436 protein-coding genes, 2 tRNA genes and 4 pseudogenes (2 of these 442 only partly in view) are annotated in these 447690 nt (G+C 72.6%); 257 read left to right on the top strand and 185 right to left on the bottom strand.

The annotated features are described in order from the left end of the window. Both OHS58_RS17345 and OHS58_RS17340 read left to right on the top strand, forming a co-directional pair. Nucleotides 1–487, top strand: the 3' portion of a protein-coding gene (locus tag OHS58_RS17345; RefSeq protein ID WP_328649000.1) for a hypothetical protein. 251 nt of this gene lie to the left of the window's left edge; 487 of the gene's 738 nt are visible here — the last part of the coding sequence; its start codon lies beyond the left edge, outside the window; it ends in the stop codon at nt 485–487. A 300-nt stretch (nt 488–787) separates the two neighbouring features. Continuing rightward, nucleotides 788–1810 carry a S1 family peptidase gene (locus tag OHS58_RS17340; RefSeq protein ID WP_328648999.1) on the top strand — a complete coding sequence of 341 codons (1023 nt, stop codon included), beginning with the start codon at nt 788–790 and terminating at the stop codon, nt 1808–1810. Nucleotides 1811–1871: 61 nt separating this feature from the next. Here OHS58_RS17340 and OHS58_RS17335 read toward each other — a convergent pair whose 3' ends face one another. Beyond that, nucleotides 1872–2243 (bottom strand): ester cyclase, encoded by a 372-nt coding sequence (locus OHS58_RS17335; protein ID WP_326948828.1) that lies wholly within the window; start codon nt 2241–2243, stop codon nt 1872–1874. A gap of 98 nt (nt 2244–2341) precedes the next feature. On the opposite strand from OHS58_RS17335, the gene OHS58_RS17330 reads away from it, so the two are divergent. Next, nucleotides 2342–2932 carry a TetR/AcrR family transcriptional regulator gene (locus tag OHS58_RS17330; RefSeq protein WP_328648998.1) on the top strand — a complete coding sequence of 197 codons (591 nt, stop codon included), beginning with the start codon at nt 2342–2344 and terminating at the stop codon, nt 2930–2932. Here OHS58_RS17330 and OHS58_RS17325 read toward each other — a convergent pair. After that, the gene (locus tag OHS58_RS17325) at nt 2910–3509 is read right to left on the bottom strand and encodes an alpha/beta fold hydrolase (protein WP_328648997.1); all 600 of its coding nucleotides are present in this window, start codon (nt 3507–3509) and stop codon (nt 2910–2912) included. The two genes, OHS58_RS17330 and OHS58_RS17325, sit on opposite strands and share 23 nt — an antisense overlap. Nucleotides 3510–3639: 130 nt before the next feature. On the opposite strand from OHS58_RS17325, the gene OHS58_RS17320 reads away from it, so the two are divergent. The 17 genes from OHS58_RS17320 (at nt 3640) to OHS58_RS17240 (ending at nt 24614) form a co-directional block, all read left to right on the top strand. After that, nucleotides 3640–3777: a hypothetical protein gene (locus tag OHS58_RS17320; RefSeq protein ID WP_247050999.1), complete on the top strand. Its 138-nt coding sequence runs from the start codon at nt 3640–3642 to the stop codon at nt 3775–3777. A gap of 135 nt (nt 3778–3912) precedes the next feature. After that, nucleotides 3913–5166: an MFS transporter gene (locus tag OHS58_RS17315; RefSeq protein ID WP_326953974.1), complete on the top strand. Its 1254-nt coding sequence runs from the start codon at nt 3913–3915 to the stop codon at nt 5164–5166. After that, a complete protein-coding gene (locus OHS58_RS17310; RefSeq protein WP_328648996.1) occupies nt 5163–6884 on the top strand; it encodes a S9 family peptidase in 1722 nt (573 codons plus the stop codon). Before OHS58_RS17315 ends, OHS58_RS17310 begins: the two co-directional genes overlap by 4 nt. After that, a complete protein-coding gene (locus OHS58_RS17305) occupies nt 6881–8452 on the top strand; it encodes an NAD(P)/FAD-dependent oxidoreductase (RefSeq protein ID WP_328648995.1) in 1572 nt (523 codons plus the stop codon). The genes OHS58_RS17310 and OHS58_RS17305 overlap by 4 nt, the downstream gene beginning before the upstream one ends. A 6-nt stretch (nt 8453–8458) precedes the next feature. Further along, nucleotides 8459–9814, top strand: a complete 1356-nt coding sequence (locus tag OHS58_RS17300) for a tetratricopeptide repeat protein (RefSeq protein WP_326953971.1) — start codon at nt 8459–8461, stop codon at nt 9812–9814. After that, on the top strand, nt 9811–11145 hold the full coding sequence (locus OHS58_RS17295) for a tetratricopeptide repeat protein (RefSeq protein ID WP_328648994.1): 1335 nt from the start codon (nt 9811–9813) through the stop codon (nt 11143–11145). Before OHS58_RS17300 ends, OHS58_RS17295 begins: the two co-directional genes overlap by 4 nt. Beyond that, nucleotides 11142–12395 carry an aKG-HExxH-type peptide beta-hydroxylase gene (locus OHS58_RS17290; protein ID WP_326953969.1) on the top strand — a complete coding sequence of 418 codons (1254 nt, stop codon included), beginning with the start codon at nt 11142–11144 and terminating at the stop codon, nt 12393–12395. Before OHS58_RS17295 ends, OHS58_RS17290 begins: the two co-directional genes overlap by 4 nt. 5 nt (nt 12396–12400) lie before the next feature. Continuing rightward, the gene (locus OHS58_RS17285) at nt 12401–13693 is read left to right on the top strand and encodes an aKG-HExxH-type peptide beta-hydroxylase (RefSeq protein ID WP_326948837.1); all 1293 of its coding nucleotides are present in this window, start codon (nt 12401–12403) and stop codon (nt 13691–13693) included. Next, complete coding sequence (locus tag OHS58_RS17280) at nt 13690–14940, top strand: aKG-HExxH-type peptide beta-hydroxylase (RefSeq protein ID WP_328648993.1); 1251 nt, start codon at nt 13690–13692, stop codon at nt 14938–14940. Before OHS58_RS17285 ends, OHS58_RS17280 begins: the two co-directional genes overlap by 4 nt. Next, a complete protein-coding gene (locus OHS58_RS17275; RefSeq protein ID WP_328648992.1) occupies nt 14937–16055 on the top strand; it encodes a HesA/MoeB/ThiF family protein in 1119 nt (372 codons plus the stop codon). Before OHS58_RS17280 ends, OHS58_RS17275 begins: the two co-directional genes overlap by 4 nt. After that, entirely contained in the window at nt 16039–16584 is a 546-nt protein-coding gene (locus OHS58_RS17270; protein ID WP_326948840.1) for a flavin reductase family protein, read from the top strand. Before OHS58_RS17275 ends, OHS58_RS17270 begins: the two co-directional genes overlap by 17 nt. Next, entirely contained in the window at nt 16571–17164 is a 594-nt protein-coding gene (locus OHS58_RS17265; protein ID WP_326948841.1) for a nitroreductase family protein, read from the top strand. Before OHS58_RS17270 ends, OHS58_RS17265 begins: the two co-directional genes overlap by 14 nt. Next, entirely contained in the window at nt 17158–18213 is a 1056-nt protein-coding gene (locus OHS58_RS17260) for a serine hydrolase domain-containing protein (RefSeq protein WP_328648991.1), read from the top strand. The genes OHS58_RS17265 and OHS58_RS17260 overlap by 7 nt, the downstream gene beginning before the upstream one ends. A 34-nt stretch (nt 18214–18247) precedes the next feature. Continuing rightward, nucleotides 18248–18973: a DsbA family protein gene (locus tag OHS58_RS17255; protein ID WP_326953964.1), complete on the top strand. Its 726-nt coding sequence runs from the start codon at nt 18248–18250 to the stop codon at nt 18971–18973. Nucleotides 18974–19155: 182 nt separating this feature from the next. Further along, entirely contained in the window at nt 19156–22074 is a 2919-nt protein-coding gene (locus OHS58_RS17250; RefSeq protein ID WP_328648990.1) for an AfsR/SARP family transcriptional regulator, read from the top strand. Beyond that, a complete protein-coding gene (locus tag OHS58_RS17245; RefSeq protein WP_328648989.1) occupies nt 22071–23336 on the top strand; it encodes a cation:proton antiporter domain-containing protein in 1266 nt (421 codons plus the stop codon). The genes OHS58_RS17250 and OHS58_RS17245 overlap by 4 nt, the downstream gene beginning before the upstream one ends. 90 nt (nt 23337–23426) lie before the next feature. Next, a complete protein-coding gene (locus tag OHS58_RS17240) occupies nt 23427–24614 on the top strand; it encodes an FAD-dependent monooxygenase (protein ID WP_442875565.1) in 1188 nt (395 codons plus the stop codon). Between the two features lie 3 nt (nt 24615–24617). Here OHS58_RS17240 and OHS58_RS17235 read toward each other — a convergent pair whose 3' ends face one another. Beyond that, nucleotides 24618–25547 (bottom strand): TIGR03564 family F420-dependent LLM class oxidoreductase, encoded by a 930-nt coding sequence (locus OHS58_RS17235; RefSeq protein WP_328648987.1) that lies wholly within the window; start codon nt 25545–25547, stop codon nt 24618–24620. Nucleotides 25548–25633: 86 nt separating this feature from the next. Here OHS58_RS17235 and OHS58_RS17230 point away from each other — a divergent pair, with 86 nt between their 5' ends. Both OHS58_RS17230 and OHS58_RS17225 read left to right on the top strand, forming a co-directional pair. Continuing rightward, entirely contained in the window at nt 25634–26176 is a 543-nt protein-coding gene (locus OHS58_RS17230) for a TetR/AcrR family transcriptional regulator (RefSeq protein WP_328648986.1), read from the top strand. 165 nt (nt 26177–26341) lie between these two features. Next, nucleotides 26342–27163, top strand: a complete 822-nt coding sequence (locus OHS58_RS17225; protein WP_328648985.1) for a hypothetical protein — start codon at nt 26342–26344, stop codon at nt 27161–27163. Between the two features lie 53 nt (nt 27164–27216). Here OHS58_RS17225 and OHS58_RS17220 read toward each other — a convergent pair whose 3' ends face one another. Further along, complete coding sequence (locus tag OHS58_RS17220) at nt 27217–28314, bottom strand: S8 family peptidase (RefSeq protein WP_328648984.1); 1098 nt, start codon at nt 28312–28314, stop codon at nt 27217–27219. 235 nt (nt 28315–28549) lie between these two features. Here OHS58_RS17220 and OHS58_RS17215 point away from each other — a divergent pair, with 235 nt between their 5' ends. Genes OHS58_RS17215 through OHS58_RS17205 form a run of 3 tightly spaced genes read left to right on the top strand, consistent with a single transcriptional unit; the run spans nt 28550 to nt 31660 of the window. Further along, nucleotides 28550–29581 carry an isopenicillin N synthase family dioxygenase gene (locus tag OHS58_RS17215; RefSeq protein WP_326948851.1) on the top strand — a complete coding sequence of 344 codons (1032 nt, stop codon included), beginning with the start codon at nt 28550–28552 and terminating at the stop codon, nt 29579–29581. After that, nucleotides 29578–30864: an O-acetylhomoserine aminocarboxypropyltransferase/cysteine synthase family protein gene (locus tag OHS58_RS17210; RefSeq protein ID WP_328648983.1), complete on the top strand. Its 1287-nt coding sequence runs from the start codon at nt 29578–29580 to the stop codon at nt 30862–30864. The genes OHS58_RS17215 and OHS58_RS17210 overlap by 4 nt, the downstream gene beginning before the upstream one ends. Beyond that, a complete protein-coding gene (locus tag OHS58_RS17205; protein WP_328648982.1) occupies nt 30857–31660 on the top strand; it encodes an alpha/beta fold hydrolase in 804 nt (267 codons plus the stop codon). Before OHS58_RS17210 ends, OHS58_RS17205 begins: the two co-directional genes overlap by 8 nt. A 59-nt stretch (nt 31661–31719) precedes the next feature. On the opposite strand, the gene OHS58_RS17200 is transcribed toward OHS58_RS17205, so the two are convergent. Beyond that, a complete protein-coding gene (locus OHS58_RS17200; RefSeq protein ID WP_328648981.1) occupies nt 31720–32685 on the bottom strand; it encodes an Lrp/AsnC family transcriptional regulator in 966 nt (321 codons plus the stop codon). 115 nt (nt 32686–32800) lie between these two features. Between OHS58_RS17200 and OHS58_RS17195 the strand changes: the two genes are divergently transcribed. Together OHS58_RS17195 and OHS58_RS17190 are read left to right on the top strand one after the other, a co-directional pair. Then, nucleotides 32801–34240, top strand: coding sequence for an FAD-dependent monooxygenase (locus tag OHS58_RS17195; RefSeq protein ID WP_328648980.1), 1440 nt, complete (start codon nt 32801–32803; stop codon nt 34238–34240). A gap of 109 nt (nt 34241–34349) precedes the next feature. Further along, on the top strand, nt 34350–35753 hold the full coding sequence (locus OHS58_RS17190) for a hypothetical protein (RefSeq protein WP_328648979.1): 1404 nt from the start codon (nt 34350–34352) through the stop codon (nt 35751–35753). 407 nt (nt 35754–36160) lie between these two features. Here the strand turns inward: OHS58_RS17190 and OHS58_RS17185 are convergent, their stop codons facing one another. From OHS58_RS17185 to OHS58_RS17175, 3 genes are all read right to left on the bottom strand, one after another. Next, nucleotides 36161–36733: a TetR/AcrR family transcriptional regulator gene (locus OHS58_RS17185; protein ID WP_328648978.1), complete on the bottom strand. Its 573-nt coding sequence runs from the start codon at nt 36731–36733 to the stop codon at nt 36161–36163. A 43-nt stretch (nt 36734–36776) separates the two neighbouring features. Next, a complete protein-coding gene (locus OHS58_RS17180) occupies nt 36777–37595 on the bottom strand; it encodes an alpha/beta fold hydrolase (RefSeq protein WP_328648977.1) in 819 nt (272 codons plus the stop codon). An 84-nt stretch (nt 37596–37679) separates the two neighbouring features. After that, nucleotides 37680–38573 carry an isocitrate lyase/PEP mutase family protein gene (locus tag OHS58_RS17175; protein WP_328648976.1) on the bottom strand — a complete coding sequence of 298 codons (894 nt, stop codon included), beginning with the start codon at nt 38571–38573 and terminating at the stop codon, nt 37680–37682. Between the two features lie 124 nt (nt 38574–38697). Between OHS58_RS17175 and OHS58_RS17170 the strand changes: the two genes are divergently transcribed. Together OHS58_RS17170 and OHS58_RS17165 are read left to right on the top strand one after the other, a co-directional pair. After that, nucleotides 38698–39120 carry a tautomerase family protein gene (locus OHS58_RS17170; RefSeq protein WP_328648975.1) on the top strand — a complete coding sequence of 141 codons (423 nt, stop codon included), beginning with the start codon at nt 38698–38700 and terminating at the stop codon, nt 39118–39120. A 33-nt stretch (nt 39121–39153) separates the two neighbouring features. Continuing rightward, nucleotides 39154–40017 (top strand): AraC family transcriptional regulator, encoded by an 864-nt coding sequence (locus OHS58_RS17165; RefSeq protein ID WP_328648974.1) that lies wholly within the window; start codon nt 39154–39156, stop codon nt 40015–40017. Nucleotides 40018–40031: 14 nt separating this feature from the next. Here the strand turns inward: OHS58_RS17165 and OHS58_RS17160 are convergent, their stop codons facing one another. Continuing rightward, nucleotides 40032–41618, bottom strand: coding sequence for an amidase (locus OHS58_RS17160; protein WP_328648973.1), 1587 nt, complete (start codon nt 41616–41618; stop codon nt 40032–40034). A 78-nt stretch (nt 41619–41696) separates the two neighbouring features. Here OHS58_RS17160 and OHS58_RS17155 point away from each other — a divergent pair, with 78 nt between their 5' ends. After that, complete coding sequence (locus tag OHS58_RS17155; RefSeq protein ID WP_328648972.1) at nt 41697–42197, top strand: DUF6630 family protein; 501 nt, start codon at nt 41697–41699, stop codon at nt 42195–42197. 2 nt (nt 42198–42199) lie between these two features. Here the strand turns inward: OHS58_RS17155 and OHS58_RS17150 are convergent, their stop codons facing one another. From OHS58_RS17150 to OHS58_RS17135, 4 genes are all read right to left on the bottom strand, one after another. After that, on the bottom strand, nt 42200–43348 hold the full coding sequence (locus OHS58_RS17150) for a PrsW family intramembrane metalloprotease (protein ID WP_326948864.1): 1149 nt from the start codon (nt 43346–43348) through the stop codon (nt 42200–42202). Beyond that, nucleotides 43345–43980: a hypothetical protein gene (locus OHS58_RS17145; protein WP_328649827.1), complete on the bottom strand. Its 636-nt coding sequence runs from the start codon at nt 43978–43980 to the stop codon at nt 43345–43347. The genes OHS58_RS17150 and OHS58_RS17145 overlap by 4 nt, the downstream gene beginning before the upstream one ends. Nucleotides 43981–44097: 117 nt before the next feature. Continuing rightward, nucleotides 44098–45015, bottom strand: a complete 918-nt coding sequence (locus OHS58_RS17140; protein ID WP_328648971.1) for a trypsin-like serine peptidase — start codon at nt 45013–45015, stop codon at nt 44098–44100. Nucleotides 45016–45076: 61 nt separating this feature from the next. Continuing rightward, nucleotides 45077–45646 (bottom strand): TetR/AcrR family transcriptional regulator, encoded by a 570-nt coding sequence (locus OHS58_RS17135; protein WP_326953942.1) that lies wholly within the window; start codon nt 45644–45646, stop codon nt 45077–45079. A gap of 139 nt (nt 45647–45785) precedes the next feature. On the opposite strand from OHS58_RS17135, the gene OHS58_RS17130 reads away from it, so the two are divergent. The 4 genes from OHS58_RS17130 (at nt 45786) to OHS58_RS17115 (ending at nt 50368) form a co-directional block, all read left to right on the top strand. Next, nucleotides 45786–46346 (top strand): hypothetical protein, encoded by a 561-nt coding sequence (locus tag OHS58_RS17130; protein WP_328648970.1) that lies wholly within the window; start codon nt 45786–45788, stop codon nt 46344–46346. Nucleotides 46347–46374: 28 nt separating this feature from the next. Beyond that, the gene (locus tag OHS58_RS17125) at nt 46375–47331 is read left to right on the top strand and encodes an alpha/beta hydrolase (protein WP_328648969.1); all 957 of its coding nucleotides are present in this window, start codon (nt 46375–46377) and stop codon (nt 47329–47331) included. Then, nucleotides 47328–48230 (top strand): NADP-dependent oxidoreductase, encoded by a 903-nt coding sequence (locus OHS58_RS17120; protein WP_328648968.1) that lies wholly within the window; start codon nt 47328–47330, stop codon nt 48228–48230. Before OHS58_RS17125 ends, OHS58_RS17120 begins: the two co-directional genes overlap by 4 nt. A gap of 110 nt (nt 48231–48340) precedes the next feature. Then, nucleotides 48341–50368, top strand: coding sequence for an MGH1-like glycoside hydrolase domain-containing protein (locus tag OHS58_RS17115; protein WP_328648967.1), 2028 nt, complete (start codon nt 48341–48343; stop codon nt 50366–50368). On the opposite strand, the gene OHS58_RS17110 is transcribed toward OHS58_RS17115, so the two are convergent. Together OHS58_RS17110 and OHS58_RS17105 are read right to left on the bottom strand one after the other, a co-directional pair. Then, nucleotides 50369–50719, bottom strand: a complete 351-nt coding sequence (locus OHS58_RS17110) for a DoxX family protein (RefSeq protein ID WP_328648966.1) — start codon at nt 50717–50719, stop codon at nt 50369–50371. A gap of 255 nt (nt 50720–50974) precedes the next feature. Beyond that, nucleotides 50975–51559, bottom strand: coding sequence for a TetR/AcrR family transcriptional regulator (locus tag OHS58_RS17105; protein WP_328648965.1), 585 nt, complete (start codon nt 51557–51559; stop codon nt 50975–50977). An 88-nt stretch (nt 51560–51647) separates the two neighbouring features. On the opposite strand from OHS58_RS17105, the gene OHS58_RS17100 reads away from it, so the two are divergent. Next, a complete protein-coding gene (locus OHS58_RS17100) occupies nt 51648–53111 on the top strand; it encodes an MDR family MFS transporter (RefSeq protein WP_328648964.1) in 1464 nt (487 codons plus the stop codon). Here the strand turns inward: OHS58_RS17100 and OHS58_RS17095 are convergent. Then, on the bottom strand, nt 53078–53803 hold the full coding sequence (locus OHS58_RS17095) for a hypothetical protein (protein ID WP_328648963.1): 726 nt from the start codon (nt 53801–53803) through the stop codon (nt 53078–53080). The genes OHS58_RS17100 and OHS58_RS17095 overlap by 34 nt on opposite strands. Nucleotides 53804–53904: 101 nt before the next feature. Here OHS58_RS17095 and OHS58_RS17090 point away from each other — a divergent pair, with 101 nt between their 5' ends. Beyond that, entirely contained in the window at nt 53905–54141 is a 237-nt protein-coding gene (locus tag OHS58_RS17090) for a sigma factor-like helix-turn-helix DNA-binding protein (protein WP_328648962.1), read from the top strand. A 2-nt stretch (nt 54142–54143) separates the two neighbouring features. Here OHS58_RS17090 and OHS58_RS17085 read toward each other — a convergent pair whose 3' ends face one another. Both OHS58_RS17085 and OHS58_RS17080 read right to left on the bottom strand, forming a co-directional pair. Next, the gene (locus tag OHS58_RS17085; protein WP_328648961.1) at nt 54144–54752 is read right to left on the bottom strand and encodes a TMEM175 family protein; all 609 of its coding nucleotides are present in this window, start codon (nt 54750–54752) and stop codon (nt 54144–54146) included. A gap of 76 nt (nt 54753–54828) precedes the next feature. Further along, a complete protein-coding gene (locus OHS58_RS17080; RefSeq protein ID WP_328648960.1) occupies nt 54829–55317 on the bottom strand; it encodes a MarR family winged helix-turn-helix transcriptional regulator in 489 nt (162 codons plus the stop codon). Nucleotides 55318–55392: 75 nt separating this feature from the next. Between OHS58_RS17080 and OHS58_RS17075 the strand changes: the two genes are divergently transcribed. Beyond that, the gene (locus OHS58_RS17075) at nt 55393–56175 is read left to right on the top strand and encodes an oxidoreductase (protein ID WP_328648959.1); all 783 of its coding nucleotides are present in this window, start codon (nt 55393–55395) and stop codon (nt 56173–56175) included. Here OHS58_RS17075 and OHS58_RS17070 read toward each other — a convergent pair. Together OHS58_RS17070 and OHS58_RS17065 are read right to left on the bottom strand one after the other, a co-directional pair. After that, entirely contained in the window at nt 56141–56485 is a 345-nt protein-coding gene (locus tag OHS58_RS17070) for a putative quinol monooxygenase (RefSeq protein WP_328648958.1), read from the bottom strand. The genes OHS58_RS17075 and OHS58_RS17070 overlap by 35 nt on opposite strands. A gap of 30 nt (nt 56486–56515) precedes the next feature. Further along, nucleotides 56516–56875 carry a nuclear transport factor 2 family protein gene (locus tag OHS58_RS17065; protein ID WP_328648957.1) on the bottom strand — a complete coding sequence of 120 codons (360 nt, stop codon included), beginning with the start codon at nt 56873–56875 and terminating at the stop codon, nt 56516–56518. A 131-nt stretch (nt 56876–57006) separates the two neighbouring features. Here OHS58_RS17065 and OHS58_RS17060 point away from each other — a divergent pair, with 131 nt between their 5' ends. After that, nucleotides 57007–57828 carry a MerR family transcriptional regulator gene (locus tag OHS58_RS17060; RefSeq protein ID WP_328648956.1) on the top strand — a complete coding sequence of 274 codons (822 nt, stop codon included), beginning with the start codon at nt 57007–57009 and terminating at the stop codon, nt 57826–57828. 103 nt (nt 57829–57931) lie between these two features. On the opposite strand, the gene OHS58_RS17055 is transcribed toward OHS58_RS17060, so the two are convergent. Beyond that, nucleotides 57932–58945 (bottom strand): NADP-dependent oxidoreductase, encoded by a 1014-nt coding sequence (locus tag OHS58_RS17055; protein WP_328648955.1) that lies wholly within the window; start codon nt 58943–58945, stop codon nt 57932–57934. A gap of 110 nt (nt 58946–59055) precedes the next feature. Here OHS58_RS17055 and OHS58_RS17050 point away from each other — a divergent pair, with 110 nt between their 5' ends. Beyond that, nucleotides 59056–59604, top strand: a complete 549-nt coding sequence (locus OHS58_RS17050; protein WP_328648954.1) for a TetR/AcrR family transcriptional regulator — start codon at nt 59056–59058, stop codon at nt 59602–59604. Between the two features lie 4 nt (nt 59605–59608). Here the strand turns inward: OHS58_RS17050 and OHS58_RS17045 are convergent, their stop codons facing one another. The 3 genes from OHS58_RS17045 to OHS58_RS17035 are packed head-to-tail and all read right to left on the bottom strand — an operon-like array spanning nt 59609 to nt 63840. Beyond that, entirely contained in the window at nt 59609–61171 is a 1563-nt protein-coding gene (locus tag OHS58_RS17045) for a hypothetical protein (protein WP_328648953.1), read from the bottom strand. Between the two features lie 2 nt (nt 61172–61173). Further along, entirely contained in the window at nt 61174–63147 is a 1974-nt protein-coding gene (locus tag OHS58_RS17040; protein ID WP_326953927.1) for a hypothetical protein, read from the bottom strand. 60 nt (nt 63148–63207) lie between these two features. Then, nucleotides 63208–63840, bottom strand: coding sequence for a TetR/AcrR family transcriptional regulator (locus OHS58_RS17035; protein WP_326953926.1), 633 nt, complete (start codon nt 63838–63840; stop codon nt 63208–63210). A 108-nt stretch (nt 63841–63948) separates the two neighbouring features. On the opposite strand from OHS58_RS17035, the gene OHS58_RS17030 reads away from it, so the two are divergent. From OHS58_RS17030 to OHS58_RS16975, 10 genes are all read left to right on the top strand, one after another. Next, the gene (locus OHS58_RS17030; protein WP_328648952.1) at nt 63949–65001 is read left to right on the top strand and encodes a medium chain dehydrogenase/reductase family protein; all 1053 of its coding nucleotides are present in this window, start codon (nt 63949–63951) and stop codon (nt 64999–65001) included. Continuing rightward, a complete protein-coding gene (locus OHS58_RS17025) occupies nt 64998–65630 on the top strand; it encodes a TetR/AcrR family transcriptional regulator (RefSeq protein ID WP_326948886.1) in 633 nt (210 codons plus the stop codon). The genes OHS58_RS17030 and OHS58_RS17025 overlap by 4 nt, the downstream gene beginning before the upstream one ends. Beyond that, complete coding sequence (locus OHS58_RS17020; protein WP_328648951.1) at nt 65627–65944, top strand: hypothetical protein; 318 nt, start codon at nt 65627–65629, stop codon at nt 65942–65944. The genes OHS58_RS17025 and OHS58_RS17020 overlap by 4 nt, the downstream gene beginning before the upstream one ends. 8 nt (nt 65945–65952) lie before the next feature. After that, nucleotides 65953–66213 carry a hypothetical protein gene (locus OHS58_RS17015; protein WP_328648950.1) on the top strand — a complete coding sequence of 87 codons (261 nt, stop codon included), beginning with the start codon at nt 65953–65955 and terminating at the stop codon, nt 66211–66213. 98 nt (nt 66214–66311) lie between these two features. After that, entirely contained in the window at nt 66312–66878 is a 567-nt protein-coding gene (locus tag OHS58_RS17010; RefSeq protein WP_328648949.1) for an SRPBCC family protein, read from the top strand. Nucleotides 66879–67144: 266 nt separating this feature from the next. Continuing rightward, on the top strand, nt 67145–67912 hold the full coding sequence (locus OHS58_RS17005; RefSeq protein ID WP_326953921.1) for a sigma-70 family RNA polymerase sigma factor: 768 nt from the start codon (nt 67145–67147) through the stop codon (nt 67910–67912). Between the two features lie 145 nt (nt 67913–68057). Then, on the top strand, nt 68058–70442 hold the full coding sequence (locus OHS58_RS48750) for an ABC transporter permease subunit (protein ID WP_442875542.1): 2385 nt from the start codon (nt 68058–68060) through the stop codon (nt 70440–70442). 27 nt (nt 70443–70469) lie between these two features. Next, nucleotides 70470–71438, top strand: coding sequence for a glycine betaine ABC transporter substrate-binding protein (locus tag OHS58_RS16985; protein WP_326953919.1), 969 nt, complete (start codon nt 70470–70472; stop codon nt 71436–71438). A 168-nt stretch (nt 71439–71606) separates the two neighbouring features. Then, a complete protein-coding gene (locus OHS58_RS16980) occupies nt 71607–73745 on the top strand; it encodes a SpoIIE family protein phosphatase (RefSeq protein WP_328648948.1) in 2139 nt (712 codons plus the stop codon). Between the two features lie 202 nt (nt 73746–73947). Then, nucleotides 73948–74358 carry an STAS domain-containing protein gene (locus OHS58_RS16975; RefSeq protein ID WP_326948892.1) on the top strand — a complete coding sequence of 137 codons (411 nt, stop codon included), beginning with the start codon at nt 73948–73950 and terminating at the stop codon, nt 74356–74358. Between the two features lie 162 nt (nt 74359–74520). Here OHS58_RS16975 and OHS58_RS16970 read toward each other — a convergent pair whose 3' ends face one another. Next, the gene (locus OHS58_RS16970; RefSeq protein ID WP_328648947.1) at nt 74521–75129 is read right to left on the bottom strand and encodes an ArsR/SmtB family transcription factor; all 609 of its coding nucleotides are present in this window, start codon (nt 75127–75129) and stop codon (nt 74521–74523) included. Between the two features lie 79 nt (nt 75130–75208). Next, a complete protein-coding gene (locus OHS58_RS16965) occupies nt 75209–77635 on the bottom strand; it encodes an FUSC family protein (protein WP_328648946.1) in 2427 nt (808 codons plus the stop codon). 113 nt (nt 77636–77748) lie between these two features. Here OHS58_RS16965 and OHS58_RS16960 point away from each other — a divergent pair, with 113 nt between their 5' ends. Continuing rightward, nucleotides 77749–78198, top strand: a complete 450-nt coding sequence (locus tag OHS58_RS16960; protein WP_328648945.1) for a MarR family winged helix-turn-helix transcriptional regulator — start codon at nt 77749–77751, stop codon at nt 78196–78198. 7 nt (nt 78199–78205) lie between these two features. On the opposite strand, the gene OHS58_RS16955 is transcribed toward OHS58_RS16960, so the two are convergent. The 4 genes from OHS58_RS16955 to OHS58_RS16940 form a co-directional block, all read right to left on the bottom strand. After that, nucleotides 78206–78409, bottom strand: a complete 204-nt coding sequence (locus OHS58_RS16955) for a hypothetical protein (protein WP_328648944.1) — start codon at nt 78407–78409, stop codon at nt 78206–78208. 263 nt (nt 78410–78672) lie between these two features. Next, nucleotides 78673–79950: a fatty acid desaturase family protein gene (locus OHS58_RS16950; protein ID WP_328648943.1), complete on the bottom strand. Its 1278-nt coding sequence runs from the start codon at nt 79948–79950 to the stop codon at nt 78673–78675. A 14-nt stretch (nt 79951–79964) separates the two neighbouring features. Beyond that, a complete protein-coding gene (locus OHS58_RS16945; RefSeq protein WP_328648942.1) occupies nt 79965–81062 on the bottom strand; it encodes a ferredoxin reductase in 1098 nt (365 codons plus the stop codon). Between the two features lie 110 nt (nt 81063–81172). Continuing rightward, a complete protein-coding gene (locus OHS58_RS16940; protein ID WP_328648941.1) occupies nt 81173–81595 on the bottom strand; it encodes a pyridoxamine 5'-phosphate oxidase family protein in 423 nt (140 codons plus the stop codon). A gap of 82 nt (nt 81596–81677) precedes the next feature. On the opposite strand from OHS58_RS16940, the gene OHS58_RS16935 reads away from it, so the two are divergent. Next, complete coding sequence (locus tag OHS58_RS16935) at nt 81678–82613, top strand: AraC family transcriptional regulator (protein ID WP_328648940.1); 936 nt, start codon at nt 81678–81680, stop codon at nt 82611–82613. A gap of 12 nt (nt 82614–82625) precedes the next feature. Here the strand turns inward: OHS58_RS16935 and OHS58_RS16930 are convergent, their stop codons facing one another. Next, on the bottom strand, nt 82626–84080 hold the full coding sequence (locus OHS58_RS16930) for a phospholipase D-like domain-containing protein (protein ID WP_328648939.1): 1455 nt from the start codon (nt 84078–84080) through the stop codon (nt 82626–82628). A gap of 167 nt (nt 84081–84247) precedes the next feature. Here OHS58_RS16930 and OHS58_RS16925 point away from each other — a divergent pair, with 167 nt between their 5' ends. The 3 genes from OHS58_RS16925 to OHS58_RS16915 all read left to right on the top strand — a co-directional run bounded on the left by OHS58_RS16925 (nt 84248) and on the right by OHS58_RS16915 (nt 88735). Continuing rightward, complete coding sequence (locus OHS58_RS16925) at nt 84248–86197, top strand: potassium transporter Kup (protein ID WP_328648938.1); 1950 nt, start codon at nt 84248–84250, stop codon at nt 86195–86197. 347 nt (nt 86198–86544) lie between these two features. Further along, nucleotides 86545–87270, top strand: a complete 726-nt coding sequence (locus OHS58_RS16920; protein WP_328648937.1) for a TetR/AcrR family transcriptional regulator — start codon at nt 86545–86547, stop codon at nt 87268–87270. Beyond that, nucleotides 87248–88735, top strand: coding sequence for a glycosyltransferase family 39 protein (locus OHS58_RS16915; RefSeq protein WP_328648936.1), 1488 nt, complete (start codon nt 87248–87250; stop codon nt 88733–88735). The genes OHS58_RS16920 and OHS58_RS16915 overlap by 23 nt, the downstream gene beginning before the upstream one ends. Here the strand turns inward: OHS58_RS16915 and OHS58_RS16910 are convergent. Further along, nucleotides 88723–89148 (bottom strand): hypothetical protein, encoded by a 426-nt coding sequence (locus tag OHS58_RS16910; RefSeq protein ID WP_328648935.1) that lies wholly within the window; start codon nt 89146–89148, stop codon nt 88723–88725. The two genes, OHS58_RS16915 and OHS58_RS16910, sit on opposite strands and share 13 nt — an antisense overlap. Before the next feature lie 122 nt (nt 89149–89270). On the opposite strand from OHS58_RS16910, the gene OHS58_RS16905 reads away from it, so the two are divergent. Continuing rightward, nucleotides 89271–91958, top strand: coding sequence for a LuxR family transcriptional regulator (locus OHS58_RS16905; RefSeq protein WP_328648934.1), 2688 nt, complete (start codon nt 89271–89273; stop codon nt 91956–91958). A 12-nt stretch (nt 91959–91970) separates the two neighbouring features. Here the strand turns inward: OHS58_RS16905 and OHS58_RS16900 are convergent, their stop codons facing one another. Beyond that, nucleotides 91971–93035, bottom strand: a complete 1065-nt coding sequence (locus OHS58_RS16900; RefSeq protein WP_328648933.1) for a serine hydrolase domain-containing protein — start codon at nt 93033–93035, stop codon at nt 91971–91973. A 154-nt stretch (nt 93036–93189) separates the two neighbouring features. Between OHS58_RS16900 and OHS58_RS16895 the strand changes: the two genes are divergently transcribed. The 3 genes from OHS58_RS16895 (at nt 93190) to OHS58_RS16885 (ending at nt 99212) form a co-directional block, all read left to right on the top strand. Further along, nucleotides 93190–94083, top strand: coding sequence for a TIGR03619 family F420-dependent LLM class oxidoreductase (locus tag OHS58_RS16895; RefSeq protein WP_328648932.1), 894 nt, complete (start codon nt 93190–93192; stop codon nt 94081–94083). Nucleotides 94084–94241: 158 nt separating this feature from the next. Beyond that, on the top strand, nt 94242–97442 hold the full coding sequence (locus tag OHS58_RS16890; protein WP_328648931.1) for a family 78 glycoside hydrolase catalytic domain: 3201 nt from the start codon (nt 94242–94244) through the stop codon (nt 97440–97442). Between the two features lie 12 nt (nt 97443–97454). Further along, nucleotides 97455–99212: an SGNH/GDSL hydrolase family protein gene (locus tag OHS58_RS16885; protein WP_328648930.1), complete on the top strand. Its 1758-nt coding sequence runs from the start codon at nt 97455–97457 to the stop codon at nt 99210–99212. A 4-nt stretch (nt 99213–99216) separates the two neighbouring features. On the opposite strand, the gene OHS58_RS16880 is transcribed toward OHS58_RS16885, so the two are convergent. Beyond that, nucleotides 99217–100440: an MFS transporter gene (locus OHS58_RS16880; protein ID WP_328648929.1), complete on the bottom strand. Its 1224-nt coding sequence runs from the start codon at nt 100438–100440 to the stop codon at nt 99217–99219. A gap of 49 nt (nt 100441–100489) precedes the next feature. On the opposite strand from OHS58_RS16880, the gene OHS58_RS16875 reads away from it, so the two are divergent. Continuing rightward, a complete protein-coding gene (locus tag OHS58_RS16875; protein ID WP_247051101.1) occupies nt 100490–100960 on the top strand; it encodes a MarR family winged helix-turn-helix transcriptional regulator in 471 nt (156 codons plus the stop codon). A 233-nt stretch (nt 100961–101193) separates the two neighbouring features. Further along, nucleotides 101194–101610: an STAS domain-containing protein gene (locus OHS58_RS16870; RefSeq protein WP_326953900.1), complete on the top strand. Its 417-nt coding sequence runs from the start codon at nt 101194–101196 to the stop codon at nt 101608–101610. A gap of 3 nt (nt 101611–101613) precedes the next feature. On the opposite strand, the gene OHS58_RS16865 is transcribed toward OHS58_RS16870, so the two are convergent. Continuing rightward, nucleotides 101614–102021, bottom strand: coding sequence for an ATP-binding protein (locus OHS58_RS16865; protein WP_328648928.1), 408 nt, complete (start codon nt 102019–102021; stop codon nt 101614–101616). Nucleotides 102022–102213: 192 nt separating this feature from the next. Here OHS58_RS16865 and OHS58_RS16860 point away from each other — a divergent pair, with 192 nt between their 5' ends. Beyond that, nucleotides 102214–103404 carry a zinc-dependent alcohol dehydrogenase gene (locus tag OHS58_RS16860; RefSeq protein WP_328648927.1) on the top strand — a complete coding sequence of 397 codons (1191 nt, stop codon included), beginning with the start codon at nt 102214–102216 and terminating at the stop codon, nt 103402–103404. 61 nt (nt 103405–103465) lie between these two features. After that, entirely contained in the window at nt 103466–103945 is a 480-nt protein-coding gene (locus OHS58_RS16855; protein ID WP_328648926.1) for a hemerythrin domain-containing protein, read from the top strand. A gap of 49 nt (nt 103946–103994) precedes the next feature. Here OHS58_RS16855 and OHS58_RS16850 read toward each other — a convergent pair whose 3' ends face one another. The 5 genes from OHS58_RS16850 to OHS58_RS16830 all read right to left on the bottom strand — a co-directional run bounded on the left by OHS58_RS16850 (nt 103995) and on the right by OHS58_RS16830 (nt 107049). After that, nucleotides 103995–104981 (bottom strand): esterase/lipase family protein, encoded by a 987-nt coding sequence (locus OHS58_RS16850; RefSeq protein WP_328648925.1) that lies wholly within the window; start codon nt 104979–104981, stop codon nt 103995–103997. A 166-nt stretch (nt 104982–105147) separates the two neighbouring features. Next, the gene (locus tag OHS58_RS16845) at nt 105148–105357 is read right to left on the bottom strand and encodes a DUF2188 domain-containing protein (RefSeq protein ID WP_326948918.1); all 210 of its coding nucleotides are present in this window, start codon (nt 105355–105357) and stop codon (nt 105148–105150) included. An 89-nt stretch (nt 105358–105446) separates the two neighbouring features. Further along, on the bottom strand, nt 105447–105824 hold the full coding sequence (locus tag OHS58_RS16840; RefSeq protein ID WP_326953896.1) for an STAS domain-containing protein: 378 nt from the start codon (nt 105822–105824) through the stop codon (nt 105447–105449). A 68-nt stretch (nt 105825–105892) separates the two neighbouring features. After that, nucleotides 105893–106330, bottom strand: coding sequence for an ATP-binding protein (locus tag OHS58_RS16835; RefSeq protein WP_326948919.1), 438 nt, complete (start codon nt 106328–106330; stop codon nt 105893–105895). A gap of 125 nt (nt 106331–106455) precedes the next feature. Beyond that, complete coding sequence (locus tag OHS58_RS16830; RefSeq protein ID WP_328648924.1) at nt 106456–107049, bottom strand: NADPH-dependent F420 reductase; 594 nt, start codon at nt 107047–107049, stop codon at nt 106456–106458. Nucleotides 107050–107133: 84 nt separating this feature from the next. On the opposite strand from OHS58_RS16830, the gene OHS58_RS16825 reads away from it, so the two are divergent. After that, nucleotides 107134–107607, top strand: a complete 474-nt coding sequence (locus OHS58_RS16825; protein ID WP_328648923.1) for a MarR family winged helix-turn-helix transcriptional regulator — start codon at nt 107134–107136, stop codon at nt 107605–107607. Here OHS58_RS16825 and OHS58_RS16820 read toward each other — a convergent pair. Further along, nucleotides 107604–108608 carry a serine hydrolase domain-containing protein gene (locus OHS58_RS16820; protein WP_328648922.1) on the bottom strand — a complete coding sequence of 335 codons (1005 nt, stop codon included), beginning with the start codon at nt 108606–108608 and terminating at the stop codon, nt 107604–107606. The two genes, OHS58_RS16825 and OHS58_RS16820, sit on opposite strands and share 4 nt — an antisense overlap. Then, nucleotides 108598–109404, bottom strand: coding sequence for an IclR family transcriptional regulator (locus OHS58_RS16815; RefSeq protein WP_328648921.1), 807 nt, complete (start codon nt 109402–109404; stop codon nt 108598–108600). Before OHS58_RS16815 ends, OHS58_RS16820 begins: the two co-directional genes overlap by 11 nt. Nucleotides 109405–109477: 73 nt before the next feature. On the opposite strand from OHS58_RS16815, the gene OHS58_RS16810 reads away from it, so the two are divergent. Genes OHS58_RS16810 through OHS58_RS16790 form a run of 5 tightly spaced genes read left to right on the top strand, consistent with a single transcriptional unit; the run spans nt 109478 to nt 114453 of the window. Continuing rightward, nucleotides 109478–111019: an ABC transporter substrate-binding protein gene (locus OHS58_RS16810; RefSeq protein WP_328648920.1), complete on the top strand. Its 1542-nt coding sequence runs from the start codon at nt 109478–109480 to the stop codon at nt 111017–111019. After that, a complete protein-coding gene (locus OHS58_RS16805; RefSeq protein WP_328648919.1) occupies nt 111016–111987 on the top strand; it encodes an ABC transporter permease in 972 nt (323 codons plus the stop codon). The genes OHS58_RS16810 and OHS58_RS16805 overlap by 4 nt, the downstream gene beginning before the upstream one ends. Beyond that, nucleotides 111984–112862, top strand: a complete 879-nt coding sequence (locus tag OHS58_RS16800) for an ABC transporter permease (protein WP_326953888.1) — start codon at nt 111984–111986, stop codon at nt 112860–112862. The genes OHS58_RS16805 and OHS58_RS16800 overlap by 4 nt, the downstream gene beginning before the upstream one ends. Further along, nucleotides 112859–113653, top strand: a complete 795-nt coding sequence (locus OHS58_RS16795) for an ABC transporter ATP-binding protein (RefSeq protein ID WP_328648918.1) — start codon at nt 112859–112861, stop codon at nt 113651–113653. The genes OHS58_RS16800 and OHS58_RS16795 overlap by 4 nt, the downstream gene beginning before the upstream one ends. Then, entirely contained in the window at nt 113650–114453 is an 804-nt protein-coding gene (locus OHS58_RS16790; protein ID WP_328648917.1) for an ATP-binding cassette domain-containing protein, read from the top strand. Before OHS58_RS16795 ends, OHS58_RS16790 begins: the two co-directional genes overlap by 4 nt. Nucleotides 114454–114458: 5 nt before the next feature. On the opposite strand, the gene OHS58_RS16785 is transcribed toward OHS58_RS16790, so the two are convergent. Continuing rightward, entirely contained in the window at nt 114459–115391 is a 933-nt protein-coding gene (locus OHS58_RS16785) for an ROK family protein (protein WP_328648916.1), read from the bottom strand. A 41-nt stretch (nt 115392–115432) separates the two neighbouring features. Between OHS58_RS16785 and OHS58_RS16780 the strand changes: the two genes are divergently transcribed. Both OHS58_RS16780 and OHS58_RS16775 read left to right on the top strand, forming a co-directional pair. Beyond that, entirely contained in the window at nt 115433–116176 is a 744-nt protein-coding gene (locus OHS58_RS16780) for a creatininase family protein (protein ID WP_326948930.1), read from the top strand. Next, a complete protein-coding gene (locus tag OHS58_RS16775; RefSeq protein ID WP_328648915.1) occupies nt 116173–117300 on the top strand; it encodes a mandelate racemase/muconate lactonizing enzyme family protein in 1128 nt (375 codons plus the stop codon). Before OHS58_RS16780 ends, OHS58_RS16775 begins: the two co-directional genes overlap by 4 nt. A 24-nt stretch (nt 117301–117324) precedes the next feature. Here OHS58_RS16775 and OHS58_RS16770 read toward each other — a convergent pair whose 3' ends face one another. Beyond that, nucleotides 117325–118014 (bottom strand): TetR/AcrR family transcriptional regulator, encoded by a 690-nt coding sequence (locus OHS58_RS16770; protein ID WP_328648914.1) that lies wholly within the window; start codon nt 118012–118014, stop codon nt 117325–117327. Nucleotides 118015–118102: 88 nt separating this feature from the next. Here OHS58_RS16770 and OHS58_RS16765 point away from each other — a divergent pair, with 88 nt between their 5' ends. Continuing rightward, nucleotides 118103–119227: an FAD-dependent oxidoreductase gene (locus OHS58_RS16765; protein WP_328648913.1), complete on the top strand. Its 1125-nt coding sequence runs from the start codon at nt 118103–118105 to the stop codon at nt 119225–119227. Nucleotides 119228–119237: 10 nt separating this feature from the next. Here OHS58_RS16765 and OHS58_RS16760 read toward each other — a convergent pair whose 3' ends face one another. From OHS58_RS16760 to OHS58_RS16750, 3 genes are read right to left on the bottom strand one after another with little or no spacing between them, the layout of a single operon-like run. Further along, nucleotides 119238–120359 (bottom strand): LLM class flavin-dependent oxidoreductase, encoded by a 1122-nt coding sequence (locus OHS58_RS16760; protein WP_328648912.1) that lies wholly within the window; start codon nt 120357–120359, stop codon nt 119238–119240. Then, nucleotides 120352–121413: an LLM class flavin-dependent oxidoreductase gene (locus OHS58_RS16755; RefSeq protein ID WP_328648911.1), complete on the bottom strand. Its 1062-nt coding sequence runs from the start codon at nt 121411–121413 to the stop codon at nt 120352–120354. Before OHS58_RS16755 ends, OHS58_RS16760 begins: the two co-directional genes overlap by 8 nt. Then, nucleotides 121410–122825 carry a PLP-dependent cysteine synthase family protein gene (locus OHS58_RS16750; protein WP_328648910.1) on the bottom strand — a complete coding sequence of 472 codons (1416 nt, stop codon included), beginning with the start codon at nt 122823–122825 and terminating at the stop codon, nt 121410–121412. The genes OHS58_RS16755 and OHS58_RS16750 overlap by 4 nt, the downstream gene beginning before the upstream one ends. Nucleotides 122826–123087: 262 nt before the next feature. On the opposite strand from OHS58_RS16750, the gene OHS58_RS16745 reads away from it, so the two are divergent. From OHS58_RS16745 to OHS58_RS16735, 3 genes are all read left to right on the top strand, one after another. Beyond that, nucleotides 123088–124011: an ABC transporter substrate-binding protein gene (locus OHS58_RS16745; protein ID WP_328648909.1), complete on the top strand. Its 924-nt coding sequence runs from the start codon at nt 123088–123090 to the stop codon at nt 124009–124011. Between the two features lie 27 nt (nt 124012–124038). Continuing rightward, nucleotides 124039–125367 carry an LLM class flavin-dependent oxidoreductase gene (locus OHS58_RS16740; RefSeq protein WP_328648908.1) on the top strand — a complete coding sequence of 443 codons (1329 nt, stop codon included), beginning with the start codon at nt 124039–124041 and terminating at the stop codon, nt 125365–125367. A 467-nt stretch (nt 125368–125834) separates the two neighbouring features. Next, on the top strand, nt 125835–126872 hold the full coding sequence (locus OHS58_RS16735) for an ion channel (RefSeq protein ID WP_328648907.1): 1038 nt from the start codon (nt 125835–125837) through the stop codon (nt 126870–126872). A 266-nt stretch (nt 126873–127138) separates the two neighbouring features. Here OHS58_RS16735 and OHS58_RS16730 read toward each other — a convergent pair whose 3' ends face one another. Together OHS58_RS16730 and OHS58_RS16725 are read right to left on the bottom strand one after the other, a co-directional pair. Beyond that, complete coding sequence (locus tag OHS58_RS16730) at nt 127139–128461, bottom strand: cytochrome P450 (RefSeq protein ID WP_328648906.1); 1323 nt, start codon at nt 128459–128461, stop codon at nt 127139–127141. A 90-nt stretch (nt 128462–128551) separates the two neighbouring features. Further along, nucleotides 128552–129490, bottom strand: coding sequence for a hypothetical protein (locus tag OHS58_RS16725; protein ID WP_326948940.1), 939 nt, complete (start codon nt 129488–129490; stop codon nt 128552–128554). A gap of 357 nt (nt 129491–129847) precedes the next feature. Between OHS58_RS16725 and OHS58_RS16720 the strand changes: the two genes are divergently transcribed. Next, nucleotides 129848–130612 carry an AfsR/SARP family transcriptional regulator gene (locus tag OHS58_RS16720; protein WP_326953875.1) on the top strand — a complete coding sequence of 255 codons (765 nt, stop codon included), beginning with the start codon at nt 129848–129850 and terminating at the stop codon, nt 130610–130612. 35 nt (nt 130613–130647) lie between these two features. Here the strand turns inward: OHS58_RS16720 and OHS58_RS16715 are convergent, their stop codons facing one another. From OHS58_RS16715 to OHS58_RS16690, 6 genes are all read right to left on the bottom strand, one after another. Then, nucleotides 130648–130794, bottom strand: coding sequence for a hypothetical protein (locus OHS58_RS16715; protein ID WP_328648905.1), 147 nt, complete (start codon nt 130792–130794; stop codon nt 130648–130650). 130 nt (nt 130795–130924) lie between these two features. Next, nucleotides 130925–132589 carry a discoidin domain-containing protein gene (locus OHS58_RS16710; RefSeq protein WP_328648904.1) on the bottom strand — a complete coding sequence of 555 codons (1665 nt, stop codon included), beginning with the start codon at nt 132587–132589 and terminating at the stop codon, nt 130925–130927. A 141-nt stretch (nt 132590–132730) separates the two neighbouring features. After that, a complete protein-coding gene (locus OHS58_RS16705) occupies nt 132731–134107 on the bottom strand; it encodes a lamin tail domain-containing protein (protein WP_328648903.1) in 1377 nt (458 codons plus the stop codon). Between the two features lie 159 nt (nt 134108–134266). After that, nucleotides 134267–134806, bottom strand: a complete 540-nt coding sequence (locus OHS58_RS16700) for a CHAP domain-containing protein (RefSeq protein ID WP_328648902.1) — start codon at nt 134804–134806, stop codon at nt 134267–134269. A gap of 175 nt (nt 134807–134981) precedes the next feature. Beyond that, nucleotides 134982–135878 (bottom strand): XRE family transcriptional regulator, encoded by an 897-nt coding sequence (locus OHS58_RS16695; RefSeq protein WP_328648901.1) that lies wholly within the window; start codon nt 135876–135878, stop codon nt 134982–134984. Between the two features lie 10 nt (nt 135879–135888). Beyond that, nucleotides 135889–136824: an XRE family transcriptional regulator gene (locus OHS58_RS16690; RefSeq protein WP_328648900.1), complete on the bottom strand. Its 936-nt coding sequence runs from the start codon at nt 136822–136824 to the stop codon at nt 135889–135891. Nucleotides 136825–137163: 339 nt separating this feature from the next. Here OHS58_RS16690 and OHS58_RS16685 point away from each other — a divergent pair, with 339 nt between their 5' ends. After that, nucleotides 137164–140442: a trypsin-like serine protease gene (locus tag OHS58_RS16685; protein ID WP_328648899.1), complete on the top strand. Its 3279-nt coding sequence runs from the start codon at nt 137164–137166 to the stop codon at nt 140440–140442. Between the two features lie 36 nt (nt 140443–140478). Here the strand turns inward: OHS58_RS16685 and OHS58_RS16680 are convergent, their stop codons facing one another. From OHS58_RS16680 to OHS58_RS16665, 4 genes are all read right to left on the bottom strand, one after another. Continuing rightward, a complete protein-coding gene (locus OHS58_RS16680) occupies nt 140479–141087 on the bottom strand; it encodes a GNAT family N-acetyltransferase (RefSeq protein ID WP_328648898.1) in 609 nt (202 codons plus the stop codon). 23 nt (nt 141088–141110) lie between these two features. After that, nucleotides 141111–141878 carry an SDR family oxidoreductase gene (locus tag OHS58_RS16675; RefSeq protein WP_328648897.1) on the bottom strand — a complete coding sequence of 256 codons (768 nt, stop codon included), beginning with the start codon at nt 141876–141878 and terminating at the stop codon, nt 141111–141113. An 11-nt stretch (nt 141879–141889) separates the two neighbouring features. Then, nucleotides 141890–142798 carry an NmrA family NAD(P)-binding protein gene (locus OHS58_RS16670; RefSeq protein WP_328648896.1) on the bottom strand — a complete coding sequence of 303 codons (909 nt, stop codon included), beginning with the start codon at nt 142796–142798 and terminating at the stop codon, nt 141890–141892. Between the two features lie 82 nt (nt 142799–142880). Next, nucleotides 142881–143189 (bottom strand): putative quinol monooxygenase, encoded by a 309-nt coding sequence (locus tag OHS58_RS16665; RefSeq protein WP_326953866.1) that lies wholly within the window; start codon nt 143187–143189, stop codon nt 142881–142883. 92 nt (nt 143190–143281) lie between these two features. Here OHS58_RS16665 and OHS58_RS16660 point away from each other — a divergent pair, with 92 nt between their 5' ends. Then, entirely contained in the window at nt 143282–143830 is a 549-nt protein-coding gene (locus OHS58_RS16660; RefSeq protein ID WP_328648895.1) for a winged helix-turn-helix transcriptional regulator, read from the top strand. An 18-nt stretch (nt 143831–143848) separates the two neighbouring features. On the opposite strand, the gene OHS58_RS16655 is transcribed toward OHS58_RS16660, so the two are convergent. Then, nucleotides 143849–144787 (bottom strand): AraC family transcriptional regulator, encoded by a 939-nt coding sequence (locus tag OHS58_RS16655; RefSeq protein ID WP_328648894.1) that lies wholly within the window; start codon nt 144785–144787, stop codon nt 143849–143851. A gap of 82 nt (nt 144788–144869) precedes the next feature. Here OHS58_RS16655 and OHS58_RS16650 point away from each other — a divergent pair, with 82 nt between their 5' ends. Further along, entirely contained in the window at nt 144870–145688 is an 819-nt protein-coding gene (locus tag OHS58_RS16650) for an NAD(P)H-binding protein (RefSeq protein WP_328648893.1), read from the top strand. Nucleotides 145689–145692: 4 nt separating this feature from the next. Here OHS58_RS16650 and OHS58_RS16645 read toward each other — a convergent pair whose 3' ends face one another. Both OHS58_RS16645 and OHS58_RS16640 read right to left on the bottom strand, forming a co-directional pair. Further along, a complete protein-coding gene (locus OHS58_RS16645) occupies nt 145693–146832 on the bottom strand; it encodes an FAD-dependent oxidoreductase (RefSeq protein WP_328648892.1) in 1140 nt (379 codons plus the stop codon). Continuing rightward, nucleotides 146829–147542 (bottom strand): TetR/AcrR family transcriptional regulator, encoded by a 714-nt coding sequence (locus tag OHS58_RS16640; protein ID WP_328648891.1) that lies wholly within the window; start codon nt 147540–147542, stop codon nt 146829–146831. Before OHS58_RS16640 ends, OHS58_RS16645 begins: the two co-directional genes overlap by 4 nt. A 167-nt stretch (nt 147543–147709) precedes the next feature. Between OHS58_RS16640 and OHS58_RS16635 the strand changes: the two genes are divergently transcribed. Continuing rightward, entirely contained in the window at nt 147710–148555 is an 846-nt protein-coding gene (locus OHS58_RS16635) for a hypothetical protein (RefSeq protein WP_328648890.1), read from the top strand. A gap of 25 nt (nt 148556–148580) precedes the next feature. Here the strand turns inward: OHS58_RS16635 and OHS58_RS16630 are convergent, their stop codons facing one another. Beyond that, complete coding sequence (locus tag OHS58_RS16630) at nt 148581–149378, bottom strand: hypothetical protein (protein ID WP_328648889.1); 798 nt, start codon at nt 149376–149378, stop codon at nt 148581–148583. Nucleotides 149379–149604: 226 nt separating this feature from the next. Further along, nucleotides 149605–151428 (bottom strand): arabinofuranosidase catalytic domain-containing protein, encoded by a 1824-nt coding sequence (locus OHS58_RS16625; RefSeq protein ID WP_328648888.1) that lies wholly within the window; start codon nt 151426–151428, stop codon nt 149605–149607. A gap of 733 nt (nt 151429–152161) precedes the next feature. Between OHS58_RS16625 and OHS58_RS48745 the strand changes: the two genes are divergently transcribed. After that, the gene (locus tag OHS58_RS48745; protein WP_442875541.1) at nt 152162–153526 is read left to right on the top strand and encodes a beta-1,3-glucanase family protein; all 1365 of its coding nucleotides are present in this window, start codon (nt 152162–152164) and stop codon (nt 153524–153526) included. 42 nt (nt 153527–153568) lie between these two features. Here OHS58_RS48745 and OHS58_RS16610 read toward each other — a convergent pair whose 3' ends face one another. The 3 genes from OHS58_RS16610 to OHS58_RS16600 all read right to left on the bottom strand — a co-directional run bounded on the left by OHS58_RS16610 (nt 153569) and on the right by OHS58_RS16600 (nt 155856). Beyond that, the gene (locus tag OHS58_RS16610; RefSeq protein WP_328648887.1) at nt 153569–154663 is read right to left on the bottom strand and encodes a YeiH family protein; all 1095 of its coding nucleotides are present in this window, start codon (nt 154661–154663) and stop codon (nt 153569–153571) included. After that, complete coding sequence (locus tag OHS58_RS16605) at nt 154660–154791, bottom strand: hypothetical protein (protein ID WP_326948963.1); 132 nt, start codon at nt 154789–154791, stop codon at nt 154660–154662. The genes OHS58_RS16610 and OHS58_RS16605 overlap by 4 nt, the downstream gene beginning before the upstream one ends. A 102-nt stretch (nt 154792–154893) precedes the next feature. Beyond that, nucleotides 154894–155856: a LysR family transcriptional regulator gene (locus tag OHS58_RS16600; protein ID WP_328648886.1), complete on the bottom strand. Its 963-nt coding sequence runs from the start codon at nt 155854–155856 to the stop codon at nt 154894–154896. An 85-nt stretch (nt 155857–155941) separates the two neighbouring features. Here OHS58_RS16600 and OHS58_RS16595 point away from each other — a divergent pair, with 85 nt between their 5' ends. Genes OHS58_RS16595 through OHS58_RS16570 form a run of 6 tightly spaced genes read left to right on the top strand, consistent with a single transcriptional unit; the run spans nt 155942 to nt 159493 of the window. Continuing rightward, nucleotides 155942–156550: a hypothetical protein gene (locus OHS58_RS16595; RefSeq protein ID WP_328648885.1), complete on the top strand. Its 609-nt coding sequence runs from the start codon at nt 155942–155944 to the stop codon at nt 156548–156550. Next, complete coding sequence (locus tag OHS58_RS16590; protein WP_328648884.1) at nt 156547–156918, top strand: SgcJ/EcaC family oxidoreductase; 372 nt, start codon at nt 156547–156549, stop codon at nt 156916–156918. Before OHS58_RS16595 ends, OHS58_RS16590 begins: the two co-directional genes overlap by 4 nt. Further along, the gene (locus OHS58_RS16585) at nt 156915–157295 is read left to right on the top strand and encodes a VOC family protein (RefSeq protein WP_328648883.1); all 381 of its coding nucleotides are present in this window, start codon (nt 156915–156917) and stop codon (nt 157293–157295) included. Before OHS58_RS16590 ends, OHS58_RS16585 begins: the two co-directional genes overlap by 4 nt. Nucleotides 157296–157355: 60 nt before the next feature. After that, complete coding sequence (locus tag OHS58_RS16580; RefSeq protein WP_328648882.1) at nt 157356–158303, top strand: NAD(P)-dependent alcohol dehydrogenase; 948 nt, start codon at nt 157356–157358, stop codon at nt 158301–158303. A gap of 36 nt (nt 158304–158339) precedes the next feature. After that, nucleotides 158340–159017 (top strand): haloacid dehalogenase type II, encoded by a 678-nt coding sequence (locus OHS58_RS16575; protein WP_328648881.1) that lies wholly within the window; start codon nt 158340–158342, stop codon nt 159015–159017. A 41-nt stretch (nt 159018–159058) separates the two neighbouring features. Continuing rightward, complete coding sequence (locus OHS58_RS16570) at nt 159059–159493, top strand: VOC family protein (RefSeq protein ID WP_328648880.1); 435 nt, start codon at nt 159059–159061, stop codon at nt 159491–159493. 3 nt (nt 159494–159496) lie between these two features. Here OHS58_RS16570 and OHS58_RS16565 read toward each other — a convergent pair whose 3' ends face one another. After that, nucleotides 159497–160120, bottom strand: a complete 624-nt coding sequence (locus OHS58_RS16565) for a TetR/AcrR family transcriptional regulator (RefSeq protein WP_328649825.1) — start codon at nt 160118–160120, stop codon at nt 159497–159499. 63 nt (nt 160121–160183) lie between these two features. Between OHS58_RS16565 and OHS58_RS16560 the strand changes: the two genes are divergently transcribed. Both OHS58_RS16560 and OHS58_RS16555 read left to right on the top strand, forming a co-directional pair. After that, nucleotides 160184–161008 carry an ABC transporter ATP-binding protein gene (locus tag OHS58_RS16560; protein WP_328648879.1) on the top strand — a complete coding sequence of 275 codons (825 nt, stop codon included), beginning with the start codon at nt 160184–160186 and terminating at the stop codon, nt 161006–161008. Beyond that, nucleotides 161001–161738 carry an ABC transporter permease gene (locus OHS58_RS16555; RefSeq protein WP_328648878.1) on the top strand — a complete coding sequence of 246 codons (738 nt, stop codon included), beginning with the start codon at nt 161001–161003 and terminating at the stop codon, nt 161736–161738. The genes OHS58_RS16560 and OHS58_RS16555 overlap by 8 nt, the downstream gene beginning before the upstream one ends. Nucleotide 161739: 1 nt before the next feature. Here the strand turns inward: OHS58_RS16555 and OHS58_RS16550 are convergent, their stop codons facing one another. Then, nucleotides 161740–162501, bottom strand: coding sequence for a class I SAM-dependent methyltransferase (locus OHS58_RS16550; protein WP_328649824.1), 762 nt, complete (start codon nt 162499–162501; stop codon nt 161740–161742). 113 nt (nt 162502–162614) lie between these two features. Between OHS58_RS16550 and OHS58_RS16545 the strand changes: the two genes are divergently transcribed. Continuing rightward, nucleotides 162615–163217 carry a TetR/AcrR family transcriptional regulator gene (locus OHS58_RS16545; protein WP_328648877.1) on the top strand — a complete coding sequence of 201 codons (603 nt, stop codon included), beginning with the start codon at nt 162615–162617 and terminating at the stop codon, nt 163215–163217. On the opposite strand, the gene OHS58_RS16540 is transcribed toward OHS58_RS16545, so the two are convergent. After that, nucleotides 163195–163548 (bottom strand): putative quinol monooxygenase, encoded by a 354-nt coding sequence (locus tag OHS58_RS16540; protein ID WP_328648876.1) that lies wholly within the window; start codon nt 163546–163548, stop codon nt 163195–163197. The genes OHS58_RS16545 and OHS58_RS16540 overlap by 23 nt on opposite strands. Further along, on the bottom strand, nt 163545–165095 hold the full coding sequence (locus tag OHS58_RS16535; RefSeq protein WP_328648875.1) for an FAD-dependent oxidoreductase: 1551 nt from the start codon (nt 165093–165095) through the stop codon (nt 163545–163547). Before OHS58_RS16535 ends, OHS58_RS16540 begins: the two co-directional genes overlap by 4 nt. 94 nt (nt 165096–165189) lie before the next feature. On the opposite strand from OHS58_RS16535, the gene OHS58_RS16530 reads away from it, so the two are divergent. The 3 genes and pseudogenes from OHS58_RS16530 (at nt 165190) to OHS58_RS16520 (ending at nt 166155) form a co-directional block, all read left to right on the top strand. Beyond that, the gene (locus tag OHS58_RS16530; RefSeq protein ID WP_328648874.1) at nt 165190–165750 is read left to right on the top strand and encodes a TetR/AcrR family transcriptional regulator; all 561 of its coding nucleotides are present in this window, start codon (nt 165190–165192) and stop codon (nt 165748–165750) included. 20 nt (nt 165751–165770) lie between these two features. Beyond that, nucleotides 165771–165860 (top strand): annotated as a pseudogene (locus OHS58_RS16525) (VOC family protein); the annotation flags it as partial. A 133-nt stretch (nt 165861–165993) separates the two neighbouring features. Beyond that, nucleotides 165994–166155, top strand: a complete 162-nt coding sequence (locus OHS58_RS16520; protein WP_328649989.1) for a hypothetical protein — start codon at nt 165994–165996, stop codon at nt 166153–166155. A 4-nt stretch (nt 166156–166159) separates the two neighbouring features. Here OHS58_RS16520 and OHS58_RS16515 read toward each other — a convergent pair whose 3' ends face one another. After that, nucleotides 166160–166576 carry a VOC family protein gene (locus tag OHS58_RS16515; RefSeq protein WP_328648873.1) on the bottom strand — a complete coding sequence of 139 codons (417 nt, stop codon included), beginning with the start codon at nt 166574–166576 and terminating at the stop codon, nt 166160–166162. Between the two features lie 94 nt (nt 166577–166670). Here OHS58_RS16515 and OHS58_RS16510 point away from each other — a divergent pair, with 94 nt between their 5' ends. Beyond that, nucleotides 166671–167270 carry a TetR/AcrR family transcriptional regulator gene (locus OHS58_RS16510; RefSeq protein ID WP_328648872.1) on the top strand — a complete coding sequence of 200 codons (600 nt, stop codon included), beginning with the start codon at nt 166671–166673 and terminating at the stop codon, nt 167268–167270. A 207-nt stretch (nt 167271–167477) separates the two neighbouring features. Further along, entirely contained in the window at nt 167478–167672 is a 195-nt protein-coding gene (locus tag OHS58_RS16505; RefSeq protein WP_328648871.1) for a hypothetical protein, read from the top strand. Here the strand turns inward: OHS58_RS16505 and OHS58_RS16500 are convergent. Then, a complete protein-coding gene (locus tag OHS58_RS16500) occupies nt 167618–168367 on the bottom strand; it encodes a short-chain dehydrogenase/reductase (protein ID WP_328648870.1) in 750 nt (249 codons plus the stop codon). The two genes, OHS58_RS16505 and OHS58_RS16500, sit on opposite strands and share 55 nt — an antisense overlap. 171 nt (nt 168368–168538) lie before the next feature. Here OHS58_RS16500 and OHS58_RS16495 point away from each other — a divergent pair, with 171 nt between their 5' ends. Together OHS58_RS16495 and OHS58_RS16490 are read left to right on the top strand one after the other, a co-directional pair. Continuing rightward, nucleotides 168539–169165, top strand: a complete 627-nt coding sequence (locus tag OHS58_RS16495; RefSeq protein ID WP_328648869.1) for a hypothetical protein — start codon at nt 168539–168541, stop codon at nt 169163–169165. A gap of 109 nt (nt 169166–169274) precedes the next feature. Continuing rightward, nucleotides 169275–171257 carry an amino acid transporter gene (locus tag OHS58_RS16490; RefSeq protein ID WP_328648868.1) on the top strand — a complete coding sequence of 661 codons (1983 nt, stop codon included), beginning with the start codon at nt 169275–169277 and terminating at the stop codon, nt 171255–171257. 31 nt (nt 171258–171288) lie between these two features. Here the strand turns inward: OHS58_RS16490 and OHS58_RS16485 are convergent, their stop codons facing one another. After that, nucleotides 171289–172545, bottom strand: coding sequence for a helix-turn-helix domain-containing protein (locus tag OHS58_RS16485; RefSeq protein WP_328649823.1), 1257 nt, complete (start codon nt 172543–172545; stop codon nt 171289–171291). Between the two features lie 369 nt (nt 172546–172914). Between OHS58_RS16485 and OHS58_RS16480 the strand changes: the two genes are divergently transcribed. The 11 genes from OHS58_RS16480 (at nt 172915) to OHS58_RS16430 (ending at nt 192185) form a co-directional block, all read left to right on the top strand. Beyond that, entirely contained in the window at nt 172915–174918 is a 2004-nt protein-coding gene (locus OHS58_RS16480; RefSeq protein ID WP_328648867.1) for an MMPL family transporter, read from the top strand. A gap of 58 nt (nt 174919–174976) precedes the next feature. Continuing rightward, nucleotides 174977–176557, top strand: coding sequence for a CocE/NonD family hydrolase (locus OHS58_RS16475; protein WP_328648866.1), 1581 nt, complete (start codon nt 174977–174979; stop codon nt 176555–176557). An 8-nt stretch (nt 176558–176565) separates the two neighbouring features. Beyond that, the gene (locus OHS58_RS16470; protein ID WP_328649822.1) at nt 176566–177504 is read left to right on the top strand and encodes a R2-like ligand-binding oxidase; all 939 of its coding nucleotides are present in this window, start codon (nt 176566–176568) and stop codon (nt 177502–177504) included. 148 nt (nt 177505–177652) lie between these two features. Then, complete coding sequence (locus OHS58_RS16465; protein ID WP_328648865.1) at nt 177653–179101, top strand: MFS transporter; 1449 nt, start codon at nt 177653–177655, stop codon at nt 179099–179101. A 98-nt stretch (nt 179102–179199) separates the two neighbouring features. Beyond that, complete coding sequence (locus OHS58_RS16460) at nt 179200–180894, top strand: fatty acyl-AMP ligase (protein ID WP_328648864.1); 1695 nt, start codon at nt 179200–179202, stop codon at nt 180892–180894. Continuing rightward, the gene (locus OHS58_RS16455) at nt 180891–187310 is read left to right on the top strand and encodes an SDR family NAD(P)-dependent oxidoreductase (protein ID WP_328648863.1); all 6420 of its coding nucleotides are present in this window, start codon (nt 180891–180893) and stop codon (nt 187308–187310) included. The genes OHS58_RS16460 and OHS58_RS16455 overlap by 4 nt, the downstream gene beginning before the upstream one ends. Next, entirely contained in the window at nt 187307–188902 is a 1596-nt protein-coding gene (locus tag OHS58_RS16450) for an acyl-CoA carboxylase subunit beta (RefSeq protein WP_442875540.1), read from the top strand. The genes OHS58_RS16455 and OHS58_RS16450 overlap by 4 nt, the downstream gene beginning before the upstream one ends. A gap of 13 nt (nt 188903–188915) precedes the next feature. Then, nucleotides 188916–189920 carry an alpha/beta hydrolase gene (locus tag OHS58_RS16445; RefSeq protein WP_442875539.1) on the top strand — a complete coding sequence of 335 codons (1005 nt, stop codon included), beginning with the start codon at nt 188916–188918 and terminating at the stop codon, nt 189918–189920. Between the two features lie 13 nt (nt 189921–189933). Beyond that, the gene (locus tag OHS58_RS16440) at nt 189934–191166 is read left to right on the top strand and encodes a lipase family protein (RefSeq protein WP_328648861.1); all 1233 of its coding nucleotides are present in this window, start codon (nt 189934–189936) and stop codon (nt 191164–191166) included. A 12-nt stretch (nt 191167–191178) separates the two neighbouring features. After that, complete coding sequence (locus tag OHS58_RS16435; RefSeq protein WP_247051178.1) at nt 191179–191526, top strand: helix-turn-helix domain-containing protein; 348 nt, start codon at nt 191179–191181, stop codon at nt 191524–191526. A gap of 32 nt (nt 191527–191558) precedes the next feature. Continuing rightward, nucleotides 191559–192185 carry a cyclase gene (locus tag OHS58_RS16430; protein WP_328648860.1) on the top strand — a complete coding sequence of 209 codons (627 nt, stop codon included), beginning with the start codon at nt 191559–191561 and terminating at the stop codon, nt 192183–192185. 479 nt (nt 192186–192664) lie between these two features. On the opposite strand, the gene OHS58_RS16425 is transcribed toward OHS58_RS16430, so the two are convergent. Further along, nucleotides 192665–193915, bottom strand: a complete 1251-nt coding sequence (locus OHS58_RS16425; protein WP_328648859.1) for a helix-turn-helix domain-containing protein — start codon at nt 193913–193915, stop codon at nt 192665–192667. A 145-nt stretch (nt 193916–194060) separates the two neighbouring features. On the opposite strand from OHS58_RS16425, the gene OHS58_RS16420 reads away from it, so the two are divergent. Further along, a complete protein-coding gene (locus OHS58_RS16420) occupies nt 194061–194531 on the top strand; it encodes a DUF1905 domain-containing protein (RefSeq protein ID WP_328648858.1) in 471 nt (156 codons plus the stop codon). Between the two features lie 9 nt (nt 194532–194540). Next, nucleotides 194541–195158, top strand: coding sequence for a YdcF family protein (locus OHS58_RS16415; protein WP_328648857.1), 618 nt, complete (start codon nt 194541–194543; stop codon nt 195156–195158). On the opposite strand, the gene OHS58_RS16410 is transcribed toward OHS58_RS16415, so the two are convergent. The 4 genes from OHS58_RS16410 to OHS58_RS16395 form a co-directional block, all read right to left on the bottom strand. Further along, entirely contained in the window at nt 195159–196322 is a 1164-nt protein-coding gene (locus tag OHS58_RS16410; RefSeq protein WP_328648856.1) for a serine hydrolase domain-containing protein, read from the bottom strand. A gap of 73 nt (nt 196323–196395) precedes the next feature. Next, a complete protein-coding gene (locus tag OHS58_RS16405) occupies nt 196396–196752 on the bottom strand; it encodes a putative quinol monooxygenase (RefSeq protein WP_328648855.1) in 357 nt (118 codons plus the stop codon). Then, a complete protein-coding gene (locus OHS58_RS16400; RefSeq protein ID WP_328648854.1) occupies nt 196749–197504 on the bottom strand; it encodes an MBL fold metallo-hydrolase in 756 nt (251 codons plus the stop codon). The genes OHS58_RS16405 and OHS58_RS16400 overlap by 4 nt, the downstream gene beginning before the upstream one ends. 17 nt (nt 197505–197521) lie before the next feature. Then, nucleotides 197522–198307, bottom strand: a complete 786-nt coding sequence (locus OHS58_RS16395; RefSeq protein WP_326953825.1) for an alpha/beta fold hydrolase — start codon at nt 198305–198307, stop codon at nt 197522–197524. 94 nt (nt 198308–198401) lie between these two features. On the opposite strand from OHS58_RS16395, the gene OHS58_RS16390 reads away from it, so the two are divergent. Then, nucleotides 198402–198824, top strand: a complete 423-nt coding sequence (locus OHS58_RS16390; RefSeq protein ID WP_328648853.1) for a MarR family winged helix-turn-helix transcriptional regulator — start codon at nt 198402–198404, stop codon at nt 198822–198824. A gap of 77 nt (nt 198825–198901) precedes the next feature. Beyond that, nucleotides 198902–199417: a 5'/3'-nucleotidase SurE gene (locus OHS58_RS48740; protein WP_442875564.1), complete on the top strand. Its 516-nt coding sequence runs from the start codon at nt 198902–198904 to the stop codon at nt 199415–199417. 18 nt (nt 199418–199435) lie between these two features. Here the strand turns inward: OHS58_RS48740 and OHS58_RS16385 are convergent, their stop codons facing one another. Then, a complete protein-coding gene (locus OHS58_RS16385; RefSeq protein WP_328648852.1) occupies nt 199436–200086 on the bottom strand; it encodes a GOLPH3/VPS74 family protein in 651 nt (216 codons plus the stop codon). A 169-nt stretch (nt 200087–200255) separates the two neighbouring features. On the opposite strand from OHS58_RS16385, the gene OHS58_RS16380 reads away from it, so the two are divergent. After that, nucleotides 200256–203639 carry a TM0106 family RecB-like putative nuclease gene (locus OHS58_RS16380; protein WP_328649820.1) on the top strand — a complete coding sequence of 1128 codons (3384 nt, stop codon included), beginning with the start codon at nt 200256–200258 and terminating at the stop codon, nt 203637–203639. 60 nt (nt 203640–203699) lie between these two features. Here the strand turns inward: OHS58_RS16380 and OHS58_RS16375 are convergent, their stop codons facing one another. Beyond that, the gene (locus OHS58_RS16375) at nt 203700–204341 is read right to left on the bottom strand and encodes a TetR/AcrR family transcriptional regulator (RefSeq protein ID WP_328648851.1); all 642 of its coding nucleotides are present in this window, start codon (nt 204339–204341) and stop codon (nt 203700–203702) included. 52 nt (nt 204342–204393) lie between these two features. On the opposite strand from OHS58_RS16375, the gene OHS58_RS16370 reads away from it, so the two are divergent. The 6 genes from OHS58_RS16370 (at nt 204394) to OHS58_RS16345 (ending at nt 214054) form a co-directional block, all read left to right on the top strand. Continuing rightward, nucleotides 204394–205212, top strand: a complete 819-nt coding sequence (locus tag OHS58_RS16370) for an SDR family NAD(P)-dependent oxidoreductase (protein WP_328648850.1) — start codon at nt 204394–204396, stop codon at nt 205210–205212. 28 nt (nt 205213–205240) lie between these two features. Further along, nucleotides 205241–205855, top strand: coding sequence for a class I SAM-dependent methyltransferase (locus OHS58_RS16365; RefSeq protein ID WP_328648849.1), 615 nt, complete (start codon nt 205241–205243; stop codon nt 205853–205855). Further along, nucleotides 205848–206198 (top strand): TraR/DksA C4-type zinc finger protein, encoded by a 351-nt coding sequence (locus tag OHS58_RS16360; protein WP_328648848.1) that lies wholly within the window; start codon nt 205848–205850, stop codon nt 206196–206198. Before OHS58_RS16365 ends, OHS58_RS16360 begins: the two co-directional genes overlap by 8 nt. 146 nt (nt 206199–206344) lie before the next feature. Beyond that, the gene (locus OHS58_RS16355) at nt 206345–210256 is read left to right on the top strand and encodes a family 78 glycoside hydrolase catalytic domain (protein WP_328648847.1); all 3912 of its coding nucleotides are present in this window, start codon (nt 206345–206347) and stop codon (nt 210254–210256) included. Between the two features lie 104 nt (nt 210257–210360). Further along, nucleotides 210361–213669: a glycoside hydrolase family 3 C-terminal domain-containing protein gene (locus OHS58_RS16350; RefSeq protein ID WP_328648846.1), complete on the top strand. Its 3309-nt coding sequence runs from the start codon at nt 210361–210363 to the stop codon at nt 213667–213669. An 88-nt stretch (nt 213670–213757) separates the two neighbouring features. Then, on the top strand, nt 213758–214054 hold the full coding sequence (locus OHS58_RS16345; protein ID WP_328648845.1) for a hypothetical protein: 297 nt from the start codon (nt 213758–213760) through the stop codon (nt 214052–214054). Here the strand turns inward: OHS58_RS16345 and OHS58_RS48735 are convergent. Next, nucleotides 213961–214371, bottom strand: a pseudogene (locus OHS58_RS48735) (class I SAM-dependent methyltransferase); the annotation flags it as partial. The gene OHS58_RS16345 and the pseudogene OHS58_RS48735 sit on opposite strands and share 94 nt — an antisense overlap. Then, entirely contained in the window at nt 214316–214852 is a 537-nt protein-coding gene (locus OHS58_RS16340) for a GbsR/MarR family transcriptional regulator (RefSeq protein WP_328648844.1), read from the bottom strand. The pseudogene OHS58_RS48735 and the gene OHS58_RS16340, both read right to left, overlap by 56 nt. 149 nt (nt 214853–215001) lie before the next feature. Between OHS58_RS16340 and OHS58_RS16335 the strand changes: the two genes are divergently transcribed. Both OHS58_RS16335 and OHS58_RS16330 read left to right on the top strand, forming a co-directional pair. Continuing rightward, entirely contained in the window at nt 215002–216744 is a 1743-nt protein-coding gene (locus OHS58_RS16335; protein WP_328648843.1) for a sigma-70 family RNA polymerase sigma factor, read from the top strand. A 396-nt stretch (nt 216745–217140) separates the two neighbouring features. After that, nucleotides 217141–220830: a CARDB domain-containing protein gene (locus OHS58_RS16330; protein WP_442875563.1), complete on the top strand. Its 3690-nt coding sequence runs from the start codon at nt 217141–217143 to the stop codon at nt 220828–220830. A 57-nt stretch (nt 220831–220887) separates the two neighbouring features. Here OHS58_RS16330 and OHS58_RS16325 read toward each other — a convergent pair whose 3' ends face one another. Together OHS58_RS16325 and OHS58_RS16320 are read right to left on the bottom strand one after the other, a co-directional pair. Continuing rightward, complete coding sequence (locus OHS58_RS16325; RefSeq protein WP_442875538.1) at nt 220888–221718, bottom strand: adenylate/guanylate cyclase domain-containing protein; 831 nt, start codon at nt 221716–221718, stop codon at nt 220888–220890. A 193-nt stretch (nt 221719–221911) separates the two neighbouring features. Continuing rightward, complete coding sequence (locus tag OHS58_RS16320; protein WP_328648840.1) at nt 221912–222796, bottom strand: SDR family NAD(P)-dependent oxidoreductase; 885 nt, start codon at nt 222794–222796, stop codon at nt 221912–221914. A 97-nt stretch (nt 222797–222893) separates the two neighbouring features. On the opposite strand from OHS58_RS16320, the gene OHS58_RS16315 reads away from it, so the two are divergent. Continuing rightward, on the top strand, nt 222894–223541 hold the full coding sequence (locus OHS58_RS16315) for a TetR family transcriptional regulator (RefSeq protein WP_328648839.1): 648 nt from the start codon (nt 222894–222896) through the stop codon (nt 223539–223541). A gap of 15 nt (nt 223542–223556) precedes the next feature. Here OHS58_RS16315 and OHS58_RS16310 read toward each other — a convergent pair whose 3' ends face one another. The 3 genes from OHS58_RS16310 to OHS58_RS16300 form a co-directional block, all read right to left on the bottom strand. Then, complete coding sequence (locus OHS58_RS16310) at nt 223557–223970, bottom strand: ATP-binding protein (RefSeq protein ID WP_326953808.1); 414 nt, start codon at nt 223968–223970, stop codon at nt 223557–223559. A 621-nt stretch (nt 223971–224591) separates the two neighbouring features. After that, nucleotides 224592–225065 carry an SRPBCC family protein gene (locus OHS58_RS16305; protein WP_326949017.1) on the bottom strand — a complete coding sequence of 158 codons (474 nt, stop codon included), beginning with the start codon at nt 225063–225065 and terminating at the stop codon, nt 224592–224594. Between the two features lie 135 nt (nt 225066–225200). Next, nucleotides 225201–225656, bottom strand: coding sequence for an SRPBCC family protein (locus OHS58_RS16300; protein ID WP_328648838.1), 456 nt, complete (start codon nt 225654–225656; stop codon nt 225201–225203). A gap of 119 nt (nt 225657–225775) precedes the next feature. Between OHS58_RS16300 and OHS58_RS16295 the strand changes: the two genes are divergently transcribed. The 3 genes from OHS58_RS16295 (at nt 225776) to OHS58_RS16285 (ending at nt 229146) form a co-directional block, all read left to right on the top strand. Beyond that, complete coding sequence (locus tag OHS58_RS16295) at nt 225776–226207, top strand: DUF6292 family protein (RefSeq protein WP_326949018.1); 432 nt, start codon at nt 225776–225778, stop codon at nt 226205–226207. A 115-nt stretch (nt 226208–226322) separates the two neighbouring features. Next, nucleotides 226323–228722, top strand: coding sequence for a glycoside hydrolase family 32 protein (locus OHS58_RS16290; protein WP_328648837.1), 2400 nt, complete (start codon nt 226323–226325; stop codon nt 228720–228722). Between the two features lie 268 nt (nt 228723–228990). Next, on the top strand, nt 228991–229146 hold the full coding sequence (locus OHS58_RS16285; protein WP_328648836.1) for a hypothetical protein: 156 nt from the start codon (nt 228991–228993) through the stop codon (nt 229144–229146). 1 nt (nt 229147) lies between these two features. Here the strand turns inward: OHS58_RS16285 and OHS58_RS16280 are convergent, their stop codons facing one another. Next, nucleotides 229148–229825, bottom strand: coding sequence for an SDR family NAD(P)-dependent oxidoreductase (locus OHS58_RS16280; RefSeq protein WP_328648835.1), 678 nt, complete (start codon nt 229823–229825; stop codon nt 229148–229150). A 101-nt stretch (nt 229826–229926) separates the two neighbouring features. Between OHS58_RS16280 and OHS58_RS16275 the strand changes: the two genes are divergently transcribed. The 4 genes from OHS58_RS16275 (at nt 229927) to OHS58_RS16260 (ending at nt 237222) form a co-directional block, all read left to right on the top strand. Continuing rightward, complete coding sequence (locus tag OHS58_RS16275) at nt 229927–230766, top strand: helix-turn-helix transcriptional regulator (RefSeq protein WP_328648834.1); 840 nt, start codon at nt 229927–229929, stop codon at nt 230764–230766. Between the two features lie 109 nt (nt 230767–230875). Continuing rightward, nucleotides 230876–232888 (top strand): phosphocholine-specific phospholipase C, encoded by a 2013-nt coding sequence (locus OHS58_RS16270; protein WP_328648833.1) that lies wholly within the window; start codon nt 230876–230878, stop codon nt 232886–232888. Between the two features lie 116 nt (nt 232889–233004). Continuing rightward, nucleotides 233005–236358, top strand: coding sequence for a glycosylhydrolase-like jelly roll fold domain-containing protein (locus OHS58_RS16265; protein WP_328648832.1), 3354 nt, complete (start codon nt 233005–233007; stop codon nt 236356–236358). Nucleotides 236359–236661: 303 nt separating this feature from the next. Further along, nucleotides 236662–237222 (top strand): hypothetical protein, encoded by a 561-nt coding sequence (locus tag OHS58_RS16260; protein ID WP_247064520.1) that lies wholly within the window; start codon nt 236662–236664, stop codon nt 237220–237222. An 84-nt stretch (nt 237223–237306) separates the two neighbouring features. Here OHS58_RS16260 and OHS58_RS16255 read toward each other — a convergent pair whose 3' ends face one another. Together OHS58_RS16255 and OHS58_RS16250 are read right to left on the bottom strand one after the other, a co-directional pair. Beyond that, on the bottom strand, nt 237307–238902 hold the full coding sequence (locus OHS58_RS16255; protein ID WP_328648831.1) for a multicopper oxidase family protein: 1596 nt from the start codon (nt 238900–238902) through the stop codon (nt 237307–237309). After that, the gene (locus tag OHS58_RS16250) at nt 238899–239312 is read right to left on the bottom strand and encodes a hypothetical protein (protein ID WP_328648830.1); all 414 of its coding nucleotides are present in this window, start codon (nt 239310–239312) and stop codon (nt 238899–238901) included. The genes OHS58_RS16255 and OHS58_RS16250 overlap by 4 nt, the downstream gene beginning before the upstream one ends. Before the next feature lie 107 nt (nt 239313–239419). Here OHS58_RS16250 and OHS58_RS16245 point away from each other — a divergent pair, with 107 nt between their 5' ends. Continuing rightward, entirely contained in the window at nt 239420–240136 is a 717-nt protein-coding gene (locus tag OHS58_RS16245; protein ID WP_326949027.1) for a TetR family transcriptional regulator, read from the top strand. 1 nt (nt 240137) lies between these two features. On the opposite strand, the gene OHS58_RS16240 is transcribed toward OHS58_RS16245, so the two are convergent. Both OHS58_RS16240 and OHS58_RS16235 read right to left on the bottom strand, forming a co-directional pair. Further along, nucleotides 240138–240479: a hypothetical protein gene (locus OHS58_RS16240; protein ID WP_328648829.1), complete on the bottom strand. Its 342-nt coding sequence runs from the start codon at nt 240477–240479 to the stop codon at nt 240138–240140. A 26-nt stretch (nt 240480–240505) separates the two neighbouring features. After that, nucleotides 240506–241099 (bottom strand): SRPBCC family protein, encoded by a 594-nt coding sequence (locus OHS58_RS16235; protein ID WP_328648828.1) that lies wholly within the window; start codon nt 241097–241099, stop codon nt 240506–240508. A gap of 91 nt (nt 241100–241190) precedes the next feature. On the opposite strand from OHS58_RS16235, the gene OHS58_RS16230 reads away from it, so the two are divergent. Next, nucleotides 241191–241838 (top strand): TetR/AcrR family transcriptional regulator, encoded by a 648-nt coding sequence (locus OHS58_RS16230; RefSeq protein ID WP_326953796.1) that lies wholly within the window; start codon nt 241191–241193, stop codon nt 241836–241838. Between the two features lie 689 nt (nt 241839–242527). Here the strand turns inward: OHS58_RS16230 and ligA are convergent. Together ligA and OHS58_RS16220 are read right to left on the bottom strand one after the other, a co-directional pair. Next, nucleotides 242528–244519: an NAD-dependent DNA ligase LigA gene (ligA, locus tag OHS58_RS16225; protein ID WP_328648827.1), complete on the bottom strand. Its 1992-nt coding sequence runs from the start codon at nt 244517–244519 to the stop codon at nt 242528–242530. Nucleotides 244520–244529: 10 nt separating this feature from the next. Beyond that, nucleotides 244530–245420 (bottom strand): LysR family transcriptional regulator, encoded by an 891-nt coding sequence (locus tag OHS58_RS16220; RefSeq protein WP_328648826.1) that lies wholly within the window; start codon nt 245418–245420, stop codon nt 244530–244532. Between the two features lie 29 nt (nt 245421–245449). On the opposite strand from OHS58_RS16220, the gene OHS58_RS16215 reads away from it, so the two are divergent. Continuing rightward, nucleotides 245450–246595: an FAD-dependent oxidoreductase gene (locus tag OHS58_RS16215; protein WP_328649819.1), complete on the top strand. Its 1146-nt coding sequence runs from the start codon at nt 245450–245452 to the stop codon at nt 246593–246595. Between the two features lie 137 nt (nt 246596–246732). Then, nucleotides 246733–247776 (top strand): class I SAM-dependent methyltransferase, encoded by a 1044-nt coding sequence (locus OHS58_RS16210; protein WP_328648825.1) that lies wholly within the window; start codon nt 246733–246735, stop codon nt 247774–247776. A 47-nt stretch (nt 247777–247823) separates the two neighbouring features. On the opposite strand, the gene OHS58_RS16205 is transcribed toward OHS58_RS16210, so the two are convergent. Next, entirely contained in the window at nt 247824–247955 is a 132-nt protein-coding gene (locus OHS58_RS16205; protein ID WP_326949034.1) for a hypothetical protein, read from the bottom strand. A 139-nt stretch (nt 247956–248094) separates the two neighbouring features. On the opposite strand from OHS58_RS16205, the gene OHS58_RS16200 reads away from it, so the two are divergent. Both OHS58_RS16200 and OHS58_RS16195 read left to right on the top strand, forming a co-directional pair. Beyond that, nucleotides 248095–248688, top strand: coding sequence for a hypothetical protein (locus OHS58_RS16200; protein ID WP_326949035.1), 594 nt, complete (start codon nt 248095–248097; stop codon nt 248686–248688). Between the two features lie 13 nt (nt 248689–248701). Next, the gene (locus tag OHS58_RS16195) at nt 248702–249091 is read left to right on the top strand and encodes an ester cyclase (RefSeq protein WP_328648824.1); all 390 of its coding nucleotides are present in this window, start codon (nt 248702–248704) and stop codon (nt 249089–249091) included. Nucleotides 249092–249099: 8 nt separating this feature from the next. Here the strand turns inward: OHS58_RS16195 and OHS58_RS16190 are convergent, their stop codons facing one another. After that, nucleotides 249100–249681: a TetR/AcrR family transcriptional regulator gene (locus OHS58_RS16190; protein WP_328648823.1), complete on the bottom strand. Its 582-nt coding sequence runs from the start codon at nt 249679–249681 to the stop codon at nt 249100–249102. A gap of 68 nt (nt 249682–249749) precedes the next feature. Between OHS58_RS16190 and OHS58_RS16185 the strand changes: the two genes are divergently transcribed. After that, on the top strand, nt 249750–251315 hold the full coding sequence (locus OHS58_RS16185; RefSeq protein ID WP_328648822.1) for an FAD-dependent monooxygenase: 1566 nt from the start codon (nt 249750–249752) through the stop codon (nt 251313–251315). On the opposite strand, the gene OHS58_RS16180 is transcribed toward OHS58_RS16185, so the two are convergent. Then, a complete protein-coding gene (locus tag OHS58_RS16180) occupies nt 251296–253296 on the bottom strand; it encodes a glycoside hydrolase family 31 protein (RefSeq protein ID WP_328648821.1) in 2001 nt (666 codons plus the stop codon). The genes OHS58_RS16185 and OHS58_RS16180 overlap by 20 nt on opposite strands. 163 nt (nt 253297–253459) lie before the next feature. On the opposite strand from OHS58_RS16180, the gene OHS58_RS16175 reads away from it, so the two are divergent. Then, on the top strand, nt 253460–254224 hold the full coding sequence (locus OHS58_RS16175; RefSeq protein ID WP_328648820.1) for a CPBP family glutamic-type intramembrane protease: 765 nt from the start codon (nt 253460–253462) through the stop codon (nt 254222–254224). 13 nt (nt 254225–254237) lie between these two features. Here the strand turns inward: OHS58_RS16175 and OHS58_RS16170 are convergent, their stop codons facing one another. Further along, nucleotides 254238–254651: a MarR family winged helix-turn-helix transcriptional regulator gene (locus tag OHS58_RS16170; protein ID WP_328648819.1), complete on the bottom strand. Its 414-nt coding sequence runs from the start codon at nt 254649–254651 to the stop codon at nt 254238–254240. Nucleotides 254652–254722: 71 nt separating this feature from the next. On the opposite strand from OHS58_RS16170, the gene OHS58_RS16165 reads away from it, so the two are divergent. Beyond that, nucleotides 254723–255625, top strand: a complete 903-nt coding sequence (locus OHS58_RS16165) for an alpha/beta hydrolase (protein ID WP_328648818.1) — start codon at nt 254723–254725, stop codon at nt 255623–255625. Here OHS58_RS16165 and OHS58_RS16160 read toward each other — a convergent pair. After that, complete coding sequence (locus OHS58_RS16160; protein WP_328648817.1) at nt 255605–256123, bottom strand: winged helix-turn-helix transcriptional regulator; 519 nt, start codon at nt 256121–256123, stop codon at nt 255605–255607. The two genes, OHS58_RS16165 and OHS58_RS16160, sit on opposite strands and share 21 nt — an antisense overlap. 93 nt (nt 256124–256216) lie before the next feature. On the opposite strand from OHS58_RS16160, the gene OHS58_RS16155 reads away from it, so the two are divergent. From OHS58_RS16155 to OHS58_RS16120, 8 genes are all read left to right on the top strand, one after another. Beyond that, on the top strand, nt 256217–257599 hold the full coding sequence (locus OHS58_RS16155) for an MFS transporter (protein ID WP_328648816.1): 1383 nt from the start codon (nt 256217–256219) through the stop codon (nt 257597–257599). A 146-nt stretch (nt 257600–257745) separates the two neighbouring features. After that, nucleotides 257746–258219: an Asp23/Gls24 family envelope stress response protein gene (locus OHS58_RS16150; RefSeq protein WP_247051227.1), complete on the top strand. Its 474-nt coding sequence runs from the start codon at nt 257746–257748 to the stop codon at nt 258217–258219. Beyond that, nucleotides 258216–258581 (top strand): hypothetical protein, encoded by a 366-nt coding sequence (locus OHS58_RS16145; protein WP_328648815.1) that lies wholly within the window; start codon nt 258216–258218, stop codon nt 258579–258581. The genes OHS58_RS16150 and OHS58_RS16145 overlap by 4 nt, the downstream gene beginning before the upstream one ends. Then, on the top strand, nt 258578–258754 hold the full coding sequence (locus OHS58_RS16140; RefSeq protein WP_247051229.1) for a hypothetical protein: 177 nt from the start codon (nt 258578–258580) through the stop codon (nt 258752–258754). Before OHS58_RS16145 ends, OHS58_RS16140 begins: the two co-directional genes overlap by 4 nt. Nucleotides 258755–258756: 2 nt before the next feature. Then, the gene (locus tag OHS58_RS16135) at nt 258757–259137 is read left to right on the top strand and encodes an Asp23/Gls24 family envelope stress response protein (protein ID WP_247051230.1); all 381 of its coding nucleotides are present in this window, start codon (nt 258757–258759) and stop codon (nt 259135–259137) included. After that, a complete protein-coding gene (locus tag OHS58_RS16130; RefSeq protein ID WP_326949047.1) occupies nt 259134–259661 on the top strand; it encodes a DUF6286 domain-containing protein in 528 nt (175 codons plus the stop codon). The genes OHS58_RS16135 and OHS58_RS16130 overlap by 4 nt, the downstream gene beginning before the upstream one ends. Next, nucleotides 259658–260230: an alkaline shock response membrane anchor protein AmaP gene (gene amaP, locus OHS58_RS16125; RefSeq protein ID WP_326949048.1), complete on the top strand. Its 573-nt coding sequence runs from the start codon at nt 259658–259660 to the stop codon at nt 260228–260230. The genes OHS58_RS16130 and amaP overlap by 4 nt, the downstream gene beginning before the upstream one ends. An 83-nt stretch (nt 260231–260313) precedes the next feature. Then, on the top strand, nt 260314–260805 hold the full coding sequence (locus tag OHS58_RS16120; RefSeq protein ID WP_326949049.1) for a molybdopterin-binding protein: 492 nt from the start codon (nt 260314–260316) through the stop codon (nt 260803–260805). On the opposite strand, the gene eno is transcribed toward OHS58_RS16120, so the two are convergent. Then, nucleotides 260789–262072, bottom strand: a complete 1284-nt coding sequence (gene eno / locus OHS58_RS16115; protein WP_326949050.1) for a phosphopyruvate hydratase — start codon at nt 262070–262072, stop codon at nt 260789–260791. The genes OHS58_RS16120 and eno overlap by 17 nt on opposite strands. 180 nt (nt 262073–262252) lie before the next feature. Between eno and OHS58_RS16110 the strand changes: the two genes are divergently transcribed. Then, complete coding sequence (locus tag OHS58_RS16110; protein ID WP_328648814.1) at nt 262253–262984, top strand: TetR/AcrR family transcriptional regulator; 732 nt, start codon at nt 262253–262255, stop codon at nt 262982–262984. Nucleotides 262985–262989: 5 nt separating this feature from the next. On the opposite strand, the gene OHS58_RS16105 is transcribed toward OHS58_RS16110, so the two are convergent. Both OHS58_RS16105 and OHS58_RS16100 read right to left on the bottom strand, forming a co-directional pair. Next, nucleotides 262990–264606 (bottom strand): CocE/NonD family hydrolase, encoded by a 1617-nt coding sequence (locus OHS58_RS16105; RefSeq protein WP_328648813.1) that lies wholly within the window; start codon nt 264604–264606, stop codon nt 262990–262992. An 88-nt stretch (nt 264607–264694) separates the two neighbouring features. Continuing rightward, nucleotides 264695–265273, bottom strand: a complete 579-nt coding sequence (locus OHS58_RS16100) for a TetR/AcrR family transcriptional regulator (protein ID WP_328648812.1) — start codon at nt 265271–265273, stop codon at nt 264695–264697. 70 nt (nt 265274–265343) lie between these two features. Here OHS58_RS16100 and OHS58_RS16095 point away from each other — a divergent pair, with 70 nt between their 5' ends. Continuing rightward, the gene (locus tag OHS58_RS16095) at nt 265344–266318 is read left to right on the top strand and encodes a ketopantoate reductase family protein (protein ID WP_328648811.1); all 975 of its coding nucleotides are present in this window, start codon (nt 265344–265346) and stop codon (nt 266316–266318) included. Nucleotides 266319–266451: 133 nt separating this feature from the next. Continuing rightward, nucleotides 266452–267243, top strand: a complete 792-nt coding sequence (locus OHS58_RS16090; RefSeq protein WP_326949055.1) for a S1 family peptidase — start codon at nt 266452–266454, stop codon at nt 267241–267243. 54 nt (nt 267244–267297) lie between these two features. On the opposite strand, the gene OHS58_RS16085 is transcribed toward OHS58_RS16090, so the two are convergent. The 3 genes from OHS58_RS16085 to OHS58_RS16075 all read right to left on the bottom strand — a co-directional run bounded on the left by OHS58_RS16085 (nt 267298) and on the right by OHS58_RS16075 (nt 270207). After that, on the bottom strand, nt 267298–268638 hold the full coding sequence (locus tag OHS58_RS16085; protein ID WP_328648810.1) for an NtaA/DmoA family FMN-dependent monooxygenase: 1341 nt from the start codon (nt 268636–268638) through the stop codon (nt 267298–267300). A gap of 11 nt (nt 268639–268649) precedes the next feature. Next, on the bottom strand, nt 268650–269852 hold the full coding sequence (locus OHS58_RS16080) for an LLM class flavin-dependent oxidoreductase (RefSeq protein ID WP_328648809.1): 1203 nt from the start codon (nt 269850–269852) through the stop codon (nt 268650–268652). A 178-nt stretch (nt 269853–270030) separates the two neighbouring features. Beyond that, complete coding sequence (locus OHS58_RS16075) at nt 270031–270207, bottom strand: CsbD family protein (protein ID WP_326953773.1); 177 nt, start codon at nt 270205–270207, stop codon at nt 270031–270033. 178 nt (nt 270208–270385) lie between these two features. Here OHS58_RS16075 and OHS58_RS16070 point away from each other — a divergent pair, with 178 nt between their 5' ends. The 4 genes from OHS58_RS16070 to OHS58_RS16055 all read left to right on the top strand — a co-directional run bounded on the left by OHS58_RS16070 (nt 270386) and on the right by OHS58_RS16055 (nt 273007). Beyond that, nucleotides 270386–270886 carry a YbaB/EbfC family nucleoid-associated protein gene (locus tag OHS58_RS16070; RefSeq protein ID WP_328648808.1) on the top strand — a complete coding sequence of 167 codons (501 nt, stop codon included), beginning with the start codon at nt 270386–270388 and terminating at the stop codon, nt 270884–270886. A 23-nt stretch (nt 270887–270909) separates the two neighbouring features. Then, nucleotides 270910–271245 (top strand): hypothetical protein, encoded by a 336-nt coding sequence (locus OHS58_RS16065; RefSeq protein ID WP_247051244.1) that lies wholly within the window; start codon nt 270910–270912, stop codon nt 271243–271245. Further along, nucleotides 271242–272366 (top strand): hypothetical protein, encoded by a 1125-nt coding sequence (locus OHS58_RS16060; protein WP_328648807.1) that lies wholly within the window; start codon nt 271242–271244, stop codon nt 272364–272366. The genes OHS58_RS16065 and OHS58_RS16060 overlap by 4 nt, the downstream gene beginning before the upstream one ends. Before the next feature lie 92 nt (nt 272367–272458). Next, nucleotides 272459–273007 (top strand): hypothetical protein, encoded by a 549-nt coding sequence (locus tag OHS58_RS16055; protein WP_328649818.1) that lies wholly within the window; start codon nt 272459–272461, stop codon nt 273005–273007. A gap of 240 nt (nt 273008–273247) precedes the next feature. Here the strand turns inward: OHS58_RS16055 and OHS58_RS16050 are convergent, their stop codons facing one another. Further along, nucleotides 273248–273553 (bottom strand): hypothetical protein, encoded by a 306-nt coding sequence (locus OHS58_RS16050; RefSeq protein ID WP_326949062.1) that lies wholly within the window; start codon nt 273551–273553, stop codon nt 273248–273250. Between the two features lie 288 nt (nt 273554–273841). Here OHS58_RS16050 and OHS58_RS16045 point away from each other — a divergent pair, with 288 nt between their 5' ends. The 4 genes from OHS58_RS16045 to OHS58_RS16030 all read left to right on the top strand — a co-directional run bounded on the left by OHS58_RS16045 (nt 273842) and on the right by OHS58_RS16030 (nt 277297). Continuing rightward, nucleotides 273842–274441 carry a TetR/AcrR family transcriptional regulator gene (locus OHS58_RS16045; protein WP_328648806.1) on the top strand — a complete coding sequence of 200 codons (600 nt, stop codon included), beginning with the start codon at nt 273842–273844 and terminating at the stop codon, nt 274439–274441. Further along, a complete protein-coding gene (locus tag OHS58_RS16040; RefSeq protein WP_328648805.1) occupies nt 274438–276015 on the top strand; it encodes a carboxylesterase/lipase family protein in 1578 nt (525 codons plus the stop codon). The genes OHS58_RS16045 and OHS58_RS16040 overlap by 4 nt, the downstream gene beginning before the upstream one ends. Before the next feature lie 111 nt (nt 276016–276126). Further along, entirely contained in the window at nt 276127–277014 is an 888-nt protein-coding gene (locus tag OHS58_RS16035; RefSeq protein ID WP_328648804.1) for an LLM class flavin-dependent oxidoreductase, read from the top strand. Then, nucleotides 276920–277297 carry a hypothetical protein gene (locus OHS58_RS16030; RefSeq protein ID WP_328648803.1) on the top strand — a complete coding sequence of 126 codons (378 nt, stop codon included), beginning with the start codon at nt 276920–276922 and terminating at the stop codon, nt 277295–277297. The genes OHS58_RS16035 and OHS58_RS16030 overlap by 95 nt, the downstream gene beginning before the upstream one ends. A gap of 13 nt (nt 277298–277310) precedes the next feature. Here the strand turns inward: OHS58_RS16030 and OHS58_RS16025 are convergent, their stop codons facing one another. Together OHS58_RS16025 and OHS58_RS16020 are read right to left on the bottom strand one after the other, a co-directional pair. Next, entirely contained in the window at nt 277311–277754 is a 444-nt protein-coding gene (locus tag OHS58_RS16025) for an SRPBCC family protein (RefSeq protein WP_247051251.1), read from the bottom strand. Nucleotides 277755–277823: 69 nt separating this feature from the next. After that, nucleotides 277824–278597 carry an isocitrate lyase/PEP mutase family protein gene (locus tag OHS58_RS16020; protein WP_326949067.1) on the bottom strand — a complete coding sequence of 258 codons (774 nt, stop codon included), beginning with the start codon at nt 278595–278597 and terminating at the stop codon, nt 277824–277826. A 51-nt stretch (nt 278598–278648) separates the two neighbouring features. Here OHS58_RS16020 and OHS58_RS16015 point away from each other — a divergent pair, with 51 nt between their 5' ends. After that, complete coding sequence (locus OHS58_RS16015; RefSeq protein ID WP_328648802.1) at nt 278649–279728, top strand: Dyp-type peroxidase; 1080 nt, start codon at nt 278649–278651, stop codon at nt 279726–279728. Here OHS58_RS16015 and OHS58_RS16010 read toward each other — a convergent pair. Then, nucleotides 279709–280806 (bottom strand): S1 family peptidase, encoded by a 1098-nt coding sequence (locus OHS58_RS16010; protein ID WP_328648801.1) that lies wholly within the window; start codon nt 280804–280806, stop codon nt 279709–279711. The two genes, OHS58_RS16015 and OHS58_RS16010, sit on opposite strands and share 20 nt — an antisense overlap. A 350-nt stretch (nt 280807–281156) precedes the next feature. On the opposite strand from OHS58_RS16010, the gene OHS58_RS16005 reads away from it, so the two are divergent. Further along, nucleotides 281157–281789: a hypothetical protein gene (locus OHS58_RS16005; protein ID WP_328648800.1), complete on the top strand. Its 633-nt coding sequence runs from the start codon at nt 281157–281159 to the stop codon at nt 281787–281789. Continuing rightward, nucleotides 281786–282790, top strand: coding sequence for a hypothetical protein (locus OHS58_RS16000; protein ID WP_328648799.1), 1005 nt, complete (start codon nt 281786–281788; stop codon nt 282788–282790). Before OHS58_RS16005 ends, OHS58_RS16000 begins: the two co-directional genes overlap by 4 nt. A 1-nt stretch (nt 282791) precedes the next feature. Here OHS58_RS16000 and OHS58_RS15995 read toward each other — a convergent pair whose 3' ends face one another. Continuing rightward, nucleotides 282792–283400, bottom strand: coding sequence for an LUD domain-containing protein (locus tag OHS58_RS15995; RefSeq protein WP_328648798.1), 609 nt, complete (start codon nt 283398–283400; stop codon nt 282792–282794). Between the two features lie 88 nt (nt 283401–283488). On the opposite strand from OHS58_RS15995, the gene sigJ reads away from it, so the two are divergent. Then, nucleotides 283489–284373: an RNA polymerase sigma factor SigJ gene (gene sigJ / locus OHS58_RS15990; protein WP_328648797.1), complete on the top strand. Its 885-nt coding sequence runs from the start codon at nt 283489–283491 to the stop codon at nt 284371–284373. A 3-nt stretch (nt 284374–284376) separates the two neighbouring features. On the opposite strand, the gene OHS58_RS15985 is transcribed toward sigJ, so the two are convergent. Further along, nucleotides 284377–285093, bottom strand: coding sequence for a transporter substrate-binding domain-containing protein (locus tag OHS58_RS15985; protein ID WP_328648796.1), 717 nt, complete (start codon nt 285091–285093; stop codon nt 284377–284379). A gap of 124 nt (nt 285094–285217) precedes the next feature. Between OHS58_RS15985 and OHS58_RS15980 the strand changes: the two genes are divergently transcribed. From OHS58_RS15980 to OHS58_RS15970, 3 genes are all read left to right on the top strand, one after another. Further along, nucleotides 285218–285481: a GlsB/YeaQ/YmgE family stress response membrane protein gene (locus OHS58_RS15980; RefSeq protein ID WP_328648795.1), complete on the top strand. Its 264-nt coding sequence runs from the start codon at nt 285218–285220 to the stop codon at nt 285479–285481. Nucleotides 285482–285649: 168 nt separating this feature from the next. Then, nucleotides 285650–285943 carry a hypothetical protein gene (locus tag OHS58_RS15975; RefSeq protein WP_328648794.1) on the top strand — a complete coding sequence of 98 codons (294 nt, stop codon included), beginning with the start codon at nt 285650–285652 and terminating at the stop codon, nt 285941–285943. 50 nt (nt 285944–285993) lie between these two features. After that, entirely contained in the window at nt 285994–286395 is a 402-nt protein-coding gene (locus OHS58_RS15970; RefSeq protein WP_328648793.1) for a hypothetical protein, read from the top strand. 1 nt (nt 286396) lies between these two features. Here the strand turns inward: OHS58_RS15970 and OHS58_RS15965 are convergent, their stop codons facing one another. Continuing rightward, nucleotides 286397–286525, bottom strand: a complete 129-nt coding sequence (locus OHS58_RS15965; protein ID WP_326949076.1) for a hypothetical protein — start codon at nt 286523–286525, stop codon at nt 286397–286399. Between the two features lie 144 nt (nt 286526–286669). Here OHS58_RS15965 and OHS58_RS15960 point away from each other — a divergent pair, with 144 nt between their 5' ends. Both OHS58_RS15960 and OHS58_RS15955 read left to right on the top strand, forming a co-directional pair. Continuing rightward, nucleotides 286670–287800, top strand: coding sequence for a sensor histidine kinase (locus OHS58_RS15960; protein ID WP_328648792.1), 1131 nt, complete (start codon nt 286670–286672; stop codon nt 287798–287800). Beyond that, the gene (locus OHS58_RS15955; protein ID WP_326949078.1) at nt 287797–288471 is read left to right on the top strand and encodes a response regulator transcription factor; all 675 of its coding nucleotides are present in this window, start codon (nt 287797–287799) and stop codon (nt 288469–288471) included. Before OHS58_RS15960 ends, OHS58_RS15955 begins: the two co-directional genes overlap by 4 nt. Here OHS58_RS15955 and OHS58_RS15950 read toward each other — a convergent pair. The 7 genes from OHS58_RS15950 to OHS58_RS15920 all read right to left on the bottom strand — a co-directional run bounded on the left by OHS58_RS15950 (nt 288455) and on the right by OHS58_RS15920 (nt 294460). After that, on the bottom strand, nt 288455–289276 hold the full coding sequence (locus OHS58_RS15950) for a CPBP family intramembrane glutamic endopeptidase (RefSeq protein WP_328648791.1): 822 nt from the start codon (nt 289274–289276) through the stop codon (nt 288455–288457). The two genes, OHS58_RS15955 and OHS58_RS15950, sit on opposite strands and share 17 nt — an antisense overlap. 111 nt (nt 289277–289387) lie before the next feature. Next, a complete protein-coding gene (locus OHS58_RS15945) occupies nt 289388–290146 on the bottom strand; it encodes an SDR family NAD(P)-dependent oxidoreductase (protein WP_326949080.1) in 759 nt (252 codons plus the stop codon). After that, the gene (locus OHS58_RS15940) at nt 290143–291072 is read right to left on the bottom strand and encodes a 3-keto-5-aminohexanoate cleavage protein (protein ID WP_328648790.1); all 930 of its coding nucleotides are present in this window, start codon (nt 291070–291072) and stop codon (nt 290143–290145) included. Before OHS58_RS15940 ends, OHS58_RS15945 begins: the two co-directional genes overlap by 4 nt. Further along, nucleotides 291072–291917 carry an LLM class flavin-dependent oxidoreductase gene (locus OHS58_RS15935; RefSeq protein ID WP_328648789.1) on the bottom strand — a complete coding sequence of 282 codons (846 nt, stop codon included), beginning with the start codon at nt 291915–291917 and terminating at the stop codon, nt 291072–291074. The genes OHS58_RS15940 and OHS58_RS15935 overlap by 1 nt, the downstream gene beginning before the upstream one ends. After that, nucleotides 291914–292684, bottom strand: a complete 771-nt coding sequence (locus tag OHS58_RS15930; RefSeq protein ID WP_328648788.1) for an HpcH/HpaI aldolase family protein — start codon at nt 292682–292684, stop codon at nt 291914–291916. Before OHS58_RS15930 ends, OHS58_RS15935 begins: the two co-directional genes overlap by 4 nt. Then, nucleotides 292681–293553 (bottom strand): hypothetical protein, encoded by an 873-nt coding sequence (locus OHS58_RS15925; RefSeq protein ID WP_328648787.1) that lies wholly within the window; start codon nt 293551–293553, stop codon nt 292681–292683. The genes OHS58_RS15930 and OHS58_RS15925 overlap by 4 nt, the downstream gene beginning before the upstream one ends. A 16-nt stretch (nt 293554–293569) precedes the next feature. Continuing rightward, on the bottom strand, nt 293570–294460 hold the full coding sequence (locus tag OHS58_RS15920) for a DUF6282 family protein (RefSeq protein WP_326949085.1): 891 nt from the start codon (nt 294458–294460) through the stop codon (nt 293570–293572). Between the two features lie 200 nt (nt 294461–294660). On the opposite strand from OHS58_RS15920, the gene OHS58_RS15915 reads away from it, so the two are divergent. Both OHS58_RS15915 and OHS58_RS15910 read left to right on the top strand, forming a co-directional pair. Then, complete coding sequence (locus OHS58_RS15915) at nt 294661–296028, top strand: MFS transporter (protein ID WP_326949086.1); 1368 nt, start codon at nt 294661–294663, stop codon at nt 296026–296028. A 62-nt stretch (nt 296029–296090) separates the two neighbouring features. After that, nucleotides 296091–297047 (top strand): hypothetical protein, encoded by a 957-nt coding sequence (locus OHS58_RS15910; RefSeq protein WP_328648786.1) that lies wholly within the window; start codon nt 296091–296093, stop codon nt 297045–297047. On the opposite strand, the gene OHS58_RS15905 is transcribed toward OHS58_RS15910, so the two are convergent. After that, nucleotides 297014–297808: an IclR family transcriptional regulator gene (locus tag OHS58_RS15905; RefSeq protein ID WP_328648785.1), complete on the bottom strand. Its 795-nt coding sequence runs from the start codon at nt 297806–297808 to the stop codon at nt 297014–297016. The two genes, OHS58_RS15910 and OHS58_RS15905, sit on opposite strands and share 34 nt — an antisense overlap. 243 nt (nt 297809–298051) lie before the next feature. Here OHS58_RS15905 and OHS58_RS15900 point away from each other — a divergent pair, with 243 nt between their 5' ends. Together OHS58_RS15900 and OHS58_RS15895 are read left to right on the top strand one after the other, a co-directional pair. Further along, a complete protein-coding gene (locus tag OHS58_RS15900; protein WP_247051276.1) occupies nt 298052–298603 on the top strand; it encodes a hemerythrin domain-containing protein in 552 nt (183 codons plus the stop codon). A gap of 2 nt (nt 298604–298605) precedes the next feature. Next, complete coding sequence (locus OHS58_RS15895) at nt 298606–299424, top strand: family 1 encapsulin nanocompartment shell protein (RefSeq protein WP_326953752.1); 819 nt, start codon at nt 298606–298608, stop codon at nt 299422–299424. A gap of 36 nt (nt 299425–299460) precedes the next feature. On the opposite strand, the gene OHS58_RS15890 is transcribed toward OHS58_RS15895, so the two are convergent. Next, the gene (locus tag OHS58_RS15890) at nt 299461–300330 is read right to left on the bottom strand and encodes an RNA polymerase sigma-70 factor (protein ID WP_328648784.1); all 870 of its coding nucleotides are present in this window, start codon (nt 300328–300330) and stop codon (nt 299461–299463) included. A 132-nt stretch (nt 300331–300462) separates the two neighbouring features. Between OHS58_RS15890 and OHS58_RS15885 the strand changes: the two genes are divergently transcribed. Both OHS58_RS15885 and OHS58_RS15880 read left to right on the top strand, forming a co-directional pair. Continuing rightward, nucleotides 300463–301203 carry an SDR family oxidoreductase gene (locus tag OHS58_RS15885; protein ID WP_328648783.1) on the top strand — a complete coding sequence of 247 codons (741 nt, stop codon included), beginning with the start codon at nt 300463–300465 and terminating at the stop codon, nt 301201–301203. Beyond that, a complete protein-coding gene (locus tag OHS58_RS15880) occupies nt 301188–301337 on the top strand; it encodes a hypothetical protein (RefSeq protein ID WP_328648782.1) in 150 nt (49 codons plus the stop codon). The genes OHS58_RS15885 and OHS58_RS15880 overlap by 16 nt, the downstream gene beginning before the upstream one ends. 73 nt (nt 301338–301410) lie before the next feature. Here the strand turns inward: OHS58_RS15880 and OHS58_RS15875 are convergent, their stop codons facing one another. From OHS58_RS15875 to OHS58_RS15865, 3 genes are all read right to left on the bottom strand, one after another. Beyond that, the gene (locus OHS58_RS15875; protein ID WP_247051281.1) at nt 301411–301701 is read right to left on the bottom strand and encodes a DUF1540 domain-containing protein; all 291 of its coding nucleotides are present in this window, start codon (nt 301699–301701) and stop codon (nt 301411–301413) included. Nucleotides 301702–301878: 177 nt separating this feature from the next. Next, nucleotides 301879–302478, bottom strand: coding sequence for a dihydrofolate reductase family protein (locus OHS58_RS15870; RefSeq protein ID WP_328648781.1), 600 nt, complete (start codon nt 302476–302478; stop codon nt 301879–301881). Then, nucleotides 302475–303284, bottom strand: a complete 810-nt coding sequence (locus OHS58_RS15865; protein ID WP_328648780.1) for a metalloregulator ArsR/SmtB family transcription factor — start codon at nt 303282–303284, stop codon at nt 302475–302477. The genes OHS58_RS15870 and OHS58_RS15865 overlap by 4 nt, the downstream gene beginning before the upstream one ends. Before the next feature lie 90 nt (nt 303285–303374). Between OHS58_RS15865 and OHS58_RS15860 the strand changes: the two genes are divergently transcribed. Continuing rightward, entirely contained in the window at nt 303375–304520 is a 1146-nt protein-coding gene (locus OHS58_RS15860; protein WP_328648779.1) for an epoxide hydrolase family protein, read from the top strand. A 7-nt stretch (nt 304521–304527) separates the two neighbouring features. On the opposite strand, the gene OHS58_RS15855 is transcribed toward OHS58_RS15860, so the two are convergent. Next, entirely contained in the window at nt 304528–305133 is a 606-nt protein-coding gene (locus OHS58_RS15855; RefSeq protein ID WP_328648778.1) for a VOC family protein, read from the bottom strand. A 133-nt stretch (nt 305134–305266) separates the two neighbouring features. Between OHS58_RS15855 and OHS58_RS15850 the strand changes: the two genes are divergently transcribed. Together OHS58_RS15850 and OHS58_RS15845 are read left to right on the top strand one after the other, a co-directional pair. Then, the gene (locus OHS58_RS15850) at nt 305267–305767 is read left to right on the top strand and encodes a winged helix-turn-helix transcriptional regulator (protein ID WP_328648777.1); all 501 of its coding nucleotides are present in this window, start codon (nt 305267–305269) and stop codon (nt 305765–305767) included. Nucleotides 305768–305783: 16 nt separating this feature from the next. After that, complete coding sequence (locus tag OHS58_RS15845) at nt 305784–306332, top strand: pyridoxamine 5'-phosphate oxidase family protein (RefSeq protein WP_328648776.1); 549 nt, start codon at nt 305784–305786, stop codon at nt 306330–306332. On the opposite strand, the gene OHS58_RS15840 is transcribed toward OHS58_RS15845, so the two are convergent. Together OHS58_RS15840 and OHS58_RS15835 are read right to left on the bottom strand one after the other, a co-directional pair. Continuing rightward, nucleotides 306333–307061, bottom strand: a complete 729-nt coding sequence (locus OHS58_RS15840) for an SDR family NAD(P)-dependent oxidoreductase (RefSeq protein WP_328648775.1) — start codon at nt 307059–307061, stop codon at nt 306333–306335. It lies immediately after the preceding gene. Then, nucleotides 307058–308518, bottom strand: a complete 1461-nt coding sequence (locus OHS58_RS15835) for an aldehyde dehydrogenase (protein ID WP_328648774.1) — start codon at nt 308516–308518, stop codon at nt 307058–307060. Before OHS58_RS15835 ends, OHS58_RS15840 begins: the two co-directional genes overlap by 4 nt. Nucleotides 308519–308624: 106 nt before the next feature. Here OHS58_RS15835 and OHS58_RS15830 point away from each other — a divergent pair, with 106 nt between their 5' ends. From OHS58_RS15830 to OHS58_RS15775, 12 genes are all read left to right on the top strand, one after another. Beyond that, complete coding sequence (locus OHS58_RS15830; protein WP_328648773.1) at nt 308625–309161, top strand: TetR/AcrR family transcriptional regulator; 537 nt, start codon at nt 308625–308627, stop codon at nt 309159–309161. A gap of 199 nt (nt 309162–309360) precedes the next feature. Beyond that, on the top strand, nt 309361–310185 hold the full coding sequence (locus OHS58_RS15825) for an endo alpha-1,4 polygalactosaminidase (RefSeq protein WP_328648772.1): 825 nt from the start codon (nt 309361–309363) through the stop codon (nt 310183–310185). Then, nucleotides 310185–311453 carry an ABC transporter substrate-binding protein gene (locus tag OHS58_RS15820; protein ID WP_326953742.1) on the top strand — a complete coding sequence of 423 codons (1269 nt, stop codon included), beginning with the start codon at nt 310185–310187 and terminating at the stop codon, nt 311451–311453. The genes OHS58_RS15825 and OHS58_RS15820 overlap by 1 nt, the downstream gene beginning before the upstream one ends. A gap of 9 nt (nt 311454–311462) precedes the next feature. Further along, nucleotides 311463–312389 carry a carbohydrate ABC transporter permease gene (locus OHS58_RS15815; RefSeq protein WP_328648771.1) on the top strand — a complete coding sequence of 309 codons (927 nt, stop codon included), beginning with the start codon at nt 311463–311465 and terminating at the stop codon, nt 312387–312389. Further along, nucleotides 312386–313258: a carbohydrate ABC transporter permease gene (locus tag OHS58_RS15810; RefSeq protein WP_326949103.1), complete on the top strand. Its 873-nt coding sequence runs from the start codon at nt 312386–312388 to the stop codon at nt 313256–313258. Before OHS58_RS15815 ends, OHS58_RS15810 begins: the two co-directional genes overlap by 4 nt. Nucleotides 313259–313265: 7 nt before the next feature. Continuing rightward, nucleotides 313266–314204 (top strand): carbohydrate kinase family protein, encoded by a 939-nt coding sequence (locus OHS58_RS15805; RefSeq protein ID WP_328648770.1) that lies wholly within the window; start codon nt 313266–313268, stop codon nt 314202–314204. Continuing rightward, nucleotides 314201–315511 (top strand): alpha-glucosidase/alpha-galactosidase, encoded by a 1311-nt coding sequence (locus OHS58_RS15800; protein WP_328648769.1) that lies wholly within the window; start codon nt 314201–314203, stop codon nt 315509–315511. The genes OHS58_RS15805 and OHS58_RS15800 overlap by 4 nt, the downstream gene beginning before the upstream one ends. A 12-nt stretch (nt 315512–315523) precedes the next feature. Next, nucleotides 315524–316405: an SIS domain-containing protein gene (locus OHS58_RS15795; RefSeq protein ID WP_328648768.1), complete on the top strand. Its 882-nt coding sequence runs from the start codon at nt 315524–315526 to the stop codon at nt 316403–316405. A gap of 106 nt (nt 316406–316511) precedes the next feature. Continuing rightward, on the top strand, nt 316512–316682 hold the full coding sequence (locus tag OHS58_RS15790; RefSeq protein ID WP_326949107.1) for a ribbon-helix-helix domain-containing protein: 171 nt from the start codon (nt 316512–316514) through the stop codon (nt 316680–316682). Beyond that, nucleotides 316679–317023, top strand: coding sequence for a VOC family protein (locus OHS58_RS15785; protein ID WP_326953736.1), 345 nt, complete (start codon nt 316679–316681; stop codon nt 317021–317023). Before OHS58_RS15790 ends, OHS58_RS15785 begins: the two co-directional genes overlap by 4 nt. Before the next feature lie 317 nt (nt 317024–317340). After that, complete coding sequence (locus OHS58_RS15780) at nt 317341–319104, top strand: acyclic terpene utilization AtuA family protein (RefSeq protein WP_328648767.1); 1764 nt, start codon at nt 317341–317343, stop codon at nt 319102–319104. Continuing rightward, a complete protein-coding gene (locus tag OHS58_RS15775; RefSeq protein WP_328648766.1) occupies nt 319101–320579 on the top strand; it encodes a CoA transferase in 1479 nt (492 codons plus the stop codon). The genes OHS58_RS15780 and OHS58_RS15775 overlap by 4 nt, the downstream gene beginning before the upstream one ends. 46 nt (nt 320580–320625) lie before the next feature. Here OHS58_RS15775 and OHS58_RS15770 read toward each other — a convergent pair whose 3' ends face one another. From OHS58_RS15770 to OHS58_RS15760, 3 genes are all read right to left on the bottom strand, one after another. Continuing rightward, nucleotides 320626–321198, bottom strand: coding sequence for a class F sortase (locus OHS58_RS15770; protein WP_328648765.1), 573 nt, complete (start codon nt 321196–321198; stop codon nt 320626–320628). A gap of 4 nt (nt 321199–321202) precedes the next feature. Next, nucleotides 321203–321994: a choice-of-anchor P family protein gene (locus OHS58_RS15765; RefSeq protein ID WP_328648764.1), complete on the bottom strand. Its 792-nt coding sequence runs from the start codon at nt 321992–321994 to the stop codon at nt 321203–321205. A 393-nt stretch (nt 321995–322387) separates the two neighbouring features. Further along, nucleotides 322388–323275 carry a carbon-nitrogen hydrolase family protein gene (locus OHS58_RS15760; protein ID WP_328648763.1) on the bottom strand — a complete coding sequence of 296 codons (888 nt, stop codon included), beginning with the start codon at nt 323273–323275 and terminating at the stop codon, nt 322388–322390. 290 nt (nt 323276–323565) lie between these two features. On the opposite strand from OHS58_RS15760, the gene OHS58_RS15755 reads away from it, so the two are divergent. Genes OHS58_RS15755 through OHS58_RS15735 form a run of 5 tightly spaced genes read left to right on the top strand, consistent with a single transcriptional unit; the run spans nt 323566 to nt 329412 of the window. After that, a complete protein-coding gene (locus tag OHS58_RS15755) occupies nt 323566–325203 on the top strand; it encodes a fatty acyl-AMP ligase (protein ID WP_328648762.1) in 1638 nt (545 codons plus the stop codon). Beyond that, nucleotides 325196–325459, top strand: coding sequence for an acyl carrier protein (locus OHS58_RS15750; RefSeq protein ID WP_247051305.1), 264 nt, complete (start codon nt 325196–325198; stop codon nt 325457–325459). Before OHS58_RS15755 ends, OHS58_RS15750 begins: the two co-directional genes overlap by 8 nt. A 1-nt stretch (nt 325460) precedes the next feature. Continuing rightward, the gene (locus OHS58_RS15745) at nt 325461–325775 is read left to right on the top strand and encodes a hypothetical protein (RefSeq protein ID WP_247051306.1); all 315 of its coding nucleotides are present in this window, start codon (nt 325461–325463) and stop codon (nt 325773–325775) included. Then, the gene (locus tag OHS58_RS15740; protein ID WP_328648761.1) at nt 325775–328996 is read left to right on the top strand and encodes a WXG100 family type VII secretion target; all 3222 of its coding nucleotides are present in this window, start codon (nt 325775–325777) and stop codon (nt 328994–328996) included. The genes OHS58_RS15745 and OHS58_RS15740 overlap by 1 nt, the downstream gene beginning before the upstream one ends. Before the next feature lie 20 nt (nt 328997–329016). Further along, nucleotides 329017–329412: a hypothetical protein gene (locus OHS58_RS15735; protein ID WP_326949117.1), complete on the top strand. Its 396-nt coding sequence runs from the start codon at nt 329017–329019 to the stop codon at nt 329410–329412. Between the two features lie 172 nt (nt 329413–329584). Here OHS58_RS15735 and OHS58_RS15730 read toward each other — a convergent pair whose 3' ends face one another. From OHS58_RS15730 to OHS58_RS15720, 3 genes are all read right to left on the bottom strand, one after another. Further along, complete coding sequence (locus tag OHS58_RS15730) at nt 329585–331396, bottom strand: glycoside hydrolase family 15 protein (RefSeq protein ID WP_328648760.1); 1812 nt, start codon at nt 331394–331396, stop codon at nt 329585–329587. Next, a complete protein-coding gene (gene zwf, locus OHS58_RS15725; protein ID WP_328648759.1) occupies nt 331393–332802 on the bottom strand; it encodes a glucose-6-phosphate dehydrogenase in 1410 nt (469 codons plus the stop codon). The genes OHS58_RS15730 and zwf overlap by 4 nt, the downstream gene beginning before the upstream one ends. Before the next feature lie 113 nt (nt 332803–332915). Beyond that, nucleotides 332916–333488, bottom strand: a complete 573-nt coding sequence (locus OHS58_RS15720) for a snapalysin family zinc-dependent metalloprotease (RefSeq protein ID WP_326949120.1) — start codon at nt 333486–333488, stop codon at nt 332916–332918. 250 nt (nt 333489–333738) lie between these two features. On the opposite strand from OHS58_RS15720, the gene OHS58_RS15715 reads away from it, so the two are divergent. The 7 genes from OHS58_RS15715 to OHS58_RS15685 all read left to right on the top strand — a co-directional run bounded on the left by OHS58_RS15715 (nt 333739) and on the right by OHS58_RS15685 (nt 340418). Beyond that, nucleotides 333739–334938, top strand: coding sequence for an FAD-dependent oxidoreductase (locus OHS58_RS15715; protein WP_326953725.1), 1200 nt, complete (start codon nt 333739–333741; stop codon nt 334936–334938). Next, a complete protein-coding gene (locus OHS58_RS15710) occupies nt 334935–335963 on the top strand; it encodes a Glu/Leu/Phe/Val dehydrogenase dimerization domain-containing protein (protein ID WP_328648758.1) in 1029 nt (342 codons plus the stop codon). Before OHS58_RS15715 ends, OHS58_RS15710 begins: the two co-directional genes overlap by 4 nt. A gap of 137 nt (nt 335964–336100) precedes the next feature. Continuing rightward, entirely contained in the window at nt 336101–337006 is a 906-nt protein-coding gene (locus tag OHS58_RS15705; RefSeq protein ID WP_328648757.1) for an ATP-binding cassette domain-containing protein, read from the top strand. Nucleotides 337007–337067: 61 nt separating this feature from the next. Beyond that, entirely contained in the window at nt 337068–337751 is a 684-nt protein-coding gene (locus tag OHS58_RS15700; protein ID WP_326953721.1) for a hypothetical protein, read from the top strand. Nucleotides 337752–337776: 25 nt separating this feature from the next. Further along, on the top strand, nt 337777–338898 hold the full coding sequence (locus OHS58_RS15695) for a sensor histidine kinase (protein ID WP_328648756.1): 1122 nt from the start codon (nt 337777–337779) through the stop codon (nt 338896–338898). Next, nucleotides 338895–339539 (top strand): response regulator transcription factor, encoded by a 645-nt coding sequence (locus OHS58_RS15690; RefSeq protein WP_328648755.1) that lies wholly within the window; start codon nt 338895–338897, stop codon nt 339537–339539. The genes OHS58_RS15695 and OHS58_RS15690 overlap by 4 nt, the downstream gene beginning before the upstream one ends. A gap of 39 nt (nt 339540–339578) precedes the next feature. After that, nucleotides 339579–340418 carry an alpha/beta hydrolase gene (locus OHS58_RS15685; RefSeq protein WP_328648754.1) on the top strand — a complete coding sequence of 280 codons (840 nt, stop codon included), beginning with the start codon at nt 339579–339581 and terminating at the stop codon, nt 340416–340418. An 83-nt stretch (nt 340419–340501) separates the two neighbouring features. On the opposite strand, the gene OHS58_RS15680 is transcribed toward OHS58_RS15685, so the two are convergent. The 8 genes from OHS58_RS15680 to OHS58_RS15645 form a co-directional block, all read right to left on the bottom strand. Then, a complete protein-coding gene (locus OHS58_RS15680; RefSeq protein WP_326953715.1) occupies nt 340502–341182 on the bottom strand; it encodes an SGNH/GDSL hydrolase family protein in 681 nt (226 codons plus the stop codon). Nucleotides 341183–341279: 97 nt separating this feature from the next. After that, nucleotides 341280–342305 carry a 3-oxoacyl-[acyl-carrier-protein] synthase III C-terminal domain-containing protein gene (locus tag OHS58_RS15675; RefSeq protein ID WP_247051314.1) on the bottom strand — a complete coding sequence of 342 codons (1026 nt, stop codon included), beginning with the start codon at nt 342303–342305 and terminating at the stop codon, nt 341280–341282. Beyond that, on the bottom strand, nt 342292–342714 hold the full coding sequence (locus OHS58_RS15670; protein ID WP_326949130.1) for a hypothetical protein: 423 nt from the start codon (nt 342712–342714) through the stop codon (nt 342292–342294). Before OHS58_RS15670 ends, OHS58_RS15675 begins: the two co-directional genes overlap by 14 nt. 145 nt (nt 342715–342859) lie before the next feature. Then, complete coding sequence (locus OHS58_RS15665) at nt 342860–343483, bottom strand: hypothetical protein (RefSeq protein WP_328648753.1); 624 nt, start codon at nt 343481–343483, stop codon at nt 342860–342862. 183 nt (nt 343484–343666) lie between these two features. Continuing rightward, nucleotides 343667–344317, bottom strand: a complete 651-nt coding sequence (locus OHS58_RS15660; protein WP_326953713.1) for a response regulator transcription factor — start codon at nt 344315–344317, stop codon at nt 343667–343669. Beyond that, nucleotides 344302–345246: a hypothetical protein gene (locus OHS58_RS15655; RefSeq protein ID WP_328648752.1), complete on the bottom strand. Its 945-nt coding sequence runs from the start codon at nt 345244–345246 to the stop codon at nt 344302–344304. The genes OHS58_RS15660 and OHS58_RS15655 overlap by 16 nt, the downstream gene beginning before the upstream one ends. A 517-nt stretch (nt 345247–345763) precedes the next feature. Beyond that, the gene (locus OHS58_RS15650; protein WP_328648751.1) at nt 345764–346822 is read right to left on the bottom strand and encodes a sensor histidine kinase; all 1059 of its coding nucleotides are present in this window, start codon (nt 346820–346822) and stop codon (nt 345764–345766) included. Beyond that, nucleotides 346819–347553 carry an SDR family NAD(P)-dependent oxidoreductase gene (locus OHS58_RS15645; protein WP_328649817.1) on the bottom strand — a complete coding sequence of 245 codons (735 nt, stop codon included), beginning with the start codon at nt 347551–347553 and terminating at the stop codon, nt 346819–346821. Before OHS58_RS15645 ends, OHS58_RS15650 begins: the two co-directional genes overlap by 4 nt. A 155-nt stretch (nt 347554–347708) precedes the next feature. Here OHS58_RS15645 and OHS58_RS15640 point away from each other — a divergent pair, with 155 nt between their 5' ends. Then, a complete protein-coding gene (locus tag OHS58_RS15640) occupies nt 347709–349808 on the top strand; it encodes an RICIN domain-containing protein (RefSeq protein WP_328649816.1) in 2100 nt (699 codons plus the stop codon). A gap of 54 nt (nt 349809–349862) precedes the next feature. Here the strand turns inward: OHS58_RS15640 and OHS58_RS15635 are convergent, their stop codons facing one another. Beyond that, complete coding sequence (locus tag OHS58_RS15635) at nt 349863–351560, bottom strand: AMP-binding protein (RefSeq protein WP_328648750.1); 1698 nt, start codon at nt 351558–351560, stop codon at nt 349863–349865. A gap of 84 nt (nt 351561–351644) precedes the next feature. After that, nucleotides 351645–352259, bottom strand: a complete 615-nt coding sequence (locus tag OHS58_RS15630; protein ID WP_328648749.1) for a TetR/AcrR family transcriptional regulator — start codon at nt 352257–352259, stop codon at nt 351645–351647. A gap of 69 nt (nt 352260–352328) precedes the next feature. On the opposite strand from OHS58_RS15630, the gene OHS58_RS15625 reads away from it, so the two are divergent. Genes OHS58_RS15625 through OHS58_RS15595 form a run of 7 tightly spaced genes read left to right on the top strand, consistent with a single transcriptional unit; the run spans nt 352329 to nt 361862 of the window. Beyond that, the gene (locus tag OHS58_RS15625; protein ID WP_328648748.1) at nt 352329–353480 is read left to right on the top strand and encodes an acyl-CoA dehydrogenase family protein; all 1152 of its coding nucleotides are present in this window, start codon (nt 352329–352331) and stop codon (nt 353478–353480) included. Between the two features lie 22 nt (nt 353481–353502). Continuing rightward, a complete protein-coding gene (locus tag OHS58_RS15620; protein WP_328648747.1) occupies nt 353503–355068 on the top strand; it encodes an AMP-binding protein in 1566 nt (521 codons plus the stop codon). After that, nucleotides 355065–356663 (top strand): acyl-CoA carboxylase subunit beta, encoded by a 1599-nt coding sequence (locus OHS58_RS15615; protein WP_328648746.1) that lies wholly within the window; start codon nt 355065–355067, stop codon nt 356661–356663. The genes OHS58_RS15620 and OHS58_RS15615 overlap by 4 nt, the downstream gene beginning before the upstream one ends. 4 nt (nt 356664–356667) lie before the next feature. Next, on the top strand, nt 356668–358620 hold the full coding sequence (locus OHS58_RS15610) for an acetyl/propionyl/methylcrotonyl-CoA carboxylase subunit alpha (protein ID WP_328648745.1): 1953 nt from the start codon (nt 356668–356670) through the stop codon (nt 358618–358620). After that, entirely contained in the window at nt 358617–359363 is a 747-nt protein-coding gene (locus tag OHS58_RS15605) for an enoyl-CoA hydratase/isomerase family protein (protein ID WP_328648744.1), read from the top strand. Before OHS58_RS15610 ends, OHS58_RS15605 begins: the two co-directional genes overlap by 4 nt. 1 nt (nt 359364) lies before the next feature. Next, nucleotides 359365–360144 carry a TIGR03084 family metal-binding protein gene (locus OHS58_RS15600; RefSeq protein WP_328648743.1) on the top strand — a complete coding sequence of 260 codons (780 nt, stop codon included), beginning with the start codon at nt 359365–359367 and terminating at the stop codon, nt 360142–360144. Further along, the gene (locus tag OHS58_RS15595; RefSeq protein WP_328648742.1) at nt 360141–361862 is read left to right on the top strand and encodes an acyclic terpene utilization AtuA family protein; all 1722 of its coding nucleotides are present in this window, start codon (nt 360141–360143) and stop codon (nt 361860–361862) included. The genes OHS58_RS15600 and OHS58_RS15595 overlap by 4 nt, the downstream gene beginning before the upstream one ends. A gap of 1 nt (nt 361863) precedes the next feature. Here OHS58_RS15595 and OHS58_RS15590 read toward each other — a convergent pair whose 3' ends face one another. Both OHS58_RS15590 and OHS58_RS15585 read right to left on the bottom strand, forming a co-directional pair. Further along, nucleotides 361864–362241 carry a hypothetical protein gene (locus tag OHS58_RS15590; protein WP_328648741.1) on the bottom strand — a complete coding sequence of 126 codons (378 nt, stop codon included), beginning with the start codon at nt 362239–362241 and terminating at the stop codon, nt 361864–361866. A gap of 77 nt (nt 362242–362318) precedes the next feature. Further along, complete coding sequence (locus OHS58_RS15585; protein WP_328648740.1) at nt 362319–363359, bottom strand: helix-turn-helix domain-containing protein; 1041 nt, start codon at nt 363357–363359, stop codon at nt 362319–362321. Between the two features lie 103 nt (nt 363360–363462). Here OHS58_RS15585 and OHS58_RS15580 point away from each other — a divergent pair, with 103 nt between their 5' ends. Then, nucleotides 363463–364419: an alpha/beta hydrolase gene (locus OHS58_RS15580; protein WP_328648739.1), complete on the top strand. Its 957-nt coding sequence runs from the start codon at nt 363463–363465 to the stop codon at nt 364417–364419. A 27-nt stretch (nt 364420–364446) separates the two neighbouring features. Here the strand turns inward: OHS58_RS15580 and OHS58_RS15575 are convergent, their stop codons facing one another. Further along, complete coding sequence (locus tag OHS58_RS15575; protein ID WP_328648738.1) at nt 364447–365292, bottom strand: alpha/beta hydrolase; 846 nt, start codon at nt 365290–365292, stop codon at nt 364447–364449. 390 nt (nt 365293–365682) lie between these two features. On the opposite strand from OHS58_RS15575, the gene OHS58_RS15570 reads away from it, so the two are divergent. From OHS58_RS15570 to OHS58_RS15520, 11 genes are all read left to right on the top strand, one after another. Beyond that, nucleotides 365683–366690 (top strand): LacI family DNA-binding transcriptional regulator, encoded by a 1008-nt coding sequence (locus tag OHS58_RS15570; RefSeq protein WP_328648737.1) that lies wholly within the window; start codon nt 365683–365685, stop codon nt 366688–366690. 29 nt (nt 366691–366719) lie between these two features. After that, a complete protein-coding gene (locus tag OHS58_RS15565; protein ID WP_328648736.1) occupies nt 366720–367631 on the top strand; it encodes a carbohydrate ABC transporter permease in 912 nt (303 codons plus the stop codon). A gap of 3 nt (nt 367632–367634) precedes the next feature. Further along, the gene (locus OHS58_RS15560; RefSeq protein WP_326949150.1) at nt 367635–368462 is read left to right on the top strand and encodes a carbohydrate ABC transporter permease; all 828 of its coding nucleotides are present in this window, start codon (nt 367635–367637) and stop codon (nt 368460–368462) included. A 34-nt stretch (nt 368463–368496) separates the two neighbouring features. Then, nucleotides 368497–369768: an ABC transporter substrate-binding protein gene (locus OHS58_RS15555; RefSeq protein ID WP_328648735.1), complete on the top strand. Its 1272-nt coding sequence runs from the start codon at nt 368497–368499 to the stop codon at nt 369766–369768. A 13-nt stretch (nt 369769–369781) separates the two neighbouring features. Then, on the top strand, nt 369782–370945 hold the full coding sequence (locus OHS58_RS15550) for an ADP-ribosylglycohydrolase family protein (protein ID WP_328648734.1): 1164 nt from the start codon (nt 369782–369784) through the stop codon (nt 370943–370945). Further along, nucleotides 370942–372237: an ADP-ribosylglycohydrolase family protein gene (locus tag OHS58_RS15545; protein WP_328648733.1), complete on the top strand. Its 1296-nt coding sequence runs from the start codon at nt 370942–370944 to the stop codon at nt 372235–372237. The genes OHS58_RS15550 and OHS58_RS15545 overlap by 4 nt, the downstream gene beginning before the upstream one ends. A 109-nt stretch (nt 372238–372346) precedes the next feature. After that, a complete protein-coding gene (locus OHS58_RS15540; protein WP_328648732.1) occupies nt 372347–373228 on the top strand; it encodes a ribokinase in 882 nt (293 codons plus the stop codon). Then, nucleotides 373225–375099, top strand: coding sequence for a formylglycine-generating enzyme family protein (locus tag OHS58_RS15535; protein WP_328648731.1), 1875 nt, complete (start codon nt 373225–373227; stop codon nt 375097–375099). Before OHS58_RS15540 ends, OHS58_RS15535 begins: the two co-directional genes overlap by 4 nt. Then, nucleotides 375096–376304, top strand: a complete 1209-nt coding sequence (locus tag OHS58_RS15530; protein WP_328648730.1) for a CaiB/BaiF CoA transferase family protein — start codon at nt 375096–375098, stop codon at nt 376302–376304. The genes OHS58_RS15535 and OHS58_RS15530 overlap by 4 nt, the downstream gene beginning before the upstream one ends. Next, a complete protein-coding gene (locus OHS58_RS15525; RefSeq protein ID WP_328648729.1) occupies nt 376301–377116 on the top strand; it encodes an HpcH/HpaI aldolase/citrate lyase family protein in 816 nt (271 codons plus the stop codon). Before OHS58_RS15530 ends, OHS58_RS15525 begins: the two co-directional genes overlap by 4 nt. Nucleotides 377117–377194: 78 nt before the next feature. Then, entirely contained in the window at nt 377195–378409 is a 1215-nt protein-coding gene (locus OHS58_RS15520) for a hypothetical protein (RefSeq protein ID WP_328648728.1), read from the top strand. 1 nt (nt 378410) lies between these two features. On the opposite strand, the gene OHS58_RS15515 is transcribed toward OHS58_RS15520, so the two are convergent. Continuing rightward, nucleotides 378411–379394, bottom strand: a complete 984-nt coding sequence (locus OHS58_RS15515) for an ArsR/SmtB family transcription factor (RefSeq protein WP_328648727.1) — start codon at nt 379392–379394, stop codon at nt 378411–378413. Here OHS58_RS15515 and OHS58_RS15510 point away from each other — a divergent pair. Continuing rightward, nucleotides 379393–379758: pseudogene (locus OHS58_RS15510) on the top strand (MFS transporter); the annotation flags it as partial. The gene OHS58_RS15515 and the pseudogene OHS58_RS15510 sit on opposite strands and share 2 nt — an antisense overlap. Before the next feature lie 107 nt (nt 379759–379865). Then, nucleotides 379866–380651, top strand: a complete 786-nt coding sequence (locus OHS58_RS15505; protein ID WP_328648726.1) for an MFS transporter — start codon at nt 379866–379868, stop codon at nt 380649–380651. On the opposite strand, the gene wsfD is transcribed toward OHS58_RS15505, so the two are convergent. The 5 genes from wsfD to OHS58_RS15480 all read right to left on the bottom strand — a co-directional run bounded on the left by wsfD (nt 380639) and on the right by OHS58_RS15480 (nt 385056). Beyond that, nucleotides 380639–382129 (bottom strand): glycan biosynthesis hexose transferase WsfD, encoded by a 1491-nt coding sequence (gene wsfD, locus OHS58_RS15500; RefSeq protein WP_328648725.1) that lies wholly within the window; start codon nt 382127–382129, stop codon nt 380639–380641. The two genes, OHS58_RS15505 and wsfD, sit on opposite strands and share 13 nt — an antisense overlap. Nucleotides 382130–382296: 167 nt before the next feature. Next, a complete protein-coding gene (locus OHS58_RS15495; RefSeq protein WP_247051344.1) occupies nt 382297–382509 on the bottom strand; it encodes a hypothetical protein in 213 nt (70 codons plus the stop codon). A gap of 38 nt (nt 382510–382547) precedes the next feature. After that, nucleotides 382548–382760, bottom strand: coding sequence for a hypothetical protein (locus OHS58_RS15490; protein WP_326949162.1), 213 nt, complete (start codon nt 382758–382760; stop codon nt 382548–382550). Nucleotides 382761–382770: 10 nt separating this feature from the next. Beyond that, the gene (locus tag OHS58_RS15485; protein WP_247051346.1) at nt 382771–383166 is read right to left on the bottom strand and encodes a DUF6010 family protein; all 396 of its coding nucleotides are present in this window, start codon (nt 383164–383166) and stop codon (nt 382771–382773) included. Nucleotides 383167–383277: 111 nt separating this feature from the next. Continuing rightward, the gene (locus tag OHS58_RS15480; RefSeq protein WP_328648724.1) at nt 383278–385056 is read right to left on the bottom strand and encodes a flavin-containing monooxygenase; all 1779 of its coding nucleotides are present in this window, start codon (nt 385054–385056) and stop codon (nt 383278–383280) included. A 98-nt stretch (nt 385057–385154) separates the two neighbouring features. On the opposite strand from OHS58_RS15480, the gene OHS58_RS15475 reads away from it, so the two are divergent. The 14 genes from OHS58_RS15475 to OHS58_RS15410 all read left to right on the top strand — a co-directional run bounded on the left by OHS58_RS15475 (nt 385155) and on the right by OHS58_RS15410 (nt 403743). Continuing rightward, nucleotides 385155–386138: an SDR family NAD(P)-dependent oxidoreductase gene (locus tag OHS58_RS15475; RefSeq protein ID WP_328648723.1), complete on the top strand. Its 984-nt coding sequence runs from the start codon at nt 385155–385157 to the stop codon at nt 386136–386138. After that, nucleotides 386135–387022 (top strand): alpha/beta hydrolase, encoded by an 888-nt coding sequence (locus OHS58_RS15470; RefSeq protein ID WP_328648722.1) that lies wholly within the window; start codon nt 386135–386137, stop codon nt 387020–387022. Before OHS58_RS15475 ends, OHS58_RS15470 begins: the two co-directional genes overlap by 4 nt. 87 nt (nt 387023–387109) lie before the next feature. Further along, nucleotides 387110–387760, top strand: a complete 651-nt coding sequence (locus OHS58_RS15465; protein ID WP_328648721.1) for a TetR/AcrR family transcriptional regulator — start codon at nt 387110–387112, stop codon at nt 387758–387760. A 121-nt stretch (nt 387761–387881) separates the two neighbouring features. After that, nucleotides 387882–389348 carry an amidohydrolase family protein gene (locus OHS58_RS15460; RefSeq protein WP_328648720.1) on the top strand — a complete coding sequence of 489 codons (1467 nt, stop codon included), beginning with the start codon at nt 387882–387884 and terminating at the stop codon, nt 389346–389348. Further along, on the top strand, nt 389345–390475 hold the full coding sequence (locus OHS58_RS15455) for a M20 family metallopeptidase (protein WP_328648719.1): 1131 nt from the start codon (nt 389345–389347) through the stop codon (nt 390473–390475). The genes OHS58_RS15460 and OHS58_RS15455 overlap by 4 nt, the downstream gene beginning before the upstream one ends. A 31-nt stretch (nt 390476–390506) precedes the next feature. Next, a complete protein-coding gene (locus OHS58_RS15450; protein WP_328648718.1) occupies nt 390507–391388 on the top strand; it encodes a GNAT family N-acetyltransferase in 882 nt (293 codons plus the stop codon). Further along, a complete protein-coding gene (gene menC, locus OHS58_RS15445) occupies nt 391385–392488 on the top strand; it encodes an o-succinylbenzoate synthase (RefSeq protein WP_328648717.1) in 1104 nt (367 codons plus the stop codon). Before OHS58_RS15450 ends, menC begins: the two co-directional genes overlap by 4 nt. A gap of 120 nt (nt 392489–392608) precedes the next feature. After that, nucleotides 392609–393994, top strand: a complete 1386-nt coding sequence (locus OHS58_RS15440) for a serine hydrolase domain-containing protein (protein WP_328648716.1) — start codon at nt 392609–392611, stop codon at nt 393992–393994. Then, nucleotides 393991–394878: a serine hydrolase gene (locus OHS58_RS15435; protein WP_328648715.1), complete on the top strand. Its 888-nt coding sequence runs from the start codon at nt 393991–393993 to the stop codon at nt 394876–394878. Before OHS58_RS15440 ends, OHS58_RS15435 begins: the two co-directional genes overlap by 4 nt. Then, on the top strand, nt 394875–396464 hold the full coding sequence (locus tag OHS58_RS15430; protein ID WP_328648714.1) for an ABC transporter substrate-binding protein: 1590 nt from the start codon (nt 394875–394877) through the stop codon (nt 396462–396464). The genes OHS58_RS15435 and OHS58_RS15430 overlap by 4 nt, the downstream gene beginning before the upstream one ends. Then, the gene (locus OHS58_RS15425) at nt 396461–397441 is read left to right on the top strand and encodes an ABC transporter permease (RefSeq protein ID WP_326949175.1); all 981 of its coding nucleotides are present in this window, start codon (nt 396461–396463) and stop codon (nt 397439–397441) included. Before OHS58_RS15430 ends, OHS58_RS15425 begins: the two co-directional genes overlap by 4 nt. A 10-nt stretch (nt 397442–397451) precedes the next feature. Then, nucleotides 397452–399386 carry a dipeptide/oligopeptide/nickel ABC transporter permease/ATP-binding protein gene (locus OHS58_RS15420; RefSeq protein ID WP_328648713.1) on the top strand — a complete coding sequence of 645 codons (1935 nt, stop codon included), beginning with the start codon at nt 397452–397454 and terminating at the stop codon, nt 399384–399386. Beyond that, on the top strand, nt 399383–400396 hold the full coding sequence (locus tag OHS58_RS15415) for an ABC transporter ATP-binding protein (RefSeq protein WP_328648712.1): 1014 nt from the start codon (nt 399383–399385) through the stop codon (nt 400394–400396). The genes OHS58_RS15420 and OHS58_RS15415 overlap by 4 nt, the downstream gene beginning before the upstream one ends. Then, nucleotides 400393–403743 carry a serine hydrolase gene (locus OHS58_RS15410; protein ID WP_328648711.1) on the top strand — a complete coding sequence of 1117 codons (3351 nt, stop codon included), beginning with the start codon at nt 400393–400395 and terminating at the stop codon, nt 403741–403743. The genes OHS58_RS15415 and OHS58_RS15410 overlap by 4 nt, the downstream gene beginning before the upstream one ends. A 68-nt stretch (nt 403744–403811) precedes the next feature. On the opposite strand, the gene OHS58_RS15405 is transcribed toward OHS58_RS15410, so the two are convergent. Next, complete coding sequence (locus tag OHS58_RS15405; protein WP_328648710.1) at nt 403812–404744, bottom strand: quinone oxidoreductase family protein; 933 nt, start codon at nt 404742–404744, stop codon at nt 403812–403814. Between the two features lie 78 nt (nt 404745–404822). On the opposite strand from OHS58_RS15405, the gene OHS58_RS15400 reads away from it, so the two are divergent. Beyond that, the gene (locus OHS58_RS15400; RefSeq protein WP_328648709.1) at nt 404823–405236 is read left to right on the top strand and encodes a MarR family winged helix-turn-helix transcriptional regulator; all 414 of its coding nucleotides are present in this window, start codon (nt 404823–404825) and stop codon (nt 405234–405236) included. Between the two features lie 27 nt (nt 405237–405263). Here OHS58_RS15400 and OHS58_RS15395 read toward each other — a convergent pair whose 3' ends face one another. Next, nucleotides 405264–406724, bottom strand: coding sequence for a DHA2 family efflux MFS transporter permease subunit (locus tag OHS58_RS15395; RefSeq protein ID WP_328648708.1), 1461 nt, complete (start codon nt 406722–406724; stop codon nt 405264–405266). Nucleotides 406725–406920: 196 nt separating this feature from the next. Here OHS58_RS15395 and OHS58_RS15390 point away from each other — a divergent pair. The 3 genes from OHS58_RS15390 (at nt 406921) to OHS58_RS15380 (ending at nt 407655) form a co-directional block, all read left to right on the top strand. Then, nucleotides 406921–406995 (top strand) — tRNA-Val (locus OHS58_RS15390). Nucleotides 406996–407031: 36 nt separating this feature from the next. Then, a tRNA-Val gene (locus tag OHS58_RS15385) sits at nt 407032–407103 on the top strand. 306 nt (nt 407104–407409) lie between these two features. Then, complete coding sequence (locus tag OHS58_RS15380) at nt 407410–407655, top strand: DUF4287 domain-containing protein (RefSeq protein WP_247051367.1); 246 nt, start codon at nt 407410–407412, stop codon at nt 407653–407655. A 406-nt stretch (nt 407656–408061) separates the two neighbouring features. Here OHS58_RS15380 and OHS58_RS15375 read toward each other — a convergent pair whose 3' ends face one another. Further along, nucleotides 408062–408835 (bottom strand): NAD(P)-dependent oxidoreductase, encoded by a 774-nt coding sequence (locus OHS58_RS15375; protein ID WP_328648707.1) that lies wholly within the window; start codon nt 408833–408835, stop codon nt 408062–408064. A gap of 77 nt (nt 408836–408912) precedes the next feature. On the opposite strand from OHS58_RS15375, the gene OHS58_RS15370 reads away from it, so the two are divergent. Genes OHS58_RS15370 through OHS58_RS15360 form a run of 3 tightly spaced genes read left to right on the top strand, consistent with a single transcriptional unit; the run spans nt 408913 to nt 411399 of the window. Continuing rightward, on the top strand, nt 408913–409587 hold the full coding sequence (locus OHS58_RS15370) for a GntR family transcriptional regulator (protein ID WP_328648706.1): 675 nt from the start codon (nt 408913–408915) through the stop codon (nt 409585–409587). A gap of 55 nt (nt 409588–409642) precedes the next feature. Then, nucleotides 409643–410347: a 4-carboxy-4-hydroxy-2-oxoadipate aldolase/oxaloacetate decarboxylase gene (locus OHS58_RS15365; RefSeq protein ID WP_326953661.1), complete on the top strand. Its 705-nt coding sequence runs from the start codon at nt 409643–409645 to the stop codon at nt 410345–410347. After that, nucleotides 410344–411399, top strand: a complete 1056-nt coding sequence (locus OHS58_RS15360) for a 4-oxalomesaconate tautomerase (protein WP_328648705.1) — start codon at nt 410344–410346, stop codon at nt 411397–411399. The genes OHS58_RS15365 and OHS58_RS15360 overlap by 4 nt, the downstream gene beginning before the upstream one ends. Nucleotides 411400–411419: 20 nt before the next feature. On the opposite strand, the gene OHS58_RS15355 is transcribed toward OHS58_RS15360, so the two are convergent. Further along, nucleotides 411420–411992: a hypothetical protein gene (locus OHS58_RS15355; RefSeq protein WP_328648704.1), complete on the bottom strand. Its 573-nt coding sequence runs from the start codon at nt 411990–411992 to the stop codon at nt 411420–411422. A 63-nt stretch (nt 411993–412055) separates the two neighbouring features. Between OHS58_RS15355 and OHS58_RS15350 the strand changes: the two genes are divergently transcribed. Next, the gene (locus OHS58_RS15350; RefSeq protein WP_328648703.1) at nt 412056–413093 is read left to right on the top strand and encodes a zinc-binding dehydrogenase; all 1038 of its coding nucleotides are present in this window, start codon (nt 412056–412058) and stop codon (nt 413091–413093) included. Between the two features lie 162 nt (nt 413094–413255). Beyond that, nucleotides 413256–413462, top strand: a pseudogene (locus tag OHS58_RS15345) (response regulator transcription factor); the annotation flags it as partial. Between the two features lie 69 nt (nt 413463–413531). Here OHS58_RS15345 and OHS58_RS15340 read toward each other — a convergent pair. Next, nucleotides 413532–415013, bottom strand: coding sequence for an MFS transporter (locus OHS58_RS15340; RefSeq protein ID WP_442875537.1), 1482 nt, complete (start codon nt 415011–415013; stop codon nt 413532–413534). Between the two features lie 159 nt (nt 415014–415172). On the opposite strand from OHS58_RS15340, the gene OHS58_RS15335 reads away from it, so the two are divergent. Next, nucleotides 415173–416381, top strand: coding sequence for a cytochrome P450 (locus OHS58_RS15335; protein WP_328648701.1), 1209 nt, complete (start codon nt 415173–415175; stop codon nt 416379–416381). A gap of 37 nt (nt 416382–416418) precedes the next feature. Here the strand turns inward: OHS58_RS15335 and lexA are convergent, their stop codons facing one another. Then, entirely contained in the window at nt 416419–417075 is a 657-nt protein-coding gene (gene lexA, locus OHS58_RS15330; protein WP_328648700.1) for a transcriptional repressor LexA, read from the bottom strand. A gap of 286 nt (nt 417076–417361) precedes the next feature. Here lexA and OHS58_RS15325 point away from each other — a divergent pair, with 286 nt between their 5' ends. Together OHS58_RS15325 and OHS58_RS15320 are read left to right on the top strand one after the other, a co-directional pair. Further along, nucleotides 417362–417880 (top strand): lytic polysaccharide monooxygenase auxiliary activity family 9 protein, encoded by a 519-nt coding sequence (locus OHS58_RS15325; RefSeq protein WP_328648699.1) that lies wholly within the window; start codon nt 417362–417364, stop codon nt 417878–417880. Between the two features lie 58 nt (nt 417881–417938). Beyond that, a complete protein-coding gene (locus OHS58_RS15320) occupies nt 417939–418595 on the top strand; it encodes a hypothetical protein (protein ID WP_326949194.1) in 657 nt (218 codons plus the stop codon). A 6-nt stretch (nt 418596–418601) separates the two neighbouring features. On the opposite strand, the gene OHS58_RS15315 is transcribed toward OHS58_RS15320, so the two are convergent. Further along, nucleotides 418602–420038: a flavin monoamine oxidase family protein gene (locus OHS58_RS15315; RefSeq protein WP_328648698.1), complete on the bottom strand. Its 1437-nt coding sequence runs from the start codon at nt 420036–420038 to the stop codon at nt 418602–418604. 248 nt (nt 420039–420286) lie between these two features. Between OHS58_RS15315 and OHS58_RS15310 the strand changes: the two genes are divergently transcribed. Then, complete coding sequence (locus OHS58_RS15310; RefSeq protein WP_328648697.1) at nt 420287–420835, top strand: cysteine hydrolase family protein; 549 nt, start codon at nt 420287–420289, stop codon at nt 420833–420835. Here OHS58_RS15310 and OHS58_RS15305 read toward each other — a convergent pair. The 3 genes from OHS58_RS15305 to OHS58_RS15295 all read right to left on the bottom strand — a co-directional run bounded on the left by OHS58_RS15305 (nt 420832) and on the right by OHS58_RS15295 (nt 422063). Then, nucleotides 420832–421176, bottom strand: a complete 345-nt coding sequence (locus OHS58_RS15305; RefSeq protein ID WP_247051381.1) for a hypothetical protein — start codon at nt 421174–421176, stop codon at nt 420832–420834. The two genes, OHS58_RS15310 and OHS58_RS15305, sit on opposite strands and share 4 nt — an antisense overlap. A 102-nt stretch (nt 421177–421278) precedes the next feature. Continuing rightward, nucleotides 421279–421665, bottom strand: coding sequence for a DUF4383 domain-containing protein (locus tag OHS58_RS15300; protein ID WP_328648696.1), 387 nt, complete (start codon nt 421663–421665; stop codon nt 421279–421281). After that, a complete protein-coding gene (locus OHS58_RS15295; protein WP_328648695.1) occupies nt 421662–422063 on the bottom strand; it encodes a hypothetical protein in 402 nt (133 codons plus the stop codon). The genes OHS58_RS15300 and OHS58_RS15295 overlap by 4 nt, the downstream gene beginning before the upstream one ends. A 147-nt stretch (nt 422064–422210) precedes the next feature. Here OHS58_RS15295 and OHS58_RS15290 point away from each other — a divergent pair, with 147 nt between their 5' ends. After that, nucleotides 422211–423167 (top strand): EamA family transporter, encoded by a 957-nt coding sequence (locus OHS58_RS15290; protein WP_328648694.1) that lies wholly within the window; start codon nt 422211–422213, stop codon nt 423165–423167. A gap of 13 nt (nt 423168–423180) precedes the next feature. On the opposite strand, the gene OHS58_RS15285 is transcribed toward OHS58_RS15290, so the two are convergent. Next, nucleotides 423181–424083: an alpha/beta hydrolase gene (locus tag OHS58_RS15285; RefSeq protein WP_328648693.1), complete on the bottom strand. Its 903-nt coding sequence runs from the start codon at nt 424081–424083 to the stop codon at nt 423181–423183. 156 nt (nt 424084–424239) lie between these two features. Here OHS58_RS15285 and OHS58_RS15280 point away from each other — a divergent pair, with 156 nt between their 5' ends. Further along, complete coding sequence (locus OHS58_RS15280; RefSeq protein WP_328648692.1) at nt 424240–425388, top strand: oxygenase MpaB family protein; 1149 nt, start codon at nt 424240–424242, stop codon at nt 425386–425388. An 8-nt stretch (nt 425389–425396) separates the two neighbouring features. Here the strand turns inward: OHS58_RS15280 and OHS58_RS15275 are convergent, their stop codons facing one another. The 3 genes from OHS58_RS15275 to OHS58_RS15265 all read right to left on the bottom strand — a co-directional run bounded on the left by OHS58_RS15275 (nt 425397) and on the right by OHS58_RS15265 (nt 427530). Further along, complete coding sequence (locus OHS58_RS15275; protein ID WP_328648691.1) at nt 425397–426065, bottom strand: HAD family hydrolase; 669 nt, start codon at nt 426063–426065, stop codon at nt 425397–425399. Next, a complete protein-coding gene (ribB, locus tag OHS58_RS15270; RefSeq protein ID WP_328648690.1) occupies nt 426065–426727 on the bottom strand; it encodes a 3,4-dihydroxy-2-butanone-4-phosphate synthase in 663 nt (220 codons plus the stop codon). Before ribB ends, OHS58_RS15275 begins: the two co-directional genes overlap by 1 nt. A 122-nt stretch (nt 426728–426849) precedes the next feature. Beyond that, nucleotides 426850–427530, bottom strand: coding sequence for a TetR/AcrR family transcriptional regulator (locus tag OHS58_RS15265; protein ID WP_326949206.1), 681 nt, complete (start codon nt 427528–427530; stop codon nt 426850–426852). Nucleotides 427531–427599: 69 nt separating this feature from the next. On the opposite strand from OHS58_RS15265, the gene OHS58_RS15260 reads away from it, so the two are divergent. Continuing rightward, the gene (locus OHS58_RS15260) at nt 427600–428709 is read left to right on the top strand and encodes an FAD-dependent oxidoreductase (RefSeq protein WP_328648689.1); all 1110 of its coding nucleotides are present in this window, start codon (nt 427600–427602) and stop codon (nt 428707–428709) included. Between the two features lie 15 nt (nt 428710–428724). Here the strand turns inward: OHS58_RS15260 and OHS58_RS15255 are convergent, their stop codons facing one another. Beyond that, nucleotides 428725–429321: a TetR/AcrR family transcriptional regulator gene (locus tag OHS58_RS15255; protein WP_328648688.1), complete on the bottom strand. Its 597-nt coding sequence runs from the start codon at nt 429319–429321 to the stop codon at nt 428725–428727. A gap of 93 nt (nt 429322–429414) precedes the next feature. On the opposite strand from OHS58_RS15255, the gene OHS58_RS15250 reads away from it, so the two are divergent. Genes OHS58_RS15250 through OHS58_RS15240 form a run of 3 tightly spaced genes read left to right on the top strand, consistent with a single transcriptional unit; the run spans nt 429415 to nt 431673 of the window. Then, nucleotides 429415–430164 carry an SDR family NAD(P)-dependent oxidoreductase gene (locus OHS58_RS15250; RefSeq protein WP_326953640.1) on the top strand — a complete coding sequence of 250 codons (750 nt, stop codon included), beginning with the start codon at nt 429415–429417 and terminating at the stop codon, nt 430162–430164. A gap of 44 nt (nt 430165–430208) precedes the next feature. Beyond that, on the top strand, nt 430209–430658 hold the full coding sequence (locus tag OHS58_RS15245; protein ID WP_328648687.1) for a MerR family transcriptional regulator: 450 nt from the start codon (nt 430209–430211) through the stop codon (nt 430656–430658). A gap of 22 nt (nt 430659–430680) precedes the next feature. Further along, complete coding sequence (locus OHS58_RS15240) at nt 430681–431673, top strand: NAD-dependent epimerase/dehydratase family protein (protein WP_328648686.1); 993 nt, start codon at nt 430681–430683, stop codon at nt 431671–431673. A gap of 17 nt (nt 431674–431690) precedes the next feature. Here OHS58_RS15240 and OHS58_RS15235 read toward each other — a convergent pair whose 3' ends face one another. From OHS58_RS15235 to OHS58_RS15210, 6 genes are all read right to left on the bottom strand, one after another. Beyond that, on the bottom strand, nt 431691–432299 hold the full coding sequence (locus tag OHS58_RS15235) for a DUF3558 domain-containing protein (protein WP_328648685.1): 609 nt from the start codon (nt 432297–432299) through the stop codon (nt 431691–431693). After that, nucleotides 432296–433024 (bottom strand): hypothetical protein, encoded by a 729-nt coding sequence (locus OHS58_RS15230; RefSeq protein WP_328648684.1) that lies wholly within the window; start codon nt 433022–433024, stop codon nt 432296–432298. Before OHS58_RS15230 ends, OHS58_RS15235 begins: the two co-directional genes overlap by 4 nt. Before the next feature lie 2 nt (nt 433025–433026). Continuing rightward, a complete protein-coding gene (locus OHS58_RS15225; RefSeq protein ID WP_328648683.1) occupies nt 433027–433392 on the bottom strand; it encodes a hypothetical protein in 366 nt (121 codons plus the stop codon). Further along, a complete protein-coding gene (locus tag OHS58_RS15220) occupies nt 433389–433694 on the bottom strand; it encodes a hypothetical protein (RefSeq protein WP_328648682.1) in 306 nt (101 codons plus the stop codon). The genes OHS58_RS15225 and OHS58_RS15220 overlap by 4 nt, the downstream gene beginning before the upstream one ends. Beyond that, entirely contained in the window at nt 433691–434095 is a 405-nt protein-coding gene (locus tag OHS58_RS15215; RefSeq protein ID WP_328649815.1) for a YbaB/EbfC family nucleoid-associated protein, read from the bottom strand. The genes OHS58_RS15220 and OHS58_RS15215 overlap by 4 nt, the downstream gene beginning before the upstream one ends. Before the next feature lie 171 nt (nt 434096–434266). Further along, nucleotides 434267–434725 (bottom strand): M15 family metallopeptidase, encoded by a 459-nt coding sequence (locus OHS58_RS15210; protein WP_328648681.1) that lies wholly within the window; start codon nt 434723–434725, stop codon nt 434267–434269. 87 nt (nt 434726–434812) lie between these two features. Between OHS58_RS15210 and OHS58_RS15205 the strand changes: the two genes are divergently transcribed. After that, nucleotides 434813–435487: a response regulator transcription factor gene (locus tag OHS58_RS15205; protein ID WP_247051399.1), complete on the top strand. Its 675-nt coding sequence runs from the start codon at nt 434813–434815 to the stop codon at nt 435485–435487. Next, the gene (locus tag OHS58_RS15200; RefSeq protein WP_328648680.1) at nt 435480–436580 is read left to right on the top strand and encodes a sensor histidine kinase; all 1101 of its coding nucleotides are present in this window, start codon (nt 435480–435482) and stop codon (nt 436578–436580) included. Before OHS58_RS15205 ends, OHS58_RS15200 begins: the two co-directional genes overlap by 8 nt. A 5-nt stretch (nt 436581–436585) precedes the next feature. Here the strand turns inward: OHS58_RS15200 and OHS58_RS15195 are convergent, their stop codons facing one another. The 5 genes from OHS58_RS15195 to OHS58_RS15175 all read right to left on the bottom strand — a co-directional run bounded on the left by OHS58_RS15195 (nt 436586) and on the right by OHS58_RS15175 (nt 441253). Beyond that, nucleotides 436586–437677 (bottom strand): UDP-N-acetylglucosamine--N-acetylmuramyl-(pentapeptide) pyrophosphoryl-undecaprenol N-acetylglucosamine transferase, encoded by a 1092-nt coding sequence (locus tag OHS58_RS15195; RefSeq protein ID WP_328648679.1) that lies wholly within the window; start codon nt 437675–437677, stop codon nt 436586–436588. Further along, on the bottom strand, nt 437658–438266 hold the full coding sequence (gene vanX / locus OHS58_RS15190) for a D-Ala-D-Ala dipeptidase VanX (protein ID WP_328648678.1): 609 nt from the start codon (nt 438264–438266) through the stop codon (nt 437658–437660). The genes OHS58_RS15195 and vanX overlap by 20 nt, the downstream gene beginning before the upstream one ends. Beyond that, on the bottom strand, nt 438263–439294 hold the full coding sequence (gene vanA, locus OHS58_RS15185) for a D-alanine--(R)-lactate ligase (protein ID WP_328648677.1): 1032 nt from the start codon (nt 439292–439294) through the stop codon (nt 438263–438265). The genes vanX and vanA overlap by 4 nt, the downstream gene beginning before the upstream one ends. Then, nucleotides 439291–440262 (bottom strand): D-isomer specific 2-hydroxyacid dehydrogenase family protein, encoded by a 972-nt coding sequence (locus tag OHS58_RS15180; protein WP_442875562.1) that lies wholly within the window; start codon nt 440260–440262, stop codon nt 439291–439293. The genes vanA and OHS58_RS15180 overlap by 4 nt, the downstream gene beginning before the upstream one ends. Before the next feature lie 142 nt (nt 440263–440404). Then, nucleotides 440405–441253, bottom strand: coding sequence for a helix-turn-helix transcriptional regulator (locus tag OHS58_RS15175; RefSeq protein ID WP_326953628.1), 849 nt, complete (start codon nt 441251–441253; stop codon nt 440405–440407). A 133-nt stretch (nt 441254–441386) separates the two neighbouring features. Here OHS58_RS15175 and OHS58_RS15170 point away from each other — a divergent pair, with 133 nt between their 5' ends. After that, nucleotides 441387–442148 carry an SDR family NAD(P)-dependent oxidoreductase gene (locus tag OHS58_RS15170; protein ID WP_328648675.1) on the top strand — a complete coding sequence of 254 codons (762 nt, stop codon included), beginning with the start codon at nt 441387–441389 and terminating at the stop codon, nt 442146–442148. Here OHS58_RS15170 and OHS58_RS15165 read toward each other — a convergent pair. Beyond that, nucleotides 442145–442558: a nuclear transport factor 2 family protein gene (locus OHS58_RS15165; protein WP_328648674.1), complete on the bottom strand. Its 414-nt coding sequence runs from the start codon at nt 442556–442558 to the stop codon at nt 442145–442147. The genes OHS58_RS15170 and OHS58_RS15165 overlap by 4 nt on opposite strands. An 87-nt stretch (nt 442559–442645) precedes the next feature. On the opposite strand from OHS58_RS15165, the gene OHS58_RS15160 reads away from it, so the two are divergent. Further along, nucleotides 442646–443239, top strand: coding sequence for a TetR/AcrR family transcriptional regulator (locus tag OHS58_RS15160; protein WP_328648673.1), 594 nt, complete (start codon nt 442646–442648; stop codon nt 443237–443239). Here OHS58_RS15160 and OHS58_RS15155 read toward each other — a convergent pair. The 5 genes in view from OHS58_RS15155 to OHS58_RS15135 are tightly spaced (each overlapping or abutting the next) and all read right to left on the bottom strand, a layout consistent with a single transcriptional unit that may run on beyond the window. Next, nucleotides 443225–444670: a sensor histidine kinase gene (locus OHS58_RS15155; protein ID WP_328648672.1), complete on the bottom strand. Its 1446-nt coding sequence runs from the start codon at nt 444668–444670 to the stop codon at nt 443225–443227. The genes OHS58_RS15160 and OHS58_RS15155 overlap by 15 nt on opposite strands. After that, a complete protein-coding gene (locus OHS58_RS15150) occupies nt 444667–445350 on the bottom strand; it encodes a response regulator transcription factor (protein WP_328649814.1) in 684 nt (227 codons plus the stop codon). Before OHS58_RS15150 ends, OHS58_RS15155 begins: the two co-directional genes overlap by 4 nt. After that, nucleotides 445347–446441: a streptophobe family protein gene (locus OHS58_RS15145; protein WP_328648671.1), complete on the bottom strand. Its 1095-nt coding sequence runs from the start codon at nt 446439–446441 to the stop codon at nt 445347–445349. The genes OHS58_RS15150 and OHS58_RS15145 overlap by 4 nt, the downstream gene beginning before the upstream one ends. After that, the gene (locus tag OHS58_RS15140) at nt 446441–447235 is read right to left on the bottom strand and encodes an ABC transporter permease (protein ID WP_328648670.1); all 795 of its coding nucleotides are present in this window, start codon (nt 447233–447235) and stop codon (nt 446441–446443) included. Before OHS58_RS15140 ends, OHS58_RS15145 begins: the two co-directional genes overlap by 1 nt. Continuing rightward, nucleotides 447232–447690, bottom strand: partial view of an ABC transporter ATP-binding protein gene (locus OHS58_RS15135; RefSeq protein ID WP_326949231.1) — the 3' portion only. The gene runs 453 nt beyond the window's last position; 459 of the gene's 912 nt are visible here — the last part of the coding sequence; its start codon lies beyond the right edge, outside the window; its stop codon occupies nt 447232–447234. The genes OHS58_RS15140 and OHS58_RS15135 overlap by 4 nt, the downstream gene beginning before the upstream one ends.

The following is a 447690-nucleotide window of genomic DNA, read 5'->3' as shown; positions in this document are numbered from 1 at the left end:
CGGGATCGCACTGGCGTTGTCGGCGGGCGAGGCCTTCTCTTCGCTCGAACTGAGCGCCCTGTTCGTGCTCTCGGTCGCCGAGGTCCACGGCGTTCCGCTGGACGAGATCGAACGCCGGCGGACGCTGGTCATGGGGATCCTGCTCGGCCAGTCGGGTTCCTCGACCATCGTCGGCAAGGCCGCCGAGCGCACCGGCCAGCACTGGGCCCGCCAGCTCGTCAGCAAGGTGCCCTCGACGGCGCTGAAACAGATCAACGGCGTCCTGGGCAAGAACTTCGTCACCAAGTACGGCACCAAGCAGGGCATCATCGTGCTCGGCCGGGTGGCTCCGTTCGGCATCGGCGCGGTGATCGGCGGTGGCGCCAACGCCACTGTCGCAGCCCTGGCCGTCCGGGCCGCCCGACGCGCGTTCGGTCCCGCGCCGGAGTCATGGCCCGGGACAGAGCTGGAACCCGCGCTTCCCGACTCGGGGCTCTCGGACCGCTGAGCGCATTGCCTGCGGCCCGCACTGCGGCAGCGGCAGGAAAGTGCGACCCGGGATGGTGCCACGTCCGGGGTTGCCGGGAAGCGACCATGCGACGGAGTGGTCCGGTGATCTCGCCGGACAACCGCTGGTGGATTACTCGACTAAACTCTCGTTTGTCCGTTTTCCAAGTGGGCTTTCGGTTGAAAACAAACCTTCGTCGGTGGTGTATCACCCGCGGAAGCTGGATCGTCACGCAGTGTTCCACCGTGGCAAGTACCCCTCACGCCAGTCTTCCCCCCAAAGACGACCCGGAGGATTTTGATGACTTCCCGGAAACTCGCCGGCTTCACCGCATTCGCCTCGGCCGCCCTGGCCTGTGCGCTTTGTGTCCCGGCTGCTCACGCCGCGCCGTTGTCGGCCGAGGCTGCTTTCACCCTTGCCCAGGGCAATGCCATGACCCAGGCCGACCAGGTGGTCGGTGCGCTCGGTGCCGCGTCGGGTGGTTACTACCTCGACAACGGCAAGGCGATCGTCAACGTCCTGGACGACGCCGGGGCGCAAAAAGTCGAAGCGGCCGGTCTCACCGCCAAGAAGGTCACCCACACCTTCGCCGCGCTGACCGGGGTCAAGAACGCCCTCGACAACGTGCGCAACGTGCCGCAAACCTCTTGGGGCATCGACACTTCCACCAACCAGGTCGTCGTGACGATCTTCTCGGCCGCTACCAAGGCGACCGCGGACAAGGTCGCCACCGCCGCGAAGCAGTACGGCGACAGCGCCCGCGTCGAGTACAAGACCGGCAAGCTCGAGCTGTACATCGCCGACGGCGACGCCATCCAGAACAGCAGCGCGCGCTGCTCGCTCGGGTTCAACGTCAAGAGCGGCAGCACCCCGTACCTGCTCACCGCCGGGCACTGCACCAACCTCGGCGGCACCTGGTCCGGCGGCGACGTCAGCGGCGCGCGGGTCGTCCGGAGTGACTGCCCCGGCGCGGACTCCGGTCTGCTGACCCGGCCGAACGGCTCCGGTCCCGGCCGCATCAACACCGGCCAGACCATCACCAGCGCGGCCGCGCCGCAGGTCGGCGAGCGCATCTCCAAGCAGGGCTCGACCACCGGTGGCGGCACCGGCCAGGTGACGTCGGTCGACCAGTCGGTCAACTTCGACGTCGGTGTGCTCAACCACGAGTTCGGGACCACCGCCCACACCGACCACGGTGACTCCGGCGGCCCGGCCTACGACGGTTCCAAGGGCCTCGGCACCCTGTCCGGCGGGAACACGACCGTCAGCTACTTCTACCCGCTGACCCGTGAGCTTTCGTCCTACGGCCTCACTCTGGCCTGACCCACGCCGAACTGATCGCGGCGCCGTCTCCGAGGAGGAAGCGGCGCCGCGATCGCTCGGCTCAGAACGGTTCGGCGACCATCCAGTGCTCGACCAGACGGCCGTCGACCACCCGGATCATGTCCATGCCCGCGACCTCGAACCGGTCGCCGGTCGGTGGCCTGCCGAAGAAGTCGCCGGTGTGGGTGCCGCGGACGGTGTAGCGGTGGGCGACCCACTCGCCGTTCTCGACGTCGGCCTCGACGACGACGTCGAAGTCCGGAACCCCGGCCAGCAGGCCCTCCCACTTCCGCCGCCAGTCCGCGTGGGTGACGCGGTGGCCCTGGTCCCGCGATTCGGGCGCGATGTAGCTCAACGCGGTGTCCAGGTCGCCCGCGGCGCGAGCGGCGAGGATCGCCCGGTTCACCTCGGCGGGGCTCGACGGTGGGGTCATCGGCTCGGTCTCCTCACGGGAAGCAGGTAACGGGGACTGTCCCCGGTACGCTGCCGGTACGATACGGGGACTGTCCCCGGATCGGCAAGAGGTGTCCGATGCCCGAGCCCCGCGCCGACGCCCAGCGCAACCGCCGGAACCTGCTGGCGGCCGCCGAAAGCGCCTTCAACACCCGCGGCGCGGGAGCGTCCCTGGACGACATCGCCCGCGTCGCCGGCGTCGGCAACGCGACGCTCTACCGCCACTTCCCGACGCGGCAGCAGCTGATCGACGCCGTCTACGAAGCGCGCATCGGCGCGCTTTGTGTGCTGGCCGAACAGATGCGTGCCGCCGAACCGGCCGGCGCGGCGTTGCCGGTATGGCTGCGCGCGGTGGTCGACCACATCAGCGGCAGCCGGGGCCTGCGGGACGCCTTCGTCGACGCCCACCACCTCGGCGCCGGCAGCGGGGCGCCGCAGCTCGCCGAATGGCATCGCATGACCGACGACGCGGCCGTCCCGTTGCTGCGCGACGCGCAGGCCGCCGGGACCGCGCACCCGGATCTGCGTGCGGCCGAGCTGATGGCGCTGGTCGCGGCGGTCGCGCACGCCGGTGGCGGCGACCCCGGCGACGCCCGCCGCCTCCTCGGGTTCGTCCTCGACGGTGTCGGCCGGCGGCCCGGCGAGGTCAGGCCCCGGCGAACGCCGTGACCGTGCCGAGGAAGGCGTCCTGGTGATCGGCGAACCCGGGCCGCACGGGTTCGGGGAAGCCGGGTAGCTCCCGCGCGTCGGGCAGCAGCCGCAGCAGCGCGTCCACCGTCCGGCGCTGGTGCACCGGGTTGTGCGGCGCCGACGGGAGCACGCCGGTCGGCACGCGCAGGCCCGCCAGCTCGCCGTCGAGGACCCCGCGCAGCGTCTCGCCCCGCAGCAGCTCGGCGGCGATCGCCGGGTCGGTGACGCGCTCGCGGACGCGGTCGTCGATCGAGGTGTCCCCGGCGGTGGCCGGCCAGGCGAGGAGCAGCCGGCTGACCCGCCCCGGGTGCGTGAGGGCCAGCCGGACGGCGGCCGAGCAGCCGTTGGACCCGGCGACCACCACGACCGGTTCGTCAGGAAGCACCGGCGTCAGGTGGTCCGCTTCGGACTGCCAGCTGCGGGCGCCGGCGAGGCGGTCAGGGGCGTGGACGCGCAGTCCTCGCTGCTCCAGACCGCTGACGACGCCGGTGCTTCCCCAGAATCGCCGGGCGTCCATGTCTTCGTGCAGTCCGCCGTGGACCAGCAGGACGTTCACGCGCGCTCCTTCGGGTCGGCCTCCGCCAGTCAACCGGAAAACCCGGCCGTTGGTAGCCGGTTGGTGAATCTTTGGCGGACGGAAAGGGCGGCGCGCGAACCTTCCTCCCGTCAGACGAGAGGAGGTGAAGATGATGTCGGCAACCACCACCGTGCAGGCCAAGGTCGAGGCTCCGAAGGACGCCACGTTCAGCCTCGACGTGAGCGAGCAGGAACTCCTCGACGAGTTCGGTGTGCTCTCCCTGTGTGAGTACTGCTACGGCGCGTGACCCGGTGAGTGACCTCCCGGCTCGCGCCGCGGGGTCCGGCTCCGCACCGGAGTGACGTTTTCCCAGCGGGTGCGCCCGTCGCGATCGCGACGGGCGCACCCAGTCTTCGACGCCCCACCCAGGAAAGGACCACGGATGTCGTCGCCTGCAGTTGACGCGCCGAAGCGCACGGTCGCGGCCGGAGTCACGACCGCACTGTGGCTCGGCCTCGCGGTGTCCCTGCTCGGGGACAGCTTCTACCGGGTCGGCCTGACCTGGAACGCCACCACGGACGGCGGCATCGGCCCGGCCGCCCTGCTCGGCACGGCGATGGCGCTGCCGGTGGCCCTGCTGGGCATGTTCGGCGGCGTCGTGATCGACCGCTTCAACCGCCCGGGCCTGATGATCGTGACCGACGTCGTCCGGTTCGCCGTGGTGGCGGCGTTCGCCGTGCTCTTCCTCGGCAACGGACCCGGCCTGCCGGCGCTGCTGGCCGGCGCCGCGGTGCTGGCGGCGTCCGGTGTCTGCTTCACCCCGGCGCTGCAGTCGTGGCTGCCCGACCTGTTCCCCGACCGGGACCGGATGATCAAGTTCGACGCGCTGTTCCTGACGACCATCAACGTCGTCGGCGTCGTCGGCCCCGCGCTGGCCGGGGCGTTGTACCCGTTCGTCGGCATGAGCGGGTTCCTCTGGTTCGACGCGGGCACGTTCGCGGTGTCCGCGGTCGCGGTCTTCTACGTCCGGAGAGCGCTTCCCGGACCCGGGACGCCGGCCCTCGCGCCGCCGCCGGAACCACCGCGCCCGCGCCGCAACCTCCTCGCCGACGTCCGGGAAGGACTGCGGTACATCTTCGGCAACGAGGTGCTCCGGCGGCAGTTCACCGTCTTCCCCTTCATGGAGGCCGCGGCCTACTCGCTGGTCTTCCTGCTCCCGTCCTACCTGTCCGCGGCGAAGTACACCGCGAGCTGGCTGTTCGGCGCGCTGCTGGCCGCCAACGCGATCGGCCGGGTGCTGGGGGCCTGGGTGTTCGCGCACACCGGGCTGCGGCGCCGGCGGGGGCCGGTGCTCGCGGTCAACCACCTCTCCCAGGGCGTCATGCTCGGGCTCTTCGTCCTCGTCCCCGACCCCGTCGTCGGCACCGCCGCGTTCCTGCTGATGGGCCTGCCGGCCGGCGCCAGCCAGATCGCCCTCTCCTCCTGGGTTCAGACCAATGTGGACAGACAGTTCCGCGGCCGGGCGTTCGGCACCCTGACGTCGTTCGTGCAGTGGCTGATGCCGCTGGGCCCGCTGTTCTTCGGCTGGCTGGGCGCGCTGCTGGACCCCCGCTGGGCCGTGGTGATCATCGCCGCGACCTTCTTCGCCGGGGGCGCCGCCATCGTTTCATCCCGCGCGGTAAGGAGCCTGCAGTGACGACCTCAACCCGCCCCGGCGCGCTGTTCCTGGAGACCGGCTGGGCCGAATCCTTCGCGGTGACCGGCGACGGCCGGGTGGCGGTCGCGTGGAGCACCGCCGACGGCCCGCGCGTCCACACCGTGTCAGGTCCGGATAGCCCGCCCGAACCGGCGAACACCCTGCCGAGCATCGACCAGGCCGGCCTCTCCGGCGGGCCGCGGCGGATCGCCTTCTGGGCGCAGCTGGCCGACGAGGACAACCGGTTCGTCCTGTTCACCGCCGTCCCCGGGGAAACGCCGGTGCGGACGGCGATCGAAGCCCCGCGCCAGCCCTGCGGGGTCGCCTGGGCCGGCCCGGACCACGTCGTCACCACCTGGCAGACCGCCGACGGCCCGGTGCTCGCCCGGGTCGCCGTGACGCCGGGAGCGCGTCCCGAGACCCTGTGGCGCCTGCCGGCCTCGCCGCGGTGGCCGGACCCGGTGCCCGACGTCGCGCCGGACGGCCGGATCGTGCTGACCGTCGCGTCCGAGACCGGCCAGGACATCGTGGTGCTCGACCACGGCGTGGTCACCACCCTGCTCGCCGGCAACCGCAGCGCGGCGCCGGCCCGGGCGCGCTGGAGCCCGGACGGCCGGTCGGTCGTCGTGCTCGTCCGGCGGCGGCGGGCCACCGAAGCCCGGCTGATCGACCTGGTCGCCGGCACCATGGAGGTCCTCGACGGGCCCGCGCCGACCGACGTGCCGGTGTGGAACGGCGACGGGACCAAGCTGGCCTTCGCCGCCCACGACTGGCCCGTCACCCGGCTCCACGTCCACGATCTGCCGTCCCGGACGCTGACCGAGGTGCCGGCCCCGGCGGGCACCTGCGCCGAAGCGCCGCAGTGGCACGGCGACGACTGCTACTTCCGCGTGCTCGGCCCGGACCACCCGCCCGCGGTGCGGCGGTGGCGCCCGGGCGCCACCGATGCGCTACCGGTGACCCCGCCGGCGACGGTGTCCCGGCCGGTCTCGCCGTCCGTGGTCCGCTTGCCCAGCCGGGAAGGCTTCGACCTGCCCGCGCTCGCCTACGAGCCGTGGATCCCGGACCGGGGGACGGTCGTGATGCTGCACGGCGGACCCGCATCCTGCTGGCGCAACGGCTGGAACCCGGTCCTGCTCGACCTGCTCGGCGCCGGTTACCGCGTGGTGCTGCTGGAAACCCGCGGCACGACGTTCACCGGCTGGCCGGTGCCCCCGGTGCCGGTCACCGAGCACGGCGTCCGCGAAGTCGAGGACGTCGCCGACAGCGTCGCGGCCCTGATCCGGCTCGGCCTCGCCCAGCCCGGCCGGATCGTCCTGGCCGGCCACAGCCACGGCGCGTTCATCGCCTACCGCGCGTCGCTGGCGCTGCCGGAGGTCGCCGGTGTGATCACGACGAGCGGCTACCTGCACCCGGCGGTGCTGGCCGGCAGCGGCGACCCGGAGGTGCACCGCTTCGCGGCCGCGGCGTTCGCGGACCGGGCCTGGGCCGGTGACCCGGCCGCCGCGCTGCCCTCCCGCTGCCCGGTCCTGTCGGTGCACGGCGAACGCGACAAGCAGGTGCCCGCCGGGGACGCCGAGGCGATGTTCGCCCGCCTCGACGGCGCCGGGCACGAATGGGTGCTGCTGGCGAACGACGACCACAGCTTCCGCATCCGGCGCAACGCCGCCCGCTATGCCGCCGCCGCGCGGGACTTCCTGGGGCGGGTGCTGGCATGACGACCCTGGACTACGACGTCGTCGTGATCGGCGGCGGACCCGGCGGCTCGACGACGGCGACGTTCCTCGCCCGGGCCGGCGCGCGGGTGCTGGTGCTGGAGGGCACCCGGTTCCCGCGCTGGCACATCGGCGAGTCGCTGCTGGCCGCGTCGATGCCGGTCCTCGAGGAGCTCGGCGTGCTGCCGCAGCTGGAGCGGTTCAACCGCAAGCTCGGCTCGCTCTGGGTCTGGGGCGCCTCGCCGTCGCTGATCAGCCTGGAGATGCCGCGGCCGGGCTTCGCGTTCCAGGTGCAACGCGAGCACTTCGACCAGCTCCTGCTCGACAACGCGCGTGCCGCCGGCGTCGACGTCCGCACCGAGACCTGGGCGCGGCAGCCGAGGTGGGACGACACCGGCCGGATGACCGGGCTGCTCGCCCAGGAAGCCGGCGGCACGACCTTCGAGGTGCGGGCGCGTTACGTCGTCGACGCCAGCGGCCTGTTCCAGTTCCTGCCGAAACGCCTGGGCCTGCCGATGGACCTGTTCGGCCCGCAGCGGGCGGCGGTCACCGTCTACTGGGACGACGCGCTGCGCCCGGACGCGCCGCACACCGCCGACGTCATCAGCGAAGCCTGCGCGGACGGCTGGATCTGGTTCATCCCCTTCGCGGACGGCCAGACCGGCGTCGGCTTCGTCGGCGACGCCGAGGACATCACCGGCGCGCCCGCCGAGGTGTTCACCCAGCAGATCGCCAGTTCCCAGCTCGTCCGGCGCCTGCTGGCGAACGCGACCATGGCGCGGAAACCGCGGCTGCTCCGCTACACCAACCACACCGTGGCGACTCCACTGTGGACCGACGGCTACCTGCTCGTCGGCGACACCGCCGCGTTCGTCGACCCGCTGTTCTCCACCGGCATCAACGCGACGCTCTACTCGGCCTCGCTGGCCGCGGCGGGCATCGCGTCGGTGCTGGCGGGCGACCTGCCCGAGGACGGCGCGGCGAAGTGGTACGACGAGCGCGTCCGCGGGCACTACCGCCGCACCACCGAAATGACCAAGCTGCTCTACGCGGCCCACCCCGGCGACACCCGGTTCTGGCGGGCGCGCTCGCTCGAGCACCTGACCGACGGCCAGGCGGAGGAACTGCTGCGCCACATCGGGGCGGGCAGCGTCGAGCTGTTCGCCAAGGCGGAGGCGGACGGCTCGATCCGGCTCCCGGCGGCGGTGCGCCGGCTGCTGCCCGAGTTCACCTCGGCGCTCCCGCCCACCCGCCTGCCCGAGCACACCGTGCTGTCGTTCGCCGACGAGGTCGAGCTGCGCCAGGACTGGACCCGGGCGGGTGGCCGGCTGGTGCCGGCGACGCGCGTGGCGCACCGACGACGTCGCACGCACGAAATCGACTTCTCCGGCGGCACGCCGGGGCAGCGGCTGCTCGCGGCGGTCGACGGCCGGCGCGATCTCCGCAGCCTGCTCGAAGCGTCCACATCGGACGGTGCTCGCCGGCAGCACCTGGCCCTGCTGGCCGGGGCGCTGGTGAAGGCGGGCATCTTCCGCGCGGCCGGGGCCGGCCTGCTGCCGGCGGAGAGGTGAGTTCCGATGCACCACAAGCACATCGTGCTCGAGCGGGCCCAGCTGGGCGTCGCGGACGTCCCGGCGCGCGAGCTGGGGCTCGACGACGTGGGCGGCCCGCTCAGCGCGTACCTGCTCCGGCCGTACCTGGACCTGAGCGAGTTCGTCGACGGGCCCAGCGAGACGACGTCGGTCGAGGTCGCGTTCCGCCAGCTCGCCGCGCCGGACGCGCCCCGGCTGATGATCCAGACCCACCCCGGGCGCGGCCTGCGGACCGCGCTCGTGCGCGAAAGCGGCCTGCCCGCCTACGGGATCACCCGGGCGCGGGAGCTGCCCGAGCGGCTGCGCACCGACCGGTGGCGGCAGCTCGTCGAGTGGACGCGGGCCCGGCTGCTGCCGCTGGGCCAGCGGCTGCGGCTCGCGACGCTGCTGAACACGCTGGGCCTGTTCGGCGAGACCGTGGAGCTGTTCACCGGCCGGATCGGGGACGTCGACAGCGGCGACGGCGTCGCGACGGCGCTGAGCATGCAGCTCGCCATCGCCCGGCTGCGCATCGATCCCTCGGCCGACACCGAGCGGGTGAACGCGGCGACCCTGCGGCAGGCCGCGGAGAACGACCGGGGCGACCGGTACGTCCGGCTCGGCGCCGCCCTCACCCTGGTGGTCCTGGCCGCCAAGCGACGGGACATCGAGGAAGTGCGGCACTGGCGCGAGGTCGCCGAATCGCAGTACGACCTGCTCGATCCCGGAGCCGGGCTGCCGGACGTGTTGTACGCCAGCACGTTCTGGCGCGCCGTGTGCTACCTGCCGCACCTGCTCGGCGACCGCGTGCGGACCACGGAGGAGCTCGACGCCGCCGAGCACCACGCGCTGGCGTTCCGGCCCCGTGACAGCACCGAGCGGATGGTCTGGGCCGCCAACATGAACCCGCTGCTGGAGACCCGGATGCGGGCCGCGCTCGACACCGGCGACCGCGACGGCGGGTGGGCGCGCCTGTCCCAGCTCGCCGAGCTCGAACCGCTCAGCGCGAAGGTGCGCATCCACGTCGGCAAGTTCCACCTCGACGACGGCGCGCCCGAGAAAGCGCTCCCCGAGCTGCGGCGGGCGATCACGCTGGGCGCGCCGTTCACCGGCCTGTCCTGGTACCTGACGGCCCGCTGCCTGGACCGGCTCGGCGACCACGCGGGCGCGTTGCGGGCCTACGCCGAAGCCGTGCGCGCGGACCCGGCCAGCGTGGACGCCCGGCTGCGCATCCACGAACTGGCCGGGGCGGCGGACGGCGGGCTCGCGGCGTTGCCCGCCTGGGCCGGCGGCTCGCTGGGGGAGATCACCACCCGGCTGAAGGCGCCCGCCCGCACGACGGCGAAGGAGCAGGCACGATGAGACAGCGAGTGCTGACCGCGACGCAGTTCCTCGAGGAGCACGACCTCGTCACCCCGGAGACCGGGACGCTCTCGGGCCACCTGCTCCGCCCGTTCCTCGACCTCGGCGGGCCCGGCGGACCGGTCAACGCGAAGGCCGCGGCCTACGTGGGGGAGAGCGTCGCCGGACCGGAGCCCGAGGCCGACGGCTGGATCGCGCCCCAGGGCAACACGAAACGGTCCCTGCGGACGGCGCTGATCCGCGAGACCGGCCTCGCGAGCTACGACGTCACCTGGCCGGGCGAGCTGCCCGAAACCGCGCGGAGCCCGCACTGGCAGGCGCTGTGCGACGCCGTGGACGCGTGGGACGAGCTGGGCGCGTTCCGGCGCTACCAGGTGATCTGCGCGCTGTACAAGCTGTGCTTGTTCGACGCGGCCGTGGCGCTCGGGGACCGCCTCGGCCCGCCCGGCGAGTTCACCGCGCTGAGCGAGCTGCGGGTCATCGGCGCGCGGTCCAAGCTCGGCGAGTCCGTCCACGACCTGGTACCGCGCACACTGGCCGTGCTGGCGCAGACGCCGGCGTCCCCGCGCGTGCGGCTCGCCGTGGCGGTCAACCTGGCCATCCACTACGGCCGGGCCACCCGCGACCGCGAGGCCACCGTCGAGTGGTCGGACCGGGTGCTCGCCGAAGCGGCCGCGCAGCACGCCGAGGGGAGCCCGCGCGACCTCCTGATGGCGAGCATCACCTTGCGCGCGGCCAGTTTCGGCCCGTTCGTGCGCGGGGACCACGACGCCGTGGCGGCGATGCTCAAGCAGGCCGAAGCCCACGCCGTCGACGTCACCGGAGCACCCGGGGTGCCGCTGGTGCTGGCCGACGAGAACCGCTACGCCGTCCTCGAAACGATCACCAACGCCGCGGTCGCCCGCGGGGACCGCGAGACCGCGCTCGCCGCCGCCACCGCACTGACCGCGCACGACCCGCGGGAACCCCGGGCGTGGCTGCAGCTCGGGGCCGTGCACTGGGACGACGGCCGGACGCCGGACGCGCTGGACGCCTACCGGACCGCGGCCGTGCTGGGCGCGCCCTTCACCGGAACCGCCTGGTACTGCACGGGTCGCTGCCACGAGGCGCTGGGCGACCTCGACCAGGCGGCGCAGGCCTACGCGAACTCCGTCGCCGCGGAGCCGCTGGGCATCACCGCGCTGCACCGGCTGCACGGCGTCGCGGACCGGACCGGCCAGCGGTTCCTCGCCGGCTGGGCCCGCGACCGGCTCCACGTGCTGCACCACCGGCTTGCCGGCCCGGCCGCACCGACATCGTCCACGACCGTCCGACAGGGGGCCCGAGCATGACCACCATCAGTCCCACCGTGCCGTTTTCGCCGGTGCCGAAGGAGAGCGACGCGTCGGTCGCCCGGTTCGCGGAGTTCCGGCTCGCCGGGCTCGGCCGCTTCGCCGGCCTGCTCGGCTCGCGCCTCCCGGCCGCCGAAGCCGCTCTGCTGGAGCGCGGCGCCCGGCTGGCCGCGGAGCTGGACCGTCCGGAGTGGACGGACATCGCGCTCCACCCGTACTACTCGTACTGGTGGAGCCGGTTGTCCCAGGCGGTGGCCGCGGGCCGGGCCGCCGAGGTGACGTCACTCGTCCCCGAGCTGTCCCGCTTCCTGCTCATCCCGTTGCTGCGCCGGGGCGACGTCGACCTGGCCCTGCCGCCGCCGCGTGCCGGCGAGCTGCGGTTCCCCGGCCATCGACGGCACCTGCGCGTCGAGGCGTCCGGCGCGCTGCGGGCCCGGGCCACGAACGGCGAGCTGGTGCTCACCGGGCACGACGCCGTGCCGGTGGCCGAGCTGCTGGACGAATACCGCCCCGGCCCCGGTGTGCTGCGCCCGGCCATCCCCGGCACGGCCGTGGAACTCGACTCGTCCGATCCGTGGGTCGGGGAGTTCTTCGAGGTCGAGAACGTCACCGCGCCCTCGCCGGGACGCAGCCGCGACGACCTCGCACCGGCGGCGGCGGACGTCGCCGCGCAGACCTGGCTGGGCGGTGCCGTGGACCGGCTCGGCCGGGCGTGGCCGGAGATGCGGCGCGAGTTCGAGGACTACGTCCGGCTCGTGGCGCCGTTCTCCAGCCAGGTGCGCGCGGCCTTCACCAACGTCGGCTGGCAGGGCGCGGTGTTCCTGCGCACCACCGTCCACGACGACGTCCAGGACGTGGAACGGCTGGTCCACGAGACCAGCCACCTGCGGCTCAACCTGGTGATGGCGCGCACGAAGCTCTACGACCACGACGCCGCCGACCGGGTGCCGTCGCCGTTCCGCGCCGGGCTGCGCCCGATCATGGGGCTCTACCACGGCGCGTTCGTGGTGACCCGCGCCGCGCGCGCCCTCGACCGGGTGCACCGGCTGGCCGGCGATCTCGGCTACGCCGAGCGGATCCCGGTGCTGGTCACGCAGGTGCGGCTCGCGCTCGGCACGCTGCGCCGGGACGTCCGGCTCACCCCCGACGGCGCCGCGCTGCTCGACGAAGCCGACGCGCACATCACCGACCTCGCCGCGGCCTACGGCGCCGCCGCCCCCGACGAACCCAAGATCTACGAGGAGTTCTGAGCGTCATGACCACCCTGGAAGACACGCCCCTGGCCGACGGCGTCGCGGACCTCGCCGTCAGCACCGTCGAGAACGACCTCAGCCGCCGGTTCGTCCTGTCCCGGTTGGACGGTGCTCTCGACCGCATCGCCACGCGCTTGGCGACGGTCCTCACGCCCGGCGAACTGGCCCCGCTGCGCTTCGCGGCCGACGCGCTGAAGGGGCTGCCCGCCGCCGAGCGGGCCGCCGTCGAGTCCCACCCCTACTACATGTACTGGCTGGTCAAGCAGTACGAGCGGAGCGTGGCCGGCCAGCGGGCCGCGCTCCTGGAAGCCATGCCCGACGTCGGGCGGTTCGTGCTGCTGCCCGCGGCCCGGCACGGACTGGTCCCCGGCGGCGGGGTCGAGCTGCGGGCCCGGGGCGGCCAGCTCCGGTTCCCCGGTCACCTCCGGCACGTGCTGCTGCCCGTCGGCACCCCGGACGGCCCGGTCCACGCCACTGTGGACGGTGACCGGCTGAACGTGCGGGGGCCGGGGTGCGACATCCACGTCCCGGTGGCCGAGCTGCTCGGCGAGGTCGCGCCCGGCGGCGGCTCGCCGGTCGCCGAGCGGCCGCTGATCCCGGGCACCGCGATCGAGGTGGACGGCACCGACCCGTTCGTCGGCGACCTGTACGCGTCGATGAATGCCCGGCCGCCGATGGCCGGCTACCCGCCCCGCGACCTCGCCGCGATGCCGGTGGTGGCACCGGAGACGCTCGATCACCTGGCCGCGGCCTGCGCGCTGATCTCGCGCGCCTGGCCCGCCGCGGGCGCCGAGCTGCTCGGCTACACCCGGCTGCTGGTGCCGTTCGTGAGCCGGTCGTACTCGACGTTCGCCGAGGCGGCGTTCCCCGGCGCGGTGTTCATGGGGGAGTGCCGGCACCCGTTCTCGGACCTGATGTACACCGCCGAGCACCTGCTGCACGAGCACAGCCACGTGCGGCTGTGCATGATCATGGAGCAGGACCCGGTCTTCCACGGCAGTGGCGACACGCTCGTCGAGTCGCCGTGGCGGCGCGACCCGCGGCCGCTCATCGGGATCGTGCAAGGGGTCTTCGTCTTCGCCAGGGTCGCGCGGTTCCTGCGGTACGCCCACCGGCTGACCGGCGAACAGCGGTACGCGCGGCGGCGGATCGAGGTCGTGGCCGACGTCGAAGCCGCGTTGCAGGTGCTCGAGATCAACAACGTCGGGTTCACCCCGCTCGGGCGGACCCTGCTCGACCAGTTCGCCGCGGAAGCGCGGACCCCGGTCGAGGCCGGCCCGGGGGAGGAGCGGTGACGGCCGCCTTCGTCCCGGCGCGGCAGCCCGACGATCCCGCGCTGCTGGCCTGCGGTGACGCGGCTCTCCGGTCGCTGACCGCCGTGCTGAACGCCGGCGGCGCCGAGCCGGACGGGCCGCTGGCGGCCGCGCGGGCCCTGGTCGAGGCGGCCGACCCGGCGGCGTTGCGCGCCGCCGTGCTGCACCCGCTGTTCCGGCACTGGCGGTCCACATTGGACGCCCGGGTGAAGATCGGCGCCGGCGACCGGATCTCGGCGTGGCTGGACAGCCTGCCCCGGCTGCTGCTCGCCCCCGCGCTGCTCGCACGGGACGACTTCGCGCGCGTCCGGGTGCCGCTCGTGCGCGGCGACCAGCTGCGCGTTCCCGGGCTGCCGCGGCACCTCGTGGTGCGGCCGGGCACCGACCCGTCGGTGGTCGTGTCGCGGGAAGGCGGCGAGCTGCGCGTCGAACGCGACGGCGTCACCGAGACGTTCCCGGCCGGGATCCTCGCCGCCGCCGGGCTCGGGGAGTCCCGCAGGCCGGTGCTCGCGGGCACCCCGGTGGAGCTGGACGCGACCGACCCGTGGGTCGAGGAGGTGCTCGCCGGGGTCAACGCCACGCCGTCGCCGCCGCCGTACCCGCCGCGCGACATCCGCCCGGTGCCCGACGCGACCCGCGTCGAGGCGGTGTTCTCCCGCGCCGCCGGGCTGATCGGCCGCGCTTGGCCGGACTGCCTGGCCGAGCTGACCACCCACGTCCGGCTGGTCGTGCCGTTCACCAGCGCCCTGATGGAGGGGTGGACGTCGCTGTCGCACCTCGGCGCGATCTTCCTCCGGGCGGTGTCGGGCGACGACGTCCCCCACCCGGTCCGCTTCACCGCGGAACGGCTCGTGCACGAGGCCGCGCACACCCGGCTGTACGTGCTGTCCGTGCGCACGCGGTTCTTCGCCGAAGGCGGGCAGCACCGGCTGCTGTCGTCGCCGCTGCGCAAGGACGCCCGCCCGGCCGCCGGCGTCTACCACGCGGCGTTCGTCCTGGCCCGGGTCGCGGTCGTGATGGCCCGGGCGGCGGCCGTGACGGGCGACGAGCGGTTCGCCGAACGCGGCCACGAATGCCACGCCGAGTTCCGCGAAGCGCAGGACACCCTCGCGACGTCGGGGGCGCTCAGCGAGGCGGGGACCGAACTGCTGGAAGAGGCCGCCGCGCACGCGGCGAGCCCGGCGAGCGGCCGCGTGAGCGGGGCCCGCGCGGAAGGAGAAGGCACATGACGGCGGTCGGCACGGAAACGATGGTCCGGCTGCGGGCCCGGACGCAGCTGGTGAGCGACGGCGAGCGCGTCATCCTGCGCCTCGGGAAGCGGGTGCACGTGCTGGCCCCGTTCGACGAGGCCGTCGAGGAGCTGCTCGCCCGGCTGGCGGAGGGCGCCGAGCCGGAGGTGCTGTCCGGCCGGCTCGCCGCCCGGTTCGGCCCGGCGGCCGCCGCGGCGGCCGAGGCGGCCGTGAACCGGCTGCGGGAGCTGGGTTTCCTCGAAGAACCGCACACGCCCGACGACATCGACCCCGCCGATCTCTCGCGGCTGTCGCGGCTGGTGGACTTCTTCTCCGAGTTCGAGACGCCGGAGACGAGCCGGTTCGACTACATCCGGCGGCTGATCGGGTCCGACGTCGTCGTGCTCGGCACCGGCGGCCTCGGCAGCTGGATGGTCTACAACCTGCTGTGCATGGGTGTCGGGCGGCTGCGCCTGATCGACGGCGACGTCGTGGAAGCCTCCAACCTCAACCGCTCGATCCTCTACGCCGAAGGCGATGTCGGGCGCCGCAAGGTCGAAGCGGCGCGCGACGCGATCCGGCGGTTCGCGCCGCGCACCGACGTCGAGCTCCACGACCGGTACATCGCCGGCCCGGACGAGCTGGTGCCGCTCATCAAGGGCGCGGACCTGCTGGTGGGGTGCGCCGACACCCCGCCGTGGCTGATCCGGGAGTGGGCCGCGCGCGCCGGGCGGGAGGCCGGGGTGCCCAACATCAACGTCTCGGGCACCCGGGTCGGCCCGCTCTACGTGCCGGGCCGGACCAGCTGCCAGATGTGCGACTGGGCCGCCCTGGTCGACCGCAACCCCAAGATGCCGCGGCTCGTCGAGGCCGGCAGGCGGCTGCCCAAGGGGAACTCCGGCTCGCTCAGCTCCCTGGCGATGCTCGCCGGCGCGCCCGCGGCGCTCGACATCTTCCGCTTCCTGAGCGGGTACGCGCCGCCGGCCACGACGAACGCCGTCGTCGAGATCAGCGTCGACCCCGGCCCGGTGACCGTGCCGCGGCCGCCGCACCCGGAGTGCCCGGTGTGCCACGGCGAAGGCGGACAGGACGGCGCCGGTGCTGCCCGCCCGTGACCGGGTCGGCGCCGTCGCCTTCCGCCGGGCGATGGGCAACTTCGCGACCGGGGTGGCGGTCCTCGGCGTCCACCACGCGGGCGCGTCGCACGGGACCGCCGTCAGCAGCCTGACGTCGGTGTCGCTGCGGCCGCCGATGGTGCTGGTCTGCCTGGCCCGGGAGAGCCGCACCGCGCTGCTCGTGCGGGCCGCCGGGCGGTTCGCCCTCACGGTCCTGGGCGAGCGCGACCACCCGGCCGTCCGGCGGTTCTCCGACGGCGGCCGGCCGGACGGCGCGGCGCAGTTCACCGGCCTCGCGCACCGGACCGGCCCGCACACCGGCGCCCCGCTGCTCACCGGCGGCCTCGCCTGGCTGGAGTGCGAGGTCGCCCGGACCGTCGAGGGCGGCGACCACGACGTGGTCCTCGCCGCCGTCCTCGACGTCACCTCCGCCGCCGACCGCGCGCCCCTCGTGCACTTCCGCGGGGACTACGCCCGGCTCGGCGGCCCGACGCCTCGGGAAAGGGGCTCAGCACATGGAATTCCGTGACGTGATCCGCAAACGGCGGATGGTGCGCTCGTTCACCGACGAGCCGCTCGACGACGAGACCGTGCGGCGGCTGCTCGACGTGGCCAACCGCGGGCCGTCGGCCGGGTTCAGCCAGGGTTACGCGCTGCTCGCGCTGCGGACCGAGGAGGAGCGCGCCGAGTTCTGGCTCGCGCTCGGGCAGGACCCGGCGAAGGGCAACCCGGTCAAGCGCGCGCCGCTGATCGTCGTCCCGCTCGCCTCGAAGCAGGCGTACCTGGACCGCTACACGCAGGCGGACAAGAACTGGACCGACCGCGCGGAGGACCGGTGGGCGGTGCCGTACTGGTACATCGACACCGGGTTCACGGCGCTGCTGACGCTGCTGGCGACCGTCGACGCCGGGCTGGGCGCGAAGTTCTTCGGCATCCTCCCGCCGGTGCTGGACTCGTTCCGCGAACGCTTCGGCATCCCCGCCGAGTACACGCCGGTCGGCGCGATCGCGATCGGGCACCGCGACTACCGCCTCGACCCGGACCCGCCGTGGCGGCCCGCGATCGCCCGCAAGCCCCTGGAAGACGTCGTGCACTGGGGAAAGTGGTGACGCTGCTGACGACCGCGGCGCCGGACGCCGTGCTGCGCGCCGGGCTCGACGCGCTCGTGACGACGGCGGCGACCGCCGCGGTCGCGCGCGTGACCGACGGCGTGACGGGTCACGGCGCGGCCGCCGGGACCGCGGACCTGGCCACCGGCCGGCCCGCGGCGCCGGAGCACCTCTTCCGGGCGGGGAGCCTGACGAAGGCGTTCGTCGCGGTCGCCGTCCTCCGGCTCGTGGACGCGGGCCGCGTCGAGCTCGACGCCCCGGCCGGCTCGTACCTCCCGGAACTGCTGCGCGACCACCCCCGCGTGACGGTCCGGCAGTTGCTGAACCACACCGGCGGCCTGGTCGACACCACCGAGGTCCGGCCGGTCACCCCGGCGGACCTGCTGACCGCCGCGCGGTTCCGGACCACGGCGCCGAGCCGGCTCGCCGAGGCGGCGCTGGCCCGGCCCGCCCATTTCGAGCCGGGGGCGGAATGGCGTTATTCGAACACCGGTTACCTCGTGCTCGCGCTGCTTCTCGAGCGGGTTACCGGTGAGCGGTACGAAACGCTGCTCGGCCGGATCCTCGCGGCCGCCGGACTCGGCGCGAGCGTATTGCCCGGGACGTCGCCCTTCATTCCCGGGCCGCACCTGCGCGGGTACGCCTGGCCCGGCCGGGGTGGCGCGCGGCGGCCGATCGACATCACCGTGCAGAACCCGGCCAAGGCGTGGGGTTCCGGCGATCTGATCACGACCGCCGCCGACTTGTGCCGGTTCTTCACCGCGCTTTTCACCGCCGGTCTGCTCTCCCGCCGCGCACTGCGGGAACTGACCACGACCGTGCCCGCGGACGAGGGACGTGACTGGGGGCTCGCGCTGTTCCGCGGTGTCCTGCCCGACGGCCGGCCGGCGTGGGGCTGCACCGGTGGCTTCGGCGGCTACCTGACCGTCGTGCGGTGCGTCGAAGACCCCTTCCGCTGCGTATCGGTCTCGGTGACGCCGAAGTCGGAGACGGCGCTGCCGGACGTCCGGGCGTTCGCCGACCGAGTGCTCGCCGGGTTCCCCCGGTGAACCGTTGTCCCCCCGCTAGAGAGAGGAAGTGCTGATGGACGCGACCACCTCGGTCCGCTCCCGGCGCCGGAAAGCCAACCTGATCTTTGTCGGCGTGCTCGTGCTGGCCGTGGTGGCCGGCGCGCTCGTGTGGCTCTTCCGGACGCCCCAGGAAGTGCACGCGCAATCCGTTTCCGCGAGTTATCCGGCGGTCCGGCAGGACGCCGTCGTCACCGCGGGAAAGGATTCCGCGCCGGTGACGATCGACGTGTACGAGGATTTCCTCTGCCCGCACTGCGCGGAATTCGAGAAGAAGTATTCCGAGCGGATCCGGACGGAACTCGACGCGGGCCGGCTCAAGGTGCGTTACCACGAACTGCCGATGCTGCAGCGGAAACCGAACAGCGACCGCTATTCGCTGCGCGCGGCCAACGCGGCGTTGTGCGCGGCCGATCAGGGCGGGTTCGTTTCCTACCACGAGACGCTGATGCACAACCAGCCCCCGGAGGCGGCCCCGGTCTTCGACGACCCGAAGCTGATCGCGATCGGGCACGACCTCGGGATCACCGCGCCGGAGTTCGCGGCCTGCGTCACCGGGCAAACCCACTTCGCCGAGGTCGAGGCCGCCTTCGAGCAGGTGAAGGCCGAGCCGGCGTTCCAGGTCGACCGCCCGGACGGCAACGGGCGCGCCTTCCGCGGCACGCCGACCATCGCCGTCGGCACCCGCGTGCTGGACACCGACGACGAGCGGTGGCTGGCGAGCCTGGGGGTCGTGAGCTGAGCCCCGCGGGTCGCTCGAAATCGTCGAACCGGCCCGGCCGGATCGGCGATTTCCGGCAATCGCAGGTCAGGCGTTCGCGGCGCTCGTCGAATCATTTACCAAAGATTGAAAGCTCTTGATCTACTTGTGAGTTCTTGGTAAGCCGGATCCAAGCAGGCTGATCGACTTTGGGGGTTCTTCAGATGCTGAGGTTTTTCGTATTGGGGTCCTTGGCGGTACACCGGGACGGCCGAGCCATCGAACTGGGACCACCCCGCGCGCGCCAGACGCTGGCGACCCTGTTGATGAACCCGGGACGGACGGTGTCGGTCGACCGCCTCGTGGACGTGCTCTGGGCGGAGGAACCGCCGGCCCGCGCCCGGGCCGCCATCCAGGTCTACATCTCCCAGGTGCGGCGCGCGCTCGGCGCGGATCCCCGGGAGTACGTCGTGACCACCGGTTCCGGCTACCGGCTCGACGTCGACCCCGAAGCCGTCGACGTCGGCCGGTTCCGCAGCCTCGTGCGGCTGGCCCGCCGGTCCGACGACCTGCACCGGGTCGCCGGCGACCTGCGCACGGCGCTCGCGCTGTGGCGGGACCAGCCGCTGGTCGGCATGGCCGAGCACGTCCGCGAGGCGCTCTGCGAAGGCCTGGAGAGCGAACGGCTCGACGCGCTCGAACGCCGCGTCGAGTCCGATCTTGCGGTCGGCGGGCACGAAGAACTGCTCGCCGAGCTCTTCACGCTCGTCCGGGAGAACCCGCTGCGCGAACGGCTGCGCAAGGCCCTGATGTGCTGCCTCTACCTGTCGGGCCGCAAGCCCGAGGCCCTGGAGTTCTTCCGGGAGACCCGGCGGCACTTCATCGACGAGCTGGGCGTGGAACCGGGCGCGGAGCTGCGGAACCTGCACGCGGCGATCCTGCGCGACGACCTCGGGGACTTCTACGCGGCCCCGGCCGCCCCGGCGGGCCCGCGGCCCACCCCCGCCCAGCTGCCCGCGCCACCGCCGTCGTTCGCCGGCCGCGCCGCCGAGCTGACGCGGATCCTGCACGCCGGGCACGGCCGGACCGAGGCGCCCCGGATCGTCTCGATCGAGGGCATGCCCGGCAGCGGCAAGTCGGCCGTCGCGCTGTACGCGGCGCACCAGCTGGCCGACGACTACCCCGACGGGCAGCTCTACCTCGACCTGCGCGGGACCGGTGAGACACCGCTGCCACCCGGCGTCGCGCTGGAGCACCTGCTCGGTGCCCTCGACCACCCGGTGCCCGCCGACCCCGCCCGGCGGGCCGCCGCGTTCCAGGAGGTGCTCGCCGACCGCCGGATCCTGCTGCTGCTCGACGACGCCGCGTCCGCCGCCCAGGTGGCCCCGCTGGTGCCGGCCACCGGGCGATGTCTGGTCCTCCTCACGGGCCGGCACCGGCTCACCGGGATCGACCGGCTGGTCCGGCTGCCGCTGCACACCCTCCCCGAGGACGACGCCGTCGCCCTCCTGACCGCCGGCGCCGGGCACCCCGACGCCGGCGGGCGCACGGCCCTGGGCGAGCTGGCCCGCAAGTGCGGCCTGCTCCCGCTGGCCCTGCGCGCGGCCGTCGAGCACCTGGCGTACGGCACCCCGGAGACGGTCACCGCGGAACTGACCGATCCGCTGCGGCAGCTCGGCGGGGTGGCGGCCGCGTTCGGGAGCTCCTTCCGCGCGCTCACCGGCGCCACCCGGGAGCTGTTCCTCCTGCTCGGGCTGCACCCCGGCGCGCCGATCGAAGAGGGCGCGGCGGCGGCGATGGCGGGCGTGACCACTGCGCGGGCGCGTGGGCTGCTGGCGGACCTCGCCGACGCGGGCCTGCTCCGCGCGGAGCTGCCCGGCTTCACGATGCACGAACTGGTCCGGCGCTACGCCGCCGGCCTGGCCGAGCGCCACATCCCGCACCGGACCCGGGCCGCGGTGGTCGACCAGCTCGTCGAGTACTACCTGGACGAGGCGGACACCACGGTCCTCGTCCCGGCCCCGCGGGGCGCGTCCCCCGGCCGCGGCGAGCCGGGCGCCTGCGGCAACCGGCTCCCGGCCCTGCTCGCCCTGGCCGACCTGGACTCCGACGTCGCCCGCCCGGCCCGGTCGATCGCGCTGGCGCGGGCCTGGGCCCGGCACGCGGAGCTCGGCGGCGACCTCGACGCGGCCAAGGCGCTGACGCTGCGGGCCCTGCAGACGTCCCGGCGCACCGGGGACCAGCGCCGGGAAGCCGAGGCCCTGCACGACCTGGGCCGCTTCGAGGCCCGGACCGGCACGCTCGACGACGCCCGCACCCACTTGGTCGACGCGCTGGTCCTGCGCCGGGACCTGGGCGAGGTGCGGGGTGAGGCGCAGACCCTGTCGGTGCTGGCGGAGGTGGCCCGCCTGCTGGGCCCGACGCGGGACGCGGTCGACTTCTGCCGTCGCGCGCTGAACGTCCACCGGCACGCCGGCGACCGCGAGGGCGAGGGGTACGCCCTGCGCGTCCTCGGCGAGATCTCGCTCGACCGGGGCAAACCGGCCGAGGCCGTCGTGCACCTGCGCACCGCGCTCGGGCTGGTGGCGGAGACCGGGAACGAGACGCAGCACGGCCTGATCCTCGGCGCGCTCGGCCGGGCGCACGCCCTGCTGGGGCACCAGCCCGCCGACGTCACGCACCTCAACCGGGCCCTGGGCCTGCTGAGCCGGCCGCACCACCGGGTCGAGCGGGGGATCGTGCTGACCCACCTCGCCGACGTCCACCGCGACGCCGGGCGCATCTCCGACGCGCTCCACTGCCACCAGCGCGCCCTCGCCCTGGCGAAGATCACCGGGGAGCCGCTGCTGGAAGCGGGCGCGCTCAACAGCTTCGGCGAAACCCTCTACGACGCGGGAGACTTCGACGGCGCGCGGCAGGTGCACGAGTCGGCCCTCCAGCTGGGCCGCCGGACCGGCGTGCGGGCCGTCATCGCCCGGGCGCTCAACGGCCTGGCGCGAGCCGCGCTCGCCGTCGGCAGCCCGGAGAAGGCCCACTGGCTCTGGCGCAGCGCGCTGGGGGAGTGCGAGACGCTCGATTCGGCGCTCACCGCGCGGATCCGGGCGTGCCTGGCGGCCGGAGGCGCCCGTGAGGTGACCCGGTGACCGGCGTGCCGCTGGTCTTCGCCGACCTCGTGCTGATCCTCGTGCTGGCCCGGCTCTGCGGCGCGGCCGCGCTCCGGCTGGGACAGCCGCCGGTGATCGGCGAGATCGTCGCCGGTCTTCTGCTCGGGCCGACGCTGTTCCACGGCGCGGTCGCCGAGACACTCGTCCCGGCGGCCGCCCGGCCGACCCTGAGCGCGCTGGCCAACGTCGGGGTCGCGCTGTTCATGTTCGCCGTCGGGTTCGAGCTGGACCACGCGCACCTGCGCCGCGCCACCGGATCCGCGATCGGGCTGTCGGTGGTGAGCACCCTGCTCCCGCTGGGTCTCGGCGCCGGGCTCGGCGTCGTGCTGATCGCCGGGCAGCACCCGCGCAGCCCGCTCGGGTTCGTGCTGTTCCTCGGCGCGGCGATGGCGGTCACCGCGTTCCCGGTACTGGCCCGGATCCTCACCGACCGGCGGTTGCAGCACACCGCGCTCGGCCGGCTCGCACTGGCGACCGCGTCGATGAGCGACGTGCTCGCCTGGACGTTGCTCACGGTCGTGGCCGCCATCGCGCAGCCGGCGGGGGCCGGTCCGTGGCGGCTGCTCCTGGTCGTCCCGTTCGTCGCGGCCCTGGTCGCGCTCCGGCCGGTGCTGCGGTGGGCGCTGTGGCGCGAGCGGGGTGAGCGGGCGCGGCGGGTGCCCGCGGACCGGCTGACGGTGGTGTTCGTCGGCGTGCTGGCCGCCGGCTGGATCACCGAGTTCCTGGGCCTGCACCTCATTTTCGGCGCGTTCCTGTTCGGCGCGCTGCTCCCGCGCGGCGAGTCGGCCGACGCCCGCGCGGAGCTGGCCGGTTACGCCGACAAGATCGGGAAGCTGCTGCTGCCGGTGTACTTCGTCGTCGCGGGACTGCAGGTCGACCTCGCCGGCGTCGGCACCGCCGGGCTCCTGACGTTCGGGCTGATCCTCCTGGTGGCGGTGGCCGGCAAGTTCGGCGGCGGCTTCCTCGGCGGCCGGCTGGTCGGGCTGGACACCCGCGACGCCCTCGGGATGGGCGCGTTGATGAACACCCGCGGCCTCACCGAGCTGGTGGTGCTGAGCGTCGGGCTCCAGCTCGGTGTCCTGAGTGGAGCGCTGTACTCGATGATGGTCGTGATGGCGATCGTCACGACGGCGATGACCGGGCCGCTCCTGTCGCTGTTCGGCATCGGCGAGCCGGGATCGTTGCCGGACACCGGAAATCTCCGGACGGCCGGAACCGGGAGAAGCCGGGCGAATCGGTAGTCGCGTCGTTCGCCGGGGCCGCGGCGCACCGTACACTTCGGACCGAGAGCCGGACGGTGAGCGGGGGACACGGTGAGCGGTATCAGGGTTCTGGTGGCGGGAGCGAGCATCGCGGGGCCGGCGCTGGCCCACTGGCTGCGCCGGCGCGGGGCCGAGGTGACCGTGGTCGAGCGGGCTCCCGAGCTGCGGCCCGGCGGGCAGGCGGTCGACGCGCGCGGGGTGACCAAGGAGGTCATCCGGCGGATGGGGCTGGACGCGGCGGTGCGCGCGGCCCGCACGCAGACCGCCGGCGCGCACACCGTGGACGCCGACGGGACCGTGCTGGAGACCTTCAGCGCGGAGGACGACGGCGGCGACGGGTACATCTCGGAGATCGAGATCCTGCGCGGGGACCTGTCCCAGGTGCTCTACGACGACACCCGCGACGGCGTCGAGTACCTCTTCGGCGACCGGATCGCCGAGCTCCTCCAGGACGACACCGGTGTCGACGTGACCTTCGCGGGCGGCGTCCGGCGGCGCTTCGACCTGGTGATCGGGGCGGACGGGCTGCACTCGGCGCTGCGGGCGATGGTCTTCGGGCGGCGCGAGCGGTTCGTCCGCCACCTCGGGCTCGTGCTCGCCTTCTACAGCGTGCCCAACGAGTTCGGGCTGGATCGCTGGCTGCTCGACCACCAGGACCGCGCGTCCGGGCGCTCCGCCAGCCTGCGGCCCATCGGGGACACCACCCGGGCGATGGCCATGTTCTCCTTCCCCGCGGCCGAGTTCGACGTCGACTACCGCGACATCGCGGCCCAGAAGGACCTGCTGCGCGAGCGGATGGCCGGCCTGGGCTGGCTGACCCCGCAGATCCTCGCGCACCTGGACGACACCCCGGACTTCTACCTCGACCAGGTCGCCCAGGTGGTGCTGGACCGCTGGTCGAGCGGCCGGGTGGGGCTGCTCGGGGACGCCGCGTTCAGCGCGTCGCCGATGTCCGGGCAGGGCACCGGGCTGGCCCTGGTCGGCGCCTACCTGCTGGCCGGGGAGCTGGCCGCCGCCGGCTGGGACCCGGCGGCCGGGTTCGCCGGCTACGAGCGGCGGATGCGGTCGTTCGTCGAGGCCAACCAGGAGATCGGCCGGCTGCACGTGCGCAGTCTCGCGGTCCCCGGGCCGGACGACGAGCCGGGCGAGGAGCCCGACATGGAGGCGCTCACCGAGCTGGTCGAGCGGGCGATCAACGGCGTCGAGCTGCCTGATTACGCGGGCGTGCCGGACTCCGGGGCGCCGGTCACGCCGTAGCCGTCACGAAACGTCGTTCTGCGGCAGGGTTTTCCGCAGGTGCCTCAGGGTTTCGACGGTCCGGGCGCGATCGGCTTCGCCGCCGGCCACGCTGGCCACCAGCTCGGTGACGCCGGCTTCGGCGAAGCGGTGGATCGCGGCCGCGACCGCGTCTTCGTCGCCCGCCACGAGGGTCTCGGACGTGTCGGTCTTGCCCTGTTCGCCCAGGAGACGGCGGTAGCTGGCGAACCGGCTGGCGGCGCCCAGCCGGGCGGCGAGATCCGCGCGGACGCCGTCCGGGTCGGCCGTCACGCTCACCGGGATCGTGGCCACGACGCGCGGCGCGGGCCGCCCGGCCGCCGCGGCGGCTCGCGTGACGGCCGGCACGATGTGGTCGCCGATCACCTCGGGCCCGGCCCAGACCGTGGTCGTGCCGTCCGCGAGCTCCCCGGCGATCCGCAGCATCACCGGCCCGAGGGCCGAGACCAGCACCGACGGCGGCGTGCTGCCCGGGACGTCGACGATCCCCGCGGCGCTGACGGCCTCCCCGCGCCGCTCGACCTCTTCGCCGCGCAGCAGCGGCCGCAGCACCTGCAGGTATTCGCGGACGTGGCGCGCGGGGCGGTCGAACGACAGGCCGTACTGGCCCTCGATGATCTCGCGGTGGCTGGGCCCGATGCCGAGCGTCAGCCGGTTCCCGATGGCGGCCTGCACGCTCAGCGCCTGCCCGGCCAGCGCGAGGGGGTGCACGGCGTAGGTCCGCACGACGGCGGTGCCCAGGCCGATCCGCGGTACCCGCTGCCCGACCAGAGCGGCCACCGTCAGGGCGTCCCACGCCGTCAGCTGGGGGAAGAAGACGCTGTCCAGCCCCGCGGTCTCCGCGGCGCCGACCTGCGCGCCGATGTCGTCCAGGGTCACGTCCGCACTGGGGACGTACAGGCCGATCCGCATCATGCCTCCAAGGTGAACCGGAACTTCATCTTCCGGAACCACCGTACCCTAAGCTGAAGGTGATATTCCGGTTGATGGGAGGGACGCCGATGCGAGCGGACGCGCTGCGCAACCGCGAGCGGATCGCCGCGGCCGCCCTGACCCTGTTCGCCGAGCGCGGCCCGGACGTCTGCATGGACACCATCGCCCAGGCGGCCGGGGTGGGCGTCGGCACCCTGTACCGGCACTTCCCGGACCGGCAGGCGCTGCTGCTGGACATCGCCGCGGGCGCGTTGCGCGACCTGATCGAGTTCGGCGCCGGCGCGCTGGAGCGGGAGGACACCGGGTGGCAGGCGCTGGTGGCGATCGTGCGGTTCTGCGCCGGCCTGCCGCTGGCGCTGGCCAAGTCGCTGGCCGGGTCGCTGCCCGCCGGGACCGGGCTGCCCGAGCTGGAACAGGAGAGCGACGACCTGTTCGCGCGGGTCGTCCAGCGGGCGCAGGGGGAGGGCGCCGTGCGCCGGGACATCCCGCCGCCGGACGTTGTCGCCCTGCTCGCGGTGGTGGTCTGCCGCCCGGGCGCCCGGCCCGACGACCACCTGACGACCGTGATGCTCGACGGCCTGCGCCAGGAGTGCGTCCGCGCCACGTCGTGAGAAATGTTCATGATTCGGACATCGTTGACACTTCACGCACGTGTTCTTACTTTCGGTGCATGGCAACGGGATGGCGTCTCACACGACCGTGTCCGACGGCGTCCGCGAGACGGGTCTGTTGTCGCTGAGCGTGTCTCCGCGACCGATCCGTCCCGAGGAGTCCTCATGCACCGCGCCACCGAACGGCCGGCCGACCTCGACCACCTGCTCGCGCACGGGCCGTTCCCGGCCGCGCTGCGGGCGGCGATCGTCGCGCGCGGGCTGTCCCTGGACCGCATCCGCCACCGGCTCGCCCGGCGCGGCCTCTCGGTCAGCGTGCCCACGCTGAGCCTCTGGCAGTCGGGCCGCCGCCGTCCGGAACGCGCCGAGTCGCTGCGCGTCCTCACCGGGCTGGAGCAGGTGCTCGAGCTGCCCGCCGGCTCCCTCGGGACCCTGCTCGGCCCGCCGCGGCCGCGTGGCCGGGCCCCGGTCCGCGGCCGGGCCGGGCAGCTGGTGACCGTCAGCCAGCACGACCGGGCGGAGATCGACGCGCTCGGCGGGCTCTCGGCCGTCCGGGCCCGCGTCGTCCTGCGCGCCACCGCGGCCGGGCTGGACCGCTGGCCGGTGCGGTGGCACTTCGAGCCGGGCGTGGCGCCGAAGATCGTCGCGGACCGCAACTGCCGCGTCGGCAGCGTCGAGCACGACCTGGACCACGACCGGCTGACCGCCGAGCTCGTGCTGGACTCACCGCCCGCGCCGGGCGAATCCGTCGTCGTCGAATACCGCGCGACGTTCCCGGCCCGGCCCGTCGCGCGGGGGTACGTGCGGATCTTCGACCGGCCGGTACGCGACTACCTGCTCGAAGCCCGCTTCGCCGAGCTGCCCGCGCAGTGCGTCCGCGTCCACGGCGAGGACGCCGACCGTGAGCTGGTGCCGGACTCCGGCGGGACCGTGCACGTCGCCGAGGCCGACGTCGCGGGCCGGATCGGGATCCGCTGGGAGACGTGAAACAGGTGTGGCCCCGGCGAGTGCCGGGGCCACACCCTCCTTGCGCGGCGGCGTCAGGGAGCGACGTAGAGCGTGCGGTTCGGGCTGCCGCTGCCCGGGTTCTTGACCAGGTTCGGGGTCGAGGCGCTGATCAGGGCCTGGGCGACCTGGGCCGCGGTCGCCGTCGTGTGGGTGGCCAGGTAGAGCGCCGCCGCGCCGGCGACGTGCGGCGAGGCGAACGACGTGCCGTTGCCGGTGTAGGTGGCCGTGTCGTTGGTGTTCCACGCCGACGTGATGCCGACGCCCGGGGCGAACAGGTCGACCCCGGCGCCGTAGTTGGAGAAGGACGCGCGGGTGTCGGTCTTGTCCGCGGCGGCCACGGTGATCGCCTCGGCCACCCGGGCCGGCGACGACGTCGAGGCGTTGGCGTTGGAGTTGCCCGCCGCGACCGCCCAGGTGACGCCGGCGGCGATCGAGTTGCGGACGGCGGTGTCGAGCGCGGTCGAGACCCCGCCGCCGAGACTGGCGTTGGCGACGGCCGGCTTCTTCGCGTTGGCGGTGATCCAGTTGACGCCGGCGATCACGCCGGCGGTGGTGCCGCTGCCGTCGGAACCGAGCACCCGCACCGGGTACAGCTGCGCGCCCTTCGCGACGCCGTACTGCGACCCGGCGATCGTCGCGGCGACGTGCGTGCCGTGCCCGTAGCCGTCGTCGGCGTTCGTGTCGTTGTCGACGAAGTCGAAACCCTGGTGCGACGCCGTGGTGGCGTAGGTGTACTTGCTGTCCAGCGGCAGGTTCCGCTGGTCGATCCGGTCCAGGCCCCACGACGGCGGGTTCTGCTGCACGGCCTCGGTGCGCACGGTCTTGTCCTGCTCGACGAACGCGACCGCGGTGTCGGCGGCCAGCCGCTTGGCGTGCTTTTCGTCCAGGTGCACCGAGAACCCGGCGAGGTTCCGCGTGTAGACCCGGTCGACGGTGCCGCTGTAGCGCCGGGCCAGGTCACCGCGGTCGGTCGCGTTGTCCTTGAGCACGACGATGTAGCTGTCCTTGACGGCGTTCGCGTCGGCCGCGCCGAGCACGACGCCTTCCGCGGCCTGGGCGGGGGTGACTCCGGTCAGGACGACGGCCGCCGTGACGGCGACGGCGGCTCCGACGGATCTCGCTGCGCGCATTTCCTGCTCCTCGGGGAAGTGGGTTTCTCCGGCTCCGAAGCTAGGTCGCCCGGTGTTTCTTCGGCAGCCGCGGATTTTTGCGGTTTTACGGTGGGTTTTGCGGTTCCGCAACGGCGCCGGGCAAGCGTTTTCCCGCGACGGAGGCAGGTTTCCGCGGACTGGACGCCCCGCTCGGACCTGTCCGCGATGTGGGACCACCCGGCCCGGGCGCCGGGGCGGGCTTAGGCTGCGAGACGTGACGACGCTCGAGGAATCCGGGGCGGCCACCGCCCTGCCGCTGATCGACATCTCGCGCTTGCGCGGGCCCGCCGCGGACCGCGCGGCGTTCCTGGACGAGCTGCGGCGGGCCGCGCACGACGTCGGCTTCTTCTACGTGGTCGGCCACGGCGTGCCCGAGCGGCTGACCAGCGGGATCTTCGACGCGGCCCAGGAGTTCTTCGCGCTGCCCGTCGAGGAGCGGCTGGCGATCGAGAACATCCACTCCGCGCAGTTCCGCGGTTACACCCGCACCGGCCACGAGTACACCGGCGGGACGCCCGACTGGCGGGAGCAGATCGACATCGGCCCGGAACGCGAGCCGGTGGCGCCCGGCGGCCCCGCGTGGCAGCGGCTCATCGGTCCGAACCAATGGCCGGAAGCGCTTCCCGGGCTCCGCGAGACCACCCTCGAATGGCAGGCCGAAGCCCTGCGCGTCAGCCGCGAGGTGCTGCGCGCGCTCGCCGCGGCGCTGGGCCAGGACGAGGCCTACTTCGACGCGTGGTTCGACGAAGAAGCGTCCACGCACGTGAAGATCCTGCGCTACCCCGGCCGGCCGTCGGCCGAGCGGGACCAGGGCGTCGGCGCGCACAAGGACTACGGCTACCTGGCCCTGCTGCAGCAGGACGGGATCGGCGGCCTGCAGGTCCAGGCGGCCGACGGCAGCTGGATCGACGCCACCCCGGTGCCGGGCAGCTTCGTGTTCAACATCGGCGAGATGCTGGAGATCGCGACCCAGGGGTACCTGAAAGCCACCCGGCACCGCGTCGTCAGCCCGCAGGCCGGGGTCGAGCGGTTCTCGGTGCCGTTCTTCCTCGGGCCCCGGCTCGACGCCGTCGTCGAACCGCTGCGGCTCCCGCCCGAGCTGGCCGCGGACGCGAAGGGCGTCAGCGAGGACGCGGACAACCCGCTGCACGCGGCGTTCGGGGAGAACGCGCTGGTCGGCTGGCTGCGGTCGCACCCGAAGGTGGCGCAGCGGTGGTGGAGCGACGTGCTGGCGGAGCGCGGGTGAGCACCTTCGAGACCCGCCAGATCCACGCCGGCGCCCGCCCGGATCCCGCGACCGGGGCCCGCGCGACGCCGGTGTACCAGACGTCGTCGTTCGCCTTCGCCGACGCGCACCACGCCGCCGAGGCGTTCGCCTTGCGGGACCTGGAAACGCACGCCTACACCCGGTTGTCGAACCCGACGACCATGGTGGTGGAGGAGCGGCTCGCGGACCTCGAAGGCGGCGTCGCCGCGGTCGCGGTGGCCAGCGGCCAGGCCGCGACGACGCTGGCCCTGCTGAACATCGCCCGCGCCGGCGACCACATCGTGGCGGCGGCGAGCCTGTACGGCGGCACGTACAACCTGCTCGCCCACACCTTCGCCGACCTCGGGATCACCGTCGGCTTCGTGCGCGACCCCGACGACCTCGCGGCCTGGCGCGCCGCCATCCGGCCCGAGACGAAAGCGCTCTACGCCGAAACCGTGGGCAACCCGCGGGGGAACGTCCTCGACATCAGCGCCGTCGCCGAGGTCGCCCACACGGCCGGGGTGCCGCTGGTCGTCGACAACACCGTGCCCACGCCCTACCTCGCGCGGCCGCTGGAGCACGGCGCGGACGTCGTCGTCCACTCGACCACGAAGTTCCTGTCCGGGCACGGCACCGCGATCGGCGGCGTCGTCGTCGACGGCGGGACGTTCGACTACACCGCGGACCCGGACCGCTGGCCGCAGCTGACCCGGCCGGACCCGAGCTACCAGGGGCTCGTCTTCGCGCGGGAGTTCGGCGCGCTGGGCTACAGCCTCAGGCTGCGCACCAAGCTCGTCCGCGATCTCGGCCCCGCGGTCTCGCCGTTCAACAGTTTCCTGCTCCTGCAAGGCATCGAGACGCTGTCGCTGCGGATGGAACGGCACGTGTCGAACGCGCGGGCCGTCGCCGCGTGGCTCGCCGACCGGCCCGAGGTCGAGGCGGTGCACTACGCCGGGCTGCCGGGCAACCCGTGGCACGACGCGGCGAAACGCTACCTCCCGCTCGGCGTCGGCGCGGTGGTGGCGTTCGACCTGGCGGACGGCACCGAGGCCGGGATCCGGTTCGTCGACCGGGTGCGGCTGTTCAGCCACCTGGCCAACATCGGCGACGTGCGCAGCCTCGTCATCCACCCCGCGTCGACCACCCACGCCCAGCTCGACGCGGAGCAGCAGCTGGCGAGCGGCGTCACGCCGGGGCTGATCCGGCTTTCGGTCGGCCTGGAAGGAATCGGCGACCTGCTCGCCGACTTGGCACACGGACTGGGGACGCGTGATGGCTGAATTCAGCGGAAGCCGCGGGAAGATCCACTATGGACAGTGGAGCCCGCCCGAACCCGAGGCGCTCGTGGTGTTCTTCCACGGCCTGGGCGAGCACATCGGCAGCTACCGGCCCTTGTTCGACGCGCTCACCGGGGCCGGGTTCGCCGTCTGGGCCCACGACCACGCCGGGCACGGCCACAGTGACGGCGAGCGCGTCCTGATCGAGTCGGTCGACGACCTGCTCGCCGACGCCGCCACACTCGTGGAGCTGGCGCGCGACGCGCATCCCGGGCTGCCGCTGGTGGTCGCCGGGCACTCGCTCGGGGCGACCGTCGCCACGCTGCTCGTCGGCGAGGACCGGCTGCCGGACCGCCCGAAAGCGCTGGTGCTCGCCGGTTCCTCGCTGGTGCCGGACGCCGCCGGCGGGCTCGTGAACCTGCTCGCGAGCGGCGTCGACCCCTGGGAGCTGCGCAAGGACCCCGGCGAGCTGACCCGCCACCCGAGCTACGCGCAGCAGATCCGCGACGACCCGCTGACCTGGCAGGGCGGCCTGCGCCTGGAGACCCTGGGCGCACTCGGCGCGGCCGCACCCCGGGCGACGGCCGTCCTCGCGAAGCTTGACCTGCCGGTCCTGCTGCTGCACGGCGCCGAAGACGACCTCGCCCCCGCGGACGGCGCCCGGAAGGCCGCCGAGCTGCTGCCGGACGCCCGGGTGGTCGTCTTCCCCGAAGACCGCCACAACATCCTGAACGAACTCGACCGCGACGATGTCCACCGCGTCTTCGCCGAGTTCGCCGCCGAACACACCCGCGGCTAGGCGCTGTCCTATGAGCGGTTGAGCTGGACCTCTGGTGGTTGTGCCCGGCCTGACCAGGGTCACGGCTGGTTCGCGGTCTGCTTGACCGTCCGGATCACCGGCGCCGTCTCGATGTGCGTGATCGCGGGCAGCGCCGCCACCCGGGTCGTCAGGTAGCGGTACAGCGCCCGCTGGTCCGGGCACACGACGGTGGCGTAGAGGTTGCTCGGCCCGGTCGTGGCCGCGGCGAACGCGACCTCCGGGTGCCCGGCCAGCTCTTCCCCGGCCCGCGCCAGCTGGGCCGGCACGACCGAGAGCCAGAGCAGGGTCCGCGTGCCGGTGCCGAAGAGCTGTGCGTCGATGTCGATGTCCAGGTACAGGACGCCGTGGTCGCGCAGGTCGCTCATCCGGCGCCGGACCGTCGTCGGCGACCAGCCCGTGCGGGCGGCCAGCCGGGCGATGCCGGTGCGGCCGTCGGTGGCCAGCGCGGCGAGCAGCTTCCGGTCGCCGTCGTCGAGCCGCACCGGGCCCGGCCGGCGGGGCGACGGGGGTGGGCGCAGGCGCTCGACGGCGGCGTCGTCCAGCCAGCCGAGCTTGGCGATCAGGCTGTCCGGGCCGCCGTAGAAGGTGTGCAGCACCGAATGCGCGGTGACGCCCTCGACGCGCGGGGTGCGGGGGAGCTTCGCCAGCAGCAGCGCCTCGCTGTCGGCCGCGGTCTCCGTGCGCACCGTGCAGGTGATCTCGGTGCCGCCGGAGGTCAGGCTCACCCAGGACGTGTCGGGCCGGCGGGCCAGCGCCTCGGCGACCGGGACCGCCGCGGTGGGTGCGCACCGCACCCGCAGGAACCACAGCGCGCCACCCAGCGCGGCCGGGTCGACGTCGCCGACCACTCGCACGGCCCCCATCGCCCGCAACCGGGCGTAGCGGCGGGCGATGGTGCGATCCGACACCCCGAGAACGTCGGCGATCGTGCTGAACGCGGCCCGGCCGTCGACCTGCAGCGCGTGCACGAGCCGGCGGTCCAGCTCGTCGTAGTCGGATTCCACCGCTACAAGCCTACTGGTGCCGGATTCGACCGCGGATCACGTCGTTTCTGGCTCGGCCGCGGCGGTGGGAGCAGCGTGGGCCTCGTCCTGATCGACACGAACCAGGGGAGAATCCATGGACACCGGAGTGCTCGTCGTCGGAGCCGGCCCGACCGGACTGACGCTGACCAACGAGCTGCGGGTGGCGGGGGTGCCCGCGGTGCTCGTCGACAAACTGCCGCGGCGCAGCGAACTCTCGCGCGCCGGCGGCGTGCAGTCGCGCACGCTGACCGCACTCGACCAGCGCGGGCTCCTGGAACCGTTGCTGGCGACCGGGAACTACCCGACCAGCGCCGGGCACTTCGCCGGCATCGGGTTCTCGCCGGCGAACACCGCCCACCGCCTGCCGTGGCGGTCCGTGCCGCAGGTCGAGATCGAGGGGTTCTTCGAGCGGCACCTCGCCGCGCACGGCGTCCACGTCCGGCGTGACCACGAGCTGACCGGCCTCGGCCAGGACACCGACGGTGTCACCGCCACCTTCGCCAATGGCGCGGTCGTCCGCGCCCGCTACCTCGTGGCCGCCGACGGCGCGCACAGCGTGGTGCGATCCCTGCTGGGGGCCGGGTTCCCGGGCCGCCCGGGCACGTCGACGGTGATCGCCGCCGACGTCCGGCTCAGCGGTGCCGGTGAGCCGATGTCGCACACGTGGACCGACGACGGTTACTGGGTGGCGCTGTACCCGCTCGGCACGGACGCGCGGGGCCGGCCGTTGCGCCGGCTCGTCCTGGGCGGCCCGGACGCGCCGGCGCGGGACGTCCCGGTCACCGAGGACGAGATCCGCGGCGGCCTGAAGGAGGTGTTCGGCTCCGCCGTCGAGCTGCTCGAACTGCGTTACGGCCGGCGCATCACCAACGCGGCCCGGCAGGCCGAGCGCTACCGGCACGGGCGGGTCTTCCTGGCCGGCGACGCCGCGCACGTCCACCTGCCGCTCGGCGCGCAGGGCATGAACACCGGCATGCAGGACGCGCTGAACCTCGGCTGGAAGCTCGGCGCCGCCGTCCACGGCTGGGCGCCGGCGGGCCTGCTGGACACCTACCACGCGGAGCGGCACCCGGTCGGCGCGGCGGTGCTGCGCAACGTCCAGGCGCAGAGCCTGCTGATGGACTGGGCGGGCACCCGCGACCCGGACGTCGTCGCCACCAGGGAGCTGTTCGTGGCGCTGGCGGAGCTGCCGGAGGTGCAGCGCCACCTCGGCGACCTGCTGTCCGGGATGGCGATCCGCTACGAGATGCCGGGCATCGAGGCCCACCCGTCGATCGGCCGCCCGGCGCCGGACCTGCGGCTGGGCGAGGTCCGGCTGCACGAGCTGCTGCGCCCGGGCCGCGGCGTCCTGCTCGACCCGGACGACGCCTTCGCCGAGGTGGCCGGCCGCCGGCCGGATCGGGTCGACCGCGCAGGTGTGGGCGCGGCGACCGAGCCGTTGCTCGTCCGTCCGGACGGCTACGTCTGCTGGGCCGGCGACCCGGACGAACTGGAACCGGCGCTTGCCCGGTGGTTCGGCGAACCACGCGGCTGACCGGGCCGGTTCGCGACGAGCAGGACTGGGTATTCGCGGGGTGGACCCCGGCTACGGTCGGTGTCGACGGGGTGACCGGACGAACAGGAGGCCGTGGGTGGGGCGGAAGATGCGCTGGGCAGTGGTCAGTGGGGACGGATTGCCGGTCAGCGGGTTGCTGACGATCTTCCGCAACGTCGTCGACCGGGCGCGTGACGCGGACTTGCTGGAGTTCCCGGTCACCGCGGACCTCGGCTACTCGTGGCGGGCGGACAAGCAGCGGTTCTTCCCGCGCGGCCTGCCGGGCGCCGAATACCCGTCGTGGCTGCAGGTCTCCGACGCAGTGCCGGTATCGGTGGATCCCGCGCGGTGGATGGAAAAGCTCGACACGATCCGCCGCACCGTGGCCGCGGCGGAGGAGCTGGACGAGGCCGAGGCCGCCGGCTTGCGGCGTGAGATCGAGACCTACAGCGAACACTACGAAAAGTACTTCCACGACTGGTTCACCGAGCACGACGTCGACTGGGTGATCGCGATCAACCTCACCCTCTCGGACGCCGTCCCGGTCACCACGGCGCTGCACCGCGCCGCGGCCCGCCGGTGGGCGGGGGACCGGCCGGGCGGGGTGCTGTACTGGGACCACGACCTGTTCGGCAGCTGCGCGATCTTCGAGGACGGCAAACGGTTCTACCCCGCCGCGCCCAACGACTTCACGCCCGTGCCCGGCACCACCGAATCGGACCGGTGGGCGGTGGTGTCGCCGGCGTTGCTGACCGAGGCGCGGAAGTACCCGTCCGAGCTGGAGCCGGAGCTGCTCACCAACGTCCTCCCGCTGGTGCCCGGCGGCCCGCTCGAGTCCCGCCACCGGGAGTTCCTGGCCGAACGCGACATCGAGCCGGACCGCCCGGTCGTGCTGGTGCCCGTGCGGGTCTTCGCCGTGAAGGGCGTGGACATCTCCGTGCGGGTGTTCGCCGGTGCGCGTGAAGAGTGCGCGCGGCTCGGCGTGCCCGACCCGGTCCTGCTGGTGTTCGGCAGCCTCGACGAGGAGCCGGGGTACGCGGACGTCGTGCGCGAGGCCGTGGCGGAGACGGACGCCGCCGACGCCGTCCGCTTCCTCGACGGGGTCCCGATTTCGAGCCACCGCGACAGCGCCGGCGCGTGGCAGCTGGACGAGATCGACCTGGTGCGGGTGGCGCGGGCCTCGCACGGCGCGGTGCTGTTCACGCCGAGCTGCGTCGACGTCGAGACCGTCGGGCTCGGCCCGGCCCTCGCGGCGCTGGCGGGCATCCCGTGCGCCGTAACGCCGTACGACGCGTTCGCCGACCACTTCGGCCCCGGCTTCAACCGTGTCGAGGTGGATCCCGAGGACCCGCGCCCGGCCGGTCACGACCTGGCCTGCCAGCTGTCGGCGTTGCGCGAGGGCGACGACTCCTTGGCAGCGGCGATGCGGGCCAACCTGGCCCGGGTGCAGGAGCGCTTCCCGGACGGCCCCTGGACGACGTTCCTGACCGCGATGGCCGACGGAACGGCCTGACGCAAGGGAAATCGGTGGACGCCGGGGCCGGGTGTGGCGCATCCTCTGGGAGAGCTACTACTTCGGACCGCGGTCGAGCGACTCGGCCACGACGAGCAGGGAGGGCAAGCCGTGAACTCGATGCCGAGCCGAGCCCGCCATCCGCGCTCGCGGCACCGCTGAACCACCGCCGGTGCCCGTGGGGAGACGCGCCGGAGCGCGGGTGATCGTCGCTCGATCGCCGGAGAGGGTTCGACTCCCTCGTCTTCCACCGTGACCGAAGCCGAAGTAGACGAGGCCCCAGGTTGTGGCCCTGGGTTCAGCCGGTGCGAGTCCGGTCGGTCACTCCACCCTCCGCGCGTGGCCCGGTGGCCACCTGGGACTCATGATCCCGGGGCGCCTGGTTCGGCACCAGGACGCGCGACCGCTCAGCGCAGCAGCGTGCCGAACGCGAGGGTGAAGAACGCGGCGAAGGACGAGCCGTCCTTCGCCGCGCGTTCGCCCACGATGGCGCCTTCCCAGGCGTTGACCAGGAAGCGGGCCAGCACGTCCGGATCCTGCTCCGACGCCACGGAACCGTCGGCCTGGGCTTCGCGGATCGTGCTCGCCACGGCCGCCGACCAGCTCGCGAAGCTCGTCACCAGGCCGTCGCGGATGGCGGGGCTGTGATCGGCCGCTTCGTTGCTGAAGTTGCCGAACACGCACCCGCGCTCGTAGCCGTACTTCTCGATGTCGCTCGCCAGGAAGCCGAAGTGATCACGCAGCCTCGTGAGCGGCGCGACGTCCGCCTTGGCCAGGTCCGGCACGCGGCGGGTGGCGCCGTAGCGCTCCATGACGACCAGCGCCAGCGCTTCCTTGCTCTCGAAGTGGTTGTAGAACGACCCCTTGGGCACGCCCGCGCTGTCGGTGATCAGCTTGACGCCGCACGCGTTGTAGCCGAGCCGGTGGAACTGCTTGTACGCGGCGTCCACGATCTGCTCTCGCACGCTGGCCCGGGCCATCGGGGCCTCCTCCGGATCAATATGGGCGGTCGTCTACCTCACCTCAAATGTTAGCCCGCCACCAGCCGGTGATCACCCGGGCGTAGTCGGCCGCGGCCTCTTCCCAGGTGAAGTGGCCCGCGTCGAGGACGTCGAGCTTGCTGTGGGGGAGCCGCTCGTGCAGGTACTCGGCGTTGGCCACCGGCACCACCGGGTCCTTGCCGCCGGCGATGATCTGGACCGGCGTTTCGATGCCCGGCAGCAGCTCACCGAGGATCGGCAGCTCGGTGGGGTACGCCCGGACGTACGGCATCTGGTCGACGAACCGCTGACCCCGGTACGCGGCCAGGTAGTCCTCGCGCACGACCTCCGGCAGCTCGTACCCCTCGATGGTGGCGAGCGCGAACGTCACGATGTCCTTGGGCCCCATGGCCCGGTACGGCGCCAGGTCCGCGGCCCGCACCCACTCGTCCAGCACCCCGCCGAGGTTCAGCGGGACGGACGTCCCGCCGCTGCCGACGGTCACCGTGGCGAACCGGCCCGGGTGCCGCGCCGCCGCGAACAAGGCCGCGCTGGTGCCGACGTCCGGCCCCACGACGTGCGGCTTCGCCAGGCCCAGCTCGTCGGCGATCCGCACGACGAACTCGCCCATCGCCTGCGGGGAGAGCAGCTCTTCCCGCAGCTCGGAGTGCCCGAACCCGGGCAGGTCCACGGCGATCAGCCGGGCGTGTTCCGCCAGCCGTGACCAGCTCGCGTCGAAGGCGTACAGGCTCTCCGGCCACGGGCTCAGCAGCAAGGCCTCGGTCTCGTGCGGCCCGTCGCTTTCGGCGTACCGGACGGACAGCCCGTCGATGGTGCGGAACCGGGGCTTGATCTCGCTCATGTCCTCGTCCTCTCTTCGGTCGTTTCAATATGACCGGTCGTCTTAGAGTCGTCAAGGGGAGTGACGCAGGGCACAGCCGAGGAATCAGCCGTCGCCGTACTTCTCGCCGATCTCTTCGATCTCGGGCAGCCCGACCAGCTCGGCGAAGTCCGTCAGCCCGGGCAGGTCGCGGACGGCGTTGACCGGGGTGCCGTCCCGGGCGATCCGGCCGAGCACCGACCGCATGGCCTCGGTGGCCGCCAGCAGCGTCGAGATCGGACAGATCACCAGCCGGAACCCCAGTTCTCGCAAGCGATCCTGGCCCAGCGGCGGCGTCTTGCCGCCCTCGGCCCAGTTGAACAGCAGCGGCACGTCGCGGAAGGTGTCCGCGACCCGTTCGATCTCGGCTTCGGACTGCAGGGCCTCGACGAAGAGCATGTCGGCGCCGGCGTCCCGGTACCGGCGGGCGCGGTCGATCGCGGCGTCGAGCCCTTCGACGGCGCGGGCGTCGGTGCGCGCGATCAGCACGAAGTCCGGGTTGTACCGCGCGTCGACCGCCGCCCGGACCCGGTCGGCCATCGTCGCGGCGGGCACGACGCGCTTGCCTTCCAGGTGCCCGCAGCGCTTCGGCGCAACCTGGTCCTCCAGGTGGATCGCGGCGACGCCGGCGGCCTCGTACTCGCGGACCGTGCGGATGACGTTGAGGGCGTTGCCGTAGCCGGTGTCGGCGTCGGCGATCACCGGCACCTCGACCACCGAGCGGATCCGGCTCGCCGCCTGGACCATCTCGGTCATCGTCAGCAGCCCGACGTCCGGCCGGCCGAGCAGCGACGCCGTCGTGCCGAACCCGGTCATGTAGACGGCGGGGAACCCGGCCGCCTCGACCAGCCGGGCACTCAGCGCGTCGTACGCGCCGGGCGCGACGACGATCTCCTCGCCGGCCAGCAGGTCCCGCAGCCGCGCCGGCCCGGAAATCCGTGGTCCCAGCAGATCGGCCACTCCGACCACCTCCTCGTTTCCTGACGCTCAGGTGTAGCAGACGGCGGCCTCGTGGAAGTGCGCCGCCGCCGGACCGCTCAAGGATGACTGCACCGCCCTGAACCGGTCGAAACGGAGAACCGCCATGCCCATGATCGACGTGTACGCCCCGGCGGGCGTCATCGGCGACAAGAAGAAGCTCGCCCAGGAACTCGCGCAGACCGTGATGCGGTGGGAGAAGGTCCCGGTGATCCCGTTCTTCACCGAGAACACCGCGGCCTTCGTGCACGAACTGCCCGACGGCGCGCTGTCGGACGCCGGTGGCGGCGGCGACCACGTCCGCGTGCAGGTGACGACCAACGCCGGCGCGCTGGACCGTGAGCAGCAGCTCGGCGTCGTCCAGGACATCACCGCCCAGGTCGCCGCGGCCGCGGGTGACCCGGGGCTGGCCGAGCGGACGTGGGTCGCGCTGACCGAGGCCGTCCCGGGCGGCTGGGGGATCGGCGGGCACGCCTACACGAACGACGAAATCGTCCAGCACGTCCGTTCGCTGCTCGGGAAGTCCTGACCGGACTCCTTCGGAGCGGGTACGAATGTCGGTATGACGGTTCTGGGTGAGGAACGGCCCGCCTGGCGGGAGGTCGGCGGCCGGGTGGTCGAGCGCGCGGCGGGCGGCACCCCGCTCGCCCGGCTCGAAACCCTGGCCCGCACCTCGGCGGACCCGATCGGCTGGCGCTTCCGCCAGCCGGCCGCGGCGCTGTTCTGGTGGGGTTCCGGCGTGCGCGAGCTGCGGCTCGCGGTGGACGGCCGGCCGTTCCACGACGTCGTCACCGCGACCAACAGCCTGTGCTACATCCCGCCGGACACCGAGGTCACCGGCACGTTCGCGATCGACGGGCTCTGCCGCTACACGGTGCTGTTCCTCGACCCGGACCTCGCCGCGAACCACGACCTCCCGGCGCCGCGGCGCGCGCTCGTCGGCTTCGACCGGCCGCCGCTCGTCCGCGCTCTGCGTGAGGTCACGGCGGAGGCGGCGGCCCCGGACGAGACGTTCGACCTGTTCGTCGACGGCGTGGCCCGCCAGAGCCTCGCGCACCTCGTCCGGCTGACGCGCGGCGCGGAACCCGAACCGCCCGCCGCCGGGCTGCCGGCCGGGACGCTGTCACGCCTGGACGGCTTCGTCCGGCGGAACCTGCGCGACCCGGTCACCGTCGACCAGCTCGCCGCGGTGGCCGGCTTCAGCCCGCGGCACTTCCTGCGGTCGTTCCGCCGCAGCACCGGCGTGACGCCGATGCGCTGGGTCCTCGACCTGCGCCTGCGCGAGGCCGAACACCGGCTCGCCGCGACGGCGGACCCGATCGGCGTCATCGCCGCGGACTGCGGGTTCAGCCACCCGCAGCACCTGAGCACCGCGTTCCGCCGGGCGCGCGGCATCAGCCCGTCGCAGTACCGCGCGGCCCGGTAGTCCGTTGTGGACGGTCAGCCGATCGACGGGATGAAGGTGGGGGCCCGGCGAGCCGGGGCCGCCTTCTCGAACGCCGCCGCCAGCGAGAGGATCCGCGCGTCCGCCCAGCGTCCCGCGAAGAACGAGACGCCGATCGGCAGCGGGCCCGCGAACCCGGCCGGCACCGACACGTTCGGGTAGCCCGAGACGGCCGCCGGGGTCGAGGAGCCGAGGACGAACGCGTCACCGGAGCCGTAGGTCGTCTTCCAGGCCGGGCTGTTGGTCGGCGCCACGATGGCGTCCAAGTGTTGCGCCGCCAGGGTTTCGTCGATCGACCGGCGGGCCAGCGACGTCGCCGTCGCGCGCTGGGCGCGGTAGGTGGGATCGGTCGGGGCCGGTGCGGCCGCCGCCTGCTCGAACAGTTCCTGGCCGAACTTCGACAGCTCGACCGGGTCCTTCTTGTCGAACGCGATCAGCTCGTTCAGGTTCGCGGGGTGGCCCGGCCGGTGGGTGAGGTAGGCGTTGACGTCGCGCTTGAACTCGGTGAGCAGGGCCGGGGACTCGGCGGCGCCGATCTCGTCCTGGTAGGGCAGGTCGACCTCGACGACGGTCGCGCCGCGCGAGGTCAGCGTGCGGACGGCGTCCTGGACGACGCGGTCGACGTCGGCGTCCTGGCCGGCCTTGCGCCAGACGCCGATCCGGGCGCCGCGCAGGGCACCGGGGCGCAGCAGGGCCGCGTAGTCCGTCGGCTGGCCCGCCGGGATCGCCGCCGTCGCGGGGTCCGCCTTGTCGCGTCCCTGCAGGACGGACAGCGTGATGGCCGTGTCGACGACGTGGCGCGCCAGCGGCCCGGCGGTGTCCTGCTCCGCGGAGATCGGCACGACACCGGTCCGGCTGACCAGGCCCAGCGTCGGCTTCTCGCCGACGACGTCGTTGGCGCCGGCCGGGCAGACGATCGAGCCGTCGGTCTCGGTGCCGATTGCCACCTGCGCCAGGCTCGCCGCCACCGCGGCGCCGGAGCCCGAGGAAGAGCCGCACGGGTTGCGGTCGAGGACGTACGGGTTGTTCGTCTGGCCGCCGATCCCGGACCAGCCCGACGTCGCGTTCGTGGAGCGGTAGTTGGCCCACTCGGAGAGGTTGGTCTTGCCGAGGATCACCGCGCCGCCGCGCTGCAGCCGGTCCACGAGAGCGGCGTCGGCCGCCGGCCGGCTGCGCGGCAGGGCCCGCGAACCCGCGGTGGCCGGCAGCGTCCGGGTGTCGATGTTGTCCTTGAGCAGCACCGGGATCCCGTCGAGCTGCCCGAGCGTGTGGCCGGTGCGGCGGCGGGCGTCGCTGGCGGCGGCCGCGCGCAACGCCGTCGGGTCGACGGCGACGACGGAGTGGATCTTGCCGTCCAGCGCGTCGATCCGGTGGAGGTAGGCGGCGGTCAGCGCCACGGCGCTCAGGCGGCCGTGGTCCATCCGCTGCTGGAGCTCGGGGATGGTGGCCGCGTCCAGGTCGAAGCCCAGTGACGGGCCGGCCTGGGCGGGAGCGGCGGCGGCCGGCGCGGGCACCGGGGCCGCGACGAGGCCGGCGAGGGCGAGGAGCACGGCGGACGAGCGCAGTCGGATCACGGCGTACATGTGACTCCTGAACCCGGCGGGGGTCAAGCCGCCATTCGTCGGCCCGGGTGCGATCATGGGTGTCCTGGGAGGACGTTCATGACTGCTCGCGACGCGCTGATCGCCGTGGCCGCCCTGGTGGCGCCGGACGTGCCGCAGGTGCGTGCCCGCGCCGCGGCCGCACACGACGATCCCGAGGCCTACCTGCGGGAACACGGCGACAGCCTCGACGACCGCGGCATCGACACCGCGATCCCCGAGCTGCCCTGGATCGCCCTGGTGGACGCACTCGCCGACCACGGGCTGCTGGCCGAAGTGGACTGGAAGGAAGCGCCGGACGAGATCGTCGGCCGGCTGCGCGCCCTACGGTCGGCGCCGGCCGAAGACGGCGCGTGGGCGTCGCTCGCGGAAGCGGATCTCCCGACCTTCGAGTTCCTGGAGCTGGCGGGCGGGCAGCTGGCGGCCGCGGGCACCGCGCTCGCCGTCCTCGACATCGAGTCCGACTGCTACCCACTCGTGCTCCTGCCGCCCGCCAGGGCCGTCGACCTCCCCGGCCTGGCCGCGGCGGCGGGCTTCAAGGCCGCGGTCCTCCCGGCCTAGCGTCACCCGCTGAGCCGCACGACCTCCGCGCGGGCGTGGGCGACCCGGTCCGTCTCCCGGCCGCCGGCGCGGGCGATCTCCCGGGCCAGGTCGCTCGCCGCGGCCATCCGGTGCCTTGCCGTGCGGCGGCTGTGGACGTGCTTGCGGTAGGCCTTGCGCTGCTTCCGGAGGCCGCTGACCGCGTCGAGCAGGGGCGGGTCCAGCACGCCCGCGCCGGCTTCCGGGCCGAGCAGGTCGCGGGTCCAGGCCCGCTCGCGGCGGGCGGCGTGGCGCAGGACGTGGAACAGGAACGTCAGCTCGATCGCCGCGATCACGAACGGCAGCACGGCGACCAGGGGACCGCGGCCGCCGAGGCCGGTCATGTCGTCCCACGCGAAGTGGAACACCATCGCCACCAGCATGGTCAGCACGCCGCGCACGACGTTGCGCTCACCCGGCACCCGGCTCAGCACCCACATCAGCCCGGCGCAGAAGATCGCGCTGAACAGCGCGTGCGACACGATGCCGGACGCGCCCCGGTAGAGGAACACCTGCAGCGACGCGCCGACCTGGTTGCTGCCGAAGCTCTGCGCCGCGCCGTTGTAGACGTAGAGGACGTCCTCGAAGACCTGGAAGCCCAGGCCGATGAAGGCGCCGATGATGAACCCGTCGTAGACGCTGCGGACGAGCCGGGGCGCGAGCCCGATCAGCAGGACGAGCCCGAGGGCCTTGCCGAACTCCTCGTTGATCGGGGCGGTGAGCCCGGCGGCCCAGTCGGCGGCGAAGGCCGTGCCGCCGAGCTTCGTCCACAGCTCCAGCAGGGCGGTGTTGGCCGGGAGCGCGATCCAGAACGTCGCGGCGATCCCGCCCCAGGCGAACGCCGTCGTCAGCAGCCGGCCCGGCTGCGCGGTGTAGCGGTTCTGGTGGCGCAGCAGCACCAGCCAGGGCACGAGGTAGAGCCCGAACAGCAGGATCCCGCCGGTCAGAGCCGGGGTGTAGAAGCCGCCGTCGCCGCCGAAGTAACGCAGCATCCCGAGCGCGCCACCGCCGACGCCGACGAGGTACACCCAGAACGCCAGGTTGTGCGGCTGGAAGAAGCGGAACGGCAGGCCCCAGCCCGACTGCTCGATGGCGGCGAGCTGGGCCGTCTTGGTCTCGGACGTGGTCGTCACCGGTTCGCTCCCGGGGTGATGCTGCGCAGGACGTCGTCGATCTCGCCGCGGAACCGCTCGAACTGGCCCGGCGCGGTGCGCACCCGGAACAGCAGCGCGGGCGCGGCGTCGGCCGGCTCGCCGCGACCGGCCACCTTGAAGGCGACGTCGAGCCCGTCACCGCTGGGCGACGTCGTGCTCTGCGCGACGCCGGTGAGCCCGGCGGTGGTCGTCACCGTGCCCCGCGTGCCGTCGATCGCGGGAGCGTCGTTGCCCTCCGAGCGCCGCACCTGGTCGAGGAAGGCTTCCGCGGTGCCGCTGTAGGCCGCGCCGCGCAGGGCGATCGTCGCGCCGCCGGTGGCCAGGACGACCTGCAGGCTCGTCGGGTTCGTGACGGAGGCGCCGGTCAACGTGCCGCTCTGCAGCTGCCAGCCCACCGGCGGGACGGCGGTCGCGCCGTCGCCGAGGTCGAGCAGGTCACCGGCCCGGATCTCGTTGTGCCAGGGGATCGCGGCGTTGAGCGCGGGCAGCCCGTACCCGAGCAGCAGGGCGACGGCGAGCACGATCAGGGCCGGGGTGAAGGTCCGGCGGTCGAGCCCGAAGAGCCGGTGCTCGACCGGCACCCAGCCCTGCGGTGGTTCCGGCGCGGTCACGGTCAACGAACAACTCCTCGCGGGGTCGGGTAACGGTCATCAGAACACGAACCGGCCCACCGCGGCGATCACCGCGGTGGGCCGGGTGCGTGGTGCACCCGTGCGGGTGAATCCGGGTCAGAGCCGCCCGGCGCGCTCGTACAGCTCCCGCACGGGGCCGGTGAACGCGGCGCTCGTGAGGTCCTGGGTGACGCCGTCCTCGCTCATCGTGCCCCGGCTGGTGACGCCGAAGATCGTGCCCTGGCCGGTGGCGGGGTCGAAGTCCCGCAGCCACGGGCCGCCGCTGGAGCCGCCGGACAGGTCGCAGTCCGTCTTCCAGTCCGACAGGACCGAGTTGACCTCGAGGGTGGCCGGCCGCGCGCAGGACAGCAGCGCTTCGCCGCCCGCGAGCTGCGAGACCGGGTAGCCGAGGATCGTGGTGCCGACCGGGGACGGCGGCTGGTCGAAGGAGACGTCCTGGGTGCCCGCGACGTCGGCGGCGTGCCGGCCGCCGACCGGGTCCAGCGCGAGCACCGCGTCGTCGTCCGTGCCGCTCGTCGGACCCGAGTAGGTGGCCGACCAGGCGAAGGCCCGGACCGGGAACACGCCGTAGGGCGCCGTCCCGTGGTCGTAGCCGGGGACGAACACGACGTTGACGATCTTGATCGGGTTGTCGAAGCGGTCCAGGCCGCCGTTGACGCAGTGCCCGGCGGTGAGGGCGACGTCCTTGCTCGCACTGGGCACCACGGTCGCGGTGCAGGACTCGTCGACCCCGGGCTCGGCGGTGAAGAACAGCCGCCCGACGCCCGCCGGGACGGGCCCGTCCCAGACCCGGCCGATCTTCTCGGCCGGCGGCAGCCAGTCCGCGCCGGCCCACTGCCGCATCCGCTCCGGCGTCCAGTGGGCCAGCGCCGCGGCCCGGTCGGCCGCGCTCACCTGCGTCACCACCTGATCGCCGTCGGCCGCGGTGGCCGGGGCGGCCAGGACCGTTGCCGCGGTGCCGGCCACCGCCAGCAGGGTGCCGGCCCGGGAAAGGGCACGCGAGTTCGTGGTCATGTCCGGTGGACGCCCGCCCGCCGGGGCGGGTTGTTCGCCGAGCGGGTGATCTTGAACCGCCTCACGGCGCGACGGAAGCGTCCCGGTACCTCAGGATTCCTTCGACGCCGAGCAGGAACGTCTCGCAGATCGGTGCGGGGTCGGTGAGGCAGCCCGCGGCCATCGCGCCGTCGCGGAGCATGACGAAGTGCCGGGCCGCGGGTTCCGGCGCGGTCTCGCCGGTCTGCGCGAGCAGCTCGGTGACGGTGTCCAGGAACCACTGCCGGTGGGCGAGGACGGCCTGGTGCACGGGGTGGGCGGGGTCGGGGTACTCCGCCGCGGCGTTGAGGAACGCGCAGCCGCGGAAGCCGGGGGAGCGGATGCCGTCGGCGATCGACCGGGCGACCGCCCGGACGACGTCGGCCGGCGCGCCGCCACCGGCCCGGGCGGCCTCGGCCTGGGCGCGGATCGCCTGGTCGGCGGCGGTCAGGTAGGCGACGAGCAGGTCGTCCTTGCTCGCGAAGTGCCGGTAGAGCGTGGCGCGGGTGACGGACGCCTCGGCGATGATCCGGTCGACGCCGACGGCGTGGAGGCCCTCTGTGTAGAACAGCCGGGTCGCGGTACTGAGCAGCCGCGCGCGTGCTTCGGACACCTGAACTCCTGCCTCCGGTTCGTTGCCTCCACGGTAGCAGATAGAACGGTCGGTCTTGACGACTCGCCGGTTCGCTGCCATAGTCCTCATCAGCAAGACCGATCGTTCTATCTACCTCGCTGTGTCCGAAGGGGAAAACATGACCACCACCGTTCCCGCCGCCGACGTCGCCTCGTCGTTGCGGCGGCTGTACTTCGTCCGGTTCGCCTTCGCTGTCGTCTGGGCGGCGCTGGTGTTCGCGACCGGGTCGAGCCTCGGGGTCGCCGGCGTCGCGCTGCTGGTGCTGTACCCGGTGTTCGACGTGGTCGCCGCGGTCGTCGACGTCCGTTCGTCGAAGGCGGCCCAGTCGGTTTCGGTGCTGTACGTGAACATCGCGATCAGCCTGCTCGCCGCCGTCGGCCTGGCCGTGGTCGGTTCGAGCGGGATCGCCGGCGTCCTGCGGGTGTGGGGGAGCTGGGCCGTCGTGGCCGGCGTCGTCCAGCTAGTCGTCGGACTCCGCCGCCGCGGCCTCGGCGGGCAGTGGCCGATGATCCTCAGTGGTGGCATCTCCGTGCTGGCCGGGGGTTCGTTCATCCTGCAGGCCACAAAGGACGGTGCCTCGCTGACGAACCTGGCCGGCTACGCGACGCTCGGCGGAATCTTCTTCCTCGTCTCCGCCCTGCGCCTGGGTCGTGCTCGGCGAAACGCTGTAGTTGCGTGACTAAATTTAGTCAGTTAACGTAGTGCTCATGCGCCACGACACCTTCCCCGCCCCGTCCACCGTCAGCGAGCAGGCCCAGGAGTGGCTCGCCTTCGACAAGAGCGAGCTGACCTACCCGGCCCTGGACGACACCGGTGGCTGGCTCGCGCTGGCCGAGGAAGCCGACCGGTCCGCGGCCCGGCGGTTCCCGGTCGCCGACCTGCCGGTGACCGTCGAGGACCTGGACGTCGACGGCGTCGCCGTGTACGCCGCGCGGCCCGAGGGTGTCGAGGAGGCCGCGGACGAGCCGGTCTACCTCTGGATGCACCCCGGCGGCCTCGTGGTCGGCGGCGGGGACGCGTGCCGCATGACGACGGCGCGGACCGCGGCGGGCGCGGGGCTGCTCGTGTGGGGCGTGGACTACCGGCTGCCGCCGCTGCACCCCTACCCGGCCGGGCTCGACGACGCGCTCGCCGTGTACCGGCGTCTGCTGCGGGACCGTGATCCGGCGCGGGTGTTCGTCGGCGGCGACTCCGCCGGCGGGAACATCGCCGCGGCCCTTCTGTTGCGTGCCAAGGACGCCGGGCTGCCGATGCCCGCGGCCCTGGTGCTCAACACCCCGCAGGTCGACCTCACCGAGTCGGGCGACACCTTCCGGACCCTGGCCGGCGTGGACAACGTCCTGCGCAGCCTGCGCACGCCGAACGCGCTCTACGCGGCCGGGGCCGACCTGCGGCAGCCGTACCTCTCGCCGGTCCTGGGCGACCTGACCGGCTTCCCGCCCACGTTCCTCCGCAGCGGCACCCGCGACCTGTTCCTCTCCGACACCGTCCGGATGCACCGCAGGCTGCGCGACGCCGGCGTCGCGGCCGACCTGCACGTGTTCGAGGCCATGCCGCACGCCGGGTTCGGCGGCGACAGCCCGGAAGACCGGGAAGCCGTCGCCGAGCAGCGCCGCTTCCTCGCCGGGCACGGCGTGCCCCTTCGCGAGATGGAGGACGCGTGAAAGCCGCGCGGTTCAGCCGGTTCGGGGCCCCGGAGGTGCTCGAAATCGTCGACCTCCCCGACCCGCGGCCGGCGGCCGGGCAGGTCCGGATCACCGTGCGCGCGGCCGGTGTCAACGCGAGCGACTGGAAGAAACGCCAGGGCCTGATGGACCCGGACCTGCCGCAGACGATGGGCTACGAAGCGGCGGGCGTCGTCGAGGAGCTCGGCGACGGCGTCACCGACGTGGCCGTCGGGGACCGGGTGTTCGGGTTGTCCGAGGGCGGTGCGGCACAGGCCGAACGGGCCGTCCTGTCCTGGTACGCGCCGATCCCGGCGTCGCTGGACTTCGCGTCGGCGGCCGCGTTGCCGGTCGCCGGGGAGACGTCGGCGCGGGCCCTCGACCAGCTCGGCGTCGAAGCCGGCGACACGCTGCTGGTCAACGGCGCCTCGGGCAGCGTCGGCACCGCCGCCGTCCAGCTCGCCGTGGCCCGCGGTGTCCGCGTGATCGGCACCGGAAGTGCGGCCACGCACGACTTCCTGCGCTCGCTCGGGGCGGAACCCGTCGCGTACGGCGAAGGCATGCCGGAGCGGGTGCGCGCGCTGGCCGCCGACGGCGTGGACCTCGCGCTCGACGTCGCCGGAAACGGCGTCCTGCCCGAACTGGCCGACCTCGCGGGCGGCCCGGAGCACGTCATCACGGTCGCGGACTTCGCCGGCGCGCAGCGGCACAGGGTGCGGTTCAGCCGGGGCGACGGCGGCCGCGCGTACTACGTGCTGGCGGAGATCGGCCGGCTGGCCGGCGCCGGGCGCTTCGTCGTCCGGGTCGGTGGCACCTTCCCGCTGGCGGGCATCGCCGAGGCGCACCGGGCCGGGGAAGCCGGTCGCGTCCGCGGGAAGCTCGTACTGCTGATGGGTTAGCGCGCCGGACAGAAGCGGACAAGATCTTCGCCGGCCCGCTCCCCGGCCGGGATTCCGTGGTGCAATGGCCTTTCGGTCCGGCAGGCCCGGTGCCGGGGAAGGTGCACGGCATGAGCCACGGACGCAGGACCGCACTCGCACTCCTCGCGCTGGTCACCGCGTGCGGCGTCGTCTCCGGCGTGGCGCCGGCGACCGCGGATCCGGTCGCCGCGCCGACGCTCGAGTTCGCGAACCCGGACAGCCAGGCCCTGTTCGGCACCGCGTACGCGGCCGCGTTGGACAACCTGCTGCGCACCAACACGATCGGCTACGACGCCAAGTACGACAAGAGCGGCTTGCTGGACCCGGCCGTCGGCCTCGTCCGCGCCGGTGGCGGGTACGACCAGCCGTGGACCCGGGACGCGTCGATCAACAGCTGGAACGCGACGAGCCTGCTGGCCCCGGCGCTGGCGGAGAACACGCTCTGGGCGGTGGTCGACAAGGACGCGAGCGGCGCGTTGCGGGTGCAGCAGGACGACCAGCAGTGGGACCAGGTCGTCTGGGTGACCGCCGCGTGGCACCACTACCTGGTCACGGGGGACCGGCAGTTCCTCGGCGACGCCTACCGCACCGCCGGCGACACGCTGACCATCCGGGAACACGCCGGCACGGCCGGGTTCAACGCCACGTACGGGCTGTTCACCGGCCCGTCGTTCTTCAACGACGGCATCGCCGGTTACCCCGCACCGCCCGCCGACGCGACCGAGTCGGTCAGCACAGGCAGCTCGCCGTGGCCGGGCGTCGCGAGCGGGATGTACCTGAGCACCAACGAGGTCTACTACGCCGCTTACGTCAACGCCGCGAACATGGCCGACCAGCTGGGCAATCCGTCGGAGGCCGCCGGCTACCGGACCAAGGCCGCCGCGCTGAAAGCCGCCATCAACAACCACTTCTGGAACGCCGCGACCGGCCTGTACGACTACCAGCTGCTCGCCGACGGCACGAGAGGCCCCTACCAGGAGGGCACCGGGCTGGCGTTCGCGATCCTCTTCGGCGTCGCGGACCCGGCCCAGGCCCGGTCGATCGTCACCCACGCCCGCGAGATGACCTGGGGCCTGCCCGACACCTACCCGCACTGGGACCGCTACTCCGCCGCCCAGCCCGGCAGGCACAACGCGATCGTCTGGCCGCTCGTCCAGGGCCTGTGGGCGAAAGCGCTGGCGGCGCAAGGAAACCAGAGCGGGTTCGCGTCGGAAACGGCGAAACTGGCGAAGCTGGCCGGCGGCAACAGCGGGTTCTGGGAGATCTACAACGGCGACACCGGGGTCGTCGACGGCGGCTGGCAGCGGCTCGGCGACACGGTGAAGTTCCACTGGGGCTCGCAGCCCGACCAGACCTGGTCGGCCACGGCGTTCCTCGACATGGTCCACACAGGACTGTTCGGCCTGACCTTCACCGACCGCGGCCTGGCGTTCACGCCGGATCTGCCCGCGGGCTGGGGCGACGTCACCCTGCGGAACCTGCGTTACCGCAACGCGGACCTGACGATCGCCCTGCACGGGGCGGGCACCCGGATCAGCGCGTTCACCCTCGACGGCCGGCCCGCGGCCGGCAACGCCGTCCCGGCGACCTTGAGCGGCGCGCACCGCGTCGAGATCACCCTCACCGGCGCGACCGCCGGCGACCGGGACGGCGACCACGTGGCGGACGCCGCCGACCGCTGCGCCGACACGGCCGGTACCGTCGCCGGCTGTCCCGGCCCCGGGCACCTCGAAGCCGAAGACGCGCACAACACCGGCGGGGTCAAGACGAACGTCAACCACACCGGCTACTCCGGCCGCGCGTTCCTCGACGGACTGTGGGCCCAGGGCGCCGCGTCGTCGTTCACGCTGCACCGCACGTCGGCCGACGCCACGACGGGCGCGATCACCGTGCGGTACGCGAACGCCAACAGCGACGCGCGCACGATGACGCTGTCGGTGGCCGGGAAAGCCGTGCGGCAGGTGAGCTTCCCGGTGGTCTCCGCCAGCTGGGACGCCTGGGGCACGGTGACGTTCACCGGCGTGCCGCTGGCCGGCCGGGACCCGGTGGTGACGCTGTCGTACGCCCCCGGCGACACCGGCTCGATCAACCTCGACTGGCTGGAGTACCACGGCTGACTACCCGTGGTAGCCCAGGTTCAGCACGAGGTCCGCCACCGCGAGGGCCAGAAACACGACTCCGCCGACAAGCTGACGAGAGCCGACGCGCAGGTGGGCCGTGAGCGCGCCGAGGAAGTACAGCACCAGCCCGGAGGCGGCGAGGACGCCGAGGAGCGGCACGGCAAGCCCGGCCAGCAGCCCGGCCGCCCCCGCGGCCAGGGCCGAGCCCAGCCACGGCAGCCACGACCGCGGGACGCCCTTCATGTCCGCCTGGGCTTTCGGGTAGTCGTGCCCGATCAGGTAGAAAACGGCGGCACTACCGGTGAAAACCGCGGCGACGAGGGTAACGCTGACATAGGCGGCGAACATGGCCTCCCTTTCTGCAGAGCTGTCCGCCGATGGACGACGCGGGCCCGCAGGACGTGACAGCCCGGGACTCGGCCGGTGACGTGATGCTGCCGGCGAGCGGTCTGCCGCGGCCCTCGTGAGTGTCTAGGGCGGTTAGAACCGCCCTGAACACTCACGACCAGCCGCGGCAGACCGCTCACCGGCGCCTCGCCACGAATTCGCCACCAGCGCCCTGCAACTCGCCGCCGAGCGGGGGAAGCCGCCCGGGGGAGTGGGTCAGCCCGCGACGAGCGGCCAGAAGACGTCGTCGACGATCGAGCGGATGCGTTCGGGGGAGACCTGCTTCAGCGTCATCAGGATGTCGTGGCGCATGAGCTGGAACGGCAGGTCCAGGACGTCCTGCGGGATGCGCGCCAGGTCGATCTCGCCGCGGTCGTGGGCGCGGCGGTACACCGGGTCGGAGCGCTTCGGGCCGTCGCCGAGAACCGTCAGCCGGACCTCCTCCGGGGTGAGGCCGGCGCTGTCGTGCAGGCCCGCGAACGTCGCGCCGACGAGCGTCGCCAGCTCGATGCGGCCGGCGTTGATGTTCCGGAGCAGCGCGAGCAGGTCGTCGCGGAGGCTGCCGGTGTCCGGGATCTCGACCGGGTGGGTGTCGCCGTAGTGCCGGATGGCGGCGAGCACGAGGGCGTTCTTGTCCGGCCAGCGGCGGTAGAGCACCGCGATCCCGGTCTTCGCGCGGTCCGCGACGGACTCCATCGTCAGCTTCGCGAACCCGGCGCCGGCCAGCTCCTCCCAGGTCGCGTCGAGGAGCGCGTGCTCCAGCTCGGTTCCCCGGCGGCGGCGTTTGACCTCGGTCGGCATGCGTCCAGGATAAGAGAGACTTGCATTCCTTCGCCAGTCCTCCTACCCTCGCCAATAAGGAAATAATCCCTCTCTTATTGGGGTAGTGATGACAGCGGACACACCGGCGCGCGACGGCGTCGACCCGAAGGTGCTGAAGACGGCGTTGATCCTGGTCGTGGGGGCGCTGGCGGTCGTGTTCGACACGACGATCGTCAGCGTCGCGCTGCACCAGCTGGCGACCAGCCTCGACGTCCCGGTCTCGACGATCCAGTGGGTGACGACCGGCTACATGCTCGCGCTCGGCGCGGCGGTCCCGCTCAGCACCTGGGCGCTCACCCGCTTCGGCGGCAAGCGGGTCTGGATGTTCGCCCTCACCGTCTTCCTCGCCGGCTCGATCGGGTCGAGCCTCGCGTGGGACGCGGGATCGCTCATCGGCTGGCGCGTCCTGCAGGGGCTCGGCGGCGGGCTGATGCTGCCGGTGATGACGACGCTGATCATGCAGGCCGCCGGGGGACACGCGCTCGGCAAGACGATGACCTGGGTCGCACTGCCCGGGCTGCTCGGGCCGATCCTCGGCCCGCTCGTCGGTGGCGCGATCATCACGGACTACAGCTGGCGCTTCATGTTCTGGGTCAACGTGCCGTTCTGCGTCGCCGGCCTGATCCTCGCCGGCCGCTACCTCCCCAAGGACCCGCCGGCCGCCGCGCGGGCCCGGCTCGACGTGTGGGGGCTCGTGCTGCTCGTCCCGGGCATCGTGGCCGTGCTCCTCGGCCTCTCCAACGCCGGTGCGGCCGGCTTCGGCCGGTTCGACGTCCTCGCGCCGCTCGCGATCGGTGTCGTTTTCCTCGTCGCCTTCACGCTCTACGCGCTGCGTCACCGCGACCCGCTCGTGGACATCCGGCTGCTCGCCGCGCGTTCGGTCGGGTCGTCGACGGCCGTGCTGTTCCTGTCGGGCTTCTCGCTGTTCGGCGCGATGCTGCTGCTTCCCCTGTACTACCAGGAAGTCCGCGGCGTGACGGCGCTGACGGCCGGGCTCATGTTGGTCCCACAGGGGATCGGGGCGCTGCTCAGCCGCCAGATCGCCGGCCCGCTCACCGACCGGATCGGGGCGCAGACCATCGCCGTCGCCGGGTTCGTCGTCGTCGCGGCCGCGACCGTGCCGTTCGCGTTCGTCGACGCGACGAGCGACGGCTGGCTGCTCGCGCTGTGGCTGCTGATCCGCGGCATCGGGCTCGGCGCCGTCACGATGCCGGTCATGACGGCTTCCTACGTCGGGCTCGCCCGCGCCGAGATCGGGCACGCGAGCGTCCTGACGCGGATCGCCCAGCAGGTCGGCGGGTCGTTCGGCACGGCGGTGCTCGCCGTCGTCCTGGAGCAGGCCATCGCCGGTGCCGGACCGGGCGCGGCCGTGACGGGCTTCCACGTCGCGTTCTGGTGGGCGACGGGCTTCTCGCTCCTCGCGACCGCGCTGTGCGTGTGGCTGCCGGGGCGCAAGCAGGTCCAGGCCGCCGCGGCCGCGGCGACGTTGGCGGCGGCTCAGCCGGTCAAGTCGGGGAAGTCCTCTGTGTAGCCGAGAAGCAGGTACGGCCGCTCCGGGAGCAGCGCGGCGAGCTGTGCCCAGGCGCCGAGCGCGCCGTAGAGGTGCTTGAGATCGGCGACGACCGCGCGGGCCTCGTCTTCGGACGGCGGGGCCGCGCGGTCGAACCCGAGCAGCGACGCGCCGATCCCCACGTGCCGGTAGCCGTGCGCGGCCAGCCGCCGGACGATCGCGTGGTTCTGGAAGACGGTCCAGTCGGCGGTGAAGTAGCCGTTCGGGATCCCGGCGATCGCGAGGTCGTCGCGGGGGACGGGCACGCGCTGGACGAGCACGACGTCGTCGAGGAAGCCGTCCGGGTCCCGGTTCACCTCGACGAGGGCCGCGACGTCGGCTTCCCCGCCGAGGCGCTCGCCGGGCAGGTCCGCCCACGCGACCCGCGACCCGGGATCGTCCAGGGCGGCGGCGATGTGCGCGGCGCGGGCGTCGGCGTCGTCGCTGTCCGACCAGAGCCGGTCGTCTTGGCTCGCGTGCCCGCTCGTGTACGCGCACTGGTTGACGTCGTCGAGCGTGCAGAGGACCCGCGCCGGCTCGTGCTCGGCCCGCAGTTCGCCGAGGACGCCGAGCAGGTCGGTGAAGCTACCGACGTCGTCGAGCCGCGCGACGGTGTTCATGTCCAGCCGGCCGCGTCCGGCCTCTTCGGACGGTCCGTAACGCGTCACTCGCATGCGCGGCATCCTGCCACCTCGCGGCCGACAACCCGGAGACCTACGTCCGGCGGATCCTGATCAACGAGGTCCGGGGCCGGTGGCGACGCCGGGAGCGCTCGGTGCCGGTCGCGGAGTTCGCCGACGAACCCGCGGTGGCCGACGCCGCCGACGACGTCGTCCGCCGGGACGGCCTCCGGCAGGCACTGCTGACCCTGCCGCTGCGGCAGCGGGCGCCCGTGCTGCTGCGCTACCTGGAGGGCCTGTCCGAGCGGGAACCGGCTCACCGACGACCTGCGGCACCGCCCGGCTTCACCCGCGTCGCCGACGCGAACACCGGACCCGGGCACGGCGGCTGACGTCAGGCCGGTGTGGCCGCCGGGCGACGGCGGGTGAACAGTGGCTGCAGGGCGAGCAGCAGCAGGACGTAGTACCCGAAACCCGGCCGGATGCAGGCGACGACCACCGCGAGGGCGAAGATGCCCGTGCTCACGACGAAGCTGCGGGCCCAGTCGTCCGACACGGGTTCGGCGTCGCCGTGGACCGCGGGGTCGCCGCGGACGATGAACAGCAGCGCGGTGTGGCACACGCTGCCGGCGAGCAGGGTGCCGAGGTAGAACAGCACCGTGAAGCGCTGCGACTGGTAGGCGCCGATGAGCTGGGTCGGGAACGGCAGCACGGCGATCGTGAGCAGCCAGCAGAAGTTGACGAGCACGAGCGGGGTGTTGAACGCGCGCACGTGCTCGAAGATGCGGTGGTGGATGAGCCAGAACCGGCCGATCACGGCGAAGCTGAGCAGGAAGCTGAAGATCTTCGGCCAGTTCCCGGTGACGGCCTCCGACGCGGGCGCGCCGGCCGCGATCAGCTCCGGCACGAGCTCGGTGAGCGGCAGCACCAGCAGCGTCAAGGCGATGGCGACGACGGCGTCGCTGAAGAAGACCAGCCTCTCGGGCGACCTCTGCCGTTCCATGGGGAGCTCCTGTCGGTGATCGGCCACAGCCGGCCCAGGCTACTGGCGCGGTGTGCCCGGGCCGCCGGCGACAGGACTAGCGGGTCTCGCGGTCCAGGGAGGCCGGGGTGCCGCACTGTTCGTGGCCGCCGGTGAGGTCGTCGCGGACCAGGATCAGCAGCCGGGTCAGCTGGGCGCGCTGGGCCGGGGTGAGGGCCTGGAACACGTCGTCCTCGACCGCCTGCTGGGCGGCGGCGGCCTTCTCCAGGCGTTCCCGGCCGAGGGCGGTGAGCAGCACGACGTGCCGGCGGCGGTCGTGGGGGTCGCGGTCGCGGGAGACGAGGCCGGCCGCCTCCAGGGGGTTGAGCTGGGTGACCAGGATGCTGGCGGCGGTGTCGACGGCGGTCGCCAGGTCGGTCTGGCCGAGCGGGCCGCGGTCGTGGAGCAGGCCGAGGATCTGGAACTGGCGCGGGGTCAGGTCGTTCGCGGTGTGCGCGTCCCGCAGCCGGCGCATGGTCTCGTTGCCGAGCAGGGCGAACATCAGGCCGGGGCTGTCGCGGTGGCCGGCGGCCGGGACGGTGGTCACCGGCTCACTGTACCGAACTACATCGTGTAGCGTGCTAAACGATATAGTCGACTCAAGCACTTTCGGAGGACTGCCATGCTCGAAAGCCGCGATGACCTGGGTCTTGCGGGTGCGCGTGCCGTCGTCACGGGTGGCACGCGGGGGATCGGCGCCGCTACCGTGGCCCGCCTCGTCGCGGCCGGCGCGCGGGTGGTCGCCATCGCCCGCACCCCGGCCGACGTGCCGGACGGCGTGCACCTGGTGACCGCCGACCTGACCGTGCCGGCCGAGATCGAGGCCGCCGCCGAAGCGGCGCTCGGCCACCTCGGCGGCCTCGACGTCCTGGTGGCCAACGCCGGCCGCAACCGCCACGTACCCGGCGGCGTGCTCGCGGCGACCGACGACGACTGGCAGGCGAACCTGGACGCGAACCTGCTGTCGGTCGTGCGCCTGGACCGGATCCTGGTGCCGCACCTGACCGCGCAGGGCAGCGGCGCCGTCGTGCACGTCTCGTCCGGCGCCGCCCGCTACCCGCAGCCGTCGGGTATTCTTTACGCAGCAGCGAAAGCCGCGCTCAACGCCTACAGCAAGGGCCTCGCCACCGCCTGCGGCCCGCACGGCGTCCGCGTCACCACGGTGCTGCCCGGCGTCGTCGAGACCAGCGCGCTCGACGCCACTTTGGCGCAGCAGGCGGAAAACTCGGGCCGCACCGTCGACGAGGTCCGCACGCAGTTCCACGCGTCGCTGACCGTGCCGCTGGGCCGGCCGGGCCGGGCGGACGAGGCCGCGGAGCTGATCGCGTTCCTGGCCTCGCCACGCGCGTCCTACGTGACGGGCACGGCCATCACTGTGGACGGCGGCCTGCTCCCGACTCTCTGACCGCGGCGATCCCTTGGCCGGCAAACAGTTCGTCGTAGTAGCTGATCACCAGCGGCCGGGTGAGCATCGCTTCGAAGGTACCGGTGAAGCCGCGCGCGGTCCGCCAGCCGAGGTAGCCGGTGTAGTCCTGCCGCTCGGTCCACTGGGTCAGTCCGGCGACGTGGTCGGGATCGTCCTGGTCCCGGATGATCCGGATCGTTTCGCAGTCCTGGTGTGCCAGGCTTTCGTGCAGGATTTCCAGCAGCAGGGCGGCGACGTCGTCACCCCGCCCGGGCCGGGCGAAGAGTTCGGTGAGGACCGTGGTGCTCATGAGGTCAGCTCCGTTCGCTTGCAACAGTTCTCAGTAGGGCGCCGGGGTGTTGTGCACCACGATGAGCGTGGCGATCTTGCCGTCCTCGACGCTGAAGTAGTTGGTCAGCACGAGGTCCGCCGGCAGGTTCGTCTTGTCGTACTGGCCGTCGTAGCGGGCGCGGACGATGACCTGGCCGTGGTGGTCGAGCACTTCGGTGACCGCCATCGTGACCCGGTCGCCGACCAGCTCGTGCGCGATCCACTCCCGGATGGACGACGTTCCCGCGAACTCGCGGTGCACGTCGTTGACCACTGCGTCGGCGTGGAAGGTCGCGGTGATCGCGTCGACGTCGAAGGCGTTCACCGCCGCGATGTGCGTGGCGATGACGCCGGGAAGTGCGGTGTCCATGACTGTGTCCTTCCGTCGGGAGCCGGCCGCGGTGGCCGGTACCGGTGATGCTGGGCCCGGCGGCCGGGGGAGACACAAGGGGCGACCGGCGGGTGGACCTTCCGGCCGGGGGAAGGTTCAGAATGAGCGCCATGCGAGCAGGTCTGACGGTCGGCGAGTTCTCCCGGGTGACGCACCTCAGCGCGAAGACCCTGCGTCACTACCACGACGTCGGGCTGCTCGAGCCGGCCGACGTCGACCCGGCGACCGGGTACCGGTACTACTCCCTCGACCAGGTGCCCCCGGCGCAGGTGATCCGCCGCCTGCGCGGCCTCGACATGCCGGTCGCCGACGTCAAGGCCGTCCTGGCCGCCGAGGCGGTCGCCGACCGCAACAAGCTGATCAGCGCGCACCTGGACCGCCTGGAGACGAAGCTCGTCGAAGCGCGGGCGGCGGTCGACGACCTGCGCGACCTCCTGCGGCGCGCTCCCGGCGGTCCGGTGATCGAGCACCGGTCCGTGCCGGCCCAGCCGGCCATCGGGATCCGGGCCGTCATCGACCGCGCCGACGTGCTGAGCTGGTGGCAGGGCGCGCTGGGGGAGCTGAACGGCGTCATCGGCGCGCAGCACCTGCGCCGCACCGGGCCCAGCGGCGGCCTGTTCGACAGCGACCTGTACGAACACGAGCGGGGCGAGGCCGTGGTGTTCGTCCCCGTCGAGGCCGGCCTCCGCCCGGTCGGGCGGGTCACGGCGTTCGTGGTCCCGCCGGCCGAACTGGCGATCGCGGTGCACCCGGGGCCGCTGAACGACATCGACCTCACCTACGGCGACCTGGGCACTTACGCCGCCCGGCACGAGATCGGCGTCGAAGGGCCGCTGCGGGAGTACTACCTGCGGGACCCGATCGAGACGTCCGCCGAAGCCGAGTGGCGGACCGAGGTCGGCTGGCCGATCTTCCGCTCCGACGCCACCTGACGCTCAGGACCGCGCCGGAACGCGGCGAGCGCCGAGCCGGCGCCGGACTTTCCGCCCACCTCGGCAACACCGCACCCCGATCCTGCCGGTCCAGCTGGCCGCTTCAGTCGACGGTGAGGACGATCTTGCCCCGGAGGTGCCCGCGCGCGGCCCGCTCGTGCGCCGCGGCCGCCTTCTCCAGCGGGAACGTGCTGTCGATCGCGACGCGGATCGTGCCGGCGTCGAGCAGGCGCGCGAGTTCGGCGAGCTGCGGGCCGTTCGAGCGGACCTGGGTGGCCGTGACCGTGACGCCCAGCTTCTCGTTCTCCTCGTCGTCGAACTCGCCGAAGTACACCGGGTACAGCGCACCGCCGCGCTTGAGCGTGCGCAGGAACCGCCGGCTGTCCGGGCCGCCGACGGTGTCAAGCACCAGGTCGAGGTCACGGGCGACCTCCTCGGGCCGGACCTTCTGGTAGTCGAGGACCTCGTCCGCGCCGAGCTCCCGCAGGAACGCCTCGTGCGTGCCCGAGGCGACGGCGATGACGTGCGCGCCCCGCCACTTCGCCAGCTGCAGGGCGAGGTGCCCGACGCCGCCCGCGGCGCCGTTGACGAGCACCGTGGTGTCCGCGCCGAGGGGCATCGGCTGGTGCCGGGCCGCCTGGAACGGCGACGGGTGGTCGTGGCCGAGCTCGATCAGGAACTGCCACGCGGTCAGCCCCGCCATGGCCAGGCCGGCGGCGGCGACGTGGTCGACGCCGGCCGGCTTGCGGGCGAGGTCGGTGGCCGGCGCGGTCACGTACTCCGCGTACGCGGCGCCCTGCAGGCTGGCCGGGAAGCGGAGGAGGCCGAGGACTTCGTCGCCGGCGGCGAACGCCTCGACGTCGTCGGCGACGGCCTCGACGACACCCGACACGTCCGTCCCCGGGATCAGCGGCAGTGAGAACGGCGGCTTCAGCTCGGGCGGCACATCGGGCATCCCCTCGCGGGCGTACCAGTCGGGGGGATTGACGCCGACCGCGTGGACGCGCACGAGCACCTCACCCGGCCCCGGCTCGGGCACCGGCACGTCGTCGTACCGCAGGACCTCGGGCCCGCCGAACTCGTGCAGCCGGATCGCCTTCATCGTCCGTGGTGACACGGCGTTCTCCTGTCTGCGCACCGGGTACGCTGAACGGATCAACGATCCACTTATGTGGACCACTGATCCGATTATGCGGATCAGTGGTCCGGATGTCAAAGGAGGCGGAGATGCGGGCGGACGCCAAGGCGAACCACGACCACCTGCTCGTCGTCGCGGGCACCGTCATCACCGAGCACGGCGTCGACGCCTCGATGCGCGACATCGCCCGTCGGGCCGGGGTCGGGCTCGCGACCCTGCTGCGGCACTTCCCGACGCGTGAGTCGTTGCTGGAAGCCTTGCTGCGCAACAGTTTCGACGAGCTGACGGCGAAAGCGGCCGAGGTCGAGACCACGAGCCCGCCCGCGGACGCGCTGCTGGCGTGGCTGCGCGAGTTCGTCGCGTGCACGACGAACTACCGCGGGGTGGTGACGTCGATGGTGAACGCCATCGAGGACCCGGAGTCCGCGCTGCACGACTCCTGCGTCACGATGCGCGCGGCCGGCACCCGGCTGCTCACCCGCGCCCAAGCCGCGGGCGTGGCGCGGACCGACATCGACGGCGCGGACCTGTTCGCACTGGCCGCGTCGCTGGCCTGGCTCGGCGACCAGCCCGCGCTCGAACCGCGCGTCGAACGCCTCTTCGGCGTCGTCATGGGCGCCGTCCTGGTGAAGGGCTAGCTCCTCACGAGTACGTCCAGTGACCGAGCCAGGATTCGCGCCACGCCACCGTCAGCTCGCTCACCCCGTCCACACCGGACTGGTCCACGTGGGCCTTCCACGCCTCCTCCAGCGACGCGCACAGCTTGGACGCGGGCAGCTCGGCGCCACCCGAGGCGAACTGGCGCAGGGCCGACTTGGGCACGGCCAGCTTCGCCTTGCCCCGGATCACCGACTGCTCGGTGGCGCGGCAGATGAGGTACTCGACGGTGGTCAGCTCGGCCGCCGACGGCTGGGCGTCCGCCCGCGGCGCGATCTGGGCCAGCGCGCGGTACAGGCAGTCCAGCGGGGCGGCCAGACCCTGGTGCTGGCGGGCGATCTCCCACGACACCCACACGGCCATGCAGTCGGGCATCTGGAACGGGCGGTAGGCGAACGCGGGCCCGGCGAAGGTCTGGTAGTCGCCCGTCGGGTCCGGCGCCGCCGAGCCCGGGCCGTCGGGGTCCGGTGGCAGGCCGAGCCGCTTGAACAGCTCCCGCAGCAGCTTGTACGGCCGGGCCGGGGTCGAGGACTCGCCCAGCAGCTTGCCCAGGATGCGGTTGAGCCGGTCGGCGGCCACGCCGTGGATCGACAGCTGCAGGTGGACGAACGCGACGTCCGACAACGTCGTCCCGGCGCAGCCGACCACCCCCACCTGCGGGTAGCGCTGCAGGAACGCCGTGATCGCGTGCGTGGAGCCGATCCGCGCCGGCCCGACGAACGTCACCGGCAGGCACGTGCCGACCCGCTGGCGGGACCGGAGATCCCCTTTGTACAGCGGGGAGAACTGGCCGTCGGCGTGGTAGACCTCGAACCAGTTGCCCTGCCGGTGCCCCGGGCGCGTGTCGGCGAGCCAGAAGCTGTAGCCGTTCTTCTCGCACAGCTCCCGGAACCGGTCGGCCAGCTCGAACCGCGCGGCCGCGGAGGCGTCCCGCAGCGCGATCGAGAACCGGACCGCCAGCGACGCGCACGGCGGCGCGACCTCCTTGCGGGTGCGCAGGTCGTGGTTGCGGGTCTTGACGATCGTCGGCAGCTGCGCCGGGCACTGCAGCGACAGCAGCGGCGCGTCGATGAGCCCGGCCGCGGCGTCGGAGATCTCGCTCGCCAGGTCGCGGATGGCCAGGCCGTGCCACTCGCACACCTCGTGCGCGCCCGGGTCGATCCCGATCAGGCCCTCGAAGGTCTGCGCGGACTCGTAGATGAACGTCGGGTTGGGCGAGGTCGTCTGGTGGAACACCCAGGCGCCCGGACGCTGCTGCGGGCGTTCGGCCGGCTGCTGGCCGTCGACGCGTTCGACGACTTCGGTGCCGTCCAACGGCTTTCGGGTGCGGGTGCCGATCACGACGCCGGCGCCGTTCGTGGCCGAACACAGCGTCTCCAGGAAGATCGTCGTGTCGGAGGCGTCGGACACGAGCTCGCGCAGGTAACCGTGGCGGGCCGTCGCGTGGTGCACCTCGAAGTCCACTTTGGTCACCGGCTGGCGCGCGATCTCGAAGCCGGCCCGGGCCAGGTCGGCGACGTTCCGCACGGAGATCCGCTGGTTGCGCACCTTCACCACCCCCCGGACGAGTCGAACCGGACGTCGGCGTCCAGCGGCTTGCGGCGGTCCCAGGCTCCGGCGCCCGCCCACCGCGGCGCCCCGATGCGGGACAGCGGGATCGCCGAGACCCGCCACGACACCTGGCTGAACAGCACGAGCGCGGCCAGCACCGGCAGCCCGACGGCGATCGTGAGCGTGACCTGCACGACCTCGCCCCGGCTCTGCGTCGCGACGGCCGCGGCGAACCCGGCGACGGCCGCGATGCTCAGCTGCACGAGCGCCTGCGGCAGCGTGCCGAGGTAGCCGAGCACGGTGCGGCGCGGCGGCAGCGACAGGCGGCTGTAGAGGAAACCCGGCAGCAGCAACAGCATCGTGATCACGGACTGGCCGTCGCCGATGTGGCCGAGCGCCTCGGTGGCGGCCCGCCCGTAGAACCACGGGCTGCCCACCAGCATCCAGCCGAGCACGAACGAGACCGTCGCGACGGCCAGCGCGTAGAACGTCACGTTGAGCGGCCCGGACTTCGTGGAGTCCTTGAGCACCAGCGTCGCGCGCACCCGGACGTGGTCGCCGCGCGCGTCGCGGCCGCCGGAGCGGCGCCAGTACGCCCGCGCCTCGTTGTCGGCGATCCCGTTGACCAGCACCAGGTCCTGCCCGAACTCCCGGTCGGTCAGCTCTTGGGCGGCCTCGCGGAGGTTCGCGGCGGTGAACTCCGGGTGCCGCCGCAGCGAGTTGTCGAGCTCGCCCGAATCCGTCCGCACGGCCTCGCCCGTGGTGGCCGCAGCGGTGAGCCGGTGGCAGGCCGGCAGGCTGCGCGGCGACAGCTCGACGCCGGACTGGCCGGCCTCCCACTTGCGGCGGCGCACCAGGTCCGCGAGCCGGCGCAGCACGGTCTGCGCCTGCAGCTCCAGGATCTTGTGCCGGGCGCCATCGGCTTCCTGCAGCGGGGCGGCGTCCTGCCGTTCGGCCAGTGAGGCCAGGTCTTCGACCAGGCCGTCCACCTGGTGCTGGTCGGCGTCGGTGGACAGGTACATCCGGGAGATCTCGGCCTCCGGCGCGGTGCCCGCCACCAGGTGGTACGACTTCAGCGTCGCCGGGATCATCGTCTCGTAGCTCACGACGTACCCACGGCGGCTCGACGCCAGCCGCCGCCACTGCTCCCTCGCGACGGGCTGGCGCGCGTCGACGTGCAGCGGGGTCTCGTAGCTGAGCCGGTGTTCCTCGACCGTGTCGTCCAGCGCCACCACCAGCATGTAGTCGCGGACGGCGACGTTCAGCAGGTAGGCGTACTCGACGAGCAGGTCGGCGCAGCCGGCGAGGATGTCGAGCGCCAGTTCCCGGCACTGCCGGCCGTACCCGGGCACCGTGCCGCCGGCCGGGGCCAGCGCGAACTCCTCCTCCGGGTGGTTCCGTTCGGTGAGCAGCGTCAGCAGCGCCTGCTGGATGAGCCAGCGCGGTTCGTGCACCTGGAACAGGAAGGTGTTCAGCTCGTGCTTGGCGGTCTGCGCGTTCTCGTCGCCGGCGAGGATCCCGCGCAGCAGCCGGTAGAGCCCGGCGGCGACCAGCCGCGACGCCTCGTGCTGGGTGAGCCGCGGCAGTTTCTGGCCCGAGCTGTCGAAGACGTCGACGGGGGAGACGTCGCGGCGCGGCAGCCGGGCCAGCGGCACCCACAGGGACCGCTGCCGGGCCGGTCGCGAGGTGGCCCGTTCGCCGTGTTCCTGCCCGATCAGGTCCTGCAGCTGTGCGGTGGCCTGGCGCTGGCCCTCGTCGAGGAGCTTGAGGCTGACGTCGACCTCGGTGCTGCGCCGCGCCGTCCCGTGCTCGACGACGGTCAGCCGTTCGGTCAGCCGGCGCACGTGGTTGAGCCGCAGCGAGGTGTCCAGCAGCGCCAGCCCGACCGCCGCGCCCTGGCGGGACAGCCGCGGCGGGGCGCCGGGAATGGGAATGGTTTCGATCGCGTGCCGGAGACTGTCGATGCCGTCCACCCCACTGAGAGTAGGAGGTGGGGCGCGTTGATACGAGAAAACGCCGGTACCCGGCGGAACTCAGTCCGCGGTCAGGTGCGCCAGTGAGGTGACGACGCGGTCGGCGATGTCCGGCGGCCACACGAACGCGGGGGACACACCGCGCTGGTGGGCCAGTCCGTGCACGCCGACCCACAACGCGACGGTGTCGGCCGCGAGGTCGGTGCTGGTGGCGACGCCGGCGCGCACGCAGTCCGCGAGGGCGTCGTGGAGCAGCTCCATGCTCGCCCGGCCCAGGGTGGCCAGGTCGGTCTCGGTCAGGGAGCTGTCGGTCAGGTCGGGCATCCAGAGCCCGCCGAACATCGTGCGGTAGCGCCCGGGGTGCGCCTGCGCGTAGCCGAGGTAGCTGTCGCAGATCGCGACCAGCCGCTGCCGGGGGCCGGTCGCGGCGTCCCGGGCGGTGCGGAGTTCGACGTCCAGCTCGGCAAAGGCGTTGCGGACGACGGCCAGCATGATCGCGGGCTGGTCGGGGAAGTGGCGGTAGATCGACGGCGCGGCGATCCCGACGTGCCGCGCGACCGAACGCAGGGTGATGGCGCTTTCGTCGCCCGTCTCGTCGAGCAGCTCCACCGCCGCCGCCACGATCTCGTCGCGCAGGCGGGCGCCCTCGCCGCGGCGGTTGCGGGTGCGGGTCGCGGTGCCTTCGGTGTCCATGCCGTCAGTTTACGCCATGAAACTTACAAGCGTTAGCTCTTGCGCTCGGTACGCTAACGCTCGTAGGGTTACGGCTGTAAGCACAACCGATCGGACGGAGCAGCCGCCATGGGAACCACCACTGTCACCACCGCCACCGAGGTCGTCCTGCCGGGCAAGGTCGAGGTCGCCGGCCTCCAGATCCGCACCCGCACCCTCCCGGCGCCGGCCGCGGGCCAGGTCGTCCTGAGCATGGACGCGACCGGCGTTTCCTTCGCCGAGCAGCAGATGCGGCTCGGGAAGTACTTCAGTCAGCCACCGTTCCCGTTCGTCCCCGGCTACGACGTCGTCGGCACGGTCACCACGACCGGCCCGGACGTCGACCCGGCCCTGGCCGGCCGCCGGTTCGCCGCGGTCACCAAGGTCGGCAGCTGGGCCAGCGCCCAGGTGCTGGCCGCCGCCGACCTGGTCGCGGTGCCGGACGGCGTCTCCGCGGCCGCAGCCGAGACCGTCGCGGTCAACGGCGTCACGGCCTGGCAGATGCTGCACCGGAACACCACCGTGCGCGCCGGCGGGACGATCGTGGTCCTGGGCGCCAACGGCGGCGTCGGCTCCACGCTCGCGCAGCTGGCCCGCCACGCCGGGATCACCGTGCTCGGCACGGCGTCGCCGCGCCACCACGCGGCGCTGCGCGAGCTGGGCGTGACCCCGGTCGACTACCACGACCCGCAGATGTACCGGAAGCTCCGCGAGCTCGCGCCGGACGGCGTGGACGCGGTGTTCGACCACGTCGGCGGGGCCGGCGTGGCGGACTCGTGGCGGCTGCTGCGCCGCGGCGGCACCTTGGTGTCGTACGGCACCGCGGCGTCCAAGGACACCGAGGGCAACTCGCAGCTGCCGGTGCTGAGGCTGTTCGCCCGGCTGGCGCTGTGGAACCTGCTGCCCAACGGCAAGAGCGCGCGGTTCTACAACTTCTGGGCGGGCAAGCGCCGCCTGAACACCTTCCGGGCCCGGCTGCGCGAGGACCTCACGCAGGTGCTGCGGCTGGTGGAAAGCGGCGTCCTGCGCCCGCAGATCGCCGCGGAGTTCCCGCTGTCGGACGCCGGTGCGGCGCTGGCGCTCGCCGAGTCGCGGACCGTCGCGGGCAAGGTCGTGATCGTGGCGGACCCGGGCCGGCCGTGACCCCGGGCGCCGGTCCGCCCCGCTCGCGGAACCGGCGTGGGGAAGGCGGCCGGCTCCGCGCCGAGATCCTGGCCGCCGCGACCGCCCTGCTCGACGCCGGCGGTGACCCGCGGGCCGTGACCCTGCGCGCCGTCGCCCGCCGCGCCGGGATCACCGCACCCTCGATCTACCGCCACTTCCACGACCGGCCCGCGATCCTGCTGGACGTCGTCCGCCAGGGGTTCGCCGAGCTGTCCGGCCGGGCCCGGACCGCCCTCGCCGACGCGGGCCCCGATCCCCGGCTCCGGCTGCACGCCGTCTGCCACGCCTACCTCGGCTTCGCCCGGGACCATCCCGAGCGGTACGGCGCCATGTTCGGCGGCACCTGGAGCCCGGAGGCCGCGCCCGGCGAGCTGGCCGCCCTCGGCGAAGAAGCACTGCGCGTCCTGACCGGCTGCCTCGCCGACTGCGTCGCCGCCGGGTACTGCACCAGCACCGATCCCGCCGCCGACGCGGTCGCGCTGTGGCTGGGCCTGCACGGGCTCGCCCACCAGCGCGCCGTCACCGACGTCTTCCCGTGGCCCGCTGACATCGTCGAGCGGATCGCGTTTCCCCTGTCCCGCCTCACTTCCGGAGGACTCCCGTCATGACCACCGCCATCGCCGCCGCCCCGGTCGCCCGCGCCGGGGACACCGACAACCGCGCCACCTACCTCAGCTTCGGCCTCGCGTACGTCTTCGGCCACGGCGCCGCCGCGGTGTCCGGGGGCGACGACCCGCTGGTCCGGCTGCCCGGGTGGCTGCCGATGACGCTGCTCGGCCTCGGGCTCGCCGCCGGCACCGTGTTCGCCACCCTCGCCGCGGCCCGGGCCAGCGCGGCGGCGCCGACGTCCTCAGTGGCCGGCTCCTCGGCCTGTCCTGGATCGGCGGCTTCACGGCGCTCTTCCTCGCCATCACCGGCCTGACGTCCACAATGGACTCGCCGGACCTGGCCACCGTGCTGTGGCCCGCCGGCTCCGGCCTCGTCGTCGGCCTGCTCTACCTGGGCGAAGGCGCCGTGCGCCGCAACGTCCTGCACTACGGCCTCGGCAGCTGGCTCGCCCTGGTCTCCACCGCCTCGCTCGCCTTCGGCACGCCCGGGCTGTTCTGGGTCCTCGCCGTGGCCGGAGGCGGCGGTTACGCGGTCGCGACCGTCCTCGAACACCGCCGGCTCGCCGAAGGTGCGAACCGCTGAGCGACGTTCCCGCTGCTCGAATTGTCGTTCGACAGTTTCGACGTTTCCGGTGACCGCCGGGGCGTCACCACTTTCCTCACGATCGAAAAGGACTGATCATGACCAACACCATTCTTCGCGGTATCGGCGTCGTGACCCTCGGCGCGGCGATGACGCTGTCCGTGCAGTCGGTCGCTTCGGCGAGTTCCGGGACCTATCAGGACTGCCGGGGCGTCACCGTCGACAAGACCGCGCCGGTGGTCAGCCGGGCGAGTGCGCTCATCAAGGCGCCGCTGGCGGAGATCTGGCGCCTGCACACGGACATCGACCACTGGCAGAGCTGGATCCCGGAGATCGCCCCCGCGCACAAGGAAACGCCGGGGCCGCTGCGGCCGGGCTCGGTGTTCTCCTGGTCGCCGCAGAACACGCACGCCGAGTCGACGATCAAGACCGTGAAGCCCTTGGGGTGCACCGCATGGGGCGCGCCCGTCAACGGCATCACCGGCGTGCACTTGTGGACGTTCAAGCCGACCGGGGACGGCGTACTCGCGACCACCGAGGAATCCTGGGCGGGCCCGCCGGTCGAAGCCGACGTTCCCGGTAATCAAAGCAGCCTCGACCAAGGCCTCGCCGACTGGGTGCACCGGCTGCGGGATACCGCCCAGGCGCGGTCCGGCTGTCACTGATCTCCGGGAATGCCGGTGGCCTTCCGAAAAGGGAGGCTGCCGGTATTTTTACCGTCATCGCCCGGCCGGCGAATTCGCGTCCGAACCCGCCGCGCCCTGACAAACTCCGGTTTTACGGCGCCTGTTCCGGAAGAAACCGGGACCTGGTGCCGAAACCTTGCGCCCGCTCCCTCGTTGGGTGAGTATCTCGGATCAATCTGCACGTGCAAGAGCGCGAGCAGCGGCACGGGCAAGGGCATGAGCAAGAGCATGGGCGAGGGGGAGCGGTGACCGACGTGGTACCGGCGGAGGCCGGGGCGAGGGATGTCCCGGACGACGCGGTCCTGATCGAAGCGGTGCGTGGCGGGGACGTCGCGGCGTACGGCCGGCTGTACGACCGGCACTACGTCGCCGCCCGCCGGGTGGCGGCCGCGATCGCGGCCGACGCGGCGGAGCGGGACGACCTGATCGCCGAAGGATTCACCCGCGTACTACGGATTCTGCGCTCGGGGGAGGGGCCGAACGAGGATTTCCGGCCCTATCTCCTCACCACGATCCGGAACACGATGATCACCTGGCGCCGGCACGACGCGTCCGTCTCGGTGGTCGCCGAGGTACCGGACGTGCTGCCGAGCGCGGGGAGCGACGAGCAGGTGGGCAGCCGGCTGCACGCCACCGTCGCCGCGGCCGCGTTCGCCGGCCTGCCCGAGCGGTGGCGGACCGTGTTGTGGCGCACGGAGATCGAGGGCGAGTCGCCGGCGCGGATCGCGCGGGACCTGGGGATGTCGCCGAACAGCGTCGCGGCGCTGGCCTACCGCGCCCGGGAAGGGCTGCGTCAGGCCTATCTGGACCAGCACGTCCCGGCGTCGCAGCGGCGGAACTGCCGCGACGTCGGCGGCCAGCTGGGCCGGTGGGTGCGCGACGGGATCGGGCACCACAAGGCGAGCCGGATCCGGACGCACCTCGACGGCTGCGCGGACTGCCAGGAGCTGGTCGCGAGTCTCCGGCGGCTCAACGAAGAGCTGCCCGCCGCGGTCGCGCACGTCGCGGCCTGATCGGGGCGGTGGACAGGAACCCGCCGACGTGCTGGGGTTGGGGTCCAAGCCGGACTGGGGCGGTCGGTGAATTTCCGCCCCTCGACGCCCGAGGAGCGCGGCCCTGAGCCTTTCCGAGTACCTCCGCGAGAACTGGATCGACGTCGTGAACGACGCGATCCTCCACGTGGACCTCACCCTCGCGGCGATGGCACTGGCCGTGCTGATCGGGATGACGCTCGGGCTGCTCACCTACCGGCGGCGGTGGCTCGGCTCGCTCGCGACCACGACGACCGCGGCGTTCCTCACCATCCCGTCGATCGCGTTGCTGGGCATCCTGATCGGCCCGTTCGGGCTCGGGCTGACGAACGTCCTGTGCGCGCTGGTGCTCTACGCGCTCCTGCCGATCACGCGCAACACGATCGTCGGGCTGCGCGGCGTCGACCCTGCCGTGGTGGACGCCGCGCGCGGGATGGGGCTCGGCCGGGCGCGGCTGCTGTGGCGTGTGCGGCTGCCGCTCGCCTGGCCGGTGATCCTCTCCGGCATCCGCGTCTCGACGCAGATCACCATCGGGATCGCGGCCATCGGCGCGTACGTCAAGGGCCCCGGGCTCGGCAACGAGATCTTCGACGGCCTCGGCCGGTTCGGCTCGGTGAACTCGCTGAACCAGGTGCTGACCGGGACGCTCGGGATCGTCGTGCTGGCGCTGCTGTTCGACCTGGCGTTCGTGCTGGTCGGCAAGCTGACGACGTGGCGGCGTCCGCTCGCCAGGGAGGCGGCGGCGTCGGCCGACGCGGCGGGCACGGCCGGCGAGACGATCGAGCTGCGGGACCTGAGCAAGCGGTACCCCGGCCAGGCCGCGCCCGCGGTCGACCGCCTCACGATGCGGATCCCCGCGGGCGAGATCGTCGTGCTGACCGGGCCGTCCGGGTGCGGCAAGACGACGACCATGCGGATGATCAACCGGCTCGTCGAACCCACCTCGGGTGCCGTCACGGTCGGCGGCACCGACGTGGCGGCCCTCGACCTCGACGAGCACCGGCGCCACACCGGGTACGTCATCCAGCAGGTCGGGCTCTTCCCGCACCTGCGCGTGGACGCCAACATCGGCGTGGTGCCGCGGGTGCTCGGCTGGACCTGGCGCCGCGTCGCCGCCCGCGTGGGCGAGCTGCTCGACGTCGTCGGCCTGACCCGCGAGCACGGAACCCGGTACCCGCGCGAGCTTTCCGGCGGCCAGCAGCAGCGCGTCGGCGTCGCGCGGGCGATGGCCGCGGACCCGCCGGTGCTGCTGATGGATGAACCGTTCGGCTCCACCGACCCGATCACCCGCGCCCGGCTGCAGGACGAGTTCCTGCGCCTGCAACGGGACGTGCGCAAGACGATCGTGTTCGTCACGCACGACTTCGACGAGGCGCTCAAGCTCGGCGACCGGATCGCCGTGCTGCGGCCGCGTTCGGTGCTCGCGCAGTACGACACGCCCCAGGCGATCCTCGCCGCGCCGGCCGACGACTACGTCGCGGCCTTCGCCGGCTCGAAGCGGAACCTGAAACGGCTCGCGCTGATCCCGCTGGCCGACCTCGAACTCGGCGCGCCGGCGGATGGCCTGCCCGCGGTCTCGCACCGGGCTACCCTGCGGGACGCGCTGGACACCATGGTGCGCACCGGAAGCACCGCCGTCGCCGTCACCGATGGCGAGCGCGCACTGGGCGTGTGCGACGTGCCGCGCCTGATCGCGGCGCTCCAGCCGGCGGAAGGGACGCCCGCGCCCACGGTCCCGGACGCCGGGGGAGCGCCCGATCCGCGTCCGGACACCGAGGCGCCCGAACGGTCCCGAAGCCGGCTCGGGCTGCTGGTGCGCCCGGTCCTGCTCGCCCTCGGCCTGCTGGCGCTCCTCCTGATCGTGCGCGCGCAGCCGCTCGACTCGATCGAGCAGCGCTACCTCAACGCGGGCGAGATCTTCACCGAACTGGGCGCGCACCTGCGGCTCACGCTGATCTCGACGGTCTGCACCATCGTCATCGCCCTCCCGCTCGGCATCCTGCTCACCCGCGCGGGTGCCCGCTGGGCCCGGCCGGTCGGGCTGGGCCTGGGCAACCTCGGCCAGGCGATCCCGTCGATCGGGCTCGTCGTGCTGCTCGCGCTCTGGACCGGCACCGGAACCGCCACGGCGGTGACGGCGCTGGTCGTCTACGCGACGTTGCCGGTGCTGCGCAACACGATCGTCGGGCTCGACGGCGTCGACCCGACCCTCGTGGACGCCGCGCGGGGCATGGGCATGACGAAGACGGCGATCCTGTGGCGGATCGAGCTGCCGCTGGCCGTCCCGGTGATCCTCGCCGGGATCCGGACGGCGCTGGTGCTCACCGTCGCGAGCGCGACGCTGGCCACCTTCATCGACGGCGGCGGTCTCGGCGGCGGGCTCGTCGCCGGGATCGGGCTGTACCGCCCGATCCTGAGCCTGACCTTCGGCATCGTCGTCGCCGCGCTGGCGCTCTTCGCCGACTGGCTGGGCCTGGTCGCCGAGGAGGTCCTGCACCCGCGCGGCATGTAGCTCCACCACTTCAAGGAGGCTCCACCCATGCTCCAGCGCACGACAGCCGCCGTCCTCGCGTTCGTCGCGGCGGCGGCGCTCACGGCCGGGTGCACGATCGGCAAGGACGAGACCGGCGCCCAGGTGGGCGCGGGATCCATCAAGAAGATCGACGCGCTGAGCGGCGCGCAGATCCGCGTCGGCTCCAAGGAGTTCGACGAGCAGCTGCTGCTCGGCCAGATCGCGATCGTCGCGCTGCAGGCGGCCGGGGCGAGCCCGCAGGACAAGACCAACATCACCGGCTCGAGCAACGTCCGCCAGGCCCTCACCAGCGGTGCGATCGACCTGTACTGGGAGTACACCGGCACCGCCTGGATCAGCTACCTCAAGCAGACCAAGCCGATCGCCGACCCGCAGGCGCAGTACGACGCGGTGAAGCAGGCCGACGCGGCGAACCAGGTCACCTGGTGGGCCCGCTCGCCGGCCAACGACACCTACGCCCTCGCCGGCAACCCGGCGGCCCTCGCCAAGACCGGCGTCAAGACGATCTCGGACTACGCGGCGCTCGCGCAGAAGGACCCGGCCGCGGCCTCGACCTGCATCGGCCCGGAGTTCAAGAGCCGGGACGACGGCTTCCCGGGCGTGGAGAAGACGTACGGGTTCACCTTGCCCGAAGCCCAGGTGCACGTGCTGAACGACGCCGTCGTCTACACCAGCATCGGCAAGGGCGACCCCTGCGGCTTCGGCTCGGTCGCCTCCACCGACGGGCGCGTGGCCGGGCAGAAGCTGACCGTGCTCGACGACGACAAGCACTTCTTCCCGACCTACAACCCCGCGATCTCGATCACCTCGGCCATCGCGCAGAAGTACCCGCAGCTGGAGCAGGTCTTCACGCCGATCGCCGCGAAGCTCGACACCGCGACGCTCACGGACCTGAACAAGCAGGTCAGCGTGGACGGCCGGAAGCCCGCCACGGTGGCCCACGACTGGCTGAAGGCGGCGGGCTTCATCAGCTGAACCGCCCCGCCGGCGGGGCGGTCGGTATGCTTCGAGCGGCGGGTGACGCGCACCGTGGTGGGCGTCACGTGTCGACGAGGCTTGAGAAGACAGGCACACCGTTGACGAGCGGGCCGGACCGCTCAGCGCCTGACCGGACTTCAGGTACAACGGAACGAGAGCGGGCCGATGTCTTCAGCGAGCGCCGAGCGGATGGCCGGCGACCCGGCCCCGGCGGACGCCGACCTGCGGGACCTGTTCGGTCAGTCCACCGCGTTGTTCGCCTCGCTGAGCGGGCCCGCCCACGTGCTGGAGGCCGCGAACCCGGCGTTCGGCAAGGCCGTCGGCAGTGCCGGCCGGCTGGCGGCCGGTCGCCCGCTCGGGGAGCTCGTGCCGGAGCTGACCGGGCAGGGCCTGCTCGACCAGCTCGACCGCGTCTACCGCACCGGGCAGCCGTTCACCGGCCGCGACGCCCGGGTGCTGCTGGGGACCGGGACCGACGTCCGGGAAGCGTTCTTCGACTTCACCTACGAGCCCCGCCGGGACGCCGCCGGCGCGGTGACCGGCGTCCGCGTCATCGGCGTCGAGACCACCCAGATCAAGCACGCGCAGCGGCTCACCGCCGAGCACCGCGCGCTCCTCGAGCAGATCGCCCGGCAGGCCCCGCTGGCCGACGTGCTCGACGGCATGGCCGCCACCATCGAGCACCTCACGCCGGACGTGCTCGTCTCCGTGCTGCTCGCCGACCCGGACGGCCGCCACCTGCGTCACGGCGCGGCGCCCAGCCTGCCCGGCTTCTACAACGAGGCCATCGACGGGATCGCCACCGGCGAAGGCGTCGGCTCCTGCGGCACCGCCGCCCACCGCCGGCAGACGGTGATCGTCACCGACATCGGCGCAGACCCGTTCTGGGCCGACTTCCGGGACCTGGCCGGCCGCGCCGGGCTGGCGGCCTGCTGGTCGACGCCCATCCTCGGCCGCGACGGCCGGCTGCTCGGGACGTTCGCCATGTACCACCGCGCGCCCCGCGCCCCGCAGGCCAACGACCTGGCCCTCGCCCGTCTGTTCGCCGAGACGGCCGCACTGGCCATCGAACGGCACGAGGCCGAGCGGGCCCGGCTGGTCGCCGAGGAGAAGGAACGGGCGATCCGCGACGACCTGGCGTTCCTGCTCCACGCCAGCACGGCCCTCGCCGCGGATCTGGACCACGTCCAGACCCTGCAGCAGCTCGCGGACCTCTACGTCCCCAAGCTCGCTCCGCTGGCGGTCGTCGACATCGTCCAGGACGGCCACCTGCGCCGGGTCGCCCAGGCCGCCGCGGACCCGTCGCCCGCCGAGTCGGACCCGGAGATCGGCGGCACCGTCGCGGACGTGCTGTCCTCGGGCCGGACCGTGCGCGCGGCCGGGCCGGGGCCGGGCTTCACCGAGTCGTTGTGCGTCCCGCTCACCGAGCGCGGGCACACCTTCGGCGCGGTGACCCTGTGCACCACCAGTGACCACCCGTTCGACGAGCACGCCGTCGCACTGGTCGAAGAGCTCGCCCGGCGCGCGGCGTCGGCCGCCCGCAGCGCCCGCCAGTACCACCAGCGGATCCGGCTCGCCCGTGACCTGCAGGCCGGCCTGCTCATGCCCGACCTGCCCGAAGTGCCCGGCGCCGAGCTCGCCACCTTCTACCACCCGGCAGGCGAAGGTCTCGAGATCGGCGGCGACTTCTACGACGTCTTCGAGCTGGACGACCGCACGTGGGCGTTCATGCTCGGCGACGTCTGCGGGCGGGGCGCCAACGCGGCGACCACGACCGCGCTGATCCGGCACACGGCCCGCGCCGTCGCGCCGCTGCTGCGGGACCCGACCGCCGTGGTCACCGCCATCGACACCGCGCTCAGCAACCGGCCGCACGCGCACGGCACCGACTTCGCGACGCTCGTCTACGGCCACCTCGCCCGCGACGCCGACGGGCTCGTCCTCGACCTCATCCGGGCCGGCCACAACCTGCCCCTGCTGCTCGACGCCGACCACCGCATCCAGGAGCTGGACATCCCCGGCCGCCTGCTCGGCATCCACACCACACCGCGGCTCACCGAGCGGCGGATCCGGCTGCGGCCGCGCGAAAGCCTCATCCTGCTCACCGACGGCTTCCTCGAAGCCCGCGACCCCGGCCGGGAAGAGTTCGGCGACCGGCGGCTCGTCGACGCGGTGGCCGCCGCGCCCCGCCACGCGACCGCCCAGCAGCTCCTGCACGCGATCACGTCCGCGGTCCGGGCGTTCACCGGCGAAGCGGAGGCGGCCGACGATCAGGCCGCCCTGATCATCACCGCCCGTGACTGACCGACATGCAGTGCGACGGGTAGTCATCCACTCACCGGGACGGTGCTGCGTCGGACGTGGCACGGCTGTACCGTCATGGGGCAGCGGTTCAGCCCGGGAGCCGTCGCACCCCGAACCCGCGGTCCCCGCTTGGGGCCGGCGTGCGACCGGACTGGTGCCCCTGTGGTTTGGCCTCACGGTCCACCCGAGGAGGCCCTCCGCCGTGTCCGAAACCCGGTCGCCCGACCCGTCCGGATCGACCGCGTGCTTCCGCATCACGACCAGCGCCGGCGCGACCGTCCTGGCGGCGGCCGGTGAACTCGACCTGACGGTCACCGGCCGGCTCGCCGCACTGCTGCACCGCGAGCTCGGCCTGGGCCCGGCGGCGATGGTGGTCGACGCGACGGCGGTGACGTTCTGCTCGGCCCGCACCGTGACCATCCTGGTGACGACCGCCGCCGACGCGAAGGCCGCCGGGATCCCGTTCGCGATCGTGACCCGCAGCAGCGCCGTCCTGCGCCCGCTGACGGCGCTGGGGCTGGAGCGGGAGCTGCCGGTGCACGGCGACCTCAGCCAGGCGCTCGCGTGGCTCGAGCTGCTGCCCCAGCTGGCCGAGCCGGTGACCGAAAGCTAGGGCGCGGCGCTTCCGCCGTCAGCCGCAGGCCCGCTTCGACGAGAAGCCACCCGAGGCGCGCCCGCCGCGTTCCTGCTCTTCGCCGGTACTGCGACCGGCCGGCGGCCTGACGCAGCTCCGCCTCGCGTTCGCGGACCAGGCCCTCGGCCAGCAGAAAGTGCGTCACGATTCATCCCCCTCAGTCGGACCTTCCGGGTCCTCCGGTCGCGCCTGCCGCGGGAACGCCGACCAGTGCGTGATCACGTTGTCGTCGCCCGGCCGCGCGTCCCGGCGGTAGCGGTCGATCACCGCTTCGACCTCGGCGCTCATCGTGGCCGTCTCCTCGGGAGTCAGCGACAGCCTCCCGTCGTCGAAGACGGCCTTGTCGTGCCACCGGTCCATCCACCGCGGAAGCTCGCTGAGGAACTGCGTCTCGGCCTGGTAGCGCTGCTCGAGCGAGGACCGCAGGAACGTGTTCAGCGGGCCGGCCAGGTCGGGATCGTCGATGAAGTCGACGGCCCGCATCCGGGTGGACCGCTGCGCCGAGCGCCACCAGCGTTCGCGCTTGTTCCCGCGTCCGGTGTCCTCCTCGACCAGGCCGGCTTCGGCCAGCAGCCGCAGGTGCCAGCTGGTGGTCCCCGAGCTTTCGCCGACGCGCTTGCCCAGCCCGGTCGCGGTCGCCGGGCCGTCCGCCTGCAGCAGTTCGAGCATCCGCATCCGCAACGGGTGGCCCAGCGCGCGCAGCATCCGCGCGTCGAGCGGTCGTGACGCCTCCCGGCCGTTCTCGGTCATGCCGCTACCGTAGACCACAGAGGATCCTATGCAAAGGGTTCTCTGCGATCTACGGAAGAACCGGCCCGCGACCCGCTCGTCAGTGGAGCCGGACGTCGTGGCGGTGGCACTGGCGGCGGGCCGAGGCGGTCTGGGGCCGGGCCGCCGTCAGCCAGATGTCCTGCACCACGTTGCGGCCGTGGCGGGCCGGTACCGTCGTGGCGGCCGGGCGGTGCCGGGCCGCGGCCGTGATCAGGACGTAGGAGCCCGCTCGCGGGGCCTGCAGCGTGAAGCCCCCGTCGGCCGCCGACGTCGCACGGGCGGTCTGCCTGCCGTGCGCGTCGACCAGGGTCAGGGTCGCCTCCGCCAGCGGCGCCCCGGCCGCGTCGTGGACGCGGCCGGTGATCGCGCCGACGCCCGGGACGGCCGGCTCGGGGAGCAGGCCGGGCTCGTCGCCGGTGGCGATCTCGTGCAGCAGCCGGCGCAGGTGGATCAGCTCGACCAGGACGGGCTCGTCCGCGGGGGAGCAGTGCTGCGCGAGGGCGGCCTCCACGAGACCCAGCAACGCCGTCAGGTCCGCTTCGCCGGGGTCGGCGACGGCCGTCGCGACGTCGGCCAGGGCCCGGGCGGGTACGGCCAGGGAGCGGTCGCCCGCGCGGCCGCGGCGCAGGACGGCGACCAGCCGGTGGGTGTGCTGCACCAGCGTGGCGGCCAGCGTCAGCCGGTGCCGGGTGGTGCGGGACCCGCCACCCCACGGCACGGCGGCCACCAGCGGCGCGGCCACGAGCCGCAGCTGGCGCAGGTCGTTGTCCAGGACGCGGACCCGGGCGTCGAGGTCCGGGACGCCGGCGTGGCCCTCGATCCGGTCCGCCGCGGCGGTCAGCAGCTCTGACAACGTGCGCGTGAGGGCGCGGTGGGTGGTGCGGACGGTGTCGCGGGTGCTCAGCGGCGTCAGCACCAGTCCGACCCCGACGCCGACGGCCGCGCCGATCGCCGTCTCCTCCAGCCGCAGGACGAGCAGGCCCGTCGAGAACTCGTTGAGCACGCTGTAGAGCTGGCTGACCATGATCGTGACGAAGAAGATCATGTAGGCGTAGGACAGCCGTTGCAGGTAGAAACCGCAGAACATGCTGCCGACGATCACCGCGAGCACCGCCGCCGGGTGCCCGGCCGTCAGGTGCGCGAGCCCGATGCCCGCGCCCAGCCCGACCAGGGTGCCCGCCACGCGGTTGACCGACTTGAGGAACACCTCCGACCGGGTCGCCGTGCCGGTGAACGCGACGAACGCGGCGATCACCGCCCAGTAGTAGCGCTGCTCGGACAGCAGCCGCCCGAGCACGATCGCGAGCCCGCCCGCCACGGCCACCTGCACGGCCTGGCGGGTCGTGAAGTCGAGACGGCGCAACGGGTTCCACGCGCCGCCGCGGGGTTCGACGTCGCCGGCCGCGGCGGCGGACCCGGGCAGCGCGCCCAGCGCGATCGACACCGCGGGCTCGAAGTCGCCGGTGCCGGCGAAGCCGTCCTGGCCGGCGCGGCGGACGACGCCGAGGTAGTCGGTGACCGCCACGGCCACCAGCCGGACGGGGGAGCCGCCCGCCTGGGCCAGGAGGGCCTCGGCCGTGCGCCCGGCGGTGGCGTAGTCGTTGCGGGCGAACAGGTCGAGCAGGTGGGCCGCGCGGGTCACCAGGTCCGGCGCGTCGCCGGGGCCGAGCTGCGCGCAGGCGGTGACGAGCAGGTCGATCGCGAGCTGCGCGTCCATCGTCGTGCGCCGGATCGACGCCGCCGGGACGGCGCCGGGCAGCACCGGGACCTCGGCCGACCACGCCTCGATCATCAGCGCGGACTCGGCGAGCCGGGCCTGCGCCGCGTGGATCCGCCGGGTGAGCCGCTCGTCGGGCCCGGCTTCCAGGAGGGTCGCGCAGAGCCGGACGACCGCGCGGGCCCGGGCGCCGAACGCGCGGCGCGTGCGGGCGAGGGTGCGGGCGGGGTTGCCGCGCAGCACGGTCAGCGACAGCAGCAGCACCCAGACGGTCGCGATCACGACGGCGAGGAGCATGGCGGGCAGCCCGCCGAGCGTCGCGTGCAGGAACGCGGCGAAGAAGTAGCCCATCCAGACCATGAAGCCGTAGAAGAAGAACGGCACGCCGAACCGCCGGACGAACACGGCGGTGAACATCACGACGACGAACACGGCGAGCATGAGGTCGGTGTGCGGCGCGACCGCGATGCCGAGCGCCATCCCGAGCCCCATCGCCACCGGGAACAGCGCGGCGGTGCGGACCTTCGGCCACACCCCGGTGCCGCTCAGGGCCATCGAGCCCATCATCGCGGTGATGGCGCCGAGCAGGACCGCGACCAGGGTGGCCTGCGGCGCGGCCCCGGTCAGCGTCGCGAAGACGTACTCGACGGCCAGCCCGGTCGTCATGGCGACGGCCGCCGAGACCGCGCTCCACAACCGGGTCAGCCCCGGGTCCGAGCCCCTCGCCTTGTCCCTGATCCGGTGCATCGCCGTCGACGCGCGTCCCATTCGAGTGATTTCTCCTACCCCCGGTCGCGGATATCGGTATCATGCCGATAATTACCGGTATGATACCGATATGCCTTGCGGCCGGGCAATCGGCCGGAAGGTAGGTTCACGTGATGGACGCGCTCGACCTCATCGAGGCCCACACCGCGGTCATGGTGCGCAACTTCGAGCTGCTCAGCCGCCGCACCGACATCTACGACGAGCTCGACCGCGCGGGCTACCTCCTGCTGCGCACGCTCGAAGTGACCGGCCCGGCCGACATCACCACGCTGGCGACGCGGCTCGGCCTGGACCCGTCCACGGTGGGCCGCCAGGTCGCGGCGATGACGGCGGCCGGCCTGGTCGAACGGACCCCGGCCCCGGAAGACCGCCGCCGTGGCATCGTCGCGGCGACGGCAGAGGGGCGGCTGCGCGCCCGCCGCGTCCACGACCGCCGCCGCGACAACCTGGCTGTGATGTTCGACGGCGCGCCCGAGGACGAGCTGCGGGTGATCGGGGAGTCGTTCGCCCGCTACAACCAGGCCGTCGCCCGCCAATACGACGTGAGCCTGCTGCCGGACTGAGCCCGGGTCAGCGGCGGACCAGCTCCCGCCCGAGGTTGAGCGGGTCGTCCTCGGGGCCGGCCACGGAGTGCTCGACGTGGAAGAGCGGCTGGCCGCTGCCGGCTTCGAACCGGTCGGCGCCGAGGAAGAACGCGCGCCGGTGCTCGTGGTCGAGGCGCACCAGCCGGGCCGCCAGGAACCCGCGCCGGTCGTCGCGGAACGCCGCCACCATGCCGGGCGCGCGTCCAGCATCGCCTGCGTGTGCTCGGGGGCCACCGTGAAGGTGGTCATCTCGATGACCGACATCGTCAGCGCCTCATGCCCTGGTCCGGCCAGATAGGTCGGAACCTTGTATTCCCGCTCGGGGGCTGCTGCGGCGAGCTGCGCCACGGTTCCAGGTGCCGGTCGCCATCGCCGGACGATGGGCCGGCCGCTACCGCAGCGACCAGGAAGCCGCAGCCGCGGTCGACCTCGTCCCGCGCGGTGCGCTCGGGGTTAGGCGGCGCGCTCCACCTCGTCGCCCGGGTAGGGGCCCGGCTTCGGGCGGGGCTTGCCGCCCGGGAAGGCGAGCCGCAGGATTGTGCGGTGGACCGTGCCGAGCTGGCGGGAGAACGGCCCGGTGTTGTACGGCAGGCCGTAGCGCCGGCAGATCTCGCGGACCTGCGGGGCGATCTCGGCGTAGCGGCTGCTCGGCATGTCCGGGAACAGGTGGTGCTCGACCTGGTACCCGAGGTTCCCGCTCATCAGGTGGAACAGCGGGGAGCCGGTGATGTTCGCCGCGCCGACGAGCTGCCGGACGTACCAGCCGCCGCGGGTCTCGTCGCGGACCTCGTCCTGGCCGAACGTGTAGGTCTGGTCCGGGAAGTGGCCGCAGAAGATGATCGAGTGCGCCCACAGGTTGCGGATGATGTTAGCGGTGAAGTTCGCCCAGAACGTCGCGGCGAACGTGCCGCCGCCTTCCGTGCGGATCGCTTCCAGCTGGGCGCGCACCGCGCCCTTCCGGCGCCGGCCACCGGCCCGGTCCGCCAGGACCCGCAGCCGGGAGCGGGGTTCGGGCCGCGCGAGCCGCCCCACCGCCGTCGCGGCGAGGGCGCTCACCAGTGGCCAGCCGACGTAGTCCTTCAGGATCTGGTCGCGGGCCTTGCCGGAGATGCCCCTGATGTCGTGCCACACGTCCTTCATCGGCTTCTCGCCGGAGCGGATGGCTTCGACGTCGAGGTCGTGGACCGCGACACCCCACTCGAAGAAGGCCATCAGCAGCAGGTTGTACAGCGGTTGCGCCAGGTACGCCGGGTGCCACTTCTGGTGCGGGTCGATGCGCATGATCTCGTACCCGAGATCTTTGTCCTTGCCGCGGATGTTGGTGTAGGTGTGGTGGACGAAGTTGTGGGAGTGCTTCCACGCCGCCGCCGTCGAAGCGGTGTCCCAGTCCCAAGTGGACGAATGGATGTAGGGGTCGTTCATCCAGTCCCACTGGCCGTGCAGGACGTTGTGCCCGATCTCCATGTTCTCCAGGATCTTCGCGACGGCCAGGCAACCGGTGCCCGCCAGCCACGCCGGCTTGGACCGGGAGCCGAGCAGCAGCGCCCGGCCGGCCACCGCGATCTGGCGGTGCAGCTTGATGACACCCTTGATGTAGCGGCGGTCGCGCTCGCCCAGATCACCGCGGACCTGGTCGTGGATGGCGTCGAACTCGCGGGCGAGTTCGTCGAGCTGGTGCGCGCTCAAGTGCGCGAACGGGTGGACGTCGGGGGAAGTTACCGGCGTGGACATGGGTTCCTCTCCGTTCAGAGTTCGACCGTGACCGGGCCTTCGGCGCCGTTCACGCAGGTCCGCACGATCTCGTTGTTCAGCTGGCTGACGACGTTGGTGCGCAGGTCGCGGATCCGGCCGTCGCGGATCGGCAGCACGCAGGTGTGGCAGACCCCGACCCGGCACCCGAAGGGCATGTCGACGCCGGCGTTCTCGCCCGCGACGAGGATCGGCGTGCCGGGCGGGCAGTCCGCGTCGACGTTGCGGTGCGCGAACCGCACGGTGCCGCCCGCGCCGTCGGCGGCGTCGCCCCCGACGATCGGCTGGAACCGTTCGTGGTGCAGCCGTTCGACGTCGCCGTGGCTCTTCCAGTGCGCCTGCAGCGCGTCGAGCAGCTCGCCGGGGCCGCAGGCGTAGGTGTCGCGGTCGCGCCAGTCCGGGCACAGGGCGTCCAGGTCGGCGGGGGAGAACCGGCCGTCGCGGCTGGTGATGCGCAGCTCCAGGCGAAAGCCCTCGTGCTGCTTTTCCAGCGCGGCCAGCTCGTCGCCGAAGGTGACGCCGTCGGTCTCGCGCGCCGAGTGCACGTGGACGACGTCGCGCAGGCCGGGACCCGGGCCGAGGTGACGCAGCATGCTCATCACCGGCGTGATGCCGCTGCCCGCCGTGATGAACAGCAGGCCGCGATCGAGCCGGTCCGGCAGGGTGAACGCGCCTTCGACCTCGCCGAGCCGCACGACCTCGCCGGGCCGGGCCCGCTCGACCAGGTACGGCGAGACGACCCCGCCGTCGACCTTCTTGGGGGTGACCGAGATGAGCCCGTCCGCGCGGTCCGGGCTCGAGGTCAGCGAGTACGCGCGCCAGTGGTGGACGCCGTCGATGACCACGCCCAGCCGCACGTACTGCCCGGGCCGGTGCCCGACCCAGTCGAACCCCGGCCGGATCAGCACGGTGGCGGCGTCACCCCGTTCGGGGACGACGCGCTCGACGCGGCCGCGCAGCTCGCGGGTCGACCACAGGGGGTTGATCAGCTCGAGGTAGTCGTCCGCCCGCAACGGGGTGAACAGCCAGCGCACGGCACGCAAGGCCCGGCGCCGCAGCGGCGACGCCGGAGGCCGCATCCCCACTTCGGCCATCAGGCACCGCCCCGCTCGCGGCCGGCGGTCACGACCTCGTGGGACCAGGTGGTGGCGATCATGCTGATTGAGTGTACAGGCGTGCACTCAACTCGCAGCCTGAGTGGCGATCAGTACGTGTAGCGGCGCACGGACTCCGGGTGGATCACCAGGCGAAGCTGATCGACGGCCAGGATTCCGGCGAGGTCGGCGGCCCGGGCCGGGTCGTCGAGGTCCCAGTAGCGGGCGGCCAGACGACGGGCCAGGTCGTGGGCGCCGCCGGGTTCCAGCGTGGTGCGGCCGGCGACCGAAACCCACCGCTCGCGTTCACCCACCGGCGCGGCGACGACGATCGAGGCGCGCGGGTCGCGGCCCAGGCGTCGCACCTTGAGCGCGTCCGGTTCGGTGAACAGCTGGAGCGTGCCGTCAGGCGCGGCCTCGAACCACACCGGCCGGGGCTGCGGCGGAACCGGGCCCGCGGCCACGGTCAGGAAGCCGTGCAGGGGTCGGCGGAGGAACTCGAGGTCTTCGGCGGTCAGGGCGTCGGTGCTCATGGCGCCGATTCAACCCGGCTCGCTCGGACAATCCCATAGGCGAAAGCCCGGATCGCCTGTCCATTCGTCTAACCTCGGCCGGGTGGACGTGTTCGACGACCTGATCCGCGGGGTGCGGGCCCACGGCTCGCTGTTCGGCAGCTCGACGCTGTCGCCGCCCTGGGCGCTGGAGTTCGTGGACGGCGCGCCGCTGACCCTGTGCACCGTCGTCGGCGGGGCGGGCTGGATCGTGCCGGCGCACGGCCCGCCCGAGCCGCTGCGCGCCCGTGAGACGGTCGTCGTGCGCGGGCCCGCGACGTTCACCTTCGTCGACGAGGTCGGCACGCGGGCCGCGCCGGTCGCGTGCGGCGAGTTCTGCGCGACGCCCGAGCAGGGCGGCACTCGCCACCGGCTCGGCTGGGCCGACGACGACGGCGGCGCGACGACGCTCATCGTCGGCGCGTACCCGGTGCGCGGCGAACTCAGCCGCCGGTTGCTGGACGCGCTGCCCGTCGTGCTGCGCGCGGCCGGCGGCGGCACCGGTGACGCCGTGCTGGACCACCTCGCGGCCGAGGTCGCCGTCGACGCGCCGGGTCAGCAGGTGGTCCTCGACCGGCTGCTGGACTGGATGCTGGTCTGCACGCTGCGCGAATGGTTCGACCGCCCCGGGAGCGGGGCGCCGGCCTGGTGGGCCGCCCAGCGCGACCCGGTGGTCGGCGACGCGCTGCGCCTGCTGCACGCCGAACCGGCGGCGCCCTGGACGGTCGCGGCACTGGCGGACCGCACCGGCGTCTCGCGGTCGACGCTGGCGAAGCGCTTCGCCGATTTGGTCGGCGAGCCGCCGCTGACGTACCTGACCCACTGGCGGATGACCCTCGCGGCGGATCTGTTGACCGAGCGCGAAACCGCCACCATCGCGGACGTCGCCCGCGCGGTGGGGTACGCCGATCCGTTCGGGTTCAGCGCGGCGTTCAAGCGGGTCCGCGGCGCAAACCCGAGCGAGTACCGGCGCGCGGCTTCGGCGGTTTCCAACGCTTGAAGCGCACTGACGTCAGCCGTCCACCAGCAGTCCCCGCAGCGGGCCCTGGAGCCGGCCGGCCCGGCGGGAGACGCCGGGGAGCAGCACGAGCCGGTGGGTGCGGGGCTCGCCCCGGCGTTCCCGCTCCGCCTGTTCTTCGGCCAGCGGCCGCCAGAGGTCGTCGACGACGTCCGCCGGGTCTTTGTCCAGCTCCGCCACCGGGCGGCCCAGGTGCTCGGCCCACAGCCGCAGCCGCGTCGCGCGGATCAGGTCCCGGTCGTCGGTCGCGATGTTGACCTCGGTGTCGTTGAACAGCGAGTGCTCGTTGAGGTTCGCGGACCCGACGGTCAGCCACTCGTCGTCCACGATGCCGAGCTTCGCGTGCACGTACACCGGCGCGGCGGTGTCGCCCTCGTGCGCGCTGATCGTCGTGGCCAGCAGCCGGTTGTTGCCGTCGTCGGCGTCGACCAGGCGGCCGAGCTGGCCGCGGGTGGTGTCGGCGCCGTTGCTGGGCTTGCGCGGCAGCAGCAGGACGACGCGGAAGCGGTCCTCGGGCGGGTTGCGCAGCTTGTCGAGCAGCACCTCGGCGATCTCGGGGGACCACAGGAACTGGTTCTCCAGGTAGATCAGCCGCCGCGCCGACCGCAGGGCCCGCAGGTAGCCGTCGAGGACGGTGAACTCGCCCTTCGGCGCGAAGTCGTAGGTGCTGTTCGGCACCGTCCGCAGCAGCTGCACGCGGGTCTCGCCGGCCGGTTCGGGCACCTTCGGCGCCGGCAGCTCTTCGCCCGTCACCTCGGTCCACCGGTGCCGGAGGTGCTCGGCGACGTCGGCGACGATCGGTCCTTCGAGCCGGGACACCAGGTCGTGCCAGCCGATCTGCCGCGGCGGATGGTCGGGGCTGTCGTGCCGGTCGCCTTCGAGCGCGGTGAAGTCGACACCGCCGACGAACGCGACGACGTCGTCGACCACCACCAGCTTTTCGTGGTGGCAGTGCAGGGTCCGCTCCCGCGAGTCCAGCACGCAGCGCACGCCGGTGCCCTCGGTGAGCTTCCGCTGCTCTTCCTTCGCGAGGCCCCGCGTCGGCTTGAAGGCCGGGACGGGCGGCCCGCCCCACAGCAGGATCCGCACGTCGACCCCGCGGCCGGCGGTCTCGGCGAGCAGCTCACGCAGGGTGGGGGCGCCGGGCTCGCGGGTCAGCCGGAAGTCCGCGCTCGCGTGCCAGTTGGCGATGTGGACGTGGGACTTCGCGTGCCGGATGGCGTCCTGGATGGCCGGCAGCGCCTCTTCGCCGTCGATCAGGATCTCGACGCGGTTGCCGTCGCGGACCGCGGCCCGGCCGGCGGCCCGGCCGGCCGGGCCGCCGGGCTCGAGGACGTCACCCCAGCCGAGCCCGCGCAGCCGCCGCCGGTGGTGGGCGCACAGGACGTGCTCGAGCCGGTCGCCCAGCCGCTCGTCCGCCTTGTCCAGGAAGGAGTGGAATGTCGTCACCCCTCCATGGCACTACAGATCGGCCCGGTCCGCCGCGCAGTGACGCTCCGCTACCCGGTCGGCGCGTCGCGGGCCGGGGCGCCGGGGGAGCGGCCCGGGTGTCGGTAGGGTCCGGCACGGTGCACCGGGCGACGAGGGTTCCGGCTGCCTGCTCGGAGGGGAACGTCATGGCTGATCAGAACCCGGCCGCCGATCCGGTGGCCCCGGGACACGCGCCGAGCGGGCGCGAGGCCGTGCGGCTCGCCGTGGTCATCGGGGCCCTGGGCGTGGTGTTCGGCGACATCGGGACCAGCCCGATCTACACCCTGCAGACGGTGTTCAGCCCGAGCGACCCGCACCCCGTCCCGGTGAGCACGGACAACGTCTACGGCGTGGTGTCGCTGATCTTCTGGTCGGTGATGATCATCGTCACGGTCACCTACGTGCTGCTGGCCATGCGCGCCGACAACGACGGCGAGGGCGGCATCATGGCGCTCATCACGCAGCTGCGGCGCTGGAGCGGGCAGCGCGGCGCCCGGACCGCGCTGGTGCTCTCCGGCGTGGGCATCTTCGGCGCTTCGCTGTTCTTCGGCGACAGCATGATCACCCCGGCGATCTCGGTGCTGTCCGCGGTCGAGGGGCTCAAGATCGTCGAGCCCGCGCTGGGCGAGCTGGTCGTACCGATCGCCGCGGTCATCATCGCGCTGCTGTTCCTGGTGCAGCGCAAGGGGACCGCGACCGTCGGCCGGCTGTTCGGGCCGGTGATGATCCTCTGGTTCGCCGCGATCGGAGCGTTCGGCATCAGCGGGATCGCCGGCCACCCGCAGATCCTGAAGGCGCTGTTGCCGACCTACGCCCTGGGTTTCCTGGCCGGGCACTTCGGCATCGCGTTCTTCGCGCTGGCCGCGATCGTGCTGGCGGTCACCGGCGCCGAAGCGATCTACGCCGACATGGGCCACTTCGGCAGGCGGGCGATCACCCGCGGCTGGCTGTTCCTGGTGCTGCCCGCGTGCACGCTCAGCTACTTCGGTCAGGGCGCGTTGATCCTGGCGGACCAGGCCAGTATCAGCAGCCCGTTCTTCCTGCTCGTGCCCGGCTGGGCGCGGCTGCCGATGGTCCTGCTGGCCACCGCCGCGACCGTGATCGCGTCCCAGGCCGTCATCACCGGCGCGTACTCGGTCACGGCGCAGGCCGCCCGGCTCGGCTACCTGCCCCGGCTGCGGATCCGGCACACCTCGGAGTCGAACATCGGCCAGATCTACGTCCCGTGGATCAACTGGCTGCTGCTGGTCTCGGTGCTGACGCTGGTCTTCGCGTTCCGCAGCTCGGCGGCGCTGGCCTACGCGTACGGCATGACGGTGACCGGCACGATCACCATCATGACCCTGCTGTTCTTCTACGTCGCCCGCGTGAAATGGGGCACGCCGAAGTGGCTGATCGGGCTCGGCGCGACCGTGCTGCTGTCGGTGGACCTGCTGTTCGTCGCGGCCAACCTGACCAAGCTGATCCACGGCGCGTGGCTGCCGCTGCTGATCGCCCTCACCGTGTTCACCGTCATGATCACGTGGCAGCGGGGCCGGCAGATCGTCACCGCGGAGCGCGAGCAGCACGAGGGCTCGCTGCGCGAGTTCATCGACGACCTGGAGAACGACAAGCCCGTCACCCAGCGCGTCCCGGGCACGGCCGTCTTCCTCAACCGCGGCAAGGTGACCGCGCCGCTGGCGATGCGGGCCAACGCCGAGCACAACCACGTCCGGCACGAGCACGTCGTGATCGTCTCGATCGAGACGGAGCCGGTGCCCCGGGTGCCGGAGAGCGAGCGCACGGTCGTCGACGACCTCGGCCACGCCCACGACGGCATCACCCACGTCTGCGCCCGGTTCGGCTACATGGAGCGCCCCGACGTCCCCGCCGCGCTGCGGTCCCTCGAGCCGAAGGAGACGGAGGGTCGGCTGCAGGTGGACGACGCGTCGTACTTCCTGTCGAAGATCGAGCTCCAGCTCGGCGAGGCGAAGACGATGGCGGGCTGGCGCAAGCGGCTGTTCATCGCGACGTCGTTCATCACCGCGGACGCGGCCGAGCAGTTCGCGCTGCCCCGCGACCGCACGGTCGTGATGGGCTCGCACATCGAGGTGTAACCCGGGCGACAGCCCACGGGGCGGCCAGTGCGGTCGGTCGCGTGGACGACCTGGAGCGCGCGAGCCTGGGCGCCTTCGACGGCGACGCGAACTCGTCCGCTCCCGCGGTTTCACGCCGGTCCGCTGGTTCCAGCGGAGGGGAGCACCCGCCCGGCACCGCGATCCCGGCCACCGCGATCCCCGGCGGGCTGCGCGTCGAGCCGGGTCCGGGCTCCTCGCCAAGGCCGGCTTCACCTCGAAGATGCGTTACCTGCACTGGGCGCTCGAAGCCTGACCCGCGACGAGCTCGGGGGAGCCGCGTAGCACGGCCTCTTGACTGACTGACTCGTTCAGTCAATACTCACCGCATGCGCGGACGGGTACAGCCGCGGCCGTTGGGCGAGATCGCCGCGGCCGCGGCGCGGGTGTTCACCGGCAAGGGGTACAAGGCGGCCGGGATCTCCGACGTGGCCGCCGTGCTCGGCCTGAGCCACGGCGCCCTCTACACCTATGTGGACAGCAAGGAAGCCTTGCTGTACCTGGCTTTCCTGCACCTCGCCGAACCGGAGGCGCTGGCTGTGCTGACCATTCCGGTCGGCAGCCCGGGGCCGGCGGGGATCGCGGAGATCGACGCGCGGTCGGTCGCGTCCGCCGGCTTTCCGGCGCTGGACGCCGCTCTCGGCCGGCGCACCAAGCCGGTGGCCGAGGAGCTCGGCGGGATCATCGACGAGCTGTACGCCTACATCGAAGGCCACCAGGGCCTGCTCGCGCTGGTCGAGAGCTGCGCGCGGGACATCCCGGAACTCGCCGAGCTGCACTTCGTGCGCGGCCGGCGCGTGGTCCTCGACCAGCTCGGCGACTACCTGCGCCGCCGCATCCGCTCCGGGCACCTGCGTCCGGTCCCGGACGTCCCGACGTCGGCGCGGTTCCTCGTCGAGTCCGTCGCCTGGTTCGCCTGGCACCGGCACGGTGACCAGGACTCGTTGATGCTCAAGGACGACGACTGCCGGCGCACGGTGCGCCACCTGTTGCTGGCCGCGTTCCTGCCGGCCGAGCCATCTCCTGGGGGAAATGACGATGACGCAGACGGTTGAGGATACCTGGGAAACCGGACCGCGCGTGGAGTGGCGGCCGGTCCTGCTGGTCGCCGGGGTGGTCGCGGTGATCCACCTGGCCGTGGCCGCCCGCTACGGCTGGCACCGTGACGAGTTCTACTACGTGCTCACCGGCCGCCACCCGGCCTGGGGGTACGTCGACCAGCCGCCGGTGACGCCGGCGCTGGCGCGACTGGCCGCCGCACTGCCCGGCGGGGTGCTGCCGCTGCGCGTCCTGGCCATCGCGGCCGCGGCCGGCTGTGTGCTGCTGGCCGCGAAACTCGCCGCCGAGCTCGGTGGACGTCGGCGGGCCCAGCTCGTCACGGCCGCCGCGGTGGCAGCCTGCCCGGCGTTCGTGGCCGCGTCGGCGTTGTTCGGCACCACCGTCCTCGACCAGCTGTGCTGGCTGGCCGTCATGGTCGCGACGGCGCGGGCGCTGCGGCTGGGCACGATCCCGGCGTGGCTGCTCGCCGGCCTGCTCGCCGGGCTGGGGCTGGAGAACAAGGACACCATCGCCGCGCTGCTCGTCGGCATCGGGCTCGGCCTGGTCGTCACCCGGCGCGCGGTGCTGCGCACCCCGGGGCCGTGGCTGGCCGCCTTATTGGCGTTGCTGATCGCGTTGCCGAACATCCTGTGGAACGCCTCCTTCGGCTGGCCGTGGCCGGCCGTGCGGATGGCCGGGGTGCTGTCCGGCCGGGAGGGCAACGCGCTCACCCAGGTTCCCTTGCTGCTGCTGGTGTTGACCGGCCCGCCGCTGCTCTGCCTGGGGGTGATCGGCGTACGCCGGTTGTGCACCGGCGCGGGCCGGCCGCACCGGTGGCTGCTGGTCGTGGCGATCACCGCGGTGGTGTTCATCGCCGTCACGTCGGGCAAGTCCTACTACGCGGCCCCGATGCTGCCCGGCCTGTTCGCCGCCGGCGCGGTGGCGGTGGAATCGGCGAACACGCGGGACGGCCGGCGGTCGTGGCCTCTCGCGATCGCCGCCACGGCCGTGTTCGCGATCGTGATCGGCCTGCCCGTGTTCCCGCCGAAGATCACGAACGGCATCGGCTTGAGCAGCACCGTGATGGAGACCTACGGCTGGCCCGAGTACGTGCGTCAGATCGTCGCGGTCGCGGACCGCTACCCGGCCGACACGGTCATCTTCACCAGCAACTACGGCGAAGCCGGCGCGTTGACCACCCTCGGCCCGGCCGAGGGCCTGCGCAACCCGGTCGCCAGCGGCCACAACGCCTACGGGTTCTGGGGGCCGCCCTCGGGCAGCGACGCCACCGTGCTCTGCGTCGGCGAGTTCACCCCCGCCTACCTGCACCGCTTCTGGACGCAGGTGACGGAGATCGCGCCGCTCACCCTGCCCGGCGGCCTGTCGAACGAAGAGGTCGAGAAGGGTGCGGCGAGCTACCTGTGCCGGCAGCCGCGCGGGACCTGGACGCAGCTGTGGCCGGAGCTGGCTCACCTGGGCTGAGCGGACCCGGCACGGCGCCAGCCGAGCCAGCCGCGGCACAGGAAGTACGACGCCACGAGGATCACGACGAGGCCGAAGTCGACGTACCCGGCCTCGCCGGCCTCGGGTACGTCGCCCAGCGCCACGGCGATGACGACGAGCGACGCCTTCTGGGCGAACAGCAGCTCCCAGACCCCGCGCTGCGCCCGCGGTTTCCAGGCGAGCAGCGCGAACAGCCCGGCCACCAGCCAGAAAGCGGTCATCCGCCAGCTCTCGATCCAGACCCGGTCGTCGGCGACCTGGCTCGTGTACACGATCCCGCGGATGGCCGCGCCGACGGTGGCGAGCGAGGCGATGGTGAGCAGGACCCGCCCGAGCACGTCTCGGCGGGTGTTCTCGGGGCGGGTGGTGAGGGTGGTGTCCTGGGTGGTCATGGTGTCCTCCGGTGTGCTGGTCGGGCCTTCACGTTCGCACCGGCGGACGGCCGTTCGCGTCGGCGGTAATCACCTAGGTGACCGGGTAGGCGATCGATCACGGCCCGGCTAGCATTCGCGGGATGCGGACGCCGGCGCACCCCCGTGGACCGCTCTTCGGGCGGCGCGCCGAGATCCGGCGGATCGACGAGCTGACGACGGCGGCGCGCGCGGGCGAGGGTGGCGTGCTCGTGCTCCGCGGTGAGGCGGGGATCGGCAAGAGCGCGCTGCTGGAGCACGCCGCACAGGCGTCAGGGTTCCGGGTCGTGCGGGCCGACGGCGCCGAGTTCGAGTCGGAACTGCCGTTCGCCGCGCTGCACCAGTTGTGCGTGCCGGTGCTGGCGCGGCTCGCCGACCTGCCCCGTCGGCACGGCGACGCCCTGCGCGTCGCGTTCGGGCTGGCCGAGGGCACCCCGGACCTGTTCCGCGTCGGCCTGGCGACCTTGGCGCTGCTGGCGGCCGCGGCGGCGGAACGCCCGCTGCTGTGCGTGGTCGACGACGCGCAGTGGCTGGACGCGGAGTCGGCCAAGGCACTGGCTTTCCTCGCCCGCCGCGTCGGCGCCGAGCGCGTCGCGGTGGTGGTCGCGGTCCGGCCGCCGGGTGCGGGCGCGCTGGCCGGGCTGCCGGGCGTGGACGTCGACGGGCTGAGCGACACCGACGCGCGGGAGCTGCTGGCGGCGCGGAGCCACGTGACGCTCGACGAGCAGGTGCGCGCCCGGCTGCTGGCCGAGGCGCGCGGGAACCCGTTGGCGTTGCTGGAACTCTCGACGGCCGGCGGGTTCGCCGCGCCGGACTCCTCGTCGGTGCCGTCCCGGATCGAACGCGGCTTCCAGGCCCGGCTGGCGGACCTGCCCGCCGCCGCGCGGCTGCTGCTCACCCTCGCGAGCGCCGACCCGACCGGCGACCCGGGCCTGCTGTGGCCGGCCGCGCGGCGGCTGGACATCGACGTCGCCACCGACGGCGCGGCCGCGGCCGCCACCGGGCTGGTCGAGTTCGCCACCCGCGTCCGCTTCTGCCACCCGCTGGCCCGGTCGGCGGTCTACCAGGCCGCGGAGGCGAGTCAGCGCTACGCGGTCCACCGGGTGCTGGCGGAGGTCACCGACCCGGCCGTCGATCCGGACCGGCGGGCCTGGCACCGCGCCCAGGCCTGCGCCGGTCCCGACGACGACGTCGCCGCCGAGCTGGAGCGGTGCGCGTCCCGGGCCCGGTCCCGCGGCGGGGTGGTGGCCGCCGCGGCCTTCCTGGACCGCGCCGCCGCACTGTCGCTGGACGCCGGGAAGCGGGTCGAACGGACGATCGTCGCGGCGCGGGCCGCACTCGACGCGGGCGCGCCCGACGCGGCGGCCGAGCTCCTCACGGTCGTCGAACCCCTGGCCCTGGACGAGATCCGGCACGCGCAGGTCGATCTCCTGCGCGGTCAGGTCGCCTTCCAGCGGCACCACGACGGCGACGGCCCGTTGTTCATGGTGCGGGCCGCGCGACGCCTGGCGGAGCTGGATCCGGACCGGTCGCGCGAGTGCTACCTCGACGCGCTCGAGATGGGCCTGCTCGTCGGCCGTCCGGGTGGCGTGCTGGACACGGTGCTGGCCGCGGTCCGGTCCGCCGGGCCCGCGCCGGCGTCACCGGACGTCCTCGACGTGCTGGTGCTGGTGACCGGAGGAGACCACCGGGCCGCGGTTCCCTTGCTGCGCAAACTGTTCGACGACGGTGACAGTCCCTTGTGGACGCAACGGCCGGCGCTCGCGATCATGCTCGCGTCGGAGATGTGGGATCCCCACGCCCAGGCGGCGATCACCGAGTGGCTGATGAAGACCGGCCGCGAATCGGGTTCGCCGCTCGTCCTGCGGCTCGGCCTCGCCCAGCTGGCCTCGCAGGGCGCGCTGACCGGTGACACCGGGCAGGCGATGGCGGCGATCGCCGAGGAGGAGGCGATCGCCGACGCGATTGACGGGCCGCCGATGCTGTACCCGCGGCTGCACCTGGCGGCGATGCGCGGCCGTCGCGAGGAGGCCCTGGCGCTGTTCGAGTCCGCCACGGCGACCGCGACCGCCGGCGGCGCGGGCCAGCTGGTCGCCAACGTGCACTGGGCGTCGGCCGTGCTGCACAACGGGCTGGCCGACTACCCGGCCGCACTGGCGGCCGCCCGCCAGGCCACCGCGCACGGCGGGCTCTCCCTCGCCGGAGCCGCCCTGCCCGAGCTGGTTGAGGCGGCCGCCCGGACCGGAAATCCCGCCGAAGCCACCGCGGCCCTGGCGTCGCTGACCGAACGCACCGCGGCGAGCGGAACCGCCACGGGCCTCGGCGTCGCGGCGTACGCGCGGGGCGTGGTGACCGGCGTCGAGGACCACTACCGCGACGCCGTCGAGCACCTGGGCGAGAGCCCGCTGCTCGCGTACCGGGCCCGGGCGCACCTCCTGTACGGGGAATGGCTGCGCCGCGAAGGCCGCCGGCGCGACAGCCGCGAGCACCTGCGTATCGCGCACGAACTCCTGACGGGCGCCGGGATGGAAGCGTTCGCCGAGCGCGCGGCGAAGGAACTGCGCGCCACCGGCGAAACGGCGCGGGCCCGGTCCGCGCGCACCGCGGACGAGCTGACCATGCAGGAGACGCACATCGCCCGCATGGCCGCCACCGGCGCGACGTCCAACGAGATCGCCGCGCAGCTGTTCCTCAGCCCCCGCACCGTGGATGCCCACCTGCGCAACATCTTCCGCAAACTCGGCATCACCTCCCGCCGGCAGCTGCGGAACCAGCCGGGCCTCGACGGCTGACGCCCAGGCCGGTCAGCCGAACGTGGCCAGCACGACGCTCAGCCCGCGGTCGTCGCCCAGCGGGCCTTGTTCCAGCATCCGGTTCATCACGTACGCCACGGTCATGCGGCGGTCGAAGTCGTTCATGACGAGCGATCCGCCCCAGCCGCCCCAGGAACAGCTGCGGCCCTGCACGGCGTAACCCATGCCGTACCGGATCCGGGCGCCCAGGACCTGGTCTTCGCCGGCGAACTGCTCCTCCAGGGCCCGCTCGCAGCCGGCCTCCGACAACAGCCCCCGGCCGCCCGAGGTGAGCACCGACTGCACGGCGGCCACCGACCGCGCGTTGCCGAACCCGTTGGCGGACGGGATGTCCGCCCGTCGCCACGCCTCCGTGTTGGCCACCGCCGCGGGGACGTCCGGGTTGCCGGGCCCGCGGTCCGCGAACCCGGGCGCTCGCGTCGTGGCCGGGATGACCGGCGCGACCCGGTGGTCGTGCTCGGGGGCCAGCCCGATGTGGAAGTCGGCGCCCAGCGGCCCGGCAACCTCCTCGGCGAAGAACCGGCCGAGCCGGCGCCCGGTGACCCGGCGGATCACCTCGCCGGCCAGGTACCCCTGCGTGACGGCGTGGTAGGCGCCCACTGTGCCCGGCTTCGAGGCGGGCGCCTGCGCCGCCAGCAGCGCGGTCATCGCGGGCCAGTCGTAGAGCTGCTCGACGGTCAGGGGCTCGTCCCAGGACGGCAGGCCCGCGGTGTGCCCGAGCACGTGCCGCACCCGCACGTCGTCCTTCCCGGCGGCGGCGAACTCGGGCCAGTACGCGGCCACGGGCGCGTCCAGGTCGAGCTCACCGCGATCGGCGAGGATCAGCGCGCACAGCGCGGTCATCGTCTTGGTGGTCGACCAGACCGCGGTGATCGTGTCGCGCTCCCACGGCCGCGTCCGCGCCTCGTCGGCGTACCCGCCCCAGAGGTCGACGACCGGCGCACCGTCCACGTACACCGCGACGGACGCCCCGACGTCGTCCTTGTCCAGCGACGCCGCCAGGGCGTCCCGCACCGCTTCGAACCGTTCGTCACACGTACCCTCGATGTGGGCCATGAGCGGTACCCAACCCTCGTTTCCCCGCCGGCGCCAACGGATTAACGCAGGCCGTGATCAGCCGCGCCGCCGAATTACTTGAACGAACAACCAGATGCGAGTAGTAGTGGCACCAGGACCTCCATGATCCGTTCGTTCTCCAGGGGAGTCATTGATGCGCATTGGTTTCAGCCTTCCGGTGTTCGGCAAGGCGGCGGCCACGCCGGGTGGGGTCGCGCGGTACGCGCGGGCCGCCGAAGAGGCCGGGGCGGCCGGTCTGTGGGTGGGGGACCGGCTGTTGTCGCCGGTCAAGCCCGTGGTGCCCTACCCGGGCTACGAGACCATGCCCGACGAGTTCCGGACCGCCCAGGACCCGTTCGCCGCGCTGGCCATCGCCGCGGCGGTGACCGAGACCGTGATCCTCGGCTCCAGCACCATCAACGCCACGCAGTACCAGCCCGCCAACCTCGCGCGGCTGCTGACCAGCATCGACGTCGCCAGCAACGGCCGGCTGCTGCCCGGGCTGGGCATCGGCTGGTCGCCGGACGAATACGACGCCGTCGGCATCCCGATGTCCGAGCGCGGCAAGCGGCTCGACGACCTGCTCGACCTGCTCGACACCTGGTGGAGCAAGGACATCGTGTCCCACGAGGGTGTCGGCTACAAGATCGCGGAGTCGTACGTCGACCTCAAGCCGGTGCGGAAGCCGCCGGTGCACCTGGCCGGGTTCGGCGAGAAGTCGCTGCGCCGGGTCGCCGAGCGGGCCGACGGCTGGCTGCCGGTCTGGTCGATCCCCGAAGCGTTCCCCGCGGACGTGCTCACCTCGACCCTGGCCAAGCTCCGCGCCGACGCCGAGCGGGCCGGCCGTGACCCGGGGGCGCTGAGCGCGGCGCTGCGGGTGAACGCGGCCCCGGACACGAAGCCGGAGGACATCGCCGAGTCCGTCGTCAAGATCGTCTCGATCCTCGAGCCGGACCACACCTTCATCGACATCAGCTACCTGACCAGCAGTGTGGACGAGCACATCGACCTCACCGGCCGGTTGCTGGAGCTGACCGCCCAGGGCTGAAATCCCCGGTGGCGGCTCGCCCGCGGGTGAGCCGCCACCGGAGCGTTCCCGACGACTTCCGGTTGTCTGCGTCACCGGCGTGGTGATAAGATAACTTGAAACGTTTCAAATCAGCGAAGATTTGACGTCGGCCGGCTGCGGCCGCGAGTGGAGCGTCCATGCCCGGTCACCCCGCACGAGTCGCGCTCGCTTTCCTGTGCGCCTTGCTCTCGACGCTCTTCCTCGGCACCCCCGCGCTCGCGGGGGATCGCGGTGCGGGGATCGAGGTCTACGATCTGCGCGCCGACAACGTTGTCAACCCGCTGGCCACCACCGGCACTCCGACGCTGAGCTGGAAACTGCGCTCCGACCGGTCCGGCGCGCGGCAGACGGCCTACCGGATCCTCGTCGCCAGCTCGCCCGGCCTGCTCGCGGCGCGCCGCACCGACGTCTGGGACAGCGGCAAGGTCGTGAGCGGCGAGTCGGTTTCCGTGCCCTACCGCGGTGCGGCCGCCGCGGCCGGGAAGCGGAGCTACTGGACCGTCGAGGTCTGGGATTCCCGCGGTGGCGTGACAAAACCGGCCGGGCCCGCCTGGTGGGAGACCGGGCCGGCGGACTGGGGGAGCGCGGCCTGGATCAGCCCGGACGCGGGGAGCGCGTACGCGTGGCAAGACTTCACCCTCGACCTCGACTTCACGATCCAGGCGGGCGCCGCGAGCGTCCTCTTCCGCGCCGCCGGCCCCGACGACTTCCTGATGTGGCAGGTCAACGCGGCCACGACGCCGGGCAAAGTGCTGCTGCGGCCGCACGTGAAGAGCCACGGCGCCTTCACCCTCCTCGGCGAGACCGACCTCGCGCCCGTCATCACCCCGGCCACCGTCGGCGCACCGCACCACCTGCGTCTCGAAGCCCGCGGCGACACCGTCGTCACGTCGATCGACGGCACGCGGGTCGACTCCCGCACGGTCGGCGCGGCGACCACCGGCACCCTCGGCTTCCGGACGTCCGTCAGCCAGGGCACGGCCGAGGACGCCCGCTACGACAACGTCGCCGTGCACGCGCCCGACGGCACACCGCTGTTCTCCGACGACTTCTCGGCCGTCCCGGACCCGCGCTTCCCCGGCGTCACCATCGCCGACGGCCAACTGGAACCGCAGGGTGACCCGGTCCTGCTGGCGCAGACGCCGGACGCGCCGTTGCTGCGCCACGAGTTCGTCCTGGACAAGCCGGTCGCCACCGCGCGGGCGTACGTCTACGGCCTCGGCTTCTACGAACTCCACCTCAACGGCGAGAAGACCGGCGACCAGGTCCTCTCGCCCGCCAGTACCCCTTACGACCAACGAAACCTCTACGACTCCTTCGACGTCACCAAGCAGGTCCACGCCGGGCGCAACGCCGTAGGTCTGTGGCTCGGTAACGGGTACGGCTCGCGGTTCAGCCAGTACGGCTTCCGGTGGACGGGCCCGAAACAGGGCATCCTCGCGCTCGCCGTCACCTTCACCGACGGGACGACCCGGACCGTCACCACCGACGACACCTGGCGCTGGTCAGACGGCCCGGTGACGGCCAACGACCTCTACGCGGGGGAGAGCTACGACGCGCGTCTGCAGCAGAACGGCTGGGACCGGCCCGGTTTCGCCGACGCGTCCTGGCACCCGGTGCGCACGGTCGCGGCGCCCAGCGCCACCCTCACCGCCGCCACGGCGCCGCCGATCCGCGTGGTGCAGACCCTGCGCGCGGTGTCGGTGAAGCAGCCCCGCCCGGGCGTCCACGTCTACGACTTCGGGCAGAACTTCGCGGGCTGGGCGCAGCTCCGCGTCGCCGGGCCGGCCGGGACGACCGTGCGGATGCGCACGGCGGAGGAGGTCGGCGCCGACGGGATGCTCGACACCAGCACCAACCGGAACGCCGCGTCGACCGACTCCTACACGCTCGGATCCGCCGCGGGGACCCAGGTCTACGAGCCGCGGTTCACCTACCACGGCTTCCGCTACCTCGAGCTGACCGGCTTCCCGGGCACGCCGGACCTCGGCAGCGTCGCCGGCCGCGTCGCGCACGCCGACGTCGCCGCGACCGGGCGCGTCGAGACGTCCGACCCGCTGCTGAACACGATCTGGGCGAACAACCGGCGCGCCGTCCTGAACAACTCGATGAGCCTGCCCACCGACAACCCGGTCCGCGACGAGCGGACGCCGCCGGGCATGGACGTGCAGGCCTACCACGACGCGGCCGTCCTCGACTTCGGCATGGACGGCTTCTACGGCAAGTACCTGCAGGACCTGCCGCCCGGCACGGCGCTGCCCAGCGACGCGGGCAACGCCCAGCTGCCGGACATGGGCGGCGGATCGGTCGACCTCGCGTGGTCGCTCTACGAGCAGTACGGCGACCTCGGGCGCCTCGCCGCGACCTACCCGAAGATGACGGCGTTCGTGGACACCAACGCGGCCGCCTACCCGGGCCGGATCTGGCCGGACGACCGCGGGTTCGGCGACTGGTGCCCGCCCGACCGCGGCCCGAACGCCAACGGGGGTCAGGGAAACCCCTCGGCGGGCGACTGCTTCAGCGAGCGGTCGATCGTCAACACGGCCCTGTCGTTCCGGCAGGCCGACGACGTCGCGAAAGCCGCGCGGGCACTGGGGAACACGGCCGACGCGGCCCACTTCGCCGGACTGGCGACGTCGATCGCCGACGCGTTCAACGCGCACTTCCTCAACGCCGCAGGCAACACCTACGGCGACGGCCGCCAGACCACCAGCATCCTGCCGCTCGCCTTCGGCATCGTGCCGCCGGACAAGCTCGCCGCCGTCGGCGCGCAGCTCGTCGACACGATCCTGACGAAGAACGGCGGCCACCTCGACACCGGCATCTTCGGCACCCGCTACCTGCCCGAGGCGCTCGCCAAGGTCGGCCGGATCGACGTCGCGCTGACCGTGCTCGACCAGAAGACCTACCCCGGGTTCGGGTACGAGATCGGCCGCGGCGCGACGACGCCGTGGGAGCAGTGGACGTACCAGTCCGGCATGGAAACCCACGACCACGCCATGTTCGCGGGCGTCAACGCCGCGCTGTACACGCAGTTCGCCGGGATCACCCCGGCCGCGCCCGGCTACGCCGCGATCGCTTTCGCACCACAGGTTCCCACCGGTCTCGGACATGTGGCGGCGTCGATCGACACGGTCCGCGGCCCGGTTTCGTCGGCGTGGACGCAGTCCGGGTGCCGGCTGGACCTGACCGTCACGGTGCCCGCCACCACGACCGGCACGGTGACGGTTCCCGGTACGGGCGTGACGGCGCCGCCGGGTGCGTCGCCCTTGCCGGGGGCGAACCGGTTCTCCGTGGGCTCCGGCACCTGGACGTTCACCGCCCGCCACTGCGACTGACTGGGAGTCCTTGTGAAGCGCATCCTCTTGGCCGCCTTGGTGGTCGCCGGTGTCGTCACCCCGGTCGGCACGGCCGCCGCGGCCGTCAGCTACCCGGGTCTCGCCGCCGCCTTCGACAACGTCGGCGTCAGCACCGCCGCCCAGCCGGGCACGGCCGACCTCGACGGGAGCGGGCACAGCCTCATCGCCGAAGACCTGGCCGCCGCGGGCTGGGCTCCCGGCCGCACGGTCACCGTCGACGGCGCGCCGCTGGCGCTGCCCGCCTACAGCCCGGGCGCACCCGACAACGTCGTCGCCGCCGGCCAGCGGATCGAGGGCGCCTTTTCCGGTGCGGCGCTGTCGTTCCTGGTGACGAGCACGGGCACGGCGTCCGCCGGGACCGGGACGATCGAGTACGCGGACGGGCACGTCCAGGACTTCCGGCTCGGCGCGCCCGACTGGTACTTCGGGCCGGGCGACCGGATGACCGTGTCGTTCCCGCGGTGGAACACCCCGAGCGGACCGAACGCCTTCTCCGCCAAGCTGTACACGGTGTCGGTCCCGCTCGACCCGGGTGTGCCGGCCACCGCCGTCACGCTGCCCACGACCAACCCGGGCGCGGCCCTGCACGTGTTCGCCCTCGGCGCGCGGCCCGCAGCCGGGCCGTGGGCGGGAACGTGGGCCGCGGCGACCGACGACGGCCTCGCCGCGGGGCCGTGGACCGAGCGGACGCTGCGCATGGTCGAGCACACCAGCCGCGGCGGCTCCCAGGTGCGGGTCCGGCTCGACAACGCCTACGACCCCGGGCCGCTGGTCGTCGGCCACGCCACCGTCGCGGTGCGGCAGGCGGGCGCGACGCCGGTGAGCACGCCGGTCACCCTGACCTTCGGCGGGCAGCCGGAAGCCGGGTTGCCCGCGGGCGGACAGGCCGTCAGCGACGCGCTGCCGTTCGCAGTGCCCGCCGACGCCGACCTGCTCGTGAGCCTGTACCTGAAGGGGACCGTGACCAATGCGCCCGCGCACAGCGTCGGGCTGCAGGACATGTACACCACGGCGGACGGCACCGGCGACCACACCGCCGACGCCGGCGACTTCCCGTCCGCCGGCACGTTCGGCTTCTGGACGATCCTCAGCGGCATCGACGTCGCGGGCGCGGGCCCGGCCGGTTCCGTGGTGGCCTTCGGCGACTCGATCACCGACGGCTACTCGTCGACCCCGAACACCAACAGCCGCTGGCCGGACTTCCTGGCCCAGCGCCTGCTCGCGCGCGGCCCGGACAGCGCGTCCGGGGTGGTCGACGAGGGCATCGCGGGCAACCGCATCCTGCAGGACGCCTTCAGCGGCTTCCCCGACGGCCGCACGGCCGGCGTGAGTGGCCTCGCCCGGCTGGGCCACGACCTGATCAGCCAGCCCGGGGCGCGCACCGCGATCGTGCTGGAGGGCATCAACGACATCAACAGCGACGCGAGCGCCGACGACGTCATCGCCGGGCTGAAACAGATCGCCACCGAGCTGCACGCAGCCCACATCAGGGTGCTGGCGGCCACGCTCACGCCGATCAAGGGCTGCTCCTGCAGCAACGACGCGCACCTGGCGGCCCGCGACCAGGTGAACACCTTCATCCGCACGAGCACGGGAGTGTTCGACGGCTGGGTCGACTTCGACGCGGCGGTCCGCGACCCGGCGGACCCGGAGGCCATGCTGCCGGTCTACGACTCGGGCGACCACCTGCACCCCGGCGACGCGGGCTACCGCGCCATGGCCGAGGCGATCCCGCTCGACGCGCTGTGAGTGTCTACTTCGGACTGTCTGCCGTGCGGCGGATCCGCCGCACGTCGGGAAGCGCGAGGACCGCGGCGGTCGCGGCCACGATGATGCCGGCCGCGCACCACAGCGTGCGGTCCAGGCCGATCTTGTCCGCCGCCGGACCCGCGGCGGCCGCGCCCAGGGGAGTGAGCCCGAAAGAACCGAGTGCCTCGTAGGCCGCGACGCGCGAGAACTTGTCGTGCGGCACCTCCTGCCGCAGCGTCGTCAGCCAGTTGACGCTGAAGATCTCCACGCCGACCCCGGCCAGCAGGGACGCCGCGCAGATCACCAGGAGCGGCGCCGAAGCCGCGAACGCCGCGAGCGGCAGGGCCGGCAGCGACGCCGCGGCGGTACCGGACACCAGCAGCCGCTTCGGCCGCAACCGCACCATCAGCAAGCCGCCGAGGATCATGCCGGCCGCGTCGCACGACAGGATGAAGCCCCAGTCGGCCGCGCCGTTGAACTTCGCGTGGGCGGCCAAGGCGCCGAGGACGGCGAAGGCGCCGACACCGAGGGCGTTGACGACGGCGAACTGGCCCACCACGCTCCACAACCACCGCCGGCCGGCGAACTCCGTCCAGCCTTCGCGCAGCTCGGTCAGCAGCCCGGTGCGCTTGCGCAGGTGGCCGTCGACCTCCATCAGCACCCCCAGTCCGGACGCGACGAGGAACGTCGCCGCGTCGAGGGCCAGTACCCAGCCCGGGCCGAAGCCCGCGACCAGCACACCGCCGAGCGCGGCCCCGGCGACCTGGGCGCCGTTGAGGCCGGTCCGGAAGAGCGCGAACGCCTTGCTCGCGTCCGCCCGGTCCACGCTGCGCATCAGCAGGCCCTCGGTGGCGGGCATGCGGAAGGCGATGGCGAGGCCGTTGACGGCGGCGAAGGCCACCAGCTGCCAGACCTTCACCGATTCCATGAAGACCACCAGCGCGAACAGCGCCTGCGCGAGCGCGCTGACCAGGTTCGCGGCCACGATGACCAGGTGCCGCGGCAGCCGGTCGGCCACGACGCCGCCGATCGCGAAGAACAGCACCGCCGGCACCGTGCCCGCCGCGGACACCAGGCCCACCGCCGTGCCCGAGCCGCCCGCGTAGAGGATCGCGAACGCCATCGCGACCGGGGCGGCGGCCGTACCCAGCGCCGAGACGACCGCACTCGCGAACTGCAGCCGGTAGTTGCGGCTTCGCCACACGATGTTCTCCCCAAGACGTTTCAACCCGGATAGTCTCAATTGTGTACATGAGGGTTGCGGCTACTCTGGAAGCGTGTCAAGTGAGACAACGCCGCCGTCCGGGGCGCAGCTGGCCGACGCGCTCATGCGCACCACCCACGCGCTGCGGCGGTACGCCGGGCAGCCCTACCAGCAACGCGGCTGGTCCACGTCCCGGGTGCTGCTGATGCTCGCCGTCGACGAAGCGGGCACCCCGCGGATGGGTGAGCTCAAGGACCGGCTCGGCGTCACCGGCCGGTCGATCACGTCCCTGGTGGACGGCCTGGAGGACGAGGGCCTGCTGCGCCGGTGCGACGACCCCGGCGACCGCCGCTCCACCCGGCTCGAGATCACCGCCAAGGGCCGCGAACACCTCGGCGAGATCAAGGCCCTGCACGACGCGCACGCCGAACACACCTTCGCCGTCCTCGGCGCCGCCGAGCGCAGCGCCCTGCTCGACACGCTGGGCCGGCTCCGCGACCACGTCGCGGGGCGGCTGCCGGAACCCGGCGAAGACGCGTCCTGAGCACCGCGTCGCACAACCGTTGCACGCTCGTCAGGTCGCCCGCACCAGGCCGGGGGCCGCACTTCGGGACCCGGATTCTGCATCGGTTGTGAATCGGTTGTACCGTCGGGGGTGCAGCGGTTCACCTGAGCAGCCGCCGCACCCCACATCCGCGATCCCGTCCGGGACCGGCGTGGGACTGGACTGGTGCACGCCGCGGTTTGGCCTCACGGTGAAGAGGGAGGCCACCCGTTATGCCTGCTGTTCCGCTGCCCCGTCAGCGCGGCGTGTTCGCGTCGGCGCGGTTCGACGTTTCGGTCTCGGCCGAGGCCACGGTGCTGGCCGCGGCCGGTGAGCTCGACATCTCCGTCGCCGCTTCGCTCGCCGAGTCGCTCGACCGGGAACTGGCCTTGCGGCCGCCCGTCCTCGTGGTCGACGCCGCGGCCGTCACCTTCTGCGCGGCGCGGGCGCTGACCGTGCTGGTGAAGACCGCCGCCGACGCGCACGCCGCCGGGGTCCCATTCGTGCTCGTCACCCGGCAGCGGTCGGTGCTGCGCCCGCTGACCGCGCTGGGGCTGGAGCGGGTGCTGCCGGTCTACCGCGACCTCGCCGAGGCGTTGTCGTGGCTGGCGCTGCTGCCGCGGCTGACCGAGCCGGCGCCGGACTGCTAGCCGTCAGCCTTCCGTGCAGGGGACCCGGCCCCAGACGGTCTTGCCGCCGTCGTCGTCGCTGACGCCCCAGGCCCGGCAGATCCGGTCGACCAGCAGCAGCCCGCGGCCGCCGTCGTGGGCCGGGTCCCGCATGCGCGGCACGCCGCCGCCGTGGTCGGCGACGGCCACCACGACCTCGCACGGGTCGTCCACCTGGTGGAGCCGGAGCTGGATCGGCCCTTTCGCGTGGTGGTAGGCGTTGTCGAGCAGCTCCCCGACGACCAGCATCGTGTCGACGCGGTGGGCCTCGTCGAGGGTCGAGAGCCGCGCTTCGGTCCACCGCCGGGCCGCGGCGAGGTCGGCGAGATCGTGGCCGGTCAGGTCCAGGACCTGCCACCCGGGCCGATCGGTTTCGCGCCAGGTCACCGGCATGAACAACTCCTCACGACGACGTCCGCCACACCGGGGAGCACAAGTGGCCGGCGTCGTTGTCCGGTAGGTACCCCGAGCCGCCGGGCTTACCCGTGACTCGCGCTCCTTTTCGCGGACGACCCGACCGGCTGAACCGGGTTTGTGCCCGCCCCTCGCGGGAAACCGGGTAGTCCGCACCCGCAGAGGAGTCCCATGAAGGCAGTGACCTGGCACGGCAAGCGTGACGTCCGCGTCGAAGAAGTGCCGGATCCGAAGCTCGAAGAACCCACTGACGCGATCGTGCGGATCACCTCCAGCGGCATCTGCGGCTCCGACCTGCACCTGTACGAGGTGCTCGGGGCGTTCATGACCGAGGGCGACATCCTGGGCCACGAGCCGATGGGCGTGGTCGAGGAGGTCGGGGCCGAGGTGACCGGCCTGAAGCCGGGTGACCGCGTGGTCGTCCCGTTCAACATCTCCTGCGGCCACTGCTGGATGTGCGAGCGCGGGCTGCAGTCGCAGTGCGAGACCACCCAGGTCACCGGCCAGGGCAAGGGCGCCGCGCTGCTGGGCTACACCAAGCTCTACGGGCAGGTGCCCGGCGGGCAGGCCGAGTACCTGCGGGTCCCGCAGGCGCAGTACGGGCCGATCAAGGTCCCGGACGGCCCGCCGGACGAGCGGTTCGTCTACCTGTCCGACGTCGTCCCGACCGCCTGGCAGGCCGTCGAGTACGCGAACGTCCCCCGCGACGGCACGGTCGTGGTCTTCGGCCTCGGCCCGATCGGGCAGATGGCGTGCCGGATCGCCCGTCACCGCGGCGCCGGCCAGGTCATCGGCGTCGACCTGGTGCCGGAGCGGCTCGCCCGCGCCCGCGAACACGGCGCCACCGCGATCGACACCCGCGACCACAAGGTCATCGGCGACGCGATCCGGCAGCTGACCGGCGGCCGCGGCGCCGACTCGGTGATCGACGCCGTCGGCATGGAGGCGCACGGCGCCCCGGTGGGCAAGCTCGCGCACAACCTGGTCGCGATGCTGCCGCAGCCGATCGGCGCGAAGATCACCGAGAAGGCCGGCATCGACCGGCTGAGCGTCGTCTACGCCGCGATCGACAGCGTGCGCCGTGGCGGCACGATCTCGCTGTCCGGGGTGTACGGCGGGATGGTCGACCCGCTGCCGCTGATGGACATGTTCGACAAGCAGCTCCAGCTGCGGATGGGCCAGGCGAACGTCCGCCACTGGATCGACGACATCATGCCGGTGCTGACCGGGGACGGCGACCCGCTCGGCGTCGAAGGGTTCGCCACGCACAAGCTGCCGCTGTCGGAGGCGCCCCGGGCGTACGAGATGTTTCAGAAGAAGCTCGACGGCGCCCAGAAGATCCTGCTGCGGCCGGGGTCCTGACCGGGACGCCGGTTGGGCCGTCCCCCGGCGGGTACCCGCCGGGGGACGAAGGAGGCTGCCCGTGTCGACCGACGCGATCGTGATGCTCAAGGACGATCACAAGACAGTCGAAAGGCTGTTCAAGCAGTTCGAGAAGGCGGGCGAGCGGGCCTACCAGGAGAAGCGGAAGCTCGTCGACGCGATGATCGAGGAGCTGACCACCCACACGTACGTCGAAGAAGAGATCTTCTACCCCGTCGCCCGCGAAGCCGTTCCGGAAACGCGCGACCACGTGCTGGAAAGCGTGGAAGAGCACCACGTGATGGTGTGGCTGATGGCCGAGCTGCGGACGCTCGACCCGAAGGACGAAACCTTCGACGCGAAGGTCACCGTGCTCACCGAAAGCGTGCGCCACCACGTCGAGGAAGAAGAGGAAGAGTGGTTCCCGGAGGTGCGCAAGGCGCTGGGGCGCAAGCGGTTGCAGGAGATCGGGCAGACCATGCTCGACATCCGGTCGAAGGCCCCCAAGGATCCGCTGAAGATCCGCAGCGCGCACGCCTGACGCGCGTCGCGTGAACCGGCCCGGGCGCACTCGCGCCCGGCCGGTCCCGTCACCGCAACCAGCCGAGCAGGGCCTCGTAGACGACGTTCTCGTGCAGCAGCGCGAAGTGGTTCAGGCCGCCGAGCCAGACGACGTCGGCGTCCTCGGTCAGGTCGTCGCTCCCGACCGGGGTCACCAGGAGATCGCCGAAGAGCCGGCCCCACGTGCTGTCCTGGGTGCGCGAGAGCGTCGCGGACACGAACAACCGGCGGATGCCCGCGCCCGAGCCGGGTTCCGGTCGCCAGGTGGCCCCGGCCTCTGCTTGCGCGTGGTGGACGTGGCCGTAGGCGAGGTCCTGGATGCCGTCGCTGCGCAGCGCGAGCACCCGGGCCAGGGGCGCCGCCGCGGCCGAGCGGCCGAGCACGCCGACGAGCCGGGCGACGTGGCGTTCGAGCGGCGCGCCGCGGTGCGGGGTGCCCAGGCACACCAGGCGCGTCACGCGGGGGAGCCACGGCGAACCCTGTTCTTGTGCTTGGTACAGCGCGCTTCGCGCGACCAGTCCGCCCATGGAGTGTCCGATGAGGACGATGTCGGTGACGGGGACCGGCCACGCGGCGACGAGCCGGGACAGCAGCGCGACGAGCTCACGGCCGTTCTCCCAGACGTGGCGGCCCGAGTTGTACCGCAGGTACACCGGGGTGCTGCCGACGTCGGCGGCCAAGCGCGTCCCGAAGTCGGCGCCGGGGGTCGCGCCGCGGAACCAGCCGCGCTCGGTTTCCACCAGGCCGTGCAGGAAGACCACCACGCTGCCGGTCGCGTCCGGAAAGGCCGCGGCGAGCGCCCGGTGCTCGACCTCGACGGCTCTTCGCTCCGCTCGGACGGTCATGGCGTCCCGGCCGGGAGCGGGCAGGCTCGCACCGAACACCCCGTGGGCGACCCCGGTGACGTAGTGCCCCGCCGAGGATTCGAGCACCGAGCCGGCCCAGTACCGCCACGCGAGTCGCGCGGGGACCCGGCCCAGCAGTGCGTGCAGCGCCGAAGCGGTCGTCTTCGTCATGGTGCTTCTTCCGTGCTTCGCCGCCGCAGGACCGGCCGACCTCAGGTGGGGGACTACCCACGTCGACGCCCGGTACGCGGCCGGGCCCGAAGCGCCGGGGTGACGTCCGACGCACTGCCGGGCCCGGGCCATTCTCACTGTCCTGAATGGACGCCGAAATCGCCCGTCAGGAACGCGGCCCGTACGTTTTCCGGCTTTCGACGTTTCCCGCCGCGTCGTGGACGAAGTGCGTGACCCGCTTCCGGCGCGCCATCGTGCGGCCGAACGACACCGCGTCGCTGCGGCGCGCCGAGGTGTTCGAGGCGCGGACGCCGCCCTCGATCCGGTTCTTCCACAGTCCGTCTTCGTAGTACGTGTGCACGTCTCCCCGGGTCACGCCGACGCCTTTCACCGTGGGTGGGCCGTCCTACCCGAGGTGGGTGCCCTTCCCGGTGCGACACAAACGCGGTACCGCCGATCAAGGGCTCAAGTGCCGCCCGGGCCGGGGGCGCCCGAGTCGAGCACGGTCACGACCCGGTCGATCCCGGCGAGGCCGATCACCCGCCGGACCCGGCGCGGTGCGAGGACGACGAACCTCGTTCCGCGGTCGGCGCAGCGCCCCTGCACGGTCACCAGCGTCGAGATGCCGGCGGAGCTGAAGAAGGTCACGGAGTCGAGGTCGAGCGTGAGCCGGCGCGGGCCGCCGGCGAGCTCCGCGGTCAGCGCGTCCTCCAGGACGGGGCTGGTCGAGGCGTCGACCTCGCCGCGCGCCCGCACGCTCACGTCGCCGTCACCGGCGCTCTGCCGGGTCACCGTGAGCAGGTCGTTCGCGGGTCCGGTGCCGTCCGGGCGCGGCGTCTCCATGGCAGCTCCTCCACTCGCGTGGCCGGTTCCATCCCACCAGGTCCGGCGGCGGATACCAAGGGGCCTGCCTAGCTCGGGCCGGCTTCGTCCTTCGGGCAGGCGAGGCCGGGCTCCGCGCAGCCGAGGCGGCCCCACACGACCTTGCCGTCGTCGTGGTAGCTCGCGCCCCAGGCGAGGCAGAGCTGGTCGACGAGCAGCAGCCCGCGGCCGCCGTGGTCGTCGGGGACGCGCAGCCGCGGCGAGCTGCCGCTGGTGTCGGCGACGGCCACGGTGATCTCGCAGGGGTCGGCGAGCCGGTGGAGCCGGACCTGGGTGGGGCCGTCGGCGTGCTGGTAGGCGTTGTCGAGCAGTTCGCCGATCACCATGAGCACGTCGAGGCGGTGCGGTTCGCCCAGCGTGGCGAGCCGGGCTTCGGCCCAGTGCCGCGCGGACGCCGAGTCGGCCCGGTCGCGGCCGGTCACGTCCAGGATCTGCCAGCCGGCCTGGTCGTCTCGAGCCCAGGTCACCGGCAAAACGACTCCTCCCGCGGGCCCGTTCCCAGAGGTGAGGAACCTGCCTGGGCTGTCGTGTTCTCCAGGCAGGCTACCCGCGCTCGGGATCGGCGCCCGCCGCGGCCGTCGGAGCGCCGTGCTCAGCGCAGCGGCAGCTCGACGAAGCTGCGCAGCACGAGGGCGTTCTGCGCCTGGATCAGGCGGCCGCCTTCGTCGATCCGGCCCAGCTGCACCGCGGCGAAGCCGAGGGCGACGGCGAGGTCCGCGATCCGGTCGCCCGCGGCCGGCGCGTCGGTCGCGAGGAAGACCACCCGCTTGCCCGGTCCCGGGGCGGGTTCGGCCGCGAGGGTCCCGGACGGCAGCTGGTTGAAGGCCTTGACAACCTCGGCGCCGGGCAGCTGCTCGGCGACGTAGTGGGTGGACAGCCGGCCTTGCAGGATCTCGTCGGCGTTCGGCGTGTAGAACGCGTTCGTGGTGTCGACGACGGTCTTGCCGGTCCAGTCCGGCCGGGACTTGCCGAAGCGCTCGACCGCCGTGAACGGGATCGCCAGGAAGAGGACGTCGCTCTCCAGCGCCTCTTCCAGCGGCACGGCGTGCACGCCGTCGCCGAACGACGGCAGCGACTCCGGCCCGCGGGTGTTGGCGATGCTCACCTCGACGCCGGCCCGGGCGAACAGCCGGGCCAGGGCCGAGCCGATGTTGCCGCTGCCGATGATCGCGGGGCGCGTGGTCATGGTGTCCTCCCGATGTGGTTAACGTGTGAACCAAACGTAGGCCGCAATTGGTTCACATGTCAACCAAGCGGTAGAGTCCCGGTCATGGCGGACACGCGGTGGCTGGACGAACGGGAAGACCGGGCCTGGCGTGGCCTGATGGCGATGCAGGACGGCCTCTCGGAGTTCATCGAGCGGCAGCTGCGGACCCGCTGCGGGCTGTCCCGGGCCGACTACCAGGTACTGGCCCACCTTTCGGAGGCGCCGGAAGGCCGGTTGCGGTCGTTCGAACTCGGCGAGCTGCTGCGCTGGGAGAAGAGCCGCCTGTCCCAGCACCTGGGCCGGATGCAGCACCGCGGCCTGGTGACGCGCGAGCGGTGCGCCACCGACCAGCGCGGGGCGGTCGTCGTCAGCACCCCGCGAGGCCGGGAACTGATCGAGGCCGCGGCCCCGCAGCACGTCGCCGACGTCCGGGACGCGTTCATCGACCAGCTCACGGCGGCGGAGCTGGAAACGCTCACCACCATCGGCGACAAGGTCCGCGACCGCCTCGCGGCCCTGACCGCCCGTGACGGCTAGCCCAGCCGGGCCGCCGCGTCGTGGAACTCGCGGCGCACCGCCGCGATCGCGTCGCCCGAGCGCGTCGGGTGGACGCGGTTGGTGAGCAGCACGTAGTACCGCCCGCGCGCGGGCTCCACCCACAGGCTCGTGCCGGTGAACCCGGTGTGGCCGTAGGCATCCGGCTCCAGCGCGGTGCCGACCGGCGAACCCGGGACGTCCAGTCCCTGCCACCCCAGGCCGCGGCGCAGGCCTGCCGTCTGAACGGTGATCATCTCGGCGTGCGTGGCCGGTTTCAGCAGCGGTGCGGCGCCGCCGGCGAGCACCCGGCCGAGGCGCTCGACGTCGCCCAGCGGCGCGAACAGCCCGGCGTGGCCGCAGATTCCGCCCAGCACCACGGCGTTCTCGTCGTGCACCTGCCCGCACACGACCCGGCCGCGCCACGGGCAGTTCTCGGTCGCCACGGCGTCGGCCACCGGGCCGAAGCCGGTGTCCGGCATGCCCGCCGGTGTCGTGACGAGGTCCGCGACCAGGCGGTCCAACGGCGTTCCGGCGGCGGCCGACGCGATCAGGCCGAGCAGGATGAACCCCTGCGACGAGTACTCCACGCGCGTGCCGGGGGCGACGGGCAACGGCGTCGTGCGGATGGCTTCCAGCAGTGCCTCGCGGGTGTCGTGCGTACGCCACAACGGCGTGCCGCCGGGCAGGCCCGAGGTGTGCAGGAGCAGCTGCCGCACGGTGATCGACGCCTTGTCGGTGCCGGCGTAGGCCGGGAGGTGGCGGGGGAGCGGGTCGTCGAGGGCGAGCACGCCGCGCTCGGCCAGCGCGGCCACCACGATGCCCACGACGGGCTTGGTCACCGACGCCAGATCCCACCGGCTCGTCTCGCCGGCGGCCGGTCCGTCCTGCCACCGCGTGCCGAGAACGCCCCGGTCGAGGACACCGTCCGCGGTGCCCACCGACCACGCGGCGGCGGAGAACACCCGCGCGTCGCGGGCCCGGGCGAGGAGGTCAGCGAGCATCGGGCACCGCCCGCGGCGCCGTCCCGGCCAGGACGGCGGACAGCCGGTTCGCCGCCTCGGCCACGAGCGGCCCCAGGGCGTCGAAGCTCGACGGCTGCAGGGTGAACGTCAGCCCCGACACGCTCACCGCGCCGACGACGGCACCCTCGGCGTCCAAAACCGGCGCGCCGAGGCAGCGCACGTGCGCCTCGAACTGCTCGTCGTCCACGACGTAACCCGCACTGTCCACAGTGGCCAGTTCGCGGCGGACGGCGCCGGGGTCGGTCAAGGTCTTGGCCGTGCGCGCGGTGAGGGGCGTGGCGAGCGCCGCGGCGACGTCGGCCTCGGGCAGACGCGAGAGGATCGCGCGGCCCACGGCGGTGCAGTACAGCGGCACCTCACCGCCGGGCCGGGTGTTGAGCCGGTAGGCCTGGTCCGGTTCGAGCTTCTCGACGTACACCGCGCGGTCGGCGTGGCGCACCGCGTAGTGCACCGTGTGCCCGCTGCGCCGCTGCAGGTCCGCCAGCACCGGGCGCAGCGGCCGCGTGCTGGTCAGCGCCGCCGCCGACAGGCCCAGCAGCCGCGGCCCGACCGTGTAGCGCCCGCTGCCCGCACCGACCGCGTACCCGGCCTCGGTGAACGTCTGCAGCATCCGGTGCGCGGTCGGTTTCGGCAGGTCACAGGCCTGCGCGAGGTCGGCGAGCCGGTGTGGGCCGCCGGGGGCCGAGAGGGTGGCGAGCACCTCCAGGGCCTTCTCGACCGCACCGCGCGAACTGCCGGGCGAGCTGCCGGGCGAAGTGTTGACAGCGTTGTTCACGCCGCCTACCTTAGCGCAATCGCGTTCCATCTGACGGAACGGCATTTCGCAAGACGGAAGACAGGTGGTGACCGTGGCCCGTTCCCGGCTGTCGCGCCGCGACGCCCTCCGGCTCGGCGGTCTCGCGCTCCCCGCGCTGGCCCTGCCCGGCCTGCTCTCCGCGTGCGGCAGCGCCTCGGGCACCACCGGCACCGTGCTGCGGGTCGCGCAGTCGTCGGACCCCAAGACGCTCGACCCGCAGAAGCAGGGCGACCTGACCTCGATGAACGTGCTGACCAACCTGTTCGACACGCTCACCACCCGCGGCCCGGACAACCAGCTGGCGCCCGGGCTCGCGCTGTCGTGGACCTCGCCCGACGCGCTGACCTGGCGGTTCAAGCTCCGCCCCGGCGTGCGGTTCCACAACGGCGAGCCGTGTGACGCCGACGCCGTCGCGTTCAGCATCAACCGGCTGCTCGACCCGGCCACGAAGTCGCCGATCGTCGAGCTGCGCTACGTGAAGCAGGCCGTCGCGCTCGACGCGTCCACAGTGGACCTCCGCTGCAGTGCTCCCGATCCGATCATCCCGGCCAAAGTCTCCCTGTTCGGCGGCGTCGCCGTGCCGCCCGGCTACCTCAAACAGGTCGGCTCGGCCGGCTTCGCGAAGCACCCGGTCGGCACCGGGCCGTTCACCTTCGAGGAGTTCCAGCGCGACCACCAGCTGCGGCTGCGCGCGAACCCCGCTTACTGGGGCGGCAAACCGGCCTACGACGAGCTGGTGTTCCTCCCGATGCCCGACGCGTCCTCGTCGCTGGCCTCCCTGCAGAGCGACGAGGTCGACATCGTCGCCGGGCTCACCCCGGACGCCGCGCTCCAGCTGCAGGGCTACACCGGCGTCTCGATCCGGCACTACCCGGGCATCCGCACGTCGTACCTCTCGCTCGACACCACTGCCGGCCCGCTGCGCGACGTCCGGGTGCGCCGCGCGCTCAACCACGCCGTCGACGTCCCGCTGCTGATCAAGGCCGTGCTCGACGGCAAGGCCCGCGAGGTGCCGACGATGTTCCCGCGCGAGGCGTTCGGCTTCGACCCGGCGATCACGCCCTTCACCCGCGACGTCGGCCTGGCGAAGCAGCTGCTCGCCGAAGCCGGCTTCGCGGCCGGGTTCGACACCTCGATCACCGCGCAGACCGCCGACTCGAACCTCGCCGAGGCGATCTCCGGGCTCCTCGCCCGCGTCGGCGTCCGAGCCCGCGTCGACCTCGTCGACCCCGGCACGTACAGCAGCCGCCTGACGTCCAGCAACCGCGGCGCGCTCGGCCCGATCTACCTCGCCGCCAGCACCGGCTGGACCCTCGACGCCGAAAGCCTCGTGCAGTCCAACGTCCGCCACGACCGGCGGCAGAGCCGGTGGACCAACCCCGAGGCCGACCGGCTCGTGGACGCCGAGGAGCAGTCGCTCGCGCCCGCCGACCGGCAGCGGGCCTTTACCTCGCTCCAGCAACTTCTCAAGCAGGAGGCGCCGTTCGTGTTCCTCTACCAGACCGACAACGTCTACGCGGTCAACACGCGTCCACAGTGGACACCGGGTGTGGTCGGTGTGCTCGGCATGGCGAAGGCGACGGTGACCCCGTGACCGCGCCGGCCGTCGCCGTGACCCGCCCGGCCGCCCCGGGCCGCGGGGTGCTCCGTGTGGTCGTCACCAAGGTGCTGACCGCGATCGTGGTGCTGTTCTTCGTGGCCACCGCGGCGTTCTTCCTGGTCCGGCTGTCCGGCGACCCGGTGAAGCTGATCCTGCCGCCGGACGCCACCGCGGCGCAGGAGGCCACGCTGCGCGCGAGCCTCGGGCTGGACCGGCCGCTGCTCACCCAGTACCTCGACTACCTCGGCGGCCTGCCGCGGCTGCACCTGGGCACGTCGCTCGTCTACGACCAGCCGGTCGCCGAAGTCCTGTTCTCCCGCGTCCCCGCGACGCTGGAACTGGCCGGCGCCGCGCTGCTCGTGGCGCTCTTGCTGGCCGTCCCGGCGGGCACGTTCGCCGCCTTGCGCCGCGGCCGCGCGGGCGACACCGGCGTGATGACCGGGGTCCTCGTCGGCCAGTCGACGCCCGCGTTCTGGGTCGGGATCCTGCTGGTCCTGATCTTCGCCGTGCAGCTGCAGGTGCTGCCCGCGTCCGGCTACGGCGGCTTCGAGCACCTCGTGCTCCCGGCCATCACGCTGGCGGTGTACTCGGTGGCGGTGATCGCGCGGCTGCTGCGCAGCTCCCTGGTCGACGTGCTCGGCTCGGACTACATCCGCACCGCGCGGGCCAAGGGCCTGAGCCCCGGCGGGATCGTGCTGGGCCACGGCCTGCGCAACGCCGCGCTGCCCGTCGTCACGGTCGTCGGCCTGGAGGTCGGCAGCCTGCTGGGCGGCGCGATCCTCACCGAGCAGGTGTTCTCCTGGCCCGGCCTCGGCCGGCTCACCGTCGAGGCCATCCAGAACCGCGACTTCCCGCTGGTGCAGGCCGCGGTGCTGTTCTTCGCCGCGACGTTCGTCGTGGTGAACCTGCTGGTGGATCTGTCCTACACGATTCTCGACCCGAGGGTGCGGGTGACCGCGTGACCGCCATCGCTGTTCCCCTGGCCCGGCCGGGTGTGGTGCGCGGGGTCCTGCGCAACAAGCTCGGTGTCGTCGCCGTGAGCGTGCTGACGCTGATGGTGCTCGTCGCCCTGCTCGCGCCGCTGATCGCGCCGTACGACCCGGGCGCGCAGGACCTGCTGGTGCGGCTGCACCCACCCGCGTGGGCCGCCGGCGGCGACTCCGCGCACCTGCTCGGCACCGACCAGCTGGGCCGCGACATCCTGTCGCGCCTGTGCTACGGCGCCCGCGTCTCGCTGCTCGTCGGCGCGTGCGCGGCGCTGCTGGCCGGCGTCGTCGGCGCCGCGATCGGCCTGGTCGCCGGATTCCTCGGCGGCTGGTTCGACCGGATCCTGATGCGGATCGCCGACATCCAGCTCGCGTTCCCGTCGATCCTGCTCGCGCTCGCCATCGTCGGGTTTCTCGGCTCCGGCCTCTGGTACGTCGTGCTGGTGCTCGGCTTCACCGGCTGGGTGTCCTACGCCCGGGTGATCCGCTCCGAGGTGCTTTCCTTGCGCACCAGGGAGTTCGTCACCGAGGCGCGGGCGATCGGCGTCACGGACTTCACGATCATGCGCCGCCACCTGCTGCCCAACGTGATGGCGCCGCTGGCGACCATCGGCACCCTGCACGTCGCCGCGGCGATCGTCGCCGAGGCGTCGCTGAGCTACCTCGGCCTCGGCGTGCCCAAGCGGACCGTGACCTGGGGCGGGATGCTCGCCGACGGCCAGCTCTACCTCGGCACGTCGTGGTGGGTGGCCGTGTTCCCCGGCGTCGCGCTGATGCTCACCGCGCTGGCCGTCAACATCACCGGCGACGTCCTGCGCGACGTCGCGGACCCGAAGGCGTACCGCTCATGAGCCTGCTGGAGATCACCGACCTGAGCGTCGAGTTCCGGGTGGACACCGGCACCGTGACCGCCGTCGACGGCGTGAGCCTGTCCGTGGCCGAGGGCGAGACCCTCGCGCTGGTGGGGGAGTCGGGCAGCGGCAAGACCGCGACCGCGCTGTCGGTGCTGCGGCTCAACCCCGAGCCACCGTGCGTGTACGCGGGCGGCGAGATCCTCCTCGACGGCCGTGACGTGCTGCGACTGTCCGAAAAGGACCTCCGGGGCATCCGCGGCAACGACGTCGCCATGGTCTTCCAGGACCCGATGACGAGCCTCAACCCGGTCAAGCGCGTCGGCGCGCAGGTGGCCGAGGTCGTCCGCAAGCACCAGAACGCGTCACGCTCCGACGCGCGGGCCGCTGCCGTGGAGGCGTTGCGAGAGGCGGGGATTCCCGATCCCGGGGTGCGTGCTTCGCAGTACCCGCACCAGCTCTCGGGCGGGCTGCGGCAACGCGTGATGATCGCGATGGCGTTGGTCGGCCGGCCCCGGGTGCTCATCGCCGACGAGCCGACCACGGCCCTCGACGTCACCGTGCAGGCGCAGATCCTGGAGCTGCTGGTCGACCTGCAACGACGGCACGGGATGGCGATCCTGCTCATCACGCACGACCTCGGCGTCGTCGCGGAGGTCGCCGACCGGGTCGTGGTGCTCAAGGCGGGCCAGGTCGTCGAGACCGGGGACGTGGTGCCGCTGTTCGAGGCGCCGCGCGAGGACTACACACGCGAGCTGCTGCGCGCGACACCGAAGCTGGAGCGGGTATGACGAACCTGGTCGAGATCCGCGGGCTGCGCAAGGACTACGGCGCACTGTCCGCGGTGGACGGTGTCGACCTCGACGTCGTCTCGGGGGAGACCCTGGCCGTCGTCGGCGAGTCGGGCAGCGGCAAGACGACGCTGACCCGCCTGCTGCTGTGCCTGATCGAGCCGACGGCGGGCACGGTCCGGTTCGACGGCGCGGACCTGCACGCGCTGAGCGCGTCGAGCCTGCGCAAGGTGCGGCGCGAGATGCAGGTGGTGCTGCAGGACCCGTACTCGAGCATGAACCCGCGGCTGCGCGTGACGGAGATCGTCGCCGAGCCGCTGGTGACGCACAACGCATCACTGCGTGGCCGTCGCGGCCGGGCGAAGGTGCGTGAGCGCGTGGCGGGCCTGCTCGACGCCGTCGGCTTGGCACCGCAGGTGCAGGACCGTTATCCGCACGAGTTCTCCGGCGGCCAGCGGCAGCGGATCTCCATCGCCCGCGCGCTGGCCCTGGAACCCCGGCTGGTGGTGCTCGACGAGCCGACGAGCGCCCTCGACGTCTCGGTGCAGGCCCAGGTGCTGGACCTGCTGGCCGACCTGCAGGACCGGCTGAAGCTGACGTACGTGTTCGTGTCGCACAACCTGGCGGTGGTGCAGCAGATCGCGGACCGCGTCGCGGTGATGCGGGCGGGGAAGATCGTGGAGCTGGCGCCGTCGGCGCGGCTGTTCGCGTCGCCGTCGCACGAGTACACGAAGAGCCTGCTCGACGCGGTCCCGAACCCGGATCCCCGGCTCGCGCGCCGCCGCCAGGTGACGGCGTGAAGGCGTCAGTGGTGGGACAGCACGAGCCCGGCGCCGCCGAGCAGCGCGACGTCGTCGGCCGGGCCCGGGTTCACCACGACCGTCGGGGGCTCGGCGGTCAGCGCCCACGACGAGTCCTCCCGCAGCCGCTGCTCGATCCGCGCCCGGAAGCGCTCGCCGCCCTCGGCGGCTTCGCCGTGCAGCACGAACAGGCCCGGCGCGAAGAGCTGCTGGATGTTCACCAGGCCCAGCGCGATGTTGGCGGCGTACTCGTCGAGCAGCGGGTCACCCGCCAGCTCCCGCACCGTGCGCGCGCCGAGACCACGCCGCTCGGCTTCGGCGCGCAGCCACGGCGTCGTCGCGACGGTCTTCCAGCAGCCACGCGCGCCGCAGGTGCACGGCCGGCCACTCGCGGCGACCGTCATGTGTGCGCCGCTGCGGCCACCCGGCGGGGCGAGCACCTCGCCGTCGTACAGCAGGCCGACGCCCAGCACCTCGCCCGTCGACACGGACGCGAACGTCGTGCGGCCGCGACCCGGGCCGAACCAGCGGTCGCCCAGCACCTGCAGCCGCGCCCGGTGTTCGATGTGGACCGGCGCGTGCACCAGCTCGGCGAGCACGGCCGCGACGGGATAACCGTGCAGCGCGGGCACTTCGCTGACCTCGATGATCACACCCGCGTCGGCGTCGACCAGGCCCGCGGCGGCCACGCCGACGCCCACCGGGGGCGTGGGGAACCGCGCGACTTCGGCCAGTGCGGCGTCGATCTCGGCCCGGTCCGCCGTGCCGCGCGGGTAGGTCGCTTCGGCGCGCCACAGCACGGTGCCGGACAGGTCGAGCAGCGCGGCCCGGACCCGGCCCGGCAGCAGTTCGACGGCGCCCAGCACGGGGCCCGCGCCGGCCTCGGGCGCGGCCGGCGCCGGGACCAGCCGCAGGGCCGGGCGTTCGCCGGTGCTCATGCGATCACGATGCCACGACCCGGCTCCGGAGGGGAGACCACGTGCCGGAACTGACGCGGATGACCTGGCGGGAGGTGCGCGATGCCGGGCGGTCGGCGATCGCGCTGCTGCCCATCGGTTCGCAGGAGCAGCACGCCGCCCACCTGCCGATGGGCACCGACACGATGCTCGCCGAAGCCGTCGTCGACGGCGCGCTGGCGCGGGTGGCCGACCCGGTCGTGGTGCGGCTGCCCGCGCTGCCGTTCGGCCACAGCCCGCACCACCTGTTCGCCGCCGCCGTCTCGCTCCGGGCGTCGACGCTGCAGGCCGTGCTCGCCGACGTCCTGGACTCGCTCGCCGGCAGCGGCTTCCGGCGGATCCTCGTGGTCAACGGGCACGGCGGCAACGACGAGATCATGCGGCTCGCCGTCAAGGAGTACGCGCTGCGGGCCGACGTCGCGCTCGCGGCGTGCTCCTACTTCTCGCTCGGCGACGGCTCCTCGCCGGGCCACGCCGGGGCGTTCGAGACGTCGCTGATGCTCGCCACCCGCGGCGACCTGGTGCGGCCGCCCGAACCACGCGCCGACGTCACGCCGCCACCGCTGTTCGCGTACCCGCCGTACCCGGGCCTGACCGTCGAACGCCACGGCGAATGGGCCCGCGCGGGCGGCAGCACCGACGACGCGACCACCGCGACCGCCGAGGGCGGCGCGGACCTGCTCGAAGACCGGGTGACCGCGCTGGCGGACGCGATCCGCGCGTTCGACGCGGCCACCCGCGAAACCCACGCCGAAGGGGAGGCATGAAGATCACCGACGTCGACGTGCGGGTCGTGAACCTGCCGTTGACCAACCCGTTCACCAGCTCGTTCGAGACGAAGACGGGCGAGACCCGCACCGTCGTGCGGCTGCGCACCGACACCGGCGTCGAGGGCTGGGGCGAGACCATGTGGGGCCGCCCGGTCGCGGAGCTGGTGCGCAAGCTCGGCGCCGAGCTGGTGGGCACGAGCCCGTTCGCGCTGGAGGCGTTCCACCGGCGGCACCACATGGTGCCGTTCTTCCACGGCTACCTCGGGTACGCGGCGCTGGCCGCGCTCGACGTCGCCTGCTGGGACCTGATGGGCAAGGCCACCGGCCAGTCGGTGACCGACCTGCTTGGGGGCCCGGTGCGCGACGAGGTGCCGATCACCGCGCTGATCACCCGCGCCGACGCGCCCGGCGCGACGGGCCGCGAACTGGCCCAGGGGCTGGGGGAGTACGCGGCGAAGGTGGTCGCCGAAGGCGGCTTCACGGCCGTGAAACTCAAGGGCACCAAGGACGTCCGCGGCGACGTCGCGATCATGCGCGAGCTGCGTCAGGCGCTGCCGGACGTCGAGCTGCGGGTGGACCCGAACGCGGCGTGGTCCGTGCCCGACTCGATCCGCGCCGGGCTGGCGCTGGAGGAGCTGGACCTGGAGTACCTGGAGGACCCGTGCGTCGGCATCGAGGGCATGGCCCAGGTGCGGGCGAAGGTGCGAATCCCGTTGTGCACCAACATGTGCGTGGTCCGCTTCGAGGAGTTCGCCCCGGCGGTCCGGCTCGGCGCGGTCGACGTGATCCACGGCGACGTCTACAAGTGGGGCGGCATCGCGGCGACGAAGGCCCTGGCCGCCCACTGCGAGACGTTCGGCCTCGGGATGAACCTCCACAGCGGCGGCGAACTGGGCATCGCGACGGCTGCGCACCTCGCCGTGGTCGCGAGCACCCCGGTCCTGTCACGGGCCATCGACAGCATGTACTACCTGCACGCGGACGACATCGTCGCACCACTGGAACTGACCGACGGCCGCCTGCGCGTCCCGGCCGGCCCCGGCCTCGGCGTGACGGTGGACGAGGACAAGCTGGCCTTCTACGCCGGCCGCAACGAGGAGGAAGGCGACCTCACCGGCTGAGAACCGTATAACGCCCTACACGGCTCACCGGTGGGTGATGCCGGACAGGATCAGATCGACCCCGGCGAGGAATTGCTCGCGGTCGTCGTGCTCGCGCAGCTGCGCCGCGACGGCCCGGGTGAACGGGTACTCGTCGAGGTCGAGTTCTTCCCAGGCGGTCGACACGGCGTCGAGGAACTGGGAGCGGTCGATGCCGGGCTCGAGCGCGCGCCCGCTCGCGGAGTTCGCGGCGTTCTGGCCGGCGGCGCCCAGGATGTAGTGCACCAGCGCCGAGGTCGCCGTGAACCAGCCGGCTTCGGGCACGTCCAGCGCGCGGACCTGCCGGCCGAGGCTTTCGAAGATCCGCGGGGTCACCGAGCCCCAGGGGCTGCGGGCGAACTGCGCCGTGAGCTGCGTGGCGAGCCACGGGTGGTCGTCGATCGCCTCGAACAGGCCGAGCGCGACGGCGCGCACCTCCTCCTGCGGGGTGCCCTGGGCCTTCCCGGGCGCCATGGCCCGCGCGACGACGGCGTCGGTCGCGGCGGCCAGCAGCTCGCCCTTGTTCGCCACGTGCCAGTAGATCGCGCCGGCGCCGGTGGCGAGGCGCTCGGTCAGCACCCGGAACGTCAGCCCGCCTTCGCCGGCCGCGTCGAGCACTTCGACGGCGGTCTCGACGATGCGCTCGCGGGAGAGCGCCTCTGTGCGCCGCGGGGCCCGGCGCGTGCGTGTAGCCATGCCTCCAGTTTGACACATCTGGAATGGTGTTCCAAGATGGAATGACGTTCCAGTGAGGCCCGACGGCCTCGAACCCGGAGGAGACACCATGAACACCCAGGTCACGATCATCGGCGCCGGTCTCGGCGGCCTCACCCTCGCCCGCGTCCTGCACGTCCACGGCATCCCGGCCACGGTCTACGAGGCCGAGGCGTCGCCGGCCGCCCGTACGCAGGGCGGCATGCTCGACATCCACGACTACAACGGCCAGCTCGCCCTCGAGGCCGCCGGCCTCACCGAGGAATTCCGCAACCTGATCCTGGAGGGCCGCGAAGCGACGCGGATCCTCGAGCGGGACGGAACCGTCCTGCTCGACGAACCCGACGACGGCACCGGCGCCCGCCCCGAAGTGCAACGCGGCGAGCTGCGCCAAGTCCTGCTCGACTCCCTCCCCGAGGGCACCGTCCGGTGGGGCCACAAGGTCAGCGGCGTCCGCACCCTCGGTGACGGCCGCCACGAAGTGACCTTCGCCAACGGCGACAGCGTCGCCACGAGCCTGCTGGTCGGCGCGGACGGCGCGTGGTCCCGGGTCCGATCGCTGCTCTCGGACGCCACACCCGAGTACGTCGGCACGTCGTTCGTCGAGACGTACCTCTTCGACAGCGACACGCGGCACCCGGACAGCGCGAAGGCGGTCGGCGGCGGGGCCCTGTTCTCGCTCGAACCGGGCAGGGGGATCCAGGCGCACCGCGAGAGCGGCGGGAACCTCCACACCTACGTGGTGCTGTCGAAGCCGCAGGAGTGGTTCGCCGGCATCGACTTCACCGACGCCGCGGCGTCCACCACCCGGATCGCGGCGGAGTTCGACGGCTGGGCTTCGGAGCTCACCGCGCTGATCACCGACGGCGAGACCCCGCCGGTGCTGCGCCCGATCAACACCCTGCCGACCGGGCACCGGTGGGACCGGGTGCCGGGGGTGACCCTGCTCGGCGACGCCGCCCACCTCTGCGTCCCGAACGGCGAAGGCGCCAACCTGGCCATGTTCGACGCCGCCGAGCTCGGCAAGGCGATCGCCGCGCACCCCGGCGACGTCGAAGCCGCGCTCGCCGTCTACGAGCAGGCGCTGTTCCCGCGCAGCGCCGAAGCCGCCACCGAAGCCGCGCGTGACTTCGACCTCTGCTTCGGCGAGGAGACCCCGCACAGTCTCGTCAAGCTGCTGACCGGGCAGGCTTAGCCCACTGGCCTCACCCCCGGTTCCACTGCTCGGCGAGCAGTTCGTAGGACCGCACCCGGTCGGAGTGCGCGTGGGTGATGGTGGTGATGACGAGCTCGTCGGCGCCCGTCGCCTCCTGGAGCTGCTGCAGCCGGGCCGCGACCGTGGCGGGGGAGCCGACGAACTGGGTGTCGACGCGGTCGGCGACCAGGGCCCGGTCCTCGTCGCTCCAGACGTGGGCGGCGGCTTCTTCCGGCGTGGGAAAGAGAATCGCGCCCTCCGCGCGACGGATGGAGCGGACCCAGAGGGCGTAGCCGCTGGCCAGTTCCCGCGCGGTGGCGTCGTCTTCGGCGACGACGACGTCGGCCGACACCGCGACGTACGGCTTCGGCAGGGTCGCCGAGGGCACGAACGCTTGCCGGTAGGCGTCGACGGCGTCGAGCACGCTGGACGGGCTGACGTGGTAGTTCGCGGCGAACCGCAGGGCGTTGCGACCGGCCACGGACGCGCTCTGCCCGCCGCTGCTGCCGAGGATCCAGATCTCGACCTGCGCACCCTCGCCGGGCACGGCGTGCGCGTCGAGCCCTTCGGCGGAACGGTAGGTGCCGCCGAGGAAGGCGAGGATGTCGTCGACCTGGTCGCCGTAGTCGGGTGATTCGGCGCCGGGCTGTTGCAGCAGCCCGAAGGTCAGGCCGATCCGCGACGAGCGGGCGAGCGTGCTGAAGTCGGGCTTCTCAGGAATGAGCAAGCCGTTGCTCGCCTGCGTGGCCGGCGGTGGCGCGGCTGCGGCAGCGGCGTATTCGCGGACGAGCTGCTTGCCGCTGCGGCCGAGCCCGAGGTCCAGCCGCCCCGGGTGCAGCGCCGCGACGAGACCGAACTCCTCGACGACGGCCAGCGGCGTCCGGTGCGCGAGCTGCACGCCCGCGGACCCGAGCCGGATCCGCTCGGTGGCCCCGGCGACGAGGGCTATCAGCACAGGCGGTGACGCGCCGGCGACGCCGGGGTTGAGGTGGTGCTCGGCGAACCAGTAGCGGTGGTAGCCGAAGCGTTCGGCGTGCTGCGCGAGGTCGACGGTGTTGCGCACGGCCTCGGCGGCGCCGGACCCGGTGCTGATCGGGACGAGGTCCAGCACCGACAACGGGACTTCAGGCATGACGGTCCTTTCCGGCGGGCCACGGCGGGTCGGGGATCTCCCGCCGCAGCGCGGGCGCGATGTCCGACTGGAACAGTTCGAGGGTGGCGCGGTGCTGCCGGGCGGTGAGCCCGTCGCGGTCGGCGTGCAGGTGCATCACCTGGTGCCCGAGTTCCTTGTGGTAGCGCAGGACTTTCTCGGTGATCTGGGCCGGGCTGCCGATCAGCGCCGAGCTGCGCTCGACGAAGTCCTCGAGCGTCGGGAAGACGGGTTCGAGGCCGAGCCGGGTTTGCAGGGCCAGCCGGCTCTCGAAGATCGGCCGGTAGACCTCGAGCGCCTCCTGCGACGTCTCGGCGGCGTAGTACCCGGCGGTCCCGGCGCCGACGACGGCGGCCGCGGGGTCGTGGCCGTGGTGGGCCCACCGTTCGCGGTAGTGGCGGACCAGCTCGGCGTAGGGCTCGACGGGGTTGGTGACGTTCGCGGAGAAGAGCGGGTCACCCCACTTCGCGGCGAGGTCGACGGACTCGCGGCTGGTCGCGCTGCCGTGCCAGACGCGGATCGGCTGCTGCAGCGGCCGCGGCCAGACCTCGGCGTCGGTCAGCGACGGCCGGAACCGCCCGGACCAGGTGACCTTGTCCTGGCGCCAGAGTTTCCGGAACAGCTCGTAGCCTTCGGAGTTGCGGTCCCACTGGTCGTCCGGGGTGACGTGGAACAGCTCGCGCTGGGCGGCGCCGTTGCCCTTGCCGATGATCAGTTCGAGCCGGCCGCCGGAGAGGTTGTCCAGGGTCGAGTAGTCCTCGAACGCGCGGACCGGGTCGAGCAGACTGAGTGTGGTGACGGCGGTGAACAGCCGGATCCGGGACGTCCGGGCGGCGATGTGGCTCAGCACGACCGGCGGCGAGGAGGAGATGAACGGCCGCTCGTGCCGCTCGCCGACGCCGTAGCCGTCGAAGCCGAGTTCTTCGGCCAGCTCGGCGTTCGCGACGACGTCCAGCAGCCGTTGGTCGGTCGGGGTGAGGACGCCGGTGACCGGGTCGGGTACATGGGTGATCAGGGTGATGAGCAGGAACTTCACGTGCCCGCAGTCCTTTCTCCGGCTGGTTCTAGCTGTCCCTTGTGGACGGATCCGGCGACGCGCCCGTCGACGAGGACCCACGCGGTTTCGTGCGCGCCGAGCCGATCCGCGGCGGCCCGGCGGCTTTCGCCGATGCCGACCGCGGGCAGGGGACCGGTGACGTATTCGGCGATCGGGTCGGCCGGGCGGGCCACGCCGGCCGCGGTCAGCAAGCGGAGCTCCGTGACGTCGAGCGCCCCGGTCACCTCGGCCACCGACGGCGGCCCGGTGGCGCCGGGCCGGTCCGGGCCGACCGGCCACAGCGGTCCGGCGCCGGGATGGCGGTCGGCCACGGCGAGCGCGCTGCCGACCGACGCCGTCGCCGCCAGGCCGGGCGCGGCGGCCGGGAACGGGCCGGCGGCCTCGGCCACGGTCTGCTCGCCCGCGTGCTCGGTGAGGAAACCGAGGTGCCGGAGCCAGTCGTCGTCGTAGTACTTGGACAGGTACGAGCGGCCGGAGTCGGGGACCACGACGACGATCAGGTCGGCCGGACCCAGCCCCGCAGCCAGTCGCAGCGCGGCGGCGGCGGCCGTGCCCGCGGAAGCCCCGAGCAGCAGGCCTTCCTCGCGCGCCAGCCGTCGCGTGGTCAGCAGTGACTCGCGGTCGCCGACCGGTTCGACGTGGTCGACGACATCGCGGTGGTAGGAGCGGGGCCAGGTGTCCTCGACGGTGTCCGGGTGCAGGTAGTGCCCGATGCTTTCGACCACGTAAGGGCTGCCGTCACCGCCCGAGTAGACGGAGGTCTCGGGATCGGCGCCGATCACCCGCACCCGGCCGCCGCTGACCCGCTTGAGGTGGGCGCCGGCGCCGCTGCCGGTGCCGATCCCGGCGACGAAGTGGGTGATCCGGCCCCGCGTCTGCCGCCAGATCTCCGGCCCGGTCGTCGTTTCGTGGGCGGCCGGGTTGGCCGGGTTGTCGTACTGGTCGGCGAGCCAGCCGCCGTTCTCTTCGGCGAGCCGGCGCGCGACCTGCGAGACGTGGGCCGGGTCTTCGCGCGGTACGGCACCGGGGGTGACCACGACGTCCGCCCCGTAGGCGCGCAGGATCGCGGTCTTCTCCCGGCTGCTCTTGTCCGGCAGCACGACGGTGAGCCGGTAGCCGCGCTGGGCCGCCACGATCGCCAGCCCGATCCCGGTGTTGCCGGAGGTGCCTTCGACGATCAGCCCGCCGGGAGGCAGCGCACCCGAGCGTTCCGCGTCGAGCACCATCGAGAGCGCGGCGCGGTCTTTGACGCTGCCGCCCGGGTTGAGGAACTCGGCCTTGACGTAGATTCGCGGGCCGGCCGGCGGCGCGATCCGCGCGAGCCGGATCAGCGGGGTGCCGCCGATCGCGTCGAGCACGGAGTCGAACGCCTCGACGTCGTCGGATGCCATGCCCCACCACCTCGCTTCCGGGGTACTGCACAGGTATCCCGTCGCGGGTGGTCCCCGCACGGGTGTTCAGGATGTGGACCTCGCCGGTTGACAAGTTCGCTGGGTTCATCCTAACCTGTAAAAGTGACCAGCGGGGTTAGTTGACCGGATCGGGTTACGGCGGGCACAGCCTGTGTCGCCGTGTTCCCAGCATGTGGTTTCTGTCGTACCCGCTGGTTAGGGTCGTGGATGTCTGGATCATGGGAACGAGGAGTGTGGGCACGTGCGCTGGAGCCGGAACCTTCGAGCGGCCGCAGTGGTGGCGGTGGCCGTCTTCGGCCTGACCGCGTGCGGGGGCGGCGACAGCGCTGACAAGCCCGCCGCGCCGGGCAAGGGCGGGGCGCCGATCGTCGTGGCGTCCTTCAACTTCACCGACAGCCAGATCCTGGCCGAGATCTACGCGCAGGCGCTGGAGGCCAAGGGCTACCCGGTGACCCGGAAGCTGAACCTGGGCTCACGTGAGCTGATCTACCCGTCCCTGAAGTCCGGTGAGCTGCAGTTCATCCCGGAGTACCAGGGTTCCGCGATCACCACCGGCTTCGGTGCGGAGCCGGTCAAGGACGCCAAGGGGGAGCACGACCAGCTGGCGAAGCTGTTCGAGCCCAGCGGCGTCTCGCTGCTGGACTACGCCCCGGCCGAGGACAAGAACACCTACATCGTCAAGGCCGATCTAGCGAAGTCGAAGGGCATCGCGACCATCAGCGACCTGAAGAAGCTCGACAAGGTCATCCTGGCCGGTGGTCCGGAATGTGAGAAGCGGCTGACGTGCTTCAAGGGCTTGACCGACATCTACCACCTGACGAACGCGTCCTTCCAGACCGTGCAGGAGGTCGGGCCGCGCGTGCAGCAGCTCAACTCCGGTGCGGTCACGGTGATCCCGGTGGACTCGGTGAGCCCGTCCGCCGGTGACCCGCAGTACGTCGCGCTCAAGGACGACCTGAGCATGGTGCCGACGGAGAACGTGGTGCCGGCGGTGAACAAGAAGGTGCTCGACGCGCGGGGTGCGGACTTCGCGACCGTCGTCAACGCGGTGAGCGCGAAGCTCAGCACCGACGGCATGCGCGAGCTGAACAAGCGCGTCGACTCCGACGGTGAGCCGGCGGCCGACGTCGCGAAGGACTGGCTGTCGCAGCAGGGTCTCGCCTGACGGCGGCACAACACGAGGAGTCGTTCCGTGAGCGCGGATCAGTTGCACTTCAACGCTTTCATCTGGCCCAACGGGTACCACGAGTCCGCTTGGCGCGTCGTCGAGGACGACGTCCGTGGCGTGCTCGGGCTGCCGTACTACGCGGACATCGCGCGCATCGCCGAACGCGGCCTGATGGACACGATCTTCCTGGCCGACAACATCGCCATCGCCGAGTACCGGGCCACGCACCTGCCGCAGACGCAGTTCGACCCGATCTCGGTGCTCTCGGCGCTGGCCGCGGTCACCAGCCACATCGGCCTGATCGGGACCGGCTCCACGACCTACAACAAGCCGTGGGAGCTGGCCCGCCGGTTTGCGACGCTGGACCACCTCAGCGGCGGCCGCGCGGGCTGGAACATCGTCACCACCATCACCCCGCTGGCCGCGGCGAACTTCGGCGAGCGCGCCCACCCCGACCACGCCGACCGCTACACGCGGGCCCACGAGTTCGTCGACGTCGTGACCCGCGCGTGGGACAGCTGGGAGGACGACGCGGTCGTCGGCGACCGCGAGCGCGGCGTGTGGGCGGATCGCGCCAAGCTCCACGCGCCCCGCTTCCACGGCGACTTCTACGACGTCGAGGGAATCCTGCCGTTCCCGCGCTCGCCGCAGGGGCGCCCGGTCCTGGTCCAAGCGGGACAGTCCCCGGCCGGCATCGCGCTGGCCGCGCGGTACGCCGAGCTGGTGTTCTCCGGACCGCCGTCACTGGAGGCCGCGGCCGCGTTCCGGACCGAGCTCCACGCCCAGGCGGCGGCCGCGGGCCGGGACCCGGCCCAGGTGCTCGTCCTCCCGGCGCTGATGGTGACACTGGGCGGCACCGAGGCCGAGGCCCAGGAGAAGGCCCGCCGGCTGGAAGAGCTGGCGAGCCCGGAGTTCCGCTGGCAGAACATCCTGTACACGGCCGGCCTGGACCCGGACGGCTTCGACCCGGACGCCCCGCTGCCCGCGGAGCTGTGGACCGGAACGGCGAACGTCTCGAGCCGCGCGAACGAACTGTTCGCCCTCCAACGCGCGCAGCCGGAACTACCCCTGCGAGACCTGGCCCTGCAGCTCAAGAGCGGCGCAGGCCAGTCCCACTTCATCGGCACACCCGAACAGCTGGCCACGCACACGATGACCTGGCAGGACGCCGGCGCGGTCGACGGGTTCACCATCATGGGCTCAACGCTGCCGTACGAGCTGACGGCATTCGTCGACCACGTGGTCCCGATCCTGCAACGCAAGGGCCGCTACCGCACGGAATACACCGGCCCCACCCTGCGCGACCACCTGGGCCTGCACCGCCCACCCGCAGGAGGTGCCACGCACCGCTAGCCACACACGGACTGCAGGTCGCCGAATCTGCGGCCGGCGTTGACGAGACTTCGCCGGAAGGTTGCCAGGCCGCGCGCTGACCGAGTCAGCACCTCTTGACCCGCGGCCGGCACTGGCGCGGATCTCCCCCTTGGTGGTGGCTGACGTGGGCAAGGCACGGCGCGCGGTCGACGCGCGCCGTTACCCACACGCGGATGGCGGGTTATCGGGACTCCGCCTTGCCGGCGGTCGGCGTCGGCTAGGTCGGTCGCGGCCGGGGAGAGCCGGCCCGCCACCACCTCGATCCGCACCGGCTGTGACTACCGGGCGTCCGCGTGCCGGTCGCGGTCCGGCCCTGAGGCGCCGCCGTCACGGTCGGGTAAAGGCCGTTGTGCCTGGTCCGCGCGTGTGATCTTGTGATCCGGAACTGTCCTCAAGGGACGCTGAAGGTGGCGTGTCCGGGTGGTGGCGTTCGGTGAGGAGAGGGCGTGCCTTTCATCCTTTCCCGCCTGTTCGCGCGCTGGATCCTGCGTGCCGGGTGGACGCTCCCGGTGGTGGTCGTCGTCTTCGTGTTCGCGACCAGCTGGCCGCTGATGGTGCTGGCCGAGCCGGCCGGCAGCGAGCTCGTTCAGCCGGGCAACTACTGGTGGTACTTCGTCGTGACCGCGGCGACGGTCGGGTACGGCGACTTCTCGCCGGCGACGGCGGCCGGGCACTTCGTCGGGGTGTACGTGATCGTCGGCGGGATCGCCACGCTCACCACGGTCTTCACCCGGCTCGCGGCGCTGCTCGAGCAAGCGAAGGGACGGCGGATGCAGGGGTTGGAACCGGTGGAGCTGAGCGGCCACGTCGTGCTCGTCGGCTACCTCGCCGGCCGCACCGAGCGGCTCGTGGCGCAGCTGCTGGCCGACGGGATCACCGGACTGGTGCTGTGCGCGGGCGACGAGGTGCCGGTGCACCCGATGCCGGCGCAGCCCGTGGAGTTCGTCCGCGGCGACCTCACCGCGCCGGAGGTGCTGTCGCGGGCGGGGGTCGAGCGGGCCGCCACCGTGCTCGTGGACGTGCGGGACGACAACGAGGCGCTGGCGGTGGCGGTCCTCGTCGAGCACGCCTCGACGTCGGCGCACGTGGTGGTCACGATGCGCGACATGGAACGGGCCGAGCTGATGGGCTACGTCGACCCGCGGATCACCTGCGTCCAGTGGCACACCCCGCGAATGGTCGTCGAGGAGGTGGTTTCGCCCGGCATCGCCGAGGTCTACACCGAACTGATGACCGCCGGCGGCGCCGGCACGTACTCGGTCACCGTCCCGGAACGCCTCGGCGCCCTGCAGGTCGAACGCTGCCGCGCCGCACTGGGCCGGACCTTCGGGGCCACGGTACTGGCCGTCCGCGGCGCCAACGGCCTGACGGTGAACCCCGCCTGGGACGGCGACCTGCCGCCCGGCGCGGTGCTGTACTACGTCAGCTCGCGCGCACTCGGCCAGGACGAGATCGAACGAGCCCTGCGCGCCGCACACCACTGAGCCGCCCGCGCCGAGCCCTTCTGCCGGAGGCCGCCCTGCACCCGGCCCGCCGACGCCTTCTGGGTGGCCTCGCCGGGAGGTCTCCGCGCGCTTGGCGGGCGTTCGGGTGGTCTCGCGAGGAAGTCGGTCCGCCAGAGCCGCGAGGGCCCTTGGATGGCTTCGTCGGGAGTGTCCCGCACCTGGGCGGGGCGCCAAGAGGTTGCTCGCGCCGCGCCAACGGGCTGTTGCGTCGTGTCGCCGGGGGACCGCGGCTGAGGCCGTCGCCGCTAGGTGAGCGTGGCCGGCAAGTACTCGTAGCCCCGCAGGATTCGGGTCTCTCGGCGGCGGCTTCCCGGGCTCAGGGCCAAGCCGGGGAAGCGGGCGAAGATCGTTCGCAGGCCGATCTCGCCCTCCATTCGGGCCAGTGCCGCTCCCAGGCAGTGGTGCCGGCCCGCGCCGAAGGCCACGTGGTCGCGGGCTCGGGCCCGGGTCACGTCGAACGTCTCCGGATCCGCGAAGACCTGCGGGTCGTGGTTCGCGCCGGCCAGTACCGTCGTCACCAGCGCTCCTCGTGGCAGGGGGACGCCGGCGATCTCCGTGGCGCGGACCGCCAGCCGGCCGGTCAGCAGGACCGGTGGGTCGTGGCGCAGGACCTCCTCTACCGCGTTGGTCCACAGCTCCGGCCGCTCGCGCAGGGTCGTGAGCTGGTCCGGGTGGGCCGTCAGCAGGGCGATGCCGCTGCCCAGCAGGTTGACCGTCGTCTCGAAGCCGGCCGCTAGGACCAGGCCCGCGGTCGACTTCAGCTCGGCCTCGGTGAGCCCGACGCCGTCGTCGCGGGCCGCGACCAGGCGGCTGAACAGGTCGTCGCCGGGGTGGCGGCGCAGGTGGTCCAGGTGCTCGCCCAGCCAGGTGTCGAACTCCGCCAGCGCCGTCTCGACGTCGCGGAACGTGCGCCAGCCCAGGCCGAGGTCGAGGCTCGGCGCCGCCGCCGCGCCCAGGGACAGCACCTTGCCCACCTCGGTGGCCGGGACGCCGAGGATCTCGCTGATCACCGTCACCGGGAGCAGGCCGCAGTACGACTCGACGAGGTCGACCGGGCCGGTGGGGTCGATGGCGTCGAGCACCTCGTCCGCGATCGCCTGGACCCGGCCGCGCAGCTGCTCGACGGCGCGCGCGGTGAACACGCCGGTGACGAGCTTGCGGTAGCGGGTGTGCTCGGGCGGGTTGACGGCCAGCAGCGACGGCGGCCGCACCGGGTGCAGGTGCTCGCCGGCCGACCACTCCAGCAGCCGTCCCAGCGCGGAGCCGTCGGAGCCGAGCACGCCGGTGCGGAAGTCGTCGCTGGAGAGCACCTCCCGGACGGCGGCGTGCTGCGTGGTGATCCAGCCGAAGCGCGTCCGGGCGACCGGTCCGGCGGCCCGGATCTCGTCGAACAGCCCGCTCAGGTCGCGGCCCGCGGCGGCGTCGTCGACCAGCCGGCCCTGCAGGTCGCCGCGCCGGGCGCCGCGCAGCAGCACGGCCCGCGGCAATGCGTGCCCGAGCCCCCACCGGACCACGGGCTTCGCCCGCAGCAAAGTACCTTCGACGACCGCTTTGCCGAACCGGGCCACGTTCCCCCCACTGCGCCGCACGACTGTGTCTACTCCAGAGTAGCCCGCACCGGCCCCGGAGCCGGGCAGGCTCCGGGGCCGGCCGCCGGGTCAGCCCGCCGTCGTCGCGTTCAGCGTCAGGTAACCCACGCCGAGCTGCGCGAACGACTCGAGCGCGAAGCCGGCGAGCTGGTCGACGGCCGTCTGGTTCTGCAGCAGCAACCGGCTCTGGTTCTTCCGGACCGCGCTGAGGCCCGGCTGCTCCCGGTACTCGATCTTCACGGTGTTGCCGCCCATCGTGGTCACGTCGACCTTGATGTCCCGGTACACCCCGGTCAGCTTCGAGGCGATCTTCGACGCGAGGTCCTGGACGACCACCGCCGCGGCCAGGGCCGCGATGATGGTGAGGACCGCCTTCGGGTCGACGAACAGCGCGCTGGTCTTCGGCGTCGACCAGACACCGCCGCTGTAGAGCCGGGTCGCCGTGTTGTGGTCGGTCAGGTCGATCTCGATGGCGTTGGACCGGGCCGTGCTGAACATCGTGCTGGTGGCGATGTCCTGCTCGAACCACACCTGCACGCTCTCCACCGGCGTCAGGACGTCGTTGCCCGCGACGACCTGGTTCTCGGCGACGTAGATCGGGGTGGTCGTGCCCCGGCCGCTGATGTCGGTCGAGTACGCGCTCAGCCCCGGGTGGATCGGGCCGTAGTCGTTGACCAGCGTGATGCCGGTCGCCGGGCCGCCCGACGAGGCGTCCCCGAGCACCCCGCTCTTGTCCAGCGTCGCCTCGTCACCGAGGCCGATCGCCACCTTGTTCGTCGCGACGTGCACCGTCACGTCGCCCTTGAAGTCGTTGCTGCCGAAGAGCTCGTACAGCGGCTGCCACGCGAACGTGTTTTCGGACAGATAGTCGGCGGCCGACTGCCAGACCACGTTGTAGGAGTTGTTGACCTTCTTCGCGAAGCAGAGCTGGTACTGGCTGTTCTTGAGGGTTTCGAGGTCGGCGGCGGCGATCTGGATGTCGACGCTCTTGAGCTGTCCGTCCGGCATGGTGTGCTCCTCGTTCGTGCTGCGTGGTGTCCGGGCCGATGCGACCCTGGGACCACACCCTCCGGACGCGCCGTCGCGCGCACGTCGTCGCCGCGCACCACGGGTGATCTCCGCGCCGCCTGCGTCACCCGATGGGCTGGACGGGCGGAAACGGGGCTGTTGGGCCATTGGCGGTACCCACGCCGCCCGGTTTCCGCGCGGTCCGGCGACGCGCTGTCGTGCCACGCTCCCGACCGGGTGACCGCCGGGCCGGAAGTCAAGCCCGCGCACGACTGAGGGCCGGTGCCGCCCGCGCTGCCGTACGGAGGCGGCCGGAAGACGGCCCGGAGACACTCGCGGTGCCATGCTCGTGGACCGGTGGACGGCGCCGGGGAAGACGGCGCGGACGAGGGGACGGCGATGGGCGAAGGCGACAGATCGGACGCGGACTTGGTGCTGCTGGGCCGATTCGAGCTGCGGGCCGGCGGCGAACGCGTCGCGCTGCCCCGGGGTTCGCAGCGCCTGCTGGCCTTCCTCGCCATCCGCGACGGCGCCGCGGTCGACCGGCACGCGACGGCCGAGCAGCTGTGGCCCGAGAGCCGCCCCCAGCGCGCGGCGGCCAACCTGCGGCAGGCGTTGTGGCAGGTGCGCCGCGCCACGGACCGGCCGGTCGTGGAGACGCCGGTCGACCGGCTGCACCTGGCGGCGGCGCTGCCGGTCGACTTCTGCCGCACGCTCGAAGCGGCCCACCGCGTCGTCGGCCCGACCGGGCGGCCGGAATCCGGTGCGGGACTGGTCGGTGAGCTGGCCCAGGACTTGCTGCCCGACTGGGCCGAGGACTGGCTGGTGCCCGAACGTCAGCGGTGGGAGCAGGTCCGGCTGCACGCGCTGGAGGCGATCGCCCGGCACCTCATCTCGGCCGGCGCGCACCTGGCCGCGCTGGAGGCCGCGTTCACCGCGATCACCATCGACCCGGTGCGGGAAAGCGCGCACCGCACGGTGATCGCGGCGCACCTGGCCCAGGGCAACGGCGGCTCCGCGTTGCGGCACTACCAGCACTACCGGGCGCTGCTGCACCGCGAGCTGGGTGTCCTCCCGTCACAGCACATGACGCGGCTGGTCGCCTCCCAGCCGACGTTGTGACACCGCGAGCGCGGCCGGTCAGCGCGGCGGCGCCGTCAGCTGTCGGCCTCGAAACGGGCGATCTGTCCGGCGGGCCAGCCGGTGTTGCCGGTGCACGTCAAGCGTAGGTAGCGGCGGCTGGTGCGGGGGATCGTGATGGTGACGTTGTTGCCCCGCGCGGGATCGAGAGCACAGCCGGTCACCGGGGCGAGGCGGTTGTGACCCGGCGCCGCAGCTGTGCTCGCTCGAAGCGATCTGCCTCGGCCGACCGCGGTTGTGAGTCGGTCGGTGGCTGCGGCGGGAGTGGTGGTGCTGTTGCGGATCCGGGCGCCCTCAGCTGTAAGCCTCGAAACGGGCGATCTGTCCCGCGGGCCAGCCGGTGTTGCCGGTGCACGTCAAGCGCAGGAACCGGCGGCTGGTGCGGGGGACCGTGATCGTAACGCTGTTGCCCCGCGCCGGATCGAACACGTAGCCCATCGCGGGGGAGAGGGTGTCGAACGTGGTTCCGTCGGATGATCCGGACAAGGCCAGCGTCTGAGTCCGGGTGCTCCACGCGCTCGACGGTGGGACGGCCACCACGATCCGCGTCACCGCGGTCGATGCGCCCAGATCGACCTGCACCCACTGCGGGAACGCGTTGTTCGTGCTTTCCCAATAACTGTCGGCGTTTCCGTCGACGGCGTTGCCCGCGCCGTAGTTCTGCGTGTGGCTGCTTTCGGTCGTGGTGCGGCCGCGGGCCAGGTCGGTCGAGCCGCCTGTGGTCAGGTTCGGTGATGTCGGCCTCGTCGCCGTCAAGGGGAGCTGGCCCTTGAGCATGCGGCCGCCGTCGTTGGTGAGGCGCAGGTAGTAGTCCGACGAGCACGCCGTTCCGTCTTCGTCGAGGGCCAACAGGCCGGAGCCGGCGGGGGTCATCGATGCGTTCTCGGCGGTCTTCGCGATCTGGTTGCCTTCACCGTATTCGTCGAACATCGAGATGTAGATGCCCTGCACGCCGGCGCGCACCATGTTGTAGAACTGGCGCCACATGAAGTCGCCGTGGGCGCGCTGCCGGCCGGAGACGTCGCCGGGCAGCACGCACGGCTGGTAGTCGATGCCGTGGGCGTTGCAGTCGGCCTGGTCGGGCACCGTGAGGTTCTGGTACATCCAGTCCGAGCCCGCCGCGTCGCCGACCGCGCCGACCATCCACGGCGAGATCATGTTGAAGGAGCGGTAGACGTCGCCGAAGCCGGGCCGTGAGCCGCCGTCGCTGGTGCGCCATTCCCTTGGCACGCCGCCGATGACGTAACAACCCTGGCCCTTGAACCAGTTCACGACGTCGAGGCAGGTGTTCGCGTCCCACGGGTGGTTGCCGTCGTTGTACCCGAAACCCCAGATGCAGACGACCGGCTTGCCGTTCTGGCGGGCGTAGGCGGACGACGCCGTGTGCGCCGACATCTTCGCCGTCCAGTCGGCCTTCATCTCCGGCTGCATGTTCGCCCAGCCGGTGGCGTCGTACATGATGTAGAACTTCCGCCCGTGCGCCTCGGCGGCGCTGCGGACCTTGGCGGCCATCGCGTCGCGCGTCGGGCCCTCGCTGCTGTTGGGGTTGAAGCGCTGCAACGCGGCGGTATCGCAGCCGTTCTGCTGCATCCACAGGAAGTGCGTGTCCACGGTCTGCTGGTCGTAGGACGAGAAGAGCGTCGCGGGCTGGCCGTTGCCGAAGTTGGCGTATGCGGTCTGGTAGGTGCGGGTGTACTCGCGCATGTCGGGCCAGGCCTTGATCACGTTGTTGCCCGTCGACGGCGTCTGCCCCCAGTTCTGGCTCCAGTGCCACCAGCCGTTGATCGGCGCGCCGTCACCGGCGCAGGCGAACCAGCCCTGGTACCCGACGGTGATCTTGCCGACGACGTCCCCCGGCGCGCTGGCGGCGGACGCGCCGGGCGCGCCGGCGAGGGAAAGCGCTCCCCAAGCCGATGCCGCCGCGGCCGAGCCGATGAACGTCCTGCGGGAGATCGCCATTGCAGATCCTCTCGGCACCGTTGCACGAGTACGTGTTCCGGGAGGCGACTGTAGGCTTCCGGCCAAGAACTGGCAATACTCGGACCGATTTCAGAAAATTACGTACTGAAGTCTGCAAGAATTGTCGGAGACGGCGGCCGATCAGCAGCTGACGGTGCCCTTGCGCAGCGCGTGCCCGCCGTCGTCGCTGTCGTCGGACCAGTAGACGGGCTTGGTGCCGCCGGTGCACTCGCTCGCGCCGGCCAGGGCGAAGCCTTCGTTGTTGTAGTCCGGCATGCCGGTGGGCCGGTTGTAGACCGCGGTCGTCGCGAACGCTCCGGAGGAGTTCACGCGGAACGTCCGGTGCTGGCCGTGGCAGGTGTCGTCGCACACCACCCACAGGCGCGCGGCCTGCGGCTCCCACTGCACCTCCATGACGCCGCTCATCCCGCTGGCGAAGGACGCCACGCGGGTGAACGCGCCCGAGTCCTGCAGGACGTACCCGTGGACCATGCCGGTGCCCTCGACGCCGACGAAGAACACGCCGCCGCTGTGCGCGCCGTAGTGGCCGGGGTCGTAGGCCGCGCCGGTCGAGGCGTCGGCGAACCCGGCGCCGGTGAGGGAAGCGTCGGGAACCCAGGTGACGCCCTCGAAGCCGAGGTTGGCGCCCACCGGCGGCAGGTCCGCGGTCAGGTTCCACTCCTTCGTCGCGGTCAGCGTGGAGCCGGTGCCGCTCATGTCGTAGCGCAGCACGGACGTCCGGCTGCTGCCGGAACCGTTGCGCTCACTGGCGACGAACGCCGCGCCACCGGTGACCGTCACGCCCTCGCTGTCCGGATTGCCGGAGCCGCCCGGGAACCGCAGCGTCTTGCCCGACGACCAGCCGTTCGCGGTGTCCGGTTTCCAGCCGCCGGAGCCGTTGGGCAGCAGGCGCCACAGCTTTCCGGAGTTCTGCGCGGCCCACAGCACGCCGCCGTCCTGGAACAGGCCGCTGAGGTCCTCGCCGAAGACGTTCGACGCGTCGGCCGTCGTGATCGAGCTGCCGCCGGGCCACGCCACCGGCGCCGTGCCGGAGCCGCAGCTGTTCGCGGCGCCGAGCGTCAGCGGGGCCGCGGTGAGCGGGCCGGTCCCGTCCGGGCAGCGCGACCACGACGGGTCGGAGTGCTCGCTCCAGCTGACGCTGTCGACCAGCGTGGTGCCGTTTGCCTGGTAAAGCCGCGCTTTGTCCGACGAACCGAGCCCGAAGGAGCTGTGCACGTCGAACGCGCGGAACGCGCCGGGCGCCAGGGACGTCCCGGCGGCGATCTTGTACTTCGAGCTGTCCTGGTCGTCCTTGATGATCCAGCCCGAGACGTCGACGGCGGCCGTGCCCGAGTTGTACAGCTCGACGGAGTCGTTCACGCTGCCGGTGGTCACGACCTCGTTGAGGTGGACGTCCTGGGCCGCGGCGGCGTGCGCCGGGCCGCTCGCGCAGGCCGCGGCCAGCAGCGAACCGGCGACGAGGCAGAAGACGCGCCTGCGGGCACGGGATTCGGTCACGGTGTCCGTCCTCGGGGTCGGGATCCAGAGCCGGTTCAGCGTTCCGGGGCGGGCCGAACGAACGCCCTCCGGAAGGTGGGTTTCCCCTGAACGATGGCCGAACGTCCGTGGGCGCGCCACTCGCGTTCCGGTGATCGGGACGCGAGTGGCGCCCGATGGTCAGCCGTAGAAGTGGATGTAGCGGAAGTCGTTCTTGTTCACCGTGTGCCGCAGGTAGTGGCCGGTGCCGTCCCAGTTGTAGTCCTCGACGGTCACCTGGTTGCCGTTGACGCTGTCGACGATGGCGACGTGGCCGTACTGCCCGGCGTCGGTCTGCGCGGTCGCGCCCGTGGTCGGCGTGTTGTCGACGCGGAAGCCGTGGTTGCGGGCGTTGTCGTCCCAGTACTTGGCGTCGCCGTAGTTGTTCGCGCTCTTGCCGTGCCGGGCAATGTTGTACGCGTTCCACGAGACGCACTCGCGGTTGTACATGTTCCAGTCGTCGACCACCGAGTCCTGCGGGATGTTGCGCCACTTCGCGGGGTAGGTGTCGCCGATCGTGGCGGGCGCGGCTGGCGCGGCGGTGGTCCCGAAGAGCGAGGCCATCGACTGGGTCGTGTGGTGGACCGTGGTGGTCGCCGGCGCCGCGACCGCGGCCGGGGCACCGGCGAGCGCGACGCTCGCGGCGGCGGCGACCGCGAACAGGGTGTGCTTGACGGACATGGCAATTCCCTTCACCGGGGGAGCTGGGGAGACCGCAAAGAAAGGAGCTGGCCAGAACGGTAAAGGCGGCAACGGGAAGCGGACAGGCTAAGTGAACAACTGACGTGTCACCGTCTTGGCGCGGCGCACAACCCCAGGTCAACGGCCCGGTGACGGCGGCTGTAAACAGATTTGGCTACCACTCCCAGTTGACGCCGAGGATGCCCGGGTGCACGTCACGAGTGGCGAAAGTGACCGCGTGGCCGGAATCCACGGTTAATCGACGGCCTTGCGTGCGCGGCCCGCCCAGCTGCCGTTGTTCGAATTCCCGCGCGAGGCGGGGGATGCGGGAAGCGAATTGCACTTGGCAGACGTAGAGCTGCGCGGGCCGGGTGAACCGGTGGTGGTAGTGGTCGGTCTCGTGTCCCCGGCCGAAGCTCAGGGTGTAGGTCACCGCGGCGACGTCGCCGGCGGCCAGGGTCCGGTCGAGCAGGAGCTCACCCGCGGTCAGGCCGGTGGCCCGGTCGGTCAGCACCCGGCCCAGGGTGCAGGACTGCAGGTCCTCGTAGGTGGGATCGTCCTGCTCGGGCCCGTCGGCCTGGAAAAAGGTCATGATCCGGTCGACGCCGTCCAGCGCGGCCTCGGCGACCATGCGCACCCGCAGGTGCCGCTCACGGCTGTGGTCGTCGACGAACAGCGTGTCGTGGAGGGACCAGAACCGCACGTGGCCGTCCGGCGGCGGCTTCAGCTCCGCGGAGAGGGGGTGCAGCGCGGGCCACAGCCGGTGCCGGGCCAGCCGCTCGGGCGGCCCGCCCAGCCAGCGGCCGCGGGGTGCTTTCGGGCCCAGCAACGACTTGAGCGTGCCGGGGCGCACGTTGAGGACGTCTTCCAGGTGCGTGACGGCGTCCAAAGAGGTCTCGCGCTCCGGGCGGGAGCGACCCGTGCGCCAGTACGAGAGCGACGCCCGGGACAGCGTCACGCCGCGGGCGGCCAGGTGGCGCTGCAAGCGCTCCAGCGACAGGCCGGACTCGGCGATCGCGGCGTCCAGCGCGAGCGAGAACGCCGTGTGCGGGGACTCGAACTCCACGGACACGGGCGGTGCCTCAGTTCCAGTCCCACTGCAGGCCGAGCAGCCCCGGGCCGGCGTCGGGGACGGCCAGGTGCGCCGTCCCGGACCCGCCGATCCACAACGGTTTCCCCGGCTGCCGAGGACTGTTGAGGGTCGGCTGCCGGTACGGGACGCAGTGCGGTGGCACCTCGCCGGTGAACTCGACCTGCAGCAGGTACTGCCGCACCGGCCGGGTGAACCGCCGGTGGAACGACGTCAGCACCGAACCGCCGGGATAGCGCCAGGTGTACTCGACGACCGTGCGGTCACCCGCCGAAAGCCGTTGCTCCAGCAGGAGTTCGCACACCGTCGCGGTGCTCGCCTCCTGCGGCCGGGTCCGGCCCTGCCGGCAGTACCGCAGCTCACCCAGGACCGGCCGCGACGACTCCTCGGCCCATTCGTAGACGACGCACCGGTCCGTCCGGTCGGTCGTCGCCTCGAGCACCAGCCGCGTCCGGACCTCGCGCAGGCGGCGGCGCTGGTCCACGAGCACGTGCTCGTGGACGTCCAGGTACCGCACCTGGCCTTCCGGCGGCGCGTCGATGGCGGCGAGCGCCGGCCCGCAGGACGGCCACAGCCGCCGGCGGTCGACCGCGCCCGGTTCGGTTTCGGCGCCGCGGCCCCGGGGGCGCGGCGGGCCGAGCAGCACCACCAGCGACTCGCCGGGGAGCCCGATCAGGTCTTCCAGCGCCCGCACCGCGCGCAGCGACTCCTCGCGTTCCGGCCGGCTGCGGCCCCGCCGCCAGTAGCTCAGCGCGGCGCGGCTGACCCGCACACCGCGGGAGGCCAGCCGTCGTTGCACCTGCTCCAGGCTCAGCCCGCGGACGGCCAGCGCGTGGTCGAGCACCTGTGCGAAGGTGCCGTGCCGCAGCAGCCGGCGCAGCTCGCGGTCCACCGGCACGGCCCGCGTTCCCACCGCATTCCCGGCCATCGGACCTCCACAGCTCGCCACTCCGAGGGGTTCGCGGACCGTAGGCGGGTGATCGCGATCGGTGGTAGGGCCGAAGGGTGGAATCCGGGGCATAAGCGGCAATCCGCCCGGGGCGTGGCCGCACTGAACGCGTCCGGACCTCTGTGGACAACTGGCTACGGCACGGGCCGCCGACCTGCGGCGGAACCCGGCGCGAACCGGTTCACTGTGAACGGAACTGAACGTTCACGCAGGGATTCTCCGGGTGACGGCCCGTGATTAGCGTTCGGCCGGTCTCCGGCGTCGACTGCATCCGGTGTGCCGCAGGAAACGTCGCCACTCCACTCCCGGAGGAAACAGATGTCCCCCTTCCCCAGCGCCAGGAGAGCGGCCGCCGCGGCGACCACCTTCCTCACCGCTGCGGCGCTGCTGGCCGTCGGACCGCCAGTAGCGCACGCCCAGAACACCCGGGTCCCCTTGCCGGACAGCATCGCGGCGCCGGCGGGCGCGCACCGGGACGCCGCCGTCGCGGGAGACCGCGGCGTCGGGATCGCGGTGGCGCTGCGCCCGCACGACGAAGCCGGCCTGAACCGGTTCGTCGCCGCTGCCGGCGACCCGCGCTCACCCGGCTACCGCCACTACCTCACCAGTGCGCAGTACAACGCGCGCTTCGCCCCGACCGCGTCCGACGTCGCGCAGGTGACGGACTTCCTGCGCGCCCAAGGCTTCCGGGTGACGTCGGTGGCGGGCAACCGCCAGGTCGTCGACGCCACCGGCACCGCCGACGCGGTGAAGGCGGCCTTCGGCACCTCGCTCGGCGACTACACCGGCGCGGACGGCGCGCACTTCTACGCCAACGACGCGGCGCCGTCGATCCCGGCCGCGCTCGGCGGGGTCGTGCGCAGCGTGCTCGGCCTGTCCGACCGCCCGGTCGCGCACCGCGCGAGCAGCCCGGCGATCAAGCAGGGGCCGGCCGGTCCCGGCGGTCCCGCGGGCGGCTACACACCCGCGCAGTTCCGCACCGCCTACAGCATGACCAAGCTGTCCGGGTCCTACACCGGCGCGGGCCAGAACGTCGGGCTCATCGAGTTCGACGCGTTCAAGCAGGCCGACATCGACGCCTGGACCAAGAACTTCGGCCAGCCGTCGGTGACCCCGAAGGTCGTGCCGGTCAACGGCGGGGTGTCCCAGCCGGGCAGTGACCAGCTCGAAGTCACCCTCGACGTCGAAGCGGTGGCGGCGACGGCTCCGGGCGCGGCCCAGACCGTCTACGAAGCCCCCAACAGCGACGCCGCGTGGGTCGACGAGATGGCCAAGATCGCCAGCGACAACAGCATCACCATCCTGTCCGGGTCGTGGCTCAACGGCGAGAAGTGCGAGTCGTCGCCGATCAAGGCGTCGCACGACTCCTACACGCAGATGGCCGCCCAAGGCATCACGATGCTGTCGGCGTCCGGCGACTGGGGCGCCACCGGCTGCGGCTACCAGGGCGACAACAGCACCGTGCAGGCCGACTTCCCGGCGAGCGACCCGCTGTTCACCGGCGTCGGCGGCACGCAGCTGCGGACCAGCGACAGCGCGGGGACGTACCAGGCGGAGTCGTGCTGGAACCAGGGCGGCAGCGGCAACACCCGCTCCGGCGGTGGCTACTCGCAGATCTACGCGAAGCCGTCGTGGCAGCCGGGCAGCAGCCAGTTCCGTTCGGTGCCGGACGTCGCGCTCGACGCCGACTACGGGGCCGGCGCGCTGTCGGTGTACATGAACGGCGGCTGGCAGGACGTCGGCGGCACCAGCCTCTCGTCCCCGCTGTGGGCCGGGTACGTCGCCATGGTCAACCAGAAGGCCAAGGGCCAGGGCAAGAGCACGGTCGGCGCGATGAACCCGGCGATCTACGCGGTCGCGGGCTCGGCGCAGTACGCGTCGACCTTCCACGACGTTACCAGCGGCGGCAACGGCACCTACAACGCGGGCACCGGCTACGACCTGTGCACCGGCTGGGGTTCGCCGCAGGGCGACAACCTGGCCGACCCGCTGATCAACGGCACCGCGCCCGCCCCGGCGAACGACTTCTCCGTGGCCGCGTCACCGGCGTCGGTCAGCGTGGACCCGGGCCAGCCGGTCACGACGTCCATCACCACGAGCGTCACGAAGGGGAGTGCCCAGGACATCGCGCTGTCGGCGGACGGGCTGCCCGCCGGCGTGACGGCGTCCTTCGCCCCGGCGACGGTCACCGCGGGCAAGTCCTCGACGCTGACCCTCACCGCGGCGGCCTCGGCGGCGTCGGGCACCACGTCGGTCACCGTGACCGGCAAGGGCCCCGACGTCACCCACACCGCCACGGTTTCCTTGACGGTCAACGGTTCCGGCACGGGCGACTTCTCCCTGGCGCTGTCGCCTTCCTCGGCGACGGTCAAGGCCGGCCAGCCGGCGAAGACGACGGTCAGTGCCACCGCCACCGCGGCCGCGCACCCGAGTGTCGTCGGCGGTGACACGACCACTGTGGACCAGTACCCGTTCATGATCTCCATGCGCCGGGAAGGCAGTGTCTTCCCGGGCAAGCAGTCGTGCAGCATGGCGCTGGTCGGCCCGCACACGGTCGTCGGCGCGGCGCACTGCCTGCTGGAGAACTCCGGCACGAAGTGGTTCGTCTACGGCGCCACCAACCTCAACGACACCGGGTTCCGGGCCGACATCAAGGCGTCCTGGACCGATCCCGACTACACCGGCTGGCAGACCGGGCACGACGTCGCCGTCATCACCCTCGACAAGGACGTCCCGGTCCCGGCCGGCATCCAGTACCCGACCATCGCCACCGACGACTCGGTGAACGCGCCGGGCACGATGGGCCGCGGCATCGGCTGGGGCAAGACCGGGCAGAACACCTACTCGGACGTCCTGCGCACGGCCGAGTTCCCGGTCGCGAAGGACTCGGACTGCGCCCAGCACGTCGACACCACGCAGTACCGGTCCGACGGCTCGATGCTCTGCACCGGCTACGCCGACGGCCACAAGGGCGTCTGCGTGGGCGACAGCGGCAGCCCGTTCCTCGAAGGGAACCGGATCGTCGGGTTCTTCTCGTGGATGTCCAACGCCTGCAACACCTACGGCGTCTACGCCCGGGTCACGACCTACGCGGCCGAGATCAAGGCGCACCTGGACGGGACGACGGCACCGGGCGGGATCGCGCTGAGCGCGTCCGGGCTGCCGACCGGGGCGGCCGCGGCGTTCGACCCGTCCTCGATCGACGCGGGCGGTTCGTCGGCCCTGACGATCACGACGAGCGCGTCCACCCCGGCCGGGACCTACCCGATCACCGTCACCGGGAGGAACGCGCAGAAGACGCACACGGCCACCTTCACCCTGACCGTGCAGACCGGTAGTTCCGGGCCGGTCAAGGTGACCGATCCCGGCTACCAGTTCGTCCACGGCCAGGCGGTGAACCTGCAGCTCAGGGCCACCGGCGGCACGGGCAGTTACACGTGGTCGGCGACCGGCCTGCCGCCCGGGCTCGCGCTCGACGCGCGGACCGGGCTGATCACCGGCACCGTGACCAGGACGGGCAACTACACCTCGCCCGTCACCGCGACCGACAGCGCCGGCGCGGCCGGCAGGGTCTCGGTCAGCTGGCTCGTCTACTGAGGAACCGGGGGCCGTCGCCGATGGCGGCGGCCCCCGTCAGACGGCGCGGGCGAGGTAGGTGACCGACGGGTGCTCGACGCCGAGGTCGTGGAAACCGAGCCGGTCGTAGAACACCCGGGCCTGCCGGTTGGCCGTGGGCATCACCAGGTGCACACCCGGCACCGCGCGCTCGGCCAGCGCCGCCAGGTATGCGGTCATCAGCGCGCGGCCGTGCCCGCCGCGCTGGTGGTCCGGCAGGATGTCGATGTGCAGGTGCGCCGGGTAACCGGCGACTTCCGGGCGCACCATGTCCTCCGGCGCGTGCAGCACGCCGAGCATCTCCTCGGTCGGCGTGGCGGGCGGACCGGACGGCTTCGGGTAGCGGCCGGTGACGCCCGGCAGGTACTCGCGCCGGTGCCGCCCCGCGAAGGCCGGGGTGTCCGCGGTGCCGACGAGGTACCCCACGGCCGTGCCGTCGCCGCGGTCCAGGACGAAGGCCAGGTCGGGCTCCAAGTCCAGGTAGGGCGCCAGGAAGATGGTCGGCAGGAGGTCCTGGTCGGGGTAGACCTCCCGCGCGTCACCGCCGTCGTGCCCGGTCCGGACGCACACGTCGAACAGTGCGGCCCGGTCGTCCGGGTGGTAGGTCCTGATGCGGGGTCCGGCCATGGAACCGATCATGGCACGGACGGCTACCAGTCGATGCCGGCCGCCAGGAAGGGCGCGTCTTCCGGGGCCTGTTTGCGGGCCCGCAGGACGCGCTCGGCGGGGGCGCCGACCGGCACGCGCAGCGGCGGGTCGGGCTTCTCGATCGTGTCGGCCACCGCGATGGCGACGTCCTCGGCGGTGATCGTCTCGCCGCGCAACGTGCCGAGCTGCCGGTACAGCGGAGCGTACGGGTCGTCCTCGTCGACGAACACCTTGGCGCGCTCGGCACCCCCGGTCGTCACGGCGCCGGGCTGCGCGATGCTCACCTTGACGCCGAAGTGGCCCGCCTCGATGGCGAGCGTCTCGGCCAGCGCTTCCAGGGCCCACTTGCTGGCGCCGTACGGGCCGATCAGCGGCAGCACCACCCGGCCCTGGATGCTCGAGACGAAGACGAGGTGCCCGGCGCCGCGGGCCCGCATCGCCGGGAGCACGCCCTGGGCGACCCGCAGCGCGCCGACGGTGTTGAGCTGGAAGAGCCGTTCGAACTCCGCGAGCGGGACGGTCTCCAGCGGCGCGCGCACGGTGGCGCCGGCGTTGCTGACCAGGACGTCGATCTCGCCGGCGTCCCGGAGGGCCTGATCGACGCTGTCCTGGTCGGTGACGTCGAGGCGCAGCCGCTGCGCGACCGGCAGCTCGGCCAGCGTCTCCGGGCGGCGCGCGGTGGCGATCACCCGGTGCTCGCGGCTCGCGAGTTCGAGGGCGATGGCGCGGCCGATGCCTTGGGAGGCGCCGGTGATGAGAACGGACGACATGGTGGTTCTCCTCAGGGAGCGGGGACGAAGTTGGGCCCGCTGGTGTCGAAGGCGGCTTTGTTCTCGAGCACGAACTGCCCGACGGACTGCGGCGCGCGGCCGCCGATCTTCTCGACGTGGTCGTTCGTGCCCGCGAACACGCCGTCGCGGTAGTCGATCGCGACGTTGCTCAGGTGCTGGACGAGGTGCGCGGGAAAGTCGCGGTGCGTCATGGATGCCGCGAACTCCTCGACGCCGATCGGCTCGTAGTGCACCGGAATCCCGAGCGTCGTGCCGATGGCCGCGGCGATCTCGTGGTGGTCCAGCTCGACGGGCCCGTGCAGCGGATAGACGGCGCCGTCGTGCGGCTCGGGATCGGCGAGCACCGCGGCGATCACGCGCCCCTGGTCGGCCGCCGAGATGGGTGCGTGCCGGCCCTCGCCGAACGGGAGCCGGAGGTGGCCCTCGCCGTCGCGCAGCTCCCACCACGTCGAGAGCCACTCGGCGAAGAACGTCGGCCGCAGGTGCGTCGTGAGCAGGCCGGTCCGGTCCAGCAGGCGCTCGGCGAGCCAGTGCTGCCGCGCGGCGTTGCTCTTCGCCTCGCGGCGCGCGGAGATCTGGGACATGCCGACGACGGACCGGACGCCGGTTTCCGTGGCCGCTTGGGCGAAGTTGACCGTCGCGTCGAGCAGGCCGTCGCGGATGGGGTAGACGAAGTAGGCACCGCTGACGCCGTCGAGCGCCGCGGTCACGCTGTCGAGGTCCAGCAGATCGCCGTGGACCACTTCGGCACCGGCCGCGGCGAGCGCGCGGGATCGATCGTCGTCCCGGCGGACCATCGCCCGGACGCGGTGACCGCGTCGCAGCAGGAGATCGGCCGTCACGCTCCCGGTCTTGCCGGTGGCGCCGGTGATCAGGAACAGCCTGTCGTCGTGGGTCATGTCAGGTCCTTTCGTGCGGCGGTGCGCCGGTTCGGTCGACGGCGGTCACCGTCCACTTGCGACAGTCTCAGCAGGCCGGTGCTCACCGGGCGGCGGCGTTCTCGCCGACGAGGGTGCCGCGCATCAGCCACGTCGGGCCTTCGGCGTACGCGCTCGCCTCGGCGAAGAACGCGCCGAAGTACGGACCGGCGGCGTGGGTTTCGAACGCGGCGATGTCGGCGTAAACCTCGTTGAGGTAGAAGACGGCCGGGTTCTCGGCGTCGGCGATGACCTCGAACCGGTGGGAGCCGGGTTCGTGGGCGAGGGAGTCGCGCGCGGTCTTGGCGGCCGCCCGGACGAAGTCGTCGCGGTGCTCCGGCCGGACGGTGAAGGAGACGAGGAACTGGTACACGGGACGACCTCTTTCTGTAGTTCATTCACTGAACTAGCTCACCGTAGCACGAGGGCAGTTCACTGAGCGAACTGCCGGTGTACGCTCGGGGCATGGCTCTTCCCAGCACCTACGCGGACCGCAACTGCTCCCTGGCGCGGGCCCTGGAAGTCGTCGGGGAGCGGTGGACGTTGCTGATCGTCCGCGACGCGTTCTTCGGGGTCCGGCGCTTCGGCGACTTCGCCACCCGGCTCGGGATCCCGCGCGCCGTCCTCACCAGCCGGCTGAAGGCGCTCGTGCAGGAAGGCGTGCTCACCCGCGACGAAGCCGCGGGCGGGGTCGTCGAGTACCGGCTCACCGGCAAGGGTGTCGAGCTGTGGCCGATCGTGCGCGCCCTGATGGGCTGGGGCGACGCGCACTACTCGCCGGCCGGGGCGAAGCGCACGGTCCGGCACGACGCCGACGGCGGCCTGCTCGACCAGGACGGCCGCTGCGCGGACTGCGGCGTGGTCGTCCCGGTGCCGGACATCCGCGTCGAACCCGGCCCCGGTTACCAGCCGTCGGGCGTGGTCCTCGATCCGCTGTCCGCCGCGATCAACACGCCGCACCGGCTGCTCGAACCGGTCACGGCGCGCGTCGGCGACGCCGGGCCGAAGGACTGACTCGCGTGTGCGAACCGGTCACGGCGTTCTGACGGCGCGCCGCCAGGCCGAGGGGCTGACGCCGCGGACGCGTTTGAACGCGACGCTGAAGGCGAAGGCGTCCTCGTACCCGACCTCCCGGGCGACGGCGGCGACCGTGACGTCGCTGTCGCGGATCAGGTCCGCCGCGACGGTCATCCGCCAGCCGGTGAGGTACGTGAGCGGCGGTTCGCCGACCAGTGCGGTGAAGCGCGCGGCGAACGCGGCGCGGGACAAGCCGGTCTCGGCGGCGAGCGCGGCGACCGTCCAGCGGCGGGCCGGGTCCTCGTGCAGCAGCCGCAGCGCGTCGCCGACGGCGGGCTCGGCCAGCGCCCGGTACCAGGCGGGCGGCGCGGCACCCGGCCGGGCGCACCACGCCCGCAACGCCAGCACGAGCACCAGGTCCAGCAGTCGGGCCAGGACGGCGTCCTGGCCCGGCTCGTCGCGGCCGGCCTCGGCGGCGAGCAGCGCCAGCGCGCCGCCGGTGCGCGGTCCGGCGGGCACGATCGCCAGTGGTGGCACCATGTCCAGCAGCCGCCCGCCCGCGTCGCCGCGGAGTTCGTAGCCGCCGCGGAGCATGGTCGTGGCGCCGGGCAGGCCGTCGCCGTACGTGCGGGGCGCCCGGGTCCGCTGGTCCTCGGCCTCGCCGCCGTCGGGGAAGTGCTTCTTCCCTTGCCGGATCACGAATCGGGCCGGCGTCGCCGGGTCGTCGGCGATCGTGTGCGGGCCGGGCCCCTTGACGAGCGCGATGTCGCCGGCGGCCAGCCGCACGGGGGCGGCGTCGTCGAGCCGGATCGACGCGGGGCCGCCGAGAGTGGTCAGGATGGTGAGCGGCGGCGGGTCGGCGTAGGTCACCGCCCACGGCGGCCGCTGGATCAGCTGCCGGACGAGCGCATGGCTCGCGCGGGCCCGGTCCAGCAGATCACTCAGGACGTCCACGCGACTCACGGTAGACGATCACAAAGGTATCCACGACGTTCTCCCATGGATCGTCCACGTCCTGCAGAGTTGGCTTCCGGACATGACGAACACCCTGATCCTCGGCGGCACCGGCAAGACCGGCAGCCGCGTCGCCCGGCACCTGAAGGACGGCGGTCACCCGGCGAGAGTGGCGTCGCGCACCGGCGGATTCGACCTGGGCGACGCGACGACCTGGGCGTCCGCGCTCGACGGCGTCACCGCCGCCTACGTCGTGGAACCCGACCTGCGGGCGAGCGGCGACCGCATCCCCAGGTTCGTGGCCGCGGCGGTTTCCGCGGGCGTGCGACGGCTGGTGCTGCTGTCGGCCGGCGGCGTCGGCGAGGCCGGCGAAGGCCATCCGCTCAAGGCCGCCGAACAGGCCGTGCGCGAGTCCGGTGCCGAGTGGACGATCCTGCGGCCGGACTGGTTCGCGCAGAACTTCGGCGAGGGCCCGTGGCTGCCGGAGATCCTCGCCGGCACCCTGTCCCTGCCCACCGGCGACGGCCGCACGCCGTTCGTCGACGCCGGCGACATCGCCGAAATCGCGGCGTCGGCCCTGACCGGCAGCCGGCACGACGGCCGGACCTACCAGCTGACCGGCCCCCGGGCGCTCGGCTTCGGCGAGGCGGTCGACCTGATCGGCCAGGCCACCGGACGCGTGGTCCGCCACGTCGACGTCGCCCCCGAAGTCCACATCGGACAGTTGGTCGCGAACGGTGTCCCACCCGGTGTCGCCCAGCTGCTCACCGGGATCCTGGTGGCCATCCGCGACGGCGCGGCGCCCGCGCCGACCGGTGACGTCGAACGCGCCCTCGGCCGGCCGGCCCGGTCGTTCGAGGACTACGTCACCGAAACGGCCGCCGCGGGGGTGTGGACCTGACGGCCTACCCCTGGTCCATCCCCGAGAAGAACTCGGCGATCTCCCGGGGCGCCGTCGGCGTGAAGCACCACGCGAGTCCTTGCGCGGACCCGTGCGCGGCTTCTTCGGCGCGCGGGAACATCGCCGTTTCGTACTGCGTCAGGGCGGTTTCGACGTCGTCCGGGTGCTCGATGATCGCGCGGGCGAGGTCGGCGCCGTCGATCAGGGCGAGGTTCGCGCCCTCACCCGCGTACGGGGACATCACGTGCGCGGCGTCGCCGACGAGCGTCACGCCCGGGACGCGGGCCCAGCGGTGCCCGGCCGGGAGGCCGAAGATCCGGCGCGGCGTGATCGTGTCCTCGCAGTGGCGGATGAGGTCGGTCAGCTCCGGGGCCCAGTCGGCGAACTCCTTCAGCAGGGCGTCGCGGGCCGCGGCCGGATCGGTCCAGTCGACGCCGCCGGTGGACAGCCAGTCCTCGGGGACGCGGAAGGAGGCGCCGAGTTCGATGTCGTTTCCGCCGTGGCCCAGGAGACCCTTGTTGTCGGACAGCGCGAAGACCATGCCGGGCCCGATGAGCGCGGCCAGTTCCGGGTGCCGCGCCGGCGCGTCCGGGATGCGGATCTCGACGTGGGAGACCCCGCAGTACTCCGGGGTCGCGGCCGACAACAGCGGCCGCACCTTCGACCAGGTGCCGTCCGCGCCGACCAGGAGACCGGTGGTGGTCGTGGTGCCGTCGGCGAAGGTCAGCTCGTGCCGGCCGTCGCCGAGGGTGCGGGCCGCGGTGACCTTGTGGTCCCACACGATGCTGCCGGGGTCGAGTGAGCCGACGAGCAGGTCGCGCAGCACGGTCCGGTCGATCTCCGGCCGGCCGCCTTCGCCGCCGTCGGGCCCGGCGTCGACGAAGACGTGCGCTTTCTTGTCGAGGACGCGCACGTGTTCGCCCTGCGGGTGCGTGTGACGGCGGAACTCGTCGTACAGACCGGCTTCGCGCAGGGCGAGCTGGCCGGTGTCCTCGTGGATGTCGAGCGAGCCGCCCTGGCGGCGCGCGCCGGCGGTGGCGTCGAGTTCGTGGACGGTGGCGGGAATCCCGTGGTTCTGGAGGATGCGGGCCAGCACGAGGCCGGACAGGCCGGCGCCGACGATCGTGACGGAAGAGCTGGTCATGGGAGGTCCTGTTCCGGTGCGGGAGGGGGGTTCGCGGCGAGGATGCCGTCGAGCAGGACGTCGAAGGCCCAGTCGCTGCGGGAGCCGCCGTCGCCGGAGACGAGCGCGGCGCTGAGCGGCGCGATGTGCGGGTACCGCGCCGCGTCCACGGTGGTGATCTTCGTGGCGAGCGCCGACAGCGCGGCGGCTTTCTCGGTCTTGGCGGCCGGGGCACTGAACTCGACGGCGACCGCGGTGGGGAACAGCAGGAGCAGGTCGACACCCCAGGCCGCGGCCCGGTCGTGTGCGCCGCCTTCCTGGAGCAGCGCGAGGACGGTGTCGACCAGCGCCAGGTAGTTCGGGCCGCTGGGTTGTGTGGACAGCGCCATCCGGGCGATCCCCGGATAGCGCATCAGCAGCTGCCCGTAGCCGGACAGCAGCCCCTTCACCCGGTCGCGCCAGGTGCCGGGCCCGGTGACCGACGGCCGAAGCTCGCCGAGGAGCACGTCGAGGATCTGCGCGTGTAGGTCTTCGGTGTTCCGGACGTAGACGTAGAGCGAGGCGTGCCCCGAGTCGAGCGCGGCGGCGACGCGGCGCATCGTCACCTTCTCCAGGCCTTCGTCGCGCAGGATGCCGAGCGCGGTGTCGATGATCCCCTGCCTGGTCAGGGCGGCTTTCGCCGGCCGCTCACGGCGGCTGCGGGGTTCCGGGGTGTCGTCGGCGGGGGGCATGACGCCACCGTAGCACGACCATGGTCGTAGCGACCATGGTCGTTGAGGTGGGCGGGCCGGACCGCGGGTTCCGCGTTCGTGCTCATTCCCTTGCGCAGCCGTGAAATCCGTCGGTTTCCGGTGTTACGGTCCGCCGCGGCAGTCGAATCCACATCCCGGAGGCGCAAGTGGTGGCGAAGCGTTGGTTCCTGGCCCTGGTGGCGGCCGTGCTCGGTCTCGCCGCCCTGGCCGCGCCCGCGTCGGCGGCGGTGCAGGTGGCCCAGGTGGCTCAGGTGGCGCCCGCCGGGTGCACGACTTCCATCCAGTGGGTGCAGCAGGGCAACAACTACTTCTACGGCCTCGGCAACCTGCAGTGCACTTCCGGGCGCTACCGGGCGAAAGCGGTCTGCATCAACAACCAGACCGGTGCCGGGTACGTGAACTACGGCACCCAGGTCGTCACCGCTCCGGCGACCGCGACCGTGCTGTGCAACACCGGGAACTCGGCGCAGGCCGTCTACGCCGTGACCGATCCGCTCGACGCCGGGGTGCCCGGGTGCGTCTCCTGGGTCGAGTGGGTCAACCAGGGCGGCAACAACCTGTTCTACGGCCGCGGCCAGGCGCAGTGCGACACCGGGCGCTACCGGGTCAAGGCGCTGTGCAAGAACGAGCAGACCGGCGACTACTACATCCTCTACGGCACCCAGGTGGTGACCGCGCCGGCCGCCGTTTCCGTCACCTGCAACACCGGGAACACCGCGCAGATCGTGCAGGCCGTCGCCGATCCGGCCGCCGCCGGCCTGGCCGGGTGCATGACGTGGAGCGCGTGGATCGTCCAGGGCAGCACGCTCTACTACGGCCGGGGCAGCGCCCAGTGCGACAGCGGCCGCTACCAGGCCCGGCTCGCCTGCCACAACCTCCAGACCGGCCAGGACTACGTCGTCTACGCCCCGGTCGTCACGGCGCCGGCGACCTCGACCGGCACGTGCCTGTCCGGCAACTCCGCCACCGCCGTGACGACGGTGGCGGCCTGAGCGGCCGTCTTCAGCGCGCCGCGGGTCAGGTCCCCAGCTTCTTCAGCAGCTCGGACAGGTCCACGACCTGGTCGCCGGGCGGGGCCTCGATGGTCACCGGCTTGCCCCATTCGCGGTACTCGGTCGTGCCCTTGACCGTGGGGCCCGGCTGCTCGAAGCCGGGGGACAGGTCGACCGCGAACCGCACGGGCCGCAGCGCCGCGTCGAGCCACAGTTCGGCGGGGAGCTTGCCGGTGATCGGCGCGGCGGGCTTCCCGTCCAGCGGCACCCGCGTGAACTCCGGGAAGAGGTCCGGCGCCTTGGTGGGGTCGAGCTCGAGCCGGTAGTGGTTGGCCGGGCCGGTCCGGTCGGCCGACACGATCCGGCCGGTCCGTTCGATCTCCGCCAGGGCCCGGCCGAGGTCGGGCAGCTGCACGATCGTCGGCACCGCCACGCCCGCCGCCTGGGCCATCGGGTCGGGGCTGTCCGGGTCGGTGCCGACCCACGGTTTGCCGGGGATCGCCGCGCCCGGCGAGCGGGTGTAGGTCTTCTTGCCGAGTACCCGGACCTCGCTGCCGTCGAGCAGCATCGTGAGGCTGCTCGTGGAGCCGTCGAAGCGGAGCGAACCGGTGACGCTCTTGGTGTCGGGGCCCACGACGGCGTCCGTGGTGAACGCCGCGGACGGCGCCTGGGCGATCCCGGCCCGCGCCGCCGCCACCAGCTGGGCGACGTCGGTGACCGGCGCCGTGAGCGCGGGTGCCGGTGGTGGTGCGCTGCCGGGTCCCGGATCGCAGGCCGTGAGCGCGAAAACGGCCATGGCGATGATCGGACCGGTCTTCCGCACGGTTCCCCCTCGGTGTCGTGTTCCGGGGAAGATAGCGGGACAAGGTCACATTCCGGGCATGCCGGCCGGGTCACGACGGCGAGAGGGGATTCCGGGGGAGACACGGCGCGCGTGGGCGCGGGGCCTCGCGTTTCGCGGCCGGACTCGGCCTTCTGACTTGGTCCTGCTGCAGCCGGGTCGGCTGGAACGCTCTCTGACCCGGCTGCAGCAGGTGTGACTTCCGGCGTCAGATCAGCGAGAACTTCTGGGCCGCCGAGGAGTTGCAGTCCCAGATCTGCAGCCGTGTGCCGTTGCCCGTGGCGCCGCTCGGGGAGTCCAGGCAGCGGCCGGACTGCGGGTTGCGCAGCGAGCCGTCCGCCTGCTGCGTCCAGCCCTGGCCGCCGACGCCGTTGCAGTCCCACAGCTCGACCTGGGCGCCGTTGGCCGTGCCGTTGCCCACGATGTCCAGGCAGCGACCCAACGTCCGCAGCGCGCCGCTCGACAGGTGGAACCAGTGCTGGTCCACGGCGAACGACTGGCAGTCCCACAGCTGCACGCCGGTGCCGTTGACGCCGTGGTCGTCGCCGGCCACGTCGACGCACTTGCCGCCGGGGCCGGTGATCGGGCCGCCGCCGGTGACCGAGAACTTCTGCGCCGCCGCGCCGTTGCAGTCCCAGAGCTGCAGCCGGGTGCCGTTGGCCGTGGCGCCGTTCGGCGCGTCGACGCAGCGGCCGGACTGCGGGTTGCGCAGCGAGCCGTCGGCCTGCTGCACCCACTTCTGGCCGCCGACGCCGTTGCAGTCCCACAGTTCCAGCAACGCGCCGTTCGCCGTCCCGTTGCCGACGACGTCGAGGCATCTGCCCAAAGTGGACAGTGACGAGTCCGCGTTGTGCGCCCAGTGCTGGTCGGACGCGTTCGCCTGGCAGTCCCACAGCTGCGCCGCGGTGCCGTTGGTGCCGGTGTCGTCGCCGGCGACGTCGAGGCACTTGCCGCCGGGGCCGGAAACCGGCGCCGCGTAAGGCGGTGTCCCGGTGGATCCCGAGTAGCCGACGGAGACCACATTGGACTGGACGGCGTCGTCCGCGGCGTCGGTCGGGTAGCCCGCGGTCATCACGCCCTCGAAGAACGAGCCGATGGACGCGTTGCTGTTGTCCCCGCCGGTGCCCAGCACGATCGAGCCCTCCTGGTGCATCGGCGTGTACCCGCCCGACGGCAGCGCGCCGTTGTACCAGGTGGTGAGGCCGCCGCTCTGGGAGTTGCCGCCCTTGAGCGCGAACGTCGTCTGGCCGTTGTTCTTCAGCAGCGCCGTGACGAACGGCGTGGCGTTGCCGCGGTTTGCGGTGTTGGAGCGGTTGCCCTGGAACAGCCCGTTCTCCAGGTCGCCCGCCACCCACGGGCCGATGCCGGTGCACGGCGGGAAGTAGCACGTGGTGCCGAGGTTCACCGCGTCCATGTGGCCGTTGCCGGTGTCGGCAATCTGCGCCTCGACGTTGCCGTAGTCGAAGCAGCAGCCGCCGTTGACGTGCGTCCCGCTGGCGACCATGTACATGCCTTCGGGCTGGCCGTTGACCGCGACGCCGGCGCCGACGTAGTGCCGGTACCCGGTGCCGGGGGAGACGTAGACGCCGTAGACCTTGTGCCCGCCCGCGGTGACCGGCAGCGCGGACGCGATCGCGGCGACGTCCTGCCCGCCCGCGGTGCCCGGGCCTTCGACGGTGAGGTCGTTGTGGCGCGGGGACTGGTCGTAGATCACCGTGATGGTGCACGTCGTGCCGGCGCAGAAGGTGTCCTGCGCGGCGGCGTTGGCGTACCCGCCGGTGGCGAGCAGGCCGATGTTCGTCTCGGCGCGGTCGGAGGCGCGCTGCACGCGGTAGAGGTTGCCGGCGTAGGCCGAATACAGGGCGCGCGTGGTGCTGTGCGCTGCGACGCACTGGGTGCCCGCGGCGCCGTAGATGTCGCAGGGCAGGGATCCGGCGGCCTGCGAGGTGGTGGCCAAGCCGAGCATCGTCCCGAGGACGAGCAGCGTCGTGGTGAGCGTGGCGAGAAGTCTTCGGCCGGAAACGCGGTGCACGGGGACCTCACTCTCAAGCCGCAGGTCAGCGACCCGGGCGGATTTTTACAACGTTGTATTTCCAGGAGAGAAGGGGGCTGCGGGGAAGCCGGTGGGGATGTGGCGAGAGTAGGTCGGCGTTCTCGATCGTGTCAACAGGTCACGAGGTGCCGGTGGCCCGGTCCCCGGCGGTTCGCCGAGCGGTGCACCCGGACGGCCTATCCGGCGGGGATCCTTTTCGTGCCAGGGGATGCGGCTCGCTCAGCGCGATTCGTCCGGTTGGTGGCCCCGGCGGGCGGCGCACTTCGGGAAAGGTCCGGCCGCGGCTCGCCGCTTTCTGTTCTCCCGTGCCGTCTTCGGCCGATCGGGCCTGGTGCCGGCGGTCGCGCTGACGCCCACGGCGCGGGAATCGCGGTCCGGCGTCGCCCTGATGGCGGTGCCGGCCGGGTTCGGCCTGACGCGCGGACCCCGGACGGGGCGGAAGACGCCGCTGGGCATGACTGACTCCAGGTGAGCAGAGGCCCCTGAGCGGGTGGCGGCGACACGCAGGAGGTGAGGTGAATCGGTTCCGAATATCGCCCGCGGGCCCCGATCTGTCAAGGCTTGACAGGTCGGGGGCAGTGGTATGAACCTTTTCACCGAGCGTCCCCGGCCGGTCACGGATGCACCTTCCCGGTGGTCAGGGGGCGAGCCGGACGACGCCGTCCCCTGACCGGCGGCGGGTCCGCCCCACTTTCCCGGCCAGGGAGGAACCATGCCCACGATTGCCCGTCCGCGGCGCCGCCGCGGACCCGGTACCCGGTTGACGACGCTGGCGGCGGCGCTCGCCGTCGCCGCGCTCGGCTTCACCGCACCCGCGGCGCACGCGGCGGATCCGCTGATCTCCCAAGGGAAAGCCGTCACGGCGTCCTCGGTGGAGAACGCCGGCACGCCCGCCACCGCCGCGGTGGACGGCAACACCGGCACCCGCTGGTCGTCGCAGTTCAGCGATCCACAGTGGATCCAGGTCGACCTCGGCGGGGCGGCGACCGTCAGCCAGGTCGTGCTGCGCTGGGAGGCCGCGTACGCCACGGCGTTCCAGATCCAGGTGTCCGCCAACGGGTCCAGCTGGTCCACTGTGTACCAGACGACCACCGGCACCGGCGGTGTGCAGACGCTGAACGTGACCGGCTCCGGCCGGTACGTGCGGCTCTACACCACCGCGCGCGCCACGCCCTACGGCGTCTCGCTGTTCGAGTTCCAGGTCTTCGGCACCGGCGGCGGCACGACCACCCCGCCGCCCGGCTCCGGCGTCCCGCCCGACTCCTTCTGGGGTGACACCGGCAGCATCCCGGCCGCGCGGAACGTGCTCACCGTGAAGGTCCTCAACCGGACCAACGGCAAGTACCCGGACAGCCAGGTGTTCTGGAACTTCGGCGGCCAGACCCACTCGATCGCCGAGCAGCCCTACATCGACATGCCGGCCAACTCGGCCGGGCGGATGTACTTCTACCTCGGCACCCCGAACGGCCAGTACGCCGACTTCATCGAGTTCACCGTCGGCCCGGACGTCTTCAACGGCAACACCACCCGGGTGGACGCGTTCGCGCTGAAGCTGGCCATGCGGCTGCACGCCCACGACGGCTACGACGTGCAGGTCGGCGACGACTACGGCACATTCCAGGAGGACCGCGCGGCCACGTTCGCCCGGTTCCAGGCCGAGGTGCCGACCGAGTTCAAGGGCCTGGCCACGGTGAACGCGCCGTACCGGATCCCGGCGCCGGGCAGCGCCCCCGACTTCCGCGCGGGCGGGCAGTACGCGAACTACTTCACCGCCTACGCCCAGTCGGTCGGGGTCAACGAGCCGACGTCGAACATCACCGGGTGCGCCGGCTCGCTGGCCGGGAACCCGAACATGTGCGCGGCGCTGAACCGGCACACCGCGCAGCTGCCGGCGTCGCAGCAGCAGGACCCGGCGAACTACTACAAGGCCGCGCCGGCGAACTACTACGCGAAGTACTGGCACGACCACGGCATCAACCACCTCGCGTACGGCTTCCCGTACGACGACGTGGCCGGCCAGTCCTCGTTCGTCTCGCACGGCGACCCGCAGTGGCTGGAGGTCGCTGTCGGCTGGTGACCGGTGGGACGGCCCCGGGCGATCCCCGGGGCCGTCACCCGGCTAGAGCGTGAACCACTGGGACGTCAGCAGCACGAGCCCGAGCGAGCACGCGGCCACGACGACCAGGCCCAGCGCCGCGACGACGAGCGGGCGGAAGCCGCTGCGGGCCATCTCCCGGAAGTCGAAGTTCAGGCCCACACCGGCGAAGCACAGCAGGAACGCCCACTTCGACAGGTTGCCGAGGCTGGTGACGTCGGCCTTCGCGAAGACGTGCGCGGTGGCCAGCGCGGACACCACGATGAAGCCGAGCACGAACTTGGGGAACGTGCGCCACACGAACCCGGCGCGGCCCTTCAGTCCACTCGCGACGGCCTTGCCGCCCCGGGTCGACCAGTAGGCCGCGTACCCGAGCACGACCAGGCCGATCAGCGCGTTGCGGGTGCTCTTCACCGCGACGGCGACGTCCTGGGCGTGCGGCGAGTAGGCCGCGCCGGTGGCCGTCGTCTCCGCGGTGTTGTCCACGGCCAGGCCCGCCCACAGCCCGAACTGCGTGTCGGTCAGGTTCAGCGCGTGCCCGATCAGCGGGAAGGTGAACAGCGCGACGGCGCCCAGCGCGAGGATCGCGGCGATGGCGTAACCGGAGTCCTCGTCGTCGGCGTCGATGGAGCCCCGGCCCGCGATGATCGCCGAGACGCCGCAGATGGACGTGCCGATGGCCAGCAGCGACGACAGCTTCCCGCCGAGCTTGAACGCCTTGCCCACCAGGAGGATCACCGTGGTGGCGACGGCCATGTCGACGAGGATCAGGCCGAGGCTCAGGCCGCCGAGCTTGGCCAGGTCGCCCAGCACGAACCGGGCGCCGAGCAGCACGATGCCGATCTTCAGCCAGAACTCGTAGGTCGCGACGCCCGGGCGGAACACGGCCGGGACGCCGATGGTGTTGCGGATGAGCAGCCCGAGGATGATCGCCCACAGCACGTACTCGAGGTCGGGCAGCGCGGTGCCGGTCGCCTTGCCGATGCTGCGCACCCCGTTCTGCGCCAGCGTTCCCACGATGCCGACCGCGACGAGCAGCAGCAGGCCGGGGAGGTAGCGCAGGACGGGGATCGCCGTCAGCCCACCGCTTCGGGTGGTGGTGTCGGTCGGCGTCGTCATTTGACCAGGAAGGTGATCGTCGGCAGCAAGCCGAAGGCGGCCAGCAACACCAGCACGGCGGCGACCGCCACGGCGGCCCAGTCGGCGCTGATGCGCGGCGCCGGTTCGCGGTCTGAATCGGAACTCATGACTGCAGGACTGTAGGCGCCGGTACGCGCACTGGACAGCACGCGGCGCGCGCGTCCAAGGGGTGGGAGATGTCCGGTTCGCCCTTGACGGCGACCGGCGGCTCACGGGAGGGCGAACGCGGAACCGCCGCCGTGCCACCACTTCCGGTAGAACCGTGACGCCTCGACGAGCGTGAGGTAGTCGTGCTCGATCTTGGCGCACACCTCGCCCACGAGCGACGCCAGCCGGGAGTCCTTGCGCCACGCGAGAACCAGGTCGCGCGAGAGCGGCGTGCCGGCCAGCGACAGCGTCGCGAGCCCGTCGCGGGCCGTGCCGATCGGGTAGAGCAGGCAGATGCCCCGGTTCTCGGCGGTGAGGGCGAACGCGACGTGCGCCTCGGTGGTGAGGTGCGCGATGCGCTGCTCGAACCCGGCCGCCGCGCAGACCCGGGCGAAGTACTCGTTCATCCCGCTGTCGTCCGGGTCGGGCATGACCCACTTCTCGTCGGCGAGGTCGGCCAGCTGGATCTCGCCGCGCTCGGCGAGCGGGTGCCGCCGTGAGACGCCGATGAAGAACGGCTCCCGCACCAGCAACCGGTGTTCGACGCCGTCGGGCGGGCTCACCGGGAACCCCGCAAACTGGCGCAGTACCGCGACATCCAGCTCGCCGGAGCGCAGCAACGCCGTGAGCGTCCCGGTTTCGCGGATCGTGCGGCTGGTCACCTCGCGGCGGGGCAGCATCGCGGTCAGGGCGTTGACCAGCAGGCTGAACTGCTGCGCCGGGATCCCGCCCACCTTCACCGGCGCGCCGGACTCGCTCGCGGCGTTGACGCGGGCGGTGCGCTGCAGCGCGTCGAACTGGCGCAGCAGGTTGCGCGCGTCCCGGATCAGTTCCGCGCCGGTGTGCGTCGGCACCACGCCTTCGGGGGAGCGGAGGAACAACGCGCCGCCGACGAACTGCTCGATGCGTTTGAGCTGCGTCGTCACGGCTGGCTGGCTCAGGTGCAGCCGCGCGGCGGCGCGTCGCAGGCTGCCGGCTTCCGCCACCTCGACGACGAGTTCCAGGTGCCGGATCTCCAGACGCATCCCGAAACATTATCGCCTGGTGCAATAGGGCCGATCCCGTGACGATCATGGCCGCCCCCGCCGCGGCCCGGTTACGTTCCTCCGCGTGACAGCACTGGCTTGTGTTCCGCTGAGCGGAAAGACGGCGCTCCCCGCCCTGGTCTCGGACGACGTCGTCCGGCGGTTCCTGGCCGCCGCGGCCGTCGAGTACGCCTGCATCACCCCCGACACGCCGAAACCCTGCTTTGGCGTGCTGCTGGGCACGGTCGCCGAGGACGCGCTGCTGGTGTCGGACATCGCCTTCGCCCGCAACGCCCGCACCACCGATCCCAACGCGCGGGCGGAGTTCGCGACGACGATCGTCCCGCGGTTCGGTTCGGCGTACGAGAACGCCGTGCGCGCGTGGTGGGTCGCGCCCGCCGACCTGCTCCGCATCTCCCGCGACGGCGACGACCGCGGCCTCGACCTCCTCGGTTCGATCCACCTGCACCCGGACTGGCACCGGCTCGGCCCGGAGTGCGAACGCGACCGCCCGCTGAGCGACCGGCCGACCCCGATGGACGAGTACGTCTTCCGCAGCGCGGGCTGGCCGCTGAACGTCGTCTGCTACCTGGAACGGCAGCACGGCGGGTTCTACTACTCGCTGGCCGCGTGGGACGGCGACTGCGCACCCGTCTCGTTGCGCGTGCTCGCGTCGGCGGGGGTGACCGCGTGACGGACGAGGAGATCCGCGCGTTGTGGCACACCATGACGGCCGGGTGGGCGCGCGGTGACGCCGCGCGGTTCGCCTCGGTCTTCGCCGCCGACGTCGACTTCGTGAACGTCCGCGGCGAAGCGCTTTCCGGGCGGGACGCCGTCGAATCGGGCCACGCGCGGCTCTTCGCCACGGCTTATCGCGGGACGACGTTGGCGGCGTCGGTGACGCTGATCCGCCGGCTCGCGCCTGGCCTGTCACTGGTGCACGCGACGTCGGAGATCGCTCCCGCCGGCGTCGTGACGCACGCCCAAGCCGTGGTCCGGCACACCGGCGCCCCCGAAATCGCCGCCTTCCACAACATGATCCCGAAGGGACCCCCTCGATGACCCGCCCCCGGCTGCGGCACCTCGCGTTCGTCGTCCAGGACGCCGAACGGATGGCCGCGTTCTACTGCGAGCAGTTCGGCATGGACCTGTTCCACACCGACCCCGACGGCAGCCGCTTCGTCACCGACGGGTACCTCAACCTGGCGCTCATCCAGCAGCGGCTGGACGGCGACGTCGCGACCGGCTTCAACCACTTCGGCTTCCAGGTCGCCGACGTCCCGCCGGTCGCCGACCGCCTCGCCGCGGCCGGCGTGCCGCGGCCCGTCCTGCGCGGCGGCGACCGCCCGTTCGCCGAGTACCGGGCGATCGATCCCGAGGGGAACTGGTTCGACCTGTCGGAGCACGGGTTCCTGCCGCCTGGCGTCGAAGCGGGGTGATCCCACCGGCGCTCTTCTCACTTCGCGTGCTGCGGCCGGTTCCCGTGTTAGAAGTGGAGAATGCTATCCACTTCGATGCGGCTCGCGACCTACGACCGCTACGGACCGCCTGAGGTCCTGTCCGTGACCACGGCGCCGCTGCCCCGGCCGCGTCCCGGCGAGGTCCTGGTCCGGGTGCGCGCGGTGTCGGTCAACGGAGGCGAATCCACCGTGCGCGCGGGGAAACTGCGGCCGTTCACCGGCACGAAGTTCCCGAAGGGCGTCGGGGTCGACCTGGCCGGCGAGGTCGTCGAGCCGGGGACCAGCCGGTTCGCGGCGGGCGACCGGGTCTGGGGCGTGCTGGGCCGGCGGCTGGGATCGGCCGCGGAGTACGTCGCCCTGCCGGCCGACCGGCTGGACCACGTCCCGGCCGGGCTCGACGCCGTGGAGGCGGTCGCGCTGGCCGTCGGGACCACGGCGATCACGGCGTTGCGCGACCTGGCCGCGCTCGCGCCCGGCGAGCGGCTGCTGGTCCGCGGCGCGACCGGCGGCGTCGGCTACATCGCCGTCCAGCTCGGCAAGGCGATGGGCGCGCGCGTCACCGGCCTGGCGAGCGCGGGCAACCTGGACCTGGCGCGGGAGCTGGGCGCCGACGAAGCGATCGACTACCGCGCGCCCGGAAAGCTGGGCCGCTTCGACGTCGTCCTCGACACGGTCGGCACCGAGCTGCCCGCCTTCCGCCGCTTGCTGACGCCGCGGGGCCGGATGGTCACGATCGCGTTCGAGCCCGGGCGCCCGGTCCGCTCCCTGGGCTACATCGCGGCGAACGCGCTGCGCCGGCGCAGGTGGGTCCGCTTCTTCAGCGGCAACCCGACCACGCCGCTGCTGGCCGAGCTGGGCCGCTGGGTCGCGGCGGGGGCGATCCGCCCCCAGGTCGACCGGGTGTTCCCGTTGGCCGACATCGCTGCCGCCCACGGTGCGCTGGAGCGGGGCGGGGTGCGCGGCAAGATCGTCGTCGACCTGTCCTGAGCTAGGTTGTCCGTTCGGCCCGCCGAAAGGACAACGATGCCGGCTTTCGAGTTCGACGCCGTGGTGTTCGACGTGCTCGGCACGCTCGTCGACGAACCCGCCGGGATCCGCGCCGGCATCCGCGAGTCCGGGCCCGCGCTCGCGGATCCGGTGGTCGACGACCTCGTGCGGCGGTGGCAGGACCACATCGAGGCCGAGCAGCGGCGCATCGCCGACGGCGAGCGGCCGTACGTCGTCAGCGACGTCCTCGACCGCGAAGCCGCCCAGGTCGTCGCCGAGGCCGCGGGGATCGCCGACCCGGCCGCACTCGCCTTGTCGGCCCGGCGGCTCCCCGCGTGGCCGGACACCGTCGACGGTCTCGCGCGGCTCGCCGGCCGGTTCCCGCTGATCGGGCTGTCGAACGCCAGTCGCACGGCGCTGCTGGCGCTCAACGCCCACGCGGGGTTGCGGTGGCACCAGGCGCTTTCCGCCGAGGACGCGCGGGCCTACAAGCCGGACCCGGCGGTGTACCGGCTGGCGGTCGCGGTGTCCGGCAGTCCGCCGGAGCGGCTGCTGATGGTGGCGGCGCACGCGTGGGATCTGCGCGGCGCGCAGCAGGCCGGCCTGCGGACCGCGTACGTCGCCCGGCCCGTCGGTGACCCGCCGGCGTCCTCGGATCGGTTCGACCTCCACGCCGAGGGCCTCGCGGACCTGGCCGGCCAGCTGGGCAGCTAAACCAGCGGGTGTCGACATGCCGATCCGGTTAGGGTGGGCCGATGAGTTCGGTCAGGCAGGTACAGATCACCTTCGACTGCGCGGATCCCGAGCGCGTCGCCCGGTTCTGGTGCGAGGTGCTGGGGTACGTCCTCCCGCCGCCGCCGAAGGGGTTCGACACCTGGGACGACTTCGACCGCACCCTGTCGCCCGAGCGTCAGGGCTCGGCGTTCGCGTGCGTCGATCCCACCGGCGAAGGCCCGCGTTTGTTCTTCCAGCGTGTCCCCGAAGGCAAGGCCGTCAAGAACCGGGTGCACCTCGACGTCCGCGTCGGCACCGGGCTCGTGGGGGACGAGCGGCTCGCCGCCCTCCAGGCCGAGAGTGCGCGGCTGGTCGCGCTCGGCGCGGTCCAGGAGCGGGTGCTGCTGGCCGACGGCTTCAACGAATCGTGCATCAATATGCAGGACGTCGAAGGCAACGAGTTCTGCCTGGACTGAGCGTCAGCGGCCGGCGACCCGCTCGATCACCGTGACGAGGTCGGCGAGGTCGGTGTCGAACTCGGTGTCCCAGTCGACCTGGGGGTCGAGCAGCGGGCCGAGGCGGTGGTGGGCGGGCAGTTCCGCCGGGCCGAGCAACGCGCGGCGTGAGCGCATGTCCCGGTTGCCGTCGGAAAACCGGCCCTGGGTCTCGGAGATGACGAACCCCAGCACGAACGTGGTCAGCAGCCGTTCGAGGCGGGCGACGTGGGCGTCGGGGACGCCCGCGTCCAGCAGCGCCTGGTAGATCCGGTCGACCGCGACGACGGCGTCTTCGGTGACCGACGGCCGGGTGAAGAGCAGGGTCACCACGGCGGGGTGTTCCTTGGCGAGGACACGCACACCGCCCGCGAGCAGGCTGAGCCGCTCGAGCGGCGGCGCGGCCGGGTCGGGCTCCGGGAGCAGGCCGAGCAGCCGGCCGACGATCGCGTCGAGCAGGTCGTCCTTGCTGCGGAAGTAGCCGTAGAGGGCCATCGGCGTCAGCTCGAGCCGCCCGGCGACGGCCCGCATCGACACCGCGCCGAGCCCCTTCTCCCGGGCCAGGGCCATCGCCGCGTCGACGATCTCGTCGCGCCGCTCGGTTTTCATCTTGCGCACCGGGTCAGTCTACGGTGTAGATTGCCGGTCTACACCGTAGACTGGAGGTGGGGGATGCTCGAAGTCACCGATCTGGTGAAGCACTACGGCGCGACCCGCGCGTTGGCCGGGTTCACGCTGCGCGCCGAGCCCGGCGAGGTGGTCGGCCTGGTCGGCCACAACGGCGCCGGCAAGACGACGTTCGCCCGGCTGGTGGCCGGCCTGGCCACGCCGGACGCCGGTGAGGTGCGGATCGTCGGCCGGGCGCCGAAAGCGGCCCGGGCCCTGCTCGGCTTCGCGCCGCAGGAGCCCGCGCTCTACCCCGACGTCACCGTCGCCGAGACGCTCCGGCTCTTCGGCGGGCTGGCCGGGCTGCGCCGCCGCGCGCTGGCCGAGGCGATCGACCGGATCGCCGACGCGTTGCTGCTCACGGCGTTCCTGCACCGGCGGGTCGGCGTGCTGTCGGGTGGTCAGCAACGGCGCACGCAGGCGGCGACAGCGATGTTGCACCGGCCGCGCCTGCTGCTGCTCGACGAACCCACCGCGGGCGTCGACCCGCAGACCCGGGCCGCCCTGCTCGCCGCCGTCCGCGCCGCGGCCGCCGACGGCGCGGCGGTCGTCTACACCACCCACTACCTGCCCGAGCTCACCGAACTGGGCGCGACCCTCGCGGTCGCCAAGGGCGGCCGGGTGATCGCCCGCGGCACCGCCGCGGACCTGCTCGGCGGGCTGCCCGGCGAGATCCTGCTCAGCACCGACGACGGCGAGATCCGCGTCGCCGCCACCGATCCCGGGGCGGCGCTGGCGGGTGTGCTGGCGACGACGTCCGCGCACGTCCGCGACGTCGAGCTGCGCCGGCCGACCCTCGACGACCTCTACCGGGCGGTGGCGCATGAGTAGGTTTTCGGTGCTGGTGCACCACAACGCGGTGCTGCGGCTGCGCGATCCCGGTCACCTGATCAGTTACGCGGTGATGCCGATGGTGCTGATGCTGGTGTTCAAGCCGCTCTTCGCCGCGTCGATCGCCGACGGCGCCACCCAGGCCGTGCTCGGCCTGCTGGTGATGTTCACCGTCCTCGCACTGTCCATTGTGGGCACCGCGCTGCTGTCGGAACGGACGTGGCACACGTGGGACCGGCTGCGCGCCACCCCGGCGACGGCGGTGGAACTGCTGGCGGGCAAGGCGGTGCCCGTGTTCACCGTCCTGGTGGCGCAGCAGGCTCTGCTGCTGGTGTTCGGGCACTACGTCGTGGGCATGCCCGCGCCCGCGTCGCCGGTGCTGCTCGGGTTCGCGGTGCTCGTCTGGAGCCTGACGCTGCTGGCCGTCGGCACCGCGGTGGCGACGCTCGTGCGCAGCCACGGCGAGCTGTCGGCGGTCTGCGACGTCGGCTCGCTGGTCGTCTCCTCGCTCGGCGGCGCGTTGATCCCCGCCACGATGCTGCCGGGCTGGGCACACACGATCGCGCCGATCTCGCCCGGTTACTGGGCGATGACGATGCTGCGCGGCGCCGTCGAAGGGCACTCCGGTGACGTCTTCCGCGCGGCCGCGGTCCTCGGCGGGCTGGCCGTCGTCGCCGGGGCCGTTGCCGTGGTGCGGCTGGAGCGCGGCCTGAGCCGGCTGCGGGGATGACTCAGCCGGCGCGCGGGGCGACGGCCGCCAGCGTCGTGTACGGCAAGGTGAACCGGCCGCCGATCTTGTCGACGGCCGCGCCGACGTCGGCCAGGACGTCGGCGACCTGGCCGGCCGGGAGCCGCGTCAGCACGCCGGTGGTGGGCAGCAGGTCGAGCCACTCGTCGCGCGTGTACGGCTGTTCCCAGTCGAACCGCCACTGTTCCGGCTCGCCGAGGCCCGGCACCTGACGCATGCCGTCGGCGGCCGCGGCGAACATCGTTTGGTAGATGTCCAACGCGGAGCGGTCGTGGCCCGCGACGCTCATGGGGGAGTCGGGGGCGACGCGTTTCAGCGCCGCCGCGTAGACCTCCGCGACGCCGGGCGGCATGTCGTAGACGTGCCCGAAGACGGCCAGCCGGCCGCCCGGTCGGAGCACTTCCACGGCCTTGGCCGCGCCGGCGACGGGGTCCACCCAGTGCCACGCCTGGCCCGCGACGACGGCGTCGAACGTCCGGCCGGCGGGGTCCCAGGCCTCGAAGGTCGCGACCTTGACGTCGACGCCGGTCTCGCGAGCGAACCCGGCCATCCGCGCGTCGGGGTCGACGCCGAGGACGCGGCAGCCGGCCGCCAGGAACTGCCGGGCCTCGATGCCGGTTCCGCAGCCGACGTCCAGGACGTCGCGGCCGGGCCCGGCCGCGAGGATCCGCTCGATCAGCGCGGCGGGATACGGCGGGCGGGCGCGGTCGTAACGTCCGGGATCGACCCCGAACGACTCCGCGATCCGCCGGGCCCGATGGGGCGCGGTTCCGGCAGAATAGGGCTGTTCCGAAGGGGAAGTGGGCATGCGCCCACCATAGTGGGCACTTGCCCACACGGGCAAGGGAGGACGGCCGGGTGCCGACCGGAGTGCACATCCGCGACGCGCGGCGGCAGCTGTTCGACGCCGCCGAACGCGTCCTGCTCCGGGACGGGCCGAGCGCGCTGACCAGCCGATCGGTCACCACGGAGGCCGACTGCGCGAAGGGTGTGCTGCACCGGCACTTCGCCGACTTCGACGAGTTCCTGGCCGAACTCGTCCACGAACGCATCATTCGGGTCGACGACCAGGCCGGGTCGCTGCGCGCCGCGGCCGGCACGGGCACGGTCGCGGGAAACCTCGCCGCCGCGTTGACGGAGCTGCTCGACCCGATCGCGTTGGCGATGGTCAGCCTGGTGTTCTTCCGCGACGAGGTCCGCACCCGCCTGCGCCGCTCCGGCCTGCCCCACGGGGTGCCGGTGCTCGCCGAAGCCCGCGGGATGTTCGCGGCCTACCTCACGGAGGAACGCGCATTGGGCCGCATCGCCGCGGACGCCGACGTCGAGAACGTCGCGCTGTCGCTGATCGGGGCCGGGCACCTGCTGTTCGCCGGCCGCCGCGGTGGGCCGCCGCCGGCCGGGGAGGTCGACCAGCTGGTGGCGACGGTCATCGCGGACGTCATCCAGCGGCGTCTGCTGTAGGCAGCGGGCTCGACATCCGCAGGAACTGCTGCCGCAGCGGCCCGGTGACGTACGGCCCGACCGCCCGGATGAACTCCTGCGTGTACGGCTGGGCCAGGTGCTTGTCCAGGTCGGTCTTCGACCGGAACATCTCGTAGATCACGAAGGTGTCCCGGTCGGCCCGATCCCGGTGGACGTGGAACTCGAGCGCGCCCTCCTCCGCCCGCAACGGCTCGACCAGCCCGAGGATCAGCTCCTCGACCCGGTCCGCGCACCCCGGCTTGGCCGTGGCGAAGCCGAGATGGGTGTAGGGCCCGGTCTCATCGGCGTCCGGCTCGGGCAGCACGGTCATCGGCCTTCTCCGTTCACGGGGAACCACTTGCCCAGCCACGAAGTCACCGGCGCCGGATCGGTACCGGCGGCGGCGAGGTAGCCGTCGGGCCGGATCACCAGGACGCCGGGCGTCGCCGCCAGCTCCGCCGCGACCCGCGCGTCGCCGCCGACCAAGCCGGGCTGCGCGGCCGCGATCCGGCCGTTGTGGAGGGTGAAGACCCGTTGCCATGGAAGGAGAAGCTCGACGGCCGGTCCGGTCGTGAGCACGGTGAGCTTGGTCAGGTCGAGCAAGTCGTAGAGCCGCCGGACGCCGCCCTCGGCCACGACGTCGACGTCGGGCACCCGGTCGCCGGCCCGCAGCGGGCCCAGCCGGCCGGCCCCGGCGGCGATCGGGCTCTTGCGGTAGCTCGCCGTGGTTTCCCCGAGGATCGCGGTCGCCTTGTCCTGCACGAAATCCCGGCTCAGCGCGATCGGGGCCATCGTCGTGACCATCCGGTGCACCAGGGGATTGGTGGAGTTCCACACCTTCGTCGCCGTCTCGGTCGCGCGGACCAGCTTGGCGATCACCGGGACGCGGTCGGTCTGGTAGGTGTCGAGCAGCGCCGGCGCGGCCAAGCCCCGGTGCACCAGCGCCAGCTTCCACGACAGGTTGATCATGTCCTGGATGCCGGTGTTCATCCCCTGCCCGCCCGCGGGGCTGTGCACGTGCGCGGCGTCGCCGCCGAGGAACACCCGGCCGGCGCGCAACGCGGGCACGTGCCGGCTGTTGATCCGGAAGTGGGAGAGCCAGTTCGGGTCGCGCAGCCGCGCCGGCAGCGGCGCGACGTGGTCCCAGATGTCCTGCAACGCGGGCAGTTCCGGCACGTCATCGTCGGTGCCGGGGCCGGGATCGGTGGAGATGAACCGGAACCGGCTCCCGGCCATCGGGAAGACCGCGACGAAACCGTCCCGGGCGAGGAAGATCGAAAGCTGGTCCTCCGGGACGTCGCCGTCGAGGTACAGGTCGGCCAGCAGGTACCGCTGCGCCATCGCGCGGCCCTTGAACGGCAGGTCGAGGGCGTGCCGGACGGCGCTGTGCGCGCCGTCCGCGCCGATCAGGTACGCGGCGTGCACCGTCTCGTGGCCGCCGTCGCCGTCCTTCAGCACCGCGCGGACGCCGTGCGCGTCGTGCTCGAAGGAGAGCAGCTCGACGCCGCGCTCGATCTCCACACCGTGCGCGCGGACCCGCTCGGCCAGCAGCTCTTCGGTCTCGGCCTGGGGGAGCAGCAGGATGTGGTTGTAGCGCCCGGGAATCCGGTCCAGCTCGACGGTCGCCAGCTTCCGGCCGCGCCCGTAGATCGCGGTCCCCGAGGCTCGCTGCCCCCTGCGGAGCATGTCCTCGCCGACGCCGCGGGGCCGCAGCAGTTCGAGGGTCCGGGCCTGGATGGCCAGTGCTTTCGACGTCGCCGACGGCGCGGGCGCCCGGTCGACGATCCGGACGCGCACGCCGAGGCGCGCCAGCTCCATCGCGGCGGTCAGCCCGGTCGGCCCGGCGCCGACGACGAGCACGGGACGTTCCTGGTCCATGTCACCACTGCCTCTCAAGTCACCGAGCGTTGACTTATCGAGGGTAAGCCGGTCCGGGCGAGCAAGTCAACGGTGGGTGACTTATCCTCGTCCCATGGCACCCCCGCGAAGCCGCAACGCCCAGGCCACCCGGGCCGAGATCCTGTCGGCCGCGCGGGAACGGTTCGCGGCGGACGGCTACGAGCGCACGACGCTGCGGATGGTCGCGGCCGACGTCGGCGTCGACCCGGCCATGGTGCTCCGCTACTTCGGCAGCAAGCAGGGCCTGTTCACCGCCGCCGCCGACTTCACGCTCGACCTGCCGGACCTCGCCGGCGTCGCGCCGGCCGACCTGGGCGCCGAGATCCTGCCCCGGTTCCTGGCCGTCTGGGACCACGACAGCACGTTCCTCGCGCTGCTGCGCGCGGCGATGACCAGCCCCGAAGCCGCCGGCAAGCTGCGGGAGCTGTTCAGCGCGCAGGTCGCGCCGGCGTTCGCCAAGGCCGCCCCGGACCACGCGGGCGAGCGGGCCGCGCTGCTGGGCTCGTTCCTGCTGGGGATCGCCACCACGCGCTACGTCCTGGAGACGCCGGGGACGGCCATGTCACCCGCCCGGCTCACCGCCTGGGCCGCCCCGGTGATCAGCCGGATCCTCACCGGCCCGGCCCCGGAGTGACCTGACGAGAGGAACACTTCATGCACGTCAACCGGCTCGATCACTTCGTGCTGACGGTGGCCGACATCGACGCGACGGTGGAGTTCTACGGCGCCCACCTCGGCATGGAGGTCGTCACCTTCGGCGACGGCCGCACTGCGCTCGCGTTCGGCGGCGGCAAGATCAACCTGCACGAGGCGGGCCACGAATTCGAGCCCAAGGCGCTCCGGGGCCGTTCCGGGCAGTGCCGACATCTGCCTCATCGTGGACGACCCGGTGGCCGACGTCGTCGCGCAGCTGACCGCCGCCGGGATCGCGATCGAGGAGGGCCCGGTCGAGCGGACCGGCGCGACCGGCCCGATCACCAGCGTGTACCTGCGGGATCCGGACGGGAACCTCGTCGAGCTGAGCAACTACCGCGACTGACGACTCAGGACGCGGCCGGCTGGATCAGCTCGATCAGGTTGCCTTCCGGGTCCTTGACGTAGCCGAACCGGGCACCGGGCCGGACCGCGTCGGCCGGCGGCCACACCGGTTCCGCGCCCGCGCTCGTCAAACCGGCGAACGCGTCGTCGAGGTCGTCGACTTCGAGGGCCCAATGGCCGTAACCCTGGGCGCGCAGGACGTCCATCGGGTCGGTGAACGTCTCCGCACGCGCGGAGCCCGCGCGCGCGATCAGCTCGATCCGGACGCCGCCCGGGGTCTGCAGGACGGCCGTGCGGACACCGGCTTCGGGTACCTCGAACTCCTCGACGACCTCGGTGAAGCCCAGTGCGCCGGCGTACCAGCGCCGCTGCGCGTCGAGGTCGGCGACAGAGACGCTGACGTGGTGGAAGCGGATGGACATGGCGACTCCCGGAATTCGAGGCTTTCCAGCCAATGTAGGCAGTGTCCACAATGTTGTCAACGACAACATTGTGGGCGTTGACTACACTCCCGGCATGGCCGACACCGCGCCGCCGTACCACCATGGCAACCTGCGTTCCGAGCTGCTGGACCTGGCCGAACGCACCCTCGAGGAGGCCGGCGTGGCCGGGTTGTCGCTGCGCGGCCTCGCGCGCGAGCTCGGCGTCAGCCACAGTGCGCCGCGGCAGCACTTCGCCGACAAGAAGGCCCTGCTGGACGCGCTCGTGCTGCGGGGCCTGGAACGCCTCGGCACCGAGCTGGACGATGGGCTCGGCCGGGCGAGCGGCGGCTTCGAACAGCGCCTGACCACGTTCGCGCGGGTCTACGTCGGGTTCGCCACCCGGTGCCCGGCCCTGCTCGCGCTCGTGTTCGCCCACAAGGACGATCCGGCGCGTCCGGAGCTGCAGGCGGCCAACGACCGGACCTTCGCGGCACCCGTCGCCCTCATCGACGGCGCGCGGGACCGCGGCGAGATCGTCGGCGACGACCCCGACCGGGTCGCCATGGCCGTGCTCGCCACGCTGCAGGGGCTCGCGTCGATCATCACCGGCGGCATGATCGCGGACCGGTCGCCGGACGCCGTCGTGACCGGGACCGTGCACAGCCTCGTGCGGGGGCTGGCGCCGCGGCGGTGAACTGGCGCGCCGGTCATCGCGGGGGCAGGGCCTCAAGCCACCGGCCGGCTTCGCGACGACGCGGTTCAACGGCCTGCACGCCTACTTCCTCGTCGCCCCCGACGGCACGCGGCGGGCGTTCCGCTACTCGTGGAGCCTGGTCTTCACGCTGGGCGCGCCCGAGGATCCGACCGACGACGTGAGCGCGCGCCGGCCGGTCGCGAGACGGTGACCGCCGGGACCCTGCGCCTGCTCGCCCCGCACGAGGACCAGGACGAGGTGGAGCGGACGGTGTTCGACCCCACGGGTGTCGTTCCCGGGATCGAGCTGCCCGACGATCGCGGCCCGCGGTCCGGCCGGAGTGACGGTCAGCCGGCCGCCGCGCGGCCGCCGTCGATGGTGACGATGGTGCCGCTGATGTAGCCGGCGCGGTCGGATGCCAGGAACGTCACCAGGTCCGCGACCTCCCGCGGTTCGGCGACCCGGCCCGAGGGCAGTGCCGCGAAGCTCGCGTCGACGTCCGCGTTGGCCGCGCGCATCGCCGTGATCCGCTCGGTGGCGACCGGGCCCGGGTTCACGCCGACCACGCGGACGCCGTCGCGCGGGCCGACGCCGCCCAGGGCTCGCGTGAAGGCCATCAACGCGGCGTTGCCCGCGCCGCCCGCGATGTAGCCGGCCGTGGGACGCTCCCCGCCGGTGCCGATCACGTTGACGATCACGCCGTGACCGGCTTCGCGCAGCCGCGCGTAGACGAGCCGGGTGAGGTCGACGTAGCCGAAGACCTTGAGGTCCCAGGCGTGCCGCCACTGCTCGGGGCCGACCTGGTCGAGCGAGCCGGCGGGGATGTCGCCCGCGTTGTTCACCAGGATGCCGGCGTCGGTCGTGGCCGCGGCGAGCCGCTCGAGGTCGGCGGCCACGCGCAGGTCCACGACGTGCACCGTGGCCTCGACGCCGTACGCCTCGCGCAGGTCGTGCGCGCGGGCCTCCAGCGCGTCCGCGCTCCGGGCCGCCAGGTGCAGGTGGCAGCCCTCGCCGGCCAGCGCCTCGGCGATCGCCGCCCCGATGCCCTTCGACGCGCCGGTCACCAGCGCGCGCCTGCCGCGAAGATCCAGGTCCATGTGCCGTCCTCAGTCGTGGGGAACCACCCGGTGTCGAACGTACGGGAAGCGCGAGGAGTCTCACGGTTCGTCCGCCGCGGCGAAGGCGCGCGTGAGAGGCTGACCTCGGCCGTAGCCGCCGCAGCGAGGTGGCGCACCGTTGGGGGGCGGTCAGCCGAGACCGAGGACGCCATGACCTACCCGCAGCACCCCGGCCCGCCGCAGGGGCCCTACCCCGGACAGCAGCCGTACCCGGGCCAGCCGTACCCGGCCCCTTCAGGCGGGTTTCCCGCGCAGCAGTACCCCGGTCAGCCGGGCTACCCGCCGCCGTACCCGCAGTCGCCCTACGGGATGCCGCCCCCGAAGCCGAACGGCGCCACGGCGATCATCGCGGGCGTGCTCGCGGTGCTCGGCGGGCTGCTGTACCTCGTCGGCGTGATCGGCAGCGTCATCGGGCTGGCGAGCATCGGGTTCGGGTACTGGTTGATCATCGTCTATCTGCTGCTGGACGTGGTGCTCGCGGGGACGCTGCTCGGCGGCGGCATCCTCCTGTTCGCGCGCAAGCCGATCGGCCGGCTGCTCACCATCATCGGCAGCGGGCTCGCCATCCTGGTGACCGTCGTGTCGTTCGTGCTGGACGCGGTCGGTCTCATGCACTTCGGCGCCGGCATCGGCAGCATGTACCTCGGCGGCCCGATCGCCGGCCTGCTGATGGTCCTGATCCCGGCGGCCGCGACGCTGACCCTCGCGATCGTCAAGCCGACGGCGGTCTGGTGCGGCCGCCCGACGCCGGGCGCCGCGGGGTACCCGCCGCGCTGACCCGGCCGGCCGCGGGTGATCGGTGCGGGAGGGGCCGGGCAGAGCGCCCCTGCGCCGGTCCGGCATTGTTGCGCCCGGGAGTGCACGCCGCCGATCGGGGAGTCGTAGCTTGAGCACCGCACCAGAGTTCGTGGTCCCGGCCGTCGTCGAAAGTCCCGTGACGGCGAAACCGCCGTCCGGGCGGACCGTGCGGTGGCTCCTGGAGCACCGGGTCGCGCCGGCGGGCCCGGAGGCGGCCGAGGACCACGCGACGCCGCAGGCGTGGTGGAAGGTCATGTGCCTCACCGGCGTCGACTACTTCTCCACCCTCTCCTACCTGCCGGGCATCGCCGCGCTCGCCGCCGGCGCGCTGTCGCCGCTCGCGACGTTGCTCATCGTCGCGCTGACGCTGCTGGGGATGCTGCCGATGTACCGGCGCGTCGCCCGCGAAAGCCCGCGCGGGCAGGGGTCGGTGGCGATGCTGGAGGACCTGCTGCCGTTCTGGCGGGGCAAGGTCTTCGTGCTGGTGCTGCTGGGGTTCGTGGCGACGTCGTGGATCATCACGATCACCCTGTCCTCGGCGGACGCGTCGGTCCACCTGCTCGAAAACCCGTACCTGCCCGGGTTCCTGCACGGCCACGCCGTGCTGATCACGGTCGTCCTGCTGCTCATCCTCGGCGGCGTCTTCCTGCTGGGCTTCAGCGAGGCGGTCGGCGTGGCCATCCCGCTCGTGGCCGTCTTCCTGCTGCTCAACGCCGTCGTCGTGGTCGTGGCCGGCGTCGACCTGTTCTCGGACGCGGCCGCGTTGTCGCGGTGGTCGGACGCGCTCACCTCGGGCGGCGGCGGCTTCGGCGGCATCGTGGGGCCGGCCGTCGTCGCGTTCCCGCTGCTCGTGCTCGGGATGTCCGGCTTCGAGACCGGGGTCAGCATGATGCCGCTGGTCGCGGCCGAGGGGAAGACCGACGAGCAGCGGCTCGAGTCGCGCATCCGCAACACCCGCAAGCTGCTCACGGTCGCGGCGCTGATCATGTCGGTCTACCTGATCGCCACGAGCTTCATCACCACCGTCCTGATCCCCGCGGACAAGTTCAAGGACGGCGGGGAAGCCAACGGCCGTGCCATGGCCTACCTCGCGCACCAGGAGCTCGGCGAGGCGTTCGGCACCGTCTACGACGTCAGCAGCGTGCTGATCCTCTGGTTCGCCGGGGCGTCGGCGATGGCCGGCCTGATCAACATCGTGCCGCGGTACCTGCCCTCCTACGGCATGGCGCCGGAGTGGGGCCGCGCGGTCCGGCCCGTGGTGCTCGTCTACACCGTGATCAGCGTCCTGATCACCGTCGCGTTCGGTGCCGACGTCAACGCCCAGGCCGGCGCCTACGCCACCGGGATCCTCGCCATGATGGTCTCCGGCGCGGTCGCGGTGACGATCTCCTCGATCCGCCGCAAGCAGCACGCCGGCACCATCGGCTTCGCGGTGCTGACGCTCGTGTTGCTCTACGCGCTGGTCGAGAACGTCATCGAGAAGCCGGACGGCCTGGCCATCTCGGCGTTGTTCATCCTCGGCATCATCGTGGTGTCCCTGATTTCGCGGGTGTCGCGCACGACCGAGCTGCGGGCCGAGCGCATCGAGTTCGACGAGCCGGCCCGCCGGTTCGTGACCGAGTCGCTGGCCGACGACGGCGCGTTGCACATCATCGCCAACCACCGCCAGGGCGGTGATCTCGCCGAGTACTCCGCGAAGGAAGCCGAGCAGCGGAGCATGAACCCGTTGCCCGGCACGGCGGCCGCGCTCTTCCTCGAGATCGACGTCGTCGACCCGTCGGAGTTCAGCAACGTGCTGCAGGTGCGGGGCGTGGAGGTCGACGGCTACCGGGTCCTGCGCGCGGACAGCCCGGCGGCGCCCAACGCGATCGCCGCGGTGCTGCTGGCGCTGCGGGACGCGACGGGCGTGCGGCCGCAGTGCCACTTCGAGTGGTCGGAGGGAAACCCGCTCGGGCACCTGTTCCGCTACCTGATCCTCGGCCGCGGCGACACCGCCCCGGTCGTCCGGGAGATCCTGCGGACCAGCGAGGCCGATCCCGCCCGCCGGCCCGGTATCCACGTCGGCGGCTGAACTCCGCCACCGTCCACTTGCGACGGACCGGTCACTCGTCGTCGGCGGACGCCTCCGGCGGCCGGGTGCCGAGGAGCTGGTGGGCCCGCAGCGCCATCTGCAGCTCCAGCCGGTGCAGCGGGTCCGCGAGCCGGTCGCCGAACAGGCCCGTCAGCTGGCCGACGCGGTAGCGCACGGTCTGCGGGTGGATGCCGAGCGCCTGGGCGATGTCCGGGGTGTTCCCGTTGTGCTCCAGCCAGCTCAGCAACGTCTCGGCCAGCCGGAGCTGCTGCTTGACCGTGAGGCCCGCGAACGGGGCGAGCACCTTGTCCGACAGCCGGTCGAGCAGGAAGCGGTCCAGCAGCAGCCAAAGCGTCGAGAGGTGGTCCCCGCAGTGGGTCACGGCCCGGTCTTCGACGAGCCCCTCCCGGACGAGTTCGAGGGTCCTGCGGGCCCAGTGCCGCGACGTCGCCGCGTCGGGCGGCCGGACGCGGGGGCCGACCGCCGCCCGCCAGCCGGGCAGCCGGGCTTCGAGGGCGCGCAGGTCGCGGTCCGGGTTCGGGGTCAGCAGGCAGGGTTCGCTGCCTTCGAGGTCGAGCAGCACGTCGTCCGGCACCTGGGGCGTCGGCGGCAGCTGGTGCTCGTCCCGCGGTTCGAGCGCGATGACGGTGATCCACTCCGGGATCTCCCACTTCGCGGCTTTGGCCATCGTCGCCACCGTGGCCGGTGCCGAGGCCGGGGTGGCCAGGAGCAGGTCCAGCAACCGTCTCCGGCGGCGCTCCAGCGTCCCGGTCGCCCGCGCCTGGGCCAGGGTGTACCCCTCGACCGAGTAGGACGAAATCTCGTCCACGTAAGCGAAGATGGCCTCCGCGCCGACGCAGAGGATCGACGCGGGGAGGCGGTGGACCTGGCCGAATTGGGAGATGTAGCGCCAGGCGGCCCGGCCGCCCGCGCGGTAGGCGGCCTGCAGCGAGTTCAGGCTGCCGCCGTCGTGGTGGACGCGCTTGCCGACCTCGGTGAACAGCTTCGCCCAGTCGTCCTGGGCGGCGCCCTGGTCCTCGATGCTGTCGATGCAGCTGACGACGGCCTGCTCGATCGCCTGGACGATCACCTTGCCGAACTCGCCTTCGAGCGGCTTCGCGTACTCGGGCACGGCCCGCTGGATCTCTTCGAGGATCCGCCGCGCGACGGGATCGGCGTGCGGCCGGAACCGCCGCGCGATCTCGGTCGGCAGCGAGCACCAGAGCCGGCGGGCCTGGCCCGCACTCCGAGGTGACGGGACCAGGTGTGTCACGTCGTTCGAGACCACCCGGTCTCCGGTCGTCCGCGTCACTGCCACCCCTTGCCGCACGACGGCTGCGACTTCCCCGGTGAAGTCCGCGATCTGCCGCGTGCACTCACGTCGCGGCTGACGCTCCGACATCAACCGCGCACGCCATGTACTCATACGAGGTCCGATTTGGCAACCGTTGATCTTGCGTGCGGGTGACGTTCTGTCGCATCGCGAACAACCGGCACGGAGAACTTGTCAACGTCCGACAACGCCGCGGGGGCGGCGAACACTCACGCCCGGACGGGGTTTGCCGAGCCGATTTGTGAAGCCGGACGGTATCTTCGCCCGCGCCGCGGTTGTTAGCGTGATCAGCTGTTTCCGCTGCTCACGACCGGGGAGGACAGGATGACGGCGCTCGTGGCGTGGTGCTTCCGGCGGGCGCCGTGGGTGCTCGCCTGCTGGCTGCTCGCCCTCGGCGGGCTCCTGTTCGCCGCGCAGCACACCGGCGTCGCCTACCGCGACACCGTCGCCCTGCCCGCGGCGGACAGCTCCGTGGCGGCGGACCTCCTGCGCGGCGCGGGCGGCGACCGGGAACGCGTGGTCGTGCGACCCGCCGACAGCGCCGGGGTCGACGTGCTCACGGGCCGGCTGCGGAGCCTGCCGCACGTCGTCTCGGTCGATCCCGGGCCGGTGTCGGCCGATCACCGCGTCGCCGTGCTGGACGTCCGGTTCGACGCCGACGCCGAGACGCTGGGGCAGGCGGCGGCCGACGACTTCGCCGACGTCGTGCGCGAGGCGGGTGTGACCGCCGGGGCGTCCGGTCAGCTGGCCTCGATGACCGCCGCCGCGCCCGACCTCGGCAACGCCGGGATCGGGCTGGTCGCGGCCGCACTGGTGCTGCTGCTGGCTTTCGGCTCGCTGACGTGCGTGCTGCTCCCGGTCCTGACGGCGTCGGCGTCGGTCGGCTGCGCGCTCGCGGTCGTCGCGCTGCTGTCGCACGTCATGACCGTGCCGAAGATCAGTACCGAGATCGCCGCGCTGCTCGGGCTCGGCGTCGGCGTGGACTACGCGCTGTTCGTGCTCACCCGCTACCGGCAAGGGATCCAGGACGGCCTGGCCGCCGAACAGGCCCTCGCGGCCGCCGCGGCGACGTCGTGCCGGAGCGTGGTCTTCGCCGGGGTGACGGTGTGCGTGTCCCTGTCCGGCATGCTCACCGTCGGGATGGCGTTCCTCGACGGGATCGCCGTCGCCGCCACGGTTTCCGTGCTCCTGACGATGGTCGCCGCGGTGACGTTGTTCCCCGCGTTGCTGCGCCTGCTCGGCCGCCGGATGCGCGTCCGCCCGGCCGGCGCGGGCGGGCTGTGGCCGCGGGCGGCGCGCTCGGTGACGTCGCGTCCGGCGCCGTACGCGGTGGCGGCGGTGCTGGTCATCGCCGTGCTCTCGCTCCCGATGACGGGCCTGCGGCTCGGCGTCCCGGGCGCCGGGCTGGACCCGCCGGGCAGCGTCACGAAGGTCGCCGCGGAACTCCTGGAGGACGGCTTCGGGCCCGGCGCCAACGGCCCCGTGCTGGTCGTCCGCCACGTCACCACGGACACCGATCGAGCGGCCGTCACGACCTTGCGCGACACCCTGCTGACCCGGGCCGACGTCGGTCCGCCCGACTACCTGCCCGGGCCCGTCGCGGTGTTGACGGTGGTGCCGCGGACCGCGCCCGACGACCCGGCCACCACCGACCTGCTCGCGTGGATCCGCACGGCCGGCGGCCCGGACGTCCACCTCGGCGGCGTCGTGGCCACCCAGGCCGACTTCTCCGCCGCGATCACCGGCCGGCTGCCGCTGTTCCTGCTCAGCGTCGTGGGCATCTCGGTGCTGGTGCTCGCGTGGGTGTTCCGCAGTGTGCTCATCCCGCTGACCGCCGCGGTGATGAACCTGCTCACCGCCGCGGCGACCACCGGCGTGGTCGTGTGGGTGTTCGGCGCGCCCATCGAGCCGTACCTGCCGGTGTTCCTCTTCGCGGGGCTGTTCGGGCTGTCGATGGACTACGAGGTCTTCCTCATCGCGCGGATCCAGGAGGAGTGGCGTCGCGGCGCGGACACGCGGACCGCGATCGTCGAGGGGATCGTCTCGACCGGGCGGACCATCACCGCGGCCGCGGTGATCATGGCGCTGGTGTTCGTCTCGTTCGCCTTCGTGGACGCGCGGGTGGTGCGTGAAGCAGGCGTCGGGCTGACGGCCGCCGTGCTGCTGGACGCCGTGCTGATCCGCTGCCTGCTGGTCCCCGCGGTGATGGTCCGGCTCGGGGCCGCGAACTGGTGGTTCCCGCGCCGGTTGCGTCCGCGTGAGCACCGTTCCGCTGCAATTCCGGTGCCGGATGACAACCGCGAAGTCTTGACACCCACCGACCGTTGATTCCATTCCGGCGCGTTGTTAGTTTCCGGAAACAACCCGGTGAAAGGAGACCGCCGAAATGATTCGCGCCGGTGCGGCCGCCATGGTCATCGCCGTGACCGCCGCCGTTTTTCCGGGCGTCGCGACGACCGAAGGATTCGCCACCAGTTTCGCCGACGTGCCCGCGGCCGGGGGCATCACCCTCGGCGCCATGGTGATGCAGCCGTCGTCGCCCGGGCCGCACCCGCTCGCCGTGCTCATCGGCGCCTGGGGCGGCGGCCGCACGCAGAACGTCATCCCCGCGCGTGACCTGGCCAACCGCGGTTACGTGGTGATCTCCTACGGCGCCCGCGGGTTCGGCGAATCCGGGGGCGCGGTCGAGGTCGCCGGGCCCGACGACATCACCGACGTCTCCACGGTCATCGACTGGACGCTGGCCCACACGGCCGCCGACCCGGCCCGGATCGGCGTCGGCGGGGTGTCCTACGGCGCCGGGATCGGCCTGATCGCGGCCGGGTTCGACGCGCGGATCAAGGCCGTCGCCTCGCTGAGCGGCTGGGCCGACCTGGTCGCTTCGCTGACCCAGAACGACACCCGGCACGGCCTCGCCGGGCTCGTGCTCTACCTGTCGGGCAAGGCCAACGGCACGCTCAGCCCCGAGACCGACACGATGCTGACCAAGTTCCTGGAGCCGGCGATCTCCGACGCCGACTCCCAGGCCGTGATCGACTGGTCCCGGCCGCGCTCGCCGTCGTCCTACGTGGACCGGATCAACGCCAACCATCCGGCCGTGCTGGCCATCCAGACCTGGAGCGAGACGGTCTTCCAGCCCGGCCAGATGGCTGACCTCTACCAGCGGCTCACCGGGCCGAAGCGGGCCGAGTTCGTGCCGGGCGACCACGCCGCGTCCGAGTCCGGCGGCCTGCTCGGCCTGCCCAGCGACACCTGGACGTCGGTCTACCGCTGGTTCGACGCGCACGTCGCCGGCACCGACACGTCGATCGAGACCGAACCGCCGGTCGTCACCCGGGCTCGCCCCGGGACGCAGCGCCCGGAGTACCACGCGGACTGGCCGAGCGTCCTCGCCCCGCCGTCGCGGTCCTACCTCGGCCGCGACACGCTGCAGGCCACGCCCGCGGCCTGGAGCGGCAGCATCGCGGCGAACCGCGACACCGTGGCCAACGGCGGCATCCCGCTGGCCACCTACAGCCTGGAGGCACTGAGCGGGAACCCGCCGACGGCGTTCCTCTGGCAGGTCGACCGGGGCAGCGGCGCGGTCTGGAGCCAGCCGCCGGTCAAGGCCGTCACCCAGCTCCGCGGCTCGCTGCGCGCGCACCTCACGGTCGTGCCGCCGGCCACCGTCGGGACCGTCGTCGCCTACGTCTACGACGTCGACCCGCTCGGCACCGGCAGCCTCGTGAACTACCTGCCCTACAGCTGGAAACACGCGACGCCGGGGCGGCCGCAGCCCGTCGACCTGGCCTTCTCGCCGACGGCCTACACCCTCGCCGCCGGCCACCACCTCGCCTTGGTCGTCGACTCGAAGGACCCGCTGTTCCTCGACTGGAACACCGGCGACGGCCGGCTGGGCTTCGTCTCGACGGCGGCCGACCCGTCGTGGCTGGACGTACCCGTGCGGAAGACTGGAGTGACGCCGTGACCGGAACCATGCCCGGCACCCGCGAGGAGTTCACGGCCCTGCGTGCGGGCGGCCTCAACTGGGACGTCCTGCCGTTGCGGCTGTTCGCCAAGGGCAACGCGAAGTTCTGGAACCCCGCCGACCTGGACTTCACCCAGGACGCCGTCGACTGGGCGGCGCTGTCGGACGAGCAGCGCTTCGCGGCGACCATGCTGTGCGCGCAGTTCGCCGGCGGCGAAGAGGCCGTCACCCACGACATCCAGCCGTTCCTCGCCGCGATGGGTGCCGAGGGCCGGTTCGCCGACGAGATGTACCTGACGCAGTTCTGCTTCGAGGAAGCCAAGCACACGCAGGTTTTCCGGCTCTGGCTCGACGCCGTGGGCGTCACCGGCAACCTGCACGAGCACGTCGAGGACAACCCGGGCTACCGCGCGATCTTCTACGACGCGCTGCCCACCGCGCTCGGCCGGCTGCGCGAGGATCCCAGTCCCGCCAACCAGATTCGCGCGTCCGTCGTCTACAACCACGTCGTCGAAGGCGTGCTCGCGCTGACCGGGTACTTCGTCTGGAACCGGGCCTGCCGCACGCACGGGATCCTGCCCGGCATGCAGGAGCTGATCCGTCGCATCGGCGACGACGAACGCCGGCACATGGCGTGGGGCACGTTCACCTGCCGCCGCCACGTCGCGGCCGACGACCGCAACTGGCAGATCGTGCAGGACGAGATGCAGGCCCTGCTGCCGCACGCCATCGCGCAGATCGAGTGGACCACCGCCCGGCTCGACGGCGACCCGTTCGACCTGCGCATGGACGGCGTCATGGAGTACGCCGCCGACCACGCGATGCGCCGCCTGCGCGCGATCGAAGCCGCGCGCGGGACGCCGGTCGCGTCCATCGACCTCGACTACAGCCCGGAACAGCTCGAGGAGGACTTCCTCGACGAGGACACGGCAAGCGAATCCGCCTAGCACGGCGCCCGGCAACCTCGCCGGGTTCCAGCGGGTGCCCTGCCGCAGCTGGTCGTGAGTGGTAATGCGGGTTCTAACCCTCATTACCACTCACGACGAGCCGCGGTAGACCCGCCGACGTTCCCCGAGAGATCTGGAGGTGGTCGTCGTGGGCGGCCGGAAGGCGCCGACGCTGGTCGTGGTGGCGCTCGGCGCGTTCGTCACCACCCTGGACAACAACATCGTCGCGGCCGGGGTGCCGTCCATCGCGCGCGACCTGGCGCTGGACCTCTCGGCCCTGCAGTGGGTCAGCATCGGGTACATGCTCCCGTTCGCGAGCCTGCTGCTGGTCGCGGGCACGCTCGTCGACCGCTGGGGCCAGCGGCTGACGCTGTCCGCCGGGCTGCTCGCGTTCGGGCTCGGCGCGGCGATCGGCGGCCTGGCCGGGTCCGCGTGGGTGCTCGTCGGCGCGCGGGTGCTGCAGGGCCTGGCGGCCGCGTTCCTGGTGCCCGGCCTGCTGAGCCTGCTCCGGACCAACCTGGACGCGCGCGGGCGGGCCGTCGGCGCCACGATCTGGACGGCCAGCCTGGCGATCGCGCTGGCGCTCGGCCCGACGCTGGGCGGGCTGCTCAGCGAATACCTCGGCTGGGGCTGGATCTTCTTCGTCAACCTGCCGTTCGTCGCGGTGATGCTGGCCCTGCTGCCGGTGACGGCCGGCGCCCGCCGCGGCCCGGGCGGCGGCCGGCCGGCGATCGGATCGATGACGCTGGTGACGGCCGGGCTCGTCCTGCTCACCGTGGCCCTGGTCGAGTTCGGTGACGACACGCGCACCGGCGACGTGCTCCCGTCGGTGCTCGCCGCGGGCGGGCTCGGGTTCCTCGGCTGGTTCGCCGTCCGCGAGCGGCGCGCCCGCGAACGCCTGGTCTCGCCGGACCTGACCGGGCAGCGCGTGTTCGTCGGCGCGCTCGCCGTGCAGCTGCTGTGGGGCCTGGGTGTCTCGGGCGTCTTCTTCTTCACCCCGTTGCTGCACCAGGAATCCCTCGGGCTGAGCCCGGTCCAGGCCGGGCTCCCGCTGATCCTGGTGGCGGTCGCGATCATGGCCGCCACACCCTTGGTGCCGTGGGCCGTGACGCGGTTCGGGCCGCATCGGACGGTCGCTGCCGGGCTCGTCGTCGTCGCCCTCGGGCTGCTCGCCGTCGCGCTGGTCAACCACATCCCCGAAGTGCTGCCCCGCGCGCCAGGGTTGCTGCTGATCGGCGCCGGCTCGGCCCTGACCACGCCGTTGACCTCGCACGCGCTGGAAGTCGTGGCCGAACGGCACGCCGGGACCGCGTCCGGCCTGCTCACGGCGTCCCGGGAGCTGTCCAGCGCCCTCGGGGTCGCGCTCGTCGGCGCGGTGCTGACGGCCGTGCGCGCCGCCCGGCTCGACGCGGGCGTCGCGGCCGGACCGGCGCTGGCCGGCGGCTACACGGCCGGGCTGCTGGTCGCGGCCGGTCTCGAACTCGCCGGGGCGGCCGTGGCCCTGACGGTATTCCGGGCACGGAAAATCCTTCCCGCGGTGACAACCGCGCCCGTGGGTTCTCCGCTTCCCGATGAGTACGGCGTTTCCCGTGATTGACACTCGCAGTTCGGCCGAAATACAGTTTCTTCGAAGGTGAGGATCGGCGCCTTTTCGGCGCATCCCCTTAATTACTCCGACGCTATTGGCGAGGGGCTATGGAAACCATTTCTCAGACGGCCTTCGCGCTGCCCGGCCACGACGCATTCGACGGCGATTCCTTCGCCACCCTGCTCGGCCGGTGGGCCCGGAGCCTGGGCGACGAGATCGCGGTGACCTTCCTGGACCACCGCACGAGCGTCGACGGCCGCGCGGTGAGCCTCACCTGGCGCGAGCTGGACGACCGGGTCAGCGCCGTCGCCGCGCACCTGGGCACCCTCGCCGCGCCGGGGGAACGGGCCGCGGTCCTGGCCGCGCAGTCCGCCGACTACGTCGTCGCCTTCCTCGGCGCCATCCGGGCCGGGCTGGTCGCCGTCCCGCTGTTCGCGCCGAACCTGCCCGGGCACGCGGGCCGCCTCGCCGCGACGCTCACCGACTGCGCGCCGCAGGTCGTGCTCACCACCGCCGACCTGACCGGCGAGGTCACCGGCTTCGTCGGGACCCTCGACGTCGACGCGGCCGTCGTGGCCGTCGACACCCTGCCGCCGGTCACCGGCGAGCACGAGTGGCACCGCCCGGCCCCGGACGAGCTCGCGTACCTGCAGTACACGTCCGGCTCGACGCGCTCGCCGGCCGGGGTCATGCTGACCCACCACAACGTCCTCACCAACGCCCGGCAGTGCTGCACCGCCTACGGCGCCGAGTCCGGCACGACGTCGACGATCAGCTGGCTGCCGCTCTTCCACGACATGGGCCTGATCCTCGGCATCGGCGCGCCGATGTTCGGCGGCCTGACCGCGGTGCTGATGGACCCGCTCGCCTTCCTCGAGCGGCCCGGCCGCTGGCTGCGGGCGCTCTCGGCCAGCCCCGGCGCGATCAGCGCGGCCCCCAACTTCGCTTACGCCTACAGCGCTTCTCGCGTGACCGAAGACGAGAAGAGCTACCTCGAGCTGAGCCGGGTCGTCTCGCTGATCAACGGCAGCGAGCCCGTCCTGCCCGCCACCATCGCGAAGTTCCAGGCCGCGTTCGGCGACTGCGGGCTGCGGCCGGAGGTCCAGCGGGCGTCCTACGGGCTGGCCGAGGCGACGGTGCTCGTCTCGGTGACCGACGCGGGCACGCCGTCGCGGCAGGTCACGTTTGACCGCGACCGCCTGGCCGAAGGGTTCGCGGTGCCGGCCGCCACCGGCACGACGCTCGTCGCCTGTGGCCGGCCGGTGGACCAGCGGATCCGGATTGCCGACACCAACGGTGAACCGGTCGCGGACGGCGAAGTCGGCGAGATCCGGGTGAGCGGGCCGAACGTCGGCCAGGGCTACTGGCGGCGTCCCGGCGCGTCCGCGGAGACGTTCGGAGACGGCTGGCTGGCCACCGGCGACCTGGGCGTGTGGTTCGAAGGTGAGTTGTACATGACCGGCCGCTTGAAGGACCTCGTGATCGTCGACGGCCGCAACCACTACCCGCAGGACATCGAGCAGACGATCGAAGCCCACCCCGCCGTCCGGCTGCATTCCGCCGCGGCCTTCGCCATCCCGCACGAGGGAGGCGAAGTCGCCGTCGTCGTGCTGGAACGGGCCAAGAACACTGACGCCGAGGTCGCCGTCGGCGAACTGCGCGCGGCGGTGTCGGCCGAACACGGCCTGCGGCTGCACGACGTCGTCGTCCTGTCGCCCGGCGAGGTGCCGCGCACCTCCAGCGGCAAGATCAGCCGGGCGCTGTGCCGGACGTCCTACCTGGACGGACGGTGGCCGCGATGACTCCGGACGCCATCCGGGCGTGGCTCGTCGAGCAGGTCGCCGCGATCACCGGGCTCCCGGCCGCCGAGGTCGACGTCGACCGCCCGCTGCAGGAGGCCGGACTGTCCTCACGGGACGCGATGAGCCTGACCGGCGACCTGGGCCGGCTCCTCGGCCGGCCCCTCGACGCCACGCTGGTGTGGCAGCACCCGAGCATCACCGCACTCGTCGCGTCGTTGTCCACAGTGGACGTTGTCCGGGCCGCGCCGGTGCCGATGGCGGCGGGGGAGCCGATCGCGATCGTCGGCGTCGGCTGCCGCCTGCCCGGCGGCGTCGAGTCGCCCGCGCAGTTCTGGCGGTTCCTCGACGCGGGCGCCGACGGGATCGGCGAGGTCCCCGCGGGCCGCTGGGAGTCCTTCGCCCCGGCCGACGCGCTCGCCGGGCTGCCGCGTCGCGGCGGGTTCCTGGGCGACGTCGCCGGGTTCGACGCCGCGTTCTTCGGCATCACGCCCCGGGAAGCCGAGGCGATGGACCCGCAGCAGCGCACGCTCCTGGAGGTCACCTGGGCGGCCCTGGAACACGCGGGCATCCCGCCCGGCTCGCTGCGCGGCACCCGGACCGGCGTGTTCGTCGGGCTGTCGGCCAGCGAGTACGGCTACCTCACGATGACCGACGTCCCCGGCATCGACGCCTGGTCCGGCACCGGCGCCGCGGCGAGCATCGCCGCGAACCGGCTGTCGTACCTGCTCGACCTGCGCGGCCCGAGCCTCACCCTCGACACGGCCTGCTCGTCGTCGCTGGTCGCCGTGCACCAGGCGGTGCAGAGCCTGCGCCGCGGTGAAAGCGAGACGGCGCTGGTCGCGGGCGTGAACCTGCTGCTGTCGCCCGGCATCACCGCGAACTTCCACCGCGCCGGAGTGCTCGCGCCCGACGGGGCCTGCAAGCCGTTCGACGCCGGAGCCGACGGGATCGCCCGCGGCGAAGGGTGCGGCGTCGTCGTGCTCAAGCCGCTGAAGGCCGCCCGCACCGCCGGCGACCGCGTGCTGGCGGTGATCCGCGGCAGCGCCGTCAACTCCGACGGCCGCTCCAACGGCATGATGGCCCCCAACCCGGACGCCCAGGCGGCGCTGCTGCGGGACGCCTACGCCGTCGCCGGTGTCGATCCGTCCTCTGTGGACTACGTCGAGGCGCACGGTACCGGCACGCTGCTCGGCGACCCGATCGAAGCCGGCGCGCTGGGCGCGATCCTCGGCGCCGGGCGCGAACCCGGCCGCCCGCTGCTCGTCGGCTCGGTCAAGAGCAACCTCGGCCACCTCGAAGGCGCGGCCGGCATCGCCGGGCTGATCAAGGTGGTCCTGGCCCTGGTGCACCGCCGGCTGCCGCCGAGCCTGCACTACCGCACGCCGAACCCGCACATCGACTTCGACGACCTCGGCCTGCGGGTGGTCGCGACCGGCACGGACTGGCCGCGCTACCCGGGCACCGCCCGCGCCGGCGTCTCGGCCTTCGGCTTCGGCGGGACCAACGCCCACGTGGTGCTGGAGGAGTGGCCCGCCGCGTCCTTCCCGGTCCGGGCCGGTGCCGACGGCCCGCGGATCTTCGCGCTCTCGGCGCGGTCGGCCGACGTCCTGCACACCCGCGCGACCGAGCTGGCCGACTGGCTGGACTCACCCGCCGGACGCGCCGTCCCGCTGAGCGCCGTCGCCTCGACGCTGGCGACGCGGCGCGAGCACCTGCCCGTCCGCGCGGCCGTCGTCGCCGAGGAGCGCGGCGCTCTCGTAGACGCGTTGCGCAACGTCAGGCCCAGCGAAGCCCGGGGAAGCGCGGACGTCGTGTTCGTCTTCTCCGGCTACGGCTCGCAGTGGCCCGAGATGGGCCGGCAGCTGCTGCGCACCGAACCCGCGTTCCGCGCCGAGATCGACGCCCTGGATCCGGCGTTCCGCGCCGAAGCGGGGTTCTCTCTGCGCGAAGTCATTGCGGGAGAACAGGAACTGCCCGACCTCGGCGCGACGCAGCTGGCGTTGTTCGGCATGCAGACGGCGCTGGCCGGGCTGTGGCGCGCGTACGGGGTCGTCCCCGTCGCCGTGCTGGGGCACTCGATGGGCGAGGTCGCCGCGGCCGTCGTCGCGGGGGCGCTCGACGTCACCGACGGGCTGCGCGTGATGGCGACCCGCGCGCGGCTGCTCGCGGAGGTCGACGCCGGGGGCACCGGCGCGATGGCCGTCGTCGAGCTGTCGCCGGCCGAGCTGGCGGAGTTCCCCGACGTCACCGTCGCGGTCTACGCGTCGCCGACCCAGTGCACGATCAGCGGCGACGCCGACCAGGTCGACGCGCTCGTCGCCCACGTCGAGGGGCTGGGCCGGCTCGCCCGCCGTCTCCCGGTCCGCGGGGCCGGGCACTCGGCCGCCGTCGACGCCGTGCTCGACCGCTTCCGCGCCGAGCTGGCGTCGCTGAAGCCCGGCCAGGCCGAGATTCCTTGCTACAGCAGCGTTCTCGACGATCCACGTGAGACACCGGCGTTCGACGTCGAGTACTGGGCGGCGAACCTGCGCCGTCCGGTGCGGTTCACCCAGGCCCTGGCGGCCGCGACCGCCGACGGCCACAGCGTGTTCGTCGAGATCTCGCCGCACCCGGTCGCGCTCGCCGCGATCGAGCAGACCACCGGCGGCGCCGCGATCGGCCTGCCCACCGGCAGCCGCAAGAGCGACGAGCGCGTCGCGTTCCTGACCAGCCTCGCCCGGCTGCACGTCCTCGGCCGGCCCGGGGTCCTGGACCACGGCCCGCGCACGGCGCCGGTCGAGCTGCCCGGCCCGGTCTGGCGGCACGAGCGGTTCTGGCCGCAGCGCCCGGCGCACCGGCCGGACACCGGGGCGCACCCGCTGCTCGGCGTCCACATCGAACAGCCCGGCGGCGACCTGCACCTGTGGCGCGGCGACATCGGCACGGCGCGGCTGCCGTGGCTCGCCGACCACGCCGCGATGGGCGTCCCGCTGTTCCCGGCGACCGGGTTCCTCGAACTCGCGCTCGGCGCGGGCGACCGGATCGGGGACCTCGAACTGCACCAGGTGCTGCCGCTGGCCGAGCACACCGAGGTGACGACGAGCCTGGCGGGCACGGAGATCAGCGTCCACGCCAAGTCCGCACACGGCTGGGTCCGCCACGCCACCGCGCGAGTGCTGGCCGATGCGCCGCCGCCGACGCCCTTCGGCCCCACGGAAGGCGACGCCGTCGACCTCTACCAGGCGCTGGAGGACCTGGGCCAGCACTACGGCCCGGCGTTCCGCGGCCTGCGCCGGGTCGTGGCCGCACCGGGCCGGGCGTCGGCGTCGATCGCGCTGCCTCCGGAAGCCCGGGACCACCCGGCGTACCGGCTGCACCCGGCGCTCGCCGACGCCTGCCTGCACGCACTGGCCGCCGCGACCGGCGAGGCCCTGGGCAATGCCGCCGGCCTGTACCTGCCCCTGACGATCGGTGAGGTCACACTCGCCGGCGACCCCCGCCACGGCGTCCGGGTCGACGCCGTCCTCGACTCCGTCGACGAGTCGGGTGACGGACTGCTCGGCAGCGTCCAGCTGGTCGACGCCGAAGACGTGGTCCTGGTCCAGTTCCGGGACGTCTACTGCCGGCGGTTCCGGCGTTCGGCGCTGCCGGTGCCGCTGTCGAGCCTGGTGTTCGAGGCCGGGTGGCAGCAGGCCGAGCTGCCGCCGGCGCCCGCGGAGGAGACGCACAGCTGGGTCGTGCTCCTGGACGCGGCGCAGGAGTCCGCGCCGTGGCTCGCGAGCCTCGGCGGCTCCTTGTGCACGGTCCCGCTGGGCGACCACGAAGGCCTCGCGAAGGTGCTGCGTTCCCGCGAGGTGACCGGCGTGCTGGCGATGGTCGGCTGCGCGGCCGAGCTGGGCACCCCGGATCCGGCACGCTCCGGTGACCTGGTGCTGACGCTGTCGGGGGTGGTCGCCGAGCTGGCCGCCGTCCCGGACCCGCCGAGGTTGTGGCTGGTCAGCGCGGGCGCGGCGGCGGTCGAGCCGGGCGAAACCGGCCACCCGGAACTGGCGGCGCTGCGGGGGCTGGTGCGCGTACTGGCGTTCGAGCACCCTGAGCTGCGAGTGAGCCAACTGGACTTCGACGCCGAGCCCGACCCCGCGCGCCTGTGGGTGACGGAGCTGCAGGACGAGATCCGCGCAGACGGCCCGGACGACGAGATCGCCTGGCGCGAAGGCATCCGCCACACCCGCCGCCTGGTGCGCCCGGACCTCGCCCCGCCGCGAGACTCAAGCGGTCGTGATGGCAGCCGCGCGCCCGTCGTTCGTGACGGTGCCTACCTCATCACCGGTGGCTTGGGTGGGCTCGGCCTGGTCGCCGCGAAGTGGCTCGCCGAGCGCGGCGCGACCCGGCTGATCCTCTCCGGCCGTCGCGGCCCCACTTCCGAGACCGACACCTTCCTGCGGGACCTCGGCGTCGACGTCCGGGTCGTCACCGGGGACGTCGCCGAACCCGGCACCGCCGAACGGCTCGTCGCGGCCGCCGGGGACCTGCCCCTGCGCGGCGTCCTGCACGCCGCGGGTGCCCTCGCCGACGGAGCCGCGATCGCCCTCACCCCGGAAGCCGTCGAGACCGTCTGGCGGCCCAAGGCCCTCGGCGCCTGGCGGCTCCACGAAGCGACCGCGGGCCACGACCTCGACTGGTGGCTCGTCTACTCCTCGGCCGCCGCGCTGTTCGGCTCCCCGGGCCAGGCCGCCTACGCCACCGCGAACGCCTGGGCCGACGCGCTCGTCGCCTGGCGGCGCGGCCGTGGACTGCCCGCCGCGACGATCAACTGGGGCGCCTGGGGCGAAGCCGGCGCCGTCACCGGCAGCCGGAACCCGGTGCTCGACCCGCTCGGCACCGCGGAAGCCCTCGACGCGCTCGAAACCGTGCTCGCCGGCGATCGCGAAGCGACCGGCGTCGCTCGCGTCGACAGCGAAACCGTGCTGGCGCTCTTCCCGCGGCTGGCCGAACGGCCGTTCTTCGAGCTGTTCGTCCCGGCGGAGGCACCCGGCGGCACTGAACCGTCCACATGGGACGGCATGGCCGCACTGCGCGCGGAAGAACCGGTGCGGGCAAGGAAAGCGATGGCCGACCACCTCGCGGCGCTCGTCGCCGGGCTGATGGGCTTCGCCGCCGGTGACGTCGACCGGAACGCGCCGCTGACGAGCCTCGGGCTGGACTCGCTGATGGCGATGCGGGCCCGCGGCGCCGTGGAACGCGACTTCGGCCTGCCGCTGCCGGTGCCCCTGCTGCTGCGCGGCGCGAGCCTCGCCGAGATCGCCGGGCACCTCGCCGAGCAGGCCGGGTTCGGCGCGGGCGCGCCGGCCGAGCCGAGCCACGCCGTGCTCGGGCCGCGCGACCCCGCCGAACGCTGGGTCGCCCGGCACTGGCAGGCCGTCCTCGGCGGGCCGGAACCGGGCGTCTACGACGACTTCTTCGCCGTCGGCGGCGACCAGGACGCCGCCCGGCGGCTGCGGGCCGCGTTCACCGAGGACCTCGACGAGGTGCCCGAAGCGGACCTGCTGTTCGCCACGCCCACCATCGCCGCGCTGGCCGACCTGCTGCGCGCCGAGGTCGAGGGCTTCGGCGGCGGCCCGGTGCGGCTGCTGCGCGACGGCGTCGCGGCCGACCCCGTCTTCCTGTTCCACCCGGCCGGCGGCCCGACGAGCGTCTACCAGGAGCTCGTCCGCCTGCTGCCCGAAGGACAACCGGCCTACGGGCTGGAGCGGATCGACGAAGAGGACACCGTCGAGGGCAAGGCGGCGTGTTACGTCGAGCTGATCCGCGAGATCCAGCCGCACGGGCCCTACCGGCTGGGCGGCTGGTCCTTCGGCGGCTGCCTCGCCTACGAGACGGCCAAGCGCCTGACCGACGCGGGGGAGAGCGTCGGCGTCGTCTTCATGATCGACACGATCCTGCCGCTGCCCGCGCCGGACACCCCCGTGCAGGACCTGCTCCTCGAACGCTTCGACCGGTTCGCCGAGCACATCGAACTGACCTACGGCGTGCCCCTGGAGATCCCGCGGGCCGAGCTCCGGCAGCTCGGCGAGCACGACCAGATCCGGCTCGTGATGAGCCGGCTGGCCGCCCAGGTCCCCGGGATGGGCCAGGGCGTCCTGCACCACCAGTACACGTCCTACCTGGACGCCCGGGTCGCCGAAAGGTACGTCCCCGAGCCGTACGCCGGGAAGGTGCTGCTGCTGCGGGCCCAGGACCCGCACCCGCTCACGACCACGCTCGACCCGCGGTACCTGCGCACCGACGACCCCCTCGGCTGGGACGCGCACTGCGCCGACCTGGAGATCGTCCGGGTGCCCGGTGACCACCTTTCGATGATCGACCCGCCGCACGTGGCGGTGATCGCGGCCGCCCTGTCCGCCCGCCTCGCCGGTCAGCACGCAGGAAAGGGATGACGATGACACTCGAAGACCTCTCCTTCACGCCGACGACGTCGTTCCGGATCGCCGACCTGGCCTCCCGCCAGGACGAGGTCGTCCGGATCGCCGAGAAGCGCGCGATCGACCGGCAGCACGCCAAGGGCAAGCTCACCGCCCGCGAGCGGATCGACCTGCTGGTCGACCCGGGCTCGTTCGTCGAGCTCGACCAGTTCGCCCGGCACCGCTGCACCGAGTTCGGGATGGACGCCAACCGCCCCTACGGCGACGGCGTCGTGACCGGTCACGCCACTGTGGACGGTCGCCAGATCTGCCTGTTCTCCCAGGACTTCAGCGTCTTCGGCGGCAGCATGGGGGAGGTCTTCGGCGAGAAGGTCCTCAAGGTGATGGACCTGGCCATGACGCTCGGCTGCCCGGTCGTCGGCATCAACGACTCCGGCGGCGCGCGGATCCAGGAAGGCGTCGTCTCGCTGGCCTACTACGCGGAGCTGGGGCGTCGCAATGCCCACGCGTCCGGCGTGATCCCGCAGATCTCGATGATCATGGGCCCGTGCGCGGGCGGCGCGGTCTACTCGCCCGCGATCACCGACTTCACCGTGATGGTCGACGAGACGTCGCACATGTTCGTCACCGGCCCGGACGTCGTGCACGCCGTGACCGGCGAGCGGGTGACGGCGCAGCAGCTCGGCGGCGCGGGCACCAACAGCGAGGTCGCCGGCAACGCCCACCACCGGGCGCTCGACGAAGAGGACGCGATCGAGTGGGTGCAGACCCTGCTCGGTTACCTGCCCTCGAACAACCTCAACCTCGCCCCGGAGTACGCCGACGACACCGCACCCGAGCTCACGGCGGCGGACCTGGAGCTCGACCGGCTGGTGCCGGACTCGCTCAACCAGGCCTACGACATGACCGAGGTGCTCGCGCGGCTCGTCGACGACGGCGAGTTCACCGAGATCCACAGCGCCTTCGCGCCCAACATGATCTGCGCGTTCGCCCGGATCGAGGGCCGCTCAGTCGGCGTCGTCGCCAACCAGCCGCGCCACCAGGCCGGCGTGATCGACATCGACGCGTCCGAGAAGGCCGCGCGCTTCGTCCGGTTCTGCGACGCGTTCGGCATCCCGATCCTCACCCTCGCCGACGTCCCCGGCTACCTGCCCGGCGTGGACCAGGAACGCGGCGGGATCATCCGCCGCGGCGCCAAGCTGATCTACGCCTACGCCGAGGCGACCGTGCCGAAGGTGACCGTGGTGACGCGCAAGGCCTACGGCGGCGGCTACGCGGTGATGGGCTCCAAGCACCTCGGCGCCGACGTCAACCTGGCCTGGCCGACGGCCGAGATCGCGGTGATGGGCGCGGAAGGCGCGGTGCAGGTGCTGCACCGGCGTGAGCTCGCCGGGCTGCCCGAGGCGGAGCGGGCCACCGCCCGGCGCCGGCTGACCGAGGAGTACCGCGAGCGCCACGCGAGCCCGTACCTGGCCGCCGAGCGCGGCTACGTCGACCAGGTCGTCGCACCGTCGCAGACCCGCCTCCAGGTGGCCCGCGCGCTGCGCACGCTGCGGACCAAGCGGCAGACCCTGCCGGCCAAGAAGCACGGGAACATCCCGCTGTGAGAACGGAGAACAGATGAACCTCGAGCGGGCCGGGCGCCGACGTCGTCGCCGGGTAGGACTGGCAATGCTCTTCACGGCGGTACTCCTCGGCACGGGGGCCAGTCCGGTGGCGGCGGTGACCCCGGTGACCGCCGACGACGGCGCGAAGGTGACCCAGGAGACCTGGCTGGACGCGCGCACCGTCGACCTCAAGATCAGCTCGCCCGCCCTCGGCACCACCGGGATGGTCCGGCTGATCGTGCCGGCCGGCTGGCAGGCGCAGCCGACGCGCACCTGGCCGACGCTCTACCTGCTGCACGGCTGCTGCGAGCCGGTGGACTACAAGTCCTGGGACCAGTTCACCGACGTCAAGGCGTTCACCGCGACCAAGGACGCCATCCTGGTGATGCCGACCGACGGCGCGGCCGGGATGTACAGCAAGTGGTGGAACTTCGGCCTGAAGAACACCCCCGACTGGGACACCTTCCACACCGCCGAGGTCCGCCAGATCGTCGAGCGCGGCTACCACGGCGGCACCCGCCGCGCGGTCGCCGGCGTGTCGATCGGCGGGTACGGCGCGCTCGCGTACGCCTTCCAGCACAAGGGGATGTTCGGCGCGGCCGCCTCCTACAGCGGGGTGCCCAACACGCTCTTCCCGGGCACCGCCGGCGTCATCAAGGGCATCCTGGCGCGCGCGGGGTTCTACAACTTCTTCGACCTCTGGGGCGACGAGGTGGCGACCTGGCCGATCTGGTCGGCGCACAACCCCTACGACCACACCGACGCCCTGCGCGGCACCGCGCTCTACCTCTCCTGCGGCAACGGCCAGACCGGCCCGCTCGACCCGCCGGGGCAGTCCGACCCGCTGGAGCCGTCGGCGCTGCTGACGTCCCAGAGCTTCACGGACAAGCTGAAGTCGCAGGGGATCCCGGCGACCGTCGACTACTACGGCCCCGGCACCCACAGCTGGCCGTACTGGCAGCGCGCCCTGCACAACTCGTGGCCGATCCTCGCGAACGCGCTCGGCCTGCCCGCGTGAAAATCCTTTCCCGATGGAGGTTCCGGTGAAACGCAAAGTCCTGCTCGCACTGCTGAGCTTGTCGACGCTGGCGGCGGGAGTGGCCGTCGTCGGCTCCCCGGCGGCCGCCGCGCCCGTACCCGCGGCCACGGCGGCCGTGGGCCTGCCCGGCCCGTTCGACGACTCCTTCTACAAGGCCCCGGCGCCGCTGCCGGCCGGGCAGCCCGGCGACGTCCTCCGCTGGCGGCCGTCGGTGCCGCTGATGAACGCCGCCAACGCCGACGCCTGGGAGGTCATGTACCTCTCGACCAACGGGCTGGGCAAGCCGGACGCGGTGACCGGCACGATCCTCGTCCCGAAGGGCGTCGACCCGGCGAAGGCGCCGATCATCGGCTACGGCGTCGGCACGCAGGGCCCGGCGTTCAAGTGCACGCCGTCCAAGGCGATCGAGCGCGGCACGCTCTACGACCAGCCGGCCATCAACGACTCGCTCTCCAGCGGGTACGCCGTCGCGGTCACCGACTACGAGGGCTATTCGCCGACGACCGTGCCGACCTACATCACCGGCCAGTCGATGGGCCCGGCCGTGATCGACTCGGTCCGCGCGGCGCAGCGGTTCTCCCCGGCCAAGCTCTCGAAGGCCGCCAAGGTGATCTTCCAGGGCTACTCCCAGGGCGGCGGCGGAGCCATGTGGGCGGGGGAGAAGCAGCCCACCTACGCACCGGAGCTGAACCTGGTCGGCGTCGCGGCGGGCGGGGTCCCGGCCGACCTGACCGCGGTCGCCAAGGGCCTCGACGGCTACATCGGCTTCGGCTTCCTCGCCTTCGCCGCGGTCGGGCTCGACGCCGCGTACCCGGACCTGAAGCTGGACTCCTACCTCAACGACACCGGCCGCCAGCAGCTCGACGACGCCAAGCAGAACGCCTGCGTGGTCGAACTGCTGACCAACTACCCGTTCAAGAAGATCAGCGACTACACGACGTCCAACCCGCTGGACACCCCGCAGTGGAAGGCGCGGCTGGCGCAGAACAAGCTCGGCGCGAACCCGCCGCGCGTGCCGGTGTTCCAGTACCACGCGAGCACCGACGAGATCGTGAACACGCCGCAGGCCGACGCGCTGCACAAGACCTACTGCGCCGCCGGGGTCCGCGAGCAGTGGAACACCTACGTCTCCGACCACCTGTCCGGCATCTTCGCCGGCAACGGGGACGCGCACCAGTGGATCGTCAAGCGGTTCGCCGGTGACCAGGCGCCGTCCAACTGCTGATCGGCGAGGCGCGTGAACGATGAGGAACAGGAATGCCTGGCCGCGCGGCTGCGGGCGTGCCGGGAACGTCTCGGGCTGACCCAGCGGGCGGTCGCCGACCGGCTCGGCGTGCCGCGGTCGGCGGTCTCCGGGATCGAAGCGGGCACGCGCAAGGTCGACAGCCTGGAGCTCAAGGCCCTCGCCGGGCTCTACCAGCGGCCGGTCGGCTTCTTCCTGGAGGAGGCCGCCGGTCACCCGTCCGAGCCGGCGCGGCTGCTGCGGCTCTACCAGTGCCTCGCCGCGGCGGACCGCACCCGGCTCGTCGAGTACGCCGAACTGCTCGAAATCGCGCGTACGGCCCACCGTTTCACCGTTCGTTAGGTTCCGTCACCATCCACAAAGGAGTGGTTCCCATGTCCCACGGCATCCGTCCCCTCGGCGTGCTGGCGGTGGCCGGCGCGGCCGCGGTGGCCCTCGCGGCCCCGGCGTCCGCGGCGGTCGTCCCGGTCAACCTGGACTGCCAGGCCAACGCGCCGATCGTCGGCCCGCAGCAGGCGAACCTGGTCCAGGGCACCGACGTCACGGCCCCGGCCACGGTCGCGCCGGGCGCGGCGTTCGACATCATCGTCGACCCGGCGCCGAACACCGTGCCGGCCACGGTCGCGGGCTTCAAGCTCAAGCAGGTCAAGAACTTCGCGCTGAAGCTGCCGGTCCCGGCGAACTCGACGTACGTGAGTGCGGCCCTCTCGGGCGGCTCCGGCCTGGGCTCGGGCGCCCCGACGATCGCGGTCACCGGCGGCGTGGCCACACTGAGCTTCCCCGGCCCGATCGCCGGCGGCGCGGCATTCGAGCTGCCGACCATCACGTTCCACCTGAAGGCCGGCACGTCGGGCACGATCAAGACCCAGCTGGCGGGCACGAGCTACAGCAACCCGGGCCTCACGTTCACGTCGGTGGTCAACCAGATCTTCGACATCTCCGCCCCGACGGCCTGCTTCCCCAACCCGAGCCCCATCTTCACCACGACGACGATCGCCTGACCCAGGTACGGGGCCGTGGCGGCCGGGTGACCAACCCCGGCCGCCACGGCCCGTTCACCCCTGGGCGACGTCGACCGGCCGGGTGCCGCGCAGGGCGAGCTGTTTGTCCGGCCGCTAGGCGGGGTCATTCAGGCGGTCGCCGAGGCGGGCTCGGTCAGTTGGTTCGCGGCGGTGGGTTTACACCCGGGGCCATTCCGGCGGGCGCCCGGCCGCGCACCGCGGGTGCATATCCCGGCGTTGGGTGAGTTTGTGGACCTGGCCGCCACGGCCCGTTCACCCCTGGGCGACGTCGATCGGCCGGGTGCCGCGCAAGGCGAGTTGCATGTCCAGCCGCTGGGCGGGGTCGTTCAGGCGGTCGCCGAACAGTTCCGTCAGCTGGTTCGCGGCGGCGGGCTCACACCAGGGCCACTCCGGCCGCGCGCCACGGGTGCATGTCCCACCGCCGGGCGGAGTTCGTGGAGCCGGTCATCACGGCCCGTTCACCCCTGGGCGACATCGACGGGCCGGGTGCCGCGCAGGCGGTGGGCGTGGAGCGCGAGCTGCATGTCCAGCCGCTGGGCCGGGTCGTTCAAGCGGTCGCCGAAGAGTTCCGTCAGCTGGTTCAGCCGGTAGCGGACCGTCTGCGGGTGGATCTTCAGCACCTCCGCGATCTCCGGCGTGCTGCCCCGCGACTCCAGCCACGCCATCAGCGTCTCGCCGAGGCGCTCCTGCTGCTTCGCGGTCAGGCCGACCAGCGGGCCGAGGACCTTGCGGCTCAGCTCGGTGAGCAGAAAGTCGTCGTGCATCAGCCAGACCGTGCTCAAGTGGTCCGTGCTGTGCACCACCGGGTGAGGGTCGATCACCCGCTGCCGCATCAGCTGCAGCGTCCGGCACGCCCAGCTCAACGACGTCGCCGCGTCGGCGAGTGGCACCCGCGGCCCGACCGCCAGGAGCCAGCCCTTCAACGCCGGCTGCAGCAGCCGCAGGTCGCGCTCCAGGTTGGCCGACACCAGGCACGGCTGGGTGCTCTCCAGGTCGACCAGGACGTCCGCGTGCAGCGGCAGGCCCTGCAGGTCACCGTGCTGGTCGTCGGGGGATTCCAGCGCCACGGCGTTGACGTGCTCCGGGAGCTTCCACTCGGCCGCCTTCGCCGTGGCGGCGATGCTCTGCGGGGACGACGGCGGCGTGGCCAGGATCAGTTCCAGCAGCCGCCGCCGGCGCCGCTCGAGCGTGCCCGCGGCCTTCGTCTGGGCCACCGTGTACCCCTCGACCGAGTACGACGAGATCTCCTCGATCACGGCGAAGATCGCTTCGGCGCAGACGCACAGCAGCGGCGTGGGCATGCCGGTGCGCTGGCCCCACGCCGCGATGTAGCGCCACGCGGCCTGGCCGCCGACGCGGTAGGAGGCCTGCAGCGAGTCCAGGCTGCCGCCGCCCTTGTGGACGCCGCGGCCCACCTCGCGGAACATCGCCCCCCACTTGTCCTGAGTGGACGGCCGGCCGCCGATGCTGTCGATCGAGCCGATGACGGCTTCCTCGATGGCCTTGATGATGACCGAGCCGAAGCCGCCTTCCAGCGGCTTGGCGTACTCGGGCACCTCGCGCTGGATCGCTTCGAGGATCTTCTTGCCCAGGTTGTCCGTGTGCGGCCGGAACCGCCGCGCGACCTCGCCGGGCAGGGACACCCACAGCGTCCGGGCCTGGCTGCCCGTCTCCGGCGCCGGGCGTCCTCGCTCCGCCGGCTCGTTCATGTCGAAGCTCCTTCGCTCCACTGCCCCGTTTGCCATGCACTCACGCGCCGGGCGCGGACGCAAAACAGCCCGGACCGGCTGAGCCGGGGTGATGAATCCGGGGGACGCGGTTGTGCGCGGCTGCTAAAGACGCGACGATCGGGGCATGGGTGCTCAGCGGTTCCGCGCCGTCATCGCCGCAGGCAGCCGGGGTGCCGGCGTCATTGAGGTGCCGTTCGACCCGGACGAGACGTGGGGCGCGAAGGCCGACCACCCGGTCGGTGGCACGATCGGCGACCGCCGCGTCCGCGGCAGGCTGGCTCCCGGCGACACCGGATGGGCACTGACCGTGACGCCGTTGTGGCTGCGCGACACCGCCGTCGCGATCGGCGACGAGGTGACCGTCGAACTCGCCCCGGAGGGCCCGCAACGCGGTGACCTCGCCGAAGACCTCGCCGCGGCGCTGGCCGCCGACGCGGCGGCGGCCGCGTTCTTCGACACGCTGGCGCAGTTCTACCGCAAGGCGTACCTGCGCTGGATCGACGGGACCAAGGGCAAGCCGGACGTCCGCGCGGCCCGGATCGCCGCGGTGGTCGGCCTGCTCGCCGACGGCGTCAAGGAGCGCCCTCGGCCGTAGAGTCGCCGCATGCGACGAAGGACCGGACTGGCGCTGGCCGCAGCCGCGGTCCTGGCCTGGGGCGAGTGGCTGAATTGGCGCTGGTCCCACGCGCTCGTCGGACGCGGTGCGGGCGCGTCCGAAGCCGTGGTCGTGCTGGGCTACCGGAACCCGCAGCCGACGGCGAACGTCGTCAACCGCTGGCGGGTGCGCGCCGGAATCCGGTCCGCGGCCGCTGACACCCGCGTGATCTTCAGCGGTGGCCCCACCGGCAACGGAGCCGCGGAGGCCCGGTTGATGGCCGACTACGCGAAGGCGGTGCTCGAGTTCGACGGCACCGTGCTCCTCGAAGACCGGAGCGCGACGACCTGGGAGAACATCACGAACGTGCTCCCGCTCCTCGAGGACGTCGACCGCATCAAGCTCGTCTCCCAGCCGGCGCACGCGCTCAAGGCCCGGGCGTACTTGCGGCGGCAGCGCCCGGATCTCGCCGAGCGGCTCGTGCGAGCGGACGACTATCGCCTCGGTGAGTGGCTGCTCGGCAAACCCCTGCTGGCGCTCTACGGGTTGTGGACGCTCCGCAGGCTCACGGCCGGCGAACGGAAGGTCGCGCCCGGGCCGGAAACCCGGCCCGGGCGCCCTGGGTGATCACCGGCAGAACGCGGTGTCCACAGTGGCCACGACGGCCTTCGCCGCCTGGTCCGCGTCGCCGAACGTGCCCGGCAACGCCGTCACCGCGAGCCCGACCGAGCGGCCGTCGTCCGTGGTGCCGCCCCGGGTTTCGTACCCCTCGATGTCACCGCCGTGGCCCCAGTACGCGCCGCCGCAGCTGAGCGGGACGCGGAACAGCCCGAGGCCGTAGCGCCACCCGGGCAGCAGCGGCGCGTCGACCGTCTTGCGCATCTCGGCCAGCTGCGCGGGCGGGAGCAGCCGGCCGTCGAGCAGCGCGCGCGAGACCTGCGCGAGGTCGCTCGGCGTCGAGATCAGCTGGCCGGCCGCGCCGCCCCAGGACGGGTCCATCTCGGTGGCGTCGACGATCGTGGGATCGGTGAACGTGCGGGTCGCGTAGCCCTGCGGGTGGGGTCCGTGGATGGTCTGGTCCCCGGGCTGCGGCCAGTAGGTGTGGCGCAGTCCCGCCTTCTTGATGACGCGCTCGGTGATCTGCTCCTGCACCGGGCGTTCGGTCACGCGCTCGATGAGCAAACCCGCCAGGAGGTAGTTGGTGTTGCTGTACTCCCACTGCGTGCCGGGCGCGAACTTCGCCGGGTGGGCGAGGGCCGCGGCGAGCAGGTCGTGGGGCTGGAAGAACTTGTGCTGGATCTTCCCGAAGTCCTCCAGTCCGATGTACTCGGTGTAGTTCGGCAGCCCGCTGGTGTGCTGCAGCAGCTGCCGGACGGTGATCTTCGTGCCGTCGATGCCGTCACCGCGCACCACGCCGGGCAGGTACCTCTCGATGGGCGCGTCCAGCTCGACCTTGCCCTCGGCCACGAGCTGCAGGACCACGGTCGCGGTGAACGTCTTGGTGTTGCTGCCCGCCCGGACCTCGCCGTCACGCGGCACCGGGACCTGGCTGCCGAGCCGGGCGGAGCCGGAGACCAGCGACGTCGTCCGGCCGTCCTTGGTCACGGAGGCGAGCGCGGCGGGGAACTTCTCCTGGCTCACCAGCGAGTCCAGGCTCTGCTGGACTGCCGAATTCGGGGGCTGGACCGCCGGCTTCGGGGGTGGGCCCGCCGCGGCCGCCGTCGTCAGGGCGGCCCCGAGTGCCCCCGCCACCGTCAGCACCACTACGCCCTTGCGCACCGTCGTCTGCATCAGCTCTCCTTCGCCGAACCGGATTCGATGGCCCAATGCTGGTCGAACCCGGCACGAAGATCAGTAGCGCTGCCTACCGGACCCCGGGTAGTGCAGGCGCTACCTCGACGAGCTGCACGAGCGCCCCGGCGTCGGAAGTGCTGTGCTGGGCCAGTTCGGTGAAGAAGTGCGCGACGTGCCCGGTGGCCAGGTGCACGCGGAACGCTTCGGTGTCGTCGTAGATTTCGTAGAGGTAGAAGACGCCGGGGTTCGCGACGTTCCGGAACGGCCGGAACTCTCGGCAGCCCGGCTCGCCCCGCACCGCGGTGGTGAGCGTCGCGATGGCGGCGGCGAGCTGCTCCTCGTGACCGGGCACCGCCCGGACGACGGCGACCATGGGCCGTTCGCCGGGCGGGAGGTCCGCGCCGACCTCGGGCATGAACTCCCTCACGGGACCAGCACCGGGATGCCGGGCAGGACCAGCCGGACCTCGATCTCCGGCGCGAGCCGCGCGACCGCGTCGGCGTAGTGGCGGGGATCCTGATCGCCCTTGGTGATCATCCGGTCGCCCAGCTGTCCACTGTGGAACGCGTAGTGGTGCGGCACGGCCAACGTCGGCTTCAGCGCGGCCGTCAGCCCGGCGGCCTCTTCGGCGTCCATCACGACCTGCTGGAGGTTCAGCGGCCGGATGCACAGGCCGTTGGTCGGCAGGATGGCCAGGTCGACGTGCCCGAAGCGCTCCGGGATGGTGTCGAGCTCGGGGACGCGCAGCGAGTCGCCGCCGAAGAACACCGTGCGGCCGCCCGCCTGGATCACGAAGGTGACCTCGTGGACGCCGTGCTTGCCCGGTGTCGCGGTCACGGTCAGCTCGCCGACCGTGGTGGCTTCCCACGCCTCGACGACGCGGACGTCGCGGAAACCCTTGTCCCGCGCGATGGTCGCGACCGTGCCCGGCCCGATCAGCGGGGTGTCGAGGTCGAAGCCGCCGGCGACGAGCGCGTCGAGGTCGCAGTGGTCGTAGTGCTCGTGGGTGACGACGACCGCGTCGAGCCGGCCGAGGTCTTCGACGCGGGAGAAGACCGGTTCGCCCTGGTAGTAGGTGGCGGTCTGGGTGAACCACGGGTCCGTGAGGACGCGGAGCCCGCCGATGTCGATCAGCTGGCAGGCGTGCCCGATCCGGGTCACGCTCAACGAGGTGCTCATGCGGTTTCTCCTTGCGGTCAGTTGCCGAGGTCGAGCAGGGCGCCGAGCAGCTCTTCGGGCGTCTCGAGCTGGGGGAGGTGGCCGCTGCGGGGGAGCAGGGTGAACTTCGCCATCGGGATCGCGGCGGCGAAGGCGCGGCCGTAGTCCGGGGTGACGATGCCGTCGCTCTCGCCCCAGATCACGTGGACCGGGATGTCGAGGCCGCCGAGCCGCTTGGCCAGCGTCGGGTCGGCCATCGCCGCGCCGGTGTAACCGAGCAGGGCGACGACGTCCGGGCTCGGGCCGGTGGCCCCGGCCGGCGGCACCGGCGCCCGGCTCGGGTCGTGCCACGACAGGGCCCGCAGCTCTTCCGGGGTCAGGCCCCGGACGTCGGTCACCGGGTGGCCGTCGACCTCGACGCCGACGCCGTCGACGATCACCGCGCCGCTGACGCGCGGGCTCTCGAGCAGGGCGATCTCGGCGGCCAGCCAGCCGCCGAAGGAGTTGCCGAGCACGGTGACGTCGGTGAGGTCGAGCTCCTCGAGCATCGTGACGTAGAGCTTGGCCAGCTCGGCGACGGTGGTCAGGCCGTCGGCCTTCGGGGTGCCGCCGAAGCCGGGGTGGGTGGGCAGCAGCACCCGGGAGTGGGTGCGCTCGGCGAGCAGGTCGGCGAAGCCGGCCATCGTCGCGACGCCGCCACCGCCGTGCAGCAGCAGGAACGGCCGGGTGCGGTCGCGGTCCTGGAGCGTCACCTCGGCGGTGCCGAACGTGTGGGTCCCGGTGCGGACGGGCCGGAGCGAACCGGCCGGGGAGAGCGTGGTCATGGTGCCTTCTTCGGTCTCGGTGGGGCTTACCTAAGGAACCTTAGATCAGCTTCCTTAGATAAGCAAGCTGTCCCCGATGAGTTAGGGTGAAGACATGACGTATCCCCCGGCAGAGGTCGCACTGGCCGTGAAGCGCCTGCAATACCGTCACCACCGCGCGCTGAGCCGGGCACTGGCGCCGCTGGGGCTTTCCCTCGTGCAGTGGGACACCTTGCGCCACCTGCACCGCGAGCCGGACGCGTCGCTGCACGACCTCGCCGTGCTGACCTTCCAGACCGACCAGTCCTTCGGCTCCCTGGCCACGCGGATGGCGGACCGCGGCCTGATCGAGCGCGTCCCCGGACCCGGCCGGGCCGTGCGGCACCGGCTCACCGAGGAAGGCGAGCGCCTGCGCGCGGAAGGCCAGCACCTCGCGGACGGCGTCGTCGGGTCCTCCTTCGGGGACCTGTCGGCCGCCCAGCTCGACCAGCTGGGCGGGCTCCTGGACCGCGCCCTCGGCCCCGACCCGACCGCGTAGGCAGGTATCTCTGGGCGCACAGCTGGGATGTCGCCGTCGCGGCTCCGGCCCAGGAAGCGAGCGGCACCAGCGCGGGACTGACCACCGCCGCGGGAGACACCCGGCGGGTCGCGGTCGAGCGGCGGGAGGTGCCGGGCCTGGCCGGTGTTCCGGTACACGCGGCCGCCGCGCACCAGGGGCTCATCGCCCTGCCGGCGGCGTGGGGCGTTCGGCGAGCCGCCGGAGGTGGTGCTGTCGGGAGTGCACCTCGCGCGAACATCGGCCGCGCGGTCCTGCACTCGGGCACGGTGGGCGCGTCGCTGACCGCGTCCCTGCACGGCGCCCGCGAGCTGGCCGAGTCGCTCGACGTGGCCCTGGACGACGAAACCGACCCGCACTGGGACACCGCGGTCGCCGCCTGCCGGTCCGCCGAGGCGAGCCGGGCTGGCCGAGTCCGGCACCGTACGAGTCCACGTCGAGGACACCGGCGACGGCACGATCGCGCTGTCGGCCGAACTGGCCGAGGATTATCTGACACCGGGCAGCGATGCCGCGCTGCTGGCCGAAGGCCACGCGACGATCACCGCGCTGCGCTCGGTCGCGGAGGACCCTGACCTCGTCTGGTGACGCTCTCAGGCGGCCGCCGCCGAGCGGCGGGCCGCCACCGACCAGATCAAGCCCTTCCGCAGTCCCGGTAGCACCGTGTCGACGTGGTCGGCGATCGCCCGGAACGCCTTCCGGTGCGCGCGCCGCTCCTTGGGCGTGAAGACGGTGTGGACGTCGCCGTTGGCGGCGAACAACGCCAGGCTCGTGTCCTCGATGGCCACCCCGGCCGGGTCGTGCCCGCCCAGCACGGCGTTCCGCACGCGCTCGCGCAGCGTCCGGGCCCGGTCGGGATCGGTCACCGTGACGCGGCGGACCGGGAACAGGCCGAGCGCCCGGCGGCGCTCGACCGCGAGGGCGCCGGCCGCTTCGAGCTGGTCGCGGACGGCGGCTTCGGCCTGGTGCCAGTCGCGGTCCAGGACGCTCGCCCAGCGCCGCGGCCGGTCCTGCGGGACGCCGTCGAGGACCTGGGCGAGAAACGGGTCGTCCGGGGTGCGCGCGGCCTGCGGTGTGCGGCCGGCCTTGCCGTCGAGGTCCTGGAGGAGCCCGCCGAGGGTCAGCTCGGCCACCGCGGCCGCCCGCAGCAGCGGCCCGCGGGCCAGCACGCTGGCCGGGTCGAGCCGGTTCTTGTCTCCGTCCCAGCACAACAGGTACATCCGCTGGGGCAGGGGCTGTTTCATGACGCTCCTCGCGGGTCGGCGCGGACACCTCGGCCGAACAGGAATACCCCGGCGGCCACGTTTCCGACCGCGTCGAGGCCATTCGTCACCGGAATGCGCGGCCCCGGGGTCGGCGTGTCGGGGCCGGTGTGGTCCGACCGGGTGTATCGCCGTGTCAGACTTCGCGGCGATGTACACCCCAGCCGATCTCGCCGACCTGCTCGAATGCGAACACCGCAGCGTCCTGAACCAGGCGCTGGCCGCGGGCCTGCCGGGCGCGCCACGGCCCGGTCCGACACCCGACGAACAGGGCAGCAGTGCGGCGGAGACCATGCTCGCCGGGTTCCGCGCCGAAGGCCGCGCGGTGGTCGAGATCGACGTCCGCGACCTGGCCGCCGCCGCGAAGGCGACGGAAGCGGCGTTGCGGGACGGCGCCCCGGTGATCCACCGGGCCGTCCTGCACGACGGTGAGTTCTCGGGTCGCGCGGACTTCCTGGTCCAGGACGGCGAAGGCCGCTACGAGGTCTACGACGCGAAGCCGGCCCGCCAGGCGAAGCCCGCCGCGGTGGTGCAGCTGACGGCGGTCGCGGACGCGCTGACCCGGGCCGGCCGGCCTGCCGGGCCCCACCTGCACCTGCGCCAGGCCGACGGCGGCACCCGCACCCTGCGCGTCGACGACTTCCGCCCCCTGGTCGGCCGCCTGCGGACCCGGCTGCGCGGCCGCGCGCCGAGCCTGCCCGCGCAGCTGTGGGCCGACGACCGCCCGGCCTGCGCGAGCTGCGGGTTCGCCCAGCACTGCACGTCGGCCCGGGAGGCCGACCGCGACCTCTCGCTCGTCGCCGGGATGCGCGGCGACCAGCGCCGCAAGCTCGTCGCCGCCGGGCTCGGCTCGATCGACGCGCTGGCCGCGGCCGGGCCGGCCGACCGGCCGCGCGACCTGTCCGTCACGGCGTTCGCGGCCCTGCGCGCCCAGGCCGCGCTGCAGGTCCGGCAGGACAAGACCGGCGACGTCTCCTACGAGATCGTCGAGCCCGGGGTGCTGGCCGAGCTGCCGGCCCCCGCGCCGGGCGACGTCTTCCTCGACCTCGCGGGCGATCCGCACGCGCTGTCGGGCGAGGGCCTGGAGTACCTCTTCGGCGCGGTCACCACGGAAGGCGGTCAGGCGTTCACGCCGTTCTGGGCGCACAGCCGCGCCCAGGAGAAGCGGGCGTTCGAGGAGTTCGTCGACTTCGCCGAGGCGCGCGTCGCCGAGCACCCCGGCTCGCACGTCTACCACTACGCGCCCTACGAGGTCACCGCGATCAAGCGGCTCGCGGCGGTGCACGGCACCCGCGAGGAAGCCGTCGACCAGCTGCTGCGCGGCGGCGCGGTCGTGGACCTGCACGCCGTGGTGCGCAAGGCGTTGCGCGTGTCCCAGCGGTCCTACTCGATCCGCTACCTCGAAGCGCTCTACATGCCCGGCGCGCGCGAGGGCACTGGGAAGACCGCGGTGTCGGACGTCGAGGCGTACGAGGAGTACCTGGCGCTGGCCGGGGAACCGGAACGCGCCGGGGAGATCCTGCGCGGCATCGCCGACACCACCGAGTACGACTGCGTCTCGACGCTGCGGTTGTTCGAGTTCCTCCACCAGATCCGCGCCGACGCCGGGATCGACCTCCCGGAGCCGGTCGAGGAGTCCGCCGAGGACGCGCTGATCCGCCAGACCGAGGAGGACGTCGCCGCCGAGCGGCGCGCCGAACGGGCCGCGCAGCTGGCCGCGCTGGTCGACCCGCTGCTCGACGGCCTGCCCGACGACCCGGGCGCTTTCACCCCCGACGAACGCGCCCGCGCGCTGCTGGCGGCGTCGGTCGGCTACCACCGCCGCGAGACCAACCCGGCGTGGTGGGAGTACTTCCGGCAGCTGGCCGCGCCGCTCGGCGACCTCGAGGTCGACACCGCCTGCGCGGTGCCGGTGGCGCTGGACGCGGGGGAGTGGGTCCCGCCGGCCGGGCGCGTCCGCAACGCGAAGCGGACGCTGCTGCTGACGTGCGACCCGGACCGGCCGCACCCGTTCGCGCCGGGCGACGACGTCCGGCTGCGCTACGGCGCCACCGCCCGCGACGCCAAGGTCGTCGCCGCGACGGCCGTGGAACTGACCCTCGAAGAGAGCTGCCCGCCCGACGCCACCACCGGCGACCGGCCGACCGCTGTCCTGCCCGGCAGCCCGGTGCGGCCCTCGCCGAAGGACGAGGCCGTCGCCGATCTCGCCCGCTTGGTGGTCGACGCGCTTCCGGTGCTGCCACGCCATCCCGGCGTCGACCTGCTCCGCCGGACACCGCCGCGGCTGCTCGGCGGCGCCGCGCTGCCGGAGCCGGGCGACGACCTGGTCCGCACGGTGATCGAGGCCGTCGACGAGCTGGACGGCTCGGCGCTCGCCGTGCAGGGGCCGCCGGGTGCGGGCAAGACGTACCTCGCCGGACGGCTGATCGCCCACCTCGTGCGCGCCGGGCGGACCGTCGCGGTGACGTCCAACAGCCACAAGGCCGTGGAAAACGTGCTGAGCGCGGCGATGAAGAGCGCGCCCGAGCTGCCGTGCGCCAAGCGCGCGAAGCGGACGCCGGACCCGGCCGCGCCGTGGGACCAGCCGAAGAGCAACCCGGCGCTGGTGAACTGGCGCCTGGAGCACGACAACGGGCACCTGGTCGGCGGGACGGCGTGGACGTTCGCCAACGCCGCGATCCGCGAGGAACCGTTCGACCTGCTGATCATCGACGAGGCCGGCCAGTTCGCCCTCGCCGACGCGCTCGCCGTGTCGATGTGCGCCAGGAACGTCCTGCTGCTGGGCGATCCGCAGCAGCTGCCGCAGGTCGTGCAGGGCACGCACCCGGCGGGCGCGGAGGCGTCGGCGCTGGGGCACCTGATCGGCGAGGCCGACATCATGCCGCCGGCGCTGGGCTACTTCCTCGACGAGACCCGCCGGATGCACCCGGCCGTGTGCGAGCCGGTGTCGAACCTGTCCTACGCCGGGCGCCTCCACGCCCACCCCTCGGCCGCCGAGCGCGCCATCGAGGGCGTCGACGCGGGCCTGTACCTGGCCGAGGTCGACCACCACGGCAACACGACCCGCTCGGTGGAGGAAGCCGCGGCCGTCACGGCGATCGTCGCCGGCCTGCACGGTCGTTTGTGGACGGACCACGGGACACCCCGGCCGCTGGGTGACGCGGACATCGTCGTCGTCGCGCCGTACAACCTGCAGGCGCGCACGGTGACGCGGGCCTTGGAGGAAGCCGGGTTCCCCGGCGTCCGGGTCGGCACGGTCGACCGGTTCCAGGGCCAGGAAGCGCCGGTGGTGATCACCACGATGACGTCGTCGTCGGCGGTCGACCTGCCGCGCGGGCTGGACTTCCTGCTGTCGCGCAACCGCCTCAACGTCGCCCTGTCGCGGGCCCAGGCGCTGGCGATCCTGGTGTGCTCACCGAGGCTCGTCGAGGCCGACATCCGAACGGTGGACCAAATGCGGCTGGTCGCGGGCATGATCGGCCTGATGACCGGCGCGGGCCCTTGGCCGGTCACGCCACCGTCGGCAAGTCCGTGAATGCCACATCGAGGGACACTTAGTCCCTCGATGTGGCATTCACGGACTTCGGCGGGCTGATCACCGGGTGGCGTTGCGGAGGCCGGCTTCGGCGAAGGCGACCACCTCGTCGACCAGGCCGGACAGCTCGCTCGCCGCGGACTGGGCCTTCGCCTGGCCTTCCCGGGTCACGTAGATCTCGCGCAGGCCGGTAACGACCGTGGCGGCGGCGAGGCGGGGGAGCAGCGCGTCCGGCGGCCGGCCGATGTCCTCGCCGATTCCCGTGGCCACCAGGAGTTCGAGGTCGCGGTAGCCGGCGCGGGCGCGGCCGCGCAGGTCGTCGTCCTCCATCAGCAGTCGGGCTCGCAAAGCTCGGCGGCGCCACACCTGCGCGGGGTCGGCCTCCTGCTCGAGGTCGCTCGCGTCGAGGGCGCGCATGGTCGCGTGCATCCAGTCGCGCAGCGCCTCCAGCGTGCCGGCTGCCCGCTCGCGCAGGTGCCGGCCGAGGGACTCGGGGTCGAACGGGTCGTCGGCGAACAGCAGGTCGTCCTTGGCGGGGAAGTGCAGCGTGACCGTGCGGGTCGCGACGTCGGCGCTCGCGGCGATCTGCGCGATCGTCGTGTCCCGGTAGCCCTGGCTCGCGAAGAGCTCCAAGGCCGCTTCCTGGATGCGGGCGCGGGTCAGGGCCTTCTTGCGCTCACGGCGGCTGTCTCCGGCGATCATGCCCGAACACTACCACCCGGCATATTAATGCAGTCCGTGCTACTGTTACGTCATGACGCAGCAAACTGAGAAGAAAAGCTGGTTGATCACGGGAACGTCGAAGGGCTTCGGCCGCGAATGGGCCGAAGCGGCGCTCGAGCGAGGTGATCGGGTCGCGGCCACCGCGCGCGACGTCGAGAGCCTGCGCCCGCTGGTCGAGCGCTTCGGCGACGCCGTGCTGCCGCTGCAGCTGGACGTCACCGACCGCGCGGCGGCGGTCGCGGCCGTCGAGGCGACGGTGGCGAAGTTCGGGACCCTGGACGTCCTGGTGAACAACGCCGGTTACGGGCACTTCGGCATGGTCGAGGAGCTCACCGAGGCGGAGATCCGCGCGGAGCTCGACACGAACTTCTTCGGCACGCTCTGGCTGACGCAGGCCGCGCTGCCGGTCATGCGCCGGCAGGGGCGCGGCCGGATCATCCAGGTCACCAGCGAGGGCGGCGTCCGCGCGTTCCCCGGCATCGGGGCCTACCACGCGTCGAAGTGGGCGGTGGAAGGGCTTTCGGAGTCCCTGCGGCAGGAGGTGACGGCGTTCGGGATCGACGTCATCTGCCTGGAGCCCGGCCCGTACCGGACGGACTTCGGCGGCGCCAGCGTCCGGACCAGCGCTCCGAACGCGGACTACGACGCCGTCCGCGAGGCGGGCCGGATCGAGTGGGACCTGGGCGATCCCCGGGCGACCCGCGGGCCGCTGCTGCAACTGGCCGACACCGAGAAGCCGCCGAAGCGGGTGTTCTTCGGCAAGTCCCTCGCCGCGGTCGAAGAGGAGTACCGCGAGCGCCTGGAAACCTGGCGCGAGTGGGAACCCCTCGCCCAAGCGGCATTCGGCTGAACCGCCGGGTTCGTGGTTCGCTGGGGGTATGACGAAGGCGGAGCGGTGGCGGCGGTACTGGGACCGCAAGTCCGCGACCTACGACGCGGAGATGGACGTCTGGGACCGCCGCCTCTTCGGCGACTCGCGGGCGTGGGTGTGCGGGCAGGCGTCGGGTGACGTGCTCGAGGTCGCCGTCGGGACCGGCCTCAACCTGCCGAACTACCCCGCCGGCGTCCGGCTGACCGGCCTCGACCTCAGCGCCGGGATGCTGGACCTCGCTCGGGTCCGTGCGGAGAAGCTCGGCCGCGCGATCACGCTGAAGCAGGGCAGCGCGCACGAACTGCCGTTCGCCGACGCGTCCTTCGACACCGTCGTCTGCACCTTCGGCCTCTGCGCGATCCCGGACCACGCGGCCGCGGTGGGGGAGATGGCCCGGGTGCTGCGGCCCGCCGGCCGGCTGATCCTGGTCGACCACGTCGCGAGTTCGGTGTGGCCGGTGCGGGGGATGCAGTGGCTGGTCGAGCTGGCCAGCGTGCCCCTGGCCGGCGAGCACTTCCGGCGCCGGCCGCTGAAGGACGTCGAGGCGCTGGGGCTGGTCGTCGAACGGCGGGAGCGGTTCAAGGCGGGACTCGTCGAGCGGCTGGTCGCCCGCCATGGATGAGCGCGTCGCGACGGAGCTGATCGCGCGGGCCCGTACCGAGACCGAGCGGCTGGCCGCCTCGCTCGCGCGCCAGCGCGACGGCATCGTCGAGGCGTCGGAGTTCACCAGCAACGACGACGAGCACGACCCGGAAGGCGCCACGATCGCGTTCGAACGGGCGCAGGTCCAGGCGATGCTGCGGCAGGCGCAGGACGACCTCGCGGACCTCGGCCGGGCCGCCGAGCGGGTGCGCGCCGGCACGTACGAGACCTGCGAACGCTGCGGCGGCCCGATCGCCGAAGAGCGCCTCGCCGCCCTCCCGGCGACGCGGATCTGCATCGCCTGCGCGAACAAGAAGCGCTGAGCTGATCGAGTGTCTTCTTCGACATCATCCGGACAGGAATGACGCCGTTTCTTGTTTCGCCGCCAGGATGGTTGTAGACAGTCCCTCGGCTGATTGAAACGTTTTTATGGCGTCAGGAGACGTTCATGCGCCGGTCGGGAACCTCGATGAAGAGACGGGCCGTCGTCGTCGCGCTCGCACTCGCCGCGGCGGTCGTGCCCGCCACGACCGCGAGCGCGGAACCGGCGCACGGCGGCCCGCTGCCACCGACCGCGCTGCGGGCCGACGGCCAGGCGGCGAACGTCCTGGCCGGCAGTCCGCGCCCGACGCTGGCGTGGACGGTCAACGACGCCGGTCGCGCGGAAACCCAGACGGCGTACGAGATCCGCGTCGACGGCCCGCGGTCCCACTGGGACTCCGGCCGGGTGGTTTCGGGCAACTCGGTCGATGTCGCCTATACCGGGCCGGCGTTGGACAGCGACCGCACCTACGAATGGTCGGTGCGCACCTGGAACAGCGAAGGCCGGCAGTCGCCGTGGTCGGCGCCCGCCCGCTTCGACACCGGCCTGCTGCAGCCGGCCGACTGGTCCGCCTGGTGGCTGCAGGTCGACGACGGCGCGCTCGTCCGCGGCGGCTTCGACGTCACCAAGCCCGTCGCCCGCGCCCGGCTGTACTTCGGCGCGCAGGGCGTGGCCGAACCACACCTCAACGGCGCCCGCGTCCAGCCCCAGCAGGTGCTCGACTCCGCCGTCACCGACTACGCCGCCCGCGTGCTCTACCGCGACCTCGACGTCACGAAGCTGCTCAAGCCCGGCCACAACGCGCTCGCGTTCATGGCCGGCAAGGGCCAGTACACCGGCCGACCCGCGCTCGTCGCGCAGGTCGACGTCACCTACACCGACGGCTCGACCGCGCGGTTCGGCACCGGCACCGACTGGAAGGCCCACGCCGGCCCGGTGACCGGCGACGACTTCTACTACGGCGAAACCTACGACGCCCGCAAGGAGATCGCGGGCTGGGACACCGCCGCGTTCGACGCCGGCGCTTGGCCCGCGGCGCACGCCGTCGCCCCCGCGTCCCACCGCCAAAGTCTGGCGCAGGGCAAGCCGGTGACGGCCTCGGACACGACGACCTGCTGCGGCTGGTCCCCGGCGGCCGCGACCGACGGCATCGACGGCTCGATCGACGCGTCGGAGGGCTACCACTCCGCCATCGAATCCAGTGCCGACAGCACGAAGTGGGCCCAGGCCGACCTCGGCTCGGCCCAGAAGATCGGCTCGGTGACGCTGTTCCCGGCGCGCCCGACCAACGACACCTCGGGTGACGTCATCGGCGCCGGTTTCCCGGTGCGCTACCGGGTCCAGGTCAGCGACGACCCCGCGTTCGCCACCGCGACGACCGTCGCCGACCGCACCGACGCCGACCAGGCCAACCCCGGCACCGCGGCCGTCACCCTGCCCGCGAACGTCACCGGCCGGTACGTCCGGGTGACCGCGACGAAACTCGCCTGTGTCGGCACGAGCTGCACCTTCCGGCTGGCCGAGATCGGCGTCTACAGCCCGAGTCCCGCCGTCGTCAGCAGCGGCGTCACCCAGCTGCAGGCCGACATCACCCCGCCGACCCGGATCGTCGCGAACCACGACCCGGTCAAGGAAACCCGGCCCGCGCCGGGCGTGCGCGTCTACGACTTCGGCCAGAACCGCACCGGCCAGGCGACGCTGCGGGCCGCGCAGCCCGCCGGGACGACGGCGTCGCTGAAGAAGGGCGAGATCCTCGACGCGACCGGCCGCGTCTCGACCGCGAACATCAGCTTCAACGGCTCCGAGCCGGCGCGCCAGACCGACCACTACACGTTCAGCGGCACCGGCACCGAGACGTACCTGCCGCACTTCAACTACGCGGGTTTCCGCTACGCCGAGCTGACCGGCGTGCCCGACGACGCCGCCGTCACCGTGACCGCGCAGGAGATCCACACCGATGTCGCCGCGACGGGCCGGTTCGACACCTCGGACCCGGGGCTCGACCAGATCCAGGCCGCCGTCACGCAGACCCAGCTGAACAACCTCGAGTCGATCCAGATGGACTGCCCGACCCGGGAACGCCACGGCTGGCTCGGCGACGCCGCCGACTCCGACCAGGAGGCGATGGCCAACTTCGACATGCAGGCGTTCTACACGAAGTGGCTCGGCGACATGGTCACCAGCGCCGGCGCCGACGGCAGCCTGCCGTCGGTCGCGCCGGTCAACGGCCGCACCGACTGGCTCACCGACCCGGCGTGGGGCACCGCGTACCCGCAGATCATCTGGGACTCCTACACCCAGTACGGCAACGCGCAGCTGCTCGCCACGCACTACGACCACGTCAAGGCGTGGGTCGACTACCTCGGCACGATCAGCGACGCCGACCACGTCGTCGTCAACCCGCCGACGTCCTGGGGTGACGACTGGCTCTCGACGGTCAGCACCCCGCACGGCTACTTCCAGACCGGCTTCTCCTACTTCGACGCGCAGCTGCTCGCGAAGATGGCCGCAGCATTGGGAAACCGGGCCGACGCCATTAAGTACAACGCCCTCGCCGGGCAGATCGCCACGGGCTTCCTGAAGCGCTTCTACTCCGCAGACACCGGCGTCTTCGGCACCGGGACGCAGCTGTCCTACGCCCTGCCGCTGGTGTTCGGGCTCGTCCCGGCCGGCCGCGAGCAGTCCACAGTGGACCGCCTGGTCGCCGACGTCGCCGCGCACCAGAACCACGTCACGACCGGCTTCGTCGGCACCACGCTGGTGTTCCAGGCGCTGGGCAAGTACCAGCGCAACGACGTCGCGCTCGCGATCGCGCAGCGCACCGACTACCCGAGCTTCGGCTACATGGTGAACCAGGGCCCCGGGACGATCTGGGAGAAGTGGGACAACTCCTCGGCGCCGGACGGCACGTCGTCGAAGGACCACATCGGGCTCGGCGGCGCGATCGGCCAGTGGTTCCAGCAGCAGCTCGCCGGGATCCAGCCCGGCACCCCCGGCTGGCGCGAGTTCACCCTCGCGCCCGCCGTCGCCGGGAACCTCACCCACGTGACGGCGCAGCAGCAGACCGTCCGGGGGACCGTGGTCAGCGCTTGGCAGCGTGACGGCAGCACCCTCACCTACCACGCCACGATTCCGGTCGGCGCGAAGGCGACGATCCGGCTGCCGCTGCTCGGCGGCAAGCAGTCGTCGGTGCGGGAGAACGGCCGGACGATCTTCGCCGACGGCCGCGCCGCCCAGGCCGACCCCGGCCTGACGGTCGGCCGGGCCGACGACGAGACGCTCACCCTGACCGCCGGTTCGGGCGACTACACGTTCACCGTGACGCCGCCGCGCACGCCGTTCACCCGGCTCGCGCTCACCGCGGGCGCACCCGCCGCGCTCACCGCGGGCGGCAGCGGTGACGTCCCGGTCGTCGTCGAGGGACGGTCCACTGTGGCCGGTCAGGCGACCCTCGGCGCGCAGGTGCCCGCGGGCTGGACCGTGACGGCCACCCCGGCCGGGATCCCGTTGACCCCGGCCACGTCCGAGACGCCGGGTAGTGTGCGGATCACCGTGCCCGCCGGGGTCAAGAGCGGGCTGTACCCGGTGACGCTGACCGTGAAGCCGCCACGCGGCGAGACGGTGAAGACGACCGTGAACGTGCCCGTGTTCGGCAGCTGGGCGAGCGGCACGACGGCGTCGGCGTCGAGTGAGCACGCGCCGAACGTCGTCAACGGCGCCACCCGCACCTACCTGGCGTCGAACGCCATCGACCACGACCTCGCGACCTTCTGGAACGACGACACCGACAGCCGGTACCCGGACACGCTCACCGTCACGGCGCCCGCCGCGACCACGCTGACCGGCGTCGGCTTCGCGTCCAACCCGGACGGTGTGCCGACCGACTTCACCGTGCAGACCTGGGACGGCGCGCAGTGGGCCGACCAGGTCCACGTGACCGGCAACACGGCCGTCTACCGGTGGATTCCGTTCCCGGCGCCGGTGACCACGACCCAGGTGCGGATCGCCGTCGCGGCCGCACAGAACAGTTTCTCGAGGATCGCGGAGGTGACGCCGTGATACGGCGTGGAGCAGCCCTGATCGCGGCCGTGCTGATCACCGGCACGACCTTCCCCGCAGCGGCGGAGGCCGCACTCGCACCACTTGACGCAGCATGCCCGTGGGTGGGGTCCCACGCGCCCGTGGACAAGCGGGTCGCGCAGGTGCTCGGACAGATGACCCTGGACGAGAAGATCACGATGGTGCACGGCACCGCCGCTGGCGGCGGCTACACCGGCCGCGTCGCGGGCGACGACCGGCTGTGCATCCCGTCGCTGAAGATGGAGGACGGCCCGCTGGGGGTGAACCTGGGCAACACCACCCAGCTGCCCGCCGCGTCCGCCGTCGCCGCGTCGTTCGACGCGGGGCTGGCGAAGACCTACGGGTCGGTGATCGGCGCCGAGGACAAGACGAAGGGCGTCGACGTCGACCTCGGCCCGACCATCAACATCGTGCGTGACCCGCGCTGGGGCCGCGCGTTCGAGTCCTACAGCGAAGATCCGTACCTGGCCGGGCAGATGGGCGCGGCCGACATCGACGGCGTCCAGTCCCAGGGCGTGATGGCGCAGGTGAAGCACTGGGCCGTCTACAACCAGGAGGAGAACCGCAACACCACCGCCGACAACGCGGTGATCGACGACCGGACCGTGCACGAGATCTACGCCAGCGCGTTCGGGAACGTCGTCGCCAAGGCCAAGCCGTCGTCGGCGATGTGCTCGTACTCCTCGATCAACGGCACCTACGCCTGCGAGAACCCGTACCTCAACGATATCCTGAAGCAGGACTTCGGCTTCGACGGCTTCATCACGTCCGACTGGGGCGCCACGCACAGCGCGGCCCCCTCGGCGAACGCCGGGATGGACATGGAGATGCCCGGCCAGGACTTCTTCGGCACCACGCTGAAGACGGCCGTCCAAAGTGGACAGGTGCCGCAGTCCCGGCTGGACGACATGGTCACCCGCATCCTGCGCGAGGAGTTCCGCTTCGGGCTGTTCGACCACCCGTCGCCCGACACGCTCGACGCGGCCGCGTCGACCGCCGCGCACCTCGCGGTGGCCAAGAAGGCCGCCGAAGACGGCACGGTCCTGCTCAAGAACGACGGCTTGCTGCCGCTTGACGCGCGCAAGCTGCACTCGGTCGCGGTGATCGGCGACGGCGCGGGCAAGAACACGCTCAGCTCCGGCGGCGGCAGCGCGCACATCGCCGGCACCGGCACGGTCACGCCGTTCGACGGCATCAAGGCCCGCGCCGGCGCCGGCATCGACGTCGAGTACGCGCAGGGCAACCTCGGCGCGGGCAGCGCGCTGCCCCCGATCGAGAGCAGTGCGCTCAAGCCGCCGTCGGGGACCGGCAGCGGGCTTCAGGGGGACTACTACGCGAACACCGACTCGTCCGGGACGCCGGTCGTGACCCGCACCGACCCGCAGGTCGCGTTCACCTTCAGCGGGGCGCCCGCGCCGGGTGTGCCCGCGACGAACTTCTCGGCCAAGTGGACCGGCACCCTCACCGCGCCCGCGACCGGCACCTACACCCTCGGCCTGACCAGCGACGACGGCAGCCGCCTGCTCGTCGGCGGCCAGCAGGTGATCGACAACTGGGGTGACCACGGCGCGCAGACCAAGACCGCGCAGGTCCCGCTCACCGCGGGCCAGCCGGTCCAGGTCGAGGTCGACTACTACCAGGGCGGCGGCGACGCCTCGGTCAGCCTCGGCTGGCTGCCGCCGGGGGAGGACCTCGTCGGTCAGGCGGCCGCGCTCGCCGCGAAGTCCGACGTCGCGGTCGTCTACGCCAACGACTACGAGTCCGAAGGCGGCGACCTCGAAGACATCGACCTGCCCGCCGACCAGAACAAGCTGATCGACGCCGTCGCGGCGGCCAACCCGAACACGGTCGTCGTGCTCAACACCGGCTCCGCGGTGACGATGCCGTGGCTGGCGAAGGTCAAGGGCGTCTTCGAGGCGTGGTACCCGGGCCAGGAGGCGGGCCACGCGATCGCGTCGCTGCTCTTCGGCGACGTCGCGCCGTCCGGCAAGCTGCCGGTGACGTTCCCGACGTCGCTCGGCCAGGTGCCCGCGTCGACGCCGGAGCAGTGGCCGGGTGTCGACGGCAAGGTCCAGTACTCCGAGGGCCTCGACGTCGGCTACCGCTGGTACGACCGGAAGAACCTGACTCCGTTGTACCCCTTCGGCTTCGGGCTCTCGTACACGAACTTCCGCTTCTCGAACCTGAAGGTGGACGGCGACACGCTGCGCGAGAACGGCCGGCTCTCGGTCAGCGCCGACGTCACCAACACGGGCGCGCGGCGCGGTGCCGAGGTCGCCCAGCTGTACCTGAGCGATCCGGCGTCCACCGGGGAGCCGGTCAACCAACTCAAGGGCTTCCAGAAGGTGGATCTCCAGCCGCGCCAGACGCAACGGGTGCGGTTCGAGCTGACCGCGCAGGACGCGTCGTACTGGAGCACCGACGCGCACGCGTGGGAACTCGGCGTCGGCCGGTACACCGTCCGCGTCGGCGACTCGTCCCGGAACCTCCCGCTGTCGGGCGGTTTCCGCGTCGACCACACCACCGGGCCGAGGTTCACGAAGGTGGCCGCGCCCGCGATCGCGGCGCCCGGCAAGACCCTCGCGGTGACGACCACCTTCACCAACGGCGCCACCGAAGCCGTGCACGACGCCGTGACGACTCTGGCCGTCCCGGCGGGCTGGAAGGCGACCCCGCGCACCCCGGCGGTCGTCCGGACGGTCCGGCCGGGGGAGTCGGTGCCGACGACCTGGGCGGTGACGGCCGGCGCTTCGGCGGCGCCCGGCCCGGTCTCGTTGTCCGCCACCACCCGGTACTCCGGTGGCGTCGTCCGGGGAACGGCGTCCACGCAGGTCGCGTACCCGAACCTGGCGGCGGCGTACACGGACGTCGGCGTCACCGACGACGCGGATCCGGCGCCGGGCAACCTCGACGGCGCGGGCTTCAGCTTCTCCGCCCAGGCCCTGGACTCGGTGGGCGTCCACCCCGGCGGCTCGGTGACGAGCGGCGCGGCGACGTTCACCTGGCCGGACGTCCCGGCGGGCCAGCGGGACACGGTCACGACGGCGGGCCAGAGCGTCAGCCTCACCGGCTCGGGGACGGCGCTGAACCTGCTGACCACCGGCACGAACGGCACCCAGAGCGGCCCCGTCACCGTGACCTACACCGACGGCACGACGTCCACCTCGACGCTGACCGTCGCGGACTGGTACGCCAACCAGGCCGTGGCCGGCTGCGTGCTCGTGGTGACGACGCCGTACTGGAACCGCCCTGCGGGAAGTACGTACCCGCACGACCAGAAGGTGAGTCTCTACGCGGCTTCCGTGCCGCTGACGGCGTCGAAGCAGGTCGCGTACGTGACGCTGCCGTCGAACAAGCAGCTGCACGTCTTCGCGACGGCGTTCACCGCGTGAAGCCGTAGCGCAGGAACCGCCGGTCTGGTGCCCGCCGATCAGGTCGACGGCGGAGCGCTCGTCGAGCAGCCGCAGCGGTGGGTGCTCGGTGGCGAAGGCTTCCGGCGCGGGCATCGCCCAGCGGAAGCCGGTGTCCGCGCGGCGCATCGAGGGCTGCAGGCCGGCGATCGTCTTGACCCACGGCGCGACGCCGTCGAAGACGAGACGGCCGGTGGGGAAGTGCCGCAGCGCCCGGTCGACGAGCCGGTCCACGTCGTCCGGGGCGAGGTACATCAGCAGCCCTTCGGCCAGCACCAGCGCGGGCCGGTCGGCCGGGATCTCGTCCCACCACGCGTCTTCGGTGACCGACGAACCCACCGTGCGGACGCCGTCGATCGGTCCGTAGAGGCGTTCCCGCAGTTCGATGACGTCAGGGTAGTCGACGTCGATCCATTGCGCGGTCGCCGGGCGGTCGATGCGCAGCGGGCGGCTGTCCAGGCCGCACGCCAGGTGCAGCACCAGGCCGTCGGGGTGGCCGGCGAGGAAGTCGCGGGTCCAGGCGTCGAACTGGCGGGCGCGGGTGGCGATCAGGGGCGCGTTGCCCTTGAGGTTGCCGAGCCGGCCGAAGTCGTAGTCGATCCGGTCGACGACGTCCTGCGCGAACGGGTCACCGAGGATCGGCGTCGCGCGGCGGTTGTCGAGGGCGCGCAGGTACAGCGCCATCAGCAGGGTTTCCTTCTCCTGGCTCAAGCGGACCTGTTCGGTCATCGGGGTCTCCGTTCTCCGGCGGCCGCAGGAGCGAGCCGACCCAGTGGTAGACGGATTGCGCGGCGCGCAGCCGGGACGCGCGTTCGGCGTCGCGGCCGACGAGGTCGAGGCCCTGGTGGAGGACGTCCTCGAAGGCGCTCATGCCTTCGATGCGCCGGCGGACGGCGGTTTCCCAGCCCTGGTCGTCGAGCCGGTAGTAGGCGGTCCGGTCACCGGCGCGGGTGTAGCGGCGGACGAGCCCGGTGGCGGTCAGGGAGCGGATGTTCGCCGTCATCGACGCGCGGCTCGCCTTGATCCCGGCGGCGATGTCGGCCGCGGACTGTTCGGCGGGCTCGCAGATCATCAGCCAGCCCAGGATGCGCCCGGTGATCGGCGGCAGCCCTTCCTGGCGCGCGAAGAAGGCCGAGACCTGCTCGATCCAGGCTTCCTCGTTCACCCGCGTCTCCCTCCAGTCATTACAGTCATGACTGTAACACGCATCGAATGTGACCCGGCTCACTCGCGGACGAAGTTTCTGTGATCCAGGATGGTCGGGCCCGGTCTCCTGGTCGTACGGGAATTCGTCGGCGGAGTGAGGGTGTGGACGTGATCGGTCAGAAGCGGCTCGAGCAGGTGGACGTGTCGCAGGTGGTCGCCGCGCGGGCCGGGGACAGCACGGCGCTCGACGCGCTGGTCGCGGCGTACCTGCCGCTGGTCTACAGCATCGCCGGCCGCGCACTCTCGTCGGACGCCGACGTCGACGACGTCGTGCAGGAGACGATGCTGCGTGTCCTGCGGGGCATCGAGACCCTGCGCGAGCCGGCCAGGTTCCGGTCATGGCTGGTGGCCGTCACGATCAACCAGATCCGCGAGCACCACCGCCGCCGAAGCGCGGCCCCGGACCCACTGGCCGAGTACGACGAGCGCCCAGATCCCGGCGCCGAGTTCGCCGAGACAGCGTTGGCCCGGCTGCACATAGCGGAGCAACGCCGAGAGGTCGACGAGGCGGCCCGCTGGCTGGACCCGGCGGACCGCGAACTGCTGGCCCTGTGGACCCTCGAGCGCGCCGGGCACCTGACCCGCACGGAGGTGGCGGAGGCCCTGCGCCTGGACGCCCACCTGGTGACGGTCCGGGTGAGCAGGCTGAAGACCCGCTTGGAGACGATCCGCCCGTTGGTGCGCGCCCTGACGGCCGAGCCGCGGTGCGCCCGCCTGGACCAGGCATCATCGGGCTGGTCGGGCCGCCCGGGACCGTTGTGGCGCAAGCGGTTCCTGCGGCACGTGGAGGAGTGCGGGCGTTGCCGCCGCGAGACGGACGATGCGGTCCCGGTGGACCGGATCCTCACGGGCGCGGCCCTGCTGGTGCTCCCGGCCGGGTACTTGCCACAACTACTGGCGAACCTGTGGGACGTGGTGTCGGGACCGGCGGTAGGCGGCCCAATCGCGGCCGGCGGAGGTGCCGCCGGAGGTAGTGCGGCCGGCGGCGGTGCCGGTAGTGGCGCCGCCGCCGGAAGCGGCGTGGCCGCGGGTGCCGGCGCCGGGAGTGCCGCGAGTGCCGCAGCCGGGGTCGGCGCGACGGCGGGTGCCGGTGCTGCCACGGCGGGCAGTGCCGTGGCGGCGGGTGCGCTCGCCCGATTCCTTGCCACGAAACCCTTCCTCGCGGCCGCCGGTGCGGCCATCGTCTGTGCTCTCGGCGTGGCCGGGGCCGTGGTTCTCTCCCCGCACGGCCAGCCGGTCCAGCCGCCGGCCGCGTTGTCCGGGGGCACATCCGAGCCCGCTCCGGCGCCCGTGACCGAACCCGGCACGACCGCCGCCTCGAGCTCCGTGCCGGTGGCGAGCACCTCGGCGCCGGCGTCCACGCAAGCGAGTTCGACGCCGACGGCCGCCGCGCCTCCGCCGCCGAGTTCGGCGAAGCCTCGTGTCCTGACGCCGGAGGAACGGGTCCTCGCGCTGATCAACGACCAGCGCGCCGCCGCGGGGCTGCCCGCGCTGCGGATGGATCCCGCACTGGTCACCGGCGCCGCGGCGCACAACCGGGTGATGGCCGGCGGGTGCGGACTGTCGCACCAGTGCCCCGGCGAGGCCCCGCTCGGCGACCGCGAGCACGCGGCGGGCGCGCAGTGGACCTCGGCCGGTGAGAACATCGGCACCGGCGGCCCCGTCGCCGACGCGACCGACCCGATCGCCCGGATGGCCCTCGGCCTGACCCAGAGCATGATCGACGAGAAGCCGCCCAATGACGGCCACCGCCGCAACATCCTGAGCACTTCCTTCACCCGCATCGGCATCGTCGTCACCCGCGACTCCCACGGCTCGGTCTGGCTGACCCAGGACTTCGCCGGCGGCTGACGCGGGTGCCTTCGAACCGGCGAAGGCACCCAAGCTCCCCGGCGGCCCCAGCGGCCTTCCGGTGAACCCGGCTGGCCGCAATTCCGGTGCCCCGGCGACCCCGTCAACCCGGCCGGGCGAGACCCGGCGAATTCAGCTACCCGCCGAATCCAGTGCTCAGCGATGTGGCGGCTCAGCGAACCTTCGGCGGCCGGCCCTCACCTTCGCGACCTCCGTCCTTTGTAGACCGGCACGTGCGCGCGACCAAACGGCGTCCTCCTGATGGAGCAACGCCTCTTAGTCGTAAATTTACTCATCCATGTCAAGTTCTTGCATGTTGTCTCCCGGTTGTTGCATGCTCGTACGACTCTGGCTCCCCTCCTGCTGTCTCGAAGAAGAGAAGACGCCATGACTCGTATGCGCCTGTCCCGGCTCGTCGCAGGTCTCCTCGCCGCGGGGCTCACCCTCACCGGGCTCGCCTCCGCGGCCGGTGCGCCACCACCGTCACCACCCTCGGAAACCGCCCAAGTCCGGCCGGCCGCGCTTGCGGACGTGCCGCTGACCCGCACCGTGTCGGCCAGCAGTGCGCTGCCCGGCTATCCCGTCGCCAACACCGTCGACGGCAACCAGGACACCTACTGGGAGTCCGCGAACAACGCTTTCCCTCAGTGGCTCCAAGCCGACCTCGGGTCGGCCAAGTCGCTCTCGCGAGTTGTGCTGAAACTGCCCGCGGCCTGGGAGTCCCGCACCCAGACCCTCGCCGTGCGCGGCAGCGCCGACGGCACCTCGTTCACCGACCTCGTCGCGGCCAAGGGGTACGCGTTCACCCCCGGCGGCAACACCGTGACGATCCCGGTGACGGCGTCGGCCCGGTACGTGCGGCTGAACATCACCGCCAACACGCAGTGGCCCGCCGCGCAGCTCTCGGAGTTCGAGCTCTACGGCGCGGACACCGGTGACACGCAGGCGCCGACCGCGCCGGCGAACCTCGCGCTGACCGAGCCCGGCTCCGGCCAGATCGGGCTGAGCTGGTCGGCCTCGACCGACAACGTTGGCCTCACCGGCTACACCGTCTACCGGGACAACGCGCCCGTCACGACGGTCACCGGCACCACGTTCGGCGAGACGCGCCCCGCGGGTACGCGCGTCGAGTACTTCGTGCGGGCCAAGGACGCCGCCGGCAACGAGTCCACCGACAGCAACCACGTGGTGCGCCAAGGCACCCAGGCCGGCCAGAACCTCGCCGTCGGCAAGCCGATCGAGGCGTCGTCGACGGTCAACGACTTCGTCGCCACCAACGCCAACGACGGCAACACCGCCACGTACTGGGAGTCCGCCGCGGGCTACCCGAACACGCTGACGGTGAAGCTCGGCGCCAACGCCGACCTCGACTCGGTCGTCGTGAAGCTCAACCCGGACGCGGCCTGGGGCGCGCGGACGCAGAACTTCGAGGTCCTCGGCCGGGACCAGGGAGCGACCGCGTTCACGTCGCTGAAGGCCCGCGCCGACTACCGCTTCGACCCGGCCGGCAACCAGAACTCGGTGACCATCCCGGTCAGCGGGCGGGCCGCGGACGTCCGGCTGCAGTTCTCCGCCAACTCCGGCGCGCCCGGCGGCCAGGTCGCCGAGTTCCAGGTGCTCGGCACCCCGGCGCCGAACCCGGACCTCGTCGTCACCGGCACGTCCTGGACGCCGGCGAACCCGACCGAGACCAGCCAGGTCGCCGTGTCGGCGACGGTGAAGAACGCGGGGACCGCGAACGCGGCCGCGACCACCGTGAACGTCAGCCTCGGCGGCACGGTAGTGGGCAACGCGGCCGTCGGCGCGCTCGCCGCGGGCGCGTCCACCACGGTGACCGTCAACGCGGGCACCCGGCCGCAGGGCACCTACAGCGTGTCCGCGACCGTCGACCCGGCCAACACCGTGGTCGAGCAGAACGACACCAACAACACCTACACCTCACCGACGCAGCTCGTCATCGCGCAGGCGCCGGGGCCGGACCTCGAGGTCACCGGCATCACGTCGAACCCGCCGAACCCGGCGGTCGGCGCGGCGGTGTCGTTCACCGTCGCGGTGCACAACCGCGGCACGAGCAGCGCGGGCGCGTCGGTGACCCGGGTGACCGTCGGCAGCACCACACTCGACGCCACCACCGCTGCGATCGCGGCCGGTGCCACGGCGAACGTCGCGGTGCCGGGCACGTGGACCGCCACCAACGGCGGCGCCACCCTGACGGCGACGGCCGACGCGACGAACACCGTCGCGGAGACCAGCGAGTCCAACAACGCGCTCTCGCGGGCGATCGTCGTGGGCCGCGGCGCGGCGGTGCCCTACACCGAGTACGAGGCGGAAGCCGCGCAGTACCAAGGCGAATTGCTGACGGCGGACCCGCTGCGCACGTTCGGGCACACGAACTTCGCGACCGAGTCCTCGGGCCGCCGGTCCGTGCGGCTGGCGAGCCAGGGCCAGTACGTCGAGGTCACGTCGACGAACCAGTCGAACTCGATCGTCGTGCGCAACTCGGTGCCCGACGCCGCGGCCGGCGGCGGGCAGGACTACACGCTCAGCCTGTACGTCAACGGCGCGTTCGCCCAGAAGCTGACGCTCTCCTCGACGCACAGCTGGCTCTACGGCACGACCGACGACCCCGAGGGCCTCACCAACCGGCCCGGGGGAGACGCGCGGCGGCTGTTCGACGAGTCCCACGCGCTGCTCGCGCAGTCGTACCCACCGGGCACGAAGTTCAAGCTGCAGCGGGACAGCGGCGACAACGCGGCGTTCTACGTCCTCGACCTGGTCGACCTGGAGCAGGTCGCCCCGGCGACGGCGAAGCCGGCCGAGTGCACCTCGATCACCGAGTACGGCGCGGTGCCGAACGACGGCGTCGACGACTCCACGGCGATCCAGCGCGCGGTGACCGACGACCAGAACGGCGTCATCGCGTGCGTGTGGATCCCCGAAGGGCAGTGGCGGCAGGAGAAGAAGATCCTGACCGACGACCCGAACGTGCCCAACGGCGGTGGCCAGTACAACCAGATCGGCATCTCCAACGTGACGATCAAGGGTGCCGGCATGTGGCGCTCGCAGCTGTACTCGCTGATCCAGCCGCAGGACGCGGGCACCATCAACCACCCGCACGAGGGCAACTTCGGGTTCGACATCGACAAGAACGTGCAGCTCTCCGACATCGCCATCTTCGGGTCCGGCCGGATCCGCGGCGGTGACGGCAACGCCGAGGGCGGCGTCGGCCTCAACGGCCGGTTCGGCACCGGCACGAAGATCGCGAACGTCTGGATCGAGCACGCGAACGTGGGCGTGTGGGTCGGCCGGGACTACGGCAACATCCCGGCGCTGTGGGGGCCGGCCGACGGCCTCGAGTTCAGCGGCATGCGGATCCGCGACACCTACGCCGACGGCATCAACCTCACGAACGGCAGCCGGAACTCGCGGGTGTTCAACTCGTCGTTCCGCACCACCGGTGACGACTCGCTCGCGGTGTGGGCGAGCCAGTACGTGAAGGACCCGTCGGTGGACATCGGGCACGACAACGTGTTCACCAACAACACGATCCAGCTTCCGTGGCGTGCCAACGGGATCGCGATCTACGGCGGGTACGGCAACAAGATCGAGAACAACCTCGTCTACGACACGATGAACTACCCGGGCATCATGCTGGCGACCGACCACGACCCGCTGCCGTTCTCCGGGCAGACGACGATCGCCAACAACGCCCTCTACCGCTGCGGCGGCGTGTTCTGGGGCGAGCAGCAGAAGTTCGGCGCGATCACGTTCTTCGCGCAGAGCAAGGACATCCCGGGGGTGACGTTGCGGGACACCGAGATCCACGACTCGACCTACGACGGCATCCAGTTCAAGACGGGCGGCGGCGTGGTGACCGCGGCCGTCACGAACGTCAAGATCGACAAGTCGAACAACGGCGCGGGCATCCTCGCGATGAGCGGCGCCCGCGGCAGCGCGACGCTGACGAACGTGGCGATCACGAACTCGTCGACGGGCAACGTCGTCGTCGAGCCGGGTTCGCAGTTCGTGATCAACGGCGCGCCGATCCCGGCAGTGGTCGCCTCAGGCCGCCGCGAGACGCGGTAGCCGGGTCTGCCGCAGCTGGTCGTGAGTGTTCAGGGCGGTTAGAACCGCCCTAAACACTCACGACCAGGGCGGGCCTTCGGAGCCGTAGCGGGGGACCACCGCGAACACCTCGAGGTCGGTGGGCGCGCCCTTCGCGCGGAACTTGCGGCGACGGCGGACGGTGAACCGGTCGCGGTCGAGGTTCGCCAGGACGTCGCCGGTGATGAGGACCTCGCCGCCGCCGGCCGCGTCCATGATCCGGGCGGCGATGTTGACGTCGACGCCGAAGTAGTCGCGGCCGACGCGGCGCGGGCGGCCGGTGTGCAGGCCCGCGCGCAGCTGGGGGCGGTAGCCGTCGAGGTCGATCGCACTGACCGCGCCGCACGTCTCGTACGCCGCTTCGACCGCGGCCGCGGGGTCGGCGAAGGCGGCCATCAGCCCGTCGCCGAGGCCCTTCACGACGCGGCCGCGGTGGCGGGCGATCGTCGCCTCGCTCGCGGTCGACACCGCGCGCAGGAGTTCGAGGGCCCGCGCGTCGCCTGCGTCGAGGGCCCAGCTGGAGAAGCCGACCAGGTCGGTGAACACGATCGTCGTCTCGCCGGTGTCGCTTTCGCGGCCCTGGGCGACGGCCTGCCACACCTGCACCGCCGCGAGCCCGAGCTCCCGCATCGCGCTGGGCTGCTCGACTTTCGCCTCGGCCAGCAGCCGCGCCACCCGGTCGGACGGGTGGCCCGCGGTCGTCGACAGCGCGTCGCCGAGGTCGCGGTCGCCGGGCACCAGCCGCCGCACGACGCGGGCGGATCGCACCAGGCCCGGCCGCCGGTCGGCCGCCCGCAGCAGGTCGACGAACCGCGCGACTTTCCGCGTCCGGTCCGGCTGTCCGTCGTGGCTGTCCGTCACCAGCCGCATGCTACCGGGAGGTAGCCTTCCCGGCGGCCGGAACGTGACGGGCTCCGCTCAGGCCCGGACATCGGGAAAGCTCGCGTCGCTGCCACGTCGTGGTCGGCGGCCCGCTGGGCTGCACCCACGACGGCGAGCGCCTGGTGGTCGCCCGCGTCGATGGGTGGCGGTGCGGCGCTGCCCGGAACGCGGCAGGCTCTGCTCAGGCGCGGACGTCGGGAAGGCTCGCGCCCCGCTGCCGTTGCCAGGCGTCGCCGGCTTCGTCGTGGTCGGCGGAGCGGCTGAGCTGTTCCCACTCCGCGTCGATCTCGGTTCGGCGGGTCCACGTCTCGCGGCCGAACTCGTAGGCGTCGCTGCCGGCCAGCAGGCGCAGCGGCGGCTCGGCCAGCCCGGCCACGGTCAGCACCAGCCGGGCGACCTTCGCCGGGTCGCCGTTCGCGACGTTCTCGAAGCCCGCCATGGCTTCGGCGGACGCGCCGACCGTCGCCGCGTACGGCTCGCTGATCGGTGGCGTCGTCATCGACGACCCCGCCCAGTCGGTGCGCATCCCGCCCGGCTCCACGACCGTCACCTTGATGCCGAGCGGCGCCACCTCGGCGGCGAGCGCCTCGCTGAAGCCGCCGACGGCCCACTTCGCCGACTGGTAGGCGGTCATCCCGGGGCTGCCGATGCGCCCGCCGACCGACGAGATCTGGATGATCCGGCCGCCGCCCTGCCGGCGCAGGACCGGCACCGCCGCCTTGGTGACGTGGACCGTGCCGAAGAAGTTGGTCTCCAGCTGCCGCCGGAACACCTCCAGCGACGTGTCCTCGAGGGACACCCGGTCGCCCTGACCGGCGTTGTTGACGACGACGTCGAGCCGGCCGAACGCGGCCACCCCGCCGGCCACCGCGGCCTCGGCCGCGGCCGGGTCGGTGACGTCGAGCGGTTCGAGGTGGACGCGGTCGCCGTAGCGCTCGACGAGGTCGGCGAGCGTGCGCGGGTCGCGGGCGGTGGCGACCACGCGGTGCCCGTCGGCGAGCGCCTGCTCGACGATCCGCCGGCCGAGCCCGCGCGACGAACCGGTCACGAAGAACACTGAACTCATGAACCCTCACTCCGTCAGTTAACGCAACGTCCGTGCGTTAACTCGAACGTAGGCGCGCCGGCGAGTTAAGTCAAGCCGCGTGCGTTAACGTGATGGGGTGACCCGGCCCAAGCAACGCGCCCGATCGCCGCTCGACAAGGAGCTGCGCCGGACCGCGCTGCTCGACGCCGCCCGGGACCTCGCGATCGAGCGCGGAGCGCGCGAAGTGACGCTCGCCGAGGTGACGGCCCGGGTCGGGCTGCACGCCTCGGCCGTCCGCCGCTACTTCGAATCGCGCGAGGAACTGCTGCTGGAGCTGGCCGAGCGGGGCTGGTCCGACTGGCGGGCGCACCTGGTGGCCCGGCTCGCGGACGCGCGCGACCTGACGCCGGACGAGCTCGCCGACGCCGTCGCGGCGTCGCTCGAGGAACTCCCGCTCTTCTGCGACCTGCTGACCCACGTCGTGCTCAGCCTGGAAGGCGCTGTGCGGCTCGAACGCGCGCGCGCCTACAAGCTCTCGGCCACCGAGGACTACGACGTGATGACCCAGGCCGTGGTCGGCACCGGTTCCGGCCTCGACCACGACGCCGCCCGGGCGCTGCTGACCGCCGCGATGAGCATGGGCGCGTACTTGTTCCAGCTGTCCCGCCCGTCCGCGACCCTGCGCGAGCTTTACGCGCAGGAGCCGCGGTGGGCGCACGACGCGCTCAGGTTCCGGGCGCAGCTCACCGGCCTGCTCACCGCGGTCGTGCGCGGGCTCCGCTGATCAGCCGGCCGGCGGTCAGTCGTCGTCGTCCTTGGCGGGGCGGGTGAGGTCGATCTCGGCCCACACGGTCTTGCCCGTGCTGCGCTGCCGCTGGCCCCAGGAGACCGTGATCGCGTCGACGACTTCGAGGCCGTGGCCGCCGCTGTCCGACGGGGTGCGGCGGCACGCGGGGTCCAGGCAGGCGTCGTCGACCTCGAGGCAGATCCAGCCGCGTTTGCGCAGCAACCGGACCTGACGCGGGGGTTCGCCGTGCCGGAGGGCGTTCGAGGTCAGCTCGTCGAGCACCAGGACGACGTCGAGGCGCTGGTGCTCGGGCAGGTCCCGCAGCACGCGGTGGGCCCACGCCCGGACCGCGGGCAGCTCGCCGAAGTCGTCGGCGACCTCCAGCGCGACCACTCGCAGGTCGTCGTGGGTGCGTGTCGGCTGCATCGCGGCCTTGTCCTCCTGTATCACCGTTCCGCGCCTGGTGGGGGCTCGTCCCTCGGCCGGTCCGGCGCCGGGCCGTGGGTGCGCTCGGCGCACCCACGACCCGGTGTGCGGTCCCGGTGCCGCCGCGTCGAGGGGGGAGTGAACGCGACGGAACCCGGGACCTCGGCCCGCTCGCGAGGGGAGAAAGCCGAGCGGGTCGCACTAACGGAATTCCCGCACCGGACGTGGTGCGAAACCTGGCATTCCGGTGAACCGCCGGATCGGCCCGACCGCGGGTCGAAGTCCCCCTGCCCGCCGCGGATCTCTGACCGTTGCGTCTTGTGTCCTGAATGGACGGTGGCCTTCCGGCACGCCGATGCCGGTGCCCGCGAGGCCCGGGACGGTCGGGGGGAAGCCGTCCCGGGCCGCGGACACCGGCACCGGTGGTCGACGACGACCGCGCCTGTGGTCTCCGTCTGCTGAAGAAGACGCGATTCGCTGCATGAACGTTACAGCCGTCGGGCCCGAACGGCCGGCCCCCGGGTACATCTCACGGTGGGGAGCCGGCCGTCCGGTGACGCGATGGGCTCCTCGGCAGGACCCATCGCGGTCGGTTCGCGTCCTGCTACGCGGCTTTCGGACCTACTTCGTGTGCTGACCCGGGCGGTCGACGTCGCCGCGCCAGGCGCCGGTCTCGTGACCGTCGCGGGTTTCGATGAACTTCTTGAAGCGGTCGAGGTCACCCTGGACGCGGTGGTCGAGGATGCCGGTCTTGTCGGCGACGTTCTCGACGAAACCCTCGGGGTCGATGTCCATCTGGACGGTGACCCGGGTGTGGGTGTCGTCGAGGCGGTGCACGGTCACGACGCCGGCGTGGTTCGGGCCGGTGTCGGACTTCCAGGCGACCCGCTCGTCGCGGTTCTGCTCGGTGATCGTGGCGTCGAACTGCTTGGTGACGCCGGCGACGCTGATGGTCCAGTGGGTGTGGGTGTCGTCCACCTGGTCGATGCGGTCGACACCGTCCATGAACCGGGGGAAGTCGGTGAACTGCGTCCACTGGTTGTAGACGGTGCTCACATCGGCTTCGACGTCGACGGACTTGGTGATCGTGCTCATGCCGCGGTCAGCTCCTTCTAGTGATTTCGGGTACCGCACCTGCAGTGCACGGCCACCCCACGGCTACCCGCTCGGCGGGAGCCCAAACCGATCCAGATTCGATGCATCGCACTTGTCCGTCTACTGTGGACTCGGTCACGGCTGGACGCGCGCCAGCCGGCCGACGGCGAGGTCGCCCAGCCGCGCCAGCGACTCGGCGTTGCGCGGCCGCAGCAGCAGTCCCTGGACGGCCTCCGGCAGCACCTTGGCCGGCCCGCGCACGACGTGCTCGGTCATCCGGACGAGCGTCCGCGTGCCGCCGTCGTGCGGGACGAGCGTGAGGCCGACCGCGGCGGCCCCGGTCGGCCACGCTTTCGCCTCCAGCGACAGCGAGACGCCGGTCTCCACCGCGACGACGGTGGTCTCGTCCTGCAGCTGCAGCGGCCAGGAGCCGACGCTGTGGTGGATCCGGCTCCCGACGGCGGGCCAGCCCGCGTCGACGGCCCGGATGTGGGAGCTGCCCACTACCCACCCGCCGTAGGACCAGCCGTCGGCGAGTACGGCGAAAACGGTCTGCGGTGGTGCGTCGACCACCCGGCTGACCTCGGTCATGGGGCTCTCCGTTCGTTCTGCGCGAAGCCGGCCGGGTACCCCGTACCGGGCCGTCCCACGCGGCCACGTCCGGGAAACCCGATCGGCACGATCGGAGACCGGCGGCTACCGTGACGCCCATGGAGTCCTCGGAACCGGACCTGATCCGGGCGCTGGAGCGCGGGCTCGGTGCGTACGTCCAGGCCGTCGCCGCCGCGATCGGAGTCCCCGCGGAGGGCACGACGGTGGAGATCAGCGACACGGCCACGGCCTACCTCGGGCTGTCGCGGCCCTGGCCGGGCCGCCCGCGGCACGACGTGATGCTGGTGTGGAGCGAACGCCGCGGCTGGACGGTCGCGGTGGAGACCGCGCCCATCGAGGACCCGGTCGTGCTCGCGCGCTGGCCGGGTGACGAGCTCGTCCCGCCGCCGGAAGAAGTGGCGCGCTTCGTCGACGACGCCGCCGCGGGCCGCAGTGCCGGCAAGGACCGCGTCACGGCGGTCCCCGTCACCCGCCGGACCCTGGCCGAGCGCCTCGACGAGTACGTCCCGTTGCAGTCCGACCAGGTGTAGCCCCGGGATTTCTGTCCGCTCAAGTCTCGCGAAACCCCCCGATCCGCCGTTGTGGCCGGCGTCACGCCTGTGCCACCGTCGATGCTGACAACGTTGTCTCCGAAGGGTGAGGCTCGTGGTTCGCATCGCCCGCGTGTCGCTCGTCGTCCTGCTCGCCGCCTTGGCGGTCTTCGTGCCCGTGGCTCCCGCGAGCGCGGGCACCGTGGCCGACTACCCGGAGTTCCCCTACCCGGCGACCACCTACCAGGAGCCGTTCCGGGGGCAGTTCCACTTCAGCTCGCAGGCCGGGTGGATGAACGACCCCAACGGGCTGGTCTACGCCAACGGCCTCTACCACTTCTTCTACCAGCACAACCCGCACGGGCTCGAGTGGGACACCATGCACTGGGGCCACGCCACCAGCCCGGACCTGGTGCACTGGACGCAGAAACCGATCGCGCTGGAACCCGGTGTGCACCCCGGCACCCTGTTCTCCGGCGGCGGGGTCGTCGACCGGGACAACACCTCGGGGCTGAAGACCGGCGCGCTCGACCCGATCGTCGTGTTCACCAACACCGACGGCGTCAGCGTCTACTACAGCAACGACAACGGCCGCAGCTTCCAGCCGTACGACCAGGGGCGCAAGCAGATCGAGATCCCGGCGGAGAGCCGGGACCCGAAGGTGGTCTGGGACGCCGCCCGCCACCGGTGGGCCATGGTCGTCTGGTCGAACCGGGGCGGCTACGGCGTCGACCTCTACACCTCGCCCGACCTGCTGCACTGGAGTTTCGCCAGCCGGTACGCGGCGGACTGGCTCTTCGAGTGCCCGGACCTGTTCCCGATGACGCTCGACGGCGTGCAGCAGTGGGTGCTGACGTCGGGGACGAGCGAGTACGTCGTCGGCTCGTTCGACGGCACGACGTTCCGCACCGACCGGCCGCAGCCGAAGAAGATGAACCAGGGCACCACGTTCGCCGGCGGCACGTTCTACGCCGCCGAGACGTTCTCGAACGCCCCGGACGGCCGCGTCGTGCAGATGGCGTGGCAGGGCGGAAACCGCGGCAGCACCTGGACCGGCGACGCCACCTTCCCGGCGGAGCTGAAGCTCGTCGGCTCGCCCGACGGCCCGCAGATCACGCGGACGCCGGTCGCCGAGCTGGACTCGCTGCGCGCCGACACCCGGAGCTGGCAGAACCGGACGGTGAGCCCCGGGAGCAACCTCTTCGGCGGGATCCTCGCCGACACCTACGAGATCACCGCGACCTTCGACGTCGCGACCGCGACCGCCGGGCAGTTCGGGTTCGCGCTGCACAGCCGCTCCGACGGCAGCGCCGACCGGACCGTGGCCTACGACCGCGCGGCGGGCACCCTCTACGGGAAGCCGCTGGCGCCCACCAACGGCGAGGTCACCATTCGGCTGCTGGTGGACCGCGGCCAGCTCGAGGTCTTCGGCGGCGACGGACGGTTCTCCGTCGCCGACAACGTGAACTTCGATTCCGCCGCGGTCAGCCAGGGCATCCGGCTGTTCGCGACCGGGGGACAGGTGCGGCTGAAGAGCGCGAAGTTCACCCGGCTGAGCACGAGCTGGGGCACCGCGCAGTCGACGTTGGAGAGCAACCTGGCGGGCCCGTGGCACGCGGCGGGCGGGTCGTGGACCGACACCAGCGGCGGCAAGCAGGCCCAGGCCGGCGGCGACGCCTTCTACCTCAGCGCGAGCACCGCGGCCGACGCCGTCTACCAGGGCGACGTCCGGCTCGACACCGCGCAGGCGGCCGGGCTGACCTTCCGGGCGACCGACGACGGCGCCGGCTACACCGCGAACATCGACACGAGCGGAGTGGTCAAGCTGTGGCGGCCGGGCCGCGACATCGCGACCTACGCGACGCCCATCGCGGCCGGCAGCACCCACCACCTGGAGGTGCGCACGACGGGCGCCCGCATCCAGGTCCTGCTCGACCACGGCACCACACCGGTCATCGACGCGACCGACGACGTCTACGCGTCGGGCCGCTTCGGCGCGAACGCCTACCACGGCACGGCGACCGTGCAGAACCTGAACACCGGCCCCGGTGGCCTCGACGCGTTCACGTCCGGCGCCTGGACCGCCCGGGGCGGCACCTGGACGACCACCCCGGACGGCCTGCGCGGCCGCTCGCCCGACAACGGCTTCTACCTGAGCGACCGCACCGGAACGGACTTCACCTACGACGGCGACGTCTCGGTCACCAACGGCACCGCGGCCGGCCTGACCTTCCGCGCGGCCGCCGACGGCACCGGCTACACCGCGAACGTCGACAGCAGCGGAGTGGTCAAGCTCTGGCGGCCGGGCCGCGACATCGCGACGTACGCGACGCCGATCACCGAGGGCCGCACGTACCACCTGACGGTGCGGACGACGGGCACCCGCATCCAGGTCTGGCTCGACCACGGCACCACCCCGATCATCGACGCCACGGACACTGCGTACGCCGCCGGGAGGTTCGGCGTGAACGGCTACGCGGGCAACACGCTCGTGCAGCACCTGGCGATCACCTGAGTCACCAGCCGAGTTCGGCGTGGTCTTCTTGGAGGTGCCCGTGGGTCCGTTTTCGCTGACGCCGGCCGCGCTGACAACGGCGCCTGCATCCGCGTTTGGCTCGACCACGGCACCACCCCGATCATCGACGCGACGGACACCGCGTACGCCGCCGGGAGGTTCGGCGTCGACGGGCGATGCGGGGAACACGCTCGCGCAGCACCTCGTGGTTACGTGAGCTGAGCTCGGAATCGCCTTTCCGGAGGGTGCGTGTGGGGTGTCCTCGCCGATGGCGGTCGCGCGAGCGGGCACCCGCATCCAGGTCTGGCTCGACCACGGCACCACCCCGATCATCGACGCGACGGACACCGCGTACGCCGCCGGGAGGTTCGGCGTGAACGGTTACGCGGGCAACACGCTCGTGCAGCACCTGGCGATCACCTGAGTCACCAGCCGAGTTCGGCGTCGTCCTCCTGGAAGGTGCCCGTCGGGCCGTCCTCGCCGATGACGGCCATCCGGACGATCGTCCGGGCGCTGACCTCGACCGGGCGGCCGTGGGGGTTCTCGATGCCGCCGAGCTTGGTCGCCGTGTAGCCCGGCTCGACGGCGTTGAACTTGACCTCCGGCACCGCCCGCGCGTACTGGACCGTGAGCATCGAGACCGCCGCCTTGCTCGCGGCGTAGACGATCGCCGACACCTGCGACGCGGGCCGCGCGGGGTCGTGGTTGGCCGTGAACGAGCCCAGTGCGCTGGAGATGTTGACGACGACCGGGTTGGCCGACTTCCGCAGCAGCGGCAGCGCCGCCTCGGTCACGCGGACGATCCCGACCGCGTTCGTGTCGAACACCGCCAGCGCCTCCGGGCCGTTGAGGGCGAGCAGGGCGATGCCGGCGTTGTTGACGAGCACGTCGAGCCCGCCTTCGAGCTGGTCGAAGGCCGCGGCGACGGACGCGTCGTCGGTGACGTCCAGCCGGACGAACCGGGCGCCGACCTCGTCGGCGGCCGCGCGGCCGTGAGCGGCGTCACGGGCGCCGAGGTAGACGGTGTGCCCGGCGGCGACGAGCTGGCGGGCGGCTTCCTTGCCGAGGCCCCGGTTGGCCCCGGTGATCAATGTCGTGGTCATGAACCGAGCTTGCGAGGCCGACAGCGAGATAGGCAGTCGTGCCGTTTTCGTAGGACTGCCAGGGCCAGGACAAGGCCGCCGCGGTCGCGCACACTGGAGGCGTGGAGACGTGGGAGTTCGGCCGGATGGTGCGCCGCTGTCGCGACCGCGTCGCGCCCGAGACGGCCGGGGTGCCGGTGGGCCGCCGCCGGCGGGCGACCGGCCTGCGCCGCGAAGAGCTCGCCGGCCTCGCGGGGATCTCCGCCGACTACCTGACCCGGCTCGAACAGGGCCGGGCGACGTCGCCGTCGGTGCAGGTCGTGGAGGCGCTGGCGCGCGCCCTGCGGCTGGCCGACGGCGAGCGTGACCTGCTGTTCCGGCTGGCCGGGCACGTCGCGCCCGGGCTCGACGTCGTCCCGTCGCGGATCACCCCGAGCGTCCAGCGCCTGCTCGACCGGCTGGCGCACACGCCGGTCGCCGTCTACGACGCCACCTGGACGCTCGTCGTCGCCAACGCGCCCTACGACGCGCTCATGGGGGAGACGACGGCCTGGCGCGGGATCGAACGCAACGCCGTCTGGCGCCACCTCGCCGGCCCCGGCACCCGCGCCGTCCACACCCCGGAGGAACACGCCGGCTTCGTGGCGCAACTGGTCGCCGACCTGCGGTTGAACGTGGCGCGGTATCCGGCCGACCGGAGCGTCACCCGGCTCGTCGACCAGCTGTCGCGGAGCCCGCGGTTCGTCGAGCTCTGGGACGCCGGTGCCCCGGAGCCGAGCCAGGAGACGTCGAGGCACAAGGTCGTCGACCACCCGCTGGTCGGCCGCATCACCCTCGACTGCGACACGCTCATCGTGGCCGCCGACGACCTGCGCATCATGGTCTACACGGCCGAACCGGGCACCGAGGACGCCGAGCGCCTCGACCTGGCGATCGTGCTCTGCACGCAGACGCTCGTCTGACGAGCCGTTGACCTGGGCTTCACCCGGTGTTCCCCCGCGGCGGTGGTGGTTTCCCGGCGGGGCGGGCGATACTGGCGCGGATCCCGGCCACCACACCTCCGGAGTGCTCATGACGGACGTCAACCGCAGGCGGTTCTTGCAGCTGACCGGCGGCACCGCCGCCCTTTCGGTCCTTTCGGGCAGCATCGCCCGCGCGGCGGAGATCCCCGCCCACCACCGCACGGGCACCCTGCGCGACGTCGAGCACATCGTGGTCCTGATGCAGGAGAACCGGTCGTTCGACCACTACTTCGGCACCATGCGCGGCGTCCGCGGCTTCGGCGACCCGCGGCCGGCGACGCTGCAGTCCGGCAAACCCGTCTGGGCGCAGTCCGACGGCAGTCGCGACATCCTGCCCTTCCACCCCGATGCGGACAACCTGGGCCTGCAGTTCATCCAGGACCTCCCGCACAGCTGGAACGACACGCACACGGCGTGGAACCGGGGCAAGTACGACAAGTGGGTCCCCGCCAAGGGGTCGACCACGATGGCGTACCTGACGCGCGAGGACATCCCGTTCCACTACGCGCTGGCCGACGCGTTCACGATCTGCGACGCCTACCACTGCTCGTTCATGGGCTCGACCGACCCGAACCGCTACTACATGTGGACCGGCTTCACCGGCAACGACGGCACCGGCGGCGGGCCGGTCCTGGGCAACGACGAAAAGGGCTATTCCTGGACGACCTACCCCGAGCGGCTGGAGAAGGCCGGGGTGTCGTGGAAGATCTACCAGGACGTCGGCGACGGCCTCGACGCCGCCGGCGGCTGGGGCTGGATCGACGACGCCTACCGCGGCAACTACGGCGACAACTCGTTGCTGTACTTCAACTCCTTCCGCAACGCCAAGCCCGGCGACCCGCTCTACGACAAGGCCCGCACCGGCACGAACGCGAAGGCCGGCGACGGCTACTTCGACCGGCTGCGCGCCGACGTCAAGGCCGGGACGCTGCCGCAGGTCTCGTGGATCACGGCGCCGGAGGCGTTCTGCGAGCACCCGAACTGGCCGACCAACTACGGTGCCTGGTACCTGGCGCAGGTGCTCGACGCGCTCACCGCGAACCCGGAGGTCTGGAGCAAGACCGCGCTGCTGGTCACCTACGACGAGAACGACGGCTTCTTCGACCACGTGCTCCCGCCGTACGCGACGGCCGGGCAGTCCACTGTGGACACGACCGGCGAGATCTTCGCGGGGTCGGCCTCGAACCCGGCCGGCCCGTACGGCCTCGGCCAGCGCGTGCCGATGATGGTCGTGTCGCCGTGGAGCAAGGGCGGCTGGGTGTGCTCCGAGACGTTCGACCACACGTCGATCATCCGGTTCATCGAACGGCGGTTCGGGGTGCGGGAACCGAACATCACGCCGTGGCGGCGCTCGGTCTGCGGCGACCTGACGTCGGCGTTCGACTTCGCGCGCGCCGACACCCACGTGCCGCGGCTGCCGGACACGGCCGCCTACCGGCCGCCGGACCGCGAGCGGCACCCGGACTACGTGCCCGCGGTGCCCGCGAAGGGCGTGCTGCCCAAGCAGGAACGCGGGTTGCGGCCGGCGCGGGCGCTGCCGTACGACCTGGCGGCCGACGCCCGGGTGCACGGTGACCAGCTGACGCTGATATTCGCCAACCACGGCCGGGCGGGCGCGGCGTTCGTCGTGACGTCGCCGTCGGCCGACCCGCGGACCTACACCGCGGGCGCGGGCCGCTCGCTGTCCGGCGCGCTGCCCGCGACCGGCGGGTACGACTTCACCGCCCACGGCCCGAACAGCTTCCTGCGGCAGTTCCGGGGCACCGCGGCCGGGCCCGAGGTGAGCGCGCGCCAGGACGGCGGCTGCGTCGAGCTGACCCTGACCAACACCGGGTCCGACACCGTCCGGCTGACGATCGCGGACGCCTACGGGCGGCGCTCGACGACCCGGCGGCTGCGGCCGGGCGCGCGGGTCGTCGAACGGGTGGACACCGGGCGGAGCAACGACTGGTACGACGTCTCGGTGACGTCGGACCAGGACCCGAAGTTCCTGCGCCGGCTGGCCGGGCACGTCGAGACCGGCCGCCCCGGCACCAGCGACCCGGCGATCCTGACGCGGTGAGCCGATAGGGCTGTCCCGTCGGACAGGATGCCGGTCATGCCTTGACGGGTATGACCGGCATCACGTAACTTCCGCCGTGTCTTGAATCGTTTCAATCCACGGTCGGGGGATCAACGGTGATCGAAAACGACCCGGTGCACACCACGTCGATCGGCGGGGAGTTCCGGCTGTCCCGGCGGCGCGCGCTCGCGCTCGCCTCGGCCGCGGCCATCGCCGGCACGGCCGGCGGGTGGCCGATCGCCTACGCCGCACCGGAAACCGACGGCGCGGCGGGCCGGTTCGCCGACCCGCGGCCGGACTCGCGGCCCACCGTGCTGTGGTTCTGGAACGGCACCGTCACCACCGCGCTGGTGGCCGACGGGCTGGCGGACCTGCGCGACAAGGGCGTGCACGAGGTCCTGGTCTTCCCGTTCGACACGGCGGCGCTGAAACCGGCGTTCTTCACCGAAGACTGGTTCACGATCATCGAGTTCACCCTGCGCGAGGCGCAGCGGCACGGCATGCACCTGTGGCTGTTCAACGACGACTACTTCCCGAGCGGCCGCGCGGGCGGGCTCGTCGTCGACGGCGGGAAGGTCGGCGACCGCGTCTACCAGCCGCGGCCCGACCTGCGCCTCAAGGGCGTCGGGCGCCAGGTCCTGACCGTCCCCGGCGGGGTGCCGGTGCCGCTGGTGAGCCGGGGACTCTCGGTGTCGGGCGGGCGGTTGCTGGTCGACGCCGCGGCCCGCGACGGCGTCACCCTGCTGCGCGAGGGGGCCGGGTGGCAGGACTACGACGTCGTGGCGAAGGTCCGCGTGGAAAGCGCGACGGCCGGGCTCATGGTGCGCAGCACCGACGCGGACAACGGCGTCCTGGCCGACCTGCGCAGCGACGGCGCCGTCGACGTCTGGCAGCAGACCGGCGGCGCGTTCACCCAGCTCCGGGGCGGCACAGCGGTCCCGGGCTTCGACCCGGCCGCGGACCACGAACTGGCCGTGCGCGTCCGTGGAACGAGTTTGACCGTGACGCTGGACGGCGTCGCGCAGCCCGCGGTGGACGGCCTCAAGTACGCGACCGGCCGGGTGGGCGTGCGCTCGGTGGCGTCCCAGCGGTCGTCGTGGGACAGCCTGACCGTGCGCGACGCGACCGGCGGCGTCCTCTACGCCGAGACGTTTGACAGCGCTGCCGCGCTCGACGGCTTCGACCTGCCCGCGACCGGCGTGCCGCTGGTCGCCGCGGCGGCCCGGCCGGCGTCCTCGACGGATCCCGCCACGCTGGTGGACCTGACCGCGCAGGCCCGCGCGGGCGGCACGTGGACGCCGCCCGCCGGGACCTGGCAGCTGGACCTGTTCACCGTCCGCGACCTGAGCACGCCCACCGGCACCGGCCGCGCCTACCTCGACCTGCTCGACGACGAAGCCGTGCGGCTGTTCCTCGACGCCGTGCCGGGGGAGTACGTGCGCCGGTTCCCGTGGGCGCCGGGCGCGGTCCTGCGCGGTTTCGCCGACGACGAGCCCTACCTCGCTTCGGCCGACGGGCCGTTCAACACGGTGCCGTGGTCGCCCACGCTGGACGCGGAGCTGCACGCGCTCGGGACGTCGCCGGGCGTCGCGCTGACCGCGGTGCACGACGCCGGTCTCGGCGACGCCGGTCTGCGACTGCGCGGCGTGTTCTGGCGCGCGGTGAGCAACCGGTTCGCGGCCGCGTACTACAAGAGCCAAGGCCAGTGGCTCGGCGCGCGCGGGCTGAAGCTGATCTCCAACCCGCTGTGGGACGAGTACGGCCCGGGTGAGCAGCTGCGCAGCTCCGGCAACCTGAACACGAACAACCAGTGGGCGCAGGTGCCGGGCACCGACCTGATCTTCGACCACTACCAGCGGGGTTACCACCGCACGCTGTCGCGCTGGCCGGCCAGCACCGCGCACCAGCTCGGGCTGGAGCGCGTCTACCTGGAGGCGATGGGCGGCACCGGCTGGCCGGTCACGCCGTCGTTCGTCCGCGAGGTGGTCGGCGCATTCGCCGTGCGCGGGGTCAACCACACGCTGCTGCACGCGCGGTTCAGCGACGAGAACCAGATCGTCTACCCGCCGCCGTTCCAGCCGGCCAACCCGTGGTGGGCGGTGTCCGCGCCGCTCAACGACTGGATCGGCCGGCTGATGGAAGCGTGCCGCGCACCGGCCCGTGCCCGCACCGCGCTGATCCAGCCGCAACGCGCCGTCGAGTCCACACAGGACACCCCGGCGATGGCCGACCTCGACACGGCGTTCCTGACCACCGCCCACGCGCTGGAGGACGTCCAGGTCGACTTCGACTTCCTCGACGAAGGCGCGCTCGACGCCGACCCGGCGCTGCGGACGCACGCCCAGCCGGCCGGCGCGAAGCTGGTCGTCGGGCAGCAGGCGTACGGGATCGTCGTGGTGCCCCGGACGCCGATCCTGGCCGTCGGGACCGTGCGGACGCTGATCCGGTTCGTCCGCGGCGGCGGCACGGTGGTTCTCGTCGGCGCACCGCCGAGCCGGGAGGCCGGCGGGAACGACGCGGGCCTGCGGGCCGCGCTGACCGAGTTGTTCGCCGCGCGCACGGCGGTCCGGGCGGCCGACCCGGTGGCGGCCGCAGCCGCGGTGGCCGCCGCGGGTGGCGCGGCGGCGAGGCTGGAGCCGCGCCACGACGACGTCCGGGTGCTGCGTCTGGAAAGTGCCGGTCGGCCGCTGTTCGTCGTGCTCAACGAGCGCGCCGACGCCGTGGAGCTGACCGCGACGTTCCCGGCGACCGGCGTGCCCGAGGTGTGGGACCCCGACACCGGCACGACAGCACCGGTGGGCGTCTGGCGGCGAGCGACGTCCGGGAGCACGGCGACCGTCCTGCGCCTGGAACCGAAAGCCACGCTGCTGGTCGTGTTCCGCGCGGAAGCCGAACCCGCGCACGCGGTGAGCGCGTCGGCGCCGGTGGAGCGGGTGCGCGCCGACGGCCGGGCCGCGACCTTGCGCGTGATCGCCCCGGGATCGGTCGGCGTTACTGTGAATGGGGGTGGCCGGACGTTTTCCGGAACGGCCACGGTTTCCGATCCGCTCACGGCCATTCCGTTCGGCGGGGACTGGGTGTTCCGCTTCGATCGTCCGGACGCTTCGGCGATAACGCGTCCTCTGGGTTCCTGGACCGACGTGGACCCGGCGTATTCGGGATCGGCTTGGTACGAAAAGGACTTCGATGTCACGGCGGCGACGTTGTCCGGTCGCAAGTGGACGCTTGACCTCGGCGAAGTCCACGAGGTGGCCGAAATCGAGGTCAACGGGAAGCCGCTCGGATCCCGGTTGTGGGCGCCGTACCGAGTGGACGTCACGGCGGCACTGCGCGCCGGCCGGAACAAAGTACGCGTGCGGGTCACCAACACCGGGGCGAACGCGCGGAGCGAGGTGCTCGCGTCCGGCCTGATCGGCCCGGTGAGCCTGCGGCCGCACCGCCTCGTCGACGTCGCGTTGTCCCGGCACTGACGGCGGCCTGCGGCATTCGGACGCAGCCGCGGGGGCAATCAGTCCAACACAATTCCGTGACGAGGAATCCGCGATTGTGATACATTGTCCTTTAGGGACGGTGCGCAGGCTTCCCGCCTCTACTTATTCGCCACGAACGGACATCGAGTGGTGTAGACGACCGGCGACCGGATTGGTTACGGTTCGCGGACGTGTCGATCAGTTGAGATTGCTCACTGCGGTTTCCGGCCGCATCCGGTTTTCGATGGGGTCTTTCGGTGCATTCCTAGCAAGTCGAATTCGGACTTCGAAAGGAGCACAACAGTGAGAATCGGAAAGCTCGGCCGCTCCGCGGTCGTCGCCCTGCTGGTCACGGCTCTCGTCGGCTTCTTCGCCGGTGCGGGCACGGCTTCCGCGGCTCCGGCCCCGGCGGCCCAGGCCGCTCCGGCGCTGACCGCGCCGATCACCGGCACGTTCACCGACGCGTCGGGCGGCACCGGCACGGCGGTCGGCAGCTTCACGCCGACCGGCTTCACCACCGATGGCACCAGCACCCTCGCCAACGGCGTCGCCGACCTGACCATGGTCGACTCCGCCGGCCAGCAGGTCGGCACCGTTTCCCAGGCCGTCACCGTTCCGGTCGGCGTCGCCGCGGCGTCCTGCCAGATCCTCGACCTGGTGCTCGGCCCGCTCGACCTCGACCTGCTCGGCCTGGTCGTGCACCTGAACCAGGTGCACCTGAACATCACGGCCGACGCCGGTCCCGGCAACCTGCTGGGCAACCTCCTGTGCGCGATCGCGGGCCTGCTCGACCCGGGCCCCTTGAGCAACCTGCAGGCGCTGGTCAACTTGCTGAACCAGATCCTCGCGATCCTCGGCGGCTGACCATCCACATCGGACACCCCGGCTAGACGGGGGTGACGGAACGGCCCACCCGGAAACCCCGGGTGGGCCGTCGTCGCGTGCGCGTTACTCCGTCGAGAAGTCCGCCATCATCGCCATGTCCTCGTGTTCGAGATTGTGGCAGTGCAGCATGTACCGGCCCGCGTAGTCGGTGAACTTCACCGCCACCTCGACCGCCTCCGAGGGGCGGACGTCGACCGTGTCCTTCCAGCCCGCGTCGTACGGGCCCGGCGCGTGGCCGTTGCGGCTCAGCACCTGGAAGTGGTTCAGGTGCAGGTGCACCGGGTGGTGGACGTCGCTCGTGAAGCGCCAGATCTCCGTCGTGCCCAGCTTGGCGCGGGCCAGGTCGCGGCCCGGCGTGTACGGGGCGCCGTTGATCGTCCAGGAACCTGAAGACTTCTGGAACAGGAAGTCCCGCGTCGTGGTGGCGCTGGTCCGGTTCAGGACGGCGACCTCCGACAGCTTCGCCGGGACGTGGCTGTCGTCGGCCACCCGGCCGTCGGTGCCGACGTCGAAGCACATCACCTCGGCCGTCGCGCCGGAGCCGAGCTTGTTGACGAGCCGGACGCGGGTGCCCGGCGCGTAGCGGGCGAAGTCGATCACGACGTCGAAGCGTTCGGCGGGGGAGACGTCGATGCTGTCGTGCGTCAGCGGGCTCGCCAGCAGGCCGCCGTCGCCGCCGATCTGGACCAGGGCGCCGCCGCCCGGCGGCTGCGGGTCCAGCGCCAGCGAATACCGGCGGGCGTTGGAGCCGTTGAGGATCCGGAAGCGGTACCAGGCGCGGTCGGCGCGCAGCACCGGCCACGGCGCGCCGTTGACGAGGATGACGTCGCCGAGCACGCCGTCCATGTAGGCCGGTGAGACGCCGGGCAGTTGCTGGCCGCCGGCGAGTGCGGGGTAGGTGAAGCTGCCGTCCGCGCCGAACGACCGGTCGCAGATCATCAGCGGGATGTCCCGCTTCCCTTGTGGTAGCGGCAAAGCCGCCTCTTCGTCGTCCGTCACGAGGTGGAACCCGGCCAGTCCCTGCCACACGTTGGCGGCGGTGAAGCCCATCCGGTGGTCGTGGTACCAGAGCGTCGCGGCGCGCTGGTCGAGCGGGTACGTGTGCGTCCGGCTGGTTTGCCCGCCGCCGGTGTCGATCTTCGCCATGCCCGCCATCGCCGACATCGCGGCCATGCCCGGCGTGGCGCTCGTCTGCTCGCCGCCGACGGGGTGCACGAGCTCGGTGGGGTAGCCGTCGCTGTCGGCCGGGGTGTGCCCGCCGTGCAGGTGCACCACGGTCGGGTGCGGCAGCTGGTTGGTGTGCTTCACGACGGCCTTGCGCCCGGCGGGCGTTCGCAAGGTGGGGCCGGGAAAGCTGCCCTGGTAGGTCCACGCCTCGGTGGTCAGCCCGGGCAGGATGCCCAGCGACGCCGGGCGCTGGACGATCTCGTAGAAGTCCGTCGTCGCGTCGCTGCGCACCGGCGCGAGCACCGGCGGGATCGGCAGTTCGGCGCGGAACGCCGTCGGCACCGGGGCCCGGCTCGACAGCAGCAGCCCGGGCTGGCCGTCGGCGAACAGCTCGCGCAGGAACGGCGTCCCGGCGACGGCGAGCGCGCCGGCGCCGGCCAGGGCCACGGTGCCGACGCCGAGGAAGCGGCGACGGCTCATCCCGGGGCTCACGCCGGGACCCCGGCGTAACGCGCCACCGGCTGCTTGGCCCACGAGAGCATGACGATCCGCACGACGAGGTAGAGCAGTACGGCGCCGAGCGGCACGTGGACGGCCAGGTCCCGGGTGAAGCCCAGCACGATCTGCGCGGCGCAGAGCACGAGCGCCAGTGCGGCGAACAGGGCGGGGCGGCCCGGCCCGCGGCCCCCGCGCCACACGACCAGCGCCGCCGCCAGCGTCGGCAGCAGGGCCAGCGCGAAGAGCATGCCCGACATGCGGTGTGCGGACAGCATCGAATAGTGGCCCTGCAGGAAGGCGCCGGCCAGCACCGGCTGCAGGCAGGCGAGCACGGCCGCCACGACGGCGCTCGCCCGGAGCAGCAGGAGCGCGCCGCGGCTGATCGGGTTGTGGACAGGGTCCATCACAAGACTCGTTTCTCCGTGGGGACTTCGGGAGGAAGCAACCAGTCTTCGGTCACTGAAAAATTACTGTAGCAGAAAATATCCGGGCGGTGCACTAAGCTGGTGCCATGAGTCCGCGAACGGTGAACTGGGCGGCCTCGCGCACCCGGCGCAACGGGGAGCCCGAGGTCGAGGGACTGCGCGAGCGCAAGAAGCGGCTGATGCGTCAGCAGCTCTCGGACACGGCGACGGAGATGTTCGTCGAGCGGGGCTTCGACGCCGTGCGCGTGGCGGAGATCGCCGAGGCGTGCGGGGTGTCGGAGAAGACCGTCTTCAACTACTTCCCGACCAAGGAGTCGCTGATCCTCGACCACCCGGACGCGGCGCTGACCGCGTTGCGGTCCGACCTGGCCGAGCCCGGCGTGTCCCCGGTCGAAGCGACGTTGCGGATCCTCGCGGAGGAGCGCGCCGCCGTCCTGTCCTGGCTCGCGGAGCAGGACGACCCGGCCGAGGCGGTCACGAAGTCCCGGCGGTTCGGGCTGTTGATCGCGACCACGCCGGCCCTGCGCGCGCACCGCCTGGAGATGACCGAACAGCTCGTCGTGGTCGCCGCCGAGGCGCTGGCCGAGCGGGCCGGCACCACCCCGGACGACCCGGAACCGCGGGTGCTGGCCACCGCGCTCGTCGCGCTCTGGCAGATCCAGTTCCGGTCGATGGCCAAGCACCTCGACGTCACCCGCACGGCCGAGGAGGTCGAGGACCTGGTCTCGGCCGACGTCGGGCGCGCGGCGGGACTCGTCGAAGCCGGGCTCGCGGCGCTCCCGGAGTTCGCGGGCGAGGCCTGAGCTACTTCGTGGTCGAGCGCCGCCGGGCGACGTGGTGGGCGATCGCGGTCGCGACGCCGACCGCGGTGAACACGCCGGTGGCGACCGGGCTCAGGAACTTCGACAGGCTCGGCGCGTCGCTCGGGCCGAGCAGCCAGAACGCGAGCGAGCCGGCGTAGACCGCGGTGAGGGCGGCGGTCGGCCAGCGGACGGCGCGCAGGCGGGGTTCGCGCAGCGTGCCGATCAGCATGACGATGATCGGGATCCCGGAGAGCAGGGCGAACTGCCCGGCGACGAAGACCGGGACGGTCCAGGCCGCGACGAGGACGGCGAGCGAGGTCTTGCGGGCGGTGGCGGTGGTCATCGGTTTCTCCTGACGGTTGCGGGGTTTCAGCAGGCTTCGGCGGTCGTCTTGAGCGCGGCCAGCCAGGCGTCGAGGCCCGGGGCGAGGTACTGGATGGCCGTGGCCGGGTCGGCTTCGATCTGCTTGCCGGTCCAGCTCTCCTCGGTGCGGACGAGGACGCCGCCGCGCACCGGCGTGAAGTTCCAGACGTGGACGCCGCGGTCGATGCTCAGGCCGTCGCCGATCGCCGGCCCGGTCCAGCGGATGCACCGGCCGGGCGTGACCTGCTGGACGGTCGAGGTGATGACGAGGGTCGTCGCGGGGGTGGTGGGCGTGGCCGGGGCCGGGGTGGTCCACCGGAACCGCGAGCCCGGCCGCAGCGGGCCGGGGTCGAGCCGCTTCACGCTGGTGACGGCGTCCTGCCAGGACGGCCAGCCCTCGACGGCGGTGTGCAGTTTCCAGACGGTGCTCAGGGGCGCCTTGATCAGCGTCTCGGTCCGGTAGTGGAGCTGGGCGGCGGGGTCGATGCCGGTGCCGTGGCAGGTCAGGCTCGTCGCCGCTTCGGCCGGGGTGGCGGCGGTGACGCCGAACATCCCGGCGGCGGCCAGCGGGATCGCGATCAGCGCGGAACGGAAGCTCATCGGGTACTCCTTGTTAGTGGTCGTCGTGTTGGTTAGAAGCTATAACTACGTTGGCGTGAGTGTCAATAGTAAAAGTGATAGCCTCTAACTCATGACGGACCCAGCTGGTCAGAGCCCCCGTGAGCGGTACCGGGCTCAGGTGCGCGCGGAGATCAAGCAGCACGCGTGGGAGCAGATCGCCGCGGCGGGCGTGCCGGCGCTGTCGCTCAACGCGATCGCCAAGCAGGTGGGCATGAGCGGCCCCGCGCTGTACCGCTACTTCGCGAGCCGCGACGAGCTGATCACCGCCCTGATCCGCGACGCATACCGAAGCCTCGCCGACACGGTCCGCGCGGCCCGCTCCGCAGGCGCGGACCTGGCGGCATTGGCCCACGTCGTACGGGACTGGGCGCGGAGCGACCCGCAGCGCTACTTCCTCATCTACGGCACCCCGGTCCCGGGCTACCACGCCCCGGACGACATCACGGCGATCTCGTTCGAGGTCATGACGGTGCTCCTGGACGCGGCCGGCGTGCTCCCACAGGACCGCGCGTCGACCCCGTTCGACAAGCACCTGGAGACCCACCGCGACTGGGCCGCAGACCACCCGGCGGGGGCCGCGACACTGCACCGAGCGCTGGCGTTCTGGACCCGCCTGCACGGCGTGCTGTCCCTGGAACTGGCGGGCCACTTCGCGGGCATGAAGTTCGACCCGGACCTGCTGATAGACGAGGAACTCAAGGCCCTGCTGGAAAAGTGACCGTCAGCTTGCGGGCGGGTTGTCGTGAGTGTTTAGGAGGGTTAGAACCCTCCTAAACACTCACGACAACCAGCGACAGAACTCGACGGCCGGATGGTCGGCCTCGCGGCCTCGCGACCGCCCCCGGCGAACATGCCCGCCGGGGGCGGTCAGCTCGCCGCCGAGAGCGGCCGACTCGCCGACCGACGCGGCCAACCCGCCGCCGGGAGCGGAAGGCGCGCCGCCGCAAGGGGGCTTGGTCGGCTGCCCAGGCCAAAGCCGTGAGGGGCACCCTCATGGCTCTTGTGTCCCTGAGGGTGCCCCTCACGACAACCGGTCCGACGGCCCGCGGCTGGCACGCCGCCGGGAGCGGCCAACGTTGACTGGAGCGGCCAGCGTGCTGACCGGCGCGCCCAACATGCCGTCAGGAGCGGTAAGGCGCACCGCCGGGGGTGGCCAGCGTGCTGCCCGGCGGGCCAACATGCCGTCGGGAGTGGCAAAGCGCGCCATCGCACGGAGCCGGTCGGGTCGCCAGGGCAAAGCCGTGAGGGGCACCCTCATGGCTCTTATGTCCCTGAGGGTGCCCCTCACGGCAGACCGATCGACGGCCCGCGGCCGACAAGCTGCCGGGAGCGGCCAGCGTGCGATTGGAGCGGCCAAATTGCCGCCGGGAGTGGCCACCGCGTGGGCCGGGCGGCCGCGACCCGGGGCTAGACGATGCCGGCGTTGATCAGTAGGGGCCAGATCTCGCTCTGGTCCATTACCTCTACTCCTAGCTTCTCCGCCTTTGTCAGCTTGCTCGCTCCGACGTCGGCGCCCGTGATGAGCAAGTCCGTGGTTGCCGAGACTGAGGATGCCGTGGTGGCGCCCGCTTTTTCGCACAGGCGCTGGAATGTCGGGCGGGGGACCTTCTCGCCCGAACGCGGGTCGTTGATGCCGCCCGTGATCACCACCGTCTTGCCCGCCAACGGGGCGCCCGCCGCTACTACCGGGGGGAGGTCCTCCTCGCGTACGTCCAATGACACTCCCGCCTCGCGCAGCCGCTCGAGTTCCGGGCGCAGCCGGGTGAGGTGCTCGATCAGGGACGTCGCCACCTTCGGGCCGATGTCTTCCACCGCGACCAGGCCATCTAAGCCCGCGTCCGCTACGTCTTCCAGGGAACCGAATCCGGCTCGGCACAGGCGGGCGGCGGTGCCTTCCGACGCCATCGGGATCGCCAGGCCGATCAGCGCTCGCCGTAGGCCGACCTGGCGGCTCGTGTCGATCGACTCGATCATCCTGGTGGCCGAGACCTCGCCGATGCGGTCGTACTCCAGCAGGGTTTCCTTGGTCAGCCCGTAGAAGTCCGACGGCTGCTCCAGGATCCCCGTCTCCGCCAGCCGTTCGATCCAGACGCCGCCGATGGCGTCGATGTCCGCCGCGGCGCGTGATGCCCAGTGGATCAGCCGCCGGACGGTCTGGGCGGGGCAGGAGACGTTGGTGCAGAACAGTTCCCGGCTGTTGCCCTGCTCGGTCAGTGGATGGCCGCACGACGGGCACACCGTCGGAGGCACGATCTCCTGCTCCGCGCCCGTGCGCTTCGACGCGTCGAGCACCCCGGCGACGAACGGGATCACGTCACCGGCGCGGCGCACCAGCACCGTGTCGCCGATCTTGATGCCGCGGGCGCGGATGACCTCCTGGTTGGCCAGGGTCGCACGGGTGACCGTGGTGCCGCCCACGAACACCGGCTCCAGCCAGGCGACCGGGGCGATCTTGCCCGTCTTGCCGACGTCCCAGACCACATCGGACAGCACCGTGGTCTTCTCTTCCGCGGCGAACTTGAACGCCAGCGCGCCACGGGGTGAGCTCGACCGGGTGCCGGCGGCTGCGTAGGCGTCCCGGTCGGCCAGGCGCAGCACGGCGCCGTCGAGGTCGTAGTCCAGGTCGTTGCGCTGCTGCTCGATCGTGGTGATCACGTCTTGCGCCGCCTCGGCCTCCGTGCAGCGCCGCATGTCCGCGGCGGTGAACCCGAGGGACGCCAGTGCGCTGCCGAGGTCGGTTTCCGCGCTGTCGGGGTCGGTGTAGAGGTCGAAGGCGAAGAACCGCAGGTTCCGGCCGGCGACGGTGGCCGGGTCCTTGGCCCGCAGCGTGCCCGCGGCGGCGTTGCGCGGGTTGATCAGCGGCTTGTCCGGGTGCGCGGTGTTGTAGGCGGCGAAGGTGGACCGCAGCATCACGGCCTCGCCGCGCACCTCGACGCGGCCCGGGGCGTCGACGCGGTCCGGGATGCCGTCGGTCAGCGCCCGCACGAGCTTCGTGACGTCGTCGCCGGTCGTGCCGTCGCCGCGGGTGATCGCGCGGGCCAGCCGGCCCTTCTCGTAGACCAGCGCCAGCGACAGGCCGTCCAGCTTCGGCATGACGACCACCGGCTGGCCGGGGAAGCGCTCGAAGAACGCCACGACCTGCTCCGGCCGGGTCGCCTTCTCCAGCGACAGCATCGGGCGCGAGTGCCGGATCGGCGCGTGCAGCACCGCGGGGGCGCCCACCTGGTCCAGCGGGTTCGGGTCCGGCGCGAGGTCCGGGTTCGCCTCGATCAGGCCACGCAGCTCGTCCTCGACGGCGTCGTACTCCGCGTCCGCCACCGTGGGCGAGCCCCGGTAGTAGGCGTCGCGCATGACGACGATCCGATCGGCGAGTTCCTGGATGCGTTCCCGAGCGTTCACGCACCAGACGTTACCGGGGACCACCGACAGAAAGGACGTCCCGGATCGTGTCGCGCAACCACGTGTGGGCACTGTCGCGGTCGTGGCGGGCGTGCCAGGCCAGCACCGCGGGGATCGCCGGCGTCGGCACGGGAAGCGGCCACCCGCGCAGCTCCGGGCCGAGCCGGGCGGCGGCCATCCCGGGGACGACGGTGACGAGCTCGGCGGTGGTGACGGCGGCCAGGGCCATGGCCAAAGTGGGCACGATGAGAGAGACGCGCCGGGCGGTGCCGTGCGCCTCCAGGACGTCGTCGATGCGGTGACGACGGCGGCCGCGGCGGGAGACGACGACGTGGGGCAGCGCCGTGAACCCGGCCGTCGTCGCCGGGTCGACGGCGAGGTCGTGGCGGCCGGCGGTGACCAGGGTGTCGGTCAGGACGGTCGCCGAGCGCACGTCGGCGGGGTGCGTCGTCTCGTCGGTCAGCCGGACGTCGACGGTGCCCCGGCGCAGCCCGTCGGCGTCCGTGTCCGCCTCGCCGAGCACCCGCAGGCAGACGCCCGGGGCCGTCGCCGCGACGCGGGCGATCAGACGGGGGACCAGCGCGCCCGCCACGACGTCGTTGCACTGCAGCGTGAACGTGCGGTCCAGGGTGGCCAGGTCGAGGTCGGTCCCCGCGGTGAAGATCGTCTGGGCGCGTGTGACCAGCTGGTGCACTTCGTCGCGGATCCGCTCGGCGTAGGGCGTCGGCAGCATCACCCGGCCGGCGCGGACGAGGATCTCGTCGCCGGTCGCGCGCCGGATGCGCCCGAGCGTCCGGCTCATGGCCGGCTGGGAGAGGTGGAGCCGGTCCGCGGCGGCGCCGACGCTGCCTTCGTCGAGCAGGGCGTCCAGCGCGACCAGCAGGTTCAGATCAAGATGCACCCAGGTAATGCTACAGATAGCGAACATGCATTTGCCATCATGACGTCGTCGTCCTTGACTGGAGGCAGGAGCGAACGAAGGAGCGGGACATGCACACTGTGATCGCCGGGGGCGGCCTCGTCGGGCTCACCACCGCCGCGGCCCTGCGGCGGATCGGGCACGACGTCACCGTCCTGGAGCAGGCGCCCGGGATCCGGGCCGCCGGGGCCGGGATCGGCTTGTGGGCCAACGCGATCCGGGTGCTCGAAGACGCCGGCGTCGACGTCCGCGCGCTCGGGCAGGAGATCAACGCGTGGTTCTTCGACCCGGCCGGGAAGCCGTTGCGCGCCAAGGGGTACGACGACAGCGATCACCGCTTCCTGCTGGTGCCCCGGCCGGCGTTGAACACACTGCTCGCCGACGTCATCGGTCGCGACCGGATCCGGCTCTCCGCCCGGCTGACCGGGTTCGAGGACCACGCGGACGAGGTCGTCGTCCACCTCGACGGCGGCGAGAGCCTGCACGCCGACCTGCTGATCGGCGCCGACGGCGTGTACTCCCGGGTCCGCTCGGGGCTGCTGCCGGGCACCGACGCCCAGGCGCACGCCGGGCACTACGCGTGGCGCGCGATCGTGCGGGCCGGGGACGAACGCCCCGAAGGCACCGTGCTGACCATCGGGACGGACGGCACGCGAGGCGGCTACACCCGCGTCGCCGACGGGCAGACCATGTGGATGGTCAACCAGTTCGAAGCCGGTTCGCTGTCGGGGAGCAAGCGCGACCGCGCTCTGGCACGCGCCCGCAACCTCGCCGAAGCGGGCTGGCACGACGAGCTGCTGCGGATGATCGCGGCCACCTCCGAGGACGCGATCCTCGAGAACCGGATCATGCTCGTGCCCCCGCTGCCGCGCTGGACCGGCTCGCGCGTGGCGCTCATCGGCGACGCCGCCCACGGCCTCTCGCCGCACATCGCCGCGGGCGGCACCCTCGGCGTCGAGGACGCCGGCGTGTTGCGGACCGCGCTGGCGTCAGCGGACTTGACCGAGGCCCTCGAGCAGTACGAACACGCCCGCATCGCCCGGTTCGAGCGGGTCCGGGAGTTCTCCGCCGCGGTCGAAGCAGCCACCGGTCCCGCCGGGTTCGCGGCGCGGTACGCCGCGTTCAGCCACTGGATGCTGACCACTACACCGGTCTGAAGGAACGGAACGCAGTGGGCACGATCCGAGACGTCCGGTCACCCGAACGGCTTTTCTTGCCAGAATCGGGATATGGAGATCACGACCAGCAACGCGTCATACGTACTGATCGACGATGCTCGCACCCGGGGTGAGGCGTGAACACGACAGCCGCCACGTCCTACCGCGACGCGAAAGCCCACTACACCTCGCCCAAGCGCCGGGATCCGGTGAAGACCATGCTCGAAGAGGTGGTCACGCACCGGGTCCTGCGCGACGCCGTCGACCTGGCCCGGCGCGGGCCGGACGAGCCGCTGCGGGTGGTCGACATCGGTGCCGGCACCGGCGACGGGCTCGCGCTGCTCACCGAGCCGCACGGCGACCTCGCCCCGGTGACCGACGACAGCCGGCTCGCCTACCTCGGCGTCGACCTCGACCCCGGCATGGTCGAGACGGCGCGCTCGCTGCACGCCGGGCGGCCCGCCGAGTTCGAGGTCGCCGACATGCGCGCCGAGCTCCCCGCCGGCGACTTCGACCTCTACTTGTCTTGCGGGGTGCCCTATTCGCACCTGCCGCACGCCGACACGATCGACGTCTTGACCGGGCTCATGCGGCGGATCGTCGAGACCCGCGACAGCGCCGTGATGATCGTCGACGTGCTCGGGCGCTACTCGGTCGAATGGACGCCGCGCTGGCCGGAGACGCGCTGGGCGTACAACATGAGCTTCTTCGAGGGGGCGAACGAGACCGTCCACGACCAGATGAGCTTCTACGACCGGGGGTCCCTCGACGACGCCCTCGTCCAGGCCGCGATCGGCGCGGGCGCCCGGCTGGGCGCGGTGACCTTCACCGACCGGTCCGTGCTCGTCGGCCGGCACACCGCCACCCGCGCGTTCAACCAGGCGATCCCGCCGTACCGCACGCTGCTCAACGAGCTCGCGCGCGGCACCACCGACGTCGCTCCGGCGCAGCTGCGGTTCACGCCGCCCGCGGGGGAGGTGCCGGCGCGGGTCGAGGCGTTCTTCGCGGCCTTCGCCGAGCGCTGGAACGGCGTCCTCGCGGCGGCGGAGCTGCGCTCACCGGAGCAGGCGAAGCGGCTCGCGCAGGCGTTGTTCGCGTGTGAACAGCAGTCCCAGCAGGGCCTGGGAGTCGGCCACTCGCTGATGGCCACGGTGGTCGTCGAGCGTCCGGCCGGCGGCTGAGCCGGGGGCGCGGGCCGGCCACCGGAGTGGACGGCCCGCGCTCGGGCTCACTGGCAGGCTTCGCAGTCCGGGTCGTCGATGCGGCAGGCGGCGCCGTCGGTGAGCGGGAAGTCGAAGTCGTCGAGCACGGGCACGACCGGCGCGGTCGACGCCTCGGGCGGCGTGGTGGTGGCGGACATGGCACTCCCTCGGATCGAAACGCTTTCTCTACTGTTCAGCGCCGAAGATCGACAGGCATTCCGTGACGCGCGCCACACGGTCCCGCTCACCGAAACACGTGTGCGCGGGCGGTCGCCGGTCTTTGCTAGCTTCCCGGGAATGCGCGCACGGGTTCCGTTTGCAGCTTTTGTCCTGGTGCTGGTGATGTCGCTGCTCGGGACGGCGAGCGCGTCAGCCGCCGGCTCGTGCGAGTGCGCGACGCCGTCGATCGACGGCTACCAGCAGTGGCTCGCCAGCGGCGAGGGCACGACGGTGCCGGCGACGGGCAGCCTGCTCGTGCGCGACCACGGCCGGTACGCGGCGAAGGTGAGCTTCCTCAACGCCGAGTGGCACGTGGCCGTCCTCTGGCTCGGCAACCAGTTCGAGGCGCAGGCCGACCTGTCCCGGTCGGCGGGCTTCCGGCTGACCTACAGCGCGACCGACGACCTCTACGTCCAGCTGCGCCCGGCGTCGCACTGGAGCGGCGGCGACAAGTGGCTGACGCTCGTGCCCTCGACGCACGGCAAGGTCGTGACGAGGTTCTTCAGCTTCGCGCCCCGCGCCTGGACGTCGCTGCCCGAGCTGGGCACGCCGACGTACTCGTTCGCCTCGGCGCTGACCGAGGCCCGCGGCCTGGTGTTCGTCGGCAAGACGCCGAACGTGCTGGCCTTCCGCGGCCTGCGCGTCGACGGCTACCGGCCGCCCTGTCTCTGAGTATCGTGGCCGGGTGGGTACGGATTCCGGCAACGTCGCGCGGATGCGCGCGTTCGTCGAGCAGGTGCACGAGGGCAGCCGGGTCGAGCTGATCGACGACTTCGTCCACCCCGATTTCCGGAACCGGTCGGCGAAGAACGGCCTGCCGGACGATCGCCGGAGCGTGGCCGCGGTCACGCGGGCGCTGCACACCGCGTTCGCCGGCCTGAAGGTCGAGATCGTGCACTGCGTGGACACCGATGACGTCGTCGCCACCCACAAGATCTACCGCGGGCGGCACGTCGGCGAGTGGCTGGGCACGCCGCCGTCGGGCCGGGGCGTCGAGTTCCGCGTGATGGACTTCGTGCGGATGCGCGACGGGCAGTTCGTCGAGCACTGGTCGGTCCTCGGCCCGTTGCAGTAGCGCCGGACTCAGCGAGAGGCCGGCCAGCCGTGGTCCAGGATCGCGAACGCGGCTTCGGCCGTCGCGACCGGATCCGCGGCCCGCATCGCCAGCGCTGACGTCTCCAAGGCGAAGTGCGCCAGCGCGGCGCAGCCGGGATCGTCCTCGGGGGCCCCGGTTTCCGTGGCGAGAGCCCGCCTGAGCGCGTCTTCGTGGCGCATCCACATCCGGTGCCAGTACCGGCTCAGTGCGGGCGTCCGGTGCACGAGGTCCAGGAACGCCGACGCGCCTTCGGTCGCGGCGCCCAGCCGGACGCGGGCGAGCGTGTAGTCCCGAAGCGCGTCCAGTACCGAGGTGCCGGGCGCGCGGTCGCGCACGGCGGCGATCAGGCCCTCCTCGACATCGCCGTCCCGGTCGAAGACCAGGGATTCCTTGGTGGGGAAGTGTTTCTGCAGGGTCGTGGTGGACACGTCGGCGGCCTCGGCGATCTCGCGGACGCCGACGTCGTCGAACCCGCGCTCGAGGAACAGTCGCAGGGCCGCGTCGGCCAGCGCCCGGTGGGTGGCCGCCTTCTTGCGCTCGCGCCGGCCCGGCCCGGTCTCCGTGGTCATGGCTTGACGATATCACTAGTTGCACGGTGTACTGAGTTGTACCGTGTCACTTTTAGAGGGAGTCTCCCATGACCGCACGTGTCCCCGTCCTGATCAGCGGCGGCGGGATCGCCGGCCTGACCACCGCCCTGCTGCTGCGTCGCGAAGGGGTGTTCCCGGTGCTCGTGGACCGGCGCGACGGCTCGTCGCCCCAGCCGAAGGCGCGCCGCTTCAACCCCCGCAGCACCGAGATGTTCCGCCTGCTCGGCCTGGCCGACGAGGTCGACGAGGCGAGCGCGCCACTGGCGGCGTTCAGCCAGGTGCTGACCGGCCCGACGCTCGCCGCGGCCCGCCCGCGGGAGCTGACCGACCTGCTGCGCGCCCGGCGGGGGCAGCAGGGGCGGATGCCCGAGCTGAGTCCGGCACCGAACGTCCTGTGTCCCCAGTCCGTGCTGGAACCGCTGCTGCGCCGGGCCGCCCAGGAGCGTGGCGTGTCCGTGCGGCTCGGCACCGAACTCGTGTCGTTCACCCAGGACGACTACGGGGTGACGGCGGTGCTGCGGCCGGCGGACGGCGAGCCGTACGAGCTGGCCGCGGACTACCTGGTCGCCGCCGACGGCGCCCGCAGCCCCGTCCGCGAGGCGCTGGGCATCACCCGCGGCGGCCACGGCCACCTCGCCGACAACCTCGACCTCCACTTCCGCGCCGACCTCACGGACCTGGTGCGGGACAAGCCGTTCAACCTGTGCCAGATCGAGAACCCGGTGGCCTCGGGCGCGTTCCTCTCGGTCAACGGCACCGACCGCTGGCTGTTCTCCACCGCCGACTTCCCCGACGCGGGCACCCTCGGCGACGGCGACTGGCTGGACCTCCTGCGGATCGTGGTGGGCGTGCCGGACCTCGACGTCGAGCTGCTCGGCCGGTCACCGTGGGAGTCCGCGATGCGCGTGGCCGACCGGTTCGCCGACGGCCGGGTGTTCCTGACGGGCGACGCCGCGCACGTGATGCCCCCGATGGCCGCGGCCGGCGCGAACACGGCCGTCGCCGACGCGGCCAACCTCGCCTGGAAGCTCGCCGCTGTGCTGGCCGGGAAGGCGGCCCCGGCGCTGCTCGGCACGTACGACACCGAACGCCGTCCGGCCGGCTACGCGATCGCCGAGGCGTCCAGCACGGTGATCGGGCACGTGGGCGACATGCTGTCCGCCTTCACCAAGGGCGGCGGGCTGCCGGGCGACCCGATGACGACGATGTTCGGCACCCAGTACGCGGACGGCGCGTTCGTCCCGGACGGCCGCGACCCCGCGCCCGCCGACCACTACGCCCCGGCGGGCCGCCCCGGCACCCGCGTCCCGCACGCGTGGCTCGACGCGGAGACGTCCACTGTGGACTACGCCGGGCCGGGTCTGACGCTGCTCACCGGCCCGGACAACGGCCACTGGATCGCCGAGGCCGACCGGCTCGGGCTGCGGTGGGCCTCGGTGCCGCACGACGGCTGGCTGGCTGAGGTCCGCCTGCCCGCCGACGGTGCGTTGCTGCTGCGGCCCGACGTCGTGGTCGCGTGGCATTCGACGTCGGACACGTCGCTGGCCGACGCGCTCACGCGGGTGCTCGGTTCCCGCGTGAGCGCCGGTCAGCTCAGCGGGACAGCGCGGTGATCAGGCCGGCCGAACCCGCGGCGCCGAGGCGCACGAACATCGGGGTGGTGCCGAGCGGCGCCGGGTAGCCGCGCAAGGTGCGCCCGCCCAGCTCGACGCGGTGGGTGTTCGGGTCGAACCACAGGCCGGCCGGCAGGACGACGTCGCGCGACGTGCCCGCGGTGATCATCGGCGCGGCGAGCAGGGCCGGGCCGAGCAGCCACTCGTCGTCGATCGTGTCGAAGCGGTGGTCGACGGGGAAGTCGAAGAAGACCGGCCGCATGATCGGCGTGCCGTCCGCGACCGCCTGCTTCACCTGCGTCTGCAGGTAACCGGCCAGCTTCGCGTGCGTGCGCACCGCGTCGGCGTACAGACGGGCGGTGTCGGCGGGGTAGGTCACCGGCTTGCCGGTGGTGGTGTCGACGGTCGTCACCGGCGACGTCGAGGCGTACATCAGCGGCATCAGCGACGCCGCCTGCGCCCAGCGCACCAGGACTTCCTCCGACGGCGGCGGCATGCTCTCGGAGCCGCCGATCATGTCGGTCTCGACGAACGGGTAGCCGTCGGCGGAGATCGCCGAAGCCCGGCGCAGGGAGGTGCGCAGGCCGTCCCACGTCGTGTCCGCGTCGACCGCGCGGATGACGAAGCCGTAGCGCTGGTTGCCCCAGTGCGTGCGGATGCCGGCGCCCTGCTGGTCGAAATGGTCGGTCATGTCCGCGCCGAGCTTCTGGTAGTCCTGCGGCGTCAGGCCGTTCGACGTCGCGCAGCTGTCGTCGAAGAACCGGGTGTCGAACTTGAAGCCGTCGACGCCGTAGTCCGCCATCAGCGTGCGCAGGTTGCCGGTGTACCAGTCGCGGGCCTGCGGGTTGCCGAGGTCGATGATCCCCGCTGTGCCGTTCCACCACGTCACGGTGCACGGCTCGGCGGGGTTCGCCTTCGCGTGCAGCAGGTAGCCGTGGTCGCGGGCGTACCCGTAGTTCGCCGAGTCGAGGTTGATCCAGAACGTCGTCCACAGCCCGAACTTCTGGCCCATGCCGTGGATGTCGTCGACGAGCTTCTTCGGATCGGGGAACGTCTTCGCGTCGAAGGTCAGGTTGCCGTAGTTCGACTCCCACTTGTCGTCGAGCTGCACGGTGTGGCCGGCGACGTTCGCGGCCTTCAGGTCGCGCGCCCACGCGACGACCTTGTCCTGGTCGATGTTCCGGTAGTACTGCGCCCACGAGTTCCACAGTGGACTGGCGTACTCGGCGTCGGTCGCGTCGCTCTTCTCCGGCTTGCCGACTTCGCCGATGTAGTCGTCGTAGACCGCGCGGCGGCTCGACTCGACGAACACCGTGCTCGCGTACTCCGCCGACCCGGTGACGGTGAGGTCGGCGCGTCCGTTCGCCAGCGCGACCTTCATCGGCTGCGCGGTGCGGACGTACACCCCGATCGACTTCGAGGTGTAGAAGTACGGCTCCTGCATCATGTAGCTGGCGGGGGAGAACTCCGGCTCGTCCACCGCGCCCGCGGAGAGCGGGTACGGCTGGGGCGTGCCCTCGCTCGTCTCCCCGCCGCCGTACCAGTGCCCGGACGCCGCCAGGTCGAAGTGCGTCGCCCGGTCCCCGGCCGGCTCGCCGGCCACCGACCAGCTCAGGTCGAACCGGTCCGCGTGCGGCGTCAGCCGCAGGGTCACGGTCCTGCCCGCGGTGCTGTCGGCTTCGACGACCACGGTCGCGCCCTGCTTCGAGACGGACCGCACGCGCGTCGCCACCGCGGCGCCGAAGGTGAACGCGTCCGGCGCGGTGCGCAGCAGGGTCTCCCCACCTCGCGAAACGCTGACGCCGAGGTGGGCGGGGTCGACGCGCACCTGGTAGCCCGGGGCGTCGCCGCTGCGTGGCACCGAGAAGGTCCCCGCCGTGAGCCGGTCCGCCGCCGCGGGCGCCGCGAGGGCTCCCGTGAGCGCCAGGGCGACGGCGCCGCACAGCAGCCGTCGAGGGGTTCCGCTTAGCCGTCGATGCACTCGAGCCTCCGGAAAGTGCGAGAAACTGCTCGTTACCACGTCCATTCGCGCATGAGTAAGCATGACAGGCTGATGGGGTTGCTTGTCAAGAGTTCGCGAGACCCGCGCCGCTGGGTCATGATCGGGACCCGAGCCCGCGGGGCTCCCGGCGGAGTGGAGTCGTATGTCGTCGCAGCCTGTCAAGGCCGGGAGCCGCGCGCTGCCGGTGTGGGCGTACCTCGCCCTGGTCGTCGGGTACGTGGTGGTGACCGGGCTGATCGGCTGGGCGGCGACCGCCGGGATCGACGTCGCGTACGCCAGCCCGACCTCGCTCGACGAGGTCTGGCGCAGCCTCACGCTCCCGGTCGGCATCGGGCTGGTGCTGGTCGCCGTGGCGATCACGGCGCTGCGGTGGTGGCGGCCGGTGCTGACCGACGACCGGCCGGTGCAGCGCTGGGTGGTCGCCGTCCCGGTGATCATGGTCGTGGCGATCCTGCTCGCGACCGACTACGCCGGGCTCGCCGACCGCGGCCTCGGCTTCACGCTGCTGCTCCTGCTGAGCGCGTTGTTCGTCGGCTACGCCGAAGAGGCGCTCTTCCGCGGGATCGGCGTGACGGTCTTCCGCGCCCACGGCTTCTCCGAGGGCAAGGTCGCGCTGTGGTCGTCGGTCGTCTTCGGCGTCGCGCACGCCGCGAACCTGTTCTCCACCGGCCCGAAAGCGCTCGTCCAGGTGCTGGTGGTCGCCGTGGCGGGTTACTTCTTCTACCTCGTCCGGCGGCGCACCGGCGGGTTGCTGCTGCCCGGCCTGCTCCACGGGCTCTGGGACTTCTCGCTCATCTCGTCCGCGGTCGTCCCCGGCCGCGCGTACGTGGGTCCCGGCGCGAGTGTGCTCGCCCTGGTGGTGCTCACGGTGCTCGTCCTCGTCCGGCGACGCCGGATCGAGCTGTGACCCTCGGCCAGGCTCAGTCGTCGAGGGTGTGGTCGAGCAGGGCGAAGAGCTGGTCGAGCTGCTTGCGGCCGAGCTTGCGCAGCGGGCAGGCGGCGTCCAGCGCCGCGAGCGCGGCCTCCCGCGCCTCGCGGCCCTCGGGGGTGAGGGCGAGGACCCGGAAGCGGCGGTTCGACGGGTCTTCGGTTCTGGTGAGATAACCCAGCTCCACCAGGCGTTCGGTGGTGAACGTGAGGTTGGACTTGGTGCTGTCGATCCGTTCCGAGATCGCCTTCATGGTCGGCGGCGGCTCATCGGGGTCGATGGCCCACAGGACGTAGACCGTCGGCATGGTCAGGCCGAGTGCGTCCAGCGCCGGCTCCGCGCCGCGGGTCGTCGTCGTGACGATCTCGTAGAGCGCCTCGAGCGGTGACCGGTGGGGAAGTCGCATCCGATGATCCTACAACGCTGGCACGGTACAGCGCTTGAACTCGATGGTTGAGCGCTGGTACGGTTCAAGTCATGAACAGTCAAGTGGCGGTCGAGCGCGTCCGGTTCGCGTCATCCGAAGTGGACCTGGCCGGCGACCTCTTCCACCCCGCGTCCGAAGTGGACGGTCCCCGGACGGCCGTGGTCGTGGCCGGCGCGTGGCGCACGGTCAAGGAACAGATGCCTGCGCAGTACGCCCGGGAGCTGGCCGCCCGCGGGTTCTCCGCGCTGGCGTTCGACTTCCGCTCGTGGGGCGCGAGCGGCGGCCGCCCGCGGTCCATGGAGGATCCCCTGGCCAAGGCCGACGACCTGGGCGCGGCCGCCGGGTACCTGGCCGCGCGGTCCGACGTCGACCGCGTCGCCGGCCTGGGCATCTGCGCGAGCGGCGCGTACCTGGCCTCGGCGGCGGCGAAGACGTCGCTCTTCTCGTCACTCGCCCTCGTGGCGCCCGCCCTGCCCGGCCGCGAGACGGTGGTGGCCAACCTCGGTGGCCCGCAGGGGGTCGCCGCTCTCCGCGGCGCGGCCCGGGAAGCGCGGGAGCACTACGAGCGGACGGGGGAGGAGCGGCTGGAACCGGCGGTGCCGCGCACGGACGAAAGCCTCCCCGCCGACTACTTCGCCGACCCCGCGCGCGGCGCGATTCCCGCGTGGGACAACACGTTCAACCCCGCCTCGTGGGACCAGTGGCTCGACTACGACGCACAGGCGTCGGCGTCCCGGCTTACCGTGCCGTTGCTCGTGGTGCACAGCGACGCGGCGGCGAGCCCGGAGAGTGTCCGCGAGTTCGTCGCCTCGGTGCCGGGGCCTGTCGAGCAGCGCTGGCTCGAGGGCGTCACCCAGTACGACTTCTACGACCGGCCGGGTCCGGTGAAGACCGCCGCCGACGCCGTGGCGCGGCACTTCACCGCGGTGCCCTCAGTGCACCGGCAGCAGTAGCGGCCGCGGCTCGGCCAAGGCCGCCGTGATCGGGCTGTCCTGTGACGACGGCGGCGGCAGCCCCGGGCCCGGGGTCATCACCGTCTCGGCGACCGGCACCTGCGCGCCGCACGTGACGCACGCGCCCGCCGGGGTCACCTCGCCGCCGCAGGAGGCGTGCACGAACACCCGCCGGCGGCCTTCGGGGGCGTAGAACTCGTCGCCCCAGGCCGACAGGGAGCGGACGACCGGCCACAGCGCGAGGCCCTTCGCGGTCAGCTCGTACTCGCTTCGCTTGCCCGGCCCCGGGACGCGGGTCATGACCTCTTCGCGGACCAGGAACTCCAGCCGTTCGGTCAGCACCGCGCGGGGGGTGCCCAGGTGCTCCAGGAAGTCGCTGAACCGCCGGACGCCGAACACCGCGTCCCGCACGATCAGCAGCGTCCAGCGCTCGCCGACGATCTCGAGGGCGCGCACGATCGAGCAGGCCTGGCCGGTGTACTCGCGGGGGAGTGCCATGCGCCCCAGTGTGCCACAGAAAGGTTCGGTGAACGAACAAACCGTGCTAGCCTCCGGGCGAAGAGTTCGGTCACCGAATCAACTGGAGTCCGCATGGACCGCCGCCCGGCCGCTGTGCTCGTCGCCTCCGGCGGCGGCACCCTGCTCGCCATGTTCGTGTTCACCGCGCCGCTCTCGATCGTCCCGTCGGTGGCCCGCGGGCTCGGCGCCGGCGCGATCGCGACGTCGTGGATCCTCAGCTCGATGAGCCTCGGCCTGGCGGTCGCCCTCCTGTCGGCCGGCGCGATCGGCGACGACTTCGGCCGGCGGCGCGTGTTCGCGGCCGGCGGGGCGGTGCTGGCCGCCGGGTCGCTGCTGTGCGCGGTCGCGCCCGGGCCGCTGACCTTCATCGTCGGCCGGGTCGTCGAAGGGCTCGGGGCGGCCGCGCTGATCGCCTGCGGTCTCGCCGTGCTCGGCCACGCCTTCCCGGACGCCGTCGGCCGCGCCCGCGCCACCGGGGTGTGGGGCGCGTGCCTCGGCGCCGGTATCGCGATCGGCCCGGTGGCCGGCGCGGTCCTCGACCTCGCCGCCGGCTGGCGCGTGCTCTACCTCGTCACCACCGTGCTGTCCCTCGGCGTCGCCGTGCTCGGCCGGGTCCTGCTCGACGAGTCCGTCTCGGGCCGGGCGCGCAAGGTCGACGTCGCCGGCTCGCTGCTGCTCGGCGGCGGCCTCGCGGCCCTGCTCGCCGCGCTCACCGAAGGCCGCCAGGGCTGGACGAGCCCGCTGGAGGTGACGCTCCTCGTCGCCGCGGTCGTCCTGCTCGCCGTGTTCTTCGCGCACCAGCGCCGGGCCGAGGGCGGGATGCTCGACCTCACGCTGTTCCGCCGCCCGGCGCTGCTTTCGGCGACGACCGGCGCGTTCGTGGCGGGCGGCGGCGTCACGGCGTTGATGGCCTTCCTGTGCACGATGCTGGAGAACGGCCTGGCGTTCACCCCGCTGACGGCGTCGCTCGTGGTGCTGACCTGGTCGGCGACCAGTGTGGTCTCGGCGCTGCTGACCCGGCGCCTGCCCGCGGCGTTCTCCGGCGGGGCGCGGCTGAGCGCCGGCCTGCTGGTGGTGGCCGCCGGCCTGGTGCCGCTCGCGTTCGTCACCCCGGGCTCCGGCGCGGGCCCGCTGCTCGGCGGGCTGCTGCTGGCGGGGCTCGGCACCGGCGTGGTGAACGCGTCGCTGGGCCGGGAAGCGGTGGCGAGCGTGCCGCCGCACCGGGCCGGGATGGGCAGCGGCATCAACAACACCAGCCGGTACGTCGGCGCGGCGCTGGGCGTCACCGTGGTGACGGTGCTGGCGGTTCACCCGTCGGCGACCCCGGCGACGGACCTGGTCGCGGGCTGGAATGTGGCCGTACTGGTGGGAATCGCGCTGTCGGTGGCCGGCGCGGCGGTCATCGCCGCCCTGGGCGCGGCGGCGAAACGCGCCGGGGTTCCGGTCGCCGGGTAGCGCCGGCGGTCATCCGTACACGGGAGATGGGTGTCACACGATCGGGTCGTGACGATCTTCCCACCGCGTTGTCTGTCCTGTGTGGAAGAACAATCAAGGGGCTTCCGCGAGAACACAACGCATTCCCGATGTGCGAAGGAGACGTCATGACGAACGCCACCGCCACCAAGGTGCCCGCCCAGCAGGCACCGTCCGACCAGGCCAAGAAGGGCGGCGACGGCGCGCTGGTGACGACCGAGGGCGCCACGTCGATCGCCGACGTCGTCGTCCAGAAGATCGCCGGCCTGGCCACGCGCGAGATCCCCGGCGTGCACGCCCTCGGCGGCGGCGCCGCGCGGGCCTTCTCCGCGATCCGCGAGCGGATCCCGGGCGCGACCGCCTCGGCCGGGCAGGGTGTGTCGGTCGAGGTCGGCGAGAAGCAGGCGGCCGTCGACCTGCAGATCGTCGTCGAGTACGGCGTGTCCATCGCGGACCTGTCGCGTTCGGTGCGCCGCAACGTGATCACCGCCGTCGAGCAGATGACCGGCCTGGAGGTGGTCGAGGTGAACATCAACGTCGGCGACCTGCACCTGCCGTCCGAGGACGAGGGCGAGACCACCGAAACCGGCCGGGTGCAGTGAATCCCGAACCCGACGCCGCCCGGATCGCGGCCGCCGTGCGGATCGCACCCGGCGTGACCGGGCTGCACGGCGGCCGGTTCGGCGAGATCGCCACGCTCGACCCGCCGCGGCGGATCGCGGGCGTGCGCGTCCGCGACGAAGACGTCACGATCGCGGTCACCACGCGCTATCCGCTGGTGGCCGCGGACGTCGCCGCGGCCGTGCGCACCGCCGCCGCCGTCGCGGGGCGGCCGGTGCACGTCGTGATCGCGGACCTGGCCGAACCGGCCGGCGCCGCACCGGAGGTCACCGGACCGGACATCCCCGCACCGGAGATCCGCGGACAAGTGGTTGCCGCACAAGAGAAGGAGAGGGTCTCGTGAAGTCCACGCAGCTGGGTCTGCTCACCGGCCTCGTCCTGGGGCTGGCCGTCGCGTTCGGCGGCTTCGGCGCGTTCGCCGCCGTCGCCGTGCTGGGGGCGATCGGCTTCCTGGTCGGGCGCTACCTCGACGGCAAGCTCGACCTGTCGCAGCTCTCCGGCCGCGATCGGGGCTGAGCGTGACCACCACCCTGACCGCGCCGGTCGCCGAGCGCGGCGTGCTGACCATCTCGGCGCAGGCGGTCGAACGGCTGGCCGCCTGCGCCGTGCTCGAGGTCGACGACGTCGGCGGCGCGGCCGGCCGGGTCCTCGGCGTCAGCCTGAGCGGCGAGGACCTCGACCACTCCGCGAAGGTGAGCGCCCACGTCGGCGACGGGACCGTGACGCTCGACGTCCGGATCTCGATCGTCTACCCCGCCTCGGTCGCGCGCACCACCGAACGGGCGCGCGAACACCTCGTGGAGCGGGTGGAGGCGCTGACCGGGCTCACGGTCACGCGCGTCGACCTCGTGGTCACCGCCCTGCACACCACCGCGGGCCAAGTACGGAGGGTCGAATGAAACGCCGTCCCCGCCGGAGCGTCCCGGCTGTCCTGACCGCGGTGGTGGTGCTGGCCGCGTGCGTGCTCGTCGCCGTCGTGGCGGTCCAGCTGATCCTCGGCGAACGTCCGTGGGTCAGCCCGGACTCGGTCGCGTCCCGGCTGCACGACCTGCGGTGGACGGACGTGCTGCCGGCCGTGGCCGGGGGCGTCGTCGCGCTGCTCGGCCTGGTCCTGGTGCTCGGCGCGATCCTGCCGGGGACCATGACCGTGCTGCCGCTGGGCGGATCGTTCGACGCGGGCGCCGCTCGCGGCGGCTACCGCTCGACGCTGCGCGCCGCCGCGGCGGGCGTCGACGGCGTGTCCGGTGCCGCGGTCAAGCTCGGCACCCGGCGAGTGAAGGTCCGGGTCGAGACGGCCCGGACCCGCACCGACGGCCTCGCCGACGCCGTCCGCGAGGCGGTCGGTCACCGGCTCGACCAGGTCGGCCCGGCCACCCGGCCGGCCGTCTCGGTGCGGGTCCGCGCTCCCCGGAGGAAGTCATGACGAACCTGAACCGTCCCGCCCGGCTCAACCGCGTCCTGCTCGGCCTGGTCGGGCTGGTGCTGCTGGCCGCGGGCGGGTTCGCGGTCGCGACGCACTTCCGCCGGCTGACCGTCGTCGACCCGGGGTCGCCGCTGGTCCCGGGCACGGCGTCGCCGCCGACGTGGGTGCTCTACGTCGCCGCCGCGGTGGCCGTGGTGCTCGGGCTGCTGGTGCTGCGCTGGCTGCTCGCCCAGCTGGCGCGCCGGCCGCGGACGCAGACGTGGCGCTTCGAACAGGACCCGGACCGCGGCCGGACCGAACTGGCCGCCGACGCCGCGGTGGCGCCGTTCACCGAGGAGCTCCGGACGTACCCCGGCGTGCACCAGGCGCGCGCCACGCTGGCCGGGACCCGCGAGGACCCGACGCTGGCGCTGGTCGTCTCGGTGGAGCAGGACGGCGACCCCACGGAGATCCGCGAACGCCTGGAGACCGAGGGCCTGCCGCGGCTCCGGCAGGCGCTCGACCTCGACGCGGTCCCGGTCGCGATCGAGTTCCGCTTCACCACGTCCGCCGGCCCTCGCATCCGCTGACGCGGCGTCCCGGGTCGTAAAGTTCCGTATCTGCGGCCGTATCGTGGCTGTACGCCGCGACCACGGTGACTTAGCGTGGAGGGATGGAACCGTCAGCAGTCGGGCTCCTGGTCACCGGGACCGGGTGCGCGTCGCGGGTGATCGGGATCGGCGAGCTGCGGGAGCGGTCGCGGATCCGGCTCGACGTCGAGTACGTGACCCGCCGCCGGCACGAGCGGCACGAGGTGCACGGCGTGCACCTGTACGACGTCCTGCGCGAAGGCCCGCTGCCGGTGGACACGCGGCACAAGATGGCCAGCCTGACGGTCGTCGTGCTGGCGGTGGCCGAGGACGGGTTCCAGGTCGCGCTGTCACTGGCGGAGCTGGACCCGGAGTTCGGTGCCTGCGCCGCGTTGCTGGCGACCCGCTACAACGGCGAGCTGCTCGCCCGCCCGACGCTGGTGATGCCGAGCGACCAGCGGGCCAGCCGGTACGTCCGCGGACTGGCCCGGCTGCAGCTGATGTGCGTCGCCGGCGACCCGGTCCGGAACGGCGTGCGCGGTTCCGGACCGGATCGGGTCAGCGGCGGCCGCTGATGGTGGACGCGCCGGCGTAACGCGCTTCGGCGCCGAGCTCCTCCTCGATGCGGATGAGCTGGTTGTACTTGGCCGTGCGGTCGGAACGCGACAGCGAGCCGGTCTTGATCTGGCCGCAGTTGGTGGCCACGGCGAGGTCGGCGATCGTGGTGTCCTCGGTTTCGCCGGACCGGTGCGACATGACGGCCGAGTAGCCCGCCTTGTGCGCGGTCTCGACGGCGTCGAGCGTCTCGGTGAGCGTGCCGATCTGGTTGACCTTGATCAGGATCGAGTTGCCGATGCCGCGCTCGATGCCGTCCTTGAGCAGGTTCACGTTGGTGCAGAACAGGTCGTCGCCGACGAGCTGCACGCGGTCGCCGATCCGGTCCGTCAGCTGCTTCCAGCCCTCGAAGTCGTCCTGCGCCAGGCCGTCCTCGATGGAGATGATCGGGTACTTCGCGGTCAGCTCGGCGAGGTAGGCGACGTGCTCCTCGACGCTGCGCTTGCGGCCCTCGCCGGTGTAGTCGTAGACCTCGCCGGTGTAGAACTCGGACGCGGCCGGGTCGAGCAGCAGCGCGATGTCCTCGCCGGGCTTGTAGCCGGACTGCTCGATCGCGCGCAGGACGAACTCGAGCGCCTCGTCGGCGGAGCTGAGGTTCGGCGCGAAGCCGCCTTCGTCACCGACGTTGGTGCCGTGCCCGGCGTCGTGCAGTGACTTGCGCAGCGTGTGGAAGACCTCGGAGCCCATCCGGACGGCGTCGGCGAAGGTCTCCGCGCCGATCGGGCCGATCATGAACTCCTGGAAGTCGATCGGGTTGTCCGCGTGCGCGCCGCCGTTGATGATGTTCATCATCGGCATCGGCAGCAGGTGCGCGAACACGCCGCCGACGTAGCGGTAGAGCGGCAGCCCGCTGGCGGCCGCGGCGGCCTTGACCACCGCGAGCGAGACGCCGAGCGTGGCGTTCGCGCCGAGGCGGGCCTTGTTCGGGGTGCCGTCGAGGGCGATCAGCGCGTGGTCGACCTCGGTCTGCGCCTCGGCGTCGAGCCCGACGACCGCTTCGGCGATCTCGCCGTTGACCGCGTCGACGGCCTTGCGCACGCCCTTGCCGTGGAACCGCGACTTGTCCCCGTCGCGCAGTTCGACCGCTTCCTTCGTGCCGGTGGAGGCGCCCGACGGCACGGCGGCCCGGCCGAGCGAACCGTCCGCCAGCTCGACGTCGACCTCGACGGTCGGGTTGCCCCGGCTGTCGAGGACCTGGCGGCCGTGGACCCGGACGATGGCTGTCATGTGACTCCTCGATGAGTTCGCGCCGCGCACCGGTTACGGCGCAACGGCTGCAGGCGCGGCGCCACGGTGAGCCGCGAAACATCGGGGAGACTAGCAGAAGTTACTGAATCGATCCTGAACTTTTCGTGAGCACGAGCCGCCGGGACGAGCGGCACCGCGAAGGCCGGTAGCATCCGGGAAATGGCGCCCCCTCGAACACCAGAGGCGACCCGCACCGGGCCGCGCCGGCGGGACGCGCAGGAGAACCTCGCGCGGATCCTGGCCACCGCGGCCGGCCTGTTCGCGGAACGGGGCCTCACCGTCACGCTGGCCGACGTCGCCAAGGCGGCCGGCGTGGGTGTCGGGACGGTCTACCGGACCTTCGCGACGAAGGACGACCTGATCCACGAGGTCTACGAGCCTCGGTTCGCGGCGGCGGAACAGCAAGCGCTCGACGCGAGCACGGACGCGGACCCGTGGCACGGGATCGCCGGGTTCCTCGAAACCTGCGTCACGACGCTGGCACCCGACCGCGGCTTCCGCGAGCTCCTGAACGGGTCCTACAGCGAAACGCTCGGCTGGTCCCGCCCGCGCACGCCGCACCGGCTGGCGAAGCTCGTCGAGGACAGCCACAACCGGACCGGGGCGCACCTCGAACGGCTCGTCCGGCGCGCCCGCGAGGCCGGGCTCGTGCGGGACGACCTCGTCGCGGGTGACCTGCTGCTGCTGTCGATGGCCGTGCAGACGTCGGTCGACTTCGGCGGCCCGCGCCACCCGCGGTTGTACCGGCGGGTGATCGGGCTCGTGCTGGACAGCCTGCAGCCCGCCCGCGAGGCGCCGACGCCGTTGCCGGAGCCGGGGCTGACCAACCGGCAGATCGCGGCACTGGAACGGCAGCGGCGCCAGCGGATCGCGCCACCCGAGGCGACGTAGTTCCCTTACGCGATCGGCACGGTGAGCGTCGACCGGGCACAGTGGACGGTGTAGCGCGTGGCCGTGAACGTCGTCGCCGTCGCGATCGGTTCCCCGGTGCCGGGGTTGCGCGCGTAGCGGGGATGGGCGCCGCCGCTGACCTGCAGCCGCAGCCGGTGCCCGGCGGCGAACCGGTGTGCGCAGGCACCCAGGTCGAGCGACAACGCGCCGGCGCGGCCGGGATCGAGCCGCCGGAAGACCTCGGTGACGTTGCGGGAGCGGCCGCGCGGGTCGACGTCGCAGAGCCGGACGAACACGTCCGCGTGCGGGTTGTCGGTTTTCAGCGCCAGTTCCACCCGCGGCGCCCCGATGACCTCCAGCGCCGAGCCGAGTGGTTCGGAGGTGAACGTCAGCACGTCCGGCCGGGCCTCGAGCGCGCGGTTGTCCCGCGCCCCGGCGCCGGCCGACATGTGCCGGCCGCCCACGGCGGGCGTCGGATCGGCCGGGTCGTACCGGAACCCGGTGGACGCGCCTTCGACGCCGGCGGTGTCGCCGAGCCGCCCGTCGGCCCGCAGGCGGAGCACGCGGTCGGTGGTCGCGGGCGGCCACGACGGCAGCGTCCGCCACTCGCCCGCGCCGGTGACGTGCACGCGGACCGGTTGTGAGCGTGCGGGACCGCCGTCGAGGTGCTGTTCGAGCCAGGCCAGGGTCTCCCGGTCGATCACGCGCGCGGCGGCGGCGAGGGTGTCCAGGTGCTTCCACGGCCCGATCGTGAGCGCGACGTCGACGTCCCTTGTGGACAAAGCCCGGTACTGCTCGAGGGTCTGGTCGAGGAAGACGTCGTGCCAGCCGCCGACGAGCAGGACCGGGGCCTCGACCTCGGTGAGGCTTTCGCTTGCGTCGTAAGCGTTCCAGAAGGGATCGGCCGGATCCGCGTGGGACAGCCACCCGGCGAACCACGGCGCGGCGCCGTCGAGCGCGGTCTCCGCGGCCGCGCCGAGGGGCGTCTCGTGCGTGGCTTTGCGCGCCCGGCGGCCGGACGTCATCGCCTGGCGCAGCCCGCCGTCGCTCTGGGCGAGCACGGTGGCGCTCCAGCCGAGGAAGTCGGCCAGGGCGAACGCGCCGGTGCCGTACATCGCGCGGGCCATGTCGTGCGGGCCGACGACCACCACGGCGGCCTTCAGTTCGGGCGGCGGGTCGCGCAGCAGGGACCACTGGCTCCAGCCGAGGTAGGAACCGCCCAGGGTGGCCAGCCGGCCGTCGAACCACGGCTGTTCGCGCAGCCAGGCGACGGTGTCCTGGCCGTCGGCGGCCTCCTGCGTCATCGGCCGGAGCACGCCCGACGAGCCGCCGGTTCCGCGGACGCTCTGCACGAGGACGTGGAAGCCGCGCGCCGCGAGCATCCGGCCGTGCAGCAGGCTGACCGGCAGCCCGCGGCCGTACGGCGACCGGATCAGCACAGCGCCGCGCGCTCCGGCCCGCGGCTCGTAGTGGTCGGTGACCAGTTCGGCGCCGTCACGGGCAGGCACCCGCAGCCCGCGCGTGATCGTGTACGCCGTGCGCGCCGGCGGCAGCGAGAACGCCCGGGTGTGGACGGCCCCGGCCGCGCGGGCGATGAGGCCGGGGGTCGACGGTGCTGGCATGTGCGGCTCCTCGTGCTCGGCTCCGTCAGCGTACCGGAACAGCTATTCCGGCAAGGTTCGGCTTCCGGGACGAGCAGTCCGGTACGGGCTACTTCGGCCTGGTCAGCCCGTCCAGCACCAGGGTGATGACGCCGTCGGCCTCGGCCCGCCAATCGGGGCGGTCGTGGGCCGCGCCGATGCCGTGCAGCGCCATCATCACGGTGCCGGCGCCCACGTCGTCGCGGACGGAACCGCCTTCCACCGCGGCGGCCACCAGTTCGGTGACGGCCTGCTCCAGCGCCAGGCTGCCGTCGGCGAGCGCACTCGAGCCGGTGGTCATGAGCGTGGCCAGGGTCCGGGCGATGCCCTGGTGGGCGTCCATGTGGTCGACCATGCCGCGCAGGAAGGCCGCCAACGCCTCCTGCGCGGGCAGGGTGGCCCGCAACCGGCGGGCGCGGTCGCACAACGCGGCGACCTCCTCGTGGTAGACCGCCTCGGCCAGCGCCTCCCGGGTGGGGAAGTGGCGGTACAGCGTGCCGGTGCCCACGCCGGCCAAGCGCGCGAAGTCGTCGAAGCGCAGGTCGAAGAAGCCCCCGGCGTCGAAGACCTCCCGGGCCTTGGCCACCAGGGCGTCGCGGTTGCGCCGGGCGTCGGCGCGCAACGGCTTGTCGGAACCTCGCGTTGACAACCGGACCCGGCCTCCCTAGCTTGAGAAGTGGAGATGACCTCCATTTCCATCCTAGCTCATGAGGTGTGCCTTGCGGATCCTGATGTTCGGCCGCGGCGTGATCGCCACGGTGTACGGCTGGGCCCTCGAACGGGCCGGGCACGAGGTCGAGTTCTACGTCCGGCCGGGCCGCGCGGCGGCGTACGGGGGAGCGGTGGACCTCGACCTGCTCGACACGCGGCGGCGGCCGTGGGGGCAGCGGGTCGTCGAGAAGTGGCCGGTGCGCTACCGCGAAGAGCTGGCGCCGGACCACGACTTCGACCTGATCGTGCTGAGCGTGCAGCACCACCGCCTCGCGGAGGCCGCGGCGTTCCTGGCCCCGCGCGTCGGCGCGGCCACCGTGCTGGTCTTCGGCAACCTCTGGGCCGAGCCGACGGCCGCGATCGGGGAGCTCCCCCTCGATCGCGTCGCGTGGGGCTTTCCCCAAGCGGGCGGTGGTTTCGGCGCGGACGGCGTGCTCCGCGGGGCCCTGCTGCCGCAGGCCGTCTTCGGCACCCTCGACCGGCCGCCGACCGACCGGGAGCAGGCCGTGCGCCGGGTGTTTCGCGAGGCCAGGTTCCGGCCGCGGGAGAAGCCCGACTTCCGCGGCTGGCTGTGGGTCCACTTCGCGTTCAACGCGGGCGTGCACACGCAGGGCCTGAAACTGGGTTCGCTGGCCGAGCTGGCCGGGTCGAGGCGCGCCTTTCGCGAAGCGCTGCTGACCGGCCGCGAGCTGCTGCCGCTCCTCGAAGCGCGTGGCGTCGACCTGCGACGCCACCGGGGCGGGGTGGTGGGATTGCGTGCGCCCGCCTGGCTGACGGCCCCCGTGCTCGCCTGGCTGACCGCGCACTTCGCGCCGCTGCGCGTGAACTTCGAGGCGCAGTCCGACCCCGGGACCGAGGAACCGCGCGAGATCTGCCGCGACACCCTGGCGGAAGCGCGACGGCTGGGCGTCGCGGTACCCCGCCTGGAAGCGGCGGAACCGACCTTCGCGCGCGAAGGGGAGGCCCGTCCGTCAGCGGTGTGAGCCAAGAAGTGTCGGACAAAAACCAACCATCTCCGCAAACTTTCAGATTGCTACTTTCGTAGCTAACCGAGACCCGAGCCCGTCTGGTCTGCTCGTGATCACCACCTTCCAGGTCCCCTGAAGGGAGATGTTCATGCAGGTAGACGGACGTTCGGTGGTCCGGCGGGCCGCAGTGGCGCTCATCGCGGCCGGGGCGCTCGCCGTCGTGACCGCACCGGGCGCCGCCGGTGCCGGCCCGCGGATCGTGGGCGGGACGGCGACCACCATCGACGAGTTCCCGGCCACCGTCATCTTCAACGTCAACGGTGCGCAGCACTGCGCGGGCACCCTGGTCGCGCCGGACAAGGTGCTGACCGCCGCGCACTGCACCGACGGCGTCGAGGCGTCGCAGATGGAGATCATCGGTGGCCAGACCAAGTTCAGTGACACCTCCGGCGAGAAGGCCGGCGTGAGCGACGTCTGGCAGAACCCGGGCTTCGACATGACCGGCATGCAGCACGACAACTCCGTGCTGACGCTGGACAAGGAGCTGCCCTACAAGCCGGCGACGCTGGTGCAGTCGGCCGACGACGCCGCGTACCAGGCGGGCGCCGACGTCACCGTGGTCGGCTGGGGCGCGACGTCCGAGGGCGGCGACGTCTCCGACACCCTGCTGAAGGTGTCGGTTCCGGTGGTGGACAACGATTCCTGCGCCACGGCCTACAGCACGGGCGGCAACAGCTACGACAAGGCGTCGATGTTCTGCGCCGGCGTGCCCGAGGGCGGCAAGGACTCCTGCCAGGGCGACTCCGGCGGCCCGGCCTACGTCGAGGGCAAGCTTGCCGGCATCGTGTCGTGGGGCCAGGGCTGCGCGCGCAAGGACTTCCCGGGCGTGTACACCAAGGTGGGCAACGACTACGCGGACATCAGCACGCACATCGGCTGATCCGGCGGGAACGACGACGACGGCCCGGGAGCGAAACCCGGGCCGTCGTCGTGTTCAGGCGTCCAGGCCGAGGTGCTCGCGCAGGGTCGTGCCGGTGTACTCGGTCCGGAACGAACCGCGTTCCTGCAGCAGCGGCACGACCTTGTCCGCGAACTCGTCGAGCCCGCCCGGCGTGACGTGCGGGACGAGGATGAAGCCGTCGCTGGCGTCCGCCTGGACCAGGCCGTCGATCGTGGCGGCGACGGTCGCGGGGGAGCCGATGAACGTCTGCCGGCCGGTGACCTCGATGATCAGCTCGCGGATGGACAGGTTCTTCGCCTCGGCGAGCTGCCGCCACTCCTTCGCGGTGGCCTGCGGGTCGCGGTACATCCGGACGCTGGCCCGGCCGCGCGCGATCGTGTGCTCCCCGAGCACCGGGTCGATGTCGGGCAGCGGGCCGTCCGGGTCGTAGCCGGACAGGTCGGCGTTCCACAGCTGCTCGAGGAACTTGATCGCGGTCTGCCCGCTGACCTGCTGCAGCCGGACGACGTGGGCGCGCTCGTGGGCGTCGGCGTCGGTGTCGCCGAGGACGAACGTCGCCGCGGGCAGGATCACCAGCTGCTCGGACGTCCGGCCGTACTTCGCCAGCCGGTCCTTGACGTCGGTGTAGAACGCCTGCCCGGCCTCGAGGGTGCCGTAGCGGCTGAAGATCGCGTCCGCGGTGGCCGCGGCGAACTCGCGGCCCTCGTCGGAGTCGCCGGCCTGGATGATCACCGGGCGGCCCTGCGGGCTGCGCGGTACCGGGAACCGGCCCTCGATGTCGAAGTGCTTGTCGTGGTGGGCAAAGGCGCCCGCGGCGGGATCCCGGAGGAAGACGCCGCTGCCGGCGTCGGCGGCGATCTCGTCGCCGCGCCAGGAGTCGAACAGCTCCCAGGCGGTGCGCAGGAACGTCTCGGCGCGGTCGTAGCGCTGGTCCTGCGGGAGGTACCCGGCACGCCGGAAGTTCTCGCCGGTGAAGGCGTCCCACGACGTGACGACGTTCCAGGCCGCGCGCCCGGCGGAGAGGTGGTCGAGCGAGGCGAACTGGCGGGCCACCTCGAACGGCTCGTTGAACGTCGAGTTGATGGTGCCGGCCAGGCCGAGCCGCTCGGTGACCGCGGCCAGCGCCGAGAGCACGGTGAAGGTGTCGGGGCGGCCGACGACGTCGAGGTCGTAGATCTCGCCGTTCTGCTCGCGCAGGCGCAGGCCCTCGGCGAGGAAGAAGAAGTCGAACTTGGCGCGTTCGGCCGTCTGCGCGAGCCTGACGAACGAGCTGAACTCGATGTGGCTGCCGGCTTCGGGGTCGCTCCACACGGTCGTGTTGTTCACGCCGGGGAAGTGCGCCGCGAGGTGGATCTGCTTGCGGGGCTGGGACATCGCGGGCCTCCTCAGGCGGCGTAGCGGTTGGCGGGCTTGGCGAGGCCGAGCAGGCCGCGCAGGGTGTCCGCCTCGTACTCGGTGCGGAAGGCGCCGCGGGCACGCAGCTCGGGGACCAGGCCCCGGGTGATCGCGGTCAGGTCGTGCGGCACCGCGCCCGGCCGCAGCCGGAACCCGGAGAGCCCGGCCGCCTGCCAGTCGAGCAGCAGGTCGGCGAGCCCGGCGGGCGTGCCGGTGAAGACGTGGGCGTCCGAGGTGTACTTCGCGCCGGAGAGGTCGTCGAGCCGAGCCTTGCGGTCGGCCGCGGCCTTCTCGGTCTCGTCGAGGAACACGACGACGTCGCCGAACACGTGCAGCGTCTCGGCCGCGCGGCCGGCCCGGTCCTGCTCGTCGCGCACCGCGGTGACGATCTCGCCGGCCTGCGCGCGGTCGAACGGCGTCACGTAGACGACGTCGGCCGAGCGGGCGGCGAGCCGGTAGGGGACCGCGGCGTGCGCCAGCGCGGTGACCGGTGGCTGGCCCTGCGGCGGGCGCGGGGTGATCGACGGGCCCTTGACCTTGAACCAGCGGCCTTCGAAGTCGATGTAGTGCAGCTTCTCCCGGTCGACGAACCGGCCGGTCGCGACGTCGCGGATCTCGGCGTCGTCCTCCCAGCTGTCCCACAGCCGGCGCAGCACCTCGACGTAGTCCGCGGCCTCGTCGAACAGCTCCGACAGCGGGCTCACGACGTCCGGGGTGGTGGAGTCCTCGAGCCGGAACTCGCCGAACTCGCGGCGGCCGAAGTGCCGGTTGTCCGCGGGCCGCCCGGCGACCTGGACGCGGACGCCGGCCCGGCCGCCGCTGACGTAGTCGAGCGTCGCGATCGCCTTCGACAGGTGGAACGGCTCGGTGTGGGTGACGATCGCGGTCGGCACGAGCCCGATGTGCGAGGTCAGCGGCGCGACGCGGGCGGCGATCAGCACCGCGTCGAGGCGGCCCTGGACGAGGTCGGTGCGTTCGCCCGGCCGGTCGAGGTACTGCTCGGTCTGCAGGGCCAGCGAGTCCTCGAGGGTGACGAAGTCCAGCTTGGCCGCTTCGGCCTCGCGGACCACGTCGGCCCAGTACCCCGCGGTGAGCAGCTCACCCGGCCGCGCCTCCGGCTCCCGCCACGCGGCGGGGTGCCACCCGGCACCGTCCAGCGCGACGGCGATCCGTGGTCCGTTCCCTGCTGCCATCCCGGCTTTCCTTCCCTCGTCCCGTCGCCTCAGTGTGCGCCGGTTCCCGGTGGCCGGGCCGGAGTGGCCAGGGGATGGGAAAGCAGGAAGTTTCCCGGCGGCCCGGGAATAACCGGGACGTGAAACGGCCGCCGCACTCCGGAGTGCGGCGGCCGTCCCGGGCCGGGGCCCGGGGAGATCAGTCCTTGTGACCCTTCACAGCGTCCTTGACCTTGTCGGCGGCCTGCTTGAGGGCACCCTTGCCCTGCTCGGCCTTGCCTTCGGCCTGCCACTGCTCGTTCCCGGTGGCGTCGCCGACCTTTTCCTTGGCCTGGCCCTTGAGCTCTTCGGCCTTGTGTTCCGCCTTGTCGTTCATCGTCCGCCTTTCCTGGGGTGCGGTACGGCTACCCGGTGCCGCGGCGGATACACATCGGGCCGGGTGCGGGGGCACGGCCGTCGCCCACCCCGGGGCGAAACTCCGAAAACGGACCGGAACCCCCCGCGGATCTGACATCATGCGGGCGGATGTCACCAGACCGCGCAAGGGAGACACGATGTCCGCGCACATGGACGAGCTGATCGCCCAGTTCCAGAACTTCCAGGCGAAGGTTCGCCAGGCCGAGACCCGGTTCGCCGGGGTCGGCGACATGCAGGAGCGGATCGCCCAGGTGGCGACGACCGTGACCTCGCCGGACGGCAACGTCACGGTCGTGGCCGGGGCCGGCGGGACCGTCACCGACCTGCGGCTCGCCGCGGGGGCCACGCACCTCGAGGCGGGCCGGCTGGCGGCGATCATCATGACGACCCTGCGCCAGGCCGTGGCCGGGGCCGTCCAGCAGCAGGCCGGGATCGTGGACGACGCCTTCGGCGACACGCTCGGCGTCAACACGCAGGAGCAGGTGCGCGAGGCGCAGGCCGAAGCCTTCGGAACCACGGCGGAACCCCCTGCGTCGGAGCCCCAGGGGCCGCAGCAGCCCCAGGCCGCACCGCGACGCCGGCCCGCCCCGCGGGACGACGACTACTTCGAAGAGAACACGATCCTCCGCCGCGACTGACCCCGACCGAGAGAGCTCCCGCGATGCCAGAAGGAATCCAGACCAACATCGGCGCGATCTCCGCGTACGCCCGGCAGCTGCCGTTCTACGAGCAGGAAGCCGACAAGTTCGGCGCCAAGATCGACGCCGCCGACGTCACGGACGAGGCGTGGGGGCTCATCGGCCTGTTCGCGAAGCAGGGCTACACCGACCGGCTCGGCGAACTGCGGTCGCTGCTGACCGACCTGAAGGACGGCGTCGACGGCTTCACCACGAAGCTGACCAAGGCCGCGGAGATGTACCAGGGCATGGAAGACGCCGGCGTGATCACGTTCGGCCGGTACGAGGCGCAGATCGACGCGGTCGGGGAGGGCAAGTGAGCGAGGACAAGAGCATCGCCGACGCGCTGGACGTCCAGCCCTACGACGAGAGCACGGGCGCGAACCTCGACCGCGCGGCGGGTTACGTGCCGGTGGCGGGCACGGCCTACAAGGCGGGCAAGTCCATCGGGGAGCACGCCCAGCAGGCGGCCCAGGCGGGCAACTTCGGCGAGCTGGCCTCCGCGGGCGGCGCGCTGGTCGGCGACGGCGCGAAGTTCGTCGGCGCGGCCGCCGGCGACATGGTCACCTTCGCCATGGACCCGATCGGCTGGCTCGTCAGCCACGGCCTGAACATGCTGCTCGAGCTGGTGCAGCCGCTGCAGGACGCGCTGCACCAGGTCACCGGCGACGGCCCGGCCATCGGGCACGCGTCGGAGAACTTCGTCACGATCGCCCAGGGCTTCGTCGCACTCGCCGAGGACTTCGAGAAGACCGGCGACACCGCGCTGGCCGAGTGGGTGGACGACGCCGGCAACGCGGCGAAGGAAGCGCTCGGCGACTTCTCCTCGGGCATCCGCGGCGTCGGCTCGGCCGCCGGTTCGGTGGCCGAGGTGCTGCAGATGTGGTCGATGGTCATGGTCGTCATCGAAGAGGTGATCAAGGGGATCATCACCGAGCTGGTGTCCTGGCTGATCACGCTCTGGCTGCCCGCGCTGGCGGCGTCGGTGATCAGCTTCGGCAGCTCGGTGGCCGCCGCGATGACCGCGTCGATCGCCAAGGCCGCCAGCGTGCTGAAGAAGGTGACCGGGTACCTGGGCAAGTTCGGCAAGCTGCTCGACACCTTCATCGAGTTCATGGCGAAGTACTCGACGAAGCTCGTCGAGTTCACCACCAAGCTGCGGGTCGGCGTGATGCCCGGCCAGACCAAGTTCGGCTTCGGCGCGGTCGCCCAGGGCTTCCAGCCGAGCAACCGGGTGCTCACGACGATGTTCGGCACCTCGGCGGGCGCCGGCCCGCTGCTAGCCGGCGCGGGCGTCAAGGCGGGCATCGGCGCGGCGAAGGGCGCCTTCGCCGAAGGCAAGGAAGCTGTCACGCCCGAGGGGGACGAACCGTGGTTCGACAAGAGCGAGATCGGCGGGGACCGGAGTCCGGAGGACACCCGGAAGGACCTGGACATCTAGAAACCCGGGCGGCCGAACTCCAGGACCGCGCGGAACGCTGGTCGGCCGACGCCCAGGTCCGTCCGGGCTTCCGGGAACGCGTCGAGGGTTTCCTGCGGGACCAGTGGCACGAGCCGGTGATCGTCCTGCGCCTGGGGGACACGGACCTGGGTTTCGACGTCCCCGGCCGCCGCCACGACGGGACGGTGGCGGGAAAGCGGCTGATCCGCAGGTTCTTCTGGAACATCGCCCGCGGCATCGGCGGCGCGGTCGTGTCCGTCTTTGTCCTGGCCAACGGCGGCGGCGGGGGCCGTCCGTTCCAGCGGGAGATCCGCGTGTCGGGCCCGGCGGACGCACAGGCGCTGGACCTGACCGACCGCCTGGGCTCGGCGAGCGGCCCATGGCTGGCGTTCTCCCCGACGGCGGTAGCCGTGGTGGACACGGGCTCGACGTACGTCGACCCGGCCGACGCGCCGGCGCCGCGGATCGTCTGGGAGGCCCGGAAACCCGAGGCCCCGGCGGTCGGCTTCCGCAAGCAGGAGCTGACTTGGCCGGATGGTTCGGTGTTCCGCTTCCCGCTGCACGGACGTTCGGAGGAGCAGCACCTGCGGAAGTTCCTGGAGTGGCCGGACGTGGTGCACTGGAACGGCCGCCCGGAGTAGGACAGCCGGAGCACGCGCCTCGGCGACCCGGCCAAAGACGGCCGCCGGGGCGGCCAACACGGGCGCCCGGAGTGGCCAATACGGCGGCCGAGGTGGCCAACACCGCGGCCGCAACGGCCAACACGGCGGCCGGAGCGGCCAACACGGCGGCCGGAGCGGCCGGAGTGGCCAACACTGCCCGCAGCGACGAACACCCTGCCCGGAGGGACCGACGAGCGGCCGGCGCGAGTTTCGGGTGGCTTAGCTCTGTGCGGGGGCCGGGTCGGCGAAGTGGAGGCCGTCGCGGCGGTGGCGGGGGCCCAGCTCCTCCGTCAAGATCGTGTCCAGGTCTCGCGCGGCCCTGCGCAGCGGCCGGCGGACCGTCCACAGCACGGTCAGCGTGGCGAACACCAGGATCACCACCGTGACGCCGAGAGCCGTGTCGGCGAGGAGCAGGATCGTCGCCGCCAGGACCAGGATCGGGGACAGCCCGGTGGTCGAGCGGCGGGCGTGGCGCGGGCGGTGCGTCCATGCACGCAAGCCCGCCTGTCGGTGGTGCGTGGTCATCCGTCCTCCACCCCTGCGCCCCGGCGGGTCGCTACGCTGCGTTCCCGCCATTAGCTCCAAAGTGTCGCAGACGAGGGCGTTCGGATGATCAGTCCAGACCGTGGTGTACCCGAAAGACTGTCCCCCATCGCCCGGTAGGCCGTACATGATCGGGCTGAATGCGCAATCAGGTGAGGTGCGTGTCGGAATAGTTCACCGGATCGGGTGATGGTCTACGGATTCCGCGCCACAACGTCGTCACTCTGAACAGGACTGTTTAACCGCGGCCGCCACGGGCTATCACCAAGGGTGGCCCCCGAACGGAGCAATGAGACGGCCGTCCACGCCGCGCGCCGGGCGCAGCTGGTGGACGCGGCCATCGACGTGCTCGCCCGCGACGGGTACGCCGCCGCGTCCACCGTGCGGATCGCGCGGGCGGCCGGGGTCAGCCGCGGCGTGCTCACCTACCACTTCCGGGACCGCGCCGACCTGGTCGCCGAGGTCGTCCGGACGGTGTACGCGCTCGCCGGAGCGGAGCTGGGGCCGCGGGTCGTCCGGGCCGGGTCGCCGCGGGCGAGCCTGCTCGCCTTCATCGGTGGCAGCGTCGAGTTCTACGCCGCTTATCCCCGGCACCTGGCCGCGCTCAGCGCCGTCTTCACCGCGCAGGAGCGGGACGGCACCCGGCACCACCAGACCGAGCTGGACGACGTCGGCGCGCTGCTGCGCGCCGGGGTCGAGGCCGGCGAGTTCCGGGCCTTCGACGTCGCGATCATGGCCGGCACGATCCGCGCCGCGCTCGACGCCGCCCTGGTCCGCGTCACCGCCGACCGCACGCCCGCCACGGCGGCGCGGGTGCGCGACGAACTGGTCCGCACGTTCGACCTGGCGACCCGAAAGGAAACCCCATGACCGTCCGAGCCCGGATCGCCGGCGCGCTGACCGTGGCGCTGGCCCTGACCGCGGCCGCGTGCTCGAGCCCGCCACCCGAAGGGCCGCAGCTGACCGTCGGCACCACCAGCGGTCAGGTGCACGGCCTGGCCACCGCGTCGGCGCGGGAGTTCCTCGGCGTCCGCTACGCGCTCGCGCCGACGGGGGAGCGCCGCTGGACCGCGCCGCAGCCCGCGCCGGCCCCGGCCGGCGTCGTCGACGCGACCCGCCCCGGCGCCCGCTGCTCCCAGGGGACGCAGGCCGCCGGGACGTCCGAGGACTGCCTGTTCCTCAACGTGACGACCCCGCGCGACCAAGCGCCCGGCGAGCGGCTGCCGGTCATGGTGTGGTGGCACGGCGGGGGTTACACCAGTGGCTCCGGCGCCGACTACGACGCCCAGCGACTGGCCTCGCGCGGGCACGTCGTCGTGGTCACGGTCAACTACCGCCTCGGCGTCTTCGGCTACCTCGGGCTGCCCGGCCTGGCCGGCTCGGGGAACTTCGGCTTCGCCGACCAGCTCGCCGCCACCCACTGGGCGAAGGACAACGCCGCGGCCTTCGGCGGCGACCCGGGCAACCTGACCGTCTTCGGCGAGTCCGCGGGCGGGATGTCGGCGTGCGCGCTGCTCACCTCGCCGCAGGCCGCCGGGCTCGTCCAGCGCGTCGCGATCTCGTCCGGCTCCTGCTTCCTGAACTGGCCCGCGGGCGGGTTGTTCCCCGGCGTCCCGGCGCAGACGCCCTACACCTCGCTGGCCACCGACCAGGCCGACGGCGTCGTGACCGCGAACCAGCTGGGCTGCACAGGTTCCGGCGCGCTGCAGTGCCTTCGCCGCCTGCCCGCAGACAAGCTGCTGCCGGTGAGCACGGCGTTCTCCGACCACCTCGCCTACGGCACCGACCTGCTGCCGGAGAACCCGCCGGACGCGGTCCGCGCCGGCCGGATCGCCCGGATCCCGGTCCTCTCGGGCGGCAACCACGACGAAGCCCGCTCGTTCATGGGCGGCGCGGCGATGGCCGACCCGTCCTCGATCACCGAGGCGACCTACCCGCAGCTCGTGCGGGCGGCGTTCGGCGTCCGCGCCGCGGACGTCCTGCGCGAGTACCCGCTGCAGCGGTTCCCGACGCCGGTCGAGGCGTTCTCGACGGTGATCACCGACGCGGCGTGGAGCTGTCCCACTCTGGCCGGCAACCAGGCCTTGGCGCGCACGACCAAGGTGTTCCCGTACGAGTTCGCCGAGTCGCACGCACCGAACGTCAACCAGGTCAACGTGCCCGGCATGGCCCAGGGCGCGGCGCACGCCACCGACACGCCGTACCTGTTCGACCTCGGCGGCAAGAACCTGCTCACCGATCCCGCCCAGGCCCGGCTCGGGGAGCGGATGGTCGGCTACTGGAGCGGCTTCGCCCGCACCGGGACCCCGGCCGCGCCCGGGGCGGCGGACATCGTCCCGGGGACCGCCACCTCGACGAGCGTGCTGAGCCTGACGGCCGCCGGTGGGAACGTCGTCGACAGCGGATCCGACCACCACTGCGGCTTCTGGCCGCGGAACCCGTAGCCCGCCGGAAGTACTGCGCCGAACGTGCGACATGAGTAACGGAGCCGTCGCTCTCGGGGACTGACTTCTCAGTGCCATCGAGGAGCAGACCCGAGCAGCCGGAGGCCGTGGATGCAGATCGACCTGTTCAACGAGATCCAGAACCCCCGGCCGTGGCCCGAAGGCCACGAGCAGCTCCGGTTCGGCCAGGCGATCGAACAGGCCGTTCTCGCGGACGAACTGGGCTACGGGTGCTGGTGGCAGGTCGAGCACCACGGCGCGGGGGAGTTCAGCCTGTCGTCCGCGCCGGAGCTGATGCTGGCGGCGCTTTCCCAGCGCACCAGCCGGATCCGGCTCGGGCACTCCGCGGTGCTCGCGCCGGGCCGGTTCAACCACCCGATCCGCGTCGCCGAGCGCGCCGCGACGCTCGACCACCTCAGCGGCGGCCGGGTCGAGCTCGGCCTGACCCGCTCGACGATCCCGGAGTGGCGCCTGTTCGGCATCGAGCCGGACGACGCTCGCGCCCAGACGCAGGAAGCCTTCGAGATGGTGCCGCGGATGTGGACCTCCGAACGGTTCTCCCACGAGAGCGACGCCTACCGCGTCGACGACGTCGCGATCGGGCCGAAACCCTTGCAGCGGCCCCATCCGCCGCTGTGGCAGGCGGCGGCGAGCGCGTCCTCCTTCGAGGAGGCCGGGCGCCGCGGCGTCGGCGTGCTGGGCACGACGATGTGGGAGTCGCTGGAGCGCGCCGGCCGGCTGATCGGCCTGTACCGGGCGGCGGCCCGCGCAGTGTACCGACCCGGTCGGCGCGTTCGTCAACAACCAGGTCGGCTTCTTCACGTTCGTGCACTGCGCGGACACCGACGAGGAGGCGATGCGCAACGGCGCCGCCGCGGCCGCGGCCTGGTACACCGTGACGGCGTTGACGTTCTTCGAGGCGGCGAACGAGTTCGTCCGCCTCAACGCCCGCCAGCAGGAGCTGGTGGCGGCGCCGGACGGCGGTGGCCTGACGGGTGAGTTCCTGCGCGGCGAGGCGCAGAACGGCCCGACGGACGCGAACCTGCTGATCGCCCGGATCCTGCAAGGGGAATCGGTGCCGGACGACGAGATCTTCGAGGTGCTGAGCGCGCAGGACTCGCTGATCGTCGGCAGCCCGGACACCTGCCGCAAGAAGCTGCAGGCCTACGCCGATCTCGGCATCGACCGGCTGATGTGCCTGCAGCAGATCGGCGGCATCCCGCACGACAAGGTGCTGAAGAGCATCCGCCTGATCGGCGAGCTGATCCCGGACCTGGCCTGACCTCGCCTGAGCTTCAGGCGGCGGCACCGAGGTCGTCGAGCACCGGCGGCAGGCCCTCGGCCAGCATCCGGCGGCGGACCCGCTGCAGCAGGCGGGACATGACGAGCCCGCCGACGCCGCGGAAACCGGTGTGCGAGTAGGTGAAGCGGGTGCCCGCGGCGGTGTCCTCGAGGCGGTAGGTGACGAAGCTCGGCTCGTCGGTTTCCTTGTTGCGCCAGGTGAAGCGCAGCAAGGCCGGCGCGTCGGCGGCGAGGACCTCGCAGCGGACGACGCCGTCCCAGCCGGGCACGGGCTTGCCGACGAACCGGAACCGCGTGCCGACCTCGGGGACGAACCCCTCGGGACGGCCGCCCTGGCCGGTGGACGTCCACCGGGGGACCAGGGCCGGGTCGGTCAGCGCCCGCCACACGCGGTCGCGGGGGTGCGGGTACTCGGTGACGATCTCGAACTCGCTCACGGCGGCGTCCTCTCGTTGTTTACAGTCACCGTATCACTTCAGTGACTGTAAACAACGAGGGATCCGCCGTCAGTTCAGCTTGCGGGTGTCGGCGGGCAGGCCACCGCCGCCGTAGACGTCTTCGGCCAGCTTGGCCAGGGCCGTCAGCGCGACGTTCTGGCTCCACGGCCCGTACGAGACCCGGGAGACGCCGAGCTTCTGCGCGACGGCCAGGGGGATCGAGCCCGGGATGCCGATCAGGTTGACCTTGCGCTCGCCGAGCGCCTCGACCAGGCGGCCGACCTGGGTCTCGTCGAGCTTGCCGGGGGCGAAGAAGTTCGACGCGCCCGCGTCGAGGTAGGCGCGGCCGCGGGTGATCGCCTCGGTCAGCGCCTCCTCCTGGTCGCCGATCTTGAGGAACGCGTCGGTGCGGGCGTTGAGCACGAAGTCGACACCGGCCGACTGCGCCGCGGCGACGGCCGCCTCGACCGCCTTGACGGACTCGGCGAGCGGCTTCATCTGGTCTTCGAGGTTCGCCCCGACGGCGCCGGCCTCGATGGCCCGGGCGATGGTGCCGCCCGGGTCGCCGTAGCCGGCTTCGAGGTCGGCGGAGACGGGCAGGTCGCCCGCCGTGCGCACGATCAGGGCGACTTCGGCGATCATCTCGTCGCGTGGGATCTTTTCGCCGTCCGGGTAGCCGCGGGAGGCGGCGATGCCGTGGCTCGGGGTGGCGAGGGCCTGCGTGCCCGGCGTCTCGGCGACGACCTTCGCCGTGATCGCGTCCCAGACGTTGACGACGAGCAGCAGTTCCGGAGCCGCGTGCAGCTCCTGCAAGCGCTTGGCCTTGTCGGCGGTGGAAGTCATGTCCCCCAATGTAGGAGGAGGGAGCGATGGCGGCGAATGCTATCGTCGCGGATGCTTTCGAAAGAGGCCTCGCCGGGTGACGCCGAGGAGATCGCCGGACCCCTCACCCGCGCCGCCATCTTCCTGCTGCTGCGAATCGACTTCGGCGGCGAGGACGTCGTCAAGGACCTGCTGGCCGACCTGCCCGGGTTGCGGCGGTCCGTCGGGTTCCGGTCGCTGACCGGCGGCCTCTCCTGCCTGGCCGGGATCGGCTCGGCCGCCTGGGACCGGGTCTACGGCAGCCCGCGCCCGGCCGAGCTGCACGAGCTGCCCGTGTTCAAGGGCGAGCGCCACGAAAGCGTGACGAGTGACGCCGACCTCCTGTTCCACTTCCGCGCGGACCGGATGGACCTGTGCTTCGAGCTGGAGACGCTGATCATGGCGCGGCTCGCCGGCGCGGTCACCGTCGTCGACGAGGTGCAGGGTTTCCGCTACTTCGACGCGCGCGACGTGCTCGGCTTCGTCGACGGCACCGAGAACCCGACCGGCCGCGCCGCCCGCGCGGCCGTGTACGTCGACGACGACGGCGGGTTCAACGGCGGCAGCTACGTCGTCGTCCAGAAGTACCTGCACGACATGACGGCGTGGAACGCGCTGTCCACCGAGGAGCAGGAGCGGGTGATCGGTCGGCGCAAACTGTCCGATGTGGAGCTTTCGGACGCGGAGAAGCCGAGCGATTCCCACATCGCGCTCAACGTGATCACCGACGACGACGGCAACGAACTGGACATCCTGCGCGACAACATGCCGTTCGGCCGCCCGGCGTACGGCGAGTTCGGCACCTACTTCATCGGCTACGCGAAGTCGCCCGTGGTGATCGAGCGGATGCTGGAGAACATGTTCGTCGGGTCGCCGCCCGGGAACCACGACCGCATCCTCGACTTCTCGACCCCGCACACCGGCGCGTTGCTGTACGTGCCGACGGCGGACTTCCTGGAGGACCCGCCCGAGCCGGAAACCGAAGCGGAAGAACCGGCAGCGGAACCGGAAACGGAACCCGGAACAGCCCCGGCACCCGACGACTCGCTCGGCATCGGCGGCCTCCGGGAGACCGCCGAGCCGTCAGCGGGTGTCAGTTGGTTTCGAGAGTGAGGCCGTAGCGGTCCAGCACCTCCCGCACGGGCTGGAAGAACGTGTCGCCGCCGGTCTCGCAGTCACCGGACCCGCCGGACGTCATGCCCTGGGCCTGCACCAGCTTGGTGCCGGACCCCGCGGCGGGACGGCTGACGAACGAGCCGCCCGAGTCGCCGGGTTCGGCGCAGGCGTCGGTGTGCGTGAGCCCGTACACGAGGTTGCCGTCGCCGTAGTTCACGGCCTGGTCGAGCGCGATGACGCGGCCGCACTGCCAGTGGGTGGTGATGCCGGACCGGCAGATCCGGCCGCCGACCGGCACGACGTCCGTGCCGTCGATCCGCACGTCGGTGCCGTCCTCGTGGCGGTCCACCCGCGGCGGCGTCGAAACGGCGTCACTGGTCACCTTGACGGTGCCGTAGTCGTTGTCGGGGAACGACGATTTCGCGACCTTGCCGATGGGGCCGCCGACGCCGCTCACCGCGCCGCCGAGTTCCGTGCAGTGCCCGGCGGTGATGACGAAGTGGACGTCGTTGTCGTTGTAGGCGTTGAACCCGATCGAACAGGCGCCGCCGTTGAAGTAGAGGCCCTGCCCGCCGATGGCGTCCCACAGCGGCCGCGGCGCCCGGTCGACGCGCTCCACCCGCACCGGCGCGCCGCCCGCGGTGGCCCACGCGACACCGGCCGGATCGCCGCCCACCACGCTCACGACGACCTCGTTGGCGGGCGCGTCGACGTACCAGCCGGCGACCGAGGCGGGTACGCCGGTGGCTCTGCGATCCAGCGTCGACTGGACGCCCTTCAGCTCGGACGCGCTGTGCCGCACCACTTTCGGCGTCGCCCCGGCGGCGCGGATCTGCGCCGCGCGGGCCGCGTCGGTCGTGCCGACGACCAGGCCGCCGGTGGTGGTGTCCAGCCAGGACAGCCCGAAGGCGCTACCCAGGGAGCCGCCGAGCGTGTGCTGCGCGGCGGCCAGCGCGGCCGGGCCGGCGGCTTCCGTCAACGGCGCGGCGGCCGCCGAGGCCGGGGTGGCGAAAGCGGTGGCCGCGGCCGCGGCGCCGACGAGGGCGGCCACGGTGCGCAGGGGTCGTCGAATCACGAGAACCTCCAGGAGTCGTGAGTGCGAGAACCGCACCCGTCAATCGACGTTACGCAGTACCGGGAAAGCCGGATAGCTGCCATTTGAGTAGGTCTCGCAATTCCCCTTTCCGGCGCAACGGGCCAGGTTGCGGGCTTGTCGATCGTCACTCCTGTGAGTGATCACCGCGGTTGGTGACGCCCCGCCTGGTCGCTTCACGCGCGACAATCCGCGACGATTTTCGCGGCATTCGAGAATTGTTTCCGGTCGACGAGCCGCCGGTTTCTCACCTGATCGTGGCCGAAACCTGGGTTCGGTAGCAGCCGGGCCCGCGCAGGCTGGTGGCGTCTCGAGGACAGGAGGTGGTTGCGGTGAACACGAAGGATCCGGCGCGGGCCCGGCACGAGCGCCACGAACGGTGGCATGGGCACCCGGTGGTGCTCACCGCCCTGGTCGTGGCTTCGGTCGCGACCGTGGCGCTGGGCGTGCTGGCCGGACTCGGGTTCGGCGGGTTCATGGCGCAGTTCCGGACCATGGCGATCGACAGCATCTTCGACGACCGCGGCGACGCGGACCCGCCGTACGTGGTCGTCTGGGGCACGCTGGGCGTCTTCGGCTGCCTCTTCGCGGCCACCCTCGCCGGCGCCGCCGCGCGCCGCTACCGGGGCCGGCCGGCGAGTCCCGCGTTCCCGGCCGTGCTGGCGCTGGCGGGCGGCACCGTCGGTGCCGGGGTGTCGGCCCGCGGGTGGCTCCCGCCGCTCGCCGTCGGCACCGCCGTCGACCCGGTGTTCCACCAGGACGAGCCGTGGGGTTTCTGGGGCTGGCTCTTCTACTACGCCGACTGGTGGGTGCCGGCGCTGCTGCTCGTGGTGACCCTGCTGGTGCTCGGCCGCGCCGTCACCGGCCGCCGCCGGTACACCGGGATGGTCCGGACCGCGCGATCCCGTCCTCGCCGGCTGGCTGCCGGCCCGCTGAGCCCTTCGAGAGTCCGGAGAACATCGTGATCAAGCTCGTCCGCGGGTTCCTGACCGGTGCCGTCATCGGGGTGACGGTGAGCGCCTTCGTCACCGGCATCATCATCGAAAACGTCCCGTTGATCCTCACGGGCATCGGACTTCCCTTCGCCTACGGGCTTCTCCTGTTCGTCGCCGGGATGCCGCGGCGGGCGCGGGAGGCGGCGGTCGTGCCGCGCGTGGCGCTCGCGAAGATCGAGAGCCTCCGCGCCAGTGGCACGGAGACGGGTGACGTGCCGGTCCGGTTCGACCTCACGGTCGCCCCGTACGGCGAGCCGTCGTTCCGCGCCAAAGCCCGCCTCGACGTCAACCTCGTCGACCTGCCCAGCTACCGGCCGGGTGACGTCCTGGTCGTCGCGTACCCGCCGGACCGCCCGTGGAAGGCCCGGATCGTCGAGCCGGACGCGGAATGGGCGCGCCGCGCGGCCGGCGCCACCCTGGCGTCCGCGCCCGAGTCCACTGTGGTCCGGAAGCCGTCGGCCGGTTCCGGGCACGGCTTCCTCGTCCTCCTCGGGATCCTGGTCGGCGTGGCCGTGGTCGTCCTGCAGTTCCGCACCGAGCTGTTCGCCCCGGCGGCGGAAGCCTCCGAAGCCTCCGAAGCCTCGGAGGCCGCCGAACCCACGTCGGTCACGTCGTCCTCGGGTTCGGCCACGGTCACCGTCGACCCGGGACAGTCCCTGGCGGACGTGGGCGAGCTGCGCCGTGCCGTCGACGGCCTGGCGCAGCACGCGGACGTCACGAAGGTGCTCACCGCGGTCGTCCAGGAGCACCGCCTGTCGGTGGTGTTCGCGCCGACCGGCGTCACGGTCCCGTCGTTCGACCTGCGCGCCCTGCCCGTCGACCGCGTCCCGGCCCTGGTGGCGAAGGCCCGGAGCACCCTGGAGGTCGGCACACCGCAGACGTGGCAGGTGACGGTGATCCCGTTCGCGGGCGCGGTGACCCTCCGCATCGTGGTCACCGGCCCGGACGGCAGCGCCTCCCTCGGCGGCTGAGTCAGAAGCCGACGGCCTCGCGCAGCAACAGGATGGTGACGCGCCCGGGACCGTCCGCGTTGAGGACCAGCAGGCGGTTGATCGCGCTCGGCTGACCGTAGACCGCTTGGGCGCGGGCGCTTTCCAGCGGCAGCGCGTGCTCTTCGAGGCGCCGCAACGCCGTGGCCATGTCGGGGACCACCTTCTGCGCCCCGACGACCCAGATCGCCCGGCCCGCGCCGCCGGCGTAGGCGGGCACCTGGCTGCCGCTGCCCGAGGCGACCACCACGGACCCGGTCTCGGTGACCGCCGCGACGCTGCCCACCACGAAGTCGGGGGTGGCGATCAGCCGCCGGATGTCGTCGGCCCGGGTGGCGCGGTCCATCGCCAGGACCCGCGGCTTGACGGCGTCGAACCGGCCGCCGGTGTTGAGGTCCTCCTCGATGCCCGAGAGCCGGGTCGTCTCGCTGGCCGAGGTGAACACGCTCGCGCCGGCCGGGACGAGCTCACGGACGCGGTCGCGCGCGGCGGCGACGTCGTCGAGGATCTCCACGGTGAAGCCGTGTTCCTTCAGCGCGGTGGCCGCTCGCTCCAGGCGCTCCGCGGGCGCGGCGGCGGTGAACGGGGTCATGGTTCCTCCTGCGGGGTCGTGTCACAACGAAGCCGTGGGGTTCGTCAGGACTACGACCAGGCAGCACCGCGGAATGTGAGGCGACCCGATGACCCGGCCCGACCCGATCACGAGCGAACGGCGGCACCTGACCAGCCTCGGCTACCGGCTCCTCGGCTCGCTGGCCGACGCCGAGGACGTCGTCCAGGAGACCTTCGCCCGCTGGTACGCCCTGTCCGCGCGGGAGCGGGACGCGATCGCGTCACCCGGCGCCTGGCTGACGACGGTCGCCGGCCGGATCTGCCTGACCCAGCTCGCTTCCGCGCGCGTGCGGCGCGAGGCGTACGTGGGGGAGTGGATCCCGGAGCCGCTGCCGGGCAGCACGGAGTGGATCGGCGTCGTGGACCCGGCCGACCGGGTCACCCTCGACGAGTCGGTAGACATGGCCTTCCTCGTCGTGCTCGAGGCGACGACCCCGGCCGAGCGCGTCGCGTTCGTCCTGCACGACGTCTACCGCTACCCGTTCGCCGAAGTGGCCGGGATCGTCGGCCGGTCGACGGCGGCGTGCCGGCAGCTGGCCTCGTCGGCGCGCCGGCGGATCCAGGCGTCGCGCCCACCCGTGGCCACCCCGGCCGGCAAGCAGGCGGACCTCGTCCGGAGCTTCAAGGTGGCCTGGGAAGCCCAGGACATCGCGGCGCTGATCGGCCTGCTCGACCCCGGCGTCACGGCGACCGCCGACGGCGGCGGGCTGGCGACCGCCCGCCTCGAACCGATGTACGGCGGCGAAGCGGTCGCGCGTGCCTGCGCCGCGATCCTGGACGTGCTGCCCGGTATTACCTTCCGGGAGACCACCGTCAACGGCCGGCCTGGCATGCTTTCCCGGCAGCACGGCGTCACCGTGACGGTGTTCGCGTTCGACGTCGAGGACGACCGGATCAAGCACATCTGGGCGGTGCGCAACCCCGAGAAGCTGCGCGCCTGGACGGCGGCCTGAGCGTCAGCGGGCCGGGGGAGCGACGGCGGCGTCGGGCTGGCCTGCGCGCCGCAGCGCGTCGGCGATGAACCCGCTCGCCTTCAGCTCCTCGACGACGTCGTGCAGGAACGCGACGGTCCCGGGGCGGCGGTCCTTGCCCGTGCCGACGGCCTGCTCGATCTGCATGAACCGCTCGGGGACGACCCGGACGCCGGGGTGCGCGGCGGCGTAGGCGGTCATCGGCTGCCGGATGCCGGCCGCGGCTTCGAGGCCCTCGGTCTCGAACGTCGTGACGCCTTCGTCGCCGCGCACGACGCTCGCGTGCTCCAGCGTGCGGGAGAGGAACAGGTCGTAGGCGGAGCCCTGCTTCACGCCGATCCGGACGTCCGGCCGGTCGACGTCGGCCGGGGTGGTGAGCGCCGAGTCGCGCGGCACCACGTACACGCCCTCGATGACGACGTACGGCGCGGTGAACGCGACCTCCGTCGCGCGGGCCGGGTCGATCGCCAGGAAGCAGAGGTCGGCGGCGCCGGAGGTCAAGGCGTCGAACGACTTCCGCGCCGCGTCGAAGCAGGCGAACTCCACCGGGACGGCCAGCCGCGCGGCGACCTCGCGCGCGATGTCGACCGTGACGCCGGCCGGCGCGTCCGGGGTGCCCTGGGCGAGCACGGCGTTGCCCAGGTTGATCGAGGCGCGCAGGACGCCGGTCGGGGCGAGGTCTCCGGCGATCGGCGTTCCCATGGCCGGGACCCTAGCGGCGGGCCGGATGAGATCCAGGTCACGTCCACCTCACTCGGCGCGACGCCGCCACGCCCGGCTGCCATCCTGTGCCGTCTAGGTGGAGCGTGGATGAGAGGAGCAGTCCGTGGGCATCATCGGCTGGATCGTGCTGGGGCTCATCGCCGGCGTGATCGCGAAGATCCTGATGCCGGGCAAGGACCCCGGCGGCTGCATCATCACGATCCTGCTCGGCGTCGGCGGCGCGTTCGTCGGCGGCTGGGTGGGCAAGACGCTCTTCCACACCGACCTCGGCACGTTCTTCGACCTGCGCACCTGGGCTCTCGCCGTGCTGGGCGCACTGATCATCCTGGTCGGCTACCGCCTGATCTTCGGCAGCCGCCGCGACTGAGGTGCTTGACGCGCAAAGGTGACTGGCTCGCCTTTGCGCATCCGGGTGCCGACCCGGCACGGCAGCGTCCGCTGCCTCGTCCACCGCCCGGCATCCGGCCCGCAGTCACCTCGCGAAGGCGTTCGCGATCGTGCGGGAAACGTGAACCGGTGTGCGAGAGTGGCCGATGTGGACGAACCGACCGCGCGTGAACCGGCTTCGGTGGCCGAGCTCGCCCAGGTGCGGGCGTGGACGGTCACCGCGTCGAAGGGCTGGTGGCTCACCGCCGAGCGCACCGTCGACGTGCACGGCCGGCGCTGGGTCGTCGGGCTGACCCCGACCGCCGGCGGGGCGACCGCGTTGATGCTCTGGTGCGACGACGTCGTGGTGTCCCACCGGCGCGGCCCCGAACGCGCGCTCTGCGGGCTCGCGGCGCACTGGGTGACGAACCTCCTGGCGGGCCGGCCCTGGGAAGCCGGGTGATCCACTAGAGTGGGTGTCAGCCTGGGGGCCGCTACGCACGAGGAGAAACCGTGGCGACCACCACCACCGAAACACCGCACTGGACGATCGGCACCGCCGGCGACGTCGCCACCTTCACCCGGGTCCGGCCCGCGCCGGGCGGCCCGCGCGTGTGGAGCGGCCGGGGGCTCGCGCTGCCGGAAGCCGATCTGCCCACCTTCGGGAAGGCGCTCGGCGAGGTCATGAAGCTGCCGGTCTACTGGTCGGCGCGGGCCCGGGCCGAGGACCGCTCGGCAGGCGAGCAGGACGTGTGGTCGGCGCCGCGGCACGACCCCGACGACGGTTTTGTCCACATCGCGGGTCCGTGTCACCTGCCGGCAGAGGAGCCCGAAGCGGCTTTCACCCTGAGCTTGGTGCACGTCCGCGGCCTGCGCGTCCGGATCGCGGCGTACCTGCGCGACCGGGAGCTGTGACCTAGAAGGCCTGCTTGGCGAGCAGCCGGAACATCAGCCCGGCGACGAGGAGCAGCAGGCCGAGCAGGAAGAGCACGCCGATGCCGAGGACCAGCCCGCTCGCGCCGAGGGTGATGCCGATGATGACCACGAACCGCTCCTTCTTCGCGGGACGCGTCCCGCGTCCGGCCGGAAGCTGGCTACCCTCCCCGTGACCCGGTAAAACCCGCGTCCCCCACGTGGGTGACGGCGATCGGTGATCCGGCGGGGTCCGGGGCTCGCTAGGCTCCCCGCCATGCCGAAGCTGGGACGTCTCCGGAGCCGGTGGGCGGGGGTCTCGCTCGAGGTCCGGGACCGGGGCCTCGCGGTGGTCGTCACGGCCGCCGCGTTCGTGCCCGGGCTCGCCGTGCTCGGCGCCCAGTTCGGCGATCTGCCGCGGCACGACGGCGGGTTCCTCGCGGTCGTGCTGGTACTCGGGCAGACGCTCCCGCTGGCCGTGCGGACCCGCTGGCCCGCTGCGGCTTTTGCCGTGACCGCGGTCTGTTTCGCCGCGCACGAGGTGCTCGCGTACCCCACCACCGTCGGCAGCCTCGCCCTGTACTTCGCGCTCTACTCCGCCGGAGCGCACGAAGAGCGGTTCCGCCGGGCGCTGGTCTCGGCGGCGTCGGCCGGGTACGTCGTCTTCGCGGTCCTGCTGGCGCTTCGCGGGTCGCCGTCGGGACTGCTCGACTACGTCGTCTACTTCGCGGTGCTGACGCTGTTCTGGCTGCTGGGCGCCCTGGTGCGGCAACGGCGGCGGCAGGAAACCGAACGGCGGCGGCTCACCGCCCGCGCCGCCGCGGCCGAGGAACGCGCCCGGCTGGCCCGCGAACTGCACGACGTCGTCACCCACCACGTGACCGCCATGGTGGTGCAGGCCGACGCCGCCCGGTACCTGCCACCCGAGCGCGTCCCCGAAGTGCTCGCCACCATCACCGGCTCCGGCCGGGACGCCCTCACCGAGCTGCGGTTCCTGCTGGGCGTCCTCGAAGCCACCGGCGCGCGCACGCCGGGCCTGGGCGCGCTGCGCGCCCTCGTCGAGCAGCCGGGACGGGTGGTCGAGCTCGTCGAAGAGGGCGAACGCCCGGCGCTGCCTCCGGAAACGGAGCTCACGGCGTACCGGATCGTGCAGGAGGCGCTGACCAACGCGGCCAAGTACGCCGCCGGCCGGCCCGCGGCGGTGCGCGTCGGCTACCGCGCCGACCTCCTCGAAATCGAGGTGACCACCGAAGGCCCGGCGACGGCGGCCGGCGCCCTCGGGTCCGGCGGCCGCGGGCTGGCCGGGCTGCGGGACCGCGTCGACGCGCTCGGCGGCCGGTTCACCGCGGGCCCGTCGGGCGACGGGTTCGTGGTCAGTGCCCGGATTCCGACGAGGAGCGACGGATGACCGACGGCCCGATCCGGGTCCTGATCTGCGAGGACCAGGAGCTCATCCGCGCGGGGTACGTGACGGTGCTCGGTGCCCAGCCGGACCTCGACGTCGTGGGTCAGGCCGCGAACGGCCACGAGGCGCTCGCCGAGTTCGACCGGCTGCGCCCGGACGTCGTCGTGATGGACATCCAGATGCCGCTGCTGGACGGGATCGAGGTGACCCGCCGCATCGCCGGCCCCGAGGCGGCCGACCCGGCGAAGGTCCTGGTGGTCACGACGTTCAACGTCGACCGGTACGTCTACGACGCCCTGCGCGCCGGGGCGAGCGGGTTCCTGCTCAAGGACGCGCCGCTGGACGAGCTCGTCGAGGGCGTCCGCACGATCGCCCGCGGCGAGTCGCTGCTCGCGCCTTCGGTGACCCGGACGCTGATCGGCCGCTACGCCGACCGCATCCGCCCGGCCGCTCCCACCGGTGGCCCGCTGGAAGGGCTTGCCCGACGGGAGCTGGAGGTGCTGAAGCTGATCGCCAATGGCTTGTCGAACGCCGAGATCGCCGCCGAGCTGGTGCTGAGCGTGGAGACGGTGAAGACGTACGTCTCGCGGATCCTGACCAAGCTGGACCTGCGGGACCGGGTGCAGGCCGTGGTGCTGGCCTACCGGACCGGGCTGGTCAGCGCCGAGGGATGAGCTTCGCGCGGCGGAGCAGCAGCCCCGTCGTCACCAGGCAGCACAGCAGCGCGAACAGGCCGGCCTCCGGGCCGAACGACCCGCCGGTGAGCGCGTCCGGTCCGGAAAGGACGGTGCGCAGCAGGCCGGGTTCGCTGTCGGCGCCGGAGACCGCGGTGCCGAACACGCCGCCCTGCAGCCAGTTCCAGGCGAAGTGCAGGCCGATCGGCAGCCACAGCGACCGCGTGGCGGTGTAGGCGACGGCCAGCATCGTGCCGCCCTCGACGGCGATGGCGAGGGTGCCCCAGAGCGTGGCGTTGCCGTTGATCAGGTGCGTCAGGCCGAACAGCAGCGACGAGACCACGATCGCGATGACGCTGCCCGCGCGCTGCTCCAGGATGCGGTGCAGCACCCCGCGGAACAGCAGTTCCTCGGTCACCGCGACGGAAGCCATCGACCCGGCCACGCCCAGACAGGCCCAGAACGAGCCGCCGCTGATGTCGGCGTGGGTGAACACGATCGAGAGCAGCATGGTCGCGACGAAGGCGGCGCCGCCGATGAGCGCGCCGCGCCCGAGCCCGCTCCAGCGCCCGGCGGTGGCGAGTTCGGTGATCTCGTCCCGGTTCTCGACCCGCCGGGCCACCCATTTGTAGGCGAAGACGGCGCCGGCGGCCGCGCCGGCCCCGACCAGGAGGCGCAGGACCGGCACGCCCGCCACGAGCGCGTCCAGCCCGCGGGCCGCGATCAGCAGCACGGCGGTGGCGAGGAGCAGGACGGGGAACCGGAAGCGCTGCAGCCGGGGCTTCCGCTCGGTGGGGGTGGTCATCGGGGTTCCTCTCGCCGGACGTCTTTGTGGAGTGCGGCGAGATTACGAGCGCGGCGGGTGGTGTCACATCACTCCGTGACGGACATCCGGTGTAGCTCCCGAGAGGGACAATCAGGCGGTGAACCCGCCGTCCACCGGGAGGACGACGCCGCTGAGGTGGCTCGCCCGGTCGCTGAGCAGGAACGCCGCCGTGGCGCCCGCCTCGGCTCCGGTGCCGGCCTTCCGCAACGGCGTCGCCGCGATGCGTGCTTCCACACCGCCGGGGATGGTGCGGCGCAGCTCGTCGAGCATCGGGGACTCCGTCGGGCCGGGGGCGATCACGTTCACGCGGATGCCGAGCGGGCCGAAGTCGTGCGCGGCGGTGCGGGTCAGGCCGATGACCGCGTGCTTGGTGGCCTGGTAGGCGCCCATGCCGGAGCTGCCGCGCAGGCCGCCGATGCTGCTCACGTTGACGATCGCGCCGAACCCCTGCGCCTCCATCACCCGCACCTCCTCGCGCAGGCACAACCACGTGCCCTTGACGTTCACCGCCATGATCCGGTCGAAGTCGGCTTCCGGCACCGCGTCGAGCCGGCCGCCCTGGCCCATCGCGGCGTTGTTGTACGCGCCGTCGAGCCGGCCGAAGCGGGCGACCGTCGCGTCGACGAAGGCCGCGACGCTGTCCGCGTCCGCGACGTCTCCCGTCGTGTACGCGACGTCGTGGCCCGCCGCGTCGAGGGTTTTCGCCAGCGCCGCAAGGGGTTCCTCGGTGCGGGCGACGAGCATCACCGAAGCGCCGTCTTCGGCGAAGACGCGTGCCGCTTCGGCGCCGATGCCGGAGCTGGCGCCGACGACGAGGACGACCTTGTCCGCGAGCAGGGGGGTGCTCATGCGTTCTCCTTGGTAGCACCGCGAAGCGCGAGCATCGCCCGCGCTTCGTCCGGGGTGGCGATCTGCTTGCCCATGTCCTCGACGACGGCGCGGATCTTCCGCACCTGCTGGGCGTTGCTCTCCGCGAGCTTGCCCTTGCCGATCCACAGGCTGTCTTCGAGGCCCACGCGCACGTGCCCGCCGAGCCACGCGCTGTGCGTGCCGAACGCCAGCTGGTCGCGCCCGGCCGCGAACGCCGAGAACTGGTAGTCGTCGCCGAAGAGCTTGTCGGCGATCCGCACCATGTGCTCCAGGTTCGCGTGGTCGGCGCCGATGCCGCCGAGGACGCCGAACACGCCCTGGATCAGCAGCGGCGGCTTCGCCAGGCCCTGCTCGACGAAGTGGGCGAGCGAGTACAGGTGCCCGATGTCGTAACACTCGTACTCGAACCGGGTGCCGGCCGCGCCGAGCGTGCGCAGCGTGTGCTCGATCTTGTCGAAGGTGTTCACGAACGGGTGGGAGTAGGTGGTGAGCACGTAGGGCTTCTCCCAGTCGTGCTTCCACTCGGTGACCTTGTCGGCGATGCCCGAGTAGACGAAGTTCATCGAGCCCATGTTCATCGACGCGAGCTCGGGCCGCACGTGGTGGGCCGCCGCGAGCCGCTGGTCCATGGTCATCGACGACGCGCCGCCGGTGGTGATGTTGATGACGGCGTCGGTCTCGGCGGTGATCGGCTCGAGGATCTCGTCGAAGACCGCCGGTTCGAACGCGGGCCGCCCGTCGGGGTGCCGGGCGTGCAGGTGCACGACGGCCGACCCGGCGGCGATCGCTTCGAGGGCCGCCTTGCTCACCTCGGCGGCCGACAGCGGCAGGTAGGGGCTCTGGGACGGGATGTTCACCGACCCGGTGATCGCGGTCGTGATGATGACTTTCTCCGCTGCCCGCATCAGTTCTCCTGTTCGGCGAGGGCTCGGTAAGCGTCGAGTTTGGCGTCGTCCAGCGGGCCGACCAGGGTGACGGCGACCTGCGTCGCGCCCGCGTCGTACTGCTGCCGCAACGACTCGCGCACCTGGTCCGGGGTACCGCACGCGACTAGCGCGTCGACCAGCCGGTCGGACCCCGACGGCGCGAGGTCCGCGTCGGTGAAGCCGAGCCGGGTCAGCTTGGCGAGCTGGTGCGGCAGCGTCAGGTAGTAGGCGAGGCGCTCGCGGGCGACGTCGCGGGCCGCCGCCCGCGTCCGGCCGATCACGGCCCACTGGACGACCGACAGGAACAGGTCCGGCCCGATCGTCTCGCGTGCCCAGCGGGTGTGCTCGGGCGTGACGAGGAAGGTGAGCAGCCCGTCGGCGCGCTCGGCGGCCAGCCGGGTGATCCCCTCCGAGTACGCGCCGAGCACCCGCGGCACCGCCCGGGGCAGGATCGTCTCGACGCCGTCGAGGTAGTCCCGCAGGAACGGCAGCGGTCCGACCCCGCGTTCGCGGACCGCCCCGCTCACCCCGAGCCCGAGCACGTACCGGCCGGGGAAGCCCGCGGCGAGGTCCCGCGCCGCGGACGCCGCCGACTTCGGCACGCGTTCGAGCGCGCGGGCGACGCCGTTGCCGACGATCAGCCGTTCCGTGGACTGCAGCACGAGGGCCGCGGTCGTGACCGCCTCGCGCCCGGCGACCTCCGGGATCCAGACCATCCGGTGCCCGGCTTCTTCGAGCCCGCGGACGAACTTGATCACACCGTCGTGGTCGAGGTCGTCCAGCTCGGCGATCGACAACGCGGTGCGCGGCAGGGAAAGGGTCATCCGTCGGCTTCCCGGAACGCCTTGACCAAGGTCCGCGCGGCGTCGGCCAGCATCGTCGTGTCGTTGCTGAGCAGGACGAAGTCGCAGCCGTCACGCACCGCTTGCGCCGCGCGCTCGGGCGCGCCGCCGAACGCGAGCCCGCAGCGCTTGCCCGCGGTGTGCGCGGCCTCGATCGCCGACGCGATCAGGTCGAGCACCTCGGGCGACGACGGCGTCGAGCCCATCGACATCGACAGGTCCGCGGCGCCGACGAACACCGCGTCCACGGTGTCCAGCGCCAGGATCTCGGGCGCGGCCTTGATCGCCTCGACGCTCTCGAGCTGCGGGATGCACAGCACCTCGTCGTTGCCGGTGGCGAGGTACTCGGCGTTCGGGCGCAGGCCCCACGCCCCGGCGCGGCTGGTGCCGCCGGCGCCGCGGACGCCGTGCGGCGGGAACCGGCACGCGCGCCCGACCGCGGCCGCCTGCTCGACGGTGTCGACGTGCGGCACGAGGATGCCCATGGCGCCCGCGTCGAGGATCTTCTGGATGGTCGACGCCGTCGTGTCCGGCACCCGCACGACGGGCGTGACACCCAGCGCGGCGGCCGCGTTGATCAGGCGGTACGCGGTCTGCAGGTCGAGCGGCGCGTGCTCCAGGTCGATGACGACGAAGTCGAACCCGGCGTACGCCATGATCTCGACCGGCTCGCCCGACGCGATCTTCAGCCAGGTGCCCAGGGGAGTGGTCTCGCGGGCGAACAGCCCGCCGCCGGTGCGCGCGCTCACGGCATCGGGTAGTCGTCGGCGTTCAGGACCCAGCCCGGTTTCTCCGAGAAGTCCACGCGCGGCGGGCTGAAGATGTCGATGAGCTGGTTGACGCCCGGGTCGCTCGCCTCGGAGGTGTGCACGGTCGGCGGCGGGATGACCGTGACGGACGGGCTGCCGATCCGCACGTGCTCGTCGTCGTGCCACGTCGTCCGGTCGTTGAGCCAGGGCGTGCGGATGTGGTGGACGTACTCTCCTTGCACGGCAAGGGAAAGCTGCTCGAAGTCGTCGTGGTGGTGCGGCGAGAGCTTGCGCGGGTCGCGCGGGCCGTCCTGCTCGGGCAGGAAGTTGACCATGAACGCCCGGGTGCGGAAGATGCGGCCGAATCGCTTCGGGTCGTGCGGCACCTCGGAGAGCGGGTAGAACCGGACGCGGTTGCCGCCGGCGGGTTCCGGCCACCGCTGCAGGAGCGTGACGCGCGGGTGGTTTTCGGCGTACGCACCGGCGTTCGCGGACCGGTCGCGCCAGTCGCGTTCGGTCGCCTCGACCAGGCGGACGAGCGGGCCGTCACCCTCGACGCTGATCCGGGACGCGCCGGGCGGGGCGACGACGAGGCCGGGTTCGGCGATCCGGGTGGCGCCGTCGTCGGTGAAGAGGGTGAACGCGGGGGAGGCGCCGGTGACGATGATCGCCAGCTCGCCGGCGAGGTAGCCGTTGTCGAGGTCGTCACCGGAGTGCGCCTCGGTGTGGATCAGGATGACGTTCTGCGCGCGCACGACCTCGTTGTCGTGCAGGTCGAGGTACTGCGCGGTGGTGATCGCGGCGCCGCTGTCCGGCCGGGACGCGGTGGCCGTCGCGAGCGCGGACCGGGGATCGTCCTTTTCGTACACGGGGGAGTCCTTTCGCTCAGGCGTCGAGGTCGAGCAGGTAGGTGGGGTTGTCGCGGACCATGCGCCGCAGGTCCTTCTCCGGCACGCCGAGGTCGAGCAGCGCCTCGCCGACCCGCATCCACGCGTCGACCGGCTTCGGGTTGGCCTGCTGGCCGAAGTCCGAGGCCAGCACGATGTGCTCGGGACCGAGCTTCTCGATCCAGGTCAGCAGCTGCTTCGGGTCCCACTTCTGGGTGCCCTCGGGGTCGTACATGCCGACCTCGTGCTCGACGAACGCGCCGAGCTCGATCAGCTCGCGGCACAGCTCCGGGTCGGCGCCGATCACGAAGTCCGGGTGGCTGACGACCAGCCGCTTCATGCCGCGTTCCTTCGCCGCGGCGAAGAGCGTCTTGATGTACTCGGGGTACATGTGCCCGCCATTGAGGACGGCCTGCTGGTCCTTGATCTCGTCGAGGATCTCGATCGCCGCGGGCTTCAGCTCGCCGTTCTCGTCGACGATGTCGATGCGCTCCAGCGTCAGCGGCACGGTGGTGGTCGGGAAGGCGCCGTCCTCGGGGTGGCAGTCGATGTGCCGGCCTGAGGAGATTGTCGGGAACCAGACGACCTTGCCGCCCATGCGCAGGCACATGCGCACGGCGTGCACGTTGAGCCCGCCGACGGTGCTGTTCAGCGCGATGCCGCCGTAGACCTTCGCGGCGACGCCTTCGAGGCGCCCCTTCATCGCGAGGACGTCCATCTGGGTGTTGTGGTGGTGGGACTTCGCGACCATGGCGCGCAGCCCGATCCGGGCGCCGTCCTGCGCGGCCTCGACGTGGTCGAACCGGCGGGGGAACGGGCTGGGCCCGGAGTGGACGTGCATGTCGACCAGACCGTCCAGGACGGCGGCGATGGCGGGACGCTGGCTCATGGGCAGCCCTTCGTTCGCATTGTGAATTCAAAGTTCACTATAAGACCGCATGTCAACCCTAAAGCCACTCTTGTGCATCGCAGGACACATGCTTACGGTGTCATTCGTTCACTTCGTGAACACGCAGTTCGGATTGCACAGATCGTCGCGATGCGTGAGCTGCGGGTAGCCAGAGCCCTCAGAACCATCGGAGGACGACGATGTCCACACCGCCCCCCGCCGTGGAGCCGCAGACGCCGGCTCGTCCCCGAGTCCCGCACGGCCCGGACAGCGCCAAGGTGCGCGCCGCCGTCCGCGGCGGGACCCTCGCCTACTTCGTCGACCAGTTCGACATCTACCTGCCGATCGTGGTGCTCGCACCGGCGACGGCGTACTTCCAGGCGGCCAACCTGAGCGCGAGCACGACGGCGCTGCTGGCGTCGCTCGTGTTCGCGTCCACGCTCATCGGCCGCCCGCTCGGCGCGATCATCTTCGGCCACTTCGCCGACACCGTCGGGCGCAAGCGCACGACGCTGGTCGCGGTCGGCGGCTTCGGGGCCATCACGCTGCTGACCGCGTGCCTGCCCGGCCACGAGACGATCGGGGTGTGGTCGGTCGGCCTGCTCATCGGCCTGCGGTTCGTCGACGGGATCTTCCTCGGCGGCGAGTACACGACCGCGGTGCCGCTCGCGATGGAGTGGAGCCCGAAGCACAAGCGCGGCCTCTACGCCTCGATCATCACGTCGACCTCGCCCGCCGCGTACGCCGTGATCGCGGCGATCACGCTGCTGATGCTGCAGTTGCTGCCCTCGGCCGGGCTGCACAGCGCCTACGTCCAGTGGGGCTGGCGGATCCCGTTCTTCGTCGGCGCGGCGCTGGCGGTCGTGCTGTTCCGCTACTACCTCAAGAACGTGCACGAGACGCCGGCGGAGCTGACCGGCGAGAAGCACAAGATGCCGTTCGTCCGGCTGCTGGTGAAGTACCCGCGGGCGCTGGCGCAGGTGTTCGTGCTGATGACCGGCACCTGGCTGGCGACCAACATGGAAGCCGCCGTGACGCCCGCGCAGCTGAAGTCGCACCTCCTGCTCTCCAGCAAGGAGGTCACGATGACGATGCTCGTCATCAACGCCGCCGCCGCGCTCTCCTACCCGCTGTTCGGGCTGCTGTCCCAGCGCATCGGGCGAAGGCGGTTCTACATCGGCTACGGCCTCGCGGTCCTGGTGATCGGCGCCGGCTCCTACACGCTGCTGATGGCGTCGGACGGCGGTTTCGGCGCGGCGCTCGGCTGGGGTGTGCTGATCGGCATCTTCACCGTCGGCACGTTCGGCCCGATCGCGGCGTACCTGACCGAGCGGTTCCCGGCGAGCATCCGCTCCACCGGCTACGGCGTCGGCTACAGCCTCGCGCTCATCGCCCCGGCGTTCTACCAGTTCTACCTGCAGCGGTTCGACGGCGTCATGCCCGCGCACCTGGCGCCCGCGGTGCTCATCGCGCTCGCCGGCGTGCTGATCAGCCTGGGCGGGTTCCTCGGCCCGGAGACCAAGGACGTCGACATGGGCGACGACAGCACGATCCCGGCACTGTCCTGATCGGACAACCGGGTGGGTTCGCCACCGCCAACCCGGTCTGGGTCGGCTCCTCCGAGCTGACCATGACCCGCGAAGGGCTCTTCGCCTGCATCGACGCGGGGGCCGGGGCGGTGGTGGCGAAGTCCGTCAACGAGAGCGCCGCCGCCCGGCGCCAGCTGGACATCGCGGACTACGCGTTCGTCTCGCCCGGCGGCGCGGTCCGGCCGCCGGGCGAAGCGCGTCTCGGCGACGGCCTGCTCAACCGTTCCGGCCTCGCCCAGGTGGACCTGGACGACTGGCTCTCGATCCTGTCCGACGCGGTCGCGTACGGCGCCCCGCGAGGCTGTCCGGTCATCGGCAGCATCACCCTCGGCGAACCCGCCGCGGCCGCGCGCATCGGGCGTTCCCTGGCGTCGGTGGTGCCCGCGGTCGAGCTGAACATCGGCGCCCCGCACGGCCGCGAGGCGTCCGCGGTGCGCCAGCTGACCGAAGCGGACGCGGTGGGCGAAGCCGTCCGGACCGTGCGGGACGCCGTCGACGTGCCGCTGTTCGTCAAGCTGCCCGGTCAGGCGTCCGACGTCGTCGCGCTCGCCCGCGCGGCCCGCTCGGCGGGCGCCGACGCGATCGGCCTGGTCGGCCGCTACCCGGGCTTCCTGCCCGACCTCGACGGCGGCGCGGTCCTCGGCTCCTGGGGCGCGTGGAGCGCGCCCGGGTGCCTGCCGATGAGCCTGTACTGGGTCGGCAAAACGCGCCTGGCCCTGGGCGCGGACGTGCCGCTGATCGGCACCAACGGCGCCCGCACCGCCGACGACGTCCGGCGGTTCCTCGCCTCGGGCGCGTCGGCCGTCGAGGTCGTCACGGCGTTGTGGATCGAGGGTCCCGGGGTGATCGCGAAGCTGGTCGCCGGGCTGGAAGACCTGGACCTGGCGACGTTCGTGGGCAGCGCGCTGGCCGGGGCGCGGGAGTACGCCCAGATCCCGCCGCTGCCGTCGCCGGCCTGGTTGCCCTACACCGCGCGGCTGAGGTCGTCCGGGCGGTAGTGGCCGCCCAGCTCGTGCGTCAGCTCGCGCGCCGCGTCGGCGATGACCCGCAGCTCGGGCGCGTCGTCCGACATCGAGAGCGTGTTGTCCGGGCCGACGATGGCGATGGCGGCGCAGATGCCGTACTCGTCGAACACCGGCGCGGCCACCGCGACGACGCCCGGTGTGCTCATCGCGGAACAGTGGCCCACTTCGCGAACGCGTTCGACGTCTTCGCGCAGCTCGTCGCGCGCCGAACCGGACAGGTTCGCCATCAGGCGTTCCATCGACAGCTGGTCGGCGTGGTAGGCCAGGAACACCTTGCTCTGCGCCGTGTCCAGCGGCAGGTGGCTGCCGACGCGCACCGATACGACGACGATCGTCGAGACGTTCTCCTCGACCCGCGACACCACCGGGCCGGTGAGGCCCCACAGGCTGAGCACGACGCTGGTCTGCGTGGCGCGCGAGAGCGCCTGCATGTGCCGCGGGGCGAGGTTGACGACGCGGCGGTGGCCGATGGCGAACGCGCCCAGCTGCAGCAGCAGGCCACCGGGGACGTACCCGCCCTCGGCGCTGCGTTCGAGCAGGCCGGCCGCGACCAGGGACGTGCAGTAGCGGTACGCGGTGGTGCGGTTCAGGCCGAGCCGTTCGGCGATCTCGCCGGCCGTCACCTCCGGCGTGGCCGGGTCGAACAACGCCAGGATCTGGCTGACGCGGCTCACCGCCTGGATGTCCGCCTGATCGGCGCGCGTGGCCTCCGGCGACCGGGTCGGTTTGGTCACGGGGAGCCTCCGGCGAGCGGTGATCGAGGGCGTGAAAAGGATGTTCACTTCGTGAACACGTCCGTAGGCTACCCGACCCGGGCCCCGTTCACGGGCACCCTCGTAAGGGTGAAAACGCCGCGTCCGGCCGGGCACGGCACCCGGCCGCGCCGGAGACTGGCGGTCCGGTGTTTTCCGGTGCCGGGGACGGGGTAGAGACGGGCATGGCTACTTCCACCACACCGCGGGTCAGGGGCTGACCGCATGGCCGACATCACCAGCCTCATCCTCGACGACCACGACTGGTTCCGGCGGCAGTTCGCCCGCATGGACGACATCTCCGACGCCGGTGAGCTGGCGGCGGTCTGGCAACCGCTGGCCGACCTGCTCGACGTGCACGCGCGGGCGGAGGAGGAGATCTTCTACCCGCACCTGCTCCGCCGCGGCGAAGACGCGAAGGAGGAGACGCTCGACGCGATCGGCGACCACAACGACATCCGCGACGGCGTCCACGAGGCCGCGTTGCACCCCGTCGGCAGCACCGCTTGGCTCGACGCCGTCCGGAAGGCCAGGATGGCGAACAGCGAGCACATGGCCGAGGAGGAGGACGAGGGTTTGGCCGACTTCCGGCGTCACGCCGACCCCGGTCTGCGCGAAGAGCTCGGCCGCAAGTTCGTCGAGTTCAAGCGGCAGCACGAGGGTGCGCGCGATCTCGACGTCAGCGACATCGACCCGGAAGAGTACGTCGAAGCGGAACTCGGTACCGGGCCCGGCGACGGCTCACTCGGTATCGGCAGCCTCAAGGAACGGGATTGAACATGAACCACCTGATGCGCGGTCTGGCCCCGATCTCGGACGCGGGGTGGAAGGAGGTCGACGCCGAGGCGAAGGAACGGCTGCACACCCACCTCGCCGCCCGGCGCCTGGTCGACGTCGCCGGTCCGCACGGCTGGCAGTACTCCGCCACCGACCTGGGCCGGACCACTTCGCTCAAGGGGTCCTCCCTGCCCGACGGTGAGGAAGGCGTCCTCGTGCGGCAGCGCCGGGTGCTGCCGCTGGCCGAGGTCCGCGTCCCGTTCACCGTGTCCCGCACGGAGCTGGACGACGCCGAGCGCGGCGCCGACGACTTGGAGTTCGACGACCTCGACCGCGCGGCGAAGCAGATCGCGATGGTCGAGAACCGCGCGGTGTTCCACGGCTGGGCGGCGGCGGGGATGACCGGCATCGCCGAGACGTGCCCGTACGACCGGCCGGCGCTGGGGGAGAACGCCGAGGCGTACCCCGGCGTGATCGCCCGGGCGGTGGACACGCTGCGCCGCGCGGGCATCGACGGCCCGTACGGCCTCGCGATCGGCCCGGCGGGCTACACCCGGATCGTGGAGAGCACCGAGCACGGCGGCCAGCTGGTCTTCGACCACGTCCGCCGCGTCCTCGGCGGCGGCAAGATCGTCCGCGCCCCCGGCCTGGACGGCGCGATGGTCCTGAGCCTCGCCGGCGGCGACTTCTTCCTGGAGCTGGGCCAGGACCTCGCGGTCGGCTACAGCCACCACGACGCCGAGAGCGTGACGCTGTACCTGGAGGAGAGCTTCAGCTTCCGGGTGTCGGAGCCGGACGCCGCGATCACCCTCACGGCCTGAGCGCGTGAGCCGGTCCGTCCTCAGTGGACGGACCGGCTACACCGCCGCGAGCTTGGCGGGGTTCATCATCCAGAAGACCTGGTCGATGCCCTCGGCCGAGGCCGCGACGGTCAGGACCGCGAACGCGACGCCGTCACGCCGCAGGACAACGGCGTCCAGGCCGTTGACGATCACCGGCGCCACCTCGACACCCACCCAGAAGCGGTCCGCGAACGCGCGGACGTACTTCGCCACCGTCGTCGCGCCGTGGACCGGGACGCGCGACGCGCGGGCGACGCCGCCGCCGTCGGAGCAGCTCACCACGTCCGCCGCGAACAGGTCCTCCAACGCCGCCAGGTCGCCCGCCTGGGCCGCGGCGACGAACGCCGTCAGCAGGCGCCGCTGCTCGGGGGCGCTCGCCGGGGCGCGGCGGCCGGCCGCGAGGTGCTTGCGGGCGCGGCTGACCAGCTGGCGGGCCGTGGGTTCCGTCGTCCGGACGATCTCGGCGATCTGCCGGTACGGGTAGTCGAACGCTTCGCGCAGCACGTACGCCGCGCGCTCGGTCGGCGTCAGGCTTTCCAGCAGCACCAGGACCGCGAGTTCCAGCGCCGCGGCGCGTTCGGCACCGAGCTGCGGGTCGGCCGAGGTGTCCACCGGCTCCGGCAGCCACGGCCCGACGTAGGTCTCGTGCCGCGCGCGGGCGGTCTTGCCCGCGTTGATGGCCAGCCGCGTGGTCGTCGTGGCGAGGTAGGCGGCCGGATTGGTGACGGCCGACCGGTCGCAGGTCTGCCACCGCAGCCAGACCTCCTGCAGCAGGTCTTCGGCGTCGGCCACGCCGCCCAGCATCCGGTAGGCGATGCCGAACAACCGCGGCCGGACCTCGGCGAAGACAGCGGCCGCGTCGTCCAGGTCGGCGGTCACGTCCATGAATCCCCTTCGCCACACCGTTTCGGGCCTGGCCCTGAGCCTAGCGGTGGCCGCGGTGTGAGGCAGGTCGCTGTCACGTTCCGGCGGGCTGTCTTGTCTTCCCTGACGAACACCACCGACGAAAGGAACACCATGAAGATCGTCGTCATCGGCGGTACCGGACTCATCGGCTCGACCGTCGTGGCCCGGCTGGGGGAGCACGGCCACCAGGCGGTGCCCGCCGCGCCCAGCACCGGCGTGGACACGATCACCGGCGAAGGGCTGAAGGAAGTGCTGCAGGGCGCGGACGTCCTGGTCGACGTGTCGAACTCGCCGTCGTTCGCGGACGACGACGTCATGGCGTTCTTCCGCACCGCGACCGGGAACCTCGTCGACGCGGCCGAAGAAGCCGGGGTCGGGCACTACGTCGCGCTCTCCGTGGTCGGCTCGGAGCGGCTGCCCGAGTCCGGCTACCTGCGGGCGAAAGTCGCGCAGGAAGCGCTGATCGAGGACGCCGGCCTGCCTTACACGATCGTGCGCGCGACCCAGTTCTTCGAGTTCGCCGGCGGCATCGCGGACACCGCGACGACGGACGGCGTCGTGCGCCTGCCCAGCGGCGGGGTCCAGCCGATCGCGGCCGCCGAGGTGGCCGCGGCGGTCGGCCGGGCCGCGGCCGGTGCGCCGGTCGGCGGCACGATCGAGATCGGCGGCCCGGAGGTGTTCGGCCTCGACGAGTGGGTCCGCACGGTGCTGGCCGCGCGGTCCGACGCGCGCGAGGTCGTCTCCGACCCGCGGGCACGCTATTTCGGGACGCTGCTGGAGAAGGACAGCCTCCTGCCGGGGCCGGGCGCGCAGGTCGCGGAGACCCGGCTGGCGGAGTGGCTGGCCCGCTGACGCGGGTGATCGGCTCCGGCGGCGCGGGCCGCACCGACGCCGCACTGTCCACTATGGACGCCGAGGACGCGTGGCAGCACGCGGCATGGGCGACCCCGAACGGTGCGCCACCGGCGCACCGCGTCCGCGAGTGACCTCGACCCCGGCCGGGAAGCCGGTCGGGGTGAGGTGTCCCGGGTGGACGCGCGGCGTCCACCCGGGGCCGGCCTACTTCTGGTAGGTCAGGCAGTTCGCCGTGCCGCCGCCGGCGCCGATCCGGACGCTCGAGGCGGTGCACTCCAGCGCCGCGTTGTGCCGGCAGTCCGCGCGGGAGCAGGCGCCGACCTGCGCGGTGACGCGGTCGAGGCCGCCCTTGGTGTTCAGCGGCACGAAGGTGCCGCAGTCGGCCGAGCCGTTGTCGCCGCCGACGGTGATCGCGAAGGCGTGGCAACCGTCGTCGTTGTAGGAACAGCCGCTGACGGTGCACTCGTGGACGGCAGGCATTTCGGTCGTCGTCATACCGGGCTCCCGGGTTTCGTGGTGGTGGTGTGCGTTCGGGCGCGTCCGACGCTGCCACCGGCTCCGGAACCCGGCAATCCGGATGGTGATCTTTCACTCGGCTTCCCGCCCCGGTCGGGTGATCGGGGCGCGACACCCCCGCCGCGTCGACAAAGCGCTTCGGGTGAAGCCGCCGGTTCAGCGCACGCGGTCGTAGATCACGGCGGTTTCGCCCAGCGCCCCGGCTTCGTGGCGGGCGAGCGTCCATTTGCTCGCGGGCAGGCCGTCCTCGAACAGGCGGCCGCCGCCACCGGTGATCTCGGGGCAGATCAGCAGGTAGAGCCGGTCGATCAGGTCCGCCGCGAGGAGCGGCTTGATGACGCTCGCGCTGCTGTTGACGAGGATCTCGCCCACGCCGGTGGTCTTGAGGTCGGTGACGACGTCGGCCGCGGGGGCGTTCACGACGCGGGCGCGCTCCCACGGCGCCTCGGTCAGGGTGGTCGACAGGACGACCTTCTCCGTGTCGACGAGCCACTTCGCGTAGCCGCGGTCACGCGGGTCGGCGTTCTCGTCCCCGGCGACCGACGGCCAGAAGCCGAGGAAGCCTTCGGCGTTGTTGCGGCCGAGCACCGCCGTCGTCGCGTTCTCCCAGATGCGCGTCATGTGGTCCCGGGCGACGTCGGTGGTCACGTACGGGGCGATGGCGCCGAAGTCGGCGGGGCCGGCGGGGCCGTTGTAGTGCCCGTCGAGGGTGAGGGCGATGTTCGCGGTGACCTTGCGGCCGGTGGTGCTGGTCATGAGCGTGGTCCTTCTTGTCGGGTGAGTGTGGCGGTGAGGTGGTCGAGCACCTGGCCCCAGCCGGTTTCGATCCCGGCGACGAACGCGGCGGCCTCGACGGTCGTTTCGGTGATGCGCAGGCCGAGCCGCAGGCGGGTGCCGCCAGGGGCCGCGGTCAGCGTCAGGTCGTAGTGGCCGGTGAAGGAGACCTGCCCGGCCGCGTCGAGCACCGAGAGCTCGAACGCGAGGTGCCCGGGTCCGTCGGCGGCGTGGACCCGCCCTTCGGAGCGGTAGTGCCCTTCGGCGTCGCGGTAGTCGAGCACGACGCGCCCGCCGGGTGCCGGCTCGAGGACGCACTCGGTGATCGTCAGCGACGGCGGCGCCCACCACGACGCGAGCAGGTCCGGGTCGACCCAGTGCTGCCAGACGACGTCCGGGGCCACCGGCAGGACGCGGTCGAAGGAGAAGGTGCGCCCGTCCGCCCACCGCCGCCGGTCTGCGGCGGCGGTCTCCGCCTCGATCGCGGCTTGGTAGCGCGTCAGGACGTCCCGGGTGCCGGCGTGCGCCTCGATGGCGCCGACCAGTTCCCGCAGCCGCGCTTCGAGAGCGGCGAGCGGGCCGGCTTCGAGCGCGTAGACCCGGCGCTGCCCGAGCGGGGCCATGGTGACGAGGCCGGCGCGGGCGAGGGTCTGCAGGTGCTTGGTGGTCTGCGGTTGCCGCAGGCCGGTGCTCTCGGCCAGCTCGCCGACGGACCGCGGCCGCTCCGCGAGGAGCTCCACGATGCGCCACCGCGCTCCGTCTCCCAGTGCTGCCGCGATCTCGTTCATGCCCTGAAGTATTCACCTTAGAGAATATTCTTGTCAAGGAATATCTTCGGGCGCGATCTTGGCCGCCGGATCGGGTCGTAGGGTGCGGGCATGCCGGAGATCACGCCTGAGCCGTTCGCCCCGAAGACCGAGCCCGCGGTGCTCGACGACCTGCGCGCACGGCTGCGCGCGACCCGCTTTCCGGACTCGCCGGAGGACGCCGGGTGGTCGCTCGGGACCGACGTCGGCTACCTCCGCGAGCTGGTCGCCTACTGGGCCGACGGGTTCGACTGGCCCGCGCGGGAAGCCGAGCTGGGGGAGCTGCCCCGGTTCCGGGCCCCGGTCGGCGGCCTCGGCATCCACTTCGTCCACGCGAAGGCGGCCGGGCCCGCGTTCCCGCTCGTGCTCAGCCACGGCTGGCCGGACTCGTTCTGGCGCTACAGCAAGGTGATCCCGCTGCTGACCGACCCGGGCGCGCACGGTGGTGACCCCGCCGACGCGTTCGACGTGGTCGTGCCCGACATGCCGGGCTTCGGCTACTCCGACCGGCCGGCCGGGCCGCCGCTGGACTCCATCGCCGTCGCCGGTCTGTGGGCCGAGCTGATGGAAGGCCTGGGGTACACGCGGTTCGGCGCGGCGGGCGGGGACGTGGGCAGCCACGTCAGCCGGTACCTCGCGCTCGACCACCCGGACCGGGTGGTGGCGGTCCACCGCACGGACGCGGGCCTCCCGATCTTCTCGGGCGACCGGGCGGAGCTGGCGCCGGAGGAGCTCGCGTGGTTCGAGACCGTCGCGGCGTGGGGTGCGACGGAGGGCGCGTACGCCGCGATGCACCGCACGAAGCCGCAAACGGCGGCGGCGGCCCTCAACGACTCGCCGGCCGGGCTGGCCGCGTGGATCGTCGAAAAGCTGCAGAGCTGGAGCGACACCGGCGGTGACATCGAGCGGAGCTACACGAAGGACGAGATCCTGACCAACGTCATGATCTACTGGCTGACCGGCACGATCGGCTCGTCGATGCGGATGTACCACGCGAACTCGGCGATCCCGGCCGAGCAGCTCGCCCGCCGCGTCGAGGTGCCGTCCGGGTTCGCGTTGTTCCGCGGCGACGTCGTGCGGCCACCGCGGGCGTGGCTGGAGCGGACGGCGAACACCGTGCGCGTCACCGAACCCGAACACGGCGGACACTTCGCCGCGTTCGAGGAGCCGGAGGTCTACGCCCGGGAGCTGCGGGAGTTCTTCCGCCCCTACCGCTGACCGCGGCTCACGTACCCGAAAGCCCGTGCCGCACCAGGTATTCGGCGTACCACGCCGGCCAGTCCGCGTCCTGGTGCCCGAGTTCCTTCTCGTGCTCCCCGTGCGCGGCCGCGGCCCGGCGCAGGGCGCCGGCCAGCTCGGCCGCGGACGAGAACGTCACGTCGGTCACCCGGCCGGGCAGCCGCGTGGTGATCTCCTGCAGCACCCAGCCGTTGCCGTCCGGGTCGCTGAACGAGGCGAACGACGCGTAGCTGGTGTGGTCCGGGTCCGGGCCGCTGACCCGCGCTTCGGTGCCGGTGTGGTGGAAGACGCCACCCGCGTCGTGGAAGACCTCGCTGATCGGGACGCCCTGTTCGGCGAGCCGGGCCCGGGTGGCCTCGATGTCGGTGACGACGAGGTGCAGCCCCTGGGCGGAACCCGGTGCGGCGTCGGTGATCCCGCTGCCGAAGATCACGGAGGCGGGTGACCCCGGCGGCGTCAGCTGGATCACCCGGAACCCACCCGCGCCCGGGAAGTCGGCGTCTTCCCGCCAGCCGAGCGCCGTGTAGAAGGCTTTGGCCCGGTCGACGTCGGAGACGGGGAGGACGACGATCTCGAGCTTCATGTCCGGCATCGGAACCCCTTCGGCTCTGCGCGGCCCGTTCGGCGCCGCACCCCTCAAGATGGCCTCATCGCCGCCGATTTGCTACCGCCGGTGTCGTGCGTCATACTGGTGCGGTAATGCAACCAGTACTGAGGTGAGAGCAGTGCGCAAGGACACGAGGTCGGGCTGTCCGATCAACCTGTCGCTGGAGATCTTCGGCGATCGCTGGACCCTGCTCGTGCTGCGTGACGTCGTTTTCGCCGGTGCGCGGCACTTCCGTGAGCTGCTCGGCGGGCCCGAGCGGATCTCGTCGAACGTCCTCGCCGATCGGCTCGCCGTGCTCGTCGAGCACGGGATGCTCACCCGGGCTGGCGACCCCACGCACAAGCAGAAGGTCACCTACAGCCTCACCGAGCAGGCGATCGAACTGGTGCCCGTGCTGGTCCAGCTCAGCACCTGGGGCGTCCGGCACCTCCCGGTGGGCGACGCCTACGCCGCCCGCGCCGAGGTGCTGACCGCCGGCGGCCCGCCGCTGTGGGACGCCTTCATGGACGAACTGCGGGAAACCCACCTCGGGCCGGGCGCCCGGCGTGGCCCAGCGCCGGACGGTCCCACCGTCGCGGCCCGGATGGAGGCCGCCTACACCGCTTCCGCCACCCACTGATGATCGGAGTTCACCGATGAACGACCCGACGATCCGCCTCGACGACCGGTTCAGCGACCCCGGCGCGCGGCCCACCGACTGGGCCACGACGCGGGAAGTGCTCGAAACCGCGGAGATCAGCTGGCTCACCACCGTCCGCGCGGACGGCCGCCCGCACGTCACGCCGCTGGTCGCGGTGTGGCTGGACGGCAGGCTCTGCTTCGGGACCGGGGCCACCGAACAGAAGTGCCTCAACCTGACCGCGAACCCGCACGTCGTGCTGACGACCGGCCGCAACGCCTGGGACGACGGCCTCGACGTCATGGTCGAGGGCGAGGCGCGGCGCGTCACCGACCGGCCGACCCTCGAACGCCTCGCCGCCGCGTACCTGGAGAAGTGGGACGGCAGCTGGAAGTACGAGGTGAGCGACGACGGCCTGCGCCAGGGCGGCAACGACGCCCTGATCTTCGCGGTGGAGCCGGCGAAGGTGCTCACGTTCGGCCGGCAGCGCACGCCCGCTTCGGACACCTCGATGCTCTCGACCGTCGAGTTCACCCACACCAGCGCCGTGCCCGCGCGCGGCTGATCACCACGGCAGCGGCCCGTCCTCGTCGAAGAATCCGCCGGTCGGGCCGTCGTCGCCGATCGTGGCCCAGTGGACGGAAACCCGCGCGCCCTCGTCGGTCGTGCGCACGCCCTGGAAGCCGTTCAGGTCGGTGGCGACGTAGCCCGGCGTGACGGCGTTGACCTTCACGTGCGCCAGTGCCGGGTCGTCGAGGAAAGCGTTGGCGTACTTGACGGTCAGCATGTTCACCGCGGCCTTCGTCGCCGAGTAGGCGAACGACTCGTGCGAGCGGGCGAACATCGACCCCGGTTCGGTGGCCTTCGCGAAGATCGCGGAGTTGCTCGCCACGTTGACGATCCGCGGCGACGGCGACTCCCGCAGCAGCGGCAGCATCGCGTGGATCACCCGGACCAGCCCGAACACGTTGGTCTCGAACTCGGGGCGCAGGTCGTCGGCGGTGACGTCGGTCGCGTGCTTGCGCACGAGCAGCCCCGCGTTGTTCACCAGGACGTCCAGGCGGCCGTACTCGCGCCCGATGAACGCGGCCGCGGCGTCGACCGACGCCTGGTCCGTGACGTCGATCGCCACGGGCCGCACGGCGAGGCCGGTCAGCTCCCGGGCGGCCGCGGCGCCGCGGCCGGCGTCACGGCTGCCGAGGAGCACGGTGAACCCCCGTTCGGCCAGCTGCCGGGCGGTGGCCAGGCCGACGCCCTTGTTCGCGCCCGTGACCAGGGCGACCGGCGCGGTCACGCCGGCACCGTGACGGTCTTGTACTCGATGTACTGCGTGAGCCCGACAACGCCGTACTCGCGGCCGAAGCCGCTGGCCTTGAAGCCGCCGAAGGGGCCGTCGAAGCCGATCGGCGCGCCGTTGACCGTGACGGTGCCGGTCCGCAGGCGGCGGGCGACGGCGAGCGCGTGCTCCCGGTCCGCGGACCAGACTCCGCCGGAGAGCCCGTATTCGGACTCGTTGGCGATGCGGACGGCGTCGTCCACGGTGCCGTCCGAGTCGTCGTAGGCGATCACGACCAGCACCGGTCCGAAGATCTCCTCCTGGGCGATGCGCATCGTGTTCGAGACGTCGGCGAACAGCGTCGGCGTGACGTAGTTGCCGAGTTCCAATCCGGCCGGGACCTGCGCGCCGCCGGTGACGAGCCGGGCGCCTTCCTCGACGCCGAGCGCGATGTAGTCGCGCACCCGCTGCTGCTGGTCGGGCCGGACCATCGGGCCGATGAACGTCTTCTCGTCGGCGGGGTCGCCGACCGGCAGCGACTCGACCATCTCCTTGAGCCCGGCGACGACCTCGTCGTAGCGGCCGCGCGGCGCGAGGATGCGGGTCTGGGCGATGCACGCCTCGCCGTTGTTGAGCAGGGAACCGAACTTCAGGCCCTGGATCGCCGCGCCGAGGTCGGCGTCGGGCAGGATGACGGCCGCGGACTTGCCGCCGAGTTCGAGGCTGACGCGCTTGAGCTGTGCCCCGGCCAGTGAAGCGATCCGGCGGCCCGCGCGGGTCGAGCCGGTGAACGCGACCTTGTCGACGTCCGGGTGCTTCACCAGGTACTCGCTGGTCTCGCGGTCCGCCGGCAGCACGCTGACGACGCCGCGCGGCAGCCCGGCCTCGGCCAGCAGCCCGGCGAGCAGGTTCATGCTGAGCGAGTTCTCCGGGGAAACCTTGAGCACCACGGTGTTCCCGGCCAGCAGCGCCGGGATGACCTTGGCCAGCGCGGCGGAGAACGGCGAGTTCCACGGGATGATCGCGGCGACCACGCCGATCGCCTCCCGGCGCACGACCGATCGGACCGGCACGCCCGGGTCCGACGGCGTCAGGGTCTCTTCCCAGCCGAACCCCTCGGCCGCATCGAGGTAGGCGTTCGCCTGCCGGGTCAGCCCGGTCTGACCAGCTCGGGTGAACCAGAGCGCCGAGCCGTTCTCGGCGGAGATGATCGCGGCGACGTCGTCCGCGCGCGCCTCGCGCAGCGCGTTGAGCCGGCGGAGCACGGCGATCCGGTCGGCGGGCGGGGTGTTCGGCCAGGCGCCGTCGTCGAAGGCGGCGCGGGCCGCGGCGACGGCGCGGTCGACGTCGGCCGGGAGGGCCTGCGCGGCGCGGCCGAGCGGCGCCTGGTCGTGCGGGGACACGAGGTCCAGCAGGTCCGGGCCGCTCGGCTCGGTCCACTCGCCGCCGATGAAGAGCTTGTCGTAGGTGATCACGGTCGCCTCCTATTTGTCACACCACTGTAGCGCTTAATGGGCTTAGGGCATTCCGGTCGTGACAGTAAGCTGCATTACAGTCACAACTACGTGGTAACTTGAGGTCATGAGAGCCGACGCGGTCCGCAACCTCGAGACCGTCCTGACGACGGGCGCGCGCATGCTCGCCGAGGACCCGGCGACCGGCGTCGCCGCGATCGCCGCCGCGGCCGGCGTGGACCGCCGCACCGTCTACCGCCACTTCGCGTCCCGTGACGAGCTGCTGGCCGCGATCTACGACGCCCGGCTGACGGCGGTCGAGGAGGCCGTCGACCACGCGCGGCTGCGCGAGGCGCCGGTCCCGGTGGCCCTGCACCGCTACGCCGAAGGCATCATCGAGGTCAACCGCAAGTGGCCGGTCGAGCTGACCCGGATGCGGGCCGAACCGTCCATTCAGGACCGTCGCGGCCGGGTGATCGCCGAGGTGGACGCGTTCATCGCGCGCGCCACCGTGGAGGGTGTCTTCCGGGCGGACGTCCCGGCGGGTTGGGTGTCCGACGTCGTGATCCAGCTGCTGCACCTGGCCTCGCGGCAGCCGTCGAGCGCCCCCGAGGCGGCGGACCTGCTCGTCGCCACCTTGTTGCGCGGAGTCGGCGCACACTGAGCGGTTACTGCTCGAAACTGTCCATTAACGACGGAGAAACCCCAGTATCGAGCACTTGACATGCCCGGTTCTGCTCGCTTTACTTCTGGTCACGTCGGAACGGACGCCCGACGTCAGAGGTACGCCCAGCCGGTATGTCGGCCTCCGCCGCGAGCCCGGACTGAGTCGCCAGGACGCGCTCGTGGTCCGAGGCGGGGTCGTGCCCACCATCATCCGGAGTTCGATGATGCCCTTCTCCCGCGTTCAGTTCCTCGCCGGTGCCGCGCTCGCGGCCGCCGTCCTCGGCGGTACCGCGTGCACGGCCTCGGCCGCCCCGGCCGCGGTCACCCCGCCACCGGTCAAGGCGGGCTTCGACTACCAGATCGGCGGCGCCTACACGCCGCCGTCCGGCGTCAAGGTCGTCAGCCGCGACCACACGGCCGCACCCGCCGCCGGGCTCTACAACATCTGCTACGTCAACGCTTTCCAGTCCCAGCCCGGCGCCGAGGGGGAGTGGGGCGACCTGCTGCTGCGCGACGCCAACGGCAAGGTCGTCGTCGACGAGGACTGGGACGAGGCGCTGCTCGACCTGCACACCGCGGACAAGCGCACGCGCGTCGCGGCCAAGGTCAACGCCTGGGTCGACGACTGCGCCGCGCGGGGTTACCAGGCGATCGAGCCGGACAACTACGACAGCTTCACGCGCTCCCGGGGCCTGCTCTCCGACAGCGATGCCCAGGCCTACATCCGCCTGCTTTCCGCGCACGCCCACCAAAAGGGCCTCGCGATCGGCCAGAAGAACACCAGCGAGCTGGCCGGCCAGCGGCAGGCCAACGGGCTCGACTTCGCCATCGCCGAAGAGTGCGGCCAGCAGAAGAACTGCGGCGAGTTCACGCCCGCGTTCGGCGACCACGTGATCGTCATCGAGTACACCGACGCCGGCCTCAAGACCGCCTGCAGCCGGTGGAGCTCGCTCAGCATCGTCCGCCGCGACCTCGACGTCGTCCCCAAGGGCGAGTCCGGCTACGTCCGCAAGACCTGCTGATGGACCGGCGGGGTTTCCTGCGCGGTGTCGGCGGTCTCACCCTCGGCACCGCGCTGGCCGGGTGCGGCGCGGCCACCGGGAGCGACGGCGGGCCGGTGACGGTCGAGGTCTGGCACGGCCAGACCGACACCGGCAAGAAGGTCCTCGACGAGCTCGTCGCGGACTTCCACCGGACCCACGCGGGGATCCGCATCGATCTCGGCGGCGGTGTCCTCGCCGACGCGATGCTGCAGAAGATCACCGCGGCGCTGGCGTCGGGGTCCTTCCCCGACATCGCCTACGTCTTCGGCTCGGACCTCGCCAGCGTCGCGCGCAGCCCGAGCGTCGTCGACGTCACCGATCTCGTCGACGCGGGGCCCGGTTTCTGGGCCCCGGCGCGGGAAGCGGTGACGGTCAACGGCCGGGTGCGCGCGGTCCCGGCGCTGCTGGACTCGCTGGCCGTGGTGTGCAACAAGACGTTGTTCGACGGGGCCGGGATCCCGCTGCCCGCCGCGGGCTGGACGTGGGGCGACTTCGTCGAGACGGCGAAGAAGCTCACCGACGCGGCCAACGGCACCTTCGGCACCGCTTGGCCCGCCACCGGCGACGAGGACACCGTGTGGCGGCTGTGGCCGATGGTGTGGGACCTCGGCGGCGACGTGATCGGCGCCGGCGGCCGCGGCATCGGGTTCGCGGACCAGGGGGTGCGGGCTCTGGAAGTCGTCCGCGACCTCGCCGCGGCGAAGGCCGTCTACCTCGACCCGAAGTCCGGCAGCGAGCAGATGTACCAGGCGTTCGAAGCCGGGCACATCGGCATGGTCCCCACCGGGCCGTGGCAGCTGCCCGACATCGCCGACGCCGGGGTCGACTACGCGGTCGTGCCGTTGCCCAGCTTCAGCGGCCGTCCCGGCACCATCTCCGGGCCGGACACCTGGACGCTGTTCGACAACGGTGAGGAGCGCGTCGCGGCGGCGCGCACGTTCCTGTCCTGGCTGGCCGACCCGGCCCAGGACGTCCGCTGGGACGACGGCGCCGGCAGCCTGCCGCTGAGCCGCCGGACGCAGGAACTGCCCGCGTGGCAGGAGAAAACCGCCGAAACGCCGGGGCTGCCGGTGTTCGTCGACGCTCTGGACCACGCGCGGGTCCGGCCGGTGCACCCGGCCTACCCGCAGGTGTCGGCGGCCGTCGGCACCGCGATCGTCGCCGTGCTGCTCGGCCGGGCCACCCCGGCCGACGCGTTGCGCGACTGCGCCGCGGCCGCCGACGCCGCCCTGATCATCCCCCGCTAGGGAGCCGCCATGCCCGGACTGCCGAGGCCCATCACCGTCACCCCCGCCCACAAACATGCAAAACGCCGACGTCGGCGCGAGTCCGCGGCCGCGTGGGCCTACGTCTCACCCGCCGTGCTCATCATCCTCGGCCTCGGCGTGGTGCCCGTGGCCTGGTCGCTGCTGCTCTCGTTCCAGGTCGACGACCTCGTGACGCCCAGCCGGTGGGTCGGCTGGGACAACTACGCGGCGCTCGCCCAGGACCCGAACTTCGCCCAGGCCGTCGGGAACACCGTGCTGTACACGGTGCTCTACGTCCCGCTGAGCATCTTCTTCGGCTTCCTGCTGGCGCAGGCGCTGAACCGGCGCATCCGGCTGATCGGCGTCTACCGGACGCTGGTCTTCGTGCCGTTCGTGCTCTCGGCGACCGCGCAGGGCGTGCTGTTCTCGTTCATCCTCGACCCGCAGTTCGGCGCGGCCAACTCGCTGCTGCACCACCTCGGCGTGTCCCCGCAAGGGTTCCTGACCGATCCCGCGCAGGCGCTGCTGGTGCTCGTGGCCATCACGTTGTGGAGCGGCACCGGGTTCTGCGTCATCGTGTACCTGGCCGCGCTGCAGGACGTCCCGCCGTCGCTGGTGGAGGCCGCGCGGCTGGACGGCGCGGGCACCTGGCGCGTGCTGCGGCACGTCACGCTGCCGGCGATCATGCCGGTGACGGCGTTCCTGGTGGTGTGGCAGCTGATCACGTCGCTGCAGGTGTTCGACCTGGTGTACGTGACGACCAAGGGCGGCCCGCTCGGCTCCACCACGGTGATCGTCTACTTCGTCTGGGAGCAGGCGTTCAAGAACTTCACCGCCGGCTACGGCGCGGCGTCGGCCTACGTGCTCGCGGTCGCCCTGCTGGTCCTCGTGGTCGCCGTCCGCCTGCTCCGCCGGCCCCGGAAGGCACTCCGATGACCGCCCGGATCGACAGCGTGCCCGCGCCGCGGGTGCTGCCCGTGCTGCGCCGCCCGCGGCTGCCGTTCAGCCCCTGGCACCTGCTGCTCGTGCCGCTGGCCGTGGTGTTCGCCGCGCCGCTGGTGTGGCTGCTGCTCAGCTCGGTGATGAGCAACGCCGAGATCAACCGGTTCCCGCCCGCGCTCTGGCCGTCCCACGTGGACTTCTCGGGCTACCGCTACGTCCTCGACAACGCCCTGTTCGTGCGCTGGTTCACGAACTCGCTGATCGTGTCGGCGGTGACCGTGGTGTCGAACCTGCTGTTCGGCGCGCTCGGCGGGTACGCGTTCGCGCGGATGCGGTTCGCCGGGTCCCGGGCGCTGCTCGCGGTGATGATCGCGACGATGGCGATCCCGTTCCAGCTGACCATGATCCCGACGTTCCTGGTGATGAAGAAGCTGGGCCTGATCGACAGCCTGGGCGCGCTCATCGTGCCGTCGCTGGTGACGCCGTTCGCGGTGTTCCTGCTGCGCCAGTTCTTCCTGTCCCTGCCCCGGGAACTGGAAGAAGCGGCCTGGATCGACGGCTGTTCGCGGCTGCGCGTGCTGTTCACGATCGTGCTGCCGCTGTCGCGGCCCGCGTTGAGCACCGTGGCCGTGCTGACCTTCCTGAGCACGTGGAACGACCTGACCTGGCCGCTGATCGCGCTCAACCACGACACCGTCTACACGCTGCAGCTGGGATTGACGACGTTCCAGGGCCAGCACCACACCAACTGGGCCGCGGTGATGGCGGGCAACGTGATCACCGTGCTGCCGGTGCTGCTCGCCTTCCTCGGCGCGCAGAAGACGTTCATCCAGTCCATCACCTCCAGCGGCCTCAAGGGCTAGGGCCGTCATGCACCGTTTCGACCTGCTCGTGGTCGGCGACGCCAACCCCGACGTCATCATCGGTCCACTGCGGACGGACCTGGCTTTCGGCCAGCGGGAGCAGCTCGCCGACTCCGGCGTGCTCACCCTCGGCGGCTCCGGCGCCATCACCGCCGCCGGCGCCGCCCGGCTGGGGCTGAAGGTCGCCTTCGCCGGGCGCGTCGGCGACGACGCCGGCGGCCGGTTCGTCCGCGACGCCCTCGACGAACGCGGCGTCGACACCAGCGCGTTGCACACCGACCCGTCGCTGCCGACGCCGTTGACGACCGTCCTGACCCGCGACGGCGACCGCGCGATCGTCACCGCACCGGGCACCCTGGCCGCGATCGGCGCCGGCGACGTCCCGCCGGAGCTGATCGCGGCGAGCCGGCACGTCCACTCGTCGTCGTACTTCCTGCTCCCGAAGCTCGCGCCCGCGTTGCCGGGTCTGCTGCGCGCGGCCCGCGGGCACGGCGCGACGACGTCCGTCGACACCAACGACGACCCGGCCGGGCGGTGGGACGTCGGGGAACTGTTGTCAGAGACGGACTTCCTGCTGCCCAACGCGGCCGAGGCACGCCGGCTGACGGGCGCGGCCGGCGCGTGGGAGGCCGCCACGCTGCTGGCCGCCCGCGGCCCGGCCGTCGTGGTCAAGGACGGCGCCGACGGCGCTTTCGCCTGCCGCGACGGCGAACTCACCACCACCCCGGGGATCCCGGTGACCGCCGTCGACACCGTCGGCGCCGGGGACAGCTTCAACGCCGGGTTCCTCGCCGGCGTCCTGGCCGGGCTGCCGCTCGGGACGGCGCTGCGCTGCGGCGTCGTCTGCGGCGGCTTCTCGGTCCGCGCCCGCGGCGGCACCGCCGGCCAGGCCACGTGGGACGACGTCCTCGTCCACCTCGAACGCACCGAATCGGATCACGCATGACCACCCCCAAGATCACCTTCGTCGGCGCGGGCAGCGTCGTGTTCACCCAGGGCTTGCTCGCCGACCTGTTCACCTACTCCGAGCTGGACGGCGTGCACGTCGCCCTGCACGACATCGACCCGGAACGGCTGGCGACGGCGCTGGCCGCGGCCCGGCAGATCGCCGCCGCCCGCGGCGTCAAACCCCTGCTCACCGCGCACGCCGACCGCCGGGAAGCCCTGGCGGACGCGGACTTCGTCGTGAACATGGTCCAGATCGGGATGGGGGAGTCGACGCGCACCGACTTCGCCGTCCCGGCCCGCTACGGCCTGCGCCAGACCATCGGCGACACCCTCGGCATCGGCGGGATCTTCCGCGCGCTGCGGACCTTCCCGTTCCTGAAGGGACTCGGCGCGGACATCGCCGACGTCTGCCCGGACGCCTGGCTGCTCAACTACACCAACCCGATGGCGATGAACGTCCAGTACCTGAGCGAAGCCACCGGCCTGACGCGGGTCGTCGGGCTGTGCCACTCGGTGTACTGGACGGTGCACGGGCTCGCCGAGCTGGTCGGGGTGCCGTTCGACGAGGTCACCTACGTCGCGGCCGGCGTCAACCACCAGGCCTGGGTGCTGCGGTTCGAGCACGGCGGCACCGACCTCTACCCACGGCTGACGTCGCTCGCCGAGGGCGACGAGCAGCTGCGGCGGCGCGTCCGGTTCGACATGTTCCGGCGCCTCGGGTACTACCCGACCGAGACCAGCGAGCACTCCGCCGAGTACGTGCCCTGGTACCTGCACCACGACAGCGAGATCGAGCGGCTGCGGCTGCCGGTCGGGGCGTACCTGGAGATCGTCGCGGAGAACGAGGCCGAGTACGAGCGGACGCGCCACGCCGTCGCCGCCGGCGAGCCGCTGCCCGTCGAAGGCACCAACGAGTACGCGCCGCAGGTCATCCACAGCATCGTCACCGGCACGCCGCGCACGGTCTACGGCAACGTCGTCAACCGCGGCTTGATCGAGAACCTGCCGGCCGGGGGCGTGGTCGAGGTGCCGTGCCTGGTCGACGGCACCGGCGTCCGGCCGACGCGGATCGGTGCGCTGCCACCGCAATTGGCGGCGCTCAACCGGACGTACCTGAGCATGAACGACCTGGTCGTGCGCGCGGCGATCGAGGACGACCCGCGTCACATCCGCCACGCCGCGATGACCGACCCCGCCACGGCGGCCGCGCTGCCGGTCGAGCGGATCTGGGAGCTGTGCGACGACCTGGTCCGCGCGCACGGCGACCGTCTCCAGCCCGCACTGCGTACCCTTCTCGGCCACTGATTCAGGAGAACGATGTCCTACACCCTCGACGAGATCACCAGCCAGCCGGAGTGCTGGGCGCGCGTGGTCCGGGAACTGCCGCTGCACGCACCCGCGTTGCCCGCGATGGGGGAGCGCGTCGCCGTCATCGGCTGCGGCACCTCGTGGTTCATGGCGCAGAGTTACGCCCGGCTGCGCGAGGACGCCGGCCACGGCCTGACCGACGTCTTCGCGGCGTCGGAAGCGAAGCTCGACCGGCCGTACGACCGCGTGCTGGCGATGACCCGCTCCGGCACGACGACGGAGATCCTGACCGCGCTGGAACGAACGCGGCCGGGCACCCGCGTCACGACGATCACCGCGGTGGCCGACTCACCGGCGGCGGCGCTGTCCGACGACGTCGTCTGCCTGCCGTACGCCGACGAGCGTTCGGTGGTCCAGACGCGGTTCCCGACGACGCAGCTGCTGCTCCTGCGCGCCCACCTGGGCCTGCCGATCGACCGGGCGCTGGCGGACGTCTCCCGGGCCTTGACCACACCGCTCGCCCCGGAGCTGCTCGCGGCGTCGCAGATTTCGTTCCTGGGCGCGGACTGGCACGTCGGAGTGGCGAACGAGGCGGCGCTGAAGGTCCGTGAAGCGGCGGCTTGGTGGACGGAGTCGTACTCGGCGATGGAGTACCGCCACGGCCCGATCGCCGTGTCCGCGCCAGGCCGGGCGGTCTGGAGCCTGGCGCCCCTGGACGCGGGCCTGGTCAGTCAGATCGAGGCGACGGGCGGGTACCTGCGGCAGGGCGAGCTGGACCCGCTGGCCGAGCTGGTGCTGGTCCAGCGCCTGGCCGTGGCCCTCGCCGAAGCGGCGGGCCGCGACCCGGACCGCCCGGCTCACCTGACCCGCTCGGTCGTCCTGGCGAGCTGACCCGACCTGAAGTGCCGTGAGGGGCACCTTCATGGACCTAACCGCCATAAAGGTGCCCCTCATGGCGTTCTGGTCGTCTAGCTGGCTAGCGTGCTAGCATTCTGTCATGAGCGACAAGGACGTCAAGCAGTTCAACGTGTACCTGCCGACGGACTTGATCCGTGAGGTGAAGCACCACGCCGTGGACACCGAACAGTCGCTGTCGGCTCTCGTCACCGCGGCGCTGCGCCAGTACCTCGCCACCGCCACGGCCGACTCAGAAGGAGAACTGCGATGAAGAGTGACCGCGTCGAAGCCCTGTACCTGGAGACGCACAACTGGGGGAAGGCCACCAAGTTCTTCCAGTCGCTCGGGTTCGAGATCGACTTCGCGACGGACCACAGCTCGGGACTGCTGCGCAACGGCGACGGCGCCTACCTGTTCGTCGCCGAGGTGCCGGCGGACCAGCCGACCGGGATGCAGGTCGTCATCAAGGTCCCCGCCGAGGACACCTTCGAAGCCGGCGCGCCGGTCGAGGTCGTCAGCCCGTTCGCCGACACCCACTTCGGGACGCGCGAGATGAGCGTCCGCGATCCCGACGGGCGCACGTGGATCCTCCAGGCGCCGTCCGGGACGTGACCGGACGGCGCGCCGGCCTGGACGTCGCCGTGCAGGCCACGCAGCCGGACCGGAGCCGCCCCCTCGGCGGCCCGGTCCGGCGTACCCCACAAGGATGCCCCGGTCACCGTGGCGAAACCTTGCAAAGACCTTGAATCCGCAGGTGAGCCGCGGACACCGGGTGATCCCCGAACGAGTGAATCGATCTCCGTGCCCGCACCCGCCCGCCGGGTGCGGGCGCAGGCGCCGAGGTGCGGCCCGGGCGCGAGCCGGGGATGCCGCGCCCGCCGCGGGCGGCTAGCGTCGGAACCGACCAGCCATCGGCGGGAGGAGCGGGGATGCGGGACCGGGCGATCCGGATCGGCACCTTCTCCGGCTACCTCGGCGACCGCTTCACCGCGCTCGCCGAGGCCCTCGACGGCGACCCCGTCGACGTCCTCGCCGGGGACTACCTCGCCGAGATCACCCTGGCCATGCTCGCCGCGCGGCACCGGCGCGATCCCGCGCGCGGCTACGTCGAATACTTCCTCGACCAGCTGCGGCCCCACATCGCGACCATCGCCGAGAGAGGTGTCAAGGTCGTCACCAACGCCGGCGGTTTCCACCCCGCCGGGCTCGCCGACGCCGTCCGCGCGGCCGCTGCCGAAGCCGGGGTCACGCTGTCGGTCGCGCACGTCGAAGGCGACAACCTCCTGGCCGACCTCGACGAGCTGGCCGCCACGCACCCGCTGACCCACCTCGACACCGGACGTCCGCTGTCGAGCTGGGGCACGACGCCGATCGCCGCCAACGCCTACCTCGGCGGCTACGGCATCGCCGCCGCGCTGGCCGGGGGCGCCGACGTCGTCGTGTGCGGGCGGGTCACCGACGCGTCGCTGGCCGCCGGGCCGGCCGCGTGGTGGCACGGCTGGGCCGCCGGCGACTGGGACCGCCTCGCCGGCGCCGTCGTCGCCGGGCACGTCATCGAATGCGGCCCGCAGGCCGTCGGCGGTAACTTCTCCGGCTTCTCCGGCGTCCCGGGCATGGCGAAGCCCGGCTTCCCGATCGCCGAGATCGCCGCGGACGGCACCTGCGTGATCACCAAGCACACCCGCGACGGCGGCACGGTCACGGCCGACACCGTCACCGCCCAGCTCGTCTACGAGATCCAGGGCCCGCGCTACCTCAACCCCGACGTCACCGTCCACCTCGACGACGTCCGCCTCACCCCGGCCGGCCCCGACCGGGTGGCGATCACCGGCGCGACCGGGTCGCCGCCGCCTCCGACGACGAAGGTCGCGCTGTTCGGGCAGATCGGGTACAGCGTCGTCAACACCGTCTACGTCACCGGCCTCGACGTCGACGCGAAGACCGCCCTGCTGCGCGAGCAACTCGGCCGCGTAGACGGCGTCGACCTCGACGTCACGCGGATCGGCGTCCCGGCCGCGGACCCCGGCAGCCAGTGGGACGCCACCGCGGCCGTCCGGATCATGGCGACGTCCCGCGAGAAAGAACCCCTCGAACGCTTCGGGCTCGCGAAGCGGATCGGCAGCCTCTACCTCCAGAGCATCCCCGGCTTCTTCCACGACGGCGGTGCCGAGCTGGCCGTCCGGCCGCGGCCGCGGATCGACTACTGGCCCGCCGTGCTCGACGCCGACGTCGTCCCGCACCGCGTGGTTTTCGCCGGCGGGCAAGCACAAGACGTCCCACCGCCGCCTGAGACGTCCATTGTGGACCAACCGGTGCACCCGGAACCCACCGAAGAGCCGGAGGGGACCCGGTTCGTGCCGCTGGGCACGGTCGCGCACGCCCGCAGCGGCGACAAGGGCGGTAACTGCAACCTCGGCGTCTGGACCGCCGACCCGGAGGCCTGGCCGTGGCTGCGGCGGACGCTGAGCACGGCCAGGCTCCGCACGCTGCTGCCGGAGACCGCCGGACTCGAGATCGTCCGGCACGAGTTCCCGTACCTGCGGGCCGTGCACTTCGTCCTGCGCGGGCTGCTCGGTACCGGTGGCTCGGCGAACCTGCGCGTCGACCAGGTCGGCAAGGCCGTCGGCGAGTACCTGCGCGCCCGGCTGGTGCCCGTCCCCGAAGAACTCCTGCAGCGGAAGGACTCCCGATGACGCTCACCGACCGGGTCGCGCACGCGATCGCCCACCCGGCGACCGGCGACGCCTTCGACCCGCACGCCGAGCTCGCCGACCTGCTGTCCGGCATCGGGATGAGCCCGGCCGACACCGGCGGCACGATCACCTTCGACGGCGCCGACCCGGTCGTCCCGAGCACGCTGCGCCTCGGCGGCGCGTCGGCGATCGCGCTGGCCGCGAAGTCGGCGGCGATCGCGAAACTCTGGCGGCTGCGCGGCGGCGATGGCCAGGACATCGGCGTCGACCTGCGCGTCGCACCGCACCGGCTGTGCCCGTTCTACGACCGGAAGTGGGAGCTGGTCAACGGCTTCCCGCAGAGCTCGGCGGCCAACCCGAGCCAGGCGCTGGGGTTCCGGTTCTACCGCACCGCCGACGACCGCTGGGTGATGCCGCTCAACCCGTACCCGAAGATCAAGATCGCCGCGCAACGCCTGCTCGACGTCCCGGAGGACCCGGACCGGGTGGCCGCCGCCGTCGCGGGCTGGAAGGGCATCGAGCTGGAAGAGGCCGCCGTCGCGGCCGGGACCGTGCTGCCGATGCTGCGCACCACCACCGAGCTGCTCGCCGAGCCGCACTACCGGGAGACCCTGGCCGGGCTGCCGCTGATCGAGATCACCAAGATCGCCGACAGCGACCCGGTGCCGTTGCCCGCCGGCGCCGCCGATCCGCTGTCCGGCGTCGGCGCGCTGGGCATGGGCCACGTGATCGCGGGCGCGGGCGTCGGCCGCGCGCTCGCCCTGCACGGCGCCGACGTCCTCAACCTGTGGCGCCCGGGCGAACTCGAGCACGACGTCACCTACGTGACGGCGAACGTCGGCACCCGGTCGGCCATCGTGAACCCGTACAGCGACGAGGGCGCGCGGAAGATCCGGGAGCTGCTCGGCACCGCGGACGTCTTCTACGCCAACCGAAGGCCCGGTTACCTCGCGAAGATCGGGCTGAGCGCGGAGCAGGCCGCGGAAACCCGGCCGGGGATCGTGTACGCGACCGCGTCGCTCAACGGCGAGCACGGGCCGTGGGCCGGCCGGATCGGGTTCGACCAGACCGCCGGCAGCCTCACCGGCATGATGCACCTGGAAGGCGACGGCGAAACCCCGGCGCTGCCGCCGATCCTCGTCGTCAACGACTACATCGTCTCGTGGCTGATGACCGCGGGGATCGTCGAGGCACTGGCGCGGCGGGCGACCGACGGCGGCAGCTACCGCGTGCACGTCTCGCTCACCCGCGCCGCGCTGTGGATCCTGAGCATGGGTGTGTTCGACAAGGCCTACGCGCTCGACACCGCCGGCCGCGGCGAGGCGCACGCCTACCTCGACCCGGAGACGTTCACCGCGGACACCCCGCTCGGGCACTACCAGGGCGTCACCGACCAGGTCCGGATGTCGGCGACGCCGGGCCGCTACCGCACGGTCCTGGTGCCGCGCGGCTCGTCCCGTCCCGAGTGGTCGTGAGTGTTTAGGGCGGTTCTAACCGCCCTAAACACTCACGACCGGCGGGCTACTTCACCAGTTTCGCGTAGACGATCACGTTGTCGAGGTAGTTGCGGCTCGCCGCGTCGTACTTGCCACCACAGGTGATCAGCCGCAGTTCCGGCTCGTTCGTGTTCCCGTACACGGCTTCCGTCGGGAACTCCTTCTTCGCGATCTGGTCGACCTTCGCCACGGTGAACGTGAGCTTGCCGCCGTCGGCGCGGTCGACGTGCACCTGGTCGCCGACCTTCATCTCGTGCAGCCGCCAGAAGATGCCCTTCTGGTGGTCGCCGTCGATGTGGCCCAGGATGACCGCCGGGCCGACCTCGCCGGGCGTCGGCCCGTACTCGTACCAGCCGGCCTGCAGGGGCTGGTCGACCGGCGGGACCTCGACGGTCTTGTCGGCGTTGAGCCCGAGCGACACCAGCGACGACTGCGCGTCGATGGCGGGGACGTCGATCGCGGTGGGCAGGGACCGCGACAGCCCGGCGGGGGCGACCACGGCGGGCGCGGGCGCCGGGTTGCCGGCCGCGGTCGGCGTCGCGGCACCGCACCCGGCGAGCAGCAACGCGGTGAGGACGAAGAGAAGTGCGCGGCGCATCGGCTCAGCCCTCGGTCGCGAGGCTGCCGTCGCCGGTCTGCGGGGCACCGGCGGGCACGACGGTGACCTGGCCCGGGTTCTGCGGACGCGGCGGGGCCTGCGGCGCGAGTTCCTTCGCCGGGCCGCAGGAAACGGACGCGAGCTTGACGTCACCGCTGCCGATGGCGCCGGTGACGTCGCCGCCGAGCAGCTTGACGTGCAGCGCGGTCACGTCGAGGCCGCCGTCGTAGCGCTGGTCCTGCTCGTTGACGATCACCTCGACCACACCGGGGATGCCGAGACGCGTGTTGGGCGCGGCTTCCGCGGGGATCGTGCCGAGCCGGCCCAGGTTGACCCCGGCCAAGTCGCTGCTGCCGACGACCTTGCCGTCGGCCGACGCGCAGCGGGCGCTGATCACCCGCGCCGACGGCACCCGGCCGGCGACCGCGGCCAGCACGGGCAGCGTCGCCTCGACGATGCTCGCCTTGCTCGCGACCGAAGCCGTGTCGGAGACGACGGAGCTGGAGATGGCCTTCGCCGTGACGAGCCCCTTCAGCGGGGCGTCGGCCACGTTCGCCGAGGTCGGGCCGGTGCTGCTCGACGGGGCCAGTTTGCCGGTCTCGACGGTGATCCCCTTGCCGCCGGCCAGATCCTTCAGCACGCCGGGCAGCAGGGAGACCCCGGCGGACGCACCGAAAGCGGAGCCGGTCACCCCGGCGTCCCCGGCCGGCGCACCGGTGGCGCCGGTGGCTCCGGTGGCCAGGACGACGGCGGTCAGGCCGGCCAGGCTCCCGGCTCGGAGCATGGTTGTGCGCATGAACGAGGTCCTTTCAAAGAAATGGGCCGCGAAAACGTGCGGCGACGGCGGGCCGAGCGTGACTCGGTCCGCGGAGGAAAGCTCGGCCACGCTATCAAAATCGCGCTTGCTGCCAAGGAAGCCGAGATCCCCGGTGGTTACCCGAGTTCGCGAAACGTGATCTTCCGGAAAACAAACAACTCGAAGTGGCCACTTCGGCTCGACGCATTTCCCCGATGATCGACGGCGAGTAGTGCCCGTTGCGGCATTCGAGGGGGTTCACCCCCCGTTATGACACGTCCGAGTGATTACTCGGCTGGGGCGCGGCGAACACGGGGAGTGATGTGACCGCCACGGGATTCGACGGATTCGATTTCCTCGTCCAGCGGGACGGCGGAAGCTGTGCGTGGCCGGTCAGAAGGTGCCGCGGTCGTCGCTTCGCGGGTCGCCGCGGACGACGTGGTCGTCGTAGAGCCCGGCCCGCGCGGTGCGGCGCCAGGGTCGCGCCAGCTGGACCGCCGTGACGACGTCCGGGTCCGACAGCTCGAGGTCCGCGACGGCCAGACCGGGCTCCGGACGCGAAGGCGCCCGCGCGATCCACCGGCCCCCGGGCGCGACGACACCGGCGGGCACGGTGGCCGCGAACTGGGCGGGCACCGAGTAGCCGAGCCAGTAGCTGTACAGCGTCCCGTACGCCTGGGCGACCGTGGCCCGGGCCGCGTCGTCCACCATCACCGACACCAGGACGCAGTCGACGTCGAGGCGCTCGTACTCGGCGAACAGCTCGGGGAAGTCGACCTCGATGCACAGCGCGCAGCCGAACCGGACGCCGTCGACCTCGAAGACCAGCGGCTCGGTGCCGGGCGAGTAGAGGTACCGCAGCTCGGTGTTCGACAGGAACCGCTTGTCGTAGCGGCCGACGAGCTTTCCGGTGTCCGACACGACGTAGAGGCTGTTGTGCGGGCGGCTTCCGCCGCTCAGCGGGTGGATCGAGCCGAACGCGACCCAGATCCCGAGCCTGCCGGCCAGCTCGGCGATCGCCTCGGCCTCCGCGCGCAGCACCGGCCACGCCGCGCGCGTCCAGTCGGCCGGGCCGACCCGCTCCGGGCCGTGCACCGACATCACCCGCTTGTGCGGGTAGGTGATCGCCCCTTCCGGGAACTGCACCAGCCGGGCGCCCGCGTCGCGCGCCTCGACCATCAGCTCGCGCAGCCGGGCCGCCGACGCGCGGAGCGCCGTCACGTCGGCCGGATCTTCGACCACTTCGCTCTGGGCCACCGCCAAGCGGAACGTCCGCGCCACGACCCGAGCTTAGGCGGTGTCCTGCAAGTCAAGCTCGCGGTCTTCGCGCCCAGGCGGCCCCTGACGGCACGGGCGGGATCACCCGAGTACGGCCCAGTACGAGGGTGACCCGCCCGCGCCGTCAGGAACCACCTGGATCACGAAGCCCATCGAGCAGACTTGCAGGACACCGCCTAGGCGCTGCCGGAGCAAGCCGGGCGGCCCGTCGAACGGTCTTGCTCCGGCACCGCCTGGCCCGGCGGTGGCGCACGGTAGGTTGCCCGTATGCGTCCCGTCCGCCCGAGCCGCCGGTGAACGTGCCCGAAGAGGTGCTGCGCACCTCGATCGTCGAGCGCCTCTTCGCGCGTGCGGCCGACGAGCGCCCGCTGTTCACCCACCAGGACCACAGCGCCGGCGCGGAGCACACGCTGACGTGGGCCGAGTTCACCGCGCGGGTGCGCGTGGTGGCCGGCGCGCTGGGCCGCGTCGCCGAGCCGGGGGAGCGCGTCGCGATCCTCGCGGGCCAGGACCTGAACTACCCGCTCGCGTTCTTCGGCGCGCTCGCCGCCGGCCTGGTCGCGGTGCCGCTGATGGCGCCGGCGAGCCGCGGCCAGCGGGACCGGCTCACGGGCGTGCTGGCCGACTGCGGCGCCCGAGTCTGGCTGACGTCGTCGGCCGCGGCGGCCCGGGTGCGCGAAGCCGGCGATTTCGACCACCTCGTCGTGGCCGACGAAGTGTCCGGCCCGGGCGTCGATCCGGTCCCGGTGACGGCGGAAACCCCGGCGTACCTGCAATACACGTCGGGCTCGACGCGGGAGCCGGCCGGCGCGGTGATCCCGCACCGGGCGATCGTCGCCGCCTGCTGGCAGGGCAGCCGCGCCTACGCCGTCGACGAGGGCACGACCTGCGCCGGCTGGATCCCGTTCTTCCACGACATGGGCCTGATCCAGCTGCTGTGCCTGCCCGTCTTCGCCGGAGGGCGTTCGGTGTTCATGGCCCCGGCCGAGTTCGTGCACCGGCCGCAGCGGTGGCTGCGGCAGCTGCACGACTACCCGGCGGTGTTCACCGCCGCCCCGAACTTCGCCTTCGACCTCGCGGCCGACGCGGCGGCCGAGGCCGGCGACGACCTCGACCTGTCCGGCGTGCGGGTCGCGCTCAACGGCAGCGAACCCGTCCGGCCGCGCACAGTTCGGCGTTTCCAGGAGGTGTTCGGCCCGCGCGGGTTCCGCCCCGGGGCGCACTGCCCGTCCTACGGCCTGGCCGAAGCCACCGTCTACGTCACGAGCGCGGGCCCCGAAGGACCGCGCGGCGCGGTGTTCGACCGGGACGCCCTCGCGCAGGGCACCGCCGTCGAAATGGTCGACGGCCAGGAACTCGTGTCGGTCGGGCGTCCGGTCGGGCAGCGCGTGCGGATCGTCCGGGATGGACGGACGGCGCCCGACGGCGACGTCGGCGAGATCTGGATCCACGGCTCGAACGTGGCGACCGGCTACTGGGGTCGCGGTGACGCCGCCGCGTTCGGCGCCACGCTCGACGGCCTGCGCGGCTGGCTGCGCACCGGCGACCTCGGTGTCGTGCACCGCGGCGACCTCTACGTCACCGGCCGGATCAAGGACCTCATCGTCGTCGACGGCCGCAACTTCCACCCGCAGGACATCGAAGCGGCGGCGGGGGAAGCGCACCCGGCCGTCCGCCGGGACCGCGTCGCCGCGTTCGGCGTGGCCGACGACGCCGGCGCGGGTGCGGTGGTGGTGGCCGAGTGGGCGCGTGACATCGAAGGTGTGGATGTCAGAGAAGTGACCAGGGCGGTGCTGCGCGCGGTGTCGCGCGAACACGATCTCACGCTGCGTTCGGTACGTCTGGTCCCTTCCGGCGGACTTCCGCGCACTTCCAGTGGCAAGGTCGCCCGGTCGGCCGCCAAGGCGCGTTATGGTGACTTCCGTGGGTGATCACCGCGCCGAGGTCACGAAGGTCGTCAGCGAGACCTTCATGCTGGACCCCGCCGGCGTCGAACCCGACGCTCCCCTCGAGGAGCTGGGCATCGACTCCAAGGGCCGGATCAAGCTGCTGGCGGCGCTGGAGGTCTACTTCCGGGTGACGATCGACCTGGACCAGCTCGACCGGTTCACCGACGTGGGTTCGGTGGCCGAAGTGCTCACGGAAGCGCTCGCGGGCGCGACCGGCGGATCTGACGAGAGGCTCTGAAATGAGCGGGGGGTACACCGCGACGACCGACGCGTTGTCGTCGGCGTCGAAGAACATCGGCCAGCTGTCGGAACAGCTGCTGGACGACAACCCGGACCTGTCGAGCACGCCGGTCGACGCGGCCGGCTTCGGCCAGGCCCACGGCGCGCACGCGGCGAAGTACACCGCCGGGGTGACGGCGCTGTGGGCGGCGGTCAGCGGGTACAGCAGCACGCTGGGCTCGTTCGGCACGAACCTCGGCACCGCCGGCAGCAGCTACGGCGCGAACGAGGAAAACCAGTCGGGCGCGATCACCACCGCGGGGGCTGACCTGTAATGGCCAAGACCTGGACCGAGGTCAAGGCGGTGCTCGACGACCCGAGCGTGCCCGCCCAGACCAAGAGCGTGCTGATCAGCAGCTGGATGCGGGAGAACCCGCCGCCCCCGCCGTTCCTGGCCGACCAGGAACCGGACGACATCAAGGCGAAGCGGCAGGAAGCCGAGAAGCTCGCCACCGCCTACAACGCGAACCCGCTCTTCTCCGGCGTCCCGCTCGACGAGGCCTACGACACCGCCAAGAAGGCGGGCGACCAGGCCAGCTACAACGAAGACCAGGAGAAGAAGGCCGTCGACGACGGCAAGAAGAAGCTCGACGACACCAAGCCGCCCGCCTCGGACGAGTCCGGCGGTGGCGCCAGTACCGGCACGAAGACGTCCGACGAGATCTTCGACGCCGCCGCGCCCGCGCTCAAGCTGTTCGAGACGTTCGGCTCGCTGCTGGCGAAGCTCCCGGACGACTGCCGCGGCAACACCCGCGCGCTCGACGTGGACAAGGACATCCGGAAGCCGTTCGACGAGCAGCGCGGCATCAGCTTCCAGAACTTCGTCGAGGACGCCGCCCACTTCAAGACCGGCTCGACCACGGTGGACAAGACGGTGGAGAACACCGGCACCGAGCTGTCCAGCCTGTACCAGAGCTGGACCGGCGCCGGTGCCGACGCCGCGTCGGACACCTACAACGACAAGATCCTGCCCAAGGCGAACAAGCTGTCCCAGACCCTCGGCAACGCGGGCGAGGCGACGCTCAGCACCGCGACCACGGTCTTCCAGCTGTGCAAGGGCAAGGCCGACGCGGTCATCGGGATGTACACCGACCTGGTCGGCAAGGCCGACTACACGATGGCGCAGAAGGTCGTCGCGGTCGCCAGCGGCGAGCACGGCAACGAGCAGGACCTGGCCCAGATCGCGGGCTGGATGGACGCCAACTTCGGCACCAACCTGGTCAAGACGCTCAACGACCAGGGCTGCTGCGACGGCGACGAGATCAAGAAGCACGGCCAGGACCTGGCCAAGCAGTGGATCCAGAACCAGTTCAACCCCGACATGTGGGACCGGCTCTACCAGGGCTTCGCCAAGACCTGCAAGGACACCAAGGACCTCGTCGACCAGGCCTACGACGCGCTGGACAAGGTCATGGGCAAGGTCAAGAACGAGTTCGAGGGCGTCACGATGCCCGGCGGTTCGGGCTCGGGTTCCGGGTCCGGCACCGGTGGGTCCGGTGGCGGCTCGGGTTCGGGTTCGGGCAACGGTGGTTACGGCGGCGGTTCCGGCTCGGGTTCGGGCGGTGGCGGCTACGGCGGTGGCTCGGGCGGCGGTGACGGTTCGGGCTCCGGTGGTTCCGGTTCCGGCGGCTCCGGCTCCGGCTCGGGTTCCGGCGGGTCCGGCTCCGGCAGTGGTTCGGGCTCCGGCTCGGGTTCCGGCGGCTCGGGCTCGGGTGGCGGCGGCAACGTGCCGCCGATCCCGGACTTCGACACGCCGTCCGGTGCTTCCGGCGGCGGCTCCGGGTCCGGTTCGGGCTCGGGTTCCGGCTCCGGTGGTGGCGGTTCTGTCCCGCCGATTCCGGACATCTCCGGTGGTTCCGGTTCGGGCTCGGGCGGCGGTTCCGGCTCGGGTTCCGGTGGTGGCGGGCCGATGCCGTCCATTCCCGACATGTCCGGTGGCGGGGGCTCGGGCGGTGGCGACGACACGACGCCGTCTTCGACGCCGCCACCGTCGTCTTCGGACGGTCAGGAGGCCGCGGCCGCGGCGGCGGAGGCCGCCAAGAAGAAGGCCGCCGACGCGTTGAGCCAGTTCTCCGGCGAGGGCATCAAGACCGACGACGGCTCCGGTGCGGGCGGCCTCGGCGGCGGCGGTGGCGGTGACACCGGTGGTGGTGCCGGCGGCGGCAGCGACACGTCGCCGTCCGGGGCCGGTTCGGGCTCGGGAGCAGGCGGTGGTCAGGACGCGGCCGCCGCGGCGGCGGAAGCGGCGAAGAAGAAGGCCGCCGACGCGCTGAGCGAGTTCTCCGGTGAGGGCATCAAGACCGACTCCGGTGGCGGTTCGGGCCTCGGCGGCAGCGGCGGTGGCGACGACGCGGGCTCCGGCTCCGGTTCGGGCTCGGATTCCGGTTCGGACCCGGCCGCGGACGGCAAGGAAGCGGCCGAAAAGGCCGCGGAAGACGCGAAGAAGCAGGCGTCCGACGCCCTGGACAAGCTCGGCGGCGACGGCATCAAGACCGACCAGGACGGCGACGGCCTGCTCGACGACAAGTCCGACACCGACGGCGACGGCAAGCCCGACACCGACAAGGACGGCGACGGCAAGCCCGACGGCGACGAGAAGCTCGACCACCTGAAGGTCAAGCAGGGCGACAAGACCTTCGAGATGACCGAGCCGGACTCCGACGGCAAGATGGACATCAAGGTCGGCGAAGGCGACGGCCCGGCGAAGGACTTCAAGCTCGACTGGCCCGACGGTGACGCCGCCAAGACCGACCTCGGCGTCGGCTCGGACGATCCGGGGAAGCCGGACGCCGACGGCGTCTACCACCCCGGCGCGGACGGCAAGATCCACATCCAGGACGGCGACGTCAAGATCACCGCCGAGCGGCCCGACGGCGCGGACGGCCCGACGGTCGTGACCGTCGACGACGGCACCGGCAAGCCGACGACCTACACCCTCGGCGAGGACGACACGTCGCCCGGCGGCCTGGACGACGACGCCAGGAAGCACCTCGACGACGCGCTCAGCGGCGAGACCAGGGGCGACACGGCGTCGCACGCGCTCGGCGACACTCCCGACGCGAAGCCCGACGACCTGCCGAAGCACAGCGGCACCCTCGACGGGGCCGGCGCTTCGGGCGGCGGCGGGGGTGGCGCGCACGCGCTGTCCACGGCCGGTCTCGACACGGGTGGCGGCGCGGTGACGGGCTCGCTCGGCGAGTCGCCGTCGCTGTCCGAGGGCGTCCACAGCGGGGTGGGTGCGAGCCAGCAGCAGCCGGCGGCGCCCGCGTTCGCCTCGGCGGCCATGTCCGGTGCGAACGGCCAGGCCGGTCAGTCGATGGGCGGCGGCATGCCGATGGGCGGCATGGGTGGCGGCGGCCAGGGCGGCGGCGACCAGGAGCGCTCGAACCGCGCGTACCGGATCGAGGGCGCCGTCTTCGAGCCGATGGCCGAACCCACCGGCCGCATCGTCGGGTCGCTGGACGACGAGGAGCCACCGGCCCCCCGCCGGTGGTGAGCGCGGGCTGAGGAGGACGCATGAGCGACGAGATGGCGGGCATGAAGGCCGGCTTGGACGGCCTCGTCCGCGAACAGGCCGAGCGCCGCTCCCTGCGCGAGCAGCAGGGTGAGGAGATCAAGGCCAAGTCCCAGGAGTACATGACCAAGCAGGTGCAGGCGGCCGAGCGGTACGTCCAGCACGTGCGGGAGATGGCCAACCGCAAGACCAAGTCCGGCTGGGGCGTCCGCGACGACAGCGGCGGCCCGCAGAGCTTCGAGCCGGAGGGTTTCGCAGGGGAGCAGGGCGCGGGCGCGGCATCGCCGTTCGCCCCCACTCCGGCCCCGCCATCGGCCCCGGCGGAACCCCGCCGCGGCCGCCGCCACCGAGCAGCGGACACGGACGACGACGACGGCTTCGGCAACAACCCCTGGTAACCCGCCGGCGCCGCGATTCCTCGCCGATCAAGTTCGCCCGCTGATCACGCGAGTTCCGGCCCGGATCACGCGAGTCCCGGGCCTGGTCACGCGAGTTCCGGCCCGGATCACGCGGGATTCGGGCCGGATCGCGCAGGATCGCGTCGGACACGTGCCCGCCGCCGCAACCGGGCTAGGTGTCCAGGGCTCGGTCCAGGTTGAGGGCCGCGCTGATCAGCGCCAGGTGGGTGAACGCCTGCGGGAAGTTGCCCAGCTGCTCCCCGGTCAACCCGATCTGCTCGGCGTAGAGCCCGACGTGGTTGGCGTAGGTGAACATCTTCTCCAGCGCCAGCCGGGCGTCGTCGGTGCGGCCGGCTCGGGTCAGGGCCTCCACCCACCAGAACGAGCACAGCGAGAACGTGCCCTCCGAGCCGTCGAGGCCGTCGGGGGCTTCCTCCGGGTTGTAGCGGAACACCAGGCTGTCCAGCACCAGTTCCTCGCCGATGCGTTCCACAGTGGACAGGAACCGCGGGTCGGTGGGGGAGCAGAACTTCACCATCGGCATCAGCAGCAGGGACGCGTCGAGCGCGGTGCCGGGCTCGGGCTCGCAGTGCTGGACGAACGCGCCGATCTCCTCGTTCCAGCCCTGCTCCTGGATCCGGCCGTAGATCTCGTCGCGCACCGACGTCCAGCGTGTGAGGTCGGCGGGCAGGCCGCGGCGGCGCGCGACCCGGACCATCCGCTCCACCGCGACCCAGCTCATCAGCCGGGAGAACGTGTGGTTCCGTTGTCCCGAGCGGGTTTCCCAGATGCCGTGGTCGGGCCGGTCCCAGTTTTCCAGCAGCCAGTCCAGCATCGTGCACAGGCTCGCCCAGCTGGCGTGCGAGATGCCCTTGCCGTACTTGTCGAACAGGTAGATCGAGTCGATGACCTCGCCGTAGACGTCCAGCTGCAGCTGCTCGGCCGCGCCGTTGCCGACGCGCACCGGGCGGGAGCCGCGGTAACCCTCGAGGTGCTCCAGTTCGTGCTCGGTGAGGTCGGCGTCGCCGTCGATGGAGTACATCACGCGCAGCGGGCCGAGGTCGCCGTCGCGGTCGTCGGAGACGCGGTCGGTCAGCCAGCCGACGAACGCCTCGGCCTCGTCGGTGAAACCCAGGCGCAGCAACGCGTACAGCGAGAACCCGGCGTCACGCAGCCAGACGTGGCGGTAGTCCCAGTTGCGTTCGCCGCCGATCCGCTCCGGCAGGCCGAGGGTCGGCGCGGCGACGATCGCGCCGCTCGGCTCGTGCGTGAGCAGCTTCAACGTCAACGCCGAGCGGTGCACCATCTCCCGCCACCGGCCGGTGTAGGACGAGCGGGACAGCCAGTCGCGCCAGAACCCGACGGTCGCGTCGAACAGGTCCTGGGCCTCGGCCGCGTCGGCCGCCGGGTGGTCGGTCGTGTCGTCGGCGACCTCCAGCACGAACAGCTCCGTGTCGCCGGCGGGGACGTCGAACTCGGCCGTGGCCGCGCCGTCGCCGGTGTCCAGGGTGACCGACGAGTCGAGGCAGACGCGCACCTCCTTGCCCTGGAAGGAGAGGCGACCGTCCTTCTCGGACACTTCCGGGACGTCGCGGCCGTAGTCGAAGCACGGCCGGACCCGGGTGCGCATCCGGACGTGCCCGCGGATGTTGACCACCCGCCGGACCAGCCGTTGCCGGTGCTCGACGTCGTGCGGGCGCAGGATCGGCATGAAGTCCTGCAGCTCGACGATGCCGTCCTCGGTGAGGAACCGGGTGATGAGGATGTTCGTGTCCGGGAAGTAGAACTGGTGGCGCGCGGTGACCTCGCACACCGGTGCCAGCTCCCAGTCGCCGCCGCGCTCGGCGTCGACGAGCGCCCCGAAGACGCTCGGCGAGTCGAACCGCGGCGCGCAGAACCAGCTCACCCGGCCGTCGGTGCCGACGAGCGCCGCGGTGCGCAGGTCGCCGACCAGGCCGTGCTCGGCGATCGGCAGGTAGGTCACTCGGGCACCCGCCAGCCGCGTTCGCCGGGCAGGCGCAACGCCGCTTCGGGGCCCCACGACCCCTGCGCGTACGGCTGGGTCTTCGGCGGGTTCCGCAGGACGGGCTCGCAGACCTGCCAGAGCCGTTCGATCTCCTCGGCGCTGCTGAACAGCGTGTGGTCGCCGCGCATGACGTCGAGCAGCAGCTTCTGGTAGGCCTCGAGCGGCTCGACGCCGTCGAAGGTGCCGGCGACGTCGAGGGTCAGCGCGGCCTTGCCGACGGACAGGTCCGCGCCGGGCCGCTTCGCCCGCAGCTCCAGGGTCAGCTGCGGCTGCTCGGTGAGCTCGAAGACGAGCTCGTTGCCGCCGCCGAGGTCGTCGGCCCCGGTGAACATCGCCAGCGGCGGCTCCCGCAGCCCGATGGTCACGGTGCGGCGGGTCTGGGCCAGGGCCTTGCCGGTGCGCAGGTAGAACGGCACGCCCTGCCAGCGCCAGTTGTCGATCCGGGCCTCCAGCGCGACGAACGTCTCGACGTCCGAGGCGTCGTCGACGCCCTCTTCGTCGCGGTAGCCCTCGTACTGGCCGAACACGACGTCGCCGGGGTCGAGCGGCCGGAGGCTGTGGTAGAGCTTGTGCTTCTCGGCGCGCAGCCACTCGGCGCTGATCTCCGGCGGCGGTTCCATCGCGAGGAAGCCGAGCACCTGCAGCAGGTGCGTCGAGACCATGTCGCGGAAGGTGCCGGTCGACTCCATGAAGGCCGCGCGGCCCTCGATGCCGATCGACTCGGGGATGTCGATCTGGACGTAGGCGATGTGGTCGTGGTTCCAGAGCGACTCGACCAGGCCGTTGGCGAAGCGGAACACGAGGATGTTCTGCACCGCCTCCTTGCCGAGGAAGTGGTCGATCCGGAAGATCTGCTCCTCGGTGAACACCTCGTGCAGCGCGGCGGTGAGCTCGCGCGACGACTCGAGGTCGCTGCCGAACGGCTTCTCGAGCACCAGCCGGGCGCCGTCGGCCAGGCCGGTCTCGCCGAGCATGCCGACCATCCCGGTCATCGCGCCGGGCGGCACCGAGAGGTAGAGCAGCGTCCGGGCGTCGCCGCCGAGGCTTTCGCGCTGCTCGCGGACGTGTCCGGCCAGGTCGGCGCCGTCGTCGGCGGAGGAGACGCGGAAGGAGAGCCGCTGGGCGAACTCGCGCCAGGCGCTGTCGTCGAAGTCGTCCCCGAGGTTCTCACGCAGGGCGTCGCCGATGCGGTCGCGGAACTCGTCGTCGGTGCCCGGCGAGTGCCGCCCGGACCCGACGATCGCGAACCCGTCGGGCAGCATCTTCGCGGTGTAGAGGCGGAAGAGCCCGGGGAAGAGCTTGCGGCGCGCGAGGTCACCGGTGGCTCCGAACAGGACGAGCACGTGGGGCTGCGGTGTCTGCACGTCCCGATCGTCGATCACGCGCGCCGGTCCCGCACGTCGAGCGCGGGCGCGGGGGATGCCGAGCGGCCCCCGGGGAGCGGATCCCCGGGGGCCGTCGGTGGTGCCGGGGCCGGTCAGAAGGTCAGGACCGTGCCGTCCTCGTAGATGCGCTGCTCCGGCGCGTTGTTCGCGGCGAAGCCGTTGGCCCACAGGGAGTTCACCCGGCTGCGCTCGGCCGAGTTCGGGACCGCGGTGCGGCAGGACGTGCCGGGGCCGCCACCGGACATCAGCTCGGAGCACGGGCCCGAGTAGTGGTCCGGCAGGCCGAGGGCGTGGCCGGTCTCGTGCGCGGTGATCCGGACCGGGTAGTACTGCTGGGCCTGGGTGTAGTCGATGAAGATGGTGCCGCTGCCGTGGCCGTTGGTCTGCGCGTACGAGCCGCGGGCGTCGTTGCCCTCGACGTAGCGCAGGCTGGCGCCGGAGGCCCGCTCGACCAGCTTGACGTTGGTCACGCTGCTGTTCCAGTTCGCGGCGCCCTGGTTGATCTGCGAGCGGAACGACGGGGCGCCCGACGTGCTGTAGTACACCGTGGTGACGGCGGCTTCCTGCTGGGTGGAGGCCGGTGCGGCGGTCGCGGTGCCCGCGGCGAGCGGGGTGAGGGCGATCGCGAGCGCGACAGCGCCGGTCAGAGCGAACTTCCTGGACATCGGAAGACTCCTCGTTGGGGGGACGGGGATTTGCCGGATTTGCGCGCGCTTGGGGAATTTACCCCGTGGACACACACCGCCGGAGCCGACTTCCGTAGGGCCTCGCGATTGGTGATTTCCCAACACTATCTGCGGGTTGACAAGCCGAAGGTGGGCGACACCTTCAGGTGAACGGCCCGTGGACCACCCCGCCGGCCCGGTAGTGATCTAGGGGCCGGGTGCGACCGCGCCGGCGCCGAGAGGGGTGGGGATGGACGGCCCGGTCGACCTGATCGTCGTGGGCGGGGGAGCCGTCGGGCTCGCCACGGCCCACGCGGCGGCCAAGCGCGGCAGCACCGCGCTGGTGCTGGAGAAACGCGAGTTCTTCCACGACGAGACGGCGTCCGGGGGCACGTCCCGGCAGTTCCGGCTGCAGTACGACGACCCCGCCGTCTCGCGGCTGGTGCTGGCGTCGCGGCCGCTGTGGGCGGAGCTGCAGGAGCGCACCACCGAGGACCTGGCCACGCGCACCGGCTGCCTCTGGTTCGGCGACCCGCACGCGCCCGGCGCGGAAGGGCAGATCGACGCCGTTCTCGCCGTGATGACCGAGCTGGACCTGCCGTTCGACCGGCTCACCGCGGCCGACGTCACCCGGCGGTTCGGCTTCGCCGGCATCCCGGACTGGTGGACCGGGTTCTTCCAGCCCGACGGCGCCGCGACCAACGTCAAGGCGACGCTGCGCGCGTTCCACCGCGCGGCCGCGGCGTCCGGGCGGGTGGCGCTGCGGCGCGGCCAGGAGGTCGTCGCGATCCACACCGGCGACGGCGGGGTGCGCGTCGAGACCGCGGCCGGGGACTCCTTCCACGGCGCCAAGCTGGTGATCGCCGCCGGCCCGGAGACGAACGCGGTCCTGCGGCTGCTCGGGTTCGAGCTGGCCACCACGACCTGGACCATGGTCTCGGCCTGGTTCCGCACCCGCGAACCCGCCGGCGAGCTGCCCACCTGGATCACGTTCCAGGCGCCGCGGACCGGCGATCCCGGGCTGTACTACGGGTTTCCGGAGCTGGCCTGGGACCGCCCGGGCTTCGTGCGCGTCGGCGTCAACCACCCGGCCGCGGTCTCGGCCGAGCCGCCGTCGCGGCGCGAGGTGGATCCGCGGGTCGTGGCGCAGATGGGGCGGTGGGTGGGCGAGCACCTGCCGTGGCTGGACCCGGCGCCGGTCGACGCGTCGGCGTGCCTGTGCGGCCTGCTGACCCGGCCCGAGCAGCCCGGCGCGCTGGCCCGGGAGCTCGTCGTCGACTTCGCGCCCGGCCTCCGGGACGTCGTCGTCTGCGCCACCGGCTGGGTGTTCAAGATCGCTCCGCTGCTGGGCGAGGTCTGCGCCGACCTCGCGCTCGACGGCCGGACCGCGCACGACATCACCCCGGGCGCGCTGCACCCGGACCTGTGGCGCGCGGGGGCGTTGCGATGAGACCGGTGGTCGAGCGCGTCCGCACGGCCGAGGGCGTGCCGGTGTTCGTGGTGCGCGACGGCGACCCGGCGGCCGGTCCGGCCAACGGCGGCCTGCGGCTGCTGCCCTACGACAGCGAACGCCGGGCGCTGGCGGACGGCCTGCGGCTCGCCCGCCGCATGACGCTCAAGCACGCCCTGTACCGCACCGGGTTCTCCGGGGCGAAGCTCACCGCCGTCGCCGATCCGTCCACAGTGGACCGGCGCGCGCTGCTGCGGGCGGTCGGCGACGTGCTCGACCGGCACGCCGGGCGGCTCTACACCGGCTGCGACATGAACACCACGGCCGCGGACATGCGGGTCCTCAGCGGCCTGACGCCGTACGTGCTCGCGGCCGTGGACAGCGCGGTCGACGCGAGCCTCGCCACCGCGCACGGCATCGTCGCGGCCGTGCGCCAGGCCGCGGGCGGGGCCGTCGCGGACCGGGGTGTGCTGGTGCACGGCGTCGGGAAGACCGGGGCCGCGGTGGCCGCGCTGCTGGCGGCCGGCGGCGCCCGCGTCACCACCTACGACCACGACCCGGCCGCGCCGCTGCTGCCCGGCTGCACCGCGCTGCACCCGCTGTCGGCGTGGTGGGCCCGGCCCGAAGAGCTGCTGGTGCTGTGCTCGGCGTCGGGGGTGGTGGACGAGCGCGTCGCGCAGCGGCTGCGGTGCCGGGTGATCGTCAGCGGCGCGAACTGCCCCTACACGAGCCGCGAGGTGGCGCGGATCCTCGCGCGGCGCGGCATCCTGGGCGTCCCGGACGTCGTCGCCAACGCGGGTGCGGTCATCGGCGACTCGATCGAGCACCACCAGCCCGAGCGGTTCCGGACCGGCCCGGCCGACGAGGTGTACCGGTTCGTGGCGGAGACGGTCGCCGACCGGACCGCGGACCTGCTGCGACGCAGCTCGGGCGCTCCCGATCGGGTGGGATCGGCGCTGGCCGAGCTGCTCGACGACGCCCCGGAAACGGTCTGCGGCCTGCGGTTCGCCCCGGCGCGCGTCTAGTACTTTCCGCTTATCCCGGCAGAGCCGAATCTCCGATGTGCGAGGGCGCCCGGACGGCGATCGTGGAGTCATCAGCCACGATCCCGTGAGGAGAACCCGATGAGCCCGCTAGCCGCCGCTGGTGAGCCGGTGCGGCGATGATCGTCGCGGAGGGCCTGACACGGCGCTACCGCGGCGGCGCCGGCGTCGAAGACCTGTCGTTCACCGTGCGCCCGGGTGTCGTCACCGGGTTCCTGGGCCCGAACGGCGCCGGGAAGTCGACGACCATCCGGCTCATGCTCGGCCTGGAGCGCGGCGCGGGCCGCACGACGTTCGGCGGCCGCACGTACGCGCAGGTCGCGGACCCGCTGCGCGCGGTGGGCGTGCTCACCGACGCGAGCGCGGTCCACCCGGCCCGGACGGCTTCGGCGCACCTGCGGATGGTCGCCGCGGGCGGCGGTCTCCCGGCCCGGCGCGTCCGCGAGGTGCTGGCCGCGGTCGGGCTGGAGTCCGTGGCGAGCCAGCCCGCCGGCCGCTTCAGCCTCGGCATGAAGCAGCGGCTGGGCCTGGCGACGGCGTTGCTCGGCGACCCCGCGTATCTGATCCTCGACGAACCGGCCAACGGCCTCGACCCCGAGGGTGTGCGCTGGATCCGCGACCTGCTGCGCCGCCTGGCCGGGGAAGGCCGGACGGTGCTCGCGTCGTCGCACCTGCTGGCGGAGATGTCCTTGCTGGCCGAGGACCTGATCGTGATCGGCGACGGGCGCTTGGTCTCGGCCGGGCCGCTGCCGGAGTTCGTCGCGCGGCACGCCCACGCGGACGTCGTGGTGCGCACGGGTGGCGCGCCGGCGTTGATGGTCGCCCTGACCCGCGACGGCCTGCGGGTGCGGCAGGAGGCCGCGGGCGAGCTGGCCGTCGACACCGCCGACACCGAGCGGGTGGCCGCGGTGGCCGCGCGGGCGGGCATCGGGGTGCGGGAGCTGTTCGTGCGCCGCAGCGGCCTGGAGGACGCCTTCCTCGCCGCGACGGCCGCCGCGGTCCGGCACCGAGGGGAGTCGTCGTGAGACGCGGCGAAGCGGCACTTTCACGTGAAAGTGCCGCCAAGCCACAGCGGAGGGAGCTGTCGTGAAGAACGCCGTGGCCTACGAATGGATCCGCGCCCGCTCGCTGCGCTCGACCTGGCTGCTCCTGCTCGCCGCCGGGGTCCTGCAGTTCGCGTCCGGCCTCTACTGGGGCCTCAAGCGCGACCTCGGCGACCTCGACGCCTTCACCTCGTCGTTCGGCCTGGTCGCGCGGCTCGGGGCGCTGCTCGTCGCGGCCGTCGGCGTCGCCGCGTTCGGGCTCGACTTCCAGCACGGGACCCTCGCCACCACGCGGCTCGTGCTGCGCTCGCCCGCCCGGATCGTGGCCGCCCGGGCGCTGGTCACCGGCGGGCTCGGGCTGCTCGGCGGGGTGCTCATGGTGGTGCTCGCCGCGGCCGGGGTGCTGGCCGGCGGTGGGGCCCGGCCCGCCGACGCGGGGGCGGCGGGCCGGGCCATCGCGGCGGTGCTGCTGCTGACCGTCCTTTCCGGACTCGCCGGCGTCGCGCTCGGCGGGCTGCTGCGGCACACCGCGGCCGCCATCGGTGTGTTCGCCGTCTGGACGCTCGTCGCGGAGACCGCGCTGGCCGCGCTCGTCAAGGTGCCGGTGACGGCGTTGCCGTTCAGCGGCACCGCCCTGCTGCGCATGCCGGGGCCCGCCGTGTTCGCCGCGCTGACCGCCGTCGCCCTGGTCGCGACGGGTTTCACCCTGGCACGTCGTGCCGGGTGAGCGGGCGCGCCCTAACCTGGTCCCGATGCGATGGCTCAAGTGGTGGGACGGCCGGGTCGCGCTGCTCGCCCTCGACGTCGCGGTGGCGGCGGCCGTGATCGTCGTCACTCTGGCCGGCGGCGACCCGCGGGACCCGCACCCGGCGCTCTACGTGCCGGCCGTGATCGTCTCCGCGCTGGCGCTGCTCGCCCGCCGCCGGTGGCCGTTCCTGGTGCTGCTCGTGGCCGTGGGCTGCCTCTTCGCCGGCGTGACGCTGCTGCCGATGACCATCGCCCTCTACTCGGTCGCGGCCCGGCACGGCGTCAGCGTCCTGACCGGGGTCGCGATGGTCGTCACCGTGCTCGGCGGGCGCGTCCTGCGGGTGGTGGCGGAGCCGGCGGACCTGCTGACCCTCGTGGTCGTGCTGGGCATGTTCTCCGTCGGCCCGGTGCTCGCCGGGCTCTGGATGCACCAGCGCGCCAGGCTGCTGGCCGTGCTGCGGGAGCGGGCCGACGAGGCCGAGCGCACCCGGACCCTGCGCGCCGACCAGGCCGTCTTCGCCGAACGACGGCGGATCGCGCGTGAGATGCACGACGTCGTCGCCCACCGTGTGACGGCCGTGGCGCTGCAGGCGGGCGCGCTGTCCCTGCGCGCCCCGGACGAAGCCACCGAGCGGACCGCGGAGACGATCCGCGCCGTCAGCGCCACCGCGCTCGAGGAGCTGCGGGGCATCCTGCAGGTGCTGCGCGACGACGTCCCCGAGGCCTCGAGCCCGGGTGCCGGGCTGCTCGCGTCGCTGGAGGACCTGGTCGAAGAGGTTGCCGCGACCGGCGCCCGGGTGGAGCTGAAGCTGCCGGACCCGCTGCCCGCGGTGCCGGACCAGGTCGGCCGCGCCGTCTACCGCGTCGTGCAGGAATCCCTGACCAACGCGGGGAAACACGCCCCGCACGCCGCCGTCGACGTCCGGCTCGCCACCGAGGGCGACCGGCTCGTGGTCGAGGTGACCAACCGGCTCACCCCGCACCACACCGGCGTCCCGGGATCGGGCTACGGCCTGGTGGGCATGCGCGAACGCGTCGAACTGGCCGGTGGCGAGCTGAAGACCGGGAAGACCGGTGACGGCCGCTTCCGCGTGCTGGCCGGATTCCCCGTGCAGGAGGCGGAGTGACGATCAAGGTCGTGCTGCTGGAGGACGAGGAGCTGGTGCGCAGCGGCATCCGGATGATCCTCGAGTCGGCGGGGGACGTCGAGGTCGTCGCGGAGGACACCAACGGCGCGCGGGCGGTCGAGCTGACCGACCGGTACCGCCCCGACGTCGTGCTCACCGACGTCCAGATGCCGAAGGTCGACGGCATCGAGGTCGTCCGCCGGCTGGCCGGCCACCCGGCGGCGCCCGCGGTGGTCGTGCTGACGACGTTCGACGTCGACGAGTACGTCTACGCCGCGCTGCGCCACGGCGCGGCCGGGTTCCTGCTCAAGGACACCCCGCCCCGCGAGCTGGTCACGGCGGTGCGGGTGGTGGCCCGCGGCGAGGCGATGCTGTCGCCGAAGATCACCAAGCGGCTGCTGGCGGACTTCGCGACGGGCGGCGCGGGCGAGCAGGCCCGTGACCGGCTGGCCGCGCTGACCCCGCGCGAGCACGACGTCGCCGTGCAGATCGGCCGCGGCCTGAGCAACGGCGAGATCGCCAAGGCCCTGGTGGTCAGCGAGTCCACCGTGAAGGTCCACATCGGACACATCATGGCGAAGCTCGAGGCGGCCAACCGGACCCAGGTGGCGATCCTCGTCCACGACGCCGGGCTGGGCTGAGCCACCCATCGCCGGGCGGGCCGGCTCCGAACCCCGGGTATGAGGCTCCGGGACTGGCTCGCGGCGATGGTCATGCACGGCACCGCGCGGTGGACCGTGCGCTACGGCGACAACCTGCGCTTCGCCGGGACCGACCTGCCGGCGCCCTCGGTGGTCCGGGCCCCGACCCGGCACGGACCGGTCCGCGTGCACGTCTACCGTCCCGCCGGCGATTCCGGCGGCGCGTACGTCCACTTCCACGGCGGAGCCTGGCTGATGCGCTACCCGGCGATGGACGACTGGTGGTGCCGGTACGTCGCGGCCACCGCCGGGGTCACGGTGTATAACGTCGATTACCGCTGCGGTCCCTACGCCGCGTTCCCGGTGGCGCAGCACCAGTGCTTCGACGTCGCTTCGTGGGTCGCGGCGGACCGGGTCGCCGTCGGCGGGTTCTCCTCCGGCGGCGGTCTCGCGGCGGCGGTCTGCCTGCAGGCGCGCGACGCCGGTGGGTGGCGGCCGCGGCTGCAGGTGCTGGGCGTGCCCGCGCTGGACCTCGCCACCGACCCGGACCCGGCCGCCGGCGGGATGATCTCGCCGGGCCTGCGCGACCTCGTCCGCCGGGTGTACTTCCCGGACCCGGCGACGCGGCGGCACCCGTACGCGTCCCCGCTGCTGGCCGACGACCTCGCCGGGCTGCCGCGGGCGGTGGTGCTGACCGCCGAGCGCGACGCCCTGCGCGCCGACGGCGAGAACTACGTCTCCCGGCTGCGCGCGGCGGGCGTCGAGGTGCTGCACGACCGGACGCCGGGGGTGGACCACTACTTCCTGACCGAGGACCCGGAACGCGCCCGCACCACGATGGCCCTGGTGGCCGCCGAAATCGCCCGCGCGGTCGCATAACGCGCGCCGACCGTGGGGCTGGGCTTCCGGGTCTGCCGCGGCTTGTCGTGAGTGGTTAGGGCGGTTAGAACCGCCCTAACCACTCACGACCGGGAGCCGGGGTAGCGGGCCAGGCACGCGCGGACCGGGCCTTCGAAGAGCCCCGCCATCCGCTCGTAGCCGACGTCGTTCGGGTGGAACCAGTCGTCGGCCAGGCTGCCGCGCAGCGGGCCCAGCGCCGGGCCGCGCAGGTCGGCGACGTCGATGCGCCCGGCCGCACCCGCTCGATCCAGCAAGGCGTTGACCGCCAAGGCCTGCGTATTGCCCTGCGGCAGCGTGGCGACGACCGAGCGCCCCGGCGGGAGCCGGTCCAGCAACGCCTCGAACCGGGCCGGGACGTCGCGGCGGCGGCCCCGGGTGAGCATGTCGTTCGCGCCCACCAGCACGGTGACCAGCGCCGGGGTGGCCGGGAGGCGCGGGAGCTGGTCGTCGAGCACGTCCTGGACTCGCGCGCCGGACGCCGACAGGTTGACGACGGCGAACGGCTCGCCGAGTCGGGCGTTGAGGCGCGGGACCCAGCCGCCGTCGACGTCGTGGGCGCCGATGCCCTGGGTCATGGAGTCGCCCAGCGCCACCCACAGCGGCCGGCCGGACTCGAGCGCGACGCGGTTGGCCGCCGCCCAGGCGAGGGCGAACGGTTCCTTCTGCGCGCGGACCCGGCCGATGCCGGGCACCACCTTGGCCGAGACGTCGAGCAAGCGGCTCGACCACGTCCGACGCGGCACGGGCACGTCCCTTCGGAGAGCGGTTTCCCGGGATTCGGTGCCGGTCGCGCCCCGGATGGGGGTGGTTTCGGCCACCCCCATCCGGGTTCGGCGGGGTTCAGCAGAGTTCCAGGACCACCGCGGTCCACGTCATGCCCACGCCGATGCCCAGCAGCAGCACCGTGTCACCCGGACCGGCGTCGCCGCCGGCCAGCAGGTGCTCGAGCGCCACGACCTGATCGCTCGCGCCCAGGTGGCCCACCCGCAGCCCGAACTCCGTCATCGTGCGGTCCTCGGTGATCCCGAGTGGACGCAGGATCTGCGTCTCCACCAGCCGCCTGCCGTAGTGCGGCGCGCAGATCTTCGCGATGTCCGGCAGGTCGACCCCGGCGTCGGAAAGCGCTGTCTTCACGACCGTCGTGACGGCGTCGCCGTTGCGGGTCGCGACGTGCGCCGGCCCGCCCTGGCGGCTCAGCCACTGGCGCTTGCGGCGGCGGATGTCGATGCCCCGGTGGGCGGCGACGCTCGCCGCGCGGAACGGCTCGTCCCCGCGCTGCAGGCCTTCCAGCGACGGGTCGGTGTACGACGCGATCGCCCGGATCCGGGCCAGGCCCGGCCGCCGGGTGAGCACCACGGCGCTGCCCGCGTCGCCGTAGACGATGCCGATGTCCGTGCTCCAGTGCGGGAACCCGGGCGCGCCGAACCGGTCGCCGGCCGTGATGAGGGCGGCTTCGTGGTCCGGGCGGCCGCGCAGCACGCTGGCCGCGACATCGATCCCGGCGACGAGGCTGTTGCTCATCGCGCCGAGCTCCAGCGTCAGTCCCGGCCCGGCGCCGACCCCCAGCTGGTCGCGCACGTACGACGCGGCGTGCCAGAAGTCGATGCCGGAGTGGTAGATCCCGGCGTGCAGGCACAGGCTCGGCCAGACCGGCTCGCCGGTCGTGGCGCGGGCCTGCGCCAGTGCCTGCCGCCCGGCCCGGACGGCCAGTTCCGGGCCGGGGCGTTCGGCGACGGCGGTGGACAGCTGCCCGGTGCGGGCGGCGTCGTCGTGGGTGAACTCCCCGGCCGCGATCGGCGCCGAGACCGGGATCAGCGCACCGACGTCACAGCCGATCCCGTTGAGGTACAGGTCATCGAGCCGCATCGGGGGTCACCTCCCGGTGGGCGAGCACGGCTTCGATCTCGGACAGCGTGTCGTCGATGTGCAGTGGGGGAGCGGAAACGCACCCGGCGGCCGCCAGCTCGGCGGCGACGGCGTCGGTGGTACCGCCGGTGAACCGGTGGAACCCGGCGAAGCGGGCCTGCTCGGTGCCCGGAACGGCGATGGCCAGGTGCGCCCAGCCCGTTTCGCGGTCCCAGCGCACGATCAGCCGGGTGGTCCCGGTGGTCGGGCGGGTGTCACGAAGCACCTGCGTCAACGTCGTGGCGGTCAAGGAACTTCCTTTCGGCACGGCGAAGCGGCGCGCGCCGGAGACGCGGGCCGCTTGAGGAGTGGCGCGGGCCGCGTCGTCGGGGCTCGCGAGGAACGCCGCGAAACGTACCGCGATGATCACGGCCGCCGGAGCACCCCCGGATACAGACAGTGATCAGCGCGGCTGATAAGGAAGCTCAACCATGCGTTTTTCCGAATATAGCTCGATTTCCCACTCAGTGGATCATGAGGTTCTTTCGCGTGGTTGTCACCGAGTGTGATCGGTGTCAGTTTTTCCAGACGATCGGCGCCTTGTCGTAGCCGTCTCCCTTGTCGAAGGTCGCCGCGGCCACTTCGGAGCCCTCTCGCGCACCTTGCAGCGTGCAGGTTTCGAACTTCGCGCCCGGCGCGGCGAACTCTTTGGGGGCGGTGCCCGACTTGCACTGGTCCGTGCTGCCCGTGATGATCACGCCTGTGGACCGTCCATCGGTGCCGAGGGCGCGCAAGCTCACCGAGGCGTAGGAAAGGTCGGCCCCGTCGACGTTCTCGATCGACGCGCGCAGGTAGTACGGCGTGATGCCCTTCGCTTTGTCGCCGTACTTGGCCAGATCGGCGTTCGCGCCCTTGTCGATGGCCGTCACGGTGATCGCGATGGTGCCGGACTTGGTCGTGCCGTACTTGAACGGGACGACCGCGCGGTCGCCGACCTTCAGCTCGGTGCCCGGCTTCGTGGCGTCGCCCGCGGGGGAGGCGGCCGACGACTCCGCCGCGCTCGTCTCGGCCGGTGCCGCTGAAGACGGGGCGGCCGGTACCGCGGGCGCGGCCGTTCCGGATTCCCCGCCACAGGCGGAAAGCAGGAGGGCGGCGGCAGATCCGGCGGCGGCGAGCAGGGTGGTGCGGACGTGCTTCATGGATCTCCTCGTGCGGCCCGCCGGACGGGTTTCCGGCGCGGGCGAGGAGCCGGGCGAACGCCGCGATCACGCCCCCAGGGCGGTCGCGGCGGCCCGTACGGGGCACCCGCGCGGCTCCGTCGCCGGGAACGTAGCCCCTTTCGGCGGTGTCCGGTGTGGGCCGTTCGCACCACACGCGGGGGGTCAGAGGTCGTCGACGCCGATCAGGCCGTCCTGGATGGCGCGCGCGACGAGCGCGGCCTTCGTCGGCGCTTCGCGGCCGATGCGCGCGTACTTGACGCGGATGCGTTCGAGGTGGGAGTTCACGGTGCTCGCCGAGATCCCCAGCCGGTGGGCCACGAACTCCTTCGACTCCGACTGGAACCACTCGACGAGCACCTCGGCCTCCCGGGCCGAGAGCGCGGGCCGCGTCTCGGAGCGGTCCCCGGCGAGCGCGCCGGCCAGCGACGGCGGCGTGTAGGGCCGGTCCAGCGCGGCGGCCCGCGTCGCCTCCACGAGGTGTCCCGCCCCCTCCGCCTTGGTCAGGTAGCAGAGCGCGCCGAGTTCGAGGCACCGCAACGCGACGTCGTCGTCGGCGCGCATCGAGTAGACGACCACGCGGCGCCCGGCCTCGGCGAGCCGCCGCAGGTCGCCGAACGCGGGCCCGGGCCCGCCGAGGTGCAGGTCGAGGATCACGACGTCGGCCGTCGCGCCGTCGCCGAGCCACGCGACCTTGACGTCCTCGCCGTCGGCCACGACATCGATCGGCGGGTCGCCGCCGGCCAGCCAGTACGCCACGCCGGCACGCACCGCCGGGTGGTCGTCGACGACGACGGCCGTCACGCGGGTTGCCATCGCGCCTCCATCCAGGTCTGCCCGTCCTGGGTGTGGGACGTGACGACGACGCCGGTCGCTCCCGCGAAATCGTGGCCGTCGCCCGTGGTGTCCGCCACAACGGCGACCCGCACCAGGCCGGGTGTCCGCAGCACGCTCACCCGGGCCCGCGTGCGGGCGCTGGTCAGCGCGGTGAGGACCGGGCCGGTCAGGTGGCGGCGCAGCGCGGGCGGGACGTCGACGGGATCGCCGCTGACCGCGAGCGTCACGGCGACCCCGCGCCGCTCGGCGACGTCGAGGCAGGCGGTGACCTCGTGGACGAGCGGGTCGGGCACGTCGTCGTTCTCCGCGAAGAGCCGCCGCAGCTGCGCGGCCGCGAGCGCACACCGGGTGCGGGCGACGTCGCTTCGCGGGTCGACGGTGCCGTCGGCGAGCCCGGCCAGCAGCGGCAGGGTCGCGCCGAGCTGTTCGGCGAACCCGGCCCGCAGGTCCCGCCCGGCCTGCCGCGCGAGGGCGGCGCGGGTCTCGAGGCGCTCCCGCTCGGCGGCGACGGCGGTGGCTTCGCCGGTGCGCCGATCGACCAGCCGGATCAACCCGCCGATGGCGAGCTGGAACGCGGTGACGGCGAACAACACGATCGCGGCGTCGCCGACTTCGGTCCGCGCGGGCGTCCCGGCGAGCAGGAACTGCGCGACGCTGACGGCGGCGTGCAGGCCGAGCGCGCCACCCAGGAGCGCCGGCCGATCGGACAGCAGGACGAGCAGCAGCCACCCGACGAGCCCGAACGACCAGTGCCGGTCCCGGAAGAAATCATCGGCGGGCACGACAGCGGTGGCAGCGCTGGACGCGGCGAGTACAAGGACGGTCCCGATGGCGGCAACGACGCCGGGGAGCGGTCGCCGCCGGAGCAGCCAGAAGGCGGCGGTCGAGGTGACGACGGCGAAGGTCACGTAGGCGACACCGGCGGCGAGGGAGGGATGGCGGAGCAGGGGAGCGAGGCAGAGTCCGATTTGGACGATGGCGGCAACGCCGAGCACCACGATCCGGACCGCTGTCGCAAGCCGGACGGCGGGATCGGCGAGAGCAAGCGGCCCGGCACCGGCCGAGCGCTTTGCCGCGGCGGCGGGGTCGGCCGCGGGGTCGGTTGAGGTCGGCGGTCCGGTGAGGTGTCCGGCAGCTTCGGCGGGGGTGCGGGGTGGTGGTTCGGCTGTGGGGCCGGTCGGGTGTGTGGCCGCCGTGGTGGAGGTATCGGGGCGGGGTGGCGGTTCGGTTACGTGGCTGCCGGCGTGCTCGGTGGTGTGGGGTGGTGGTCCGGCGGTGGGGCCGGTCGGGTGTGTCGCCGGTGTGACTGAGGTGTCGGGGCGGGGTGGGACTTCGGTTGCGCGGCCGCCGGTGCGGCCAGGGGCGTGGCTCGCCGTGGGGCTGGCGTGGTTCGGGGCTTGTTCGCCTCGGATTGCTGGTTCGTGGTCAGGCATCGGGCCACCTCAGCGTCACCGTCGTGCCCTCGCCCGGTTGTGAGCGGACCTCCGCCGTTCCGCCCGCGGTGCGCATGCGCTCGACCACCGAGGCCCGGACTCCCCGGCGGGACGCCGGAATCCCCGATGGGTCGAAGCCTGCGCCGGTGTCGGAGATCGTCACCACCACGCCGTCCCGCGTTGGTGCCAGGTGCAGGGTCGCGCACGCTGCACCGGAGTGGCGTGCGGCGTTGCGTAGCGCCTCGTCCGTTGCGCGGACCAGGGCCAGCGCCGCCGCGGCCGGGATCAACGGGACCTGTGCCCAGGACGTTTCGACACGGAATGCGCGGTTCGCGACCACCGCCCGCAGGCCCGCCTCCAGTTCGGCCGGTGCGTCGTCCTGGCCGGTGAGGATGGCCAGGTCCCGCGCGGCGTAGCCCGCCACCGCCGCCGGGTCGGCTGTGGCGCCCGCCGCCACCGTGAGGAAGGTCGCCGATGCCGTGTCGTGTAGCAGCGCCAAGTACTCGCGCTCGCGGCGGCGGCGGTCGCGGGCCAGGGTTTCCGTTCGCTCGAGCGCGGCCCGGTCGGCGCGCAGTGTGTCCGTCCGGGCCGTCGAGCGGACCAAGAGGACGAACGCCAAGCGCGCCAGGACGGTCTCCACGACCACCCGCAGCGCCACCGGGAGCCAGTCGTCCAAGCCGGTGAACGCGGCTAGCACCAGCAGTCCCGCCACCACAGGGCCGGTCAAGCGCGGCCGGTATTCCCACTGCCACGTGATCGCCGTGATCGTCAGGACGTTGACCGCCCACAAGGTCGTCGTCCACGGCTGGCACGCGCACACCGCCCCCGCGCGCAGCACCGACAGGACGAACGCCGTCCCGCGCCCGGCGAAGACGTCGGCCGCGCCCGCGACCAGGGTGAGTGCGAGCAGGCCGAACGCCAGGGGCAGCGCGCCGGTCGAGGTGGCGAGGACGCCGAACGTGCCGACGAGCCCGGTCGCCACCGCCCGCGCCGGCCCGGCGAACCGCGTGACCGCCGCCCGGAACTGGGCTTCGACGGGGCCGGGCGTCACCAGGTGGGCCGGGCCGAGACGCCGCCGTCGACGACGAGGTCGTGGCCGGTGACCCAGGAAGCCAGTGGTGAAGCCAGGAAGACGCACGCGTTCGCGACGTCTTCGGGCGTGCCCAGCCGCCCCAGGGGTGCGGCGCGCCGCCAGCGCTCGACGCCTTCGGGCCAGTCCATGCCCGGGCGGTCGATCAGCCCGGGCGACACCGTGTTGACGCGGATCCCGCGCGGCCCGTACTCCAGCGCCGCACCGCGCGCGTGCATCACCAGCGCTGCCTTGGCCGCGCTGTAGTGGACGTGCCCGGGCGCGGGCTGCTTCGCCTCGATCGACGCGATGTGTGTGACGCTCCCGCCGTCGCCCATCAGCCGGACCGCGGCCTGGGTGCAGGAGAACGCGCTCGTCAGGTTCGCGTCCAGCATCGCCCGCCACCGCTCCACCGGCAGCCCGTCGAGGTCTTCCACGGGTTGGACGCCGGCGTTGTTGACGAGCGCGTCGAGCCGGCCACCCCACTCCGCGACGGCGGCGAGCATCGCGTGGCAGGCGTCGTCGTCGGTCAAGTCGGCGGTGAACGCGCGGGCCTGGTCGCCGAGCGCGGCCACGAGGTCGTCGGCCGCGCCGGGACGCCGGTGGTGCACGGCCACGGCGCCGCCCGCCTCGGCGAACCGCCGGGCGATCCCGCGGCCGATCGTGCCGGACGCGCCGGTGACGCAGGTGACCGTGCCGGACAGGTCGGGCAGGCCGGGGGCCACGTCGTTCGTCACGCTCTGATCGTAGATCACGGCCGAATGAGCAAACATGCTCATAACGGCCCTTGACAGATCAGAAAACGACACAGAAGCTGTTCGATATTGTTCGATCGCTCGCTCAGGTCCCCGAGGAGACGACCGTGGTCATGTCATCGCTCAGCGCTTCGCTCGCCGCCGCGGCTCTTGCCGCGGGCCTCGTCGCCGCCTCTCCGGCCGACGCGGCCGCCGCCTACACCGTCACCGTCGGGTCCACCGGCACCTACGCTCATCCGACCGACACCCCGGCCGGCGCGTTCATCGACAAGGACGGCACGTTCTACTTCCAGCAGTCGGCCGCCCTCTACGGCGCGGACGGCCCGCGCGAGTGGGAGTTCTACACCGGCGCCGACTTCGACTCGGCGACGAAGTCGAGCGCGCTGAGCAACGCCGTCAACCCGGCCGAGTCCCGGGACAAGAACAACGACACCACCTGGCGCTGCAACACGAGCCCGACCGGGAAGGAAGCGACCGATCCGCCGGCCGGGTCGAGCTACGTGGAGAAGAACTTCTGCGACCTGGTCGGCACCTGGGTCGACCCGGACACCGGTGCTTGGTACGGCCTGGTGCACAACGAGTTCACCCCCGAGCCGTTCGGCGCTTACTCCTTCTCGCACTACGACGCGATCGACTGGGCCGTCTCGACCGACCAGGGCCACACCTGGAGCATCAAGGGCCACGCCATCACGTCGCCGTACAGCACGAAGCGCGGCGACACGGCGGCGTTCCCGAACCAGACCTTCGACTACGGCGACGGCGACCCGCGGCTGTTCGCCGACCCCGTCTCGGGCTACTTCTACGTCTACTACGGCTCGCGGATAGTCCCTAAGGCCGGCGCGGGCGGGGGCATGGTCGGGCTCGCGCACGTCGCGCGGTCGCCGATGTCGGCCAAGATGGCGACCGGCTCGTGGCAGAAGTGGTACGACGGCAAGTGGACGCAGCCCGGCGTCGGCGGCAAGGAGAGCAACATGGTGCCGACCGGCACCACCGCCACCGGCTACACCCCGCCCGCCGACGACTACGACCCCGCGAACACCGGCAACGTCGACCAGCAGGTTGCGGCCGGGCAGCTGCCACCGAAGTCCGACCTGTTCGTGATGAACATCGCCTACGACGCGCACCTCGGCCTCTACATCGGCGAGCCCGAGGTGGTCACCGGCACCGCGCCGCAGAAGTTCTACGTCACCGACGACCTGGCCACGCAGAAGTGGCGGCTGATCGGCGACTCCGGCGCTTACAAGTCCGGCTCCTGGTACCGCTGGTTCGCCGACGACGCGAACAAGACCAGCGCCACGATCGTCGGCAAGTCGTTCCGGTCGTACTGCTCGATCGCCTGTGCGTCGTCGGACGGCGAGTACGCGAACATCACGGTCACCGGCACGCCCGCCGCGTCGCCGGTCGACCCGGCGAAGACCTACCGCATCGGCAGCGGCGCCGGCCGCGTCCTGGCCCAGGTTTCCGGCAGCTCCGCGACGACGTCGACGACCGGCACCTCGGACCTGGCCGCCTGGACGTTCACGGCGACCGGCGACGGCGCCTACCGGATCACCAACGCGGCCACCGGGCAGGCGCTCGGCGTGCCGACGTCACCCGCGAACCGCGCCTGGGGCACCAAGCCGGTCGTGACGACGGGGTCGTCCGTCGGGCAGCAGTGGTTCGCCGTCCCGGCCCAGGGCGGCGGGTTCCGGCTGGTCAACCGCTACAGCGGGCTGTCGCTCAGTCTCTCCGGCGCGGCCGACACCACGCCGTTCCGCGCGTGGTCGGGCGGGGGGCGTACCGCAGCCGAGCAGACGCTGACGTTCACCGCTTCGTCCACTGTGGACGGGACGCACACGCTGACCGCGTCCGGCAAGGCCCTCGACGTCCCGGCCCACTCGACGACCGCGGGCACGGCGCTGGTGACGTGGACGCCGAACGGCGGCAGCAACCAGAAGTGGGTCTTCACCCACCAGGCCGACGGCAGCTATCGCATCGCGAACGCGGAATCGGGCCTGTGCCTGGACGTCGCCGACGGCTCGACGTCGGCGGGCGCGAAGGTCATCCAGTGGACGTGCACGGACGGCGCCAACCAGCGCTGGCTGGTCGCGGGCTCGACCCTGAAGGCCCAGCACAGCGGCCTGGTCTTGACGACGGCGTCCACAGTGGACGGCGCGGCGGTGAGCCAGCAAGCCGACACGGGGACGGCGCTGCAGCGCTGGGCGCTCGGCTGACGCTCGGTGCAAGTTGTCGTGAGTGCGTAACAGTGTTAGAACACTGTTACGCACTCACGACCGGTTGTAGAGAGCGGAGTGCTGGGCGCGGAGCTTGTACTTGAGGATCTTGCCGCCCACGGTGTCCGGCAGGGTCTCGGCGAACACCACGCGCTTGGGGCTTTCGTAGCCGGCCAGGCGTTCGCGGCAGAAGGCGATCAGCTCGGCTTCGGTGGCGGGAGCGCGGAGGACGACCACCGCCGTCACCGCTTCGCCCCAGTGCTCGTGCGGCAGGCCGATCACCGCGGCCCGCAGGACCGCCGGGTGCTGACCCAGCACCGCCTCGACGCGCATACTGGAGACGTTCTCGCCGCCCGTCTTCACGATGTCCTTGTAGCGGTCCACCATCACGCGCAGGCCGTCTTCGTCCACCACGGCCGAGTCGCCGGAGTGGAACCAGCCGCCGCGGAACGCCTCGCGGGTCGCCTCCGCGTCGCGGTAGTAGCCCGCCGTCATCACCGGCGACCGGTACACCGCCTCGCCCGGGACGCCGCGGACCGGTTCGCCCAGCTCGTCGACGACGTCGGAGGCGAGCAGCCCGCTCGGCACGCCGACGTAGTTCATCGCCGGCGCCGTGCGCGCGTGCACCTCCGGCCACGCCGACGGCCAGAACCGGTGGCACGCGATGGCTTCCGTCTGCCCGAAGATCCCGACCGTGACGAACCCGAGCGCGGTCCGGGTTTCGAGGCGCCGCAGCAGCTCGGGTGCGAGCGCGCCCCAGCCGTAGACGAGCGTGGTCAGCGACGTCAGGTCCAGCGACGCGTCGGCGTCGATCGCGTCGGCGAGCGCGGCGACGAACTGGGGCGAGCCGGCCCAGACGGCGGTGGCACGCGACTGCGCGAGCGACACCGCGACCGGGCCCGGGACCGGGCGGCGGCCGAGGACGAGCGTGCCGCCGGCGAGGAACGTCGAGTAGGTGAACAGCGCGTCACCTACGTGGTAGAGCATCGGCAGGAACGTGCAGACCCGCAGGTCGGTCTCGTGGCGCAGGCCGCGCGTGAGCGACAGCGCGAAGTTCAGCCCGGCCAGGTGCGCGTAGCTGTGCGAGAGCATCACGCCCTTCGGCATCGCGGTGGTGCCGGAGGTGAACAGCAACTGGAAGATGTCGTCGCCGTGGATCTCGACGTCGGGTTCGGTGTCCGGCTGCCTGGCCAGGAACGCGCCGAACGACGGCGTGCCCGCGACCGGGCCACCGCCGATCGTGATGGTGGCGCCGACCCGCACGCCCGCGACGCCTTCGAGGCGTGGCCACAGTTCGGCGTCGACGATCGCCAGCCGCGGTTCGGTCTGCCGCACGAGGTGCTCGACGACGTCCGGGGCGAGGCCGGGGTTCAGCGGGACGACGACCATGCCCGCTTTAGCGATGCCGATCTTGGCCAGGAACGCCTCGACGGTGTTCTCGCAGAACAGCAGCACGCGGTCGCCGGGCACGAGACCGGCCGCGGCGAGCGCGTGGGCGAGCCGGTTCGCGATCCGGTCGGCTTCGCGGTACGTCACGGAGGCGAACTGCTCCTCGCCGTACGCGCCCTCGGCCGCGCTGATCGCGACCTGGTCCGGCCGGCTCCAGGTGAGCCGCTCGAAGATGTCGCCGACCGACGTCCGTTCCCAGCGGTTCACCGCGCGGCGTCCACGCAGGGTTTCGACGTCGATGGCGGCCGGGTCCGGCAAGGCGGCGCCGTGCGGGTGGTGGGGCAGGGCACTGGTCGTGGTCATCCCGGGCTCCTTCGCCGTCGCCGACGTCGATCAGCATGCCGTGAGCCAGGTCACCAAATCAAGAGAAAGTTATTCGCCATTCACTCACGGGGATGGTGGTGCCGGGACGCCGAGGCAGGCGTGCGCCATTTCGCCGAGCAGGGCGGCGAGCCGCTCCGGGGCGAGCCCGCTGCGGAAGAAGAGCGTGGACTGCACGGCGCCGATCGCCGCGTGCACGGCCAGGCGCAGCTCGCCGTCGGCGAGGTCGGGGCGCAGCGGGGCCAGCACGTGGACCCAGTCCTCGATGTAGTGCCGCTGCAGCCGGCGCAGCCGCCGCCGGTCCTCCTCGGGCAGGTTGTGGATTTCGCGGTGGTAGACCGCCAGCACGGTGCGATCCTCGATGGCGACCCGGATGTGATCCCTGATCAGGCCGGAAAGCACGGTGTGGTCGGCGGGGGCGCCGGCGAGGATCGCGGCGGCGCCGTCCTGCAGCCGGGTCATCACGCGGTCGAGCAGCGCGACCAGGATCGCGTCCTTGTTCTCGAAGTGCCGGTAGACGCCGGATCCGACGATGCCCGCCTCCGCGCCGATGTCGGCCATGCCGATCGCGTGGAACCCGCGCCGCGCGGTGAGCTCGGCGGCGGCGGTGAGGATCCGCTCGCGTCGCTCGGGGTCGCGCCGTCTTCGGGTGGCCGGGGAAGCCGAGGGGACTGCCGTCATCTTGTCATCCTCGCAGACGAGCGCTACGGTGCGCTATAAGTGAATGAAGAATCACTAAGGAGCGTCGGCGTGGACGTGTTCGAGAGCGACGAGGCCCGTGACCTGCGGGCCGCGGTCGGCGCCATCGCGGCCCCGTTCGGCGGCAAGTACTACGTCGACCACGCGCGTGAGGGCCGTGAGTGCACCGAGCTCTGGCACGCGCTCGGCGACGCGGGGTTCATCGGCGTCAACATCCCCGAGGAGTACGGCGGGGGTGGCCGCGGGCTGGCCGAGCTGACCATCGTCATCGAGGAGAGCGCCGCGAAGGGCGCGCCGATCCTGCTGCTGCTCGTCACCGAAGCCATCTCCGCCGAGGTGCTCACCGAGTTCGGCACGCCGGAGCAGCGCAAGGAGTGGCTGCCCGGCATCGCGAGCGGCCGGACGAAGGTCGTCTTCGCCATCACCGAGCCCGACGCCGGCTCCAACACCCACAAGCTGGCCACCACCGCCCGCCGCGACGGCGACGACTGGGTGGTCGACGGCGAGAAGTACTACATCTCCGGCGTCGACACCGCCGACGCGCTGCTGCTCGTCGCCCGCACCGGCCGCGACCCCGACGGCACGGCCCAGCTGTCGCTGTTCCTGGTCCCGGTCGACGCGCCCGGCCTCACGGTGACACCGCTGCCGGTGGACGTCATGCTCCCGGAGAAGCAGTTCACGCTGCACTTCGACGGCGTCCGGCTGCCCGCCACGGCGCTCGTCGGCGACGAGGGCGCGGGCTTCCGGCAGGTCTTCCACGGCCTCAACCCCGAGCGCATCACCGGCGCCGCGCTGTGCGTCGGCATCGCGCGTTACGCCCTCGACGTCGCCGCCCGCTACGCCCGGGAGCGGACCGTGTGGGACCGGCCGATCGGCGTCCACCAGGGCGTTTCGCACCCGCTGGCCAAGGCCAAGATCGAAACCGAGCTGGCCGCCCTGATGACGCACCGCGCGGCGGCCCTGCACGACGCCGGTCAGCCGGCGGGCGAGGCGTCGAACATGGCCAAGTACGCCGCCGCGGAGGCCGCGCTGGCCGCCGTCGACGCCGCCATCCAGACCCACGGCGGCAACGGCGTCTCGGCGGACTTCGGGCTGCTGCCGTACTGGGGGCTCGCCCGATTGCTGCGGATCGCCCCGGTGAACCGCGAAATGATCCTCAACTTCGTCGCCCAGCACAGCCTCGGGCTGCCCCGGTCCTACTAGGAGGACTGGTTTAGGAGGACTGATGACGGATCGCACCCTCGCCCAGCGGGTCAACGTCGGTGACGCGCTGACCCGCGTCGCGTTCGCCCGCCCGGAGACGCTCGCCGTGGTCGACGGCGACCGCCGCTGGACCTACGGCGAGTTCGACACGTGGGTCAACCGGCTCGCGCACGGCCTGGAGGCGCGCGGTTACGCGACCGGCGACGTCCTCGCGCTGGCGTCGGCCAACAGCGCCGAGTTCCTCGCCGTCTACTACGCCTGCGCGAAGCTCGGCCTCGTCTGCGTGCCGATCAACCTCGGCTGGCGGAGTGACGAAGTCGCTTATGTACTCGGGCATTCGCAGGCTCGCGGCATCGTCGTGGAGAGTCAGCTGGCCGGGACCATCGCGCCCGCCGTCGCGCAGACGCCCGGGGTCGCCGACGTGATCCTCGCGCCCGGCACCGGCGGCGACGTCACCGGGCTGACCCTCGACGACGTGCTCTCGGACGATACGACCTCACCCGAGGTCGTCATCGAGGACCGCGCGCCACTGTCCTATTTGTACACTTCCGGGACCACGGCTTCACCGAAAGGCGTCGTCGGGACGCACCTGGCGATCCACCTGGAGTCGATGTCGGCCGCGCTGGACTCCGGCTGGCGCCCCGACGACCGGTTCGTCGCGATGATGCCGATGTTCCACACCGCGCAGCTGAACGCTTTCTGCACGCCCGCGATCCTCCTCGGCGCCACGATCTTCGTGCACCGCGGCTTCGACCCGGCCCGGTTCCTCGACACGATCGAACGCGAGCGGATCACGCAGGTCTTCGGCCTGCCGATGATGTTCCGCGCCGCGCTGGAGCACCCGTCGTTCGCCGGGCGCGACCTGTCGTCGCTGCGCCGCGCCGTCTACGCGATGGCACCGATGCCGGAGGCGCAGATCAAGGCGTGCCTCGACGGCTTCCGGTGCGACTTCGCGCTGCTGTTCGGGCAGACCGAGATGAGCCCGATCACGACGTTGTTCCGGCCCGAGCACCAGCTCTCGCACGTCGGCGCGGTCGGCACGCCGCTCACCGGCGTCCAGGTCGGGATCATGGACTCCGACGGGAAGCTGCTGCCGCGCGGCGAGCAGGGCGAGATCGTCTACCGGGCGCCCTCGACGATGCAGGAGTACCTGCACAACCCCGAGGCGACCGAGGAGGCGTTCCGCTACGGCTGGTTCCACTCCGGTGACGTCGGCCGGTTCGGGCCGGACGGCGTGCTGTGGTTCGCCGACCGTTCCAAGGACGTCATCAAGACCGGCGGCGAGAACGTCGCCTCGATCGAGGTCGAGCGGGCCGTCTACGACACCGAGCCGGACGTCGCCGAGGTCGTGGTCGTCGGGCTGCCGCACGAGCGGTGGACCGAGGCCATCACGGCGGTGGTCGTGCCGAAGCCGGGAGCGTCGATCGACGCCGAGGACCTGCGGCTGCGGCTGAAGGACCGCCTCGATGGTTACAAGGTCCCGAAGGCCGTGATCGTCACCGACGAGCTGCCGCGGACATCCACCGGGAAGATCCAGAAGAACGTGGTCCGGGACAAGCACTCCGGGCACTACGGGGGAGCGGAATGACCGTCCTCAAGTCCCTACTAGACGTCTCCGCCGAGAGCTACGCGACCAACCGGAAGGCCCAGCTCGACGCCCTGGCGCGGCTCGAAGAGCAGCTGGAGCTGGCCATCGCCGGCGGCGGCGAGCGGTACGTCCAGCGCCACCGCGACCGCGGCAAGCTCCCGGTCCGCGAACGCCTGGAGCTGCTGCTCGACCCGGACAGTCCGTTCCTGGAGCTGGCCGCGCTCGCCGCGTGGGGCACCGACTTCACCGTGGGCGCGTCGGTGCTGACCGGCATCGGTGTGGTGTCCGATGTGGAGTGTGTGGTCATCGGGCACGACCCGACCGTGCGCGGCGGCGCGATGAACCCGTACTCACTGCGCAAGACGTTGCGGGCCTTGGAGATCGCCCGCGTCAACCGGCTGCCGGTGATCAACCTCGTCGAGTCCGGCGGGGCCGACCTGCCGACGCAGGCCGACCTGTTCGTGCCCGCCGGGCGGATCTTCCACGAGCTGACCGAGCTGTCGTCGCTGGGCATCCCGACCCTGGCCATCGTGTTCGGCAACTCGACCGCTGGCGGCGCGTACGTCCCCGGCATGTGCGACTACGCGGTGCTCGTCGATCACCAGGCCAAGGTGTTCCTCGGCGGGCCGCCGCTGGTCAAGATGGCCACCGGCGAGGAGGCCGACGACGAGTCGCTCGGCGGCGCCGACATGCACTCCCGCGTCTCCGGCCTGTCCGACTACTTCGCCGTCGACGAGCGGGACGCGATCCGCCTCGGCCGTCGCGTGATCTCCCGGATCAACTGGCGCAAGCTCGGCCCCGCGCCCAGCCTGACGCCGGAGCCGCCGAAGTTCGACCCCGAGGAGATCCTGGGGATCGTGCCGCCGGACCCGAAGGTGCCGTTCGACCCGCGCGAGATCCTCGCCCGGACCGTCGACGGCTCGGACTTCGACGAGTACAAACCGCTCTACGGCACCTCGCTGGTCACGGGCTGGGCGAGCATCCACGGTTATCCCGTCGGCGTGCTCGCCAACCACCGCGGGGTGCTGTTCAGCGAGGAGGCCAAGAAGGCCAGCGAGTTCATCCTGCTCGCCAACCAGACCGACGTCCCGCTGGTGTTCCTGCAGAACACGACCGGCTACATGGTCGGCACCCGCTACGAGCAGGGCGGCATCATCAAGGACGGCGCCAAGATGATCAACGCCGTCACCAACAGCACGGTGCCGCACCTGACCGTCAACATGGCGTCGTCGTTCGGCGCCGGCAACTACGGCATGTCCGGGCGCGCCTACGACCCGCGGCTGATGTTCGCCTGGCCCGGCGCGAAACTCGCGGTGATGGGCGCGGCCCAGCTCGCCGGCGTGATGTCGATCGTCGGCCGCAACTCCGCCGCGTCGCAGGGCAAGCCGTTCGACGACGACGCCGACCGCGCGCGCACGGCCGCCATCGAGGCGCAGATCGAGACCGAGTCGCACGCCTTCGCCGTCACCGCGAGGCTGTACGACGACGGCATCGTCGACCCGCGCGACACCCGGGACGTCCTGGGGATGTCGCTGTCCGCCGTCCACTCCAACCGCGTCGAGGGCCGTCGCGGCTTCGGCGTCTTCCGGATGTGAGCCGATGATCGCGAAACTGCTCGTCGCCAACCGCGGGGAGATCGCCGCCCGGGTCATGCGCACCGCGCACGACCTCGGCATCTCCACCGTCGCGGTCTACTCCGACCCGGACGCGGGCGCGCCCTTCGTCCGGCTCGCCGACGAGGCCGTCCGGCTGCCCGGGTCCGCACCTGGTGACACGTACCTGCGCGCTGACCTGGTGATCGCCGCCGCGCGCGCGACCGGGGCCGACGCCGTCCACCCCGGCTACGGGTTCCTGTCGGAGAACGCCGCTTTCGCCCGCGCCTGCGGCGAAGCCGGGCTGACGTTCGTGGGGCCGTCGCCCGAAGCCATCGCCTCGATGGGCTCGAAGATCGAGGCCAAGGCGCTGATGGACGCGGCCGGGGTGCCGGTGCTGCCGGGGGCGACCGTCACGGACGAGACCGACCTCGCCGCGGTGGCCGCCGAGATCGGGTTCCCGGTGCTGGTCAAGGCCGCGTTCGGCGGTGGCGGCCGGGGCATGCGCGTGGTGCACGACGCCGCCGGGCTGGAAGAGGCTGTCTCGGGTGCCCGGCGGGAAGCCGCGTCGGCGTTCGGCGACGGCTCGGTGTTCCTGGAACGGTTCGTCGTCGACCCGCGTCACGTCGAGGTCCAGATCCTCGGCGACACCCACGGCGAGGTGGTCCACCTCTTCGAGCGCGAGTGCTCGATCCAGCGGCGCTACCAGAAGATCGTCGAGGAGTGCCCGTCTCCGGCGGTCGACGACGCCTTGCGCGCCGAGCTCGGCGCCGCGGCCGTCGCCGCCGGGAAGGCCATCGGCTACACCGGCGCGGGCACGGTCGAGTTCGTGCTGGACCAAGACGGCAAGTTCTTCTTCCTGGAGGTCAACACGCGGCTGCAGGTCGAGCACCCGGTCACCGAGCTGGTCACCGGCCTGGACCTCGTCGAGCTGCAGCTGCGGGTGGCCGAGGGCGAACCGCTGCCGCCTTCGGTGCTGGGCGCCCGGATCGACGGGCACGCCATCGAGGTCCGGCTCTACGCCGAAGACGTCCCGGCCGGATTCCTGCCCGCCACCGGCACGCTGCACCGCTTCCGCGTCCCGCCGCTGAAGGGCGTCCGCGTCGACTCCGGCGTCCAGGACGGCTCCGTCGTCGGCCCGCACTACGACCCGATGCTCGCCAAGGTGATCGCCCACGGCCGGACCCGCCGTGAGGCCGCGCGGACCCTCGCGCGGGCGTTGCGGCAGGCCGAACTGCACGGCGTCACGACCAACCGGAACCTCCTGGCCGGCATCCTGGCCGAGCCGGAGTTCCTGGCCGGGCGCACCGACACCGGCTACCTGACCCGGCACGACCCGGCCACGCTCGGCGCGTCCCCGGGCGGGGCACGGCAGGCGGTGGCCGCGGCCCTGGCGGCCCAGGCGCGCAACCGGCGTGACGCGCGGGTGGTGCCCGAGATGCCGTCCGGGTGGCGCAACGTCGGCCGCGCCCCACAGCGCGTCGCCTACACCCTGGACGGGGAGACCCTGGAGGTCGCGTACTCGCTGAGCCGGTCCGGCTTGCGCGTCACGGTGAACGGCGAGCCGCTCGGGGGTTCCGTGCGGCTGCTGTCCGCGTCACCGTCGCTGGTGGAACTGGAGATCGACGGCGTCCACCGCACCTACGCCGTGCACCCTCGGGCGGGTGTGTCCTATGTGGACAGCCCGGGCGGGTCGGCCGCGCTGGCCGAGGTACCGCGCTTCGCCGACCCGGACGCCGCCACGGCCGCGGGGTCGCTGCTCGCCACCATGCCCGGTGCGGTGGTGCGCGTCCTGGCGGGTGAGGGCGACGCCGTGACGGCCGGGCAGCCGCTGGTCGTCCTGGAGGCGATGAAGATGGAGCACACCGTCGCCGCCCCGGCCGACGGCGTCCTGTCCGACCTGCGGGTGGGCCAGGGCGACCAGGTCGACACCGGCCAGGTGCTGGCGGTCGTGTCGTGAGCGTCTCCTACGAGGTCGACAACGGCGTCGCCTGGCTGACGATCGACCGGCCCGAAGCCCGCAACGCCCTGTCGAAGGAGGTCCGCGACGGGCTCTGGGCCGGCACCCGGCGGTTCGTCGCCGACGACTCGGCCGCGGTGCTCGTCCTGACCGGCGCGGGCGACAAGGCGTTCTGCGCGGGCGGCGACCTCAAGGAGATGGCCGAGACGGCCCTGGAGATCCCGCCACCGGACTTCCTGCCGCAGTTCGGCCGCAACATCGACGTCCCGAAACCGACGATCGCGGCCGTCAACGGCGTCGCCTACGCGGGCGGGTTCCTGCTGGCCCAGCAGTGCGATCTCGTCGTGGCCGCCGCGCACGCCCGGTTCGCCGTGACCGAGGTGAAGGTGGGCCGCGGCTCGCCGTGGGCCGCGCCGCTGTCGTGGCTGGTGCCGCCGCGGATCGCCATGGAGATCCTGCTGACCGGCGACCCCCTGACCGCACAACGCGCCCGGGAGGTCGGGCTGGTGAACGACGTCGTACCGCTGGACGAGCTGCGGTCCCGGACGCAGGCCCTGGCGGAACGGATCGCCGCCAACGCGCCGCTGTCCGTGCGGGCGGCGAAGCAGACGGCGTACCTGCAACGCGACGACGTCTACGACCGCGCCGAGGAGATCTGGGCGCCGGTCTACCGCTCGCGGGACGCGCAGGAAGGCCCCGCTGCGTTCCGCGAGAAGCGCACGCCCGTGTGGGAAGGACGCTGACATGCCCGTTTCCCTGGACGTTCTCCTCGACGACCTGCTCGCCGAGACCGCCGACGTCGAGGCCATGCTCGCCCCGCTCGACGACGACGGCGTCGCCCGGCCGACCCCGGCGGTGGGCTGGGACATCCGCGACCAGGTCACGCACCTGGCCTTCTTCGACGAGACCGCGACGCAGGCCGCCGTCGACCCCCAGGGCTTCCGGCTCGCGTCGGCCGCGTTGCTGGCCGACGGCATGGACTTCCCCGACCGCGTCGCCGCTCAGCACCGGGGGCTGGGCGCGGCGGAGGTCCGCGAGTGGTTCCGGCGCGCGCGGACGGCGTTCGTCGCGGCGTTCCGCGGGCGTGACCCCCGGGCCCGGCTGCCGTGGTACGGGCCGGACATGAGCGTCGCGTCGTCGGTGACCGCGCGGATCATGGAGACCTGGGCGCACGGGCAGGACATCGCCGACACGCTCGGCGTGACGCGCGTGCCGACCGACCGGCTCCGGCACATTGCGCACCTCGGGGTGTCGACGACGGCGTTCAGCTTCGGGCTCCATGATCGCCCGGCGCCGATCGTCCCGATCCGGGTCGTCCTGCACGCGCCGTCGGGGGACAGGTGGACGTGGGGTGACGGGGCCGCCGCCGACCGCGTCGAAGGTTCGGCGCTGGACTTCTGCCTGGCCGTCACCCAACGGCGTGACGCTTCGGACACCGGCCTGGTCGTGCGCGGACCCGTTGCGCAGGAGTGGATCGGCATCGCCCAGGCCTTCGCGGGCGCGCCCGGCCGGGGACGCGCGTGAAGCGCCCGCTCCGGATCGCGAACTGCTCCGGCTTCTACGGCGACCGCTTGGAGGCGGCGCGGGAGATGGTCGAAGGCGGCCCGATCGACGTCCTCACCGGCGACTACCTCGCCGAGCTGACCATGCTGATCCTCTGGAAGGCGCGCCGGAAGGATCCCGCCGCCGGCTACGCCAAGACGTTCCTCACCCAGCTCGAACACGTGCTCGGCACCTGCCTGGACCGGGGCATCCGGATCGTCTCGAACGCCGGTGGCCTGAACCCGGCCGGGCTGGCGGAGCAGATCGCTTTGCTGGGCTTGCAGCCGAAGATCGCCTACGTCGACGGCGACGACATCGTCGATCGCCTGCCGGACCTGGTGCACCTCGACACCGGCCGCAAGCTGTCCGAAGCCGGCGTGGAACCGTTGACGGCCAACGCCTACCTCGGCGGCTGGGGCATCGCCGCGGCCCTGGAGGCTGGCGCGGACGTCGTCGTCACCGGGCGGGTCACCGACGCGTCGCTGGTCACCGGCCCGGCCGCGTGGTGGCACGGCTGGACGCCGGGGGATGTCGACGAGATCGCCGGGGCGATGGCCGCGGGACACGTGATCGAGTGCGGCCCGCAGGCGACCGGCGGCAACTACGCCTTCTTCGACGAGGTCACCGACCGGCGCTACCCGGGCTTCCCGATCGCCGAGGTCGCGGCCGACGGATCGAGCGTCATCACGAAGCACGCCGACACCGGGGGACTGGTCTCGGCCGGCACGGTCACCGCGCAGCTGCTGTACGAGATCGCCGAACCCGCGTACGCCGGGCCGGACGCCGTCGCGCACTTCGACAGCCTGCGGCTTGTCGAGGAGGCGCCGGACCGCGTCCGGATCAGCGGGACCCGCGGCAGCCCGCCGGGCGAGCAGCTCAAGGTCGCGCTGAACCACGACGGCGGCTACCGCAACACGATGACGCTGGTGCTGACCGGCGACCGCATCGAGGAGAAGGCCGCGTGGGCCGAGCAGCAGCTGTTCGACCTGCTGGGCGGCCGGGAGCAGTTCGCCGAGGTCGACGTCACGCTGCTGCGGTTCGACCACCCGGGCTCGCCGGTCAACGCCGAGGCGACCGCGCACCTGCGGATCACGGTGAAGGACCCGGACGCCCGCAAGGTCGGCCGCCGCTTCGCCAACACCACGATGGAACTCGCGCTCGGGGGTTACCCGGGCTTCCACACGACAACGCCACCGACCGCGGAGAGCGCTTTCGGCGTCTACTGGCCGGCTTTGGTGCCCGCGTCCTCGGTGGAGCACCGGGTGACGCTGCCCGATGGTTCGCGGCTCGTGATCCCGCATCCACCGACCGGTGCTGCGGAGTCTTCGCCTGTGGTGGCTGTGGAGCCACGGGACTTCGGGCCGACACGACGGGTGTCGCTCGGCACGATCGCGGGTGCGCGGTCGGGAGACAAGGGCGGCAACGCGAACGTCGGGTTCTGGACGCGTACCGACGACGAGTACTCGTGGTTGCGCGGTTATCTCGACGTCTCGCGCTTCCGGGAGCTGCTGCCGGAGGCGGCCGAACTGGAGATCCGCCGGTTCGAGCTGCCGAACCTGCGGGCGCTGAACTTCGTGGTGGTGGGGTTGCTGGGCGACGGTGTGGCGTCGGCTACGCGGCCGGACCCGCAGGCGAAGGGACTGGGCGAGTACCTGCGAAGCCGGCCCGCCGACGTCCCGGTGGCGCTGCTTGAGCCCTGACTCAGGCGTTCATCCAGTTCGTGCACTCCCAGTTGGGTGTCTTCTGGCAGGCGCGGAAGATCGTGATCGGGTTCGCCGCGGTGCCCGGGGTCTTCGAGCTGCAGCCGGAACTGCTGCCGTTGGCGTCGTCGATGCCGCCTCCGCCGCCGCTGCGGGTGCGCCACTCCGTGCGGAAGCCGTAGCCGTCACCGAAGGTGTCGCAGGAGTACACCCGCGTGTGGGAGTTGGTGATTCCGCCGTAACCGCAACGGATCGCGCCCTGGTAGCTGCAGTCGACGACCTGCGCGAGCGCGTCGTGAGCCGAGGCGGCTGGCGCGATGGCGATGGTTCCGACGGCGGCCAGCAGGGTCGCCGCGGCGAGGGTGGGTAGTTTCGGCACGTGTCCTCCTGGGGGATTCCGGATGTGCGTGCCGTCCACTCCGGAGACCCCGGCCCGGTTGAGGCCGGGACCCGACGTCACCCGTTCGGCGCAGCGTCCACTTCGGACGGTCCGGCGTCGCGCAACCGGCGCAGCATCAGGGCCAGGTGCAGCCGGAAGCGGCCCGCGGGGGAGTCGACGTCGAAGCCGAGCACGGCCCCGGCGCGGGCGAGGCGTGCGGGCATCGTGCTGTGGTGGCGGTGCAGGACGGCCGCCGCCTTGCGGGCCGAGCCGGTCGCGCAGAGCGCCGTCAACGCCGCGAGGAGGTCGTCGCCGTGCGGTTCGGCGGCGAGGCGGTCGAGGGCCTGGACGTCCGGGAGCGCGGCGAGGTCCGCGGGGCCGAGCACCCCGGCCAGCGCGGCGAGGCTGCCGAGGCGGTCCCACCACACCACGGGCTCGGCGCCGGCCGTGAACCGCAGCGCCGTGCGCGCGGCCTGCCAGGACCGGGCCAGGTCGAGCACGGGCACCACGGGCCCGACGCCGATCCGGGCGTCCGGCGGCGCCGTTTCGGGTCCGTCGGCGGTGAGCACGGCCCGCACGTCGCCGAACGTGGCGGCGCGGCCGTCGAGGTCGGCGCCGGTGGCCGCCAGCACCCGCAGCCGGGCCGTCGTGCCGAGGCCGAGCAGGTGCAGCGCCCGCGACCGCTCGGCCGTCCCGATCCCCTCGGACAGCACCAGCTCGACCAGCGCGGGATCGCCGAGCGCGGGCAGCGGCACGCTGGTGTGCTCCAGCAGGACGGCGGTGGCGATCGCGAAGCGCTCCAGCAGGATGTCGTCGAGCGGGGTGGGCGCGCCCGCGCGGGCCACCCAGACCACGACGCCGCCCTCGAGCCGGCGCACGGCGGCCCCGGCCGGCACCCCGCCCGCAGCCGCGGCGTCGGCGTCCGGCTCCGCCCGCAGCGCCAGGCCCTGGGCGGGGGCGTGCACCCCGGCGGGGCAGTCGGCCAGCCGGGCCGTGCTGCGGACGAGGACGTCGAGACTCGCCCGATCGGTGATCAGGCGGTCGAAGAACCCGATCACCCGCACCGCGTTCTCGGCGTCGGCGTCGAGTCCGGACAGCCTCAGCAGCAGGCCCTTCATGAGGCCACGATAGGCGCGTCCGCCGCCGGATGGCGAGGCCCGGGCTGCCAACCCCCGCCGCGTGGCGGTGGCGACGGCGGCGGCGCGAGCCGAAGATCGGAGCATGACCTACGCGATCGATCCCGAGCTGCTGCCCTGGCTGGACATGCTCCCCGCGGTGACCCTGCCCGACTACGACGCCCTCCTGGCCGCGCGCGCTTCGATGGCGCAGCTGCAGGAGGTCATGCCGGCCTACGAGCCGGTGCACCCGGTCGACGTCCGCGACACGACGGTGCCGGGCCCGTCCGGCGCCCCCGACGTCCCGGTCCGCGTGTACAGCCCGGCGGACCGCGAGGGCACCGTGCCCGGGCTGGTCTACATCCACGGCGGCGGGTTCATCCTCGGCGACCTGGACATGTTCCACGCCTCGCTGCTGCACCTGGTCGACGAGCTGGGCATCGTGATCGTGTCGGTGGACTACCGGCTCGCGCCCGAGCACCCGTTCCCCGCGCCGGTCGAGGACTGCTACGCGGCGCTGACCTGGACGGCGGCGAAGGCGGCCGAGCTGGGCATCGACCCGGACCGCATCGGCGTCGGCGGCGAGAGCGCGGGCGGCGGCCTCGCCGCCGCGACGGCCCTGCTGGCCCGCGACCGCGGCGGCCCGGCGCTGCGCTTCCAGTACCTCGGCATCCCGGAGCTGGACGACCGCCTGGAAACGCCGTCGATGCAGGCGTACGTCGACACTCCGATGTGGAACCGCCCGAACGCCGTCTACAGCTGGGCGAGCTACCTGGGCCCCGAACCGGGTGACGTCTCGCCGTACGCGGCCCCGGCCCGCGCCACGGACCTGACGGGGCTGCCACCGGCGTTCGTGACGACCTGCCAGTTCGACCCGCTGCGCGACGAGGGAATCCAGTACGCGCAACGTCTCTTGCAGGCCGGGGTAACGACGGAGCTGCACCACTACCCGGGCACGTTCCACGGCTCGGCGATCATCCAGGACGCGGCAGTGTCACGCCGCATGCTGGCGGACGAGGTGGCGGCTCTGCGCCGCGGTCTAGGCGTGACGGCGAAGGACTGACGCACCGGGCGGTGTGTCGGCCGGCGCTCAGCCGAGGCGCTCGTGCAGGAACGTGAGGCCGGATTCGGTGGCCTGCTGCAGTTTCTGCCGGCTGTAGAAGTGGCCGGCGCCGTCCAGCCGGATGAGGTCGGCGTCGGCCCCGGCGCGCCAGTACGCCGCGACGAGCGCTTCGCTGTGGGCGATCGGGATGCCGGAGTCGTCGGTGCCGTGCACCAGCTGGAGCGGGGCGGCGGCGGCCGAGACGTGCAGCAGCGGGCTCGCCGTCGCGTCCGGCAGCCAGTCGTGCGGGTCGTGGCCGGTGCGGTGCAACGACGTTCCCGCGGGCGGGGGCGGGATGCGGGTGAAGTCCGTCGGCGGGCTCCAGGCGACGGCCGCGGCGAGCCCGCTCGGCTCGCCGGTGACGCCGAGGTCGCCGTCCAGGCTCGGGTGGTCCGCCGTGACGGCGAGCATCGCGGCGAGGTACCCACCCGCCGAGTGCCCCCAGGCCGCGACCCGGCCGATGTCGACGCCCAGCTCGGTGCCGTGCCGGCGGATCCACCGGACGGCGGCCTTCACGTCGTGCAGCTGCGCGGGGAAGGCGGCCTCCCGGCCCAGCCGGTATTGCGCCCGAGCGACCGCGAAACCGTTGTCCACCAACGTTTCGGTGACGTGGTCGCCGATCCGCCCGTGCTTGTGCGAGCCGGCCGCGAGCGCGCCGCCGTCCAGGAACACCACCACCGCGGGCGGGGCGCCGGCCGGCACGACGAGGTCCAGCAGCAACGGCCGATAGCCGGGCAACGGCGCCACGAGCGCGTCGCGGTAGACCACCCGGGCCCCGGCGCGCTCGGCTCGGGGCAGGGCGAACGCGGCCAGGGGAGCACGGGGCGTGAGCACGGGACCACTATCGGGACCCAGCCGGGCGCGCGGCCAGCAGTACCACGATGCGGGAGGAATGCCGCGTTTCGCCGGAGTTGCCCCCGGGCGCGGTGAGGCCGGTTTCGGGCCGGGTGCAGGGTCATCACCGGCCACGCCGACCGGCCGACACGGTGCCTGCAACGACCAACAGAGATCGCGGGGCGCCGCCGTCGCCGTATTGGTCGGGTCGACCAACCCCGTCGGCGAGTTGCCGGAGCGGTCGGCGCGCTACCCAGCCTGTCCCGGTGGTTGACACAACCGCCGACCGGGTGTCAGGATCGGCGTCAACTCCAGCTGGAAACGTTTCCAAACTCTGCTTCCGCAGTTTGGAAACGTTTCCAGAAGCCTTATCCGAGGGTAGAAGCGACGATGACGTCACCACGCGCCACGCTGATCCAGGTGGCCGAGCGCGCCGGGGTTTCCCTGGCCTCGACCTCCCGTGCCCTGCACGGCACCGGGGCGAGCCCGGCGATGGTCGAGCGCGTGCGGGCCGCGGCCGCCGCGCTCGGGTACAGCGCCGATGCCATCGGGCGCTCGCTGCGGATGAAGAAGACCTTCCAGGTCGCGTTCGCGGTCGCGGACATCGGCAACCCCGTCTACGTCGAGATGATGCGGGCCATCCACGCGGTCCTCGAACCGCACGGTTACCGCGTCGTCGTGATGAGCACCGGCGACACCGCGACGTCGACCACCGAGCTGGTCCGCAGCCTGAACAGCGGCTTCGTCGACGGCATGATCGTCAGCCCGCTGCGCACCGACGACCGGCTGATCGCCGAGATCCAGCAGGCCCCGGTGCCGGTCGTGGTGATCGGGCGGGCCCTCGACGACCGCGGCATCAGCTCGGTCTCCACGGACTCCGCGGGCGGGATCGGCGACGCCGTCCGCCACCTGCACGCCCTCGGCCGCCGTCGCCTCGGCTTCCTCAACGGCCCGCTCGACACCACGCCCGGCGCCGCGCGCCAGCGGGGGTTCGACGCCGTCACCCAGGAGATCACCTTCGACCGGGAGGACCAGGAGATCGCCGCCGACTTCACCGTCACCGCCGGGCTCGACGCGGCCCGCCGGCTCTTCGCCCGCGGCCGGGTCGACGCGCTCGTGGCGGCCAACGACCTGCTGGCCATCGGCGCCATCCGGGCCGTGCGCGAGCTGGGCCTGTCGGTGCCGGAGGACGTCGCGGTGACCGGGATGGACGACACCGAGATCGGCCGCGTCTTCCAGCCGAGCCTGACCAGCGTCTCCCTCGGCTCGACCGAACGCGGCCGCGCGGCCGCCGAGATCATGCTCCAGCTCGCCGACGACCCGGACCGCGCGGTGCAGCAGATCGCCGTCGGCCCCGAACTCGTGGTGCGCGAGTCCTCGAACCCGGGAGGTGCGTGATGACGGCCCCGGCCCTGAAAGAGCGTCCGGTGCAGACCAAGCGGAAGCCGACGCAGCAGCGCACCCGGCGCCGCGAGGCGATCGGGCTCGTGCTGCCGTCGCTGATCCCGATCCTCGTGCTCAGCGTCGCGCCGATCGTCGTCGGGATCTTCCTGGCCTTCACCGACGCGCGCCTGGTGCGCCGCCCGGACTACACCTTCGCCGGTTTCGACAACTTCGGGCGCCTGGCGGAGAACGACTTGTTCTGGGACTCGCTGCGGATCGGCATGATCTGGACCGTCGGCGTCACCGTGCTGCAGCTCGCCGCCGCGATGGGCCTGGCGTTGCTGCTCGACTCCGGCCTGCGGCTGCAGGGGCTGACGCGGGTGCTCGCGCTCGTGCCGTGGGCGATGCCGCCGGTCGTCGTGGCGATCATGTGGCAGATGATCTACTCGGCCAACGGCGGCCCGCTCAACGCCGTCCTCGGCAGCGTCGGCCTGCCCGACGACATCAACTGGCTCGGCGACTTCTCGTTCGCGCTGCCCGCGGTGATCGTCGTCGGTGTCTGGGTCGGCATGCCGCAGACGACGGTGACGCTCCTGGCCGGGCTGCAGCAGATCCCGGCCGAGCTGCACGAAGCCGCGGCGATGGACGGCGCCGGCGCGTGGCGGCGCTTCACCGCGGTGACGTGGCCGAGCCTGCGCCCGATCGTCACGTCGATCACCTCGCTCAACTTCATCTGGAACTTCAACTCGTTCTCGCTGGTCTACGTCCTCACCGCGGGTGGCCCGGGCGGCAAGACCATGGTCCCGGTGCTGTTCGTCTACCTGAAGGCCTTCAAGAACCGCGAGATCGGCTACGCGGCGGCGATGGGCCTCGTGCTCGTCCTCGTGGTCGTGCTGATCCTCGCCGTCTACCTGCGGTCGCAGTTCCGCGACGACCGTGCCGGAAAGGGGCGCTGAGCCATGCGCGGACTCGTGCGCCCGGCCCAGTACGCGGCCCTCGCGCTGTACATCCTGTTCCTCGGGTTCCCGTTGCTGTGGCTGATGTCCGCGTCGGTGAAGTCGTCCGGTGAGCTGAACTCGCTGACGGTGAGCCTGCTGCCGAGCGAGTGGCACTGGGAGAACTACACCGAGGCCCTCGACAAGCAGGGCCTCATCCGCTCGGCGGGCAACAGCCTGGTCGTCGCGCTCGCGTCGACCGCGCTGGCCGTGCTCATCGCCGTGCCCGCGGCCTACGTGCTGGCCCGGCTGCGGGGCAAACTGCGCGTCGCCGGCGTCGGCTGGATCCTGGTCAGCCAGGTGTTCCCGGTCGTGCTGATCATCCTCCCGCTGTTCCTGATCCTGCGGACGCTCGGGCTGGCCGACAACCTCGCCGGCCTGACGCTGGTGCACACGACGTACATGTTGCCGTTCGCGCTGTGGATGCTGCAGGGGTACGTCGCCGCGATCCCGGTGGAGCTCGAGGAAGCCGGGGCGATGGACGGCGCGAGCCGGCTGACCGTGCTGCGCACCATCGTGTTCCCGCTGCTGGCCCCCGGCGTCGTCGCGACCGCGATGTTCAGCTTCGTCTCGTCGTGGAACGAGTTCTTCTTCGCCCTGGTTCTCCTGCAGTCGCCGGAGAACTACACGCTGCCCATCACGCTCAACATGTTCGTCGGCGGCGAGGGCAAGGTCGCCCTCGGCCCGCTCGCGGCGGGCGCCGTGCTCGCCGCCATCCCCAGCATCGTCTTCTTCAGCATCCTGCGCCGGAAGCTCACCAGCGGCTTGATGGCCGGGGCGGTGAAGGGATGACCCACCCCTCAACGAAACCTCGAAAGGTCGGTCGATGAAGACACGACGCGCGGTGGTCGCCGCCTGCCTGATGGTCACCAGCCTGCTGCTCGCCGCGTGCGGCAGCGGTGACGGCGGCGACGGGCCGGTCACCCTCACCTTCCAGTCCCTTTCGGACCAGCCGGCCGCGATCGCCCAGACGCAGAAGATCGTCGGCGACTGGAACAAGGCGCACCCGGACGTCCAGGTCAAGATCGTCCAGGCGGGCTGGGACGGCGTCTACGACAAGCTGATCACGCAGTTCAACGCGGGCACCGCGCCGGACATCGTGCACTACGAGGCGGCCAGCATCGCGCCGTTCGCCACCGACGGCTACCTCGCGGACCTGACGCAGTACCTGCCGGCGGAGAAGAAGGCGGACATCCCGAAGGGCGTCCTCGACTCGGTGACGGTCGACGGCAAGGTCGTCGCCTTCCCGACCGAGCTGCAGTCCTATGTGGTCTTCGCGAACAAGACCCAGCTGCAGCAGGCCGGCGTCACGATCCCGACCGGCGCCACGATGACCTGGGACCAGCTGCGCGACATCGCGAAGGCGACGACCAAGGACGGCAAGTTCGGCCTCGGCTGGGGCCTGTCCAGCCCGACGGCGGCGTTCGTCGCGCTGGCCCCGGGCTTCGGCGGCAAGTACTTCGAAGGCGCCGGCAACGACGCGAAGCTGGCCGTCGGCCCGGGGGAGCAGGCGCTGCCGCAGCTCGTCGACGCGATGGCGCACCAGGACCGCTCGATCATGCCGGTCACGCTGACGCAGTCCGGGACGAAGGCCCTCGCGCCGTTCTACGCCGGCCAGATCGCCATGACCGTGCAGGGTTCCTACCAGGCGGCCAACATCGCGAAGGACGCGCCGAAGGGCTTCGACTGGGTCGTGCTGCCGCCGCTGGCCGGCTCGGCCGGACCCGCGCAGGCCGCCAACCCGCAGACGCTGTCGGTGAACAAGGACTCGGGCCACGTCAAGGAAGCCGCGGAGTTCGTCGACTTCTTCACCAGCACCGACAACCTCGCCGCGATGAACGAGGCCGACGCCCTGATCCCGCCGACGACGTCGGCGCGGCAGGCGCTGACCACGAAGCTCGGCACGAAGAACGGCTGGGGCCCGATCCTCGCCTCCGGTCAGTACCTGACCTCGGCGCCGTACCTGTTCGCCGGCAAGTACGCGCAGTGGAAGGACACCGTCGCGACCCCGGCGTACCAGCAGTTCCTCGGGCAGAAGATCGACGCGGCCGGCTTGGCCAAACAGCTGGAAGACGGCTGGAAGAGCGTCAGCAAGTGACAGGAGCGGATTCTTGACCTGGCTGGAAGACCGGGCCGTCGCGGTGATCACCGGCGCGGCCGTCGGGGACGCGCTCGGCGGCGCCACCGAAGGGTGGACCCCCGAGCAGATCGAAGAGCGGCACGGCGGCCGGGTGACCGGCGTCGTCGGCCCGTGGTACCCGGACTGGCGGGCCGCCCGCCCGATCGCGCCGTACCACAAGGGTGACGGGCACGTCACCGACGACACCCTCATGACGCGGGCGCTCGTCGAGGTGTACGCGAAGCGCCGCGAACACCTCGACGCGTACGCGATGGCCGAGGACCTGGTGCCGCTGATGATCGGCGAGCCGCGCTGGGTGCCGGAGCTGGAGTCGACGGCGCTGCTGCTGCAGCGGGTGTTCCTCGCGGAGAAGTGGATCGTCGCGAGGCTCCACTATGGACACGTCGACCCGCGCGAAGCCGGTGTGGGCAACGTCGTCAACTGCGGGGCGGCGATGTACGTCGCGCCGGTCGGCGTCGTCAACGCGGGTGACCCGCGGGCCGCGTACGCCGAGGCGATCGACCTGACCGCCGCGCACCAGTCGAGCTACGGCCGGGAGGCGGCGGGCGTGCTGGCCGCGATGGTCGCCGCCGCGGTCGCGCCGGGTGCGTCGCTCGACGACGTCGTCGCGGCGGGGCTCGACGTGGCCCACGACGGTACGGCGGCGGCGCTGCGGGCCGTCGTCGACGAGTTCGGCAGCTGGACCACCGCCCCGGCCACTGACGACGAAGAGCGGGCGCTCGCCGCGCGGGTTCGGGAGACGGTGGCGCCGTTCGACTCGGTCGGGCCGCACTACCGGCAGATGTCGATGGACGCGCGCCGCCCGTCGCGGACCAAGGCGATCGAGGAGCTGCCGGCCGCGCTGGCGTTCGTCCTCGCGCACCGCGGCGACTTCCGCGGCGCAGTGCTCGCCTCGGTGAACTACGGCCGCGACGCCGACTCGATCGCCGTGATGGCGGCGGCGCTCTGCGCGGGCCTCGGCGGCACGGCCGTCGTGCCGAAGGAGTGGGTCGACACGATCGGCGACGCCAGCCGGATGGACCTGCGCGAGACCGGGCACCTGCTGGCCTCGGCGGCCGCCGACATCCTGCGGGCCGACCGCGAACGCGCGCTCGCCCGGGTCGCGGCCCTCGACGTCCTCGGGGGCGCCGCGTGAGGCTGACCTGGGCGCAACCGGAGGACCTCCTGGCCCACGAGCTGGTCCAGTCGGCCGCGGAGGGCCGGGACGTCTCGGCGGTCCGGGCCCGCTGGGTCGCGGCGGGCGGCGACCCCGTGCCCGTCGTGAGCGGCGCGGGACCGGGGGCGGCGGAACTGCGGGCGCTGGCTCGGGAACTGCTCGACGAGCTGGACGCGCTGCCGGGTGTTGCGGAGCCGTCGTGGGACTTTCCGGCCTCGCCCGAGCTGCCGCGCGGCGGCACGGACCGGCTGCTCGGCGCGTGGACCGGCCGGGCCGCCGGGTGCCTGCTGGGCAAGCCGGTGGAGAAGATCCCGCGCGCGGGCATCGAGGAGATCCTGCGCGCGACCGGACGGTGGCCGCTGGTCGGCTGGTTCACCGCGGTGGGCCTGCCCGACGAGGTGGCCGCGCGGTGGCCGTGGAACCGGCGCTCGGCCCCGACGTCGCTCGAGGAGAACATCGACGGGATGCCCGAGGACGACGACCTCAACTACCCGATCCTCGCGCTCACCCTGCTGGAGACGCACGGGCGGGACTTCGGCACCGACGACGTCGCGCAGCTGTGGCTGGACAACCTGCCCGCGGGCCGGGTGTTCACGGCCGAGCGGGCGGCGTACCGCAACATCCTCGACGCGCGCCCGTCGCCGGCGACGTACCGCAACCCGTTCCGCGAGTGGATCGGCGCGCTGATCCGCGCGGACGTCTTCGGCTGGGTCTCGCCGGGTGACGTCGTGGCGGCGGCCCGGCTGGCGGGGACGGACGCGCGGCTGAGCCACACCCGCAACGGCGTCTACGGCGCGATGTGGGCCGCGGCCCTGGCGTCGGCGGCGATGGTGTGCGCGACGCCGGACGAGGTCCTCGACGCGGCCGACGCCGTGATCCCCGCGGGGAGTTCGCTGGCGTCCGCGGTCGCGCTGGGTCGTTCGGCGGCGCGGTCGGGCGATGTCCGCGCGGGCCTCGACCAGCTGCACGCCGCGTACGGTGACCTGCACTGGGTGCACGTGCTCAACAACGCCGCGGTGATCGCTTTCGCCTTGGCCAAGGGCGGCGGCGAGTTCGGCCCGAGCGTCTCGATCGCGGTGACGGCGGGCTGGGACACGGATTCGGCCGCGGCGACGGTCGGGGGAGTGGTGGGCGCGTTGCGCGGAGTCGAAGGCATCGGCGAGTACTGGACAAAGCCCCTGGACGGCCGCATCGCGACATCCCTGCCGGGCGGGGAACGGCAGATCGCAGACCTGGCGGCCCGCACGGCGGCGCTGGTGGAGCAGTCATGACTGAGCGGGTGGTACCGGTCGTGAGTGGTAATGAGGGTTCTAACCCTCATTACCACTCACGACCCTCGCGGGCGGCGCAGATCGGCACGGCGTTCGTGGGTGGTGTGGCGTGAGCGGGCGTGTGGTGGTCGTCGGGTCGGCGAATGTAGACCTCGTTGTCGACGTTCCCCGGCATCCTCGTGGTGGCGAGACTGTTCTCGGGGATCGGCTGCGGCGCAGTCCTGGCGGCAAGGGTGCGAACCAGGCCGTTGCCGCCGCGTGGGCAGGTGGGGCCGATACCTTCTTCGTCGGGGCGCTTGGGGATGACGAGGCCGCCGATCTGCTGCTCGTCTCGCTCGGCGGTGCCGGTGTGCGCACCGATCTCGTCGCGCGCGTGGATGCGCCTACCGGGACCGCCTTCGTGGCCGTCGATCCGGGCGGGGAGAACGCCATCGTCGTCGCTCCCGGAGCCAATGACCTCCTGCAGCTCGATGACAACCAGGCCGAGCGGATCGCCGACGCCGACGTTGTGCTCGCCCAGCTGGAGATTCCCCTCGACGTCGTGACCGAAGCCGCCGCGGCCCGCAAGGCCGGGGCTCTCTTCGTGCTCAACGCCGCGCCGTCGCGTGAGTTGCCGCCGGAGCTGTGGGGTGCGGTCGACATCCTCGTCGTCAACGAGCACGAAGCCGCCGACCTCGCGGGCACTCCCGTAGCGCTGCTGGACCGCGTGCCGGTAGCCGTGGTGACGCTGGGCGGTGAGGGCTGCGTGATCCTTCGCCGTGAGCGGGAACCGGTGCATATCGGCGGTATCCCGGTGCAGGTCATCGACACGACCGGCGCCGGCGACGCTTTCTGCGGTGTCCTCGCGGCATCGCTCGCCCGCGGGCTTGACGTCGAAGCGGCCGCCCGGCTGGCCTGCGCGGCCGGCGCCCTCGCCGTGACGCGGCCCGGGGCGCAGACCGCCGTTCCGTCCGCCGATGAGGTCGCGTTGCTCGGAGGAAGGGTGTCATGACCGACCCGCTCGTCCCGCGGCCCATCGACCGGCCGACGCCGGTGCGTGGCCCGCTGTCCGAATTGGACGAAGCCAAGATCTTCGCCGCGCCCGACGATCCCGCGGACGTCCCCGCGTGGCGCGAGAAGCTCCACGCCTGGCGGGAAGACGCGCGGGCCCGCCACGGTTACAGCGGCGCCGCCTACGCGCGGCCCGGCGCGGCCTGGGCGCAGACCTGCTACAGCGTCGCCCAGGTGTGGTTGTGGGACGAGCTGCTCTACTCCTTCGACGACCACCGGTTCACCCCCGAGCGGTTCCTCGACGACGCCCGCGCCCGCTTCGGCGGCCTCGACGCCGTCGTCCTGTGGCACGCCTACCCGGTGATCGGCCTCGACGACCGCAACCAGTGGGACTTCTACCGCGACGTCCCCGGCCTCGACGCCCTCGTCGAGGACCTGCACCGAGCCGGGTTGCGGGTCTTCGTCGACTACAACCCCTGGGACGTCGGCACCCGCCGCGGCGCCGGCGACCTCACCGAGCTGGCCGCGCTCGTCGCCGACCTCGACGCCGACGGCGTCTTCCTCGACACCCTCAAGAAGGCCGAGCCGGAGTTCGTCGAGCGGCTCGAAGCGGCCAAGCCGGGACTCGTCCTGGAAGGCGAGTCGAAGCTCGCGGTCGAGCGGATCGAGGACCACGCCGCGTCGTGGGCCCAGTTCTTCGCCGACTCGCCCGTGCCCGGCGTCCTGCGCGCCCACTGGTACGAGCGCCGGCACATGCAGCACCACGTCCGCCGCTGGCACCGCGACCACACCGAAGAACTGCAGTCCGCGTGGCTCAACGGCGTCGGCGTGATGGTCTGGGAAGTCGTCTTCGGCGTGTGGGTCGGCTGGTCCCGCCGCGACGCCGCGACCGTGCGGCGGATGGTGACCGTCCAGCGCGCGGCGAGCGACCTGCTCCTCGACGGCGACTGGACGCCGTTGGCCGACCTGGCACCCGGGCTCCACGCGTCGAGCTGGGAACTGGACGGCGTGACCCTGTGGACGATCGTCAACCGCGGCGACACCGACTACGAGGGTGCGCTGCCGGGCCTCGACCTCCTGGGCGGAGTCCCGGCCCGGGGGATCGGCGCGGCACTGCAGGTCGCCGAAGGCGCCACTGAACCCGCCTGGCTGCAAGACCTGGACATCGCGGAACACGACCCCGACGCCCGCTTCCCGCACCGGCTCGCGACGCGCGTAAGTCCACAAAGGACCACCGGTGAACCCGAGCCGAACGCCGTGATCGTCCCCAAAGGACCGTACGTGCTGACCGTCCGGTACCGCGCCCGCGAAACCGGGATGTACCAGGGCGCGCCCTACGTGGACGAATGGAAACCGCTCCCGCCACGCCTGCACGACGCCCGGACGCTGCAACGCGACGGCGAGCTGGCCACGCCGGTCGCCGTCGCGGCCACCGAGGTGACGAACGCCCAGTTCGCCGAGTTCGTCGCGGCCACCGGTTACCGGCCGGAGTACCCGCACCGGTTCCTGGAGCACCGCGGCGGGCAGGACGAACCGGTGACCTACGTCGACCTCGACGACGCCCGCGCGTACTGCGCCTGGCGCGGCGGGCGGCTGCCCACCGAGGACGAATGGCAGCTCGCGGGGGAGACCGGCGGCCTCGAGCGCGGCACCCCGGCCGTGTGGAACTGGACCGAAAGCGAACACTCGGACGGACGGACGCGCTTCGTGATGCTCAAGGGCGGCAGCGACTACCGGGCCGACGGCTCCGAGTGGTACGTCGAAGGCGGACGCCGGGAACCGGCGTACAGCGTCAAGCTCCTGCTGCCCGGACTCGGCCTCGCCCGCGCGGCGACGGTCGGCTTCCGGTGCGCCTGGGACGTGCCGGCATGAGCGTCACCCGTGACCCCGCCGGCGGCGCCCTCGCCGGGCTGCGCGTCGTCGACGCGTCCACGCTGTTCGCCGGCCCGATGGCCGCGATGCACCTGGGCGACATGGGCGCCGAGGTGATCAAGGTCGAGCACCCGCGCAAACCCGACCCGTCGCGCAGCCACGGCGCCGCCAAGGACGGCGTCAACCTGTGGTGGAAGACCCTGGGCCGCAACAAGCGCACCATCACCGCCGACCTCGGCAGCGAAGGCGGCCGGGAGGTGTTCCTCGCGCTCGTGACCAGCGCGGACGTCGTGATCGAGAACTTCCGCCCGGGCACCCTCGAGCGCTGGGGTCTCGGCTACGACGTCCTGGCCGACTGGAACCCGCGGCTCGTGCTGGCCCGCGTCACCGGCTTCGGCCAGCTGGGGCCGTATCGCTCGCGCCCGGGCTTCGGCACGCTCGCCGAGGCGATGAGCGGCTTCGCGGCGACGACGGGGGAGCCCGACGGCCCGCCGACGCTCCCGCCGTTCGGGCTCGCCGACGGCGTCGCGTCGCTGGCCACGGCGTACGCGATCATGGTCGCGCTCGCTTCGCGCGGGCAGAGCGGGCGCGGCCAGGTCGTCGACACCGCCATCATCGAGCCGATGCTGGCCATGCTGGGGCCGCAGATCACCCGCTGGGACCAGCTGCGGACCGTCCAGCCGCGCACGGGGAACCGGTCCACGAACAACGCGCCGCGCAACACCTACCGCACCGCCGACGGTCAGTGGGTCGCGGTGTCGACGTCGGCGCAGTCGATCGCGGAGCGCGTCGTCCGGCTCGTCGGGCGGCCCGATCTGGCCGACGAGCCGTGGTTCGCGACCGGCGCCGAACGCGCGCAGCACGCCGACGAGCTCGACGACGCCGTCGGCACGTGGATCGGACAGCGCACGCGCGACGACGTCGTCGCCGCGTTCGAGCAGGCACAGGCCGCGGTGGCGCCCATCTACGACGCCGCGGACATCGTCGAAGACCCGCAGTTCCGGGCGCTCGGCACGATCCACGAGATCGAGGACCCCGACCTCGGGCCGATGCTGATGCAGGGCCCGCTGTTCCGGCTTTCGGGCCACGACGGCGTCATCGGCTTCACCGGCCGGCCGCACGGCGCCGACACCGACGCGGTGCTCGGCGAGCTGGGGTTCTCCCCGGAGCGCGTCGCCGAGCTGCGCGAACGGGGTGCGGTGTGAGCCCGCCGCTGACGTTCCTCTACGCCCCCGCCGACCGGCCGGACCGGGTGGCCAAGGCCCTCGATTCCGCGGCCGACGTCGTGCTCGTCGACCTGGAGGACGCCGTCGCGCCCGCGCACAAGGACGCGGCGCGGGCGAACGTCCTGCGGCTACTGGCTTCCGTCGCGCGTCCGGTGCAGGTGCGCGTCAACCACCCGAGCACACCGTGGCACGCGGCCGACCTCGCGGCGGTCGCCGCGTTGCCGCTGGAAGTGGGCGTACGGCTGCCGAAAGTCGAGTCGCCCGAGGAGATCCGGGCCGTCGCGGCCGCTCTGCCGGATCGCGCACTGCACCCGCTCATCGAGTCCGCGCTGGGCGTCGAACGGGCCCTCGACATCGCGACGGCGTCGCCGCGGATCGCGTCGCTCGGCCTCGGTGAAGCCGACCTGCGCTCGGACCTCGGTGTCGCCGACGACGCCGGGCTGACGTGGGCCCGCAGCCGCGTGATCGTCGCGGCCCGCGCGGCCCGGCTGGCGCCGCCCGTGATGTCGGCCTACGCGAATGTCCGGGACCTCGACGGCCTGGCCGAGTCCTGCCGGGCCGGGCGGGCGCTCGGCTTCCGCGGCCGGACGGCGATCCACCCGGTGCAGCTGGCCACGATCCGGGCCGCGTTCCTGCCGACGCCGCAGGAGATCGCGCGGGCACGTGAGGTCGTCGAGCGCGTCACGGGTGCGACGGCGGCCGGGGTCGGCGCGATCGCCCTCGCCGACGGCACCTTCCTCGACGTCGCCATGGTCGAACAGGCGCGGACGGTGCTCTCGCTCGCGGAGTAGTACAGCGGGTCAGTACAAAAGCCGTTGTACGAAACTTTGACCGGCGCGTGCGGCAATGGCGCCATGCGAATTCCCCGAGTGCTCCTTCTCGTGCTGGCCGTGGTGGCCGGTGCGTTGGCGCTGCCAGGCACGGCGAGTGCCGCCTACAGCGACCCGCTGACGACCACGACCAAGCAGAACCTGGTCTGGCACGCGACCCCGGCCGCCGCGTTGACCGCGCTGGACAACGCGCTGCCGAACGTCAGCCTCAACACCGTCGTCAACGACCCCAGCTACGCGATGACCGGCTGCACCGGCGCGGAGAAGGCCGCGCTGCCCAAGGCGCCGGCCGCCACGAAGTCGCTGTGCTGGGACGCCGACCGCGCGGGCAGCACGACCTGGGTGCCGCAGGGCATCACGACGTCCGGCGACGCCGACGACGACGGCCTGTGGGGCGCGGACAAGATCATCCTGTCCGGCTGGCACAGCACCGACGCGCTCGGCCGCTACGACGACGCGCGGATCCAGGCCGTCAACTACGACGCCCCCGCTTCCGCCGCCCACCGGATGGTGTACCTGGCCGTGCCGAACAGCACCGGCAGCACCTTCTCGGCGGCGAAGGCCCACATGGGCGGGATGGCCTGGTACGGCGACAAGATCTACGTCACCGCCGTCGGGAACACCTCGACCGCGATCCGGGTGTTCAGCACGAAGCACATCCTGCAGCTGACCGACACGACGTCGAACGCGATCGGCAAGACGTCGGGCGGATATGCGGCGTACACGTACAAGTACGCGATGATGCAGGTCGGCTACTACACCTACGCGGGCGGCACGTGCAGCATGGCCGCCGACACCGGGGTGCCGTGCTTCTCGTCGATCTCCCTGGACCGCAGCACCAGCCCGGCCAGCGTCGTGACGACGGAGTACTTCTCCGACCAGAGCCTGCACGGCCGGCTCTACCGCTTCCCGATGGGCGCGGACTACCTGCTGACCGGGACCGCGACGGAGGCGTTCCGCAGCTCGGTGGGCAACATGCAGGGCGTCCTGTCCCACGGCGGCAAGTGGTACGTCGCCCACAGCTCGGCCACGATCAACGGCCAGCTCTGGACCCAGACGACGACGCAGAGCACGTCGGTCATGTGTGGCTCCACCGCTGCTTGCTGGGCGGTCCACCCGGAGGCGCTGACGTACGACTGGTCGACGGGCCTGGTCTGGTCCCAGTCGGAGTGGTCGACGGCGGACTGCACCGCGCAGGGCCAGACGTGCGGGCGGTCGGTGTTCGCGGTGCCGCTGTCGTCGCTGGCGGCCTGAGTCAGCGGTCGAGCAGGGCCGTTCCGAGCGCCGTGACCAGGTACAGGACCTGGCGCCCGGAACGTTCCCGCTCGACCAATCCGCTGTCGCGCAGCACACCGAGGTGCTGGGAGACGGCGCTGGGCGTGACGCCGAGGGCTCGCGCGAGGTCGGTGGTCGTCGCGGGGGAGCGCAGCGCCTCCAGGAGCCCGGCCCGGGCCCGGCCGAGCAGCCGGATCGTGCTGCCGGGCGGCGGTCGTGTCCCCGCCGTCCAGATCGCCCCGCGGCCGCGGGCCGGGTAGCGCACGGTGGTCTGGGTCGACGTGTTCCCCTTGATCAGCGCGTACGGCGAGCCGAGCGCGACCGGGATGAGGACCAGCCCGCCGGGCCCCCGGTGCACGACGTGGTCCGCCCGCCGGCGCGCGCCGGTGTGCACGACTTTTCCGTCCTGCCAGCGCAGGTCCGGGTGCAGGCCGGTGAACAGCCGCGCGCTGCCGCCCGCGGCGAGCTGCTTGGCGCGGTGCCCGACGTCGGCGTCGAGGACGGCCCGGATCCGCGGCCAGTGCGGCGCGACGAGCCGGTCGTGCGCCGCGCGCAGTTCCGCGGCGATCGTGTCCAGGCCGGCCTCCGGGTGCGCGGCGAGCGCCGCGACGGGCTCGGGGAGGGCGTCGCCGAAGACCCGGCCGAGGCTGGCCCGGACCTGACGCGCGGTGGTGCGCCGCAGCGCGGCCAGGTCGTCGTCGATCGACGGGCCGGAACCGCGCGGGGCGGGGACGAGGAACTCGGGCCAGCTGGGCCGGTCGCTGACGAGCAGCGGCCACGTCCACGAGAGGTCCAGCGGCGCGTTCGCGAGCTCGTCCGCCGCCCAGCGCAGCCACGGGAGGTTGGCGGCCTCCCGGTCGCGTCCGGCCAGCTGTTGCAGGCACGCCACGGTTTCCGACAGCGGCGAGATCGCGAACCGCGTCGTCGCCAGCTCGGCCACCCCGAGCTCGATCGTCAGCGCCATGATCCCGAGTATGCAGCCGTGGGCTAAATGCTGTCCCGGTTTCCCGTCCGGCCGAAGGATTCCGGGCATGACGCGGATCGAGATTCGCCTGCCGAGGGCGTACCGGCGGCTGTGGTGGGCGACCGGGATCGACAACCTGGGCAACGGCGTGTTCGCGGCGGCCGTGCCGCTGCTGGCCGTCACGGTCACCCGGGACCCCCGGCTCGTTTCGCTGGTCTCCACCGCCGCGTACCTGCCGTGGCTGCTGCTGTCCCTGCCCGCCGGCTCGCTGGCCGATCGGCACGACCGCGCCGGGCTGATGTGGCGCGCGCAGGCATTCCAGGCCGTCGTGGCCGCGGCTACCGCGATCCTGGTCGCGGCGGGCGCGGCCGGGATCGCCGTCCTCGTCGCCGTGGCGTTCGCACTCGGGGCGGGTGACGTCGTTTCGGCAACGCGGCGCAGGCGATCCTGCCGGACCTCGTCGCGAAACCCTTGCTGCACCGGGCGAACGGCCGGCAGCAGGCGATCACCACGGTCACCGCCCAGTTCGCCGGGCCGCCGCTGGGCGGCCTGCTCTTCGCGGTGGCCGCGGCGCTGCCGCTCGGCGCCGACGCCGTCTCGTTCGCATTGTCCGCGGTCCTGGTGGCGGCCCTGCCGCGGCGCCCTGCTCCGCCGGACCGGCCGCGCGCGGCGATCGCGGAGGGCGTGCGGTGGCTTCGCGGCGACCGGCTGCTGCGGACGCTCGCCGTTCTGCTCGGCGTCAACACCTTCTGCGGGCAGCTCGCCAACGTCACGCTGGTCCTGCTGGCCACGCAGACGCTGCACGTCGGCGCGCGCGGATACGGGGTGCTGCTCGCCGGAGCGGCGTCGGGGAGCGTGCTCGGTGGTCTGGTCAACGCGCGCGTCGTGGCCCGGATCGGGGCGCTCCCGGCACTTCTGACCGCGCTGAGCGTGAACGTCGTCGCGTTCGCTGGGATCGGCCTGAGCCCGGGCCCGGTGGTGCTCGGCGCGTTCCTGGCGGTGAACGGCTTCGTCACGACGCTCTGGAACATCGTGACGGTCGGTTTCCGTCAGCAGCTCGTGCCGTCGGCGCTGCTGGGGCGGGTCACGAGTGTCTACCGGTTGCTCGGCTGGGGCCTGATCCCGTTCGGCGCCCTGGCCGGCGGCCTGGTGGCCCACGGGTTCGGGCTGCGCACGCCGTACCTGGTCGCGGCGGTGGTGCGGGGGATCGCGCTGGTGGTGGCGCTGCCGGCGCTGGTGCGGTCTCAGCCGACCTGAGCGGTCGCCTCGGGCTCGGCCACCGGAGCCGCTGGGCGTCGACGTCGGTTCAGCTGGTCCCGGACGAACCGGTAGACCACCGGGGCCGCCATGACGCACAACGACAGCGCCGCCACGTCCAGCAGGTACGCCGCCAGCCAGACGTGCTTCGCGATCTCGAAGTAGCCGTCCCCGACCACCGCCATCACCGCGATGCCCAGGGCCGCCGTCACCGAGACGCCGGCCTGCAGGCCCGCGCGGTTCGTCCACGCCCGGCGGCGCAGCAGGGCGATCACGGCGCCGGCCAGGCCGAGCAGCACCAGCAGGGACGGCCACCACGGCAGGCTCATGTTGTCGAGCCATTCGCGGAACGTCTGCGGGTTGCCGCCCATGTCACCGCTGACCGGGGCCGAGTTGTCCGGGGCCTTGGTCGCCGCGCCCCAGGGGCGGTCCGGGAGGTACGGCAGGTCGCGGCCGTGCGTGGCCTGCAGGCCGATGCCGATCGCGCGGGCCAGCGCCGCCGGGTGGGCCAGCAGCAGGCTCCAGACCTTGCCCTTGACCGCGCTGGGCTCCTCCAGCAGCACGTCCGCGCCGGCCAGCTGCTCCGGCCCGTCGGGGTAGTACGCCTTACCCGCGCTCTGGCTCGCGGCTTCGGGCAGGCCCAGCTCGGCCGCCGATCCCGGCAGCTCGACCAGGCCCAGGGTGTAGACGACGTTCACCGCGTTGACGTCGGCGTAGTTGCGTTCCTGCCAGGCGAGGTTCGCCCGGATCGGCGCGATGATCTCCAGCACGAGCAGGACGGCGATCAGCGGCCCGACGAGCCGGCCCGACCACCAGCGCCCGGCGCCGGCCCGGGCGCCGGTCACCGCGCAGACGATGACAGCCAGCACGAACAGCGGCAGGAACCCGATCTTCGCCAGCCCCGCGACGACGCCGCCGGCCGCGACCAGCAGCAGCGCGGACAGCCGCTCGAAGCCGTCCTCGACCTTCGTGCCGGCGATCACCGCGAGCCCGCAGAGCAGCGTGTACGCGCCGAACAGGCCGGCGGGCTCGCCGAACGTCGAGAGGAACAGCCGCGCGAAGTCGGGGTTGAGCAGCGGGAGGACGGGCGGGAGCAGCAGCGTGAGACGGCGCCAGCCGCGGGTGAGCAGCGCCCAGGCCGCGAGCGCGGTGACCAGGAAGACCAGCAGCGTGTACAGCCAGCCGAGCGAGGTGAGGCTGAACGGCCCGTCGCCGTCCGCGACCGCCTTGAACAGCACCGCGGCGCTCGAGGGCTGCGGGTCGGGGCACGGCGTGCCGCGGCCGAAGTCCAGCACGACGCCGCCGAGCCAGCTCGCTTTGTGGTCGGGGGTGGCCGGGCTGAGCCCGGCGGTGCAGAACAGCCGGTAACCGTCACCGTTGTCGCCGGCGCCGTTCGGGGTGCCGAGCAGACCGAGGCTGATGATCAGCCCCAGCGCAGCGACGAACCCGGCCGCGACGGCCATCCCCACCCTCTTCACACCGGTCAGCCTAGGTGGTCGGTTCGCCGGGTGGTTCCGGAACACCCGATTCCGGTGGCCCGGATCTCACCGCGCGTGGCCGGACGCTTCAGTGCGAGGTGCCTGGTCACGGGGTGTCCGCGGACGTGCGCGGCGCGTTCGGCGCACGCCGTGACGCGGGGTGCGCCTCAGCCGGAGTGGCCGCAGTGCAGGACCGCGGCACCGGCCAGCGCTTCGCAAGCCGGGCACCGCGTCATCGGGCGCTCACGACGTCCCCAGTAGGGGTGGGTGGCCCCGCACAACGCGGTGACCCGATCACCCGGCTGGGGGTCCGGGTTGCAGCGGGGGCAGTAGGCGTGCGCCGCGCGTTCGACGGCGGTGCTGTCTTGGCTGGCGCTCATGGACCCGGGATACCCGGCCGGCCGGGGCGGCAACCCCGTCAGTCCGTGGTGAGCTCGGCGAGCACTTCCGCGGCCGTCGTGCTGCCGCCGTCGGCGAGGCGCCGCAGCTCGGCGAGGTTCTCCTGCTCGGTGGCCACCTCGATGAGCACGTCGAGCGCCGTCGGGTCGCCGGTGTCGGCGATGCGGCGGAGGCCGGCGAGGTCGCCTTGCTCGCCCAGCTGCTCGATGAGCACATCGAGGGAATCGGACATGGCCCTCAGCCTACGCCCGGGCCGTGCGCAGCGACGCCACGACGGACCGGCCACCCGTGAAGCACCAGATCGCGATCACCGGGTCGCAGAACGCGCAGCCGAACGACGAGTCGTGGGCGAACGGGAGGATCGGCTGGCCCTTCAGGTGGTGGACGACGTCCCAGCCGGTGTGCAGGAGCCAGCCGATCCCGATGAACGTCCACGAGTCGAGCCCGCGGAACGCGACGTAGGTCAGCACCGCGCAGAACGCCAGCTCCCACGGCCCGAGCGCACCGCCGGAGAGGTAGGCCGCCCCGGCACCGGCGACCATCAGCGCGTTGAAGCGCTGCCGGTGCGGCTCGCGGATCAGCGAGTTGAGCAGGACGTAGACGAGGCCGACCAGGATCGGCGCCAGTACCGCGATCATGGTGGACCACGCTAGGAACCCGCGGCCGCACCGGCCAGTGGCTGTTCTGCCATCCTCCGCCGGATTCTCGCCACGTCAGGCTCCGAGGTGCTCCCGGTCCGGCCGGACCGTTCACATGACCTCGTCCATCCCGCCGTTCTCCCGCCAGGCGGCGAGCAGCGCGTGGAAGGCGACCGGCCCGTCGCCGAACGACTGGCTGTGTTCTCGTGGCTTGCCTTCGTTGTTGTAGTAGCCCGGGGTGCATTCCAGCTGGAACCGGTAGCGGTCCGGTGCCTTCCGGCGGATCGTCTCGACCCACGCCTGCTCGGCCGCCGCCGTGGGCTCCACAATGGACGCTCCGCGCTTGCGGGCTTCGGCGACGACCGCGCCGATGTGGCTCGCCTGCTCGTCCAGCACGTGCACGAAGTTCACCGAGGGGGCGTTCTGCAGCGAGCCGAGCTGGAACAGGTTCGGGAAACCGTGGCTCGCGACGCCGTGCAGCGTCCGGGGGCCGCTCCGCCAGCGTTCCAGCAGTGAGACGCCGTCGCGGCCGACGATCGGCAGGCGTCCGGCCATGACGTCCGATGCGCCTACCGAGAACCCGGTCGCGAAGATGATGCAGTCGGCCTCGTACTCCCGGCCGCCGGCGACGACGGCCCGTTCGGTGACGGCTTCGACACCGCCGCTGTCGGCGGTGTCCACCAGGGTCACGTTCGGCCGGTTGAACGTCTGCAGGTAGTGGTCGCTGAACGTCGGGCGCTTGCACATGTAGCGGTACCAGGGCTTGAGCGCCGCGGCCGTGGCCGGGTCGTCGACGAGCGCGTCGACCCGGTCGCGCAGCTCGTTCATCTTCCGGAAGTCGGCGAGCTCGTGTGCCTCGGCCGGGACGTCCGCGTAGGCGTCGGTCGCGACCAGGTCCTTCAGCAGGCGGGCGCTGCCGGTCCAGCCGTCGCCCACCAGGTCCTCCTCGGCACGGCCGCCGGTGACGATGGTGAGGAAGTTGTCCCGGCGCCGCCGCTGCCAGCCCGGGGTCAGGGAGCCGGCCCACGCCGGGTCGGTGGGCCCGTTCCCGCGGACGTCCACAGTGGACGGCGTCCGCTGGAAGACGACCAGCTCCCGCGCGTCGCGCCCGAGGTGCGGGACGACCTGGACGGCGGTCGCGCCGGTGCCGATCAGCGCGACGCGCTTGTCGGCCAGCCCGGTCAGGCCGCCGTCGGCGGTGCCGCCGGTGTAGCCGTAGTCCCACCGGCTGGTGTGGAAAGTGTGCCCGGCGAACGTCTCGATGCCCGGGATGCCGGGCAGCTTCGGGTGATCGAGTGTCCCGTTCGAGACGACGACGTAGCGCGCGCGGATCTCGTCGTCGCGGTCGGTGCGGACGAGCCACTCGCCGTCGTCCCAGCGCAGTTCGCGGACCGCGGTGCGGAAGCACGCGTCGTCGTAGAGGTCGAACGTCCGGCCGATCGCGCGGGCGTGCTCCAGGATCTCCGCGCCCGGCGAGTACTTCCAGCCGGGGACGTGGCCGACCTCCTCCAGCAGCGGGAGGTACACGTAGGACTCGATGTCGCAGTGGATGCCGGGGTAGCGGTTCCAGTACCACGTGCCGCCGAAGTCGCCGCCCTTCTCGATCACGCGGATGGTCCCGACGCCGGCCTGGCGCAGCCGCGCGGCGGCGAGCAGCCCGCCGAACCCGCCGCCGACCACCACGGCCTCGACGCGGTCGCGCAGCGGCTCGCGCACGAGGTCGCCCTCGACGTACGGGTCTTCGGCGTAGTACCCGAACCGGCCGGTGGGCCGCTGGTACTGCGCGCTGCCGTCCGGCCGCAGGCGCCGGTCGCGCTCGGCGCGGTACTTCGCGCGCAGGGCGTCCGGGTCGAAACCCAGGTCGGCGGGCAGGGGCGAGGTGGGGGACATGGGTGCCCTTCCGGGTTCGGTGATCGGCTCACCTCCAGCAAACCCAGTTCGGGAACTTTGGTCAAGCAAGTGATTTAAACCTGCGGTACGCTGTCGTCATGATCACCGCGGACACGCCGATCGGCGAGTGGGTGGCCCACCCCGAAGGCGGCCCGCTCATCCGGGCCCTGCTCGCCGGCGCGGGCTTCGACGAGAGCGTGCTCGCGCCGATCAGCCAGGTGCCGCTGGGTCAGCTCGTCGCGCTCAGCCAGGGGAAACTCGGCCAGGACGTCGTCGACGACCTGGTGGCGCGCGTCAACGACGGCGTCGTCCCGGCCGCCACCGGATCACGGGAGCGGACCGTCCCCGGCCGGTTCGACGGCCGTACGGTCGTCGTCACCGGTGCCGCGTCCGGCATCGGCCGCGCGACGGCGTCCCGCATCGCCCGCGAGGGCGGCCGGGTGGTCGCGGTCGACGTCTCGGCCGGGCGGCTCGACGAGTTCGCCGCCGAGACGCCCGAGCTGGTCCCGGTGTCCGCGGACATCACCGACGCCGCCGGGGTCGAGCGGATCCTGGCCGCCGCCGGGACGCGGATCGACGGCCTGGCAAACGTCGCCGGGATCGCCGACGACTTCTCGCCGGCCCACGAGGTGAGCGACGAGCTGTGGCGGCGCGTCTTCGCGGTCAACGTCGACGGCACGTTCCGGCTCATCCGCGCGGTCGTCCCGGCGATGCTGGCGGCCGGCTCCGGCTCCATCGTGAACATCGCCTCCGAAGCCGCGTTGCGCGGCTCGGCGGCCGGGATCGCTTACACCGCTTCGAAACACGCGGTCGTCGGGATCACCCGCAACTGCGCGGTGATGTACGGGCCGCACGGCATCCGCGTCAACGCGGTCGCGCCCGGCGGGGTGGCGACCGGCATCGCACAGAGCGGCACGCCGTCGGCGTTCGGGCAGGAGCGGCTCGGCGCGTTCTTCGGCCTGATGCCGCCGATCGCCACGGCGGAGCAGCTGGCCGCGTCGATCACGTTCCTGCTCAGCGACGACGGCGCGAACGTCAACGGCGCCGTGCTGCCGTCGGACGGCGGGTGGGCGGCCCAGTGAAGCTCGCCGAAATCGCACCCGAGCTGCGCGGCCCGGCGCGGCGGCTGCCCCGGTTGCCGCTGGACCGGCCCTTCGGGCTGTGGCTGGTGCGCCGGACCATGGCCCGGATGCGGCCCGTCGCGGTCCCGGACGTCGACATCGAGGTCACCGCGGGGCTGCGGATCTACCGGCCGCGCGAGCCGCGGTCCGACCTGACGCTCCTGTGGATCCACGGCGGCGGCCTGGTCATCGGCAACACCGTGCAGGGCGACGCGTTCTGCGGGGAGACGGCGCGGGAGCTCGGGATCACCGTGGTGTCGGCCGAGTACCGCCTCGCCCCGGAGCACCCGTACCCTGCGGCGCTCGACGACTGCCACGCCGCCTGGAAGTCGGCGCGGGACCACGCCGCCGACCCGGCCCGGGTGGTCGTCGGCGGGCAGAGCGCCGGCGGCGGGCTCGCGGCCGCGCTGGTCCAGCGCCTGTGCGACGAAGGGGAGCGGCCGCTCGCGCAGTGGCTGTTCTGCCCGATGCTCGACGACCGCACCGCCGCCCGCCGCGACCTCGACGCGCGGCGTCTCCGCGGCTGGGACAACCGCCTCAACCGCCTCGGCTGGCGCGCTTACCTCGGCCAGGACCCCGGGGCGGCGGTCCTCCCGCACTACGCCGCGCCCGCCCGCCGCGAGAACCTGACCGGCCTGCCGCCGGCCTGGATCGGCGTCGGCGACATCGATCTGTTCCACCACGAAGACGTCGAGTACGCCCGCCGGCTGCGCGCGGCGGGCGTCGGCACGACCGTGCACATCGAACCGGGCGCGCCGCACGGGTTCGAGTCCTGGGCCCCGGACACCGGCATCGTCCGGGGCTACCTCGCCACCGCGCGGGCGTGGCTGGGCGGGTTCGCCTGATCGTCGAGGTGCTGGCCAGGGACGTCCGGCGGGCCGGGGCTCCGTAAGGTGAAGGCAGCCGAGCACGGGGGAGACGAGGTGGCACCGATGAACGTGAAGGCCGTCCGGGCGGAGCGCGCGAGCGCCACGCGGGAGTCCATCCTCGTCACGGCGGAGCGGCTGTTCGCCGAGCACGGGGTGCAGGTGGTGTCCAACCGGCACATCAGCGAGGCCGCGGGCCAGGGCAACAACGCCGCCGTCAACTACCACTTCGGCACCAAGACCGACCTCGTCCGCGCGATCGTCCGCAAGCACTCCGAGCACGTCGAGAAGCTGCGCGCCGAGCTCGCCGGGGCCATCGACGGCCCGGGCGAGCTGCGCGACTGGGTGGCCTGCCTGATCCGCCCGACCACGACGTACCTGCAGGAGCTGGGCTCCCCGACGTGGTTCGCGCGCTTCACCGCCCAGGTGCTGACCGACCCGGCCCTGCGCGCGATCATCGCCGAGGAGTCGCTGACCTCCCCGGTCCTCGCGAAGGTCGTGGCGGGGCTCAACCAGACCCTCGCGGTCCTGCCGCCGGACGTCCGGGCCGAGCGCGGCGACATGGCGCGTCAGCTGATGATCCACATGACGGCCGAGCGCGAGCGCGCCCTGGCCGAGGACACCGCGACCCCGCGCGCGACCTGGTACGACGCCGGCACCGGCCTGATCGACGCGGTCACCGGCTTGCTCCTGGCCCCGGTGACCGCCGCTCCCTGACCGGGTTCGTCCGCGCGGATGGACCGGACCGTCCCGGTTCGTCGTCGCGCACCAACGGCTCCGCCGGAATCCCTCCTATCGTCGCCACGACCCGAGTACGTGACGACGAGGAGGCGCAGCGGTGCGGACACTCTTGCGGGGCGGGCGGGTCGTCGACCCCGGGACCGGGTTCGACGGCGTCGCCGACGTGCTCCTGGACGACGGCAAGGTCGCCGCCGTCGGGAGCGGGCTCGACGCGCCCGCCGTGGTGGACGTCAGCGGGCTCGTCGTCGGGCCCGGGTTCGTCGACCTGCACAGCCACGTGCACTCCGTCGCGGGGCAGCGGCTGCAGGCGCTGGACGGCGTGACCACCGCGCTCGACCTCGAAGCCGGCCTGATGCCCCTCGAACGGGCCTACGCCGAGGCCGCCGCGGCCGGGCGGCCGCTGAACTACGGCTTCTCCGCCTGCTGGGCCGCCGCGCGGGCGCAGGTGCTGGCCGGGATCGAGCCGGACGCGCAGATCGACAGCGGTCTCGCCGTGCTGGGCAACCCGGCGTGGCAACGGTCGTCGTCGCCGGACGAACTGGCCGCCTGGCTGTCCCTTGTGGAGGGTGAGCTGGCCGCCGGCGCGCTCGGCATCGGCGTCCTGATGGGGTACGCGCCCGCGACCGAGCCCGGCGAGTTCCTGGCCGTCGCGCACCTCGCCGCGAAGGCCGGCGTGCCGACCTACACGCACGTTCGCGAGCTGGTCGAGGTCGACCCGGCGATCCCGGTCGACGGCTCCGAGGAGATCGTCATCGCCGCGGCCGAGACCGGCGCCGCGATGCACCACTGCCACGTCAACAGCACCTCCGGCCACCACCTCGACCGCGTCCTGGCCACCCTGGAGAAGTCGCGTCGCGCGGGCTCCCGCGTCACCGTCGAGGCCTACCCGTACGGCGCCGGCAGCACCGCCGTCGGCGCCGCGTTCATCGAGCCGGACCGCCTGCGGCTCAAGGGACTTTCGCCGTCGAGCGTGGTGATCCTCGAGACCGGCGAGCGCGTCGCGGACGAGGCACGCCTGCGTCAGCTGCGCGAAGCCGACCCCGGCGCGCCGTGCCTGCTGGAGTTCCTCGACGAGGACAACCCCCGCGACCAGGCGACGCTGCGCCAGGCGCTCGCGTTCCCCGACTCGATCGTCGCGAGCGACGCGATGCCGGTGTACTGGACGGACGGTCGCACCGAAAGCATCGAGTGGCCGCTCCCGCCGGGCGGCACGACGCACCCGCGGACCGCGGGCACCTTCGCCAAGACCCTGCGCCTGATGGTGCGCGAGACCGGGGCCTGGACCTGGCTCGAAGCGTTCCGCCGCTGCGCCTACCTGCCATCGCGGCTGCTCGACGACGTCGCCCCGGCGGCCCGCGGCAAGGGCCACCTCGGGGTGGGCGCCGACGCCGACGTGGTCGTCCTCGACCCGGCGACGATCACCGACGCCGCCACGTACGCCGATCCCACCCGGCCGTCGCGGGGCGTCCGGCACCTGTTCGTCGGCGGCGTCGCCGTGGTCGGCGACGGCGAACTGCGCACCGGCGCGTTCCCGGGGAAGCCGTTGCGGGGTGAGCCGCGGTGAACGACCTCCTCGCCGACATCGAGACGCTCGTCCGGTGCGAGTCGCCGTCCGAGGACCACGACGCCGTCGCGCGCAGCGCCGAAGCCGTCGCGAAGATCGGCCGCCGCCTGCTCGGCGCCGAGCCGGAGCGGATCGTCACCGACGGCTGCACACACCTGCGCTGGCGGTTCGGCGACGGCCCGCCCCGCGTCCTGCTGCTCGGGCACCACGACACCGTGTGGCCGCTGGGTTCCCTGCGCACGCACCCGTTCTCGATCACCGGCGGCGTCCTGCGCGGCCCCGGCTGCTTCGACATGAAGGCCGGCGTGGTGATGGCCCTGCACGCCGCCGCGGCGCTGGCCGACCGCACCGGCCTGGCGATCCTCGTCACCGGCGACGAAGAGATCGGCTCACCGCTGTCCCGCTCGCTGATCGAAGAGGAGGCCCGCGGCTGCGACGCGGTGTTCGTCCTCGAAGCCTCCGCCGACGGCGGCGCGCTGAAGACCCGCCGCAAGGGCGTTTCCCGGTACTGGATCGAGGTCGAGGGCCGCGCCGCGCACGCCGGGCTCGAACCGGAGAAGGGCGTCAACGCCGGGATCGAGCTCGCCCACCAGATCCTGGCGGTGGCCGCGCTCGCCGACGCCGAGCGGGGCACCACCGTCGTCCCGACCGCGCTGTCCGCCGGGACGACGACCAACACCGTGCCCGCCGCCGCCAGCGTCGCGGTCGACGCACGCGTGTGGGACACCGCCGAGCAGGACCGCGTCGACCAGGCCGTCCGGAGCCTGGCACCGGTGCTGCCCGGCTCGCGGATCCGGATCGCCGGTGGCATCAACCGCGCGCCGCTCGACGCCGTCGCGTCGGCGGATCTGTTCGCCCTGGCGAACTCCCTCGCCGGTGGCACGCTCACGTCCGCGTCGGTCGGCGGCGCGTCCGACGGCAACTTCACGGCCGGGCTGGGCATTCCCACCCTCGACGGCCTCGGCGCGGTGGGCGGCGGCGCGCACGCGGACGACGAACACGTCGTCGTCGACCAGCTGCTCCCGCGCACCGCGCTGCTCGTCTCACTGACCAAAACCGTGCTGGCGAACGGGACTTCGTCCGCCACGACCAACACCGGGGGCGAATCCGGTGCGGGACAACGGTGACGCGCCGGCCGGGTCCGGAAAGGATGGTCCCGTGACTGACGTTGTGACGAACACGGTCCCGTCCGTGCGGGACGAGGCGGCCCTCACGGCCACCGCCGCCGCCGCGGCTTCGGGGGCCGAGGTCCGTGAGCTCGCCGAGATCCCCGATCTGAACGCGGTGGCCCTGCTCTTCGAGACGATCTGGCAGCCCGAACCGGGCAGCCAGCCGGTGAACGCCGAGCTGCTCAAGGCGATGGTCGCGGCGGGCAACTACGTCGCCGGCGCCTTCGACGGCCCCCGGCTGCTCGGCGCCTGCTTCGGGTTCTTCGGCCGGCCCGCGAAAGGCGGGCTGCACAGCCACATCGCCGGGGTCCTCCCGGCCGGGCTCGGCCGCGGGCTCGGTTTCGCGCTCAAGCAGCACCAGCGCGCGTGGGCGCTGCACCAGGACGTCCCGGTGATCTCCTGGACGTTCGACCCGCTCGTGCGGCGCAACGCCCACTTCAACGTGACCAAGCTCGGCGCCCGCCCGGCGCAGTACCTGCCCGACTTCTACGGCCCGATGCACGACAGCATCAACGGCTCGGGCGACACCGACCGGATCATGGTCGCCTGGGAGCTGGCGAGCCCGCCGGTGCGCGCCGCCGCGCTCGGCGAGCCGGCCCGGTTCGACGCGGTGGCGCTGCGGGCGCGGGGCGCGTCGACCGCGCTGGCGGTGGGCCCGGACGGCGGGCCGGTGAGCGGGCCCGCGGACGGGCCGCTGGTGCTCGTCGCCGTGCCGCCGGACATCGAGGCGCTGCGCCGCACCGACCCCGCCGGGGGCCGGTCGTGGCGGGTGGCGCTGCGGGAGGTGCTGGGCGGCCTGATGGCCGGCGGCGCCGAGGTCGTCGGGTTCGATCGTGCCGGTTTTTACGTTCTGGCCAAGGAGAAGCCGTGAAACTCAGTGGTGTGGAGCTCCTGCGCGTCCGGATGCCCCTGGTGGCGCCGTTCCGGACGTCGTTCGGCACGCAGGCCGAGCGCGAACTGCTGCTCCTGCGCGCGGTCACCTCCGACGGCGAGGGCTGGGGCGAGTGCGGCGCGATGGTCGACCCGCTCTACTCCTCGGAGTACGTCGACGGCGTCGAGCACGTGCTGCGGACCTTCCTCGTCCCGGCGCTCACCGCGGCCGGCGACCTGACGGCCAACAAGGTCGCGCCGCTGCTGGCGAAGTTCAAGGGCCACCGGATGGCCAAGGCCGCGCTGGAGATGGCCGTGCTCGACGCCGAGCTGCGGGCGCACGGCGTGTCGTTCGCGGCCGCGCTGGGGTCCACAAAGGACTCGGTGCCGTGCGGGGTCTCCGTCGGGATCATGGAGACCGTCCCGCACCTGCTCGACGTCGTCGGCGGCTACCTCGACGACGGGTACGTCCGGATCAAGCTCAAGATCGAGCCCGGCTGGGACGTCGAACCGGTGCGCGCGGTCCGGGAACGCTTCGGCGACGACATCCTGCTCCAGGTCGACGCCAACACCGCGTACACGCTGTCGGACATCCCGCAGCTCGCCCGGCTCGACCCGTTCGAGCTGCTGCTGATCGAGCAGCCCCTCGAAGAGGAGGACGTGCTCGGGCACGCGGAGCTGGCCAAGCACATCCGGACGCCGATCTGCCTGGACGAGTCCATCGTCTCCGCGCGTTCGGCCGCCGACGCGATCACGCTGGGCGCGTGCCGGATCGTCAACATCAAGCCCAGCCGGGTCGGCGGTTACCTGGAGGCGCGGCGGGTGCACGACGTCTGCGCCGCGCACGGGATCCCGGTCTGGTGCGGCGGGATGATCGAGACCGGGCTGGGCCGGGCGGCCAACGTCGCCCTCGCGTCGCTGCCCGGCTTCACGCTCCCGGGCGACACGTCGGCGTCGGACCGGTTTTACACGAACGACATCACCGAGCCGTTCGTGCTGGCGGACGGGCACCTGCCGGTGCCGTCCGGCCCCGGCCTCGGCGTCACGCCGATCGCGGGCCGGCTCGCCGAGGTGACCACGGCGAAGAGCTGGCTGGCCTGACCGGTTCGTCCGCCGCGATGAAAGTTTCCCCCGGTCTCGTCGGATTCGACGAACCGGCGGGGTAAGCGCAGGTCATAGCATCCCCGGCAACGCCGGTTCACCATCGGACGAGAGGCAATCATGGCGAAACTCACCGACCTCGGGGCCTGGCTCGAAAGCCGGCTTCCCGCACTGCTGGCCGAAAACCACGTGCCGGCCGCGTCGGTCGCCGTGTACGCCGGCGGCGAGATCCTCGACCGCGCGGCCGGGGTGCTCAACAAGGGCACCGGCGTCGAGGCGGACGCCGACTCGGTGTTCCAGATCGGCTCGGTCACCAAGGTCTGGACGGTGACGCTGGCGATGCAGCTCGTCGACGAGGGGAAGCTGGACCTCGACGAGCCCGTCCGCCGGTACCTGCCCGGGTTCGCGCTCGCCGACGACGACGCGGCCGCGCGGATCACCGTCCGGCAGCTGATGTGCCACACCTCCGGCTTCGAAGGCGACATCTTCACCGACACCGGCCGCGGCGAGGACTGCGTCGAGAAGTACGTCGCCACCCTCCACGACGTGCCCCAGCTCTTCCCGCCCGGCGAGATGTTCTCCTACAACAACGCCGCGCTCTGCGTGCTCGGCCGCGTCGTGGAAGTGCTGCGGGACAAGGACTACAACCAGAGCCTGGCTGACCACCTGTTCGTCCCGCTGGGCCTGACGCACGCGGCGCAGAGCCCGTACGAGGCGATCCGGTTCCGCGCCGCGCTCGGCCACCTGTCGCCGGAGCCGGGCGCCGAGCCGGAACCCGCCGGGATCTGGGCGCTGGCGCCGTCGAACGCGCCGGCCGGCTCGATGCTCGCGATGCGGGCGCGCGACCTCGCGACGTTCGCCGGCATGCACCTGCGTGATGGCGAGGCCCCGGACGGCACCCGCGTGCTGAGCGCGGCGAGCGCCCAGGCTATGCGGGAACGCCTGGTGGAGCTGCCCGACCTCGGCCTGATGGGCGACGCGTGGGGGCTCGGCTGGTCGCTGTTCGACTCACCCGGCGGCGCCCTGGTCGGGCACGACGGCAACACGATCGGCCAGGCGTCGTTCCTGCGGGTCGCCCCGGAGCACGGCGTCGCCGTCGCGCTGCTGACCAACGGCGGCGACCCGATCCCGCTCTACACCGAGATCATCGGCCACGTCCTGCGGGAGCTGACCGGCATCGAGCTGACCCCGCCGCCGGTGCCGGACCCCGCCGCGCCGCGGGTGGACGCCTCCCGGTACGTCGGCGAGTACTCCTCGACGGTCGCGGACATCGTGGTCAGCCAAGACGACAGCGGCCGCGTCTGGGTGGAGCGCGTCCCGAAGGGGATCTTCGCCGAGCTGAGCGGCCCGGTGAAGAGCGAGCTGGTCGCGATGAACGGCGACACGCTGATCCTCGCCGAGCCGATGCAGGGCATGTACATCCCGCACGCCTTCGTCGGCGACGACGGCACCGGCCACGCCCTGTACCTGCACACCGGGCGCGCCGACCGCCGGGTGCGTGCATGACCGGTGTCGAAGACGAGATCACCGCGGTGTTCACCGCGGCGGGCGCGCGCGGCTTCGTCCACGCGCGGGAGATCGGCGGCGGCCCGGGCGAGGTGGCACTCGGCGCGGACGACCCGGTCGTGCTGGCGTCGGTGTTCAAGATCCCGGTCGCCGTAGCCTACGCCCGGGAGGTCGTGGCGGGCCGCCTCGACGAGACCGAGCGCACCCGCGTCGGGCAGCGCTACCGCATCGGCGGGATCGGCACCGCCGGCTGCGAAGACGACGTCGAGATGAGCTGGCGCGACCTCGCGCTGTTCATGCTGACCATGAGCGACAACGCCGCCACCGATGTGATCTACCACCGGATCGGCCAGGACGCCGTCGACCGCGTCTTGGCCGACCTGGACCTGAAGCGGACGCGGCTGATCGGCTGCTGCGAGGACCTGTTCGCCTCGGTCCTGGCCGACCTGGGCGCCGACGGTGGCCTCGACGCCGCGTTCGCCGGGGCCACCCCGGAGCAGACGTGGAAGCTCTCGGTGCTCGACCCGGAGCGCACGACGTCGTCGACGCCCCGGGAGGTCACCACCCTGCTCGACGCCGTCTGGACCGATCGCGCCGCCGAACCCGCGGCCTGCGAGCGCGTCCGCTCGATGATGGCGCGTCAGATCTGGCCGCACCGGATCTCCTCCGGCTTCGGTTCGGACGTCACGATCGCGGCCAAGACCGGCACCCTGCCGGCCGTCCGCAACGAAGCCGGTGTGCTGTCCTTTCCGGACGGACGCCGGTTCGCCGTCGCGGTCTTCACCCGCGCGGACTCGCTCGACGAACGGCAGCCCGCCGTCGACGCCGCGATCGGCGCGGCCGCCCGCCTCGCCGTGGACCACCTGCGGAAGGAAACCCCATGACCCCCACACGGACCGCGGTGGTCCTGCTCGGCGGGCTCGCCCTCGTGGCGACCGCCTGCGCGGGACCGGGAGACACCGGCTCGAGCCAGACCCCCGTCGACGGCGGGACGTTCACCTTCGCCATCGGCTCCGACCCGGGCAACCTCGACCCGCACATGTCGGTGCTGTCGGTGACCGGCCAGGTCGACAAGTTCCTCTACGACTCCCTGCTCGAGCTCAGCGCGGACGGCAAGCCGCTGCCGGAGCTGGCCGAGAAGTGGGCCGCCACCTCGACGACCGCCGCGACCTTCACCCTGCGCCAGGGGCTCACCTGCGCGGACGGCGCCCCGCTGACCGCCGCCGACGTCGCGGCGAACATCGTGTTCGTCGGCGACCCGGTGAACAAGTCGCCCTTCGCCGGCCTGACGATCGCGCCCGGCACGAAGGCCACCGCGGACGAGGCCACCCGCACGATCACCGTCACCTCCGGCGCGCCGGACGCGTTCCTGCTCCGCAACATCGGTGCGCTGCCGATCGTCTGCGGCAAGGGCCTGGCCGACCGCAAGCTGCTGGCGAAGGGCGAGAGCGGCACCGGCCTGTTCGCCGTCTCCGAAGCCGTGCCGAACGACCACTACACGTTCACCCGCCGCAAGGACTACGCCTGGGGCCCGGGGGACTGGAAGGCCGAGCCGGGCCTGCCCGACAAGCTCGTCCTGCGGGTCATCTCCAACACCTCGACGGCGGCGAACCTGCTGCTCTCGGGCGAGCTCAACGCCGCGGCGATCACCGGCCCGGACCGCCAGCGCCTCGACGCGCGCAAGCTGTTCCACGCCGACTACAACGCGCCGCTCGGCGAGATCTACTACAACCAGGCCGCGGGCCGGCCCGGCGAGGACGAAGCCGTGCGGCGCGCGCTGACGCAGTCGCTCGACCTGGCGCAGCTGGGCAAGGTGCTCACCAGCGGCACGGGCAAGCCGTCGCAGAGCATGGTCACGGCCGACCCCAAGGCGTGCGCGGGCGACACCATCACCGGCAACCTGCCGGCCCACGACGCCGCCGCGGCCGCGGCCGCGCTGGACGCCGCGGGGTGGCAGGCCGGCGGGGACGGCGTCCGGGTGAAGAACGGCAAGCGCCTGACGCTGAACGTCATCTACGGCACCCAGCTCGGCCCGACGATGGCGCCGACGGCAGAGCTGTTCCAGCAGACCTGGAAGGCGCTCGGCGCCGAGGTCACGCTCAAGGGCGTCGACAGCCCTGGCCTGTCCCAGGTGCTGTTCGGCACCGGCGAGTGGGAGGTCTCGCTCGGCCCGCTCGGGCTCGCGCTGCCCAGCCAGCTGGTGCCGTTCGTGTCCGGCCCGGCCGCGCCGGACGGGACGAACTTCGCGCACATCGCCAACCCCACCTACGACCAGGGTGTGAAGCAGGCCGCCGCGACGAGCGGCGACGCCAGCTGCCCGACCTGGATCGCCGCGGAGACGGCGCTGATCAAGCGGGTGGACGTGGTGCCCTACGTCGACTCCGTCATCCCGATCTACGGCAGCGGCACGAAGTTCACGCTCAGCCAGGGCGCCGTGCTGCCGTCCTCGATCCGGATGTACGCGAAATGACCACGGCGACGGCGCCCGCCGGCCTGCGGGGCAGCCCGTGGCCGGCGTTCGCCGGGCGCCGGCTGGCCCGGTTCGCCGTGTCGCTGTGGGCGTTGGTGACCGCGGCGTTCCTGATGATCCACCTGGTCCCCGGCGACCCGGTGCGGGCCGCGCTCGGGATGACCGCGCCCGCCGCCCTGGTGCGGGCGCGCCGCGCCGAGCTCGGCCTGGACGATCCACTGTGGACGCAGTACGGGCACTACCTGCGCGGGCTGGTCACCGGCGACTTCGGGACGTCGATGGCGAGCGGGCAGCCGGTGACGCAGGTGATCGGCGACCGGCTGCCGGCGACGTTGCAGCTGGCCGTGCTGGCGTTCGTGGTGGTCGTCGTGGTCGCGGTGCCGGTCGGCGTGTGCTTCGCGGTGCTGACGCGCGGTGGCCGTCGCCGGGGTGGTGAGCTGGCGTTCACGTCGGGGAGCGTGCTGCTCGCCGCCATCCCGGACTTCCTGCTGGCGGTCGGGCTGGTGGCGGTGTTCGCGGTCGGTTTCGGCTGGTTCCCGGTCGCGGGCGGGGACGGCCCGGGCGCGTACGTGCTGCCGGTGGCGGCCCTCACGATCGGGCCGGCCGCGGTGCTCGCCCGGATCGTCCGGGTGGAGCTGCTTTCGGTGCTGGGCGCCGACTTCGTCCGCACCGCGCGGGCGAAACGGCTGCCCGCGCGGCTGGTGTACGTCCGGCACGCGCTGCCGAACGCGCTGACCGCGACGCTGACCCTGGGCGGGCTGATGCTGACCGGCCTGGTCGCGGGCACCGTGCTGGTGGAGAACGTGTTCGCCTGGCCCGGGCTCGGCTCGACGATCGTGCAGTCGATCCTGCAGAAGGACTACCCGCTGGTGCAGGGGATCGTGCTCGTCTACGGCATCGGTGTGCTGCTGGTGAACCTGCTGGTCGACGTCGTGCTCGGGCTGCTCGACCCGCGTTCGACGATCCGGGAGAGCTGAGGTGACGGCGATGCGCGCACGGCGTGGTTCAGGGAAGAAGCGCGGCTCGGTGTGGACGACGGCCGTGCGCACTCCGGTGGGCGCGTGCTCGGCGGTGCTGCTGGTGCTGGTGATCGCGCTGTCCGTGCTGGCGCCGCTGTTCTGGGGCGACGGCGCCGCGGTGGTCGACACCGACGCGATCGGCCAGGGCGCGTCCGCGGCGCACCCGTTCGGCACCGACTCCCTCGGCCGCGACATCTTCCTGCGCACGCTCGTCGCGACCCGGCTCTCGGTCGGCCTCGCGGTGCTCGCGACCGTGATCGGCGTCGGCGCCGGGGTGCTCCTCGGGTCGTTGCCGGCTGTGCTGCCCCGGTGGGCCGGCCGGCTGCTCACCGCGGCGATCAACATCGCCGTCGCGTTCCCCGGGCTGCTGCTGGCGCTGTTCTTCGCCGTGATCTTCGGTGTCGGCACGCACGGCGCGGTGCTGGCGATCGCGTTCGCGATGGCGCCGGCGTTCGCCCGGCTGGTCCAGACGCTCTCGGCGTCGGTGGCCGGGCGCGACTTCGTCGCCGCGGCCCGGGTGTCCGGCGTCGGCCGGATCCGGCTGCTGGCCCGGCACGTGCTGCCGAACATCGGCGAACCGCTGGTCGTCAACGCGACCATCGGCGCCGGGTCGTCGTTGCTCGCCTTCGCCGGGCTCTCGTTCCTCGGCATCGGCGTGCAGGCCCCGGACTACGACTGGGGCCGGCTGCTGCGCGAAGGCCTGGACGGGATCTACGTGACGCCGGTGGCCGCGATCGCGCCCGGCGTCGCCGTCGTGCTCGCCGGGCTGGCGTTCAACCTGGTCGGGGAGACCGTGGCCGCCGTGGTCGGGGTCCGCTCCCGCGCCGCCCGGAGCGCGTCCGGCCCGGTGCCCGTGCCGCGGCCCGCGGTCGTCGAGGCACCGTCGGACGACGCCGTGCTCGTCGTCGAGAACCTGCAGGTGGCGTTCCCGCGAGCGGGTGGGTGGACGGTGCCGGTGCGCGGCGTCAGTTTCACCGTGCGCGCCGGCGAGGCGATCGGCGTCGTCGGCGAGTCCGGCTCCGGCAAGAGCCTGACGGCGCTGGCCGTGTCACGGCTGATCGAGCTGCCCGGAGTCGTGACCGCGGACCGGCTGGAGTTCGCCGGCACGTCGCTGCTCTCCGCGTCCGACCGCGAGCTGCGCGGCCTGCTCGGGACGTCGCTGGCCATGGTGTTCCAGGACCCGATGACGTCGTTCAACCCGGCGCGGCGCGTCGGCGGGCAGCTGGCGGAGGTGTCCGAGCAGCACCACGGCCTGTCGCGGCGCGCGGCGTTCGACCGCGCGGTGGACCGGCTCGCCGCCGTGCGCGTCCCGGCCGCCCGGCGGCGCGCCCGGCAGTACCCGCACGAGTTCTCCGGCGGCATGCGCCAGCGCGCGATGATCGGCATGGGCTTGATGGGCTCGCCGAAGCTGATCGTCGCGGACGAGCCGACGACGGCCCTCGACGTCACGGTCCAGCGCCAGGTGCTGCGGCTGCTGGCCCGCACGCGTGACGCCGAGGGCGCGGCGATCCTGCTGATCAGCCACGACATCGCGGTGGTTTCCCAGACGTGCGAACGGATGCTGGTGATGTACGCCGGCCGCGTCGTCGAGGACCTGCCGACGGCGGACCTCCCGGGCGCGGCCCGCCACCCGTACACGCGGGCGCTGCTGGCCACGACGGTCGACCTCGGCACCGACCGCGACGAGCCCCTCGCCGTGATCCCCGGCCGGCCGCCGGAGCCGGACCAGGTCCCGGTGGGCTGCGCGTTCGCGGCCCGGTGCCCGCTGGCGACCGAGCGTTGTCTCACCGAGGATCCGGTGCTGGAACGGGCCGGAGACGGCCACGGCGTGGCGTGCTGGCACCCGCACGAGACCGCCGTGAGTGTCCTTTCCGGACAGTCGCGAAAGGAAGGTGCCGCGTGAGCGAGCTGCGGTTCGACACGGTGAGCGTCCGGTACGGCCGGCTGACGGCGGTGGACGGCGTCAACCTGACCGTCCCGTCCGGACAGGTCGTCGGCCTGGTCGGCGAGTCCGGCTCCGGCAAGTCGACGCTGGCCAGGGCCGCGGTCGGGCTGGCCCCGGTCAGCGGCGGCCGGGTGCTGCTCGACGGCGTCGACGTCCGGCGCCTGCCCCGGCGCAAGCCGCTGCAGATGGTGTTCCAGGACCCGTACTCCTCGCTGGACCCGCGGATGGCCGTCGGCGAGTCCATCGCCGAGGCGATGCCGCGCGGCGCGCACCGCGGCGGGGCCGCCCGGCGGGCCGAGGTCGCGCGGCTGCTCGAACTCGTCAACCTGGACCCGGAACGCGCCACGACACTGCCCGGTCAGCTGTCGGGTGGGCAACGCCAGCGCGTCGCCCTCGCCCGGGCGCTCGCCGGGCAGCCGAAGGTGCTGATCGCCGACGAGATCACGTCCGCGCTCGACGTCTCGGTGCAGGGCGCCGTGCTCAACCTGGTCCGCGACGTCCAGCGGCGCCTCGCGCTGTCGATGCTGTTCATCTCCCACAACCTCGCCGTGGTGCGGTACGTGAGCGACTTCGTCGCGGTGCTGTACCTCGGCCGGATCGTCGAGGCCGGGCCGGCCGAGCAGGTGCTCACCGATCCGCGGCACCCCTACACGCGGGAACTGCTGGCCGCCGCGCCGTCCGCGCACCACGGCCTGCTCGACGACCCCGGCGTCGACGCGCTCGCCGACACCGAACCCGCCGACCCGCACCACCCGCCGTCCGGCTGCCACTTCCACCCGCGGTGCCCGATCGGCCCGCTCGTGCACCCCGACCGCACCGTCTGCCTCAGCGCCGACCCGGCCGCCGCGGCCGCGGAACGACCCCACGCCGCGGCGTGCCACTTCGCCACGACCGCACCGATTCCTGCTGCGCCCAATTCCACTGCTCCGAATCACACTGCGCCGAATCCCACGAGGAGATCCGCATGACCCGCCGCCTGAGCGCCGACGACCTGTACGCCCTGGAGTTCCCCGAGCAGCCCGCGCTTTCCCCGGACGGCACGCGGATCGCCTACGTCGTGCGGACCGCCGACCGCGACGCGGACCGCGACACCCGCTCGCTCTGGCTGGTCGCCACGAGCGGCGGCCCGGCGCGCCGGCTGACCCGCGGGACCGCCGACCTCGCCCCGGTGTGGTCGCCCGACGGCACGCGGATCGCGTTCCTGCGCGCCGCGGACGGCCCGGCGCAGCTGTGGCTGCTGCCCGCCGACGGCGGCGAACCCGAGCAGGTCACCACGCTCCCGCTCGGCGCGGGCAGCCCGGTGTGGCGGCCGGACGGCGCCGAGATCGCCTTCTCCGCCCCGGTCGACCTGGCCGCGGACGAGGGTGACGACGACGCCGCCCGCGGCCGCCGCGCGGGTGCCCCGGTGGTCGCCGACCGGCTCGACTTCAAGGCCGACGGCGCCGGGCTGCTGCGGACCCTGCGCAAGCACGTCCACGTCCTCGACGTCGCCTCGGGTGACGTCCGGCAGGTGACGGCGGGGGACTGGCACGCGGGCGATCCCGCGTGGTCGCCGGACGGTGCGCTGCTGGCCTTCCCGGCCGGCCCGGAGGCCGACGCCGACCTGACGTTCCGCTCCGGCGCCTACGTCCTCGAAGCCGGCAACCGCCTCGCCGAGCCGCGCCCGGTCGGCTCCGGCGACGGCATGTGCGGCACGGTCACCTGGACCGCCGACGGCACCGCGCTGCTCGTCGCCGGCCGCCGCGACACCGCGCCCGGCCACCTCGGCCTGCTGCGGATTCCCGTGGACGGCGGGGAAACCGTCGACCTGGCCGCACCGCTGGACCGGAACGTGATGCCGGGCGGCCCGGGCTACCCCGGCGCGGTCCCGGTGCTGACCGGAGACGGCACCACCGTCGTGTTCTGCGTCCGCGACCGCGGGTACACGCACGTCTACGCGGTCGGCGTCGACGGCGGCGAACCGCGGCTCGTCGCCGGGGGCACCGGGAACACCCTGTCGGACGTCTCCGTCGCCGGGGACACCGCGGCGGTCGTGCTGGCCACGCCGACGTCGTACGGCGAGATCGCGACGGTCGCCGTCGCCGGGGGAGCGCCCGAAGTCCTCACCACGCACGGCAGCGGGGCCGAGGTCGAGTTGTTCACCCGCGAGGAGCGCGAGTTCACCATCTCGGACGGCACGGTCGTGCACGGCTGGCTGGTGCGCGACCCCGCCCGCACCGGCCCGCGGCCGCTGCTGCTGGACATCCACGGCGGCCCGCACAACGCGTGGAGCGGCACCGCCGACGCCGTCCACGCCTACCACCAGCAGCTGGCCGCGCGCGGCTGGGCGGTGCTGCTGCTCAACCCGCGCGGCAGCGACGGCTACGGCGAAGCGTTCTACACCGCGGCCGTCGGCGCCTGGGGTGTCGCCGACGCCAAGGACTTCCTCGAGCCGCTGGACGCGCTCGTCGCCGAAGGGGTCGCGGACGCGCAGCGGCTCGCCGTCTCCGGCTACAGCTACGGCGGCTTCATGACGTGCTACCTGACCAGCCACGACGACCGGTTCGCCGCGGCCGTCGCCGGCGGTGTCGTCAGCGACGCGGTCAGCATGGCCGGCACGTCCGACAGCGGGCACTACCTCGGCGTCGTCGAACTGGGCGGAGCGTCCTCTGTGGACGAAGCGCACTTCGGTGCGTCGTCGCCGCTGGCCCGGGTCGGGCAGGTCCGCACGCCGACGCTGGTGGTGCACGGCGCCGACGACGACCGCTGCCCGGTCGGGCAGGCCGAGCAGTGGTTCACGGCGTTGCGCGAGCAGGGCGTGCCGACCCGGCTGGTGCTCTACCCCGGCGCGTCACACCTGTTCATCCTGGAGGGGAAACCCTCGCACCGCAGCGACTTCAACCGCCGCGTCGTCGACTGGGTCGAGCAGCACGCGGGCTCGCCGGGGCGCGTCCCGCTCGACGGCGCGCACTGGCAGCGGCGGCTGACCGCGCTCGCGCGCAAGTACCGCGTCCCCGGCGCGACCCTGGGCATCCTGCGCCTCGACGGTGACGAGCAGGCCTTCGCGCACACCGGCGTGCTGAACAAGGCGACCGGCGTCGCCGTCACCGGCGAGTCGGTGTTCCAGATCGGCTCGATCACCAAGGTGTGGACGGCGACCGTCGCCATGCAGCTCGTCGACGAAGGCCTGCTCGACCTGGACGCGCCGATCGCCGACGTGCTGCCGGAGCTGCGGCTGGCCGATCCGGACGTCACCAAGCAGGTGACGTTGCGGCACCTGCTGACCCACACCAGCGGCATCGACGGCGACGTCTTCACCGACACCGGCCGCGGCGACGACTGCGTGGAGAAGTACGTCGCCGTGCTGGACCAGGCCGCGCAGACCCACCCGCTCGGCGCGACGCTGTCCTACTGCAACTCGGGCTTCATCCTGGCCGGCCGCGTCATCGAGAAGCTGACCGGCAAGACCTGGGACGCGGCGTTGCGGGAGCGGCTGTTCACCCCGCTCGGCCTGACGCACACGGGCACCCTGCCCGAGGAGGCGCTGCTGTTCGGCGCGGCGATGGGCCACGTCGCGGCGGGCGACGAGGAGCCGCAGCCGGCGCCGGTCTGGGGCCTGCCGCGCTCGGCGGGCCCGGCCGGCCTGATCACGGCGACCCCGGCGGACGTCCTGGCCTTCGCCCGCCTGCACCTGCGGGGCGGCCTCGGCCCGGACGGCGCGCGCGTCCTCTCGGCGGCGTCCGCCACGGCGATGACCGAGTGGCAGGCGGACATGCCGGACAAGCACACCCTCGGTGATTCGTGGGGCCTGGGCTGGATCCGCTTCGACTGGGACGGCCACCGCGTCTACGGCCACGACGGCAACACGATCGGCCAGGCGGCGTTCCTCCGCATCCTGCCGGACCAGGGCCTCGCGGTCACGCTGCTCGCCAACGGCGGCGGCACGCACGACCTGTACGAGGAGCTGTACCGCGAGATCTTCGCGGAACTGGCGGGAGTGGCGATGCCGCAACCGCTCGTGCCCGCTGACACACCGCCGTCGGTCGACGTCTCGGAGTTCCTCGGGACGTACGAGCGGGAGTCGGTGCGGACGGAGGTCCTCAGCACGGACTCGGGCCTGCGCATCCGCCAGACGGTCACGGGCCCGCTCGCCGAGCTGGTCCCGGAACCGACGACGGAGGACGACCTGATCCCGATCAGCGCGACCCAGTTCGCCCTGCGCCCCGCGGGCACGCGCTCGTGGCAGTCGGTGACGTTCTACCAGCTCCCGACGGGGGAGCGGTACCTGCACAGCGGAGTCCGGGCCACCCCGAAGGTGAGCGGCTCGCCGGCCTGAAGTCCGTGAATGCCACATCGAGGGACACTTGGTCCCTCGATGTGGCATTCACGGCTTACGCCCCGCGGTCAGGGGACGATCACGACGCGGCGGTCGTCGCCGTCGTCCTTCCAGGCCGCTTCGACGTCCTCCAGCGGGACCGTGCGCGTGTCGATCCGGAAGGTGCCGCGGCCGACTTCCGCCGCGAGGGCGGGCAGTTCCGCGACGATGTCCCGTGTCGGCACCGAACCCTGGCCGCTGCCCACCAGCTGCAGCCGCGCGGCCCGCAACGCGGCGGAGGGCAGCGACGCCGTCCGGCCCGCGACCGAGCCGATCTCGATCCACGTCAGCGGGCGGGCCCGGTCGCCGCGGTGCGTGACGATCTCGCGCATCGCCTCGGCCGTCGGCTCGCCCCAGACGTAGTCCAGGACCACGTCGACGTCCGCGCCCGCCGCGCCGACGTCGGCGAGGGGGACCGCGACGTCGGCGCCCAGGTCCGGCAGCGTCGCGAGGCGGCCGGGGTCCCGGCCCGCGGCGACGACCCGCCCGGCGCCGAGGTGCCGGGCCACCTGGACGGCCAGCCGGCCCGCGTTGCCGGTCGCGCCCAGGACGAGGACGTCCTGTCCGGCCGTGAACTCGATCCGCCGCCGCAGCGCGATCCACGCCGACATCGCCGGGTTCATGCCCGCGGCCACGAGCACGGGGTCGACGTCGTCGGGCAGCACGACGCTGCGGCGCAGGTCGACGACCGTCCGCTCGGCCAGCGCGCCCATCGCCGTGTCCGGCAGGACGAAGTAGCGCAGGCGGCCGTCGGGCGCGCGGCCCACGCCGTCGATGCCCGGCACGAACGGCAGCTCGGCGGACTCGGTGTAGTGCGAACCGTCGGCCTGGGAGCGCACCCGCGGGTGCAGGCCGACGGCGACGACGTCGACGAGCACCTCGTCCGGCGTTCCCGGCACGGGGACGGGAAAGTCCTGGCAGGTCGGCGGTGTGCCGAACGACGTGACGACCGCTGCGCGCATGGTGACCCCTTGATAAGTAGTTGGTAGTGCCAAGTAGATTAGCTGGCATTACCAACTAGTTCAAGGTAGCGTGGCGGTATGACCGAACCCGGGCCCGACGAGGTGCTGGACCACCTGGTCCAGGTGTCCTTCACGGTGATGGCGCTGCTCAGCCGCGCGGCGGCCGCGCACGACCTGTCGCTGACGCAGCTGCGCGCGCTGGCGATCCTGCGCGACCGCACGCCGAAGATGGCGGAGCTGGCGGACTACCTCGGCCTGGACCGCTCGTCGGTGACCGGCCTGATCGACCGGGCCGTCAAGCGCGGCCTGGTCCGGCGGGAGGCCAGCGAAGACGACGGGCGCGCGGTGCGCGTCGGCCTGACCGAGGAAGCGCAGCGCCTAGCCCGAAAACTGGAGGCGGAGGTCGCCGGGCTGCTGGCGCCGCTGACCCGCGACCTCACCCCGGCCGAACGCACCCGGCTCGGCACGCTCCTCGGCCGCATGCTCCCTTGACCCGCGCAGGCTTTCGTCGAGTGGGACTCAGTCCGAAGTGGACACTGCCGGCTCGGTGGACGTGCCGCTGGAGCGCCGGATCAGCCAGCTGAGCGCGAAGGCCACCAGGCCGATGCACCCGGCGACCACGAACGCCATCCGCAGCCCCGAGGCGTCCGGGCTGCCCGCTGTCGCGTCCGCGGTGCCGAGCGTGGCCACGCTGACGAACAGCGCCGTGCCCATCGCGCCCGCCACCTGCTGCAGCGTCGAGAGGATCGCGCTGCCGTGGGAGTACAGGTGCTCGGGCAGCACGCCGAGCGACTCCGTCATCAGCGGCGTCATCATCAGGCCCAGCCCGGCCATCAGCAGCACGTGGATCCCGATCACCGCGATCAGCGGCGACGCCGGCCCCAGCAGCGTGAACAGCCACAGCGACAACGCCATGGCCGCCGCGCCGGGGATGACCAGCGGGCGGGCGCCCACCCGGTCGAACAACGCGCCCACCGGACGGCCCAGCAAGCCCAGCACGAGCCCGCCCGGCAGCACCGCCAGCCCGCTGACGAACGTGGTCGTCTTCAGCACCGTCTGCAGGTAGAGCGGCAGCAGGATCGCGGCCGCGCCGATCAGGCAGACGAACAGCAACGCCGTCAGCACCAGCGCCACCACGAACGGGCGGTGGGTGAACGGCCGCAGGTCCAGCAGTGCGCGGTCACGGCGTTGCAGGCGCACCTGCCGCCACGTGAACACCACGAGCGCGACCAGCCCGACGACGATCGGCACCCATGCCGGCACCGGCGGCTCGACCCCGGCGGCCTCGCCGGTCGACGACAGCCCGTACAGCAGCCCGCCAAAGCCGATCGCGGACAGCAGCACCGACGGCACGTCCAGCGGCACCCGGCGGTTCTCGCTGTGCAGCCGCAGCCGCAGCAGGCCGATCACCAGCGCCGCCAGCGACAGCGGCAGCACGATCCAGAACATCCACCGCCAGCCCAGCCCCGACAGCACCGCGCCGCCGATCGTCGGCCCGATCGCCGGCGCCACGGCGATGACGATCGTGATCGTGCCCATCGTCGCGCCCCGCCGCTGCGGCGGCACCAGCCGCATCACGGTCGTCATCAGCAGCGGCAGCATCACGGCCGTGCCGCACGCCTGCACCACGCGCCCGACCATCAGCACCCCGAACCCGGGCGCGAGCGCGCTGATCAAGGTGCCGAGGCTGAACGCCGTCAGCGACACGAGGAACACCTGCCGCGGCGTGAACCGCTCGAGCAGGAACCCGGTCGCCGGGATCACCACGGCCATCGTCAGCAGGAAACCACTGGTCAGCCACTGCACGGTCGTCGTCGGCACGTGCAGGTCGACGGTCAGGTCCCGCAACGCGACGCTCAGGATCGTCTCGTTCAGGATCATCACGAACGCCGACAGCACGAGAACCCCGATGAGGAGCCCCGAGCCCGCCGGAGCGTCCGTCCGGTCGTCGGTGGGTGCGGTGTGCACGGTGTCGGTCATCGAGGTGGGAACTCCTGGTCACCGCGCCGGCGACGGTCGGGGGAAGTGCGCTGGTCTCCCGTCCAGTCTGCCTGGCCCGCGGCCCCGGTGTCACGGCGGTTTCGACCGTGGTCCCGGTCACTCCGGCGCAAGGGGAACCCCCTGCAACCCCGGCATCACCGTCCGATATGCTTCTGCGAGTACGGACTTCCGGAGCGCGCGATTAGCTCAGCGGGAGAGCGCTTCCCTGACACGGAAGAGGTCACTGGTTCAATCCCAGTATCGCGCACCAGGGTTCCCCGACCCTCACAGCCGGAGTTCGTACCGCGGGCGATTAGCTCAGGGGGAGAGCGCTTCGTTCACACCGAAGAGGTCACTGGTTCGATCCCAGTATCGCCCACGAGAATTCGCGGAAGCCCCTGTTTGCGGAAAGCGCAAACCGGGGCTTTTCTCGTTGTGTCTTGTGGGGGCCGAGCCCCCACGCCCCCGCCGGGGGCAAGCCCAGGACCCCCGCGTGTGGTTCTGTCGGGCTGGCGGCTCGCCTTTTGTTGTTCCCCCTTTCGGGTAATCGTGTGCCTTCCCGGTGGTTGTCCACTGTGGATCTTGGTGACTGTTGTCGTTGGAGTTTGTGCTGGTCGGGGCTTGACAAGAAAAGTTGTCGGTGGGAGTGTTGTGGGTAACGGGACCTCGACCTCTGGGAGCGGACATGTCTTTTCAGGCCTACCTCGACAACGCCGAGAAGCAGACCGGCATCACCCCGCGGGGCTTTCTGGAGCTGGTCGGTGGTCAGGGGCTGACCAAGCAGGGGGAGATCGTCGCCTGGCTCAAGACCGAGCACGGGCTGGGGCACGGGCACGCAACTGCGGTGGCCCGGCTTGTCGTCAAGGGCCCGGAGTTCGTCGCCGAGCACCACGGCGCCGTTCACCTCGACGGCCTCGCCGCCCGAGGGTGACCTCGGGCTGGCCGCCCGACTTGCTACCCAGAGCGGCCAACGCGGCGAGCAGAGCGCCTACCTCGCTGCCCGGAACAGCCGACTCGGTGCCCAGGGCGACTAACTCGCTGCCTGGAGTGGCCAATACGGCGACCGGAGCGGCCAACGCACCCGGGTTGGCGGCGTGTTGGCCGTTGCGGTGGGTGTGTTGGCTTTCCGGGCACCTTGTTGGCCGCCCCGGACAACCTCCCGGCTGAGCTGTTCGGGGATCGGCAGGGTCGGGAGCGCGATCGTGCCCGCCCGGCCGGGCTCTGGATGATGAGGCGGCCGCTCCGGGTGTGCGGCAGGGGGCGATCCGCTTGCGTCCCGGTGCCGGGGGTCGTGAGTGTTTAGGAGGGTTCTAACCCTCCTAAACACTCACGACCTCTTACTTCGGCTGCTTCGCCAACTTGGCCAGCTGGTCTCGTGCCGCGCTCGCTACGTTCGAGGGCACGCCCAGCTCGGTGAGCATCTCGGCTGCTGCCGCCATCTCTGCCGTGCGGCGGACTGCGTGCGTGTGGGAGCCCGTGACCAGACGCTCCACTGTGGACTCGTTCGCGGCCGTCAGCTCGTCGGTGATCAGCTGCCGCAGCCAGTCCTCGCAGCCCGCTGCCCGCGCCGCGTGCAGGGCCTCCACCACCGCCGCGGACATGCCCTTGAAGAACACGCTTCGCAGCAGCTTTCGCTCCGCCGCCAGTCCCGCCTCGCCTGGCATGACCTCCACCGCCGCGCCGAGCGCGTTCAGGGTTTCGGCTACCGCGGCGGCCGCGGGGCCCGTTGCGAGCATCGGGACCCGCAGTCCGCGGCCCGGCACCGGCGCCATGATCGCGATGTCCGCGAACGCCGTGCCGTGGGAAGCCGCCGTCGAAGCCAGGCGGCGCTTCGCTCCGGGGGATGCCGTGTTCAGGTCGGCCCAGAGAGTGTCCGGTCCTATGCCGGAGAGGCCCGCGGACAGGGCGTCGTGGGCGGCCGACGCGCTGTTCACGCTCAGTACCACGTCCGCGCCCCTTGCGGCTTCCGCCTCGGAGCCGGTGGCGACGATCCCCGCCGGTGCGGGGGCGGCCGGGTCGTAGCCTCTCACCACCGCGCCGGCCGCCGTCAGGTCGCGGGCCAGCGCGCTGCCTGCTTCGCCCAGCCCCAGTACCGCGATGGTTCCGCGCATAGCACAATCCTCTCCGGACACCTACGATCGAGTAGACGATCTGCTCGACAAAATTGTCAACAAACAGGGGTGGAAGTATGCCGGAGACTGCCGCGGACCAGGGGCCGGGGGAACGATCCGTGGTGGCCGCCGTCCGCGACGCGATCGTCCGCGGCGAGTTCGTCCCCAACCAGCGGCTGGTCGAGGCCGACCTGTCCGCCCAGTTCGCGGCCAGCCGTGCCAGCGTGCGGTCCGCGCTCATCGAGCTCACCAACGAAGGCCTGGTCGAGCGGGTGCAGAACCGCGGCGCGCGGGTGCGCGCGGTCTCGCTGGAAGAGGCCGTCGAGATCTCCGAGGTGCGGATGATGCTCGAGTCGCTGTGCGCGGCGAAGGCCGCCGAGCGCATCGCCGACGCCGAGATCGCTGAGCTGCGCGAGCTGGGGGAGGCGATGCGCGCCGCCGTGTCGGGCGGGGACGTCGTCGGCTACTCCGGGCTCAACCAGCGGCTGCACCGCCGGGTCCGCGAGATCGGCGGGCAGCGCACCGCCGCGCAGGTCCTCGAACGGCTGCGCGGGCAGAGCGTCCGCCACCAGTTCCGGTTGGCCATGCGCCCCGGCCGGCCGCAGGTCTCGCTGCCCGAGCACCTCGCGATCATCGACGCGGTCTGCGCGCATCACCCGGTCGAGGCCGCCGAAGCCGCGCGGGTCCACCTGCAGAGCGTCATCGAGGCCCTGCGTGAGGCCGACGCCGCCGAGGTGTCCCACCTCCACTGAGTAACAGTCGCCAAGATTGTTGACAATTTCGTCGACGCTATCTAGCGTCGACGGCATGAACCCGGTGATCGTCACGAACCCGCCGCGCGCCGACGCCGGGCAGGTGACCCGGCTGGCCGAGTACGGCGTGGCCACGGTCCACGAAGCGCTCGGCCGCAGCGGCCTGCTCGGCCCGGACCTGCGGCCGATCCAGGACGGCGCGCGGATCGGCGGCACCGCCGTCACGGCGCTGTGCTGGCCGGGGGACAACCTGATGATCCACGCGGCCGTCGAGCAGTGCCGCGAGGGTGACGTCCTGGTCGTCACCACGACTTCGCCGTCGCGCGACGGCCTCTTCGGCGAACTCTTCGCCACCGCGCTGCGCCACCGCGGCGTGCGCGGCCTGGTCATCAACGCCGGCGTCCGCGACGTCGCCGAACTGCGCGAGCTGGGCTTCCCGGTGTGGTCGGCCGCGGTCAGCGCCCAGGGCACGGTCAAGGCGACGGCCGGCGCGGTCAACGTCCCGGTCGTGCTCGGCGGCCAGGTCGTCCACCCGGGCGACGCGATCCTGGCCGACGACGACGGCGTGCTGCGCGTCCGGCGACAGGACGTCGAAGCGGGCCTGACGGCTTCCCAGGCCCGGCTGGAGAAGGAAGCCGCCGCGCGCGAGGCGTTCGCCGCCGGCCAGCTCGGTCTCGACCGCTACGGCCTGCGCGAGAAGCTCGAGGCGCTGGGCGTCCGCTACCTCACCGCCGAGGAGTACGAGAAGGAGCAGGGATGACCGGCGTGCGCTGCATGCTCATGCGCGGGGGCACCTCGAAGGGCGCCTACTTCCTCGCCGACGACCTGCCCGCCGACCCGCGCGAACGCGACGACCTGCTGCTGCGGATCATGGGCAGCCCCGACCCGCGCCAGATCGACGGCCTCGGCGGCGCGCAGCCCGTCACCAGCAAGGTCGCCATCGTCGCGCCGCCCGGCGGGCCCGATCGCGACGTCGACTACCTGTTCCTGCAGCTCGGCGTCGGCGACGCCACCGTCTCCGACCGCCAGACCTGCGGCAACCTGCTCGCCGGGGTCGGCCAGTTCGCCGTCGAGCGCGGCCTGGTCCCGGCCGGCGGCGAACGCACCACCGTGCGCGTGCTCCTGGTCAACACCGGCTCCATCGCGGTCTCGACGTTCGCCACCCCCGGCGGCGAGGTCGGATACGCGGGATCGCTTGCCATCTCCGGTGTACCCGGCACGGCCGCGCCCGTGGAACTGGACTTCACCGAGACCGAAGGCTCGGTGTGCGGCAGTCTCCTGCCCACCGGCCGGATCCGCGACAACGTCGGCGGCCTCGAAGTGTCCTGTGTGGACAACGGGATGCCGGTCGTCGTGGCTCGCGCCACCGACTTCGGCATCACCGGCTACGAACCGGTCGAGGAACTGACCGGTCTCGCCGACCGGATCGACGCCCTGCGCGTCGAGGCGGGCAAGCTGATGGGCCTCGGCGACGTGCGCGGCAGCTCCGTCCCCAAGACCACGCTCGTCGCCGCCCCGCGTGACGGCGGCGCGATCGCCACCCGGACGTTCATCCCGGTGCGGCCGCACCCTGCGATCGGCGTGCTGGGCGGGGTCAGCGTCGTCACGGCCCTGCTGCTCGACGGCGCCGTCGGCCACGAACTGCTGGTCCGCCCGCCCGCCGGCGAGCCGATCGAGATCGAGCACGCGAGCGGCACGCTCGGCGTCGGGATCGAGTTCGACACCACGGCGACGCCACCGCGAGTCGCACGCTCGACGGTGTTCCGCACGGCACGGAAGTTGTTCGATGGCAACGTTTTCCCGCGCTCCTGAGGAGCTGAACCTGACGGTGTTCAGCTCTTGTCCCGCTCCTCCGGGTCGTCGGCTTCGTCGCCGTGAGCCAGGGTGCGCAGGGACGAGAACACGCTGACCCGGCGCATGTCCATCAGCTGCCAGCCGCGCGCTATGCCGAAGGCCAGGTCGCCGATCAGCACGTAGTACAGCGTGCGCAGCGGGTCCCAGTTGCCCGGTTCGGTGAGGAGCTCGACGCCGGCGTAGATCTCGAAGCCCGCGATCACCAGCAGGGCCGACGCCATGCGCAGCGAGCTCCAGTGCCCCAGCCGGTGCCGCACCGCCGTGACGATCGAGCGGATCGCCGCCGCGTCGAACACCAGGATGCCGACCCCGGACGCGACCGCCCAGCCGCCCGGCGAACTCCCGGGCACCAGGATCATCAGCGACAGCACCAGCGCGTTGGTGAACAACAGCATCGCGGCGGACGCGCGCGTGTGGTACTCGGCGTGCGTCGTCGTCCGGCGGACGCGGTCCGGGGACACCGAGACGGCCACGAACAGCAGGCCGATCAGCGCGCCGCTCGCACCGGCGACGGCGACGGCGAATTCGTGGTACTCGTCGGGGATGCCCATCGGCGCAACGTACTTCACCGGCGCGTTCCGCGCGCGAAGGCGCTTTGTGGTGTGATCGACGGCATGGGCGACACGATGCTGGCGGGCCGGCTCGATCTGGACAAGCGGGAGTTCGGGGTCGAAGAGGTGCCGATTCCGGCGCCCGGGCCGGGGGAGGTGCGGATCGCGGTCGCCGCGGCCGGCGTCTGCCTGTCCGACCTGCACCTCATCGACGGCACCCTGCCCGGCACCGGCACGGTCACCCTCGGCCACGAGGTCTCGGGCACCGTCGAGGCGCTCGGCCCGGACGTGCCGGCCCACCTCACCCTCGGCCTGCGCGTCACGCTGCAGGCCGGGCAGTCGTGCGAGGTCTGCGACCGGTGCCTGCGCCGGCAGCCGTGCCTGCGCTCGCGGGTGCGGGGCGTGCACTACGACGGCGGCTGGGCGGAGTACGCGCTCGCCCGCGCCGACACGGTCGTCCCGATCCCCGACGACCTGCCGTTCGACCAGGCGGCGATCATCCCGGACGCGGTGTCGACGCCGTACGCGGCGGTCGTCGCGACCGCGCAGGTGCGCCCGGCGCGCTCGGCGGGTGTGTGGGGCGCGGGCGGCCTCGGCGTCCACGGCCTGCAGGTGCTGCGGCTCGCGGGCGCGGCCCCGATCGTCGCGATCGACCCGCTGCCGGCGGCCCGGGAGCGGGCCCTGTCGTTCGGCGCGGACGTCGCCCTCGACCCCGCGGCTGCGGATTTCGCCGAGCGGATCGGCGCGCTGACGGGCGGGCGCGGGCTGGACTACGCGTTCGACTTCGCCGGGTACGCGGCGGTGCGCGAGCAGGCGGCCGCGGTGCTGGGCGCGCAGGGCGCGATGGTGCTCGCCGGGCTCACGAACGCGCCGCTGCACCTCCCGGACAGCGCCGGGCTGAGCGTGCGCGGCCAGCGGATCCTCGGGCACTTCGGCTCGTCGGGCGAGCACGTGCTCGAACTGGTCTCCCTGGCCCGCCACGGCCGGCTCGACCTGTCCCGGTCGATCAGCGCGCACGTCCCCCTGGCGGAGGCGGACCGGGCGGTGACGCAGCTCGCGGACAAGACGGGCAACCCCATCCGGCTGATCCTCGTCCCGTGACGATCAGTCCCATGTGGACGGTGTTCGACAGATTCGACAGCTCCGCAGCGGTCATCCGGAACCTGGTGTAACGACTGGGCTTCCCGCGCCGATGACGCCTCTGTGAGTCTGAAGGAAGCCCCGGTCATCAGCAACGGCTGGCGTGTCACAGCGAAGTTCACGATGACCGGTCGCGAGACCGAGATCCTCGACCTCATCGGCGAAGGCCTGCGCAACCAGGAGATCGCCCGGCGGTTGGTGATGAGCGAAGCCACGGTGAAGACGCACATCAACAACCTCTTCGCCAAGGCGGGGTTCCACTCGCGGGAAGACGCGGTCCTGTACGCGGTCGGCATCGCGGAGCCGGGCCGGTACCACCGCGCCGACTGACGCGGCGGCACCGCACCGGGGCCGGTACCGGTACCGCCGCGCCGGCTCGCGCGGCGGCACCCAACCGCGTCAGCCTTGTGCCGCCGCAACCGGTTCCGGCGTCGCGGGCGCCGCGGCGGCCGGCGTGTGCTTGGGCAGGAACGCGGCGATCGTCAGCGCGATGAGGGCCGCGCCGGAGCCCATGGCCAGCACCACGCGGAAACCGCTCGCCGCGGGCAGCGTCGCCGGTCCGAAGTGGACGGTCAGCTGCGCCAGCACCAGACCCGCTGTCGCGCTGGAGATCGACGTGCCGATCGAGCGCATCAGCGTGTTCAAGCTGTTCGCCGCGGCCGTTTCCGACACCGGGACCGCCGCCATCACCAGGCCGGGCATCGCGCCGTAGGCGAGGCCGATGCCGCCGCCGATGACGCACGAGATCAGGACCAGGTGCCAGACCTCGCTCATCAGCACGATGCCGATCGCGTACCCGATCGCGACGACCACCGCGCCGAGCATCAGCGTCGTCTTCGGGCCGCGGGTGCGCGAGATCCGCGCGGACACCGGCGCGAGCGCCATCATGACGAGGCCGGACGGCGCCATCACCAGGCCCACCACCAGCATCGACCGGCCGAGGCCGTACCCGGTGGCCGCCGGCAGCTGCAGCAGCTGGGGCAGGACCAGCGACATCGCGAACATCGCGAAGCCGAACACCGCGGACGCGAGGTTGGTCAGCAGCACCTGGCGCCGCGCGGTGGTGCGCAGGTCGACCAGCGGCTGCCGGGTCCGCAGCTCCCAGCGGCCCCACAGCAGCAGGATGACGACGGCGGCGGCGAACAGGCCGAGCGTCGGCGCGCTGCCCCAGCCCCAGTCCGCGCCCTTGGAGATGGCCAGCAGCAGGCACACCAGGGCGATCGACAGCCCGGCCGCGCCCGGCACGTCGAACCGCCCGCCGGTGCGCACCGGCGACTCGGGCACCAGCGCGACGACGAGCCCGGTGACGACCAGGCCGAGCCCGGCCGAGGTCCAGAACAGCACGTGCCAGTCGGCGTGCTCGGCCAGCAGCGCGGCCGCGGGCAGGCCCAGCGCGCCGCCGACGCCGAGGGACGCGCTCATCAGCGCCGTCGCCGAGCCGAGCCGTTCCGCCGGGAGCTCGTCGCGCATGATGCTGATCCCGAGCGGGATGACGCCCGCCGCGAGGCCCTGCAGCGTCCGCCCGGCGACCATCGGCACCAGGGTGTCGGACAGCGCGCCGATCGCCGAGCCGGCGACCAGGGCGCCGAGGCTGACCAGCAGCATCCGCCGCTTGCCGTACATGTCGCCGAGCCGCCCGACCGTCGGCGTCGCGACCGCGCCCGCGAGCAGGGTGGCCGTGATGGCCCAGGTCGCGTCGGAGGCGGACGCGTGCAGCAGTCCGGGCAGCGCCGGGATCAGGGGGATCACGAGCGTCTGCATCAGCGAAACGACGATGCCGGCGAACGCGAGGACCGCGACGACGAGGTTCGCCCTCGGCGCGGTTTCCCCGGCGGGGGCGGGAGGTCTGGACACGGGCGGGGTCCTCCAACGGGGACGCATCGGGCGTTCGGGTCGATTTAAAGCAACCGCTTGACTAGCGTAGCAGCCTTCGGTTGACTGCTGACGTACTGACGGCGCACCACGAGGAGGATGCACGGTGGTCCTCGGCTGGAACACGCCGAAGCAGACCCGCGCCCGCGTCCACTGTGGAGGAACCGGATGACCAGCACGCTCGGGATCCCGGAGTTCCCGATGACCCGCGCCGCGGGCTGCCCGTTCGACCCGCCGCCGGCCGCCCGCGCGTTGCAGGAGGAGGCCCCGCTCAAGCGGGTGAAGCTGTGGGACGGCTCCACGCCGTGGCTGGTGACCCGCTACGCCGAGCAGCGCACGCTGCTGGCCGACCCGCGGGTCAGCGCCGACATCTCCCGGCCCGGGTACCCGAGCCCCGCACCGCTGCCGAAGGGCGGTGGCAGCGGCATCAGCTTCATCCTGATGGACAACCCCGAGCACGCCCGGCTGCGGCGGATGGTCACGGCGCCGTTCACCATCCGGCGCACCGAGAAGCTGCGCCCGGCGGTGCAGCGGATCGTCGACGACCAGCTCGACGGCCTGCTGGCCGGCCCCAACCCGGTCGACCTCGTCGAGGCGTTCGCGCTGCCGGTGCCGTCACTGGTGATCTGCGAGCTGCTCGGCGTGCCCTACGCCGACCACAGCTTCTTCCAGGAGAACAGCAAGGTCATCATCCGGCGGGACGCGAAGCCCGAAGAGCGCGCCGCCGGGCACCGGGCGCTCATCGGCTACCTCGACGAGCTGATGGGCAAGAAGCTGGCCGAACCGGCCGACGACCTGCTCTCCGGGCTCGCCACCCGCGTCAACGCGGGGGAGCTGACCCGGGCGGAGGCGGCCCAGATGGGCGTCCTGCTGCTCATCGCCGGGCACGAGACCACGGCGAACATGATCGCGCTCGGCACGCTGGCCCTGCTGGAGCACCCGGACCAGCTGAAGCTGCTGCGGGAGACCGACGACCCGAAGCTGGTCGCCTCGGCCGTCGAGGAACTGTTGCGCTACCTGAACATCACGCACAACGGACGGCGCCGGCTCGCGCTGGAGGACATCGAGATCGCCGGCGAGACCGTGCGCGCGGGTGAGGGCATGATCATGGCGAACGACATCGCCAACCGCGACCCGGACGTCTTCCCGGACGGCGACCGCCTCGACCTGAGCCGCGACGCGCACCGGCACATCGCGTTCGGCTTCGGCGTCCACCAGTGCCTCGGCCAGCCGCTGGCCCGGCTGGAGCTGCAGGTCGTCTACAGCACGCTGTACCGCCGGATCCCGACGCTCGCGCTGGCCACCGAGGTCGGCAAGGTCCCGTTCAAGCACGACGGGTCGGTCTACGGCGTCTACGAGCTGCCCGTCACCTGGTAGCAGCCGGACGAGCCCGCCGACGAGCCCGGGGGTGCGGTCAGAAGCTGCGCAGCACCGAGACGACCGTGCCGAGGATGACCGCGCGGTCGCCGTCGATGACCTCGTAGGCCGGGTTGCGGGGCTCGAGGTAGACGTGGCCGTCGCGTTGGCGGAAGACCTTGACCGTGGCCTCCTCGTCGATCATCGCCGCGACGATCTGGCCCGAGTGGGCTTCGCTCTGCTGCTTGACCACGACGATGTCGCCGTCGCAGATGGCGGCGTCGATCATCGAGTCGCCGCGCACGCGCAGGCCGAAGACGGTGCCGCGGCCGGTGAGGTCGCGGGGGAGGTTCAGGACGTCGTCGACGTGCTCCTGGGCCGCGATCGGCGTGCCGGCCGCGATGTCGCCGACCACCGGCACGGCGACCGAGTCGGCGTTCTCGCGGGGGCCGCTGTCGCGCAGGAACGCGCGCACGTCGAGCTGGCGCGCGACCGAGCCGCCGCGGCTCAGGAAGCCCTTGTCCTCCAGGGCGGCCAGGTGCTTCGACACCGACGACGAGGACCGCAGCCCGACGATCTCCGCGATCTCCCGGCTGCTCGGCGAGTAACCGTGGTGGACCACGCAGTCGCGGATCGCCACCAGGATCCGTTGCTGCCGCTCGGGCAGGGCGGTGGAGTCCAGGTGCTCGAACGGATCGACGTCGTAGGTGGTCACGGGCGGAATCCTAATGGTAGGCGCGGCGCGCGCCGCCGCCCGGTCCGGTCCGCCACGATCGGGTGAGTCCCGCCCAGTGGAACATTCGCGGATGGTTGGCGCCTTACCAACATAGTTCGAGAGTCGACACCTGTTGACCTATGTCCGATTCCATCGTATGGTCTAGACCACAAATTTCCTTCGCTCGAACACCTTCCCGGTGCGGGCGGGCCTCCCAGCGGGGTCCGGACCGCGATTTCGCCGTGCCCGGCGGCGGGAAGGCGAGCCCGTCCCCGAAGGAGCTGGTATGAAAGCGAACCGGAAACTGGTCGCGGCCGCCGCGGGTGTGCTGCTGGCGCCGGTGCTGGTGCTGGTCAACCCGGCCGGCATCGCGAGCGCGCACGGCTACGTCAACTCACCGGCCAGCCGGCAGGCGCAGTGCGCCCAGGGCACCGTGTCCTGCGGGGAGATCAAGTACGAACCGCAGAGCGTCGAAGGCCCGAAGGGGCTGACCTCCTGCAACGGCGGCAACGCCCAGTTCGCCGAGCTGAACGACGACAACAAGGGCTGGAACGCCGCCCCGGTCGGCCGGTCGGTGACGTTCACCTGGACCTTCACGGCCCGCCACAGCACGGCCAGCTACGACTACTACATCGGCAGCGAGAAGATCGCGAGCGTCCCGGGCAACAACCAGCAGCCGCCGGCCACCGTTTCGCACCAGGTGGATCTGGGTGGCCACACTGGACGCCAGACGGTACTGGCGGTCTGGAACATCGCGGACACGGCGAACGCGTTCTACGCCTGCATCGACCTGCAGGTGAGCTGAGCCCCGGGCCGCCCGGGAGCGCGCGGCTCCCGGGTGGCCCGGCCAGTAGGCTCGCGGGGTGGACTTCTCCGTGACCGGCGCCCTGCTCGACGGCCTCGGCACCCGGGGACGGCACTTCGTGCAGGCCCAGGGGATCCGGCTTGCCCTGCCGTCGATCGAGCCGTACCGCGAGAAGTGGCTCCCGCTGGGCATCCCGGCGGCGGAGATCGACCGGGCCGTCGCCTTTCACGACCGCTGGGGCGGCCTGCTCCTGCCACCCGCGCCGGCCTACGACGGTGGTCCGCGGTACTTCTCGGGCGACCTTCCCGAATACTCGACGGAAGCGGGCTGGGCGTTCGACGCCGGCACGGCGCGGACGGCGCTGCCCTTCGGCTTCCTGATCGGGCCCGCCGGCGAGTTCGGGGTGGACGGTGACCGCTGGGCGCCGCTGCACGAGACGGTCGAAGGCTGGGTCGAGTCCGTCGCCCTGGCCCACCACGCGTCGGCGTCCGCGGCCCGGATCACCCGGCTCACCGGCGACGCGCTGGACGACCTCGATCTGACCGGCTGCACGCCGGTGCCCGAGGTCGCCGGCCTGGCCGACACCTGGTGGCGCGGCGAGGACACCCTGGTGGCGCGCTACACGGGCGAAGCCGAAGCCTGCGGCTTCCCGCCGCACCGCACCGCTCTGGTCTACTCGGGGTTCGGGGACGCGGACCTGCGCGGCATCGGCTGACCGGACTCAAGCCGCCGCGAGTTCCACGAAAGCTCGTACGCCGGATTCGAGGGCGTAGCTCATCGAGCCGCCGTTGGGCTCGTAGCTGGTGTGCTCGCCGGCGAAGTGGATGCGGCCCTCGGGCGCGCGGATCGCGGGCATCAGCTTGCCGTGGCCGCGTTCGGGCAGCACGTACGAGCCCTCGATCCACGGCTGGTGGTCCCAGGCCACCGACACGCCCAGCTCGTAGTGCTCCCGCGTGCCGGGGAACATCGTTTCGACGTGCTCCAGCACGAAGTTCAGCCGTTCCTCCTCCGTCATCGCCGCGACCGCCTTCGATCGCCAGCCGGTCATGAGCACCTCCAGGATGCGCCGCGGGCCCGGCTGGCTCGCCGACGCGTCGCGGACCCAGCGCACCGGCAGATCGGTGGACACGCTCACGTTGCGCCCCTCCCAGAACTGCCGTCGCATCTGCAGATAGACGCGCACGATGGACGCGTACCGCAGCCGCCGCATCACGTCGATCTTCGCCTCGGACAGCCCGGCGTGGCTGACGTCGACGTGGCGCATCGCGCTGAACGGCACGGTGACGACGACCCGCTCGGTGGTCACCGTGGCGAGGCGGCCGTGGTCGAGGTAGGTGACCGTGACGGCGTCGTCGTCCTGCTCGAGGCGGACAACCGGGCTGCGGTACCGGATCCGCTCGCGCAGTCCGTCCGCAAAGGACTGTGGCAGCACGTCGGTGCCGCCCGCGATCTTGCCCCAGCCGTCCACTTCGCCCAGCAGCGACCGGTGCCCGCTTTCGTGCCGCAGCCACGACAACGCCGACGCCGAGCGCAGGTCACCGCCACGCATCTCCAGGAACAGCGGCTCCATCAGGTCGATCGCCGCCTGCGACGCGCCCCGGCCGCGCAGCACCTCCTGCACCGACGCGCGATCGAGGTGCTCCAGCTCCGCCGGCGGCGCCCAGTCCGGTGCCGCCAGGTCGGGGCCGAGCTCCTCGGCCACCGCGGTGACGTACCGCTCGATCATGTCGGTGACGCTCATGCCGCGTTCGTGCTCGGCGAGCGGCAGCCCCGCCGCGGCCAGTGAATCCGGGTCGGCCCGCACGAACTCGCCGTTGACGAAGTAGGAGAAGTCCTGGTCCAGCAGGTCGGACCGGTCCAGCTCGACGCCGAGGAGCTTCCGGTAGTGCGTCACGTAGTCGCAGTGCGGCGTCACGGTCATCGCACCGGCTTCGGCGCGCAGGCCGTCGGCGAACGGGCTCCGCAGCGTGAACGCGCGGCCGCCGGGGCGTTCGGACGCCTCCAGCACCGTGACGTCGCAGCCGGCGCGGTGCAGTTCGTGCGCGGCGGCCAGCCCGGCGAGCCCGGCCCCGACGACGACCGCCGACCGCGGCGGCCGCAGCCGCGGAAACCCCTCGTCGAGCTGCCGCCGCACTTCGGAACGCGTGATTTCTCGCATCTGTACCAGCCCCAAACGATTGCCCCCGAGAAACCATAGTAAGCAGCGATCGGGGGCGGCTGTCAACGCCGTGTCCGAAAACCTTTACTGCGCAAGCATTACTCGAAATACGTCGATGCATTCCGGTTTGAGTGGGACGGTCAGCGGGAAACTATCGGTCGTGCGGGTGGACCCGTCCGACGACTGTGCGGCGGCACCACTAGACTTCAAGTAATCACTTGATGACTTAACGCACGAAGGGGCCGACGGTGGCCAAGCACGCTCTCCTCGTCATGGATGTCCAGCCGGTCGTCGTGGACCGGTACCCCGATCCCGCCTACCTGCCCCGCCTGCGCGAGGCGATCGAGGCCGCCCGGGCGAGCGGCAAGCCCGTGATCTACGTCGTCGTCGGGTTCCGTCCCGGTTTCCCGGAAATCAGCTCCCGCAACAAGATGTTCGGCGCGCTCGCGGGTTCCGGGGCGCCGTTCGACGAGAAGCTCACCCGGGTGCACCCGGACGTCGCCCCCGAAGCCGGCGACGTCGTCGTCACCAAGCGCCGGGTCAGCGCGTTCGCCGGCAGCGACCTGGACGTCGTGCTGCGGGCCGGCGGCATCGACCACCTGGTCCTCACCGGGATCGCCACCAGCGGCGTCGTGCTGTCCACCCTGCGTCAGGCGGCCGACCTCGACTTCGGCCTCACCGTGCTGGCCGACGGCTGCCTCGACGCCGACTCCGAGGTGCACCGCGTGCTGACCGAGAAGGTGTTTCCGGGCCAGGCGGACGTCACGACCGTCGCCGAGTGGGTCGCCGCCCGCTAGCGCGGCGGGTACTGCTGCTGCATCGGCGGGTAGGCGGGCACCGGCGCAGCGGGCCGGGGAGCGCGCTGGCTGCCGATCAGGACGAAGATCGCGCCGCAGATCGCGATCCCGGCGCCGGCGACGGTCAGCGCCAGGTCGCCGGTGATCTCGGCCTGCGTCTCCGGCAGCGACCCGACGCTGTAGTCGCACCGCTGCTCGCTGTTCTGCGCCGAGCAGGTCCAGTCCGACGAACCCGAGGTGGGGTCGTCGGCCAGGTTCAACGCGGTGACCGCGCCGGTCACCAGCAACGCCATCCCGGCCACGAACAACAGCGCCCCGAACACCGCCGAGAGAATCCGCACGAGTCCCGCACCTTCCGTTCCCTGATCGATCGCGGTGATCGTAAGCACCTCCGCTCGGGCGAGGAGGCGACTTCGGGGAATCGGCCCGGATCGTGATCGGTGCTACCCGGTCGCGCGGCCCCGCGTGACGACCCCGGCGGCCAGGACGACCGTGCCGAGGACGACGTGGAACAGGTGGTCGCCCGTCATTCGGTTCAGTGGCCCGACGTGCCACATGCGATCGGCCGCGGGATCGCCGAGCACGAGACCGAGCGCGCCGAACACCAGGTACCCGCCGCCGAACACGAGGCAGAACACCTTGGGCCCGCCCCGGAATCCGGCGTAAAGAGCGAACAGGCCGGTGACGAAGTGCAGGAGCGTGTGCCAGCGGCTCGGCGTATCCGCCGAGAAGACCACGATCGGGCTGGTCGCGACAAAGAGGACACCGAGGATCCGGCAGGCCCACCGCGCGACGTTCGCCGTGCGGTGTGTCGCGGGCCGGACGATCACGACACGACCGGCGGGACGGAAGCGAGTTCGCGGCGCCGGAACCCCTGTACGGCGGCGATGATCCCGGCGATCGCGGCGCCCCACAGGCCCACGGCCATGACCGCGGTGCCGGCCGCGAGACCGGGGTTGCCCACGCCGAAGTTGCGCAGCACCAGTGCGAAGCCGACGCCGCCGATCCACAACGAGATCAGCGTGGCCAGCAGCGGGCTCCACCACCACTTCGCGGTCAGCACGACGAGGGCGCCGAAGACGGCGATGATGATGATCCCGGGCGGGAACGCCGGGAACCTCCCCGGATCGGCGATCCATTGGATCACCAGGCCGATGACACCGACACCGAGCCCCGCCAGGGCGATCCGGGCGGCGGTGGTGCGGCCGAGCACGTCGAGTCCAGTCATGCGGACAAGTCTGTCGGCGTCCGGTGGTCCTGCCATCCGCGCTGACGCGTAACCGTGCCGTACGTTGCCCGACGTAGGCCCGTCATCCTCGCGCGGCGGACCGTAAACCATTGTCCCGGGCGCGGGTTCCGGAGGCACACTGCGAACGTGGCCACAGTGGACGAGATCGCGCCGAGCCGGGCGCGCGCGACCGGGTTGAGCCTGACCTCGTGGGTGCTGTTCGCGAGCTCCGGCCCGGTCGCCAAGGCCGTGATGGCGACGGGCTGGTCGCCGGCCGCGGTGACGGCGGTGCGGATCGGGCTGGCCGCGGTCCTGCTCGTGCCGGTGGTCGGCGTGCTGCGGCCGCGGGCGCTGCGGTTCCGCCGCGGCGACCTGTGGCTGCTGCTCGGTTACGGCGTGCTCGGCGTCGCCGGGGTGCAGTTGTTCTTCTTCGTGGCCGTGGCGCGGGTTCCGGTCGGTGTGGCGATGGTGCTGGTCAACCTGGCGCCCGCGCTGGTCGCGCTGTGGGTGCGGGTGGTGCGGCGCACCCGGCTGCCCGGGGCGGTGTGGCTGGGCATCGGGCTGGCCGTGGCCGGGCTGGCGCTGGTCGCCCAGATCTGGCAGGGCGCCCGGCTGGACCTGCCGGGCGTCGCGGCCGGACTCGGCGCGGCGATCTGCTCGGCCGGGTACTTCCTGCTCGGCGAACACGGCGCGAGCAGGCACGACCCGTTCGGGCTGACGGCGGCCGGCCTGGCGATCGGAGCCGTGGTGGTGATGGCGGTCAGCCCGCCGTGGACGCTGCCCACGGGCCTGTTCGCCGCCCCGGCGGACCTGGGCGGCCTGCGGGTGCCGGTGTGGCTCGCACTGGTGGCACTGGCCGTGGCCGGCACCGTGCTGCCCTACCTGGCCGGCCTGCAGTCACTGCGCGCACTGCCCTCGGCCGTCGCGAGCGTGCTGGCGCTGGTGGAACCACTGGTCGCCGCCGCGCTGGCGTGGCTGCTGCTGGGCCAGACACTCGGCCCGGCCCAGCTGGCCGGGGCGGTGATCTTGCTTGCCGGCGCGGTGGTGGTTCAGGTGGCCGGTCCGAAGCCGGTGTCGGCGGGCGTCGACGTGGTCCGGACGTGAGCCGGGGCGCGGCTCAGTGCACGTGCTTGCCCAGGAATGCGGCGATCTCGCGAGTGGCCTCGGCCGCCTCGGGGGAGCCCGTCATGATCGGGTAGACGTGGGGGAGTCCCTCGCCGATCGTCAGCGTTACGTCGACGCCCGCCGCCGCCGCTGTTTCCGCCAGCCGCTCGGAGTCGCTCAGCAGCACCTCCGCCGTGCCCGCCTGCACCAGCAACGGCGGCAACCCCGTGAAGTCGCCGAACAACGGCGAGGCCTGGGGCGCGCGCGGGTCGGCCTCGCCGAGGTAGCCCGCGGCGATCCCGCGGATCATCCCCGGCGTGAAGATCGGGTCCTCGTCCGCGCGCTCGGCCATCGATGCCCCGGACGTCGTCAGGTCGATGGCGGGGGAGAGCACCACCGCGGCCGCGGGCAGGTCCTCGCCGGCGTCGCGCAGGGACAGCAGCAACGTCAGGCCGAGCGCACCGCCGGCCGAATCGCCGGCGAGCGCCACCGAACCGGCGGGCACGCCCTGCGCGCGCAGCCAGTGCCACACCGCACGCACGTCTTCGACCCCGGCGGGGAACGGGTGCTCCGGCACCAGCCGGTACTCCGGGAAGAGCACGCGCATCCCGGTGGCCCGGCCGAGCCGCGCGGCGAGTTCGCCGTGGCTGCGCAGGGAACCCAGCGAGAACCCGCCACCGTGGAGGAAGAGCAGGGTCCGCCCGGCATCGGCGCCCGGTGCCGACAACCAGTGTGCGGGAACGCCGCCGGCGTCCACCGCCGTGACGGTCACGTCGTCCGGGATCGCCTCGGGTGGGCGCCCGGCCGGGGCGAAGCCGGCACGGAGGTCGTCCACAGTGGGCGGGGCCTGGCCCGCGCGGGCCTGCTTCCGCAGCCGCAGCTCGTCGATCACGGCCTGCATCTCGGGGCTCGGCATCCTGATCTCTCCCGCTGTCTCGGTGGTCCCGATCTTGCCACAGCCACCGCGGAAGCCGGCCGTCACCGGCTGTGATCGCGGCCGCCGTCAGATCGGGTTCCGGCCGTCCCTGAACGGCGCTAGCGCCGGGTTCGGGCGGGCGATGAAGCTGGTCCGATGCCGGAACGTTCAGGGTTGTCCGCGCTCGAAGCGCTGAAGTACCAAGGGGATCCGCTCGCGGACGCCGTCGTCGCCGACCTGGTGGCGGGTGGGCGCACGGGCGCGGTGAACGAGGTGCTGGCGCGGTTCCGGGACAACGACCAGCTCATCCCCGAAGATCTGCCGGACTCGGTGCGCCGGTACCTCATCGCCACCGACGACCCGCCGGGCTGGACTGACCTCGAGCGGGTCGCGGGCGCGTACGAGTTCTTCGTCGACGACGGCGTGCACGTCGCGTCGGTGCTGTCGTTCGGGGCGATGGTCAACTGCTACGCCCAGCCCCGGCCGTCGCGCGTCCTGTCGCTGACCCACCGGCTGAACCAGCCGCACCGCCGCCTGGCGGAGACGTCGCAGTTCGTGCTGAACATGATGGGCCCCGCGCCGTTCGGGTCCGGCGGCAGCTTCGTGCCCACGATCCAGAAGACCCGGCTGATCCACGCCGCCGTCCGCTACTTCATCACCCGGTCCGGTGAATGGGACGTCGAGGCGGACGGCGTCCCGTTGTGCCAGCAGGACATGCTGGGCGCACTGCTGATCTTCTCGGTCCAGGTCATCGACGGGATGCGCCGGATGGGCGTCGCCGTGACCGAACGCGAAGCCGAGGACTACTACTACGTCTGGCGGGTGACGGGCGCGATGCTCGGCATCCCGCCCGAGGCGATGCCCGAAACCCTGCGTGCGGCCCAGGAGCTGAACGCCGAGCTCGTCGAGGTGAGCTTCGGGCCGTCGGCCGAAGGCGTCGAGCTGACCCGCAACCTCGTGCGCCTGTACGAGAACATGGTGCCCGGCAAGGCGTTCGACGGCGTCGTCGCGGCGATGGTCCGCCGGGTCGTCACGCCGGAGGTCGCCGACTGGCTCGAGGTACCCCGCTCACGCGGCTGGGGCCGCGCGGTCGGTGCCGGCGTCCGGGTGATGCGGCTGCTGGAGCGGTCGGAGGACCGCAGCCGCGCGGCGACGGCGGTGCTCGACAAGGCGGGCGCCCTGCTGCTCGGCGGCAGCGTCCGCACCCTCACCGACGGGCAGCCGACCGCGCTGACCATCCCGGCCGGCCTGCGGGAGAAGTGGCTCGCGGCGGGCGTCTGCCCGGTCGCTCCGCAACGGGCGTGACGCCGCGGTCAGCCCGGCCGGCGACCGCCGATCAGCGAGAGCAGCGTCTTCGCCGCGATGTACGCGTCGGTGGCGTGGTGGGCGGCGAGCTTCAGCACGTCGAGGTCGAGCGCGGTCGTGGCGTTGGGGATGGCCAGCACGGTCAGGCCGGCCGCGTGGGCCGACCGGATGCCGGAACCGGAGTCCTCGACCGCGACGCACTGCCGCGGCGGCACGTCGAGGCGGCGCGCGGCGAGGAGGTACGGGTCCGGCGCGGGTTTGCCGCACCGGACGTCGTCGCCGGTCACGGTCGTGGCGAGGTGGCGGCCGAGCCCGAAGGCGGTGATCGCGGCCCGGACGTAGCGCCCGGGTGAGGCCGACACCAGGCCGACCGGGCCGAGCGCGGCCGCCGTGGCGACCAGGTCGGCCGCCCCGGGGAGCAGGCCGAACCGGCCTTCGCCGAGCGCGGCGACCATGCCGTCGAGGCACGCGGTCGCCGCCGCCTCGGGGGTGAGGCCGACGCAGCGGTGCGCGAGGTAGGCGGACCAGCTGCCGGTGCTGGTGCCCTGGATCGCCGCCCAGTCGTCCGGCGTCCACGCGTAGCCGTGGCGGGTGGCGACGGCGCCGATGACGTGCTGCCAGGTCGCGGCGCTGTCGGCCAGGGTCTCGTCGAGGTCGAAGACGGTGGCGACGAGCATCAGCGGGCCGCGGCGGGCTGCGGCACGAACGCGGCGATCTGTTCGATGGACACGACTTTCAGCCACTGCCGGTCGGCGAGCGCGCGCAGCTGGGGCAGCCGGGCGACGCTGCCGTCGTCGTTGCACACCTCGCTGATCACGGCGACCGGCGCGAGGCCGCACAAGCGCATCAGCTCGACCGCCGCCTCGGTGTGGCCGCGTCGCTCGGTGAGGCCGCCGGGGCGGGCGCGCAGCGGGAAGACGTGACCCGGCCGGCACACCATGCCCGGCGTGGTCGCGGGATCGGCGAGGACCCGGAGGGTGTGGGCGCGGTCGGCCGCCGAGATGCCGGACTCGATGCCGGCGACGGCGTCGACCGACACGGTGTACGCCGTTTCGGCGGGATCTTCGTTCGCCGGCACCATCGGCGGCAGGAGGAGCCGCTCGGTGAGCTCGGGGGCCATCGGCGCGCAGATCAGGCCGCTGGTGTGGCGCATGTAGAAGGCGAGCGCCGGCGCGGTGGCGTGTTCGGCGGCCATGATGAGGTCGCCTTCGTTCTCGCGGTCCTCGTCGTCGACGACGATCACCGGCCGCCCGGACCGGATGTCCGCGAGCGCGCCCGGCACGGTGTCCAAAGCGGACGATCGGTCGCGGCGAACCTGGTGGGGTACGGCGAGATCCATGGAGTGTCCTTTCGGGGGCGATCACCGGGCGCGGCGCGAAGAGCGCCTTTCATGATCGACATTTCGGTGGCGCGCCGCACCCCGAACCCGCGCCGGTAACCCGAAGCAGTGAACCGGCCACGTCACTTCGCGATGCGGGCCTCGATGCCGTCGAGCAGGAAGTCGAGGCCCATCCGGAAGGTCTGGTCGGCGTCCAGGTGGGCGGCGTCGCGCACCACCGTGGCGAGGGCCGGGTGCCGGCCGTCGGCGAAGGTGCGGACCAGGTACGGCCCGAGCGCGGCCTGCCAGCGCTTCTCGTCCATCCCGGTGGCCCGCTCGGCCCGCCGGGCGACGATCTCCCGGCGCACCGCGCCGGCCACGTACGCGTTGACCGCGGCGGCCGTCGGCATCACGGCGTCCAAGCCGACGGCGTCCAGTGCGGCCACCACCGTCTCGCCGTTGGCCAGTGCGTTCGGCCCGAGCTGCGGTCGCCCGCCCAGCAGGTCGGCGAACCACTCGTGCTGGTGGACGACGCGGCGGACGGCTTCGGCGTGCGACCGGAGCACCTCCCGCCAGCCGTCGCCGGCCGGCCGGATCTCGGCGTAGACGGCGTCGACCATCAGGTCGAGCAGCTCCTCCTTGCTCGCGATGTAGCCGTACAGCCGCATCGGGCCGACGTCCAGCTTCGCGGCGACCTTGCGCAGCGACACCGCGTCCAGGCCGTCCGCGTCGGCCAGCCCGATCGCCGCGCGCACGATCCGCTCCCGGCTCAACGGGGCGAGCACCGGTCGATCCGGCGGTTCCGGCCGTTCCCACACCAACATGCCGCAGACGATACATCGCATGATGAGATACGCTGTATCTGTCAATACACTGTATCGAAGGGGGATCCGATGACCACCGCCATCGTCGGAGCCGGTCTTGGTGGCCTGGCTCTCGCCCGGGTGCTGCACGTGCACGGCATCGAAGCAGTCGTCTACGAACGCGAGCCGTCACGCGACGCGCGCGGCCAGGGCGGCATGCTCGACATCCACTCCGGTCAGCGGGCGCTGCACGAGGCCGGCCTGATCGACGGGTTCCACGCGATCGCCCGCGGGGAAGGCCAGGACATGCGCCTTCTCCAGCCGGACGGCACCCTGCTGCTCCAGGAGGACACGCCCGACGACGCGCCGCTGCTGCGCCCCGAGGTCGACCGCGCCGACCTGCGCGACCTGTTCCTGGACGCCCTCCCGGAAGGCGTGGTGCGCTGGGGGCACGCGTTCGAGTCCGCCGGCAACGGCGTGCTGCGCTTCACCGACGGCCGCAGTACGCCGTACGACCTGCTGGTCGGCGCGGACGGCGCGCAGTCCCGGGTCCGCGCGCTGCTGACCGACGCCCGCCCGGCGCACATCGGCCAGAACATCGTCGAGGTCGGCATCCCCGACATCGACCGCACGCACCCCGGCCTCGCGGCGATGGTCGGACGCGGCAACTACTGGGTGTTCGGCGACGGGCTCTCCCTGGCCGCGCAACGCAACGGCGACGGCCGGGTCCGGATCGGCCTCAGCTTCTACAACACCGGCGAGGACTGGATCGCGACCTGCGGGATCCCGTTCGACGACCCGGCCGCCGCCCGGGCGCGGCTGATCGACCTGCTCGCCGGCTGGGACCCGCGGATCACCGCACTGATCGCGGCCTGCGACGACACGGTCGTGGCGCGCGCGATCACCACGCTGCCGGCCGGCCTGACCTGGCCGCCGGCGCCGGACGTCACGCTGATCGGCGACGCCGCGCACCTGATGCCGCCGGTGGGGGAGGGCGCGAACATGGCGCTGCTCGACGGCGCTTTGCTGGGCCTCGCGCTGGCCGCGCGCCCGGACGACGTTCCCGCCGCCATCGGGGAGTACGAACGCGAGATGTACGAGCGCACGAGTGCGGCCGCCCGGATGTCCGCGGGCATGCAGGAGCTGCTGATGTCGCCGGACGCGGCCGAGCGGCTGCTCGCGTTCTTCCAGCCCGGCTGAAGGAACCGGCGCCGGTCAGGCGGGCGGCCAGTTGCGCAGGGCGATGTCGGCTACCTGCTGCAGCTCGTCGTGGCCGGCGCCGCCCGCGGCCTGGACGGCGATGCCGTTCGCCACCGTCATCACGTACCGGGCGAGCAGCTCCGGATCGGCATCCGGGGGCAGGTCGCCGTCGTCGACGGCCCGCCGGAACCGGTCGCGCAGGTGCACGCGGCCCCGGTCGCGCCAGGCGGTGAGGAGGTCGCGGGCCGTCCGCCCGGCCTCGCCGGCGGCCAGTGAGCCCTGGACGCTCAGGCAGCCGGCCGGGTCGCCGGGGTGGGTGCTCGTGGCGACCGAGCCGGCCAGGAACGTCGTGGCCACCTCCCGGGCGGTCGGCTGCCGCAGCGCGCGGGCCACGTACGCGGCCGGGCCCTGCTCGTAGCGTTCGAGGACCTTGCGGAACAGGTCTTCTTTGTTGCCGAAGGCCGCGTACATGCTCGTTTTCGTGATGCCCATGGCGGCGGTCAGGTCGGCCAGGCTCGCGCCTTCGTAGCCCTGCTCCCAGAAGACGGCCATGGCCCGCCCGAGGGCCGCGTCGGCGTCGAACCCCCGCGGTCGTCCGATCGGTGCCTTCATGGTGCCGATCATACCCTTTCGGTACCGGTCGGTTCGGAAGTGCTACGGTCGAAATCTGTACCGATCGGTTCCGAAATCAGTGGAGGTCCGGACATGGGCAAGCTGGCAGGCAAGACGGCGGTCGTCACCGGCGGCGGCACGCGGGGGATCGGCCGGGCCACGGCCGCGCGGCTGGCCGCCGAAGGAGCGCACGTGTTCATCACCGGCCGGCGCGAGACCGAGCTGGCCGAGGCCGTCGAGGTCATCGGCTCGGGCGTCACCGCGGTGCCGGGCGACATCACCGAGCCGGCCGACCTGGACCGGCTCTACGACGCGGTCCGCGAGCGCGGTCAGGGCCTGGACGTGCTGTTCGCCAACGCGGCCACCGCCGCGTTCGCGACGCTCGAACAGGTCACCGCGGCGGAGTACGACCGGATCTTCGACGTCAACGTCAAGGGCACGCTGCTCACCGTGCAGAAGGCGCTGCCGCTGCTCAACGACGGCGCGTCGGTGATCCTGAACGCCTCCACCGCCGCCGACAACGGCACCCCGGCCTTCGGGTTGTACGCGGCGTCCAAGGCCGCAGTCCGGTCGTTCGCGCGGACCTGGGCCCACGAGCTGGTGGGCCGGGGCATCCGCGTCAACGCCGTCTCGCCGGGGCCGATCGACACCAACGGGATCACCGAGCTGGTCGGCGCGGAGAACGCGGACGACTTCAAGGCGAAACTGGGCGGCGACATCGCGATCGGCCGGATGGGCCGCCCGGAGGAAGCGGCCGCGGCGGTGGCGTTCCTCGCCTCCGCGGACAGCAGCTTCGTCATCGGCAGCAACCTCTACGTCGACGGCGGCGAGAACCAGATCTGAACCGCGCTTGACTTCAAGCACTTGAGGTTCTGCAAGCTGGTCCCATGGCAGCACGAGTCGCGGGTGACCAGGTGTGGCTGACGATCCTGGAGGCGTCGCGGCGCAGCGGGCTGAGCGAGCCCACCCTGCGCTACTACGAGCAGATCGGGCTGATCGGCCCGGTGCCGCGGGACCCGAGCAGCGGGCACCGCCGGTACGACGCGGCGGCCATGGACGTCCTCGACTCGCTGGGCTGCCTGCGTTCGGCGGGCCTGCGGGTCGAGGATCTGCGGCGGTACCTGGACCTGCTGGCCCGCGGCGACGCGGCGGCCGCCGAGCAGCGTGAGCTGTTCGACCACCACGCCGATCGGCTGGAAGCCGAGATCGAGCGGCTGACGCTGCGGCTGGAGTACCTGCGCCTGAAGGCGCGGCTGTGGGACGCCCGCGACCGGGGCGACACCGCCGCGGCGCAGGGCCTGATCCCGCGGCTCGTGGGCCTGATCGAACGTTTCTGACCGCACTGCGAAGGACACCCGAATGAATGACGACACCCGGCCGGCCGACACGCTCGTGCTGGTCACCGGCGGCACCGGCCACCTCGGCGGCCACAGCATCACGCGGCTGCTGGCCGAGGGCTACCGCGTCCGCACGACCGTGCGTGATCTCGGCCGCGCGGCCGAGATCACGCACGCGTTGGAGGTGGTGCAGGCCGACCTCGGCGCCGACGACGGCTGGGCGGCGGCGACCGACGGCGTCGACTACGTGCTGCACGTGGCGTCGCCGTTCCCGCCCGGCGCGCCGGAGGACGACGACGAGGTGATCCGCCCGGCCCGCGACGGCGCCGTGCGGGTCCTCGCCGCCGCCCGGGAGGCCGGCGTCCGGCGGGTGGTGCTGACGTCGTCGTTCGCCGCGGTCGGCTACAGCGCCGAGCCCCGCGAGGAGTACACCGAGGCCGACTGGACCGACCCCGCCGATCCGAACAGCGCCTACGTCCGGTCGAAGGTCATCGCCGAACGCGCGGCCTGGGACCAGGTGCGGTCGGCGGGCGGCCCGGAACTGGCCGTGATCAACCCGACGGGCATCTTCGGCCCGGTCTCCGGCGGGCGCCTGTCGTCGTCGGTCGGGCTGGTGCGGGCGGTGCTGGACGGCGCGATGCCGGTGGTGCCGCCGTTGTCGTTCGGGGTCGTCGACGTCCGCGACGTCGCCGACCTGCACGTCCGGGCGATGACCCATCCCGCGGCCGCGGGCGAGCGGTTCCTCGCCACGGCGGGCGCGTCGATCAGCTTCCTGGACCTGGCCCGCATGGTCGGCGGGCCCGGACTGTCCACTGTGGAGCTGACCGCCGAGCAGGTGCGCGCGGCCGCCGAAACCGACCCCGCCATGCGGGAAGCGGCGGCCCGCCTGGGCCGCGTCCCGGTCATCCGCACCACGAAGGCCCGGACCGTGCTGGGCTGGCGGCCCCGCCCGGTCGAGGAGACGGTGGCCGACACCGTCCGCAGTCTCACGGCCGCCCCGGCGTTACGCGGGTAAGCCGGGCCGCGGTGCCGTCAGCTTTGCCGGAGGTTGCCGATCACGAGTTCGGCCATCTTCGCGACGCCGCCGCAGCGGTCCTCGTCCCAGTAGCTGCCGGGCAGGTCCTTGCCCTGGATGTCGAAGGTGAGCATCTGCTCTTCGGTGGCCTGCACGGAAACGGAGCACTCATCGGCGTGCCCGAACACGTGGTAGACGACCGCCGGAAGGCCGTCGACGGACGTCTCGGTCCACGGATCCAGCTTGCCGTCCTCCTTCAGGGGCGAGGCCGCCAGTTCGTCGAGGGTCTTGGGGCTCTCGATCGGCTTCGCCGCCGACATGAGCGCCCCGCCGTGGTTCGTCCAGGAACAGCCGAACGCGGGTGGGACGGTCTGCCGGTTCGCGCGGACGTCATCAGGCGGATCGGCCACGACGGCGGCGACTTGGTCCTTGGTGAGCAGAGCGCACGGGTCCGAGTCGAACTTCGCCAGGTCGACCGGCCGGTCGACCTGGGCGAGCGGCAGCGGCGCACCGGTCCGAGCCGGAGCCGGCGGCTGGGAGAGCAGGCGTTCCGGCTTTGACGGCCCGCACGCACTGAGCAGACCGGTAGCGAGGATCGCGATGCCGAGCACGGGCAAGCACTTCACGCCGGCACCGCCGTCGGGTCGATGCGCCACTGCTTCTCGTTGTCCATTCCGGAGTTCCCGGGCATCTCGGGGATGTCCGGGAAGTCGGTGTTGCCCTGTACGAGCGCGGTGGCCTGCTTGGTGAACCCGCCCAACGTGGTCTGGGCTTGCGCGAACAGCCCGACGACTCCCTGGACGAGAGCGGAGAACGCGTCGACCACGGTGTCCAGGACCTCTTTGGACGTGAAGATGTCGACGATGGGGATCTCCGCGGTCAGGATCGCGATGATCGTCTTGTAACCCAGCTTTCCCAGTTCGACGGCGCACGTTCCGATGAACTCGATGGCCTTGCTGTAGGTCTCGATCACGCAGCCGGCGATTTCGGAGAGAACGCCGGACATGCTCGCGACCACGTTCTGCTGGCTTTCGAGCGCTTTCCCCACCCGACCCGCATAGGTGGTGAACTGGGCGGCGCCGCGGCCGCTCCAGGTGCCGCTCACGGCCTGAACGGCATCGTCGATGTCGTCGCCGGCGTCCGCGAGGGTGTGGTTCTTCGCGAATTCCATGGCCAGGCCCTGGACCTGGACCGCGTTGCCCAGCAGGTTGTTCCGGACGTCAGCCAGCAGGTCGAGGATGTCGACCCGGCCGAGGAGCTGCGCGATCTGCCGGACCTTCCCGTCGGCTTCTTCCGGATAGGGCTGCGGCGCCGCGGCCGGGTTCGGCGGGATGACTGTCGGTGTGGTCATGGTCAGTTCAGCCCCTTTTCCTGGTCACGCAACCGCTTGAAGTCCTCTTCGTCCTGGGTTTCGTAGTAGTCGGCGGCTTTGTCCAGCGCTTCCGCGAACCGTCCCAGCTGCACCGCACCCTTGCCGGTCTTGTCGCGGATGCCGCCGAGGGCGTCGTTGAAAGCCCTGACGACGTTCGCCCGGACCCCCAGCATCCCGACGTCGTCGTCGCGAAGGACCATCTGTGACAGGTCGTCGTTGCCGAACTTCACGACCTTGTCGCGCGCGGCGAAGATGTCGTCGGTCGCCGCCCGCAAGGCCTCGGGATAGACCTCGAAGCCCGAACCGGCCGCGGCGTTGCCGAGGGGGTTGAAGTTGCCGGTGCTCATCGGGCCTCCCGAGCCGCGTTGTCGACCATGCCCTTGCGGCGGGCCGAAGCCGCCGACTCCGCGTTGTTGATCGCACGCAGGACGTGTCCCGCCAGACTGGCGCCGGACTGCCCGGCGACCGCGTCACGAGCGAGGTCCACCGAAACCAGGCCGCCCGACCCGTCCACCGTCACGGTGCCGAGGCCCGCGCCGATGGTCAGGACCAAGGGCAGGTCGTCCCCGGCCTGCGCCGCCTGCTCCACAGCCGCGACTCGCGCGTCGATCTCTTTCGCGAGGTTGTAGAGCTGCTGTTCGCTGTTCACCAGCGCGCACCTCCCGAGTCCGGCTCGTCGGTCAGGAAGTCGAGCTCCTCGAAGTTCTCCTCCTCGGCCGGCGCGACCGGCCGGCGGACGGGCTCCGGAGCGACCGGTCGCTGCTGCGGCAGGAGCCCGGTGGCCGGCGGAGGTGCCGATAGCTTGCCGAACAACGCGTTCAGCTGCGGCAGCGACGCGGTGCGTGCCTCGTTTCGTGCGTTTCGGACGGCCTCGACGATGGCGAGGCCCAGCTTCTGCGCGTGTGCGCCGTACAGCGCCCGGTCGTCGATCCGCAGGTCGACGAGCTTTCCCTGGCCGGTGACGACCGCGGTCACGGGCTGCTCGGCCGACCTCGCGGTGTGCCGGGCGGCCGCGAGCCGCGCGTCCAGCTCAGCGGCTTGCTGCTGCATCAACCGGAGATCGTGGTGTGGTGCGGTCATGACCGCGGCACGGCGTCGAACATCCATCCCCCTACTCCAGGTCCCGTCGTCATGACGGAACGTGCCCGCGAAGCACCCTACTGGGGGACGGGGGCGAGGCAACCAGGCCCTGGAAAACCGACACGGCGCACGTGCTGATCGTCACCGCATTCGCGGGTCGTGCGATGGGTCGGGGTACATCGGCGGGCAGCCGTCCTCGATGGCTTCCGGGCGTAGTTCGTAGTGCCAGGGTTCGTTGCGGTAGATCTGGCACAGCCCGTACCTCGCGCCGTGCTCGGACAGCCACCTCCTGGCTTCCGCGGGGCCGATGTCGACCGCGTCTCCCGAGACGTGGGCCGACGTCGACGGGGTGGCTACCCAGCGGGCGGCTTCCTGTTCCGAGCCGTACTTCGCGACCGCCTCCCGGCGTAGCCGTTCCTGGTACTCCGGGGAACGCCAGCCGCCGTTGACGGCGAAGTCGATGCCCGCTTCCTTTGCGGCTCGGCGCAGGGCTTCGCGCAGTGCGGGATCCAGGTTGGCCACGGCCGGGACGTCGTCGTCGAAGATCGTCGCGGGGGCGGGGATCGCGCCGTGCGCCCGGGCTTGTTCGCTGGTGGACATGCCTTCAGCCAAGGCACTTCGGTGTTGCCGGCCCGTACGGCGTTTTCGATAGGCCGGCGATAGGCGCCGGCTCGTAGCATCGGGCTCATGCGTGTGCTGATCGTCGAGGACGAGCCCTACATGGCCGTGGCCATCCGCGACGGGCTGCGGCTGGAGGCGATCGCCGCCGACATCGCCGGTGACGGCGACACCGCGCTGGAGCTGCTGGGCGTCAACTCCTACGACATCGCCGTCCTCGACCGCGACATCCCCGGGCCCTCCGGCGACGAGATCGCCGAGAGCATCGTCGCCTCCGGCAGCGGCATGCCGATCCTCATGCTCACCGCCGCGGACCGGATCGACGACAAGGCGTCCGGGTTCGAGCTCGGTGCCGACGACTACCTCACCAAGCCGTTCGACCTGCGCGAGCTCGTCCTGCGGCTGCGGGCGCTCGACCGCCGGCGCGCGCACGCCCGGCCGCCGGTGCGCGAGATCGCGGGCCTGCGGCTCGACCCCTTCCGCCGCGAGGTCTACCGCGACGACCGGTACGTCGCGCTCACCCGGAAGCAGTTCGCCGTGCTCGAGGTGCTCGTCGCGGCCGAAGGCGGGGTCGTCAGCGCCGAAGACCTGCTGGAACGCGCGTGGGACGAGAACGCCGACCCCTTCACCAACGCCGTCCGCATCACCGTCTCGGCCCTGCGCAAACGCCTCGGCGAACCCTGGATCATCACCACCGTGGCCGGCGTCGGCTACCGCATCGACGCGGGAGGGGACCGTGGCTAGGCAGCCCGGGCTGAGCGTCCGGGTCAAGCTCACCCTCAGCTACGCCGGGGTCATCCTGCTCGCCGGGGCCCTGCTGCTCGCGGTCGTGTGGGTGTTCCTGCTGCGGTACGTCCCCGAGGTGATCGAGGCGCCGCCCGGCCGGCTCGGCTCGACAGCCGTACCCGACCGCTCGGACCTGCTGGCCGCGTTCGCGCCGAAGGCCGCCGTCGCGTTGCTGTTCCTGCTGGTCTTCGGCCTCCTGGGCGGCTGGCTCCTCGCCGGCAGCATGCTCGCGCCGCTGACCCGCATCACCAACGCCACCCGCCTGGCCACGAACGGCTCGCTGTCCCACCGGGTCCAGCTGGAAGGCCGGGAAGACGAGTTCCGCGAGCTCGCCGACGCCTTCGACACCATGCTCGCGCGGCTCGAAGCGCACGACGCCGAGCAGCAGCGGTTCGCGGCCAACGCGTCCCACGAGCTGCGCACCCCGCTGGCGATCACGCAGACGCTCCTCGACGTGGCCCGCAAGGACCCGGACCGCGACGCCGGTGAGCTCGTCGAGCGCCTCCACTTCGTCAACACCCGGGCGATCGACCTCACCGAAGCGCTGCTCATGCTCAGCCGCGCCAACCGGCGGTCCTTCAGCCGCGAGCACGTCGACCTGTCGCTCGCCGCGGAAGAGGCCGCGGAAACGCTGCTGCCGCTCGCGGAGAAGCACGGCGTCACCATCGAGACTTCCGGCGACCTGGCCCGCACGACCGGCTCGCACGCGCTCCTGCTGCAGCTGACGACGAACCTGGTGCACAACGCGATCGTCCACAACGTGCCGGACCGGGGCACCGTGTCGGTCACGACCGGGGTCCGCCGCGGAACCGTCGTGCTCACCGTCGAGAACACCGGCGAGCAGCTCACCCCGCAGGTGCTCTCGACGCTGGCCGAACCGTTCCAGCGCGGCACCGCCCGCGTCCACGGCGAGCACACCGGCGTCGGCCTCGGCCTGGCCATCGTCAAGAGCATCACCCAGGCCCACGACGGCAGCCTCACCCTCACCGCCCGCCCCGGCGGCGGGCTCCGCGTCACGGTGCAGGTCCCCGCCGCCGCACCCGGTGGGTGACGGCGTCAGCCGGCGATCGCCTTGAGCACGTACCGGGCCAGGGTGTCGCCCGCGTCGGGGGCGCCGGCCGCCGACGCGCGGGCCGACATCGCCGCGATCCGCGCGGGGTCGGTGAGCACCGGGATCAGGGTGGACTCGATCCAGGCCGGGCGGAGGCCGGCGTCGTCGACGAGCAACGCCCCGCCGGCCGCGACGACCGGCCCGGCGTTCAGGCCCTGCTCACCGCCGCGCAGCGGCAGCGGGACGTACGCGGCGGGCAGGCCGGCCGCGGCCAGTTCGGCGCACGTCATCGCCCCCGAGCGGCACAGCACGAAGTCGGCCGCGGCGTAGGCGTACCGCATCTCGTCGACGTAGGGGAGGACCACGTACGGCGGCTCGCCGACCGGCACCTCGACCGCGTGACGCGGCCCGGTGATGTGCAGGACCTGGACGCCGGCCGCGCGCAGCGCCGGGGCCGCGCCGGCCGCCGCGGTGTTGAGCGTGCGGGCGCCCTGCGAACCGCCGGTGACCAGCAGCACCGGTCCGCCGGGGCGCAGGCCGAACCGCTGCCGGGCGGCGTCGCGCAGCGCGGGCCGGTCGAGCCCGGCGATCGCCCGCCGCAGCGGGATCCCGATGGCCGTCGCGTGGGCCAGCCGGACGCCCGGCGCGGCGGTGAACACGTGGGTCGTCAGCCGGGCCGCCAGCCGGTTGGCCACGCCGGGCCGGGCGTTCGCCTCGTGGACGACGATCGGCAGGCCCCGCCGGCGGGCGGCGAGGTAGGCCGCCATCGCGACGTAGCCGCCGAAGCCGACGACGACGTCGGCCCGCACGCGGTCGAGCACCGCCCCGGCCGCCCGCACCGAGTCACGCAGCCGGCCCGGCGTCCGCGCCAGGTCCCGGTTCAGCTCGCGCGGCAGCGGCGCCGGCGGGATGAGCTCGAGCGGGTATCCCCGGGCCGGGATGAGCGTGGTGTCCAGGCCGCGGACCGTGCCCAGGGCGGTGATCCCGGCCGCGGGTTCCAGGCGGCGCAGCGCGTCGGCGAAGTTGAGCATCGGTTCGATGTGCCCGGCCGAATGGCCGCCGGCGACGACGACCCGGCTAGACGATGGGGAAGTCAAAGTACCGGTCCGGATGAGGTTCGTCCTTCAGCGTGTAGTGCCACCACTCGGACTCGTACGCGGTGAACCCGCAGGACTCCATGACGGACTGGAGGTGACGGCGGTTGGCCGCGTCGGCCGGCGCGACGGCCGGCGCGTCGTGGTGCGAGAGCACGTCCATCAGGTCGTGGCCGCCGCCCATCGCCGCGAGCTCACCGGTGGCCAGGTGGTAGAGCGTCAGGTCGACGGTGCTGCCCCGGCTGTGGCCCGACTTGGCGGCCACGTAACCCTTTTCGAACATCTCGGCCCGGCCGATGTTGGGGTGGTGGCGTGCCTTCGCCCGGCCGTCCTCCGGCTGGGCCGCCCAGCGCCGGAAGCAGTCGACGGCGCGTTGCGGGCGGTAACCGTCCCAGAGCAGCAGGCCGAAGCCGAGGGTCCCGGCCTTCTCCTGCGCGTTCTCCAGCGCGACGCACAACGCCGTGGTGCCGACGATCCGGTTCGCCAGGTAGCCGTCCACGGGTTTGCCGGTGAAGTTGTCCCAGGTGGCGTACTTGGCGTCCCAGCGGATCCCGGGCACGTGCTCGTCCACGAAGACGAAGTCGCCGTTCATCGGTCTTTCCCCGTCAGGGCCAGCGACACGACCCGGTCGAGCACCTCGGCGAGCGGCAGCCCGGCGGCCGCCATCATCCTCGGGTACCGGCTGTAGGAGGTCAGGCCGGGCAGGGTGTTGACCTCGTTGAGGACCACGGTTCCGTCGCCGGTCAGGAACATGTCCACTCGCGACAGTCCTTTGCAGCCCAGCGCGCGGTAGATGGCCTTCGCCGTCTCCTGGACGAGCGCGCGCGTTTCCGCGGGGATGTCGGCGGGCACGGTGATCGTCGAGTTCTCGGAACCGCGCTCCGGCGCGCTCTCCTGGTGGATGCGGAAGAACCCGTGGGACAGCGAGATCCGGTCCACCTCGCCGACGGTCAGCTCGCCGTCGTCGCCCAGGACCGCGCAGCCGACCTCGCTGCCGGCGACGGCCTCCTCGATCAGCACCTTCGAGTCGTACTGCCGCGCGGTCGCCACCGCGGCCGGCAGGTCGTCCGGGCCGGACACCTTGCCGACGCCGAAGGACGACCCCGACCGGGCCGGCTTCACGAAGACGGGATAGGTGAGCCGGTCGGGGTCCGGCTGCTCGCTCGGCGGGACGATCCGGAAGCCCGGCGTCGCGATGCCGGCGGCGCCGGCGACGACGTAGGCGAGCGACTTGTCCATGCACAACGCGGAACCGGGGACGTCGCAGCCGACGTACGGGATGCCGGACAGCTCCAGCAGGCCCTGCAGCGCGCCGTCTTCGCCGTGCTTCCCGTGCAGCACGGGCAGCACGACGTCCAGGCCGATCGTCCGGTGGTGGCCGTCTTCCAGGACGAGCAGCCCACCGACGCTGCGGTCCGGCGACAGCACGGCCGGGCGGCAGTCGCCGTGCTCCCAGTCAGCGCTCGGGCCGTCGCAGAGCCGCCATTCGCCGGCCTTCGTGATCCCGATCCAGAACGGTTCGTACTTCGTGGTGTCGAGGTGCTTCGCGACCTCCTGCGCGGACTTGACGGAGACGAGGTGTTCTTCGGAGATACCCCCGAAGATGATTCCGGTCTTCATATCCAGTGCTGCTTTCTGCTGGCGAAGTTCAGGCAGTTGACCAGGGAGTTTTCGACGGTGTCGCGCAGGGCGTGGTCCGTGTAGTAGGCGGTGTGCGGGCTGATGACGACGTTCGGCAGGTTCCGCAGCCGCGTCAGCACACCGCTTTCGACGGGCTTGTCCCGGTGGTCTTCGTAGAAGATCCCGTCTTCGCCTTCGAGGACGTCCAATGCGGCACCGCCCAGTCCGCCGCGTTCCAGCGCCGCGACGAGGGCCTCGGTGTCGAGCAGCGCACCGCGGCCGGTGTTGACGACGTACGCGCCGCGTTTCATCCCCTCGATGCGTTCACGGCCGAGGAGGTGGTGCGTGTCGGCGTTGAGCGGGGTGTGCAGGGTGACGACGTCGCTGCGACGCACCAAGTCGTCGAGCGGAACGTAGTCGGCCGACGTTTCGTGGCGGGTGTCGTAGGCCAGCACCTGGCTGCCGAAACCCCGCAGCCGGGCCATGACCGCCGCACCGATGCGTCCCGTGCCGATGATCCCGACGGTCAGGTCGCGTAGTTCCTTTCCACGGGTTTCGTTCAGCCGGTAGTCGTGGACGTCCGCGCGCCGGAGGGTCGACCGGGCGCCCCGCACCGCCATCAACATCAGCATCAGCGTGTAGTCGGCGACGCTGTCGGGGGAGTAGGAGACGGTCTCGACGGTGATGCCGACGCTCTCCGCGTAGGTCCCGTCGAGGTGGTTGCAGCCGATGCTCCTCGTGGAGAGGTACCGCACGCCGGCCCGGCTGAGCGCGAGCAGGGTGTTGTCGGTGATCCGCGCCTTGTGGCCCACGCTGACGCACCGGTTCCCGGACGCCAGGCCGGCAGTGGCTTCGGAGACGGCGTCCTCGGTGACGGTCAGGGTGACGCCGAAACGCGCCGCCAGTTCCCGGAACAGGACGGCTTCGTCGGGCTCGCACCCGTAGACCGTGATCCCCGGGCCCGGCACGGCGGCGAACGACCACGGCGCCCCCGGCCGGGTGCGGCGGCCGGCGGTGCGCGCCGGTTCGCTGTAGGTCATGCGGCCAGTCAACGCACGGCGCTGTTGCCGGCACGTATGCGGGAATCGATACGCCGGCGATATGCCGGGCTCAGGACCCGCTTTCCCGCAGCAGCCGGACTTTCGCCCAGGTCTCGTCGTCGGCCGGGGTGTAGGTGGTGAGCTTGAGCTCCGATCGCTCGCCGAGCCACAGCTGCGTGTAGTCCAGTGTGAGCAGGCCGACTTCGGGGTGCAGGTAGCGCTTCGTGAAGTTCTCCGGCGCCCGCACGTCGTGCTGCTCCCACAGGCGCACGAAGTCCGGGGAGTCCTGCCGCAGCCGTTTCACCAGGGTCTTCCGGCTGGAGTCGGCGGCGTGCGACGCCATGCCCGCGCGGAACCGGCCGGCCAGGCGCGTCGCGGCGTCCTCCCAGTCGAGGACCCGGGCCCGCCACCGCGCCGACGTGAACATGAGCAGCAGCAGGTTGCGGTCTTCGAACGGCACGTCGTCGAGCCCGCCGACCAGGTGCTCGTACGCGTGGTTGTACGCGAGCAGATCGAACCGCGCGTTGATCACGGCGGCCGGGATCGGCTCCAGGTGCCGCACCATCACCAGCACGGCGTCCGGGATGGCCTTGCCGTCGCGGCTCATCGGCGGCGCGGGGTGCCCGGCCAGCTCGTAGAGGTGGACGCGCTCGTACGGGTCGAGCCGCAACGTGGTCGCGATCGCGGCCAGCACCTGGTCCGAGACGGTGATGTCCCGCCCCTGCTCCAGCCACGTGTACCAGGTCACGCCCATGCCCGCGAGGTACGCGACCTCCTCGCGGCGCAGCCCCGGGGTGCGCCGGCGGCCCGTGGGCGGCAGGCCGGCCTGCTCCGGGGAGAGGCGTTCCCGGCGGCTCCTCAGGAAGGCCGTCAGCTCCTGCCGCCGGACCTGGTCGTCGGTCGGCACGGACGTCGTCATGGGTCCACTGTGCCACCGCGCGAAGCCGGGTGCCAGGTGGTGTGGATACCCCCATAAACACACTCTGGCACCCGGATAACGCCGGGCGCAGAGTGGAGCTCAGTCACTTAGCACCACTCCGGAGGTCATCGCCATGTCCACCCCCTTGATGTCGACGGTCGCCCTGGTCACGGGGGCCAGCAGCGGCATCGGTCGGGCCACCGCCCGCCGGCTCGCGGCCCAGGGCGCCACCGTCGTGCTGGTCGCGCGCCGGCAGGACCGGATCGACGTCCTGGCCAAGGAGATCGCCGAGGACGGCGGCCAGGCTGTCGCGCTGGCCGCCGACCTGACCGACGCCGAGGCCGCCACCGGCGTCGTCGCCACCGCCGTCGACCGGCTCGGCCGATTGGACACCCTGGTCAACGCGGCGGGCGTGATGCTCACCGGTGACTCGCTCCGGGCCCCGCTGGACGAGTGGCAGCGGATGGTCGACATCAACGTCAACGGCCTGCTGTACGTCACGAAGGCCGCGCTGCCGCACCTCGTCGACGCCGCCCGCACCAGCCCGCGGCAGGTCGCCGACGTGGTCAACATCAGCTCGATCGCCGGCCGTTTCGTCATCCCCAACGCCGCCGTCTACAACGCGACCAAGTTCGGCGTCACCGCCGCGACCGAGGCCTGGCGGCAGGAGTTCACGCGGCGCAACGTCCGGTTCGCCGTCGTCGAGCCGGGCCTCGTGGAGACCGAGCTGCAGAGCCACCAGCAGGAGGCCGTCCGCGAGGGCATGGCGGCCCGGTTCGCCGACGTCGAACAGCTGCACGCGGACGACATCGCCGAGGCGGTCGCCTACGTCGTCACCGGCCCGCGCCGCCGGGCGGTGGCCGAGATCGTCATCCGGCCCACGGACCAGGTCTAGGCGACCACGCTCGCCAGGGTTTCGGCCAGCACCAACGGGTTGAGGTAGTCGCGGTAGGAGACGACCAGGCCGTCCCGGACCCGGATCACCGCGATGATGGTCTGGTGCAGGGGTGCGCCGGTCGGGACGACGGTGCCGTGGACGTCGTACTCGACGATCACCACCTCCGGGTCCTTGGTCTCGTGGATCACCGTGTTGCGGTACTCCTCGAACCTGACGAGGCCGCCGGCCTGGGCGGTCAGGAACTCGCGGATCTGTTCGCGTCCTTCCACGTGGTCGGGGACGCCGGCCGGGTGGTACGGCCATTCGATGCGGCCGTCCGGGGCGATCAGGCCGACGAACGTGTCGGTGTCCATCGCGAGGCCCGCGCGCAGGACCTGCTCGACGACTTCGCGTGCGGTGGCGGTCATGACTGCTCCCACTTTCGTTGAACGCTCGTTGATTGAACGACTGTAGAACGAAGTGGCCCGCCGGGTCAACGGCCGTAGAATGAACCCGTGACCGAACCGAGCGCCCGCCCGTCCCGGGCGGAGCAACGCCGCCAGAGCGAGGAGCGCATCCTCGCCGCGGCCCGCAAGATCTTCGCCGAGCTGGGCTACGACCGGACCACGATCCGGGCCGTCGCGGCGGCCGCCGGAGTCGACGGCGGGCTGGTCATGCACTACTTCGGCAGCAAGGACCTGCTCTTCGCCCGCGCCTCCGAGATCCCCGCGGACGAGCTGCCCGGTGGCACGGCGGACGAGGTGGCCGAAGCGCTGCTCACGTCGCTGGGCCGGCGCCTGACCGACGAGCCGACGGCGTCCCTGGCGGTCCTGCGCTCGATGCTCACGAACGCCGACGCCGCCGATCGCTACCGGGCCGCCGGCGAGCCGCAGCTCAACCAGCTCACCGAGGCGATCCCGACGCCGGACGCCGACCTGCGCGCGAGCCTGCTCAGCGCGATCGTCCACGGCGTGGTCGCCGAGCGGTACCTGCTGCGCCTCACGCACCTCGCGGACGCGTCACCCGAGCAGATCGTCGACCTGCTGCGGCCGTGCTTCCAGAGCCTGGCCACGCCGCCGCCGGAGACGCCGCAGTCACTCGGACCGTGACAGCGTGAGCCGGAAGCACGCCCCTTCGCCCAGCGCGGTGTCCAGCTCGACGTCGCCGCCGTGGGCCCGGGCCAGGGAGCGCGCGATGGCCAGGCCGAGCCCGGCGTCGGCGCCGCCCGAGCGGGTCCGGGCCCGGTCGGCGCGGTAGAAGCGGTCGAAGACGCGGCCCGCCTGGGTGGTGCTCAGGCCCGGGCCCCGGTCCGCCACTTCGAGCACGGCCCGGCCGTCGACCGTGCCGACGCCGATGCGGACCGGCGTGCCCGGCGGGGTGTGGGCGGCGGCGTTGCCGACGAGGTTGGTGACGACCTGCCGCAGCCGCGCCTCGTCGGCGTGCACCGGCGCGGGGCCGGGTAAGCCCGCCCCGCCCGGCCCGGTGAGCTCGACCGGCCGGGACGGGTCGAGGGCACGCAGGTCGTGCCGGGCGTCGCCGGCGAGGGTGCGCAGGTCCATCGGCGCCCGGTCGAGCTGGCTTTCGGGCGCCTCGTCGAGCTGGGCGAGCAGCAGCAGGTCCTCGGTGAGGGCGGTGAGCCGGGTGGCGTCGCGGTCGATGCGGCGCATCACCTCGTCGACGTCGGCCCGCTCGGGCAGCGCGCCCATCCGGTAGAGCTCGGTGGAGCCCTTGATGCCGAACAACGGCGTCCGCAGCTCGTGGCTGACGTCCGAGACGAAGTCGCGCATCCGGGCCTCGGACGCGGACCGGTCGGCGAAGGCCCGTTCGAGCTGGCCGAGCATGGTGTTGAGCGACGCCGCGAGGTGCCCGATCTCCGTCCCGGGCGAGGCGAGGACGGGGACGCGCCGGGTGAGGTCGCCCTCGGCGATCGCGGCCGCCGTGTGCTCGATCCGGCGCAGCGGCCGCAGGCCCCGGCCGAGGGCGAACCAGCCGACGGCGGTCAGCAGGACGAGCAGCACGGCCCCGCCGATCAGGCTGCTCGACCGCAGCTGGGCGATCGTGGCGTCGGCCTCGGTGCGCGGCGCGGCGGCGAGCACCGTCCCGTTCCAGCCGACGGTCGGCCGGGCGACGGCGCGCCAGCGTCCCGAGCCGTCGGCGGCCGGCAGGTCCACCGCGGACCCGTCGGCCGGGATCGTGCGCAGCGCACCGGGGGCGGGCAGCGCGGCGGCGTCGAGCCGGGAGGAGTGGAGGCCGCCCGCCACCGAGCCGTCGGCGTCCAGGTAGACCAGGTACGGCGTGCCGAACAGGTCGAGAGCGGGATCGAGGAGTTCGGGGCGGGCGCTCGTGTTCTTCAGCCCGGGCGGCCCGGCGGCCGGCACCCGGGAGATCAGCTCGGTCAGCGACCGCAGCTGGCCGTCGAGGCGGTCGAGCTGGTAGCGCTCGACGTGGTCGGAGACGACCGCGCCGATCAGCGCGAGCCCGGCCAGCAGCAGGCCCGCGGTGAGCAGCAACAGCCTGGCCCGCAGCGAAAGCCGCTTCACCGCCGGGGCTCCCGCAGCACGTAGCCCACGCCGTGCACGGTGTGGATCAGCTTGGGCTCCTCGGTGTCGACTTTCCTTCGCAGGTAGGAGATGTAGGTGTCGACGATGCTGGCGTCGCCGCCGAAGTCGTAGCGCCACACCCGGTCGAGGATCTGCGCCTTCGACACCACGCGCCCGGCGTTCTCCATCAGGTAGCGCAGCAGCCGGAACTCGGTGGCGGAGACGCGCACGGGCCGCCCCTCGCGCGTCAGCTGGTGCCCTTCGGCGTCGAGGGCGAGGGCGCCCACGGTCAGCACGCCGGCCTGCTGGCCGGTGGTCCGGCGGAGGATCGCGCGGATCCGCGCGATCAGCTCCGCCAGGTCGAAGGGTTTCGTCACGTAGTCGTCGGCGCCGAGCGACAGGCCGGTGACCTTGTCGGCCTGGCGGTCGCGCGCGGTGAGGAACAGGACGGGCACCGGTGCGTGCCGCTCGCGCAACTGCCGGACGACCTCGAAGCCGTCCATGTCCGGCAGCATGACGTCGAGCAGCACCAGGTCCGGCGGTTGCGCGGTGGCCGCGGCGACGGCCTCGCCCGCCGTCGCCGCGGAGGTCACCTCGAAACCGGCGAACCGCAGCGCGGCGGAGAGCAGCTCGCGGACGGTGGCTTCGTCGTCGACCACCAGCAGCCGCCCGGGCGTCATCGCTTCCATGCCCGCGAGGATACGGAGATCGCGCCGGCGAGCAGGCCGCTCGCGAACCCCGCCGCCGCGCCGGCCGCCAAGGCGAGCAGGGGATTCGCCGACAGCCGCGCGTCGAGGACCGGGATCGACAGCCCGAACGCCGTGACGTCGAGGTCGACGGACACCCGGGACAGCAGCGCCACGACCGCCGGCACGACACCCGTCACCACGGCGAACACCCCGGCGCGACGCAGTGGGCGCCCGGTGCCGGTTCGCGCGGCGGCGGCGACGGCGCAGGCCGTCAGCAGCACCACCGGCACCCAGATCCAGGCACCACCGGGCTCGATCCCGTTGAAAGCGCAGGAAAGCACGCCGTCGGACGTCAGGGTCCACGGCACGCCGAGCCCGAGCAGCAGCGCGCCGGACACCGCCTGCGGCAGGACGAGCAGCACGGCACCGGCCGTCGCCGCACCGCCGAACACCCACGCGACGAGCACGCCGCCGGTGGTGACCACCCCGAAGACCGTTGCGGCGACGCGTAATCCCGGTACGACGGCCGGGAACCGCACCACGAGCGCAGCTGCCCCGACGACCACGAGCGCCCAGACCGCCGTGGCCGTCAGCGTCGGCAGGACGGCCGCGGAGAACCCGGCGTCGACCGCGCCGCCGAACCGCGAGACCGCTCCCGTGGCGGGCCCGCAGACAGAGCCGCCACCCGAGCCGCCCGGCAGCCGCAGCGCCAGATTTCCCTGTGCCAGAAACGAGATCGCAGTCAGTCCCGCCACAACGGCGACGGCCGCCGTCGCGGCGCGGACGGCCAGCCCGTCCCGGCCGTGCCGCAGCACCAGCGCGCCGAGCACCACCGCGCCCGCCAGGGAGACACCCAGCGGCATGACGTCGACGGCGCCGTGCACGGTGATCGGCAGCGCGCCGGCCGGGGTCGCGACGACGTCCGCCGAGCCGCCGACGGCCAGGGCGACGACCGTCGCCGTCAGCGCCGTGAGGTCGCCGAACCGGCCGGCGCCGAGCAGCAGCAGCGCGGCCAGCGCGACACCGGCCATCACGAGCAGGGCGGCGGCCGCCGCGCCCAGGCCCCGGCGGACGTCGCGCATCAGACGTCCCGGCGCCGGAAGACCGCGAACGCGACGGCCAGCACGGCGGCGACGCCGAGGCACAGGCCGCCCAGGTTCAGCCACGGGTGCGGGAACCCGGGATCGGGCACCGTCTTGAGGACCTCGGCCGCGCCCAGCGTCGGCCAGTAGCGGAAAAGACCTTGGAACCAGCCGGGGAACGCCCCCGCGATCCCGGGGATCAGGAAGACGATGCCCACGAGCGTGGCGAACGCGCCCGCCGTGGCTCGCGCGAGCACGCCGAGACCGACCGCGAGCAGCGTGATCGCCGTCAGGTAGACGCCGCCGCCCGTCACGGCGGAGAGCACACCGGGATCGCCGAGGCTCGCGTCCGGCGCGTCCTGCAGGGCGAAAACCGCCTGTCCGACGAAGAAAGCGGCGAACATCAGCGCCTGCCCGGCCACCGCGGCGACGGCCGCGGCCACCACGACCTTGGCCGCCAGCGTCCGGTGCCGGCGCGGCGTCGCGATGAGCGACGTCTGCATCAGCCCGGTCGCGAACTCCGCGGTGACGATCAGGATGCCGAGCACCCCGAGGACCAGTTGGGCGACGACGTACGACATCAGGCTGCGCCCGGCCGGGTCCCACGCCTGCTGGTCCGCGAGCGTCGCGCTCGCGTACTCCTTCCCGGCGGCGTTCGCGGTGAGGGCGGTGATGCCGAGCCCGACCACGAACAGGGTCGCCAGCGTGAACCAGGTGGAGCGCAGGCTGCGGAGCTTGACCCATTCCGCGTGCACGGCGTGGCCGAAGGTCGTTTTCGTGGCGAGCGCGCTCATGCGGTGACTCCCTGGTACTCGACGCTGTCCTTGGTCAGTTCCATGAAGGCGTCCTCCAGCGAGGCGCGCTGCGGGGTGAGCTCGCTGAGCGCGGCGCCGTGGTAGGCGGCGAGCTTGCCGATCTCCGCGCTGGTCAGGCCGGAGACGACGAGCGAGGACTCGAGCCCGTCCCGCACGGTGGCCCCGGCGGCGGTGAGCCGGTGCGCGAAACCCGGATCGGGCGTGCGGACGAGCACGGTCCCCGCGCCGCCCGCGCGCATCAGCTCGCCGACCCCGGTGTCGGCGATGAGCCTGCCGCGGCCGATGACGACCAGGTGGTCGGCGGTCTGCGCCATCTCGCTCATGAGGTGGCTGGACACCAGCACCGCCCGGCCGTCGCGGGCCAGCGACCGCATGAAGTCCCGGATCCAGCGGATCCCTTCGGGGTCGAGGCCGTTGACCGGCTCGTCGAAGAT

Source organism: Amycolatopsis sp. NBC_00348, from assembly GCF_036114655.1.
In the GTDB taxonomy this organism is placed as follows: domain Bacteria; phylum Actinomycetota; class Actinomycetes; order Mycobacteriales; family Pseudonocardiaceae; genus Amycolatopsis.
The sequence above is the reverse complement of the archived record's forward strand: the minus strand, read 5'-3'. Positions and strand labels throughout refer to the sequence as shown.

Excerpts from the sequence above, each read along its gene's own strand:
- OHS58_RS17340 (WP_328648999.1), top strand. The coding sequence starts at position 788 with ATGACTTCCCGGAAACTCGCCGGCTTCACCGCATTCGCCTCGGCCGCC.
- OHS58_RS17335 (WP_326948828.1), bottom strand. The coding sequence starts at position 2,243 with ATGACCCCACCGTCGAGCCCCGCCGAGGTGAACCGGGCGATCCTCGCC.
- OHS58_RS17330 (WP_328648998.1), top strand. The coding sequence starts at position 2,342 with ATGCCCGAGCCCCGCGCCGACGCCCAGCGCAACCGCCGGAACCTGCTG.
- OHS58_RS17320 (WP_247050999.1), top strand. The coding sequence starts at position 3,640 with ATGATGTCGGCAACCACCACCGTGCAGGCCAAGGTCGAGGCTCCGAAG.
- OHS58_RS17315 (WP_326953974.1), top strand. The coding sequence starts at position 3,913 with ATGTCGTCGCCTGCAGTTGACGCGCCGAAGCGCACGGTCGCGGCCGGA.
- OHS58_RS17305 (WP_328648995.1), top strand. The coding sequence starts at position 6,881 with ATGACGACCCTGGACTACGACGTCGTCGTGATCGGCGGCGGACCCGGC.
- OHS58_RS17300 (WP_326953971.1), top strand. The coding sequence starts at position 8,459 with ATGCACCACAAGCACATCGTGCTCGAGCGGGCCCAGCTGGGCGTCGCG.
- OHS58_RS17295 (WP_328648994.1), top strand. The coding sequence starts at position 9,811 with ATGAGACAGCGAGTGCTGACCGCGACGCAGTTCCTCGAGGAGCACGAC.
- OHS58_RS17290 (WP_326953969.1), top strand. The coding sequence starts at position 11,142 with ATGACCACCATCAGTCCCACCGTGCCGTTTTCGCCGGTGCCGAAGGAG.
- OHS58_RS17285 (WP_326948837.1), top strand. The coding sequence starts at position 12,401 with ATGACCACCCTGGAAGACACGCCCCTGGCCGACGGCGTCGCGGACCTC.
- OHS58_RS17275 (WP_328648992.1), top strand. The coding sequence starts at position 14,937 with ATGACGGCGGTCGGCACGGAAACGATGGTCCGGCTGCGGGCCCGGACG.
- OHS58_RS17265 (WP_326948841.1), top strand. The coding sequence starts at position 16,571 with ATGGAATTCCGTGACGTGATCCGCAAACGGCGGATGGTGCGCTCGTTC.
- OHS58_RS17255 (WP_326953964.1), top strand. The coding sequence starts at position 18,248 with ATGGACGCGACCACCTCGGTCCGCTCCCGGCGCCGGAAAGCCAACCTG.
- OHS58_RS17250 (WP_328648990.1), top strand. The coding sequence starts at position 19,156 with ATGCTGAGGTTTTTCGTATTGGGGTCCTTGGCGGTACACCGGGACGGC.
- OHS58_RS17235 (WP_328648987.1), bottom strand. The coding sequence starts at position 25,547 with ATGATGCGGATCGGCCTGTACGTCCCCAGTGCGGACGTGACCCTGGAC.
- OHS58_RS17230 (WP_328648986.1), top strand. The coding sequence starts at position 25,634 with ATGCGAGCGGACGCGCTGCGCAACCGCGAGCGGATCGCCGCGGCCGCC.
- OHS58_RS17225 (WP_328648985.1), top strand. The coding sequence starts at position 26,342 with ATGCACCGCGCCACCGAACGGCCGGCCGACCTCGACCACCTGCTCGCG.
- OHS58_RS17220 (WP_328648984.1), bottom strand. The coding sequence starts at position 28,314 with ATGCGCGCAGCGAGATCCGTCGGAGCCGCCGTCGCCGTCACGGCGGCC.
- OHS58_RS17205 (WP_328648982.1), top strand. The coding sequence starts at position 30,857 with ATGGCTGAATTCAGCGGAAGCCGCGGGAAGATCCACTATGGACAGTGG.
- OHS58_RS17195 (WP_328648980.1), top strand. The coding sequence starts at position 32,801 with ATGGACACCGGAGTGCTCGTCGTCGGAGCCGGCCCGACCGGACTGACG.
- OHS58_RS17190 (WP_328648979.1), top strand. The coding sequence starts at position 34,350 with ATGCGCTGGGCAGTGGTCAGTGGGGACGGATTGCCGGTCAGCGGGTTG.
- OHS58_RS17185 (WP_328648978.1), bottom strand. The coding sequence starts at position 36,733 with ATGGCCCGGGCCAGCGTGCGAGAGCAGATCGTGGACGCCGCGTACAAG.
- OHS58_RS17180 (WP_328648977.1), bottom strand. The coding sequence starts at position 37,595 with ATGAGCGAGATCAAGCCCCGGTTCCGCACCATCGACGGGCTGTCCGTC.
- OHS58_RS17170 (WP_328648975.1), top strand. The coding sequence starts at position 38,698 with ATGCCCATGATCGACGTGTACGCCCCGGCGGGCGTCATCGGCGACAAG.
- OHS58_RS17165 (WP_328648974.1), top strand. The coding sequence starts at position 39,154 with ATGACGGTTCTGGGTGAGGAACGGCCCGCCTGGCGGGAGGTCGGCGGC.
- OHS58_RS17160 (WP_328648973.1), bottom strand. The coding sequence starts at position 41,618 with ATGTACGCCGTGATCCGACTGCGCTCGTCCGCCGTGCTCCTCGCCCTC.
- OHS58_RS17155 (WP_328648972.1), top strand. The coding sequence starts at position 41,697 with ATGACTGCTCGCGACGCGCTGATCGCCGTGGCCGCCCTGGTGGCGCCG.
- OHS58_RS17140 (WP_328648971.1), bottom strand. The coding sequence starts at position 45,015 with ATGACCACGAACTCGCGTGCCCTTTCCCGGGCCGGCACCCTGCTGGCG.
- OHS58_RS17130 (WP_328648970.1), top strand. The coding sequence starts at position 45,786 with ATGACCACCACCGTTCCCGCCGCCGACGTCGCCTCGTCGTTGCGGCGG.
- OHS58_RS17125 (WP_328648969.1), top strand. The coding sequence starts at position 46,375 with ATGCGCCACGACACCTTCCCCGCCCCGTCCACCGTCAGCGAGCAGGCC.
- OHS58_RS17115 (WP_328648967.1), top strand. The coding sequence starts at position 48,341 with ATGAGCCACGGACGCAGGACCGCACTCGCACTCCTCGCGCTGGTCACC.
- OHS58_RS17110 (WP_328648966.1), bottom strand. The coding sequence starts at position 50,719 with ATGTTCGCCGCCTATGTCAGCGTTACCCTCGTCGCCGCGGTTTTCACC.
- OHS58_RS17105 (WP_328648965.1), bottom strand. The coding sequence starts at position 51,559 with ATGCCGACCGAGGTCAAACGCCGCCGCCGGGGAACCGAGCTGGAGCAC.
- OHS58_RS17100 (WP_328648964.1), top strand. The coding sequence starts at position 51,648 with ATGACAGCGGACACACCGGCGCGCGACGGCGTCGACCCGAAGGTGCTG.
- OHS58_RS17095 (WP_328648963.1), bottom strand. The coding sequence starts at position 53,803 with ATGCGAGTGACGCGTTACGGACCGTCCGAAGAGGCCGGACGCGGCCGG.
- OHS58_RS17085 (WP_328648961.1), bottom strand. The coding sequence starts at position 54,752 with ATGGAACGGCAGAGGTCGCCCGAGAGGCTGGTCTTCTTCAGCGACGCC.
- OHS58_RS17075 (WP_328648959.1), top strand. The coding sequence starts at position 55,393 with ATGCTCGAAAGCCGCGATGACCTGGGTCTTGCGGGTGCGCGTGCCGTC.
- OHS58_RS17070 (WP_328648958.1), bottom strand. The coding sequence starts at position 56,485 with ATGAGCACCACGGTCCTCACCGAACTCTTCGCCCGGCCCGGGCGGGGT.
- OHS58_RS17065 (WP_328648957.1), bottom strand. The coding sequence starts at position 56,875 with ATGGACACCGCACTTCCCGGCGTCATCGCCACGCACATCGCGGCGGTG.
- OHS58_RS17060 (WP_328648956.1), top strand. The coding sequence starts at position 57,007 with ATGCGAGCAGGTCTGACGGTCGGCGAGTTCTCCCGGGTGACGCACCTC.
- OHS58_RS17050 (WP_328648954.1), top strand. The coding sequence starts at position 59,056 with ATGCGGGCGGACGCCAAGGCGAACCACGACCACCTGCTCGTCGTCGCG.
- OHS58_RS17035 (WP_326953926.1), bottom strand. The coding sequence starts at position 63,840 with ATGGACACCGAAGGCACCGCGACCCGCACCCGCAACCGCCGCGGCGAG.
- OHS58_RS17030 (WP_328648952.1), top strand. The coding sequence starts at position 63,949 with ATGGGAACCACCACTGTCACCACCGCCACCGAGGTCGTCCTGCCGGGC.
- OHS58_RS17020 (WP_328648951.1), top strand. The coding sequence starts at position 65,627 with ATGACCACCGCCATCGCCGCCGCCCCGGTCGCCCGCGCCGGGGACACC.
- OHS58_RS17015 (WP_328648950.1), top strand. The coding sequence starts at position 65,953 with ATGGACTCGCCGGACCTGGCCACCGTGCTGTGGCCCGCCGGCTCCGGC.
- OHS58_RS17010 (WP_328648949.1), top strand. The coding sequence starts at position 66,312 with ATGACCAACACCATTCTTCGCGGTATCGGCGTCGTGACCCTCGGCGCG.
- OHS58_RS16985 (WP_326953919.1), top strand. The coding sequence starts at position 70,470 with ATGCTCCAGCGCACGACAGCCGCCGTCCTCGCGTTCGTCGCGGCGGCG.
- OHS58_RS16980 (WP_328648948.1), top strand. The coding sequence starts at position 71,607 with ATGTCTTCAGCGAGCGCCGAGCGGATGGCCGGCGACCCGGCCCCGGCG.
- OHS58_RS16970 (WP_328648947.1), bottom strand. The coding sequence starts at position 75,129 with ATGACCGAGAACGGCCGGGAGGCGTCACGACCGCTCGACGCGCGGATG.
- OHS58_RS16965 (WP_328648946.1), bottom strand. The coding sequence starts at position 77,635 with ATGGGACGCGCGTCGACGGCGATGCACCGGATCAGGGACAAGGCGAGG.
- OHS58_RS16960 (WP_328648945.1), top strand. The coding sequence starts at position 77,749 with ATGGACGCGCTCGACCTCATCGAGGCCCACACCGCGGTCATGGTGCGC.
- OHS58_RS16955 (WP_328648944.1), bottom strand. The coding sequence starts at position 78,409 with ATGGTGGCGGCGTTCCGCGACGACCGGCGCGGGTTCCTGGCGGCCCGG.
- OHS58_RS16950 (WP_328648943.1), bottom strand. The coding sequence starts at position 79,950 with ATGTCCACGCCGGTAACTTCCCCCGACGTCCACCCGTTCGCGCACTTG.
- OHS58_RS16945 (WP_328648942.1), bottom strand. The coding sequence starts at position 81,062 with ATGGCCGAAGTGGGGATGCGGCCTCCGGCGTCGCCGCTGCGGCGCCGG.
- OHS58_RS16940 (WP_328648941.1), bottom strand. The coding sequence starts at position 81,595 with ATGAGCACCGACGCCCTGACCGCCGAAGACCTCGAGTTCCTCCGCCGA.
- OHS58_RS16925 (WP_328648938.1), top strand. The coding sequence starts at position 84,248 with ATGGCTGATCAGAACCCGGCCGCCGATCCGGTGGCCCCGGGACACGCG.
- OHS58_RS16920 (WP_328648937.1), top strand. The coding sequence starts at position 86,545 with ATGCGCGGACGGGTACAGCCGCGGCCGTTGGGCGAGATCGCCGCGGCC.
- OHS58_RS16915 (WP_328648936.1), top strand. The coding sequence starts at position 87,248 with ATGACGATGACGCAGACGGTTGAGGATACCTGGGAAACCGGACCGCGC.
- OHS58_RS16910 (WP_328648935.1), bottom strand. The coding sequence starts at position 89,148 with ATGACCACCCAGGACACCACCCTCACCACCCGCCCCGAGAACACCCGC.
- OHS58_RS16905 (WP_328648934.1), top strand. The coding sequence starts at position 89,271 with ATGCGGACGCCGGCGCACCCCCGTGGACCGCTCTTCGGGCGGCGCGCC.
- OHS58_RS16900 (WP_328648933.1), bottom strand. The coding sequence starts at position 93,035 with ATGGCCCACATCGAGGGTACGTGTGACGAACGGTTCGAAGCGGTGCGG.
- OHS58_RS16895 (WP_328648932.1), top strand. The coding sequence starts at position 93,190 with ATGCGCATTGGTTTCAGCCTTCCGGTGTTCGGCAAGGCGGCGGCCACG.
- OHS58_RS16890 (WP_328648931.1), top strand. The coding sequence starts at position 94,242 with ATGCCCGGTCACCCCGCACGAGTCGCGCTCGCTTTCCTGTGCGCCTTG.
- OHS58_RS16870 (WP_326953900.1), top strand. The coding sequence starts at position 101,194 with ATGCCTGCTGTTCCGCTGCCCCGTCAGCGCGGCGTGTTCGCGTCGGCG.
- OHS58_RS16865 (WP_328648928.1), bottom strand. The coding sequence starts at position 102,021 with ATGCCGGTGACCTGGCGCGAAACCGATCGGCCCGGGTGGCAGGTCCTG.
- OHS58_RS16860 (WP_328648927.1), top strand. The coding sequence starts at position 102,214 with ATGAAGGCAGTGACCTGGCACGGCAAGCGTGACGTCCGCGTCGAAGAA.
- OHS58_RS16850 (WP_328648925.1), bottom strand. The coding sequence starts at position 104,981 with ATGACGAAGACGACCGCTTCGGCGCTGCACGCACTGCTGGGCCGGGTC.
- OHS58_RS16840 (WP_326953896.1), bottom strand. The coding sequence starts at position 105,824 with ATGGAGACGCCGCGCCCGGACGGCACCGGACCCGCGAACGACCTGCTC.
- OHS58_RS16830 (WP_328648924.1), bottom strand. The coding sequence starts at position 107,049 with ATGACCACGCGCCCCGCGATCATCGGCAGCGGCAACATCGGCTCGGCC.
- OHS58_RS16825 (WP_328648923.1), top strand. The coding sequence starts at position 107,134 with ATGGCGGACACGCGGTGGCTGGACGAACGGGAAGACCGGGCCTGGCGT.
- OHS58_RS16820 (WP_328648922.1), bottom strand. The coding sequence starts at position 108,608 with ATGCTCGCTGACCTCCTCGCCCGGGCCCGCGACGCGCGGGTGTTCTCC.
- OHS58_RS16795 (WP_328648918.1), top strand. The coding sequence starts at position 112,859 with ATGAGCCTGCTGGAGATCACCGACCTGAGCGTCGAGTTCCGGGTGGAC.
- OHS58_RS16790 (WP_328648917.1), top strand. The coding sequence starts at position 113,650 with ATGACGAACCTGGTCGAGATCCGCGGGCTGCGCAAGGACTACGGCGCA.
- OHS58_RS16785 (WP_328648916.1), bottom strand. The coding sequence starts at position 115,391 with ATGAGCACCGGCGAACGCCCGGCCCTGCGGCTGGTCCCGGCGCCGGCC.
- OHS58_RS16775 (WP_328648915.1), top strand. The coding sequence starts at position 116,173 with ATGAAGATCACCGACGTCGACGTGCGGGTCGTGAACCTGCCGTTGACC.
- OHS58_RS16770 (WP_328648914.1), bottom strand. The coding sequence starts at position 118,014 with ATGGCTACACGCACGCGCCGGGCCCCGCGGCGCACAGAGGCGCTCTCC.
- OHS58_RS16765 (WP_328648913.1), top strand. The coding sequence starts at position 118,103 with ATGAACACCCAGGTCACGATCATCGGCGCCGGTCTCGGCGGCCTCACC.
- OHS58_RS16760 (WP_328648912.1), bottom strand. The coding sequence starts at position 120,359 with ATGCCTGAAGTCCCGTTGTCGGTGCTGGACCTCGTCCCGATCAGCACC.
- OHS58_RS16750 (WP_328648910.1), bottom strand. The coding sequence starts at position 122,825 with ATGGCATCCGACGACGTCGAGGCGTTCGACTCCGTGCTCGACGCGATC.
- OHS58_RS16725 (WP_326948940.1), bottom strand. The coding sequence starts at position 129,490 with ATGCCGGACGGACAGCTCAAGAGCGTCGACATCCAGATCGCCGCCGCC.
- OHS58_RS16710 (WP_328648904.1), bottom strand. The coding sequence starts at position 132,589 with ATGGCGATCTCCCGCAGGACGTTCATCGGCTCGGCCGCGGCGGCATCG.
- OHS58_RS16700 (WP_328648902.1), bottom strand. The coding sequence starts at position 134,806 with ATGTCCGTCAAGCACACCCTGTTCGCGGTCGCCGCCGCCGCGAGCGTC.
- OHS58_RS16690 (WP_328648900.1), bottom strand. The coding sequence starts at position 136,824 with ATGGCCGGGAATGCGGTGGGAACGCGGGCCGTGCCGGTGGACCGCGAG.
- OHS58_RS16685 (WP_328648899.1), top strand. The coding sequence starts at position 137,164 with ATGTCCCCCTTCCCCAGCGCCAGGAGAGCGGCCGCCGCGGCGACCACC.
- OHS58_RS16680 (WP_328648898.1), bottom strand. The coding sequence starts at position 141,087 with ATGGCCGGACCCCGCATCAGGACCTACCACCCGGACGACCGGGCCGCA.
- OHS58_RS16675 (WP_328648897.1), bottom strand. The coding sequence starts at position 141,878 with ATGTCGTCCGTTCTCATCACCGGCGCCTCCCAAGGCATCGGCCGCGCC.
- OHS58_RS16670 (WP_328648896.1), bottom strand. The coding sequence starts at position 142,798 with ATGACCCACGACGACAGGCTGTTCCTGATCACCGGCGCCACCGGCAAG.
- OHS58_RS16660 (WP_328648895.1), top strand. The coding sequence starts at position 143,282 with ATGGCTCTTCCCAGCACCTACGCGGACCGCAACTGCTCCCTGGCGCGG.
- OHS58_RS16650 (WP_328648893.1), top strand. The coding sequence starts at position 144,870 with ATGACGAACACCCTGATCCTCGGCGGCACCGGCAAGACCGGCAGCCGC.
- OHS58_RS16645 (WP_328648892.1), bottom strand. The coding sequence starts at position 146,832 with ATGACCAGCTCTTCCGTCACGATCGTCGGCGCCGGCCTGTCCGGCCTC.
- OHS58_RS16640 (WP_328648891.1), bottom strand. The coding sequence starts at position 147,542 with ATGCCCCCCGCCGACGACACCCCGGAACCCCGCAGCCGCCGTGAGCGG.
- OHS58_RS48745 (WP_442875541.1), top strand. The coding sequence starts at position 152,162 with ATGCCCACGATTGCCCGTCCGCGGCGCCGCCGCGGACCCGGTACCCGG.
- OHS58_RS16610 (WP_328648887.1), bottom strand. The coding sequence starts at position 154,663 with ATGACGACGCCGACCGACACCACCACCCGAAGCGGTGGGCTGACGGCG.
- OHS58_RS16605 (WP_326948963.1), bottom strand. The coding sequence starts at position 154,791 with ATGAGTTCCGATTCAGACCGCGAACCGGCGCCGCGCATCAGCGCCGAC.
- OHS58_RS16600 (WP_328648886.1), bottom strand. The coding sequence starts at position 155,856 with ATGCGTCTGGAGATCCGGCACCTGGAACTCGTCGTCGAGGTGGCGGAA.
- OHS58_RS16585 (WP_328648883.1), top strand. The coding sequence starts at position 156,915 with ATGACCCGCCCCCGGCTGCGGCACCTCGCGTTCGTCGTCCAGGACGCC.
- OHS58_RS16580 (WP_328648882.1), top strand. The coding sequence starts at position 157,356 with ATGCTATCCACTTCGATGCGGCTCGCGACCTACGACCGCTACGGACCG.
- OHS58_RS16575 (WP_328648881.1), top strand. The coding sequence starts at position 158,340 with ATGCCGGCTTTCGAGTTCGACGCCGTGGTGTTCGACGTGCTCGGCACG.
- OHS58_RS16570 (WP_328648880.1), top strand. The coding sequence starts at position 159,059 with ATGAGTTCGGTCAGGCAGGTACAGATCACCTTCGACTGCGCGGATCCC.
- OHS58_RS16565 (WP_328649825.1), bottom strand. The coding sequence starts at position 160,120 with ATGAAAACCGAGCGGCGCGACGAGATCGTCGACGCGGCGATGGCCCTG.
- OHS58_RS16560 (WP_328648879.1), top strand. The coding sequence starts at position 160,184 with ATGCTCGAAGTCACCGATCTGGTGAAGCACTACGGCGCGACCCGCGCG.
- OHS58_RS16555 (WP_328648878.1), top strand. The coding sequence starts at position 161,001 with ATGAGTAGGTTTTCGGTGCTGGTGCACCACAACGCGGTGCTGCGGCTG.
- OHS58_RS16540 (WP_328648876.1), bottom strand. The coding sequence starts at position 163,548 with ATGACCGTGCTGCCCGAGCCGGACGCCGATGAGACCGGGCCCTACACC.
- OHS58_RS16535 (WP_328648875.1), bottom strand. The coding sequence starts at position 165,095 with ATGGACCAGGAACGTCCCGTGCTCGTCGTCGGCGCCGGGCCGACCGGG.
- OHS58_RS16530 (WP_328648874.1), top strand. The coding sequence starts at position 165,190 with ATGGCACCCCCGCGAAGCCGCAACGCCCAGGCCACCCGGGCCGAGATC.
- OHS58_RS16515 (WP_328648873.1), bottom strand. The coding sequence starts at position 166,576 with ATGTCCATCCGCTTCCACCACGTCAGCGTCTCTGTCGCCGACCTCGAC.
- OHS58_RS16510 (WP_328648872.1), top strand. The coding sequence starts at position 166,671 with ATGGCCGACACCGCGCCGCCGTACCACCATGGCAACCTGCGTTCCGAG.
- OHS58_RS16500 (WP_328648870.1), bottom strand. The coding sequence starts at position 168,367 with ATGGACCTGGATCTTCGCGGCAGGCGCGCGCTGGTGACCGGCGCGTCG.
- OHS58_RS16495 (WP_328648869.1), top strand. The coding sequence starts at position 168,539 with ATGACCTACCCGCAGCACCCCGGCCCGCCGCAGGGGCCCTACCCCGGA.
- OHS58_RS16480 (WP_328648867.1), top strand. The coding sequence starts at position 172,915 with ATGACGGCGCTCGTGGCGTGGTGCTTCCGGCGGGCGCCGTGGGTGCTC.
- OHS58_RS16475 (WP_328648866.1), top strand. The coding sequence starts at position 174,977 with ATGATTCGCGCCGGTGCGGCCGCCATGGTCATCGCCGTGACCGCCGCC.
- OHS58_RS16470 (WP_328649822.1), top strand. The coding sequence starts at position 176,566 with ATGCCCGGCACCCGCGAGGAGTTCACGGCCCTGCGTGCGGGCGGCCTC.
- OHS58_RS16460 (WP_328648864.1), top strand. The coding sequence starts at position 179,200 with ATGGAAACCATTTCTCAGACGGCCTTCGCGCTGCCCGGCCACGACGCA.
- OHS58_RS16455 (WP_328648863.1), top strand. The coding sequence starts at position 180,891 with ATGACTCCGGACGCCATCCGGGCGTGGCTCGTCGAGCAGGTCGCCGCG.
- OHS58_RS16450 (WP_442875540.1), top strand. The coding sequence starts at position 187,307 with ATGACGATGACACTCGAAGACCTCTCCTTCACGCCGACGACGTCGTTC.
- OHS58_RS16445 (WP_442875539.1), top strand. The coding sequence starts at position 188,916 with ATGAACCTCGAGCGGGCCGGGCGCCGACGTCGTCGCCGGGTAGGACTG.
- OHS58_RS16440 (WP_328648861.1), top strand. The coding sequence starts at position 189,934 with ATGGAGGTTCCGGTGAAACGCAAAGTCCTGCTCGCACTGCTGAGCTTG.
- OHS58_RS16430 (WP_328648860.1), top strand. The coding sequence starts at position 191,559 with ATGTCCCACGGCATCCGTCCCCTCGGCGTGCTGGCGGTGGCCGGCGCG.
- OHS58_RS16425 (WP_328648859.1), bottom strand. The coding sequence starts at position 193,915 with ATGAACGAGCCGGCGGAGCGAGGACGCCCGGCGCCGGAGACGGGCAGC.
- OHS58_RS16420 (WP_328648858.1), top strand. The coding sequence starts at position 194,061 with ATGGGTGCTCAGCGGTTCCGCGCCGTCATCGCCGCAGGCAGCCGGGGT.
- OHS58_RS16415 (WP_328648857.1), top strand. The coding sequence starts at position 194,541 with ATGCGACGAAGGACCGGACTGGCGCTGGCCGCAGCCGCGGTCCTGGCC.
- OHS58_RS16410 (WP_328648856.1), bottom strand. The coding sequence starts at position 196,322 with ATGCAGACGACGGTGCGCAAGGGCGTAGTGGTGCTGACGGTGGCGGGG.
- OHS58_RS16400 (WP_328648854.1), bottom strand. The coding sequence starts at position 197,504 with ATGAGCACCTCGTTGAGCGTGACCCGGATCGGGCACGCCTGCCAGCTG.
- OHS58_RS16395 (WP_326953825.1), bottom strand. The coding sequence starts at position 198,307 with ATGACCACGCTCTCCCCGGCCGGTTCGCTCCGGCCCGTCCGCACCGGG.
- OHS58_RS16390 (WP_328648853.1), top strand. The coding sequence starts at position 198,402 with ATGACGTATCCCCCGGCAGAGGTCGCACTGGCCGTGAAGCGCCTGCAA.
- OHS58_RS16385 (WP_328648852.1), bottom strand. The coding sequence starts at position 200,086 with ATGAAACAGCCCCTGCCCCAGCGGATGTACCTGTTGTGCTGGGACGGA.
- OHS58_RS16380 (WP_328649820.1), top strand. The coding sequence starts at position 200,256 with ATGTACACCCCAGCCGATCTCGCCGACCTGCTCGAATGCGAACACCGC.
- OHS58_RS16375 (WP_328648851.1), bottom strand. The coding sequence starts at position 204,341 with ATGATCGCCGGAGACAGCCGCCGTGAGCGCAAGAAGGCCCTGACCCGC.
- OHS58_RS16370 (WP_328648850.1), top strand. The coding sequence starts at position 204,394 with ATGACGCAGCAAACTGAGAAGAAAAGCTGGTTGATCACGGGAACGTCG.
- OHS58_RS16365 (WP_328648849.1), top strand. The coding sequence starts at position 205,241 with ATGACGAAGGCGGAGCGGTGGCGGCGGTACTGGGACCGCAAGTCCGCG.
- OHS58_RS16360 (WP_328648848.1), top strand. The coding sequence starts at position 205,848 with ATGGATGAGCGCGTCGCGACGGAGCTGATCGCGCGGGCCCGTACCGAG.
- OHS58_RS16355 (WP_328648847.1), top strand. The coding sequence starts at position 206,345 with ATGAAGAGACGGGCCGTCGTCGTCGCGCTCGCACTCGCCGCGGCGGTC.
- OHS58_RS16330 (WP_442875563.1), top strand. The coding sequence starts at position 217,141 with ATGCGCCTGTCCCGGCTCGTCGCAGGTCTCCTCGCCGCGGGGCTCACC.
- OHS58_RS16325 (WP_442875538.1), bottom strand. The coding sequence starts at position 221,718 with ATGCGGCTGGTGACGGACAGCCACGACGGACAGCCGGACCGGACGCGG.
- OHS58_RS16320 (WP_328648840.1), bottom strand. The coding sequence starts at position 222,796 with ATGAGTTCAGTGTTCTTCGTGACCGGTTCGTCGCGCGGGCTCGGCCGG.
- OHS58_RS16310 (WP_326953808.1), bottom strand. The coding sequence starts at position 223,970 with ATGCAGCCGACACGCACCCACGACGACCTGCGAGTGGTCGCGCTGGAG.
- OHS58_RS16305 (WP_326949017.1), bottom strand. The coding sequence starts at position 225,065 with ATGAGCACGATCACCAAGTCCGTCGACGTCGAAGCCGATGTGAGCACC.
- OHS58_RS16300 (WP_328648838.1), bottom strand. The coding sequence starts at position 225,656 with ATGACCGAGGTCAGCCGGGTGGTCGACGCACCACCGCAGACCGTTTTC.
- OHS58_RS16295 (WP_326949018.1), top strand. The coding sequence starts at position 225,776 with ATGGAGTCCTCGGAACCGGACCTGATCCGGGCGCTGGAGCGCGGGCTC.
- OHS58_RS16285 (WP_328648836.1), top strand. The coding sequence starts at position 228,991 with ATGGCGGTCGCGCGAGCGGGCACCCGCATCCAGGTCTGGCTCGACCAC.
- OHS58_RS16280 (WP_328648835.1), bottom strand. The coding sequence starts at position 229,825 with ATGACCACGACATTGATCACCGGGGCCAACCGGGGCCTCGGCAAGGAA.
- OHS58_RS16270 (WP_328648833.1), top strand. The coding sequence starts at position 230,876 with ATGACGGACGTCAACCGCAGGCGGTTCTTGCAGCTGACCGGCGGCACC.
- OHS58_RS16250 (WP_328648830.1), bottom strand. The coding sequence starts at position 239,312 with ATGGACCCTGTCCACAACCCGATCAGCCGCGGCGCGCTCCTGCTGCTC.
- OHS58_RS16245 (WP_326949027.1), top strand. The coding sequence starts at position 239,420 with ATGAGTCCGCGAACGGTGAACTGGGCGGCCTCGCGCACCCGGCGCAAC.
- OHS58_RS16240 (WP_328648829.1), bottom strand. The coding sequence starts at position 240,479 with ATGACCACCGCCACCGCCCGCAAGACCTCGCTCGCCGTCCTCGTCGCG.
- OHS58_RS16235 (WP_328648828.1), bottom strand. The coding sequence starts at position 241,099 with ATGAGCTTCCGTTCCGCGCTGATCGCGATCCCGCTGGCCGCCGCCGGG.
- OHS58_RS16230 (WP_326953796.1), top strand. The coding sequence starts at position 241,191 with ATGACGGACCCAGCTGGTCAGAGCCCCCGTGAGCGGTACCGGGCTCAG.
- OHS58_RS16205 (WP_326949034.1), bottom strand. The coding sequence starts at position 247,955 with ATGTCCGCCACCACCACGCCGCCCGAGGCGTCGACCGCGCCGGTCGTG.
- OHS58_RS16200 (WP_326949035.1), top strand. The coding sequence starts at position 248,095 with ATGCGCGCACGGGTTCCGTTTGCAGCTTTTGTCCTGGTGCTGGTGATG.
- OHS58_RS16190 (WP_328648823.1), bottom strand. The coding sequence starts at position 249,681 with ATGACCACGGAGACCGGGCCGGGCCGGCGCGAGCGCAAGAAGGCGGCC.
- OHS58_RS16185 (WP_328648822.1), top strand. The coding sequence starts at position 249,750 with ATGACCGCACGTGTCCCCGTCCTGATCAGCGGCGGCGGGATCGCCGGC.
- OHS58_RS16175 (WP_328648820.1), top strand. The coding sequence starts at position 253,460 with ATGTCGTCGCAGCCTGTCAAGGCCGGGAGCCGCGCGCTGCCGGTGTGG.
- OHS58_RS16170 (WP_328648819.1), bottom strand. The coding sequence starts at position 254,651 with ATGCGACTTCCCCACCGGTCACCGCTCGAGGCGCTCTACGAGATCGTC.
- OHS58_RS16165 (WP_328648818.1), top strand. The coding sequence starts at position 254,723 with ATGAACAGTCAAGTGGCGGTCGAGCGCGTCCGGTTCGCGTCATCCGAA.
- OHS58_RS16160 (WP_328648817.1), bottom strand. The coding sequence starts at position 256,123 with ATGGCACTCCCCCGCGAGTACACCGGCCAGGCCTGCTCGATCGTGCGC.
- OHS58_RS16155 (WP_328648816.1), top strand. The coding sequence starts at position 256,217 with ATGGACCGCCGCCCGGCCGCTGTGCTCGTCGCCTCCGGCGGCGGCACC.
- OHS58_RS16150 (WP_247051227.1), top strand. The coding sequence starts at position 257,746 with ATGACGAACGCCACCGCCACCAAGGTGCCCGCCCAGCAGGCACCGTCC.
- OHS58_RS16130 (WP_326949047.1), top strand. The coding sequence starts at position 259,134 with ATGAAACGCCGTCCCCGCCGGAGCGTCCCGGCTGTCCTGACCGCGGTG.
- amaP (WP_326949048.1), top strand. The coding sequence starts at position 259,658 with ATGACGAACCTGAACCGTCCCGCCCGGCTCAACCGCGTCCTGCTCGGC.
- OHS58_RS16120 (WP_326949049.1), top strand. The coding sequence starts at position 260,314 with ATGGAACCGTCAGCAGTCGGGCTCCTGGTCACCGGGACCGGGTGCGCG.
- eno (WP_326949050.1), bottom strand. The coding sequence starts at position 262,072 with ATGACAGCCATCGTCCGGGTCCACGGCCGCCAGGTCCTCGACAGCCGG.
- OHS58_RS16110 (WP_328648814.1), top strand. The coding sequence starts at position 262,253 with ATGGCGCCCCCTCGAACACCAGAGGCGACCCGCACCGGGCCGCGCCGG.
- OHS58_RS16105 (WP_328648813.1), bottom strand. The coding sequence starts at position 264,606 with ATGCCAGCACCGTCGACCCCCGGCCTCATCGCCCGCGCGGCCGGGGCC.
- OHS58_RS16090 (WP_326949055.1), top strand. The coding sequence starts at position 266,452 with ATGCAGGTAGACGGACGTTCGGTGGTCCGGCGGGCCGCAGTGGCGCTC.
- OHS58_RS16085 (WP_328648810.1), bottom strand. The coding sequence starts at position 268,638 with ATGTCCCAGCCCCGCAAGCAGATCCACCTCGCGGCGCACTTCCCCGGC.
- OHS58_RS16080 (WP_328648809.1), bottom strand. The coding sequence starts at position 269,852 with ATGGCAGCAGGGAACGGACCACGGATCGCCGTCGCGCTGGACGGTGCC.
- OHS58_RS16075 (WP_326953773.1), bottom strand. The coding sequence starts at position 270,207 with ATGAACGACAAGGCGGAACACAAGGCCGAAGAGCTCAAGGGCCAGGCC.
- OHS58_RS16070 (WP_328648808.1), top strand. The coding sequence starts at position 270,386 with ATGTCCGCGCACATGGACGAGCTGATCGCCCAGTTCCAGAACTTCCAG.
- OHS58_RS16065 (WP_247051244.1), top strand. The coding sequence starts at position 270,910 with ATGCCAGAAGGAATCCAGACCAACATCGGCGCGATCTCCGCGTACGCC.
- OHS58_RS16050 (WP_326949062.1), bottom strand. The coding sequence starts at position 273,553 with ATGACCACGCACCACCGACAGGCGGGCTTGCGTGCATGGACGCACCGC.
- OHS58_RS16040 (WP_328648805.1), top strand. The coding sequence starts at position 274,438 with ATGACCGTCCGAGCCCGGATCGCCGGCGCGCTGACCGTGGCGCTGGCC.
- OHS58_RS16035 (WP_328648804.1), top strand. The coding sequence starts at position 276,127 with ATGCAGATCGACCTGTTCAACGAGATCCAGAACCCCCGGCCGTGGCCC.
- OHS58_RS16020 (WP_326949067.1), bottom strand. The coding sequence starts at position 278,597 with ATGACTTCCACCGCCGACAAGGCCAAGCGCTTGCAGGAGCTGCACGCG.
- OHS58_RS16015 (WP_328648802.1), top strand. The coding sequence starts at position 278,649 with ATGCTTTCGAAAGAGGCCTCGCCGGGTGACGCCGAGGAGATCGCCGGA.
- OHS58_RS15995 (WP_328648798.1), bottom strand. The coding sequence starts at position 283,400 with ATGACCCCGTTCACCGCCGCCGCGCCCGCGGAGCGCCTGGAGCGAGCG.
- sigJ (WP_328648797.1), top strand. The coding sequence starts at position 283,489 with ATGACCCGGCCCGACCCGATCACGAGCGAACGGCGGCACCTGACCAGC.
- OHS58_RS15985 (WP_328648796.1), bottom strand. The coding sequence starts at position 285,093 with ATGGGAACGCCGATCGCCGGAGACCTCGCCCCGACCGGCGTCCTGCGC.
- OHS58_RS15960 (WP_328648792.1), top strand. The coding sequence starts at position 286,670 with ATGCCGAAGCTGGGACGTCTCCGGAGCCGGTGGGCGGGGGTCTCGCTC.
- OHS58_RS15955 (WP_326949078.1), top strand. The coding sequence starts at position 287,797 with ATGACCGACGGCCCGATCCGGGTCCTGATCTGCGAGGACCAGGAGCTC.
- OHS58_RS15950 (WP_328648791.1), bottom strand. The coding sequence starts at position 289,276 with ATGACCACCCCCACCGAGCGGAAGCCCCGGCTGCAGCGCTTCCGGTTC.
- OHS58_RS15945 (WP_326949080.1), bottom strand. The coding sequence starts at position 290,146 with ATGAGCACCCCCCTGCTCGCGGACAAGGTCGTCCTCGTCGTCGGCGCC.
- OHS58_RS15940 (WP_328648790.1), bottom strand. The coding sequence starts at position 291,072 with ATGCGGGCAGCGGAGAAAGTCATCATCACGACCGCGATCACCGGGTCG.
- OHS58_RS15935 (WP_328648789.1), bottom strand. The coding sequence starts at position 291,917 with ATGACCCTTTCCCTGCCGCGCACCGCGTTGTCGATCGCCGAGCTGGAC.
- OHS58_RS15920 (WP_326949085.1), bottom strand. The coding sequence starts at position 294,460 with ATGAGCCAGCGTCCCGCCATCGCCGCCGTCCTGGACGGTCTGGTCGAC.
- OHS58_RS15915 (WP_326949086.1), top strand. The coding sequence starts at position 294,661 with ATGTCCACACCGCCCCCCGCCGTGGAGCCGCAGACGCCGGCTCGTCCC.
- OHS58_RS15910 (WP_328648786.1), top strand. The coding sequence starts at position 296,091 with ATGACCCGCGAAGGGCTCTTCGCCTGCATCGACGCGGGGGCCGGGGCG.
- OHS58_RS15900 (WP_247051276.1), top strand. The coding sequence starts at position 298,052 with ATGGCCGACATCACCAGCCTCATCCTCGACGACCACGACTGGTTCCGG.
- OHS58_RS15895 (WP_326953752.1), top strand. The coding sequence starts at position 298,606 with ATGAACCACCTGATGCGCGGTCTGGCCCCGATCTCGGACGCGGGGTGG.
- OHS58_RS15890 (WP_328648784.1), bottom strand. The coding sequence starts at position 300,330 with ATGGACGTGACCGCCGACCTGGACGACGCGGCCGCTGTCTTCGCCGAG.
- OHS58_RS15885 (WP_328648783.1), top strand. The coding sequence starts at position 300,463 with ATGAAGATCGTCGTCATCGGCGGTACCGGACTCATCGGCTCGACCGTC.
- OHS58_RS15875 (WP_247051281.1), bottom strand. The coding sequence starts at position 301,701 with ATGACGACGACCGAAATGCCTGCCGTCCACGAGTGCACCGTCAGCGGC.
- OHS58_RS15870 (WP_328648781.1), bottom strand. The coding sequence starts at position 302,478 with ATGACCAGCACCACCGGCCGCAAGGTCACCGCGAACATCGCCCTCACC.
- OHS58_RS15865 (WP_328648780.1), bottom strand. The coding sequence starts at position 303,284 with ATGAACGAGATCGCGGCAGCACTGGGAGACGGAGCGCGGTGGCGCATC.
- OHS58_RS15860 (WP_328648779.1), top strand. The coding sequence starts at position 303,375 with ATGCCGGAGATCACGCCTGAGCCGTTCGCCCCGAAGACCGAGCCCGCG.
- OHS58_RS15855 (WP_328648778.1), bottom strand. The coding sequence starts at position 305,133 with ATGCCGGACATGAAGCTCGAGATCGTCGTCCTCCCCGTCTCCGACGTC.
- OHS58_RS15845 (WP_328648776.1), top strand. The coding sequence starts at position 305,784 with ATGAACGACCCGACGATCCGCCTCGACGACCGGTTCAGCGACCCCGGC.
- OHS58_RS15830 (WP_328648773.1), top strand. The coding sequence starts at position 308,625 with ATGAGAGCCGACGCGGTCCGCAACCTCGAGACCGTCCTGACGACGGGC.
- OHS58_RS15820 (WP_326953742.1), top strand. The coding sequence starts at position 310,185 with ATGGACCGGCGGGGTTTCCTGCGCGGTGTCGGCGGTCTCACCCTCGGC.
- OHS58_RS15815 (WP_328648771.1), top strand. The coding sequence starts at position 311,463 with ATGCCCGGACTGCCGAGGCCCATCACCGTCACCCCCGCCCACAAACAT.
- OHS58_RS15810 (WP_326949103.1), top strand. The coding sequence starts at position 312,386 with ATGACCGCCCGGATCGACAGCGTGCCCGCGCCGCGGGTGCTGCCCGTG.
- OHS58_RS15805 (WP_328648770.1), top strand. The coding sequence starts at position 313,266 with ATGCACCGTTTCGACCTGCTCGTGGTCGGCGACGCCAACCCCGACGTC.
- OHS58_RS15800 (WP_328648769.1), top strand. The coding sequence starts at position 314,201 with ATGACCACCCCCAAGATCACCTTCGTCGGCGCGGGCAGCGTCGTGTTC.
- OHS58_RS15795 (WP_328648768.1), top strand. The coding sequence starts at position 315,524 with ATGTCCTACACCCTCGACGAGATCACCAGCCAGCCGGAGTGCTGGGCG.
- OHS58_RS15790 (WP_326949107.1), top strand. The coding sequence starts at position 316,512 with ATGAGCGACAAGGACGTCAAGCAGTTCAACGTGTACCTGCCGACGGAC.
- OHS58_RS15785 (WP_326953736.1), top strand. The coding sequence starts at position 316,679 with ATGAAGAGTGACCGCGTCGAAGCCCTGTACCTGGAGACGCACAACTGG.
- OHS58_RS15780 (WP_328648767.1), top strand. The coding sequence starts at position 317,341 with ATGCGGGACCGGGCGATCCGGATCGGCACCTTCTCCGGCTACCTCGGC.
- OHS58_RS15775 (WP_328648766.1), top strand. The coding sequence starts at position 319,101 with ATGACGCTCACCGACCGGGTCGCGCACGCGATCGCCCACCCGGCGACC.
- OHS58_RS15770 (WP_328648765.1), bottom strand. The coding sequence starts at position 321,198 with ATGCGCCGCGCACTTCTCTTCGTCCTCACCGCGTTGCTGCTCGCCGGG.
- OHS58_RS15765 (WP_328648764.1), bottom strand. The coding sequence starts at position 321,994 with ATGCGCACAACCATGCTCCGAGCCGGGAGCCTGGCCGGCCTGACCGCC.
- OHS58_RS15745 (WP_247051306.1), top strand. The coding sequence starts at position 325,461 with ATGAGCGGGGGGTACACCGCGACGACCGACGCGTTGTCGTCGGCGTCG.
- OHS58_RS15740 (WP_328648761.1), top strand. The coding sequence starts at position 325,775 with ATGGCCAAGACCTGGACCGAGGTCAAGGCGGTGCTCGACGACCCGAGC.
- OHS58_RS15735 (WP_326949117.1), top strand. The coding sequence starts at position 329,017 with ATGAGCGACGAGATGGCGGGCATGAAGGCCGGCTTGGACGGCCTCGTC.
- OHS58_RS15720 (WP_326949120.1), bottom strand. The coding sequence starts at position 333,488 with ATGTCCAGGAAGTTCGCTCTGACCGGCGCTGTCGCGCTCGCGATCGCC.
- OHS58_RS15715 (WP_326953725.1), top strand. The coding sequence starts at position 333,739 with ATGGACGGCCCGGTCGACCTGATCGTCGTGGGCGGGGGAGCCGTCGGG.
- OHS58_RS15710 (WP_328648758.1), top strand. The coding sequence starts at position 334,935 with ATGAGACCGGTGGTCGAGCGCGTCCGCACGGCCGAGGGCGTGCCGGTG.
- OHS58_RS15705 (WP_328648757.1), top strand. The coding sequence starts at position 336,101 with ATGATCGTCGCGGAGGGCCTGACACGGCGCTACCGCGGCGGCGCCGGC.
- OHS58_RS15695 (WP_328648756.1), top strand. The coding sequence starts at position 337,777 with ATGCGATGGCTCAAGTGGTGGGACGGCCGGGTCGCGCTGCTCGCCCTC.
- OHS58_RS15685 (WP_328648754.1), top strand. The coding sequence starts at position 339,579 with ATGAGGCTCCGGGACTGGCTCGCGGCGATGGTCATGCACGGCACCGCG.
- OHS58_RS15675 (WP_247051314.1), bottom strand. The coding sequence starts at position 342,305 with ATGCGGCTCGATGACCTGTACCTCAACGGGATCGGCTGTGACGTCGGT.
- OHS58_RS15665 (WP_328648753.1), bottom strand. The coding sequence starts at position 343,483 with ATGAAGCACGTCCGCACCACCCTGCTCGCCGCCGCCGGATCTGCCGCC.
- OHS58_RS15660 (WP_326953713.1), bottom strand. The coding sequence starts at position 344,317 with ATGGCAACCCGCGTGACGGCCGTCGTCGTCGACGACCACCCGGCGGTG.
- OHS58_RS15640 (WP_328649816.1), top strand. The coding sequence starts at position 347,709 with ATGTCATCGCTCAGCGCTTCGCTCGCCGCCGCGGCTCTTGCCGCGGGC.
- OHS58_RS15635 (WP_328648750.1), bottom strand. The coding sequence starts at position 351,560 with ATGACCACGACCAGTGCCCTGCCCCACCACCCGCACGGCGCCGCCTTG.
- OHS58_RS15630 (WP_328648749.1), bottom strand. The coding sequence starts at position 352,259 with ATGACGGCAGTCCCCTCGGCTTCCCCGGCCACCCGAAGACGGCGCGAC.
- OHS58_RS15620 (WP_328648747.1), top strand. The coding sequence starts at position 353,503 with ATGACGGATCGCACCCTCGCCCAGCGGGTCAACGTCGGTGACGCGCTG.
- OHS58_RS15615 (WP_328648746.1), top strand. The coding sequence starts at position 355,065 with ATGACCGTCCTCAAGTCCCTACTAGACGTCTCCGCCGAGAGCTACGCG.
- OHS58_RS15610 (WP_328648745.1), top strand. The coding sequence starts at position 356,668 with ATGATCGCGAAACTGCTCGTCGCCAACCGCGGGGAGATCGCCGCCCGG.
- OHS58_RS15600 (WP_328648743.1), top strand. The coding sequence starts at position 359,365 with ATGCCCGTTTCCCTGGACGTTCTCCTCGACGACCTGCTCGCCGAGACC.
- OHS58_RS15585 (WP_328648740.1), bottom strand. The coding sequence starts at position 363,359 with ATGAAGGGCCTGCTGCTGAGGCTGTCCGGACTCGACGCCGACGCCGAG.
- OHS58_RS15580 (WP_328648739.1), top strand. The coding sequence starts at position 363,463 with ATGACCTACGCGATCGATCCCGAGCTGCTGCCCTGGCTGGACATGCTC.
- OHS58_RS15570 (WP_328648737.1), top strand. The coding sequence starts at position 365,683 with ATGACGTCACCACGCGCCACGCTGATCCAGGTGGCCGAGCGCGCCGGG.
- OHS58_RS15560 (WP_326949150.1), top strand. The coding sequence starts at position 367,635 with ATGCGCGGACTCGTGCGCCCGGCCCAGTACGCGGCCCTCGCGCTGTAC.
- OHS58_RS15555 (WP_328648735.1), top strand. The coding sequence starts at position 368,497 with ATGAAGACACGACGCGCGGTGGTCGCCGCCTGCCTGATGGTCACCAGC.
- OHS58_RS15535 (WP_328648731.1), top strand. The coding sequence starts at position 373,225 with ATGACCGACCCGCTCGTCCCGCGGCCCATCGACCGGCCGACGCCGGTG.
- OHS58_RS15530 (WP_328648730.1), top strand. The coding sequence starts at position 375,096 with ATGAGCGTCACCCGTGACCCCGCCGGCGGCGCCCTCGCCGGGCTGCGC.
- OHS58_RS15515 (WP_328648727.1), bottom strand. The coding sequence starts at position 379,394 with ATGGCGCTGACGATCGAGCTCGGGGTGGCCGAGCTGGCGACGACGCGG.
- OHS58_RS15495 (WP_247051344.1), bottom strand. The coding sequence starts at position 382,509 with ATGAGCGCCAGCCAAGACAGCACCGCCGTCGAACGCGCGGCGCACGCC.
- OHS58_RS15490 (WP_326949162.1), bottom strand. The coding sequence starts at position 382,760 with ATGTCCGATTCCCTCGATGTGCTCATCGAGCAGCTGGGCGAGCAAGGC.
- OHS58_RS15485 (WP_247051346.1), bottom strand. The coding sequence starts at position 383,166 with ATGATCGCGGTACTGGCGCCGATCCTGGTCGGCCTCGTCTACGTCCTG.
- OHS58_RS15480 (WP_328648724.1), bottom strand. The coding sequence starts at position 385,056 with ATGTCCCCCACCTCGCCCCTGCCCGCCGACCTGGGTTTCGACCCGGAC.
- OHS58_RS15475 (WP_328648723.1), top strand. The coding sequence starts at position 385,155 with ATGATCACCGCGGACACGCCGATCGGCGAGTGGGTGGCCCACCCCGAA.
- OHS58_RS15465 (WP_328648721.1), top strand. The coding sequence starts at position 387,110 with ATGAACGTGAAGGCCGTCCGGGCGGAGCGCGCGAGCGCCACGCGGGAG.
- OHS58_RS15440 (WP_328648716.1), top strand. The coding sequence starts at position 392,609 with ATGGCGAAACTCACCGACCTCGGGGCCTGGCTCGAAAGCCGGCTTCCC.
- OHS58_RS15435 (WP_328648715.1), top strand. The coding sequence starts at position 393,991 with ATGACCGGTGTCGAAGACGAGATCACCGCGGTGTTCACCGCGGCGGGC.
- OHS58_RS15430 (WP_328648714.1), top strand. The coding sequence starts at position 394,875 with ATGACCCCCACACGGACCGCGGTGGTCCTGCTCGGCGGGCTCGCCCTC.
- OHS58_RS15425 (WP_326949175.1), top strand. The coding sequence starts at position 396,461 with ATGACCACGGCGACGGCGCCCGCCGGCCTGCGGGGCAGCCCGTGGCCG.
- OHS58_RS15420 (WP_328648713.1), top strand. The coding sequence starts at position 397,452 with ATGCGCGCACGGCGTGGTTCAGGGAAGAAGCGCGGCTCGGTGTGGACG.
- OHS58_RS15410 (WP_328648711.1), top strand. The coding sequence starts at position 400,393 with ATGACCCGCCGCCTGAGCGCCGACGACCTGTACGCCCTGGAGTTCCCC.
- OHS58_RS15405 (WP_328648710.1), bottom strand. The coding sequence starts at position 404,744 with ATGCGCGCAGCGGTCGTCACGTCGTTCGGCACACCGCCGACCTGCCAG.
- OHS58_RS15400 (WP_328648709.1), top strand. The coding sequence starts at position 404,823 with ATGACCGAACCCGGGCCCGACGAGGTGCTGGACCACCTGGTCCAGGTG.
- OHS58_RS15395 (WP_328648708.1), bottom strand. The coding sequence starts at position 406,724 with ATGACCGACACCGTGCACACCGCACCCACCGACGACCGGACGGACGCT.
- OHS58_RS15380 (WP_247051367.1), top strand. The coding sequence starts at position 407,410 with ATGTCTTTTCAGGCCTACCTCGACAACGCCGAGAAGCAGACCGGCATC.
- OHS58_RS15375 (WP_328648707.1), bottom strand. The coding sequence starts at position 408,835 with ATGCGCGGAACCATCGCGGTACTGGGGCTGGGCGAAGCAGGCAGCGCG.
- OHS58_RS15370 (WP_328648706.1), top strand. The coding sequence starts at position 408,913 with ATGCCGGAGACTGCCGCGGACCAGGGGCCGGGGGAACGATCCGTGGTG.
- OHS58_RS15365 (WP_326953661.1), top strand. The coding sequence starts at position 409,643 with ATGAACCCGGTGATCGTCACGAACCCGCCGCGCGCCGACGCCGGGCAG.
- OHS58_RS15360 (WP_328648705.1), top strand. The coding sequence starts at position 410,344 with ATGACCGGCGTGCGCTGCATGCTCATGCGCGGGGGCACCTCGAAGGGC.
- OHS58_RS15355 (WP_328648704.1), bottom strand. The coding sequence starts at position 411,992 with ATGGGCATCCCCGACGAGTACCACGAATTCGCCGTCGCCGTCGCCGGT.
- OHS58_RS15350 (WP_328648703.1), top strand. The coding sequence starts at position 412,056 with ATGGGCGACACGATGCTGGCGGGCCGGCTCGATCTGGACAAGCGGGAG.
- OHS58_RS15340 (WP_442875537.1), bottom strand. The coding sequence starts at position 415,013 with ATGCGTCCCCGTTGGAGGACCCCGCCCGTGTCCAGACCTCCCGCCCCC.
- OHS58_RS15335 (WP_328648701.1), top strand. The coding sequence starts at position 415,173 with ATGACCAGCACGCTCGGGATCCCGGAGTTCCCGATGACCCGCGCCGCG.
- OHS58_RS15325 (WP_328648699.1), top strand. The coding sequence starts at position 417,362 with ATGAAAGCGAACCGGAAACTGGTCGCGGCCGCCGCGGGTGTGCTGCTG.
- OHS58_RS15315 (WP_328648698.1), bottom strand. The coding sequence starts at position 420,038 with ATGCGAGAAATCACGCGTTCCGAAGTGCGGCGGCAGCTCGACGAGGGG.
- OHS58_RS15295 (WP_328648695.1), bottom strand. The coding sequence starts at position 422,063 with ATGACTGGACTCGACGTGCTCGGCCGCACCACCGCCGCCCGGATCGCC.
- OHS58_RS15285 (WP_328648693.1), bottom strand. The coding sequence starts at position 424,083 with ATGCCGAGCCCCGAGATGCAGGCCGTGATCGACGAGCTGCGGCTGCGG.
- OHS58_RS15280 (WP_328648692.1), top strand. The coding sequence starts at position 424,240 with ATGCCGGAACGTTCAGGGTTGTCCGCGCTCGAAGCGCTGAAGTACCAA.
- OHS58_RS15275 (WP_328648691.1), bottom strand. The coding sequence starts at position 426,065 with ATGCTCGTCGCCACCGTCTTCGACCTCGACGAGACCCTGGCCGACAGC.
- ribB (WP_328648690.1), bottom strand. The coding sequence starts at position 426,727 with ATGGATCTCGCCGTACCCCACCAGGTTCGCCGCGACCGATCGTCCGCT.
- OHS58_RS15265 (WP_326949206.1), bottom strand. The coding sequence starts at position 427,530 with ATGTTGGTGTGGGAACGGCCGGAACCGCCGGATCGACCGGTGCTCGCC.
- OHS58_RS15260 (WP_328648689.1), top strand. The coding sequence starts at position 427,600 with ATGACCACCGCCATCGTCGGAGCCGGTCTTGGTGGCCTGGCTCTCGCC.
- OHS58_RS15255 (WP_328648688.1), bottom strand. The coding sequence starts at position 429,321 with ATGAAGGCACCGATCGGACGACCGCGGGGGTTCGACGCCGACGCGGCC.
- OHS58_RS15250 (WP_326953640.1), top strand. The coding sequence starts at position 429,415 with ATGGGCAAGCTGGCAGGCAAGACGGCGGTCGTCACCGGCGGCGGCACG.
- OHS58_RS15245 (WP_328648687.1), top strand. The coding sequence starts at position 430,209 with ATGGCAGCACGAGTCGCGGGTGACCAGGTGTGGCTGACGATCCTGGAG.
- OHS58_RS15240 (WP_328648686.1), top strand. The coding sequence starts at position 430,681 with ATGAATGACGACACCCGGCCGGCCGACACGCTCGTGCTGGTCACCGGC.
- OHS58_RS15230 (WP_328648684.1), bottom strand. The coding sequence starts at position 433,024 with ATGACCACACCGACAGTCATCCCGCCGAACCCGGCCGCGGCGCCGCAG.
- OHS58_RS15225 (WP_328648683.1), bottom strand. The coding sequence starts at position 433,392 with ATGAGCACCGGCAACTTCAACCCCCTCGGCAACGCCGCGGCCGGTTCG.
- OHS58_RS15215 (WP_328649815.1), bottom strand. The coding sequence starts at position 434,095 with ATGCAGCAGCAAGCCGCTGAGCTGGACGCGCGGCTCGCGGCCGCCCGG.
- OHS58_RS15210 (WP_328648681.1), bottom strand. The coding sequence starts at position 434,725 with ATGTCCACCAGCGAACAAGCCCGGGCGCACGGCGCGATCCCCGCCCCC.
- OHS58_RS15205 (WP_247051399.1), top strand. The coding sequence starts at position 434,813 with ATGCGTGTGCTGATCGTCGAGGACGAGCCCTACATGGCCGTGGCCATC.
- vanX (WP_328648678.1), bottom strand. The coding sequence starts at position 438,266 with ATGAACGGCGACTTCGTCTTCGTGGACGAGCACGTGCCCGGGATCCGC.
- vanA (WP_328648677.1), bottom strand. The coding sequence starts at position 439,294 with ATGAAGACCGGAATCATCTTCGGGGGTATCTCCGAAGAACACCTCGTC.
- OHS58_RS15175 (WP_326953628.1), bottom strand. The coding sequence starts at position 441,253 with ATGACGACGTCCGTGCCGACCGACGACCAGGTCCGGCGGCAGGAGCTG.
- OHS58_RS15170 (WP_328648675.1), top strand. The coding sequence starts at position 441,387 with ATGTCCACCCCCTTGATGTCGACGGTCGCCCTGGTCACGGGGGCCAGC.
- OHS58_RS15165 (WP_328648674.1), bottom strand. The coding sequence starts at position 442,558 with ATGACCGCCACCGCACGCGAAGTCGTCGAGCAGGTCCTGCGCGCGGGC.
- OHS58_RS15150 (WP_328649814.1), bottom strand. The coding sequence starts at position 445,350 with ATGACGCCCGGGCGGCTGCTGGTGGTCGACGACGAAGCCACCGTCCGC.
- OHS58_RS15145 (WP_328648671.1), bottom strand. The coding sequence starts at position 446,441 with ATGCGCGACGTCCGCCGGGGCCTGGGCGCGGCGGCCGCCGCCCTGCTC.
- OHS58_RS15140 (WP_328648670.1), bottom strand. The coding sequence starts at position 447,235 with ATGAGCGCGCTCGCCACGAAAACGACCTTCGGCCACGCCGTGCACGCG.